Raw genomic sequence first — 380000 nt, 5'->3', positions numbered from 1 at the left:
AACTCGTTTAGCTTCAAACACTTGGCTCGCTGCGATCTCTCGTAGCGGGAGGCGAATAATACAGCGTTTAAATCCGCTGTCAACTGCCTTTATCACCGCTGCCGATCTTTCGATCGAAGCCCTTACAGCATCTTCCGAACTACCTAACTCGTTGAAAATCAAGGAGTTTGTCGTTCCGTTGTCGCTGGAAGTGGGGCGCATTATAAGGGGATTCGAAAGGGCGTCAACCTTTAATTTCAAGAAAGTGAAATATAGGGGCAAAGACCGCATCAAGGCCGACAAGTGCCCGCCACAACCCTTCCCTCGCCTGTGAAATCCAAGGCGAACAACCCCAAAAACAAAGCGGGGAGGCCTACCGGCCTCCCCGCTTCTATATAGCTACACCATCAGCCGCTCACTCAGCCTTGAGCGTGACCCGCGCAAACGACTTCTTGCCTGCCTGGCACACATGTGTCGCGCCCAGCGCAAATACGAATTCACGATCCACCACCGCACCATCAACCTTGACGGCGCCACCACTCAGCAAGTCTCGCGCCTGCGCCGAGTTCTTCACCAGCCCCGCCCGGTTCAGCACGGCAGCAATCGGCAAGTCCTCAGCCGCGGCCACTTCGACTTCCGGCAGATCTTCCGGTAGCTCCCCCTCTTTCATGCGATTACCCGCCGCACGGTGAGCATTAGCCGCTGCCTCCTCACCATGGAACCGAGCAACAATCTCTTCCGCCAGCTTGATCTTGATATCCCGCGGGTTGGCACCATTGGCCACATCGGCACGGAACTGCTCGATCTCTTCCATAGAACGGAAGCTCAACAGTTCGAAGTAACGCCACATCAAAGTATCCGGGATCGACACCAGCTTGCTGTACATCACGCCCGGCGCTTCCTGGATACCTACATAGTTGCCCAGCGACTTGGACATCTTCTTCACGCCATCAAGCCCTTCGAGCAGCGGCATGGTCACGATGTTCTGCGCCTCCTGGCCGTAGGCACGCTGCAACTCGCGCCCCATCAGCAGGTTGAACTTCTGGTCGGTACCACCCAGCTCGACATCCGCCTTGAGCGCCACCGAGTCATAGCCCTGCACCAGCGGATAAAGAAACTCGTGGATCGCGATCGGCTGATTGGTGGTGTAGCGTTTGTCGAAGTCATCGCGCTCGAGCATGCGCGCCACGGTGTACTGCGACGCCAGGCGAATGAAGTCGGCCGGGGTCAGCGTGTCCATCCAGGTGGAGTTGAACGCGACTTCGGTCTTTGCCGGGTCGAGGATCTTGAACACCTGCTGTTTATAGGTCTCGGCGTTGTCGAGCACCTGCTCGCGAGTCAGCGGCGGGCGCGTGGCGCTCTTGCCGCTGGGGTCGCCGATCATGCCGGTGAAGTCACCAATCAGGAAGATGACCGTATGCCCCAGCTCCTGGAACTGGCGCAGCTTGTTGATCAGCACCGTGTGACCCAGGTGCAGGTCGGGTGCGGTCGGGTCGAAGCCGGCCTTGATGCGCAGAGGTTGGCCGCGCTTGAGCTTCTCCACCAGTTCCGACTCGACCAGTACTTCTTCCGCACCGCGCTTGATAAGCGCCAGCTGCTCTTCAACCGACTTCATAGACAAACCCGCAAGGCTCAGATTCAGGGGGAGCCAACCATACAAGATCGGCCGTCAATTACAAGTTTCGCAAAGGAATGTGACCCGGACACGGGGTTGCGGCGTCTATGCGCCCTTGCGTGAAACTGGATTTGGTTATATTTTATACAGTTATTTCATCTTCATCATGTCATTCATCTATTCCATTTCACTTTTTTCAAAGTCACCTTACTCATGACCAACGAACCGCCTAAAGCGCCCCCGCTTTATCCGAAAAGCCATCTGTTGGCCGCCAGCGGCATCGCCGCCCTGCTCAGCCTGGCTTTGCTGGTGTTTCCCTCCAGCGAAGTGGAAGCCAAGAAAACCACCCTCAACCTCGAGCTGGAGAGCCCGGCCGAGCAACTGAAAGACGAATCTCGTGCTGCTCCCCTGGTGCAAACCAATGGGGAGCAAGGCTCGCCGTTCGCCCAGATCGAAGACGCCACCGCCGAGACCCAGAACGCCGAGCAACAAGCCCCTGCCGCCGAACCGGTCGTCGAGGCTGCCAAGGAGCCCGGACATCGCGAAGTTACCGTGGCCCGCGGCGACACGCTGTCTACCCTGTTTGCCAAGGTGGGGCTGCCAACCAATGCAGTACACGACCTGCTGGCGAGCAACAAGCAAGCCAAGCAGTTCAGCCAGCTCAAGCATGGCCAGGTGCTGCAATTCGAACTGGACAAGGACGGCCAGCTGGCGAGCCTGCACAGCAAGGTCGGCAACCTCGAGACCATTCGCCTTACCAAAACCGCCAAGGGTTACACCTTCAACCGTGAAATCAGCAAGCCGGTGGTGCGTACCGCCTATGCCCACGGCGTGATCAAGAGCTCCCTGTCCGCCTCGGCCCAGCGCGCCGGCCTGTCTCACAGCATGACCATGGACATGGCCCGAGTGCTGGGGTACGACATCGACTTCGCCCAGGACATTCGCCAAGGTGACGAATTCGATGTGGTCTACGAGCAGAAGGTCATGGACGGCAAGGTCGTCGGCACCGGCAACATACTGTCCGCGCGCTTCACAAACCGCGGCAAGACCTACACCGCCGTGCGCTACACCAACAAGCAGGGCAATACCAACTACTACACCGCCGATGGCAACAGCCTGCGCAAGGCCTTCATCCGTACCCCGGTAGATTTCGCCCGCATCAGCTCGCGCTTCTCCGCTGGCCGCAAGCACCCGATCCTGAACAAGATCCGCGCCCACAAAGGTGTCGACTACGCTGCCCCACGCGGTACCCCGATCAAGGCTGCCGGTGACGGCCGCATCGAGCTGGCCGGGCGCCGTGGCGGTTACGGCAACACCGTGATCATCCAGCATGGCAACCGCTACAAGACGCTGTACGGGCACATGCAGGGCTTCGCCAAAGGCATCAAGACCGGCAGCTCGGTGAAGCAGGGCCAGATCATCGGCTACATCGGTACCACCGGCCTGTCCACCGGCCCGCACCTGCACTACGAGTTCCAGGTCAACGGCGTGCACGTCGATCCGCTGAGCCAGAAAGTGCCAATGGCAGACCCGATCGCCAAGAGCGAACGCCAGCGCTTCATGCAGCAGAGCCAACCCCTGATCGCGCGCATGGACCAGGAAAAGGCCACCATGCTCGCAGCGAACAAGCGCTAAGCCATGGCGCTTTACCTGGGGGTGATGTCTGGTACCAGCCTCGACGGCCTGGACATTGCCCTGATCGAGCAAGGCGAGCATCTGAAACTGCTCGCCACCCATTACCTGCCAATGCCCGTCGACCTGCGCCAGGAGCTGCTTGCCTTGTGCAGCAGCGGCCCTGACGAAATCGCGCGTGCTGCGCTGGCAGAAAACCGCTGGGCCAGCCTGGCAGGCGAAGGTATTGGCCAATTGCTGGCCCGCGAAGGCCTGCAGGCCGGTGCCATCCGTGCCATCGGCAGCCATGGCCAGACCATTCGCCACGAGCCCGCACGCAGCTTTACCGTGCAGATCGGCAACCCGGCGCTGCTGGCCGAGCTTACCGGCATCAGCGTGGTCGCCGACTTCCGCAGGCGCGACGTTGCTGCCGGTGGCCAAGGTGCGCCGCTGGTGCCCGCCTTCCACGAAACCCTGTTCAGCCACCTCGGCCAGCGTCTGGCGGTGCTCAACGTGGGCGGTTTCAGCAACCTGAGCCTGATCGAGCAAGACCAGCCGGTCCACGGCTTCGACTGCGGCCCCGGTAACGTGCTGCTGGATGCCTGGATCGAGCGCAAGCGCGGCGCGACCTACGATGCCGATGGCGCCTGGGCCGCTTCCGGTGCAGTGCAGGCGGACTTGCTGCGCACACTGCTGGCCGACCCGTTCTTTGCCGGGAGCGGCCCGAAAAGCACTGGCCGCGAGGTGTTCAACCTGCACTGGCTGGATGGCCACCTCGCCCGCCTGCCCGCTTACCGCGACGAGGATGTGCAGGCAACGCTGCTGGAGCTGACCGCACGCAGCATCATCGACTCGCTGAGCAATGCCCAGAAGAGCACCGAAGCACTGCTGGTCTGCGGGGGTGGTGCGCGTAACGGGGCACTGATGGCCCGCCTCGGCCAGCTGCTGCCGGCAGCCCGCGTCGCCAGTACCGGCGCCCATGGCATAGACCCGGACTGGGTAGAGGCCATGGCATTCGCCTGGCTTGCCCACTGCTGCCTGGAAGGCATCGCTGCCAACCGTCCCAGCGTCACTGCCGCCAGGGGCCTGCGCGTACTTGGCGCGATCTACCCGGCCTGACGGTTACGCCACAAAGTAAAACGCCGCGCAATTGCGCGGCGTTTTCATAAGCTCAGGGCTCAAATCGAGAACGAGGAACCGCAGCCACACGTGGTGGAGGCGTTAGGGTTCTTGATCACGAAACGCGAACCTTCCAGGCCTTCCTGGTAGTCCACCTCGGCGCCAGCCAGATACTGGAAGCTCATCGGGTCGACCACCAGAGACACGCCCTCGCGCTCGACAATGGTGTCATCCTCGGCCACATCTTCATCGAAGGTGAAGCCATACTGGAAGCCCGAACAGCCGCCACCGGTGACGAACACGCGCAGCTTCAGACGATCGTTGCCTTCTTCGGAAACCAGGTTCTTCACCTTTTGTGCAGCGCCGTGGGTGAATTCCAAAGCCGTAGGGGTGAAGGTTTCGACGCTCATGTTGATTCTCCCGGCGCGGTAGCCGCCATAAAACTCGATGACGCGCATTATCCGCTTCTCCGAGAAAATTGGTCAAGAATTGTGCGCCTTTAGTCGTGACCGACAAAAAGGCCCGCACATGGCGGGCCTTTTCCTGCGCCACAGGCTTACGGCAGCAGGCCGGCGTGCGACAGGCCCATGCGCTCGTCCAGGCCGAACAGGATGTTCAGGTTCTGCACCGCCTGGCCGGACGCGCCTTTGACCAGGTTGTCGATCACCGACAGCACCACCACCAGATCGCCGCCCTGTGGGCGATGCACAGCAATGCGGCAGACGTTGGCGCCGCGCACGCTGCGGGTTTCCGGATGGCTACCCGCCGGCATCACGTCGACGAACGGTTCATCGGCGTAGCGCTTCTCGAACAGCGCCTGCAGGTCGACCGAAGTATCGGCAACGGTTGCGTACAGGGTGGCGTGAATGCCACGGATCATGGGTGTCAGATGCGGCACGAAGGTCAGACCGATGTCCTTGCCGGCAGCCAGGCGCAGGCCTTGACTGATTTCTGGCAGGTGGCGGTGACCCTTGACCGCGTAAGCCTTCATGCTCTCGCCAGACTCACAGAACAACGAACCCACCGCCGCACCCCGGCCAGCACCGCTGACACCCGACTTGCAGTCGGCGATCAGGCGCGACGGGTCGGCCAGGCCAGCTTCGAGCAGCGGCAGGAAACCCAGCTGGGTCGCGGTCGGGTAGCAACCCGGTACGGCGATCAGGCGCGCCTGGCGGATTTTCTCGCGGTTGACTTCAGGCAGGCCGTACACTGCGTCCTTGAGCAGCTCTGGCGCACCGTGTGGTTGACCGTACCATTTGCCCCACTCGGTGGCATCCTGCAGACGGAAATCGGCCGACAGGTCGATCACCTTGGTGCCCGCCGCCAGCAACTCGCCGGCCAAGGCGTGGGCAACACCGTGCGGTGTGGCGAAGAAAACCACATCACAGGCAGCCAGGGCCTTGCTGTCCGGCACGCTGAACGCCAGCCCGTCATAGTGGCCGCGCAGGTTCGGGTACATATCCGCCACCGCCACGCCCGCCTCGGAGCGCGAGGTGATGACCGCCACTTCGGCCTGTGGATGCTGTGCCAGCAGACGCAACAGTTCGACGCCGGTGTAACCCGTGCCGCCGACGATACCGACCTTGATCATAACGCTTGCCCCTTATCAACGAGCCGTCTGGAAAGCGCACGATAATAGGGGCGCACAGCGTCTGTAACAACTCTTGGGGTGCCCCTGGGGGCGCTTGACCACTACTATCTGACGACCGTGATTACCTGAAGGAACTCCCTCCATGCTTTACCTATGGATCAAAGCGCTGCATATCGTCAGCGTGGTCTGCTGGTTCGCCGGCCTGTTCTACCTGCCGCGGCTTTTCGTCTACCACGCCCAGAGCCAGGACAGCGTCAGCCAGGAACGCTTCGTGACCATGGAGCGCAAGTTGTACCGCGGCATCATGAACCCGGCGATGATTGCCACCTACGTGTTCGGTGCCTGGATGCTGTACCTCACCCCAGGCTGGCTGAGCCAGGGCTGGCTGCATGCCAAGCTCACCCTGGTCATCCTGCTGACCGGCTACCATCACATGTGCGGCGCCCAACGCAAACGCTTCGCCAACGGCGGCAACACCCGCAGCCACGTCTACTATCGCTGGTTCAACGAAGTGCCCGTGCTGTTCCTGCTGGGCATCGTAATTCTGGTGGTGGTCAAACCGTTCTGACATAGCCACCCGCCCAAGGAGCCTTGCCATGTCGCTACCCGCCTCGCTCGAACAACGCCTGCGCCTGCCTGTGGTTGCCGCGCCGATGTTCCTCATCTCCAACCCCAAGCTGGTGCTGGCCTGCTGCGCCAGCGGTGTGGTCGGCAGTTTCCCGGCCCTGAACCAGCGCGACAGCGCCGGCTTCAAGGCCTGGCTGGAGCAGATCGAGGCTGGGCTGGCGCAACTTCAAGCGCCAGCGCCCTACGCCGTCAACCTGATCGTTCACCCGACCAACCCGCGGCTACAGGCAGACCTGGCCCTGTGCGTGGAGCACCGCGTGCCGATCGTCATTACCAGCCTGGGGGCGGTGAAAGAAGTGGTCGATGCGGTGCACAGCTACGGCGGGCTGGTGTTCCACGATGTCACTACCCGCCGCCATGCGGAAAAAGCCGCCGAAGCCGGTGTCGATGGCCTGATCGCAGTCGCCGCTGGCGCGGGCGGCCATGCCGGCACCTGGAGCCCGTTCGCCCTGGCTGCGGAGATTCGCCAGTTCTTCGACAAGACCCTGCTGCTGGCCGGCTGTATCAACCACGGCCACGAAATCGTGGCCGCGCAGCTGCTGGGGGCAGACCTTGCCTACATGGGCACGCGCTTCATTGCCACCACAGAAAGCCAGGCCCAGGACGCCTACAAGCAAATGCTGGTGCATGCCCACGCCGTCGACATCATCCACACCCCAGCAGTGTCCGGCATCCCTGCCAGCTTCCTGCGCCCGAGCCTGGAGCAGGCCGGCTATGACATGAACGCCCTCCAAAACGCCCACGAAACCGGCAAACTGAAACCCATAGACGACGAGGCCAAAGCCTGGAAGACCGTATGGTCGGCTGGCCAGGGGGTCGGCGGCATCACCGATCTGCCCAGCGCCAGCTTGCTGATCGAACGCCTCCATAACGAGTACCAACACGCACTGGAACGCTGCCAGGGCTTGCGCTTGCGCACCGTGTAGCAAAAGGCAACACCTTGCCCGGCCAAGTTGTACACTAGGCGCCTTCTACAGCCCCCAGGAGCCTTGCATGACCCGTTACGCCATGATCACTGGTGCTTCCAGCGGCCTGGGCCTGGCCCTGGCGGAAGCCCTGGCACGGCGCGGGCGCAACCTGATCCTGGTGGCACGCCAGCGTGAAACGCTGGAACCTGTGGCCATGGAGCTGACCCAGCGTTTCGGCGTCGAGGTGCTGTTCCGCGCCTGCGACCTCAGCCAGCCCCTGCGCCTGTCAGGCTTCGTGCTGGAACTGGAAGAAGGCGAACGGCGTATCGACTTGCTGGTCAACTGTGCCGGCCTGCGTACCTACGGGCCGCTGCTGGCCCACGAGTGGGCCGACGAGCAGGACCTGCTGGAGGTAAACGTGCTGGCCCTGAGCCGTCTTTGCCACGCCATTGGCAACCTGATGGCCGTGCAGGGTGGCGGGCAGATCCTCAACGTCGCCGGCCTGGCCGGGGTGGCACCTGGGCCGTGGATGGCAGCCTATGCTGCCAGCAAGGCCTACGTCCTGAGTTTCTCCCAGGCACTGCGCGAAGAACTCAAGCGCACGGGCATCAAGGTCTCGGTGCTATGCCCCGGCCCGGTGCGCTCCTCGCGCCGGCGTATTCCACGGCTCGATGGCAAGCCGCGCTGCCTCGGCGCAGAGGAAGTAGCGCTGTACACCGTGCGCGCCCTGGACAAGAACCGCGCGCTGATCATGCCCGGCCGGCGCAACCGCTGGCTGGCGTTTGCCCCGCGCCTGCTGCCACGCTGGCTGGTGCGCAAGCTGGCCGGGGCCATCCACCGCCGCTACTGCCCCGCCGGCATGGAATAGCCACTGGGCGCGCGGCGCCTGGCTGAGTACACTCGGCCCGACCCTCACCATGGAGCAAGTGCTGTGGACGATCTATTCCTCAAAATCATCAACCGGGAAATCCCGGCGGATATCATCTACGAAGACGACCAGATCCTGGCCTTCAAGGACATTGCACCCGCGGCACCGGTACATTTTCTGGTTATCCCGAAGAAACACATCCGTACCCTCAATGACCTGTCCGAAGAGGACAAGGCCCTGGCCGGCCACATCCTGTTCACCGCCCAGCGCCTGGCTGTGGAGCAAGGCTGCGAGGAAGGTTTCCGCGTGGTCATGAACTGCAACCCGAAAGGTGGCCAGACCGTCTACCACATCCACATGCACGTGCTTGGCCAGCGCCAGATGAACTGGCCACCGGGCTGATCCACGGCAAGCGACCCTGGCGCTATTGCGGTAAACTGTCGGGCACATTCTTGCGGAGGTGCCCGATGGCTACCGAACGTCACTACTCGCCGCTCGACCGCTTGTTGCTGCAGGCCGATACCGCCATGCGCACCTTGCTGCCCTTCAGCGGCCAGCCTGCCCGCCCATCGCCGGCCATCATCCAGCCGGACATCGAGCTGGACGAGCAGCAGTCCCGCCACGTAGCGGGTCTGATGCGCATCAACCATACCGGTGAAGTCTGCGCGCAGGCGCTGTACCAAGGCCAGGCGCTGACCGCCAAGCTGCCTGAAGTACGCAAGGCCATGGAACATGCAGCCGAGGAAGAAGTGGACCACCTGGCCTGGTGCGAGCAGCGCATCCGCCAGCTGAACAGCCACCCGAGTGTGCTCAACCCGCTGTTCTATGGCATGTCGTTTGGCATCGGCGCCCTCGCCGGGCTGGTCAGTGACAAGGTCAGCCTGGGCTTCGTCGCCGCCACCGAGCACCAGGTGTGCAAGCACCTTGACGAGCACCTGGAGCAGATCCCGCACGAGGACGAAAAATCCCGGGCCATTCTCGAGCAAATGCGCATTGACGAAGAGCAGCACGCCGAATCGGCCCTGGAAGCCGGCGGCTATCGCTTCCCGGCCCCAGTCCGCTTGGGCATGAGCCTGTTGGCCAAGGTCATGACCAAGAGCACTTACCGCATCTGAAGGATTAGCATGACGGACCGATTCGACGCCAAGGACCTGGCGCGCGCCGTGCACGCCGGCGTTCTCCAGCAGGGCCAGGACCAGGCCCTGCTGGCATTCCTGCGCAAGCAACCGGCGCAGCGCGGCAGCTTCCAGCTGGCGCATGTCGCCTTCTATTTCGGCGCCTTGTTGATCATGGCGGCCATGGGCTGGCTGCTCACTGAAGCGTGGCTGAGCATCGGTGACTGGGCGCTGTTGATCATCGCCAGCCTCTATATCTTGCTGATTACCTTGTTCGCGCTCAACCTGCAGCGACGCGCCCAACCTGTTGCCGCCGGGGTGCTGGCGGCAGTCGCGGTCAGTCTCGTACCGCTGGCGGTATTCGCCATCGAGCGCCTGATCGGCTGGTGGCCGCTGGATGACGCGCAGGCGCGCTACCACCAGTACTACACCCATGTGCAGGCCGGCTGGCTGGGCATGGAAGCCGCCACAGTGCTTGCCGGGCTGCTGATGCTGCGGCTGATCCCCTACCCGTTCATCGTCATGCCGATTGCCGTGGCCTTGTGGTTCATGTCGATGGACCTGAGCGAATGGTTCTTCGGCTCGCCGTTCAACTGGGACCAGCGGCGCGAAGTTTCGCTGTGGTTCGGGCTGGGCTTGCTGGTGGTGTTCCTCGGAGTCGACGGGCGCACACGCGAGGACTATGCCCACTGGGGTTACCTGGCAGGGTTGGCAGCATTCTGGGGCGGCCTTACCCTGGTGGACAACGGCAGCGAATGGGCCAAGGCGATGTACTGCCTGATCAATATCGCGCTTATGGGCATGGCGGTGCTGTTGCGCCGGCCTGTGTTCATGGTGTTCGGGGCGCTGGGGGTGGCGGCGTACCTGGGATACCTGTCGTATGAGGTGTTTGCCCAGTCGCTGCTGTTCCCGCTGGTAGTTACCTTGATCGGCTTGGGGGTTATCTGGTTGGGGCTGGTCTACCAGAAGCGGCGGGAGAAGCTGAGCCAGGTGATGCGAGGATGCTTGCCGGGCTGGGTGCAGGCTGCGTTGCCGGCGCTTCGCAACTGATCTTGCCCCACACGGGCCGCGAAGCGGCCCTGAAGTCTCAGCCTTAACCCAGCTCTACGATTTCGTAGCCATGGGTAATCTCGACCCCGGCACGCTCAAGCATGATCGACGCCGAGCAGTACTTCTCCGCCGACAGTTCTACCGCGCGCTTGACCTGTGCCTCTTTCAGCCCACGCCCCTTGACCACGAAGTTCATGTGGATCTTGGTGAACACCTTCGGGTCTTCGCTGGCACGCTCGGCTTCCAGGAACGCTTCGCAGCTTTCCACCGCCTGGCGCGACTTCTTCAGAATGCTGACCACATCAAAGCTGCTGCAGCCACCCAGGCCCAGCAGCAGCATTTCCATCGGTCGCACACCCAGGTTGCGGCCGCCGGCCTCGGGCGGACCGTCCATCACGACGACATGGCCGCTGCCCGATTCGCCGAGAAACATTGCCTCACCGGCCCACTGGATACGTGCCTTCATCTACCCGGACTCCTGATTTTCGGAAAAGGGTGTCAGCTTAGACCTTGTGCGGCTGTGGGAAAAGCACGAGACGTGTCGGTTTAGTACCGAAACATCCTGTAGTGTCTGATAAGCTGGCGCCAATTGACTGGCGCCTGCCGCCAGCCCCACCCCTATAAAAAGCCTATGCCTCGTATCGAACAGGATTTCGTGATGGTTGCCTCCGCCCTAGCCGCCAAGATCAAGAACATCGACAAGCTGCTGGTCCATTGCCAGCGCCGCCGCTACACCGCCAAAAGCAACATCATCTGCGCTGGCGACCGGGCCGAGACACTCTCGTTCATCATCAAGGGTTCGGTCACCATCATCATCGAGGACGACGACGGCCATGAAATGATCATCGCCTACCTCAACCAAGGTGATTTCTTTGGCGAGTTGGGCCTGTTCGAGCCCGTTGACGGTGAGCAGCAGCGCAGTGCGTGGGTACGCGCCAAGACCGAATGCGAAGTGGCCGAAATCAGTTACGAGAAGTTTCGCGAACTCGCTCGCCAGGACCCGGAGATCCTCTACGCCCTGGGTGGCCAGATGGCCCAGCGCCTGCGCAACACCACCCGCAAGGTCGGCGACCTGGCATTCTTTGATGTTACCGGGCGGGTGGCACGTTGCCTGCTGGAGCTGTGCAAGCAACCCGATGCCATGACCCACCCGGATGGCATGCAGATCAAGATCACCCGCCAGGAAATCGGGCGGATTGTCGGCTGCTCACGGGAAATGGTCGGCCGCGTCCTCAAAGACCTCGAGGAGCGCAGCCTGGTACAGGTCAAGGGCAAGACCATGGTGGTCTACGGCACTCGCTAGTCCTTGGGCAGGTCAGCCAATACCTTGGCATAGGCCTGCGACAAGCGCTCGAACCACGGCGCTTCTGGCGCTACTTCGTGCAGCGCGATGTGGGCATCGGCACGGCAGCGCTGCTCCAGCTCGCAGCACTCGTTGAAACGGTTGACCGCCGCCACCATCGACTCACGCTCGTTGTCCAGCAGCAGTGCGCCATGCACCAGCACCACCGGGCGCTTGCCGCCCAGCCCCTGGCGCCAGCGCTGGGCGGTGCCGACCAGTTTGCGGCCATTGAGGTTGACGTTGTAGCGGCCGTCGCAGAAGGCCCCATCGATTTCGCCCACCGAGGCCACCCCACCCCACTCGCGCAGCACATCGCACAATGGCAGGCACAGCCGTTCGTAGGCGTTCTCGATACGTCCATGGTCGCCCTCGCTGCGCGGGGCTACGTAGACCAGCGCCACGTTCACCGTCGAATGCGACTGCGGCACCGGCTCCCCGCCGGTTTCGCGCAGCAGCACCGGCCACCCGGCAATCGCCAGCTCCGAGCAGGCGGCTTCGAAATTGTCCAGCCGGCTCATGCGCCGCGGCATGACCAGGGCGTGGTCGTTCGGGCGCCAGAACAGCACACCACTGTCTTGTTCGCCTCGGCAGACGGCAGCCAACAGTTCCTGTTCGGCGTGCAGGCCTTGTTCGACGGTCAGGGCCAGGGGTTGATCGGTCATTGATCCACCTTTGATGTTGTTATTGATGGCCTGTTCAGGCATACAAAAAAGCCGGCAACAATGCCGGCTTCGTTTCGATCAGTCCAGTTGCTGAACAGTCTTCTTCACCTGTTCCGGGAAGAACAATCGCTGCAGCTCCAGCCCTGGCTGTTCGGCGCGCATGAATGCCTCACCTACCAGGAACGAGTAAACCTCATTGATTGCCATCAGCTCGACATCGGCCCGGTTGAGAATGCCGCTCTCGGTAATCGCCAGGCGATCACGTGGAATGCGCGGCAGCAGGTCCAGAGTAGTTTCCAGGCTGACTTCAAAGGTGTGCAAGTTGCGGTTGTTTACGCCCACCAGCGGCGTATCCAGGGTCTTCAGCGCACGCTCGAGTTCATCACCGTCGTGCACTTCCACCAGCACATCCAGGCCGACATCCTTGGCCGTGGCAGCCAGTTCGGCCATCTTCACGTCATCCAGCGCCGACACGATCAACAGCACACAGTCTGCACCCAAGGCTCGGGCTTCGACGATCTGGTAAGGGTCGACCATGAAATCCTTGCGGATCACCGGCAGCGAAACTGCTGCACGTGCCTGCTGCAGGTATTCGTCGGCACCCTGGAAGTAATCGACATCGGTCAGCACCGACAGGCAGGTCGCCCCGCCCCTTTCGTAGCTGACTGCGATTTCCTCTGGCACGAAGTGCTCGCGGATGACGCCCTTGCTTGGCGAGGCTTTCTTGATTTCGGCAATCACCGCCGGCTGCTTGCGCTTGGCCTGCTCGATCAGCGCGTTGGCAAAGCCACGCGGGGCATCGGCGGCCTTGGCCTGGCGCTCCAGCTCGGCGAGGCTGACGCGTGCGCTGCGCTCGGCGACTTCCTGAAACTTGCGGGCAATGATCCTTTCCAGCACCGTCGGCACACTCATGCTTCGTTCTCCACCTTGAATACTGCAGTAAAGGCACCCAGTTCCTGCAACTTTTCCCAGGCCAGACCGGTGTGCAGCACGTCATGGGCGAGTTCAACGCCCTGTGCCAGGGTCATCGCATGATCCGCCGCGTACAACGCGGCGCCGGCATTGAGCACGATCATTTCTGCGGCTTTCTGGCCATTTTCAGTCTTGCGCCGACCCAGCGCATCGCGGATCAGCTCCAGCGATGCCTGCGGGTTCTCGACAGCCAGCCCGTGCAGGCTCTGGCTCTTCATGCCGAGGTCTTCCGGTTCGACCCAGTACTCGGTGACTTCGCCATTCTTCAGTTCGGCGACGAAGGTGGGCGCGGCCAGGCTGAACTCGTCCAGCCCATCCTTCGAGTGCACCACCAGCACATGCTTGCTGCCCAGGCGCTGCAGCACCTCGGCCAGTGGGCGGCACAGGGTCTGGGCGAACACGCCAACCACCTGATGCCTGACCCCGGCCGGATTCGTAAGCGGGCCGAGCATGTTGAACAGGGTACGCAAACCCAGGTCACGACGCGGACCGGCGGCATGCTTCATGGCCGTGTGGTGGCTTTGCGCGAACATGAAGCCGATGCCCAGGCTGTCGATGCAGCGGGCGACCTGGATGGGTGTCAGGTTCAGGTAGATACCGGCGGCTTCCAACAGGTCGGCACTGCCGCTCTTGCCCGATACTGCGCGGTTGCCATGCTTGGCCACGGTGCAACCCGCCGCCGCCAGGACGAACGAGGAAGCGGTGGAGACGTTGAAAATATTGGCGCCATCACCGCCGGTACCGACGATGTCGACCACGCCATCAAGGCTCTTCAGCTCGACCTTGTCGGCCAGCTCACGCATCACCGATACCGCACCGACGATTTCGTCGATGCTTTCGCTTTTCATGCGCATGCCCATCAGGAAGGCGCCAATCTGTGCCTCGGTGCACTGGCCGGTCATGATCTGGCGCATGACATCGCGCATTTCGTCTGTGGAAAGATCCAGTTGGCCAACGATACGGCTCAACGCGCTCTTGATATCCATGTTCGGTCCTTAGCGGCGGCCGCCGGTTTGCTTGAGGAAGTTGGCGAACAGCTCGTGGCCCTGCTCGGTCAGGATCGACTCGGGGTGGAACTGCACCCCTTCGATATTCAATGTCTTGTGGCGCAGGCCCATGATCTCGTCGACCGAACCATCTTCATGGGCAGTCCAGGCAGTCACTTCCAGGCAGTCAGGTAGGGTCTCGCGCTTGACCACCAGAGAATGATAGCGGGTGACGGTAAGCGGGTTGTTCAGTGTGGCGAATACGCCCAGGTCGCGGTGGTGGACCGGGCTGGTCTTTCCATGCATTACCTGGCGCGCACGCACCACGTCGCCGCCAAAGGCCTGGCCGATGGACTGGTGGCCCAGGCAAACGCCAAGGATCGGCAGCTTGCCGGCAAAGTGCAGAATGGCCTCGATGGACACGCCCGCCTCGCTAGGCGTGCACGGCCCCGGGGAAACGACGATGCGCTCGGGGTTGAGGGCTTCGATCTGGGCAATGGTCATTTCGTCATTGCGAATGACCTTGACCTCGGCACCGAGCTCGCCAAGGTACTGGACGACGTTGTAAGTGAATGAGTCGTAATTGTCGATCATCAGTAACATTGGGTTAAACCTCTTGAATCTACTGACTTCAAAATTCGAACCTTCCCGCACAAGCCACAGGCGCGGCTTTGCCACCAGGGGCGCAAAAACAGAAAGGTAAACGGGGGCGGGCCGGACGGGCCGGCAGGGAATAGAGTCAGGCGCGCCAACGCCAACGGGCGTGGGCCTTGATTACGCGCATCAAGAGTTTGCTGACGATCAACACAGGATAGGTCTCGCTCATACGTCCCGGCACAGTAGCCTACCGGGGCGATGGGCGCAATATGCCCGTAAACACGGGGAAACGAATGGACTTGGAAGCGAAGCCCTGCGATTTGCTAAGGTCGGTCAGGTTGTTCCGACAAAAACAATGAAAAGGATGTTCCCTGATGCGAAAAGCCCCGTTAAAAGCTCCGTTGTTGCGTTTTACCCTGGCCTCGCTGGCGTTCGCCTGCAGCCAGGCGTTCGCTGCACCCTCGCCCTACTCCAGCATGATCGTGTTCGGCGACAGCCTGAGCGACGCCGGGCAGTTTGGCGGCATGCGCTTCACCAACCGCGATGCCGATGGCAACTACGCCCCGGTATCGCCGATGATCCTTGGCGGGCGACTGGGAGTGGCCCCATCGGAACTAGGCCCTTCCACCTCCCCCCTCAACCCGGTGCTGGGGCTGCCCGACGGTAACAACTGGGCGGTGGGCGGCTACACTACCCAGCAGATCCTCGACTCGATCACCACCACGTCGAAAACCGTAATCCCGCCAGGTCGCCCCGGCGCCGGTGATGTATTACGAGAAAAACCGGGCTACCTCGCCAACGGCCTGCGCGCCGACCCCAACGCGTTGTACTACCTGACGGGCGGCGGCAACGATTTCCTGCAAGCCCTGGTGAGCAGCCCGGCCGACGCTGCTGCAGCCGGTGGCCGCCTGGCGGCCAGCGCCCAGGCTCTGCAGCAAGGCGGTGCCCGCTACATCATGGTGTGGTTGCTCCCCGACCTTGGGCAGACGCCAAACTACAGCGGCACCCCATTGCAAAACCCACTGTCGCAGCTCTCGAGTGTGTTCAATCAGTCGCTGCTTGGACAGCTGAGGCAGATCGATGCCGAAATCATCCCGCTGAATGTTCCCATGTTGCTGGGCGAGGCCCTGGCCAACCCCAGCCAGTTCGGCCTGGCCACCGGGCAGAATCTGGTCGGCACCTGCTACAGCGGCGAAGGCTGCGTGGCCAACCCGGTGTACGGCATCAACGGCTCCACGCCAGACCCGACCAAGCTGTTGTTCAATGACTCGGTACACCCGACCATCGCCGGCCAGCAACTGATCGCCGACTACGGCTACTCGATCCTTTCCGCCCCTTGGGAACTGACCCTGCTGCCGGAGATGGCCCATGCCAGCCTGCGTGCCCACCAGGATGAACTGCGCAACCAGTGGCAGACACCTTGGCAGGCCGTTGGCCAGTGGCAGGCCTTTGTCGCCAGCGGTGCCCAGGACCTGGACTTCGACGGCCAGCGCAGCGCGGCCAGCGGTGATGGCCGCGGCTACAACCTGACCGTGGGCGGCAGCTACCGGGTGAACGACGCCTGGCGTCTGGGCCTGGCTGGGGGTGTCTACCGACAGAAGCTGGAAGCTGGCCAGCAAGATTCGGAATACACGCTGAACAGCTACCTGGCCAGCGCCTTCGCCCAATACCGCCAGGACCGCTGGTGGGCCGATGCCGCACTGACCGCAGGGCATCTGGACTACAGCGACCTCAAGCGCACCTTCGCTCTGGGCGTAAACGATCGCAGTGAAAAGGGCGATACCGATGGCGAAGCCTGGGCCATGTCAGGGCGGCTTGGCTACAACCTCGCAGCCGAAGGCAGCACCTGGCAGCTGGCGCCGTTCATCAGCGCCGACTATGCGCGGGTAAAAGTCGACGGCTACGACGAGAAAAGTGGCCGCTCGACAGCACTGGGCTTCGATGACCAGGAGCGCACCTCCCGCCGCCTGGGGGTAGGGTTGCTCGGGAGCGTGCAGGTGCTGCCGAGCACCCGGCTGTTTGCCGAGGTGGCGCAGGAGCACGAGTTCGAGGATGACCGGCAGGATGTGACCATGCACCTGACCAGCTTGCCCGCCAATGACTTTACGCTGACCGGGTACACGCCAAATAGCGATCTGACCCGAGCGAGCCTGGGGGTGAGCCATGAAGTGGTGGCGGGGGTGCATTTGCGCGGGAACTACAACTGGCGCAAGAGTGATGAGTTGACGCAGCAGGGGGTTAGCTTGGGGGTTAGTGTGGACTTCTAGGTTGCTGGGGCCGCTTTGCGGCCCCAATCAATTTATTTGGCGCAAGTTTGCTCAGCCAACGCCACAGCACGGAACATCGCCCGGCGCTTGTTGATGGTTTCTTCCCACTCCAGCGCTGGCACCGAGTCGGCAACGATGCCGCCACCGGCCTGCACATGCAGTTCACCGTCCTTGATCACTGCGGTACGGATGGCAATCGCGGTGTCCATGTTGCCGTTCCAGGCAAAGTACCCGACAGCCCCTCCATAAACACCGCGCTTGACCGGCTCCAGCTCGTCGATGATCTCCATCGCGCGGATCTTCGGCGCGCCCGACAGGGTACCGGCCGGCAAGATCGCCCGCAGTGCGTCCATCGCCGTCAGCCCTTCGCGCAGCTGTCCGGTAACGTTGGAAACGATGTGCATGACGTTGGAATAACGCTCGATCACCATCTTCTCGGTCAGGCGCACGCTGCCGGTCGAAGACACACGGCCGACGTCGTTGCGGCCCAGGTCGATCAGCATCAGGTGCTCGGCAATTTCCTTGTCGTCCGACAGCAGGTCGTCTTCCAGTGCGCGGTCAGCCTCTTCGGTCGCGCCACGCGGGCGGGTACCGGCAATAGGGCGCACGGTGACCAGGTTGTCCTCGACCCGCACCAGCACCTCGGGCGAGCTGCCGACCACGTGGAAGTCGCCGAAGTTGAAGAAGTACATGTACGGCGTCGGGTTGAAGCAACGCAGCGCGCGATACAGGTCGATAGGCGCGGCCTGGAAGTCGATCGACATACGCTGCGACGGCACCACCTGCATGCAGTCGCCGGCGAGGATGTATTCCTTGATACGGCCAACCGCGTTTTCGTAGTCGTCGCGGGTATAGCTGGAGCGGAATGCCGGCTCGGCAGCTTGCGGGCCGCTCAGGTCCAGGCCGCGGCGCGGGGTGATCGGCTGGCGCAGTGTTTCCAGCAGACCTTGCAGCTGAGCCTGGCCTTGCTCGAAGGCCTGTTCTTCAGCCGGGTCGACCAGCACGATGGCGTGCATCTTGCCCGCCAGGTTGTCGAATACCACTACCGCGTCCGACACCATCAGCAGGATATCCGGCACGCCCAGCGGGTCCGGATTAGGGCTCGCGCCCAGGCGTTTTTCCACGTAGCGCACGCAGTCGTAGCCGAAGTAGCCGACCAGGCCGCCGTTGAAACGCGGCAAGCCAGGAATGTCGGCGACCTTGTAGCGGTCCTTGAAGGTTTCAACGAATGCCAGCGGGTCTTCGACATCGTGGCTTTCAACCTCGACGCCATCCTGCAGGATGCTGACATGGTAACCGTGCACCCGCATCACCGTGCGCGACGGCAGGCCGATCATCGAGTAACGGCCCCACTTTTCGCCGCCCTGCACCGATTCGAGCAAGTACGAGTTGGGTTGGTCGGCCAGTTTCAGGTAGATGGACAGCGGCGTATCGAAGTCGGCCAGGGTTTCGCAGGCCAGGGGAATGCGGTTGTAGCCGGCAGCGGCCAGGCGCAGGAATTCTTCGCGGTTCATGAGTAGCCTCGTGGCAAGCAGCAATGGGTCAGGCAAACGGACGGGCCGGCACGCGCCGGCAGGCTGAAGTCAGGCGCGCCAACGCCAACGGGCCAGGGCCTTGATGACTTTCATCCAGAATTTGCCAGTAACCGCCACGGTGGACTCTCTGTCTTGTGAGGCTTGAAGGTCCGCCAACGTTATCCCAGTGGCCGGGTCTGCGCAACCGGGCAGCAATGCGCGCAGGTCGTCGATGACAAGGCTGGGGGATTCGTCGTGGATCGGCCGGCCATGGTTGTAACCGTAGGTCAGGCCAACACACTGCACGCCAGCTGCCTTGGCCGCCAGCACGTCACTGCGCGAATCTCCGACGAACAGCGATTGCTGCGGGGTAACGCCGGCCATCTGCATGACGAACAGCAACGCCGCCGGGTCTGGCTTTTTCTGCGGCAGGGTATCGCCGCCGATGATCCAGCGGAAGTAGTTGCCGATCTTCATCTGGTCCAGCAGGGGGCCGACAAAGCGTTCGGGCTTGTTGGTGATCAGCGCCATTTCCACACCCCGCTTGCGCAACCAGCGCAGGGTGTCCTGCACACCGGGGTAGACCACGGTGAGCTCATGGCTTTCGGCGTAGGCGTCCATGAACAGCGCCAGCGCCTGGTCGGCCAGCGCATCGTCCACGGCGGTGTGATCGATGTCACCCGCCAGCGCCCGGCGCACCAGCACCTGGGCGCCGTTGCCGACCCAGTGGCGAACTGCCTCCAGGCCAGCGGGCGGGCGCCCCAGTTCGAGCAGCATGCAGTCCACGGCGGCGGCCAGGTCGGGCACGGAATCGATCAGGGTACCGTCCAGATCGAACATCACCAGCCTGGGCAGCGCCCCGGGGAACAGCTGCTCGAAACCGCTCATGGGCGGGCCTGGGCCAGTTCGGCGCGCATCTTGGCGATGACTTCCCGGTAGTCCGGGGCGTTGAAGATCGCCGAGCCGGCCACGAAGGTATCGGCGCCAGCGGCAGCGATGTCGCGGATGTTGTTGACGTTGACGCCGCCGTCGATTTCCAGGCGAATGTCACGCCCGCTGGCGTCGATCAGCGCACGCGCTTCGCGCAGCTTGTCAAGGGTGCCAGGGATGAACTTCTGCCCGCCGAAGCCCGGGTTGACGCTCATCAGCAGCACCATGTCGACCTTGTCCATCACGTACTTCAAGGCGTCCAGGCTGGTGGCCGGGTTGAACACCAGGCCAGCCTTGCAGCCGCCGTCCTTGATCAGCTGCAACGAACGGTCGACATGCTGCGACGCTTCCGGGTGGAAGGTGATATAGGTGGCACCGGCTTCAATGAAGTCGCCGATGATGCGGTCGACCGGGCTGACCATCAGGTGCACATCGATCGGCGCGGTGACGCCGTACTTGCGCAAGGCGGTGCACACCATCGGGCCGATGGTCAGGTTGGGTACGTAGTGGTTGTCCATGACATCGAAGTGGACGATGTCGGCACCCGCAGCCAGCACTTTGTCGACGTCCTCACCCAGGCGGGCGAAATCGGCGGAAAGGATGGAGGGGGCAATAGCGTAGGGCTGCATGGCGCACCTGTTGGCAGAATCACGGTGGCGCGCATTGTAACTCAGGGAAAGGGATGAGGGCTGATTGGTATCAAAGGGTGTCGACCAGTTGTTACAACCTGTGCCGGCCTCTTCGCGGCTAAAGCCGCTCCCACAGGGACCGCACAATTTCAAATTTTGCACAAATCCTGTGGGAGCAACTGTCTTGCGCAGAATTTAAAAACCGTGCGCGATCCCTGTGGGAGCGGGTTTACCCGCGAAGAGGCCGGAAAAGGCAACACACCCTCAGGCAGGCTGCTGTGTTCTCAACTTCTCGCTGCGCCCACGCAACCACTCCAGGGTCAGCAACAGCACCACCGAAAACGCAATCAGCAAGGTCGCTGCTGCCGCAATGGTCGGGCTCAGGTTCTCGCGAATACCACTGAACATCTGCCGTGGCAGGGTCGCCTGCTCCGGCCCGGCCAGGAACAGCGTTACCACCACTTCGTCAAACGAGGTGGCAAACGCGAACAATGCCCCGGAGATCACCCCTGGTGCGATCAGCGGCAGGGTCACCCGGCGGAACGCCAGCAGCGGCGAAGCGCCCAGGCTGGCGGCAGCACGCACCAGGTTGTAGTTGAAGCCCTGCAAGGTCGCCGACACGGTAATGATGACAAACGGCACACCCAGCACCGCATGCACCAGAATCAGCGAAGTGAAACTGTTGCCCAGGCCCAGCGGGGCGAAGAACAGGTAGCTGGCCACGCCAATGATCACCACCGGCACCACCATTGGCGAAATCACCAACGCCATCACCAGCGACTTGCCGGGGAAGTCGCCCCGGGTGAGGCCGATGGCCGCCAGTGTACCGAATACCATGGCCAGCACCGTCGCCGCCGGGGCAACGATGATGCTGTTCTTCAGTGCCCGCATCCACTCGGCCGAGCCGAAGAAGTCCTGGTACCACTGCAGCGAAAAGCCCTGCAGCGGGTACACCAGGAAACTGCCACTGTTGAACGACAGCGGCACGATCACCAGCACCGGCAAGATCAGGAACAGCAAGATCAGGCCGCAAAGAATGCGCAGGCTGTAGTACCAGACCCGCTCCACCGGCGACATATATGGGCTCAGCATGACAAGGCTCCTCAGCTCAGGCGCAGGCGGCTGGCGCCAACCAGCCAGCTATAGATCAGGTACAGCAGCACGGTCGCCAGCAGCAAAAGCCCGCCCAGCGCGGTAGCCATGCCCCAGTTGATGCTGGTGTTGGTATAGAAGGCGACGAAGTAGCTGACCATCTGGTCGTTGGGGCTGCCCAGCAGCGCCGGGGTGATGTAGTAGCCGATGGCCAGGATGAACACCAGCAGGCAACCGGCGCCGACACCAGCGTAGGTCTGCGGGAAGTAAACACGCCAGAAACTGGCGAACGGGTGACAGCCCAGCGAAATCGCCGCGCGCATGTAGCTGGGCGAAATACCTTTCATCACGCTGTACAGCGGCAGGATCATGAACGGCAGCAGGATGTGCACCATCGAGATGTACACGCCGGTGCGGTTGAACACCAGTTCCAGCGGCTGGTCGATGATACCCATGGCCATCAGCGCACTGTTGATCAGGCCACCGGATTGCAACAGCACGATCCACGCCGCTACCCGCACCAGGATCGAGGTCCAGAACGGCAGCAGCACCAGGATCATCAGCAGGTTGCTCTGCCGGGTCGGCAGATTGGCCAGCAGGTAGGCCAGCGGATAGGCCAGCACCAGGCAGATGGCGGTAATCACCACACCCATCCACAGGGTGCGGGCAAAGATGTCCAGGTAGATGGCCTGGTCCGGGGTGGCCTTGGCCAGTTCGCCAAGGTCGTCGATACGGTGATCGACAGAAGCCAGCAGGTAGAACGAGGTCACCGTGCTGGTGTTGCGGCGGATCGCCTGCCAGTAGGCAGGGTCGCCCCAGCGCTCGTCCAGCGCCTGCAAGGCTTCTTTATAGGAGGCCGGTTCAGCCTTGAACGGCAGCGCCCTGGCAGTCTTGGTCAACAGGCTGCGGTAGCCTGCCAGTTCCATGTTCAAGCGTTTGGATAGGTCGCCAAGCGTCTGGTTCTTGCGCGCCTCGGCCAGGTCCTGGCTCAGTGCCTTGTACACATCCTCGCCAGGCAGGCTCTTGCCATCCCACTGGGTAATGATGTCTACCGTGCGCGGCAGGCCGGCGACCACTTCCGGGTTGCCGACGCTTTTGTACAGCAGCGCGGCTATCGGTACCAGAAACACCAGCAGAAGGAACAGCGCCAGCGGCGCGATCAACGCCTGCGCCTTCCAGCGGTTGACCCGCTCGGCGTGCTTGAGGCGCTGCTTGAGACTTTGACCTGCGCCTTCGTTGAGGGGCACTGCGATGGCCATGGCGAACTCCGCGATACGAACTGAAAATAGGGCCGCAAAGCGGCCCCCTAACGCTGGCCGTCTACTTCTTCGCCGCCCAGGCGTTGAAGCGTTGTTCCAGCTGTTCGCTGTTGTCGGCCCAGAAGGCCACGTCGATCTGCACCTGGTTGGCGATGTTCTCAGGCGTGGTCGGCATGTCTTTCTTCACCTCGTCCGACAGCAGGCTCACAGCCTTGGAATTGGCCGGGCCGTAGGCGATGTTCTCGGAGTAGGTTTTCTGCTGCTCGGGCTGCACGCTGAACGCGATGAACTGCTTAGCCGCCTCTGCATCCTTGGCACCCTTCGGGATGGCCCAGGCATCAAAGTCGTAGATACCGCCGTTCCATACCACTTTCAGGTTGCTCTCTTTCTGCACCGCAGCAATCCGGCCGTTGTAGGCCGAGCTCATGACCACGTCACCCGAAGCCAGGAACTGTGGCGGCTGGGCGCCGGCCTCCCACCACTGGATGCTGGGTTTCAGCTCGTCGAGCTTCTTGAAGGCACGGTCCTGGCCTTCCTTGGTCGCCAGCACCTTGTACACATCCTTGGGTGCGACACCATCGGCCATCAGGGCGAATTCCATGGTGTACTTGGCGCCTTTGCGCAGGCCACGCTTGCCCGGGAACTGCTTGGTATCCCAGAAATCAGCCCAGCTGGTAGGTGCAGTCTTGAGTTTGTCAGCGTTGTAGGCCATTACCGTGGACCAGACAAAGAAGCCGACGCCGCAGGGCTGAATGGCACCGGAAACATAGTCGCCTTCATTGCCGAACAATGCCGGGTCGAGCTCTTCGAACATGCCCTCGTCACAACCACGTGCCAGCTCTGGCGACTCTACTTCCACCAGGTTCCAGGACACGCTCTTGGTATCGACCATCGCTTTGACCTTGGCCATTTCACCGTTGTACTCGCCGGCCACGATCTTGCCCTTGCCGGCCTTTTCCCACGGCGCGTAAAAGGCCTTTTCCTGGGCCGCCTTGTTGGCGCCGCCGAACGAAATCACCGTGAGGTCTGCTGCCAGTGCCTGGCCAGCGGCGAACAGCCCCAAGGCCAGGGCGGTCAGTTTCAACTGCTTGCGCATTATTATTCTCTCCACAGTACAGGGTTGGTGAAGCAATCCATCAATGGGCTTCGGCAATCGGATCGAGCGCGCGGGCGTGCTCCACCTCCCAGCCCAGCGGTACCACATCGCCTACGGCCAAGGCCGGATCCAGCTCGGCAATCGGCTGCTTCACGAAGAAGTCGCCCTTGCCGCAAACCTCCAGGCGCACCCGCACGTGGTCGCCCAGGTAAATGAATTCGGCCACCCGGCCGGAGAACCGGTTCACGCAGCTTTCGCTGTGGCCGTTCAGGCGCACCCGCTCGGGGCGGATCGACAGGGTCACCGGTTCGCCGGCCTGGCCGACATTCACCGCCAGCGCCTCGATCCGTTCGCCGCGCGGCAGCTGCACCTGGCAGCGCTTGCCATCGCTGGCCAGCAGGGTGCCGTTGATGCGGTTGTTCTCACCGATGAAGTTGGCGACGAAGGTATTGCAGGGTTCTTCGTACAGCGTGCGGGGGTCGGCGATCTGCTGGATTTCACCCTGGTGGAACACCGCCACGCGGTCCGACATGGTCAGTGCTTCACCCTGGTCGTGGGTCACGTACACCACCGTCACACCCAGGCGCTGGTGAATGTGCTTGATCTCCATCTGCATGTGTTCACGCAGTTGCTTGTCCAGGGCGCCCAGTGGCTCGTCCATCAGCACCAGTTGCGGCTCGAACACCAGCGCCCGGGCCAGGGCCACGCGCTGCTGCTGGCCGCCGGACAGCTGGCCGGGGTAGCGCTGGGCAAAGGCGTCGAGCTGGACCATGTTCAGCACCCGCTTGACCCGCTCGCTGATGTCGGTCTTGCTCAGATTGCGCACGCTCAGCGGGAAGGCCAGGTTTTCGGCGACAGTCATGTGCGGGAACAGCGCGTAGTTCTGGAACACCATGCCGATGTCGCGCTTGTGCGGAGGCACATTATTGATCGAGCGCCCGGCCAGCTGGATTTCACCGGCGGTGGGTGTTTCGAAGCCGGCCAGCATCATCAGGCTGGTGGTCTTGCCCGAGCCGGACGGGCCAAGCAGGGTGAGGAACTCGCCCTTGCGGATGTCCAGATTGAGGTCTTTGACGATCAGCGACTCGCCGTCGTAGCTCTTCTGCACACCACGGAAGCTGACCAGCGTTTCGCTGGTTGCAGCATTCGACTTCGCCTCGCTCATGCCTGCACCTTTTTGTTGGATGACTGCGTAGGCAAAGACTAGACAAGCGGCAAGCGCCCGGAAATCGGGGGTGCTGAGAGAATGCCATCATCCGGATGGAAGATTGACTGTAGGGATCCCCCTACAAAGATGGCGGGATTGGAATACTCACTTCAGCCGCGCTGCTCACCCTGCGGGAGCGGGTTCACCCGCGAAGGGGTCAGCCCAGGCAACGCACATGGCAGGCCTGGCCCTTTCGCAGGTGAACCCGCTCCCACAGGGATTCGCTACAGGCTGATAGACAGGTATGTCGCAATCAGACCAGCTTGTGCTCCATGGCGTACTTCACCAGCTCTGCCAGCGAGTTCACCTTCAGCTTCTGCATCAGCCGCGCCTTGTGGGTGCTGATGGTCTTGCTCGACAGCGCCAGTTGCTGGGCGATGTCGTTGACATTGGCACCCTGGGCCAGGCGCTCGAATACCGAGAACTCCCGCTCCGATAACAAGGTATGTAACGGCCGCGACTCGGTCAGGCCCACTTCGAACACCATGCGATCGGCCAGCGCCGGGTCGATATAGCGCCCACCCCCGGCTACCCGGCGAATCGCAGTCAGCAACAGCGCCGGGTCACTGTCCTTGGTGGCATAGCCTGCCGCGCCGGCCTTCAACGCCCGCGCCGCCATCTGCGCCTCATCATGCATCGACAGCATCAGGATCGCCGGCGCAGCGTGCAACGCACGAATCCTCGGGATCGCTTCCAGGCCATTGACGCCCGGCATCGAGATATCCAGCAGCACCACCTCGCACGGCGTGTGGCGCAGGGTTTCGAGCAGTTGCTCACCGTTACCGGCCTCACCCACCACCTGCATGTCCTTGGCCAGGCCAATCAATTGCTTGATGCCTTCACGGACGATGGTGTGGTCTTCGGCCACCAGCACTCGAATCACGCTCGCTCTCCTGTTCCAACGGAATGGCCACGCTCAGGCTGGTGCCTTCGCCCGGTTCACTGTGCAGCGCCATGCTGCCGCCCAGCATCAGCACCCGCTCGCGCAACCCCACCAGGCCAAACGAGGTCGGCCGGGGCTGCTCGCGGCAAAAGCCTTGCCCGTCATCGCTGACGGTCATGCGCAATTGCCCGCCCTCTCGTACCAGTTCGATCTCGACACTGTGCGCCTGGGCATGGCGCATTACATTGGTCAGTGCTTCCTGCAGGATACGGAACAACCCCGTGGCCTTGGCATCGCTCAAGGCTGGCAGATTATCCGGTACTTGCACCAGACAGGGAATTTGCGTGCGCGCTTCGAATCGCCGCGCCTGCCACTCGATGGCCGAAGCAATCCCCGCGTCGAGAATCGGCGGGCGCAAGGCGGTGGCCACATCGCGCACCAGCTGGAACAGTTGGCTGATCAGGCGCTTCATGCTGGCCAGGCGTTCGTTCAGGGCCGGGTCCAGCTCGGCAAAGGCCAGTTCGCACATCGACACCTCCAGCTTGAGCACGGTCAGCATCTGCCCCAGCTCGTCGTGCACTTCGCGGGCGATGCGGGCCTTTTCTTCCTCGCGCACACTCTCAAGGTGGGCCGACAGCTCGCGCAACTGCTCCTGGGATTTCGCCAGGGCAAGCTCGGCCCGTTTCCCTTGGGTGATGTCCCACACCACACCATCCCAGACCACCTGGCCGTTGGCCAGGCGTCGGGTACTGGCCTTGATATCGGCCCAGCGTTGCTCGCCGTGACGGGTGAGGATGCGGCCCTGCCAGGACCAGTCCTGATCGCTGGCCAGCGCCAGGTCCTGCACCCGATGGTAGTCGGCACGGTCTTCGGGGTGCACCAGGTTGCGCAGGCCCATGTGCGGTTGCTGAATTTCGCTGGGCGCATAACCCACCAGGGCCTCGCTGCCCTCGCTGACATAGGGAAACTCCAGATCGCCCTCGGCGGGGTCTCGCTCCAGGCGAAACACCAGCCCCGGCACGTTGCCGGCTATACCCTTGAGCCGTGCTTCGCTTTCACGCAGGGCCGCCAGGGCACGATGACGCTCGGTAACATCGGCCAGATAGACCACCAGGTATTCAGCGTCACGAAAGCGCAGAAAGCTCAGCGACAGTTCTACCGGCAGCAGGCTCTGGTCAGCGCGCTGGCAGTGCGTTTCGAACTGCCCTGCACCGCCCTCCCCGGTGCGCGCGCCCTTCCACAGCTGCAGCCAGCGATCCATGTTCAGGCTGGGCTCGAAGTCGCTCAACGGCCGCTCCAGCAATGCGCCTTCCGCGTAACCCAGCATGCGCTCGGCGGCGTGGTTGGCGTAGCGCACGTGGCTGTCCCAGTTGACCCAGAGGATGCCTACCGTGCTCTGGTCGATGGCGAACTGGCTCAGGCGCAGCACTTCTTCACGGACTTGCCGCTCCACCAGGCTTTCCCGCGCGGTCAGCAGGCTGCGCTCCAGCCGGTGCTGCTGCCGACGTTGCCACATCAGGGTCGCCAGCGCGCACAACAGCAACATCCCGAACAGCAGGGCCAGGTTCTGCCAGAAGCCGGGCGACTCGCTCAGGCGCGGGTATTTCGGCTGCAGCCAGCGCTGGTGCAGTTGTTCCAGCTCCTTGGCGGGCAGCGCCTGCAGACCACGCTCGAGCACAACGGCCAGCAGCGGCCAGTCACGCCGCGAGCCGATACGCAACAGTTGCGGCAGGCCGATATCACCCACCACCGCCAGCTCACCGAACTCGCTCTCGCGGGAAAGGCGGCTGAGCTGGGCTTCATCCAGCACCGCGAAGCTGGCCTGGCCGCCGACCACCAGTTGCAAGGCCTCGCGCTCATTGGGCACGCCCTGCAGGTTGAGATTGCCGTAGTTACCACGCAGGTATTCCGCCAACTGGCTGGGCATGCGCACCGCAACGCGCTGCTCGCTGTCGAGCTTTTCCAGCTCTATGGCCATGGCCCCGGTGCGCGGCCCTACCACCAGTTGCGGCACGCGCATGTAGGGGTCGCTGAACAACCACAGTCGCAGGCTGGCCGGGGTCTGGGAAAGGCCGGGAGCGAAGTCGATTTCCCCCGCCTTCAGGGCATGCTCCAGGCTGGCCTGGTCAGCAAAGTTGCGCCAGGTAAGGTCCAGGCGCAATGCCTGCGCCAGGCTGCTTACCAGCTCGACGTTGGCCCCGTACAGTTGCTGCAGGCGTCGGTCGAACTGGGCGTAGGGCGCCTGCAGCACCAGGCCGACGCGCAGGCTACGGTGGCTATCCAGCCACTGCTGTTGCGCAGGTTCCAGCACAACGGTGGGCACTACCTCGGGCCTGGCCAATGCAATCAAGGGCAGCCACAAGCAGCCGATAACCAACAGGCGACGCACTCGCTTCATCTACACGCTCGTCCTGGCAAAGGCGGCCATGCAGCATGGCCGTCACGGGCAAATACTATTAGGCTGCCGGTATCATTCTGGCCCCGGGTTGACTCATGTCCACACTTTATCGCACGACGCTGGCAATGTGCTGCCTGGCCTCGATCCTTCCACTCGGCGCCCTTGCCGCCGATGCCGACCAACCCACCAGCGCCCCTGCGGCACCTGTTGCCGAAGCGCCGCGACCGCCGCTGCTGGAGCGTAGCCAGGAAGATGCCCAGGCCCTTGAGCGGCTGGTCCCCAAGGCCGAACAGCAGCCCCTGCAGGCCGGTGCCGACAGCTTCCTGGCCCTGTGGAAGCCGGCCAACGACAGCGACCCGCAAGGGGCAGTGATCATCGTCCCAGGCGCTGGCGAAACTGCCGACTGGCCGAACGCCGTCGGCCCGCTGCGGCAGAAATTCCCCGATATCGGCTGGCACAGCCTGAGCATCAGCCTGCCCGACCTGCTCGCCGACAGCCCGCAGGCCCGGGTCGAAGCCAAGCCGGCAGCCGAGCCCGAAAAACCCAAAGGTGAAAGTGCACCGGCCAAGGATGTGCCCGCCGACGCCAATGCAAACGTCGCCCAGGCCACTGCCGCCGATGCCGACACCGCCGAGAGCACCGACGCCGAACAGGCCAGCGAGCAGACCGATCCGGCCGATGCCGAGCGCATCTTCGCTCGCCTGGATGCCGCAGTGGCTTTCGCCCAGCAGCACAATGCCCGCAGCATCGTGCTGATCGGCCATGGCAGCGGCGCCTATTGGGCGGCCCGCTACCTGAGCGAGAAACAGCCACCACAGGTGCAGAAGCTGGTAATGGTCGCGGCGCAGACCCCGGCTCGGGTGGAGCATGACCTGGAAAGCCTGGCGCCGACCCTGAAGCTACCGACCGCCGACATCTACTACGCCACCCGAAGCACTGATCGCAATGCGGCCGCGCAACGCCTACAGGCCAGCAAGCGGCAGAAGGACAGCCAGTACAAGCAGCTGTCGCTGATTGCCATGCCGGGGAACAAGGCGGCGGAGCAGGAGCAACTGTTCCGCCGGGTGCGGGGCTGGATGAGCCCGCAGGGATAATGCGCCGAGCGGGCTGCTACAGCCCACGCCGCTTGCGGATCATGGCATAGGCCTGGTGCAACTCGCGGGTGCGCTCGGTAGCTTCACGCACCTGCGCCTCGCTGGCACCACTCCCTGCAAGCTTGTCGGGGTGGTGCCGGCTGACCAGCCGACGATACGCCTGCTTGACCTTGTCGCCGTCGGTGTCTGCCTCGACCGCCAGCAAGCGTAGCGCCGCCGCGTAGGTCATGGCCACGCCTTCTGGCCGGGCAACCTTGCGCGGCTCGTACTCCAGCGACATGGCCTGCACCTGCCGCCGACTCAGGCCCAGTTTCTGCCCCCAGTCCAGCAGTAGCGCACGCTCCTTGTTGCCCATCTTGCCGTCCGCCCAGACCATGCGCCAACAGGCGCGCAGGGTACCTTCCGCCGCATGCGGCTGCTGGCGAATACGCCGCAGGTGCCCGCCCAGCCGGTCCTTGCCCGCCTTACCGCGGTTGAACGCGGCAATCGCCCGCAGCCTGGCCGCCTCGGCCAGGTCCAGGCGCACCATTTCCTGGCGCGCCTGCTGGATATGCTGCTCGGCCACCCGGCCATCGCATTTGGCCAGGCGCCCGAGCATCACGAACAGCAACTCGTCGTCGCGCAGCGCCGAACGCCCGCCCAGGCGTTCGCGCATGTCCTCCCAACCTTGCAAACGCAGCCGGCGGTCCATGGCCTGCCCGAGCAACGCACCCAGCAACGCCCCGGGAATGCTGGCAACGGCAAAGCCGGCGCCCACTCCAATCACCGTGCCTGGCCACCACATGTCAGGCGCGCCCGCCAATCAGTCGCTCGGCCTCGGCCAGGCGCTCGACCGTGCCAACATCCACCCAGTGCCCACGGTAGTGCTCACCTGTGACCTTGCCAGCCGCCATGGCCCGGCGCAGCAGGGGGGCCAGCTTGAAGGCACCCGGCTCGCAGCCTTCGAACAGCGCCGGATGCAGCACCGACAGGCCGCTGAAGGTCAGCGTGCCTGGCGCGTCATCGCCATCGACGACCCGCCCGTGTTCCAGGCGGAAGTCACCGCGGCCGTGATGGCCAGGGTTGTCGACCAGCACCAGGTGCGCCAGGCCTTGCAGCGGGGCGGCGTGCAACTGCGTGAAGTCGTAGTCGGTCCAGACATCACCGTTCACCAGCAGGAACGGCGCGTCTGCGAGCAATGGCAGCGCCTTGAAGATGCCGCCGCCGGTTTCCAGCGGCTCGCCCTCGGGCGAGTAGCGGATGCTCAGGCCGAAACGGCTACCGTCACCCAGGTGGTCTTCGATCTGCTGGCCGAGCCAGGCATGGTTGATCACCACTTCGGTAACGCCTGCTGCCGCCAGGGCCCGCAGGTGGTATTCGATCAGCGGCTGGCCGGCAACCGGCAGCAACGGTTTCGGGGTATGCAGCGTCAGCGGGCGCATGCGCTCGCCTTTGCCCGCTGCCAGGATCATTGCCTTCATGCACGCGCTCCGGCCTGCAACTCGGCAATCAGCTCACCCAGCTCCGCCAATTCGGGCCGACGGCTGATCACTTCATCTATATAGGCGAAGAAGCGCGGTACGTCGCCCAGGTAGCGCGGTTTGCCATCACGGTGGCAGATGCGGGCGAAGATACCGATCACTTTCAGGTGCCGCTGTACGCCCATCAGGTCGCTGGCACGCTGGAATGTTTCGAAGTCGCCCTGTACCGGGATGCCCGCTGCCTGTGCTTTTTGCCAGTAGTCCCGCAGCCAGCCTTCGACCCGTGCCTGTGGCCAGCTGAGGAAAGCGTCCTTGAACAGGCAGGTAATGTCATAGGTGACCGGACCGTACACGGCATCCTGGAAATCCAGCACGCCAGGATTGGGCGTGCTCTGCATCAGGTTACGCGGCATGTAGTCGCGGTGCACCAGCACCTTGGGCTGGGCCAGGGCGCTGTCGATCAACAGTTGGCTGACGCGCTGCCAGGTGGCCATTTGCGCATCGTTCAAGGCCAGGCCAAGTTCACGCCCTACGTACCACTCGGGGAACAGCTCGACTTCACGGCGCAGCAAGGCGTCGTCGTAGCTGGGCAGAGGTGCATCCATCGGCAGGCGCTGCAATGCCAGCAGCGCATCGATGGCATCGGCGAACAGGCGGTCGGCGTTGTCAGAGTCAATGATATCAAGGTATGTCTGGTGACCCAGATCCCCCAGCAGCAGGAAGCCGCGCTCCAGGTCCTCGGCGTGAATCACCGGCACATGCACGCCGGCGCTGGCCAGCAGATGGTCGATGGCGACGAACGGTCGGCAGTTTTCCTGGGGCGGTGGCGCGTCCATGATCACGAAACTGTGCCCGGCGCCCTGCCAGCGGAAGTAACGGCGGAAGCTGGCATCGCTGCTGGCCGCGGTAAGGCTGCCTGCCGGCACGTCGCCCCAGGCGTTGTTCAGGAAAAGATCTTTGAGCTGCTCATCGAGCCAGACCGTCAGTTGTTGCAGGCGTACATCGTGTTCAGGCATTACAAGGGTCTCCGACGGCCCTAGCCGTCAAGCGGGTCATGCTTTATTATCCAGCATCTTTTTCAGACCATCGAGAGGCGTGCGGCCCCACACGCGGGCAGATGGCACGCAGGAAGCCCGGACTAATAAGATGGCATTGAAATCCCCCGCGTTTCGTAGAAAGTTTCCGTTGCTGGTGACCGGCGGTCTGCTGGCCCTGCAACCTCTGGCCACGTCTTACGTCGTGGCAGCCGAACAGTTCGACTGCCAAGTGTCCGCCGCCGGTGGTTGGGACTGCAAGCCCAAGGCCCCAGTCAACAACCTGCCGCCGCGCCCGGTGCACGAGGGTGCAGCCGTCAGTGCCGGCAGCGAAGCCGCGAGCGAAGCCGAAACCGCGGACCAGCCGATGTTGGTCACCGAGGCCAAAGGCCGTGGCCTGAAATCGCGCAGCGAAGATTACAGCCACCTGGACTGGGTCCCGCGTGACAAGCTTACCGCCGCCCAGCTGGCCGAAACCGGTCCCTACTGCGGTGGTGCGTACGTCGAGCCGCCCCGCCCGGGCATGGCCGACACCACGCCAAAGGACGAGTCGCCGACCTACATCAACGCCAAGGTTTCCAAATACCAGCAGGAGCAGCAGATCGCTACCCTGGCGGGTAACGTGGTCATGCGCCAGGGCAGCATGCAGGCCGAGGCCGACGAGGCCAACCTGTACCAGACCGAAAACCGCGGCGAGCTCAAGGGCAACGTCAAGATCCGTGACAACGGCTCGCTGGTGGTAGGTGACCAGGCGCAGATCCAGCTCGACACCGGCGAAGCCCAGGTCGACAACGCCGAATACGTGATGCACAAGTCGCACATCCGCGGCAACGCCCTGTACGCCAAGCGTGGCGAAAACGCCATTATCCGTCTCAAGGACGGTACGTACACCACCTGCGAACCGGGCAGCAACGCCTGGCAGCTGAAGGGCAACAACATCACCCTGAACCCGGCTACCGGCTTCGGTACCGCGACCAACGTCACCCTGCGGGTCAAGGATTTCCCGGTGTTCTACACACCGTACATCTACTTCCCGATCGACGACCGTCGCCAGTCCGGCTTCCTGCCGCCATCGTTCAGCACCAGCAGCGACACCGGCTTCATGCTGGTCACGCCGTACTACTTCAACCTGGCGCCGAACTACGACGCCACGCTGTACCCGCGCTACATGACCAAGCGCGGCCTGTTGATGGAAGGCGAATTCCGCTACCTGACCAAGTCCAGCGAAGGCCAGTTCGGCGGCGCGTACCTGAATGACAAGAACGACGACCGCAAAGACCAGACGGACTACAAAGAACAGCGCTGGATGGTCAACTGGCAGCACAAAGGTGGCCTGGACGAGCGCCTGATGACCGAGGTGGACTACACCGACATCAGCGACCCGTTCTACTTCCAGGACCTGGAGTCCGACCAGATCGGCGTGGAAAGCCGCGACTTGCTGAACCAGCAAGGTGCCCTGACCTACCGTGGCGACAGCTATACCGCCCGCCTGAATGTGCATGCCTACGAAATGGCGACCATTTCGCAGATCACGCCGTATGACCGCCTGCCGCAGCTCACCCTGAACGGTACGCTGCCGTTCCAGCCCGGCGGTTTGAACTTTGGTTACGAAACCGAAGCCGTGCGCTTTGATCGTGATTTGAAGGACGACTTCGTCTTCGACGAGGATGGCAACCCGGACGCAAGCGCAGGGGTTCCAGGCCGTCGCCTCGACGAGAACATCTTCGGCGTCGCCCGGGCCAACGGCACTCGCCTGAACTTCGCTCCGTCCATCAGCCTGCCAATGCAAGCCAGCTACGGCTACGTCACGCCGAAGCTGAAATACATGTACACCCATTACGATCTTGACCTGGACGGCAAGGGCAAGACCGACATCGCCGGCTCCAGTGCCGAGACTCGGGACCTGTTCGGCGACTTCAGCAGCAACCAGAACCGCGACATCCCGATTTTCAGCGTCGACAGTGGCCTGTATTTCGATCGCAACACCTCGATGTTCGGCACCAACTACCGTCAAACGCTCGAACCGCGCCTGTTCTACCTGTACGTCCCGTACAAGGACCAGATGGATATCCCGCTGTTCGACAGCGGCGAAACTCTGTTCAGCTACGATTCGCTGTTCCGCGACAACCGCTTCAGCGGCACCGACCGCATCGGCGACGAGAACAAGCTGTCGCTGGGTGTAACCAGCCGCTGGATCGAAGACAACGGTTTCGAACGCCAGAACTTCAGCATCGGCCAGGCCTACTACTTCAAGGATCGCAAGGTCCAGTTGCCGGGCATCGACTACCGCACCCGCAAGGATTCGCAGTCCGATGTGTCGCCGTACGCGCTGGTGTACAACTACTACTTCAACCGCGACTGGCGCTTCAATTCGGACTTCAACTGGGACCCGGACAGCCGCAGCACCCGTTCGGGCAGCGCGATGTTCCATTACCAGCCTGAAGACAACCCGAACAAGATCGTCAACCTCGGCTATCGCTACCGTAACGACACCATTTCCTACGACTCGACCACGGGTACCTGGAAAGTGGGCGGCGGTGACTACGGCACCCCGGGTGATCCGAACTACATCAAGGATTACTACAAGATCCAGCAGCATGACTTCTCGGTCATCTGGCCAATCGTGCCGCAGTGGAGCGTCATCGCGCGCTGGCAGCATGACTACAACCGCAACCGCACCTTGGAAGCCATGGGCGGCTTCGAATATGACAACTGCTGCTGGAAGCTGCGTCTGGTCAACCGCTACTGGATCGACTACGACGATTTCAGCCAGGCCCTTCCACAGAACGAAAAAGGCGACCATGGTGTCTTCCTGCAGATCGTGCTGAAAGGCCTCGGTGGTGTAGTGGGCAACAAGGTCGAATCTTTCCTCGACCAAGGCATTCAAGGTTACCGTACACGTGAAGACCAAGCTTATTGATCGTCTGCGCCCAGTGTTGCTGGGCGCCGCTTTGCTGAGTGGCGCGGTGCATGCCGCGGTACAACCTCTTGATCGCGTGGCGGCCATCGTCGACAACGACGTGGTCATGCAAAGCCAGCTGGACCAGCGTGTCCGCGAGGTGCAGCAAACCATCGCCAAGCGCGGCGGCGGCGTGCCGCCGACCAGCGCCCTGGAACAGCAGGTGCTGGAACGCCTGATCGTCGAAAACCTGCAGCTGCAGATCGGCGAACGCTCCGGCATCCGCATCACCGACGAGGAACTGAACCAGGCCATCGGCACCATTGCCCAGCGCAATGGCATGTCGCTGGAGCAGTTCCGCGCCGCCCTGGCCCACGACGGCCTGTCGTTCGATGACGCCCGCGAGCAGGTCAAGCGCGAGATGATCATCAGCCGCGTGCGCCAGCGCCGGGTGGCCGAGCGTATCCAGGTGTCGGAGCAGGAAGTGAAGAACTTCCTCAACTCGGACATGGGCAAGATGCAGATGTCGGAAGAGTACCGCCTGGCCAACATCCTGATCCCGACCCCGGAAGCCGCCAACTCGGAAGCCATCCAGGCCGCCGCGCGCCAGGTCGGCGACGTGTACCAGCAGCTCAAGCAAGGCGCGGACTTCGGCCAATTGGCCATTGCCCACTCCGCCAGCGAAAACGCCCTGGAAGGCGGCGAGATGGGCTGGCGTAAAGCCGGCCAGCTGCCACCCGACTTCGCCAAGATGCTCAGCAGCATGCCGGTTGGCGAGATCACCCAGCCCATCCGCATCCCCAACGGCTTCATCATCCTCAAGCTCGAGGAGAAGCGTGGCGGCAGCGAGAACGTGCTGCGTGACGAAGTGCACGTGCGCCATATCCTGATCAAGCCAAGCGAAGTGCGCAGCGATGCAGCCACCGAGCAGCTGGCCGAGAAGCTCTACGAGCGGATCAACAACGGTGAAGATTTCGCCACCCTGGCCAAGAGTTTCTCGGAAGACCCGGGCTCGGCGCTTAACGGTGGCGATCTAAACTGGGTTGACCCGAACAGCCTGGTACCGGAGTTCCGCGAACAGATGGCCAACGCCCAGCAAGGCGTCGTGACCAAACCGTTCAAGACCCAGTACGGCTGGCATGTCCTGGAAGTGCTGGGCCGCCGCGCCACCGACAGCACCGAGCAGGCGCGCGAACAGCAGGCCCTGAGCGTGCTGCGTAACCGCAAGTATGACGAAGAGCTGCAAACCTGGCTGCGCCAGATCCGCGACGAAGCCTACGTTGAAATCAAGCTGCCTGGCGCTGACCAGGCCGCCCAGTGAAGCCGCAGCGCTTCGCCGTCACCCCCGGAGAGCCAGCCGGCATAGGTCCCGACCTGTGCCTGCTGCTCGCCGCAGACGCCCAGCCCCACCCCCTGATCGCCATCACCAGCCGTGACCTGCTCGCCGAGCGGGCCACCCAGCTGGGGGTTGCGGTCAGCCTGCTGCCGGTAGCGCCGGGCCAATGGCCCGAGCAGCCAGCGCCTGCAGGTAGCCTGTACGTCTGGGACACCCCCCTTGCAGCCCCGGTAGTGCCAGGCCAGCTCGACCAGGCCAACGCGGCGTTCGTGCTGGAAACCCTGACCCGTGCCGGGCAAGGCTGTCTGGACGGGCATTTCGCCGGGATGATCACCGCCCCTGTGCACAAGGGGGTGATCAACGAGAGTGGCATCGCCTTCTCTGGGCATACCGAATTCCTCGCCGAGCTGACTCACACCGCGCAAGTGGTAATGATGCTGGCCACGCACGGCCTGCGCGTCGCCCTGGTGACCACGCACCTGCCGCTGCGCGACATCGCCGACGCCATCACCGCCGAGCGCGTCGAGCGTGTAACACGAATCCTGCATGCCGACATGCGCGACAAGTTCGGCATCGCCAACCCGCGCATCCTGGTGTGCGGCCTCAACCCGCACGCGGGCGAGGGCGGCCATCTGGGCCGCGAAGAAATCGACATCATCGAACCGACCCTGGCCCGCCTGCGCACCGAAGGCATGGACCTGCGCGGACCACTGCCGGCCGATACCCTGTTTACCCCCAAATATCTGGAGCACTGCGATGCAGTGCTGGCGATGTACCACGACCAGGGCCTGCCCGTACTCAAGTACAAAGGCTTTGGCGCTGCGGTCAACGTGACGCTGGGCCTGCCGATCATCCGTACCTCGGTTGACCACGGCACCGCCCTGGACCTTGCCGGCACCGGCAAGATCGACACCGGCAGCCTGCGCGTTGCGCTGGACACCGCCTACCAGATGGCCGAGAACCGACCATGAACGAGCAATACCAACACCGGGCGCGCAAGCGCTTCGGCCAGAACTTCCTGCACGACGCCGGTGTTATCGACCGTATCCTGCGCGCCATCAACGCCAAGGCCGGCGAACACTTGCTGGAAATCGGCCCGGGCCAGGGCGCCCTCACCGAAGGCCTGCTGGGCAGCGGTGCACAACTGGACGTTGTGGAACTGGACAAGGACCTGGTGCCGATCCTGCAGCACAAGTTCGCTGACCGCGGCAACTTCCGCCTGCACCAGGGCGACGCCCTGAAGTTCGACTTCAACCAGCTGGGCGTGCCAGCGCGCAGCCTGAAGGTGGTGGGCAACCTGCCCTACAACATCTCCACCCCGTTGATCTTCCACCTGCTCAGCCACGCCGGGCTGATCCGCGACATGCACTTCATGCTGCAGAAGGAAGTGGTAGAACGCATGGCCGCCGGCCCTGGCGGTGGTGACTGGGGGCGTTTGTCGATCATGGTGCAGTACCACTGCCGGGTCGAGCACCTGTTCAATGTTGGCCCTGGCGCCTTCAACCCGCCGCCGAAAGTGGACTCTGCGATTGTCCGCCTGGTACCGCACGAAGTGCTGCCGTATCCGGCCAAGGACCACCTGCTGCTGGAGCGCGTGGTGCGCGAGGCGTTCAACCAGCGCCGCAAGACCCTGCGCAACACCATGAAGGGCCTGCTCGACAGCGCAGCCATCGAGGCAGCTGGCGTGGACGGCAGCCTGCGCCCTGAGCAGCTGGACCTGGCAGCCTTCGTACGCCTGGCCGACCAGCTGGCTGATCAGCAGCAAGCCTGATCCAGCCTGTATCGGCCCTATCGCCGGCAAGCCAACTCCCACGGGGACACCACAGCACCTGAGACCTGTGCTTTACCTGTGAGAGCTGGCTTGCCGGCGATAGGGCCGGAACTGACAACACAAATCCCCAAGCCCACACCGCTGGCCCTCCCCCCTCTCAATGGCCTAGACTGCATTATTGCGTCAGTTCGCCCAAGGCCCCTGCATGACCGACCCCCGCTATCAGATCGACGTCAGCGTCGTGACCCGCTACCTGAAAGAACAATCCGACCCCGAGAACAGTCGTTTCGCTTTCGCCTACACCATTACCGTAAAAAACAGCGGCCTGGTCCAGGCCAAGCTGATGTCACGCCACTGGCTGATCACCAACGGTGACGGCGAGGTCGAAGAAGTACGCGGCACCGGCGTCGTCGGCCAGCAACCCAGCATCGACCCAGGCCAGAGCCACACCTACAGCAGCGGTGCAGTGATCAGCACGCGCGTGGGTACGATGCAGGGCAGCTACCAGATGTTCGCCGAAGACGGCAAACGCTTCGACGCCCAGATCGCACCCTTCCGGCTGGCGGTGCCGGGGGCGCTGCACTGATGGCAACCTACGCCGTCGGTGATCTGCAGGGCTGCTTGCAGCCCCTCAAATGCCTGCTCGAACGCGTTCGCTTCAACCCGGCCGTCGACCGCCTGTGGCTGGTCGGCGACCTGGTCAACCGCGGCCCGGAATCGCTGGAAACCTTGCGCTTCCTGTATTCGATCCGCCAGTCACTGGTGTGCGTGCTCGGCAACCACGACTTGCACCTGCTGGCCGCCTGGCACAACGTCGAGCGCCTGAAAAAAAGCGACACCCTGCGCGAGATCATCGAAGCGCCGGATGCCGACCAGTTGTTCGACTGGCTGCGCCAGCAAAAGCTGCTGCATTACGACGAAGCCAGGGGCATCGCCATGGCCCACGCCGGCATCCCGCCTCAGTGGACGCTCGGCCAGGCCCTGAAGCTTGCTGAAGAGGTAGAGCAGGTGCTGCGCGATGATGGCCGCCTGAAGCTGTACCTTGACGGCATGTACGGCAACGAGCCGAACAGGTGGAGCAAGAACCTCAGCGGCATCGAGCGCCTGCGGGTCATCACCAACTACTTCACCCGCATGCGTTTCTGCACCGCCGAGGGCAAACTCGACCTCAAGAGCAAGGAAGGCGTGGGCACCGCCCCCAAAGGCTACAAGCCCTGGTTTGCGCACAAGGACCGCCGCTCTCGCCACGTGAAGATCATCTTCGGCCACTGGGCGGCGCTTGAAGGGCGCGTCGACGCGCCTGACGTCATCGCCCTGGACACCGGCTGCGTATGGGGCGGTGCAATGACCCTGTACAACATCGACAGCGGCGAGTACCACCGCTGCGAATGCGCCGACGACGGCACCCTGCGTCAACCGGCCCAACCCACTACACTGAACGATCAGCCCTGAAGGAAAGCCCTACCCATGAGCGAATTCAAGCGCATCCCTCCCGAACAGGCCCTGGCCCTGCGCGCGCAAGGTGCGGTAGTCGTCGACATTCGCGACTCGCAGGCCTTTGCCGCCGGCCACATTGCCGGTGCCCGGCATCTTGATAACCATTCGGTCGCCGATTTCATCCGTAACGCCGACCTCGATGCCCCGACCCTGGTGGTGTGCTACCACGGCAACTCCAGCCAGAGCGCTGCTGCCTACCTGGTAGGCCAAGGTTTTTCCGACGTGTACAGCGTGGATGGCGGCTTCGAACTGTGGCGCGCCACCTACCCGGCCGAGACCGCCCAAGGCACCGCCGAATAATTTTTTCATTTCTACTGCAGCCCGCGCCCCGTGCGGGCTCGCGGCTTATCTGACGAACGGTCGTTCGCAACTTCTCCGCCCCTCGCCCTTGACCTTGCGGATAACCAACTACTCTTAAGCACAGGCCATCCAAAAAAGGGGAGAGCCGGTACACCGGCGTGCGGGTCATCGGTAGCGTTACAGGGTGTTCTGGGGGGTATACGGCAATCGGCAAACCCGGTTGCATGCCAGCATCAGCTGACTGATCCGGCGTCGTCTCCATGTATCGAGCGAGGTGACGTCATGAGTATTTTTAGCCACTTCCAACAACGTTTCGAGTCTACGCGCCAGGAAGAACTCTCGCTGCAAGAGTACCTCGAGCTGTGCAAAGGGGATCGCAGTGCCTACGCATCGGCGGCCGAACGGCTGTTGCTGGCCATAGGTGAGCCAGAACTGATCGACACCTCAACCAACTCCAGGCTGTCGCGAATCTTTTCCAACAAGGTGATCCGTCGCTATCCGGCCTTTGCCGACTTCCATGGCATGGAAGAGTGCATCGACCAGATCGTGTCGTACTTCCGCCATGCCGCCCAAGGCCTGGAAGAGAAGAAACAGATCCTCTATCTGTTGGGCCCGGTAGGCGGCGGCAAGTCGTCGCTGGCCGAGAAACTCAAGCAGCTGATGGAGAAAGTGCCGTTCTATGCCATCAAGGGCTCGCCGGTATTCGAATCGCCATTGGGCTTGTTCAACGCCACCGAAGATGGGGCCATTCTCGAGGAAGAGTATGGGATCTCACGGCGCTACCTGAACACCATCATGTCGCCCTGGGCCACCAAGCGCCTGCAAGAATTTGGCGGTGACATCTCCAAGTTCAAAGTGGTCAAGCTCTACCCATCCATTCTCAACCAGATTGCCATTGCCAAGACCGAACCCGGCGATGAAAACAACCAGGACATCTCTGCACTGGTGGGCAAGGTCGATATCCGCAAACTCGAGGAGTTTCCGCAGAACGACGCCGACGCCTACAGCTACTCGGGCGCGCTGTGCCGGGCCAACCAGGGCCTGATGGAATTCGTCGAGATGTTCAAGGCACCGATCAAGGTCCTGCACCCTCTTCTCACTGCCACCCAGGAAGGCAACTACAACAGTACCGAAGGCTTGGGCGCGATCCCCTACACCGGCATCCTGCTGGCTCACTCCAACGAATCGGAGTGGCACACTTTCCGCAACAACAAGAACAACGAAGCCTTCATCGACCGGATCTACATCGTGAAGGTGCCGTACTGCCTGCGGGTCAGTGACGAGATCAAGATCTACGACAAGCTGCTGGTCAACAGTTCGCTGTCCAAGGCCCATTGCGCCCCGGACACGCTGAAGATGCTCGCCCAGTTCACCGTTCTCTCGCGTCTCAAGGAGCCTGAAAACTCCAACATTTACTCGAAGATGCGCGTCTACGATGGCGAGAACCTGAAGGATACCGACCCCAAGGCCAAGTCGATCCAGGAATACCGCGACTCGGCAGGCGTCGACGAGGGCATGAACGGCCTGTCGACCCGCTTCGCCTTCAAGATCCTGTCCAAGGTCTTCAACTTCGACCCGCACGAGATTGCGGCCAACCCGGTACACCTGCTGTATGTGCTGGAGCAGCAGATCGAGCAGGAGCAATTCCCTGCCGAGGTGCGCGAACGCTACCTGCGCTACCTCAAGGAATATCTGGCACCGCGCTACATCGAGTTCATCGGCAAGGAAATCCAGACTGCCTACCTTGAGTCCTACAGCGAGTACGGCCAGAACATCTTCGACCGCTACGTGCTGTACGCCGACTTCTGGATCCAGGACCAGGAGTACCGCGACCCGGAAACCGGCGAAATCCTCAACCGTATTGCACTGAACGAAGAGCTGGAAAAGATCGAGAAGCCCGCCGGCATCAGCAATCCGAAGGACTTCCGCAACGAGATCGTCAACTTCGTACTGCGCGCACGCGCCAACAACAACGGCAAGAACCCAAGCTGGCTGAGCTATGAAAAGCTGCGGGTGGTGATCGAGAAGAAAATGTTCTCCAACACCGAAGACCTGCTGCCGGTCATCAGCTTCAACGCCAAGGCCAGCAAAGAGGACCAGAAGAAACACAACGACTTCGTCACCCGGATGGTGGAGCGTGGCTACACCGACAAACAGGTTCGTCTGCTGTCGGAATGGTACCTGCGGGTCAGGAAATCGCAATAAAGCGACAAGCTACACACCGCACGCCCAAGGCTGGCGTTCCAGCCTCGGGCGGCGGCAGCTGTCTTTACGTGCAGCTCGTAGCTTGAAGCGTGCAGCTGTTCCCAGCTACCGGAGGGACCATGAGCTACGTTATAGACCGACGCCTGAACGGCAAGAACAAGAGCACGGTCAACCGCCAGCGCTTCTTGCGGCGGTACCGCGAACATATCAAGAAGGCCGTCGAAGAGGCGGTTAGCCGTCGCTCCATCATGGACATGGAGCATGGCGAGCAGATCAGCATTCCGGGACGGGACATCGACGAACCTGTGCTGCACCATGGTCGCGGCGGCAAACAGACCATCGTGCACCCGGGCAACAAGGAATTCACCGCAGGTGAGCATATCCCCAGACCCCAAGGTGGTGGGGGCGGTGGGGGCCGTGGCAAGGCCGGCAATTCTGGCGAAGGCATGGATGAATTCGTCTTCCAGATAACTCAGGAAGAATTCCTCGAGTTCATGTTCGAGGACCTCGAGCTGCCCAACCTGGTCAAACGCCACCTGACCGGTGCCGATACGTTCAAGACCGTGCGTGCCGGTATCGCCAACGAGGGCAACCCCTCGCGCATCAACATTGTCCGCACCCTGCGCTCGGCTCACGCCCGGCGAATCGCCCTGACCGGCAGCAGCCGCGCGCTGTTGCGCGAAGCGCAAAAAGAGCTGGCCCGACTGAAAGTCGAGGAGCCCGACAACTTTACCGACATCCAGGAAGTCGAGCAGGAAATCGAGCGCCTGAAAGCGCGTATCAACCGCCTGCCCTTCCTCGACACGTTCGACCTGAAGTACAACTTGCTGGTAAAGCAGCCCAACCCAAGCTCGAAGGCGGTAATGTTCTGCCTGATGGACGTGTCCGGTTCGATGACCCAAGCCACCAAGGACATTGCCAAGCGCTTCTTCATCCTGCTGTACCTGTTCCTCAAGCGTAACTATGACCGCATCGAGGTAGTATTCATTCGCCACCACACCAGTGCCCGCGAAGTGGACGAGGAAGAGTTCTTCTACTCCCGGGAAACCGGCGGCACCATCGTTTCCAGTGCGCTCAAGCTGATGCAGGAGATCATGGCCGAACGCTACCCGGCCAGCGACTGGAACATCTACGCCGCCCAGGCCTCCGATGGCGACAACTGGAACGACGACTCGCCCATCTGCCGCGAAATTCTCTCCAAGCAGATCATGCCGCACGTGCAGTACTACACTTACGTCGAGATCACCCCCCGTGAGCATCAGGCGCTGTGGTACGAGTACGAGCGCATCGGCGAAGGGTTCCCCGACACGTTCGCCCAGCAGCAGTTGGTATCGGCCGGCGACATCTACCCGGTCTTCCGTGAACTCTTCCAGCGCAGGTTAGCCACATGACCGCCAGAGCACAGAGACGCCAACCCATTTCCACCGGGTCCGAGTGGACGTTCGAACTGATCCAGACCTACGACCGGGAAATCAGCCGCCTGGCCGAAGGTTATGCCCTGGACACCTACCCCAACCAGATCGAGGTCATCACCGCCGAGCAGATGATGGACGCCTACGCCTCCGTCGGTATGCCGCTGGGCTATCACCACTGGTCCTATGGCAAGCAGTTCCTCAGCACCGAAAAGTCGTACAGCCGTGGCCAGATGGGCCTGGCCTACGAAATCGTGATCAACTCCGACCCCTGCATCGCCTACCTGATGGAAGAAAACACCATGTGCATGCAGGCACTGGTGATCGCCCATGCCTGCTACGGCCACAACAGCTTCTTCAAGGGAAACTACCTGTTCCGCACCTGGACCGATGCCAGTTCCATCATTGACTACCTGGTGTTTGCCAAGCAGTACATCGCGCAATGCGAAGAGCGCCACGGCATCGATGCGGTGGAAGACCTGATCGACTCCTGCCATGCCTTGATGAACTACGGCGTGGACCGCTACAAGCGCCCCTATCCGATTTCTGCCGAAGAAGAGCGGCGTCGGCAAAAGGAGCGCGAAGAGCATCTGCAGCGGCAGATCAACGACCTATGGCGCACCATCCCGAAAAGCGCCGACAAGGGTAACGAACGCGATGATGCGCGCTTCCCCAGCGAACCGCAGGAAAACATCCTGTATTTCATCGAGAAGAACGCCCCTCTGCTAGAGCCCTGGCAGCGTGAAGTGGTGCGCATCGTGCGCAAGATCGCCCAGTACTTCTACCCGCAGCGCCAGACCCAGGTAATGAACGAAGGCTGGGCGACGTTCTGGCACTACACCCTGATGAACGACCTGTACGACGAGGGGCTGATCACCGAAGGGTTCATGATGGAGTTCTTGCAGTCGCATACCAGCGTGGTGTTCCAGCCTGGTTTCGACAGCCCGTATTACAACGGCATCAACCCGTACGCGCTGGGCTTTGCGATGTACACCGACATACGTCGTATCTGCGAAAACCCCACCGAAGAAGATCGCCACTGGTTCCCCGACATTGCCGGCAGTGATTGGCTTTCTACCATCAAGTTTGCCATGAGCAGCTTCAAGGACGAGAGCTTCATACTGCAGTACCTGTCGCCCAAGGTGATGCGCGATCTCAAGCTGTTCAGCATCCTCGATGATGACCAGCGTGACGATCTGCTGGTACCCGCTATCCACGACGAAAGCGGCTATCGGTTCATTCGCGAGCAACTCGCGGCGCAATACAATCTGGGCAACCGTGAGCCGAACGTACAGATCTGGAGCGTTGACCGCCGCGGCGACCGCTCCCTGACCCTGCGCCACCAGCAGCACAACCGCAAACCGCTAGGCGAATCGACCGAGGAAGTGCTCAAGCATCTGCACCGCCTGTGGGGCTTCGACATCCACCTGGAAACCGTGCAAGGCGACCAGGTGATGAAGACCCATCATATGCCACCGCGCGGCGAGCACGGCGAAAGCGCCGACTACGGCCGCATGGACCTGGCAGTCATCCACCACCTCTAGCGCTACGCCATGGCTGCCGACGGGTTATCCTGTCGGCAGTTATGGAGAGCTGCACATGCACATCTACAAAGTCGGCGGCGCCGTGCGCGACCGCCTGCTCGGCCGCCCTGTCAGCGATATCGACTGGCTGGTGGTCGGCGCCACCGTCGAAGAAATGCACGCCAAGGGCTATCGGCCGGTCGGTGCCGACTTCCCGGTGTTCCTGCATCCAAAAACCGGCGAGGAATACGCCCTGGCGCGCACCGAGCGCAAGAGCGGGCGTGGCTATGGCGGGTTCACCTTCCACGCCAGCCCTGATGTCACGCTGGAAGAAGACCTGACTCGGCGCGACCTGACCATCAATGCAATGGCTGAGGATGAAGCGGGTACGCTGTACGACCCGTACCATGGTCAAACCGACCTGGAAAACCGTATTTTACGCCACGTTTCTTCGGCATTCGCCGAAGATCCGCTGCGCGTGCTGCGTGTCGCACGCTTTGCTGCCCGCTATGCGCCGCTGGGGTTCCGGGTTGCCGAGGAAACCTTGGAGCTAATGCGCCAGATCAGTGCCTCCGGTGAGTTGCAGGCGCTGACTGCCGAACGTAGCTGGAAGGAAATCGAACGCGCGCTGATGGAGGCGCAGCCCCAAGTGTTTTTCCAGGTGCTGGGGGCGTGCAATGCCCTGCAAGAGCTGCTGCCTGAGCTTCAGGCTGCCCCGCAGGCCCTGGCGGCGCTGGAGCAGGCTGCAGCGCATGGGCAGCCCTTGCACGTGCGCTGGGCCTGCCTGCTGCGGCTGTTGCCGCCTGCCTCGATCAAAGCCGTCAACCAGCGCCTGAAGGCGCCGCGGGAGTGCCAGGAGCTGGCATTGCTGACGGGGGAATGCCTGGCGCTGGCTGATAAGGCGCTAGAGCTGCCTGCCAGCGCGCTGCTGGAATTGCTGCAGAAATTCGATGTGTATCGGCGACCGCAGCGCTTCGAGGATTTCCTGAACGCTTGCGAGATGATCGCACTGGGCGAAGGCAAAGCGGGTTACCCACAAGCTGGGTATCTGCGAGGGGCGGCGGCGGCGGCACGGGCGGTGGATGTGAAGCCGCTGGTGCAGGCGGGGCTGACCGGCCAGGCACTGGGCGAGGCGCTCAAAAGCGAGCGACTGCACGCTCTCCAGGCTTACAAACTCAACTGAGTAGCGCTTCTTCCCGTGGGAGCAACTGTCTTGCGCAAAATTTATGAAGCGTGCGCTATCCCTGTGGGAGCGGGTTTACCCGCGAAGAGGCCGGACCTGCCGGCCAATATCCTTGGGCACTCACTGTTGCCGCCGCCACCGCATTCGCGGGTAAACCCGCTCCCACAGGGATCGCGTACGCTGTTTAAATTTTGCGCAAGAGAGTTACTCCCCCACCGGCCGCGTCAGTGTCAGGCAGGCGTCAACTGCAACCCGCGCCACTCAAAGGCAACCGGGGCCAGCACCTGATCAATCTGCGCGTCCTGCCACAATTGCCCCATGCTCTTGCCTGCCCCTGGATGCACCAGCTCGGGTGCCAGCAGCGACAGCGGCCACAGCACAAAGGCATTCTTCAGGATCTCGGCCCGGGGCAGCACAAGCCCATCGAACGTGCCGTGCAAATCGTCATACATCAGCACATCGATATCCAGCGGCAGCCCCTTGCGGTCCGGGGCATAGCGGCCATTCTCGGCCTCGATGAACTTCAGCCGGCGGTCCAGCTCGATCAACGGCAGTCCGGTCTGCCCGGTGACCACGAAGTTGATGAACGGCCCGCTCTTGATACCCACGGCCTGGCTTTCGAACGCGGGCGAACAACGCATGTTGGTGAGGATGCCCGCCAACGCATCGAGCCCCGCACACAGGTGCGTGTGACGGTCGGTATTGCTGCCAAGGCCCAGGTAGACGGTACTCAGAGACATCCGCGCTCGATCTCCACGCCAACACCACCACGGGCCGCAGGCACCGCACCCGGCTTGGTCAGCTTCAACCGTACCCACGGGATGTGGAACTCTTCCATCAACGCTGCCACCAGGCGCTCGGCAAAGGTTTCCACCAGTTCGAAGCGGGCCTGCTCGGCAAACGCCTGGATGCGCGCCGATACGCTGGCGTAGTCCAGCGCCAGGCTCAGGTCGTCGCCCGCCGCAGCCGGGCGGTTGTCCCAGGCAAAGCTCAGGTCCAGGCGCAAGCACTGGCGAATATCCCGCTCCCAGTCATAGGCACCGATCACGGTATCGACTTCCAGGCCTTCGATGAACACTCTGTCCAAGCACTTCTCTCCACAGCACGACAAGGGCGACTGGCGCCGTTAGAATCAGGGCGTCCTCGCCCGGAATAGTTAGCATGTTTTGGTTACTGGCGTTGCTCGCCTACCTGCTCGGCTCGCTGTCCTTCGCCATTGTCCTCAGCCGCCTTTCGGGCAGCCCGGACCCACGTTCCAGCGGTTCAGGCAATGCCGGCGCCACCAACATGCTACGCCTGGCAGGCCGCAGACTGGCGATCCTGACCCTGCTCGGCGACCTGTGCAAGGGCCTGGTGCCGGTATTGCTTGCCCGCCTTGCCGGGCTGGGCCTGCAAGAGCAGGCCTGGGTAGGCGTATGCGCGGTGCTGGGGCACCTGCTGCCGCTGTACTTCCGCTTCAAGGGCGGCAAGGGCGTGGCAACGGCTGCCGGCATGCTCATGGGCCTGTACTTTCCGGCCGCGCTGCTGGCCATCGGCGCCTGGCTGCTGACCTTCTACCTTACCCGCACCAGCTCGCTGGCGGCGCTGGTCGCCACACCGCTGACCTTGCCATTGCTGGCCTGGCGCGAGCCGGAGGCGCTGCTGCCGATCACCGTGCTGACCGTGATGATCGTGTGGCGCCACCGCAACAACCTGCGCGACCTGTTTGCCGGGCGCGAGCGGCACTTCTGAAAACACTTCGCAAACCTTACAGCGGCGGCAACTGCTCCATCGGCCAGCGCGCCTGCACGCTGATCGCCAGGTCCTGCTGCTGCCCGGCCAACAGGCGCTGACAGCCAGCGTAGGCGATCATTGCGCCATTGTCGGTGCAGAACTGCGGGCGGGCGTAGTACACGTTACCCTTGATACTGCCGAGCATGTCCTCCAGAGAGGCGCGCAGCGCTTTGTTGGCACTGACGCCACCGGCGATGACCAGGCGCTTGAGGCCGGTCTGCTTGAGCGCCCGCTTGCACTTGATGGTCAAAGTCTCCACCACCGCCTGCTGGAATGCCAGCGACAGGTCGCAACGGGTTTGCTCGCTGTCGTCGCCAGCGTTCTTGCATTGCTGCCAGGTGTTGAGCGCGAAGGTCTTGAGGCCGCTGAAGCTGAACTCAAGGCCCGGGCGATCGGTCATCGGCCGCGGGAACACGAAGCGCCCAGGAACCCCCTGCTCGGCCAGGCGGGCGATTTCCGGACCGCCGGGATAATTCAGGCCGATCAGCTTGGCGGTCTTGTCGAACGCTTCGCCAGCGGCATCATCCAGGCTCTCGCCCAACAGCTCGTATTGGCCGATGCCATCAACGCGAACCAGCTGCGTGTGGCCACCCGACACCAACAAAGCGACGAACGGGAACTCGGGTGGGCTTTCTTCCAGCATCGGGGCCAGCAAGTGGCCTTCCATGTGGTGCACGCCAAGCGCCGGAATATCCCAGGCAAAGGCCAGCGCCTGGGCGCAGGAAGCGCCCACCAGCAATGCGCCGACCAGGCCAGGGCCCGCGGTATAGGCGATGGCGTCGATCTCGGTGGCGACGCAGTCCGCCTCGTCCAGCACCTGGCGGATGAGCGGCAGCATGCGCTTGACGTGGTCACGCGAGGCAAGCTCGGGCACCACGCCACCGAACACGCGGTGCAGGTCAATCTGGCTGAACAGCGCGTCGGCCAAAAGACCACGTTCACTGTCGTATAATGCGACACCAGTTTCGTCGCAGGATGTTTCCAATCCCAGTACTAGCATGGGTTCGTCCCTTGTGGGGGCTGAATTCGAAGGCGCGCATGATAGTCCCCGTGTCGAATGCCGACCAGCGGTTTTCGATCAGAGGCTTTGCATTCCGGCTTGCTAAGGGTTAACATCCGCAACCCTTGAAAACCGACGTACTCCAGCACACCTTTGTTTTGCCAGGAGCACGTCTACCCCGGTAATGAATTAAGGTAGCCCTGGATGCCAGCCGTCAAAGTTAAAGAGAACGAACCCTTCGACGTAGCTCTGCGTCGTTTCAAGCGCTCCTGCGAAAAAGCCGGTGTACTGGCTGAAGTTCGTAGCCGCGAGTTTTACGAGAAGCCGACCGCAGAGCGTAAGCGCAAAGCAGCAGCCGCTGTTAAGCGTCACGCCAAGAAAGTACAGCGCGAACAGCGCCGCGCCGTCCGCCTGTACTAATACAGACGTTCAACGCAAAGCTTCTGCCCTGCCCGGCTACCCGCCGGGCGACGGCAGTGGTCGCTTCAAACTTGAGCAGCTAGCTCAAGGCCCTGCACGAGCTTCATGCGAACTGCACGGGCAACCTGCCTGAAACGTCAGAGCTGGTCCTTCTTGCTGTATGACCAGACGTGCACGTCCGACTGACGAGCCCCTAGGGGCTGGCGACGAGCACACATTCCCTCGCACTTCCCCAAGCGTCACACGCCCCATCCGGCGCGTGAGCGATTAGACTTGCCAGTTGCCAGATGACGAGACTGCCATGGCCGGGCTGATTCCCCAGAGTTTCATTGACGACCTGATCAACCGCCTCGATATCGTCGACGTGGTGAGTTCGCGCGTCCAGCTGAAAAAAACCGGCAAGAACTACTCCGCCTGCTGCCCGTTCCACAAGGAAAAAACCCCTTCGTTCACGGTCAGCCCCGACAAGCAGTTCTACTACTGCTTCGGCTGCGGCGCCGGCGGCAACGCACTGGGCTTCGTCATGGACCACGACAACCTGGACTTTCCCCAGGCTGTCGAGGAACTGGCCCGCGCCGCTGGCATGGAAGTACCCCGCGAGCAAGGCCGCCGTGACCAGAAACCACGCCAGCCAACCGATTCGCCGCTGTACCCGTTGCTGGACGCCGCCTCGGAGTTCTACCGCCAGGCCCTGCGCAGCCACCCGACCCGCAAGGCAGCAGTGGACTACCTCAAGGGCCGTGGCCTGTCCGGGGAAATCGCCCGCGACTTCGGCCTGGGCTTCGCCCCACCTGGCTGGGACAACCTGCTCAAGCACCTGGGTGCCGACACCCTGCAGCAGAAGGTGATGATCGATGCCGGCCTGCTGATCGAGAACGCCGAAAGCGGCAAGCGCTACGACCGCTTCCGCGACCGGGTGATGTTCCCGATCCGCGACAGCCGCGGGCGCATCATCGCCTTCGGTGGCCGGGTGCTCGGCGACGACAAGCCCAAGTACCTGAACTCCCCGGAGACCCCGGTGTTCCACAAGGGCCAGGAACTCTACGGGTTGTACGAGGCGCGCAAGCACAATCGCAACCTCGACGAGATCATTGTCGTCGAGGGCTACATGGACGTCATCGCCCTGGCCCAGCAAGGCCTGCGCAATGCCGTGGCCACCCTCGGTACAGCCACCAGTGAAGAGCACCTCAAGCGTCTGTTTCGCGTGGTGCCCAGCGTGCTGTTCTGTTTCGACGGCGACCAGGCCGGGCGCAAGGCTGCCTGGCGGGCACTGGAGTCGACCTTGTCGAACCTGCAGGACGGGCGCCGCGCGCGCTTCCTGTTCCTGCCCGAAGGCGAAGACCCGGACAGCCTGGTGCGCGCCGAAGGCACCGATGCCTTCATGGCCCGTATCAACCAGCACGCCCAGCCGCTGGCCGACTACTTTTTCGAGCAGCTGGGCGTAGAAGCAGACCCTCGCTCGCTGGAAGGCAAGGCGCATATGGCCACCCTGGCCGCACCGTTGATCGAAAAAGTCCCGGGCGCCAACCTGCGGCAACTGATGCGCAATCGCCTGAAGGAAATCACCGGGCTGGACCCGCAGCAGGTCGAGCAACTGGCGCAACAAGCGCCAGCGACCAGCACTGTGCCGGACTACGACCCTGGCTACGACTACGACGCCATGGCCAGCTATACCCCCGACTACGGCGACATGCCGCAGCACGACTACGCGCCGGTGCACCAGGAACAGGAATGGAAGCCGAACAAGGGCGGCGGCAAGAAGCAGTGGAGCGACAAGCCCTGGGACAAGAACCGCAAGGGCGGCAAGCCCTGGCAGCAACGCGACGAAGCGCCGCCGCGCGTGCCGGCGCCAGTCGAGCCGCCCACCCTGGCGGCCCTGCGCACCCTGCTGCACCACCCGCTGCTGGCCGGCAAGGTGGAAGATGCCAGCCACTTCGCCGACGAACAGCACTTGTACAGCCAGCTGCTGGTGGCACTGATCGAAGCCGCACAGAAAAATCCTGGGCTAAGCTCAATGCAGCTGATAGCACGCTGGCACGGCACCGAACAGGGCCGCCTGCTGCGGGCCCTGGCAGAAAAGGAATGGCTGATCGTGGCCGACAACCTTGAACAACAGTTTTTCGACACTATAACTAGCTTGTCCGCCCGCCAACGCGAGCGCAGCCTGGAACAACTGCTCAGGAAATCACGTCAAAGTGAATTGACCAGCGAGGAAAAAACCCAGCTTCTCGCGCTGCTGAGCCGGAATGTTCCCGCACAAACGCCGACCTCATCTGGCGCGTGAGGCCCATGCTCGGGTATAATCCTCGGCTTGTTTTTTGCCCGCCAAGACCTTCAGTGGATAGGGTGTTATGTCCGGAAAAGCGCAACAGCAGTCTCGTATCAAAGAGTTGATCACCCGCGGTCGTGAGCAGGGCTACCTGACTTACGCGGAGGTCAACGACCACCTGCCTGAGGATATTTCAGATCCTGAACAGGTGGAAGACATCATCCGCATGATCAACGACATGGGGATCAACGTATTCGAGAGTGCTCCGGATGCGGATGCCCTTCTGTTGGCGGAAGCCGACACCGACGAAGCAGCGGCCGAAGAAGCCGCTGCTGCGTTGGCGGCAGTTGAAACCGATATCGGCCGCACGACCGACCCGGTGCGCATGTATATGCGCGAAATGGGTACTGTCGAGCTGCTGACCCGCGAAGGCGAGATCGAAATCGCCAAGCGTATCGAGGAAGGCATCCGTGAAGTGATGGGTGCCATCGCGCACTTCCCGGGCACTGTCGACTACATTCTCGGCGAATACGACCGCGTTACCACCGAAGGTGGCCGTCTGTCCGACGTTCTCAGCGGTTACATCGACCCTGACGACGGCATCGCCGCGCCGACCGAAGAAGTACCGGTACCTGGCGCCAAGGCCCCTGCGGCCAAGGAAGAATCGGACGACGAAGAAGAAGACGGTGACAGCAGTGACGACGAGGAAGAGACCGAAAGCGGTCCCGATCCGGTGGTCGCAGCCCAGCGTTTCGGTGCAGTCAACGACCAGCTTCAGGCCACCAACAAGGTCCTGAAGAAAAACGGTCGCGGCCACAAGGAAAGCATCGCAGCCCTGCAGGCCCTGGCTGACCTGTTCATGCCGATCAAGCTGGTACCCAAGCAGTTCGAGGTATTGGTCGAGCGTGTACGTGATGCCTTGAGCCGCCTGCGTCAGCAAGAGCGTGCCATCATGCAGCTGTGCGTGCGTGACGCCCGCATGCCGCGTGCCGACTTCCTGCGCATGTTCCCAAGCAACGAAACCGACCAGACCTGGAGCGGTGACCTGGCCAAGCGCAACACCAAATGGGCTGCTGCCCTGGGTGAAAAGGACGCCGCCATCGTTGCTTGCCAGCAGAAGCTGATCGACCTTGAGACCGAAACCGGCCTGACCGTTGCCGAGATCAAGGAAATCAACCGTCGCATGTCGATCGGTGAAGCCAAGGCCCGCCGCGCCAAGAAAGAAATGGTCGAGGCGAACCTGCGTCTGGTGATCTCGATCGCCAAGAAGTACACCAACCGTGGCCTGCAGTTCCTCGATCTGATCCAGGAAGGCAACATCGGCTTGATGAAGGCGGTGGACAAGTTCGAATACCGTCGCGGCTACAAGTTCTCGACTTATGCCACCTGGTGGATCCGCCAGGCGATCACTCGCTCGATCGCCGACCAGGCACGCACCATCCGTATTCCGGTGCACATGATCGAGACGATCAACAAGCTCAACCGCATTTCCCGGCAGATGCTCCAGGAAATGGGTCGCGAACCGACCCCGGAAGAGCTGGGCGAACGCATGGAAATGCCTGAGGACAAGATCCGCAAGGTACTGAAGATCGCCAAAGAGCCGATCTCCATGGAAACCCCGATCGGTGACGACGAAGACTCGCACCTGGGCGACTTCATCGAGGACTCGACCATGCAGTCCCCGATCGACGTGGCCACGGTCGAAAGCCTCAAGGAAGCCACCCGGGACGTGCTCTCCGGCCTGACCGCACGCGAAGCCAAGGTGCTGCGCATGCGTTTCGGTATCGACATGAACACGGACCACACCCTCGAAGAGGTTGGCAAGCAGTTTGACGTAACGCGTGAGCGGATCCGTCAGATCGAAGCGAAGGCGTTGCGCAAATTGCGCCATCCGACTCGCAGCGAGCATCTGCGCTCGTTCCTCGACGAGTGATGACAAAACCCCGGCCCAGGCCGGGGTTTTTCTTTAGGGTTCCGTAACATAAAGCCGATCTTGCACCGCACATCTGCAGCAATGCCCGTCTACACTCGACTTCAGACCACCTGAATGCGAGGCCGCTATGCCGCTGATGCCGGCCATCCTGTTGCTGCTCCTTGTCCTGTGGAACACAACGGCCGGCGCCCTGACCCTGACAGACGAGGAGAAGGCCTGGCTGGCTGCCCACCCGCAGCTGAGCCTGGGCGTGGATGCCTCTTGGCCACCGTTCGAGTTTCGCGACCAGGAGGGCCGGTACCAGGGATTGGCCGCCGATTACATCGCCACTATCCAGCAACGCCTGGGCGTGACGCTCAAACCGGTCGAGCCCAGCAGCTGGACCGAGGTCCTCGCGCAGGCGCGCGATAACCGTATCGACCTGCTGCCCGGCATCATGTCGACGCCAGAACGCCAGGGCTACCTGGCCTTCACCCGCCCCTACCTCGACTTTCCCATCGTCATTCTCGCGCACAAAGGCGGCGCCCAGCCGCGCAAGCTCGATGACCTGTACGGCCTGAAGATCGCCGTGGTCGAGAACTACGCCCCCCATGAACTGCTGCGCAGCCACCACCCGGATCTCAACCTGGTGGCCATGCCCAACGTCAGTTCAACCTTGCAGGCACTGGCCACCGACGAAGTGGACGCCGTGGTCGGCGACCTTGCTTCGAGCATCTGGAGCCTGCGCCAGCTCAAGCTCGACGGCTTGTATGTGAGTGGCGAAACGCCCTACCGCTATCAGCTGGCCATGGCCGCCCCACGCGACAACAAGGTGCTGGTGGGTATTCTCGACAAAGTGATGGCCGACATGACGAGTGGCGAAGTAGCGCAGATCCAGCAGCACTGGGTTGGTAATGTGGTCGACCAGCGGATGTTCTGGTCAGACCTGCTGCTGTATGGCTTGCCGGCAGTGCTGGTGCTGATGGCCGTCCTGGCCGTGGTGATCCGCATCAACCGTCGGCTCAGCTCGGAAATTTCCCGCCGCATTGCCCTGGAACAAGAGCTCCGCAGCAGCGAGTACCATTACCGCAGCCTGGTCGAAAGCCTGTCGGCCATTGCCTGGGAGGCCGACGCCAACGACTACACCTACAGTTACGTCTCTCCCCATGCCGAGGACCTGCTCGGTTTTCCGCTCACCGAGTGGCTCAAACCTGGCTTCTGGCGCAGCATCCTGCACCCGGAGGACGCACTCTGGGCCCAGGCCTACTGCGACAGTGAAACTGCAGCCGGCCGTGACCACAGCCTGGACTACCGGGTGATCCGCGCCGACGGCCAGCCGTTGTGGGTGCGTAATATCGTCAGCATGATCGAGCATGGCCACCAGCCGGTGATGCGCGGGCTGATGATCGACATCAGCGAGACCAAGCGCACCGAGGACGCCCTGCGGCTTTCCGAGCAGAAATTTGCCTCGGTGTTCCAGCAATGCCCCGACATCTTGCTGATCGCCCGCCACAGCGATGGCTGCCTGCTGGAGGTCAACGAAGCCTTCGAAGAGCAGATCGGCCTGACACCTGGCCAGGTGATCGGCCGCACCGCCACCGACCTGGACCTGTGGGGCGTAGAAGGCGCGGGCCCTCTGCTGCTGCAACGCCTGCACCAGGGTGGTATCCGCAACCTGGAAATGAGCTTCCGGCGCAGCAACGGCGAGTTGTTCACCGGCCTGACTTCGGCCGAAACCTTCGAGCTCGACGGCACCCCCGCGCTGGTGGTGGCGGTACGCGACATCAGCCAGCTCAAGCAAACCCAGCAGCAGTTGCAAACCTCCGAAGAAAAATTCGCCAAGGCCTTCCACGCCTCGCCCGACGGCCTGCTGCTGTCGCGCCAGAGCGACGGCTTGCTGCTGGAAGTGAACGAGGGCTTTTGCCGCCTTACCGGCTATGACCTCAACCCAAGCATCGACCAGACCTCGCTGGACCTGGGCATCTGGGTCGACCTCAACGAGCGCAAGCGGCTCGTCGACCAGCTGAACCGCGACGGCTACGTGCGCGACTTCACCTGCCACATCCGCCGCAGCGACGGGCAGATCCGCCTTTGCGAGCTGTCTGCGCGGCCGCTGCCGATCGCCGGCGTCGACTGCATGCTGACCATCGCCCGCGACATCACCGAACGCCACCTGATGCAGGAGAAACTGCAACTGGCCGCCACTGTGTTCGAAAACACCGCCGAAGGCGTGCTGATCACCGACATCGACCAGCGCATCAGTGCGGTCAACCGCGCCTTCAGCGAAATCACCGGCTACAGCGAGATCGAAGCCCTTGGCCAGACCCCGCGGCTGCTCGCCTCCGGCCAGCATGACAGCGCCTTCTATGCCGCCATGTGGCACCAACTGACCGCCGAAGGCCACTGGCAAGGCGAGATCTACAACAAGCGCAAGAACGGCGAACTGTACCCCGGCTGGCTGACGATCAGCGCCGTGCGCAACAGCGACCGTGAGATCACCCACTTTGTCGCCGTGTTCGCCGACATCTCCAGCCTCAAGCACGCCCAGGCCAAACTCGATTACCAGGCCCATCACGACCCGCTCACCGGCTTGCCCAACCGCGCACTGTTCGAAAACCGCCTGCAAGCGGTACTCACTTGCGCGCAGCTATCCAACCGCCAAGGCGCAGTGCTGTTCCTCGACCTGGACCGCTTCAAGCACATCAACGACAGCCTCGGCCACCCGGTCGGCGACTTGCTGCTCAAAGGCATCGCCCAGCGCCTGAAGGAGCAGGTACGCGACGTGGACACCGTGGCCCGCCTGGGCGGCGACGAGTTCATCATCCTGCTGCCCGGCCTGCATAAACCCAGTGACGCCAGCACCATCGCCAATAAATTGCTGACCTGCTTCAACGCCCCGTTCCAGGCCGGCGAGCACGAGTTCTTCACCAGCGCCAGCATCGGCATCAGCCTTTATCCACAGGACGGCACTGACGTCGCCACCCTGATCCGCAACGCCGACGCCGCCATGTACCGCTCCAAGGCCAAAGGCCGCAACCGCGTAGAGGCCTACACCCGCGACCTCACCGCCCAGGCCAGCGAACGTATCGCCCTGGAGCACGAACTGCGCCGCGCCGTCGAACGCAATGAAATGAGCCTGTGCTTCCAGCCCAAGCTCAGCCTGAAGACCCACAGCCTGGTCGGCGCCGAAGCGCTGATCCGCTGGAGCCACCCGACCTTTGGTGAAGTACCGCCGGAGCACTTCATCCACCTGGCGGAAGAGAACGGCACCATTCTTCAGCTGGGCGACTGGGTGCTGGAGCAGGCCTGTCGGCAAATGCATCGCTGGAAAAGGGACTACGAGGCATTCGGCCCGCTGTCAATCAACCTCGCCGGCGCCCAGTTGCGCCACCACGGCCTGGCCAAGCGTATTGAGCAGCTGCTGAAGACCTATGGGCTGAAAGCCGGCGATTTGCAGCTGGAGATTACCGAAAACTTCATCATGAGCCAGGCCGAGGAAGCATTGGCTGTGCTGCACCAGTTGAAAAAACTCGGCGTGCAACTGGCCATCGACGACTTCGGCACCGGCTATTCCTCGCTGAGCTACCTCAAGCGCCTGCCGCTGGACATCCTCAAGATCGACAAATCCTTCATCCGCGGCCTGCCCGACGACCCTCACGACGCCGCCATCGCCCGCGCGATCATTGCCTTGGGCCGCAGCATGCAATTGACCATCATCGCCGAAGGCGTCGAGAACCAGGCCCAGCAACGTTTTCTGGCTGCCGAAGGCTGCGAGCAGATCCAGGGCTACATCGTCAGCCTGCCACTGCCCGCAGAAGATTTCGCCGCCGCGTTTCTGCGCATAGCACTATCGGATCTTTCAGATGGCACTGGTGCGAAACCCTCGTTATAATCCGGCCACTTACTGAGGGCCTATAGCTCAGTTGGTTAGAGCAGAGGACTCATAATCCTTTGGTCCACGGTTCGAGTCCGTGTGGGCCCACCAGATACGACAAAGCCGCGCGATTGCGCGGCTTTTTCATGCCTTTCTGTTAGCCAGGAAACTACGCTCGTTTCTTCGGGGCATGCCCTGTACCAACCGACCTGCTTGCGTACTTGCCAGACGTACGTCGGGAGACACTACCTGCTTCCGCCTCCGCCAACCGGAGTGCCTCCCACCCCTTCATAGCCAAGGCAACGGTCTTCGGCACGGGTTTTTCGCCACTACGGTAATAGGCCAACATCCGCCTGCTCAGCCCCAGTTCCTGGGCGGCACGATCCAGCGTCAGTTCATGCTTGGCCATCCAGTTCCAGATGAGTTCATGTGAGCACTCTCCCGCCTGTTCCACTGCGCGTGCACGAAGGTTGTCAGCAGCAAGTTCAAGATTATCGTCACCGGCCCAGATGACCGTATCTTTCCACTCCCCGATTGCAGCCGTTGCGAAAATCTTGGGATCGGTAAGGGGGGCCAATGTCGCGTGCTTCCCGATGACTTCGTCCAAAGCCACGCTGAATTGCTGTCCATCCGCAAAGGTAAGCCGCAATGACCCGGGGGCCAACACGGAAACCTCTGTCAGCTGGAAATGTTTGTTGGTCATGGATTCAGCTCCTCCCACATTGCTAGCAATCGAGCTCTGTTTCGCGAAGCCCACTCGAGCGCTTCACTCATCTCACGCAGGGACAGCCGCGAACCACCGAAACCGGCCAACGGAGTTAGGTCATTGATCGCAATCAGTGCCTGACGACCGTCACTGAATCGCAGATGGAAATGCGGCGGCAGATGGTCATTCGCATACAGGCAAATCACGCAATTGGACAACCGGTGGATCGTGGGCATGGGATTATCATACAGTGCAATGGTTGCACCAGACAGTACCATCCGAGCATCCCGCCCACAGCTCCAAAAATGTAACTCTTCTGATTACTCCCCGATCGGCCGCATCTCGACCTGCCGCGGGTTGTAGAAAGTCATACAAGCCGGAACATCCCGCGTAACCAGCGACATCGCGCCAATCACCACGTTATCACCAATGTCGATACGGTCAGCAACGATGCAGCTGTTGGCGCCCATGCTCACGTTGTCGCCAATGCGCAGCGCGTAGTCTTCCAGACCGAGGGTCTTGATGCCGATCGAGCAATTCTGCCGGATGAAGAAATTGCGCCCGATGCCCACATGCCGGGTAATGACCACACCCGGCAGGTGGGCGATGCGCAGGCCGGGTGCGATCTGCGCGCCGATGTCGATGTCCACAGCGTACTTGAGGTTAAGCCGCTGCTGCATGCGCCTGGCGTGACGCCGGGCCAGGCCGCCGCGGGCATCGAGGTACTGGGCCACCCGGAAGGCGAAGAGGAAACCCAGCTTGTTGTCCTTGCGCGCGCGACGCAGCACGTTGAACAGCAGGCTGATGCGGCGTCCGGGCCTTTTCTTGTTGGAGACTTCCAGTCGCCAGCATTCGAGCAGGTGGTCGAGGTTCACACTGAGGTTCTCGTTGGACTAGCGTTTCATCATGCCGAACGCGAAGCCGTCGAGCCAGCGCGGTCCCTTTGTGGGAGCGGCCTTGTGCCGCGATGGGGCGCGCAGCGGCCCCACGATTTCAGCTCCGCAGCAGATATTGCCAGGGCTGCTGCGCAGCCCTTTCGCGACACAAGGCCGCTCCCACAAAGACCGCTTCGGCTGGGCCGGTGGTGACTGGCCTTGCCCTGATCGGCACTGGCTGGCTAGGCTAGCAGGCCAACCGTAGAGACTCGCCATGTCGGATTCCCGCTCCATCACGCTGGATGAAATCGATCGCCAGCTGATCGCCCTGCTGCAGATCAACGCCCGCGAAAGCGTCGCCACCCTCGCCCGCCAGCTGGGCATCGCCCGGACCACGGTCAACTCGCGCCTGGAGCGGCTGGAGAAGAACAAAGTCATCTCCGGCTATGGCGTACGCCTGGGCCAGACTGTGATCGGCGGCGGGCTGCAGGCATATGTAGGGATCAAGGTGCAGCCGCGCTCCGGCAAGGAAGTGGTGCGACGCCTGAGTGCAATGGGGCAGGTGCAGCAACTGTGCGCGGTGAGCGGCGAGTTCGATTATGTGGCCTGGCTGCGGACGGACTCGCCCGAACAGCTGGACCAGTTGCTCGACCAGATCGGTAGCGTCGACGGGGTGGAGAAGACCACCACGTCGATCATTCTCAGCAGTAAGGTGGACCGCGGGCAGCCGCTCTGAGGCCGCTGGCGGTCAGACCTCCTGGCCGTCGAGCAGGCCCTCCAGAATTGCCGAAAGGCTTTCGGCGGAATGCTGCATTGACCAGACGATGTCACGGCTGCGCTCTGGGGCGTGGTGCTGGGCGTAGTCGGTGGCAATCTGGTTGAGGCCGCGGGCCAGCAGGCAGGCGTGAACCAGGGCGTCGGCGGCGTCGATGCCGGGGCGGAGGGTGAAGAGCGGTGGGTGGCTGGATTCGCAGTTGCAGAAGGGTTTTTCAGCGGTTGGTTTGAGCTTTTTGGGTTGGTCGGGTAAGCGGTCGGTCATGGTATAGCCTCCAGATCACAGGGGTGATTGGCGGCCAATCGCATCCTTCTCACGGGAATAGGGTGGCAGCCATGCGCGAGGTGAGAACCGGCGAACTTGGAGGCGCGTACCCGGCCAGGCAAAGCCTGCCCGCGCACAGCTGCCATAGCAGTGCGCCTCCAGAAAGATCAGCGGGTTCTCACGCCCGATCGCCGAATTTGCGGCGACCCCGTGAAGTTAACGATGAAACGATTCCCGCGAAGCCAGACCGAGGCGATAGCGGGCGTAGGGTAATTCTTTATTTAATGGAACGGGTGTAAGAACTGTCTGATCACCCGAATCGCAAAGCCAGAACGTTTCCCTGTGGGAGCGGGTTTACCCGCGAATGCTGCTGTGAATCCACCGACGCATTCGCGGTCAAACCCGCTCCCACAGAGTACGCGGTGCACCAGCGATCTCAGCGTTGCAGCTACAAGCCCATCAGACGCGCTGATGCTTTTTGTCACCAATTGACCGTACGTAAATCACGTAGACATATGGAGAATGGGGATATTCACAAGAGGCTCCCCCAATGCCACGCAACCTGTTCACTGAACTCGCTGAAGGTTTTGACGCGCTGGCCGAAGAGCGCGAAGGCAAGAAGACGCTACGCTCGCACAAGGTCAGCTTCACCGAACTGACACCCTTTGCCCCTAATGAGCTTCTGGAGCTGCGCCAGCGCCTCAACATGTCCAGGGCACTGTTCGCAAAGCCTCTCCGAACCAATTCCAGAACGCTGGAAAACTGGGAGCAAGGCCGCTTCAGGCCCAATGCGCAAGCAGTCGCACTGATTCGTCTAGTGCAGAAATACCCTGAGACGGTGGATCATTTGGCATCTTTGGCCTGATTCGTCAAAAATAATGAAAAAGTGGCTAATACGACGAACAAAGCTACATTCAGACAACACTCTGCATCTTAATTACGAACACCCCACTCCCTAAAATGACCCCCAGGCATCTCCTATACTCAGGCTCCGCTCCCCGCGCAGCCCTCTGGCAAGGTCATTTCATGAACAACAAGAACCGCCACCCCGCCGACGGCAAAAAGCCCATCACCATTTTTGGCCCGGACTTCCCATTCGCCTTCGACGACTGGCTGGAACACCCGGCAGGCCTTGGTAGCATTCCGGCTGCGCGCCAAGGCGAGGAAGTGGCAATCGTGGGTGCTGGCATCGCCGGCCTTGTGGCGGCCTACGAGCTGATGAAGCTGGGCCTCAAGCCAGTGGTATACGAAGCCTCCAAGCTGGGTGGCAGGCTACGCTCGCAAGCCTTCAACGGCACCGACGGGATCATCGCCGAACTCGGCGGCATGCGTTTCCCGGTGTCGTCCACCGCCTTCTACCACTATGTGGACAAGCTGGGCCTGGAGACCCGCCCCTTCCCCAACCCGCTGACCCCGGCTTCGGGCAGCACGGTGATCGACCTGGAAGGCCAGACCTACTACGCCGAAAAAACCAGCGACCTGCCCAAGCTGTTCCACGAAGTGGCCGACGCCTGGGCCGACGCGCTGGAAAGCGGTGCCCAATTCGCCGACATCCAGCAAGCTATTCGCGACCGTGATGTGCCGCGCCTGAAAGAACTGTGGAACAAGCTGGTGCCGCTGTGGGACGACCGCACCTTCTACGACTTTGTCGCCACTTCGCGCTCGTTTGCCCAGCTGAGCTTCCAGCACCGTGAAGTGTTCGGCCAGGTGGGCTTCGGCACCGGCGGCTGGGACTCGGATTTCCCCAACTCGATGCTGGAAATCTTCCGCGTGGTGATGACCAACTGCGACGACCATCAGCACCTGGTGGTGGGCGGCGTCGAGCAGGTACCGCAAGGCATCTGGCGCCATGTACCGGAACGCTGCGTGCACTGGCCGCAGGGCACCAGCCTGAGCGCACTGCACGGCGGCGCGCCGCGTGGCGGGGTGAAGCGCATTGCCCGTGCCGCCGATGGCCGCCTGGCAGTCACGGACACCTGGGGCGATACCCGGCACTACAGCGCCGTGCTTGCTACCTGCCAGACCTGGTTGCTGACCACCCAGATCGACTGCGAGGAATCGCTGTTCTCGCAGAAGATGTGGATGGCCCTGGACCGCACCCGCTACATGCAGTCGTCGAAAACCTTTGTCATGGTCGACCGGCCATTCTGGAAGGACAAGGACCCGGAAACCGGCCGCGACCTGATGAGCATGACCCTTACCGACCGCCTCACCCGCGGCACTTACCTGTTCGACAACGGTGACGACAAGCCCGGGGTAATCTGCCTGTCGTACGCCTGGATGAGCGATGCGCTGAAGATGCTGCCGCACCCGGTGGAAAAACGCGTGCAGCTGGCGCTCGACGCGCTGAAGAAGATTTACCCGAAAACCGATATCGCCGGGCACATCATCGGCGACCCGATCACCGTTTCCTGGGAAGCGGACCCGTACTTCCTTGGCGCCTTCAAAGGCGCACTGCCGGGGCACTACCGCTATAACCAGCGCATGTACGCGCACTTCATGCAACAGGACATGCCTGCCGAGCAGCGCGGTATCTTCATCGCCGGTGACGACGTGTCATGGACCCCGGCCTGGGTGGAAGGCGCGGTGCAGACGTCGCTGAATGCAGTGTGGGGTATCATCAACCACTTCGGTGGCAGCACCCACCCGGACAACCCCGGCCCAGGCGATGTGTTCGACGAGATCGGCCCGATCGCCCTGACTGACTGATTGAAGGAGGCGCCATGCGCATTGCTCTGTTCCAGGGCACCCCCCAGCCGCTGGACGTGACCGGTAACTTGCAGCGGCTGCGCCACCAGGCGCAGTTGGCGGCCGAGCGCGGTGCGCAGTTGCTGGTGTGCCCGGAAATGTTCATCAGCGGCTACAACATCGGCCTGGGCCAGGTCGAGCGCCTGGCCGAAACCAGCGACGGCCTGGCAGCCATGGCTGTAGTGGAGATCGCACAGGCGCACCGCATCGCCATCGTGTACGGCTACCCGGAGCGCGGCGATGATGGGGCAATCTACAACAGTGTGCAGCTGATCGATGCGCACGGCCGCAGCCTGAGCAACTACCGCAAGACACACCTGTTCGGCGAACTGGACCGCTCGATGTTCAGCGCCGGCAGCGACCACTTCCCGGTGGTCGAGCTTGACGGCTGGAAGGTTGGCCTGCTGATCTGCTACGACATCGAGTTCCCGGAGAATGCCCGGCGCCTGGCGCTGGAAGGTGCCGAGCTGATCCTGGTGCCGACGGCGAACATGGAGCCCTATGACTTTGTCTGCCAGGTGACCGTTAGGGCACGGGCGCAGGAGAACCAGTGCTACCTGGTGTATGCCAACTACTGCGGCGCGGAAGACGAGATCCACTATTGCGGGCAGAGCAGCATCATCGGCCCGGATGGCAGCGTGCTGGCCATGGCTGGGCGCGATGAGTGCCAGTTGCTGGCGGAGCTGGAGCATGAGCGGGTGAGTCAAGGGCGCGAGGCTTTTCCCTACCTCACCGACTTGCGCCAGGAGCTGCACCTGCGCAAGGGGTGATGGCTACCAGCGGGAGCTTCTCGGGTCTTTTGGCAGATTGCATCAGGCAAGCACCTTTGAGCCCTGATGCGATCCCTATGCGGCCGGGCCTGCCAACAAATGGGTTAGCATGGACAACATCCACCGGAGCCCCCATGCCTGATGCCACCCGCCACCTCACGCTCGCCAACGGCCTGCAGCTGACCCTGCGCCACGCCCCGCGCCTGAAGCGCTCGGCGGCGGCCCTGCGGGTGCACGCGGGCAGCCATGACGCCCCGGCCAAGTGGCCCGGCCTGGCCCACTTTCTCGAACACCTGTTCTTCCTCGGCACCCCGCGCTTCCCGCTGCATGACGGCCTGATGCGCTATGTGCAGGCCCTCGGCGGCCAGGTCAACGCCAGCACTCGTGAGCGCAACACCGACTTTTTCTTCGAGGTGCCTTCCGCTGCCTTTGCCGGAGGCCTCGAACGCCTGTGCCAGATGCTTGCCCAGCCAGACCTGGGCATCCAGCGCCAACGCCGTGAACGGGAGGTGATCCACGCCGAGTTCATTGCCTGGTCGCGCAACCCGCAGGCCCAGCAGCAGTTTGCCTTGCTGCAATCCGTCTCGCGCGCGCATCCGCTGGGCGCTTTTCATGCCGGTAACCGACACACCCTGGCCCTGCACGACCCGGCTTTTCAGCAGGCGCTTGCAGGCTTTCACCAGCGCTTCTACCAGGGCGGCCAGATTGTCTTGAGCCTGTGCGGCCCGCAGCCGCTGGATGAGCTGGAACAGCTGGGTCGGCAACATGCCGCGTTGTTCGCAACGGGTGAGCACGTACCGCAAGTCCCGCCGCCGCCACTGGCGCCGACGCCCATGCCGCATGTTTTCACGCACGACAACCTCCCGGCAGGTGCCGAGCAGGCACTGGAGCTGCTGATCGCCTTGCTCGGCGACAGTCGCCCAGGTACCTGGTTGGGTGCACTGCGCCAACGTGGCTGGCTGCACAGTTTCAAGGCCGAGCCGCTATACGCCTTCGGCGGGCAGCTGCTGTGGCACATTGAGCTGAAGCTCGGCGCAGACGCGTGCACCGACGAAGCCACTGCCCTGCTGCACAGTTGGTTCGGTTTCATTCGCCGGGCCGAGCCTGCCCTGTTGAACCGCGAATTCGGCTTGCTGCAGCACAGCCGCGAACGCAGTGTCAGCGCGCTTGAGCTGGCCCGCCGGGACAGCAGCAAACAGCCGTTCGCCGGGCTGGATGCGCAAGCGATGCAAGCCTTCCGTGCCCTGCTGGAAGGCCTGCCCTGCACCGAGGGTGGTCAATGGCACCTGCCCCCTGTCGACGCTTTGCTGATGGCAGATTTGCCCACGGCCCCGCCGCAGCCACTGCCGGTGGCGCTGAAAGTAAGCGAGCTACTCCCTGGCACCCGCCAATACGCTGCGCTGTACTTGCGCTGGCATGTAACTTCGACGCTGCGCCAGCACTTGCAGGGCGTGCTCGAACAAGCCCTCGTGCCACTGCAGGAGCGCTGCGGGCGTGCATCGGTGCAGTTGCAGTTCAGCAGCGCTGGCGAGTACTGGCAATTACGCTGCGCCGGGCTGCCGGCAGCTGTGCTTCGGGCCGTGGAACAGGCCTTGGCCCTGATGCGCAAGCCCCCAGCCAGTTGTTGGCAGCCCTGCGCAGCAGCGCGTCCGGCGCTGGTGCCCATCCGGGCCTTGCTCGAACAATTGCCGCAGGCAGTATCAGGCGGGCAGCCCGCCCCTGTAACTGCCCGCACGCTGGAACAAGCGCAACTCGACAGCCTGTGGCAGCACACCCATTGGCAGGGGCTGGCCGCAGGCTTCGAAGATGCCGCGCTAGCCGCTTTGGCTGCCGCACTGCAGCACTGCCCGGGGCAAGGTTCGTCGGTCGCCCCAGCGCCCAGATGGGCAAAGCGACGCTGGCAGCATGCCGTGGTGGCTGGCAGTGAGCATGCATTGCTGCTGTTCTGCCCTGTCCCTGCGGACAACGAAGCCACAGGCCGGCTGCTCGCCCAATTGCTGCAAGGTCCGGTCTACCAACGGCTACGGGTCGAGCTGCAACTCGGCTACGCGGTATTCAGCGCCTTTCGTCAGGTCGAGGGCGTGGGCGGCTTGTTGTTCGGCGTGCAGTCGCCGCACACCAGCCCTGCCCGCATCCTCGACCACATACTCACCCTGCTGGGTCACGGCGTCAGCCTGGATCCGGCTGCCCGCCAAGCATTGGCCGGGCAATTCGACGAAGCCGCCATGGCCAATGCCGAAGTCGCCGAATGGGCGTGGCAGACACACCTGGCTACACAACCTGGCCAGCTACAGGCGCTACATGGGACTATTCTGAAAACGCGGCAGACGGATCTGGACCAGCTGCTGAGCAACCTGCTCGACCCAGGGTCCACCTGGCTATGCCTGGCCAACGCTGCCGCGCCAGACTCTTCCTGGCGCTGAGCCAGTCCGGCGATTGTTACGCGAACTGCAAGGGCACTTTTCGAATAATTAACCTTTCGGTACAAAATTTTCTTGTAAGATAGCGCAATCCCAGTTTGGGGAACCTCCTGCACATGGCGGTACCCAAGTAGTAGCTCAGCCACCCAAAACCCATCCGGAAGGAGTAATCCCATGTGGACCAAACCTGCTTACACTGATCTGCGTATCGGCTTCGAAGTCACCATGTACTTCGCTAACCGCTAAGCCCGGCTTACGGTTCCACGCCTCGGCCCGCCGGGGCGTTTTCGTTTTTCCGATCCGGTTTTCTGCATAGCCGGTTTTCTGCATAGAGAGTGGCCATGTTCATCCAGGTTCTCGGCTCCGCCGCCGGTGGCGGGTTCCCACAGTGGAACTGCAACTGCGTCAACTGCAAAGGCTTGCGCGATGGCACCCTGCGGGCCACGGCACGCACCCAGTCGTCCATTGCCCTGTCCGACGACGGCGTGCACTGGGTGCTGTGCAATGCCTCCCCCGACATCCGCGCCCAGCTGCAGGCATTCGCGCCCATGCAGCCGGCCCGTGCCCTGCGCGACACCGGCATCAACGCCATCGTCCTGCTGGACAGCCAGATCGACCACACCACCGGCCTGCTCAGCCTGCGCGAAGGCTGCCCGCACCAGGTGTGGTGCACCGAAATGGTCCACCAGGACCTCTCCACCGGCTTCCCGCTGTTCAACATGCTCAGCCACTGGAACGGTGGCCTGCAGTGGAACCGCATCGAGCTGCAAGGCAGCTTCGTGATCGACGCCTGCCCCAACCTGCGCTTCACCCCGTTCCCCCTGCGCAGCGCCGCGCCGCCCTACTCGCCGCACCGTTTCGACCCGCACCCGGGCGACAATCTAGGCCTGCTGGTGGAGGACACCTGCACCGGCGGCAAGCTGTTCTACGCCCCGGGCCTGGGGCAGGTCGATGAGAAGCTGCTGGCGATGATGCATGGCGCCGACTGCCTGCTGGTCGATGGCACCCTGTGGGAAGACGATGAAATGCAGCGCCGCGGCGTGGGCACCCGCACCGGCCGCGAGATGGGCCACCTGGCACAGAACGGGCCCGGCGGCATGCTGGAAGTGCTCGACAGCTTCCCGCGCCAGCGCAAGGTACTTATCCACATCAACAACACCAACCCGATTCTAGACGAAGATTCGCCCGAGCGCGCCGAGGTACTGCGCCGGGGCGTGGAAGTCGCCTTCGATGGCATGAGCATCGAGTTGTAAACACTCTGCAAGGCAACACAAGACCCTGTGGGAGCGGGCACGCCCGCTCCCACAGGGGCCGTGTATGTCCGGCCAGACAATCCTTCTACAGGAGCCAGCGGAATGAGCGACGCACTGCCAATGTCCCCTGCCGAATTCGAGCAGGCCCTGCGCGCCAAGGGCGCCTATTACCACATCCATCACCCCTACCACGTGGCGATGTACCAGGGCCGCGCCACCCGTGAGCAGATCCAGGGCTGGGTGGCCAACCGTTTCTACTACCAGGTCAACATCCCCATGAAGGATGCCGCGATCCTGGCCAACTGCCCGGACCGTGAAGTACGCCGCGAGTGGATCCAGCGCCTGCTCGACCACGATGGCGCTCCCGGCGAGGACGGCGGCATCGAAGCCTGGCTGCGCCTGGGCCAGGCCGTGGGCCTCGACCCGGACCAGCTGCGTTCTCAGGAACTGGTGCTGCCGGGCGTGCGTTTTGCCGTGGACGCCTACGTCAACTTCGCCCGCCGGGCCAGCTGGCAGGAAGCGGCGAGCAGCTCGCTGACCGAGCTGTTCGCCCCGCAAATCCACCAGTCGCGCCTGGACAGCTGGCCGCAGCACTACCCGTGGATCGACCCGGCCGGCTATGAGTACTTCCGCACCCGCCTGGGCCAGGCTCGGCGTGACGTGGAGCACGGCCTGGCGATCACCCTGCAGCACTACACCACCCGCGCCGGCCAGGAGCGTATGCTGGAAATACTGCAGTTCAAGCTGGATATCCTCTGGAGCATGCTCGACGCCATGAGCATGGCCTACGAGCTGAACCGCCCGCCCTATCACTCTGTCACCCAGCAACGGGTGTGGCACAAGGGGATCACCCTATGAGTCTCGACCGCAACCAGGTGCCCAGCTGGCGCCCCGGCTACCGCTTCCAGTACGAGCCGGCGCAAAAAGGCCATGTGCTGCTGTACCCCGAGGGCATGATCAAACTCAACGACAGCGCCAGCCTGATCGGTGGCCTGATAGACGGCCAGCGTGACGTAGCCGCTATCATCAGCGAACTCGAACAGCAATTCCCCGGTGTCCCGGAAGTGGCCGATGACATCGAGCAATTCATGGAGGTGGCCCGTGCCGAACACTGGATCGTCCTCGCCTGACGTGCCGCCCACGCCCGAGGTCGGCCTGCCGCTGTGGCTGCTGGCCGAGCTCACCTACCGCTGTCCGTTGCAGTGCCCGTACTGCTCCAACCCGCTGGACTTTGCGGCCCAGGGTCAAGAGCTGAGCACCGAACAATGGTTCAAGGTAATGGCCGAAGCGCGGGAAATGGGCGCGGCACAAATCGGCTTTTCCGGGGGCGAACCGTTGGTACGCCAGGACCTCGCCGAACTGATCGGCGAGGCCCGCCGACTGGGCTACTACACCAACCTGATCACCTCCGGCATCGGCCTGACCGAAGCGCGCATCGCCGACTTCAAAAAAGCCGGCCTGGACCACATCCAGATCAGTTTCCAGGCCAGCGACGAGCAGGTCAACAACCTGCTGGCCGGCTCGAAGAAGGCCTTTGCGCAAAAGTTGGAAATGGCTCGCGCAGTGAAGGCCCACGGCTACCCGATGGTGCTCAACTTCGTCACCCACCGGCACAATATCGACAAGACCGACCGTATCATCGAGCTGTGCATCGCCCTGGAGGCCGACTTCGTCGAGCTCGCCACGTGCCAGTTCTACGGCTGGGCGCACCTCAACCGCCTGGGCCTGTTGCCGACCCGCGCCCAGCTGGAGCGGGCCGAGCGCGTCACCAACCAATACCGGGACAAGCTCAAGGCCGAGGGCAACCCGTGCAAGCTGATCTTCGTCACCCCGGACTACTATGAAGAGCGCCCCAAGGCCTGCATGAACGGCTGGGGCAACCTGTTCCTCACCATCACCCCCGACGGCACCGCCCTGCCCTGCCACGGCGCTCGCCAGCTGCCGGTGCAGTTCCCCAACGTGCGGGATCACGACCTGAAACACATCTGGTACCACTCGTTCGGCTTCAACCGCTTCCGTGGCTACGAGTGGATGCGCGAACCGTGCCGCTCCTGCGACGAGAAAGAAAAGGACTTCGGCGGCTGCCGCTGCCAGGCCTTCATGCTGACCGGCGATGCCAGCAACGCCGACCCGGTGTGCGCCAAATCGGCCGACCACGGCATCATCCTCAAGGCCCGCGAGGAGGCAGAAACCGCCCAGCTCGCCATCGAAGAGATGACCTTCCGCAATGAACGAAACTCACGTGTCATCGCCCGCGGCTGAATTCAGCGCGGCACAAGCGGTTGCCGCCGGCACCGACTTCACTGAACTGAAGGTCAGCGACCAAGGCCTGTTCTGGAACGAATTCCGCCCGGCCGATGGCGCTTGCCGCATCTGGCACTGGCAGTACCAGCAGGCCCGCTGCCTGACGCCCGACGGCTTCAGTGTGCGAAGCCGGGTTTACGAGTATGGCGGCGGCAGCTTTTGCCTGAGCGACGACGGGCTGGTGTTCGTCAACGAAAAGGATCAGCAGGTCTACACCCAGCATCTGTACGACTCACCGCCGCGCGCCGTGACCCGTGATGCCAGCTGCCGCTACGGCGACGTGCAGTGGCACAACGGCACGATTCTGGCCATCGAGGAGCAGCATGCCGAGCAGGTGGAGCATCGCCTGGTGGCGTTGGGTGAAGGCTGCCGCGAGGTGCTGGCCGAGGGCGCCGACTTCTACGCCGCACCCACCGTGAGTGCAGATGGCCAGCGCCTGGCGTGGATCGAATGGGACCGCCCGGCACAGCCCTGGACCGTCACCCGGCTGATGTGTCAGACGCGCGACGCCCACGGCCACTGGGGGCAGGCGCGGTGTGTGGCCGCCGCTGAAGAGTCGTTGCAGCAACCACGGTTCGATGCCGAGGGCCGGCTCTACTGCCTGTCCGACCGCAATGGCTTCTGGCAGCCCTGGGGCGAGGTCGATGGGCACTGGCAGCCGCTGCCAGCAGAGCCTGCCGACCATGCCGCTGCACCTTGGCAACTGGGTACCTGCACCTGGTTGGCGCTAGGGCCGCAACGCTACCTGGCCAGCTGGTTCGAAGACGGTTTCGGGCAACTGGGACTGCGCACGCCCGACGCCCCCACGGAACGGTTCGCCAGTGCGTATACGCGCTTTCGCCACCTGGCCATGGATTGCCAACACATCTATGCCATTGCCGCCTCGCCAATCAGTCCGCCAGCAGTCATAGCCGTCGACCGTAGCAACCACGAGGTGCGCGTGCTCGCCGGTGGTGCCGAGATACTCCCGGCGGAGCAGATCAGCCTTGCGCAGTCGATCCACTATGGCAAGGCAGGCAACCAGGCCCACGGTTTCTTCTACCCGGCGGCCGGCGGTGAACGTGCCACGCCGCTGGTGGTATTCATCCACGGCGGCCCTACCTCGGCCTGCTACCCGGTGCTCGATCCGCGCATCCAGTACTGGACCCAGCGCGGTTTCGCCGTCGCCGACCTCAACTACCGAGGCAGCACCGGCTATGGCCGGGAATACCGCCAGGCGCTGCACCTGCGCTGGGGCGAAAGCGATGTGGCCGATGCCTGCGCGGCAGTCGAATACCTGGCTGCCCAGGGCTTGATCGACGGGCGCAAGGCGTTTATCCGCGGCGGCAGCGCCGGTGGCTACACCACCTTGTGCGCCCTGGCATTCCACGACGTGTTCCGCGCCGGCGCCAGCCTGTACGGGGTCAGCGACCCGATTGCCCTGGGCGTTGCCACGCACAAGTTCGAAGGGGATTACCTGGACTGGCTGATCGGCGACCCGCAACAGGATGCCGAACGCTATCGCCAGCGCACACCGCTGCTGCACGCGGGGCAGATCAAGGTGCCGGTGATTTTCTTCCAGGGTGAGCTGGATGCGGTGGTGGTGCCCGAGCAGACACGGTCGATGCTGGCCGCGTTGCAGGCTAACGGGATCGAAGCTGAGGCGCACTTCTACGCGGGAGAGCGCCATGGGTTCCGCAAGGCGGAGAACCTGGCCCATGCGCTGGAAGAAGAGTGGAAGTTCTATTGCAAGGTATTGGAGGGCTGACCCCGGGGCTGCGTTGCAGCCCCAATCGCCGGCAAGCCAGCTCCCTCAGCTACTGCACTGGCCTTGAGTGCGGCGCAATCCTCTGGGAGCCCGGCTTGCCGGCCATGAGGCCCTGAGTGGCTAGCGCTTGGCGATGATATACACGGCGTGCACGATGCCCGGAATGTAACCCAGCAAGGTCAACAAAATATTCAGCCAGAATGCTCCGGCAAACCCCACCTGCAGAAACACACCCAGCGGTGGCAGAAGAATGGCGATGATGATGCGAATAAAGTCCATGCGAGTCTCTCCTGAAGGGTTACATCAAAGACTAGCCGCCCGCCGTAGAGGTTCCACAGGCAAAAAAAAACGCCCCGGGCCGAATGAAACAGGCCAGGGGCGATGCGCAGGAACGCCAGACGGTTCGTAGAATTCTTTGCCAGACCGCTAAGCCGGCATCTCGCGGTGGGCCTGCTGCCGGGCATGCAGGCGGGCGAAGGCGCGGGCCAGGCGCAGCAGCATTTCGTCGATGTTGCCCTTGCTCACGGTCAGCGCAGGCGAAAAACGCACCACATCCGCTTGCGGCGCATTGAGCAGCAGGCCTTCGTGCAGAGCTGCGGCCACCAGCTCGCGGGCCAGGTTTTCTTTCAACTGCAGCGCCCACAACAGGCCTTGCCCGCGCACCTCGCCCTGGCCATAACGCCCGGTCAGGCGGCAGAGGCCTTCGCGCAGGTGGCGACCATTGTCCTGCACCTGTTCGAAAAAGCCCGGCTCCAGCACGGTATCCAGCACCGCCAGGCCAGCGGCACACATCAGTGCATTGCCATGGTGACTGCCTTCCAGTTCGCCTGGCTCGGCGCAGCACGCTGTACCACGGGCCAGCAGGGCGGCCAGCGGCACGCCACCACCCAGGCCCTTGCCCAGGGTGATGATGTCGGCCCGTACGCCGTAGGTCTGCTCTGCCAACATCGCGCCACAGCGGCCGATACCGGTCTGCACTTCATCGAGGATCAGCAGGATGCCCAGTTCGCGGCACAGTGTTTCCACACCCCTGAGGTATTCCTGGGTGGCAGGGATCACCCCCGCCTCGCCCTGTATCGGCTCAAGCATGATCGCCACCGTGCGCGAGTCCACCTCGGCGTGCAGGGCTGCCAGGTCGTTGAACGGCACTTTGCTGAAACCAGGCAGGCCGGGCTCACAGCGGATGCAAGGCAGTGGGTCGGAAGCCGACAGTGCACCCAGGCTGCGACCATGGCAGGCCTGGCTGGCGGTGATGATGTGATAGGCGCCGTTGCGGTGCAGCTGGCCCCACTTGCGCGCCAGCTTGATCGCGCCCTCACAGGCCTCGGCACCGCTGTTCAACAGGTACGCCTGATCGCTGCCGGTGCTCTGGCACAGGCGATTGACCAGCCCGAGCAGGCCGCGGCTGTGGAAGCCCGCGCCCGGATTGATCAGCGCCTGGGCCTGGTCGGCCAGCGCTTTCGCCAGCACGCTGGGGCTGTGGCCCAGGCTGTTGACTGCGCCACCTTGGGTGAAGTCCAGAAAGGCGTGCCCTTGGTTGTCCCACAACCAGGAGCCCTGCCCGCGCACGAATACCTGCGCTGCCCGTTCGGCGCTGGGCATCAGGCACTCACGCGAAAGCTCGGGTGCTTGCGCCACAACCACCGGCACACGCTTGGCCTCCGGGATGGCGGCAGGCGCCTGGCGGCGCAGGTTGAACAGGTTCATCAGGGCTCCAACCAATCACGGTAAGGGGCGGCCTCGGTGCGGTCTTGGTGCCGACACTCGATATTTTGCCTTGCCTATCAAAAGTGTTTTTCATCCGGGGTAACAATCAACCTGAATGTCGCTGTAACCCGTTGGAATACGGCGATAGACTAGGCCCAGCGAGGGGTTTCGACCATTTCGTTTTCCCAGCATTATTGATAAGTGTCGCTTATGGATTTCCGCCAACTGCGTTATTTCGTCGCGGTGTATGAAGAAGGCCACGTCGGCCGCGCCGCCGAGCGCCTGTCGCTGTCGCAGCCAGCCCTTTCCCAGCAGATCCGCCAGCTGGAGCACAGCCTCGACCTGAGCCTGTTCGAGCGCAGCAATAAACGCCTGCTGCCGACCCTGGCCGCACACACACTGTACAACCATGCCCTGCCACTGCTGGACGGCATGCAGCGCGCCCACGAGGCCATGCGCAACTTCAAGGGCCAGTCGCTGCGCACCCTGGCGATCGGCGTGTTGCAGACCGTACGGCCAAGCCTGGTGCCACAACTGCTCGAACGGCTGCGCAAGGCGCAGCCGCACCTTGTGGTGCAGATCTATGAGTTATCGGGGCTGGAGATCGAACGGCGCTTGCTTAGCGGCAACCTGGACATCGGTATCAGCTACCTGCCGCCCCGTCAGCCCGGTTTGCATGGCCTGTTGTTGTACGAAGACGAGCTGCAACTGGTCATCCCCGATACCCACCCACTCAAGGATTTCAAGAAGGTGTCTATCCGCCAGGCCGCAGAGCTGCCGATGTTGATGCTTGGCGAGGAGTTTCAGATCCGCCAGATCTGGCAGGCCCAGCTGGCCAGCCTGGGCCGCCGGCCGCAGGTGCAGGCGGAGATGAACAACATGGCGGGGATTCTCGACAGCCTGGGCCACACGGCGCTGGCCACCATCTTGCCGGGGCGGGCCAAGGAAGCCGCCGAGGATGACCAGGGGCTGCTGTGGAAGCCCTTGAGCGAGCCGCGGGTGCCGCTGAAGGTCGGCCTGGTATTCCGCGATGCACAGCGCCAGCAGGCCTCCGTGGAACTGCTGCGCACGCTGCTGGAGGAAGAAACGGATGCTCGCCTGTTGGCGGCATCACCGCTGGATGTGTTGGCCTGAAAAAACACGCGCACAAAGAAAACCCCGCCGAAGCGGGGTTTTCCAGACTGTTTCCCTGTGACATCCGTATCGCCCCGCCATCCTGGCAGGTGGTCCTTCGTCGTCATCCTTGATCTGTCCTTTGCGCTTCCTGCGCAACGTCCATGTGGTAAAGATTAACCGTGGATCCAATCTGAGAACAGTGGTGAAAAGTCACCACGGCGTGTAGGAAAAAGCTTACACAGGGGGATTCACTCGCAAATCCGCCGAAGTGTCAGAACTGCTCGGCGTCCAGCAGGAACAGTGACTCGCTGCCTGCCTGCACCGAAGCCACCAGCGAATCCACCCTTGGCAGCAACCGCGCAAAGTAGAACCGCGCCGTGCCCAGTTTGCCCGAATAGAAGCCCTCATCCCCCTCGCCAGCCTGCGCCGCGCGAGCCATCAGCGCCCACATATAGCCGTAGGCGACATAGCCAAAGGCATGCAGGTACTCGACCGAAGCCGCGCCGATCTCATTCGGGTTGCCCTTGGCCTGCTGCAGCACCCACTCGGTCAACCCGTCGAGCTTGTCGAGCGAAGCGCCGAGTGGCTTGGCAAATTCCTGCAACTCACTCCCTGCACTGGCAATGAACTGGCGAATCTCTTCGGAGAACAGCTTGTAGTACGCCCCGCCACTGGCCACTACCTTGCGGCCCATCAGGTCCAGGGCCTGAATACCGTTGGTGCCTTCGTAGATCTGGGTGATCCGCACGTCACGCACCAGCTGCTCCTGGCCCCACTCCCGGATGTAACCATGCCCGCCGAACACTTGCTGGCCGTGCACCGTGCACTCCAGGCCCAGGTCGGTCAGGAACGCCTTGGCCACCGGCGTCAGCAGCGCCACCAGTTCTTCGCTGCGTTTGCGCACGATGGCGTCTTCGCTGTACTTGGCACTGTCCAGCTGCATCGCCACGTAGGTGGAGAACGCTCGGCCACCCTCGATCAGCGCTTTCATGGTCAACAACATGCGCCGCACATCGGGGTGCACGATGATCGGGTCCGCGGCCTTGTCCTTGGCCTGCGGGCCTGTCGGGGCACGGCTTTGCAGGCGGTCGCGAGCGTAGTCCACGGCGTTCTGGTAGGAGCGCTCGGCAGACGCCAGGCCCTGGATGCCAACGCCCAGGCGCTCGTAGTTCATCATGGTGAACATGGCCGCCAGGCCCTTGTTCGGCTCGCCGACGATGTAGCCGACCGCTTCGTCGAAGTTCATCACACACGTGGCCGAGGCCTGGATGCCCATCTTGTGCTCGATCGAACCACAGGTGGCCGGGTTGCGTGCGCCCAGGCTACCGTCTGCGTTGACCAGCAATTTCGGCACCAGGAACAGCGAAATGCCTTTCGGCCCGGCCGGGGCATCCGGCAGCTTGGCCAGCACCAGGTGAATGATGTTCTCGGTGAGGTCGTGCTCGCCACCGGTAATGAATATCTTGGTGCCGCTGACCTTGTAGCTGCCATCGGCCTGGGGCTCGGCCTTGGTGCGGATGATGCCCAGATCGGTGCCGGCATGCGGCTCGGTCAGGCACATGGAGCCGGCCCACACGCCGGCATACATGTTTGGCAGATACTGTTCCTTCAGTGCCTCGCTGGCATGGGCATTGATGGACAGGCAGGCACCGGCGGTCAGCATCGGGTACAGGCCGAATGCCAGGCTGGAAGCATTGACCATTTCCTCGACCTGCGCCGAGATGGCCTTGGGCATGCCCATGCCGCCAAACAACGGGTCGCCACCCACGCCTACCCAGCCGCCTTCGGCGTAGGTGTTGTAGGCCTCGATGAAACCGGCCGGTGTGCGCACCGCGCCGTTTTCCCAGTGGCAGCCCTCTTCATCGGCGGCGCGGCTGAGCGGCGCGATGGACCTGGCGGTGACCTTGCCGGCTTCTTCCAGCACAGCCATGGCTGTTTCGGCATCGACAACCTCGGCCAGCCCGGGCAACTGCGCCCACTGCTCGGCCACGTTGAAGACTTCATTCAGTACGAAGCGCATGTCGCGCAGCGGCGCTTTATAGTCAGCCATGACAACCTCTCGCTAATCGGGTCGGCGCGGTCTCGGAGAACCGCGACACTGGGGTTACTGGCAGTGTAACCGAACAACTTTTACGAGACATAGGGTCATCAATAGACCGCATGGTCCGTTTCGGTCACGCCGTACGTACTGCTCCACGCTGCGATTGTTGCCCATGCACCATGACACAATTGCGCCCCGCGCCCTTGGCGCTGTACAGCGCCTGATCGGCGGATTTCAACACGGCCTCGGGGTTGCGATGGTCGATCTGGCGCTCGGCCACGCCAATACTGATGGTGACCGAAACTGTCCCCCCAGCGCTGCCGGCCCGCCGCTGACGCCCGGCTGCATCATCCTGCGGGCGGCTATGCTGGTCGCGCAGGTGCATCACGTAGTTGGCGATCAGTTCGCGCGCGGCTTCCACGTGCGGCACGCATTCCTCGGCGGTCTTGCCGGCGAACACCAGGGCGAACTCTTCGCCGCCATAGCGATAGGCGCGACCACCGCCGGTAACCTTGGCCAGGCGGCTGGCAACCAGGCGCAACACCTGGTCGCCGACGTCGTGGCCATGGGTGTCGTTGAATTTCTTGAAATGGTCGACATCGGTCATCGCGATCACATAATTGCGCCCCAGGCGCTGCATGCGCTCGTTCAGTGCGCGCCGCCCGGGCAGGCCGGTCAACTCGTCGCGGAAGGCCATCTGGTAGGCCTCATGCGCTACCGCCGCAGCGATCATCAGCATCACCTGGCTGCACATGATGTTCAGGGTGAACGGCAGGATGAACGTTTGCGGCAGCATCCAGAAAATGCCCAGCAAGCCCGTCACTTGCGCGGCGTGCAGTGGCCGTGGTGCACGCAGGTACTGCACCACCAGCAGGATGAACACGACAATGAACATCGGGTAGACCAGCTGGATAAGGCTCATCCACTGGCCATGCAAGGCCGGCCAGCGGATCTCCGCCAACCAGCTCAGCAGCGCCTGCGGGTAGCTTTGCTCCAGGGCTACCGCCACGCTGCCCACGGCAAACAGCACGGCGCCGCGGGCAACCAGGTCCTGCAGCAGGTGGGTACGCTCCTGCCAGGCCCCGTACAACCCGAACAGGGCCGGCAGCAGCAGGCACACCAGATGGAAGATTACCGCCGCGTCCTCGCGCACGCGGCCGTGATCCCGGTAGAAGTCGGTCTGGGCGTCGAGCAGGAAGTAGGCGATGTACACCGTGAGCATCAGGAACAGCTCCCGCTGGCGCCGGTAAACCGCACAGTAAGCGCCGCCCAGCAGCAGGACCAAGGTGGGTAGTACATTGAACAGCGAAGTGAAAAAGACACTGAGGTCTCTAACGTAGGCTGCGGCAAGCCCTGCCAGCAACAAGAACAGCGAAGGCAGAAAATGGCTTGCCCGAACAGCATTAAAACGAAACAAGGGTAATCTCCAACCCGGCAGATCAATGATGGCATTGTGCCCATACTTCATCGGCAGTGCACATGAACAGTTGAATTTGCGGTTGGATCAGATGGCCTCATCGCCGGCAAGCCAGCTCCCACAGGTACTGCACTGCCTTTCAGGCCACCTTGATTCCTGTGGGAACTGGCTTGCCGGCGATGGGCCGTACAGCGGCCCCAAAACGCACAAAACCCGCCTGCCGATGAAGGCAGGCGGGTTTTGGCTACAGCGGGTGGATCAGTACGACAGGCCGAAGCTTTCTTCGTCCATGTCCATCAGGTTGCTGGCACCCGACAGCATGGTCACCACATGCGTACGGGTACGCGGCAGGATACGCTGGAAGTAGAAGCGCGCAGTCTGCAGCTTGGCGGTGTAGAAGGCCTCTTCGCTGGTGCCGGCTGCCAGTTTCTCGGCCGCCAGGCGGGCGATATCGGCCCAGAAGTAGGCCAGGCAGGCGTAACCGGAATACATCAGGTAGTCGACCGAGGCCGCACCCACTTCCTCGCGGTCCTTCATCGCGGCCATGCCCACTTTCATGGTCAGTTCGCCCCACTCCTTGTTGATCGCCGCCAGTGGCTCGACGAACTCCTTGAGCGTGGCATTGCCTTCCTGTGCCTGGCAGAACTTGTGCACGATCTTGGTGAAGCCCTTCAGCGCCTCGCCCTGGGTCATCAGCACCTTACGACCGAGCAGGTCCAGCGCCTGGATGCCAGTGGTGCCTTCGTACAGCATGGAAATGCGGCTGTCGCGCACGTTCTGCTCCATGCCCCACTCGGCGATGAAGCCATGGCCGCCGTAAATCTGTACGCCGTGGTTGGCAGCCTCGAAGCCGACTTCGGTCATGAACGCCTTGGCGATCGGAGTGAGGAAGGCCAACAGGGCGTCAGCCTTCTTGCGCTCTTCTTCGTCCTGGCTGTACTTGACGATGTCCACCTGCTTGGCAGTGAAGTACACCATGGCACGGTTGCCTTCGGCGAACGCCTTCATGGTCAGCAGCATGCGGCGCACGTCCGGGTGCACGATGATCGGGTCGGCGGCCTTGTCCGGCGCTTTCGGGCCAGTCAGAGAACGCATCTGCAGGCGGTCACGGGCGTATTTCAGGCCACCCTGGAAGGCCACTTCGGCGTGCGCCAGGCCCTGCAGAGCGGTGCCCAGACGCGCAGTGTTCATGAAGGTGAACATGCAGTTCAGGCCCTTGTTGGCCGGGCCGATCAGGTAGCCAGTGGCGCTGTCGAAGTTCATCACGCAGGTGGCGTTGCCGTGGATACCCATCTTGTGCTCGAGCGAGCCGCAGCTCACGCCGTTGCGCTCGCCCACGCCGCCTTCGGCGTTGGGCAGGAACTTCGGCACGATGAACAGCGAAATACCCTTGGTGCCGGCCGGTGCGTCCGGCAGGCGGGCCAGGACGATATGGACGATGTTATCGGCCATGTCGTGCTCACCGGCCGAAATGAAGATCTTGGTGCCCGAGACTTTGTAGCTGCCGTCAGCCTGTGGCTCGGCCTTGGTGCGCAGCATGCCCAGGTCGGTGCCGCAGTGTGGCTCGGTCAGGCACATGGTGCCGGTCCACTCGCCGGATACCAGCTTGGTCAGGTAGGTGTGCTGCTGCTCTTCGGTACCGTGCGCGGAAATGGTGTTCATCGCGCCGTGCGACAGGCCTGGGTACATACCCCACGACCAGTTCGAACCGCCGACCATTTCGCTCAGCGCCAGGCCCAGGGACTCTGGCAAGCCTTGGCCGCCATGCTCGACGTCGTGCGCCAGGCTCGGCCAGCCGCCTTCGACAAACTGCTCGTAGGCTTGCTTGAAGCCAGTCGGGGTTTTAACCCCGGACTCGCTCCAGGTGCAGCCTTCCAGATCACCGACACGGTTCAGCGGGGACAGCACCTGCTCACAGAACTTGGCGCCTTCTTCGAGGATCGCATCGACCATGTCCGGCGTTGCGTCCTGGCAGCCCGGGAGGCTCTGATAGTGCGCCTCATAGCCAAGCAGCTCGTCGCGAACGAAGCGGATATCACGCAAGGGGGCTTTGTAATCAGGCATTGCGGTGAACCTCTGTGTCAGTTCCGTGGGGTGACGAGCTCAGGGCGGCCGTCGATCAAACAGTTGTTTGAAACTTACGTTTAGCACGGACTTATGTCAAGGATGGACTATAGTGCCATTTACGCCACGAAAAATGGCTTTTACGCCAAGCTCAGAAAAACCGCTGCCCCGGTGGGAGCGGGCGTGCCCGCGAAAGGGCCCGGCCAGACGCTTGAGGTGCCTGACCTGACGCATTCGCGGGCACGCCCGCTCCCACAGGGGGCTGTGTTTGATTCGAGGGGTTGCGTCAGGCGTAAGTATCGATGAACCGGCCGAGCATTTCGTCGGATGCCTTGGCGACCTTTGCGCCAAGCTCGACTTCAGTTTTGCCCACCGCCATCTGCACGGTGCTGGTGGCAAGGTCCATCTGCTGGCTGCGGTCAACTGCGCGCAGGCGCTCGGCCTGGAAGTCGCTGGACTGGCTGGTTGCGGTACGTTCGGCGCTGGTGTTGGCGATCTGGCCGGCGGCCTGATCGATGCGGTTCTGGCCGGACTGGATCGCGCTCAGGCCGGCATAGTAGGCGGAGCTACCGGTGATTTCCATGTCATTACTCCATTGACGCTGGATGACTAACAGGCCCAATTAAAGCAGGCCACAGGCAAAAAGGCCCGTTTAAATCCCTAATGGCCTGGTGCCAGTTGATAGGCCTTGGGCATTCCTGCACCGCCCCTATCGCCGGCAAGCCAGCTCCCACAAGGCCTCCACAACCCTTGAGGTTTGTGCAGTACCTGTGGGAGCTGGCTTGCCGGCGATAGGGCCAGGCTTGGAAACGGCTAATCCAGCAGGTCCAGCTGCAGGTGCTCGGCCACCATGTCTGCGCTGGCCTGCTTCAGCTTGGGCACCCGCCCCAGGCAAGGCGCTGGCAGACGCTCGGCCAGGCTGGCCAGGTTTTCTTCCAGGCGCGAGGTACGGGGCTCGATGATGTTCGCCACCCAACCCGCCAACTGCAAGCCATCCCGCGCAATCGCCTCGGCGCTCAGCAAGGCATGGCTGATACAACCCAGCCGCACCCCTACTACCAGGATCACCGGCAAGTCCAAGGCGACGGCCAGATCGGACAAGTTCTCCAGGCCAGCCAGCGGCACACGCCAGCCGCCAGCCCCCTCGATAAGGGTGAAGTCGGCCCGTTGATCCAGCACATTGCGCATCGCCGCCAGCAGCGGCGTCACGCCAAGCGTCACCCCGGCCTCGCGGGCCGCTACATGCGGGGCAATGGCCGGTTCGAAGGCAAACGGGTTGACCTGCTCGTAGGGCAGTTTGATCGAGCTTTCATCGATCAGCGCCTGGGCATCGCTGTTTCGTAGTCCCTTCGCCGTCATCGTGCAGCCGGAAGCGACCGGCTTGGCCCCCAGCGTGCTCATCCCCTGCAAGCGCGCTGCATGCAGCAATCCCGCTGCAATGGTGGTCTTGCCGACATCGGTGTCGGTACCGGCAATGAAATAGGCCTGGTTCATCTCGCTCCCCTTACGCCTGTGGCTTGCGCAACACACCATAGACCACCTGATAGGTGGCTGGCAGCCCCTCTGGCTGGCGAAATGCCTCATAGGCCTGCAACAGGCCCTGCATACGGGCCCGGCCGGTGAGGCCGGAAGGCCGCCCAGGGTTCAGGTTATGCGCACCGAGGGCCTTCAGCTCGTGGGTCAGGCTGCGCACATCCGGGTAGTGCAGCACATGCGGGCAACGCTGCAGCCCAAGTGGTTCGAAGCCACTGGCTGCGCACAGGCGTTGGTAGTCCTCGAAACGTCGGAAGCGGTTCACGTGCACCAGGCCATCCACCTTCTGCCAGCTTGCGCGCAGCTCGTCGAGGGTGCCCACGCACAGGCTGCTGAAGGCCAGCACACCACCCGGGCGCAACACGCGCAGGGCTTCTGCCAGCACGCTGGCGAACTGGTCGCACCATTGCACGGCCAGGCTGCTGAATACCAGGTCGACGCTGACATCACGCAGTGGCAAACGCTCGGCGTCACCGACCACGTGGTAGTGCGCCCCACCTTGTTCGTTGCGGGCATGGCACAACATGCCTTCGGCGATATCCACCGCCACACCGCTGGCTTGCACGAACCGCTCGGCCAGGGCCCGGCTGAAATGACCGGTGCCGCTGCCCAGGTCCAACCAGCGCGACGGCTGCAGGCCCTGCGGCAATTGCTCGAGCAAGTGCAGGCCCACAGCCCGCTGCAACGCCGCCACGCTGTCGTAGCTGGCCGCAGCGCGGGAGAACGAAGCAGCCACTTGGCGCTTGTCGGGTAGCGCGCCGGGCAGGGTCGGACGGGATAGATCAGTCATCGCCACTCTCATGCAGGAAAATCTTGATGCCCGACGCCAGCTCCTGTGGGTACTCCAGCAGGAACGCGTGGGAACTGTCTTCGACCAGGCCCACTTCCACATCGGGCAACAACTCGCTCAATGCCTTTGCCGCCTCTGCCGGCACCAGCGCATCGCTGCCGGCAAACAGGTGCAGTTGCGGCCCGGGGTAGGCCTGAAGGGCTTCGCGGGTATCCAGCTTGGCCAGCACTTCCAGGCCAGTGGCCAAGTACAGCGGGTCGGTGTCAGGTACCCCCACACCCAGCTGGCGCAACAACGTGCGCGGCTGCAGGGCGCCATCGCTGCACAGGCTGCGGAAACGCTTGAGGGTGACCTGGGGATGGCTGCGGCAGCCGTCGAGGAAGGTGCCGAAGGTGTCTTCGGCCATGCCGTGGGGCCAGTCCGGGCGGGCGACGAAACTGGGGTTGCTGGCCAAGGTCAGCAGGCCGCAGCAGTGGTCACCGCGTTTGCGCGCCAGCGCAGTAGCCAGCATGCCGCCGAGCGACCAGCCACCCAGCCAGACATCGCTCGGCAGCTTGCGATCAAGGTGGTCGAGCCAAGCCTCGACATCGCTGTGGGCAAGTTCCGGCAGCGGCATCAGCTCCACCTGCAGGCGTGCGTCCTGGGCGCGCAGGCTGGCCGCCAGCGGCTCCAGGGAAGCAGTGCCCAGGCCCCAGCCGGGCAGTAGAACAAGTCGATTACGCATCGGCGTTCTCCAGTTGTGGATAACACTCGGCCAATGCATTCAACAATAGCTGCACCTGCGCTTCGCTGTGCGCGGCGCTCAGCGTAACTCGCAGCCTCGCGCTGCCAGCCGGCACGGTAGGCGGGCGGATGGCGGTCACCAGCAGCCCGCGCTCGCGCAACATGCGTGACAGGCGCAAGGCCTGCGCGCTGTCACCGATCATGATTGGCTGGATCGGTGTCGGACTGTCCATCAATTGCAGCCCGATCTGCTGCGCGCCTGCGCGGAACTGGCGAATCAACGCCGCCAGGTGTTCCCGGCGCCAGGTTTCACGGCGCAGCAGCTCCAGGCTCTTGAGCGTGGCGCAGGCCAGTGCCGGTGGCTGGCTGGTGGTGTAGATGTACGGGCGGGCGAACTGCACCAGCGCCTCGATCAGCTCTTCACTGCCGGCAACAAAGGCGCCGGCAGTACCGCAGCCCTTGCCCAGCGTGCCGATCAGCACGGGCACATCCTCCAGCCCCAGGCCAAAGTGCTCCACAATACCGCCGCCCTGGGCGCCTAGGGTGCCCAGGCCATGGGCATCGTCGACCATCAGCCAGGCGCCGCGGGCACGGGCGACTTCGGCCAGCGCCGGCAGGTCGGCCAGGTCGCCATCCATGCTGAACACGCCGTCGGTGACCACCAGGGTATTGCCGACGGCCTTGTCCAGGCGGCTGGCCAGGCTGACCGGGTCGTTGTGCAGATAGCGGCTGAAGCGGGCACCGCTAAGCAGCCCGCCATCCAGCAGCGAGGCATGGTTGAGACGGTCTTGCAGCACGGTGTCACCCTGCCCCACCAGCGCGGTGATGGCGCCCAGGTTGGCCATGTAGCCCGTGGAGAACAGCAGCGCACGCGGGCGCCCGGTGAGCTCGGCCAGCGCCTCTTCAACCTGGTGGTGCGGGGTGCTATGGCCGATCACCAGGTGCGAGGCACCGCCGCCGACACCCCAGCGCTCGGCACCGGCCTGCCAGGCGGCGACCACCTCGGGGTGGTTGGCCAGGCCGAGGTAGTCATTGCTGCAGAAGGCCAGCAAACGCTGACCATCAACCACTACTTCCGGCCCCTGCGGGCTTTCCAGCAACGGTCGCTGCCGATACAGGTCTGCGGCGCGCCGTTCGGCCAGGCGCGTCGCCAGGTCGAAGGCCATCTCAGGCCGACGCGGCGTTGTAGAACATCTCGCTGCTGCGCTGCTCGACCAGCGCCTGCTCGATGGCTGCCTGGTGCACTTCGTCGGCGTGTTCTTCACGCGCTTCGGGCTTGATGCCCAGGCGCGCGAACAGTTGCATGTCCTTGTCGGCCTGCGGGTTGGCAGTAGTCAGCAGTTTTTCGCCGTAGAAGATCGAATTGGCGCCAGCCATGAAGGCCAATGCCTGCATCTGTTCGTTCATCTGTTCGCGGCCGGCCGACAGGCGTACATGCGACTTGGGCATGAGCAGGCGGGCTACCGCCAGCATGCGGATAAAATCGAACGGGTCGACGTCTTCTTCCTCGGCCAACGGCGTGCCGGCAACCTTGACCAGCATGTTGATCGGCACCGATTCCGGGTGCTCTGGCAGGTTGGCCAGCTGGATCAGCAGGCCGGCGCGGTCGTCCAGCGACTCGCCCATGCCGAGGATGCCGCCCGAGCAGATCTTCATCCCCGCATCGCGAACGTAGGCCAGGGTCTGCAGGCGCTCGCTGTAGGTGCGGGTGGTGATGATGCTGCCGTAGAACTCCGGCGAGGTGTCGAGGTTGTGGTTGTAGTAGTCCAGGCCAGCCTGGGCCAGCGCGGCGGTCTGCTCCTGATCGAGCTTGCCGAGGGTCATGCAGGTTTCCAGGCCCATGGCCTTCACCCCTTTGACCATCTCCAGCACGTAGGGCATGTCCTTGGCCGACGGGTGCTTCCAGGCCGCGCCCATGCAGAAGCGCGTAGAACCGATGGCCTTGGCGCGGGCGGCTTCTTCCAGCACCTTCTGCACTTCCATCAGCTTCTGTTTTTCCAGCCCGGTGTTGTAGTGGCCGGACTGCGGACAATATTTGCAATCTTCCGGGCAGGCGCCAGTCTTGATCGACAGCAGGGTCGACACCTGCACGCGGTTAGCGTCGAAATGCGCGCGGTGCACGGTCTGCGCCTGGAACAGCAAGTCATTGAACGGTTGCTGGAACAGCGCCTTGACCTCGGCCAGGGACCAGTCGTGACGTGTTGTTGCAGTTGTGCTGGCGCTCATCGGCGTTTCCTTGTGTAGGCTGAAGCTGGCGCCGGGACAGGGAAAGCCCGCCAGCGCATCACGGATAGCTCGCATAGTCATGGAAGCCCTATGAACTGTCAACCGCACTTGAAACGACTGGTTTACAAGTGGTCACTTATTAATCAGTCGTGCTTGTTATGTGACGAGCCTGCCGGGCAGATCTACCCAGTCTGCGTTGCCTGCGAACAGGCGCTGCCTTGGCTGGGCGATCAATGCACCCGCTGCGCTCTGCCCTTGCCTATGGCCGGACTCACCTGTGCGCAGTGCTGCCGTCGACCACCTGCGTTCGACCAGGTGATAGCGCTGTGGCATTTCGGCTTTCCAGTGGACACCCTGATCAGTCGTTTCAAACACAACCGCCAATGGCCGCTGGGGCGATTGATGGCCGAATTGCTCGGGCATGGGCTTTTGCACCGCTTTGCAGAGGGGCTGCCGCGCCCCGACCTGCTGTTGCCTGTGCCCCTGGCCAGGCGTCGACTGCGTGAGCGGGGGTTCAACCAGGCCGGGATGCTGGGGCGATGGCTGTCGTCACAACTCGGGATCCCCGGCGACCAGCGCATACTCCTGCGCACGCGGGAGACGCCCGCGCAGCAGCGCCTGGATGCCCAGGCACGGCGGCGCAATTTGCGCCAGGCCTTTGCGCTGATGGGTGATCTGCAAGGCAGGCATGTCGCCCTCGTCGATGATGTGCTGACCACCGGTGCGACTGTACAGGCCATCGCCGAGGTGCTGCGCAAGGCCGGGGCGCAAAGGGTTGATGTGTACTGCCTGGCGCGTACGCCCAAGCCTGGCTATGTATGAGCGTGCGCATCGCTCTGTGAGCGGCCTTGTGTCGCGATCGGGCTGCGCAGCAGCCCCAGCGATCTCTGCCCGGGCAGAAACCGTGGGGCCGCTTCGCGCCCCTTTCGCGACACAAGGCCGCTCCTACACACTATCCACCCTCAGGCCCAACACCAACAGACTACCCATGCCCCTACCCACCCCCCTTACCCAACACATATCCCGCCGCCCCCAGCGCATCGCGCTGCTGCAGCACATTGCCGAACAGGGCTCGATCACCCGCGCCGCCAAGGCTGCCGGCATCAGCTACAAGGCAGCCTGGGATGCCATCGACGAGCTCAACAACCTGGCCAGCCAGCCGCTGGTGGAGCGCAGCACGGGCGGTCGGGGCGGTGGTGGTGCGCGCTTGTCGCCGGAAGGCGAGCGGGTGCTGCGCCTGTATCAGCGGCTGCAGTCGTTGCAGGCGCAGTTTCTCGAAGCCGCCGAAGAATCCAGTGACCTTGATCTGCTCGGCCGGCTGATGTTGCGCACCAGTGCGCGCAATCAGCTGCAGGGCCAGGTCAGCGGGCTGAACCGTGAAGGACGGTATGACCGGGTGAGCCTGGCATTGGGCGGTGGCCTGGTGATCGATGCGTTGATCACCCAGGACAGCACTGCACGGCTGGAGTTGACGCTGGGCAGCATGGTGGTGGCGCTGCTCAAGGCGGGGTGGGTGCGTTTGCTGGCGGAGGGGGAAGAGCCCGAGGTGGGCAGCAATTGCCTGCGTGCGACGGTGGAGGAAATACTGGCAGAGGTCGACGGGCCCAGTGAAGTCAGGCTGGCGCTGGGCAATGGGCAGACGTTGTGTGCCATTGCCGAGGCGGATTGGCTGGCAGGCCAGCGGGTGGTGGATGGCTGCGCGGTACGGGTACAGTTTCAGCCCTCTTATGTGTTGATCGGGGTTCCTGCTTAGCCTGTGCCGGCCTCTTCGCGGGTAAACCCGCTCCCACAGGGATCGCACCTGTAAGCCCTGATGCGATCCCTGTGGGAGCGGGTTTACCCGCGAAGAGGCCGGCACAGGTATAACGCGCTACCATGGCCTCCACGCTGTCTTCCCCTGGAGTTCCCATGTCCCACCCGTTCGCCACCCTCACTCCCGATCTGGTCCTGGACGCCGTCGAAAGCGTGGGCTTTCTCAGTGATGCCCGGGTGCTGGCGCTGAACAGCTACGAGAACCGGGTTTACCAGGTAGGCATCGAAGACTCGCAACCGCTGATCGCCAAGTTCTACCGGCCTGGCCGCTGGAGCGATGAAGCGATCCTCGAAGAACACCGTTTCACCGCCGAGCTCGCCGACTGCGAAGTGCCGGTAGTTGCCCCCATGCTGCACGAGGGCCGCACCCTGTTCGAGCACCAGGGCTTTCGCTTCACCCTGTTCCCCCGCCGCGGCGGGCATGCACCTGAACCGGGCAACCTCGACCAGCTCTACCGCCTGGGCCAGTTGCTTGGCCGCATGCATGCCGTGGCCGCCACACGGCCTTTCGAACACCGCGAAGCGCTGGCTGTGGACAACTTCGGCCATGCTTCGCTGAATACCCTGCTGGATGGCAACTTCGTCCCGCGCGAACTGCTGCCCGCCTACGAGTCGGTTGCACGCGACCTGCTAAAGCGTGTCGACGACGCTTATGCCCGCACCCCGCACAAGGTGATGCGCCTGCACGGAGACCTGCACCCCGGCAACCTGATGCACCGCGACGAGGTTTACCACGTGGTCGACCTCGACGACTGCCGCATGGGCCCGGCGGTGCAGGACCTGTGGATGATGCTGGCCGGTAACCGCGAGGAACGCCTGGGGCAACTGGCCGAGCTGATCGACGGCTACAACGAGTTCCACGATTTCGACCCGCGCGAACTGGCCCTGATCGAGCCCCTGCGCGCCCTGCGCCAGTTGCACTACAGCGCCTGGCTGGCACGGCGCTGGGATGACCCTGCGTTCCCGCCCAGCTTCCCCTGGTTCGGCCAGCCACGTTACTGGGGCGACCAGATTCTCGCGCTACGCGAACAAATGGCCGCACTGGATGAGCCGCCGCTGAAATTGTTCTAGAAGCTTGCCCGCCTCTGTCTACAATAGGCGTCGGGTTATTTAGCTACCTAAGCAAGGATTCTGCATGCACGCCGCAAACCCGCGTCGCGGGTACATTCTGGGCCTCAGCGCCTACATCATCTGGGGTTTGTTCCCCCTGTACTTCAAGGCAATCCAGAGCGTCCCGGCGGTGGAAATCATTGTCCACCGGGTACTCTGGTCGGCACTGTTCGGCTCACTGCTGCTGCTGGTGTGGAAGCATCCTGGCTGGTGGCGTGAACTGCGCGACAACCCGCGCCGCCTGGCTATCCTGGCCCTGAGCGGGACGCTGATCGCCGGTAACTGGCTGACCTATGTCTGGTCTGTGAACAATGGTCGCATGCTCGAGGCCAGCCTGGGCTACTACATCAACCCGCTGATCAACGTGCTGCTGGGCATGCTGATTCTTGGCGAACGCCTGCGCCGCCTGCAGTGGCTGGCGGTAGCCATGGCAGCCGTGGGCGTGGCCCAGCAGGTATGGCAAGTGGGCAGCCTGCCCTGGGTGTCGCTGGTGCTGGCGCTGAGCTTCGGCTTCTATGGGCTGATCCGCAAGCAGGCACCGGTGGCGGCGTTGCCGGGCCTGGTGGTGGAAACCTGGATGCTGGTACCCCTGGCGATCGGCTGGCTGTTGCTGCATCCGACGGCGATGAGTGCCCAGGGCGCGTTCTATACCAACAGCGAAGCGCTGTGGTTGATGGCTGCGGGGCCTGTGACCCTGATACCGCTGGTGTGCTTCAACGCCGCTGCGCGGCACCTGCCGTACACCACCCTGGGCTTCCTGCAATACCTGGCGCCGACCCTGGTGCTGCTGCAGGCGGTGCTGCTGTTCGATGAGCACTTGTCGCCCAGCACCTTGGTGGCGTTCATGTTCATCTGGGCAGGTCTGGCGGTTTACAGCGTCGATGCGTGGTGGAATTTGCGCAAGCGCAGCTGATCATTAAATGATCAAAACTCTGCAGGCCAGGTAATTCATGGCCTGCAGACACATCTCCATAGGTTATCCACACCCTGATCCCCGTGCTTTGTGCACAAGCTGCTGATTGTTGGGTGTTTTTTGATCATATCTCTGCAAGCCACATGTTGCGTGGCCTGGAGGGGTACACCCCCAGGTTATCCACAGGGCCTTCCCCGTAATATCGGGATAACCCCACGTGCTGCCTGGAGCCCCGTCAATTCCGGTCAATCCTCCGGACGCAGCTGCAACTCCACCATCAAGTCATCCGCCAGGCTCTCCAGGCGCTGCTGCAGCTCATCCAGCGGCAAAGTCAGCGGCAGCGCCAGCAATGCATCGGCGTGAAACAACGGCTCACTGCTCATCGGCGCAGGCCGCACCTCTGTGGAAAACCTCTCGACGTTTACCTGCAACTCAGCCAGCAACCGGGTAATGTCCCGCACGATCCCCGGCCGGTCGTTCCCTACCAGCTCCATGGCAATCGGCTTCCAGGTACAGGACGGCTCGATCCCGCTCTCGGCAATCAGCACGCGAATGTCATGCTTGACCAGCGCCTGCAAAGACTTCACCAGCTCATCATAATTTTCCGCCGGCACCGCCACCCGCAAGATGCCGGCGAACTGCCCGGCCATGCGCGACATGCGGCTCTCCAGCCAGTTGCCACTATGGTCGGCGATGCACTGGGCGATGCGTTCGACCTGGCCGGCCTTGTCAGGGGCGATAACAGTCAGTACAAGATGATCCACAAGCCCTTCCTCGTGTCGGACCGCGCCGTGCGGCAGTAAATCGGGGGATCGACTCAGTATAGGCAAGGCGCGGCAACCTGCCGCAGGGCACTCGACACAGCCAATCGTGTACTGTTTCAAGATTTATCTGGAACAATCCACCTGTTTTTTGCGAACATACCCACTCCCAGCGTGACCATACGCGACCAACGGGTCGCAGAACGGCGCTTTTAGTCTGATTTTGCCCCGCCTACTGCTTCATGTAGTATCCCGTGGCGCGGACTACAAAACGTCGTTTGGATGTCTGCCAAGGCGCCTGTGAAAATACGCACACTGCCCACCAGCCTGTCTGGAAGGCCGCACCCAGCCGCGCTCGGGCCATCCCGGGGGCACGCACTGGTGCCGTGTTTAGAGAAGCGCTACAGGCTTAATACAGAAGAGCGAAATAGCTGAGCAGAGTGAGGCAAGCAATGACTGGATACGTTCAAGTCGGTGGCCTTCAGGTCGCCAAGGTCCTGTACGACTTCGTGAACAACGAAGCCATCCCGGGGACCGGCATCGTCGCCGAGCAGTTCTGGGCAGGTGCAGAAAAGATCATCAATGACCTCGCTCCAAAGAACAAAGCCCTGCTCGCCAAGCGCGACGAGCTGCAAGCCAAGATCGACGCCTGGCACCAGGCACGCAAAGGCCAGGCACACGACGCCGTAGCCTACAAAAGCTTCCTCCAGGAAATCGGCTACCTGCTGCCACAAGCCGACGATTTCCAGGCCACCACCCAGAACGTGGACGAAGAAATCGCCCACATGGCCGGCCCGCAGCTGGTGGTTCCGGTGATGAACGCCCGCTTCGCCCTGAACGCCGCGAACGCCCGTTGGGGCTCGCTGTACGATGCCCTCTACGGCACCGACGCCATCAGCGATGAAGGCGGCGCCGAAAAAGGCAAGGGTTACAACAAGGCACGTGGCGACAAGGTCATCGCCTTCGCCCGCGCCTTCCTCGACGAAGCCGCGCCACTGGCGGCCGGCTCGCACGTTGACTCCACCAGCTACCGTATCAAAGGCGGCAAGCTGGTAGTTGCCCTGAAAGGCGGCAGTAACAGCGGCCTGCGCGACGATGCCCAGCTGATCGGTTTCCATGGCGACGCTGCTGCACCCACTGCCGTGCTGCTCAAGCACAACGGCCTGCACTTCGAAATCCAGGTCGATGCCAGCACCCCTGTCGGCAGCACCGACGCCGCTGGCGTGAAAGACATCCTGATGGAGTCGGCGCTGACCACCATCATGGACTGCGAAGATTCGGTTGCCGCCGTCGATGCCGACGACAAGGTGGTCGTCTACCGCAACTGGCTGGGCCTGATGAAGGGCGACCTGGCCGAAAGCGTGAGCAAGGGCGGCAAGACCTTTACCCGCACCATGAACCCGGATCGCGAGTACGCGGCGCCCAACGGCGGCAGCGTGACCCTGCACGGCCGTTCGCTGCTATTCGTGCGCAACGTTGGTCACTTGATGACCAACCCGGCGATCCTCGATGCCCAGGGCAATGAAATTCCCGAAGGCATCCAGGACGGACTGTTCACCAACCTGATCGCCCTGCACAACCTCAACGGCAACACCAGCCGCAAGAACACCCGCACCGGCAGTGTGTACATCGTCAAGCCGAAGATGCACGGTCCTGAAGAAGTGGCCTTCGCCGCCGAAATCTTCAGCCAGGTGGAAGACCTGCTGGGCATGCCGCGCAACACCGTCAAGGTCGGCATCATGGACGAGGAGCGCCGTACCACGGTCAACCTCAAGTCCTGCATCAAGGCAGCCGCCGAGCGCGTAGCGTTCATCAACACCGGCTTCCTCGACCGCACCGGCGATGAAATCCACACCTCGATGGAAGCCGGCGCCGTTGTGCGCAAGGGCGCCATGAAGAACGAGAAGTGGATCGGCGCCTACGAGAACAACAACGTCGACGTCGGCCTGGCCACCGGCCTGCAAGGCCGTGCGCAAATCGGCAAGGGCATGTGGGCCATGCCCGACCTGATGGCAGCCATGCTCGAGCAGAAGATCGCTCACCCGCTGGCCGGCGCCAACACCGCGTGGGTACCGTCGCCGACTGCTGCCACCCTGCACGCCTTGCACTACCACAAGGTCGACGTACAGGTACGCCAGCGTGAACTGGCCTCGCGTACCCCGGCATCGGTCGACGACATCCTGGCCATCCCGCTGGCCGCCGACACCAACTGGTCGGCCGACGAGATCCGCAACGAACTGGACAACAACGCCCAGGGTATCCTCGGCTATGTGGTGCGCTGGATCGACCAGGGCGTGGGTTGCTCGAAGGTGCCGGACATCAACAACGTCGGCCTGATGGAAGACCGCGCCACCTTGCGCATTTCCGCCCAGCTGCTGGCCAACTGGCTGCGCCACGGCGTGGTCAGCCAGGAGCAGGTGCTGGAAAGCCTCAAGCGCATGGCCGTGGTGGTCGACCAGCAGAACGCCGGCGACGCCCTGTACCGCCCGATGGCGCCGAACTTCGACGACAACGTTGCGTTCCAGGCGGCCGTGGAGCTCGTGGTGGAAGGTGGCAAGCAGCCGAACGGGTATACCGAGCCTGTGCTGCACCGCCGTCGTCGCGAGTTCAAGGCGCGTAACGGGTTATAAGCAGCCTCTGCGAACGGGGGCCGCTTTGCGGCCCAATCGCCGGCAAGCCAGCTCCTACAGGGACTGCACAAGCGTTGGAAGCTGTGCGGTCCCTGCAGGAGCTGGCTTGCCGGCGATGAGCCCAGTACGGGCGGCTGTTCAATCGAGCTTCAACTCTTTCTTCACCAGCTCCAGCAACTTGCCCAGGTCCACCGGCTTGAGCAGGAAATCCACCACTCCCAGGTGCATCACGTCCACCGCCTCCTTCACATCGGTGTCGCCCGACACCACGATGATCGACAACGCCGCCCGCTCCGACTCGCGAACCTGCCGGATCAGTTCCAGGCCATCGCTGGGCTGCATGCGCAGGTCGGTAATCATCAGTGCGATGCGCGGTTCGTAATGCAGCTTGAATATCGCTTCGTTGGCCCCATCAGCGGTCATGCACTCGATGCCTCTGCTCTTCAGGTACCACTTCAGCGCGTCACTGTTGACCGGGTTGTCATCGACAATCAACACCACCGGGCTGGGCGCCAGCGGCGCACTCACCACGGCCAATGCCTCACGTTCGGCGTCACTCAGGATGTCGTCATGCTCAACCATGGCCATCTCGTCAAAAAAATTCCGCTTCAGCAGTAGGACCGCAGTAAATGCGCAACCCGATCCACCTTTCGTCGGGTCTTTGACAGGGCCGCTCATAGACTTACGTCCAATGGGCACCACCCCGCCGCAAGCCGACCATGGAGGCAGAGAACAACATGCCCGGCACCTATATATAGATATATATAGTTCGGCATAGCGATACGGTCAGTTTCATGAGCAAAAAGGACGCCTACAGCCAGGCGGGCAGGACGGCAGTGCTGCAGAACATCCAGGGTACGTTGCAGTTCCTGCAGCGTTTTCCGCCGTTCAACCAGATGGAGCACAGCCACCTCGCCTACCTGGTCGAGCAATGCCAGCTGCGCTTCTACGCGTGCGGCGAAAGCATCGTCAAACCGGCTGACGGCCCGGTCGAGCACTTCTACATCGTCAAGCAGGGGCGTGTGGTCGGCGAACGCCAGCACCTGGTCAAACCCGGTGTCGAGACCACCTTCGAAATCACCAGCGGCGAATGCTTCCCGCTGGCCGCGCTGCTGGGCGAACGGGCGACCCGCACCGAGCACCTGGCCGGTGAGGACACCTTCTGTCTGCAACTGAACAAGGCTGCATTCATCCGCGTGTTCTCGATGTCGGAAGTGTTTCGGGATTTTGCACTGCGCGGGGTCAGCAGCCTGCTCGATCAGGTCAACCAGCAGGTGCGTCAACGTGCCGTTGAAACCCTTGGCACCCAGTACTCGCTCAACACCCCCCTGGGTGAACTGGCCATGCGCCACCCGGTGGTGTGCAGTGCCGACACGCCCCTGCGCGAAGCCGTGCGGTTGATGCACGAGCAACAGGTGGGCAGCATCGTGATCGTCGATGCGCAGCGCTACCCTACTGGCATCTTTACCCTGCGTGACCTGCGCCAGGTAGTGGCCGCTGCCGATGCCGAGCTTGGTGCACCCATCGAGCGCCACATGACGGCCAGGCCGTTCTACCTCAGCCCCACGGCCAGTGCCTTCGACGCGGCCATGGCCATGACCGAACGGCATATCGCCCACGTGTGCCTGGTTGAAAACCGGCGCCTGTGCGGGGTAGTTTCAGAGCGTGACCTGTTCTCCCTGCAACGGGTCGACCTGGTGCACCTTGCGCGCACCATTCGCCATGCACCGCGCCTGGAGACGCTGGTCTCGCTGCGCGGCGAAATCAGCCAGCTGGTCGAGCGCATGCTCGCCCACGGCGCGTCGTCCACGCAGATCACCCAGATCATCACCTTGCTCAACGACCACACCGTGTGCCGGGTGATCGAGCTGGCACTGGCCGAGCGCGGCGACCCTGGTGTGCCGTTCAGCTGGCTGTGCTTTGGCAGCGAAGGGCGACGCGAGCAGACCCTGCACACCGATCAGGACAACGGCATCCTCTTCGAGGCCGCCGACCGCGCCGAGGCCGACGCCATTCGCGCCCGCCTGTTGCCGCTGGCCCAATACATCAACCAAAGCCTGGCCCAGTGTGGCTTTACCCTGTGCAAAGGCGACATCATGGCCGGCAACCCAGAGCTGTGCCTGTCGCGCAGTGAGTGGGCGCGACGCTTTGCCGGTTTTGTCCGCGAGGCCAGCCCGGAGAACCTGCTGGGTTCAAGCATCTATTTCGACCTGCGCGTGGTGTGGGGCGACGAGCAAGGTTGCGAGCAACTGCGCCAGGGCCTGCTCGAGCAGGTGGCCGACAACCGCATCTTCCAGCGCATGCTGGCCGAGAACGCCTTGCGCCAACGCCCGCCCGTGGGCCGCCTGCGCGATTTCGTCCTGACCCGCCAGGGCAACGACAAAGCCGCCACCCTGGACCTCAAGGTCCAAGGCCTGACGCCCTTCGTCGATGGTGCCCGGCTGCTGGCCCTGGTCAATGGCGTCGGTGCGTGCAATACGCTGGAACGCTTGCGCCAACTGGTGGCCAAGGGCGTCATCGAGCCACTGGACGGCGCCGCCTATGAAGAGGCCTACCACTTCATCCAGCAAACCCGCATGCAGCAGCACCAGCGCCAGGCCCGCGCCAACCTGCCGTACTCCAACCGGCTCGACCCGGACAGCCTCAACCTGCTGGACCGACGCATCCTGCGCGAGTCCCTGCGCCAGGCGCAGCGCCTGCAAAGCAGCCTGGCCCTGCGGTATCAGCTATGAGCCTGTTCGCCTGGCTGCGCCCGAGTGCGCCCGAACTGGCCCCCGCCATGCGCCAGCGCCTGGCCCGGTTGTCCAAACCCGCGCCGCTGGGGGTGTGCACCTTGCGCGAGCAGCGCTGGGTGGTGCTGGACCTGGAAACCAGCGGGCTCAACTTCAACCGCGACCAGGTGCTGTCGATCGGGGCCGTGGCCATCGAGGACGGTGCGATCGATTTTGCCCAGCAATTCGAACGCACCCTGCATCGGCCATTGCAGAAAACCAACGCCAGCGTGCTGATCCATGGCCTGGGGCCGAGCGCCCTGGCTGCCGGTTGCGACCCGGCCGAGGCGTTGCTGGACCTGCTCGATTTTATTGGCGACAGCCCGGTGCTGGCATTTCACGCGCCGTTCGACCAGCGCATGCTGGGCCGGGCGCTGAAGGACAGCCTGGGTTATCGCCTGCAATCGCCGTTTCTGGATGTTGCCGAGCTGGCGCCGATGCTCAACCCCGACACAGTACTGCGCGAGGCCGGGCTGGATGACTGGGTGGCGCGGTTTGGGCTGCAGGTGGATGAGCGCCATCATGCCAGCGCCGATGCGCAGGTGACTGCGGAGCTGGCGCTGATTCTGTTCAGCCAGGCGCGGCGGCAACAACTGGACAGCCCGTTGCAGCTGGAGCAGCGGTTGCGCGGGTGGCGGCGGCGCAAGGTCAGCAATCATGGCCTGTAAATATTCATCGGCAGAACCGGCCTCATCGCCGGCAAGCCAGCTCCCACAGATATTGCAAAAAGCCCGACATCACGCGCTCCCTGTGGGAGCTGGCTTGCCGGCGATGATGGCAATCCGATAAGCGTCCATTGCACCCACCCCCCTCCCTCTGCAACAATCGCGAATAATTATCGTTAGTTAATACATACGTTCCAGGGGGACGCTGCTTGTCTTCTGCACACAGCCCACACGCCGATCTGGTCGGTGCACTGTACCGCGACCACCGCGGCTGGCTGCTGGCCTGGCTGCAACGCAGCATGGCCTGCCGCCAACGTGCCGAAGACCTGAGCCAGGACACGTTCGTGCGCCTGCTCGGCAGAGAGCAGCTGGACACGCCTCGCGAGCCCCGCGCCTTTCTCGCCGCCGTGGCCAAGGGGCTGATGTTCGACCACTTCCGCCGCGCCGCGCTGGAACAGGCCTACCTGGCCGAGCTGGCACTGATCCCGCAAGCCGAACAGCCCTCCCCTGAAGTGCAACACCTGATCCTCGAAGACCTCAAGGCCATCGACCGCCTGCTCGGCAAGCTTTCCAGCAAAGCCCGCGCAGCGTTCCTGCACAACCGCCTGGACGGCCTGGGCCATGCCGAAATCGCCGAGCGCCTGGGCGTTTCGGTTTCGCGGGTGCGCCAGTACATCGCCCAGGGCATGCGCCAGTGCTATGTGGCCCTGTATGGGCAGCCGACGTGAGCAACGCGCCGGTTTCATCACGGGTGCTGGAAGCCGCCATCGCCTGGAAACTCAGCCTGGACGACGCCAGCGGCACGCCCGACGAACGCGGTGAGTTCATGCGTTGGCATGCGGCCAGCGAAGAGCACGCCCGCGCCTGGCGCCAGCTCGGTGCCATGGACCAGCGCGTCAGTGTAGCGGCCGGCCCGGCCCGCCAGGCCCTACTGCAGTCTCGCGTCGGCCTGCGCCGGCGGGTTGCCAAGGCCGGCGGCGGCCTGGCCGGCATGTTGCTGCTCGGCTCGCTGCTGGCCTGGGTTGGCGCACCGGCGCTGGCACCCAGTTACTGGCTGGCCGATCAGCGCACCGCCACCGGCGAGCTGCGCACCCTGCGCCTGGAAGACGGCACGCTGCTGAGCCTTAATACCCACACCGCCGTGGACATCGACTTCCAGGGCGAGCAACGGGTGATCGTGCTGCATCAGGGCGAGATTTCGGTCGAAACCGGCCATCACGACCCTCGCCCGCTGCTGGTACGCACCGACGATGGTCGGCTGCGGCCACTGGGCACGCGCTTCCTGGTGCGCCGCGAAGCCAGCGGCACACGCCTGGAAGTGCTGCAGGCGTCCGTCGCTGCCAAGCCCCTGAACAGTGGTGACGAACAGGTGTTGCGCGAAGGCCAGCAGGTACTGATGGACGCCAACGGCCTGGGCCTGGTCGGCCAAGTGCCAGCCGGTGCCGATGCCTGGACCCGCGGCATGCTCGTGGTGGACAACGTGCGACTGGGCGACCTGCTGGCCACATTGGGCAAGTACCGCAGCGGCTACCTCGGGGTAGATGCCAAGGTGGCCGACCTGCGCGTCACCGGCAGCTTCCCACTGACCGACACCGATTTGGCACTGGCATCACTGGTGCCGGCATTGCCGGTGAAGATCGAGCGGCATACCCAGTGGTGGGTGACCGTCACTTCCAAGTAAACCTGTACTGGCCTGTTCGCGGCGGTTCGACGCTTCGATAAACCCGCTCCACGTCAATCTCACCGCATTTGAAATCGAGATGTCCCTGTGGGCACGTGTTCACCCGCGAAAGGGTCGGCACATGCGCTGATCAACTTTAAATAATTCTCAACATTTTTCAGATTCACCCTGTCACTTTTCAATTCTCGCTCGGCAAGGAAGCAGCAAGCACTTACCCGTCGAGGAACCGCCGCATGTCCCGTGCCGTTGATCGTATCCTGCGCCCCAGCCTGATGGCCCTGGCCATCGGCCTTGGCGCCTCGTTGGCCAGCCCTGCCCTGTTCGCCGCCGAACAATCCGCACCGCGCGCCTACGATTTGCCCAGCGCTCCTTTGGCCACCACGCTCAACCAGATCGCCAGCCAGGCCGGCATCGCCCTGGCCATCGACCCAGCCCTGGTCAACGGCCGCACTTCGGCCCCGGTAAGCGGCCGGTACGACGGCCTCGGCGCCCTGCAAGCCGCCTTGGGCGGCACCGGCCTGCAGCTGCAGCAGAGCAGCGTCGGCAGCTACAGTCTGGTGGCGGTTCCGGATGGCAGCCTGGCATTGCCGGAAATCACGGTGAATGCGTCCAGCGCCAGCGAAAGCGCCTGGGGCCCGGTCGAAGGCTATCTGGCCAATCGCACTGCCGCCGGCACCAAGACAGACACCGCGCTGGTCGAAGCACCACGCTCAATCTCGGTTGCCACTCGCGAGCAGATGAAAGACCGCGGCGTGCACAGCCTGGATGACGCCGTGCGCTATATGCCAGGGATCGTGTCCGCCAGCTTTGGCAGCGACACGCGCTATGACTGGATGCGTGTGCGCGGCTTCGAGCCCACCCAGTTTCTCGATGGCCTGCCGCTGCCACGCGGCGTGTACGCCAACCCGAAAGCCGAAACCTGGAACCTCGACCGCCTGGCGCTGCTGCGTGGCCCAGCGTCCTCGGTCTATGGCCAGACCCCGCCCGGCGGCCTGCTGGACATGGTAAGCCGCCGTCCGCAGGCAGAAAGCGAGCACGAAATCGAACTGCAGTACGGCAGTGACAATCACCGTCAGATCAACTTTGCCAGCACCGGCAAGATCGACGACGAGGGCCGCTTTCTGTATGGCGTCAGCGGTGTGATCCGTGACAGCGGCTCGCAGATCGATCACATCGACAACAAGCGCTACAACATCGCCCCAAGCCTGACCTGGAACATTGACGAAGATACTTCGCTGACGCTGCTCACCCAGTTCACCCGCGACGATACCGGTGCCACCAGCCAGTTCCGCCCCATCCAGGGCACCAAGATCGACATGCCGTTCGGCAAGATCTCCCACCACAAGAACCTGGGTGACCCGGACTACGAGTTCTACGATCGTACCTACTACGCGCTTGGCTATGCCTTCGAGCACCGCATCAACGACGTCTGGCAGTTCCGTCAGAACCTGCGCTACACCAAGTCGGACCTGGCGTTCCAGGCCATCACCCCCGGCAGCTATTACCAGCCCGGTGGCCCGGTACAGGACGACGGCACTGTCAGCCGAATGTCCACCAATACCGATGAAGACATCAGCCAGTTCGCGGTGGACAACAACTTCCAGGCCGACTTCGCCACCGGCGACGTTACCCACACCCTGCTGATCGGCCTGGACCATCAGCGCATCAACACCAATTACCTGTCGATCTTCGGTTTCAACGTGCCGGACAGCAACGTCAACAACCCGGTATACGGGTTGCCAATCACCCGCCCGGACCGCTCGACAGCGTTTTATGACTACAACCAGAAAACCCGTCAGACCGGGCTGTATGTGCAGGACCAGATGGCGCTTGGCAACTGGCGCCTGACCTTGGGTGGGCGGGAGGACTGGGTGCACACCGGCACCAAGTTCTTCAACCAGGGCGATGCCACCAATACCCAGCGGGACAAGAAGTTCAGCGGCAACGCGGCCATCAGCTATGTGTTCGATTCGGGCTTGGTACCGTACCTTTCGTATGCCGAGTCATTCCAGCCGACCAGCAATGCCAATGCGTCGGCCACGCAGTCTTTCAAACCCACCGAAGGCAAGCAGTGGGAGCTGGGGGTGAAATACCAGCCGCCGGGTTCCAACACCCTGCTGTCGGCAGCCGTGTATGACCTGACCCAGAAAAACGTCTCGGTGACCGACACCGTCGGTGGCGTGACCATCACCAGCCAGACTGGCGAAGTGAAAGTCCGGGGGTTGGAGCTTGAAGCGGTTTCCGACGTTACCGAGAACCTGAAGGTGATTGCCGCCTACACGCTGGCCAAGTCCGAAGTGCAGAACGGCGACTTCAAAGGCAACCGCCTGCAGCTGATGCCGAACCAGCAGGCCTCGCTGTGGGGTGACTACACCTGGCACTCGGGCGTACTGGACGGCTTCGGCATCGGCCTGGGTGCGCGCTATACCGGGAACACCTACGGCGACCAGGCCAACACCTACCTGGGCAAGGCCAATGCCTACACCGTGTTCGATGCCTCGGTGCACTACGACCTCGGCCGCCTGAACAGCAGCCTCAAAGGCGCGTCGGTCGCGGTCAACGCCACCAACCTGCTGAACAAGGACTACATCTCTACCTGTGACTCGTACTACTGCTACTACGGCGACGAGCGAAGCGTTGTTGCTAGCGCCACCTACAAGTTCTGAGTGAGCGGGGCCGCTTTGCGGCCCAATCACCGGCAAGCCAGCTCTTGCAGGTACAGCGCAAGCCTCTGGCCATGTGCCCCCCTGTGGGAGCTGGCTTGCCGGCGATTGGGCTGCGCAGCAGCCCCTCGATCCAACAGAAAAAATCGGTACCGTGATGAAAAGCCCAACCATCCGCCGCTGGTCCGCGATCCACACCTGGAGCAGCCTGGTCTGCACTCTGTTCCTGCTGTTGCTGGCACTCACCGGCCTGCCGCTGATCTTCCACCACGAACTCGAACAGCTGCTCGGCGACGCGCCTGAACTGCGCCAGATGCCGGCAGACACCCCGCACCTCGATCTTCAGCAGCTGGTGCTCAAAGCCGAGCAGCATCGCCCCGGCGAGGTCATGCAGTACTTCGGTTACGACGAAGACGAACCCAACGGCGTGGTCGCCATCACTGCCGCTACCGCCGGCACCGACCCCAACCTGTCCCACACCTTCATGCTCGACGCCCGCACTGGCGAAGCTGTAGCGATGCCAGCGGCCAACGGCGGCTTCATGATGCTCATGCTGCGCCTGCACGTAGACATGTTTGCCGGTCTGCCCGGCAAGCTGCTGCTGGCCTTCATGGGCGTGCTGTTCATCGTAGCGATCGTCTCCGGCACGGTGCTCTATGCGCCGTTCATGCGTCGCCTGGAGTTCGGCACGGTACGCCACGACAAATCCCGGCGCCTGCGCTGGCTCGACCTGCACAACCTGATTGGCGTGGTGACCCTGGCCTGGGCGTTGACGGTAGGCGTAACCGGCGTGATCAGTGCGCTGTCTGACCTGGTCATCGCCGCCTGGCGCAATGACAGCCTGGCCGCCATGGTTGCGCCTTATCGTGACGCCCCACCGCTCACCCAACGCGCCCCTGCAACCCGCCTGCTGGACATTGCCGCACAGGCCGCCCCCGGCATGCGCCCGGACTTCATAGCCTTCCCCGGGACGCGCTTTTCCAGCGAGCACCACTACGCGGTGTTCATGAACGGCGCCACGCACCTCAGTTCGCACCTGTACACACCGGTGCTGATCGATGCCCGCACGCTGGCGGTCACGGCGGTCGGCGAGCGCCCCTGGTACATGGACGCCATGGGCCTGTCGCAACCGCTGCACTTCGGCGATTACGGCGGGCGGCCGATGCAGATCCTCTGGGCCGTGCTCGACGTGCTGACCATTGTCGTACTGTGGAGCGGCCTGTACCTGTGGTGGGGCAAACAGCGCAGACCCAAAGGAGCGCGGGCATGAGCCACAAATCGCAATCGACCTGGCAGATTTTCGCCTGGCCGGCACTGCTCGCGCTGTTGGCCGCGCTCGGCCTGTTCGCGGCGCTGCTCGGTGACGGCTGGTGGGACACGCTGTCATGGCTCGGCCTGGGCATTCCGGTCTGGCTCAGTGTGCGGGGCATGAAACGCCGCTGAGGTAGCCGGGTAACACATCGCCCCGGCCGCCAGCCTGCAGCATGGTCCGCTTTCAGAGCAGGACACGGACCATGACCACACCACAACGCTTTCGAGTGCTGGATGAGCGCCTGACAGCGCTACTGCCAGTAGCAGGCAGTGTAGAAAATAGCCTGGACCAGTGCCTGGGGCAGCTGTTCCCGGGCCTGGGCATTACCGCACGCACGCTCTACTTCGACACCTACAACCTGCTGACGCTGACAGGTTTTCACCTGTTCGATGGTGGCACCTTCAAGCTCCCCGCAGGAAGCCGGCCAAGCCACGCCGAGCATCAGGCCCTGAGCCTGCCCGTTGGTTTCAGTTCACGCATCGACCGCTTCTGCCGCACCATTCGCCAGGAACTACACGCCCGACTGGCCGCAGATTGGCAAGCGCGCGACGCCACAGGCCTGACCCGTATCGTGCGACTCGCCTCGCTGCGCAGTGACCAGTTCGAAGCCGAAATGCGCTTGCGCAGCACTGACCAGACGCTTTCCAGCGAACATATCCAGTTGCTCAGAACCTGCCTGGAACTACCGCTGCCCTGGCAGCGCAGGCATTTGCCGCTGCATTCACGCCCACAGCTGTATCGCCCCTTGCTGACTGCCACCGAACCCAACTGGCGCAACCACATACCCGGGCTCATGGTACTCACTGAGCACGGCGCAGAAGGCCAGCTGCTGGACCAGCATGGCAAAGTCGGCCGTACCCTTCTCTGTAGTGTGGCGCACGGTGTGGAGGCCTTTGACAGCCTTGCCGAACTGCATCAAGAGCTTTGTGAACGCCTGGAGGACCCGCAGCAAAGCGAACATCTGCTGGCATTGCTGGCTACCCCCGAGCAAAAGCAACGCGCTCGTCAGGCCGAGCAGCTGCGCTATGACTGGTACCCCGAGGAGTTGGTGCAGTTTCAGGCATTTGCCATCCGCGACGCGCAGCTGGCACGCCTGACCCATGCCTGGCATCACAGTTGGAAACAAGGCCTGCAACGCAACGTCGAGCAACTCGACAGGGCATTGGCTGACGCACTGGACATACGCCCCCAGGTCGGCAGCGTCGGGCCGCTCGCCACACGCTACGGGCTACTGCTTGAAAAGCACCTGCCCAACTGGTTGCGTACCACCTCGCAACAAGGCGTGACGCATATCATGCAGGCGCTGCAGCAACAGGTGGCAGCGATCCAGGGAGCGGCGGCACCCGGGATTCTCACGCTGGGGCAGTTCAACCAGCAACACTCGCTGCTGAACTGGGTAAACGAGAGGCTGCAGGAATACCTTCAACGTGACCCAGGGCTGGATATCCACCCCCGCGACATCTTTGTCAGCGTAACGGTTGCGCGCCAGACAGGCCCCTTGATCAATCCGCTCCCCACTGCGGGCGCCACGGGTTACATCCCGGTAGCCAGCAGGCCTATCGTGGGCGACACCATCAAATTTGTTCGGCACACCTACAGGCTCGACGAACTGGCGCTGCTGAACATCGCCTGGTTCGAAGTCGACTACTGGCTCACGGCAAAGGTGCACCTGCACGATGGCGAAGCGTTGCCTGCCCTTACACCCTCCAGGGTCAGGCAGATGGTGCGGCGGCTGAATGCTGGAACCGGCTATCAGGCTTATCTACGTACCCAGTTGCTCGACTCACCCGAAGGCGAGTGGCGGCAGTGGGCGCACGGGGAACTGAACCGCACCCGCATGAACGCCGAGGCGGTCAAAGGGCGCTACGCCGGGCATTTTCTTGTGGATACTTTCGAGCAGGGCTACGGCTGGGCCAGCACAGTGATCAACGCACCCGACAGCCAGGCGCGCCCTTATTTCAACAACGAGCAGCGCGTGGACGTACAGCAGTTGCTCATCCAGGAGCAGACGTTGCAAGGCGTGCTGTTGCTGGTATCGCCCCTGAACTCCAAGCGCATCGTGGTGTATGCCCCGGACGCTCCCGACCGCCGCTACTGGCGTGAATATGCCAACGCACGCGGGCTGATGCGAGCGATACGCAACGATCAGCGCCTGCGCAATTACGTCGCCCAGCGCCTTCCCCGTGCCAACCGCGATAACATCGAGAAGCTCCTGGTCAAGGGGCGCCTCGGTTCACACGTACGACAGCAGACCATCACCGGTAACCTCTATCATGCAGCCTACCGCGCAGAGGTCCATAACCTGATGGCGCAAACTGACGCTGCCACCCGCAGCAACGAGGAATTGCTCGGCACATTTTCGATCAACGTGCTGCGGTTGTTGCTCGACATCGTTACCCTGGTACTGCCACAACGCCAACTCATGGCGCTGGCCTTCGGGCGCATGGGTATCTCGATCTGGGATGGTTTCGAAGCGTTCAACGAGGATGACCACGAAGATGCGCTTCATCACGCCATTGCCGCCCTCAGTCATGCCACCGAAGGGCTGAACACGCTCGCGGGCTCCGGCATGATGCGCCGCGTGTTGCGCGGCATGCCCAGGCCACCTTCGGTACCGCTGCCGTCCCGCTACCAGGCCAGGCCAGCCGAGGCAAAGATACGCTATCTAATCGATGGGGCGCACGGCGAAGCGGTGTACGAGCAGGCTTCCGCGAGCTCGGGTTTGTCCCTTTACTACGTCAAGGACTTGCAGGGCCGCTACTTCAACGTCAGCTTCGATGGCAGCCGCTGGCGTGCGACCGACCCCAAGCAGCCGCTCGCCTACCTCAAGCTGCCGATCAAACGCCGCCTTGACCAGACCTTGGTCGTCGACTCGCCGTTGCTCTGGTACGACGGCCTGCCCGACCTGAATCAGCTGCTGGGGGCGTGCCAACCGGAAACGCGCCTCACCGGCTCAGCGATCGCTGCGGAGCCAGAAGTGTTCGAGACGCAGGGCGTGCCGTTTTTGCAACTGGGCAGTCAGCAGGTGAACGTGCGGCACCACCCCCTGGCCGGACATTACCAGCTCGCGATCCCCGAGCACATGCAAACCAACGTGCCGATCTGGGCGGTGCTGCGCCGGCAGGAAGGGCAATGGCGAATCCGCGTGCGTCAGCCAGGACGCAGCAGCGACTGGCTGACGCTGCCTGCGGATTATTCGGCCAGCTTGGGCAGCAGTCGGTCGAGCCGCTGATGCAGCGCGCTGCCGCTCGGCCAGTTGCGCAGCAGCCGTGCTCGATCACGGGCATAGGCCGGGGCGAAGCTGAGCTGGGTGGCGTGCTGGCACATGGCGTCGAGATCGATCAACGACCACCGACCGTTGTCCCAGAACAGGTTATGGCCCTTGAAGTCGCCATGACTGATGCGCTCGCGGATCAGTTGCTGCATCACCCGCACCAGGGCATCGACCTGCTCTTCGGGCGCGTCGCCGTTTTCCACATAGGGTGCGAAACACGCGGTCAGGTCCGGGCCATCGACGTACTCGGTAACCAGGTAGGCCCGACTGCGCAGGCCCACCACCCGTTGCTCCAGTACCGCCAGCGGGCGCGGGGTAGCGATGTCGAGAAACTCCAGGCGATGGCCTTCGATCCACGAGTGCCAGGCCCGGCTCGGGCGCCAGAAGCGTTTGAACCAGTGGGCGGTGCTCTTGATGTTGTAGCGTTTGAGCACCAGTTGACGGCCATCGACCTCGATGCGCGCAACACTGGCGGCACCACCGGTCTTGAACAGGTGGCCTTTGTCGATCAGCGCATCGGCCTGCTCCAGCACCGGCAGCATGGCGTCGACCTCGGTGCGACGGATCGCCCGCAGGCCCGACAGGCTGCGTTCAACACTGAACAGGCTGCACTCGCGGCCGGCCTTTTCCAGATAATCCTTCTGCCGCCAGCTGCGCACCTTGTCCACCTGCTTCTGCAAGGCTTCCAGCGGCAGGGCGTGTTCGGCGTTGGCCAGCAGGTAATGCACCAGCAACTCTTCGATGAAGGGTTCCAGGCGCTTGGGCAACTGGGCGAAGAACACGCCGAGGTTTTCCAGTACGCGCGGGCGTGACAACTGCTGGCCGGGCGTTTCGGCCTTGATGCCGGCGCCATCGATCAGGTACAGCTTGCCGCCATGACGCAGCAGGTTGTCCAGGTGCAGGTCTTCTTGCCACAGGCCCTGGGCGTGCATGTGCGCCACTGCAGTCAGCGCTTCGCCCAGCACCAGGTGCTGTTCGTCGGCCAGCACCGGCAGGTGCTCTACGCCAGCCCAGGCATCAGCCAGGCTTTCGGCGCCGTCGAGGAACTCGAACAACAGCCAGCCGCCCTCGCCTTCCTTGAGGCCGTCGGCCAGCAGCTTCGGCGTGGTCAGGCCCTGCTCAGCCAGCAGCTTTACGCCTTGCAACTCACGCTGGAAGTGCCGGGCCGCATGGCTGCCCACCAGCAACTTGGCCAGCACCGGGGTGCCACGCCACACGCCAGCCCCCACATAGCGCTGGCCCGGCAACACACGCAGCAGGCTGAGCAGTTGCAACTCGGCGCTGCCGGCGGCATCGGCCAGGGTGATACTCAGGGGCAATGCAGGGCTGCGCCCGGCCCTTTTCAGTTCAGACAAACGCATCAGCGGGCCTCTTTTTCACGACGGCGTTGCGTCAGGCGTTGCAGCCAGGTGTCGACCAGCCGGCCATCGGCAGGCTGTGCCAGGTAGGTGGCCAGCAGGGTGCGGATATCGGCTTCGCCCCACGCCCGGGCACGACGCAGCAGCGGCTCCAGGTCCTTCAGGCGGTCGCGCATGCCAAACAGCAGCGGCCGGGTTTTTTCCAGGTCGATCAGCTGCGCGTCCCAGCCTTCGCGGCGCTGGCGCAGGAAGATGTGCTTGGGGTAGAAGCAGCCATGCACCTGGCCGGCGCTGTGCAGCGTGCGCGCCAGCTGGCCACAGGCCTGGAGGATGCCGTTGCGCTCGGCCCCGCCCAGCTGTAGCCATTGGGCCAGCAGGCTGTCGAGGTCGGCCCATTCGTCCAGGGCGCGGGTCATCAGGATGGCCCGGTGCTTGCCGGCCTGCTTGCGTTCGCCATAGAACACCGCCTGCAAGGCGGGAATGTGCAGTTTCTGGTAGCGGCTGATATTGCGGAATTCGCGGGCGAAGGTGGGTTCGCCAAAGGGCCGGTGCAGGGTACGGGTCAGGTAGTCGCTCTGGCGCTTGAGGTAGTAGCCCTTGCCTTCGAGTTCCAGCCTGTACACGCTGCTCCAGCCGCCGCGGCCGGTGTTGGGTTCGTCCACGGCATCCAGTTGCAGCGCCCACAGCGCCTCGAAGTCGTCCAGGCCATGGCGTTTGAGCAGCGCGACGTCCGCGCTGGCCAGGTAATCGGTCATTCCCTTCCCTCGAAAAAGCCCAATACCTGGCGAATGCGCTTCTTGTCACGCACATTCAAGCGGTCGCGGCCACGGTATTGCAGGTAGAAGCGCAGGCGCTGGGTAGCGGTGAGGTGGTATTTGGCCACTTTGTCCAGGCAGGCCAGGTCCTTGATCATCCGGTGCCGCCACATGAAGCCGCGCCAGAAGTCGCCGGTGGGGCAGTCGATGAAAAACAGCGTGCCCTGGTCATCGACCAGCAGGTTGCGCCATTTCAGGTCGTTGTGGGCGAAATGGTGCTGGTGCATGACCCGGGTGTGGCGCGCCAGCTGGCTGCTGACATGCGCGACCCAGGCACGGTCCGCCAGCCGTGCATCGTTGCGCTCTGCCAGCGCCGACAGGTCTTCGGTGCGTGGCAACTCGCGGGTGATCATCGCACCACGGCCGAAGGCCAGGCCATCGCGCTCCAGGCCCCAGGCGACTACTTCGGCGGTGGGAATGCCCCACTTGGCGAACTGCTTGAGGTTCTGCCATTCGGCCTTGATGCGTGGCCGGCCAAGGTAGCGGCGCAGGTGCTTGCCGGCCCCGGTGTAGCGTTTGACGTAGTAGTTGACGCCGTCACGCTCGATGCGCACCACCTCGCTGAGCGGGTCGCGGGTCAGGCGTTCGCCTTGCAGGGCAAATACCGCTTCGAGGCTGCCGAAGTCCGCCGCCAGGTGTTGGTAACCCGGCGCCAGTGTCCAGCCCGCCATCAGAGTGCATCCCCGTAGCGTTGCTTGCGGTCGTAGAGTTTCTGCGCCTTGCGCTCCAGCCAGGCGAGCAGCGCGGCTTCGTCCTTCAGCACCTGTCGCAGCGGGCGCTGGAAGTAAGCGCGCAGGAAGCGCAGCTTGTCGCGTCGGGTAAGACCGATGTCCAGCGCCGAGAAATACAGCGCGGCCAGGTCCTTGTCGCGCCAGCGGCGGCTGATGGTTGCCCGGGTCTGCGCGCGGTGCAGGTCGATGACCGACAATTTGAAATCGTCCGCCGTAACCGGGCGGTCGGTGTGCAGCAGGAAGTGACAGATGTAGCAGTCGCGGTGGTTGACCCCGGCGCGGTGCATGCCACCGGTCATCTTTGCCACTTCGCCGATCAGCGCACGCTTCAGGCGCGGCTCGGGCGGCTGCCGGACCCAGTCGAGGCTGAAGTCTTCCAGGCTGACGGTCGGCGCCAGTTCCTCGGTGATGATGAACGAGTGCTGGGTGGCCGGATTGCTGCCACGCTCGCCATAGGCGACGGCGGTCATGGTCGGCACACCAACCTCATGCAGGCGCTGAATGGCGCGCCACTCCTGGCCTGCGCCGAGCACCGGCAGCTTGGCGGTGAACAGGTTCTTGAAAACCTCGCCCCAGCCGATGCCGCGGTGAATCTTGACGAAAAAGCCCTCGCCCGCGACTTCGGTGCGCAGCGTGCGGCGCCCTTCCAGCTCGCGGTACACCTCGCCTTGCAGCGCTTCGACGGCGTCGAAGGCATCACGCCCGGCCCACAGGCGCTTGAACGGTTCGGCCAGTATCAGCTTCATGCGGTCTCCTGCCCCAGGATCACATCGGCGGCATGCTGCGGCATGCTGTACAGGTCTGCCGTGTCGGCGAAGGCCAGGCCATTGCGCGCCCAGTCGGCGCGGGCCTGCGGGTCTTCGAGCATGCGCTGCAGGTAACTATTGAGCTGTTCCTGCTCGAACGGTTCGTCCAGCACCAGGCCGCAGTCGGCCTCGGCGATGTAATGGGCATAGCCGCACACCCTGGACACCAGCACCGGCAGGCCAGCCACCAGCGCTTCGAGCAGCACCGTGCCGGTGTTTTCGTTGTACGCCGGGTGAATCAACAGGTCGGCGCCCAACAGGAAACGCGGGATATCGCTGCGGCCCTTGAGGAACTGCACCTGGTCGCCCAGGCCCAGTGTGGCGCTCTGCAGCTGGAATACCTTGGGGTCGTCCTGGCCGATCACCATCAACTTCGTGCGCTTGCGCAGGGCCGACGGCAGTGCCGCCAGGGCCTTGAGGCTGCGGTCCACACCCTTGGTCTTGAAGCCCGAGCCAATCTGCACCAGCAGCAGGTCGTCGTCATCCAGGTTGAATTCCTTGCGGAACCCGGCGCGGATCTCGGCGGCATTGGCCGGTGCGCGGCGGTCCTGGGAAATGCCTGGCGGCAGCAGGTGGAAGCGCTCCACCGGGGTGCCGTAGTGCTTGATGAACAGCGGCTGCTGCACTTCGGAAATCATCAGCACTTCGGTATGCGCGTCCTTGGCGAACACGGCACGCTCATACTCGGCAAAGTGCCGGTAACGGCCCCAGCGACGGTACAGGCCACCACGCAAGGTTTGCGCCTTGTCCTCGAAGCAGCCGTCGGCGGCGTAGTACACGTCCAGCCCGGGCATCTTGTTGAAACCGATCAGCCGGTCGACCGGGCGCTTGGCCAGGTCGGCGGCCATCCAGGCGCTGAGCTTCTCGTTGCGGCGGTGGTTGAAAATCGCCTTCACCGGCGCCACCAGCACTTCGAAGCCCGGCGGAATGTCGCCCTCCCAGATCAACGTGTAGACACGGATCTGGTGGCCCCGCTTCTGGCATTCCAGGGCAATGCGCATGAAATCACGCTGCAGCCCGCCGAAGGGGAAATATTTGTAAAGCACGAAAGCCAGTTGCATCAACGGACATCCTCAGCCAGCAGCAACGCGCTCAAGCGGCTCGCCACATGCTCGGGATTCAGGCGAGTGAAGCACAGTGGCCACTCGCGATTCAGATCGAACCGGCGCAGGTCATCGGCGCTCGGTTTGTAGGTGCACTTCTTCTGCAGGCAGGGAGCGCAAGGCCAGTCACTGGCCTGGTGAATCTGGGTCCGTCCGTAGGCGCCAGTCAGGCCCGGGTTGGTCGGGCCGAACAGCGAAATGGTGGGTACATCGAGTGCCGCCGCCAGGTGGCCAAGGCCGGTATCGACCGCCACGCAGGCCTTTGCCGCCGCCAGTACGCGAGCAACCCCGACAAGGTTCAATTTGGGGAGTACCTGGCAGTTGTTCAAGCCCTGGGCGATGCGCTCGGCGCGGGCCTTTTCGGCCGGGTTGCCCCAGGGCAGGCGCACTTCCAGCTTGCGCCGGCCCATGCGCTCGGCCAGTTCGCGCCAGTAGGCTTCGGGCCAGTGCTTGGTCACCCAGGTGGTGCCATGCAGGAACACCACGTACGGGGCGGCCGGCGGCAGTTGCAGGCGCTGCAGGTCGAGGCCGTAGTCGCCGAGGCCTTCCGGCAGGTCGTAGGCCAGGGCCATCGCGAACAGCTGGCGCACCCGCTCCACGGCGTGCTGCCCCGTGGCAACCGACAGGCGCCGGTCATAGAAGCGGCTGGCCCAGCCTTCGCGGGCCGAGTAGCGGTCCAGCCCGGCTACCGGGGCTTTCACCAGGCGGGTCAGCCAGGCCGACTTGACCAGGCCCTGGGCATCGATCACCAGGTCATATTTGCGCTCGCGCACACGCTGCTTGAACGCCTTCCACTCGCCACTCTTGATGGTTTGCCAGAGGTTTTTGCGCCAACGGCGTATCGCCACCGGGATCACCTGGTCGACCGCGGGGTGCCAGCTGGGGATTTCGGCAAAGCCTTCTTCCACCACCCAATCGAAACGGATGCCCGGGATGGCGTGGGCGGCATCGGTAAGGGCCGGCAGGGTGTGGATCACATCACCCAGCGACGAGGTCTTGATGATCAGTACCCGCACTTAGTCGACCTCGGCCACGGTATCGATCAAATCCGGGCCGCTCAGGCTGTGCAGGGCGGCAATGACTTTGCCCGGCTCAAGCAGGCGCAGGCAGTTGTAGTGGCCGAAGCGGCAGGTACGGTCGAAGCACGGGCTGCACTCGATACCGGTGCGCACCACCTCCACCTGCTCGGCCAGCGGCGGTGTGAAACCTGGCGAAGTCGAGCCGTACACCGCCACCAGCGGGCGGTTCAGCGCAGCCGCCACGTGCATCAGGCCGGAGTCGTTGGACACCACGGCATGCGCGCAGGACATCAGGTCGATGGCCTCGGCCAGCGAGGTTTCGCCGGCCAGGTTGGATGATTCTTCACGGAAACCCGGGATCAGCCGGTCGCGGATCTGCTCACCCACCGGGTGGTCGTTCTTCGAACCGAACAGCCACACCTGCCAGCCCTGGCGGATCATTGCATCGGCTACAGCGGCATAGTGCTCGGCCGGCCAGCGCTTGGCCTCGCCGAATTCGGCACCTGGGCACAGCGCCAGCACGGGGCGGTCCAGCTCCAGGCCAAACTTGGCCAGGGCGGCCTCACGGCTCTGCGCTTCGATCTGCAGGCTGGGGCGCGGGTACGGCTGCGGCAACTCGGCGCCGGGCGCATAGGCCAGGGCCATGAAGCGCTCGATCATCAGCGGGTAGCGGGCCTTGTCCAGCTTGCGCACGTCATTGAGCAGGCCGAAGCGCATTTCGCCGCGCCAGCCGGTGCGTTTGGGGATGCCGGCAAAGAACGGCACCAGCGCCGACTTCAGCGAGTTGGGCAGCAAGATGGCCTGGTCGTACTGGCCGGCCAGTGACTTGCCGATGCGCCGCCGCGTGGCCAGCTCCAGCGCGCCGTGGCCGAGCGGGAAGCTCAAGGCCTGGCGCACCTCGGGCATGCGTTCGAGGATCGGCCGGCTCCACTCGGGGGCCAGCACATCGATCACGCAGTCGGGGTGCTGCTGTTTCAGGCACTGGAACAGGGTCTGCGCCATCACCATGTCGCCGACCCAGCTGGGGCCAATGATCAGTATTCTCATGCTTAGTCCAGAAACGCTCGGGGAGGCTACAGGCTGCGGTACAGCCTGGCCTCCCCTCTTTATATTCAGGCTATGTGGCGGACAGTGTAACACCGGTGGTGGACCATGAGCCTTTGGGGCTGCTTTGCCGCCCCGACAGTCTCAAGTCAGGCCCAACTCACCCCAGATGCGCCGCACCTCACGGCGTTCGTCGGCAAACTGCGCCGCGTCGATCACCCCGGCCTGCTTCTGCAAGGCCTGGCGGTGCGAGGCCGAGCGGAACGCCTTGTACACCTCACGCAACAGCACCGCGTCACTGGCCGGCATCAAACCTGCCTGCTCCAGCTCTTCCAGAATGCGGATGTTATCGGTCCATCGGAGTATGGCCGGGTGGTCGTGGGACCAGGCCAAAGCGGCGTATTGCACCATAAATTCGATATCGACGATACCGCCGGCATCCTGCTTGATATCGAAGGGTACACCGGCTTCGAAAGCATTGGCCGCAGTACCGGCAGCCGTGGCCTTGGTGCCGAGGTTACCGCGCATCTTGGCGCGCATTTCGCTCACTTCGGTGCGCAGTTTTTCCAGGTCACGGGCCTGGCCCAGCACCTTGGCACGCACACCTTCGAACGCCGTGCCGACCTGCTTGCAACCCACCAGCACACGGGCTCGCACCAGGGCCTGATGTTCCCAGGTCCAGGCTTCGTTCTGCTGGTAGCGCTCGAACGCGCCCAGCGAGCTCACCAGCAGGCCCGAGGCACCCGATGGGCGCAGACGCATGTCGACGTCATACAGCTGCCCCGAGTTGGTCTGGGTGGTCAGCAGGTGGATGATGCGTTGGCCCAGGCGGGTGAAGAACTGGGCGCTGTCGATGGGCTTGGTACCGTCGGTTTCCGCCTGCGGGTCGCCGTCGTGGATGAACACCAGGTCCAGGTCCGAGCCGTGCCCAAGCTCCAGGCCACCCACCTTTCCGTAACCGATGATGATGAAGCCCGGGTCGCACAAGCTGCCGTCACTGCGCTTGGGCTGGCCATGCCGGGCCACGGTCTGGCGCCAGGCCAGGGCCAGCACCTGGTCGAGGATGGCTTCGGCCAGCCAGGTCAGGTAGTCGCTGACTTTCATCAAGGGCAGGTTGCCGCTGATTTCCGAGGCGGCCACCCGCAGGCTGTGGGCCAGCTTGAAGTGACGCAGCGCCTCCATTTGCTGTTCCAGGTCGTCCTCGGGGATTCGCGTCAGCCGTTCACGCAGCTCGCTGGCCAGCTCCGGCGCCAGCGGCGGGCTGAACAGGCGGCCTTCATTGAGCAGTTCATCGAGCAGCAGCGGGTAGCGGGCCATCTGCTCGGCGATCCAGGGGCTGGCGGCGCACAGGGTCAGCAGGCGGCGCAGGGCTCCAGGGTTTTCGGTCAGCAGTACCAGGTAGGCCGAACGCCGCGCCACCGCCTCCACCAGCGGCAACACCCGTTCAAGCACCAGGTCGGGGTTGTCATGCTCGACGGCCTGGGCCAGCAAACGCGGGATAAAGGCGTCCAGGCGTTCACGGCCGATACGCTGGATCGAGCGCAATTGCGGGCTGGAGCGTAATGCGGCCAGGCGCCGCAGCGCTTCGACGGGCTCCTTGAAACCGGCCTCCTGCAGCTGCCGCCCTGCGGCCTCTTCATCCTGTGCCTGCTCCCACAGCGGCGACCATTCGCCGCCCACTACCAGCTCGCCCTCGCCGTCTTCATCATCCGGGTCGGCGATCACCTGGCGGAAGTGCCAGTCGATGCGGCCACGCCAGTACATCAACTGGTCGTGGAAACCCTGCCAGTCGGCAAAGCCGAGGATGTAGGCAACCCGCGCCTGGTCGAGCTCGCTGTCGGGCAGCATCTGCGTCTGGCGGTCGGCGATGGCCTGGATGGCGTGTTCGGTGTAGCGCAGGAATTCATAGCCTTCGCGCAGCTCGGCGACCACGGCTGGGGGGAGGTAACCCTGGCCTTCCAGGGTGGCCAGCACCTTGAGCAACGGCCGCTGCTGCAGGCTGAGGTCGCGCCCGCCGTGGATCAGCTGGAAGGCCTGGGCAATGAACTCCACCTCGCGAATGCCACCGGCACCCAGCTTGATGTTGTCGGCCATGCCCTTGCGCCGCACTTCCTGCTGGATCAGCTGCTTCATGGTGCGCAGCGCTTCGATCGCAGAAAAGTCCAGGTAGCGGCGGTACACGAACGGGCGCAGCATCTCCTGCAGCTGCGCACCTGCCGCCTGGTCGCCGGCCACCACTCGTGCCTTGATCATCGCGTAGCGTTCCCAGTCGCGACCCTGGTCCTGGTAGTACTGCTCCAGCGCATTGAAGCTGAGCACCAGCGCGCCCGCAGAGCCGTAAGGACGCAGGCGCATGTCGACGCGGAACACGAAGCCGTCGACGGTAACCGGGTCCAGCGCCTTGATCAGGCGCTGGCCCAGGCGGGTGAAGAACTCCTGGTTGTCCAGCGAGCGCTTGACCCCTTCGGTTTCGCCGCCCTCAGGGAAGCCGAAGATCAGGTCGATGTCCGACGACAGGTTCAGCTCCACCGCGCCCAGCTTGCCCATGCCCAGCACCACCATGTGCTGCGGCTGGCCGCTGCGGTTGCCGATGGGCGTGCCGAACTGCTGGCAATGGCGCGGGTACAGCCACTGGTAGGCTTCGTCGATGGCGGCATCGGCCAGGTCGGACAGATCGCGGCAGGTTTCGCCCAGCTCGGCCTGGCGGGTGATGTCGCGCCAGATGATGCGCAGCTGCTGGCGGTTGCGCTCGCGGCGCAGATTGCGCGCCAGCTCGTCCTCGCTCTGCGCCGCGCGGGCGGTCGCGGCAATATGGCCGCGCAGTTCACCCGCTGCGTAACGCCGCTCCAGCTCGCCGCTGGCCAACAACGCGCAGAGCATGGCGGGCTCGCGCTGGACCAGGCCGAGGACGAAGTCGCTGGCGGCGGCAACCTGATCGAACTGTTGCCGATGGGCCGGGCTCCAACTGCTCAGGTCGAGTTCGGGGTGGCCGGCCACGGCATCGCCGAGGAACTGCTGGTTGCGAGTGACCAGCGGCTGCAGGCTGGTGGGCAGGTCTGGCGGCAAAGGTAGGCGCATGGTCTATCCTTGATCGGCGTGAAATAGAAGGGAAAAAGCGGCCAAGGGAAAGCCGGACCACGGTTGGACTGTCGTACAAAAGTTGGAAATAGCTGAAAAAAACGAAAATCTGGCAACAAACATCAAGAACCACCCGTTCGCGACACAATGCCAACCAACATGAACGTTTTTCCTCACAAGCCAAGGTGCGACCAAACGTCGCACAAATGTAGTTTTACTACTACTCATGTCGTGTAAAAGCATGAAATGCGGAAGCAAATGTAGTAAAACTACACGGCGCCGGATGACACCCCGGTAATCCAAGAATTCACGACGTCTGCCCATAAGGCCAGTCGCAATCTCAGGCAATCGATTCTGGTTGCCTTTCCGCCCTGGAGCAAGCCATGCAAGACCTCGATCCAATCGAAACCCAGGAATGGCTGGATGCCCTGGAGTCGGTCCTCGACAAAGAAGGCGAAGACCGCGCTCATTACCTGATGACCCGTATGGGCGAGCTGGCCACCCGCAGTGGCTCCCAGCTGCCGTATGCGATCACCACGCCATACCGCAACACCATCCCTGTCACCCACGAAGCACGCATGCCTGGCGACCTGTTCATGGAACGCCGCATTCGCTCGATGGTGCGTTGGAACGCCCTGGCCATGGTCATGCGCACCAACCTGAAAGACTCGGACCTGGGCGGACACATCTCCAGCTTCGCCTCCAGCGCCACCCTGTACGACATCGGCTTCAACTACTTCTTCCAGGCCCCGACCGATGAACACGGCGGCGACCTGGTGTTCTTCCAGGGCCACGCTTCGCCAGGCGTCTACGCCCGTGCCTTCATGGAAGGCCGCATCAACGAAGAGCAGATGAACAACTTCCGTCAGGAAGTGGACGGCAAAGGCCTGTCTTCGTACCCACACCCATGGCTGATGCCTGACTTCTGGCAGTTCCCGACCGTATCGATGGGTCTGGGCCCGATCCAGGCCATCTACCAGGCGCGCTTCATGAAGTACCTGGAAGCCCGTGGCTTCATCCCGGCCGGCAAGCAGAAGGTCTGGTGCTTCATGGGCGACGGCGAGTGCGACGAGCCGGAATCCCTGGGCGCAATCGCCCTGGCCGGCCGCGAGAAGCTGGACAACCTGATCTTCGTCATCAACTGCAACCTGCAGCGCCTCGACGGCCCGGTTCGCGGCAACGGCAAGATCATCCAGGAACTCGAAGGCGTGTTCCGTGGCGGTGGCTGGAACGTCAACAAAGTCGTCTGGGGCCGCTTCTGGGACCCACTGCTGGCCAAGGACACCAACGGTGCCCTGCAGCGCCGCATGGACGAAGTCATCGACGGCGAGTACCAGAACTACAAAGCCAAAGACGGCGCGTACGTTCGTGAAAACTTCTTCAACACCCCAGAGCTCAAGGCCATGGTCGAAGACCTGTCCGACGACGAGATCTGGAAGCTCAACCGTGGCGGCCACGACCCGTACAAGGTCTACGCGGCGTACCACCAGGCTGTGAACCATAAAGAGCAGCCGACCGTCATCCTGGCCAAGACCATCAAGGGTTACGGCACCGGTGCTGGCGAAGCCAAGAACACCGCGCACAACACCAAGAAGGTCGACGTCGACAGCCTGCGTCACTTCCGTGATCGCTTCGACATCCCGGTCAAGGATGCCGACCTGGAGAACCTGCCGTTCTTCAAGCCGGAAGAAGGTTCTGCCGAAGCCAAATACCTGGCCGAGCGCCGTGCAGCCCTGGGCGGCTTCGTGCCACAGCGCCGCGCCAAGAGCTTCAGCGTGCCGACCCCGCCACTGGAAACGCTGAAAGCGATCCTGGACGGCTCGGGCGACCGCGAAATCTCCACCACCATGGCCTTCGTGCGTATTCTGGCGCAGCTGGTCAAGGACAAGGACATCGGCCAGCGCATCGTCCCGATCATCCCGGACGAAGCCCGTACCTTCGGTATGGAAGGCATGTTCCGCCAGCTGGGCATCTACTCGTCGGTCGGCCAGCTCTACGAGCCAGTCGATAAAGACCAGGTGATGTTCTACCGCGAAGACAAGAAGGGCCAGATCCTCGAGGAAGGCATCAACGAAGCCGGCGCCATGTCGTCGTTCATCGCTGCCGGTACCTCGTACAGCTGCCACAACCAGCCGATGCTGCCGTTCTACATCTTCTACTCGATGTTCGGTTTCCAGCGTATCGGCGACCTGGCCTGGGCCGCTGGCGACAGCCGCACCCGTGGCTTCCTGATCGGCGGTACTGCCGGGCGCACCACCCTGAACGGTGAAGGCCTGCAGCACGAAGACGGTCACAGCCATATGATGGCGGGCACCATCCCGAACTGCCGCACCTACGATCCGACCTACGGCTACGAGCTGGCGGTGATCATCCAGGACGGCATGAAGAAGATGACCGAAGAGCAACAGGACATCTTCTACTACATCACCGTGATGAACGAATCCTACCAGCAGCCAGCCATGCCGGCCGGTGTCGAGGAAGGCATCATCAAGGGCATGTACCTGCTCGAGGAAGACACCCGCGAAGCCGCGCACCACGTTCAGCTGATGGGCTCCGGCACCATCCTGCGCGAAGTCCGCGAAGCGGCGAAGATCCTGCGTGAAGAGTTCAACGTCGGTGCCGACGTGTGGAGCGTCACCAGCTTCAACGAACTGCGTCGCGACGGCTTGGCCGTGGAACGCGCAAACCGCCTGAAGCCTGGCCAGAAGCCACAGGAGACTTACGTCGAGCAGTGCCTGAACGGTCGCAAAGGCCCGGTCATCGCTTCTACCGACTACATGAAGCTGTTCGCCGAACAGATTCGCCAGTGGGTACCGAGCAAAGAGTTCAAGGTCCTGGGTACCGACGGTTACGGCCGCAGCGACAGCCGCAAGAAGCTGCGTCACTTCTTCGAAGTCGACCGCCACTTCGTGGTGCTGGCTGCCCTGGAAGCCCTGGCTGACCGTGGCGAGATCGAACCCAAGGTTGTGGCTGACGCCATCGTCAAGTTCGGCATCGACCCGGACAAGCGCAACCCACTGGACTGCTGAGGAGTATTTTTAAGTGAGCGAACTCATTCGCGTACCTGACATCGGCAGCGGTGAAGGTGAAATCATCGAGCTGTTCGTCAAGGTCGGTGACCGTATCGAGGCTGACCAGAGCCTGCTGACCCTGGAGTCCGACAAGGCCTCCATGGAGATCCCGGCCCCCAAGGCCGGTGTCATCAAGGAACTGAAGGTCAAGCTGGGCGACCGCCTGAAAGAAGGCGACGAGCTGCTGGTACTGGAAGCCGAGGGCGCCGCTGCTGCGGCGCCTGAGGCGCCTGCCGCTGCCCCGGCCCAGGCTGCTGCAGCGCCTGCCGCTGAAGCCGCACCAGCGCCTGCTCCGGCAGCAGCCCCGGCTGCCGCCAGCGTGCAGGACATCCACGTGCCGGATATCGGTTCGTCGGGCAAGGCCAAGATCATCGAAGTACTGGTCAAGGCCGGCGACACCGTCGAAGCCGACCAGTCGCTGATTACCCTGGAGTCCGACAAGGCCTCCATGGAAATCCCTTCGCCTGCCGCTGGCGTGGTCAAGGAAGTGATCTGCAAGCTGGACGACGAAGTCGGCACTGGCGACCTGATCCTCAAGCTGGAAGTCGCGGGCGCTGCCCCGGCTGCCGCACCGGCGCCTGCCGCTGCTGCCCCGGCCAAGGCTGAGGCTGCACCTGCTGCCGCACCTGCCGCTGCCGCCCCGGCTGCTGCCGCTGCACCGGTTGCTACTGCACCGGCTGCCGGCAACAACGCCAAGGTTCACGCAGGCCCGGCGGTACGCCAACTGGCCCGTGAATTCGGTGTCGAGCTGGGCGCTGTTGCCGCCACCGGCCCGCACGGCCGCATCCTGAAAGAAGACGTGCAGGTCTACGTCAAAGCGATGATGCAGAAGGCCAAGGAAGCGCCGGCCGCCGCCGGTGCAACCGGTGGTGCTGGCATCCCGCCGATCCCTGCCGTGGACTTCAGCAAGTTCGGTGAAGTGGAAGAAGTGGCCCTGACCCGCCTGATGCAGGTCGGTGCTGCCAACCTGCACCGCAGCTGGCTGAACGTGCCACACGTCACCCAGTTCGACTCCGCCGACATCACCGAGCTGGAATCCTTCCGCGTTGCGCAGAAGGCCGTGGCCGAGAAGGCTGGCGTCAAGCTGACCGTGCTGCCGCTGCTGCTGAAGGCTTGCGCGTTCCTGCTGAAGGAACTGCCGGACTTCAACAGCTCGCTGGCACCAAGCGGCAAGGCCATCATCCGCAAGAAGTACGTCAACGTCGGCTTCGCCGTGGACACCCCAGACGGCCTGCTGGTCCCTGTGATCAAGAACGTCGACCAGAAGAGCCTGCTGCAACTGGCTGCCGAAGCTGCTGCGCTGGCCGAAAAAGCCCGCACCAAGAAGCTGTCGGCTGACGAGATGCAAGGCGCTTGCTTCACCATTTCCAGCCTCGGCCACATTGGCGGCACCGGCTTCACGCCGATCGTCAACGCGCCGGAAGTGGCTATCCTGGGCGTCTCCAAGGCGACCATGCAGCCGGTCTGGGATGGCAAGGCCTTCCAGCCTAAGCTGATGCTGCCGCTGTCGTTGTCGTACGATCACCGTGTGATCAACGGCGCTGCCGCTGCGCGCTTCACCAAGCGCCTGGGCGACGTGCTGGGCGATATCCGCACCATGCTGCTGTAAAGCTGCACACTGCCCCTGCGTGCAGGGGCAGTACCCTTTTCGAGCTGCCACGCTCGTACCTCAACCCCGCCAACTGGCGGGGCTTTTTTTGTCCGCCGGTAGAGTTTCAGCGCCTGGGAAACCCAGCGCCGCGCGGGCGGCGCTCGATCTCCCAGACGCCAAAATTCTCAAGGCGAACTAACATTTCCGGCCAAACAGCCGATAACCCGTCCACAGCATCCCACATGGCCGCTTGCCAGCCCTCGGGACATGATGCAACCTTGCCAGAACCGCCGCCGCCCCAAGGCCGCGCCCCCTCTTCAAGCGAGTCTTCGATGAAAAGCCAACCCGATGCCGCCAGCCGTGTGGCGGCCGAGGTCGTCACGCAGCTACCCGTGCCCTCGCGGCTCGGCATGCTGCGTTTCGAAAGGCTCAACGAAGCCACCTGGGCCATGCTCTACCTGGACGCTGCCTGCGAGCGCCAGTTCGGCCTGCTGGCCGGCGACCTGTGCGCCTTGGTCGACGCGCCCTACGCCAGCCTGATGGAGCCCGAGGCACGCTACCGGCTGCACGACGAGATCCAGCTGCAACTGGCCAAGCGCAGCTATTACCGGGTGCGCTACACCCTGCACACCCCAACCGCGTCGCTGCGCCTGCTGGAAGCCGGTGAGGCCTACAAACAGCACAACCGCCAGCTGCTGCGTGGCTACCTGAGTGTGCTGGACGAACCGCTTGAAGACGCAGGCGAAAGCGAAGCCAGTGAGCTGGAATCGCGCAACAACCGCCTGCAACTGGCCCTGCAACTGAACCAACGCGCCCAGCAAGAGCAACTTGAACACCTGGAACGTGTACACGGCCAGCAAGACCTTATCCTGCGCCTGGCCCGCCAGCGCTACAGCGCCGAGAACTCGCTGCTGGAGGCCGCCCAGCTGATCACCCGCAGCGCCTGCGAGATCTACAAGGTCGACAGCGCCAGCATCTGGCACCTGGATGAGCAGCGCCTGGAGCCGATCACCGCCTGGTACCGCGACGCCCAGGAGCACCGTCAGCCCGAAGCCATCGATGCCAGCCGTTTCCCGGACTACCTCGATGCGCTGCACGCCAGCCGCGCGATCGACGCCCACAACGCCAACCACGACCCGCGCACCCGCGCCCTGGCAAAAAGCCTGCGACCGGAAAACAAAGCCATGCTCGACGCCAGCATCCGCGTCGATGGGCAGGTCGTGGGCGTGCTGTGCCTGGAACAGACCGGCCAGCCAAGGGCCTGGCAGTCGGATGAAATCGCCTTCGCCGGCGAGTTGGCCGACCAGTTCGCCCAGGTCATCACCAACCACAACCGGCGTACTGCGGCCAGCGCCCTGCATCTGTTCCAGCGCGCGGTCGAGCAAAGCGCCAGCGCCTTCCTGCTGGTGAACCGCGACGGCCGGGTGGAGTACGTCAACCCAAGCTTCACCGCCATTACCCAGTACAGCACCGATGAAGTGCAAGGCCGCCACCTGGGCGAGCTGCCGGCGCTGGAAAACCTCAGCGAACTGCTGTTCGACTCACCGTCGAGCCTGGCCATGGGCAACAGCTGGCAGGGCGAATTCAAAAGCCGGCGCAAGAACCTGGAGCCGTACTGGGGCCAGTTGTCGATTTCCAAGGTGTATGGCGACAACCGTGAGCTGACCCATTACATCGGCATCTACGAAGACGTCACCCAGACCAAGCTGGCCCAGCAACGCATCGAGCGCCTGGCCTACACCGACAACCTGACCAACCTGGGCAACCGCCCTGCGTTCATCCGCAGCCTGGACGAGCGCTTCGCCCACGATGGCGAAAAGTCGATGTGCCTGCTGCTGGTCGACATCGACAACTTCAAGCGCATCAACGACAGCCTCGGCCACCAGACCGGCGACAAGCTGCTGATCAGCCTGGCCCGGCGCCTGCGCAACAGCCTGCACGCCGGGGGCATCCTGGCGCGCTTTGCCAGCAACGAGTTCGCCGTGCTGCTCGATGACACCAGCCTGGAAGACGGCCAAGGCGTTGCCCTGCAGTTGCTGCGTACCCTCGACAAGCCGATGTTCGTCGATAACCAGCTGATCAACGTGACCGCCTCGGTCGGCCTGGCCTGCGCCCCGCTGCACGGCGTCAACCCGGCGAGCCTGATGAAAAACGCCGGCCTGGCGCTGCACAAGGCCAAGGCCAACGGCAAGCATCAGGTACAGGTGTTTACCGAAGTGCTGAACGCCGAAGCCAGCTACAAACTGTTCGTCGAGAACAACCTGCGCCGCGCCCTGACCCAGAACGAGCTGGAAGTGTTCTACCAGCCCAAGATCTGCCTGCGCAGCGGTCGGCTGCTGGGCCTGGAAGCGCTGTTGCGCTGGAACCACCCCGAGCGCGGCATGATCCGCCCGGACCAGTTCATCAGCGTGGCCGAGGAAACCGGCCTGATCATCCCCATCGGCAAATGGGTGGTGCGTCAGGCGTGCTGCATGAGCCAGCAACTGCGCAAAGCCGGCCTGGGCAACCTGCACGTGGCCATCAACCTGTCGCCCAAGCAGTTCTCCGACCCGGACCTGGTGGCGTCGATCAGCACCATCCTCAAGGAAGAAGCCCTGCCCCCGCACCTGCTGGAGCTGGAGCTGACCGAAGGCCTGCTGCTGGAAGCCAGTGAAGACACCCACCGCCAGCTGGACGAGTTGAAAGCCCTGGGGCTGACCCTGGCCATGGATGACTTCGGCACCGGTTATTCGTCGCTGAGCTACCTGAAGAAGTTTCCGATCGACATCCTCAAGATCGACCGCAGCTTCATCAACGAAATCCCGGACAACCAGGACGACATGGAAATCACCTCGGCCGTGGTGGCCATGGCGCACAACCTGAAGCTGAAGGTGGTGGCCGAGGGCATCGAGACGCCGGCGCAGCTGGCATTCTTGCGCCGGCACCGCTGCGACGTGGGCCAGGGGTACCTGTTCGACCGGCCGATTCCGGGGCGCGAGCTGGCCGAGCGGTTGAAGCGTTATCCGCGTGGACCGGTGGCCTGACCTCGGGCAATATGGAAACCATTCGGGCCCTCTCGCGGGTAAACCCGCTCCCACCGGTATTGCACCACCTTCAGAATCTGTGGATTACCTGTGGGAGCGGGTTCACCCGCGAAGGCCCCAACCCTATCCAACTGAATAACCACAGAGGAACGGCCATGGTCCTGCGTTCGGAAATCCTGGTGAACAAAAACGTCCTGCCTACTGCGGAACAGGCCCTGCCTGGCCGCGAAACGCCAATGAGCCTGCCCGAGTTCCACTACGTGTTCAAAGGCACCCCACTGCTCGGCCCGTTCTTCGAAGGTGCCATCGACTTCGCCATCTTCGGCCTGGGCTGCTTCTGGGGCGCTGAACGCCGCTTCTGGCAACGCGAAGGCGTGGTCAGCACCGTGGTCGGCTACGCCGGCGGTATCACCCCCAACCCCACCTACGAAGAAGTCTGCTCGGGCCTGACCGGCCACACCGAAGTGGTGCTGGTGGTCTTCGATAAGGACAAAGTCAGCTACCGGGAATTGCTGGCGATGTTCTGGGAATTGCACAACCCCACCCAAGGCATGCGCCAGGGCAACGACGTCGGCACCCAGTACCGTTCGGCCATCTATTGCACCAGCCCCGAACAACTGGAACAGGCCAAGGCCAGCCGCGACGCCTACCAGGCCGAACTGAGCAAAGCCGGCTTTGGTGAAATCACCACCGAAATCGACCAGGCGCCGACCGTGTTTTTCGCCGAGGCCTACCATCAGCAGTACCTGGCCAAGAACCCGCAGGGCTACTGCGGCATCGGCGGCACCGGCGTGTGCCTGCCACCGAGCCTGCAAGGGAACTGAAGCATGAGCACGATGACGCTGTTTCACTCGCCACTGTCGCCGTTCGTGCGCAAGGTCATGGTGGTGTTGCACGAGACCGGCCAGCTTGGGCGTGTGGCGTTGCAGCCGGTGAACATCAGCCCGGTCAGCGGCAACCCGCAGCTGAACCAGGACAACCCGATCGGCAAGATCCCGGCGCTACGCCTGGACGACGGCACCGTGCTGCACGACAGCCGGGTGATCTGCGAGTATCTCGATCTGCAGCACGTCGGCCTGCCATTGCTCCCGCGTGAAGGGTCCGCGCGCTGGCGGCGCATGACGCTGGTGTCGCAAGCCGATGCGATCATGGATGCGGCTGTGTCGAGCCGGTATGAGAGCTTCCTGCGGCCTGAGGACAAGCGCTGGGACGGCTGGCTACAGGCGCAGGGCGACAAGATTGCTCGGAGCCTGGCCAACCTGGAGCAGGAGCATTTGCCCGAGCTGATGTCCGGCTTCGACCTGGCGGCGATTGGCGTGGCTTGTGCGTTGGGGTATCTGGATTTGCGCCAACCGGAGTTCGGCTGGCGTGAGCGCCAGCCTGGGCTGGCTGCCTGGTATGCCGAGGTGGCCAAGCGGCCGTCGATGGTTGCAACAGCACCGACCGGCTGACAGGCCGCTATCGCCGGCAAGCCAGCCCCCACAGTTCTTGAGTCTTGTGCTTTACCTGTGGGAGCTGGCTTGCCGGCGATTGGGCTGCAAAGCAGCCCCACCTCACCTCGGTATCACAGGAAACAGCTGCCCGATCCTCCAGGCCAGCCAGCGCCCGATCTCTCTGTCCTCCCTCATGCCGCCCTCCCCACCCGCGCCCAGTCCAGCCGGCGGGTCAGCACCATGAACACCCCAAGCAAGCCAAAGCACAGCAGCGAGCCCATCAGTAGCGCATAGTCCTCTGCACTCAGCAGCCCGTAGAGCAGCGCATACAACGCCGCCAACCCCACCGCGAAGCCGACCCCGCGCCCCAGGCTATGCAACACGTGGCTCAGGTAGAAGCCGATCAGCAGCACACACGCCGCAGCCGACAGCCCATACGCCAGCCCGAAGCCGATGTGCTCGGACAACGACAGCAGCAGCAGGTAGAAGAACGCCAGCGCCACACCCACCAGGACGTACTGCACCGGGTGCACGCTGAGGTTTTTCAGCACCTCGAACAGGAAGAAGCCGGCAAAGGTCAGGGCGATGAACAGCAAGGCGTACTTGATCGCCCGCTCGCTCTTCAGGTACTGGTCCACCGGGTCGACGAAGCTAACCCCAAAGCTGCGCTCGCTGAACTCCGCACACTGCCCGGCAGTGGCGCACTGGCGCAGGGCGTCCTCCAGGTTGGTGGCGAAGAACGAGGTCTGCCAGTGGGCGCTGAAGCCCTGCGCATCGATATCGCGGCGGCTGGGCAGGTAGTTGCCGACGAAGCTCGGGTGTGGCCAGTTGGCGCGCATGTCCACGCTGCTGGTACGGCCCACCGGCAGCACATGCAACTGGCCGGTACCTTGCAGCGCAAGGTCGAAACCGTAGCTGAATTCGCGCGCCTGTTGCCCGTCCAGCCCTGGCAGGCTGGCGTGTACACCACCGCGCATCCAGTCGAGTCCGGTACCCGCTTCGAACGGTACTTTCTGCGTATCCATGCTCAGCTCCAGGCCATTCTCGATGCCGCGGATATCGCTGATGCCCACCACCAGGAACGGCTTGTCGAAGCGGTAATCGTCGAAATCCTTATCGATACCCCAGCGCTCCGGGAGCTTGAAGCGACCACTTATGCGCCCCTTGGCGTGAAACAGGCGGGCCTGGTAAATGCCGCGGGCGCGCAGTTCGGTATCCACGCCCAGGTCGGCATCGAAGGTTTCCGGCAGGAAGTACAGGTGGCCGGCGACGGTGCTGGTTTCCTGGGTGCGCTCGCCGTCCTTTTCAATCCAGCGGCGCTGGTATTTGCGGTATGGCACCACCAGCAGCGGGCCGCTGAGCTGCTGGTCGAAGCTGGCGCTCTGGGCAATGTCGCGCAGCACGTTGTCACGCAGCATCTGGCGCTCGTCGATCAGGCCGTTGATCAGCGACAGCGGGATGAGCAGCAGCATTATCAGCACGGCGATCATGCCGAGTTTGAAACCGAGGGTCTTGTTCATGGGGCCTCCTGTGGCAGTGGGCGCAGTGTCTGCGCCTTGCATGGAGGCCTTGGGGAGACTGTGTGGAGATTGTGTGTAATTCGAGGGTCTCATCGCCGGCAAGCCAGCTCCCACACGGATCGCATCTGTCACCCCTGATTCGACCCTCTGTCAGCCCTGATGCGATCCCTGTGGGGAGTGTCAGGTTTTTTGTGTGCGGGCCGGTAACGGCCTGCCGCCCGGCAGGCCTTGATTTCACCAGGTTGGCCTGATGAACCGATCTCCGTACAGAATCGCAAATTGATTCATCGCACTTTTCCAGTCATGCGCCGCTGCCCCCCAGTTCGCTGTGATGTTGCGCAGCCCCAGCCAGATCAGTTTGGTCGCCGCGTCGTCGTTCGGGAAGTGACCGCGGGTTTTGATGATCTTGCGTAGCTGAGCGTTGATACTCTCGATGGCGTTGGTGGTGTAGATCACCTTCCGGATGGCCGGTGGGAAAGCAAAGAACGGAATCACTCGATCCCACGCCCGTCGCCAGGCAGTCACCACTGTTGGATATTGCGTGCCCCAAGGCCCGCTTTCAAACTCATCCAGTGCCTGTTCAGCCGCCTGGGCGTTGATGGCCTGATAGATCGGTTTGAGAGCCTTGGCCAAGGCTCGACGCTTGTCCCAGGCCGCATAAGCGAGGCTGTTGCGGATCAGGTGGACGATGCAGGTCTGCAGTGTCGTCTCCGGAAATACTGCACTGAGCGCTTCCGGCATGCCTTTGAGGCCGTCGGTTACGGCAATCAGCACATCCTCGACGCCGCGCGTCCTGAGGTCATTGAATACCTTCATCCAGAACTTCGCACCTTCGGTGTTCTCAATCCAGATGCCAAGAATATCGCGCGTTCCATCTGGCAAAACGCCCAGTGCCAAGTAGATCGCTTTATTGCGAACCAAGCCTTCTTCGCGAATTTTGACCCGCAGAGCATCAAAGAAAATGACCGGATACATCGGCTCCAGAGGCCGCTGTTGCCACGCGCCAATCTCCTCCATGACCTCGTCGGTCACGGAACTGATGAAGTCGGGCGAGACCTCTGTTCCATACTGCTCGGAGAGAAAGGCACGGATTTCTCTGACCGTCATACCGCGGGCATACATGGCGATGATCTTGTCGTCAAAACCGGTGTAACGGCGCTCATGTTTGGGGATCAAAATGGGCGAAAAGCTGCCATCCCGGTCACGAGGGATATCCAGCCTTAGCGGGCCATCACCTGTGAGTACCGTTTTGCCGCTCTTCCCATTTCGCTGGTTGGTTTCATCCACCGGGCGCTGCGCGCCCGGTGGATAGCCCAGATGATGACCCAGTTCGGCATTCAAGGCTCGCTCTATCAGCGCCTTCTTGAATGCCGCAGAGGCTTCTTCGATGGCTTCTGCGGTCATCAGCGGAACAGCGAAAAACTGTTCCAGCAGCTCTTGCGGAACCTTTGGTAACTCTCGGAGCGGTTTTTTTTTGGTTGGCATACATGCACCTCTTACTCATGTTATGCCCGAACACAAAATTTCTGACACCCTCTCCCTGTGGGAGCTGGCTTGCCGGCGATGGGCTGCGCAGCAGCCCCGGCAATCTCAGCTGATCCGCCGCACCGGCAGCCACAACCTCACCCGCACCCCGCCATCAACGTTATCCACAGCCAATGCCCCGCCATGCAGCTGCATCACCTCGGCCACAAAATTCAGCCCCAGCCCGGTGCTCTTGCGCCCGCTCCCCGGCCGCGGCAGCGAATAGAACCGCTCGCTGACCCGCCCGATGGCATACGCCGGTATCGCCTGCCCCTGGTTGAACAGGCTCAACGCCACCCGCTCGCCATCGCGCTCCAGGTCGAACAGCAGCGCGCCACCAGCGGGGGTGAAGTCCAGCGCGTTGTCGAGCAGGTTGGCCAGCGCCTGGCGCATCAGGAATGGATCGCACAGCAGGCGCAAACCGGCCGGGACCCGCTGGCGCACCTGCAAGTTCGCGCTTTCGATGCGCGCCGCATGGGCCAGCAACAACTCGTCCACCAGCGCCGCCAGCGCCACCTGTTGCTCATCTTCCAGCGCCTGCATCTGCTCGACCCGGGCCAGGTTCAGCAGCCGCTCGATCATCTGCTGCAAGCGCTCGCTCTCGCGCTCGATATTGCCGGCAAAGCGCGCCCGCTGTTCGCTCGGCATGTCCTCCTGCAACAGCTCGGAAGCCCCGCGAATGGCCGCCAACGGGCTCTTCAGCTCATGGGTCAGGGTATGCACATAGCGCTCGACGTAGGCCTTGCCCTCCAGCTGGTTGCGCATGCGCTCAACGGCCTGGGCCAGGTTCGCCAGCTCACCGCCCTTGTAATGCGGCAGCTCCGCACGCTCTCCCTCGCTGACAGCCTGGGCATAACGCGCCAACTTGCGCAGCGAGCGCGCCAGCCACCATGACAACGCCGCGCCGATCAGCAAGCCAAGGCCGATCAGGCCCAGGCCCAAAGTGAGCAAACGCTGTTCGGAATGGTCGATGTACGGTTGCAATGAACTGTTGGGCTTGGCGACGGTGACCATGCCGATGATCTTGTCATCGTCGATGATCGGCGCCCCCACGTGCATTACCGAGGTGCTTTCATCGTTGGGGTCGCTACGGGTGGAGCGGGCGCCGTACTGACCGCGCAGGGTCCGCAGCACATCGTTCCACTGCGAGTAATCCTTGCCCACGTCCTCGCCGCTGGAGTCCAGCAGCACGATGCCCTTGGCGTCGGTCACGTAAATGCGGTGGTTGACCTGGTTCTTGGCCAGTCCCCAAATTCGCGCACCCGGGCTGCGCAAGCCGTAGGCCTTGAGCACCTCCGGCAAACGGCCCTGGTTGAGGGTGCCGGCCTTGACGTCATCGCGCAGGATTTCAGCCAGCAGGTTGGCGGTGTCTACCAGCGTTTCTTCAGAGGACTGGCGTACCACCGGGCGAATCTGCTCGCGCACCGTGTTGAGCAGAAAGTAGCCCGCCAGCCCGACGAACAGGAAGTACACCAGGAAAATCCGGATGCCCAGGCGCATCAGGCATGGTCCGGGCTGTAGCTGTAGCCGAGGCCGCGATGGGTCTGGATCGGCTCGGCGTCGCTTGCCACCTGGCGCAGCTTGGCGCGCAGGCTCTTGATGTGGGTGTCGATGGTGCGCTCGTAGCCCACGTCGGAAGCCACGCCCAGCGCGTCGAGCAGCTGTTCGCGGCTGAATACCCGCTGGGGTTGTTCGAGCAGGCATTGCAGCAGGCGGAATTCGTGGCGGGTCAGCGTGAGCGGCTGGCTACGGTAGCTGATCTGCATGCGCAGGGTATCAAGCTGGAACAGTGTCGTTTCACTGGCAGGCTCGGCGCGAGGGGCCATGCGCTTGAGGATCGCCCGTACACGCGCGGCAACCTCACGCGGGCTGAAGGGCTTGACCACGTAGTCGTCGGCGCCGATTTCCAGGCCCACCACCCGGTCGATCTCGCCGTCGCGGGCGCTGAGGAACATCACCGGTACCTCGCTGAAGCGGCGCAGCTGGCGGCAGGTTTCGAAGCCGCTGATATCAGGCAGGCCGATGTCGAGGATGATCAGGTCGGCCGGGGTCTGGCGTTGCTGCTCGAGTGCGGCGCTGCCCAGGGTCACCCATTCGGTAGTGTGGCCGTCGGCCTGCAGGGCGTAGACCAGGGTGTCGGCGATGGCGGCTTCGTCTTCGACAATGAGGATATGAGGCATGGCGAGCGGCCTGTGCAGAGCTCTATGGCGACGCTCTATTGTGTAGGAGCGGCCTTGGGTCGCGAAAGGGCCGCAGAGCGGCCCCGGCAATATCTGCATCAACGCTGCGATAGTGGGTCCGCTTGGCGGCCCATCGCCGGCAAGCCAGCTCCCACAGGTACAGAGCAGGCCTTGAGCCTTGTACATCACCTGTGGGAGCTGGCTTGCCGGCGATGAGGCCTGTGCAGGAGGTTTGCTCTGTCAGCAGTCAGGCTTGCCGGCGGTGAATTTCTTCGCCGGGTTCACTGCAGCCTTGAACTCGCGCAGCGCTTTGGAGCCGATCAGCAGCGGGTAGTTGAAGCTGCTGCGGTCAACCAGGTTCACTTCGACGGTGCGCTTCACATCACCCAGGCACAGCTCCAGGTCCACCACCGGGCGCTTGGATATCTCCGGCGCATCGCCGTCCTCTTCTTCATCTGCACGGCCCTTGATCTTGCTGATGCGCGAGACCTTGTGCTCGTACACCTTGCCATCGGACTCCTTGGTCGCCAGGCGGAAGCGTACCCACTCGTCACCATCACGGGTAAACAGCTCGATGTCCTTGGCCGACAGCGACGCGGTGAAGGCACCGGTGTCCATCTTGGCCTTCAGGGTTTCGCCCAGTTCCGGCAGGGCTATGTTCTCGTAACGGCCGTAGAGCGTGGGTTCGGCGGCCATTACCGGCAGCGCCAACAGCGACAACAGGGCAAGCAGAGGTTTCACAGGCAGGCTTCCTTGAAAAGGGTCAGTGCTTAGACTGCACTGGCAGGATAGGTTCGCTGTGCCAAGGGTAAACAACATGTTGTGAAACATTTGTACCCGCCTCCGGGCATTGGATGTTTGGCGATGGGCACGGCCCTGCTTATCATTGCCAACTGTTTATTTCCCACAACAAGAGTTTCTTTATGCGTCGCCTGCTTACCGGCATTCTTACGGCCACTTTGCTGCTGATCAACACCGTGGTGATGATCTGCCCGCTACTGGTCTTCGCCCTGCTGAAACTGGTGCTGCCGGGCAGCGGCCGCGACTATGCCTCCGCCGCGGTGATGTGGGTTGCCGAAGCATGGTCGGAAATCGACAAGGCCATCTTCGCCCTGTGCATCCCTACCCGGTGGGACATTCGCGGTGTCGAGAACCTGCGCAAGGACACTTCGTACCTGGCCGTGAGCAACCACCAGACCTGGGTGGATATCCCCGCGCTGATCGAAAGCCTCAACCGCCGTACGCCGTTTTTCAAGTTCTTCCTGAAGAAGGAACTGATCTGGGTGCCACTGCTGGGGCTGGCCTGGTGGGGGCTCGACTACCCGTTCATGAAGCGCTACAGCAAGGCGTTTCTGGAAAAGCACCCGGAGCTCAAGGGCAAGGACCTGGAAATCACCAAGGCGGCGTGTGAGTTGTTCAAGCGCCAGCCAGTGACGGTGGTCAACTACCTGGAAGGTACTCGGTTTACCGAGGCCAAGCGCCTGGAACAACAGTCGCCCTATCGCCACCTGCTCAAACCCAAGGCGGGTGGTGTGGCATTCGTGCTGGCGGCACTGGGCGAGCAGCTGGATGCGTTGCTGGACGTGACCATCGTCTACCCCGGCAACACGGCGCCGGGGTTCTGGGATTTGCTCGATGGCAGCATCAGCCGGGTGATTATCGACATTCAGGTACGCGAGCTTGACCCGGCGCTGTGGGCGGGGGATTACGAGAATGATCCTGAATTCCGCCAGACTGTGCAGGCTTGGGTGAACCAGTTATGGGTGGAGAAGGACGAGCGGATCGAGCAGCTGCGGGTGGAAATGGGCTGAGGTCTGTATCGCCTGTACTGGCCCAATCGCCGGAAAGCCAGCTCCCACAGGATACCCGCAGTGTTCAAGGCTTGCGCTGTACCTGTGGGAGCTGGCTTGCCGGCGATTGGCCAGAAAACCCACAGCAGATTCCCGATTAAAACCTGCGCTAATAATCAGCATAAGGATTACTTTTTTGTCTTCTACTACCTAACTGGATAAAAATCGACCAAAGCACAACTACAAGAACGCTCTGGATCGAACGATGGCCAACCCAATCAGCTCCGCCCCCGCCCAACTTCGTCGCGTACTGGGCCTCCCCGCCCTGGTGTTCTTCGGCCTGGTCTACATGGTCCCGCTGACCATCTTCACCACCTACGGCATCGTCACCGAACTCACCGGTGGCCGCACCGCCAGCGCCTACATGGTCACACTGGTGGCCATGCTGTTCACCGCCGCGTCCTATAGCTTCATGGTCAAGCGCTTTCCGGTCGCGGGCTCGGCGTATTCCTACACCAACATGGCCTTCGGCCCCAACGTCGGCTTTCTCGCCGGCTGGTCGCTGTTGCTCGACTACCTGTTCCTGCCGATGATCAACTACCTGCTGATCGGCCTGTTCCTCAACATCGCCTTCCCGGCCATCCCGGCGTGGTCCATCGCACTCGCCTCGATTGCCCTGGTGACCGTGCTGAATGTGATCGGCATTCACTCGGTGGCCAAGACCAGCAACCTGATCGTCGGCGCGCAGATCGTCTTCATCGGCGTGTTCGTCGCCCTGTCCTGCCAGTCGCTGGCCGGCCAGCCGCTGGACCTGCTGTCGCCGCTGATGGGCGACGGCTCGCAGCCTGGCTTCGGCGCGATCATGGCCGGCGCGGCGGTACTGTGCCTGTCGTTCCTCGGCTTTGATGCTGTCTCTACCCTGGCCGAGGAATGCCGCGATGCCCGCCGCGACGTGCCACGGGCCATCATCCTCACCACGCTGTTCGCCGGCGTGCTGTTCACCGTACTGGCCTATGTCAGCCAGCTGGTCTTGCCGGGCAGCAGCTTCGCCAATGCCGATGCAGCGGCCAACGAGGTGATGTTCAAGGCGGGCGGGCAGTTCCTGGCCAACTTCTTCACCGCCGCGTACGTGGCCGGCAGCCTGGGTTCGGCGCTGGCCTCGCAAGCGGCGGTGTCGCGCATCCTGTTCACCATGGGGCGGGACAACGTGCTGCCGCGGCGCAGCTTTGGTTACCTGTCGCCGCGGTTTGGTACGCCGGTGTTTGCCATTTTGCTGGTGTCGGCGTTTTCGCTGCTGGCGCTGGTGATTGACCTGGCTACCCTCGCCTCGCTGATCAGTTTTGGCGCGCTGGTGGCGTTTTCAGCGGTGAACCTGGCGGTGGTGAAGACGCACCTGATGGACGCTGGTGCCCAGCGTACCCTCAAGGGGCTGCTGTGCTATGGCCTGGTGCCGCTGGTAGGTTTGGGGCTGACACTGTGGCTGTGGACCAGCCTGTCGGCACTGACGTTGGTGATTGGCCTGTCCTGGTTTGCCCTGGGCCTTGCATATTTGGCAGTCCTGACCGCCGGCTTCCGCCGCCCGGTACGCTTGGTGGACTTTACCGAAGCTGCTTGAATCTAAATGGCCACGGACGGCCTTCTGCTGAAAACGTTCATCGGCACCAAACGGCCAACTCCAAAAGAACTTAACAGCCAAACACGCAGTACTCAGAATTAAATAATTCGCCCGCTTGAAGCCCTATTCTCAAACGGGCTCCAAACAGGTGAGGTTCAATCGCTTCGTTCAAGGAGGGGTAGTTGCCAAATAGTCAATCACACCGATGGCTGACCTAACGGAGCGGGAGTGGTCCACAAACTCCCCAGATTCTGCAACAACGACCCGGCAATCCCCTGCTGCCCAAGGTACTGCAGCAGCAACGGCGCAAACTGCCCGATCATCCCGGTATCCATCCCCAGCGCCTTGAACGCACTGTCCAGGTCGCTGCGGTTCTCCACATTGTTGCCCAGCGCATTGCTCAACGCCGACTGGCTCTCACTGTTCTTTCCGAGCATTTCGCCCAACCCGCTCAAGCCACCCAGCGCATTGGCGCCGGCCAGCAGGTCAAGCCCCGGCACCGCCTTGGTCAGCTGGCCATAGTCGTCACTGCTGAGATTGTTACGCGCCAACCCCAACATCGCACCCGCCCCGCCAACGGCCTGTTCGGGGGTGATCTTCAATTCGCTGCCCAGCGTATTGAGCAAATTCGCCTGAGCTTCGGGCGCCTGCACCTGGCCTTGCTGTTTCTGGTTCTGCATGGCGGATACGGCGTTGGCGGCGTCGCTGAGGTTGAAGGCGAACACCGGGCTCGCGGCCAGGGTCATAAGGGTTGCCAGGATGAATGCTTTCATACGAAGGACCTCGTCAGCCGGGATGGCTTGAAAAACGAGCTATAGACAGGGCTTCAGAGGAATTATTCCAAGCCGGCCATCGGAAATGTCTTCCATCCGCCTTCAGTAAAATCCCAAATCTACCGCATACCACCTGATAAAAATGCTAGTTGAGAAGAAAGGATCAGAGGAGCAGAGTAAAACCACGTTTAATAACACACAGGACGCCCGTCATGAGCTCCGCTCCTTCGCAGAACAAACAACAAAGCGCAAAAAACACGAAAGCATCAAATCCAAAAACTTATAAATCATCTTTTATATACTTCTATAGCCCCAACAACGTCACAACAGAAATGTCGACTCAGTCATACCGCCAGGTCGGTCGAGCTGAAGGGATAATCAATTTCCATATCGACCAAACCCAGTCAAATTCTTTACTAGCCGTAGACCGTTCCAACTCCCCTCTGGGGTTGCCAGCAAAACCTATTAACTATTCACCTTATGGCCATCACGCGATTGATTTCGGTAAGCTGGTTGGATTTAACGGACAGCGCCAGGACCCGCTAACACATAATTATTACTTGAAAAGCAGATTTTTTTCACCTGCAATTTACAGATTTTGCAGTTCCGACCAATTTAGTCCATTCGACAAAGGAGGGGTTAATTCATACGGCTACTGCGAAGGTGACCCTATCAACTTCACCGACCCCACAGGGACAGTTAAATCGGCTATTTCAACACTCTTAAAGAATCACGATAAGCTAATGAAGTATGCAGAAAAAATTGCTCGCGACGAAAAACGCCTTGCGCAACTGAACAAAAAATTAAACAATCCGACGAGCGAGGCGAAGCTATACCTAGCCGGTAAAGCCCAGAACCCTGGAGGTGCAGTCCAGCAAGCTGGATACTTCAAGGAAACAGCGAAACCATTCGTTTCAGCGTCCAAAAAACTGGAGGCGAGCATTGCCAAAAACTTGGGCAAGGTCAAAGAGACCTTCAACCAATATGTCCCCAATGCAGAGAAATATTTGCTAGGCAGCACGCCAGAGAATGCAGCGACTTTTAACACCTTTGACGTCATGCTAGAAGAAGTGGCTACTCGATCGATGCACGAAATATTCGACAAGGTTTTTGAGACGCGCGCATCTTTAGCACGCTAAAGATTTTAATTTTCAGATAATCATTTTCTCCCAGAACAGGTGAAATATCCTAAAGCCCTCATCGCAAATAAAAATTTTCGTAACAGAAAAAAAGCCCCTCGATTCGAGGGGCTTTCTCATTCGACGCTTATTATGCTGCACCCCACATCTTGTGCGGGTCAATCACAAACTTCTTCGGCACCCCTGCATCAAACTCGCCATACCCTTCCGGCGCCTGATCCAGGTTGATCACCTGCACACCCACCACTTCGGCAATGTTGATGCGGTCCCACATGATCGCCTGCATCAGCTGGCGGTTGTACTTCATGGTAGGCGTCTGCCCGGTATGGAAGCTGTGCGACTTGGCCCAGCCCAGGCCGAAGCGGATGCTCAGTGCGCCGATCTTGGCGGCGGCATCCACCGCACCCGGGTCTTCGGTCACGTACAGGCCCGGGATACCGATGTTGCCGGCAACGCGGGTAACCTGCATCAGCGAGTTCAACACGGTGGCCGGGGCTTCATGCTTGGCACCTTCATGGCCATGGCCACGGGCCTCGAAGCCTACAGCGTCAACGGCGCAGTCCACTTCCGGCTCGCCGAGGATGTCGACGATCTGCTCGTGCAGCGGGGTGTCCTTGGACAGGTCGACCACTTCGAAACCCTGCGACTTGGCGTGGGCCAGGCGCAGTGGGTTGAGGTCACCGACGATCACGCAGGCGGCGCCCAGCAGGCGCGCGGAGGCAGCGGCGGCCAGGCCGACCGGGCCGGCGCCGGCAACGTAGACGGTGCTGCCTGGGCCTACGCCGGCAGTGACGGCGCCGTGGTAGCCGGTTGGCAGGATGTCGGACAGGCAGGTCAGGTCACGGATCTTTTCCATGGCCTTGTCGCGGTCTGGCAGTTTCAGCAGGTTGAAGTCGGCATACGGCACCAGCACGTACTCGGCCTGGCCGCCGGTCCAGTCGCCCATGTCGACGTAGCCGTAGGCGCCGCCAGCGCGGGCCGGGTTGACGGTAAGGCAGACACCGGTGTGCATCTCTTTGCAGGAGCGGCAACGGCCGCAGGCGACGTTGAAGGGTACCGAGACCAGGTCGCCGATCTGCATGCGCTCGACGTCGCTGCCTTTCTCGATGATCTCACCGGTGATTTCATGGCCCAGCACCAGGCCGGTCTGGGCAGTGGTGCGGCCGCGGACCATGTGCTGGTCGGAGCCGCAGATATTGGTGGAGACCACCTTCAAGATCACGCCGTGCTCGATCTTCTTGCCGCGCGGGTCCTGCATTTTCGGGTAGTCGATCTTCTGTACTTCGACCTTGCCAGCGCCGAGATACACCACTCCACGATTGCCAGACATGCTCTTACCTCGCTTGATTTTTATTGATGCAGCGGTGGTGGAACGCGCCGCCATCCATGGGCGGCATGTGTTTCTGGAATGAGGGGATTGTGGGCCTGATGCGGCCGGATGCACTGACTGGGAGCGACAGGGAGATGCCTTTTAGCGGCAGGCTTGTCGTTGAAGGACATGGGGGATGTAACAGAGGTGGTTACCTGTTCTGGCCTTTTCGCGGGTGAACCCGCTCCCACAGGTTCGGCGCAAGCTTCAAGGCTGGCGAAGTACTTGGGGGAGCGGGTTCACCCGCGAAGAGGCCGGTGCAGGTTATTACAGAACTACAGTCCGATTGGCGTTAAGGAACACTCGCCGCTCGATGTGATAACCCACAGCCCGCGCCAGGGTCAGGCATTCGATATCACGCCCTTTGGCAATCAGGTCTTCCGGGTAATGGCTGTGGTCCACCACTTCGACGCCCTGGGCAATGATCGGCCCTTCGTCCAGGTCGTTATTGATGTAGTGCGCCGTGGCGCCAACCATCTTCACGCCCTTGTTGTACGCCTGGTGATAAGGCTTGGCGCCCTTGAACCCCGGCAACAACGAGTGGTGGATGTTGATCGCCCAGCCATCCAGGCGCCGGCACAGCTCCGGCGACAGCACCTGCATGTAACGGGCAAGCACGACCAGCTCGGCCCCGGTTTCTTCGATCACCTGGATCACCTTGCGCTCCTGCGCAGGCTTGTCCTTGGGATCGAGGGCGAAGTGGTAGTAGGGAATCTTGTGCCACTGCGCCAAGGGCTCGAGGTCGGGGTGGTTGGACACCACTGCCACCACGTCCATGCTCAGCTGGCCAATGCGCTGGCGATACAGCAAGTCGTTAAGGCAATGGTCAGCCTTGGACACCATGATCACCACCTTGGGGCGGTGCTTGGGCGCCGTCAGCTCGAAGGCCATGCCGAACGCACCGCTGCGCTCGGCCAGGCCGGCGCGGAAGCCGACCTCGTCGAAATCGTCCGGCTGGCGGAACTCCACGCGAATGAAGAAGCGCCCCGACAGCCGGTCATCGAAGGAGTGGTGCTCCGTCACGTAGCAGCGCTGCTCGAAGAGGTAACGCGTCACCACGTCGACGGTGCCGAGCATGCTCGGGCAGTCGGCGGTGAGAATCCAGGTATCCGGTGCCCGACTCATGTTCTTCTCCTTAAGCTTCGATGCTCAGGCCGTATTCGGCCGAAGCGTCCTGCAGCCACAGCCACCAGTAGTCGGCGAAGCTGCGGCGAATCACCAGCTCCCAGGTGTCTTCGGCGGTGCGGCGGATCACCAGCTGCGACTTGGCGAACACGGTGCCGACAGCCTTGCCCACCGGGAAGTTGTTCGGATGAACATCATAGCTGGTGGACTTCATCAGCACTTCACGCACGTTCGGGCCGCGCAGTTCCAGCAGGCTTTGCCCGCCGCTGACGTTGACCACCTGGATGTGCTGGCCTTCCAGGGCCGCGCGCAGCTTTTGCTCGACGGCCAGTTCCTGGCCGCCAGGCACGATCAGCAGCCACTCGTCGGGGCCGACCCATTGCAGCGAGGTGTCGCCGCTGGCAACCACGGTCAGGGCCACAGGCAACTCCAGGCCCAGGGCCTTGTGCACGCCTGCGGCGAATTCCGGGTTGTGGCCATCGCCACGGATGGTCAGGTGGCCGAGGAATTTCTTCTCACGTAGGGTCACGCCTGCGTTCTTGCGGCCTTTGCCAACCAGGCTGGCCAGGTCGGCGTGGTGCAGTGGCGACTGGGCCTTGGCCTCGGCGCCGGGGTTTTGCTGGTAGACGTTGATAGCGCTCATTTCTTACCTGCCTTGAATTCTTGTTCGTCGATGCGACGCCGCTTTTGTGTTGGGGCTACCGGCCTCATCGCCGGCAAGCCAGCTCCCACAGGGACCTCACCAACCTTCAAAACTGCATCGATCCTGTGGGCGCTGGCTTGCCGGCGATTGGGCCTGGCCTGCCCCCACAGGGCCCGGAGTCAAACGTTCTGCCGCTCACCCTTCGGATCGAAGAACACCGAAGACACGATCTCGGCCTCGATCACGCTGCCGTCAGCCTGTGGCGAGTAGACACGCTCGCCCATGCGCTTGAGGCCGCCCTTGACCACACCCATGGCAAAGGAATAGCCCAGGGAGTTGTGCGCGTAGCTGGAGGTGACGTGGCCAACCATGTCCATCGGGATCGGCTGTTTCGGATCGAAGACCAGCTGGGCGCCCTCCGGCAGCCACTTGGTCGGGTCGACCGGCTTCAGGCCGACCAGCTGCTTGCGGTTTTCGCGCACGCAGTCTTCGCGGTTCATGCCACGCAGGCCGATCCACGAGTACGGCTTGTTGCGGCCCACGCACCAGCTCATGTTCAGGTCGTCCGGGTTCATCGAACCGTCGGTGTCCTGACCAACGATGATGAAGCCCTTCTCGGCACGCAGTACGTGCATGGTCTCGGTGCCGTACGGGGTCAGGTTGTACTTCTTGCCTGCCTCGACGATCTTTTCCAGTACGCCCATGGCGTAGTTGGCCTGCACGTTGACTTCGTACGACAGCTCACCGGTGAACGAAATCCGGAACACACGGGCCGGCACGCCTGCGACGTTGCCTTCCTTCCAGGTCATGAACGGGAAGGCTTCCTTGTCCATGTCGATGTCGGTCAGCTCGCTGAGCAGCTTGCGGCTGTTGGGGCCGGACAGGGTCATGGTGGCCCAGTGGTCGGTGACCGAGGTGAAATACACCTTCAGCTCCGGCCATTCGGTTTGCAGGTACAGCTCCATCCACTGCAGCACGCGTGCAGCGCCGCCGGTGGTGGTGGTCATGATGAAGTGGTTGTCGCCGACGCAGGCGGTGACGCCGTCGTCGAAGACCATGCCGTCTTCCTTGCACATCAGGCCGTAGCGGGCCTTGCCCACGTCGAGCTTGGTCCAGGCGTTGGTGTAGATGCGGTTGAGGAACTCGCGGGCATCCGGGCCCTGGATGTCGATCTTGCCCAGGGTCGAGGCGTCCAGCAGGCCTACGCTGTCGCGCACGGCCTTGCACTCGCGGGCCACCGCGGTGTTGAGGTCTTCACCGGCTTTCGGGAAGTACCAAGGGCGCTTCCACTGGCCGACGTCTTCGAACTCGGCACCGTTCTTCACGTGCCAGGCATGCAGGGCAGTGAAACGCACGGGCTCGAACAGGTGACCACAGTGGCGGCCCGCTACCGCGCCGAAGGTGACCGGCGTGTAGTTGGGGCGGAACATGGTGGTGCCCATTTCCGGGATGGTAATACCGATCGAACGGGCGGCAATGGCCAGGCCGTTGATGTTGCCCAGTTTGCCCTGGTCGGTACCGAAGCCCAGCGCGGTGTAGCGTTTTACGTGCTCGACCGACTCGAAGCCTTCGCGGGTGGCCAACTCGATGCCGGCGGCGGTCACGTCGTTCTGCTGGTCGACGAACTGCTTCGGCCCCTTGGTGCCTTTGTCGTGCGGCACCTGGAACAGCGCCACGGTGGCCTCTTCCTTGCGCGCAACGGTTTTCGGCAGGGTGCCGACGCTGGCTTTGAAGCCGGCTTCGGTGGCGGCGCGCGCGCCGCCTTCAAAACCATCGGCAATTACGTCGCCCAAGGCGTAGACGCCGTTGATGCCACCCACGCACTCGCGTTTCTGCGGCGCATCGCCCGGCACGAAGCCAAGAATGTCGTCACGCCATACCGGGCGACCGCCCAGGTGCGAAGCCAGGTGCACGATCGGGCTGTAGCCGCCGGAGGTTGCGATCAGGTCGCACTCAAGGGTTTCGCCTGGGCTGGTGACCTTGTGTGCCTGCACGTCGATGGCGGCCACGCGGGCGCCGGTCACATGCTTGCTGCCCTTGGCCTCGACCACGGCGCTGGAGGTGAGGATGCGGATGCCTTTCGCACGCGCTTCTTCAACCAGCGAGCCACGCGGGTTGTGGCGGGCGTCGGCAATAGCGACCACTTGCAGGCCGGCATCGTGCCAGTCCAGCGCGGCGCGGTAGGCGTGGTCGTTGTTGGTCGACAGCACCAGCTTGCGGCCCGGGGCCACGCCGTAGCGGCGAACGTAGGTGGAAACGGCACCCGCCAGCATGTTGCCCGGCACGTCGTTGTTGCCGTACACCAGTGGGCGCTCGTGGGCACCGGCAGCCAGCACCACGCGCTTGGCACGCACACGGTGCACGCGGTGGCGTACCTGGCCAATCGGGGCGCGGTCGCCCAGGTGGTCGGTGAGGCGCTCGTGAATGGTCAGGAAGTTATGGTCGTGGTAGCCGTTGACCGTGGCACGTGGCAGCAGGGTCACTTCCGGCAGGCTTTCCAGCTCTTTGACCACGGCGCTGACCCAGTCGGCGGCAGGCTTGCCGTCGAGGGTTTCGCGGGAGTCGAGCAAGCTACCGCCAAACTCTTCCTGCTCGTCGGCCAGGATCACCCGGGCACCGCTGCGCGCGGCGGCCAGTGCGGCAGCCAGGCCAGCAGGGCCGGCGCCGACGATCAGCACGTCGCAGTGCTGGTTCATGTAGTCGTAGCTGTCCGGGTCGTTCTGCAGCGGCGCACGGCCCAGGCCTGCGGCTTTGCGGATGTACTTCTCGTAAGTCATCCAGAACGATTTCGGGTACATGAAGGTTTTGTAGTAGAACCCCGGCGGCATCATACTGCCACCAACCTTGCCAAGGATGCCCATGACGTCGTTGTTGACGTTCGGCCAGCCGTTGGTGCTGGTGGCTACAAGACCGGCGTACAGCGCCTGCTGGGTGGCACGCACGTTGGGGATCTGGGTGGCTTCGCTGGAGCCGATCTGCAGGATCGCGTTCGGCTCTTCGGTACCGGCGGCGATGATGCCGCGCGGACGCGAGTACTTGAAGCTGCGGCCAACGATGTCGACGCCGTTGGCCAGCAACGCGGCGGCCAGGCTGTCACCGGCATAACCCTGGTAGGTCTTGCCGTTGAAGGTGAAGTTCAGGACCTTGCTGCGGTCGACACGGCCGCCGCTGGCGAGGCGATAGGTCTGGCTCATACTTTTTCCCCTTGGCCTTTGACGGTCGACGGTGCGCAGGTTGGCTTGCCGCCTTCGGTCACTTGCGGCTTCTCGCCAATCTTGTAGGTTTCCAGAATTTCGTAGGTCACGGTGTTACGGGTGACGTTGAAGTACTGGCGGCAGCCGGCAACGTGGTCCCACAGTTCATGGTGGATACCGCGCGGGTTGTCACGGTAGAACATGTAGGTACCCCACTCCTCGTCGGAGCAGGCGGCAGGGTCCAGCGGGCGGGCGATGTGTGCCTGGCCAGAGGCGTGGAACTCTTCTTCGGAGCGCAGCTCGCCGCAGTGGGGACAGAAAATATGCAACATGACGGTGTCTCCGGTTAGTGGGCGACGGCGGCGGCGCCGTGTTCGTCGATCAGTGCGCCGTTGTAGAAACGGTCCATGGAGAACGGCGCGGCCAGTGGGTGCATTTCGCCCTTGGCCAGGCTCGCGGCGAAGACGTTGCCCGAACCCGGGGTCGCCTTGAAGCCGCCAGTACCCCAACCGCAGTTGAAGAACATGTTCTTGACCGGCGTCTTGGTGATGATCGGGCAAGCGTCCGGCGAGGTGTCGACGATGCCGCCCCACTGGCGGTTCATGCGTACGCGCGAGAGGTTGGGGAACATCTCGACGATGGCCTGCAGGGTGTGCTCGATCACCGGGTACGAACCGCGCTGGCCGTAGCCGACCCAGCCGTCGATACCGGCACCGATCACCAGGTCGCCCTTGTCGGACTGGCTGATGTAGCCGTGCACGGCGTTGGACATGATCACGCTGTCGATGATCGGCTTGATAGGCTCGGAGACCAGCGCTTGCAGCGGGTGCGACTCCAGCGGCAGGCGGAAGCCGGCCAGCTTGGCCATGTGCCCGGAGTTACCGGCGGTGACCACGCCGACGCGCTTGGCGCCGATGAAGCCTTTGTTGGTTTCAACACCGATGACCGCGCCGTTTTCCTTGCGAAAGCCAATTACTTCGGTCTGCTGGATGAGGTCGACACCCAAGGCGTCGGCGGCACGGGCATAGCCCCAGGCCACGGCGTCGTGACGAGCCACGCCACCACGGCGCTGAACGGTCGCGCCGAGGATCGGGTAACGGGTGTTCTTCGAGCAGTCCAGGTACGGGATTTCAGCCGCGACCTGAGCGGTGTTCAGCAGTTCGCCATCGACGCCGTTGAGGCGGTTGGCGCTGACGCGGCGCTCGGAGTCACGAATGTCCTGCAGGGTGTGGCACAGGTTGTAGACGCCACGCTGGGAGAACATGACGTTGTAGTTGATGTCCTGGGACAGCCCTTCCCACAGCTTCATGGCGTGCTCGTAGAGCTGCGCCGATTCGTCCCACAGATAGTTGGAACGCACGATGGTGGTGTTACGGGCAGTGTTGCCGCCGCCCAGGTAGCCCTTTTCGATTACTGCGACGTTGGTGATGCCGTGCTCTTTGGCCAGGTAGTAGGCCGTGGCAAGGCCATGGCCGCCACCGCCGACGATAACCACGTCGTAAACCTTTTTAGGGGTTGGCGTGCGCCACATGCGCTGCCAGTTCTCGTGGTGGCTGAGGGAGTGTTTGAAGAGGCCGAAGCCCGAGTAGCGTTGCATGGTCGTTTACTCCACTCAGCGGTAAACAGGGAAATCTGCGCACAGCGCCGCGACGTTCTTCGCCACATCGGCTTCGACGTCTGCGTCACCGAGGTTGTCGAGGATGTCGCAGATCCAGCCGGCCAGGGCCACGCACTGCGCAACCTTGAAGCCACGGGTGGTCACGGCCGGGGTGCCGATGCGCAGGCCCGAGGTGACGAACGGCGACTGTGGGTCGTTCGGCACGGCGTTCTTGTTGACGGTGATGTGCGCGCGGCCCAGGGCGGCGTCGGCGTCTTTGCCGGTGAGCCCCTGGCGAATCAGGCTGACCAGGAACAGGTGGTTGTCGGTACCGTCGGACACCACGTCGTAGCCACGGTCGATAAACACCTGAGCCATGGCCTGGGCGTTTTCGATCACTTGCTTCTGGTACACCTTGAACTCAGGCTCCAGCGCTTCCTTGAAGCACACCGCCTTGGCGGCGATCACGTGCATCAGCGGGCCACCCTGGGCGCCCGGGAATACGGCGGCGTTGAGCTTTTTCTCGATCTCTTCGTTGGACTTGGCCAGGATCAGGCCACCACGTGGGCCGCGCAGGGTCTTGTGGGTGGTGGTGGTGACCACGTCGGCGAACGGGATCGGGTTCGGGTACAGGCCAGCGGCAACCAGGCCGGCAACGTGGGCCATGTCGACGAACAGCAGCGCCCCGACCTTGTCGGCGATGGCGCGGAAGCGTGGGAAGTCGAGGGTCTTGGAGTAGGCCGAGAAGCCGGCAACGATCATCTTCGGCTTGTGCTCGACCGCCAGGCGCTCGACTTCGTCGTAGTCGATCAGGCCGGTGTCGGTGTTGATGCCGTATTGCACAGCGTTGTACAGCTTGCCCGAGGACGACACCTTGGCGCCGTGGGTCAGGTGGCCGCCGTGGGCCAGGCTCATGCCCAGGATGGTGTCACCGGCCTGCAGCAGGGCCAGGTACACCGCGCCGTTGGCCGACGAGCCTGAGTGTGGCTGGACGTTGGCGTAGTCGGCGCCGAACAGCTGCTTGGCGCGCTCGATGGCCAGTGCCTCGACTTTGTCCACATGCTCGCAGCCACCGTAGTAGCGCTTGCCCGGGTAGCCTTCGGCGTACTTGTTGGTCAGGCCGCTGCCTTGGGCCTGCATCACACGCTTGGAGGTGTAGTTCTCCGAGGCGATCAGCTCGATGTGGTCTTCCTGGCGCTGTTCTTCGGCATTCATCGCCGCCAGCAGTGCATCGTCATAACCCTGGATCTGGTCTTGCTTGCTGAACATCGTGTATCTCCCGGCAGCGATCGTTTTTGTCGTAGAGCACTGTGGCCCTTTGTGGCGATGTTATGACTGGCCGGGGCAGGTCAGATGCCTGCGCACGCCTTGCAATGGCGCGTTTACGACATTCGTTTTGCACTGGGCTCTCTGACCCCATCGCCGGCAAGCCAGCTCCCACAGAAAATGCGCTGCCCTCAGGCCTTGTGGAGCGCCTGTGGGAGCTGGCTTGCCGGCGATAGGGCCTGTACAGGCAAAGCTGAAACCAACCGATGCACCGCTTGTATAGGCAACCGCTGAATCGATGGTTTAGAGTGCTGTTCTGCGTCGTTCACAGGACAGGGTCATGACCGATAAGAGCCAACAATTCGCCAGCGACAACTATTCCGGTATCTGCCCCGAAGCCTGGGCTGCCATGGAAAAGGCCAACCACGGCCACGACCGCGCCTACGGCGACGACCAGTGGACCGAGCGCGCCGCGCAGTACTTCCGCGAGCTGTTCGAAACCGACTGCGAGGTGTTCTTCGCCTTCAACGGCACCGCCGCCAACTCGCTGGCCCTGGCCTCGCTGTGCCAGAGCTACCACAGCGTGATCTGCTCCGAGACCGCTCACGTCGAAACCGATGAATGCGGCGCGCCGGAGTTCTTCTCCAACGGTTCCAAGCTGCTGACCGCGCCCAGCGTCAACGGCAAGCTGACACCCGAATCCATCCGCGAAGTGGCGCTGAAGCGCCAGGACATCCACTACCCCAAACCGCGTGTGGTCACCCTTACCCAGGCCACCGAGGTGGGTACCGTCTATCGCCCCGATGAGCTGAAGGCGATCAGCGCCACCTGCAAGGAGCTTGGCCTGAACCTGCACATGGACGGCGCGCGCTTTACCAATGCCTGCGCGTTCCTCGGTTGCAGCCCGGCCGAACTGACCTGGAAGGCCGGCGTCGATGTGTTGTGCTTTGGCGGCACCAAGAACGGCATGGCGGTGGGTGAGGCGATTCTGTTCTTCAACCGCCAGCTGGCTGAGGACTTCGACTACCGCTGTAAGCAGGCTGGGCAGTTGGCGTCGAAGATGCGCTTTTTGTCGGCGCCGTGGGTAGGGCTGCTCGAAGATGGCGCCTGGCTGCGCCATGGCAACCATGCCAACCATTGCGCGCAGTTGCTCGCCTCGCTGGTGAGTGATCTGCCGGGCGTGGAGCTGATGTTCCCGGTAGAGGCCAACGGGGTGTTCCTGCAGATGCCTGAGCAGGCCATTGAAGCGCTGCGCGGCAAGGGCTGGCGGTTCTATACCTTTATTGGCAGCGGTGGGGCGCGGTTCATGTGCTCGTGGGATACCGAGGAAGAGCGGGTGCGTGAGCTGGCGGCGGATATCCGCAGCATCATTACTGCCTGACAGATTGCTGGGGCTGCTCCGCAGCCCATTGGCGCGGCTCCCACAGGGCTTGAATCCTGTGCGGTCGGTGTGGGAGCTGGCTTGCCGGCGATGGGCTGCGCAGCAGCCCCGACTATCTAAAGCCTGAACCCACCCATCTGCCGCGCCAAGTCATCGGCCAAGCCACGCAAAGCCTGGCATTCATCCCGGCACCCCTGCACTTCTGCGGCCGTTTCCCGCGCCAGGTCGGAAATCCCTTGCACCGTCCGGTTGATCTCCTCGGTCACCGCCGACTGCTCCTCGGTCGCCGTGGCCACCTGATGGTTCATGTCGCTGATGTGTTCCACCTGATCGGTAATCGCGCCCAGCGACGCCCCGGTGCGCTGGCTCGACTCCACCCCGCTGCCGGTCGCCTGCTGCCCCGCCTGCATCGAACTCACCGCCGAACCCGCACCCTGCTTCAAGCGCTGGATCATCTGCTGTACCTCATCAGTGGACAGCTGGGTGCGCCGGGCGAGGGTGCGTACCTCATCGGCCACCACGGCAAACCCACGGCCCATCTCGCCTGCACGCGCAGCCTCGATGGCAGCGTTCAACGCCAACAGGTTGGTCTGCTCGGAAATACTGCGAATTACCGCCAGAACTTCATCGATCGAAGCGACTTCATCGGCCAACTGGCTGACCGCATCGGCTGCTTTGCCAATATCGCCCGACATACCCTCGATACCACGGATCGAGCGCTGTACGACTTCACGCGCCTGCAACGCCTCATCCCGCGCCGACTGCGAAGCCTGCGCCGCGTCGCCGGCATTGCGGGCGATGTCCTGCACGGTCAGGCCCATTTCATGTACGGCGGTGGCGACCATTTCGGTCATTTCCTGCTGCCGCCCGGAACGCTCTGCGGTGTTGTCCACAACCTGAGTCACCTGCTCCACGGCACGGTGCAGCCGGTCAGAGGTACTCAACACTTCACTGATCAGGCTGCGCTGGCTGTCGAGGAAGCGGTTGAAACCACGGGCCAGGTCGCCCAGTTCATCCTGACGTGCATCATCCAGCCGGTGGCTGAGGTCACCCGCGCCGCTGCCGATCTGCACCAGCGCAGCGGTGACACGGCGTAACGGCCTCACCAGGCCACGGGCCAGAAGCACCACCAGCAGCAGCGACACCAAAGCCACGACACCACCGACCAGACTGGTCAGCCACACCGCCTGATGCATCTGTGCGTAGATTTCCGACTCCGGCACCTCGGCCACCAGGGTCCAGTCAAGATCGCGCAAAGGCAGGCCAAGCGCCAGGAAGGGCTCGCCATCTCGGCTGAAACGGCTACTGCGCAGGCCTTCACCGCCGGTCATCACGGCCTTGGCCGCATCCGCACCAAGCTGCTCGGTGAGTTGGCGCTTGCCGCTGAAGGCGTTGTCCGGGTGAACCTGGATCAAGCCATCGTTACGCACCAGAAAAACCTTGCCGTGCTCGCCGAAGCTGAAGTCGTGAATCAGCCTGGACAGCTCGGTCATCAGCAGACCCATGCCAGCCACGCCGACAAGCTGGCCGTTTTTTTCCACGCGGTAGTCGATGAACAGCGCCAGCTCACCGGTGGCACCGTCGATGTCGATGTTGATCAGGCGCTCGGCGCCGCTGTCGATGTAGCCATAGAACCACTTGTCTTTGGGGTTACTGCGGCTGAGGGTGCGATCCAGGCCGTTCTCGTTGTAGTAGTGACCGGTTCCGGTCGACACAAACAGCGTGGTGAAGGCGTGATTGCGCTGCTTGGCAGCTTGCAGGTATTCGAGAAAATGAGGGGCCTGGGCGGGGTCTTCACCGGTCGCAAGCCAGTCGCGCAGCAGGGTATTGCCGGCAATGTCCGCCGCCGCCGTGAGCGGCTGGCCGAGCATGCGCTCGATGTCGTTGCGGATAGCTTCGATGCTGGCCGGGAGCGCGGTGTCGACCAGGTAGCGCTCGGTAAGGCGGTTGAGCGCCACCGTGAAGATAATGACTACCACCAGGATGCTCGCCAGCAGGGCGGCGCCCATGCTGGTGATCAACTGCCACTGGATGCTTCTACGCCAGATACCCATGCCTACTCCCCTGCACATTATTGTTGTGCGGAAAGTGTATACACTTGCGTATCCAGTTAATCCAGTGATCTAAGACAATCAGGCGCGCCCTGTAGGAGCGGGTTCGGCGCACCGATGAACCCGCTCCCACAGGCGCCCCCGGCTATCGATCAGGACTCTGCGATGGTCCGAACGATGGCATCGACGGTAGCGTCGATCTGCGCCTGGGTGCGCTCAAGCGTCTTGCGATGTTCATTCTGCAGGTCAACCTGCTTGGAACACAGGTTCAGAGCGGCCAGCACCAGCAGCTTGTCGCCGATCAAGGTCGGATACTGGCGCTTGGTTTCGTTCAAGGCGGTGTTGAGCATCCGCACCGCCTGGGCAAGCGTCTCTTCCTGGCCTTCGGGTGCCTTGATCGAATAATCGATGCCGAGGATCGACACCACATTGATCGGCTGCTCTTGCAGTCTCATGCGCCGACGACACCCGCGCTGGCACGCTCAACCAGAGCCTGGATGCGTGCAGCCGTAGCACCGTTCTTTTCTTCCTGCTCCATCAGCGACAGCTGCAGGGTTTCGTTTTCTTCCTTGGCCTGGGCCAGTTCCTGGCCAAGGGCGGAGTTCTGCTCGGTGAGTTGAGCGTTTTTCTGCATCAGGTCGCTGACCAGTTGCTCGATTTGATTCAGGGATGCTTCCAGCATGGGTCTATCTCAGGTTGTTGCGAGGGGCGCACACGATAAAGAAAAGTACGGCCCATCGCCATTAAATATCAGATTCATAAGGTGTCTAACCCGCAGATTGACAGGGTATCTGCCCCCTTGTTCCGATCTGGATCAACCGCCGGTCAGGAAAAAGATAGCCACCTCACAAAATTGACCCTGTCGCACTCAAGACTCACCGGTCACGACCGATAGCCCGGCAAGTCTTGTTTTGTCGCACTTTTGCGCACTCTTTCTCCCTTGCCTGGATCCTCCCCTCCATGTCTCTACGCAACATGAATATCGCCCCGCGCGCGTTGCTCGGCTTTGCGCTCATCGGCGTGCTGATGCTCGGCCTCGGTATCTTCTCGCTGATACAAATGGGCAACATTCGCCAGGCCGGCGTCGCCATCGAACAGGTCAGTGTGCCGAGTATCAAGATTCTCGACGAACTCACCGCGCTGAACCTGCGCATGCGCACCCTTTCCTACCGCCTGCTGCTCAACCGCGAGCCAGAGACCCAGCGCGATACCCTCAACCTGCTGGATCAGCGCAACACCCAGATCGACCGAGCGCGCCAGGCTTACCTGCCGATGATCGGTGCCGCCGACGAGCAGGCCGCGTTCGACCAGTACGGCCAATTGCTCAGCCAGTACCGCCAGCTGGAATCGCGCATGCGCAGCCTGAGCCAGGCCGACCGCCTTGATGAGCTGCGCGACCTGCTGAACCGCGACCTGCTGGCCAACTCCGAGCAGATCAACAAGGTCATGGACACCCTGGTGCGCATCAACACCGACCAGACCCGCGCCACCAACGCGAAAGCCGCCAGCCAGTATGCCGCCGCCTTCGCCCTGGTGATCGGGCTGCTGATTGCAGCCACGGTGCTGACCTTCCTTTGCGCATTCCTGCTGACGCGCAGCATCGTCAGGCCCATTGAAGAGGCACTGAAGTCGGCCGAACAGGTTGCCGACGGTGACCTGACCCACGTCATTCGCGCCGAAGGCACCGACGAAGCCGCCCGACTGCTGCGCGCCATGGCCCGCATGCAGGACAAGCTGCGCGACACCTTGCAACAGATCGCCGGTTCCGCCACCCAGTTGGCGTCGGCTGCCGAAGAGCTGAATGCAGTCACTGATGAAAGTGCCCGTGGCCTGCAACAACAGAACAACGAAATCGAACAGGCAGCCACGGCCGTTACGGAAATGACCAGTGCGGTGGAAGAAGTGGCACGTAATGCCGTAAGCACCTCCGAAGCGTCCAGTGAAGCCAGCCGCTCGACCGGTGACGGTCGTGACCTGGTGATGGAAACCGTGGGCGCCATCGAGCGCATGAGTGGTGATGTGCAAGCCACTGCCAAGCTGATCACCCACCTGGCCGAGCAGTCGCGTGATATCGGCAAGGTGCTGGACGTGATCCGTGGCCTGGCCGATCAAACCAACCTGCTGGCGCTTAACGCTGCTATCGAAGCCGCGCGTGCGGGTGAGGCGGGCCGTGGTTTTGCCGTAGTGGCCGATGAAGTGCGGGCGCTGGCCCACCGTACCCAGCAGTCGACCAGCGAAATCGAGCGGATGATCGGCAGTATCCAGGGCGGTACCGAGGAAGCGGTGGAGTCGATGCGCACCAGCACCGAACGCGCCGAATCGACGCTGAACATCGCCCGTGGTGCGGGCATGGCGCTGGATACCATTGCCGGTGCCGTGGCGCAGATCAACGAGCGTAACCTGGTGATCGCCAGCGCGGCAGAAGAACAGGCCCAAGTGGCGCGGGAGGTGGACCGCAACCTGGTGAATATCAATGACCTGTCGGTGCAGAGTGCTACCGGGGCGCATCAGACCAGCGCGGCTAGCGCCGAGCTGTCGCGTCTGGCAGTGGATTTGAATGGGTTGGTGGCGCGCTTCCGTACCTGACCAACCTAAGCCGGGGCCGCTTTGCGGCCCATCGCCGGCAAGCCAGCTCCCACACCGACCGTGCCACTCTCAAGGCATTTGCAGTACCTGTGGGGGCAACTGCCTTGCTCAGTCTTGGAAGATGATGCGATCCTTGTGGGAGCTGGCTTGCCGGCGATGGGCTGCAAAGCAGCCCCCTGCAATTTCGGATCAGTAATCGATCCGCACATCCCCTTTCGGCACACTGCAGCACGACAGGATGTAGCCCTCGGCTTCGTCCTCTTCGGTAATGCCGCCGTTGTGGTCCATTTCCACCTCGCCGCCCAGCTTCAGCACCTTGCACGTACCGCAAATGCCCATGCCGCACGCTTTCGGGATCATCAGCCCGACCTTGGCCGCCGCCGCATGCACGGTCTCGCCCGGGGCAATGCGAATGCTCTTCTCGCTGCCGATGAACTCCACCAGGTTCAGGTCGGAAACATCCAGCTCCGGCGCATCGGCCGCCTGCTCGGCGTGCTCAACCGCATCGGCCTTGGCCTCCGCCGGGGTCGCACCGAACGATTCTTCGTGATAATTCTTCATGTCGAAGCCGACCGCCTCGAGCATGCGCTTGACCGCTGTCATGTACGGCGTCGGGCCGCAGCAGAACACCACACGCTCCATGTAGTCCGGCGCGATCAGCTCCATCAGCCGCTGGTTCAGGTAACCGCGATAGCCGGCCCACGGCTCGCCCAGCCCATGCTTCTCGCAAATGATGTGCAGGCTGAAGTTGGGAATGCGCGAGGCCATCTGTTCCAGCTCGCGGTGGTAGATGATGTCCTTCGGCGAACGCGCGCTGTGCACGAACACCATGTCGACATTGGCGTTGGTGTCGTAGAACCAGCGCGCCATCGACATGACCGGGGTGATACCGACACCACCGGACAGGTACAACGCCTTGCCGGCCGGGAAGTCGATGGCGTTGAACAACCCCACCGGGCCATGCACTGGCAGCTCGGCGCCCTCGTGCATGGTGTCGTGCAGGAAGTTGGACACCTGGCCGCCCGGCACGCGCTTGACGGTGATCGAGAAGCTGTAGGGCACCGACGGCGAACTGGAGATGGTGTACGAGCGCATCACCGGCTTGCCTTCGATTTCCAGCTCGAGGGTGACGAACTGCCCCGGCTTGAAGAAGAACATGATCGGCTGGTCTGCCATGAAGCAGAAGGTGCGCACGTCCCAGGTCTCCTGGATGACCTTGACGCAGCGCACGATGTGGCGGCCGTTGGCCCAGGTCTGGGTGGTGACCGGATTGAGGAAGGTATCGGACATGTTCATCTCCAGCGGCCGACTATGGCCCTTTTCATGGCTCCGATAATGCTCAACCCGTGAGCGACGTACATTCCTGCCAGCGACATCGGCGTGCTTATCGCGACCAGCCCCGCAATACAAGGGCTGGGGCGTCGTTATTCAAATCGGCCATGTCGTCCATGGATACGGTTCGCGGCGTCTTCGGACGCACACTCCACGGCAAAACAACTAGCTGCTTTTCAAGAGCAACCTTGCGGCACCACAACAACGATTAGCCACCTTTTGCCGGCCGCACACGGCCCCGAGGAATACACGATGGACGTCACCGCAACCCTGAGCCTGGGCGATCCACTGGAACCTGCACGCAAGGCCACCGCCGAGATGTTGCAGACCCGCGAGCGCACCTACTCGCTGCCCCAGCCTTTCTACACCGACGAGCGTCTGTTCCAGATCGACATGCAGGAGATCTTCCAGAAAGAATGGCTGATCGCCGGCATGACTTGCGAAATCCCGGCAAAAGGCAACTACATCACCCTGCAGATCGGCAAGAACCCGATCCTGGTGGTGCGCGGTGCCGAAGGCAAGGTGCATGCCTTCCACAACGTATGCCGCCACCGCGGTTCGCGGCTGTGCGTGAGCGACAAGGGCAAAGTGGCCAAGCTGGTCTGCCACTACCACCAGTGGACCTATGAGCTGGACGGCCGCCTGCTGTTCGCCGGCACCGAAATGGGCGCCGACTTCGACATGAAGGAATACGGCCTGAAACCGGTACACGTGAAGGTTTCCGGCGGATACATCTTCATCAGCCTGGCGGAAAACCCGCCTGCCATCGACGAGTTCCTGGGCACCCTCGAGCACTACATGGAACCGTACGACATGGAGAACACCAAGGTGGCCGTGCACACCACCTTGATGGAAAAGGCCAACTGGAAACTGGTGCTGGAAAACAACCGCGAGTGCTACCACTGCAGCGGTTCGCACCCGGAACTGCTGCAAACCCTGCTGGAGTGGGACGACACCAACGACCCGCGCGCCAGCCAGGAATTCAAGGACCACGTGGCCAGCTCTGCCGCCGCCTGGGAAGCCGAGAAAATCCCTTACCTGCACAAAAGCCACGGCCTGCGTAACCGCATCGTGCGCATGCCGCTGCTCAAGGGCACCGTGTCGATGACCATGGACGGCAAGCAGGCCTGCCAGAAGCTGATGGGCCGCATCAAGAACCCGGACCTGGGTTCGATGCGCATCCTGCACCTGCCGCACTCGTGGAACCACTGCATGGGTGACCACATCATCGTCTTCACCGTGTGGCCGATCAGCGCCCAGGAAACCATGGTCACCACCAAGTGGCTGGTGCACAAGTATGCCGTGGAAGGCGTGGACTACGACCCTGAGCGCATGCGCAAAGTGTGGGACGCTACCAACGACCAGGACCGTCGCCTGGCGGAAGAGAACCAGCGCGGGATCAACTCTACCGCTTACCAGCCGGGCCCGTACTCGAAGACTTACGAGTTTGGTGTGGTCAACTTCATTGACTGGTATAGCCAGCGGGTTCTTGAGAACCTGGGGGCGGAGCCGGCACCTTATCTGAAGGAAGTGCAGGCGCAGTAATCAATGATGAACCGGGCAGGCAAGCGATTGGTTGCCCGGTTCTTGACTTCATGCATGAACGTTTGGCCGCACCGAGTCGCCACGAATCTTCTGCACAACATCCCAGCCTAACGTCAGCACCGGAGTGACTCCTGACAGAATTCCCACTGTTTCCATGACCACACCGGGTATCTCGGCCAGATTCTGCGTCAAGTAGGCCCCCACCTCAGTCGCGTGATGCTGGATGTTCAATGAACGCTCCGTGATACCGAGGCTTGTTGCCGCCGCCCCTATCACGACACTGTCGGTTACGGACGGCATCGATGGTCCCCCCTGCTCACTCCAGACAACAGCAGCGGCAGCAACTTTCAAAGTCCCCTTGTGAGTCTTGGCCCATACCTGGAATTGCTTGGCAAAAGAAATCGAAGAACCAGCCTCCCCCCTACGTTGAACGACCAGGTTGAACGCAGACAAGACGCCGTCGACAATATTCAGTGCACCTTCTAACAAACCGGTCAGGAAAATCGCATTAGGCATGGAGAATCCGCCATTGCGATCGACCCGATTAATTGGATCACCTGTGCAATAGGTATAGGTATTGATCCCACCCATACCGAACGGGCTCAGCGCATCGGCACCATGGAATCTCATGAGTATCGGGTTATAGGTGCGATGGCCATTGCCAAGATGATAGTGGCCTGTCATTGAGTCGCGGTACTCTCCGCAGAATGCCAAGCGTGACCCAGATAGCCCATTAGAGGCGCCATATGCGGTGAAACCACGTGGATGGCCGTGCCGAATCATAGGCGAGTAGCCTCGATGGACCCTGTGGAGTTCCTTCTGACTTTTTTGAGCGCTGCAGCAGGTGATGGTGATGATGATGAATCCATGTTTATGTTAACCACTCCCGGTTTGATATTGATCACGACAGATCCCGAAGCTTGCTGAGAAGGCGACACCTGTACCTGCTCACCCAACTGTGCATAACCGGTCATAAGACGCATATTCTGCCACGCTGCGTCTGCAGCCCCCCTGAAGCCGCCGGTCAGGTTGCTGGCGATTGTTACGGCAGACTTGGCAATGGAAGTTACGTTGCCAACACTCATCATGCCTAAAGCGACGGGTTGCAGCCTTTCCGAGCCAGTGAATAATAAAGTCGTTCCCGTCAGTACCAGCGTCGACTCAACCAAGAGTTGCCAATTGCCCCAAAGTCCGGAGCGGTTCTGAATTCTGCTCGTCAACGCGGCAATATTCAGACCGGTATAGGCAGCAACTGTCGTCGCTCTGGTAACTTCGATGGAGGTCAGCACTTCCCAGAATCTACCTGATGGGTCGATTCTGTTGATGGGGTCTCCAGCACAGTAGGCATACTTATTGATTCCGCCCCGGCCGAAGGGGCTCAACCGATCGGGATTGAGAAAACGCATCAGAGAGGGGCTATAGAGCCTGTACCCGTTGCCAAGGTGGTAACAGGCCGTCACCTGGTCATGACGCTCGCTTGCGAACGCTGGCAGAGGACCAGGGCCAGATGGCGAGTGCCCATAACAGGTGTACGTCCTTTCAGAGGATCTTTGATCGCGTGATCCCGTATTCACCGAGCGCTGCGCATCTGTAATGAGTGAGGAGGCTCGCGTCATCTGCTAGTGCTCTGACACAGGATTTTGAAGACGACATTAACGCTGACCGACAGGTTCAGATACTGGTAAAACTGATAGGCCCACCAGCCCGATTTTTTCCTTCCATCGCCTACCTGCGCAGATCACGGCGTGGCTTGTACCCACAACTTATCCACATGTTTGTATGGTACAGCGAGGGACAGCATCACAGTTCCAATGCATTCAGTCGCTAATGCTCATAATTTGCTCAATAGCTTCAAGCCCATGAGCCCCGGGCCTCACAGGCGAGCACGAACATGTTACCCACAGGCTGGCCAACAGCAATTGTGGGAAACCTGAAAAAGCACCACCGCTGACCGAGGGGGGATTGATGGTTTTTTGATCAAACCAATGAAGCCCGCAAACCACGCGGCCTCCAGCGAAGCACAAACACTTTATCCACACCTTGGCGAACAGATTCGGTGGGCAAAACAGAGGCGCACCCGACATTTGTGCCAGTATCGTGAAATGAAGAAAAGTGATGGGGTAATGACCACTACTATGGCATTACTCAGAAGTGACTTATGCACAGCGCCAAGAGGGAACCGTAAAGTGGTTCGATGGAGGGCGGGGGATTGGGCTACTAGGCGTTCAATGTGGCCAGCGGGCATCATTAGCCTGTCAGGGCCAATCAGCTCCCACAGGTATTGCACTGACCCCGAAGGCAGTGGTGACCCTGTGAGAGCTGGCTTTGCCGGCGATGAGGCCGGTACAAGTGTCAGCGGAGCACGCCCTCTTCCACCAACAGCTTGAGAATCGCCTCGGCGCCTTCCTGTGGAGAAACATCCTTCAGCACCTTGCCGCCGCCGCCACTGGCCTTGGCCGTCGCCGCCTTCATCCGGTCAGCACCGCTCTTGGCCTTGATCACCTTCAACCGCTTGGGCCGAGGACGGGCCGGTTGCAACTCGGCATCGGCCAACAGCTCGTCGTCGACTATGGCCACATTGCGCGCCGCCAGCACTCCCCGGCGTGCGGGGCCGAAGGCGCTCTGACGCGGTTTCGGCGCAGCGTTATCCACAGTCGCCAGCAACGGCAGGCGCACTTTCAACCGACGCCGCTGACCACGCGGCAGCGCTTGCAATACCTGGGCGGTGCCGTTGTCGATCGACTCCACCTCGGCCAACCCTACAATCAACGGCCAACCGAGTTTTTCAGCCAGCAGGAACGGCAACATGCCCGACCCCTCGCCCGTTTCCGCCTGGCTCCCGGTCAGCACCAGTTGCGCGCCGGCATCGCGCAGGTAATCGCCCAGCACACCCAGCACATCGGCGCCGGCCGGCTGCTCCAGCACATCCAGATGGTCCAGCCCCATGCCCAGGTAGGCACGCAGCGCCTCTTCCTGCGGGTCGCCGGCATGCACCACCTGCAAGTTATCCCCAGCCAGTTGCAAGCCCAGTTCGACGGCGCGAGCATCCTGCTCGGCGCGGCGAGCGCGACCGGAGCTTGGGTGGGCACCGATGGAAACCAGGCTGATCACTTTCGTACTCATGCTCGTGCCCTTATGCCGCGTCGCGCTGGCCGCCGCTGCGGTAGTTGTCCACAGCTTCGATCAGTGCCTTGAGAATCGCCGAGCTGTCGCCAATCACCGACAGGTCAGCCCGTTTGATCATGTCGCAGCCCGGGTCCATATTGATCGCCACCACCTTGTCGCAGGCGCCAATGCCCTGCAGGTGCTGGATCGCCCCCGAGATACCCACAGCCACGTAGACCCGCGCGGTCACCCAGGTACCGGTCGCACCCACCTGGCGGTTGCGCGGCATGAAGCCGTCGTCCACCGCCACCCGCGAGGCGCCTTCTGTGGCGCCCAGCGTCGCAGTGGCCTGGTGGTACAGGTCCCAGTCCTTGACCCCGTTGCCGCCCGAGACGATGAACTCGGCCTCGGCCATGGCAATGGTGGCCGGGTCCACGGCCACCGAACCAAGGTCTTCGATGCGCGACAGGCTGCGCGCCACGCTTGTGGACAACTCCACCGGCAAGGCTTCGTGACGGGTTTCGCTGACCGGTTCGGCGCACTCAGCCGCCGCCAGGATCAGACGCGGCACGGCGCGTTGCAGGTCTTGCTGGCCAGCGCCAGCGCGGCCTACGCACTGGCCATCCTTGACTTGCCATACCCGCGTGGCCGGGCGCTCGCCCAGCGCTGCGCCGAGGCGCCGGCCCAGTTCGCCGCCGCCGGTGCGGCTGTCTGGCAGCAACCAGTGGCGTGGCGTGAACTGGTTATCCACAGCCCGCAGGCCCTGTACCAGCTGCTCCGGTACATAACCTTCGAAGGCCTCCCCTTCGATGACCAACAGCCTGTCGACGCCGGCTGTGGAAAAGTTGTTTTCCTTGTGCTCGCCAAACACCACCGCCAGCACAGCACCGTCGCTGCCAGCCAGGCTGTGAGCCAGGCCCAGCAGGTCGCGGTCGTGGCTGCTCAGGCGGCCACCGACCATGTCCGGCACCACGGCAATGTAGAACGCCGGCTCCGGCACCTGGTGCAGCGGCAGCTTGACCTCGGTCGCCGCCGTACGCCGCCCGCCCACACCGGTGCCCTGCTGGGCGCCGCTGCGGTCGATGCGCTTGATGCCCGCGGGGCCGATAAAGCCTGCGGCAATCGCATGGGGGTTCTTGCGGATGAGGCCATTGGGCCCCATCCAGCTGGTCTGCTGTGTCTGCATGGCCGCGTGCAGCGGGTGCAGGCGGTTACGGGCGATCCACTCGGCGCGTGGGTCGCGGCGGATAATGTCGCTCATCAGTGCACCTCCGCAGGTTCACGTTTGGCCGTTTGCGGCTTTGCGGTGGCAGGCGCGTCCTCTTCGATCAGCACGTCAGCCACCAACTCTGCCAAGTCCTTGATCTGTGGGCGCGGTTCGACCACGCCTTCGAGCATCGCAGTGCACTGCGGGCAACCCACGGCCACCAGTTCGGCCTCGGTTTCGCGGATGTCGTCCATGCGCATGTCCGGAATCCGCTGCTTGCCGGGGATGTCAGTGATCGGCGCACCGCCGCCACCGCCGCAGCAGCGGGAACGGAAGCCCGAGCGCTGCATTTCGCGCACTTCGATACCGAGTGCCTTGAGGACTTCGCGCGGTGCTTCGTACTCGCCGTTGTAACGACCCAGGTAGCACGGGTCGTGGTAGGTGACACTGCCGCCCTTGTGCTGACCGAGGTTGAGTTTTTTCGCGGCGATCAGCTCGGCGATGTAGGTGCTGTGGTGCTGCACCTGGTAGTCACCGCCCAGCTCGCCGTACTCGTTCTTCAGCACGTGGAAGCTGTGCGGGTCACAGGTGACGATGCGCTGGAACTTGTACTTGGCCAGGGTCTGGATATTGCGCTTGGCCAGCTGCTGGAAGGTCGCTTCGTCGCCGAGGCGGCGTGCCACGTCGCCGCTGTCGCGCTCTTCCAGACCGAGCACGGCAAAGTCCACGCCCGAGGCCTTCAGCACCTTGACGAACGAGCGCAGGGTGCGCTGGTTACGCATGTCGAAGGCACCGTCACCCACCCAGAACAGCACCTCGGTGGTGTTCACCTCGGACAGCAGTTGCAGGTTGAGGTCGGCGGCCCAGTTCATCCGCCCGCCAGGGGCGAAGCCGCCGGGGTTGTCGGTGGCGATCAGGTTGTCCAGCACCTCGGCGCCCTTGTTCGGGGTCGCGCCTTTTTCCAGGGTGAGGTGGCGGCGCATGTCGACGATGGCATCGACGTGCTCGATCATCATCGGGCATTCCTCGACGCAGGCACGGCAGGTGGTGCACGACCACAGCGTTTCGGCGTCGACCAGGCCATTGACGATCGGCTGGTGCGGGTGCCCGCCGTGCTCGCCGACTGGCTTGCCCGGGTACGGGCTGCCGGCGAACTTGGCATCGGTGCCACCGGCCAGGCCGATGACCATGTCCTGGATGAGTTTTTTCGGGTTCAGCGGCTGGCCGGCGGCAAATGCCGGGCACATCGCTTCACATTTACCGCACTGCACGCAGGCATCGAAGCCCAGCAGCTGGTTCCAGGTGAAGTCCACCGGTTTTTCCACGCCCAGCGGCGCGTTCGGGTCTTCCAGGTCCAGCGGTTTCAGGCCGGTGGAACGGCCACCGCCGAAGCGCTCGGCGCGGCGGTGCCAGGCCAGGTGCAGGGCACCGGCGAAGGCGTGTTTCATCGGGCCGCCCCAGGTCATGCCGAAGAACAGCTCCGATACGCCCCACAGCACGCCCAGGCCAAGGATACCGACCATGACCCAGCCGCCGGTGTTCGCGGGCAGGATGCCGGCGACCGGCAAGGTGGCAATGAAGAAGCTCACGGCGAATGCCAGCAGGCTTTTCGGCAAGCGCATCCATGGGCCCTTGGACAGGCGCGAGGGCGGGTTGAGGCGGCGCTTGAAGACGAACAAGGCACCGGTGAACATGATTAGCGTGGCCACCAGTAACGCGTAGCCAAGAATCTTGCTCTGCAGGCCGAAGCCATGCACCAGGATCGCCAGCGCGGCCGACAGCACGAAGCCACCGGCAGTGGCCACGTGGGTGTTGGACATGTACTTGTCGCGCTCGACCACATGGTGCAGGTCCACCAGGTAACGGCGCGGCATGGCCAGCAGGCCGCCGATCAGATCGACCTTGGCGGCCCGGCCACGACGCCACATGCGCACCCGGCGCAGGGCGCCGAGCACTGCCAGGCCAAGGGCAGCGAACAGCAGGATGGGTAGAAGGGTGTTCAACATGGGAGGCTCCCACAACAGCTGGATTCTTGCACCACTCTGAAGCTGGGATTGGCCCCTGTGGGAGCGGGTTTACCCGCGAATGCGCCCGGTCAGGCAACGGCGTTGTCAGCGCTGACGCATTCGCGGGTGAACCCGCTCCCACAGGGACCACGCCCGGTGGCGACGATTTGTTTCGATCAGAAGTCCTTGCACAGGCGCAAGGCGTCGTAGATCGCCGCATGCACGTTGCGCTGGGCCACGCAGTCGCCGATGCGATACAGCAGGTAGCCTTCGCCCGGCTGGCTGAGGATCGGCTGTGGCTGGATGGCAAACAGCGCCTCCACGTCGATCTGGCCCTTGTTGCGCGAACCTTCCTTCAGTGCGTAATACAGCTCTTCGTCAGGACGCACGCCGTTTTCCACCACTACCTGGTCGACCACGCGTTCTTCCTTGGCGCCGGTGTATTCGTTCTCCAGCACCGCCACCAGCTTGTCGCCTTCGCGGTAGACCTTTTCCAGCATCATGTCGCCGGTCATGATCACTTCTTTCGGGTACATGCTGCGGTAGTAGGTGGGGAAGGTGGTACCGCCCATGGCCACGCCCGGCTTGATATCGTCGGTGACGATCTCCACCTGGCTGCCCTTGTCGGCGATGTAGTCCGCCGCCGACATGCCGGTGAATTCGCAGATGGTGTCGTACACCAGCACGTTCTTGCCCGGTGCCACCTTGCCGTCGAGGACGTCCCAGCTGCTGACCACCAGCCCTTCGGCGGCGCCCCAGTGCTCGTTCTGCTCGACGAATGGATGGCCGCCCACCGCCAGCACGATGACATCCGGGCGCAGGTCCTGGATGGCGTCCACGCTGGCTGCCGTACCCAGGCGCAGGTCAACTTTCAGCCGCGCAAGTTCCAGTTGGTACCAACGGGTGATGCCGGCAATCTGGTCGCGCTGCGGCGCCTTGGCGGCAATGGTGATCTGCCCGCCGATCTGGTCTTTCTTCTCGAACAGGGTCACGTCGTGGCCACGTTCGGCGGCCACACGGGCCGCTTCCATGCCGGCAGGGCCTGCCCCCACCACCACGACCTTGCGTTTGACGCCGGTGGTCTTCTCGATGATGTGCGGCACACCCATGTATTCACGGGAGGTGGCGGCGTTCTGGATGCACAGCACATCCAGGCCCTGGTACTGACGGTCGATGCAGTAGTTGGCACCGACGCACTGCTTGATCTGGTCGATCTGGCCCATCTTGATCTTGGCGATCAAGTGCGGGTCAGCCATGTGCGCGCGGGTCATGCCGACCATGTCGACGTAGCCGCCTTCGAGGATGCGCGTGGCCTGGTTCGGGTCCTTGATGTTCTGCGCGTGCAGCACCGGGATCTTGACCACTTCCTTGATACCGGCCGCCAGGTGCAGGAACGGCTCCGGCGGGTAGCTCATGTTGGGGATGACGTTGGCCAGGGTGTTGTGGGTGTCGCAGCCCGAGCCGACCACACCAAGGAAGTCGAGCATACCGGTGGCGTCGTAGTACGCGGCGATCTGCTTCATGTCCTCGTGGCTGAGGCCATCGGGGTGGAACTCGTCGCCACAGATACGCATGCCCACGCAGAAGTCGTCACCGACCTCGGCACGCACGGCTTTAAGCACTTCCAGGCCGAACTTCATGCGGCCTTCGAAGCTGCCGCCCCATTCGTCGGTACGCTTGTTGACCCGCGGGCTCCAGAACTGGTCGATCATGTGCTGGTGCACGGCCGACAGCTCCACGCCGTCCAGGCCACCTTCCTTGGCCCGCCGCGCAGCCTGCGCGTAGTTGCCGATCACCCGCCAGATCTCTTCCACCTCGATGGTCTTGCAGGTGGCGCGGTGGACCGGTTCACGGATGCCCGACGGCGACATCAGGGTCGGCCAGTTGAAGCCGTCCCAGCGCGAGCGACGGCCCATGTGGGTAATCTGGATCATGATCTTGGCGCCATGCTTGTGCATGGCGTCGGCCAGGTTCTGGAAGTGCGGGATGATGCGGTCGGTCGACAGGTTGACCGACGCCCACCATTCCTGCGGGCTGTCGATGGCCACCACCGACGAGCCGCCGCAGATCGCCAGGCCGATGCCGCCCTTGGCCTTTTCTTCGTAGTACTTCACGTAGCGGTCGGTCGTCATGCCGCCGTCAGTGGCGTAGACCTCGGCGTGCGCGGTGCTGAGCACACGGTTGCGGATGGTCAGCTTGCCGATCTGAATCGGCTGGAACATTGCTTCGAATGCCATGACGCTATCTCCGGCTTACAACGGCTTTGTAACGAACAGGCCATCTTCGTGGCCTTCTTCTGACCCGCCGTAGACCTGTTCGGCCACGGTGCGGATCGAGCTGCCGCGGGCAGCGAGAATCTGGTCCATTGCGCCGGCGAACCAGCCGGTGAACATGTAGTCGACCTTGCGGCCGACCTTGCCGTACACGTACACGAACGCGGAATGCTTGAGCTTGACGCTGCAGGTGCCTTTGTCCAGGTCGATGTCCTGGATTTCGAACAAGCCCCAGCCACGCTGGCTCAGGCGCTTCATGTAGTGCTCGAACACCGCCACACCTTCCAGGCCATGGCACTCGGCTTCTTTTTCACACCAGTGCCAGGCCGACTTGTAGCCGGCCTTGTAGAGGATCTCGGCATAGGCGTCGGCGCCCAGCACTTCCTCGATGCCGATGTGGTTGTTGACGAAGAAATGGCGCGGCACATACAGCATCGGCAAGGCGTCGCTGGTCCAGACACCGGTTTCGCTGTCGACTTCGATTGGCAATTGCGGGGCGATCTTGGCCATGGAAACTCAACTCCATAAAATTTTTGTTTGGGTGCCCCGGCGTTGCTGGCAGGGGCTTCAGGCTTGGAGAGCGGCTTACTCGCCCCACACGTCCTTGAGGACGTTAACCCAGTTCTCGCCCATGATCTTGCGCACCACGCGTTCGGAGTGGCCGCGCTTGAGCAAGGTCTCGGTGAGGTTGGGGAATTCGCCCACGGTGCGGATGCCCAGCGGGTTGATGATCTTGCCGAAGCTGGTCAGGCGGCGGGCGTAGCCCTTGTCGTGGGTCAGGTACTCGAAGAAGTCCTGGCCGTGGCCCTGGGTAAAGTCGGTACCGATACCGATAGCGTCTTCGCCGACGATATTCATGGTGTACTCGATGGCTTCGGCGTAGTCGTCGATGGTCGAATCGATGCCCTTGGCCAGGAATGGCGCGAACATGGTCACGCCGACGAAGCCGCCATGATCGGCGATGAACTTGAGCTCTTCGTCCGACTTGTTGCGCGGGTGCTCTTTAAGGCCCGACGGCAGGCAGTGCGAGTAGCACACCGGCTTTTTCGATTCGAGGATGACTTCTTCGGAAGTTTTCGAGCCGACGTGAGACAGGTCGCACATGATGCCGACACGGTTCATTTCCGCCACGATCTCGCGGCCGAAGCCCGACAGCCCGCCATCACGCTCGTAGCAACCGGTGCCCACCAGATTCTGGGTGTTGTAGCACATCTGCACGATGCCCACGCCCAGCTGCTTGAACACGTCGACGTAGGCGATCTGGTCTTCGAAGGCATGGGCGTTCTGGAAGCCGAACAGGATGCCGGTCTTGCCCAGCTCCTTGGCCTTGCGAATGTCGGCGGTGGTGCGCACCGGCATGACCAGGTCGCTGTTGTCGCGGATCAGCTTCTGGCTGGCGGCGATCTGGTCGACGGTAGCCTTGAAACCTTCCCAGACCGACACCGTGCAGTTGGCCGCAGTCAGCCCGCCTTTGCGCATGTCCTCGAACAGCTCACGGTTCCATTTGGCAATGATCAGGCCGTCGATGACGATGCTGTCGGCGTGAAGTTCGGCTGGGCTCATCAGGCTGTCCCCTTTTGTTGATTTGGGCCGCGCCGAATCTTCTGCCGGCGCTTTGGGGCCAGCATATGCCTGTGCCCAAAGGCGCCCCGATGCAAAAACGACAGGGGGTTTGCCGAAAGCGTCAATGCGCGACATCGCGCCCTCTGGCATGCTGCCTGGCGATGAGAGACAGTCTCGATAACGACATATCCGGCCGTTTCATGAACATTTCGTCAGGGACCTACCACCTTGCCGTAAGCTGAGCGAGAATCCCTGCCATTCGTCAGCCTGTTGAGGAGAAAGCGGATGAGATCAATGGCATGGCTGGTATTGATGACAGTCGTATCGGGCGCCCAGGCCGGCGAGGAAGAAAGCACCCCGTGCGACAACGTCGACACCGACCAGCAGTCCTACGCCTGCGCTGCGTTCAACAAGCAGACCGCCGAGCGCGAGTTGAAAGCGGCCTATGACGACCTGATCCAGCGCATCCGCGACCAGTACGCCGACGAGGGTGACCAGACCACGGCCCTGATCGCGCGTCTGGATGCGGCAGAGCAGCTGTGGACGCAGCTGCGCGATGCCGACTGCAAGGTCGAGACCTATGCCGAGAAGCCCGGCAGCAAAGCGTTCCAGGCGGCGTGGGACACCTGCGTGGCGCAGCGCAGTGATGACCGCTCGGAGTATTTGCAGGCGATTGGGCAGCAATAGACACGTTACCCCGTTAGGAAAAGCTTGCAACTTATCTGACTTGGCAATCCGAAACACAGTGCACGCCAGACGCCTCAGCCGAGGCGTCGCACTGTACTGAAGGAAACCAAGACATGACTTCCAACATCAGCAAAACCGACATGGACAGCGCCATTGCCGCGCTGAAGAAAGAAGGCGAAGAACGCGCTGTAATGGTCGCCAACACCGTCTGCATTTTCGCCCCGGATGTACCGGCCACAGTTGCCGAAGACGTGCTGGATGGCATGCGCCTGATGAACCTGTCGGCAAACAAGAAGTTCGACAAAGAAACCCAGCAGCGCGAATGGTACAACTTCTACAACGATGGCCTGGGCAAATTCGGCTGGACACTGACCGGCGCCGCTCACGTCGAAGAGGCGCTGGACAAGGACACTCACACGCTGGCAACCCTGGCCCCTGAAATTGTCACCGTCCAGATCGGCCATAACCATCGTCTGAGCCGCTGTGTCAGACGCTCTTTCGAAGTGATCGTGAAAACGCCAAAGGCACAGCAACTGCTTGAAGAAAGCAGCGTGAGCGTTTCGGGTAAATCCAGCACCGTGCAGATTTCGGCCTGCGAAATGACGCCACAGGGCCTGCCGATCATGCACATGACCAGTGTTCAGTTGAGCTATGACAAAGCCGAGAAGGCCGCAGGCTCGTCCGGCCGCATCCTCGACAAATCGAACACCCGTGTCTACCGAGCCTCGCAACAAGGTTCGTTCAGTGTTCGCCACTTCGGTGCCATGCGCGAAGCCGTCAGGTTGAAGCTGGCCAGTCAAGCGGCCGACATCCTGGCACTGGACATCTAAGCCAGATTTGGCGCCGCCTGCGGCGCCATCTTCGGGTATTTACATACACACAATGGCCTGAACCATGCCCGCATCACCTGCCCCCCAACACCTCGAAGACCTTCACGACTGCCTGCGCCTGGCACAAATGGATGCCAACCTGGCCCACGACCGTCAGCAACACGGCCAGCAGTGGTTCAGCTTTTTTCTGAAAACCCTGGAAGACTGCGGTGTCGAACTGTTCGAACGAACAACCAAGAGCTTCAACTGCACCCCAACGGATGCTGTGTTTGAGGAGGTCTTCGCCGGCTGGATTCCACCACCTCAGGGCCGCAACCAAAGCTTCAGGCGGGTGGCAAGCGATGTGCTCAACGGCTTGCGGCAGCCTGACCTTGCGCTCCTGTGCAGTACATCAACCAGCTCGCATATGCGCATCGGTTTTGACCATGATGACCCTGACAGCCCGGTGGCGCTTGTATTCCACCTGTGGTGTACGACTGCTGCAGACACCCCACGAACGCGCCTGACCCTGCACCTGGATCACTTGGGTGCCAGACTCTTGCCCCAGGCCTTCGAGGTACAGCGCGTACGCATCGAGGCCCGGCTCAGGGCACTGTCAGACCTCGATCAGATCTGATCAGCCAACTGAGGCTTGAGTGCCTGTCGCTCTGCCCGCGGGCAATGGCCGAAACGCCGTTTGTAGCAGCGCGTGAAGTACGACGGCAGCTCGAAACCGCACGCCACGCTGACCTGTGTGATGCTCATCTGCGTCTGGCACAGCAGCTGCCGCGCCTTGTCCAGACGCAAGCCAAGGTAAAACCCACTCGGCGTGTCATTCAGATACAAACGAAACAAGCGCTCCAATTGACGCCGGGTCACCTTGGCGCGGGCTGCCAGCTCCAATGTGCTCAGCGGTGGCTCGGTATGCTTTTCCATTTCACCGATCACCTGCACCAGCTTGCGGTTGCTGATGCCATAACGAGAGGCAATCTGCATCCGCTGGTGGTCCTGACGTGGCCGGATGCGACCGAGCACGAACTGCTCCGACACCTGCACCGCCAGCTCGCCGCCGTGGGCCTGGGCAATCAGGTCGAGCATCAGGTCGATCGAAGCCGTGCCACCGGCACAGGTAATGCGCCGTCGGTCGATTTCGAACAACTCCTGGGTCACCTGCAGGCCAGGGTAGTTTTCCTTGAACGCCTCCAGCGCTTCCCAGTGCACGGTGGCGCGGTGGCCGTCGAGCAGACCGGCCTCGGCCATTACCACCGCGCCGGTATCGATGCCACCCAGAATCACCCCGTCATGGTCCAGCCGGCGTAGCGCCTGCTGCAGCGCCGGCCCATAGCAGGCCAGCGGCTCGAAGCCGGCCACGATCAGCAGGATGCCACCCGGATCGGCTGCGGCCAGCGCCGCGTCGGCGTTCACCGACATGCCATTGCTGGCCTGCACCGCGCCGCCATCCAGGCTCAGCACCTGCCAGCGGTACGACGGCCCCTTGAACCGGTTGGCCACGCGCAGAGGTTCCAGGGCACTGATGAAGCCCATGGCGGAGAACCCGGGCAGCAGCAGGAAATGAATGATTTGCGGCATTGAATGCTCCACGGCAAAGGTGGTCGCCTCCGTGCAAGTGTTGGTCGCCAGGGTGCGATTTTTCACCCTGCCAGCAGCGTAGCGTGTTCACACGATCCACAGAGATCGAAACCCATAACAATATGCACTGCCGATGGAGAGCCACCATGCACAGCTTGATCCGCCGCAGCCTGTTGACCCTTGCCCTGAGCAGCATCGCCACCTCACCGCTTTTTGCCGCAGAGCCTGCGGCCTGCAAGAACGTGCGCCTGGGGGTGGTCAACTGGACCGACGTCATTGCCACCAGCGCCATGGCCCAGGTGCTGCTCGACGGCCTGGGCTACCAGACCAAACAGACCAGCGCTTCGCAGCAGATCATCTTTGCCGGTATCCGCGACAAACGCCTGGACATGTTCCTGGGTTACTGGAACCCGATCATGACCCAGACCATTACCCCGTTCGTCGATGCCGGGCAGGTCAAGGTGCTCGACAAGCCGAGCCTGGAAGATGCGAGGGCAACCCTGGCAGTGCCGAAGTATCTGGCAGACAAGGGTCTGAAGACCTTCGCCGATATCCACAAGTTCGAAAAGGAGCTGGGCGGGAAAATCTACGGCATCGAGCCAGGCTCCGGCGCCAACACCCAGATCAAGGCGATGATCGCCAAGAACCAGTTCGGCCTGGGCAAGTTCCAGCTGGTCGAGTCCAGCGAGGCGGGCATGCTTGCCGCCGTCGACCGCGCCGTGCGACGCAAGGAGGCGGTGGTGTTCTTCGGCTGGGCCCCGCACCCGATGAACGTGAACATCGACATGGCCTACCTGGGCGACAGCCAGGACGCCCTGGGCCCTGACGAAGGCCGTGCCACAGTGTGGACGGTGACCGCGCCAGACTACGCCGACCGCTGCCCCAACGCCCACCGCCTGCTGGCCAACCTGAACTTCAGCGCCGAGGACGAGAGCCGCATGATGCAGCCGCTGCTCGACCACAAGGATGCGCTGGAATCGGCCCGCCAGTGGCTCAAGGACCACCCCGAGGACAAAGCCCGCTGGCTTGAAGGTGTGACTACCTTCGACGGCAAGCCGGCTGCGGACAACCTCAAGCTCACCGCCAACTGACAGGTCCCTTTCGCAGCACAAGGCTGCTCCTACAGGTGTAAGGCTCAGGGTCACTGCTGACCCTGTGGGAGCGGGCATGCCCGCGAAAAGGCCAGCACAGACAACACAAGGAACCGATCCATGAACCACGACGTCATCATCACCTGCGCCCTCACCGGCGCCGGCGACACTGCTTCAAAGAGCCACCTGGTCCCGGTCACTCCCAAACAGATCGCCGAGTCTGCCGTCGAAGCCGCCAAGGCCGGCGCCACCGTGGTCCACTGCCATGTCCGCGACCCACAAACCGGCCGCTTCAGCCGCGATGTAGCGCTGTACCGCGAAGTCATGGAGCGCATCCGCGAGGCCGATGTCGACATCATCGTCAACCTCACCGCCGGCATGGGCGGTGACCTGGAAATCGGCCCAGGCGAATCGCCGATGGAATTCGGCCCCGGCACCGACCTGATCGGCCCGCTGGAACGCCTGGCCCACGTTGAAGCATTGCTGCCTGAAATCTGCACCCTCGACTGCGGCACTCTCAACTTCGGTGATGGCAACTCGATCTACGTTTCCACCCCGGCGCAACTGCGCGCAGGCGCCAAGCGCATTACCGAACTGGGCGTGAAGGCCGAACTGGAGATCTTCGACACCGGGCACCTGTGGTTCGCCAAGCAGATGATGAAAGAAGGCCTGCTCGAAGACCCGCTGTTCCAACTGTGCCTGGGCATCCCGTGGGGCGCGCCGGCCGACACCACCACCATGAAAGCCATGGTCGACAACCTGCCGGCCAACGTCACCTGGGCCGGCTTCGGCATCGGCCGCATGCAGATGCCGATGGCCGCGCAGGCGGTGTTGCTCGGCGGTAACGTGCGGGTGGGCCTTGAAGACAACCTGTACCTGGACAAGGGCGTGCTGGCCAGCAACGGCCAGCTGGTCGAGCGCGCGAGCGAAATCATCGCCCGCCTGGGTGGCCGCGTGCTCACCCCGGCTGAGGGCCGGGAAAAAATGAACCTCAACCGCCGCTGATGCCCTTCTGGAGCCCTGATATGCCCTTCATCACCGAGATCAAGACCTTCGCTGCCCTGGGTAGCGGCGTAATCGGCAGCGGCTGGGTTGCCCGCGCCCTGGCCCACGGCCTGGACGTAGTCGCCTGGGACCCTGCCCCCGGCGCCGAGCAAGCGCTGCGCAAGCGTATCGCCAACGCGTGGCCGGCCCTGGAGAAACAAGGCCTCGCCCCAGGTGCAGCCCAAGATCGCCTGAAGTTCGTTGCCACCATCGAAGAATGCGTACGCGATGCCGACTTCATTCAGGAAAGTGCACCAGAGCGGCTGGACCTGAAGCTCGACCTGCACGCAAAAATCAGCGCCGCCGCCAAGCCCGACGCGATCATCGGCAGCAGCACCTCTGGCCTTCTGCCCAGCGAGTTCTACGAATCCGCCATTCACCCAGAGCGTTGTGTGGTCGGCCACCCGTTCAACCCGGTTTACCTGCTACCACTGGTGGAAATCGTTGGCGGCAATCAAACCTCGCCAGCGGCCATCGAGGCTGCAAAAACCATCTACACCGCACTGGGCATGCGCCCGTTGCATGTGCGCAAGGAAGTGCCCGGCTTTATTGCCGACCGCCTGCTCGAAGCGCTGTGGCGCGAGGCCTTGCATCTGGTCAATGACGGCGTGGCGACTACCGGCGAGATCGACGACGCGATCCGCTTTGGCGCCGGCCTGCGCTGGTCGTTCATGGGTACGTTTCTCACCTACACCCTGGCCGGTGGCGATGCCGGCATGCGCCACTTCATGTCGCAATTCGGCCCAGCCCTGAAGTTGCCGTGGACCTACCTGCCAGCGCCGGAGCTGACCGACCAATTGATCGACGACGTGGTCGACGGCACCTCGGAACAATTGGGGGATCGCAGCATCGCCGCGCTGGAGCGCTATCGTGATGACACCCTGCTGGCGGTGCTGGAGGCGGTGAAAACCAGCAAAGCCGAGCACGGCATGGCCTTTGGCGATTAAGGAGCACGCGATGCCCGAACTGATCACTTACCGCACCCCGGTCCAGGCGGACTGGGTGGACTACAACGGCCATCTGCGCGATGCCTTCTACCTGCTGATCTTCAGCTACGCCACCGACGCACTGATGGAACGGATCGGCCTGGATGCCGAGAGCCGTGGCCAAAACGGTCATTCACTGTTTACCCTGGAAGCGCACATCAATTATCTGCACGAAGTGAAACTGGGGACCGAGGTGTGGGTGCAAACGCAGATCCTCGACTTCGACCGCAAGCGCCTGCAGGTGTATCACAGCCTGCACCGCGATGGCTTTGCCGAGGCATTGGCGGCAAGCGAGCAGATGTTGCTGCATGTTGACCTGGCAGGGCCGAGGTCTACGCCGTTCGCGGAGCACAGCGTCGCTTGCCTACGGGAACTCCAGACCGCCGTAGGGTCGGCATGCCCGCAGTACGTGGGCAGATGTATCGGGCTAGGCCGCTAACCGAAGTTTTGCCAGCGGTGTAGAGCCCGCTGGCAAAATATGGCAGTGCGTTTCAGTACTCATTGCTCCACACCTGATAGACCTTATCGTCGAGCGAGCCGCCAAGCCAGTTGAGCTCAGCACCAGGGATTTCGACAGGTCCCTGCAATGTGGGCAGCTCAAGATCACCGTCCAGCCTGAGGCTAATGTACCTTGCCCCGCTGCCTGAATCGGACAGAATGCGAACCCTGGCGCCTGGTTTGACTTTGGAGACTTTCAAGGACGAGACTTTTTTCTGCCATCCCTCGCCACACATGTCTGCAAGGTATGCGCTAACTCCACCTTTACTGGTGAAGGTGCAGGAGTCTCCCTGATAGTTTGCATGCTCGTACACTGTGAATTCATTACCATCCTTGTAAAAATCCTCGACTACGCCCATGTAGTCACCAAATTGCCGCGCCACGTCATGGTTCTGAACTGTGCCTATCGGTACGCCCTGGTACTGCAAGCGCGGGTTGGAGAAATAGGGAATCGCGCCATGAGACGTCACCTGGATAGTGTGAAAGTCGGGCGAGCGATGTCTATAGCCGTGGTTGTAATGTCTTGATGGGTCAATCCCTTCGAGCCCGTGCCCGCCGCCTAAGTTATGGCCTAACTCATGGGCCAAAGCGACAGTGCAGCTGATCGTGTGGAACCCTGTCTCTTTTTTCGACCAGCCGTAGGCGTTACCGCAGATAGAAGATTCTACGTTATAGAGCGAAACCAAATCGGCCTTTGACGCCTCACGTTGCGCGGCAACCTGAGACCCCAGCGTACTCGATGTTCGAGCCATCTCATGCAACATCGCCCACTGACTCTTTGCACCTTCGCTATAGTCGGGATCGAGAAAGCCTGCGAGCTCATAGGTCAATGGCACATGGCTATTGATCAGGTACTGGTTGGCATTCTGCAAAGCCTGCACCAGTTCCAACCGATAGTACTTAGACCTCGCGCGACGCTCGGAGGTAGTCACAAACAGCACCCTGATGATGCTTCGAGCGGGCCTGGCAATCTTGTCAGGTGCTGGCCCTGAGCTGGATCTCGGCAACAGGACCGGTTGGCCATTGGGGGGCATCCTGGACTCGTCGACCTTGACCAGAACATGCCGGCCGGCAGCAATCGGATACAACCGATAGAGCTGGCCTTTGAAGTGGATATCACCAACCACCTGGCCGCCATCACGCACCAACGAAATCCAGTTGAAAGGGTCGAAGTCAACTTCGTCCGGTGACGGATAATGTCGCTTTCGATCAGAGGCAACATCACCGATCCATCCGGACATCCCCGCAACGTCACTTGTCCGCTTTAGATCAAAGCGAACCCTGTCTCCCTTGGGCAGTGTGATCGACAGAACAGGGCTGCTTGCATTGATGAACTCCGGCGTATTTATATCTATCGGCCAAACGTCCTGAGTAGACGGAGACGCCAATAGCGCTGCTAAGTCTGGGTTGGCTTCTGGTTCATCACTGAATTCTCGTAAGGTTTTCGCTTCAGCCACCGGCTGTTCGAACAGGACTCCAGCCCCACCTGGGTCGATCGCCGGATCATCTGTGCTAGTAGAGCAGGCAGCAAGCGCCCCCGCTAAAAGTACGATCAGGCCACACCGTCGCGTCGGTGATCTCATCTCATCAGCTCCAGAACAAGAAACTGAATTAGAGCGTTCCTTACGCTGGTCGCCAACTATCAGTATTACCAGGTATTTGAAAAAAATAGCCCCGGAAAGCCGTGAGCATCCGGGGCCAAGAGCGAGCAGCATCCACTGTGCATGAACGAGGGTGACCAAACCCTCCGTTGCGGTAGATGGCTTGAGTTTGCTCACTTCGCGGAGGGTGGATTTAGCCGTAAACGACCTGTTCTTAGCCAAAGCAGCCATGCCGGCATTCTGTTGTTGCGGGTATGTCGCGGTCGTCACAGAATCGGTCGTAAATCACAGCAGCACTCTCTTAGCGATAAAAGGGACAACAGCCATGATGCATGCGGATTTGATTGACCAGGACGACTTGGCAGGCCACCTGCGCGCGCGCGGGTTCGACATACCCGCCGGGGCCAGTGCCGAGCAGGCCTGCGAAGCGGTGGTGCGTGGGCTGACCGAGCCCAATGCGCGGGCGCTGAAGGGGATGGTGGAGCAGATGTATACCGGTAGCGCGACGATTCTGCCGGCGGTGCGCCAGGCGATCGACAAGCAGCTGTTGCCGGCCCTGGCGCACTTCAGCAGGCGCGCCTGACCGAGTTGTCCTGTTCCGGCCCAATCGCCGGCAAGCCAGCCCCCACAGGAATCACACAAGCCCCGACACTTGTGCCGAACCTGTGGGAGCTGGCTTGTCGGCGATTGGGTCACACCTGTGGATAAGCCAATAACCCGCGCATGGTTTTGGCCAAGAACGCCGGCAGGGCGGCGAACACCGGAATGATCAGGCTCAACCTTTCGGAAGAAACGGTGAATGCCCAAGGATAGTGGCCGGCAGGTCCGGCCTCTTCGCGGGTAAACCCGCTCCCACAGAGATCGCGCACGCTCTTTAAATTCTGTGCAAGACAGTTGCTTCCACAGGCCGTGCACAGGCCTGAGCTTGCACGGTCCCTGTGGGAGCGGCTTTAGCCGCGAAGCAAGCGACGCGGTGTCAGAGCCTCACACTGGCAAACGTCGACTCGTTGCGCGCCTGGCTCAATGCCCCCAACGGCCCGCTGTGCGGCGACAGGGTCATGGCCTGCGGAATCGGCATCATCGCCACCTGCTGCGCAGTGTTGGAGCCCACACGCTCGTCACGCGGCGGGATGCCGAAGTACTCGCGGTAGCACTTGGAGAAGTGCGGCGTGGACACAAAACCGCACACTGATGCCACTTCGATGATCGACATCGGCGTCTGCTTCAGCAGCTGGCGTGCGCGGATCAGCCGCAGCTTCAGGTAATAACGCGATGGCGAGCAATGCAGGTATTTCTGGAACAGCCGCTCGAGCTGCCGACGCGACACCGCCACATACACCGCCAGTTCGTCCAGATCGATCGGTTCTTCGAGGTTGGCCTCCATCAGCGCGACAATCTCTTGCAGCTTCGGCTGGTTGGTGCCGAGCATGTGCTTGAGCGGCACGCGCTGGTGGTCCTGCTCGTTGCGAATGCGCTCGTAGACGAACATTTCCGAAATCGCCGCCGACAGCTCGCGGCCATGGTCGCGGCTGATCAGGTGCAGCATCATGTCCAGCGGCGCGGTACCGCCAGAGCTGGTGAAGCGGTTGCGGTCGAGGGTGAACAGGCGGGTGCTCATGTTCACCCGTGGGTAAGCCTCCTGCATCGCCGCCAGGCATTCCCAGTGCACGCTGCAATCGAAGCCATCCAGCAGGCCGGCGCAGGCCAGTGCCCAGCTGCCGGTACACACCGCACCAAGGCGGCGCGACTGACGGGCCTGAGACTGCAGCCAGGTAACGTGCTCACGGGTGACCGAACGCTGGATGCCAACCCCACCGCAGACGATAACGGTGTCGATGGGGGGGGCATTGGTGATGGCGGCATCGGGGGTGATCTGCAGACCGTCACTGGCCCATACCTGCCCGCCGTCGACGGTCAGCGTGTGCCAGCGGTACAGCTCCCGGCCAGAAAGCTGGTTGGCCATACGCAATGGCTCGACCGCCGAGGCCAGTGAGATGAGGGTGAAATTGTCCAATAGAAGAAACCCGATGGACTGGGGTGCTGTGCGGTTCTGGGTTGGGGTCCCGGAGGTGTACGACGTCATCGCGATTTCTCCTCACACAAATGCAGGGTGTGCCTCAGGCGGGCACTGATTTCTTGTTATTGCCCCGTTTCATGTGCAGGGCTGGGTGCCAATCTCAACGCAAACGCCGTGCCTGAAATTGAACGGCTATCCAAAAAAACCTGAAAACGACGCCTTTATCAGGCAGATCAGGTGCTTTGGTCGAGTTGGCCAACTATCGCAAAACGCCGTGCTAGGCGCCGTGCGTGTAACCGCTGAGCAATTTGGTGACAGGGGCAGTGTAAGTTGCCCAGAAACGACACTCTTGAGTGTCACCGACAATGCCCACACTGATAACGACACCCGACGATCGGTAGGCGTCATGCTGCACCATAAGAGGGCATTGGTTCTTGTCATGCACCTGTGTGGTAGCACAGGCCCCATTGCCGGCAAGCCAGCTCCCACAGGTCCGCCACCGCCTCTGAGAGCTATGGAATCCCTGTGGGAGCTGGCTTGCCGGCGATGAGGCCAGTGAAGTCCGCTACACGATCAACATTCGATCGCGCTGACCGCCAGGCCACCGCGCGAAGTCTCTTTGTACTTGTCGTGCATGTCGGCACCGGTGTCGCGCATGGTGCGGATCACCTGGTCGAGAGAAATGAAGTGCTCCCCGTCGCCACGCAGGGCCATCTGTACCGCATTGATGGCTTTTACTGCGGCAATGGCGTTGCGCTCGATGCACGGCACCTGTACCAACCCGCCCACCGGGTCGCAGGTCAGGCCCAGGTTGTGCTCCAGGGCGATTTCCGCAGCATTCTCCACTTGCGGGGGAGTCGCACCGAGTATTTCGGCCAGGCCGGCAGCAGCCATGGCACAAGCTGAACCGACCTCACCCTGGCAGCCAACCTCGGCACCGGAAATGGAGGCGTTTTTCTTGCACAGGATGCCCACGGCCGCAGCGGCCAGGAAGTAATCGACCACGTTGGATTCGTCCACCGCATCGCTGAAGCGCATGTAGTAATGCAGTACTGCGGGGATAATGCCCGCCGCACCATTGGTAGGCGCGGTGACCATGCGCCCGCCAGCGGCGTTCTCTTCGTTGACCGCCAGGGCGAACAGGTTGACCCATTCCATGGCGCTCATGGTCGAGCCGATGACGTTGGGCTTGCCGATTTCCTGCAGGCTGCGGTGCAGCTTGGCGGCACGTCGGCGCACATTCAGCCCGCCGGGCAGTGTGCCTTCGTACTTGAGGCCGTTGTTGACGCATTCCTGCATGGCTTCCCAGAGCTTGTACAGGCCGGCGCGGATCTCTTCCTCGCTGCGCCAGACCTTCTCGTTGGCCATCATCAATTGCGACACGCTGAGGTCGTTTTGCTTGCACAGGCGCAGCAGTTCGGCAGCGCTGTTGAAGTCATACGGCAGCACCGTCTGATCAGCATCCAGCACACCGCTGGCGGCCTGGGCGGCATCGACCACAAAGCCGCCACCCACCGAGTAGTAGGTGTCGCGGTGCAACTCGCCCTGCTCGCCTTCGGCAACCAAGGTCATGGCGTTGGGGTGGTACGGCAGGTTTTCGTCCAGCAGCAGCATGTCGCGGGCCCAGACGAATTCGATGGGCAGGCGGTTGTCCAGCTGCAGGGTGTTGGTTTCACGCAGGTCGGCGATGCGCGGCACGATCTGGGTGGGGTCGATGGCATCAGGCCATTCGCCCATCAGGCCCATGATGGTGGCGTTGTCGGTGCCGTGGCCGATGCCGGTGGCCGACAGCGAGCCGTACAGGCGCACTTCGACACGCTTCACACGTTCCAGCTCGCCGCGTTCGCGCAGGCCCTGGACGAACAGGGCGCCGGCACGCATGGGGCCAACGGTGTGGGAGCTGGAAGGCCCGACACCGATCTTGAACAGGTCGAACACGCTGATGGCCATTGTCGCTTCACCTCTTGCTGGGCTTGTCTCTGCGCGCCATGCGCAGGGCGGGGCAGCTGCTAGGCTGAAACAGCGGGCCGCCTTGAATGCCAGCATCATCGGGCTTTTCCCGCCCCCCTCGCCGTCTGCAACCGACGTACTTTTGTCCAGCAGCGCCTCGCTGTTTCAGGCCGGAAAGTTGCCACCATGACGCCGCTTTCCGGTGGCCTGGTGACGCAAAAATGCGGCTGGAGGGGTGGAAAAACTCATAAGCGACATCGCCCGTACTGGATACGACCCGTTCCGTACTGGTTACGACCCCACCAGTAGGCGATTGCCCGGCGCTGGAGGATTATCGAAAGCGACTCGTAAAGCACGGCCACGCATCCTGCCCTCTGCAGGCCTGGTCGACCGGACCCTCAGAAAGCCCGGCGACCCACGCGAACCCGAAGACAAAATCACAGGAGTCCATCCATGAAAGGTTCACCCTCGCTGTTGCTGGTTGCGATGTTGTCTGCGCCGTTACTGGCCCAGGCTGCCGAACCCGAGCAGTGTCAAACGGTACGTTTCTCGGATGTCGGCTGGACCGACATCACGGTAACCACCGCGACCACCAGCGTTGTGCTCGAAGCCCTGGGTTACAAGACCCACACCACCATGATCTCGGTACCGGTGACCTACAAGTCGCTGGCCACCGGCAAGGACCTGGACGTGTTTCTCGGCAACTGGATGCCGACCATGGAGAACGACATCAAGCAGTACCGCGATGCCGGTACTGTCGAGACCGTGCGCGCCAACCTGGAAAACGCCAAGTACACCCTCGCCGTGCCTCAGGCGCTGTACGACAAGGGCCTGAAGGATTTCAGCGACATTCCCAAGTTCAAGAAGGAACTGGACGGCAAGATCTACGGCATCGAGCCCGGCAACGACGGCAACCGCACCATCCAGAGCATGATCGACAAGAACGCCTTCGGCCTCAAGGACGCCGGTTTCAAGATCGTGCAGTCCAGCGAGGCCGGCATGCTGTCGCAGGTCGACCGCGCGCAAAAGCGCGGTGAAGCGATGGTGTTCCTGGGCTGGGAACCGCACCCGATGAACACCCGCTTCAAGATGCAGTACCTGACCGGCGGGGACGACTTTTTCGGCCCCGACTTCGGCAAGGCGACGGTGTTGACCAACACCCGCAAGGGCTATGCGCAGGAGTGCAGCAACGTTGGCCAGCTGCTGAAGAACCTGTCGTTCGAGCTCAAGGATGAAAGCACCATGATGGGCTATGTCCTGGACGACAAGATGAAACCCGAAGCAGCCGCCAAGAAGTGGCTCAAGGATAACCCCGGCAAGCTGGACACCTGGCTGGCTGGCGTTACCACCGTGGACGGCAAACCCGGCCTTGAGGCGGCCAAGGCCAAGCTGACGCAATAACGAAATACGCAATAGCGCTACCTCGGGGCAGGACCGTGCCTGCCCCGGGTTGATTTCAATCTACGCAGGTGGAAGCTCGCTATCATGCTTATCGATCAGAAAATACCCCTGGGCCAGTACATCGCGTCGTTCGTCGAATGGCTGACCCAGAACGGCGCTGAATATTTCGACGCCATCGCGCAAGGCCTGGAGTTCATGATTCATGGCGTGACCAGCGCCCTGACCTGGTTCAACCCGTTCGTCCTCATCGCCCTGTTCGCCGCCCTGGCGCACCTGATCCAGCGCAAGTGGGCGCTGACTGCCTTCGTGGCAGTGTCGTTCCTGCTGATCCTCAACCTGGGCTACTGGCAGGAAACCATGGAAACCCTGGCGCAGGTCACCTTCGCCACGGTGGTATGCGTGGCCATCGGCGTGCCGCTGGGCATCGTCGCCGCGCACAAGCCGATGTTCTATACCGCCATGCGCCCGGTGCTCGACCTGATGCAGACGGTGCCTACCTTCGTCTACCTGATCCCTACCCTGACCCTTTTCGGCCTTGGTGTGGTGCCCGGGCTGATCTCGACGGTGGTGTTCGCCATCGCCGCACCTATCCGCCTGACCTACCTGGGTATCTGCGACGTGCCGCAAGAGCTGATGGATGCCGGCAAGGCCTTTGGCTGCTCGCGGCGCCAGCTGCTGACCCGTATCGAACTGCCGCATGCGATGCCGAGCATCGCCGCCGGCGTTACCCAGTGCATCATGCTGTCGCTGTCGATGGTAGTGATCGCCGCGCTGGTCGGCGCTGACGGCCTGGGCAAACCTGTGGTCAACGCACTGAACACCGCCGATATCTCCCTGGGCTTCGAAGCGGGCCTGGCGATCGTGCTGCTGGCGATCATGCTCGACCGTATCTGCAAGCAACCGGAACTGCCGGTAAGGGGTGAAGCATGAGCATCATTCGATTCGAAGACGTCGACGTCATCTTCTCCAACAAGCCGCGCGAGGCCCTGGCCTTGCTCGACAAGGGCCAGACCCGCGAGCAGATCCTCAAGCAGACCGGCCTGGTGGTCGGCGTCGAAAAAGCCAACCTGGACATCCAGAAAGGCGAGATCTGCGTACTGATGGGCCTGTCCGGCTCGGGCAAGTCGAGCCTGCTGCGCTGCATCAACGGCCTCAACACCGTCAGCCGCGGCAAGCTGTTCGTCGAGCATGAAGGCAAGAACATCGACATTGCCCACTGCACCCCGGCCGAGCTGAAGATGATGCGCACCAAGCGCATTGCCATGGTGTTCCAGAAGTTCGCCCTGATGCCCTGGCTGACGGTACGCGAGAACATCAGCTTTGGTCTGGAAATGCAGGGTCGGCCGGAAAAGGAACGGCGCAAGCTGGTCGACGAAAAACTGGAGTTGGTGGGCCTGACCCAATGGCGTAACAAGAAACCGGACGAGCTGTCCGGTGGCATGCAGCAGCGCGTGGGCCTGGCCCGGGCGCTGGCGATGGATGCCGACATCCTGCTGATGGACGAACCGTTCTCGGCCCTTGACCCACTGATCCGCCAGGGCCTGCAAGACGAACTGCTGGGCCTGCAGGCCAAGCTGAGCAAGACCATCGTGTTCGTCAGCCACGACCTTGACGAGGCACTGAAGCTGGGTAGCCGCATCGCCATCATGAAGGACGGGCGCATCATCCAGTACAGCAAACCGGAAGAGATCGTGCTCAACCCTGCCGACGAATACGTGCGTACCTTCGTTGCCCATACCAACCCGCTGAACGTGCTGTGCGGCCGCAGCCTGATGCGCAGCCTGGACAAGTGCAAGCGGGTGAATGGCTCGGTATGCCTGGACCCGGGTGGCGATTCGTGGCTGGACCTGGGCGAAGGCAACTCGATCAAGCGCGCGCGCCAGGGGCAGAACGGGCTGGAGATGCAGAACTGGGCGCCGGGGCAGTCCGTGGAAGGGCTGGGGCGTCGGCCAACCTTGGTGCATGCGGATATCGGCATGCGCGAGGCACTGCAGATTCGCTACCAGACTGGTAACAAGCTGGTGCTGCAGGAGAATGACAAGATGGTGGGGATTCTTGGGGATACCGAGCTTTATCACGCTTTGCTCGGCAAGAATCACGGTTGAAGCTATTGGGGCCGCTTTGCGGCCCATCGCCGGCAAGCCAGCTCCCACAGGTAATGCACAAGGCACAGGGCCTGCGCTGTACCTGTGGGAGCTGGCTTGCCGGCCATGGGCTGCAAAGCAGCCCCCATCAATCGATCAGCGAACGACGATGCCGCGGGCAGCCATATAGGCCTTGGCCTCCGGCACCGTGTACTCGCCAAAGTGGAAGATACTGGCCGCCAGCACCGCGCTGGCATGCCCTTCCACAATGCCGTCGGCCAGGTGCTGCAAGTTGCCAACACCACCCGAAGCAATCACCGGAATACCCAGCGCATCACTGATGGCACGGGTAACGCCCAGGTCGAAGCCGTTCTTCATGCCATCCTGGTCCATGCTGGTCAGCAGGATCTCACCCGCCCCCAGGCCTTCCATCTTCTTCGCCCACTCGACGGCATCCAGCCCGGTCGGCTTGCGCCCGCCGTGGGTGAAGATCTCCCAACGCGGCGCTTCGCCAGGTCCGGACACCTTCTTGGCATCAATCGCCACGACGATGCACTGCGAACCGAACCGGTCAGCAGCCTCGCCGACGAACTCCGGGTTGAACACTGCGGCGGTATTGATGGAAACCTTGTCGGCACCGGCGTTGAGCAAGTTGCGGATGTCTTGCACGGTACGCACGCCACCGCCCACGGTCAGCGGGATGAACACCTGGCTAGCCATGCGCTCGACGGTATGCAGGGTGGTGTCGCGGCCATCGACGCTGGCGGTGATGTCGAGGAAGGTGATCTCGTCGGCACCTTGCTCGTTGTAGCGACGGGCGATTTCCACCGGGTCGCCGGCATCACGGATGTTCTCGAATTTGACGCCCTTGACCACCCGGCCGTTATCCACGTCCAGGCAAGGGATGATGCGCTTGGCCAGTGCCATGGTTCAGTCCTCAGCCTTGGTAGGTATCGCAGAAGGCCTGGGCCTCGGCGACATCCAGGGTGCCTTCGTAGATGGCACGGCCAGTGATGGCGCCGACGATGCCGGGAGCCTTGGCGTCCAGCAGGGCCTTGATGTCACCCAGGTTGTGGATGCCACCCGAGGCGATCACCGGAATACGCGTGGCTTCGGCCAGGGCCTTGGTGAAGGGCACGTTGCAGCCCTGCATCATGCCGTCCTTGGCGATGTCGGTGTAGACGATCGCCGAGACGCCATCGGCCTCGAAACGCTTGGCCAGGTCGATGACCTGCACCGAGCTGACTTCAGCCCAGCCGTCGGTGGCCACGAAACCGTCCTTGGCGTCCAGGCCAACGATGACCTTGCCCGGGAACGCCTTGCACGCCTCGGCGACGAACTCCGGCTGCTTGACCGCCTTGGTGCCGATGATCACGTAGCTGACGCCGGCCTTGACGTAGTGCTCGATGGTTTCCAGCGAGCGGATGCCACCGCCGATCTGGATCGGCAGGTTGGGGTAGCGCTTGGCAATGGCGGTGACCACTTCACCGTTGACCGGCTGGCCTTCGAAGGCGCCGTTCAGGTCGACCAGGTGCAGGCGGCGGCAGCCACCCTCGACCCATTTGGCAGCCATGCTGACCGGGTCGTCGGAGAATACCGTGGAGTCTTCCATACGGCCCTGGCGCAGGCGCACGCAGGCACCGTCCTTCAGATCGATAGCGGGGATAATCAGCATCTTGGGAACCTGTCTGTTCTTGGGTTTCAGGGCTTCTCGAGCGCCCACAGATCACTTTCGATGCTCTCGAACCGCTCCTTGAGGTGCAGCTGAACATCGGCAATCGCCCTGTTGTAGTAATGGGGTGCAATTTCTTTGCTGAACAGGTCGAGGACCTCGGCCACCTCGAACGAGCCCAGTTGCAGCTCGAAACGGTCTTCGAGAAAGCGCTTGAGCGTGTCGAGCGCTTCGCGCTCCTGCTCGGGGGCCAGGGTAATGACCGGTGCCTTGGTCTTCGACTTGCTCATCTACCAGCGCCCGTCCCAGGCGACGAAGTTCTGCAGCAGCTGCAGGCCATGGGTATGGCTCTTCTCCGGGTGGAACTGCACGGCAAAGCGCGAGCCATCGGCCAGCGCGGCGGCAAAATCGACGCCGTAATGGCCGCGGCCGACCACCTGGCCCGGCTTGCCGGCATTGATGTAGTAGCTGTGCACGAAATAGAAGCGGGCACGGTCAGGGATGTCGTGCCACAGCGGGTGGTCGATGGCCTGGGTCACTTCGTTCCAGCCCATGTGCGGCACCTTCAGGTGCTCGCCGTCTTCTTCCAGGCCCTTGCCGAAGAAGCGCACCTGGCCAGGGAACAGGCCGATGCAGTCGACGCCGTTGTTTTCTTCGCTGTGCTCCAGCAGTGCCTGCATACCCACGCAGATGCCGAGAAACGGCCGATCCTGGCTGACTTCACGCACCAGGCTGTCGAAGCCCAGGCGGCGGATTTCGGCCATGCAGTCGCGGATCGCGCCTACGCCCGGGAACACCACGCGGTCGGCTTCGCGGATCACTGCGGCATCGCTGGTGACCAGCACCTTGCCGGCGCCCACATGCTCAAGCGCCTTGGCCACCGAGTGCAGGTTGCCCATGCCATAGTCGATTACGGCTACCGTCTGCATTTACAGGCACCCTTTGGTGGAAGGCATCTGGCCTGCCATGCGCTCGTCGAGGGTGGTGGCCATGCGCAGGGCGCGGCCGAATGCCTTGAACACGGTTTCGATCTGGTGGTGGGTGTTGTGGCCACGCAGGTTGTCGATGTGCAGGGTTACCAGGGCGTGGTTGACGAAGCCCTGGAAGAACTCCTGGAACAGATCGACATCGAAGCCGCCGACGCTGGCGCGGGTGTACGGCACATGCATCTGCAGGCCTGGGCGGCCGGAGAAGTCGATGACCACGCGCGACAGCGCTTCATCCAGCGGCACGTAGGCGTGGCCGTAGCGGAAGATGCCTTTCTTGTCACCGATGGCCTGGGCGAAAGCCATGCCCAGGGTGATACCGACGTCTTCGACGGTATGGTGATCGTCGATATGCGTGTCACCCTTGCACTCGATATCCAGGTCGATCAGCCCATGGCGGGCAATCTGGTCCAGCATGTGTTCGAGGAAAGGCACGCCGATATCGAATCGGGCCTTGCCACTGCCATCGAGGTTGATCGAGCACTTGACCTGGGTTTCCAGGGTATTGCGCTCGACGGAAGCCTTACGTTCGACCATCACCAGCTCCGCAAAATCATTGGGCGAAAAGGGTTCCATTATAGGCCCAGAACACGCCAGCTTGAAACGCGGATGACATATGGCAAGGCAAGCAATTACGGGGGGTTGATAGCGCTACAGGTCTATACAACCGCGCATGGTGCTACTTTGCAGGCCTATCGCCGGCAAGCCAGCTCCCACAGGCCCCCCACAATGTTCAAGGCCTGTGGTGTACCTGTGGGAGCTGGCTTGCCGGCGATAGGGCCGCTACAGCCGGAAAGCTCAACCGGCTGCATCACTCGTCAATGGAACAGCACCGCCGTCTTCTGCAGGGTAATCCACACACCCCATGCCAGCGGCACAACCACCACAGCCCAGGCCAGCAGCACCAGTGGCAGGCTGCCCGGCGCAGCCTTCCACTCCAGCGACCGCGCGCCATCAGCGCCCTTGTCGTGGCTCAAGGCCCGCTCGGCCGCCAGTTCGGCATCGCTCATGAAGTGCTTGTCCGCCACCGGGCGCACCAGCATGTTGCAGATGAAGCCCAGCACCAGCAGGCCGGCGAGGATGTACAGGGTCATGTCGTAGGCCGCCGCACGCTCCACCCCTGCCGCCAGCTGATATTCGCGCAGGTAGGTGATCAGCACCGGCCCGAGAACCCCAGCGGCCGCCCAGGCGGTCAGCAGACGACCATGAATGGCACCCACCATCTGCGTACCAAACAGGTCCGCCAGGTACGCGGGCACCGTCGCAAAGCCACCGCCATACATCGACAAGATGATGCAGAACGCTGCCACGAACAGCGCCACGTTGCCCAGGTGGCCCATGTTCGGCACCATGCTGTACAAACCCACGCCCAGGGCGAAGAAGGCGAAATAGGTGTTCTTGCGGCCGATGTAGTCGGAGAACGACGCCCAGAAAAACCGCCCGCCAATGTTGAACAGGCTCAACAGGCCGGTGAAGCCAGCAGCAATCGCGGCAATCTGCGCCAGCTGGGCAGCGTTGAGCTGGCTGAAGGTCAGTTCATTGCCCAGCAGCTTGCCGGCGAACACTTCCTGCAGCAGCGGCGAAGCCATACCGAGAATGCCGATACCTGCCGACACGTTCAGGCATAATACCAGCCAGATCAAGGCAAACTGCGGCGTTTTCCAGGCCACACTGACGTGCACGTGGCGGTCGGTGACCATGGTATTGCCAGCCTTTTTCACCGGGGCTGTCCAGCCTTCGGGCTTCCAGCCGGTCGGCGGCACGCGATAAGCCAGGGCGCCGGCGGTCATGAACACGAAGTAGATTGCGGCCATCGCCACAAAGCTCTGCCACACGCCCACTTCCTGCGCATTGCCAAAATGCCCCATCAGCGCGGTGGCCAGCGGTGCCCCCACCATCGCACCGCCGCCGAAGCCCATGATCGCCATGCCGGTGGCCATGCCACGTTTGTCCGGGAACCACTTGATCAGGGTCGATACCGGCGAGATGTAGCCCAGGCCCAGGCCGATACCACCGATCACGCCGGAGCCCAGCCACATCAGCCACAATTGGTGGGTTTTCACGCCAATGGCCGAAATCAGCATGCCGCCGCACCAGCACAGTGCCGATACCAGGCCGGCCTTGCGCGGGCCGGCGTGTTCCAGCCAGCCGCCCAGCACGGCCGCCGAGCAACCGAGAAAGACAAAGAACAGGGTGTAGATCCAGCTCAGCATCGAGATCGGCCAGTCGCACTCGGCGCTGAACATGCGGGCCATGAAGCCCATATCTGCGGCGCAAGCGACCGGGGCAGTAATGCCGAGGGCTTGCGACAACGGCAGCCAGAACACCGAAAAGCCATAGGCCATGCCGATGCACAGGTGAATGGCCAGCGCGGCAGGCGGAACCAGCCAGCGGTTGAAGCCTGGGCGGGCGATGATGCGCTCCTTTGACAGAAAGCCTGGCGCACTGGCCGAGGCGCCCGTCGCGACGGTACTGCTCATGGATCTGATCCTTTTTATATGGATGTGCAGGCAAAGCGGCGCAAGGTTAGCAGTATCAAGTGGCGTGAAAGCAATCTGATATCGTTAATTCTTGCTTGGCTGAAACGGTCATTTTCCCTGTACCGGCCCCATCGCCGGCAAGCCAGCTCCCACAGGGCAGCGCAGGCCTTGAAGGCTATGCGATCCCTGTGGGAACTGGCTTGCCGGCGATAGGGCCAATCAAGGCAAGCTTTTTTGAACAAGCAAAATCATGGCTGTCGAAAGCCGTACCATCTGTTGCAAACGTAGGAATCGTCCTGCATCTCTTGTCGAATACGCAGGGCCGTACACGGCGGCGCTATACTCTGCCGCTGAATTTCAAAATCGGACTACAAGGACTCGCCCATGAAAGCGTTCGGCAAAATCCTGGGACTGGGGCTTCTCGGGTTGCTGCTGATCATCGTGGCGCTGGGCTTCGCCCTGACCCACCTCTTCGATCCCAACGACTACAAAGACGAGATTCGCCAATTGGCACGCGACAAGGCGCACGTCGAGCTGACCCTCAACGGTGACATCGGCTGGAGCCTGTTCCCGTGGCTGGGCCTGGAGCTGCACGACGCCAGCATCGCCACCCTGAACACACCCAAGGCGCCGTTCGCCGACTTGCAGATGCTCGGCCTGTCGGTACGGGTGCTGCCGTTGCTGCGGCGCGAAGTGCAAATGAGCGACGTACGTGTCGAAGGCCTGAACCTGACCCTGGCGCGTGACGAACAAGGCCACGGCAACTGGGAAGACATCGGCAAACCGCTGCCCGCCCAGAACGGCGCCCCCGCCGATGCGCAGGCCCAGGCACCCGCCGAACAAAGCTCGGCGCCCGCCGCCAGCAACGACCGCGCCGTCAAGCTGGATATCGACAGCCTGACCGTGAACAATGCGCGCGTGCAGTACACCGATGCCAAGACCGGGCAGAGCTTCAGCGCCGAAAGCATCCAGCTGAGCACCGGCCCGGTCCACGAGGGCGCGAACATTGCGCTGAAGGCCAGCGCCTTCATCAGCGCCAGCCAGCCGAACATCAAGGCCCGCACCGAGCTGGCCGGCGAACTGCGCTTCGACCGCAAGCTCAAGCGCTACAACCTGGAAGACATGCGCCTGTCGGGCGAGACCTCGGGTGAACCCACCGGCGGCAAGACCGTGACCTTTGCCGCCCAGGGCCAGCTGCTGGTCGACCTGGCCGCCAATGTTGCCTCGTGGAGCGGCCTGAAGATCTCGGCTAACCAACTGCGCGCCCTGGGCGAGCTGAACCTGCGTGATCTCGACAAGGCGCCGCAACTGAGCGGTGGTCTGTCCATTGCCCAGTTCAACTTGCGCACCTTCCTCGACAGCATTGGCCGCCCGCTGCCGGCTACCAACGATCCGGCAGCCTTCGCCAAGCTGGAACTGGTCACCCGCCTGCAGGGCACACCGACCAGCCTGGCCATGGAAGACTTGGCCGTGAAGCTGGACGACAGCACCTTCAGTGGCCGCGTGGCCGTCGAAGACTTCGCCAAACAGGCCCTGCGCCTGCAGCTTAAAGGCGACACCTTCGACGCCGACCGTTACCTGCCGGCCAAAAGCGAAGAAGCCAAGGGCGCCACTGCCGCACGCCAGGCCGAGGTCAAGCAACAGGAGGCCAGCGCCGTCGCCGGGGCCGGCAGCTCGCCGCTGCCTAACGCGCCGACCCAGGTGGCCTGGAGCAATGACAAACTGCTGCCGGTCGACCGCCTGCGCGCCCTCGACCTGCAGGCCGAGCTAAGCTTCGGCGCGCTGACCCTGGACAAGCTGCCGATCGAAAATGCCCAGCTCAAGGCCGTCGGCCAAGGCGGCCTGCTGACCCTGCAAACCCTGCGTGGCGAGCTGTACAACGGCACCTTCGAAGCCAAGGGCACGGTCGACGTGCGCCCTGCGGTGCCACAACTGGGCGTCAACACCAACATCCAGCGGGTGCCGGTGGAGCACTTCATCAAGACCGAAGGCAAGGACCAGGCGCCACCCGTCAAAGGCCTGCTGACCCTTGCCAGCGATCTCACCGCCACCGGCAACAGCCAGAAGGCACTGGTGGACACCCTCAACGGTAACGCACACTTCACCATCAACGACGGCGTGCTGGTCAACGCCAACCTTGAACAGCAACTGTGCCAGGCCATCGCCACGCTCAACCGCAAAACCCTTACCGGCGAGCCTCGTGGCAAGGACACCCCGTTCCAGGAACTGCGCGGCAGCCTGGTGATACGCAATGGCGTCGCCAGCAACCCGGACCTCAAGGCCCGCATTCCTGGCCTGACCGTCAACGGCCATGGCGATCTCGACCTGCGCGTACTGGGTATGGATTACAACGTGGGTGTAGTGGTCGAGGGTGATCAGCGTGCCATGCCCGACCCGGCGTGCCAGGTCAACGACCGCTATGTAGGGGTTGAAGTGCCGCTGCGCTGCCGTGGCCCGCTGGAGCTGGGCGCCAAGGCCTGCCGCCTGGACCAGGACGGCCTGGGCAAGGTTGCCGCCAAGCTGGCCGGCAACCGCCTGAAAGACAAGATCGATGAAAAGCTCGATGAAAAACTCGGAGACAAAGTGAGCCCGGAAGTCAAAGAAGCACTCAAGGGGCTGTTCAAGCGATGAGCCCCGAGCAGTTCTCCAGCGCAGTGCTGGATTGGTACGACCAGCACGGCCGGCACGACCTGCCTTGGCAACAGGGCATCAACCCGTATCGGGTGTGGGTGTCGGAAATCATGTTGCAGCAGACCCAGGTCAGCACCGTGCTCAACTACTTCGACCGCTTCATGCAGGCCCTGCCGACCGTGCAGGCCCTGGCCGAGGCGCCGGAAGACGAAGTGCTGCACCTGTGGACGGGCCTGGGTTACTACACCCGCGCGCGCAACCTGCAGAAGGCCGCGAAGATTGTCGTCGAACAGCATGGCGGAGAATTCCCGCGCAGTGTCGAGCAGCTCACCGAGCTGCCCGGCATCGGCCGCTCCACCGCCGGTGCCATCGCCAGCATCAGCATGGGCATCCGCGCGCCGATCCTCGACGGCAACGTCAAGCGCGTGCTGGCCCGCTTCACCGCCCAGGGCGGCTACCCCGGCGAGCCGAAGGTGGCTAACCAGCTGTGGGCCACGGCCGAGCGCCTTACCCCGCAGCAGCGCGCCAACCACTACACCCAGGCGATGATGGACATGGGCGCCACGCTGTGCACCCGCAGCAAGCCCAGCTGCCTGATCTGCCCGCTGCAGCGTGGCTGCGAAGCGCACCTGCATGGTGAAGAAACCCGCTACCCCGAGCCCAAGCCACGCAAGGCGCTGCCGCAGCGCCGTACGCTGATGCCGCTGCTGGCCAACCACGACGGCGCCATCCTGCTTTACCGTCGCCCGTCCAGTGGCCTGTGGGGTGGCCTGTGGAGCCTGCCCGAGCTGGACGACATCGCCCAGCTCGACGACCTGGCCTACCAGCACGGCCTGCGCCTGGCCGGCAGCCACGCCATGGACAGCCTGACCCACACCTTCAGCCACTTCCAGCTGGCGATCGAGCCTTGGCTGGTGCGCGTCGACCCCGTCGGCCAGCACGTGGCCGAGGCCGACTGGCTCTGGTATAACCTCGCCACCCCGCCGCGCCTGGGCCTTGCCGCCCCGGTCAAGAAGCTGCTCAAACGCGCGGCCGACGAACTGACTGCAGGAGACGCCCGATGACCCGCACCGTGATGTGCCGCAAGTACAAAGAACAATTGCCAGGCCTGGAGCGCCCGCCGTATCCGGGCGCCAAGGGCCAGGAAATCTTCGAACACGTCTCGCAGAAGGCCTGGGCCGACTGGCAGAAGCACCAGACCCTGCTGATCAACGAAAAGCGCCTGAACATGATGAACGCCGAAGACCGCAAGTTCATCCAGGCCGAGATGGACAAGTTTTTCGCCGGCGAAGATTACGCCCAGGCGGAAGGCTACGTTCCACCGGCCGAATGACCCCAAAAATCGTAAGCGACGGAATTAATTTAAAATTTTTTCAAAAAGTCGTTGACGGGCGGTCTGAAAATCTATTTAATTCACCTCGTCGCCCAGATAGCTCAGTCGGTAGAGCAGAGGATTGAAAATCCTCGTGTCGGCGGTTCGACTCCGTCTCTGGGCACCACCTTCAAGCTTCTGGTGGTTGCAAAGTTACCCGAAGCGACAACAAGAAACCCGCCTAGTGCGGGTTTTTTGTTGTCTGTGATTTTTTGCCGAGGGCCTGGCAGCCAACGCTTGGCTGCCACAGCCTGACGGTGTGTACTCGATGCACTGCAGTTCGGCCGGGCTTCACGCGGCTTAGTGGGAAACCCGTAACTCGCCCGGCCAATCTGATGGCCTAGAAGTTCGCCAAGGCGCTGCAATAGTCGGCTTTGCGCCTGGCCACCTGCTCGTTCGTGTCCAGGCGCTTGAGGGTGCCCCCACAGGCGCTGTAACCGTGCACCAACAGTTCGTAGTCGGCGCCTTTTTCCGGCACGAACGAGAACATGCCCAGGCAGTTCTGCACACTGTTGTAACCGGCCGAGCGACCGCCATCGAGAAAGTGCAGGGTAAACGGCTTGCCCGCCGGCACCAGCACCTCGCTGACCGCGTCACCCGCCTGGGCTGGCGCACCGGCAGGCATGCCGAGGGTTTCGCCGTTGCGGTCGGCAAAACCCTTGGTCGGTACGGCAATCACCCCGGCACCGGGGCTGTACCAGTCCACGCAGTCCTTTTCCGGTACCGCGCGCACCATGCCGTCGGCGATCACTCGCAGGCGCGCGGTATCGCCGGCACTTGGCGAGCCATAGGGCGTGTTGAAGGATTTGACTGCGGCGATGTTGCCACAGCCGGCCAGGGCGGCGGCCAGCAGGCCGAGCATGACGGGTGCTTTCATCCGTGAATGTCCTGTGAGCGAATGCCGAATGTCCGGCAGCCTGACTCAGACCCAGCAATGCCGCTTGGGTTTCACTGCCATCTGCGATTCAATACGCACTTTTCCAGCACCACCCAAGGACCCTAGCCCCCATGGCCACCTCCACCAAGCAACAGAAACGCGCCAAGCGCGCCGCCAGCAAGGCCAAGCAAAACCGTATGGTACGCAGCGGCCAGGCGGTCAAGGCCAGCGCCGGCGACAGCGCCAGCATCGAGCAGGTGTTCAACAAGGCCATGGAATCGGACAGCTACAAAGAGATGTTCGAAAAGATGAAGGCAGCCCAGGAAAACGGCCTGGTACCGATGATCTCGGTGTTCCTGGTCGACCCGCTGCTGGCTTTGGTGCTCAAAGGGCACAAGGAAGAGCACGCCACCGACTACATCGTGCTGGTGTTCAATGCCTACCGCACCTGGCTGGATGGCGCTGACGAAGACACCACCATGGCCTGGCTGGAGAGCGACGAGTTCCAGGAAGCCTATATCGCCGCCTCTGAACTGGTGGCCAAGCAGCAACAGCTTCAGAAGCAGTTTGGCTGATAGACCTGCGTAACCCGCCCAGGCACTATCGCCGGCAACAAAAAAAGGCCGCGCCCTGCACAGGACGCGGCCTTTTCATTGCAGTGCGGATCAGTTATCCAGCGCAACCCGACCGGCAGCTTCACGCTTGCGGTGCACCAGCAAGCCCGCCGCCACCACACCAATGCTCAGCAGGGCAGTCGCGATGATTTCGGCACGGTGATCTTCTCGCAGCGCCATCACCACCAGCACCGCAACGATGAAGGCAATGGTCACCCAGGTCAGGCCCGGGAACAGCCACATCTTGAAGGAGATCTGCTCGCCGCTGGCCTCACGCTTGGCGCGCATGCGCAGCTGCGACACGGCAATCACCAGGTACACCAGCAAGGCGATGGCGCCGGAGCTGGCCAGCAGGAACTCGAACACCTGCGCCGGGGCCAGGAAGTTGGCGAACACGCAGAGGAACGCCGCCGCGGTGGACAGCAATACCGCCACATGCGGGGTGGCCGCCTTGGTAGTGCGCTGGGCAATGGCCGGGGCATCACCCCGCTTGCTCAGCGAGAACAGCATGCGCGAAGAGGTGTACAGCGCCGAGTTAAGGCAGCTGGTCACGGCGATCAGCACGACGATGTCGACGATCAGCTTGGCATTCGGCACGCCAATGCGGCTCAGCACGGTCTGGTAGGAACCGAGCTCGGCCAGCGCCGGGTCGTTCCACGGCACCAGAGCCACGACCAGGAAGATCGACACCAGGTAGAACAGGCAGATACGCCAGATCACCGAGTTGGTGGCGCGGCTGATCTGCTTGCCCGGGTCCTTGGACTCGGCAGCGGCGATGGTCACGATTTCAGTACCCATGAACGAGAACATGGTGGTCAGCATGGCTGCCAGTACCGCGCCCAGGCCATTGGGCATGAAGCCCTGGGTATCGAACAGGTGGCTGGCACCGCTCACCTGGCTGCCTGGCACAAAGCCGAACAAGGCCGCACAACCCACGGCGATGAAGCCGACGATCGCCACCACCTTGAGCAAGGCGAACCAGAACTCGAACTCGCCGTAGTTCTTCACGCTGCACAGGTTGGTCAGGGTCAGCGCCAGGGTAATGATCAGCGAGAACGCCCAAAGGTCGACCGCAGGGAACCAGGCATGCAGGATGGCCGCGGCGGCGTTGGCTTCCAGCGGAATCACCAGCACCCAGAACCACCAGTACAGCCAGCCAATGGTAAAACCGGCCCAGCGCCCGATGGCGCGGTCGGCATAGGTGGAAAACGAACCGGTGTCCGGCGAGGCGACCGCCATTTCCCCCAGCATGCGCATCACCAGCACCACCAGCGTACCGGCGGCGGCATACGCCAGCAGCACGGCGGGGCCGGCAGCGGCGATAGCGTGGCCGGAGCCTACGAACAGGCCGGCACCGATGACGCCAGCGATGGACAGCATGGTGACATGCCGTTGTTTGAGCCCCTGAGCGAGGTCATTGGAATTGTTACCGCTCATAAAACTACCTTTGTAAGGAGTGGACCACTCCGACTGCGAAACCAGGCGCGCCTGGGGTTGGACTAGGCGTCGCTGCAATCGGCGGTTTCATGCTGGCAATAACCGCGCCAGCTGCTGAATCCATTCGTCATAATCGACTGCAAGCCTTCAAGGCTGCGCTTTGGAGGGCATTCGGCCAGACCATGACCGAAAGCCCGCCAAATCATCGGATTACTGAAATACTCACTTACAAATGCACCAAAGGTGCTCCTCGGTAACACCTATGCACCAGCGCAACGCCAAAAAGCGCAACCGCCGGGTACAACCTTGAAATCGCGTGACGGCCTTCGCGGGTAAACCCGCTCCTACAGGGATTGTCTGGTCTGTGGGAGCGGGTTTACCCGCGAATGGGTCAAAACCGCTTCCATGAGCAGGCCAAAGCTGGCACCATCGCGCCTTTTTTCATCAAGGCTCTGGTGCTGGGCGACACCTTCGCGGACATCTGCGCGACGTTACGCTGTAGCGATGCGACAAACCGCCCCACCAATGCCCAGAGTCCCTGGCGACCCTGTTGGCCGTCATAATGCCGCTATGCTAGCTTGGCGCACGCCAGGAAGGCCGCCAACAGCTGGGAACGCACCCGAACACATGAGGACCGCACATGGCTCAGGCCACGCCCGCGCTGGAAATCCGCAATCTGCACAAACGCTACGGCGAGCAGGAAATTCTCAAGGGTATTTCGCTGACCGCACGCGACGGTGACGTGATCTCCATCCTGGGGTCGTCCGGCTCCGGCAAGTCCACCCTGCTGCGTTGCATCAACCTGCTCGAGAACCCGCACCAGGGCGAAATCCTGGTCGCCGGCGAAGCCCTCAAGCTGAAGCCCGCCAAGAACGGCGACCTGTTCGCCGCCGACAACCGCCAGATCAACCGCCTGCGCAGCGAAATCGGCTTTGTCTTCCAGAACTTCAACCTCTGGCCGCACATGTCGATCCTCGACAACATCACCGAGGCGCCACGCCGCGTACTCGGCCAGAGCAAGGCCGAGGCCATCGAGGCTGCCGAAGCGCTGCTGAACAAGGTCGGCATCTACGACAAGCGCCACAGCTACCCCGCCCAGCTTTCCGGTGGCCAGCAACAGCGCGCCGCCATTGCCCGTACCCTGGCCATGAAGCCCAAGGTCATCCTGTTCGACGAGCCGACTTCGGCGCTCGACCCGGAAATGGTCCAGGAAGTGCTAAACGTTATCCGCGCACTGGCCGAAGAAGGCCGTACCATGCTGCTGGTAACGCACGAGATGAGCTTTGCCCGCCATGTGTCCAGTGAAGTCGTCTTCCTGCACCAGGGCCTGGTCGAAGAGCAGGGATCGCCGCAGCAGGTCTTCGAGAACCCGACCTCGGCGCGTTGCAAGCAATTCATGTCCAGCCACCGCTAACGGAGCAATACATGCACACTTACAAGAAGTTTCTCCTGGCAGCTGCTGCCACGCTGGTGATGTCGGCAAACGCCATGGCCGCAGAAAAACTGCGCATGGGTATCGAAGCCGCCTACCCACCGTTCAACAACAAGGATGCCAGCGGCAACGTGGTCGGCTTCGACAAGGACATCGGCGACGCCCTGTGCGCCAAGATGAAAGTCGAATGCTCGGTTGTAACCTCGGACTGGGACGGCATCATCCCGGCCCTGAACGCCAAGAAGTTCGACTTCCTGGTGTCGTCGCTGTCGATCACCGACGAGCGCAAGCAGGCGGTGGACTTCACCGAACCCTACTACTCCAACAAGCTGCAGTTCATTGCGCCGAAAAACGTCGACTTCAAGACCGACAAGGCTTCGCTGAAAGGCAAGACCATCGGCACCCAGCGCGCCACACTGGCTGGCACCTACCTTGAAGACAACTTCCCGGATGTCGACGTCAAACTCTACGACACCCAGGAAAACGCCTACCTCGACCTGGTTTCCGGCCGCATCGACGGCATTCTCGCCGACAAGTACGTGCAGTACGAGTGGCTGAAAAGCAAAGACGGCATGAACTACGAGTTCAAGGGCGAGCCGGTGATGGACAGCGACAAGATCGGCATTGCCGTGCGCAAGGGTGACACCAAGCTGCGCGACGACCTGAACAAAGCCCTGGCAGAAATCAAAGCCGACGGTACGTACAAGAAGATCAACGACAAGTACTTCCCGTTCAGCATCGAATGACCCGCCCTGACCGGCGCGCCCTTGTGGCGCGCCTGTCCCTAGAATGACCTGCCCATGAATATCGACCTGCACGGATTCGGTCCGGCCATGATGGCCGGCACCGTGATGACCGTAAAACTGGCGCTTTGCGCCTTGCTGCTGGGGCTGGTGCTGGGCCTGCTCGGCGCCCTGGCCAAGACCTCCCCGCTCAAGCCGCTGCAATGGCTTGGCGGTTTCTACTCGACCCTGGTGCGCGGCGTGCCCGAGCTGCTGTGGGTCCTGCTTATCTATTTCGGCACCGTGGGCTTGATGAACAGCCTGGGTGAAGCCCTGAACATGCCGGGCCTGGAGCTCAGCGCCTTCGCTGCGGGGGTTATCGCCCTGGGCCTGTGCTTCGGCGCCTATGCCACCGAAGTGTTCCGCGGCGCCATCCTGGCGATCCCCAAGGGCCACCGTGAAGCCGGCCTGGCACTGGGCCTGTCCAGAGGCCGCATCCTGTCGCGGATCATCCTGCCGCAAATGTGGCGCATCGCCCTGCCCGGCCTTGGCAACCTGTTCATGATCCTGATGAAGGACACCGCACTGGTGTCGGTAATCGGCCTGGAAGAAATCATGCGTCATTCGCAAATTGGCGTGACCGTGACCAAAGAGCCGTTCACCTTCTACATGGTCGCGGCCTGCATCTACCTGAGCCTGACCGTCATTGCCATGACCGGCATGCACTTCATGGAAAAACGCGCCGCTCGCGGCTTTGCGAGGGCCGAACAATGAATTGGGAAGTCATCTTCAAATGGCTGCCACGCCTGGCCCAGGGTGCGACCCTGACCCTGGAGCTGGTGGCCATTGCGGTGGTTGCCGGGCTGATCCTGGCCATCCCGCTGGGTATCGCCCGCTCTTCGCGCCACTGGTATGTGCGCGCCGTGCCGTTCAGCTACATCTTCTTCTTCCGTGGCACGCCGTTGCTGGTGCAGCTGTTCCTGGTCTACTACGGCCTGGCCCAGTTCGATGCAGTACGTTCGAGTGCGCTGTGGCCGTACCTGCGCGATCCGTTCTGGTGCACGGTGCTGACCATGACCCTGCACACGGCCGCCTACATCGCCGAGATCCTGCGCGGCGCGCTGCAGTCCATCCCCAAAGGCGAGATCGAAGCCGCCCGGGCACTGGGCATGTCACGGGCCAAGGCGCTGATCTACATCATGCTGCCGCGCGCCGCGCGGATCGGCCTGCCGGCCTACAGCAACGAAGTGATCCTGATGCTCAAGGCCAGCGCCCTGGCCAGTACCGTGACCCTGCTGGAACTGACCGGCATGGCCCGTACCATCATCGCCCGCACCTACCTGCCGGTGGAAATCTTCTTTGCCGCCGGGGTGTTCTACCTGGTGATCTCGTTCATGCTGGTGCAAGGCTTCAAGCTGCTTGAGCGCTGGTTGCGCGTGGACGCCTGCCAAGGGCGCTGATATCTCCTGAGCCATCTTCGCGGGTAAACCCGCTCCCACAGGTACCCCACAGGCCTTGAAATCTGTGCCAATCCTGTGGGAGCGGGTTCACCCGCGAAGAGGCCCTCAACCCAACACACATCCCATGCCAAGCTACCTCCACAGCCACCACCTGAACGCCCGCTTCCAGGCCCTTGACCAGTTCCTGATCGAGCACCAGCAGCTGTGGAAACCCCGCCCCTTCACCACCTTGAACCTGCCCTGGGAAGCCACCCACCCCGAGCTGGCCGCCCACCTGCGCCAATGCTCGCTGGCAGACGCCGAAACCGACAGCGCAGCCGACCACTTGCCCGCCCCGTTCCCGCAACTGGCGCTGCAAGCCCGACAGCTGGCCGCCCTGGGCAACCTCCCGGCAACAGACCTGCCCACTGCAAGCCACCGTCTTGACGTCGCCGTCCCCGGCCGCAAATGGCAGCAGATCGAAGCCTTCGCCAGCCACCTGGTATTCCGCGAGCCGCCCCGCCACTGGCTGGACTGGTGCTCCGGCAAAGGCCACCTCGGCCGCCGCCTGCTGCAACCCGGCCAGCAGCTGACCTGCCTGGAATACGACGCCGAACTGGTTGCCGCCGGCCAGGCCTTGAGCGCGCACCACCACCTGCCCGCGCAACACGTGCAGCAGGACGTGCTGGCCAGCGACAGCGCTCGTCATCTGCATGGCGAAAAAAGCGTGGTCGCCCTGCACGCCTGCGGCGACCTGCACGTGCGCCTGATGCAGCTGGCCAGCCAACAGGGCTGCCGACAGCTGGCCGTGGCGCCCTGCTGCTACAACCGCATTGCCGCGCAGCAGTACCAGGCGTTATCCACAGCCGCGCAAGCCTCCAACCTGCAGCTTTCGCTGGACGACCTGGGCCTGCCCTTGAGCGAAACCGTCACCGCCGGCGCCCGCGTACGCCGCCAGCGCGACACATCGATGGCCCGGCGCCTGGGCTTCGACCTGCTGCAGCGCAAGCAGCGCCAGACCAGTGAATACCTGCCCACACCATCGTTGCCCGTGGCCTGGCTGGAGAAGCCTTTCGAGCAATACTGCCGTGACCTGGCCGAGCTCAAGCAATTGCCATTGCAAGGCAACCCCGATTGGCCCGCCCTGGAAGCCGCCGGCTGGCAGCGCCTGGCCGAGGTACGCAATCTGGAGCGCATGCGCAACCTGTTCCGCCGGCCCCTGGAAATGTGGTTGGTACTGGACCGTGCCCTGTTCCTCGAGGAACAAGGCTACGACGTGCGCGTGGGCCTGTTCTGCGATTATCCGCTGACGCCGCGCAACCTGCTTATCCTCGCAGAACGCGACCGCTAGCCGCAGCACAACCTGTGGATAAGTCTGTGAACAAGCTTGTGATTACCTGTTGGTGCCAAGCGCTATTTCAAACGCTTGGCTTATTCCTGCGCGCTGGTCAAGCCCAGTAAAAACAGGCATTTGCGCAAAGACCAGCGGCATAGGATTCCGGCATGCCTTTCGCGCAAGGCGCCAATGCCACTTGTGCATAAACATTTCTTGTGGTTAGCGCAGGGGCCAGTTGCACAGGTGTGCAGGAGCGGCCTTGTGTCGCGAAAGGGCTGCAAAGCAGCCCCGGCTCAAAGATCAGTGCGCCTTGTTCTTGGCAATCTCGATATCGTTCATCAACGCCTTGGCCATGTCGCACAGGTAATCGGCCGCACCCAGGAATTTATGGTCATCCTCCATATCCCCCTCGCGCACCAGGTGCTTGATGTAGCCCATCAGAATCGAGACATGTTCATAGGCAGAGTCCACCGGGATACCGGGTTCTACGCGGAGCAGATTGAGGGACGGGTTGCCGGCGGCGAGGAAGGTTTCTACGCCTGCGGTGGTGATTGGCTTGGGGACATTGTCTGGCGGGATTATTTTCAATTTTCAAACTCCTATATTCCTCAAGGAGTTGCCACATTTGTTCTTTCTCACGGAACAAATGGTGGCAACCGTGCACGGGGTGAGAAACCGAGTGAATATAGGAAGCCTCGGCCAGACCGAAGTCTGCCCGCGCACGGTCGCCATACGCAGCCGCTAAATTCGTAATCGGGTTCTCACACCCGGTCGCCAAAGCGACCCGTAAACGGTATCCGTGAGCCATTTCCCCGACAACAGCGATACTTCGGCGGCGCGCGTAGGATAGTTCCGAAGCTTCAAAATCCTGAAGCTTTTGGTCTCTAATTCAGGATTTTCATACAGCTGATGGCCTCTTCGCGGGTGAACCCGCTCCCACAGGGATGGGCTGCTCTTGAGGCCGGCGCGGTACCTGTGGGAGCGGGTTCACCCGCGAAGAGGCCCTGCCAGACAACACAAGACTAATGCCTCACCGCCACTACGGTGTATCATCCGCCCCCAAATCATTAAAAAGTGAAGTCGCGCGCTGCCCGCCAGCCCCGCGGCCTTCTGGCGCTGTGCCAGACCGACAATGGACCACCGGACCTCACCATCGTGACCCAAGCCAAACCCCTCGCCCTGTTGACCCTGGCCCTGGCCCTGACCGCCTGCGCCAGCGGCACGCCACCCCATCACAACAGCAACCTGGGCTGGAACCACCCCGGCATGCAGTTGGGCGGTGACAACGGCCTGCCCATGCGCACCGAAAGCCCGTGCCGCAAGCGCGGCTGCGACAACGACAAGCTGTTCTTCAACCCGGGCAAAACCGAGCCGAACGTAAACACCATCCACCGCGGCTGGTAGGAAAATTCTCGTTTTGGGGCGGTGACTTAGGTCTTTTTCGAACAATCGCAAGTAAGTGGTTTACAGACGCCAACCGATCGCTATAATGACGCCCCATTGCCGGTATAGCTCAGATGGTAGAGCAACTGACTTGTAATCAGTAGGTCCCGGGTTCGATTCCTGGTGCCGGCACCATTCAAGGTTCCATAGAAAGCTTTCAAAATCTCTGGAACCCCCGAAAAACCCGCCTTCTGGCGGGTTTTTTCGTTTTGGCGTTCCGTCGGATTCCGAGGGTAGCCAGCGCTAATAAGGGTAGTTTTAAGGATAGAGGTCCGTTTCGATATCGGAGACTACCCTTATGGCCCGCACCACTGCCCCGCTTACCGACACCGCCTGTCGAACGGCAAAGCCCAGAGAGCGCGAGTACAAGCTCTTCGACGGCGACGGTCTTTACCTGCTTGTGCAACCCAACGGCCGCAAAGGCTGGCGGCTCAGGTACGTGAAACCCGATGGCCGCGAAGGCCTGACCGCTCTCGGCAGCTATCCGGTGGTCGGGCTGGGCGACGCACGCCGCAAGCGCTTCGAGATAAAGCAGCAGCTCGCCAACGGCATAGACCCGATCCAGTCCAAGCAACAAGCCAAGACCCAGACCGTGATCAATGGCCGCACCTTCGAAAGCGTTGCGCTCGACTGGCACGCCAGCATGGTGCCCAAGTGGGCGCCCGGCCACGCCAAGACGGTGCTTAGCCGGTTGAAGACTCACGTATTCCCTTTGCTCGGTGCCAGAGCAATCGTTGGATTGGACACTCACGACCTCATGCAGCCACTCGAAGCCGTGACGAAGCGCGGCACCATCGACGTGGCGCTCAGGATCAAGAACTACCTACAAAGCATCATGCGCGAGGCCAAACGGCTGCGGCTGATCACGGCGAACCCGGCTCACGATCTCGATGGCTCGATCAGGACACCACGGGTAACTCACCGACCCGCACTACCCCTATCGCGGCTGCCAGAGCTATTGGCATGCATTGAGGACTACAGAGGTCGCCCGCTCACACGCCTCACGGTGATGCTGTCTTTGCACGTATTCGTACGCTCCAGTGAACTGCGTTTCGCCCGCTGGAGCGAGTTCGACCTCAATCGCGGCATCTGGGAGATCCCCGACACCCGCCCGGCGCTGGAAGGCGTGCCGTTTTCCACAAGGGGTACGAAGATGGCCGGAGACATCCACGTTGTACCCTTATCGCCGCAGGCAGTGGCCTTGCTTGAGCAGATCCATGCGATCACTGGCAAGTTCGAGCTGGTGTTCGCGGGAGATGCCAAGCCGTGGAAACCGATGTCTGAGAACACGGTGAATGCCGCGCTCAGGACGATGGGCTACGACACCAAGGTGGATATCTGCGGCCACGGATTCCGAGCCATGGCGTGCAGTGCGCTGGTCGAGTCCGGGCTGTGGTCAGAGACGGCCATCGAACGACAGATGAGCCACAAGGAACGCAACAACGTGCGCGCCGCCTACACCCACAAGGCCGAGTTCCTTGAAGAGCGCCGGATGATCATGACCTGGTGGAGCCGTTTTCTGGAGGCGAACCGCGAGGACCATTTGACCCCGCACGAGTTTGCCAAGCAGACGGGCGAGAACGTCACGCGCCTTCGCAGTGCCAAGAGGACCGAGTAACCCGCCGCACCACCACCTCAAACTCGCTGTGAAGTTACCCACAGCACCGCATGAAGCTCCTCCGCGCGGGTCCTTTCAAACGGGGCTGCAAGGCCGCCCCGTTTGAAAGGACCATATCTAAGAAAAAAAACCGCTGGCAGAGCGTACGTCTGTGGAAAACCACTGATGCGCACCGGGGGATAGTTTTATCCACAGGCGCTAAATCCCTGAAATTGCTTTGCTTGACGAATATTGTCCACAGGCGTAGACCGGGAGTTGCAAGAGCTGTCGATGACAGCACCCCAGGTGACCCGAACCCAAAGGTCACGCCGCTCCCGCGGTGGTTCTCCCCAAGTACGATTCGCGTCCGGTAGCTCGTACGGTCACTACCCATGTGATGGATGCCAACTCAATATCGTTGCCCCTGCGGCAGCCACCCTACCCTCCTGCCCAGCAGCAATCTATCCGCTTGGCCATTTCGTTTGCGCCAACCTGCGCCCGTCTCTTTCACTGGAAAGAGACGGGCGCTCCTGACACTGCTGCAGCCCTGATCGCACATGGCTCAGCGGCAATTCCCCTCGTGACAATTGGCGTGACAAACGCCGATGTCACCAGCAACAGCCATGCAGATGATGGTGCCGCAGACCAGGGAATGGACTGCACCTGACTGACAGTCAGGCATGCCCCGGTCATCGCATTGCTGCGCTCACCCGACTCAGGATCTCGCGGCACTGGTCTCGTCAGCCAATGCAGCCTCTACCCGCCACCGGTAACGGTGCTCAGGAGGCCAGATCATGAGATGCCCTTGCTCCCGGTCGTAAGGAGCCGCCAGTCCCGCGTTAGAGGACATCCCCACAGGTCGCAGGGGCCTTGATCCCTGATAACACTCAGCATTCTTGGCGGGATGACGTGGGGTGAGGATCGGAGATCGGATGATGAGGTGACCGACATGGCATTGGTGGGTAGACGCGATGGTCGTAATTTCGGTTACGGCAGGCAATTGAGTTACGCGGGGCCGCAGGCGCTGAAAGACATGTTCGGTGGCGGTCATTACGGCACGGTCAAAGCGCACTGTGATCGGTGGCAGGCATTCGTCAAATGGTGCCGCTCCGAACGGGGGCCCGGTATCAATGATGCGCGGCAGATTGATCGGAAGGTGTTGGCGGATTATGCGGCGTACCTGCGCGACGTGGTTGGGCGCGGTGACCTCGCCGTTAGCACCGCACAAAACCGCCTATCCAGCATTAACCGGACTATTGCAGCGCTTCGCGGTGATCAGTACGTAACATTGCCCAGTCCGAGCAAGGCATTGGGTATGCAGCGCACCGGGGTTCGCCACTCAGTGCCGCAGGGCCAAGACCGCGAACAGGTTAAACAAATCGTCAATGCGCTTTGCAGCCATCATCAGCTACGGGCCGCTGCGGTCGTTCTAATGGCGCGAGCCACCGGCATGCGCTTGCGTGAGGCTATCTTGGCCGACCTGCCTCGGCTGAGCCGTGAGGCTAAAGACCTAGGCAGGATAAACATTCAGAATGGCACGAAAGGCGGCCGCACTGGTGCCTCAGCGCCCAGGTGGATTACGGTGGACGACCATGTTCGAGATGCACTGAAGTTTGCACGGCAGGTGACGCCTGTTGGTAGCCGCAACCTGATTGCTTCACACGAAAGCTACCTGAATGTTCTGCGAGAATTCATCCGCACTGCGCGGGACATCCTGCATGCACACGACCTCAAAGGCTTCCATGAGCTAAGAGCGGCCTATGCATGTGAGCGCTATGAGCAAATCACACGACACCGTGCGCCTATCAACGGTGGCCAATGTTATCTGGTAGATAGGAACCTTGATCGTGATGCCCGGAGGCAAATCAGCTATGAACTGGGGCATGGTCGGATCGACGTGATCGGGGCCTACATTGGTGGACGGGCATGAGTAAGCCATTCGACATGGAGCTGTTTCTGTCTGCCGTTCTGACCGGCTCGCACGCAACCCGGCAACGCCATGTACGCCAGGCGAAAATCATCGAAGCTGAAATTGCAGTTCGCTGGCAGCGACAGACGCCTTGGACTTGGCAGAGAAAACACGTCGCTTGGTTCCTCGATCATCGCCTAGGCAAGTGCAGTCAGGCGACGCGGTACTACTACCTGTTGACTGTGCGGCTACTCGTTCGACGATTATCCAAATCTTGGAATTTCAACCCATAAGAAAATGCTTGGTCTTTACAGTCCTGACTGGAACAGATTACTCATTTCTTTGCCAGTGCCCAGTTCAGACGGCCACTACAAGGCCTGCTTGAGAATGATCGCGGGTGTGCTGATGGCAACTCGGAAGCCCATCATGCAGAACCGATTTCAGAAAATGTGCCGCTCAGCATGGGGCCACGGTCACCTTCAGTCAGTCGAGGCTAAATACGCGCATTGCTCTAAAATGCACAAATAGCCATTTCCGCTCTTTCCAAGCAACCTTAATTTCGCTATAAATAGCGTATTTTTTGAGAATCTTTACATTCAGCGCGCCTAGCGCCATGAAACATACAAAACTCAAAGGGAGGTGTAGATAATGGATTCCGGTCGACTACGGGCTTTGACGATTGAACGATTCAAAAGCATTTATGATAAAACCAGAGTTGAGTTTGGCCAATTAACTATATTCTTAGGCAGGAACAATAGCGGAAAAAGCACCATATCTCAGGTACTACTTCTTCTGAAACAAACTCTAGAATTGGCACGAGTCGAAACCGTGCTGAACATCGACGGCTACGTATCTGCAATAAATCTGAGAGAACTTATCTCTGGCTGGCCAGAAACGTCAGAAGACGTTGATGGTCCATTTTTTTCTATTGAGTGGTCCTCGCATGTTGACATTGATAAAGCTCTTGATGTTTCGGGCTGGCCTGACTTACCTACACTCATGGATAAAGCATCGCTGCCATGGCTTGCAGAAAGCCTTGGAGCGAGTGTTGAGCTCTATTGTAAATTAGACCTTCAATACTGCGAGCTAAATGGAAAAATTGCGTTAAGTAGATTGGCACTGACATCATCCCTAAACTCAGATTTTGATGACCCAAGCTCAGTTTGTGCTCGCGTTGAAATTGACAGAGGCGAAGATGGGCGCTATCAGTGCCATTGGGATGGGGTAGCGTATAAAAAAATTGAAGTTGACATGCATCACTTCATCCCTTCTATCTCAATAGACAGACGAAATATCGGCCCAAGGAATAGACAGCGATCTTTGGCGAATGCCTTTAACGTTCTATTCTCTCAACCTTTGGATTCTCTAGAGTCCATGTTAAAGGGTTTTTCTTACTTAAGCTCTACTCGTGGATTACCGCTATCAATCTATTCCCCAAACTCATCAGGTGGTGAAGACATAGGGATGAGCGGAGAGTTTGCAGCGCAGTTGCTCTACACCCATAAAGAAGAGCCTGTGCACTATTTCTTCCCAGACTTCGATGACGTCAACGCTCCATTCGCGCCAAAAGAAAAAAGCTTAGCAGTCGCAATAAATGAGGTCCTTGAAGGACTTGGGATTGATACCCCACTATCCATTCATGAGATAGAAAAAGTCGGCTTTAGATTAATGTTTGGCAAAGCCACATTCTCCCATGTAGGGAGAGGGCTTACATATTTACTGCCGATAGTGCAACTAGGTTTGTTTAGTGACCCCATGCGCTTCAAGCATGGTGTCGATATACTTGCATCTGCACAAAATCGACTCTGTGCATTCGAAGAGCCTGAATCTCATCTTCATCCTAAAGTACAAGGGCGCTTAGCTACCTGGTTCGTTTCCTTGGCACGCGCAAATCGTCAAGTAATTGTCGAAACCCACAGTGACCATATGGTTCGACGACTTCGTAAGCTATTAGCCCAAGCAAAGCCTGGAAGCGACATAGAAAAATGGTTAAGCGCTAATATTCGAATCGTGAGTGTAAACCAAGTTGACGGGAAAACCTCAATTGAGTCCGGGCTTATTAAAAAAGACGGTAGCGTGGAGGTTTGGCCAACCGACTTCATGGACGCTGCAGTTAATGCAGAGCAAGAAATTTATTATGCCGCACTAGACAAGGAAGAAGAAGCCTCGCAGGTTACTGACCTCAGAGTAGAGCACATGGACAAGGATGAGCCGGATGCTATTAATTGACCCTTACATCTTTTTGCCTACTAGAGGACTTCCCTACAACGCGCAAAGAGTGGAAGAAGTTAAAGCCAACCTAAAAAATATCCTGCGCATCAATCGCCATCTAAAATACGATTTGATCGTAGATCAGACGCACTGGCAAGATATTGAAAAACGCTACTTAAGAGCTCTAAGCACTTCATTCAAGGACGCAGAACTAAACGTCGCACTCATAAACTTAAGAAACATAATAAAGAAAGTCGACACTACATCAGTCGGAACTATACGTACATGGGGAATCAAACCATTATACTATGGCTTCACATCAGACGAAGACACCCTTTTTGGGAGTTTAATTGCGCGTGCTGCAGCCTATTGCATCATTCAATACGGGCAAGCCAACCTGTTCGTTGAAGAAACACTAGGTCGCAATATTCAAGAACATTCCACAGGCCACTCACGTATAAAAGAGCGCTTGAGATGGCGGATCTACGTTTCTCGCGAGGGGTTAAACGGCGCCATGCCAGTTTCATGCATTTACGCCCCAAGAAACATAGAAATTCCTTGGACCACGAGATTTGATGTTCTTTTACCCGACACCGGAGAGTACTCATTTGCACCGCCAGTCAATTGGCATTTGCGAGGCACGCCGGCAGTAGTCACAAAAAAATCTAAACCTGTGTTCTTAGATGCCTCTGGAAACGGATGGGCTACTCCGAACACGCCCGGGCAGGCATACCATTGGGATGTTTATTTGGCAGACCCTAAATGGGCTGCCGCGAGAGGAACCGATCAAATTAACGTTACTAGATTTGGTGCTCCCGAGTCTCAAGGCGTACCTGGAACAATTCACCACGTGCCTACAGGAAAGGCTAGTTTAGCAAAAGGCAAGTGACTCTCTGAAGCTTTTTAACGGCTACCATAGTTTATATAGAACCTACTCACTAACAAATGAGGTTTGGGCATTTCAATGCCCAAGCAGGGTTAGCTTTGTACGCAGCCGGGATCCGTTTTAGGATAGTTTTAGAGATAGAGCGTTGAGATCAAAACTGAAATAAGCATAATAATTATAAGTTTATAAACTAGTTCGACTCCTGGTGCCGCACCATACGCAGTACTCAAAAGGCTCACCGACAGGTGGGCCTTTTTGTTTTTCGGCTCCGATATATGACTCAGATGGCGAATTCCCCCAGCCTTGCGCAAGACGTCGCGCAGTCCGCCATGGCGTTCTCAAAGGCGTTCCGGCAAACCCCTCCTGACCAGTTCGCGTTCGGCCTGTTTTCCATGTTCCCCAATAGCTGCTGTGAGTACGCGAGTTTGCTGCTGGCGTGGTTTCTGTGTGAGGAACACGAGGGCATGTGCATCGACGTGATAACGGGTGAGCTGAAGGAAAACTGGGAGCAACGGCACATTTGGCTGAGGCTCGAGGGGCACAATCTGGATATCACCGCCAACCAATTTGATGCAGATCTCCCTCACACGCTCATCACCCTACCCCGGGGGTGGCACGATAGATACACCGTGATTCACACGGCGCCATTCCAAAGACATTTTCACGAAGACTATGGGGATGATGGCAGGCAAGACATCATCGACGACTATAGGGCCTTGGCACATAACGCAAGAGCGCAGTTCAAATCGTAGGAAAAGAGCTTGCCCACGCTACGAGGCTCCCTGCAGGAGCCTGGCCTGCCGGCGATGGGCTGCGTAGCAGCCCCAGGTTGCCTTGGTCAGAACGCAGTGCTCACTGTCAGCGACAGGTTGCGCGGGTCGCCATAGATGCCTCCGGCATAAAACCCATACTGGGTGTAGTAGTGCTTGTCGAACAGGTTGTTGGCGTTAAGGGTGACGCTCACATCATCGGTCAGCTGGTACTTGGCCATGGCATTCCAGATGGCATAACCGGACCAGTTGACATCGGTGGCACCGTTGCTCACGCCATTGGTGGGCTGGCCGGCCGGGCTTGAAATGGCGCGGATGTTGGTCTGTGCAGTCACACCGGCACCCACGGTCAGGCGGTCAAGCGGGCCGGCCATCCGGTAAGTGGTCGAGGCCTTGAACAGGTGCGACGGGTCGCTGCGGCCGTCGCTGTCGATGCGGCGGAAGTGCAGGTAGGTGTAGCCGGCGTACACGTTCCAGTTGGGGGTCAGCGCGCCGGCGACTTCCAGGTCGATACCGTCGGTTTCCACGCCGGAGCCTGCCTTGTAGGCGCTGGCCCCAGTAGGCGTGGTCAGGTCGCCATCGAGCACGGCCTTGTTTTCCTGCTTGGTGCGGAAGTACGCCGCCGAGGCGTTCAGGCGGCCGTCGAACCACTCGCCCTTGACCCCGGTTTCGTAGCTTTGCCCACGAATCGGCTCGACCTTGCTGCCGCTCACGGTTTCCGACGTTTGCGGGGTGAAGATGTCGGTGTAGCTGGCGTACAGCGAGTAGTTGTCGTTGAGGTCGTAGACCGCACCCAGGTACGGGGTGACGATGCCGTTTTCTTCCTGGCTGCTGCGCTCACCGGCCACGCTGCGGGTAATCGACGAGTAGTTGCTGGTGCGTACGCCGACAATCACCGACAAGGGGTCGGTAATGCTCAGGCGGGTAGCGGCATACATGCCCTGCAGGCGGGTGGTGGTCTTGCTGTGCAGGCCGGTACGCGAGGCGATGATGTCATAGTCATCATCCACGCCATTGTGCCAGTTGCTGACCGGGAAGCCGTTGTTGGCGCGGAACTGGCAGCCCAGCGCGGGCGCGCTGGCCATGCCGTCGCCTACCATGGTGCAGGTGTATTGCGGCGACCAGCCCACGGTGCGGCTGTCGTTGTAGCCGACCATGGCCTGATGGGTGCGACCGAACAGCTGGAACGGGCCGGACAGGTCGATCTGTGCCGATTGCTGGGTGGTGTCGCTGGAGCTGTGCAGGCCGTTCAACACGGCGCCGCTGCCGTCCTGGTCCCAATAGCCGCCGTAGCTGCCGCGCCCAGCCGAATTGACCTTGGCCAAGCCGCGATGGTTGAGGGCCTCGGTGGTGGCTTGGGAGGCTTTCAGGTCCAGCGTCCAGTCGTTGTCGAAGCGGTGCTCCAGCGAGCCGAATGCAGTGCGGGTGGTGTACTCGCCAAAGCTCCAGCTGGGCACCACGTTGGTGCTGCGTGGCAGGTCGGTCTTGCTGCCGTCGCGGTACCACAGCGGGATGTTCGCACCCCAGCCGCCACCCACCACCTTGTTGTATTCGTACTGGTAGCCGGCACCCAGGGTGGTGGCCTCGTCCAGGTCGAACTCGAAATTGGCCAGCGCGGCGCGAGAGCGCTCGGACTGGTTGTCACGGAACGAGTTGGCGTCCTGCTGGGTCATCACGAAGCGTGAACGCAGGCGGCCGTCCTCGGACAGCGGCAGGTTGAGGTCTGCGCCCAGGCGGCGTTTGTCCCAGCTGCCATATGTGGCGTAGGCACTGCCACCGAAGGTCCTGGTCGGCGCCTTGCGGATCAGGTTGACGGTGGCCGAGGGGTCGCCGGTGCCGCCCAGCAGGCCGTTGGCGCCGCGCACGATGTCGATGCGTTCGTACAGGTCCATGTTCAGCGCGTTGCCGCTGCCGCTGAAATCAGAGCCGCCCTGGGTCTGCAGGCCATCGACCTTCCAGTTGCTGATCGAATAGCCACGGGCACGGTAGTCGGTACGCCCGCCCACCTCGGACTTGTTGGCCGTTACGCCGGGCGTGGTTTCCAGTGCCTGTTCGATGGTGTGGATGCCGCGGTCTTCCATTTGCTGGCGGGTAATGGTGGTGACCGACTGAGGCGTTTGCCGCGGCGTCAGGTTCAGGCCGGTGGAGCTGCGGGTGCGCTCGACGGTGTAACCCAGTTGGCCTGCGTCGTCGGCGGGCAGCAGTGCGCTGTCCTCGATCTGTGTGGCATCCAGCTCCAGCGGTTTACTGTCTGCCGCCATGACGCCACCACTGATGGCGACGGCGATGAAAAAGGCCAAGGGGTTGAGGCGATTGCCATTTTGGCTGATGGGAATGAAAGCTTTCGGGGTGCTCTTGGGATTCATTTGGGAAGGCTTCGTATTTGCAGATGATTTTTTGTTAGGATTCTAGGCATCGGCCCTCCCGGCTCCAGACCCGACATGTACGGGGATGTAATTGAACGTAACGAGTGCCCTCGGCCCTCTCCGAACAGGTTTTTTTTGCGTATGAGCACGACCCTGCTGGTTGTCGACGATGACGACGAGATCCGCGAACTTCTATGTGATTACCTGACAGATGCCGGTTACAGCGTGCTGGCAGCTGCCGACGGCGGGCAGATGCGTGAACAGCTGGCCCGTCAGAAAGTGGACCTGGTGGTGCTCGACCTGATGCTGCCTGGCGAGGACGGCCTGAGCCTGTGCCGGCAGTTGCAGGCCACACCGGGGCTGGCGGTGATCATGCTGTCGGCCAAGGGCAGCACCCTGGACCGCATCATCGGCCTGGAAGTAGGTGCCGACGACTACCTCGCCAAGCCTTTCGAACCGCGTGAACTGATCGCCCGGATCAAGGCCGTGCTGCGTCGCCCGCAACGCCTGGACAGCACCGCCGAAGAGCCGGCGGCGGACGCCCGGCTGTTCGCCGGGTTCCGTCTTGAACATGTAAAACGCCTGCTCACCCGGCCCGACGGCGAGACGCTGACCCTGCCCCGTTCCGACTACCGCGTGCTGCGCGAATTGCTCGAAGCCAATAACCGGGTGGTGTCCCGCGACCAGCTGACGCGCAGCGCATTTGGCCGCGATCACCTGCCCGACGACCGCTCGGTGGACATGTGCGTCAGCCGTCTGCGCCAGCACCTGCGCCGGGCGCCGGCGGGTGCCGCGCAAATCCTCACCATCCGCAACGAAGGCTACCTGCTGAGCGTCGCCAGCCACCTGGCCGATTCCTGACATGCGCTGGCTTCGCCGGCTGTGGCCGCGCACCTTGTTCGGCCAGCTGCTGCTGATCATGGTCAGCGGTACGCTGGCGATCCAGTTGATGTCCAGCAGCATCTGGTTCGACGTGCGTTTTGCCCAGGTACTCGAAGCCCCTGTGCGGCTGATCGCGGCGCGCAGCGCCCCCCTGATTGCCAGCGCTTCCTGCCACGGCGGCGGGCAACAGGCGCCGGCCCATTACCAGTTACGCTGCGCCGAGACGCTACCTGCGCCGGGGCATGACGAGCGCCGCGGGCGCCGCCGCGTCGAACTGCTACTGCAACAGGCCCTCAAGTACGAGCTGGGGCACGCACAGGAGGTGCGCCTGTTGAAGGTGCAACTGACTGATGAGCTGGGCCAGCCGATCGTCTGGCGCAGCCTGTTCGGCCTGCGCACCGCCCATGCGCATATCGAATTTGCGGTGCCGTTGGCCGATGGCCACTGGCTGACCATCGACGGCCAGGAGCTGCAAGGCTGGAGCGGCGAGTCGGCTTGGGTGCTGATCAGCGACTACCTGGTGCGGGTGTATGCACTGCGCATTGTCGCGGTATTACTGGTGTGCCTGATTGCCGTGCGTCTGTGCCTGCGCCCGTTGCGACGTCTGGCCGATGCCGCCCGCGGCCTGGGAGGCAACCTGGAGCAACCGCCGTTGGCGCTGGATGGGCCGGAGGAAGTGCGCCAGGCGGCTCAGGCCTTCAACGCCATGCAGCAGCGGCTGATCGAGATGGTCAATGACAAAGCCTACTTCCTGGCCGCCGTGTCCCACGACCTGCGCACCCCGCTAACGCGCATGCGCCTGCGCCTGGAACGCCTGCCGGACGACGAACACCGTCAGCGCCTGCGGCAGAACATCACGCAGATGGACGACATGATCGGCCAGGTGCTCGACTACCTGCGCGCGGGGGAGCAGCAGAACCTGCAACAGGTGGACCTGGACCGGCTGGTGGCACGCCAGTGCGCCGACCTGGCGACCGCCGAAGAACCGCTGCCGGTGCACGGCCAGGCGGGCAGCCTGCAGGTCGATGCCCTGCTGCTGCAGCGCTGCCTGCAAAACCTGCTGGTCAATGCGTTGCGTTACGCCAAGGATGTTTCGGTCACACTGGAACGGGCGCCCGCCGGGGTGTTCATCCATATCGACGATCGCGGGCCAGGCATTGCGCCGGGCCTGCTGGCGACCATCACCGACCCGTTCGTGCGTGGTGAAGGATCGCGCAACCAGGCGTCCGGCGGCTATGGCCTGGGGTTGAGCATCGCCCTGCGCATCGCCAGCAGCCATGGCGGTGAGCTGATGCTGTCGAACCGCGAAGGCGGCGGGTTGCGGGTCAGCGTGCTGCTGCCCATCTGATCAGGTAACAGTCTTTTACCGACTGCCCAGGTTTTCCCAGGCCTGCCTTTGCCTATCCTAGGCCCGGTCATCCTGCCTGCGATGGACCCATGAAACACTCTCTTCCCAGCCGCTACGCCTGCCTCACCATCTGCCTGCTGTTCAGCTTCGCCAGCCTGCCACTGCTGCCGCAACATGCCTGGCTGTGGCCGATCACACTGCTTACTGCGCTGCTGAGCCTGGTCGGCCTGAACGACCTGCGCCAAAGCCATCATGCGGTGCGCCGCAACTACCCGATTTTGGGCAACATCCGCTACCTGATCGAAACCATCCGCCCGGAAATCCGCCAGTACCTGATCGAGGGCGACGATGACAAACTGCCGTTCTCGCGATCACAGCGCTCGCTGGTGTACGCCCGCGCCAAGAATGAAAGCGCCGAGAAAGCCTTCGGCACGCTCAACGATGCCTACAAGCCCGGCTTCGAGTTCATCAGCCATTCGATGCTGCCGGTGGCCACGCCAGACCCGGCCTCGTTCCGCATTGCCATTGGCGGGCCGCAATGCCGCCTGCCGTACTCGGCGTCGATCTTCAACATCTCGGCCATGAGCTTCGGCGCCCTCAGCGCCAACGCCATTGCCGCACTCAATCGCGGCGCACGCATGGGCCGTTTTGCCCATGACACCGGCGAAGGCAGCATCAGCCCTTACCACCGCGAACACGGCGGCGACCTGATCTGGGAAATTGGCAGCGGCTACTTCGGCTGCCGCACAGCGGACGGGCGTTTCGATGCGCAACGCTTTGCCGAGCAGGCGCGCTCGGCGCAGGTGAAGATGATCGAGGTCAAGCTCAGCCAAGGTGCCAAACCGGGCCACGGCGGCATCCTGCCGGGTCACAAGGTCAGCCGCGAAATTGCCGAAACCCGTGGCGTGCGCGTAGGCGAGGACTGCATTTCGCCGGCAGCGCACAGCGCCTTTCGCACGCCGGTCGAGCTGCTGCAGTTCGTGGCCAGCCTGCGCGAGTTGTCGGGGGGCAAGCCGGTGGGCTTCAAGTTCTGCCTGGGTCACCCGTGGGAGTTCATGAGCATTGCCAAGGCCATGCTGGCCACCGGTATCACCCCGGACTTCATCGTTGTCGATGGCAAGGAGGGCGGCACCGGCGCGGCGCCGCGGGAGTTCAGCGACAACATGGGCGTGCCGATGCGCGAAGGCCTGATGTTCGTGCACAACACCCTGGTCGGCCTGAACCTGCGCGCCAGCATCCGCATTGGCGCGGCGGGCAAGATCGTCAGTGCTTTCGACATTGCCAGTGTGCTGGCCATCGGGGCGGACTGGGTCAATTCGGCACGTGGCTTCATGTTCGCCATCGGCTGCATCCAGTCGCAGAGTTGCCACACCAACAAATGCCCGACCGGCGTGGCCACGCAGGACTCCTTGCGCCAGCGCGCACTGGTGGTGCCGGACAAGGCCGAGCGGGTCGCCAGCTTCCACCGCAACACCCTGCACGCGCTGGCCGAGATGCTGGCGGCCGCTGGCCTGGAGCACCCTGCGGAGCTGAAGCCCAAACATTTGGCACGGCGGGTCAGCCCCAGTGAAATCGGGCTGTTTTCGGACCTGCACACGTTTCTGAAGCCGGGCGAATTGCTCAGCGGCTCGATCGAAAGCGAATTTTATGCGCGGATGTGGCGGATGGCACGTAGCGACAGCTTTGCACCGGAGACCGGGGAAGGGGAAGTGCGGATTGCAGGGGTTCGGCGCAGGGCTGCCGAGCCGGCATGAAAGCCCGGGGCCGCAAGGCAGCCCCAGACCATCAGATCAGGATCAGAAGATGCTGATCGGGTACTCGACGAATACGCGGACTTCGTTGCCGTCGTCGTTGTAACCGTTCTGCTGCACGGCGTTGTTGGTACGCAGGAACGAGCTACGCAGCTTGACCGACAGGTCCTTGGCCGGGCCGTCCTGCACCACGTAACGGATCTGGTTGAAGATCTCGCGCTCTTTACCCTCGCCGAAGCCCTGTGGGTTGGCAACGTTGCGGGTGTTGATGTTGTCACCCACCACGTAGGCCAGCTTGTAGGTCAGGCCCGGGATGCCGTAGGCACCAAAGTCCAGGCCGTAGCCCAGCTGCCAGGAGCGCTCGTCTTCGGCGTTGAAGTCGGACCAGTACGAGTTGGCCAGGTAGATGGTCGAGCCACCGTCACCCACGCCGCCGGCGTTCTGGTAGAAGCCGTAGTTGTAGCCGGTGCTGCCGGTGCTGCGCTGGTGCGCCAGGGTGAACGAGTGCGCACCGTAGGCGTAGGTGGCGGCCAGGCTCCAGATGGTGTTGGAGTCGCCGTTCAGCCCTGCAGCCTTGACGAACTTGTTGTTGATGTCCGACTTGTAGCCGTTGAAATCCAGGGTCAGCGACTGGTCGCTGGCGATCGGGAAGACGTAGTTCAGGCCCAGGTAGTGCTTGCGCATCACGTCTTCGTTGTCGGAGGTGTACAGCGAGCCGCTGAAGTTGTCGGTGAACTTGTAGCTACCACCAAGGACATTGATCGACTTCAGGCCACCACCGTCACGGCGCTCGGCGCTCTTGCGCGCTTCCTGGGTGAAGCGGCCGGCGTTCAGTTCCAGGCCCTCGATTTCTTTCGAGGTGATCAGGGTACCGGTGAAGCTTTCTGGCAGCAGGCGTGCATCGTCGTACTGCAGCACTGGCAGGGCCGGCATCTGGTCACCGTACTTCAGCACGGTGTTGGAGATGCGGAATTTCACGGCAGCGCCACCACGGGCCAGGTTGTGCGGCGAGCTGGCATTGCCATCGGCGTTAGTGGTTTCGTGCGGCTTGAAGAAGTCGACGCCACCGCCACCGTTGTGGCCTTTGCCGCCGTCAAGGCGCAGGGCGTACAGGCCGAATGCGTCGACACCGACGCCGACGGTGCCCTGGGTGAAACCGGAGGAGAAGTTGGCGATGACCGCCTGGCCCCATTCGATCTGGTCGTCGGTGCCGTGTTTCTTGTCACGGTTGATGTAGGCGTTGCGCAGAAGGACGTTGGCGTGGCTGTCCTCGATGAAGCCCTTGCTGTCGGCCTGCTCATTGGCCTGGGCCTGGGTCGCGGCGATCATCGCCAGAGCGACCAGGCTGATCCTGGTTTTCAACATGTTGTTTTCCTAAATTATTAATCAAAAACACTGCGCAATTTGACGCCAGGAACCAACGCCCCTTCGTAGGTTCGACGCTATGCGGATCCAGACTGGCGGGCCTGCACGGCAGGCCGTGGCCGAATCCTAGCCGCGCGCGATTACAAATGTCAAAAAAACGTGAAATGCAGGTTGATATAACCAAAATAAAGCGTTGTCACGGGGCATTTCCACGCATGATCGCGCTGTAGGCGGGAATTTTGTCTTTTGTAGGATTTGTCTTCCTGACTAATCGGACGAATATCTGAGGCGGCCATCACCCTCTTAAGGCATATTTACAAAGTGATACATATGTAAAGACAACCCTTTACAAATACTCGAGCAGGAGCAAATAGCAAGCATTACCATTCGCACCTCTTTTCCACCTGCCCGGTCCGGATGTGTCCATGCTTGTTCCCTGCCGCCTTTCCCCCCTCACGCTTGGCCTGTCGCTGCTGGTCAGCGCCAGCCTGGCCAGCGCCGCTTCCACTACCCTGCCGGAACTCTCTGTCACCGCCGACAGTGAACGCGAGAGGGACAACCCACGGGTCAAGGAGGTGAGCACCGCCACCCGCACCTCGACGCCGGTGCGTTACGTGCCGCAGGCCATCGACAGCGTGAAGACCGCCAACGTACTGGACTACGGCAGCAATACCCTGGGCAAGGCACTGGAAGGCATCCCCAACGTCAGCAGCGGCGCCGACACCCGCTTCGACAGCGTGCGCATTCGCGGCTTCGACGCCAGCAACGACTTCTACCTGGACGGGATTCGCGATGACAGCCAGTACATCCGCGACCTGCACAACATCGAGCGGGTCGAGGTACTGAAGGGGCCGGCGGCAGTGCTGTATGGCCGTGGCAGCCAGGGCGGTATCGTCAACCGGGTCAGCAAGGCGCCGGAACAAGGGCGCCGCTCAACCCTCGAAGCACAGGCGGGCAGCGAAGACCTGCGCAGCCTGTACGCCGACCTCAGCACCGACCTCAGCGACACCGTCAGCCTGCGCCTGAACATGGGCAACCAGGACAACAACAGTTTCCTCGACGGCATCGATGGCAGCCGCCAGCTGTTCGCCCCCTCCATCAGCTGGCAGATCAACCCCGACCTGAACTGGCTGGTGCAGTACGAGTACAGCCGTTACAACCGCACACCCGACCGTGGCATCCCCGGGGTCAACGGCCGCCCGGCCGACGTCAGCCGCAGCACCACCTATGGCGACACCCAGCGCGACTACATCGACGACCGCGCCCAGTCGCTGCGCTCGCGCCTGAACTACCAGCTGAACGAAACCTGGCAGCTGCGCCATACCCTGGGCCTGTTCAAGCTCGACAGCGAGTTCGACAACACTTACGTCACCGGCTACAACGCCAGCACTGACACCCTGACCCGCCAGCGCTGGCAGCAGGACCTGAACACCCGCAACCTGTTCAACAACCTGGAGGCCGAGGGCGATTTCGACACCTGGGGCCTGGAGCACAAGTTGCTGCTGGGCCTGGAGTTCGGCAACCAGAAGCGCGACCCGCTGCTGTACAGCGCCGGCAACCAGACGCTATCGGGCCTGGGCAAGCCCAGCCAGCCGCACAACGGCACGCTGACGGTCGCGAGCAACAACCACACTGTGGTCGACAGCCGCGGCCTTTACCTGCAGGACCAGATCCGCCTGAACGATCAGTGGCAGATCCTTGCCGGCGTGCGCTTCGACCAGTTCGAAGTGGAAACCACCAACAAGGAAAACTTCAGCGAACCGCAGGACAGCACCAGCACCAGCCCCCGCCTGGGCGTGGTCTACACCCCATGGCGCGATCATTCGTTCTACGCCTCGTGGAGCAAGACCTTCTCGCCGGTAGGCGGTGGGCTGATCGGCATAACTCCGGGCGCGCCGGGCAACACCAACGACACCAAGCCTGAGGAAACCCGGCAGAAGGAAATCGGGGTGAAAAGCGAATGGCTGGACCAGCGCCTCAGCACCACCCTCGCCGTCTATGAGCTGGAGCTGTACAACCGTCGCACCCGCGACGCCAACGACCCGCAAGTCATCCTGCTCAGCGGCTTGCAGCGTTCGCGCGGCATCGAGCTGACGGCAACCGGCAACATCGTCGGCAACTGGTATGTACGCGGCGGCATCGGCCTGCAGGATGCGATCATCGTCAAGGACAACAATGGCCAGGAAGGCAACCGCATCAACGATGTGGCCAAGCGCAACGGCAGCCTGTTCGTGACCTGGAAACCGGAGCTGGGCTGGTATGCCGAAACCGGTCTGACACTGGTCGGCGAGCGTTATGCGGACAACCAGAACACCACAGTGCTGCCGGGCTATGGCCGCTGGGATGCGCTGGCGGGGTATCGCACGCATGACTGGGATGTGCGGGCGGCGCTGAGCAACATTGCCGACAAGACCTACTACAGTTCGGCGACCAGTGCGGCGCAGATCCAGGTGGGTGACCCGCGTAGCCTGGTGGTGACGGGCAGTTACAGCTTCTGATCGTTATTGGCTGTGCCGGTCTCCTCGTGGGCAAACCCGCTCCTGTTTCTGTGGGAGCGGCTTCAGCCGCGAAGAGGCCGGCACAGGGTGAACCGATCGATCAGTGCCACACCGCCATCAGCGCCTGCATCTCTGCCTCGCTGATCAGCCCTTGGGGGTAGCGTCCGGCAAGCAGACGTCGTGGGTCGGTCGTCCTGACCCTGATGCATCCATGGTGTTTCAGCCACGTCGCCACAACCCTGAGCGATCGGTGATTCACTGCTGATGGGCGCAAAGCCGACTCACTTGCTGCGTTCATTTCTCCAAGTACTCCCTGGCCCGTGAGCGGCTAATTTACGTAAGTATTGTTACAGATCCGAGAGCCCGGCCTGGCCAAGCTATCTATCTGAAAACAATACAAAACATATGCCAAAACGGGCTGCCGGGCGTCGCAGAAAAAAAAAGCCCGTCACCAGGACGGGCTACTTTCTAACAGCTTCTTTTCAGCGCTTGATCGGCGCTGGCTGCTGTTGGGTCAGGCAATGGATGTTGCCCCCACCCAGCAATAATTCACGGCCGGGGATCATCACCACTTCGTGATCAGGGAAGATTTGCGCCAGGATCGCTCTGGCTTCGGCATCTGCCGGGTCGTCGAAGCTTGGCGCGATGATGCCGCCGTTGACGATCAGGAAGTTCACGTACGAGCCAGCCAGGCGTACCGACGGGTCACGCTCCTGGCTGCCAGCCACCTGATCGACACCGTCACACTCTTCGGCGGTGGCGAACAACGGGCCAGGAATCGGCATCTTGTGCACGATGAACTCACGGCCCTTGGCGTCGCGGGTATTCTTCAACACCTTCATGGCCGCATGGCAGCGGGCGTAGTTGGGGTCGTTGGAATCATCGGTCCAGGCCAGTAACACTTCGCCTGGGCGCACGTAACAGCAGAAGTTGTCGACGTGGCCGTCGGTTTCATCGTTGTACAGGCCATCCGGCAGCCAGACCACGGTGTCGACCGCCAGTTGCTCGCGCAGCACCGCTTCGATCTGCTCGCGGCCAAGGTGCGGGTTGCGGTTGCGGTTGAGCAGGCATTCCTCGGTGGTGATCACGGTGCCTTCACCGTCCACGTGGATCGAGCCGCCTTCGAGCACGAAGCCTTCGGTGTGGTAACGCTGGCAACGCTCCATTTCCAGAACCTTGGCCGCCAGCTCCTCGTCGCGGTTCCACGGTGCGTACAGGCCGCCATCGAAGCCGCCCCAGGCATTGAAACCCCAGTCCACGCCGCGCACTTCACCTTGGTCGTTGATGACGAAGGTCGGCCCGGTGTCACGCACCCAGGCGTCGTCGTTGCTGATTTCGACCACCCGAATGTTAGGCTGATCAAGCTGGCGACGGGCGTTTTCGTACTGGCCGGCAGAGGCTGCGACAGTCACCGGCTCGAAGCGGGCAATGGCCTTGGCCAGTGTTACGTGGGCAGCTTGCGCCGGCTTGCCGCCCAGGCGCCAGTTGTCCGGGCGCTCCGGCCAGACCATCCACACCTGGGTTTGCGGCGCCCACTCGGCGGGCATGTGGAAACCATCGGCACGGGGCGTGGAATTGAGGGTTTTCATGGGTAACCTCTGTGATGGCCCTGAGCCTGGATGTGCCGGGGCAATCGTCATTTTATAACCGATACATATCGATATTTAAAGCCCGTGCATCGGGGAATTTTGACTTCAACTGCAAAATAAAGCCGATAACAATCGACAAAAAACCGCCTGCTCCAACACCTCGACGGGTCTGCCATCCACCATAGCCACACCTTGTGCATCCTGTTCAATCGCCGTGGGGTAGACTGCAGCGAGGCCAATACTTGGGCAATCGGACAGCGAGCCGCCATGGACATCATTCCTACCGCAATCCCCGAAGTGCTGATCATCGAGCCAAAGGTTTTCGGTGACAGCCGTGGTTTTTTCTTCGAGGCGTTCAACGCCCGTGAGTTCGCACGGCAGACCGGCTTGAATGTCGCGTTCGTGCAGGACAATCATTCGCGGTCCATCAAAGGGGTACTGCGCGGGTTGCACTATCAGGTGGAAAACACCCAAGGCAAGCTGGTGCGCGTGGTGCAGGGCGAAATCCGTGATATCGCCGTGGATGTGCGCCAAAGCTCGCCAACCTTCGGCCAGTGGGTCGCCGTGCACCTGTCCGCCGACAACCACCGTCAGCTGTGGATTCCACCAGGCTTCGCCCATGGCTTTGCGGTGATGAGCGAATCGGCCGAGTTCCTCTACAAGACCACTGACTACTACAACCCCGGCGCCGACCGCTGTATCCGCTGGGACGATCCGCAGCTGGACATCGACTGGGGCCTGCAGCAGCCACCGTTGCTGTCGGACAAGGACAAGGTCGGCCTGCCGCTGGCAGAGGCGGAACTGCTGCCTTAACTAGCGCATAATTGCGTCAGACTTTTCTGGCGCATTGATCTGATGATTGCAAAACCCACGCCTCCACGCCGTCCCCGCTGGCGCAGCCTGGCCCTGCTGGCGCTGTGCCTGGCCCCGTTGCTGTGGCCATTGCACCATCTGGCCGAACGTTACTACCAGGACGAACTGGCCTCGCAGAACCGCCAGACTCTCGACCTGTACGTCGCCAACCTGCTCGGCACCCTGCACCGCTACGAAACCTTGCCGCAGATCCTCGGCGACCTGCCGGCGCTGCGGGGTGTACTTGACGACCCGTTTCGCCTGGAAGCCGTGACCAATGCCAACCGATTGCTGAAGGGCATCGTGCAGCAGACCGGTGCCGAAGTGATGTACCTGATGGATGTCAGCGGCAACACTCTGGCGGCCTCCAACTGGGACAAGCACGACAGCTTCGTCGGCCGCAATTTCGCCTTCCGCCCCTACTTCAACGAGGCCATGGCCGGCCGCCTGGGCCGTTTCTTCGGCCAGGGCACCACCTCGGCCAAGCGCGGCTATTTCTTTGCCGCCGCCGTGCATGACCGCGAGCGCATCGTCGGCGTACTGGTGGTCAAGGTCGACCTCGACCACACCGAGACCCTGTGGGGACGCACCCCCGAACAGCTGTTGCTGACCGATCACAATGGCGTGGTCATTCTCACCTCGCGCCCGGACTGGCGCTTCCGTGCCACCCGTGCGCTGACCGAAGCCGAGCGCCAGGCCATCATCGCCATCCAGCCCTACCCGACCCAGGCACCACAACCGCTGATGCTCAACCCCGATGCCTGGCTAACCCAGACCCGCGACATCAAGGAAACCGGCTGGCAGGTGAGCATCCTTGCCCCGCGCATGCTGGTCGACCGCTCGGTGCAGACGGTGATGGCGATCGGCGCCGGCACCCTGCTGGTAGTAATGCTGCTGGCCGGCCTGGTGATGCAGCGGCGCCGCCATTACATCGACCGCATCGACTTCGAGGCGCGTGGCCGCCAGCAGCTGGAAAAGCGCGTGGTCGAGCGCACCGCCGACCTTGAAGGCCTGAATACCCGGCTCAAGCGTGCCGTGCTGGAGCGCGAGAACGCCCAGCAGGAGGCGGTGCGTGCCCAGGACGAGCTGGTGCAGGCCGGCAAGCTTTCGGTGCTCGGTACCATGTCGGCCAGCATCAGCCATGAGCTCAACCAGCCGCTGGCCGCCATCCGCAGCTACGCGGAAAACGCCGAAGTGCTGCTGGACCACCAGCGCACCGAAGACGCCCGCGGCAACCTCAAGCTGATCGGCGAACTGACCGGGCGCATGGCCTCGATCATTGCCCACCTGCGCGCCTTCGCCCGCCGCGACCGACATGCGCCGGAAAGCGTGGCGTTGCAGCCGGCGCTGGACGATGCCCTGGCGCTGCTGGCCAAGCGTCGCCGGGCAATGGCCGTAGAGCTGATCCGCGACCTGCCGGAAGCCACCTTGTGGGTGCAGGCCGGTGAAACCCGCCTGCGCCAGGTGCTCGGCAACCTGCTGGCCAACGCCCTCGACGCCCTCACCGAAAAGGCCAACCCGCGCCGCCTGTGGCTAAGTGCCGAGCAGCGCGATGGCTGCGTCTACCTGTACATCCGCGACAACGGCCCCGGCTTCAGCCGCCAGGCCCTGGAGCAGGCCAAGGAGCCGTTCTTCACCACCAAGACCAGCACTCAAGGCTTGGGCCTGGGCTTGGCCATCTGCGAAAGCCTGATGCGCGCCCTGGGCGGTGAACTGCTGCTGGCCAACCACCCGGAAGGTGGCGCGCTGCTGACCTTGCAGCTGCGTGTGGCTGCGCCTGGCGCTACTTTGCCCAATTCGGAGGACTCCTCGGCATGACCACCGAGACACAGATCGACAACCAGGCCCAGGTCATTCTGGTCGACGATGACCCGCACCTGCGCCAGGCCCTGAGCCAGACCCTGGATCTGGCCGGCCTCAAGGTGGTCGCCCTGGCCGATGCCCAAGGCCTGGCCGACCGTATCGAGGCCGACTGGCCGGGGGTGGTGGTCAGCGATATCCGCATGCCGGGCATCGATGGCCTGCAACTGCTGGAGCAACTGCACGCCCGCGACAGCGAACTGCCGGTGCTGCTGATAACCGGCCACGGCGATGTGCCGTTGGCCGTGCAGGCGATGCGCGCCGGGGCCTACGACTTCCTGGAAAAACCCTTTGCCAGCGACGCCCTGCTCGACAGCGTGCGCCGCGCCCTGGCCCTGCGCCGGCTGGTGCTGGACAACCGCAGCCTGCGCCTGGCCCTGAGCGACCGCCAGCAACTGGCCACCCGCCTGGTCGGCCACTCACCCGCCATGCAGCGCCTTCGCGAGCAGATCGGCGCCTTGGCCGGGACCCGCGCCGATGTGCTGATCCTGGGCGAGACCGGCGCCGGGAAAGAAGTAGTGGCCCGCGCCCTGCACGACCTGTCCAGCCGCCGTGATGGGCCATTCGTGGCGATCAACGCTGGCGCGCTGGCCGAGTCGGTGGTCGAGAGCGAACTGTTCGGCCATGAGCCCGGCGCGTTCACCGGTGCGCAAAAACGCCGCATCGGCAAGTTCGAGTTCGCCAACGGCGGCACGCTGTTCCTCGACGAAATCGAGAGCATGAGCCTGGACGTGCAAGTAAAACTGCTGCGCATGCTGCAGGAACGGGTGGTCGAGCGTCTGGGCGGCAACCAGTTGATCCCGCTGGATATCCGCATCATTGCCGCGACCAAGGAAGACCTGCGCCAGTCCGCCGACCAGGGGCGCTTCCGCGCCGACTTGTACTACCGCCTGAACGTGGCGCCGCTGCGTATTCCGGCGCTGCGCGAGCGCGGCGATGACATTCTGGTGCTGTTCCAGCATTTCGCCGACGCCGCCAGCCAACGCCACGGCCTGCCGCCGCATGCGTTGCAGCCGGCGCAGCGCGCGCTGCTGCTGCGCCATACCTGGCCGGGTAACGTGCGCGAGCTGCAAAACGCCGCCGAGCGCTTCGCCCTTGGTCTGGAACTGGCCCTGGACAGCCAGGCGCCACCGGCGACAACGCCTTCGGCAGCGGTACCGCGCGGTAACCTGAGCGAGCAGGTCGAGCAGTTCGAACGCTCGCTGATCGCTGCCGAACTGGCCCAGCCGCACAGCTCCATGCGCAGCCTCGCCGAGGCGCTGGGCATCCCGCGCAAGACCCTTCACGACAAGCTGCGCAAGCATGCGCTGAGCTTCGAGGGCGGCAGCGGCGGGCATGATGATCAAGAGGACCACCGTCAATGAGCAGCGATACCCGGTACCTGCAGTCCGTACTGCACAGCGACATCCCCCTGACCCGTGAAATGGGCCTGGAAGTGATCGATTGGCAGCAGCACACCCTGCGCCTGCAATTGCCATTGGCGGCCAACGTCAACCACAAGAGCACCATGTTCGGCGGCAGCCTGTACTGCGCGGCGGTGCTGGTGGGCTGGGGCTGGTTGCACCTGCGCCTGCGCGAGCTGGGGATCGATGACGGGCATATCGTCATCCACGAAGGGCAGATCAGTTATCCGCTGCCGGTGACCGGTGCGGCGGTTGCGCGGTGTGCAGCGCCGGATGAGAAGGCCTGGGAGCGGTTCCTGGCCATGTACCAGCGCCGCGGGCGGGCGCGGCTGATGCTGGAGACCACAGTGAGCAATGCCGGGAGTGACGAGCCGGCGGTCAGGTTCAGTGGGCAGTACGTGCTGCACCGCTGAGGCGAAGCGACCACTGGGGTGGATGGCACCGGCTTTGCCGGTGATCGCGGCTGAAGCCGCTCCCACAGGGATCGCATCAGGGCTGACAGGTGCTTGTCGCGGCATTTGCCGCTTCCGCAGCCCCTCCTGCAACCGCTGCTAGATCAGCTTCAGAAAGGCCTGGCGCCAGCTTGCAGCGGCCGGCAACGCCAGGAAAAACGGGTTCAGCAACGTCTCACGCGGCGGATACCGGAAAGGCAGGCCATCAACCCCGATCACCTCGCCACCTGCCCCTTCCACCACGCCCTGCGCCGCCGCAGTATCCCACTGTGAAGTCGGCGCCAGCCGCGGATAGCAATCGGCGCTGCCCTCGGCCAACAGGCAGAATTTCAACGAACTGCCAATATTGGCCAGCTCCAGCTCACCCACCGCAGCCCCCAAACCCGCCAGCAGCGCTTCCTGCTCCGGGCTGGAATGCCGACGGCTGGCCACCACGGTAAAACGCTCGCCCGGCGGCGGCGCGTTGCGCACTTGGATAGGCTGCGCGACCTCACCCGCCTCCGCACGCCAGGCGCCCAGCTCACGCCCACCGAAATAGCAGCGCCCGTTGGTCGGCATCGACACCACGCCAAACACCACCTCGCCGTTTTCGACCAGGGCGATGTTGACGGTGAACTCCTCGCTGCCGGCGATGAACTCCTTGGTGCCGTCCAGCGGATCGACCAGCCACCAGCGGCTCCAGCCCTGGCGCTCGGCCAACGGAATGTTGCAGTCCTCTTCCGACAGCACCGGAATTTGCGGCGCCAGTGCCTGCAGCCCGTCCGCAATTACCCGGTGCGCCGCCAGGTCGGCAGCAGTCACCGGCGAATCGTCGGCCTTGGTGATCACAGCCACATCGGCACGCCAGAACGGCAGGATGGCCTCACCCGCCGACAGCGCCAGCTTGACCACTTCATGCATCAGTTGCTGGTCGTTCATGCGTCCATCAACCCCCGCTGGATCAGCAGGTCCCGGGCCAGGTACAGCGCCGCCAGCGCACGCCCCTCGGTGAACTGCGGGTGCATGGCCAGCGCCGACAGCTCACGCAGGTTCACTTTGTCGACCCGCATCGGCTCCGGCTCGTCGCCTTCCAGGCGCTCTTCATACAGGTCGGTGGCCAGCACCACCTGGATCTTCTGGCTCATGTAGCCCGGGGACAGCGACAGCTCGGTCAGGTGCTCCAGCTGGCGAGCACCAAAACCGGCCTCTTCCTTGAGCTCCCGATCAGCCGCCGCCAACACATCCTCGCCCGGCTCGATCAGGCCCTTGGGCAACGACAGCTCGTATTCGTCAGTGCCGCCACAATATTCTTCCACCAGTACGGCGTGCTCGGCATCGAGCATGGCCACGATCATCACCGCGCCATAGCCGTTGCCCCGGCCCACCAGGCGCTCATAGGTGCGCTCGGTGCCGTTGCTGAAGCGCAATTGCACGGCTTCGACGCGGAACAGGCGGCTGCTGGCGACGATTTCGCGGCTGAGTACGGTGGGTTTCTGGCGCATGGGGCGGCTCCTTGGCGTGAACGGGTTACTATACCGTGGCTTGCCGACTGAACGAGAGTTTCCCATGCCTGTTCTTCCCTGGTCTGACATCGATACCGTCCTGCTGGACATGGACGGTACCCTGCTCGACCTGCATTACGACAACCGCTTCTGGCTGCACCACCTGCCCCAGCGCTACGCCGAGCTGTATGGTGTGAGCCGGGCCATGGCAGAAATGGAGCTGCAGCCGCTGTTCGAGCGCAATGCCGGCACGCTGAACTGGTATTGCCTGGACTTCTGGAGCCGCGAACTGCGCCTACCGATTCGCGAGCTGAAACAGGAAATTGCCCACCTGATCGCCCTGCGCCCGGATGCCGATACCTTTCTGGCAGCCATCCGCCAGGCGGGCAAGCGCGTGGTGATGATCACCAATGCCCACCGCGATTCGCTGTCGTTGAAGCTGGAGCGGGTGGAGCTGGCGCCGTACTTCGAGCGGCTGATCAGCTCGCACGACTATGGCTACCCCAAGGAAAGCCCGCAGTTCTGGGATGCGCTGCAGGCGGATATCGGCTTCGAGCCGGCGCGCAGCCTGTTCATTGATGACACCCTGGCAATTCTGCGCAGTGCCCGGCGGTTTGGCGTGGGGCATCTGCTGGCGGTGCGCCAGCCGGACAGCCAGGCAGGGCTGCGGGACACCGAGGAGTTTGCGGCGGTCGAGGACTACCGGGAGTTGTTGGCAGGCCTGTGAGGCCCTCTTCGCGGGTGAACCCGCTCCCACAGGTATAGCGCCCCATTTACGGTTGGCGCTGTACCTGTGGGAGCGGGTTTACCCGCGAATGGGCCGGCACGGGCAGTAGGGATTACTCAGGAATGCGCAGCACCTGCCCCGGGTAGATCTTGTCCGGATGCGACAGCATCGGTTTGTTCGCCTCGAAGATCTTGTTGTACTCATTGGCGTTGCCATAGACGACCACGGAGATGGCCGACAGCGTGTCACCCTTCTTCACCGTGACGAACCTTGCCGCTTTCACCACCGGCCCGGTCACAGTGATCTGGTCATCGACACTGGCCACCCCATTGATGTTGCCCGCTGCCAGGATGATCTTCTCTTTCTCCTCCTGGCTGGCCACTTCACCCTTGAGGATGATCTTGTCTCCGTCTACGGTGGCCGTGATGTTGGGGTTGCCCAGGCCGACACTTTCCACGTGTTTCTTCAGCTGTTCCTCGGCGTTGGCGTTGCCGGGGGTCAGCAGGTCGATCAACTTCTCGCCGGCTTCCTTCACGAAACTGAACAGACTCATAGCGCTCTCCTTGTTGTCGAGACCTCGGACTCAGCAGTCTAGGCCAGCTTTTCCCCTGGCGCCCCTCTGCATCCCATCGACGCGGTCTATCAAGGCATAGAGCCTGGCGACTAGACGCCGCCGGCCCGCGAGCCTAGGCTGGTGCTATCAGAAAGCAGCCGACAGCCCAGATGAACAGCAAGCCTCCGGTGTGCACGGCCTCCTTGCCCTTGGCCATGCCTGCCGCCAGCAATACCTACGATTATGTCCAGCTCAGCGACGGCGAACGCGACCGTACCCCGCTGGCTGAAGAAGTGGCCCTGGCCATCGCCTACAACGGGCTAAACCAAGCGGTGATGCTGGTCAGCCCCACCGACCTGGAAGACTTTGCCGTCGGTTTCAGCGTCGGCAGCGGCATTGTCGAAGGCACCGCAGAAATCTACGACCTGAAACTCTCCGGCAACGGCTCGGCGATGTATGCCGAACTGGAAATATCCAGCCGGGCATTCTGGAACCTGAAAAACCAGCGCCGTCAGCTGGCCGGCACCAGTGGCTGCGGGCTGTGCGGGGTCGAAGCCCTGGAGCAGGCCCTGCCGGAACTGGCCGAGCTGCCCGGCGCGCCCTTGCCGCCAGCGCAATGGCTGGCCGGCTTGCGTGAGCGCATCGATGCCTTCCAGCCGCTGGGCCAACATTGCGGCGCCGTGCATGCGGCGCTGTTCATGGACCGCGAGGGCCAGCTGCTGCTCGGCCGCGAGGACATCGGCCGGCACAACGCCCTCGACAAGCTGATCGGCGCCCTGTTGCGCCAGGGCATCGACAGCCAGGGCGGCCTGGCCATCGTCACCAGCCGCTGCAGCCTGGAGCTGATCCAGAAAGTACTGCGCGCCGGTATCCAGACCTTGGTCAGCCTGTCGGCGCCCACCGGGCTTGCCCTGCAATGGGCGCGCAAGCACAACCTCAACCTTATCCACTTGCCCAAGCACAGCGCACCGCGGGTCTATAGCCCAGCGGCGCTATCGTGATTGCCTGCACCAAAAACGAGAAAAGCCCTGTTCCATTGCGGTTCAGGGCTTCGTCATAAAGGTCTCAGACAGCCGAAAATCGATTAAGTTTCACAGCAAATACAGTAACTTAGAGAATTGTGTACAACTCGTGTTACTCGTCGGATTTCAATTGCCAGCCGGGCCCCATGGCGTCAAATTCGCCTCGTCATCCCTATGAGGCTCTCTTGATGAAGAAGTACTCCTCGATTTTGTTGTTGTCTTTCAGCTTGCTCAGCGGCGTTGCCATGGCAGGCGGCAATACCGAGGCCGGCATTGGCGGCGCATTGGGTGGGGTACTCGGCTCCGTAGTGGGCAACTCCATCGGCGGCAGCACCGGCGGCGCCATTGGTGCCGGCCTGGGCGGCGCGGCCGGCGGTGCCCTGGGTGCCGACAAACGCCAGCGCGGTGAGGCTGCAATCGGCGGCGCACTGGGCGCTGCAGGCGGCAACGTGGTCGGTCGCTCGGTGGGCGGCACCACTGGTAGCTACATTGGTGCAGCCGCAGGCGGCGGTGCCGGTGGCGCGCTCGGCAACTACATGGGCAACAAGGCCGATGAAGACGAGCGCCATGACGACCGCCGCTACCGTCGTGGTTACGACGACCGTCGTCACTACGACCGTGGCCACCACTATGGCCACCGCAAGCACAAGCGCCACTGGCGCGACTGATACCTCGGGTTGATACCCAGGTAGCCAAAAGCCCCGCCCTTCATGGCGGGGCTTTTTCATGCCTGCGGGGCGAGTTGCAGCCCGGCAAGAATGCCCTGAAGCACCTCTGGCAGCTGTACCGGCCGGCCACTTGCGCGCTCGATGAACACCTGCACCACCGTGCCCGCAGCACAGGCATCCGCTTCGCCTGGACGATACAGCGCCAGACGGTACTCCACCGTACTGCCGGCCAGGCGCGTTATGCCCAGGCCCACTTCCAGCACGTCCGGGAAACCCGGCAGGGCGAAGAAATCCGCCGCAGAACTGACCACAAAAGCCGCCAGCTCGCCATCACGCAGGTCCAGCTCGGCCTGCTCGACGAGAAAAGCCTGGATGGCGGTTTCGAAAAAACCATGCACGGTGGCACCGGCGATATGGCCGTTGACGTCGTTGTCCTGCGGGCGGGTGAGGATGGGGTGAAAGTGGGAGAAGGCAGTGCGCTGAGGGGATTCGATCATCTGGCTGGCTCGTGTCATCGCAATGAATGCTGACAGTGAAACAGAAATTCCAGACGTTGGCTGCCTGCACGGGCCCTTTCGCGGCGATCCGATTTACCCGCGAAAGGGCCCGTGCAGGCAACAGAATGGAAAAAGCCGCCCCGTGGGGCGGCTCTCTCGTTGCGGCTGGGTGCAGCCTACAGCTGCGGGCCAGCGGCCTTGATGGCGTCGGAAACTTCGAACTTCTTGAAGTTTTCGATGAACAGCTTGGCGAGGCCTTGGGCGGCTGCGTCGTACGCAGCTTTGTCAGCCCAGTTGGTGCGCGGGTTGAGCAGCTCGGTATCAACGCCCGGAACGGCCTTCGGCACGTCCAGGTTGATGATGTCCAGGTGCTCGGTTTCGGCACCCACCAGCGCGCCGCTCTGGATCGCAGCGATCACGGCACGGGTGGTCGGGATGCTGAAGCGCTTGCCAACGCCGTAGCCACCGCCGGTCCAGCCGGTGTTGACCAGGTAGACCTTGGAGTTGAAGCCATTGATACGCTTGATCAGCAGCTCGGCGTATTCGCCAGCCGGGCGCGGGAAGAACGGTGCGCCGAAGCAGGTGGAGAAGGTGGACTTGATGCCGCCGCCCGAACCCATTTCGGTGGAACCGACCAGCGCGGTATAGCCGGACAGGAAGTGGTAAGCCGCCTGCTCGTTGTTCAGGATCGAAACCGGAGGCAGAACACCAGTCAGGTCGCAGGTCAGGAAGATGACTGCGTTCGGCTCGCCGCCCAGGTTCGCTTCGGAACGCTTGGCAACGTGCTCCAGCGGGTAGGCCGCACGGCTGTTCTGGGTCAGGCTGACATCGGTGTAGTCGGCGTGCTGATTGGCGTCGAGCACCACGTTTTCCAGTACGGCGCCATGCTTGATGGCTTTCCAGATCACCGGCTCGTTCTTCTCGGACAGGTCGATGCACTTGGCATAGCAGCCGCCTTCCATATTGAAGACAACGCCTTCGCCCCAACCGTGCTCGTCGTCACCGATCAGGTAACGGCTTTCGTCGGCCGACAGGGTGGTCTTGCCAGTGCCGGACAGGCCGAAGAACAGGGTCACATCGCCTTCTTCGCCGATGTTGGCAGCGCAGTGCATCGGCAGCACGTCGGCAGCCGGCAGCAGGAAGTTCTGCACCGAGAACATGGCTTTCTTCATTTCGCCGGCGTAACGCATGCCTGCGATCAACACCTTCTTCGCGGCGAAGTTGATGATGACGCAACCGTCGGAGTTGGTGCCGTCACGCTCAGGCTCGCAAACGAAGTTGGCGACGTTGAGGACCTGCCACTGGTCGCGGCCAGCCGGGTTGAACTGCTCCGGGTTGATGAACAGGCAACGGCCGAACAGGTTCTGCCAGGCAGTCTGGGTGGTCATCTTCACCGGCAGGTAGTGCTCGGCTGCAGCCCCTACGTGAACGTAGGAAACGAAGTGATCCTGGGCGTTGTTGAACGCCTCGACGCGGTCCCACAGGGCATCGAACTTGTCGGCCGGGAACTTGCGGTTGATCGGGCCCCAGGAGATGGCGTCCTGGGTGGAAGGTTCTTCGACGATGAAACGGTCAGCCGGCGAACGGCCAGTACGGTGACCAGTCTCCACGACCAGTGCGCCAGTATCGGCTAGTACGCCTTCACCGCGTTGCAGCGCTTCTTTTACCAGCTCATCGACGCTCAGGTCGGTGTACACGGTGTTGTTGGCTTGCGTCATGAGATACCCCATCCGGCCCGAGGCCGAGTGCTCCAAACGTTTTGTAGTTGTCTTGAAAAAACTACTACAGCGAAAAAAGTGGCCGGATTATGCCAGAAAAGCCCAAAAAAAGTAGGCCCCTCCTGTCAGAACTGCGCTTTTGCGCAATTCGACGGGAGATTGTCCTGAGCTTAAACGTTTCAGTGACGAGTTTCTGAGGCCACGTCGGTGCCACCACCCGCAAACAGTTGCGCCACGTCGCTTTCATCGAAGAAATAGCGCTGATTACAGAACTGGCAATCAATCTCCACCTGCCCGTTGCACTCTTTGACGAGCGCCTTGGCGTCATGTTCGCCCAGACTGACCAGCGCATTACCGGAGCGCTCGCGCGAGCAGCTGCAGTTGAAGCGCAGCGGCTGGATGTCGAACAGGCGCACGGCGTCTTCGTGGTACAGGCGGTGCAGCAGGGTTTCGTTACCCTCGGCCCATTCCTCTGGCTTGAGGGTCTTGGCCAGGGCGATCACGTGCTGCCAGCTGTCTTCGCGCTCTTCGTCGTCAGGCTGGCGATCACGCGGCAACTGCTGCAGCAGCAGGCCACGGACCTTGCCGTTTTCAGCGTTGAGCCAAAAGCGGGTATTCAGCTGTTGCGACTGGACGAAGTAGTTGGTGAAGCACTCCGACAGGTTGGTGCCATCGAGATCGACGGTGCCCTGGTAGCGCTGGCCTTTGACAGGGTCGATGGTCAGGGTCAGGTGCCCGTCAGGCATCAGTTGCGACAGGTTCGCATCAGCCGAGATCTGCTCCGCTTCGTAACGGGCCATGCCGCGAATGTCGCGGTCACCGGAACATTCGACCATCAGCAGCGGGATCGGCCCGGCGGAACGCGCCTGCAGGATCAGCAGGCCATCGAACTTCAGCGCCCCCACCAGCAGGGCGGTGGCGGCCATCAATTCGCCGAGCAATGCCTGCACTGGCTGGGGGTACTCGTGACGCGCCAGCACCGCGGCGTAGCTGTCATCGAGAGACACCCACTCGCCGCGCACATCGCGCTCGTCGAAGATGAAACGTTGGGTGAAATCGGTATCCGGCAAATCGCTCATAGGTTTTGGCTATCTGAAAATGATGACAAAATGGTTACAAGGGTTATCGACAACCTGCGAAAACCCGTGACAGAGCGCTTACAAGGCGCTCCGATTTCTGTTTGCAATAGAGGTATTTTATGGACAATCGGCCACTGTTCCAAGCAAGGTGGTCCTTGGGACCTTTGGCAGCGTGTACGCTGCTGCCAATCGCTCTACTGTGTTTCTGGTTATGGCCCATTGGCCATACCCTGTGCCTGACTTTCGACGAGTGGCTGTTCCACAGCCTGAATGCGCCGCTGGCCGACAGCACTGCCTGGCGCTACATCTGGACCGTAGGTAGCCTGCGCCCGTTCGACATCGTCGTCGGCCTGATCCTGCTGGCCGCGCTTATCCGGGGCAACTGGGTGTTCAAGGCAGCCCAGGTTCGCCAGGCCTTTTTCGGTTTTCTGGTCACGCTACTCCTCTTAGTGGTGATTCGCGCGCTGTTTTCCAAGTGGGTGGATGCAGCCGGGTGGCAACACAAGAGCCCGTCGATGATCCTCGACGGCGTGGTGCACCTCAGCGATTACTACCCCAACCTGGAAGCGGCCTGGGAGCTCAAGGACCGTTCAAGCAAGAGTTTTCCGGGTGATCATGCCTCGGTGCTGCTGATCTGGGCGCTGTTCATGAGCGTGTTCAGCCGCCGCCTGCTGCAGTACCTGGTGATCTGGGGGCTGGCGCTGCTGTTCATGCTGCCGCGCCTGGTGGCCGGGGCGCACTGGGGGCAAGATGACTACATCGGCGGATTGCTGATGGCGGTACTGGCGCTGGGCTGGAGCTATTACACGCCGCTGGCGGCCAAGGGTAGTGCCGCGTTGATTCGCTGGACCGCACCGCTATTCAACGTTGCGGCCAGACTACCGTTGGTCGGTCGATTGGCGGTGATCCGCTAAATTTCCGGGGCCGCTTCGCGCCCCCCTGTAGGAGCGGCCTTGTGTCGCGATGGGGCGCGAAGCGGCCCCGGCTATTCAAAGCTCCCGTGCAGTTGGTGAATCTGCCGCCGCTGCTTTTTGTTTGGCCGGCCATCGGTGGTCACCCCCATCGCCCCCGCCTTGCGCAATTGCGCCGCCTGCTCACGGCGCCGCACACTTTCTTCGGTCTCTTCATACAGCGCCTGCGCCTCCGGCGCCCCGCGCCGCACCACCGATAACGCCTTCACCACAACGGTGCGCTCATCAAACCCGGTGCGCAGCACAAACGCGTCACCCACCCGTGGCTCCTTGCCTGGCTTGCAACGCTCGCCCCGGCAATGCACCTTGCCGCTTTCGATAGCAGCCTTGGCCAGCGCCCGGGTCTTGTAGAACCGCGCCGCCCACAGCCACTTGTCCAGGCGGACCTTGTCGTCGTCTTCGGCTTTTTGTGCCATCCCGTTTCCTCGGATTCTGTCTTTCATCGAACTGTACTACCTTCACATACGGATGCAAAAAGTCCCCGCGATGCTTACAGTTCACCACCTCATTGGCAGGGTGCGTTTCGTGAAGACATTTGACCATTTGACTGTGATCGGCCTGCGCGAGTGGGTCGCCCTGCCCGACCTTGGCGTGGCCGGGCTGCGCGCCAAGATCGACACCGGCGCCAGCACCTCCACCCTGCACGCCACCGAGGTGCAACCGTTCGAGCGTGATGGCCAGCCATGGGTACGCTTCACCGCCCACCTGGGCTCACTGGTGCAGCTGCGCCACCGCCGTTGCGAGGCACCGCTGGTCACCATGAAAACCATCAAGAGCTCCAACGGCCAGGCCCAGGCCCGTTATGTCATCCGCACGTCACTGGCCCTGGGTGATCGTGTGTGGGAAGTGGAATTCACCCTGACCTGCCGCAAGAACATGCGCTACCGCCTGTTGCTTGGGGCCAAAGCCCTGATTCACGGCCAGTTGGTGGTCAACCCAGGCCTGAAGTACGTACAAGACAAACCGGCCTTCGCGGCCACCCTCTCTCCTGTCACAGGTGCTGCATGAAGATCGCTGTGCTGTCGCGCAATCCGCGTCTGTATTCCACCCGCCGCCTGGTCGAAGCCGGTACCCAGCGTGGCCACGAAATGGTGGTGATCGATACCCTGCGGGCCTACATGAACATCGCCAGCCACAAGCCGCAGATCCACTACCGCGGCAAGCCGCTGGAGGGCTTTGACGCGGTGATTCCGCGTATTGGTGCCTCGGTAACCTTTTATGGCTGCGCGGTGCTGCGCCAGTTTGAAATGATGGGCGTGTACCCGCTCAACGAGTCGGTGGCAATTGCCCGCTCGCGCGACAAGCTGCGCTCGCTGCAACTGCTGTCGCGGCGCGGCATCGGCCTGCCGATCACCGGCTTCGCCCACTCGCCGGACGACATTCCCGACCTGATCCAGATGGTCAACGGCGCGCCGCTGGTGATCAAGGTGCTGGAAGGCACTCAGGGCATCGGCGTGGTGCTGTGCGAGACAACCCAGGCGGCCGAGTCGGTAATCGAAGCCTTCATGGGCCTGAAGCAGAACATCATGGTGCAGGAGTACATCAAGGAGGCCGGCGGTGCCGACATTCGCTGCTTCGTGGTGGGTGACAAGGTGATCGCCTCGATGAAACGTCAGGCCAAACCGGGCGAATTCCGTTCCAACCTGCACCGCGGCGGCGTCGCCAGCCTGATCAAGATCACGCCAGAAGAACGCATTACCGCCATTCGCGCGGCAAAGGTGATGGGCTTGAGCGTGGCGGGTGTGGATATCCTCAGGTCCAACCATGGGCCGCTGGTGATGGAAGTGAACTCGTCACCGGGGCTGGAAGGCATCGAGATGACCACCGGCAAGAACGTGGCGGGGATGATCATCGAGCACCTGGAGAAGAATGGCGGGCCGAATCAGACCCGGACCAAGGGTAAAGGCTGACTCAAGCTTGTACCGGCCTCTTCGCGGCTAAAGCCGCTCCCACAGGAATAGCGCAGTACCTGTGGGAGCGGCTTTAGCCGCGAAGAGGCCGGTAAGTCTCACACTGCATTTCGCGGCAACAGCAATCCCAGCGGCAGCCGCACCCGAGCCTCGATCCCGCCACCCGAGCGATTGCGCAACTCGACATTGCCGCCGTGCTGCGCCGCAATCCGCTTGACGATCGCCAGCCCCAGCCCGGTGCCCTTGCCGCCCCGGGCGCGGTCTCCACGAATGAACGGGTTGAAGATGGTCTCCAGTTCCGATTCGTCGATCCCGGTGCCGCGGTCGAGTACGCTCAGCACCACATACGGCGCACTCTCGTCGCCCGATACATAGGCAGCCACCTCAACCCCCTTGCCAGCATGGTGCAGGGCGTTGCCGATCAGGTTGCCCAGCATGCGCTTGAGCGAAACCCGACGCACCGGGAACGGGGGAATCGGCTCCAGGCACAGGCGCACACGTTCTTCAGGCTGGTTGTAGGGTGCTACCACCTCACGCACCAGCTCAGCCAGGTCAACGTCCTCCACCGGCTCGTCTCGGCCATCGCGGATAAACGCCAGGAACTGATCGAGAATCGCGTCCATGTCCTCGATATCGCGGACCATGTCGTCACTCAGTTCGCTGTCGCTGTTCAGCAGGGACAACGACAGGCGCAGGCGTGTCAGCGGTGTGCGCAAGTCGTGGGAAACCCCGGCCAGCATCAGCTCGCGCTCGCGCCCGGCCTGCTCGACATCCTCGGCCATCTGGTTGAAGGCCTTGTACACCTCGGTCATTTCGCTGGGCGTATCGCTGATTGGCAGGCGCACGCTGCGGCCCTGGCCCAGCTGGCGGGCAGCGAACACCAGGCGCTTGAGCGGCTGGTTCAACTGACGCACGAAAATCCAGGCCGAGGCGGTGGACAACAGGCCGATGGCCAGGAACCAGCCCAGCACGTTCCAGATCTTCTGCCCACGTAGCGGGTGCGGGTACAGCGGGACCTTCAACCAACCGGGGCCCAGGCTAGGCGCGTTGACCCACAACGCTGGTGGCGCATGAATGCGCAGCCGGACCTCGGTGTCATCACCCAGCTCGGCCTGCATCTGCCGCTGGTAGATTTCGCTGTAGGGCCAGTGCTGCTCGCCTTCCGGCACACCAGAGCCGGTAACCCGAATCAGCCCGGCAGCCTCGGCGATCTTGTCGCGGTTTTCTTCATCCGCCGCCCAATAGGCGCGCAGGGTCAGCGCCACACCGTGGCTGTACTGACGGTCGACCAGCACGTCCTCGTTCATCAGCAGGTAGACCAGGGTCAATGCCTTCGAGAACAGCACGACGATCAGCACCAGCCACAGCGTGCGGGCGAAGAAGCTTTGCGGAAACCAGAGCGGTGTTTTCATCGACGACCAGGCATCATTTGCCGGCGTTTCCGTCAGGCACGAACACATAGCCCACGCCCCAGACGGTCTGGATGTAGCGCGGCTTGGAAGGGTCGGGTTCGATCATGCGGCGCAGGCGCGAGATCTGCACGTCGATGGAGCGCTCCAGCGCATCCCATTCACGGCCACGGGCCAGGTTCATCAGCTTGTCGCGGGTCAGCGGCTCGCGGGCGTGCATCACCAGGGCCTTGAGCACGGCGAATTCACCGGTGGTAAGCATGTGCACTTCGTCGCCGCGCTTGAGTTCGCGGGTCGCCAGCGACAGCTCGTAGTCGCCAAAGGTGACCGATTCGTCCTCGCTGCCCGGTGCACCCGGTACGCTGGGTGACTGGCGGCGCAGCACGGCCTTGACCCGGGCCATGAGCTCGTCCGGGTTGAACGGTTTGCCCAGGTAGTCGTCGGCGCCCAGTTCCAGGCCTTTGATACGGCTGAGCTCGTCGCCCTTGGCGGTGAGCATGATGATCGGGATCTGGTTGTTCTGCTGGCGCAGGCGCTTGCACGCGGACAGGCCATCCTCGCCCGGCAGCATCAGGTCGAGCACCACCAGGTTGAACACCTCGCGCTGCAGCAGGCGGTCCATCTGTTCAGTGTTCGGCACCGCACGGGCACGGTAGCCCTTGCTGGTGAAGAAACGTTCCAGCAGGCTGCTCAGCCCTGGATCGTCATCGACGATGAGAATCTTGTCACCTTCAGCGGTGTTTGGCGTGCCGGTCATGAATAACTCCTCTGGTTTCGCCGCGCATTATGGCGTAGCCATTGCTGCACGTTGCGTGAGCATTGTTAGCAGATTTTTCCCCGGGCGCCAGTTCCGGCTGGCCGGGCGCCATCACCGCAAGCCGTTTACGATGGGTATAATGCGCGGCTTTCATCCAGCGCCGCCGGGCGAAAAGCCCACAGGCGACCCCCGTTTTCACAAATGTCAGGTGGTTTACATGGACAGCATCAACAGCCGTATCGCCGAGGAACTGGGCGTACGCCCCCAGCAGGTCGAGGCGGCCGTGGGCCTGTTGGACGAAGGCTCGACCGTGCCCTTCATCGCCCGTTACCGCAAGGAAGTGACCGGGAGCCTGGACGACACCCAGCTGCGCCATCTGGAAGAGCGCCTGCGCTACCTGCGCGAACTCGACGACCGCCGCGCCAGCATCCTCTCCAGCATCGAAGAGCAGGGCAAGCTGACCCCGGAACTGGCCCGCGAGATCAAGCTGGCCGACACCAAGACCCGCCTCGAAGACCTGTACCTGCCGTACAAGCAGAAGCGCCGCACCAAAGGCCAGATCGCCCTTGAAGCCGGCCTTGGCGAACTGGCCGACGGCCTGTTCAACGACCCGACCCTGGCCCCGGAAAGCGAAGCCGCGCGCTTCGTCGACGCCGAAAAAGGCGTAGCCGACGTCAAGGCCGCGCTCGAAGGCGCCAAGTACATCCTCATGGAGCGCTTTGCCGAAGACGCCGCCCTGCTCGACAAGCTGCGCAGCTTCCTCAAGCAGGAAGCCGTGCTGAGCGCCCGCGTGGTCGCCGGCAAGGAAGAAGAAGGCGCCAAGTTCCGCGATTACTTCGCCCATGACGAGCTGCTGCGCAACGCGCCCTCACACCGTGCCCTGGCGATCTTCCGCGGGCGCAACGAAGGCGTGCTCAGCGCGTCGCTGAAGATTGGCGAGGAACTGCCTGGCACCCTGCACCCCTGCGAGGTGATGATCGGCAACCACGTCGGCGTTGAAAACCGCAACCGCGCCGCCGACAAGTGGCTGGGCGAGGTGGTGCGCTGGACCTGGAAGGTCAAGCTCTACACCCACCTGGAAACAGACCTGTTCGGCGAACTGCGCGACAACGCCGAAGGCGAGGCGATCAACGTGTTCGCCCGCAACCTGCACGACCTGCTGCTGGCCGCGCCGGCCGGCCCGCGCGCCACCCTGGGCTTCGACCCGGGCCTGCGCACCGGCTGCAAGATCGCCGTGGTCGACGCTACCGGCAAGTTGCTGGACTACACCACGGTCTACCCGCATGCGCCAAAGAATGACTGGGACCGCACCATTGCCATCATGGCTGCGCTGTGCGCCAAGCACTCGGTAGAGCTGATCGCCATCGGCAACGGTACTGCCAGCCGCGAAAGCGACAAGCTGGTGGCAGAACTGGTTAAAAAATATCCAGCGCTGCAGATCACCAAGATCATGGTCTCCGAAGCCGGTGCCTCGGTGTACTCGGCATCCGAGCTGGCCGCCCGCGAGTTCCCGGACCTGGACGTGTCGATCCGTGGCGCCGTGTCGATCGCCCGTCGCCTGCAGGACCCGCTGGCCGAACTGGTCAAGATCGACCCGAAATCCATCGGTGTCGGCCAGTATCAGCACGATGTATCGCAGCTGAAACTGGCCCGTGGCCTGGACGCCGTGGTCGAGGACTGCGTGAACGCAGTGGGTGTGGATGTGAACACCGCCTCGGTGGCGCTGCTGACGCGCATCTCCGGCCTCAACGCGACCCTGGCGCAGAACATCGTCGCCCACCGCGACAGCAACGGCCCGTTCGCCACCCGCGCGGCGCTGAAAAAGGTCAGCCGCCTGGGTGAGAAAACCTTCGAACAGGCCGCCGGCTTCCTGCGGGTGATGAACGGTGACAATCCGCTGGACGCCTCTGCAGTTCACCCCGAGGCCTACCCGCTGGTACAGCGCATCGCTGCGGGCACCGACCGCGACATCCGCTCGCTGATCGGCGACAGCAGCTTCCTCAAGCGCCTGGACCCGAAGAAATTCACCGACGAAAGTTTCGGCCTGCCGACCGTCACCGACATCCTGCAGGAACTGGACAAGCCTGGCCGCGACCCACGCCCCGAGTTCAAGACCGCCACCTTCCAGGACGGCGTCGAAGACCTCAAGGACCTGGAGCCCGGCATGATCCTCGAAGGCGTGGTGACCAACGTCACCAACTTCGGCGCCTTCGTTGACATCGGTGTGCACCAGGACGGCCTGGTGCACATCTCGGCGCTGTCCGAAAAATTCGTCAAGGACCCGCGTGAAGCGGTCAAGGCCGGCGACGTGGTCAAGGTCAAGGTCATGGAAGTGGACATCCCGCGCAAGCGCGTCGGCTTGTCCATGCGCATGGGCGATACCCCGGGCGAAAAGGTTGAAGGCAACCGCGGTGGCAACCGTGGCAATGGCGGCAACCGCCAGCAGCAGGCCCCGCGCCAGCGCGAAACCGCCGCTGCGGCGCCGGCCAACAACGCCATGGCATCGCTGTTTGCCAACGCCAAGCAGCTGAAGAAGAAGTGATGGACGTTCCACGCGAATACGTCGAAAGCGCCTTCAGCCAGCTGCTGGGCTGCCGCCTGCAACGCCTGGACACAGGCGTTGCCGAGGTCGCTCTGGCGCTCGAGCCACAGCTGCGCAACCGTGGCCAGAAGCTGCACGGCGGGGCGATCTTCAGCCTGGTGGACATCGCCATGGGCCTGGCCTGCTCGGCCAGCCATGGCTTTGACCAGCAAAGCGTCACCATCGAGTGCAAGATCAACTACATGCGCGCCGTCAGTGACGGCGAAGTCCTGTGCACTGCCCGCGTGCTGCACGCCGGGCGGCGCACCCTGGTGGTCGACGCCGACGTAGTCCAGGGCGACAAGCTGGTGGCGAAAGCACAGGGAACCTTCGCGGTTCTCTAGCTCACCAAGCAGTATCTGCGGTATTTTCAGCAGTGCGCTGGCACTGCTGGATCCGCGCTGACAAGGCGACAACGCCAGTTCCTTTCTTCCTACCCTTGTAGACCGTTATTTCTACCCCCATATTGGGGCGACTGACGCGTGAAGGAATACATCTTGAGCAAACTCCTCAACCGCCGCCTGAGCCTGCTCGGCGCAAATCTCCCCCTGCTCAAGCAGTGCCTGCACGGTATTGAGCGCGAATGCCTGCGCGTGACCGATGAAGGTCGCCTGGCCCAGACCCCGCATCCGGAAGCACTGGGGTCGGCGCTGACCAACGAGCAGATCACTACCGATTATTCCGAGTCGCTGCTGGAGTTCATCACCCCAGCGCTGCCCGACCCGGCCAAGGTGCTCGAAAGCCTCGAACAGACCCACCGATTCGTCTACAGCAAGCTGGGCGACGAATACCTGTGGAGCCCGTCGATGCCATGCACGCTGCCGGCCGAGGAGGACATCCCGATCGCCGAGTACGGCAGCTCCAACATCGGCAAGCTCAAGCACGTGTACCGCAAGGGCCTGGCCCTGCGTTACGGCCGCACCATGCAGTGCATCGCCGGTATCCATTACAACTTCTCGCTGCCCGAAGCGCTGTGGCCATTGCTGCGCGCAGACGAAGGTGGCAACGAGAGCGACCGCGACTACCAGTCGTCGGCCTACATCGCGCTGATCCGCAACTTCCGCCGCTACAGCTGGCTGCTGATGTACCTGTTCGGCGCCTCGCCGGCCCTGGACAAAGGCTTCCTGCGCGGCCGCCCGCACCAGCTCGAAGAGCTCGACGCCGAAACCCTGTTCCTGCCTTACGCCACCAGCCTGCGCATGAGTGACCTGGGCTACCAGAGCAACGCCCAGGCCGGCCTGACACCGTGTTACAACAACCTGGCCAGCTACACCGACAGCCTGCGCAAGGCGGTGGGCACGCCCTACCCGCCCTATGTTGAAGTGGGCACGCACGTGGACGGCGAGTGGGTACAGCTGAACACCAACATCCTGCAGATCGAGAACGAGTACTACTCGAACATTCGCCCCAAGCGGGTCACCTACACCGGCGAACGGCCGATCCAGGCCCTGACCTCGCGTGGCGTGCAGTATGTAGAAGTGCGCTGCCTGGACATCAACCCGTTCCTGCCGGTGGGTATCGACCTGACCGAGGCGCGTTTCCTCGATGCATTCCTGCTGTTCTGCGCGCTGGAAGACAGCCCGCAACTGGAAAACAGTGAGTGCGGCCAGTGCACTGACAACTTCCTGACCGTGGTCAAGGAAGGCCGACGCCCAGGCCTGGAGCTGCAGCGCAACGGCCAGCCAATTGCCCTGAAAGACTGGGCCAGCGAACTGATCGAGCGTATCCGCCCGCTGGCCGATCTGCTTGACAAGGCGCAAGGCCTTGATGAGCACGGCAATGCCCTGGATGCCCAGCAGGCCAAGGTCAACGACCCCGAGCTGACCCCGTCGGCGCAGGTACTGGCACGCATGACCGAGCATGACGAGAGCTTCATCCAGTTCTCGCTGCGGCAAAGCCGCCTCCACGCCGACACGTTCCGCGGGCAACCGCTGAGCAACGAACAGCAACAGGGCTTTGAAACGCTGGCCCGCGAGTCGCTCGCCAAACAGTCCGAGCTGGAACAGGAAGAAGTCGGTGATTTCGACCTGTTCGTCGGTGGCTACCAGGCCAGCATCCTGGCAATCAGCAACTAATGACCCGCACTGCCACCTCGCGCAAGCCGCGTGCAAGCAGCCAGGCCAGGATCGAGGCGATCCTGGCGGCTGCTCGCGAGCTGCTGGCCGAGTTGGGGGTGGCAGGCCTGTCGGTGTACAGCGTGGCCGAGCGGGCGCAGATTCCGCCCTCATCGGTGTACCACTTCTTCGCCAGCGTGCCTGCCTTGCTCGAGGCGCTGACCGCCGACGTGCACCGGGCCTTCCGTGATGCGTTGAGTGCGCCCATCGACAGCAGTGCGTTCAGCACCTGGCACGAACTGTCACGGCTGATCGAGCAGCGCATGCTGGATATCTACAACGACGATGCTGCGGCGCGGCAGCTGATCCTGGCCCAGCATGGCCTGAGCGAAGTGGTGCAGGCCGATCGGCAGCACGACATGGAACTGGGCGACTTGATGTACAAGTTGTTCGACCAGCATTTTCATCTGCCGGTGATGCCGGGGGATGTGGATGTGTTTGCGCTGGCCATGGAGCTGAGCGACCGGGTTTATGCACGGTCGGTGCAGTTGCATGAGGCGATTACGCCGCGCATGGCCGAAGAGGGCAAGCGGGTGTTCGAGGCCTATCTGGGGTTGTATCTGCCGCCGTTTCTGGCCAAGCGTTAAATTCAATGGCCTCATCGCCGGCAAGCCAGCTCCCAAAGATAAAGCACAAGGCCTGAAACCTGCGCAGTACCTGTGGTAGCTGGCTTGCCGGGATCGGGCTGCAACGCAGCCCCGCGGGCCACTTTCATCACAGCTTGGCGATAGACACTTCAGTCGACTTCACAAAAGCAATCACTTCACTACCCACCTGCAATTCCAGCTCTTTCACAGAGCGGGTGGTAATCACCGAAGTGACGATGCCCGAGGCAGTCTGCACGTCGATTTCCGACAGCACAGGCCCTTCAAGGATTTCTTTCACGGTGCCTTTGAACTGGTTGCGAACGTTGATGGCTTTGATAGTCATGATTTGCTTCCTTCTCTGTGGGCTTGAGTCTGGTAAGTGAGTTTTCAGTGCGCCCAACGCAATTGCGTGGGCAAAGGGGCTACAGGGTCTGGCTCGGGTGCAGTGCCCGGGGCTGACAGAACACGGTTGAGCACTTCGCTTTCCAGCGCCGCCAGGCGGTGCGAACCACGCGCCCGGGGCCGCGCCAGGTCGACGGTAAGGTCGAGCCCGACCTCGCCGTCCTCGATCAGGATCACCCGGTCAGCCACGGCAACTGCCTCGCTGACATCGTGGGTGACCAGCAGCACGGTGAAGCCGTGCTGACGCCACAAGCGTTCGATCAGTTGCTGCATCTCGATGCGGGTCAGCGCATCGAGCGCCCCCAGTGGCTCGTCCAGCAGCAGCAGACGCGGCTGGTGGATCAATGCCCGCGCCAGCGCCACACGCTGCTTCTGCCCGCCCGACAGCGCTGCCGGCCATTCATTGGCCCGGTCGGCCAGGCCAACCGCCTCCAGCGCGTCCAGCGCACGCCCGCGCCAGTCGCCGGACAGGCCCAGGCCGACGTTGTCGATCACCTTCTTCCACGGCAGCAGGCGGGCATCCTGGAACATCAGGCGGGTTTCGTCCCGCGCCTCATCCAGCGGCGCGGCGCCGGCCAGCAATTGCCCGGCGCTGGGCTGGTCGAGCCCGGCCAGCAGGCGCAGCAGGGTGCTCTTGCCGCAGCCGCTGCGGCCGACGATGGCGACAAACTGGCCTGCGGGGATGTGCAGGTCGATGCCCTTCAACACTTCGCGTTGGCCAAAGGCCTTGCGCAGGCCGTTGCAGGCCAGCGGGATGCCACGCAGCAGGCGTGGCGGCTGTTCCTTGAGCACGGTCATGCGCCCTCCTTCCTGGCTACTTGATAGGCCGGGTGCCAACGCAACCACACACGTTCCAGGCCGCGGGCGGCCAGGTCGGCGAGCTTGCCCAGCACGGCATACAGGACGATGGCCAGTACCACCACGTCGGTCTGCAGGAATTCCCGGGCGTTCATCGCCAGGTAGCCGATGCCGGCATTGGCCGAGATGGTTTCGGCAACGATCAAGGTCAGCCACATGAAGCCCAGGGCAAAGCGCACGCCCACCAGGATCGAAGGCAGCGCACCCGGCAAGATCACCTGGCGGAACAGGGTGAAGCCGGACAAACCATAGCTGCGCGCCATTTCCACCAGCGCCGGGTCGACGTTGCGGATGCCGTGGTAGGTGTTCAGATAGATCGGGAACAGCGTGCCCAGCGCAACCAGGAAAACCTTCGCCGACTCGTCGATGCCGAACCACAGGATCACCAGCGGAATCAGCGCCAGGTGCGGCACGTTGCGGATCATCTGCACCGAGCTGTCGAGCAAGCGCTCGCCCCAGTTCGACAGGCCGGTGATAAAGCCCAGCACCAGGCCGATGCTGCCACCGATGACAAAACCCAGCCCGGCACGCCAGCCGCTGATGGCCAGGTGGGTCCAGATATCACCGCTGCGCACCAGCTCGACGCCGGCACTGACCACCGCGCTAGGCGCTGGCAGGATGCGTGTCGACAGCCAGCCGGCGCTGACCGCCAGCTGCCAGGCGGCCAGCAGCAGCACCGGTAGCGCCCACGGCGCCAGGCGCTGGGCAAGGGTATTGGAAGTTGCACGACTCATGGCCTGGCCCTCAGCTTTGCGCAACGGACTTGGGCAGGATGTCGTTGGCCACCATCTCGCCGAACGGGCTCACGTAACCACCGGCCTTGGCCTGCTCCGGGCGTTGCACATCCAGGTGCGGGAACAGCAGCTCGGCAACCCGGTACGATTCTTCCAGGTGCGGGTAACCGGAGAAGATGAAGGTATCGATGCCCAGCTCGGCGTATTCCTTGACCCGCGCCGCAACGGTCGGGCCATCGCCTACCAGGGCGGTGCCGGCACCACCGCGGACCAGGCCGACGCCCGCCCAAAGGTTGGGGGCCACTTCCAGCTTGTCGCGGTTGCCGTTGTGCAGCGCCGCCATGCGTTGCTGGCCGACCGAGTCGAAGCGTGCCAGCGAGGCCTGGGCACGGGCGATGGTGTCATCGTCCAGGTGCGAGATCAGCTTGTCGGCGGCAGCCCAGGCTTCTTCGTTGGTTTCCCGCACGATCACGTGCAGGCGGATGCCGAAGCGCACTTCGCGGCCCTGGGCGGCGGCTTTCTCGCGCACCTGGGCGATTTTTTCTGCGACCGCGCTCGGCGGCTCGCCCCAGGTCAGGTACAGCTCGACCTGCTCGGCGGCCAGGTCCTGTGCGGCATCCGATGAGCCACCGAAGTACAGCGGCGGGCGCGGTTGCTGGATTGGCGGGTAAAGCAGCTTGGCGCCCTTCACCTGGATATGTTTGCCGTCGTAGTCGACGGTTTCGCCTTCCAGCACCTTGCGCCAGATACGGGTGAACTCCACGGAGGCCTCGTAGCGCTCCTGGTGGTTCAGGTGCAGGCCGTCACCCGCCAGCTCGTCCGGGTCGCCACCGGTCACCAGGTTGAACAGCGCACGGCCGTTGGACAGGCGGTCGAGGGTGGCTGCCTGGCGTGCCGCCACGGTCGGCGAAATGATGCCGGGGCGCAATGCGACCAAAAACTTCAGGCGCTGGGTAACCGGGATCAGCGATGCCGCCACCAGCCAGGAATCCTCGCAGGATCGCCCGGTAGGGATCAGTACGCCGCCGAAGCCAAGGCGGTCGGCCGCCTGGGCGACCTGCTGCAGGTAGCCATGGTCGACCGCGCGAGCACCATCGGAGGTGCCCAGGTACTTACCGTCACCGTGGGTGGGCAGGAACCAGAAAATGTTAAGGCTCATTGGAGTTGTCTCCTCAAGGGTGGCTCAGCCGGGGCGGCGCCCCGGCGCAGGCAAGTCAATCAAGGCGCGCTGGCGACCTTGGCCGGGGGTGTCCAGATAACGTCCTTGATGCTCAGCGGCTTGGGGATAAGCTTCAGCGCATGGAACGTGTCGGCGATTTTCTGTTGCGCGGCCACCACTTCTGGGGTGAGCGGCGCGGCGCCGTAGCCCTGGCGCTTGACCGAAGTCAGGGTGATGTCAGCGGGCAGCCCAAGCAGCGGGGCGACCTGATCGGTCACTTCCTGCGGGTTGGCCTGGGACCATTCGCCCACGGCGCGCACTTGCTCGATCACGGTGTTGATCACCGCTGGGTGCTGGGTCGCGTAGTCGCGGGTGGCAAGATAGAACTGGTGGTTGTCGACCAGGTCTTTGCCGTCGCGCAGGGTACGTGCCTGCAGTTGTTTCTCGGCGGCAGCCTGGTACGGGTCCCAGATCACCCAGGCATCCACGCTGCCGCGCTCGAAGGCGGCGCGAGCGTCGGCCGGGGGCAGGTAGACGGCCTGGATGTCGCTGTACTTGAGGCCGGCATCTTCCAGCGCACGGACCAGCAGGTAGTGCACGTTGGAGCCTTTGTTGAGGACGACTTTCTTGCCCTTGAGGTCTTTGACCGACTGGATCGGCGAGCCCTTCGGCACCAGGATCGCCTCGCTGTGCGGCGCCGGCGGCTCATACGCCACGTAGAGCAGATCGGCGCCAGCAGCCTGGGCGAACACGGGTGGGGTCTCGCCGGTGACGCCAAAATCGATGGAGCCGACATTCAGCCCTTCAAGCAGCTGCGGGCCGCCGGGGAATTCGGTCCACTGCACCTGCACGCCCTGCTCGGCCAGGCGCTTTTCCAGCGTGCCCTTGGCCTTGAGCAGCACCAGGGTGCCGTATTTCTGATAGCCGATACGCAGGCTCTCGGCCTGGGCTTGGGTAATGGCGCCGAAGGACACAGCCGCCGCAAACAGGGCGACCAGACCGCGACGCAAGAAGACTGTGCGCATGGCGCTCTCCTGTGCGAATGGGTTCGGGTTGCACCTGCTTGCCTCGTTGTCGGGCGAGTAAGGTGGTAAAGCGGGTTGTGCTGGTCAGATGCTCCAGCGGGCGCTGATCAGGCGTTCGTTCAACAGGCCCGGGGCGACGGGGCTCGGCCGACGGGCCAGGGCAGCGTGGAAGGTTTCCAGCGAGTCATGCAGGCGTTCTTCCAGCACCGGTAACAGTTGCGCGGGTCTGGAGCCTTCTGCGTAAGTAACCTGGCTGTCGTCGGCGAAGATCCCTTGCAGGGTCTCTTGCGCCTTGAGTGCCGACAGCACGGGTTTAAGTGCGTAATCCACCGCCAGCATGTGGGCGATGCTGCCGCCTGTAGCAATCGGTAGCACGATCTTGTGAGCCAGGGCGCGCTCGGGCAACAGGTCGAGCAAGGTTTTCAGAGCGCCGGCGAACGATGCCTTGTACACCGGCGTTGCGACGATCAGGCCATCGGCCTGGGCCACCAGTTGCTGGAAATGCTGAACCTGCGGGCTGTCGAAACGGGCATGCAGCAGGTCTTCGGCGGCAAAGTCACGCACCTGGAACGTCACCACTTCGACGCCGCGGTTCTGCAGCCACTGGCGCGAACGCTCCAGCAGCACGCCAGAGCGTGAACGGGTACTTGGGCTACCACCGATTGAGACGACCAGCATTGCAGCGCTTCCTTTTGTTCTGTTGGGAGTGACATTAACAGCGCTTACATATATCTAGAAATCATATTTTTTCATTTGTTTATTCCATTTTGATTATTTCCTGTGCCGGCTTTTTCCGTGGTGAACCCGCTCCCACAGGGACACCACAAACCTTGAGGACGGCGCTTAACCCTGTGGGGAGCGGGTTTACCCGCGAAGAGGCCCACGCGGTTTTCAGCAGGCATAAAAAAGGGCCGTCGAAACGGCCCGAAAATCCCTGCTTGGCTAAGAGCAATGCAACGAGGAATTCATCAACGATTGGGCTGAGGGGTCAGCCGCAGGTAGGGTTTGACCGCGCGGTAACCTTTGGGGAAGCGCTGTTTGATCTCTTCCTCATCCTTGAGCGAGGGCACGATCACCACCTCGTCGCCGTCCTGCCAGTTGCCTGGTGTGGCGACCTTGTGGTTGTCGGTCAGCTGCAGCGAGTCGATCACACGCAGGATTTCATTGAAGTTGCGCCCGGTACTGGCCGGATAGGTGATGGTCAGGCGCACCTTCTTGTTCGGGTCGATCACGAACAGCGAACGCACGGTCAGGGTGTCGCTGGCGTTCGGATGGATCAGGTCGTACAGGTCCGACACCTTGCGGTCGGCGTCGGCGATGATCGGGAAGTTGACCACGGTGTTCTGGGTCTCGTTGATGTCATCGATCCAGCGGTGATGCGAGTCGACCGGATCCACCGACAAGGCAATGGCCTTGACCCCGCGCTTGGCGAAATCGTCCTTGAGCTTGGCAGTCAGGCCCAGCTCGGTGGTGCACACCGGGGTAAAGTCGGCCGGGTGGGAGAACAACACACCCCAGCTGTTGCCCAGCCACTCGTGGAAGCGGATTTTGCCTTCGCTGGAATCCTGTTCGAAATCGGGGGCGATATCGCCGAGTTTTAGGCTCATGGGCTGCGGCTCCTGTGCGGGGTTCTGTACACCGTGTGGGTTTAATGTGCCTGCATCCGATTAAAAACAAAAAGAATAAATATTGATTTGTTTATAACCATATTGCATACGGAATTACAGGCATAAAAAAGCCTCGCACTAGGCGAGGCTCTTTTGGTAACGCTACTAACTTACATGAAGGCGTAAGTGTAGTTCACGATGAAGCGAGTCTGATCCTGGTCATCGCTGCTTTCACCGGCGCCACGGTAGACGCCTTGACGCAGGCTGAAGCCCAGGCCTTTGAGCGTCCCCTGCTGAATGGTGTAGTCGACGCGAGCGTCGCGCTCCCATTCGTTATAGGTGCCATCGCCCGACCGGTTGCGGATGTCATCACCACGCAGGTAGGCCACGGATGCTTTCAGACCTGGTACACCCAGGCCTGCGAAGTCATAGGAGTACTGACCGAAGGTGGTGTTCTCGCCAGCACGGGCAAACTGATTGATCATGCTGTCGGTGAACAGGTAGAAGCTGGAACCGCCAGCACCTTCGTTACGGTTGTTACCATCGACGACACCGCCCTGGTTCAACCACACGAAGCCACCGTCATCACCAATCTGCTGATGGCCGAGCATCAGCGCATGCCCACCCAGGGTATAGGTGAACATGGCGGACCAGGTCTTGTTGTCGACCTCGCCAGCGGTTTTGGCGTAGCCCCTGTTGTTATCGAAGTTGTAACCACCGCCGCTACCGTTCTTACCGTCGCTGCTGCTGTCGAAGTAACGCAGGTCGGTCTTGAACGACTGGTTGTCAGCGATCTTGAAGACGTGAGTCGCGCCCAGGAAATGCTGTTTGTAGAAGTCTTCAAGGTTCGAGTAGTAGTACTGCAGGGTCAGGTCGGGAGTAAGCTTGTAGTCCAAACCACCGTAGCGGAACTTGTTGCTGTCAGCAGTTGCGCCGGAGACCGACAGGCCGGTACGGTTGCTGGAGGCACGGCCCATGGCGTGCGTCAGCTGGCCAGCATTGATGGTCAGATTGTCAATTTCCTTCGACTGGATGGTGCCACCCTCGAAGGTTTGAGGCAGCACACGGCCGTCGTTCGCGACCAGAATCGGCAGGTTAGGCGCCAGGGCGCTACCAAAATGAGCTTCAGTTTTGGAGAAGCGCGCCTTCGCGTTAGCGCCGACACGGGCCCACTGGCTTACAGAAGAACCATCGCTGTCGTCTGGCATGAAGCCACTTTTGTGGTAGCCACGGCCACCATCCAAATGGATACCCCAAAGTGCTTGGGCATCAACACCAAACCCAACAGTCCCCTCGGTGAAACCCGAAATGTAGTCAAGTTTGAAGCCTTGGCCAGTCTCACGCTGATCCGGGCGAACAGCGCCGTGGGCTTCACGGTTGTTGTTGTCGTAATACATGGTGCGCGAGCTGAGCGACAGTTTGCTGTCTTCAACGAAACCGGCAGCGCCTGCTGTTTGGGCGAAAACCCCCAGTGCCACGGCCACGGCCAGGCTGGACTTGTACATGTTCTGCTCCTCTACGTTCTAATTTTTGTGTATCTCTGGCGGAGGGATCTGCTGCCCCGCTCACCGTGGATTGGCGATTTAGTCCCAAAGCGTGACCCTTAAGTCAATCGTTTCTAAACGTTTCGCGACTTTGGTCTAAGACGCCACCTGCGCTACAGGATAATGACAATCCTATAAATCCAAAATGACCGTTTTGTGAATTTCTAAGATTTTTACGGAATATGTTACGAACCTTTGCTGCTTTTCGTTGTAGAAGCGGAAGAATTCATAACTATCGGTTATTTGCAAACGTTTGCTCATAACCTAATTCCCGATCGTTCTATAAGGACGAAAGAGCCTAGCAGGCCGTTCTGATTCCGCCATTGAGCGAGATCATCGGCCCAGCTGCCTCACGTGGTCCAGGTGGGAACCTGCGTCTGCCCAGCCCGACCCTTAAAGCATTTGGCTCCTAAGCTAATGCAAAAAAGTTATTTATTTTAAGATTCTTAGATCATTTAGCCTTCTCGTCATCCATCCCACCGATTGCCTGACGAGAGGTCCACCATGATCCCGCACACCCCGCTGCGCCTGTTCGCAGCCCTGACCCTCGCCAGTACAAGCTGGTTTGCCCAGGCTGCCGACCTCACCGTTGCCTATCAGACCACCGTCGACCCGGCCAAGGTGGCGCAGGTCGATGGCAACTATGAAAAAGCCAGCAAAGCCAGCATCGACTGGCGCAAGTTCGACAACGGCGCCGACGTGATCACCGCAGTGGCCAGTGGCGACGTGCAAATCGGCTACCTGGGCTCCAGCCCGCTGGCCGCAGCGGCCACCCGCAAGCTGCCGGTCGAAACATTCCTGATCGCCACGCAGATTGGCGCCGGTGAAGCGCTGGTCGCCCGTGACAGCATCAAGTCCCCGCAAGACCTGGTCGGCAAGAAAGTCGCCGTGCCGTTCGTCTCCACCGGCCACTACAGCCTCCTGGCGGCACTGAAAAGCTGGAACATCGACCCGTCCAAGGTACAAATCCTCAACCTCGCACCGCCGGCCATCATTGCCGCCTGGAAGCGTGGCGATATCGACGCCACCTACGTCTGGGACCCGGCCCTGGGCGTGGCCAAGGAAAACGGCAAGGTGCTGATCACCTCTGGCGAACTGGCCGAAAAAGGTGCACCCACGTTCGACGCCTGGATCGTGCGCAAGGACTTCGCTGCCAAGCACCCGGACGTGGTCAAGGCGTTTGCCAAGGTCACCCTCGACGCCTACGCCGACTACCGCAACGACCCCAAAGCCTGGCTGGCCAACCCCGACAATGTAAGCAAGCTGGCCAAGCTGTCCGGCGCCAAGCCTGCCGACATCCCGGTATTGCTGCAGGGCAACGTCTACCCGCTGGCTGCCGACCAGGCCAGCGCACTGGGCGCGCCCACCACCCAGGCACTGACCGACACCGCCACCTTCCTCAAGCAGCAAGGCAAGATAGACGCGGTGCTGCCGGATTACTCGCCGTACGTCAGCGCCCAGTACCTCCCGAACTGACCCCGTAAAAGCCGACCGGAGCCCACCATGGCCTTGCTCGAACTGGAGCGCATCAGCGCACAGTACCCCGGCGCCGATACCCCGGTGCTGGCCGATATCAACCTGAGCCTGGGGCCGCGCCAGTTGCTGGTAGCCCTGGGGCCTTCCGGCAGCGGCAAGACCTCGCTGCTCAACCTTATCGCCGGCTTCGTCGCGCCCAGCAGCGGGCGTATCACCCTGGATGGCGTACCGGTGCAGGGCCCAGGTGCCGAGCGCGGCGTGGTGTTCCAGGACGATGCGCTGCTGCCCTGGCAGAACGTGCTGGGCAACGTTGCCTTCGGCCTTGAGCTGGCCGGTGTACCGCGCGCGCTGCGTGAAGCCAAGGCCCGCGAGATGCTGGCCCTGGTCGACCTGGACGGTTTTGGCGAACGCCGTATCTGGCAGTTGTCCGGTGGCCAGAAGCAGCGCGTGGGCCTGGCCCGGGCGCTGGCAGCCGACCCGCGGGTGCTGCTGATGGACGAACCGTTCGGCGCCCTCGATGCCTTTACCCGCGAACAGATGCAGGAGCTGTTGCTGCAGGTGTGGCAACGCACCGCCAAGCCGGTGTTCCTGATTACCCACGACATCGAAGAAGCGGTGTTTCTCGCCAGCGAGCTGGTGCTGCTGGCGCCCAACCCGGGTCGCGTGGTCGAGCGCCTGCAACTGGACTACGGGCAGCGCTATGCCGCCGGCGAGTCGGCCCGCTCGATCAAGTCCGACCCTCGCTTCATCGAAACCCGCGAGCACGTGCTCGCCAGCGTGTTCGCCCAACGCCAAAGTCTGCAGGAGCGCGCATGAACAGCCTGGACCTGCCGGTTGCCGGCAAACCTGATAGCCGAGCCCGGCGCGCCACCGGGCAGCGCCGCCCCTTGTCCACCCGCTGGATCAGCACGCTGACCCTCGCCAGCCTGCTATTTGCCTGGTGGCTAGTGACCGCCGGCGGCTGGATCGAGCCACTGTTCCTGCCCTCGCCCGCCGACATCCTGGCCAAGGGCTGGGCCCTGCTGACCCAAGGCTATATGGATGCCAGCCTGTGGCAGCACCTGGGCTCCAGCCTCGGGCGCATCGGCGTGGCCCTGCTGGCCGCTACGCTCACCGCCATCCCGGTGGGCATCGCCATCGGCTACAACCGAGTGGCACGCGGCATTCTCGACCCGTTGATCGAGTTCTACCGGCCCATCCCGCCGCTGGCCTACCTGCCGCTGATCGTGATCTGGTGCGGCATCGGCGAGCTGTCCAAAGTGCTGCTGATCTTCCTGGCCATCTTCGCGCCGATCGCGATTGCCACGGCCACCGGCGTGCGCACGGTCGACCCGGCCAGGTTGCGTGCGGCGCAGTCGCTGGGCGCCAGCAAACCCCAGCTGATTCGCCATGTGATCCTGCCCAGCGCGCTGCCCGACATCCTCACCGGCGTGCGTATCGGCCTGGGTGTCGGCTGGTCGACCCTGGTGGCGGCCGAGCTGATCGCGGCCACCAGCGGCCTGGGTTTCATGGTGCAGTCGGCGGCGCAGTTCCTGGTCACCGATGTGGTGGTACTGGGCATCCTGCTGATCGCCCTGATCGCCTTCGCCCTGGAAATGAGCCTGCGTGCCCTGCAGCGCAAGCTGGTGCCCTGGCATGGGCAAAGCCACTGAATTCGACTGACCACGCCGACATATCGGCGCCTGACCAAAGAGACCGACATGAGCCTGACCATCACCCCTCTCAGCCCGGCGCTCGGCGCCCAGATCAGTGGCGTGGACATCAGCCGCGAGATCAGCGCCGCCGACCGCGACGCCATCGGGCAGGCGCTGTTGCAGCACCAAGTGCTGTTCTTCCGCGACCAGCCGATTACCCCGCAGCAACAGGCGCGCTTTGCCGCCCGCTTTGGCGACCTGCACATTCACCCGATCTACCCGAATGTGCCGGAAACCCCGCAGGTGCTGGTGCTGGATACGGCGGTCACCGATGTGCGCGACAACGCCGTGTGGCACACCGATGTGACCTTTTTGCCGACCCCGGCACTGGGCGCAGTGCTCAGCGCCAAGCAGTTGCCGGCTTACGGTGGCGATACCCTGTGGGCCAGCGGCATCGCAGCATTGGCGGCCTTGTCGGGGCCATTGCGCGAGATGCTCGACGGGCTGACCGCTACCCACGACTTCACCAAGTCGTTTCCGCTGGAGCGCTTTGGTACTACTCCGGAAGACCTGGCGCGCTGGGAGGCGACGCGGCGCAACAATCCGGCGCTGTCGCACCCGGTGGTGCGAACCCACCCCGTTAGCGGGCGCAAGGCGCTGTTCGTCAATGAAGGGTTCACCACGCGCATCAACGAGCTGAGCGAGCTGGAAAGCGAGGCGCTGCTGAAGCTGTTGTTCGCCCATGCAACGCGGCCGGAGTTCAGCATTCGCTGGCGCTGGCAGGAGCATGACGTGGCGTTCTGGGACAACCGCGTGACCCAGCATTTTGCGGTGGATGACTACCGGCCGAACCGGCGGGTGATGCATCGGGCGACCATCCTGGGGGATGCGCCCTTCTGATAGTCCGATGGGGAGGCCTTCGGCCTCCAATCGCCGGCAAGCCAGCTCCCACAGGATTACCACAGGTTTGAAGATTGTGAGATACCTGTGGGAGCTGGCTTGCCGGCGATGGGCCGCACAGCGGCCCCGGCGGGCTAACGGACCAGATGCAGGAACTGCATGTGCCGTTCGTACTGGTCGAGGATGTCGTTGATGATCTGCTCCTTGCTGTAGCCAACCAGGTCGTAGTTCTGGCTGCCTTCGCTCAGGTGCACTTCCGCCCGGTAGTAGCGGCGGTTCTTCAAATCCTGCGTACCCAACCCACCCAGGGCGAACGATGGCGTGAAATAGCCACGCATCTGCACCTGGTAAATGAACGGCTGCTCCTCGCCATGGCCAATCTTCAGGCTGACGTTGTCATGGCTGGGGTCGTCCTGGGTAATCAGTACCAGGCCTTTCTGCTCGAACACATCACGCACTTCGGCAATCGCCGGGCGCACCACGTCGTCCATGAAGCGATACACCTCATCACGCGACGGGAAATGCACCGCCTGGCTCAGGCGCTGGCGCCAGCCGCCACGGCCACGGCGTGACTGGGCGAACGGTGCCAGCGAGTGCATCTGCGCGATCTGCCGTTGCGACTCGAGGTAGAACGCCTTGTGCAGCCCCCACATCATGCACAGCAGGATCAGCGAGAACGGCAGCGAGGTCAGCACCACCGCCGACTTCAGCGAATCGATGCTGCCGGCAAACAGCAGCGCACTGGTGATCAGTGCCGTCATCGCGCCCCAGAAGATGCGCAGCCAGTTCGGCCCGTCTTCGTCCGCACCACCGCCGGTAGCCGACAAGGTCGACAGCACCACGGTGCCCGAATCGGCCGAGGTAACGAAGAACACGAAGCTGATGAACACCGTGGTGGCGATCACCACCTTGCTCCAGGGGTAGGTCTCCAGCAGCAGGTACAGGCTCATCGACGGGTTATCCAGGGCAGACTGGCCCAGGGCGGTCATGCCGTGGTTGATGACCTGGTCCAGGGCGCTGTTGCCGAAAATCGACATCCACGCCAGGGTGAAGCCCAGCGGGATCAACAGCACGCCAAAGACGAACTCGCGGATGGTGCGGCCACGAGAGATGCGGGCAATGAACAGCCCCACGAACGGCGCCCAGGCAATCCACCAGGCCCAGTAGAACACCGTCCAGCCGCCCAGCCAGTCACGGTTCTCACCGTAGGCATACACGTCGAAGCTCTTGCGCGGCAAGGCGCCCAGGTAGTCGCCCAGGTTCTGGATCAGGGTATTGAACAGGTGCTGGGTAGGCCCGGCGAACAGCACGAACAGCAGCAGCGCACAGGCCAGGAACAGGTTGATGTCGCTCATCACCCGCACGCCCTTCTCTACCCCGGCGACCGCCACGGCCACTGCCGCGCCCATCATCAGGGTGATCAGGATCACCTGCACCCATTGGCTATGGCTGATGCCAAACAGGTAGTCGAGGCCGGCGTTCAGGTGCAGCACGCCAAAGCCCATGTCGGCACCCAGCCCGAACACCGTGGCGATGATGCCGAAGCCGTCCACTGCGTAGCCGATCGGCCCGTTGATGCGCTTGCCGATCAGCGGGTACAGCGCCGAACGCAAGGCCAGGGGCAGGTTGTGCCGGTAGGCGAAGTAGGCCAGCGCCATGCCGACGAAGGCGAACACGCCCCACCCATGCAGGCCCCAGTGCAGGAACAGGATCTGCATGGCCTGGCGCCCGGCCTCGGCCGTGCCCGCTTCGCCCTGGGGCGGCTGCAACATGTGGGTGAGGGGTTCGGAGACGCAGAAGAAGAACAGGGTAATGCTGATGCCGGCAGCGAACAGCATGCCGGCCCACGACAGGTAGCTGAACTCGGGTTCGTCGTGGTCGGCACCGAGCTTGATCTTGCCGTAGCCGGACAAGGCGGTGACCACCACGAAGACCAGGTACAGCGTCATCGCCAGCATGTAGTACCAGCCGACCGTGTTGGCCGCCCAGTTCTGCGCCGCCAGCAACCAGTCGCCTGCGGCTTGCGGGTTGGAGATGACCACCACGCCGAAGATAAGGATGAAACTTGCCGCAAAGTAGAACACCGGAGGGTTCATGCGCATCTTGCTATCGGCAAGCGAAGGGTTCGGTGCACTCATGGGGCGTGCACCTCGTCAAATGACGTGAGGTTCGGAATGAACGGGTTCAGCAAAGGAATCCTCCTGTTGAACACCGGCAGCGGACCAGCGTTTTTTCATTGAACAAGCGTTCAAGTTAAACATGGATTGGATATCAATGCGAATTGGGGCGCTGATTGGTGTCCCCTGTTCCGGCCTCTTCGCGGGTGAACCCGCGAAGAGGCCGGAACAATCAGCAGAGATGCCCGATCAGTTCTTGTCCTGGCAATCCAGCTGCAGGTTGGCCTGGGTAATGTTGCTCTCGGCCGGCACACTGCGGGTCAGCCACACATTGCCGCCGATGGTCGAGCCCTTGCCGATGGTAATGCGCCCCAGCACCGTGGCGCCGGCATAGATCACCACATCGTCCTCGACGATCGGGTGGCGCGGCAGGCCTTTATGCAGCGTGCCCGACTCGTCACTGGGGAAGCGCTTGGCGCCCAGGGTTACCGCTTGGTAGATGCGCACCCGCTCGCCGATGATCGCGGTTTCGCCAATTACCACACCGGTACCATGGTCGATGAAGAAGCTCGGGCCAATCTGCGCCCCCGGATGGATGTCGATGCCGGTGGCCGAATGCGCCAGCTCCGAGCTGATCCGCGCCAACAGCGGCAAGCCGGCCTGGTACAGATGGTGGGCCAGGCGGTGATGGATGATCGCCAGGATGCCCGGGTAGCACAGCAGCACTTCATCGACACTTCGCGCTGCCGGGTCGCCGTGGTAGGCGGCCAGCACGTCGGTGTCGAGCAGCACCCGCAGCTCCGGTAGCGCCGCTGCAAAACCCTGGATCAGGCTCAGCGCCTGGGCGTCGACGCCAGCCAGCCCGGCTTTGCTTTGCCGCGCCGCGTAGCGCAGCTCGAGACGTGCCTGGGCAAGCAAGGCAGTCAGCGCGGCATCCAGGGTATGGCCAACGTAGAAATCTTCACTCTCTTCGCGCAGGTCGACCGGGCCAAGGCGCATGGGGAAAAGTGCGCCGCACAGCTGCTCCAGGATCTGCCGCATCGCCTCGCGCGATGGCAGTTCGCGCCCGCCCTGCTCGCCAATACTGCGGCCATTGCGTGTACGCCATTGCTCACGGGCGCCGCGCAGGCCGCTGACGATGCTCTGCAACTGCCAGTGCGCTGATGAGGGTTGTTCGCTCACGGTTTTCTCCTGCCTGAGTCGGCCAAACTGTTTTTATCGGCAGGTCTGGCCCTTTCGCGGGTGAACCCGCTCCCACTGATGTCACGGCGCCTGTGGGAGCGGGTTCACCCGCGAAAGGGCCAGACCTGCCTGCGTGCAATCCACTTTACGGCAAATCCGTCCCTTGGAAAAAACAACGCTTTATTCCATCCTGCGCTAAGTCAGGCATAAGCGGCGATGACGGCGCGGAGAACCTCGCCTACCCTCAAAAGCAGCCAACACCTGGCAATAAAACAAAAGGAAATAACAAAATAATTTTTTAGTATTTCCTGGCCTAAGAAGCCAACCCTATAGTCGCCACCCACTACTTACACAACAAGCGCGGGGCTCTGACATGTCGATATTCGCCAAACCGCTACTCAACGCCAGCCTGGCAGTCCTGCTGGGCGCCGGCCTGCTCGGCCAGGCCTTCGCCGGCGAGCAGCTGAAGACCATCCAGGAAAAAGGCGTGATCAACGTCGGCCTTGAAGGCACCTACCCACCGTTCAGCTTTCAGGACGAGAACGGCAAGCTGAGCGGCTTCGAGGTGGAGCTGTCCGAGCTGATCGCCAAGGAGCTGGGCGTCAAGGCCAAGGTGCAGCCGACCAAGTGGGATGGCATTCTTGCCGCACTGGAGTCCAAGCGACTGGATGTGGTCATCAACCAGGTGACCATTTCCGAAGAGCGCAAGAAGAAGTACGACTTCTCCGAGCCCTACACCGTTTCCGGCATCCAGGCGCTGATCCTGAAGAAGAAAGCCGAGCAGTTGAATATCAAGACCGCGCAGGACCTGGCCGGCAAGAAGGTCGGCGTGGGCCTGGGCACCAACTACGAGCAGTGGGTGAAGCAGGACGTGCCAAAGGCCGAAGTGCGTACCTATGAGGACGACCCGAGCAAGTTCGCCGACCTGCGCAACGGCCGCATCGACGCCATCCTGATCGACCGCCTGGCTGCGCTGGAATACGCGCAAAAAGCCAAGGACACCGAACTGGCTGGCGAAGCCTTCTCGCGCCTTGAAAGCGGTGTGGCCCTGCGCAAGGGTGAGCCGGAGCTGCTGGCGGCGATCAACAAGGCCATCGACAAGCTCAAGGCTGACGGCACGCTGGCCAAGCTGTCCGAGAAATACTTCGGTGCCGATGTCACCAAATGATCGCTGAAAGCCTGCAACTCGTTGTCGACTCCGCCCCCTTCCTGCTGAAGGGCGCGGGGTATACGGTGCTGCTCAGCGTTGGCGGCATGTTCTTCGGCCTGGTGCTGGGCTTTGCCCTGGCACTGATGCGGCTGTCGAAGATTTTGCCGCTGAACTGGCTGGCGCGGATCTACGTGTCGTTTTTCCGCGGCACGCCGCTGCTGGTGCAGCTGTTCGTCATCTATTTCGGCATGCCGCAAATCGGCATTGAACTCGACCCCATCCCCGCTTCGCTGATTGGCCTGTCGCTGAACATGGCAGCCTATATCTGCGAAATCCTGCGGGCAGCGATCTCCTCGATCGACCGTGGCCAGTGGGAAGCTGCAGCCAGCATCGGCATGACCCGAGTGCAGGCCATGCGCCGGGCGATCCTGCCACAGGCCTTGCGCACTGCCCTGCCACCGCTGGGCAACAGCTTCATCTCGCTGGTCAAGGACACCGCCCTGGCGGCGACCATCCAGGTGCCCGAGCTGTTCCGCCAGGCCCAGCTGATTACCGCGCGTACCTTCGAAGTGTTCACCATGTACGTGGCGGTCGCGGTCATCTACTGGGTGCTGTGCAGCATCCTTGCGCACTTCCAGAACCGCATGGAAGCGCGGGTCAACCAGCATGACCAGGAGCAATGAGCATGATTGAAGTCAAAGGCCTGACCAAGCGGTTCAAGGGCCAGACCGTGCTCAACGGCATCGACCTGACCGTGCGCCCCGGCGAAGTGGTGGCCATCATCGGCCCCAGCGGCTCGGGCAAGACCACCTTTCTGCGCTGCCTGAACCTGCTGGAAACCCCCGACGCCGGGCAGATCCAGATCGGTGCCATCAGCATCGATGCCAACCGCCCATTGGGTGGTCAGCAAAGTGCAATTCGCCGTTTGCGCCAGCAGGCCGGGTTCGTGTTCCAGAACTTCAACCTGTTCCCCCACCGCACCGCCCTGGAAAACGTGATCGAAGGGCCGGTAATCGTCAAGAAGACGCCCCGCGAGCAGGCCATCGAACTGGGCCGGCGCCTGCTGGCCAAGGTCGGCTTGGCGGGCAAGGAAGACGCCTACCCCAGGCGCCTGTCCGGCGGCCAGCAGCAGCGGGTGGCCATCGCCCGCGCCTTGGCCATGGAGCCCGAGGTGATCCTGTTCGACGAGCCCACCTCGGCGCTGGACCCGGAGCTGGTCGGTGAAGTGCTGGCGACCATCCGCGGCCTGGCCGAGGAAAAGCGCACCATGATCATCGTCACCCACGAGATGAGCTTTGCGAGGGATGTGGCGAACCGGGTCATTTTCTTCGACAAAGGCGTGATCGTGGAACAGGGCGAGGCCAAGGCGCTGTTTGCGGCGCCGAAGGAAGAACGTACCCGGCAGTTCCTGCGCAAGTTCCTCGGGACTGCGGCGTCCGAGTAAGTCTGTTCCGGCCTCTTCGCGGGCACGCCTGCGAAGAGGCCGGAACATCCACAGCAATTCCTCCTTCTATAAATATTCCAAAAAGTTAGTTCATAAACTTTTTATAAACCATTAGGGTATATAAACCGGACCACCGGACCAGCACATTTCTGTCGCGATCAGCTGTAGCGACGTAACTTTTTTGTGAGGTCAGGAATGGTCAGGGTCACAATCACCCCAGTGCGTATCGCCAGGGCATTGAGTGCAGCCAAGGAGCGGCACTGATGTCCAGCCAGCCAAATACCCAATTTCACAGCGATCTCGACAGCTCGCCCCTGCTGCTGCCGGCCAAGGTTCTGCGCAATGACGCCGAAGCCCTGCAAGCGGCCCGCGAACTGGCCGAGGCCGCCCGCGAGCAAGCCGCCCGCCGCGACCAGCAACGCAAACTGCCTTGGGCCGAGATCGAGCTGTTCACCCGCAGTGGCCTGGGCAGCATCAGCGTACCCAAGGCCCACGGCGGCCCCGAGGTGTCGTTTGAAACCGTGGCCGAAGTGTTCCGCCTGATCAGCGCCGCCGACCCGGCGCTGGGGCAGATCCCGCAGAACCAGTTCGGCATGCTGCAATTGCTGCGCCTTACGGCCACCGAGGCGCAACAGGCGGTGATCTTCCGCAGCGTGCTCGATGGTTGGCGCATCGGCAATGCCGGGCCCGAGCGCGGCACCAAGGACACCCTTACCCTCAAGGCCAGGATCACCCGCGCAGGCGACAGCTATCGCATCAGCGGCGAGAAGTTCTACTCCACCGGCGCACTGTTCGCCCACTGGGTAGCGGTAAAGGCACTGGACGACGAAGGCCGACAGCGCCTGGCGTTTGTGCGTCGCGGCAGCCCGGGGCTGCGCATCGTCGATGACTGGTCCGGGTTCGGCCAGCGCACCACCGCCAGCGGCACGGTGTTGCTGGACCAGGTGCCGGTGGATGCAGAACTGCTGATCGACAATTGGCGCCAGCGGGATATCCCGAACATCCAGGGCGCGAGCTCGCAGCTGATCCAGGCAGCGATCGATGCCGGCATCGCCGAGGCGGCAATCGAGGATGCAATCGCTTTCGTGCGGGAAAAGTCCCGGCCATGGATCGAAGCCAATGTCGACCGCGCCAGCGACGATCCTTATGTGATCGCCGACATCGGCCGCCTGAAGCTCGAGCTGCACGCCGCCGAAGCGCTGCTGCGCAAGGCAGCCCGGGTCCTTGACGAGGTCAACGCTGCGCCAATCGACGCAGCCAGCGCAGCGCGGGCTTCGATCGCGGTGGCCGAGGCCAAGGTGCTGACCACCGAAATCGCCCTGCAGGCCAGCGAGAAACTGTTCGAACTGGCCGGCAGCCGCGCCACCCTTGCCGAGTTCAACCTCGACCGCCACTGGCGCAATGCCCGGGTGCACACCCTGCATGACCCGGTGCGCTGGAAGTACCACGCGGTGGGCGCTTACCACCTGAACGGCACGCTGCCTGCGCGGCATTCCTGGATCTGATTTGCAGCCCATCGCCGGCAAGCCAGCTCCCACAGGTCCGGCACTGGTTTCAGGACCTGTGGTGTCCTTGTGGGAGCTGGCTTGCCGGCGATTGGGGCGCGAAGCGGCCCCTAAGCCCCCGGAGAACACCATGACGACAAACATCATCACCAGCGACACCCAAGCCCTGGCCGTCGCCGAAGACATCGCCCAACAACTGCGCCGCGACAGCGCCCTGCGCGACCGCGAGCGCCGCCTGCCGCACGCCGAGCTCGAACTGTTCACCCGCTCCGGCCTGTGGGGTATCAGCGTGCCCAAGGCCTACGGCGGCGCCGGCGTTTCCAACGTCACCCTGGCCAAGGTCATCGCCCGTATCGCCCAGGCCGACGGCTCGCTCGGGCAGATCCCGCAAAACCATTTTTACGGCCTGGAGGTACTGCGGGTAAACGGCAGCGCCGAACAGCAGCAGCGCCTGTATGCCGAAGTCCTCGCCGGCCGCCGCTTCGGTAATGCCCTGGCCGAACTGGGCACCAAAACTGCCAACGACCGCACCACCCGCCTGAGCCGTGACGGCGACAGCTTCCGCATCAACGGCCGCAAGTTCTATTCCACTGGCGCCATCTACGCCCAGCGCATCCCCACCTCGGTGGTCGACGAAAACGGCGTGCAGCATCTGGTGTTCGTTCCGGCCGACAGCCACGGGCTCCAGGTGATCGACGACTGGAGCGGCTTTGGCCAACGCACCACTGGCAGCGGCTCGGTAGTATTCGACAACGTATTCGTCAGCGCGGCCGACGTGGTGCCATTCCAGAGTGCCTTCGAGCGCCCTACCCCGGTCGGCCCGCTGGCGCAGATTCTCCATGCCGCCATCGATACCGGCATTGCCCGCGCCGCTTACGAGGATGCCCTGCATTTCGTGCGCACCCGCAGCCGCCCCTGGGTCGACTCCGGCCTGGACAACGCCAGCGATGACCCGCTGACGCTGAAAAGCTTCGGCCACCTGGCGATCCGCCTGCATGCCGCCGAGGCCCTGCTGGAACGGGCGGGCGAATACCTGGACCGTGCGCGCGACGACAGCAGCGCCGACAATGTTGCCGCTGCCTCCATCGCCGTCGCCGAAGCCCGCGCCATCAGCACCGAGATTTCTCTTGCCGCCGGCACCGCCCTGTTCGAACTGGGCGGCAGCCAGGCCACCCTGGCCGAGCACAACCTGGACCGCCACTGGCGCAACGCCCGCGTGCACACCCTGCACGACCCGGTACGCTGGAAATACCACGCCATCGGCAACTACTACCTCAATGCTACCAACCCGCCACGTCGGGGGACCATCTGATGGCCAGGCAGATTCTGCTCAATGCCTTCAACATGAACTGCATCGGGCACATCAACCACGGCCTGTGGACCCACCCACGGGATACCTCGACCCAGTACAAGACCCTCGACTACTGGACCGACCTGGCGCGGCTGCTTGAGCGTGGCCTGTTCGACGGGCTGTTCATTGCCGATATCGTCGGCACCTACGACGTCTATGGCCAGTCGCTGGACGTCACCCTCAAGGAGTCGATCCAGCTGCCGGTCAACGACCCGCTGCTGCTGGTCTCGGCCATGGCCGCCGTCACCCGCCACCTGGGTTTCGGCCTTACCGCCAACCTCACCTACGAGGCGCCTTACCTGTTTGCCCGGCGGCTTTCCACCCTTGATCACCTGAGCAATGGCCGGGTGGGCTGGAACATCGTCACCGGCTACCTCGACAGCGCCGCCCGGGCCATGGGCCTGGACCGGCAACCAGAACACGACCGCCGCTACGACCAGGCCGACGAGTACCTGCAGGTGCTGTACAAGCTGCTGGAGGGCAGCTGGGCAGACGATGCCGTGGTCGCCGACCGCCAGCAACGGGTGTACGCCAGGCCAGACCGGGTGCGCAAGGTGCAGCATCAAGGCGAGTTCTACACCGTCGAGGGCTATCACCTGAGCGAGCCCTCGCCGCAACGCACGCCGGTGCTGTTCCAGGCCGGCAGCTCGCAGCGTGGCCTGGCCTTCGCCGGCAACCATGCCGAGTGCGTGTTCATCAGTGGTCAGGACAAGGCTGCCACCCGCGCCCAAGTCGACAAGGTGCGCGCGGCCGCCGAGGCCGCCGGCCGCGATCCGCAGGCGGTCAAGGTGTTCATGGGCATCACGGTGATCGTCGCCCCGACCGAGCAACAGGCCCAGGCCAAGCATGCCGAGTACCTGCGCCATGCCAGCCCCGAGGCGGGGGTGGCGCACTTCGCCGCCTCCACTGGCATCGATTTCGCCGCCTACACGCTGGACGAACCCATTGCCTCCAGCAAAGGCAACGCGATCCAGTCGGCCACGCGCCAGTTGCAGGAAAACGCCTGGACCCGGCGCCGCCTGCTGCAGCAACACGCCTTGGGAGGCCGCTACGTGACCCTGGTCGGCTCGCCCGAGCAAGTGGCCGAGCAGTTGATCGGCTGGGTCGACGAAACCGGCCTGGACGGTTTCAACCTGACCCGCACGGTAACCCCGGAAAGTTTCGAGGACTTTATCGACCTGGTCATCCCGCACCTGCAACAGCGCGGCCGCTACAAGACCGCCTACGCCGAAGGCACCCTGCGCGAAAAACTGTTCCAGGCCGACCACCCGCACCTGCCCGCCGGCCACCCTGGCGCGGCTTATCGCTTTACCCCGACCACTGCCCCGACTGGAGCCCTGCACCATGCTTGAAAAACTGTTCCGGCCCGTCGCGGCCATTGCCCTTGGCCTCGGCCTCGGCCTGTCCGCCACCGCCCTGGCAGCCGAGCCGCTCAAGATCGGCACCACCTCCGCCTTTGCCATTCCGCTGGAAGCCGCCGTGGAAGAGGCGCACAAGCAGGGGCTGGAAGTGAAGCTGATCGAATTCAGCGACTGGATCGCGCCCAATGTCAGCCTCAACAGCGGCGATATCGACGTGAACTACTTCCAGCACATCCCGTTTCTGGAGAACGCCAAGGCCGCTGCCGGCTTCAACCTCGTACCCTATGCCCCGGGGATCATCAACAACGTCGGGCTGTACTCGAAAAAGTACAAAAGCTTCGACGAGCTGCCTGCCGGTGCCAGCGTGGCCATCGCCAACGACCCGATCAACAGCGGGCGTGGTTTGCAGTTGCTGGCCAAGGCAGGCCTGATCACCCTCAAACCCGGGGTTGGCTACAAGGCCACCGAGGACGACATTGTCGCCAACCCGAAAAAGCTGAAGATCCTGCAGGTCGAGGCCGTGCAGCTGGTGCGCGCCTATGACGACGCCGACCTGGTGCAGGGCTACCCGGCCTACATCCGCCTGGCGAACACCTTCGACGCCGGCTCGGCGCTGCTGTTCGACGGCCTGGAAAACAAGGAATACGTGATCCAGTTCGTCATTCGCCCACAGAACAAGGACGACCCGCGCCTGGCCAGGTTCGTTGACATCTATCAGCACTCGCCTGCCGTGCGTGCGGCCCTGGACAAAGCCCACGGCAAGCTCTACCAGGCCGGTTGGGAGGGCTGACATGAGCCAGGCCAGCGCGCTCAGGGCGCCCACCGTACAACCACTGCCGCCAACGGCCAGGGAGCAGGCCCTGCGCCCGGAGGTCAATCAGGCCCATGTGCGCTTCATCGGCCTGGGCAAAACCTACCCAGGCCAAGCGCAACCGGCCTTGCAAGGCATCGACCTGAACATCCGCCATGGCGAGATCTTCGGCATCATCGGCCGCAGCGGCGCCGGCAAGTCGTCGTTGCTGCGCACCATCAATCGCCTGGAGCAACCCAGCCAGGGTCGGGTGCTGATCGACCAGGTGGACATCGCACCCTTCGACGAGGACCACCTGGTGGCGCTGCGCCGGCGCATCGGCATGATCTTCCAGCACTTCAACCTGATGTCGGCCAAGACCGTGTGGCAGAACGTCGAGCTGCCCTTGAAGGTGGCCGGCGTGGCCAAGGCCGAGCGCCAGCGCAAGGTGGCCGGCCTGCTGCAACTGGTCGGCCTGCAGGAAAAGCACCACATGTACCCGGCGCAGCTTTCCGGCGGGCAGAAACAGCGCGTGGGCATCGCCCGGGCGCTGGTGCACGACCCCGAAATCCTGCTGTGCGACGAAGCCACCTCGGCGCTGGACCCGGAAACCACCGCCTCGATCCTTGAGCTGCTGCGCGACATCAACCAGCGCCTGGGCCTGACCATCGTGCTGATCACCCACGAAATGGCGGTGATCCGCGATATCTGCCACCGGGTGGTGGTGCTCGAACGTGGCCAAGTAGTGGAGCAAGGTGAAGTCTGGCGGGTGTTCGGCGCCCCGCGTCACGAGGTCACCCGCACCCTCCTGGCACCCTTGCAGCCCCGTTTGCCTGCGGCGCTGCAAGCCAGTTTGCGGGCCAGCCCGGCGAGCGGCGGCAGTGCCGTGGTGCTGAAGCTGACCCTGCTCGGCGAGCCCGAGCTGTCTGCCCTGTTCAACGAGCTGGGTGGCCGTGTGCGCCTGTTGCAGGGTGGTGTGGAAACCATTGGCGAGCATGCCTTGGGGCAGCTGATTCTGTCGGTACAGCACTCGCCGCATGACACGTATCAATTACTGGAGCGCGCCCGCCGCTGGGCCGAGGACGTGGAGGTACTGGGCCATGTGGTTTGATCGCCTGCTCGAAGGTTTGCTCGATACCCTGCTGATGGTTGGTGTGTCATCGCTTGTCGCGCTGCTGGTGGGGGTGCCGATGGCGGTGTTGCTGGTCACCAGCGACAAAGCTGGCATCTTCGAGGCGCCACTGCTGAACCGGGTGCTGGGCGCGTTCGTCAACCTGTTCCGCTCGATACCGTTCCTGATCCTGATGGTCGCGCTGATCCCCTTTACCCGGCTGGTGGTGGGTACCACTTATGGCGTGTGGGCGGCGGTGGTGCCGTTGACCATCGCGGCAACGCCGTTCTTCGCGCGCATTGCCGAGGTCAGCCTGCGCGAAGTCGACCATGGTTTGGTGGAAGCCGCACAGGCCATGGGCTGCCGGCGCTGGCACATCGTCTGGCACGTGCTGTTGCCCGAGGCGCTGCCGGGAATTGTTGGCGGCTTCACCATTACCCTGGTGACCCTGATCAACTCCTCGGCCATGGCCGGAGCCATCGGAGCCGGCGGCTTGGGCGACATTGCTTATCGATATGGCTACCAGCGCTTCGACAGTCAGATCATGCTGACCGTGATTGCCATGCTGGTGGCGCTGGTGGCACTGATCCAGCTGGGCGGGGACCGCTTGGCGAAAGGCTTGAACAAGCGTTGAATGCAGGGGCTGCTTTGCAGCCCTTTCGCGACACAAGGCCGCTCCTACAGGCGACCGCGTATCCCTGTAGGAGCGGCCTTGTGTCGCGAAAGGGCCGCAAAGCGGCCCCGGCAATTTCAATCCCAGCGCAGATCCGCAGCCGGTACCGGCCGCCCGAACCAGTACCCTTGGCCCAGCTGACACTGCTCCTGCAGCAGGAAACCGGCCTGCTCCGCCTGCTCGATCCCTTCGGCATGCACCTGCATGCCCATGCTGCGGGCCAGGGCGATGATGACCCGCACGATCGCGATGTCATCCTCATCCAGCGGCAACCCGGCAACAAAGCCCTGGTCGATCTTCAGCTTTTGCACCGGCAAGCGCTTGAGCCGCAGCAACGACGAATAGCCCGTACCAAAATCATCAATGGCCAAGGTCACCCCCAGCTCACGCAACCGATGCAGCTGCTCAAGCGCCACTTCCGGGTCATCCATCACCGCGCTCTCGGTCACCTCCAGCTCCAGCAAAGCAGGGGCCAGACCGGTGTCGTGCAACACCTCGGCCACCTGCCGGTACAAATCGTGCTGGCCAAACAGGCGGCTGGAGATATTCACTGCCACAAATGCCAACTGCCGGCCCTCGGCCTGCCATTGCACCATCTGCCAGCACGCCTGGCGCAGCACCCAGGTGTCAATCTCGGCTATCAGCCCGGTGCGCTCGGCAATCGGGATGAACTCCCCCGGTGGCACCAGGCCGCGCTGAGGGTGCTGCCAGCGCACCAGCGCCTCGACCCCGACCTTGCTGCCCGTCGCCAGGTCATGCACAGGCTGGAAGAACACCCGCAGCTCGTCCTGCTCCAATGCCCGACGCAGCTCGCCGGCCGTCTCGACCCGGTGCTGGGCGTGGGCGGTCAGCTCCTCGGTGTACAGCGCATAACACGCGCGCCCGTTGATCTTGGCCTTGTACAACGCCGAGTCGGCGTTACGCAGCAGTTGCCCGGCACTCAACGCGTCGCTGGGGAACAGGCCGATACCGGCACTGACACTGATAAACAGGCGATGACCGTCGAACAGAAACGGCTCGCGCATGCGTTCGATGATGCACTGCGCCAGCTTGCCCGCCTGGCCAACCTGCTGGCAGTTTTCGGCCAGTACGCCGAATTCGTCACCGCCCAGGCGGGCCAGGGTCACGCCCGTACCCAGCACTTGCACCAGGCGCTCGCCCACCAGCTTCAGCAGCTGGTCGCCGATGGTGTGGCCCAGGCCGTCGTTGATGCTCTGGAAGTGGTCGAGGTCGAGCAACAACAGGGCACAGCCGCGCTTGTTGGCCTGCGCCGCCGCCAGCGCCTGCTCCAGCCGGTCAGTGAACAGTAGGCGGTTGGGCAGCCCGGTCAACGGGTCGTGATGGGCCAGGTAGGCCAGTTCCTGCTCCGAATGCTTGATCGCGCTGATGTCGCTGAACACCGCCACGTAATGGCTGACCTCACCCTCGTCATCGCGGATGGCACAGATGGTTTGCCACTGCGGGTAGATTTCGCCGCTTTTGCGCCGGTTCCAGATTTCGCCGCTCCACTCGCCCTTTTCAGCCAGGGTGGCGAAGATCTGCTGGTAAAATGCCAGGCCGTGGCGGCCGGACTTGAACTTGCTCGGCCGCTGGCCGATGACTTCGTCCTGCTGATAGCCGGTGATACGCATGAAGGCTCGGTTGACGTGCACAATCAGGCCTTGGCGGTCGGTCACCAGCACGCCTTCCAGCGTGCTGTCGAACACCGCGGCAGCCATGCGCAGCCGTTCACGGTCTTCGCAACGCAAGCGTGCGCCCGCACCAATGAAATTGAGCAGGCGCACACGTGACACGTAAATCAGTACGGCACTGAGCAGCACCCAGACCACCACATTGATCTGTCGCCCCACGGTCAAGGCCAGGGGGTCATCAGTCATGCTGTGCAGCATCACCTCGGCCAGGGCCAGCCAGAGGATCGAGAGCACCACATACAGCGCAGCCATGCGCAAGGCGTCGCGAACGGAAACAGACATGTCGGGTGGGGTAGGCCATGACCAAGGATGGGGCATTATAAAGGCTGAAACATGTCGTGACTTCCTATCTGAAGGGGTGACTGGTTTTATTTCCCCACCAAGGGATAATCAGCCCCTCCTCCTGCACTCCGAGGGTTTTTACACCTATGTGGTACAACGGCCTGCTCGACTTGTCGGCATGGCAACTGGTCGGCATCACCTTGTTGATGACCCATGTGACCATTGTCTGCGTCACGGTCTACCTGCACCGCTACTCCGCGCACCGGGCGCTGGAGCTCAACGGCGCGCTCAAGCACTTCTTCCGCTTCTGGCTGTGGCTGACCACGGCGCAGAACACCCGCGAGTGGACCGCCGTCCACCGCAAGCACCACGCCAAATGCGAGACGCCCGACGACCCGCACAGCCCGGTGTACAAGGGCCTGGGCACAGTGCTGCGCAAAGGCGCCGAGCTGTACCGTGAAGAGGCGCGCAACCCCGAAACCCTGCGCATCTACGGCAAGAACTGCCCGGATGACTGGATCGAGCGCAACCTCTACTCGCGTTACAAGCTGGGCGGCATCGTGCTGATGGCGGTGATCGACCTGCTGCTGTTCGGCACCATCGGCATCACTATCTGGGCGGTGCAGATGATGTGGATACCGTTCTGGGCCGCCGGCGTTGTCAACGGCCTGGGCCACGCCGTCGGCTACCGCAACTTCGAATGCCGCGACGCCGCCACCAACCTGGTGCCGTGGGGCATCGTCATTGGTGGCGAAGAGCTGCACAACAACCACCACACCTACCCCAACTCGGCCAAGCTGTCGGTCAAGCGCTGGGAGTTCGATATGGGCTGGGCGTGGATCCGCCTGTTCTGCCTGCTGCGCCTGGCCAAGGTGCAGCGCGTGGCACCCATTGCCCACCGGGTTGCCGGCAAGGCCAGCCTGGACATGGACACCGCCATGGCCATCCTCAACAACCGTTTCCAGATCATGGCCCAGTACCGCAAGCTGGTGATCGGCCCGCTGGTCAAGCAGGAGCTGGCACGGGTCGATGCCTCGGTGAGTCACCACTTCCGCCGGGCCAAGCGCCTGCTGTCGCGTGAGACCAGCCTGCTGGAAGACCGCCATCATGTGCGCATCGAGTCGTTGTTGGCCCACAGCCAGGCGCTGAAGACCATCTACGAAAAACGCCTGGCCCTGCAGCAGATCTGGGCGCGCACCAGCGCCAACGGCCACGACATGCTGGCGGCCATGAAGGACTGGGTACACGAAGCCGAAACCAGCGGTATCCATGCCCTGCGCGACTTCGCGGCACAACTCAAGACCTACTCGTTGCGCCCTACCAGCGCCTGACCGCCGTTGATCGGTACGCCCAGCTGGCGGGGCGTGCCGACCGGAACTTCACCCCTTCGTCTCGACTCAAAACGGCACATCGCCCGCGTGGCGGGCCGGATGCTGGCCGCACGCTTTCCTGTCGAGACCTGCTTTGTGCACATGGCCAAGAACATTCCAACGACGCTACCCGGGACACCGCCTCCCGAAGCCGCCCAGACGCTGCTTGCGCTGCTGCATGCCCAAGGCGAGGTTGCCCGCCTGAGCGAACGCGAGCAGCTGTTCAGCTCGCTGCTCGATAGCGTCAACGCGGTGCTCTGGGCCTTCGACTGGGAAACCCGCCAGGTGTTGTACGTGAGCCCCGCCTACGAACGCATCTTCGGCCGCCCGACCAGCCTGGTAATGGCCGACTTCAACGAGTGGCGCGACAGCATCTACCCCGACGACCTGGAGTTCGCCGAGCGCAGCCTGGCCCAGGTGCTGCTCAAGGGCGCGGTGGAAGACCGCGAATACCGCATCATCAACGCTGACGGCCAGGTGCGCTGGCTGAGCGACAAGTGCTACATCAACCAGCAGCACGATGGCGACCGGGTGATCATTGTCGGCATCGCCGAAGATATCACCGAGAAAAAGCAGCTTGAGGGCGAACTGCAGCGCCTGGCCACCACCGACGTGCTGACCCAGAGCAGCAACCGTCGGCACTTCTTCGAATGCGCCCAGCAGGCCTTCGACAGCGCCCGTGAAGACGGTACCCCGCTGGCCTTCCTGCTACTGGACATCGACGACTTCAAGCGCATCAACGACAGCTATGGCCACCAGGAAGGCGACCAGGTGTTGCAGCAGATCGCCGACAGCGGCAAGGCCGTGCTACGCCGTGGCGACCTGTTCGGGCGTATTGGTGGCGAAGAATTTGCGGCGGTTTTCCCGGGTTGCAGTGCCGAGGTAGCCGAACAGATTGCAGAGCGCCTGCAGCGGCAGATTCAGCGTTTGAGTTTCAGCCATGGGGAGCAGACCTACGGGGTAACAGTGAGCCAGGGGCTGACCGGGCTGACCGATGAAGACGTGACACTGGACAGCTTGTATGCCCGGGCCGATGCGGCGATGTACCAGGCCAAGCGGCAGGGCAAGAACCAGATCGTCCGCGGCTGAGAACCTGGGGGTGCTTTGCCCCCCATCGCCGGCAAGCCAGCTCCCACATGTACTGCCGAGGGCGTAAGGTCAATACGGTCGAGGTGGGAGCTGGCTTGCCGGCGATGGGCCGCAAAGCGGCCCCAACATCAGCCCGACACTTCGGCCTCAGCCATCGGCGGCTCTTCCTGCGGCTTGGTTTCAGGACTTTCCACCTTGCGCAACCGGCTCAGCTCCGGCAAACCCAACTTGAGCAAACGCGCCGTCTTGCCGCCGGCCACCTTCTCCAACCCCTGCTCAGCCGGTAACCGGGACAACTGCCCAGCCAGGTTCATGGCCAGGATTTCCCGCGAATACACACCCCCGCCCAGCTGGTAGATCGCCGCGATCAACTCGCGCAGTGCCAGCGGCAAACGCCAGCGGGTACGCAGCGCCGAGCCGAATGCAGCACCGAATTCATTAAGTGACAGCTGGACCTTGTCCTGGTCCAGCTCGCCGCCGGCCAGCTGCCATTCCTGCAGGCAGCGCAGCACCGCCAGGTCGCCCAGGCAATGCAGCAAGCCCGCGCAATAACAACGCCCTTCGTCCAGCTCGAGCAGGCGCGCCAAGGTGCGGCCATATTCGGCCGTGTGCAGGGAAAGGTTCCAGTAATGCGCCGCATGCTGCGCCAGCAGCGGGTCGCTGAGGCGTGCGCTGCGCTTGAGGGTCATGCCCAGGATCAGGTTCATGCTCTGGGTGGTGCCCAGCTTGTTCAGCGCCTGCAGCAACGTCTGCACAGGTGCGTCGCGGTGCAATGCTGCGCTGTTTGCTGCTGCAATCAACACGGCAGTCACCTGAGGGTCGCTGCGCACTTCCTCTTCGAGCACCTTCAGGTTCAACCCCTGAGGGTTGAGGGCGCGCTTGATCGCCACCTGCACGTCGGCCAGCAGCGGCCCGCCATCAGCGGTAGCTCGGCGCTGCTCAAGGTAGGCCGGCAGGCTGGCACCTTCCTGCAAGGCTGGCACCGGGCAGAGGATCTCCTCGCCAACGGCCACCAGCAGCTCTTCCAGGCGCTTGCGCAGGGTGTCCAGGTTCAGCGGCTTGCTCAGGTAGGCGGTCGGGTGCAGGGGCAGTGCTTCGCGCACGCTGGCGCTGTCGCTGCGGTTGCTCATGAGGATGAACGGCAACCCCGGCCCTTTTGCGCGCACCTTGCGCAGCAGATCGAGGCCATCGACGCCAGCCAGCTCGCGAGCAGCAATGATCAGGTCAGGTTTGCTGGACAAGGCGGTCAGCGCCTGCGAGCCGTCGGCGCATACCTGCAGGCGGGCGTCGCAACGCACGCTGAGCAGCATCTCCCGTAGCATGTCACGTACCCAGGGGTCGCCCTCGACAATCAGCACGATGGGCGGGGTGGGGTCTGCAGCGTTCATCGCCAACTACTCCTGAATAGCCCTGACACACAATCCTTCGCAGCTTCCTAAGCCAGTCCTCCGACAACCATAGCGCCCCTAGGCTTTTCTGGGCATAAAAAAAACCCGCCGAGGCGGGTTTTTTCAGAAGCGTGTCACATCAGGCGAGTTCAGCGAAGCACTCTTCGATGATGGCCAGGCCTTTGTCCAGCAGTGCGTCTTCGGCGGTCAGCGGGACCAGGATACGCAGGACGTTGCCGTAGGTGCCGCAGGACAGCAGGATCAGACCCTTGTCACGTGCCTTGGCCACAACCTGGCCAACAGCAGCAGCATCAGGGGTGTGAGTGCCTTTCTCGAACACTTCGACGGCAATCATCGAACCCATGCCACGGACGTCGCCGATGATCGGGTGCTTCTTCTGGATTTCGCGCAGGCCGGTGGTCAGGCGCTCACCTACCGCCTTGCTGCGGTCCAGCAGTTTCTCTTCTTCGAACACTTCGATCACGGCCAGGGCCGCAGCGCAAGCGATCGGCGAACCGGCGTAGGTACCGCCCAGGCCGCCCGGAGCGATGGCGTCCATGTACTCGGCCTTGCCGCAGACACCGGCCAGCGGGAAGCCGCCAGCGATGGATTTGGCGAAGGTGGTCAGGTCAGGCGCGACGCCCATCTGCTCCATGGCGAAGAAGGTGCCGGTACGGCCAGCGCCAGTCTGTACTTCGTCGGCGATCAGCAGAATGCCGTGCTGGTCGCACAGGGCGCGCAGGCGCTTCATCAGCTCTTTCGGCGCTGGCAGGAAGCCGCCTTCGCCTTGTACTGGCTCGAGGATGATTGCGGCGATGTCTTTAGGCTCGGCGTCGTTCTTGAAGATACGCTCGACCGAAGCGATGGCTTCGTCAACGCTCACACCGTGCAGCTCGTTCGGGAACAGCGCGCGGAACACGCCGCCTGGCATCAGGCCCATGCCAGCGGAGTACGGCACGACCTTGCCGGTCAGGCCCAGGGTCATCATGGTGCGGCCGTGGTACGCGCCGGTGAAGGCGATTACACCAGCGCGGCCAGTGGCGGCACGGGCGATCTTCACGGCGTTTTCAACGGCTTCGGAGCCGGTGGTGACCAGCAGGGTCTTCTTGTCGAAGTCGCCTGGTACCAGCTTGTTGATCTTTTCGCACAGCTCTACGTAGGGTTCGTAGGCCAGCACCTGGAAGCAGGTGTGGCTGACCTTGGTCAGCTGCTCTTGAACGGCCGCGACCACTTTCGGGTGCAGGTGGCCGGTGTTCAGTACTGCGATGCCGCCGGCGAAGTCGATCAGTTCGCGGCCTTCAACGTCGATCACGGTCGAGTTCTTCGCGGTGTCGACGAAGATCGGGTGGATCTGGCCGACGCCACGTGGGACGGCGGCTACACGACGTTGCATCAAGGATTCGTTGGTCTTGCTCATAATGCCCTCATTGCGCCGACAGGAATGGCGCTTTTATTCGGGGGTGGCTGGGTGTGCTGGCGAACAGTATTCGTTGATCGACTGCCGCAAACGCCCTGGCCACCAGGTACCACATGTAAAAAAGGCCAGCGAGACGTCGCTCTCGCGCCCCGCTGGCAGAGGTAAAGCCTTTACCGTGCTATCAAACGCTGATGCACAGGTATTTGATTTCGAGGTAGTCCTCGATACCGTACTTGGAACCTTCGCGACCCAGGCCCGAAGCCTTGATGCCACCGAACGGTGCAACTTCGTTGGAAATCAGGCCGGTGTTGATACCCACCATGCCGTATTCCAGGGCTTCGGCAACACGGAACACACGGCTCATGTCACGGGCGTAGAAGTACGAAGCCAGGCCGAACTCGGTGTCGTTGGACATGGCGATGACTTCGGCTTCGTCCTGGAAGCGGAACAGTGGCGCCAGTGGGCCGAAGGTCTCTTCCTTGGCGACGGCAGCGGTCTTCGGTACGTCGACCAGGATGGTCGGCTCGAAGAAGTTGCCTTCGATCAGCTTGCCACCGGACAGCACCTTGGCGCCTTTGGAAACGGCATCTTCGATGTGTTCCTGAACCTTGGCGACAGCCTTGCCGTCGATCAGCGGGCCAGTGGTGGTGCCGTCTTCCAGGCCGTTACCGATCTTCAGCTTGGCAACGGCAGCGGCCAGCTTCTGGGCGAACGCGTCGTAAACGCCGTCCTGCACGTAGATACGGTTGGCGCAGACGCAGGTCTGGCCGTTGTTACGGTACTTGGAGATGATCGCGCCCTCGACCGCCTTGTCCAGGTCGGCGTCGTCGAACACGATGAACGGGGCGTTGCCACCCAGCTCCAGGGAAACCTTCTTGATGTCCTTGGCGCATTCCTGCATCAGCTGGCGACCGATTTCGGTCGAGCCGGTGAAGGACAGCTTGCGCACCAGGGAGTTGCCGGTCAGCTCGCCACCAACTTCGCCGGCGCTGCCGGTAACCACGCTCAGCACGCCAGCCGGGATGCCGGCACGGTGGGCCAGTTCAACCAGGGCCAGGGCGGAGTACGGGGTCTGCGAGGCAGGCTTGAGCACCATGGTGCAGCCAGCGGCCAGGGCCGGGCCGGCTTTACGGGTGATCATGGCGGCCGGGAAGTTCCACGGGGTGATGGCCGCGGTAACGCCGATTGGCTGCTTGATGACGATCAGGCGCTTGTCTGGCTGGTGACCCGGGATGGTGTCGCCGTAGACGCGCTTGGCTTCTTCGGCGAACCACTCGATGAACGAGGCGGCGTAGGCGATTTCGCCCTTGGCTTCAGCCAGCGGCTTGCCTTGCTCGGTGGTCATCAGGCGAGCCAGGTCGTCCTGGTTCTCGATCATCAGTTCGAACCAGCGACGCAGCTTGGTCGAACGCTCCTTGGCGGTCAGGGCACGCCAGGCCGGCAGGGCCTTGTCGGCGGCTTCGATGGCGCGGCGGGTTTCCGCAGTGCCCATCTTCGGCACGGTGCCGATGACTTCGCCGGTGGCCGGGTTGGTCACCTTGATGGTCTGGCCATTGTCCGCATCCAGCCACTCACCATTGATATAGGCTTGCTGGCGGAACAACTGAGCGTCTTTGAGCTGCATGTCGGCTTCCCGAATTGTTGATTGTTGAAAAGCGCCCAAGGCAGGGCATCGAGCGTTTGAAATCTCAAACGAATGCTAAGCGGCTGCTGGGGTGTTGGACAATAGGCTGTTCGAAAAAAAGAACAAATGGTTGAACAGCCGGGCGGAAATTTCACATTTTTGTGTTGTGGCAGCCGGCCCAATCGCCGGCAAGCCAGCTCCCACAGGGACTGCACAGGTGCTGGAATTAGTGGGGTCCCTGTGGGAGCTGGCTTGCCGGCGATTGGGCCGGTACAGGTTAGACGAATGAACTGAAAGAAATGTGAAAGGAGGACCGACGGCCCTCCCGGAGGGGATGGCTCAGAACGCCTTGGCCAGATCGATCACCAGTGCACGGTAACCAACAGAGCCTGGCTGCCGGCTGTGCACCTTCAGCTCCACCAGCACCTCCTGGGTCCCGCGCCGCACTTCGTTGAGCACGGTAGTGGTCAGCTTCTCGGGGGTCAGGAAATTCACCGAAGCCGAGTAGATGAACTGGGTGTCGGTCTCGGGCCTGTACGCCACCACCGAGGTCACCGGGCTGTACCACTCGTCGCCGCGCTCCTTGCCGTACTCCCACAGCTGCTCGACCGTGCCCTTGTCCTCATCGATGCGGTACTCGACCGCACGGCTGTAATTACCGGTCAGCTTGGTCGGGGTGAAGTCACGGCCCCAGCCATTGTCAAACACGGTCAACGTGCCCTTGCCCGTCAGCCAGGCGGTGTGCTGGGTCCACGACCAGTCAAAGCCCTCGCTTGCCACCGGCGTAAGGACCTTTTGGCGCAGACGCTCAGGCCAGCCCTTTGGCGAGGCCAGGATCCACTTTACCTGCTTGTCGCGACCAATCTTCACCACGCCCTGGTGACGTGCTGAAACGATGATGCTGTCGTCATCTGCGTCGTAATCGATGGCATTGACATGTGCCCAGTTACGCCCGGTGCCCACCCCCGGGGTGTCGCCAAAGGGCTGGTCGCCCTCGGCAAGTTCGTTGGCCAGCCGTTCGGCCTGCTTCTGCACCCCGTCCGGCAACTGGATCGCCGCCTTGCCCAGGGTCTCCAGCAGATCACCGCGGTAAGGGTCGAGAATCTGGTTCAGGTCCCAGAAGTCCAACACATCCCCCGCCTCGTTGACCTCGATGATGTGGTCGCGAATCGAACGCACACGCTTGCCGTCGGGCCGGCGATAGTCGCTGGTGCCCACCCGTAGCAGATAGGTGCCGTTGGCGGTCTCGCGGATTTCATGGGAAAAGTCGGCGAACTTGTCGGGCAGACTGCGCTGCCAGATACGCCGGCCCAGCAGGTCGTACTTGGAATACGTCTGGCCCTGGCCCCAGATCAGCTTGCCGTCGCGGGTCTGCTGGAAGCCCATGGTGCCGCCCAGGCCGTCGCGGCGGTTGGAGTCGTGGATCTGCTCGATATCCAGGTACCAGCGCACATCCCCATTGCTGTCGGCAATCCAGTTGTTACCTACCTGGTCCCATTCCGCCGCGCCGCCCAGGCCGTTCCACTTGAAGGCCCGCCCGCCGGGGATGTCACCCTGCAGGTGGTTGAACAGGTACAGGCGGTTTTCGAAGCCTGGCGTTACCTTGACCGGCTCCACGTGCGGCAATGCGGCGGTCTGCCTGGCCACCACCGGCAAGCGCACGGCCGGTGCGTAGATCTGGTACTGCTCGCGAATGCGCTCGCCGTCGAGCTTGTAGGTCACTTCCACCTGGTTGACATGATCCGGATACAAGCCGAATACCGGGATGCCACCGTAGGTCCACAACGAGCGGTCAGACACCTCGTAGACAATGTCCACGCCGCGCTCGCCACGCCCCAGTACACGCACGTGTGCAGCACTCAGCGCACGCCCACCGTCGCGAATGATGGCCGTCAGCGGCGCCAGCCGGTAAGGGTTGACCACAACATCGCCGAGCAGTGCCTGGTCACGCTCGGGGACCCTGGCGGTCAGGCAGGCGCCTTCAGGCAATGCAGGGGTTTCGGTCTTGGCATTCATGGCATAGTTCCTTGTGCTCAGAAGTCGTAACGGGCAGTGGCACCAACGGTGCGCGGGGTGCCGAGCACGCCGGCATAACCACCGTTGGCCGAGTTCCACAGGCTGGTGAAGTAGGTTTTATCGCCGGCGTTTTTCACCCACAGCGACAGGTCGACCACGCCGTCGCCCTGGTCCAGGCGCACACCGGCGGAGAGGTTGACCAACGCGTAACTGGGGATCTGGCCGAAATCGGAATCGTCGATGGTGCCGACCGCTTTCGAGCGGAAGGCGTAGCTGGCGGTGACGTAGGGCTCGACGTGGTCGGTCGCCCGCCACTTGTACTGGGTGTTGAGGTTGGCGATGTACTTGGAGGCACCGACCACCTGATGACCGGACAAGTCGCAGGTGGCGGTGGCATTGGCCAGGCTCACCTCGGCCGGGCATGGCGCGTCCTTGTATTCGGTGTAGCGCACGTCGTTCCACGAGCCATTGACGTTGACCGTCAGGCCGCGTACCGGCAGCGCCGTGGCTTCGAACTCCAGGCCTCGCGAGCGAACGCTGCCGGCGTTGGCCAGATACTGCACGCGGTTGATCTGGTCGTAGACGTTGGCCTGGTAGCCATGTACCTCGGCCCAGAACAGGTTGGTGTTGAGCTGCAGGCGGTTGTCGAACAGCGCGCTCTTCAAGCCCACTTCGGCGTTGTTGACCCGCTCGGTGCCGACCAGCAGCGAGTCGGTGCCCAAACGTGGCGCGGCGCCGACAGTAAGGTTGATGCCGCCAGATTTTTCGCCGTGGGTAAGCGTGGCATAGCCCAGCAACTGTTCGTTGAAGCGGTAGCTCAGGCCCAGCAGGCCCGAGGGGCTGAAGCTGTACTGGTTGAGGTCACCCGAGTCGTAGGCCCCGACCCTGGCCTGACGTGCCGTGGCAGCGGCGCCGGTCACTGCCGTACCACCGACCGGCGAATCGCGTGTCACCCAGGCGCTTTTTTCTTCATAGGTACCGCGAATGCCAGCGGTGAAATCCAGGCGGTCGGTGATGTGCCAGGTACCCTGGGCGAACAGCGCGTAGCTGTCGGTATCGATGTGGCCATTGCCGATGGTATCGACATTGGCCAGGGCGCCGGCCGGGGTCACATTCCAGATATCCGCCTGCGGCCCGTAATAAGTAAAGGACTTGTTGTCCAGGTCCTGCTTGAAGTAGTACGCACCCAGCACGTAGTCGAAGACGCTACCAGTGGGCGAAGCCAGGCGGATTTCTTGTGAGTACTGTTTGTCGCGTACCGAGACTCCGGCGCTGTAGAACACCGGTACGTTCAGGCCGTCGTCGTTGCGCGGGGTAAAGTCCCACCAGCGGTAGGCAGTGATCGAAGTCAGGGTGAAATCATTTGGCAGGGTCCAGTTGGCCTCCACCGAGGTACCGCCCTGAAACACCGTTACCTGTTGGTCGGCGTCGAAATTGACCTTGCGCTCCTTGCCCGACACCAGCGTCGCGCCCGCCTGGGCGGCCAGGCTCTCGTAGCGGTTCACGCCATTGATGGTGGGGCCAGTGCTGTACAGGCTGAGGATGCCGTTGTTGGAGTCTTCTTCGTTGTATTCACCGATCCAGCGCAGGTTGAAGGTTTCGCTGGGTTTGAACAGCAGCTGGGTACGAAAACCCTGGCGCTTGCCACCGTTCAGGTCGTCACCGTTGTGGATGTTCTTCACATAGCCGTCGTCTTCGCTGCGGTAGGCGCTGATGCGCCCGGCCAACGTGTCGCTGATGGGCCCCGAAAAGCTGCCCTGGGTCTGCAGGTAACCGTCTTCGCCAATCGACTGCTGGATGCTGCCCTCGCGGTGGAAGGTGGGCTTGCGCGTGGTGATGTTCAGCACGCCGGCAGTGGTGTTCTTGCCGAACAATGTGCCCTGTGGACCGCGCAGCACTTCCAGCTGCTCCACGTCCAGCAGGTCGAATACCGCCATGCCGGGGCGGCCGAGGTAGACGTTGTCCAGATAGATGCCGACGCTGCCTTCCAGGCCGTCGCTGGCGGGGTTGTTGCCCAGGCCACGGATCGAGATGCTCGACTGACGGGCATGCACGTAGGCGACGTTGGTACTGGGCACCAGTTGCTGTAGGTCCTGCACACGGTAGATGCGCTGGGTTTCAAGGGTTTCGCTGTCCAGCACACTGATCGGCGTGGGCACGCTTTGCGCGGTTTCTTCACGGCGGCGGGCATTGACTGTGACGGTGCCAAGCCTGGCTTCCTGCTCTACGGCAGGTGCAGCGCTGACCGGCTCTACGGCGTAGCTGCCCGAGGATGCTGCCAGCAGCACGCCAGCGGCCAAGGGTTGCAAGGTGAAACGCGACGCGCGCGCAGGCCAACGGGTAAGTCCGGACATGCAAATGCTCCTTGAGGCATGGGCCCTGGCGAGCATTTCCGTTGGCGGAACCGAATCGCATTCAGTTGGGCTTATATTCTTTTAAGAGATATAAATATGTGTAATTCATATTTTGTGGAATAAGTAAGTCCCTTTATAAGGGGACTCATCCTTGTCAGCAATTGCATTTGACCGAAGGTTTCAATGTAGAAAATGCATATCGATCTGCGTCAGTTGCGTCACTACATTGCCTTGGTCGAACACCGCAGCTTCGTTGCCGCGGCGGCCGCGGTTAACCTGTCCCAATCGGCCTTCAGCCGCAGCATCCAGACCTTGGAGCACAACATCGGCTGCCGCCTGGTGGACCGCGCCAGCAAGGAGCTGGCGCCCACCCGCCAGGGCTTGCTGGTGCTCGAGCATTCGCGGCGCCTGGTGCATGGGGCGCATAACCTGGTCAACGAGATCCACCAGTTCAACGGCGCTACCAACGGGCTGGTGCGTTTCGGTTGCGGGCCGGCGCCAGCCGGTGGCCTGGTACCACGGGCGGTGGCCCGCTTCGTGGCGCAATACCCAGCGGCACGTACCTGTTTTCAGGTCGATAACTGGCAGGCACTGAACCGCAAGCTGGTTGCCGAGGAGATCGAGTTCTTCGTCGCTGACACGCGCCAGTTCGAGTCCGACCCGGACTACCAGGTGCACAAGCTGACGCCGCAGCGCTGGCATTTCTGCTGCCGTGCCGGCCACCCGCTGACCGAGCAGGCCGAAGTGCGCGCACGGGATGTGTTCGACTACCCGCTGGCCACCACCTTGCGCCCACCGAACATCCGCAAGATCCTCAGCGACCTGAGCGGGCGGCAAGACTTTCTGCCGTCGGTGGAGTGCGAGCATGGGTATGCGCTGCTGAATGTGGTGATGCATTCGGACACTATCGGCATTGCCTGCAATGCCAACTTGCGGCCGTATCAGCGGGACGGAGGGCTGGTGGCGCTGGAGCTGGCGGACCTGGTGCCAGAGCAGGAAGAATCCTTCTATACCCGCTATGGGGTAGTAAGCCGGGTGGGATATGGCCTGTCGCCGTTGGCTCATGGGCTGGTCAGGCAACTGATTGCCTGCGATACCGAGGTGTAGCAGGCGGGGGCTTCACCCCCGAATCGCCGGCAAGCCAGCTCCCACACCGACCGCACCGGCTTCAAGCCATGTGCAGTACCTGTGGGCAGGGCTCCCCTTCCAATCGCCGGCAAGCCAGCTCCCACACCGACCGCACCGGCTTCGAGCCATGTGCAGTACCTGTGGGCAGGGCTCCCCTTCCAATCGCTGGCAAGCCAGCTCCCACAGGGACTGCACATGGCTCGAAGCCGGCGCGGTCGGTGTGGGAGCTGGCTTGCCGGCGATGGGCCGCAGCGCGGCCCCGGCTCTTCAGCCTTTGCGGATCGTTCGGCTCAACTGCCCATCCACCCCCACCGGCACCTCACCCGCCAATGTCACCCGGCGCACCACCCGCGGCTGGGTGCCGTAATCGTCCACCGCATAATGCTGCGTTGCACGGTTATCCCAGATCGCCACATCCCCCGCCTGCCAACGCCAGCGCACGGTGTTTTCCAGCCGCGTCACATGCCCCTGCAACACCGCAAACAAGTGCTGCGAATCGGCCAGCGAATAGCCTTTGATGCGCTTCACGAAATGCCCCAGCTGCAGCGCCCGTTCGCCACTGATCGGGTGCACACGTACCACCGGGTGCTCGGTCTCATACACGGTGGAGGTGAACACCTTGCGGTAACGCTCCAGCTTGGTCGGGTCCACGTCAGGCTTGAGGCTGGCGTAGTCGTACTCGTTGCTGTGCACCGCCCACAGCTTGTCGGCCAGCTCGCGCAGCGGCTCGGGCAGCTCCTGATAAGCTGCCGCAGTGTTGGCCCAGACGGTGTCGCCACCAGCGGCCGGCGCTACCACGCTGCGCAGGATGGAGGCCTTGGGGTAGGCATCGACGAAGGTCACGTCGGTGTGCCAGGAGTTGGCCCGCTGGCCTTCGGCGCCATCGAGCTGCAGCAGGTAGCTGGTGCCATCCACCACCGGCACGGTGGGGTGGGCGACGGGCTCGCCGAGCAGCTTGGCGAAGGCTTCCTGGCTGTGGTCATCCAGGTGGGTCTGGCCACGGAAGAAAATCACCTTGTGCGTCACCAGCGCGGCCTGGATGGCATCGAGGGTGGCGGCATCAAGGTCTGCAGACAACTGCACCCCGCGGATCTCGGCGCCGATACGGCCGGCAACCGGGTGAATGTCCAGGGCGAGGGTTTGTGGCACGGTGGCCAGGGCGGCATTACTCATGGTGGTGGTCCTTGCGGTCATTGTCGGGTTGTTCGAGTCAGCGGGCGGCCTGCACGGCCTGTTGGTGTTGCAGGGCGGCGTCGAGGAAACGCGGTTCGATCCAGTCCGCCACCTGGAAGCCACGGCGGATCAGGCGTTCCTTGGCAGCCAGGTCCACACCCTGCTGCAGCTGGCCGACAAATGCGGCGTCCAGGCGTGGATCGAAGTAGTGGGCAAGGTCTTCCCTGGCCAGGTCATCGCTGAGGATGCTGCGTGGCCAGTTGGCATTGCTGGCCACCAGGTCGAGGTAGGCCTCGCGGTTGTGTTCATCGCGCAGCCAGGCGCTGGCCTGCTCCTGGGCGTTGACCAGGCGCTGCACCAGATCGGGGTACTTGCGGATGAAGTCGCCAGTGCCCAGCAGCACGGCCTGGGTACTGCCAGCGCCTTCCAGGTCACGCGAGTTCACCGGCAGCTCCACCAGCCCGCGCTCACGCAGCGACAGCAGGCTGGACAAGCCCCAGGTCGCGTCGACTTGCCTGGCGGCCAGCGCTGCGTTAGCGGCGTTGAAGTCGAGGTTGATCACCTTCAGCTCACGCTCGCTCAGCCCCTGGCTGGCCAGGGCGCTGGCAAACGACAGCTGGTTGGCCGTGCCGCGGAAAACCGCAACGCGCTTGCCCTTCAGGTCATGCAGGGTCTTGATGCCGGAGCCGGGCACCACGCCCAGGTAGCTCTTCACCCCACGCACCCCCGCCGACAGCACCCGGGTGTCCAGGCCATTGGCCTTGCCGACGATTGCGGCCAGGTCGCCGAGGTAGGCGAAGTCGGCCTGGCCGTTGGCCAATGCCTCGTTGACCACCGGCCCGGCACCTTTGAAGAAATGCCAGTCGATGCGGATGCCGTCCTTGGCGAACGCCTTCTCAAGCAGTTGTTGGTCACGCAGCACATCCACCACACCGCCAGCGCTGGGCTTGCTGCCAGCACTGAGGTCGGGCACGGCAATGCGAATGCTCTCTGGCTTGCTCGGCTCCGCCGCTTGGACGCTAAGGGTGAAGGCCAGGCCAAGGGCGGTTATCAGGTGGCGCAACGGGGTTTTCATGGCAAGGCTCCTGGTCAGGCTGCCACCGGCGATGGCCGGCGCTATGGCCAGAAGCTAGGCAAGTCTGGTTAGAACCTACAAAGATCAAAAGCTCATTTTTTAGTAACTGGAAGGCATAAATCAGGCGCTATGCGGGCCTGGACGAAGCTTGCGGAATACGCATGGAAAATATGAGGAAAACGCAACGGATGAAGGCTTCCGTATGCAGAGGGGGCGTGCTCTTATCTCTTGAATATCGCTTGTCGGATTTTTTAATTCCATAAACGAATAAACTCACAACGCTTCGAGAGATGGCCCATGAATGGAGTTCTCAGCAGGAATCGGCGGTGGCTTCGGGGGACGCTGCGCGGCCCTATTACGACGCAGGGCCGCTCCTACAGGGTCGGTGTGCGTTTGCTGCCGTGGGTTTTGCCTATAGGGATTGCGTTGTTGTGGGCGGTGGCCAGCCGTCAGCACTGGATGAGCGAGCAGATCCTGCCGGCACCAGCGCTGGTATGGCAGAGCGCGGTCGAATTTGGCTCCGGGGAGCTGTGGGGGCACCTGTGGATAAGCCTGCAAAGGTTGTTCTGGGGGCTGGCGGTCGGCATCGGCGGCGGGTTGCTGCTGGGCGTCTGGCTTGGCGCTTCGCGACGGGCGCAGACGCTGGTGCTGCCAACCTTCGTGGCACTGGCACAGATTCCTACCTTGGCCTGGATCCCGCTGTTCATGCTGTTCTTCGGCATCGGCGAGCTGCTCAAGCTAGTGGTACTGGTAAAGGCGGTGGTGGTGCCGGTCACCTTGCACACGCTGGTAGGCGTGCGCGATGCCCAGCCCAAGCTGCGTGAGGCGGCGGCTGCCCTGGGCCTGCCGCGTCACCTGGTGCTGCTGCGGCTATTGCTGCCGGCCGCCCTGCCCGCTTTCCTTACCGGCGTGCGCCTGGCCCTGGCCACTGGCTGGACGTCGCTGCTGGCGGTCGAGCTGCTGGCCTCCAGCGAGGGCATCGGCTACCTGATGGTGTGGGGGCGGCAGCTGTTCATGCTTGACCTGGTGCTGCTGTGCATCCTGGTGATCGGGCTGGTCGGGGCGGTGCTCGAGCGCGGTTTTTCTGTCGTTGAAAAGCGCCTGTTGTTCTGGCCACAAGCAGCTACCGGCGAACAACAGCGCGGGCCGCTGCCACGCGGCTGGCAAAGCCTGTTGCTGCCACTGGCGCTGCTGGCGGTGTGGCAGGCCAGCAGCAGTTCAGGTTGGGTCGACTCGAACATCCTGGCCTCGCCGCTTGATGTGTTGCACACCCTGCTGGTCGGCCTGGCCGATGGTTCATTGCCAGAGGCGTTGCTGCTAAGCCTGCAGCGCACCCTGACCGGCCTGGTGCTGGGCGGCGGCGCCGGGCTGCTGGCCGGTTTGCTGCTCGGCCTGTCGCAGCCTGCCGAACGCTTCTTCGGGCCAAGCCTGTCGGCCTTGCGCCAGGTGGCACTGTTCGCCTGGGTGCCGCTGCTCACCGCCTGGTTCGGCCTGGGCGAGGGCGCCAAGCATGTGTTCGTCGGCCTGGCGGCGTTCTTCCCCTTGCTGATTGCCACCCAGCGCGGTATCGCCAGCCTTTCGCCTCAACTGGGCGAAGCCGCCAGCACCTTGCGCCTGAACTTGTGGCAACGCCTGCGCCTGCTGGTGCTGCCCGGCGCGGCCCCGGCGATATTCGCCGGCCTGCGCCTGTCGCTGATCTACGCCTGGCTGGGCACCATCGGCGCCGAATACTTCATGCCCTCGGACGGTGGCATCGCCAGCCTGATGATCGGCGCCCAGCAACTGTTCCGCATGGACCAGGTAATGGCCGCCATGCTGCTGATCGGCCTGGTCGGCGCCCTGCTCGGCACCCTTGGACAACGCCTCGAATCGCGCGCCACGCGCTGGAGAACCGCATGAACGCCTTCAATACTTCGCATCTGCACGCGGCCAATCAGCCCGACACCACTCCGCCGCTGGTCAGCTTCGAGGGGGTTGGCAAAGTGTTCAGCGTCGACGGCCAACCGCTCGAGGCGATCCGCAACTTCAACCTGTCGATCAACCAAGGCGAATTCATCGCCATCGTCGGCGCTTCCGGTTGTGGCAAGTCCACCTTGCTGCGCCTGCTGGTGGGGCTGGATACCGACTACAGCGGCAGCATCCGCGTCGACGGCCGTGCGGTAAGTGGCATTGGTGGCGAACGCGGCATCGTCTTCCAGGAGCATCGCCTGTTCCCCTGGCTGAGCGTTGAGCAGAACATTGCCCTGGGCCTGGCCAACCAGTCCCTCACTCAGGGCGAGCGCGCCCGGCGGGTGCACGAGTTCGTGCAACTGGTGGGGCTGGCGGGCTTCGAGTCGGCCTACCCGCACCAGTTGTCCGGCGGCATGGCCCAGCGCGTGGCGATCGCCCGCGGCCTTGTGGCCAGCCCGCGCATCCTGCTGCTCGACGAGCCGTTTGGCGCGCTGGATGCGCTGACCCGCCAGCAACTGCAGGATGAACTGCTGGCCATTCGCGAACGGGCTGGCATCACCACGCTGCTGGTCACCCACGACGCCGAAGAAGCCACCTACCTGGCCGACCGGGTGGTGGTGCTGGAGCCACGCCCTGGGCGGATCAAGGCGGTGGTGGAAGTCGACCTGCCGCGCCCACGCCTGCGCACCGGCGTTGCCCTGCACGGCCTGCGCGAAAAAGTGCTGCACCAGATTACCGGCGACGGCGGCTACCTTCCGCAGCCGGCGCGTCGGGTGGAAGGCCTGCGGCCGGAGCTGATCGCCCTTTGACTTGCAACGGGTAAAAACAGCTACGGATCAAGGCGATGGACGCCACCGATACAGATGGGTATCATGCGTGCGCGTTGCACTCGTAGCTCAGCTGGATAGAGTACTGCCCTCCGAAGGCAGGGGTCGTGGGTTCGAATCCCGCCGAGTGCGCCATATCAAAAAAGCCCTGGGAGATCTCCCGGGGCTTTTTCGTTTATTCCGGCTGTACGTCTATCACCTGACCGCCGCGCCGGTCGCCGTGCAGGGCCATGTACCTGGCCAACTGATCCATACGCTTGCCCAGCGCCTGCAGCAGCCGGTCGCGGGTGCCGTTGACTTCGTTGGCGTTGAAGATACCGGGCTCTTTCAGGTAAAGCTGGAATTGCTGGTTGATCCCCTTGGGCGACAAGGTCACGTAGTTCTGCCCGGCATTGTGGTTGTACAGCGCTACCATCTGGCCCATGTCCTGGTTGGCGTTGCGCAGAAACGCCATGCTCACGTGCTGCCCTGGGCGAATGCGGACATCGTTGTTGTTCAGCTGGAAGCACGCCTCGGTGCCGTTTTCCAGGCGCACCCAGAACTCATGCTCCTGAACGTTGCGGGCGCTGACCTGCAGGGTGGATGAACTGCCAGCGATGGTCCCGGTACCCTTCCAGAGGGTGCCGCCGCCTGCCTGGTGCGAGTGATAGGCATCCATGTGCGTCTGGTTGCGCTTCTCGCTTTCGAGCACTTCGCCATTGCGCACGAAGAACATCAGCTGCCGCTCGAAGTGGTTGAATGGCTCTTCGATGAAGTTGACGTCTTCCGGCGTGAGGGTGACGTCGTACATGGTGCGGATCATTTCTGCGCGCGCGGCTTTGTCTTGCCTGGCCTGCTCCTGCAGCTTGGCACGGCGCTGGCGCGCATCGTCGATGGCCTTCAAGGCCTGGGCCTTGAGCACCGGGGTTTTCTCTTGTGCGTAGCCCGCGGCCTTGTCACTGGCTTCCTTGATGATGGGCGCGGCTTTCTGCCCTGCCTCCACCGCCAGGTCGCGGGCCTTCTCCAACGCCTGGGCGGCCTTGGCGGCCAGCTCCGGGTTGGCATCATAGGCCTTCTTCTTCAGGTCATCCCAAAGGCTCATGCTCTTCGTGCTCCATTCGTCGATGATGAGGTGCCGATGCCGGTGATCGGATCGCGGAGTGTAACCGGATAATTCTTGCTTTGACGCCAAAAAGCAGCCATATGAATTGACGAAAAAAGCACTTTGCCATTAGTGTTGCTCGGTTTTTCGGTATTGATTAAGGGATACCGAATGGATTCGGCTAATAGACTAGGTAGGTCTACAAGGATGCGCGGAGTATTACTACGCAGCGGCAGAAGTGAGCACTTCACCGCATTGGGCGAGACCGGCCAGCCCGTCTATCGCGCGGCTTTGCAGATTCGCGAAGCGATTCGCCGCAAGTATCCGGACCATCCGGAGCTGATCGAGCACCTGGCCATTCCCCAGAGCGACGAGCTGGGCAACACCATCGACTGGTACAGCGACCGCCCGGGCGATGTGATCCCCTGGAGCAGTGCCACCGAGGAAGAGCGCGCGCCAGCACGGGTGCAGCTTGAAATGCTGCAGAGCAAGATCAACGCACTCAGCAACACCTTGCTCGGCCTGGACGCCAATGGCCAACCCTCGGCAACGGCCAGAAAGGCTGCCGAGGGCGACAATGCCGTGTTCGGCAAGCTGCTCACCTGTGTGGTGCCGTTCCCTGACGAGAATTTTGTCTACCTGGTCGACGGCCGGCCGGTACTGACCTTCTGGGGCTTTATCCATGCCGGCGCCGAGCGCAGCCGGCAGCCCCTGCATTGCCTGTATCCACGCACAGCCCCCATCCCCGAGCCTGTCGCCGCGCCGCTGGCGCCGCCCGTTGCACCGGTCGCACCGGCAGCAGCGGCACTACCAGCCGCTGCTGTCGCTCGCCTGCCGTGGTGGCGCAACTGGCGCTGGCTGCTGCCGTTCCTGCTGTTGTTGGCGCTACTGCTCCTGCTGCTGTTCGGGCTGCGCGGTTGCATCCCCGGGGTCAATCTACCGGGCATTGGGATACCGGACCTTGGCCGCGATACCGCTGTCGGCAACAGCGACCTCTCCAGGGCGCCAAGCGGTTCGTCGAACCTTGTCGACGTGCCGAACGGCCAGGCCGGTGTGCCTGTGGCAGGTGAGCTGACGCCTGAAGGTGGCGCTACCGCCCTGCCGACGGATCAGCCCGAAGCCGGCAATGGCACGCCACCAGGTGGCAACGAAACACCCGCCCAGGATGCTGCCGCTCAAGCCCCGCCAGAAGGCACGCCGGAACCAGCGGCTGAGCAACAGCCAGCGGCGGAGCCGACGGCCGACACGCCACCACCCGGCGCTCCCGAAGATTCGCCGCCTGGGCACACGCCACCCGCCCCGCCGCAGCTCCCCGAAGAGCAAGGGAAAGCCAGCACTCAACCAGCACTGCCAGACCAGCTGAGCATTCCCCCGGATGCAGCCGACGGCAACGCGGACTTCCTCAATGGTAACTGGGCCGGGGCCGGTATTCAGGAGGCAGGTACCGGCAAGCCGCTGCGCCTGAAATACGACTTCCAGAATGGCAAGGGCCAGGCCACGGTCAGCCGCTCGGACGGCGTGCGTTGCCAGGCGCCCGTGTCGGCGGCCATGCAGGGCGGCCAGTTGTCGATCAACAGTGCAGGCCAGGCTGCCTGTGCTGACGGCAGCAGCTACGACCTGCCCCAAGTCGATTGCAAACCCAACGCCACTGGCGCGGCCGACTGCAACGCCAACTACGGCGCCGAAGGCTTCCCGATGCAAATGAAAAAAGCCGGCTAATCACACGAGAAACGCAGAAGATGCTGCCCGAAATCACCCAGTTCGAAGAAACGGTCACGCTGGTCAGCGATACCGGAATTCAATTCATGGATTTCGCCCTGCGTCTCGGCCCGGATGGCGAGCAGACCGGCAAATTCGTCCAGCTCAACAACGGCATGGTGCCGACGCGCCTGCTGTGGTCCAAGGAATACAAAGACTTCTACGAGCCCGAGCCGGACAAAGTGGTGCAGGTCGAGTTCGACACCAGCGAAGAGAGCCACTTCCGCCTGCCGATGGAGGACAGCCTCAAATTGCTGAACGGGGTGTGGTTGCCCATCCCGTTCCTGCGTTTCACGCCGCCCTATCGCTTTGACGAGGGCCCGAACAACTGGGCGCGCATGCGCCTGGTCAAGCTCGCCGAGCCCGATGTGGACGGCAATACCCACCGCCTTACCCTGGGCTTCGACAGCCGCACCATGGCGCAGGTTGCCGGTGCACCGTACCTGGCCCCCAACGAAGACGACGTGCGCTCCGGCGTGGCCTTCAAGCTGGCGTGCAGTGCCCGTGAATATGGCTGGTTCCTGACCCACACCTGGATCCGCGACTGGCTCACCGAGGTGTACACCGAGGCCCGTTCGGAATGGACGCGCGAGCGCCTGGACCGTGACCTGCAGGGTAACCGCCACCTGGGCCACTACCTGAACCTGCTAAGCCTGTTGCGCCGCCCGGTGCCGGCCGAGCAGAGCAGCGAAAAACCAAAGGTCGAGATCCCGGAACTCAAGGTGATTGCCAACGCGGCCAATGGCATCGTCAAGCCGATCCCGGTGGACCTGGTGCTGGACGTGGGCAACTCGCGCACCTGCGGCATCCTTATCGAGGACCATGGCCAGGCGGGTTCGGGCATGCGTCACAACTACGTGCTGGCCCTGCGCGACCTCAGCGAGCCGGAAAAGGTCTACAACCAGGCCTTCGAGAGCCGCGTCGAGTTCACCCACGCCGCCTTCGGCAAGGACCACCTGTCGATCAAGAGCGGCCGGCACAACGCCTTCCAGTGGCCGACCATCGCCCGGGTTGGCGGCGAAGCCGGCCGCCTGGCCAGCCGCAACCGCGGCACCGAGGGCTCGACCGGCCTTTCCAGCCCGAAACGCTACCTGTGGGATGAGAAGGCCTACGGCCACGGCTGGCGCTTCAACACCGCCTACGTGAAGACCGACAAGGAGCCGATGGCGGTTGCCGCGCCATTCGCCAACCTGATCAACGACCGTGGCCAGCCGCTGTACCTCAAGCCCTTCGACATGCCGGTATTCAGCCCGCGTTATTCGCGCAGCAGCCTGATGACCTTCATGCTGGCCGAGGTGGTAACCCAGGCGCTGAGCCAGATCAACAGCCCGGCCCAGCGCTCGCGCCAGGGCCATGCGCGGGTACCGCGCCAGCTCAACAGCATCACCCTGACCGTGCCACCGGGCATGCCCCAGGCCGAACGCAGCCTGCTCAGCAACCGCCTGTACGAAGCCATCGGCCTGGTCTGGAAGAGCCTGGGCTGGCATCAGGACGAGAGCAACCCGTTCAAGGGCAAGGACGTCAACACCCGCACACCGTTCCCCAGCGTGCGCGTGGAGTGGGACGAAGCCAGCTGCGGCCAGCTGGTCTACCTGTACAACGAGGTCAACGAGAACTTTGCCGGCCACCCGGAAGAATTCTTCGTCGCCCTGGCGCGCCCCGACAAACAGGAACACGAACAGATCACCCTGGCCACCATCGATATCGGCGGCGGTACCACCGACCTGGTAATCACCGATTACCGGCTGGACCGGGGCGCAGGTGGCGGTGCCGGGGCCAACGTGCACATCGTGCCGACCCAGCGCTTCCGCGATGGCTTCAAGATTGCCGGCGATGACATCCTGCTGGACATGATCCAGGAGTTCATCCTGCCGTCCTTCGCCGCTGCCCTGCGCACGGCCGGCGTACCGGCCCCCGATGCACTGATGTCGCGCCTGTGTGGCAATGGCGACGCCACCGCCCAGGAGCGCCTGCTGCGCCAGCAACTGAACCTGCAAGTGTTCGTGCCACTGGGCCTGGCCCTGCTCAAGGCCTATGAGCAGTTCGACCCGGCGCAGCCGCAAGTTGCGCAGGAGCAGACCTGGCAACAGGTACTGGGCGAGGCCACGGTCAGCGACAGCGTGCTGGCCTTCGTCAACGCCGCCGTGCGCCGCGAGGTCGGCCGCGATGGTGCCCTCGACCTGCTGCAGACGCCCATCAGCTTCGACCTCGAGCAGGTCCACGCCGCCTTCATGGGTGGCCAGATCAACATCACCAAAGTGCTCGGCGAACTGTGCGAGGTGGTGTTCAACTACCCCTGCGACATGCTTCTGCTGACCGGCCGCCCTTCGCGCCTGCCCGGCATCCAGGCGTTCATCCGCCAGCGCCTGCCGCTGCCGCCGGGGCGCATCCTGCCGATGCAGAACTACCGCACCGGTGGCTGGTACCCGTTCCACCGCAATGGCCTGATCGACGACCCGAAAAGCACCGCCTCGGTGGGCGCGATGATCTGCCTGCTGTGTTCCAAGCACAGCGTGCCGAACTTCTACTTCCGCACGGCCGCGCTCAAGCCCTACTCGGTGATCAAGCACTTCGGCCAGATCGACAACGCCGGCACCATTAAGCGCGCCGACGTGCTCTACCACGACCTCAAGTCCGACAAGGGGCTGATCGAGCTGCCGATCGTCGGCGAGGGTGAGGAGCGCGGCACGCCCTGGCTGGAAATGCGCGGCGACATGCACCTGGGCTACCGCCAGCTGGCCGCCGAGCGGTGGTCGGCCTCACCGCTGTACACCCTGCGCTTCACCCCCTCGGGCAGCGCGGCGTTTTCCCGCGCGGCGGGCAAGAACGGCGAAGCCCCGGTACTGCGCATTCGCCTGGAGATCGAGCAGTTCGATCAGGAAGAACGCGAGCAGGGGCTGATCAGCGACAAGCTGGTCATCCAGAAGCTGGAATCGAACATCCAGGATGCCGACTTCGACTTCGACCGGGATCTTGAACTCTCACTCAACACCATGCCGACCATGAGTTTGAGTGACAGCGACTATTGGCTCGACAGCGGGAACGTCAAAGGAAAATGAGCGACCTTACGCCAAAGCAACAGCAGTTGATGGGTGCCTGGGGCGCCATTCACAAAGGCGCCGGCGAGGCCCTGGAATGGATCGAGCAGGTGCGTGGCAACGCCGCCAGCGTCGAGGCCGAGGCCGATGGCCTTGGCCTGCGCCTGAGGCGCGCGCGCAACCGGGCGAAGAACCTCCAGCGCAGCGCCAGCAGCCCAATGGCCGTAGGTTTTTTTGGCCTCTCGCAGGCGGGTAAGTCGTACCTGATTTCGGCGTTGGCATCCGATGCCAATGGCAAGCTGGAGAGCAATTTCGGTGGCCAGGTTCTGGACTTCATCCAGCATGTAAACCCGCCAGGCGGTGGCGGCGAGGCCACTGGCCTGGTCACGCGGTTCAGCCACAAATCCACGCCAAGCCAGGACGCCGGCTATCCCGTCGAGCTGAAGCTGTTCAGCGAAATCGAAGTCGCGAAAATCCTCTGCAATGCGTGGTTCGAGGACTTCGACCATGAACGGATGGATTACAGCTTTACCGAGCAACGGATCCAGGCCGCGCTCAATGACTTCGAAGGCCAGGAAAAAAACCAGGCGCAAGCCGGGGTAAGCAGCGATGACGTGGTCGCGCTGTGGGACTACCTGAGAAGCAACTATGAGAAGTCCACCCGCCTTCTGGATGAACACTACTGGCCACGCGCAGTAAAGTTGGCGCCACGCCTTGCCCCCCGCGAGCGGGCAAAGTTGTTCTCGGTGCTGTGGGGTGGGCAGGCGCCCATCACCGACCTTTACAGTGTGTTGGCAGGGGCGCTGCAGCGGTTGGGCCATGCACAAACGGTTTATGCACCCGTCAGCGTGTTCAAGCAGGATACCGACAGCGTTACGGCGTCGCCCTGCAACATCATGAGCGTGGACGTGCTCAGCCGCCTGGACACTGGGCGTGATCAGCAACTTCAGGTCCGGCCCAGCCTGGATGGCAAGCTGCAGGCCAGCGTCGGCATCAGCATCGCCCAGTTGGCCACGCTGGCAGTCGAGGTGAACTTCAGCCTGCTGAACAGGCCGACGGCCTCGGTTGCGCAGGACGTCGACATTCTCGACTTCCCCGGCTACCGCACGCGCAACAAATACCTGTCGGTTGACGAAGCGGCAGTAAAAGAGTCCACCGATGAGGTTTATCCGTACTGGAACCTGATCCTGCGCGGCAAGGTTGCCTACCTCTTCGAGCGCTACAGCGAAGCTCAGGAAATGAATGCCCTGGTGGTGTGCACCAGCACCATGAAGCAGAGCGACGTGATCAGCGTCGCCCCGGTACTGACCCGCTGGATCCACAATACCCAGGGCGCCACGCCGAAAGAGCGGGGCCAACGCGCGCCAGGGCTGATCTGGGCCCTTACCATGTGCGACGGGTGGATCAACAGCACCCTCGGCAAGGAAGACACGCACCTGATCCAAGCCGCCGAGCGGCTGATGAAAATCACCATCGTCGAGCGCTTCGGCAGCCAGGAATGGATGAAGGAGTGGTCGGTCGGCAAGCCATTCGACAATACCTACATGGTGCGCAAGCCACGCCTGAAAGAAACCGCGTTCATCGAACGTGACGCGCAGGGCCAGGAGCACCGGTTGATCGAGAGCTACGCCGGGGATATTCAACGGCTCAGGCAATACGTGGTCGACTTCCCCACTGCCAACCGCCATGTGGCGGATACCGGTGCCGCGTTCGATGCCATGATGACGCTGAACGATGGCGGTATCAGCCGTTTCAGCACCAGCTTCGCGTCGATCAATGACCTGGACTTCAAGCTGGCGCGTATCGAAGAGCAGCTGGAACAGTGCCGCGTCGACCTGCTTGAACACGGGCTGAACACCTGGCGCGAAGAAGACTTCGAACAGCTGCTGAACAAGAAACGTGAAAAAACCCAGTACCTGCTCGACAACCTGGGTGCCGACCCGGACGCGATCAGCGAGCTGATCCATGCCTTGCAGGTACCTGTCGAGCAGCTGCGCGAGCTTTACCTGGGCGGTGTGTACGACATCGACGGCATTGACGGCGAGGCCGCCGACGAGCCGGAACAGGCTGCCAAGGCCCCGGCCAACAAAGCCCCGGCCATCAGCTTCGGCAACCTGTTCGCCAACAACCCGTCCGCAGCACCGGCACCGGCGCCCAAGCCCCTGGCCAAGCGCCTGACCTCGGAGCAGCGCTTTGTTCGCGCGGCGCTGAAGGCGTGGATCAAGCACATGCGCGACCTGGGCACGCAACCCGCGCGCCTGGCCAACCTGCGCCTCAGCCGTGAAGTGGTCGAAGCCCTGGTCGAAGAGCTGGTCAGCGCGGTACGCCGGCCGCTGTTCATCGAGCAGCTGGACGCCGCCGTCATGCGCCGGGTGCTCAACGGCATGCGCCGCGACCAGATGGTCCAGCGCCAGGTACTGACCGTGCAGCTGGCCATGCGCGACTTCCTGTCCTGGTTCGGTCTGCTGGAAAAGCCTGCCGGTGAGCGCCCCAACAGCCTGCTGGGCTCGCGCGAACCGGTGTTCGACTTCTACCACAGCGTGCCCCAGGGCGAGCTGCCGGTGCTGCCGGAGCAGCCACCGCACCATGAACAACGCTTCCTGGTCGACTGGCTGTCGGGCCTGGCCTGGCTGACCCAGGAAAACGCCAAAAGTGGCGCCGACCCGGAAATCACCACCGAGCAGCGCCGCCAGTTGGCGGTGTTGCTGAACACCTTTCAAGCGAGTTGATTGCAATGGGTATCAGAGTTGATGTGCTGCCACTGGAAGTGAACACGCCAGGCCAGGGCCTGCTGCGGATCACCGGCTGGGAGGGCACCAGTGAAGGGCTGCAATGCTCCCTGCAGAGCAGCCAGTCCCACGAGTACCTGCATGAAGGCGGGCACTGGGGCAACGTCGCCCACTGGTTCCGCCTGGACAACCTGGGCGCCGTTGCGGGCGCGCCGGCAATCGAGACGCGAATTGGCCCCAACCTGATCAACCCGTTGCTGCAAGCCAGCGGCACCGCCACCTTCCGCATCGAAGTCAGCAACCCGCAGACCGGGCGCAGCGACATGGGCATGGTGCGTATCAACAGCGCCATAATTGCCTCCGTCGAGTCGGGGCCGGCACTGGAGCAGTCGGCGCCACCGGCGCCGTTGCCAAGTGCATCGGTGGTTATCGAGCCACCTGCGGTCGCTACGCCGGAGCCGGAGCCTGCCCCGGCAGTGGTTGCGGAGCCCGCGCCCCGGCCGGCACCGGTAACGCCGCCGCCCACGCCTGCCAAAAAGGCCAACACCTGGCTGCTGCCACTGCTGATTCTGATCCTGCTGGCGCTTGCCGCTGGAGGCGGCTGGTGGTGGTTCAACCGCAGCCCAGCCGCAGCACCTGCACCTGAGCCGACGGCAGACCAGCCAGCGCCACAGCCCGACGCAGGCAAACCCTGCTCGCTGGAAAGCATGCAAGGCCAGACTTCCCTGGCGTTCCTGCAGACGTGCATCCAGAGCCAACCGGACAGTGCGGCACTGCTGGCAGTGATCAACCAGGCCAAGGCCAACGACCACTGCGACGTCGCCCAGCGCCTGTATGCCAACCGCGCCAACGCCGGTGACATCCAGATCGCCACGGCCTACGCCCACGAATACGACCCCAAGTACCACCAGCCAAGCAACTGCTTCAAGGCACCGGAAAGCGCCACCGCAGCGTCCTGGTACGAGACCATTCTCAGCTTCGATGAAAACAACGCCGAAGCCAAACAGCGCTACGAGGAGCTCAAGCCATGAAGATGCGTAGCGTTGGCGCCGCATTGCTGGCCTTGTCCCTCAGCCCTGCCCTGCAGGCCGCCGACAAGCCCTTGTTGCAGGACGGCAAGAAAACCCTGTTCCAGCGCGTGCTGACTACCCCTGGGTGCAAGCTGAGCGATGCCGCTGGCGCCGCCTCTGGCGCCGCGCAACCTACCTTCAGCCGCTTCTACGTGTACGAGCGTGCCCAGGCCGACGCCCATGAATGGCTGCGGGTCGGGCCCGACACCCAGGGCAAGAGCATCGGCTGGCTGCCTGCCGACTGCACCGTCGACTGGAAAATGCAGCTGACCCTGGCCTTCACCAACCCGGCCAACCGCGACCGGCTGATGTTCTTCAAGGAGCGCAACCAGCTCGAAGGCATCCTCAATGCCCCCGACCCGGTCAGCCACGTGGCACCGCTGCGCGCCAAGCTCAAGCATGGCGCCGAGGCAGCCGGGGTGCTGGCCGAAGAGCCCGAGTACTTCGTCGACCTGCAGAAGAACTTCTACCTGCTGCCAGTGCTCAGCGGCGAAGAGGTGATGACCGAAGAAGGCTTCCGCACCCGCATCCTCAACGTGGCCTCGGTCAGCAAAGCCGACAGCGCCGCAGCGGCAACCCCAGCGCCGAGCCAGGCCGCCGCCAACCAACAGCTGAAAGCGTTCAGTGCCGCTGTGGTGTTCGTGATCGATTCGACCATCTCGATGGACCCGTATATCGACCGTACCCGTGAAGCGATCAAGCGCGTCTACACGCAGATCGAAAAGGAAAATCTGGGCAAGCAGGTCAAGTTCGGCTTGGTCGCCTACCGTTCCAGCACCAAGGCGGTGCCGGGCCTGGAATACGTCAGCAAGATGTACGCCGACCCCAACACCGTGAAGGACGGTGCCGACTTCATGGCCAAGGTCGCAGACCTCAAGCAGGCCAAGGTGTCCAGCAGCGAGTTCAACGAAGATGCCTTCGCCGGTGTGATGTCGGCCGTGGACCAGATCGACTGGAGCGCATTCGGCGCGCGCTATGTGGTACTGATCACCGATGCCGGTGCCATCGACGGTGGCGACAAACTGTCGAGTACCGGCCTTGGCGCCGAACAGGTCAAGATCGAAGCCAGCAACCCGGGTGTTGCCCTGTACACGCTGCACCTGAAAACCCCGAGCGGCTCGAAGAACCACAGCAGCGCCGAGGCGCAGTACCGTACCCTGTCCAACTACCCGGGCACCAATACCTCCCTGTACTACCCGGTCAATGCCGGCGATGTCGAGGCCTTCGGCCGCAAGGTCGATGGCCTGGCCGCCGCCATCACCCAGCAGGTGCGGGCTGCCTACATGGGCGAGGACGCCATCGGCAGCGCGACCAATGCCAAGGCCGACCCCACCGAGAAAAAAATGCTCGAGGATGCGGCGCTGATAGGCCACGCCATGCAGCTGGCCTACCTTGGCAAGGCCAACGGCACCCAGGTGCCACCCGTGTTCCAGGCCTGGATCAGCGACCGTGACCTGATCAAGCAGAACGTGCCCACCACCGATGTGCGCGTGCTGTTGACCAAGGCCCAGCTCAGCGACCTCAGCGAGGTGCTCAAGCAGATCCTCGACGCCGCCAACGAAGGCATGATTTCGCCCGACGAAATGTTCACCCGCCTGCGCTCGGTAGCCGCCACCATGGGTGCCGACCCGAACCAGCTGAAGCAGGGCTCGACCACCCGCGTGGCCGACCTGGGCGTGCTCGGCGAGTACCTGCAAGACCTGCCCTACCAGAGCGAAGTACTGAACCTGGACGAAGAAACCTGGAAAGGCTGGGATGGCCTGGCCCAGGAGAAATTCATTCGCAGCCTGAGCAGCAAGCTTCGCCATTACCAGCGCTACAACGCGGACGTGGACCGCTGGGTCGCCTTGGCCCCGGGCAGTGACAGCCGCGATAACGTCTACCCGGTACCGCTGGAAATGATGCCCTGACCGCACATGCTCGATATCAAGGGATTACGGATTGTTCGAGGCGAAGGATCGCAGGCTCACCGGGTACGGCTGGATGAGCTGTGCCTGCGGCCTGGCGAAGTACGCGCCATCACCGGCGAAAGCGGTTGCGGCAAGAGCACGCTGCTGGAAGCCATCGGCCTGCTGCTCAAACCCGAGCAACTGACCCACTACCGGCTTGGCCCGCAACGCCAGGATGTCGCCAGCCTGCTGGCCCAGGACCAGCAACCGGCGTTGGCGACACTGCGCTCGCGCGAGCTTGGCTTTGTGCTGCAGAACGGCGGGCTGCTGCCGTTCCTCAGTGTGCGCGACAACATTCTGCTGCCGCGCCGCCTGCTTGGCCTGGCCCCTGGCTGCGCGGCCGTGGACAAGGCCGTCGAGGCACTGCGCCTGGCACCGCTGCTGGGCAAACTGCCCCAGGCGCTGTCCATCGGCGAGCGCCAGCGGGTCGCCTGCGTACGCGCCATCGCTCACGAACCACGGCTGCTGTTGGCCGACGAGCCGACCGCTGCACTGGACCCACACAACGCCGAGCGCTTGTTCGAGCTGCTGCTGAACCTGGTGGCCGAGCTGGGGCTCAGTGCCTTGATCGTGTCCCACGACTGGGCGTTGGTCGAGCGCTTCGGCCTGCCGCGCCTGGGTGCCATCAATGGTCAAGGGGAAACACGCTTTGAACCCGTGGCATAAACGCCTGGCCCTGCTGATCAGGCTGTCGCTGGCCGACCTGTGGCATGACCGCAATGTTTCCTTGTGCATGGCCGCCTCGCTGGTCGCCGTCATCGCCCCGCTGTTGCTGCTGTTCGGCCTCAAGCACGGCGTGGTCAGCCAGTTGCAGCAGGAGCTGCTCAGCGACCCACGCAACCTTGAGGTGAAGATGCTCAACAGCGGCCATTACGACCAGGCCTGGCTGCAGCGTTTGCAGGCGCGCCCGGAAGTCGGCTTCGCCATCGGCCAGACCCGCTCGCTGAACACCCAGGCCGATCTGCTCGGGGCGCATGGCCGCTTCGCCGATAACGTCGAGGTCATCCCGACCCAGGCCAATGACCCGCTGTTGGCGACAGCCCTGAGCGAGCTGGCGACCGACCAGCTGATCCTCAGCGAACGGGCCGCGCAACGCCTGGATGCCAAGGTTGGCGACACGGTTCGCCTGCGCGTTGCCCGGCGCCTGAACGACGTCAACGAGCGTGGCGAGCGGGCCCTGCAGGTACGTGCCGTCGTCAGCTCGGTACGCTTCGCCCGCCCAGCCGCTTTCGTCAGCCCCGATCTGCTGATGGAACTGGAGCACTACCGCGATGGTTACCTGGTGGCCAGCCTTGGCGCCAGCAGCGGCCAAGCCCTCGACGCGCTGAAAGTCGGTTACGCCCGGGCGCGGGTCTATGCACGGGACATCGACAGCGTGGCACCACTGGAGCAGTGGCTGAACGAGCAGCGCATCGAAACCGCCAGCCGCCTGGCAGAGATCAACAACGTCAAGGCGATCAACCATGTGCTGGGGCTTATTTTCGGCGTCATCGCCGGCGCCGCCCTGATCGGCTGCATCGCCTCGCTGGTCGGGGCCTTCCTGGCCAACATCGACCGCAAGCGCCGGCACCTGGCGGTACTGCGCCTGCTGGGTTTCAGCAGTGCCGCGGTGTCGGCCTACGTAGTGCTGCAAGCGCTGGTGCTCAGCCTTGCCGGCTACCTGGGCGGCCTCGGCTGCTACTACCTGGGCAGCCTGCTGTTCGACCGGTTGCTGGTCAGCAGCCAGGCCACCGGCGCCTTCATCTGTCATATCACCGTGTGGCATGGCCTGGTCGCCTTGCTGCTGGCCTTCCTGGTCGCCGGCCTGGTCGCCCTGACAGGCGCCTTGCGTGCCATACGGATACAACCTGCGGAGAGTCTGCGTGAACTCTAAAGCCTACAGCCGCCTGCTTCTGGCGCCACTTGGTCTCGGCTTCGCGCTGCAAGCAGCAGCGGCAACCTGGGACGAAAAGTACTACAACCCGATGCCTGATGCCGACGACGTAGTGCTGCCCATGCCCTGCGACGGGGCGATGGTGTTTCGCAAGGTGATGATCCCGGTCGCCGGCCCGCTGGACGACTACCCGATCAACATCGGCCAGGACAGCGGCGAGTGGGGCTATGTGGAGCAGACCCGGCCCGCTTTCATCGCCGGCAGCTTCACCAGCCCCAAAGGCGAGAAGTCGCGCTACTACCTGCTGGCCAAATACGAGATGAGCCAGTTGCAGTACAAAGCGTTGACCGACGAAACCTGCCCGACTGCCTCCAACAAGCAGCGCCTGCCGGTGGTCTCGGTTGCCTGGCTGGACGCCCTGCAGGCCGCCGACAAATACAACCGTTGGCTGCGTGCCAATGCTGCCGCCAAGTTGCCCCGGGAAGACGGCGCCCTGGGCTTCCTGCGCCTGCCTACCGAGGTGGAATGGGAGTTCGCCGCACGCGGCGGCTTGCAAGTGAGCACCGCCGAGTTCCGCGACGGCCGCTACCCCATGCCCGAGGGCCTGAATGCCCACGAGTGGTTCGCCGGTGCCCAGTCTGCCAACGGCCAGTTGCAGCTGACCGGGCTGCTCAAGCCGAACCCGCTGGGGTTGCACGACATGCTCGGCAATGCCAGCGAGATGATGTTCGAGCCGTTTCGCCTGAACAAGCTCGACCGCCAGCACGGCCAGGCCGGCGGCTATGTGGTACGCGGTGGCAACTACCTCACCAGCGAAGGCGACCTGCGCACCTCGCTGCGCCAGGAAGAGCCGTACTACAACGCCGAAGGCGCCGTGGCCAAGAAAACCAACGGCCTGCGCCTGGCCATGGTTTCACCCACCCTGACATCGCGCGAACGGGTCAAGAGCATCGAGAAAAGCTGGAGCAACCTGGGCAGCGATCAACCGGCCACCCAGAGCAAGGACAAGGGCACCGTCAAGGCGCTGGAAGAGCTGGCCTCGAACGTGGAAGACGAAGCGCTCAAGACCCAGCTCAAGACCGTCGAGAACCAGCTGCGCGCCAGCAACCAGCAGCAACAGGAAGCCCGCGACCAGGCGATCCGCGCCAGCCTTAACCTGGGGGCGTTCCTCTGCACCAAGATGCTCGACGACGGCCAGTACCTCGACTTTCTGCAGAAGAACTACGCCAGCAACTGCAAGGTCGGCGAAGAAGACCCGACCTGTGGCGTGCGCAAGGTCAAGCTCGAAGAACAACAGGAACGCCTGCACAAACTTAGCCGCTACTACGCCAGCTCACTGGTGGAGTCCGGTTCGCTGTATGGCAAGGACCTGCTCGACGCCCAGGTCCCGGTACTGGACGGCTCGTTCAAGGCCAACAAGAACCTCAAGGAACTGTCGCCGTACCTGCAAACCCACTGGGCCAACCAGGTGTCGTTCCTGAAAACCCAGAAAATCGACGCCACCGCGTGGCTGAACAACTGCAAGACCGTCGCACACTGACCCAAGGACCCCAGGAACCGCACCATGACCAACCCGACATCGACCCGCATCACACCTTGGCTCAGTCTGCTCATGGCTGCGTGCCTGGCCTTTACCGGTTGCGCCAACACCGGCAGTTCGCTGACCGGTAGCCAGGGCACCGCCGACCCGCGCCTGACCACCGGCAACGATGCCAAGTTCTTCACCACCTCGGGCTTCCAGGCCTGCGCCATTGCCGCTGGCGGCGGCATCCTCGCCTGCATGCTGTCCAACTCCGGCAACAAGGCTGCCTGCTCGATCATCGCCGGTGTCGCCGCGTGCGGTGTGGCCATGGGGGCCAACTATTACCTGGACCAGCGCCGGGCAAAGTATGCCGATACCACCGAGCGCCTGAATGCGATGACCACCGAAGTGCAGGGTGAAACCGCCAAGGTCGCGGAGCGCACCAACACGCTGCAGCGCGTGATCAACGACGACAAGCAACAGCTCGCCAGCATTCAGAAAAGCATCAAGGCCAAGACCGTGGACAAGGCCAAGGCGCAGCAGGACATCGCCAACATCGACCAGAACATCGGCCTGATGCGCAAAGACCTGAACAACATGAAAGCCCGCGTTACCGAATACCAGCAGGTCACCAAGCTGGAGCGCGATGGCGGCGCCAGCCAGGCCGAAGTGCAGAAGGTGGAAAGCGAAATCGCCAAGATGAACACCAAGGTCGCGTCGCTGCAGCAGGAGGTCGACGGCCTCTACAGCCAGCGCTCGGCCATTACCCTGGGCTGAAGGAGAGCACCCCATGTTCGTGCGTAATTGCTTGTGCCTGGCCCTGCTGGCCAGCCTTGCCGGGTGTGCAACCACTGCCTCGCAGTGCAATGCCTCCGACAGCAACGCCAGCCTGATTGGCAAACTCAACTGCGACTACGGCGGCGGCTATGCCGAAGGCGTGCGCAACAGCGAGCAGAACCTGCTGAGTGCCAAAGAGCAGAACCGCCAGTTCAACGAGGTCTACGCGCAGTTGAGTGCGCTGCAGGCCTCGACCCGCCAGGACCTGCAAAGCCAGCAGCGCCAGCAGGCCAGCCTGGAGCAGTCGTTGAATGGGCTGCTCGGCACCCTCAAGGCCCGCCATGGCAACAAGAGCGATGTGCAGAAGCAGATCGCCAGCCTGGAGCAGCAGCTCAAGACCAACCAGGCGGCACCCTCGCAAAATGCCAGCAACGCCCAGATCGAAGCCCGCAAACAAAAACTCAAGGACCTGCAACAACAGGTCAGCCGCCTTCAGCTGAGCCTGGGTTACGAGTAGAACCTCTTCGGCAGCTTCGGCTGCCGAATCTTTTCAGGATATGCACATGCAGCGGGTCACCCGCGACACCAGCCCCGCCAGCAACGACCTGCGGGTGCTCGAACAAGCCATGGCGATCATCGTCAGGCATTTCCCACCAAGCATCGCTCATCAGTTTGCCACCCCGCGCGACGGCAAGGATGGCCTGCGCGAATGGTGGTCGGAGCTGCAAGGCCAGCCACACCGCTACCACGACCTTGAGGCCGAGCAGCAAGCTGCCTTGCTGCGGTTTTACGACGAGCGTCAGGACGCGGTACGCCAACTGGTCGGCAAACTGCAAAGCCTGGGCCAGACCAATGAGGCAGCGCTGCTGGAAAAACTCATCCGGCCTGCCGACCTGAACAACCTGTACAGCGTCAACGGCCAGCCGCTGGTCGTGCGCTGGGCCGAGCCGGCCCCGGTCACGCCTGCAACCGCACCCTTGCCCGCCCCAGCGCCAGTGGTGCGCCGGCGCCGGGTATGGCTGCCGTGGTTCCTGCTGCCGTTGCTTGGCCTGCTGTTGCTGGCCCTGGCCTTGTGGTTGGGCTGGCCGTATCTGCAGCACTGGCTTGGCAGCCGCCCTGCCACGCCCTTCGCCTGCGTGAAAGGCACGCAGCTGCAGCCGCCCGAATTTGCCGTGGTGCTCGACACCTCGGGCTCGATGCAACTCAACGTTGCCGCTACCCCGGAGGACGAAGCGTGGTTCTTCAAGCACATCAATGATGACCCGAACATCGATCAGCAGCGCGTCGCGCACATTACCCAGGCCCCCGTGCGCATGGACGTGGCCAAGAGCAGCCTGACCCACCTGATCAACGACCTGCACCCGGCGATCGACATGCGCGTGGTGACCTTCGACGGCTGTCGCGCTCCCCTGGACCATGGCGTGTTCAAGCTTGCCCAGCGTCCGGCGCTGATCGAAGGCATCCAGGCACTCGAGCCCAATGATGGCACCGCCCTGGCGGCCAGCCTGGACGTGACGGCCAGGGCCATGAACGGCCGTGACCGCGACGGGGTGATATTAATGTTTATCGACGGTGCCGACGGGTGCGAGCAGGACGTGTGTGCAGTGGCGCAGCGTATCGCCCGCGAGCAGCCACGCCTGCGCGTCAACCTGATCGACATCAGCAACAGCAACCTGGCCAGCTGCGTCGCCGAGCAAACCGGTGGTCGCATCTATTCCGCCAACGATGCCGAGCAGGTGGCCACAGCCCTCAAGGACGCCAGCCAGGAAGTTTCCAGCACGGCCGATTGCGACTAGGACGAACCATGCAAAGGGTAAACCGCGACACCCATGCCAGCCAGGATGCTGCCAGTGCCCTCGAACAGCGGGTGGCGCTGATTCGCCAGCATTTTCCGCCGGGCATCGCTCACCTGTACGCGATACCGAGGCAGGGGCGCGACGGCGTACTGGAATGGTGGTCCGAGCTGGAAGGGCAACCGCACCTGTATGCCACGCTGGATCGCGAGCAGCAGGCCGCGCTGCTCAGGCGCTACCAAGAACGCCAGGCAGCCGTCGGCCAGTTGGCGGACGAACTGCACAAACGCGGCCAGGCACCGGCCGCAGAGGCGTTGCGCACGCTGATCGGGCACCCGGACCTGGCCAACCTGTACAGCATCAACGGCGAACCGCTGGTGATTCGCTGGGGGCAACCGGCACCTGCCACGGCAAAGCCGGCGCCGCCTCCGCCACCGCCAAAGGTAGCGCCGGCGCAACCGAAACCCGCGCCAACCGCAAAACCCGCCACCAAGCGAAGCGTAGTGCTGGTCGAGCGCCGCCGCTGGCGCCTGTGGCCGTGGTTGCTGCTGGGTCTGTTATTGCTGCTGCTCTATGGGTTGTACAGCAGCTGGCCGGCGCTGTACCAGCGCTGGCAAGGCTACACGCAGGCGGCAATCTGTATGCCGGGGGGTGGCTTCCAGGCCTCGGAGTTTGCGGTGGTGCTGGACACCTCCGGCTCCATGGACCAGCGCATCAGGGTGAAACAGGCGGAAGACCCCTGGTACATCGGCTTGCTCACCCGTATTCCGTTCGTCGATGAGCTGCTGGCCAACAACCAGCCGCAACGGCTGACCCGCATGGACGTGGCGAAAAGCTCGCTGACTGCCGTGATCGGCGACCTGGACAAGAACGTGGACATGCGCCTGATCACCTTCGATGGCTGCCGCAGCCCGGTGGACCACGGGGTCTTCGGCCAAGGCCAGCGTGCCGACCTGGTCAAACGCATCGCAGATCTGAAAGCACGTGGCGGTACAGGGCTGGGCATCAGCCTGGAAGCGGCAGCCAGCAAGCTGAACGGGCGGGACCGCGACGCTGTGATCGTGATGTTCGTGGATGGCCGGGACAGTTGCGGCACCAGTGTGTGCAGCGTGTCGGAACAGATAGCCAAGAGCCAGCCACGCCTGCGGATCAACGTGGTCAACATCAGCGCCAGCACCGGTTCCAATTGCGCAGCCAGCAATACCGGCGGGCGGGTTTACACCGCCAACGATGCAGCCGCAGTGGCGGCGGCCCTCAAGGAGGCGAGCCAGGAGGTTGCCGCGAGTGGTTGCCTGTAGACGCAGTGATGGATGGCACCGGCTGCGCCGGTGTTCGCGGCTAAAGCCGCTCCCACAGATGCACCACAGGCCTTGAGGTCAGTGCCACTCCGGAGGGAGCGGCTTTGCCGCGAAGAGGCCCGCACAGGCGAACACCGATGACGTTTTTCAATCGACTGCATGCCGTTTCCTGCATTGCCGTGCAGAGCGCCGTGTCGGATGCTTTAGTTACTCCGAGACAGCGCCGTTTTCCACCCGCAGAGGCCCGTATGAAGACCGTCGAACAAATCCTCAAGACCAAGTCCCAGCACCAGACCGTGTACACCATCGGCCCGGATGACTCGGTGCTCGACGCCCTGAAAATGCTGGCGGAGAAAAACGTCGGTGCGTTGCCCGTTGTCGAGGGCAACCAGGTGGTGGGTATCGTCAGTGAACGGGACTATGCACGCAAACTGGTACTCAAGGGCCGCTCTTCCGCCGCCACCCCGGTGCGCGAAATCATGAGTGCGCCGGTGGTCACCGTGGAACCCAAGCAGAACCTCGAGTACTGCATGAACCTGATGACCAACCGCCACCTGCGCCACCTGCCAGTGGTCAGCAACGGAGAGTTGCTCGGTCTGCTGTCGATTGGTGACCTGGTCAAGGAAACCATCGCCGAACAGGCCGGCCTCATCCTGCAGTTGGAGCAATACATCCGCGGCGAATGAGGCCCCTCTCAATGGTAGGCGCGCTCCAGTTCGTCCAGTTGATGGTCGAAGCTGCGCAGGCGCGCCGACCAGGTATACACCAGCACTTCCAGGTCACGGTTGAGCACGGCGGTATTGCCATGGCCGCTAGGGGTGGGTTCGCCAAGGTCCAGCTGATAGCGCTCGCGGGCCATGGCCTGGGCAACGCTGGACAGGTCGCGGGCATTGGCCAGCCAGTGGTGGTGATGGTCGTGAATTTCGCGGTCAAGCGTGCGGCACTGGCGCTTCAGCGCATCCAGGCTCTGCTCCAGCGGGGTGCCCTTGAGCTCACCCATGACCTCTTCGAACGTACGCCCCGAATGCCAGTAGCTGCCCCAGAAATAGCGGTCGAACACGGTTTCGACGCGGCGCAGCGCGACCTTGGTGTTCCAGATGGTCAGCAGCGTTCGGCCCTGGGTCACTTCGCGCTTGTTCAAGTGCAGCTGCTGCCAGGCGATCCAGGTCAGCGTCACCAAAGCAGCCGCCACAGTGATTGCAGCGGCGGCATACAGAAAGTGCACCGCCTGGTTCATCTGTTGCGTATGCCTGATGCCGTAGAAGTAACTGGCCGTCAGCGTGCCCAGGATCATCACGGAGCACCAGAAACCTGGTGCGTAGGGATCTTTCATGGCGCTATCCCCTATTGTTTTCCTGAGCATAGCAACGGCCAATCACTCGTCAGGTGCCGCTCGGCACTTTATTTTTTCTGGGGATGAAGCGCCTCGTTCAGTTGGTCGATCATGGGAATCCAGTCGTCATCAGCGATGTATTTTTCTTTCAGGAAATCGCGCTGCGAATCGTTCCAGAATGGGGCATCGACCAGTTTCACATCGTCGTCGAGCGGTGAGTGAGTCGTGATGAACCTGTCGATTTCGACCGGGTCGTCAGACAGCCCCAACTGTTTGAAAATTTCAGACAAAGGATGAATCGGATTGTCCATGGTTCCTCCTCGGTGCCGAACCGATCATCGACGATGCCGGCCCGGCATGGGTTGAGAGCATCAGCTGAGCTCACGCACTTCGGCGCGCGGCACCAGCTTCAAATATTGCTCCATGCTCATGTGAATCAGATGATCGTGATCACCCGCCTCCAGATAGACATCGCCCTGGCGAGTAAGACTCGAATCAAGCAGCATCTTTATCTGGTATGCATCGCCCAACGCAGGCACGGCCCCCCGTTCGCAGTCGCCGAACAGGCTCGGCAGGCCGCTTTCACGGGTCAGTTGCCAGGCCCCCGACATGCGCACCTTGCTCATGTCCAGATGCCGGTTGGCCGGTAGTACGGCCATGATGTAGTTGCCATGCCGGTCATCGAGCATCACCGACTTGGCGACCCGCTCGGCGGGCACGCCAGCCGTGCGGGCCGACTCCAGGCTGGTGGCCGAATGTGGATGGGGAATGATGTCGTAGTCGCAGTTGGCCTTGTCCAGGCGATTCTGCAGGGTCTTTGCCATACGCATGGTGCACCTCCGGTTTCGCCCCCCAATCTTCAATTTTAGGCCGGCTGCCGGCAGCCGGGGCTAAACTTGTTGTATGAGGACGACCGAGGTGACGACAGGTGATCGCCCGCTGCTGGCGCTGGCTGTTGCTGCTGTTGCTGCTTGGCATCACGCCGAGCGGTCAGGCTGCGGCCGGTGAGCAAGCCGTGCTGTTGTTGCCGGTGAGTGTCGCCGGCGCGGCACTGATCCTCCTCGGCATCGCCTTCATGCTCGCCGAAGCCTTCCTGCCCAACTACGGCGTAGTCGGCTTTGCCGGCATCATCGCCTTCGTGGTCGGCGCGCTGTGCCTGATCGACACCGATACCCCCGGCTTCGGCCTCCCGCTGGCCTTGGTCGCTACGGTGGCACTGCTGCTGGTACTGCTGATCGGTGGGGTGCTGGCGACGGCCGTGAAGGCGCGCCGACGGGCGCTGGTAAGCGGCGACGCCGGCCTGCTGGGTAGCCTGGCCACCGTCACCCAGGTGATGGCGGGCAACCCGTTGCGTGGCGTGGTGCTGGCGCAAGGCGAGCAATGGCAAGTGCAATGCGCGACACCGCTGCAAGCCGGCCAGAACGTGCGGGTGACCGCGCGCAATGGCGTGATGCTGGAAGTCAGCGCCGCCGGGCTGGCGGCGCAAGGAGCGTGAGCATGTTCATGCAAGTGGGTTTCGGCGCGATAGCAGTCGTTGTGGCGATGCTGTTGCTGTCGGCATTTCGCATCCTGCGCGAATACGAGCGCGGCGTGGTGTTCCAGCTGGGACGCTTCTGGCAGGTGAAGGGGCCGGGGCTGATCCTGTTGATCCCGGTGATCCAGCAAATGGTCCGGGTCGACCTGCGCACCGTGGTGCTGGATGTACCGACGCAGGATGTGATCACCCGCGACAATGTCTCGGTCAAGGTCAACGCCGTGCTGTACTTCCGTGTGCTCGACCCGCAAAAGGCGATCATCCAGGTCGAGGACTTCATGGTGGCGACCAGCCAGTTGGCCCAGACCACCCTGCGCGCGGTGCTCGGCAAGCACGAACTGGATGAATTGCTGGCCGAGCGCGAACAGCTGAATGCGGATATCCGCCAGGTGCTGGATGCGCAGACTGATGCCTGGGGCATCAAGGTGGCCAACGTCGAGATCAAGCACGTCGACCTCAACGAATCGATGGTACGCGCCATCGCCCGCCAGGCCGAGGCCGAGCGCGAACGACGGGCCAAGGTGATCCATGCCGAGGGCGAATTGCAGGCGTCGGAAAAGCTGATGCAGGCGGCGCAGATGCTGGGCAAGGAGCCGGGGGCGATGCAGTTGCGCTACATGCAGACGCTGGGCGCGATTGCCGGGGACAAGAGCTCGACCATTGTCTTCCCGTTGCCGGTGGATTTGCTCAAGGGGTTGATGGACCGGCAGGAATAGCGGCAAGGCATTCGTCGGCGAGCCTGCGAATGCCTTGCCTGCGGTGTATCAGAGGGGCGCGCGGCGCAGGGTAGCCAGGAAGGTAGCGGCACCAATGAACAACCCGGCAAACGTGCGGTTCAGACGCCTCTGCTGCTTGGGCGTACGCAGCAGGCGCAGCACCCGCGAGGCCAGGCCGGTGTAGCCCGCCATCACCAGCATGTCCACGCTGATCATGGTTACCGTGATGGCCACATACTGCGGCAACAGCGGCGCATGCGGGTTGAGGAACTGCGGCAGCACCGCCAGCATGAACACCAACGCCTTGGGGTTGCTGACGTTGACCAGGAAGCCACGGAATACCAGGCTAAGCGGCTTGCCGATCGGGCGCACGGCGGACTCGTCGCTCATGTCCATCGGCAGGGCTCGCCACTGCTTGTAAGCCAGGTAGACAAGGTAGCCAACGCCGAACCATTTGATGACCTGGAAGGCCGTGGCAGAGGCAGCCAGCACGGCTCCGACACCGGCGGCAATAATGGCGATTTGGACAATCAGGCCCAACTGTAGGCCCAGGGCGTTCCAGTAACCACGCCAGAAGCCATATTGCAGGCCGCTGGACATCGAGGCGATCGCCCCGGCACCGGGTGAAAGGCTGATCACCCAACAGGCGGCAAAGAAGCCCAACCATACTTCCATCGACATCACGCACCTCGCTCGAACATATGTTGCAAAACGTTAAGCTAAGGCGTTGGTGAAAAAATAACCAGTTATTTTTGGGGGCGTTCGCCTTGAGACCTGCATCGTCTATGAGACCGAGCGCCGCCCGCGCGGCGCTCGATCTCACAGGCGCTGAAAGAGTCAAGGCGAACACCCTTCAGTCCTCACCCAATCCAAGCCCCCCGATCAAGACAGCGCCTCAAGCTCCGCCTGCATGCTTTCGAGGGTCTCCAGCGCTTCCATCCAGGCCTCTTCCAGCTCGCCTTCGCGCTGCTTGAGCTTGGTCTGGCGCGCCAGCAGGTCACGCAACTCATCCTTGCGTGCAGCTTCGTACAGACCGCCGTCACCCATGACGGTATCGATCTCGGCCAGTTGCGCGTGCACCTGGTTGAGCTCGCTTTCCAGCTTGTCAGCGGCTTTCTTGTGCGGGGCCAGTTGCTGGCGCAAGGCTGCCGCAGCCTGGCGCTGGGCTTTCTTGTCGGTCTTGTCCGGGTTGACCGGGGCAGCGCTGGCCGGGGCGCTGCGCTGGCGGAACTCGACCAGCCAGCGGCTGTAATCGTCGAGGTCGCCATCGAAGGTATCGACCTTGCCGTCGGCCACCAGCAGGAAATCGTCGGTGGTGCTCTTGAGCAAGTGACGGTCGTGGGATACCACCACCACCGCCCCCTCGAACTCCTGCAGGGCCATGGTCAGCGCCAGGCGCATTTCCAGGTCGAGGTGGTTGGTCGGCTCGTCCAGCAGCAGCAGGTTCGGCCGCTCCCAAGCGATAAGGGCCAGCGCCAGGCGGGCCTTTTCGCCACCGGAGAAATTCACTACCGGCTCGTCGGTGCGGGCACCGTGGAAGTCGAAACCACCCAGAAAGTCGCGCAGGGTCTGTTCGCGCTCGGTGGGGGCAATGCGCTGCAGGTGCAGCAGCGGGCTGGCCTTGTCGTCCAGCGAGTCCAGCTGGTGCTGGGCGAAATAGCCAACGGCCAGGTTTTCGCCACGTACCAGGCGGCCGGACAGCGGTTCGAGCTCGCCGGCGAGGTTCTTGATCAGGGTCGACTTGCCGGCACCGTTGGGGCCGAGCAGGCCGATACGCGCACCCGGTGTGAGCTGCAGCTTGACCTTGTCGAGGATGGCCTTGTCACCATAACCCAGGCGGCCTTCGGACATGCTCAGCAACGGGCTGGAGATTTTCTGCGATTCGCGGAAGACGAAGTCGAACGGCGAATCGACATGCGCCGCAGACAGCTCCTCCATGCGCTCCAGGGCCTTGATCCGGCTTTGAGCCTGGCGGGCCTTGGTGGCTTGCGCCTTGAAGCGGGCGATGTACTTTTCCATGTGCGCGCGCTGCGCCTGCTGCTTCTCGTAGGCTTGCTGCTGTTGCGCCAGGCGTTCGGCACGGGTGCGTTCGAAGGCGCTGTAGCCGCCCTTGTAAAGGTTCAGCTTGCGCTGTTCGACGTGCAGCACATGGTCGACCACGGCATCCAGGAAGTCGCGGTCGTGGGAGATCAGCAACAGCGTGCCGGGGTAGCCCTTGAGCCAGTCTTCAAGCCACAGGATGGCATCCAGGTCCAGGTGGTTGGTGGGCTCGTCGAGCAGCAGCAGGTCGGAAGGGCACATCAATGCCTGGGCCAGGTTCAGGCGCATCCGCCAGCCACCGGAAAAGTCGCCGACGCGGCGATCCATCTGCTCGTTGGTGAAGCCCAGGCCCGCCAGCAACTTGCGCGCACGGGCGTCGGCGGTATAACCGTCGGCGCTTTCCAGCTCACTGTGCAGGCGTGCCAGGGCGGTGCCGTCGTGGGCTTGCTCGGCCACCGCCAGTTCGGCCTGGACCTTGCGCAGGCGCACGTCGCCGTCGAGCACATAGTCCACGGCCAGGCGGTCGAGGGTGTCGACCTCCTGGCGCATGTGGGCAATGCGCCAGTCACCGGGCAGCAGGCAATCGCCGCCATCGGGCGACAGCTCACCGCGCAGCAAGGCGAACAGGCTGGATTTTCCGGCACCGTTGGCGCCGATCAGGCCGGCCTTGTGACCGGCGTGCAGGGTCATCTCGGCGCCATCTAGCAAGCGCTGCGGACCACGCTGTAAAGTGAGGTTGGATAGTCTGATCATGATGGTCGCGGAGTCTACCAGCTTCCTCGGCCCATAGCGCGAGTGGAACCATGCACACCGACCTGTGGAATCACGCCCTGGCCCTGTATACCAAGCCCGGCGTAGAGGCCGCCTGCCTTGACCTGCAGGCGCTGGGTGGCGATGTCTGCCTGCTGCTGTGCGCAACCTGGCTGCAAGCACGTGGGGTAGCGGTGGGGGACGCGCGCGTGCAGGCGCTGCGCGAGGTTGCCCAGCGCTGGCAGCAAGAAGTGGTCACCCCCTTACGCACCTTGCGCCAGCAATGGCGAGCTGCAGCGCAGGATGATGCGCAGCTGGCGACCTTGCGTGATCAGGTCAAGGGGTTGGAGCTGCAGGCCGAGAAGGCCTTGCTGGAGCGCTTGCAGAAACGCTCGCTACAGTGGCCCGCGGACTCGGCTGAGCCCACGGACGATTGGCTGACCCGGCTGGCGCCGGAACAGGCTCGGCACCACGACGCGCTGGGTCGGTTGCGCGTCGCGGCGGCCGCGCTTCAGGACGCCGAAGAAGGTGCCTGAGCCGGGGTGCTGGCAGGTGCCGAAGCGCCTGTCGAAGCTGCCGGAGAAGCTGAGTTGGTCGCAGTGGCCGGGGTGCTGGCGGGCGTAGACGGTTTCGCTTCGGCTGGCTTGCTGGCGGCCGGTTTGGCGGCGGCTGGCTTTGCAGCGGGTTTGGCCGCTGTACGTGCCGGTGCCTTGGCGGCAGCTGGTTTTGCAGCTGGCTTGGCGGCAGCGGCTTTCGCTGGCGCCGGCTTGGCCGCAGCAGTAGCTTTGGCTGCTGGCTTGGCCGCTGGTTTGGCTGCAGCAGCTTTGGCAGCTGGCTTGGCCGCAGGTTTGGCTGAAGCAGCGGCCTTGGCAGCTGGCTTGGCCGCAGGTTTGGCTGAAGCAGCGGCTTTGGCAGCTGGCTTGGCCGCAGGTTTGGCTGCAGCAGCGGCTTTGGTAGCTGGCTTGGCTGCAGGTTTGGCTGCAGCAGCGGCTTTGGCAGCTGGCTTGGCTGCAGGCTTCGCCGCAGCAGCAGTTCTGGCAGCTGGCTTGGCAGCAGGTTTGGCTGCAGCAGCAGTTCTGGCAGCTGGCTTGGCCGCAGGTTTCGCCCCAGCAGTAGCTCTGGTCGCTGGCTTGGCCGCAGCTGGCTTGGTGGTCTTGGCGGCGCGCTGATCAAGCGCCTTGGCAGCTGCTTCGCGAACCTTGCCTACACCCTGGGCCAGTTTCAGGCTGTCCTGAGCATCACGCTTGAGTTGCTGGATATACGCGCGAGTCTGGGTCTGACGTTCCTTGAGGGAATCGAGCAGGTCTTCAAGTTCGCCGATGGCTTTTTGCGCCTTGTTCTGCGCCTTGGCTTTACCTGCCTTGGCCGAATCCTGAAGTTTCAGGCGACCGTTGTGCAGTTTTTCCTGAGCCTTGCCACGCTGCTTTTCCAACTTGGCCAGCAGTTTCTCCGCATCAGCCAGCGCTTGTGAGCAGGCATCTTCCAAGTGTTCGAGCAGGCTGCCCGAAAGTTGCTGGAGCAGGTGCAACGGCGTACTTACTGGCTTCTTCTTGGCCGACATGGTTTACCTCCTGGCTGACGAGATTGCGGCTCATACTATGCTTCTGCTGCTACCGCCGCTAGGGCATGTTGACAGTAATATTTACGCCGCGTTGCATGCCTGGGCAAAGTTGTTATCTTGCAGCTGCATGAAAGTGTAGTTGCAGAATTAATCATTGCTGATATTTGCCAGTTGCCTTGCAACGCATCCCTGTAGGAGCGGCCTTGTGTCGCGATGGGCCGCAAAGCGGCCCCGGCAATATCAGCTTGATGCACAAACCCTGGGGGCGCTTCGCACCCCTATCGCGACACAAGGCCGCTCCTACACGGACTGCGCGCCAGGAGCCGACCATGCCTCGATATCTTGTTTTAGGTTTGTGCCTGCTGGCACCCATCGCCCTGGCGGACAGCGATGAGCACGACCTTGCCTACAGCCTGGGCGCCAGCCTGGGCGAGCGGCTGCGTCAGGACATGCCAGGCCTGCAGCTGGATGCGCTGGTCGAGGGGCTGCGCCAGTCCTACCAGGGCCAACCTTTGAAGCTGGACAAGGCACGCATGCAGGCCGTGCTCCAGCAGCACGAAACACAGGAAGGCGATGCCGCCACGCAAAAGTTGCAGGCTGCCGAAACACGCTTCATGGCCAATGAGCGCGGGCGTTACGGCATGCATGAATTACCGGAAGGTGTGCTGTACAGCGAACTGCAAGCTGGCACTGGCGCGCAGCCGAAACCGGGCGGGAAGGTACAGGTGCGCTATGTAGGCAGGCTGCCGGATGGCTCGGTGTTCGACCAGAACCAGACCCCTCAGTGGTTCAGCCTGGACTCGGTAATCGAAGGCTGGCAAGTGGCATTGCCGCAGATGCACGCTGGCGCCAAATGGCGCCTGGTGATTCCGTCAGCACAAGCCTACGGTGCCGAGGGCGCGGGTGACTTGATTGCACCCTACACGCCACTGGTATTCGAAATCGAGCTGCTGGCGGTTGGCGACTGACGCACGCCCTCAGGCCTCGACCGCACCTTCTTCCTTGTGGGCGTTGTGCAATACCTCGATCAGGCAGTCTTCAAGCTCGAAGCGCTCGTGCAACAGAGCGCCCAACTTGGTCAGCTTCTCGGCGAAACGCTCGGTGTCCTTGCATTCGCCCTTGGCGCAATGATCATTGAACGCCAATGCGATCTGGGTGCTGTCGTTGATCCGCGGGTTGATCTCCTCGGCCAGCTTCAGCGCCTTCTGGTCATCGAACGCCTTGGCCTCACTGACCAGCTGCTCGCAGACTTCGAAATGCCACGCCGAAACGTAGTCGACCAGCAGGCCGCAAAAATCCCCGTTCGTGTCCTTGTCGGCGAAGGCCGGCTTCAAATCGCGCAGTGCGCGGAAAGCCTGCACCAGTTCCTGGCGCTCCTTCAGCCAACGGTCGATCAGATCATGAACCCCACCCCAGCGTTCCTGGGCGTTCTGACAACTATCGAGCATGGCGATCTCTTCCCTTCTGGGTAGATGCCGCTGCACCTCGCGCGACGAAGACGAAGCACAAAGGTGACATCAGCAGGACGGCATCGAGCAGTTGTGTTTTCAGTATGCGTGCTGGGAGATTATTCCCGCACGGCCTGCCCTTCAAGGTACGCAGCAGACTAAGTTCATACAAGTGTTTAATACCCGGTGATATCGCCATTGGTCGCACTAATGGCCCCGCCTTGCGCCAGGTCAGGTTCTTGCCAGGCTGCGGAAACGATACGCCAGCAGGCAGCTCAAGGGCAGCATCGCCAAAAGCAGAAAGGCCAGCAGGCTCCACTCGGGCAGGGTGAGGTCAAGAAAGCTCCAGGTCAGCGAGTGGCAACCCGGGCCACCGAGCAACAGTTGCCGGGCAGCCTCGCCCCAGGATTGCTCGAGCAACCGCCCGATCGGCACGGGGCAGCCATGGCTCGCCCCATCGGCACCCTGCAACCAGACATGCCGTGCGGCCAGCAACGCGCCGGCCAGGGAGCAGCCCAACGTCGCCCGCGCGTAATGCCGGATGCCCTGCCCGCCTGGTGCCTGCAACACCGCCGCCAGGCACAGCAACGCATACACGCCAAGCACCAACCGCTGACTGAGGCACAACGGGCACGGCACCAGCCCGAGCATGTTTTCAAGCTGGAAGGACGCGGCCAGTACCGTCAGTGCGGCCAGGCAGGCAGGAAGAAAAAATGTGCGCAAACGGGCCGGCAGCATGGGCGGGGAAAGTCCGGGGAAAATGTAGTGGCTTGAAACAGTAGAGGAACGACGCGCATTGTTTCAAGGCGAGACAGTAGCGAGAAGTCGCTGAGTCGCGAAGGATATTTCTACCAGAGCGGTAGGAAACGTCTGAAGAAAAGGACGGCAGATATGACTTACATCAATGGAAAAGCTACCCGCCCCCATGGCCCGCACCTTGGCGCGGGCCATGGGGTAGGTCAGGCGCGTACGCCTTCTGGCAAAGGCAGGGCCAGCAGACGCTCGTCCAGCAGGCCGAGGCCCTCCTGGAATAGCTGGTTGCTGCGTTCGGTATCGCCCAGGCCGGCAAGCAAGCGGGCCAGCTCGGCACAGGCCTCGGGGTTGCGCTCCATGCGCAGGCTGCTTTCAAGGTAGTCACGCGCCTTGCCCCACAGACGGTTCTGCAGGCTCAGGCGGCCCAGGGTCAGCAGCAGGCTGGCGTCTTGCGGGTGAGCCTTCAACCAGCCTTCGGCGGTTTGCAGTTGGCGTGCCGGGTCGTCACCGCGCACCAGGCCGTACAGGCGTGCCAGGTGGCTTTCGTAGTCTCGCTTGAGGGCCGTGCGCAACACCTGCTCGGCTTCGCTTTCGGCGCCCACCTGGCGCAACTGCTCGGCATAGGCCAGCACCAGTTGCGGCTCCTGGCGCTGGGCCGCAGTCAACTGCTGCCAGGCTCGCTCCAGGGCCTGACGTGCAGCTTGCGCGTCCTCGCCACGGGTCGTCGCCAGGCTCAGGTTCTGGCCCCAGGCGCGTTGCTCCAGCGCCGCCAGCTCGGAAGCCGGCAAAACCTTGCCCTTGCGCAGGTCGGGCAACAGGCGGATCAGTGCCGACCAGTCGCCGCGCTCCAGGTACAGGCGCTGCAGCAGGCGCAGCACCTGGCTGTTGTGCGGGTGACGTTCCTGCATGGCCAGCAGGGTTTCCAGGGCACCATCACTTTCGCCACGGTCCATCTGCAACTGGGCGTGGGTCAGGGCGATGGCCAGTTCAGCTTGCGGTTGGCGCTCCAGGGCACGCTCCAGCAGGTTGTCGCTGTCTTCGGTACGGCCTTGCTCGTTGGCCGCCCGCGCGGCACCCAGGTAGTACAGCAGCGGCTGCCGCTCGGCCTCGGCGGCACGGTGCAGGTGGCGCTGAGCGCTGGCCCAACGGCCCTCGGCGAGGTCCAGCTGGCCCTGTTCGATGGACAGGCGGATACGCCGGCTGCGGTTACGCCGCGACCATGGGTTGACCACGCCACTGGAGGTCAGCACCAGGCCCACCAGGTAACGCAGCAACCACAGCACCGCGACCACGGCCACCAAGCCGGCCAAGGCTGCCCAAAGCCCGGACTGATAGCGGAAGCTGCCATAGGAAACCAGCACATAGCCGCTGTGCTTGGCGACAGCAATGCCCAGCGCCGCTGCGATCACGATCGCCAGCACCGCCAGCAGGTAGACACGCTTCATGGCTTGCCCCCTCCAGCCTCGGCCGGCAGATGACGGCGCTGGATATAGGCCTGCACCGAAGCCAGGCTTTCGCTGAGGTCAGGCGTGACCACCGACACCGGCTGGTCGGCCAGGGCATTGAGGCTGTCGAGCATGGCCTTGCTTTGCGGGTTGTCGGCGTTGAAGTTGGCCAGCAGCACGCTGCGGGCATCGTCCAGCGCCTGGCTGTAGACCTTGGCGTCACCATTGAGCGCGGCCCACTGGGCCTGTTCGATGGTCAGGCTCAGGGCCAGGCGCAGCTGGTTCAGTTGCTGCCCGGCCAACAGAGGCCGCACGTTGTCATCGGCGTTGAAGTCGATCTGGAAGTACTTGGAGATCTCAGCCCACCACTGCGACAGGCGGCTGGCACCATCACCGTCTGAGGTCAGGGCACCCAGGGCATCGGCATTGCTGTCGAATTCGGGCGACTGGGCGCTGAGCTGCTGCACCAGCTCACGCTGCGCGGCCAGCTTCAGGAACAGGCCGGTACGGTCAGGCTGCTGGGTGCTGTTGAGCGTGGCCAGGCTGCGTGCCAGTTGCTCGCGGGCAGCGAAGGCGCCCGGATCGCTTTGCTCGCGCAGGATTTCGTCGGCGCCCTCGACCAGCGCCTTGGCACTGGTGATGTCCTGCAGGGCCGACAGGCGCAGGGTCGCCAGGCGCAACAGGTGCTCGGCCTCGGCCAGGCGCCATTCCTTGCGGCTCTCGCCAAGCACGGTTTCCAGACGCTGGCTGAGACGCTGCTGGTCGCCTTGCAGCTGCGCCACCAGGCGGCGGCGGTCTTCCAGCTCACTGGCTGCCGGCAGGCTGGCCAGCTGCGCGCTGATTTGCTGCTCGCGTTGCTGCAGGGCTTCGGTGCGCTGGTTCAGCGCCTCGAGGTGCTGGCCCTGGTTGAACTCGCTGCCTTGCAGTTGACGCACCTGCCAGACACCCCAGCCACCTACTGCGACCCCGGCCGCGCCCAATAGCAGGGCCAGTGCTGCCAGGCCACTGCCAGAGCGCTTGGCAGGAGGCGGGGCAACGGGGTCCGCCGGCGTCTGTGCCGACGGCTGATCGTTATTGGACAAGACAGTCTCGCTCACGTATCCATCCTTTGCATGGGGGCGCATCGCGTTCAGCTTAGCGCCTTAAGAGGCAGGTGCAGCGCTGCGCTGCACGGCTGCCAGCAAGGCCGTGGCACTGGCGCCACGGCAATCCACAACCTGTTGGGCCCCGGCGGCCCTGGCCTGTTCGGCGACCCGCGGGCTTGGCACGAACAGCGGCAGCTGTGCCAGCTGCGGCCAATCGGCGCCGGCCATTTGCTGCAAGTGTTCAAAACCCTGCCCACTGCTGACCACCAGGCCATTGAGGCGTTCCGCTTCGATGCGGCGCATCAGCGTGCCCGGCGGGTAAGCCGGAAGGCAGCGACGATACAGTTCCAGATAATCGACACTAGCACCTTGCTGTGCAAGACGCTCTGCCAGCAGTTCGCGACCTCCGACGCCACGAACGATCAAGACGCATGGCGCTGCCACCTCCAGCGCCTGGTGCAGGCCAGGCATGGCCAGCAAGGCCTCGCTGTCATCACCACGCGGCGGGAAGCTTACCTCGAGGCCTGCGCCCTGCAGTACTGCGGCGGTGGCCTCGCCCACGGTGAACCAGCCTTGCTGTGGAGGCCGCAGGCCAGCCTCGGCCAGTTGCTCGAGCAACAGCCTGGCGGCCGGTTTGCTGACCACGATGATCGCGGCAAAGCCATGCAGGCTTTCCAGCAGCAGGCGTTGCCGGGCATCCACAGCCACAGGCTCCAGCGCCAGCAACGGCAGGCAGCTACTGCCCACCCCCGCTGCCGCCAGGCATTGCGCCAGCGCCTCGCAGTCCTCGGCAGGCCGGGTCAGCAACAGGCGCCATTCACTCACGGGTGGCCGGCCTCGCCATAGACTTCCTTGAGGATGGCCTCGGCGCCCTGGCCCAGCAGGTCTTCGGCCACTTGTACGCCCAGGCTTTCGGCGGCCGCGCGGGGAGCGCGGGCATCGGCCACCAACAGGGTACCTCCGCTGGGCTGGCCGACCAGGCCACGCAGCCAGAGTTGATCGCCTTCGAGCACCGCGTAGCAGGCGATCGGCACTTGGCAGCCACCATTCAGGTGTTTGTTCAGGGCGCGTTCGGCCACCACCCGGTCGGCGGTATCGACATGGTGCAGTGGCGCCAGCAGGGCGTGGATTTCCTGGTCAGCGCTACGGCATTCGATGCCTACCGCCCCCTGGCCGCCAGCCGGCAGGCTGTCGTCGACGCTGATATTGGCGGTGATACGGTCTTCGAAGCCCAGGCGGATCAGGCCGGCGGCGGCGAGGATGATGGCGTCGTACTCGCCGGCATCCAGCTTGGCCAGGCGGGTGTTGACGTTGCCGCGCAGGAAGCGGATTTGCAGGTCCGGGCGGCGCGCCAGCAACTGCGCCTGGCGCCGCAGGCTGGAGGTGCCGACGATGCTGCCGGCAGGCAATGCTTCGAGGCTGGCGAAACGGTTGGACACGAAGGCATCGCGCGGGTCTTCGCGCTCGCAGATGCAGAACAGGCCCAGGCCTTCGGGGAAGTCCATGGGCACGTCCTTCATCGAGTGCACGGCGATGTCGGCCTCGTTGTCCAGCAGGGCGGTTTCCAGTTCCTTGACGAACAGGCCCTTGCCGCCGATTTTCGCCAGCGGCGCGTCGAGCAGCTTGTCACCACGGCTGACCATGGGCACCAGGGTTACCAGCAGCCCGGGGTGAGCCTGTTCGAGGCGGGCTTTGACGTATTCGGCCTGCCACAGGGCCAAGGCACTTTTACGGGTGGCAATGCGGATTTCGCGAGTGGACATGAAACGCCCCGATCCAGAGAAATGCTGTCGATGATAACAGCATCGCTGGTATCGCTAGCAGATACGGATCAGGATCCTGTACTTGCCTGTACCGGCCCAATCGCCGGCAAGCCAACTCCCACAGGTCCCCTGCAAGGTTCAAGGTTGGCGCTTCACCTGTGGGAGCTGGCTTGCCGGCGATGGGCCGGTGCAGGTTTAGAGGGTCTGCATCATCTTGCGTACACCGGCCACATGGCGCCGGCTGACAGTGAGGGCATCGCCATCCAGGCCCTTGAGGTACAGCTGGAAATGCCCCAGCGGGGTACGCTGCAGGCGTTCGATACGCTCACGGGCGACCAGCGCGTTGCGGTGGATGCGCACGAAGCGTTCGCCGAACTCGTCTTCCAGGGCTTTGAGCGGCTCGTCGAGCAGCACTTCCCCGGCTTCATGGCGCAAGGTCACGTACTTGTGGTCGGCGATGAAATAGATCACCTGGGGCAGCGGGATCAACTCGATCCCTTTGCGCGTGCGGGCACTGATGTGGCTACGCGGGCCGCCACCTTCATTGGCCGGCCGGGTGAGCGCCGCCAACTGGGCGCGGTTGGGTTTTTCGGCCTTGCGCAAGGCATCGCGCAGCGCCTGGCCGTGGAAAGGCTTGGTTACATGGCTGAGGGTACTGTCCTTGAAAGCCTCGGCACCGTATTCATCGTCACCGGTGCAAAACACCACCGCCGGCGGCGCCTCGCGCTCGCACAGGCGAGCAGCAACCTGCAGGCCGTCCAGGCCTGGCATGCCGATGTCCAGCAGGACCACATCGGGCTTGAGGCTTTCGATCAGCGCCAGGGCCTCCTCGCCGTTGGTGGCGCTGGGCTCCAGTACGGTGTAACCCTCCAGTTCGCCGAGCAGCCGGGTGAGCCGTTCACGGTCTTGGGGTTCGTCATCAACGATCAGGACATTCATAATTGCGCTGGATTCCTGAATGAGTCTCGCACAGGTATAGCGTAGACAGGTGTGGTTCGAGCGACACTGCGGTCACGCTCTAGACCGGTGCGATGGCCAAAGATTCACTCGGCTGGCAGATTCACCGCCAGTCCTCTGTCCAACTGTAGACGGTCCGTGGAACACTGCCGTTCATTCCTTGAAATCCTTCAGCGCCGTTTTCCGGGCATTTCTGTCGACCGGCGCCCTGCGGCAGCCAGCCCAACCCTGCTATCATCGGCGCCACTTTTTCGTTCACGCCTGCAATGAGTGAATCCATGAGCACCGACAAGACCAATCAGTCCTGGGGCGGCCGCTTCAGTGAGCCCGTCGACGCATTCGTCGCCCGTTTCACCGCCTCGGTCGACTTCGACAAGCGCCTGTACCGCCACGACATCATGGGTTCGATCGCCCATGCCACCATGCTGGCGCAGGTCGGCGTGCTCAGCGATGCCGAGCGCGATACCATCATTGATGGCCTGAATACCATCCAGGGCGAGATCGAGGCCGGCAACTTCGACTGGCGCGTCGACCTCGAAGACGTGCACATGAACATCGAGGCGCGCCTCACCGACCGCATCGGCATCACCGGCAAGAAGCTGCACACCGGCCGTAGCCGCAACGACCAGGTGGCCACCGACATCCGCCTGTGGCTGCGTGACGAAATCGACCTGATCCTGGCCGAAATCACCCGCCTGCAGCAGGGCCTGCTGGAGCAGGCCGAGCGTGAAGCCGAAACCATCATGCCTGGCTTCACCCACCTGCAGACGGCCCAGCCGGTCACCTTCGGCCACCACCTGCTGGCCTGGTTCGAGATGCTCAGCCGCGACTACGAGCGCCTGGTCGACTGCCGCAAACGCACCAACCGCATGCCCCTGGGCAGCGCCGCACTGGCGGGCACCACCTACCCGATCGACCGTGAACTCACCTGCAAGCTGCTGGGCTTCGAAGCCGTGGCCGGCAACTCGCTGGACGGCGTTTCGGACCGTGACTTCGCCATCGAATTCTGCGCCGCAGCCAGCGTCGCGATGATGCACCTGTCGCGCTTCTCCGAAGAGCTGGTGCTGTGGACCAGCGCGCAGTTCCAGTTCATCGACCTGCCCGATCGCTTCTGCACCGGCAGCTCGATCATGCCGCAGAAAAAGAACCCGGACGTGCCAGAGCTGGTACGCGGCAAGACCGGCCGCGTGTTCGGCGCCCTGACCGGCCTGCTGACCCTGATGAAGGGCCAGCCGCTGGCCTACAACAAGGACAATCAGGAAGACAAGGAACCGCTGTTCGACGCCGCCGACACCCTGCGCGACTCGCTGCGCGCCTTTGCCGACATGATCCCGGCGATCAAGCCCAAGCACGCCATCATGCGTGAAGCGGCCCTGCGCGGTTTCTCGACCGCCACCGACCTGGCCGACTATCTGGTCCGCCGTGGCCTGCCGTTCCGTGACTGCCATGAGATCGTTGGCCACGCGGTGAAGTACGGCGTGGACACCGGCAAGGACCTGGCCGAGATGAGCCTGGACGAACTGCGCCAGTTCAGCGACCAGATCGAGCAGGACGTGTTTGCCGTGCTGACCCTGGAAGGGTCGGTGAATGCGCGTGACCACATTGGTGGTACTGCACCGGCGCAGGTGCGTGCTGCCGTTGTTCGTGGCAACGCCCTGCTGGCTTCGCGCCAAGGCTGATCCACTGCCCTGCTGTTGTAGGAGCAGCCTTGCGCTGCTCCTACAAGGATTTGCACTGGGCCCAGTTAGCGCTTGCCGCTACGAATCATCTCCATGAAGGCCGGCATCGAGGCCTCCTTGTCTGCCAAGATCCGCGCCATGTGCGGGTTCTCGCCCATCAGCTGCAGCAGCGCCTTGGCCTGCGGAAAGTCCGCCAGCAAGTCGATGTTCAGTACCTTCTTGCCCACCGCGTACGCCAGATCGACCGAGAAGCAGAACATCAGGTCTGCCAGCGTCAGTTGCTCACCCGCTACATAAGGGGCAAAACGCCCGTTGCGCTTGAGCGTGGCAAACCCGGCCAGCAAGTCGGCTCGGGCCTTCTCCTTGACCAGCGGTTCCACCGACATGCCAAAGAACGACTCGGCGTAGCAGGTACGGGCTGGCAGTTCGATGTACAGCTCGATTTCTTTCAGCAGCTCGCGCACCTTGGCCTGCCCGAACGCATCGCTCGGCAGCAGCGCCTTGCCGGGCTGGGTCTGCTCGATGTAGTCGAGGATCACGCTGGTTTCGCTGAGGAAGCCCTGTTCTGTTTCCAGTACGGGCACTTTGCCGCGCGGGCTGACTTCCAGCGAGCCTGGGGTCTGGCCGCCATAGAAGGTGACTTCCTCGAAGGGCAGGCCTTTTTCCAGCAGGGCCAGCTTGACCATGTTGTAGTAGTTGCTGACCGAGAATCCGTGAAGCTTGAGCATGGGGTAACAGCCTCCAGGCCGTATGGGGATGGCCCGGCTTTTATAGCCCTATCGCATGCCCCTGACCAGTGTCATGCACCCGGTCGATGACCAGGCATTGCCGCCACGGGCATGGCACACTGTGCATCCCATCACAGGAGCACCGCCATGAGCGAGCCAACCGACATCGACAATGACGACGAAGCCTTCGCCGAGGCGACGCTGACCCAGGCCATCGAAAACCAGATTGAAAGCGGCGATCCGGCGGCAGCCAAGGCCACCTTCAACAAACTGAGCCTGGTCGGTTACGAGCGTGAAGACATTCTCAACCTGATGGCCCATGTGCTGGCCTTCGAGGTTGACAACATGCTGAAGGAAGACCGCGAGTTCGACCGCGAGTGGTATGAGAACGCGCTACGAGCGCTGCCAGAGCTGCCACCTGAGATGGATCAAGGCGACGACGAATAACCCGACTACACTCGAAGGTCAGGCACCGTTGAACGGTGCCGTAATCCTTGTCTGGAAGTCAGGAGTCGCCATGCCTTTTACCCCCGATCTGATCGACGAACTGGAAGTACTCGCGCTGTTCAAACACGACAGCAGCCAGGAAGGCATCAAGATAAACAGCAACGCCGCACCTGCCCTGATCGCAGCAGCGCAACGCCTGTATGATAAAGGGCTGACCGATCAACCTGATGGCGGTTATCTGACCAGCCTGGGTCATGACGCCGTAGATAGTGTCCAGCTACTGCAGAACATTCTCAAGGCGCCACAACCGGCCTGAGCCGAGATTGCAAGGGGCTGCGCTGCAGCCCATCGCCGGCAAGCCAGCTCCCACAGGTACTGTGCATGGCTTGAAGCCAATGTGGCCAGGTCCCACTGGTACTGCACATGGCTTGAAGCCGATGCGGTCGGTGTGGGAGCTGGCTTGCCGGCGATGGGCCGCAGCGCGGCCCCCGGTCAGTTGGCTGTAGCCCTGCGCTTTTCCGCCAGCCACGAGCGCCCGTACAGGACCACGATGGCCAGCAACGCCACCGCCTGCGCCGACAGCGAGTAGGCATCGGCGTGAATCCCCAGCCAGTCGAACTCGAAGAACGCCACCGGCCGCGTGCCCAGCACCCCGGCTTCCTGCAACGCCTTCACCCCATGACCGGCGAATACCACCGACAATGCACACAGCAGTGCGGCGTTGATGCTGAAGAACAGCGTCAGTGGCAGCTTGGCCGAGCCGCGCAAAATCACCCAGGCCAGGCCCACCAGCAGCACCAGCGCAGTAGCGCCACCGGCCAGCACCGCCTGATGCCCGGCAGGGCCTGCCTGCAGCCACAGGGTCTCGTAGAACAGGATCACTTCGAACAGTTCACGGTATACCGAGAAGAACGCCAGCACGGCAAAGCCGAAACGCCCGCCGCCGCTGACCAGGCTGCTTTTGATGTAGTCCTTCCAGGCGGCGGCGTGACGGCGGTCGTGCATCCACACGCCGAGCCACAGCACCATCACCGCGGCAAACAGCGCCGTGCAGCCTTCCAGCAGCTCACGCTGGGCACCGCCCACGTCGATCACATAGGCCGCCAGGGCCCAGGTAGCGAAGCCGGCGACCAGCGCCAGGGCCCAGCCGACGTTGACGCTGCGCACCGCCGATTGCTGGCCGGTGTTGCGCAGGAACGCGAGGATCGCCGCCAGCACCAGAATCGCTTCAAGGCCTTCGCGCAGCAGGATCAGCAAACCGGAGATGTAGCTCAACGACCAGCTGAGGCCATCACTGCCCAGCAGCTTGGCAGCCTGGTCGAGCTTGGCCTTGGCTTCGCCAAGACGTTGCTCGGCCTGGGCCACGGGCAACCCGTCCTGCAGCGACTGACGATAAGCCATCAGCGACTTTTCAGTGTCCTTGCGCACTTGGGTATCGACGTTGTCCAGCGAGCTTTCCACCAGTTCGAAGCCCTCCAGGTAGGCAGCCACCGACAGGTCATAGGCCTGGTCGTGGTCACCTGCACGGTAGGCCGCCAGGCTCTTGTCCAAGGTGCTGGAGGTGTATTCGAGCAGCTGCGCCGGGCCGCGTTTTACCTGCGGCGGCTGGGCCCGCTGGGCGCGAAATGCTTCCAGCACCGCAGCGCCTTCATTGGCAGCGACCTCGGCCGGAGTCTGGCGGGCCAGGTCGGCGATGTTCCAGGTCCTGTCGCCTTTGCCGGCTTCCGGCTTGGCGGTGAAGCTGGCGATATAAGCGGCGATATCCCAACGCTGGCGGTCATCCAGTTGGTCGGCAAACGACGGCATCTCGGTGCCGTCGATACCCAGCGCCAGCGTGTTGTACAGGTCGAACAGGCTTAACTGGTCGAGGCGCGAGACATCGCGCAGGTTGGCGGGTGCAGGCTCCAGCCCCACGCCCGCCGGGCCATCACCTGCGCCCGTGTCGCCGTGGCAGATCGAGCAGTTCTGCGCGTAGAGCGCAGCGCCACGCGCCGGGTCCGGGGTGATCACCGGGGCCTGGCTGACCTCGTAGGCCACCGCCAGGCGTGCACCCAGCTGGCGCGCCTGCCTGGCGACTGTCGCGCCATCTTCACGTTGGTCGATGGCTTGGCGCAGCGCCTGGACGCCTTGGCCCAGCGCCGCCTGTTCGGCATGCGCAGGCAAGCCGCTGACCAGATCGGCCAGCACCGCGCTGAACTCCTGCTGCTCGCGGTATTCGCTGTCGTCGATCACCTTGCCGTCTTGCACGGTCGGCGGGTAGTCGGCGCCAATGTAGTCCAGCAGGTGCAGGGCCTTGGTGGCCTCGGCAGGGGCTTCTGCCTGCGCCAGGGTGCTGCACAGCGCCAACAACGGGCCTAGCAACCAGGCAAGCAGACGGGTACGGGTATTCATGGCCAGTCTCGAAGGGAATGCGAAAGAGAACATTGTTCACTTCCACTTTGCTTCTCTCAAGGGTGCTGGGCGGATTTCATGAAAAATCCTGGTACAAATCAGATGAAGCGAGGTGGCATCGGGATTGATGGGGGCGTGGCCTGCCAGGGCCTCAATCGCCGGCAAGCCAGCTCCCACAGGTATGCACTTGACTTGAGGGCGATGCGGTCGGAGTGGGAGCTGGCTTGCTAACGATGAAGCTGCGCCGATGCTACTGGAAATACTGGGTACCAATTCATTCATCGCCGGTAAGTCCATTCCCACTAGCCTGATGAGCAGTTCATCAGGAGAGAGCGCACATGGATCGTCCCCACTCAGACAAGTTAAGGCTCGGCCGATTTTCGGAGACCAGCAGGTTATATCTGCTCACCAGCACAACCTTGGACAGGGTTCCAATGTTCAGTGACTTCCACTGCGCAAGATTGATGGTGGCGGAGTTACGCCAGGCTCAAGAGGAAGGCGATGTCAGGTCATTGGCCTGGGTGGTAATGCCTGACCACTTTCATTGGCTGGTCGAGCTTGGGCCGGCCAGCTTGAGGCGTGTAATGCGCCGGGTTAAATCCCGGAGCACAGTGATGATCAACAGGCACACAGGACGAAGTGGGCGGCTCTGGCAGAAGGGCTTTCACGACCGGGCATTGCGCAGGGAGGACGATGTACAAGCGGTGGCTCGGTACATAGTCTTGAACCCAAAGCGGGCGGGGCTGGTTTCAAGGGTTGGCGATTATCCGCATTGGGATGCGATTTGGCTCTGATCATGTGTTGTCTGGGAGTTTCTATCGCCGGCAAGCCAGCTCCCACAGGTATTGCACATGGCTTTACGCCGACGCGGTCGAGGTGGGAGCTGGCTTGCCGGCGATTGGGCCTCAAGGCCTGGCGGCGTCCTTCCAGCCCCCACCCAACGCCAGGAACACCCCAATCTGCCCCAACGCCACCTGGCTATTGGCCGCTGCCAGCTGCGCACGCACATCGGTATAGGTGCGCGTGGCCTGCAAATCCGCCAGGAACGACTCACGCCCGGCCTGGTAATACCGGTGCGTCTGGTCCGCGGCTTCCCTGGCCGACGCCTCCGCCTCGGCCAGCGCATCGCGCCGGTCCAGCAGAGCGCTGTATTGCGCGAGCCGGGTCTGGGTTTCGCGAATGGCATTCAGCACCACACCATCGAAATTCGCCAACGCCGCCTGGGTCGACGCTTGCGCCATGCGGATGCGCGCTCGAGTGCCGTTGGTGGGGATGGTCCAGCTGATCTGCGGGCCGAAGCCCCAGCGGTTGGTCGCCGGTTTGCCAAGGTTCTCCAGAATACCAATGGTGCCGACCTGGGCGCCGATGCTGATGTCCGGGTACAGCGCACCCGTGGCCACGCCGATAGAGGCAGTGGCAGCGGCCAGCTGGCGTTCCGCCTGGCGCACGTCCGGGCGGCGCTTGAGCAGCGCCGCGCCATCGCCCACTGGCACCAGCTGCTTCAGGTGCGGCAGCTCGGCGCAGTCGGCAGTGCCAGCAGGCAACTGATCGACCGGTTTGGCCAGCAAGGCGGCCAGGGTGTACATGCCGGTCTCGCGCTCGGCCTTGAAGCGTGGCAATTCGGCGCGCAGCGACTTGAACTGGGTCTGCGAGCGGGTGACCTGGGTTTCGTCGCCACGGCCGGCATCGCGCAGGCGCTGATTGAGCTTCACGCCCTGCTCCTGCAAATCCAGCGACTCACGGGCGATGTGGTACTCCTCATTGGCCGAGCACACCTGGGTATAGGCCCTGACCACGTCCGCAACCAAGGTGATGCGGGCGGTGTCCGCAGCGGCCTGTACCGCGTCGGCATTGGCCTTGGCGGCCTCGGTGCCGCGCTTGAAAGTGCCCCACAGGTCGAACTGGTACGAGGCACTGATGATGGCCTCGCCGATGTTGGCTACCGGCACCTTCTCCGGCTGCAGGAAGGCTTCGCCAGACTCCTGCAGGCGCTGCGCCCCAGCCTTGATACCACCGTTGAATCCGCCCTGGGATTGAGCCACTTCAACCTGGGCGCGGGCCCTGGCGATGTTGGCGGCAGCCACGCGCAGTTCGGTGTTGGCGCTCAAGGCCTGGCGCACCAGTTGGTTCAGCCGTTGATCCTGATACAGCTGCCACCAGTCCTCGGGCACGGGTGCCGACACCACGCTATCGGCATCCTGGCGCAGCGGGCCGTTCAGGTCGCTGCGTTGCACGGCAGCGTCCTTCGGCACCTCATAATCGGGCCCTACCATCATGCAGGCGCCCAGCGACAGGCACAGGCCGGCCAGGATCAGCTGTTTCATGGGCGCTGGCCCTCGATGATCGACACCGTGGCGGTGCGCCCGGCGATCATGCGGAAGTCTTGCGGGACTTCGTCAAAAGCAATGCGCACCGGGATGCGCTGGGCCAGCCGCACCCAGCTGAACGCCGGGTTGACGTTGGGCAGCAGGTTGGCGCCGCTGCTGCGGTCACGGTCTTCGATGCCGGCGGCAAAACTCTGCACATGGCCGCGCAGGCGGGTGTTGTCGCCCATCACGCGGATATCCACGGCGTCGCCGATGTGAATGCCGCCCAGCTTGGTTTCTTCGAAGTAGCCGTCGACGTGGTACGAGGCGCTGTCGACCACCGACAGCACCGGGCGGCCGGCAGTGACGAATTCGTGGTTACGCGGCGCACGGTCGTTGAGGTAACCGTCCACCGGGCTGCGCACCACCGAGCGGTCGAGGTTCAGCTGCGCGGTATCGACCGCCACCTGCGCCTCGCTGACGGCCGAACGGGCACGGGCCTCGCGGGACTGGCTTTCTTCCAGCTGTTCAGCCGCTACCAGGTTGCCCAGCTTGCGGTTGCGCTGTGCCTCGCGAGAAGCCTGGGCCAGGGTTTCCTGGCGTTCGCCAAGGGTAGCCTTGGCCTGGCGCAGGGCCAGGGTGAAGCGGTCCTGGTCGATGGTGAACAGCACGTCGCCGCGCTTGACGGTCTGGTTGTCGCGCACCTCGACCTTCTGGATCAGCCCGGACACATCCGGAGCGATCTGGATCACGTCGGCGCGGATGTGGCCGTCGCGGGTCCAGGGGGCGAACATGTAGTAGCCCACCATCTGCCACACGAGCACGGCGGCGAAGGTCACTACCAGCAAGGTCAGGACCACACGGCCCAGGGTAAGCAATGGTTTTTTCATGGCAGCATCAGGTTTCGGCAAAAGTGGTCCACCGCGCCAAGCAGCACGGCATACAGGGCAACGTTGAATAACGCCCGGTGCCAGACCAGGCGGTAGAAATGCAGGCGCACCAGCACCGCGTGCACCCCCAGGAACAGCAGGTAGGTGCCAAACATCATCACCAGCAGCGTGGGCAGGAACACCCCGCTGATATCGAGTTCACCAATCACAGGGGCGCTCCGTCGAGCCCGGGGGGCAGTTGCGGTTGTTCGGCGGGCTCGAGCATCACCTCCACACCCGGCAGCAGGGCCAGGCGCAGGCCGCTGAGGGCATGCAGCAGGTGGGTGCGGGCATCGCCGCGCTCGTACAACTCGTCCAGGTTCAGCGCCAGCCGCGCGCGTTCCATGTTGCGCAGCAGCGCGGCCGGGGCGTGCAGGCGCTCGCCGGCACGCAGGCAGGCAGCGTAGTGCGCGCCCACTTCCTCGATCACCGTGTTCAGGCGCTCGCGAGCCTGCTGGCCGGCACGCGGCATGTAGGCCAGCAGGTCGAGCAGGTTCAGCCCCACGCGCAGGTCACGCAACGCAACGCCGCTGTCCTGGCCGGTTTGCGACAGACGCGGCAGGTGCTGCATGAGGCGGTCGAGCATCTGCACACCCACCTGACGGTGCTCGGCCAGGGTGGCTGGCTCGGTCATTTCGACGATGTCGCGCCAGACGAAGCGGGTCATGCGCTTGGCCGCCAGCTCTACGCCGAACGGGCGCATCACCACGGTCCAGATGAAAGCGAACAGCAGGCCTACGGGGCCAGCCAGGTTGGAGTTGAGGAAGGTGAAGAAGTCGGCGTCGTAGGCGCCCTGGATGCTGATGAAGGTCGAGGTGTTGACGATGGTCAGCAACGTACCCAGATAGAAGCGTGGCTGCACGGTCAGCGTGCCGACGCAGATGAACGGCACGGCGAAGGCCAGCACCAGCATCGGAAAGTCGTGCAGGTTGGGTAGCACCAGGAACAGGTACAGGCTGGAGAAGATGACCGACATCAGCGTCCAGAAGAAGAACTTGTAGATCTGCGGTGCCGGGTCGTCCATGGCGGCGAAGAAGCTGCACGATACGGCAGCGAGGATCACCGCACTCGCGCCGTCGTGCCAGCCCAGGCCGATCCACAGGCCGCAGGCGACGACAATCGCCAGTACGGTGGATGCCACCGAGTACAGCATCAGGCCGCGGTCGAAGAACGCGGTCAGGCGGCCCAGGCGCCAGTGCCGGTACACCGCGCGCCAGGGTGTGGCGTCATCGCTGCGCAGGGCGTGTTGCAGGGTGCAGCAGTCTTGCCACAGGTCGGCCCATTCGGTCAGCCGGTACAGGGCGTTGGACAGCAGCAGCTCGGCACGCTGGTCGAGTGCCGCAGCGCCGGGTTGCAAGCGCGCGATCTGCTCGTGCAGGGCAGCCCAGCGGGCCACCAAAGCGCTGTCGGCAGTGCCCTTCAGCCATTCACGGGCGGCGTCCAGTACCGGCCGCAACTGGGCGAACTGCGCCGGGGCACGGCCTTCGAGGGCAACCAGGGCATCGTCGAGGGCGTCGATCACCGGCAGCAGGTGGATCATGCGCCCGCGCAGCTCGCGGGCGTTCTTGAGGGTGTGCGGGCCGGCGCCTTCGTGGCCGAGCTGGCCGATCATCAGCTCCAGCGAGTTGAACGTCGCGACCATCGCCCCGCGCATGCCGCCGACCTTGTCTGCACTGGCTTCACGGGCCAGGTAGGTGTCGCTGTAGCGAATGGCCTCGGTGAACCAGTTACCCGTGGCGCCCACCACCACCGGCGCCAACCGGCGCGGCCAGAAGATGGCCCCGACCACCGCCGCGCAGACGATCCCCAGGCAGATTTCCTGGGCACGCGAGGACGCGACGTCGAACACCGCCAGCGGGTTGTCGACCACCGCCAGGGCGATCATCGGCAAGGTGTAGCCGGCCAGCATCAGCACGTAGTTGTTGGCTGTGCGCAGGTTCAGCGAGAGGAACAGCAAGGTGCCAGTCCACAAGGCGATGGCAATGCTCAGCAGCAGTGGCGATTGCACCAGCGGCGGCACCAGGAAGATCGCCCCGGCGGCGCCGAGCAGCGTGCCCAGCGCGCGATACAAGGCCTTGGAGCTGGTCGGCCCGACGAACGGGCTGGAGACGATGTACACCGTGGCCATGGCCCAGTAAGGCCGTGGCAGCTGCAAGAGCAAGGCGATGTACAGGGCAATCATCGACGCGGCAAACGTACGCACGCCGTAGAACCAGTCACGGGCCGGCGGTACCGAGCTGAAGAAACCGTTCATGCCGCCCCGCCAGCGCTGCCCAGGCCGGCAGCTTCGAAGGCTCGCAGTACACGCAAGGCGGCTTCGAGGTCGGCCTGGTCGATGCCATGCAGCACCTCGCGGCGCAGGCGCACCAGCTCGGCTTCGATGGCTTCGGCCAAGGCACGGCCCTGGTCGGTCAGGCTCAGAGCCTTGGCGCGACGGTCGAGCGGGTCTTCGCTGCGGCATACCAGGCCGGCCTTGCACAGTTGGTCGAGCAGGCGCACCAGCGACGGGCTTTCCAGGCCGGCAGCCTGGGCCACGGCCACCTGGTGCACGCCATCGCCCAGGCGCACGATCATCAGCAAGGGTGCCGCGCAGGCTTCGGAAATGCCGTAGCCCGTCAGGGCGGTATGGCAGATGCGCCGCCAATGGCGGGCGGCAACCACCATGCCGCTGCTGACTTGCAGGCGCAGGAGATCAAGGGGCATGAAAGGAACCAAGGATATTCATAGTTTGCTAACTATCAATATACGCCTGCCCCACCCCCTGTCGTCAACAGGGGGTGACGGGGGGTATGGATGAATTGTTGTTCATGCTGGGGGTTTAGCACTGCCTGTTCGGGCCTCTTCGCGGGTGAACCCGCTCCCACAGGTACTCCACAAATTCTGAGGTTTGTGGTTTTCATCTGGGAGCGGGTTCACCCGCGAAGAGGACGGCACAGGCGACACAAAACTCAGGGCTGAATCTGGTCTTCCAGCTTCATGGTCAAGGCCAATGTGCTGCCCATCTGCACCGCCCGGTCACGCCACTCCTGGTATCGCATCGCGTCACGGCTGCTGAAATGCACCGCCAGCTCTTCGGCCGCCTGCACCACCCCTGCCGCTGCCGCCAGCTCCAGCCAGTACAGCGCAGCCTTCAGGTCGGCCTGCACATACAGCCCATGCATCAACCGGTAACCCACTTCAAAGCGGCACCGCGCCTCGCCCCGCTCGGCCCCACGCATGAACCACTGGTAGGCCTGCACCAGGTCGACCTGCCAGTCCAGATCGCCATCGCACACCTCCTCCTCGTACAAGTCACCCAAGGCCGCGGCGGCATGTAGCATGCCCCGCTCGAAGGCCTGGCGGTAACACTCCGCCGCCTGCACATAGGAGGCGTCGATGCCTTTGCCGAAGTAGTGCTGCTGCCCAAGGTTGAACCACGCCGCAGCATTACCTTGCAGCGCCGCCATGCGCAGCAGGTGCCCGGCCAGCAGGGTGTCGGCGCGCCAGTACTTGCCGTTGAGCCAGATCCAGCCAAGGTCGTTCAGCGCGGCTACGCTGCCTTGCAACGCCTGACGGCGCAGGTCGGCATACACCGCCTGCAGGTCGCTGGCTTCGTCCAGGCGGTTGACCAACAGTGACCGCTGGCTGGGCAAGCCCACCCCGGCAAACAGCCGCTGTCGTCTCCCGACAGGGGCCGGAGGGGCGATGACCCGCTCGGGCAGAAGGCGGGCAAGCAGCGAATGGATATTGCTGGCAGCAGACATGTTCATCCTCATTGAACGACGCACAACCCCAACCTTCGGCTGTGATGAGGCGTGATTCTGCGTGATGTCACGTCAAAACCTGTCGCGAACGATTCGGCACGAGGCAACCAAATGCGACTTCCTTGATCTGAGCAGGCTGTGGCCAATTGCCATGCCCCTCGCGTGCCGCCATCCTATTGCGGCAAGCCTAGACAAGGACGTTACATTTTGCCGTTCGCCACAACCCGCGCCACCCTCAGCCGTCAGTGGGCGCTGCTGCGCCAACTGCCCAGCCGCTCCCCAGGCATTACCAGCGCCGAATTGGTATGGCGCCTGCGTGATGTGGGCTTCTCTGTCAGCAAGCGTACGGTCGAGCGAGACCTCAATGAGCTGTCGCTGATTTTTCCGCTGGAACGCAATGACAAGAGCATCCCGTTCGGCTGGCACTGGTCGGCCAGCGCGGTCGGCGAGTTGCGCAGCAATTTCGACTTGCTGACGTATCTGCGCGGTGATGCGTTGCAGCCAACCCAGGGTGAAGGGGTGGAGCTGGTGGCACGCATCAGCGATGCACTGGCGCGGCAGCTGCGGGATACGCCGCTGAGTGGCGACATGCAGTTGACGGCGCTGGAGCATGGGCATCGGTTGCGCGCCACGGTGAGCGACGGCTGGCCGTTGCGTTGGTGGCTGTTGAGCCATGGGGATGGGGTGGTGGTGGAGCAGCCTGGCCCGTTGCGGGAAGAGATTGGCAAGATCCTGAGCAATGCGGCGGCGCAGTACCTTAGTTGATGACCTGTACTGGCCCTCACCAGGATTGGCGGCGCCGAGAATCAGATCAAGCCGCCCTGCTCGTCTTCATCGATAAGGTTGTTGAGGCTGCTGAGCGCCTTTCGCGCCGTTGAACGGTTGAGCAATTTGGCCTGCGCACCGGCAGGCAGGTCGGTGATCTTGAATACGCCCTTGGCGGTCAGCACATCGATCAGGTCCTCGAGCACGCGGATCATGTCCAGGTCACTTTGCTTGAGCTGATTAAGGCTGTTTTCCACCACATCATCGGCAAACCATTCCTGGATATCGGCATGGTCGGCGGGGAGCATTTCGGTGAATTCGTCAAAAGCGGCTGCTTCTACTCGCTGCAACTGGCCGGTGGCGTCGCGTTGCACGTAGAACATGGCGGTGTCCCTCGTCACGTTGGTTCCTTGTTGGTAGACAGCAGCATAGGCAAAGATCGCCGGCCGCGCAGGGCCGGCGCCAGAGTATGCGCTGTCGGAAGAAGGCAGAAAAGAGCCTGCGTAGCGCCCGCCTGGCTGACGCGATCCATTGTAGGAGCGGCGTTGCGTCGCGAAAGGGCTGCAGAGCAGCCCCGGCGATTTCGGCTTTGATGCTGAAACCCTGGGGCCGCCTTGCGGCCCTTTCGCGACACAAGGCCGCTCCTACAGGGCCGCTCCTGTCAGGCGCGGCCAGTTACCGCATCAGTTGTCCTTGTTGTGGATGATGATGGTCGGATCAGCACCGCTGATCAACGAGTTGATCGTGGTGTTGGACCAGTTCACACCTTCCAGCTTGATGGTCACGTCGGCGTTGGCAATGCCACCGTCGGCGTTGAGCTTGCCTTCGCTGCTGACCTGCAACGTCGTCGTGCCTTCCACCGTGGTGAGTTTCAGGTAGTTGTCGATAGTGCTGCCCTTCTCGCCTTGCAGCAGGTCGCTAAGATCGATCTTGTCTTTCTCGGCAACCTTGAAGTCCTTGATCACATCGTTACCGAAATCACCGGCCTTCCACACGAAGGTGTCGGCACCGCTGCCACCGATCAGGATGTCATTGCCCTGGCCCCCGATCAGGGTGTCATTGCCAGAACCACCGAGCAGGATGTCGTTACCCTTGCCACCGTCGAGCGTGTCATCACCACCTTGACCGAAGAGGATGTCGTTGCCATTGCCGCCCGACAGGAAGTCTTTGGCGTCATTGGCACCGGAGATATCAAATTCGTTGTAGTGCTCGGTGACGTACTGGTGAACGTTGCTGGTAGTAATGCTGCCGACATCAACATTGCTCTTTTGCGCGACATATTCCTGAAGGGCCTGGTAGCCCTCGCTGGCGATGCCGTTGAGGGTGATCAGGTCGCCGAAGATGATGTCGTTGCCGTTGCCACCATCGACAGTATCCGTGCCCGGCAAGGTTGCCTCGGAATGCCCGAGAATCGCGGCGGCGAGCTTGGATGGGTCGATATTGACTTGCGGTTTGCCAGCGGTGTCATAGGCCTTGAGATCGTTCAGGCTTATATCACTGTTGAGGCCGATCGCCACTACCTTGCTCAGACCCGTATCTTTATCGCCCAGCAGGGCAAAGCTTGCCGTTGACCCTGACGCCGCTTCTGCCCAGTTGTCCTTGGTGCCTTTGCCAGACCCGTCCAGGCTGGACAGCTCGTAAGTGCCATCACCCTGGGCATGAATGGTTCCGACCGTTCGAGTGGATTCAAGATACGTGGTGCCGAAGAAGGATCCATAAGTCAGTACTTTCAGAACGCCGCTACTGCTGATCTCGACCTTGTGAGTCGCATCGACCATAGCACTGTAGGTATCACCCACCTTGTACTTATTGACGTTTACAACGTCATCCAGGTACAGGCCATTGCTCCACAGACGAGGGTTGATGGACTCGCCGCTCTGATAGTAGGTCGGCTTGCCGTCGGTGATGAAGTAGGTCAGGTTCTCCGCGTTGGTATTACTGGTAGCGACGGTACTCTTGAAGAAGTTGGCCGCCGTCTTGAACGCATCCTCATAGTTGGTACCACCACCGCCGGTATCACCCACCATCGAGTTCAGGACCGCTTGAAGGTTCTTCAAGGCGTCGGGGTCGGCAAGGTTAACGGTGACGTTCTTGTTAACTTGGGTATCGAAGTCGAGCAGGAGGATATTCACCGTCCCGGAGATATCGGAGCCCAAGCTTGCTTTCAAGGTTTTGAACACAGCCGCCAATTGAGTCTTGGCTGCGGCGATCGAGTCGTCGCTCATGCTGCCAGAACTGTCTACCAGGAAGGCAATGTTGTAGTTCTTGCCCTGAACCACGTTCAAGCCACCCACGTCGGCGACGATGATGTCGTTGCCCTCGGTGCCGGTGAGCGTGTCGTTGCCCGAAGTGCCTACCGCCGCCTTGTAAGTCGCGCCGTAGACAGTCACCGGAATCTTGCCGGTAATGCTGTCGGAACCGCCCAGGCTTTCGGTCGCAGTCGAGGTGACCGTGATGTCGAACGAGCCTTTGTAGTACGAAGGCGGGGTAAGTGTCAGGCCGCTGAGCTTCCAGCCAGTCACGTCCACTGGCGTGCCACCAACCGTCACGGTATGGCCCGCGCCATCGCTCAGCACAGTACCTTTCGGAATACCGCTCAGGGTCACGTTAAGGGTTTCGGAGCCATCGGTATCGGTCAGGCCGGTGGAAATACCCACCAGTTTCACCGAACCACCTTCCGGCCCTTCGTTGAGTTTGTAGCCGTCGTAGTAGCTCTGGCCATTCACGGTGTGCAGGTCGGACACGCCCAGGCCGGCGTTGGCCATGGCGGTCACGTTCTGGTACATCTTGATGTTCGAGCTGCTCAGGTCCACGGCAGCACCCGAGCCTGACTGGATGTTCAGGTCGTAGCTGCCCGGGCCCGACTGGTTGGCATGGTAGACCTCGATCGGGTAGTAGCCGCTGGTGTTCGGGGTGAAGGTACCCGAAACCTGGCCACCAGCACCCCAGGTGGCCGTGACCACGGTCTTGCCGCCAATGGTGACCACGAAGCTGTCGTCGGCGCTGCCGCTGAAGGTATAGGTCTTGCCGGCTTCCAGATAGATAAGCCCCGACGTTTTCGAACCGGTGCCGGCGGTGACGCTGGCATCGGACTGCACGTTGGTGGTGGTAGTGCTGGAGTTGGCATTGCCGGAGTTGGCAAAGACCGTCTTCAGATCGTCGCCGGTAATGCCGTTACCGCCAGTACCCAGGCCCTTGAGGGTGTTCCACACTTCCTTGGTCAGGCCTTTGGACTCGATATCGGCACTGCCGAAGCTCAAGGTCGGTTTGTCGGCGACCGGGCTGATGTCGACCTTCATGGTCACTTCAGTGCCCAGGTTGGTGCCATCGTTCGGCTTGAACTTGAACTGCGCGTAGTCGGCCTGCTGGTTGCCCACGCCGCTGCCACCGTAGTTGTCCGTCCCCGACTGGTTGAGCAAAGGCACGAACTTCAGGTTCTTGGCAGTAATGTCCGCCTGGCTGACCACCTGGCCAACGGTCACGTCCACCCATGCAGTGCCATTGAAGAACTTCAGGCTGCCGGCGACCGGGATCGAGGTAATGGTCACGGACAGGCCGTTGTTGCCATCGGCATCGGTGACTTTGAAGTCGCTCCAGCCGAACACGTAATCGGTGTCCTCCACGCCAGACACTGCACCGCCAGGCGAAACCGGCAGGTGGTCGTTGTCGAGGATGGCCGTGGTCACGCTCGACTTGCTGCTGTCGACCTGCAGGTTCTCGAAGTTGCCACCGGTGGCCGTTTCGATCTTGACCACGAAGTTCTCGGTGCCTTCGACTCGACTGTCGTCAATGGTACCGATAGTGAAGGTGGTGCCAGTGCTGTTGGCCGGGATCTTCACGGTGGTCACGCCGGTGAAGTCCTCACCGTTTTTGGCGGTGCCGCTATAGCTGAGGGTGACAGTCACTTCAGCCTTGGATTCATGGGTAAGGGTCAGCGTGTAGCTACCGGTTTCGCCTTCGGTCAGCGAAGTGGTGCCATTGATGCTCACCTTGACAACATCGCCCTGGCCGCTTGGCTCGTCGCTGACGGTAGTGCTGACACTGTTGGTGCCGGTCACCAGGTTCTCGAACACCTTGTCGCCAGCAACAGCGATGCCGGTGATCGACTTGGTGATGGTGTTTTGCCCACCGGTGTACACATCATCCGGAGCATTGATGAAGGCCGTGCCCGAGGCTGAACCTGCCGGAATGGTCACGGTGGTGCCACCGGTCAGGGTGACGGTTACGCCGCCGTGGCCAGTGACTGGCAGCTTGGTGTCTTCGCTGATCAGGGTGACGGTGTAGGTGATCTTGCCGCCTTCGACCACAGCGGTGTTGTCTACCGACAGTACCGCGGTGACCTTGCTGAGGGTGTCCGAGACCTGCACGGTGGCCGGGTCGCCGATGACCAGATTTTCCAGCGCCGGGCCCGGGACGGAGGCACCATCGATGCTGACGGTGATCTTGCCGTTGTCGATGAACACGTCATCGCCCTGCGCAGGCGCAGAGATGGTCTTGGTGGTTTCGCCGGCTTTGAACACCAACACTTCGCCGGTGCTCAGCGTGACGGTCAGCGGCTTGTCGATGACCTTGTTCAGGCTAACAGTGAAGGTCGGCGCAGTGGCTTCGTTCACCGAGGCCACGACTGGCGTGATGCTGACCTTGACCAGGTTGCCGGCGCCATTCGGGTCATCGCTGACCGTGGTGGTGACCGGTTTCGGATCGGCTACCAGGTTCTCGAACTTCAGGTCACCGGTGACAGCGATGTCGGTGATGGCCTTGGTGATCGATGGCTGGCCGCCTACGTACAGGTCGTTCGGCGCCGTGACGAAGGCAGTGCCGGTAGCGGAGCCTGCCGGGATGGTCACGGTGGTGCCACCGGTCAGGGTGACGGTTACGCCGCCGTGGCCAGTGACTGGCAGCTTGGTGTCTTCGCTGATCAGGGTCACGGTGTAGGTGATCTTGCCGCCTTCGACTACCGCGGTGTTGTCCACCGACAGCACGGCCGTGACCTTGCTGAGGGTGTCCGAGACCTGCACGGTGGCCGGGTCGCCGATGACCAGATTTTCCAGTGCTGGGCCCGGGACGGAGGCACCATCGATGCTGACGGTGATCTTGCCGTTGTCGATGAACACGTCATCGCCCTGCGCAGGCGCAGAGATGGTCTTGGTGGTTTCGCCGGCTTTGAACACCAACACTTCGCCGGTGCTCAGCGTGACGGTCAGCGGCTTGTCGATGACTTTGTTCAGGCTAACAGTGAAGGTCGGCGCAGTGGCTTCGTTCACCGAGTCCACGACTGGCGTGATGCTGACCTTGACCAGGTTGCCGGTACCGTTCGGGTCATCGCTGACCGTGGTGGTGACCGGGGTCGTGTCAGGCACCAGGTTTTCGAACTTCTCGGTACCCGCTACTGAAATATCGGTAATCGCCTTGGTGATGGCGTCCTGACCGCCTACATACAGGTCGTTCGGCGCATCGATGGACACGGTGCCGGTGGCGGAACCTGGGTTGATGACGACCTGAGTACCACCAGTCAAGGTCACGGTGATGCCTCCGTGGCCAGTCACTGGCAAGTTGGTGTCTTCACTCACCAAGGTCACGGTGTAAGTGATCTTGCCGCCTTCGACCACAGCGGTGTTATCCACCGACAGCACGGCCGTGACCTTGCTGAGGGTGTCCGTGACCTGCACGGTAGCCGGGTCGCCGATGACCAGGTTTTCCAGTGCTGGGCCTGGGACGGAGGCACCATCGATGCTGACGGTGATCTTGCCTTCGTCCTTGAACACGTCCTCGCCCTGCGCAGGCGCAGAGATGGTCTTGGTGGTTTCGCCTGCGGCAAAGACCACGGTCTCACCGGTGCTCAGCAGCACGGTCAGTGGTTTGTCGATGGCCTGGTTCAAGGTAACGGTGAAGGTCGGCGCAGTGGCTTCGTTCACCGAGTCCACGACTGGCGTGATGCTGACCTTGACCAGGTTGCCGGTACCGTTCGGGTCATCGCTGACCGTGGTGGTGACCGGGGTCGTGTCAGGCACCAGGTTTTCGAACTTCTCGGTACCCGCTACTGAAATATCGGTAATCGCCTTGGTGATGGCGTCCTGACCGCCTACATACAGGTCGTTCGGCGCATCGATGGACACGGTGCCGGTGGCGGAACCTGGGTTGATGACGACCTGAGTACCACCAGTCAAGGTCACGGTGATGCCTCCGTGGCCAGTCACTGGCAAGTTGGTGTCTTCACTCACCAAGGTCACGGTGTAAGTGATCTTGCCGCCTTCGACCACAGCGGTGTTATCCACCGACAGCACGGCCGTGACCTTGCTGAGGGTGTCCGTGACCTGCACGGTAGCCGGGTCGCCGATGACCAGGTTTTCCAGTGCTGGGCCTGGGACGGAGGCACCATCGATGCTGACGGTGATCTTGCCTTCGTCCTTGAACACGTCCTCGCCCTGCGCTGGTGCAGCATAGGACTTGGTGGTCTCGCCTGCCGCGAAGGTCAGGGTGGCACCGGTGCTCAGGGTGACGGTGAACGGCTTGTCCAGCGCCTTGTTCAGGCTGATGGTGAAGGTCGGTTCAGTAGCTTCGTTGACCGAAACCTGATCGGCGACGATGGTGACCTTAACCAGGTCGCCTTCATTTTCGCCGCCTGGGTTACCTGGGGTACCCGGTTCGTCGGTTACTACGGTGCTGACTTTGGTGCTGCCCAGCTCCAGCTGTTCGAACTGGTCGACGCCTTTGCCGGCGACGTCAGTAAGACCCTGGGTGATGGTCACCGGGTCGTTGACGTAGACGTTGTCCGGCGCAGTCACGGTGGTGCTGCCGACCGATTCACCGGCCTTGATGGTCACAGTGGTGCCATCAGTCAGGGTGAAGGTCAGGCCTTTGTGATTGGTGACTGGCAGGGTCGGATCGGCGCTGACCAGGGTCACGGTATAGGTGATCTTGCCGCCTTCGGTGACGGTGGTGTTATCCACAGTGAGTTCGGCAGTGACCGGGCTCTGCGTATCGGTGACGGCCACGGTAGCGGCTTTGCCGATCTCCAGGTTTTCCAGTTGCTCACCGACCACCTCAGCCTTGCTGATGCTGACAGTGATCTTGCCTTCGTCCTTGAACACGTCCTCGCCCTGCGCTGGTGCAGCGTAGGATTTGGTGGTCTCGCCGGCCGCGAAGGTCAGGGTCGCACCGGTGCTCAGGGTGACGGTGAACGGCTTGTCCAGCGCCTTGTTCAGGCTGATGGTAAAGGTCGGTTCGGTGGCCTCGTTCACGGATATCTGATCGGCCACGATGGTGACCTTGACCAGGTCGCCTTCATTTTCGCCGCCTGGGTTACCTGGGGTACCCGGTTCGTCGGTTACTACGGTGCTGACTTTGGTGCTGCCCAGCTCCAGTTGCTCGAACTGGTCGGCGCCCTTGCCCGAGACGTCGGTCAGACCTTGGGTGATGGTCACCGGATCGTTGACGTAGACGTTGTCTGGCGCGCTGACAGTAACCGAACCAGTAGCTTCGCCGGCTTTGATGGTTACAGTGGTGCCATCGGTCAGGGTGAAAGTCAGGCCCTTGTGATTGGTAACCGGCAGGGTTGGATCTGCGCTGACCAGGGTCACGGTGTAGGTGATCTTGCCGCCTTCGGTGACGGTGGTGTTATCCACAGTGAGTTCGGCAGTGACCGGGCTCTGCGTATCGGTGACGGCCACGGTCGCCGCCTTGCCGATCTCCAGGTTTTCCAGTTGCTCACCGACCACTTCAGCTTTAGTGATGCTGACGGTGATCTTGCCTTCGTCCTTGAACACGTCCTCGCCCTGCGCTGGTGCAGCGTAGGACTTGGTGGTCTCGCCGGCCGCGAAGGTCAGGGTTGCACCGGTGCTCAGGGTGACGGTGAACGGCTTGTCCAGCGCCTTGTTCAGGCTGATGGTGAAGGTCGGCTCGGTGGCCTCGTTCACGGATACCTGATCGGCCACGATGGTGACCTTGACCAGGTCGCCTTCGTTGTTGCCGCCTGGGTTCGGGTTGCCTGGGGTACCAGGCTCGTCAGTGACAGTTGTGCTGACTTTGGTAGCGCCCAGTTCCAGCTGCTCGAACTGATCGGCGCCCTTGCCCGAGACGTCGGTCAGACCCTGAGTGATGGTCACCGGATCATTGACATAGACGTTGTCTGGTGCGCTGACAGTAACCGAACCAGTAGCTTCGCCAGCTTTGATGGTCACGGTGGTGCCATCGGTCAGGGTGAAGGTCAGGCCTTTGTGATTGGTAACCGGCAGGGTTGGATCTGCGCTGACCAGGGTCACGGTGTAGGTGATCTTGCCGCCTTCGGTGACGGTGGTGTTATCCACCGTGAGTTCGGCAGTGACCGGGCTCTGGGTATCGGTGACGGCCACGGTCGCGGCCTTGCCGATCTGCAGGTTTTCCAGTTGTTCGCCGACCACCTCAGCCTTGCTGATGCTGACGGTGATCTTGCCCTCGTCCTTGAACACATCCTCGCCCTGCGCTGGTGCAGCGTAGGACTTGGTGGTCTCGCCGGCCGCGAAGGTCAGGGTTGCACCGGTGCTCAGGGTGACGGTGAACGGCTTGTCCAGCGCCTTGTTCAGGCTGATGGTAAAGGTCGGTTCGGTGGCCTCGTTCACGGATATCTGATCGGCCACGATGGTGACCTTGACCAGGTCACCTTCGTTGTTGCCGCCTGGGTTCGGGTTGCCTGGGGTACCAGGCTCGTCAGTGACAGTTGTGCTGACTTTGGTAGCGCCCAGTTCCAGCTGCTCGAACTGATCGGCGCCCTTGCCCGAGACGTCGGTCAGACCCTGAGTGATGGTCACCGGATCATTGACATAGACGTTGTCTGGTGCGCTGACAGTAACCGAACCAGTAGCTTCGCCAGCTTTGATGGTCACGGTGGTGCCATCGGTCAGGGTGAAGGTCAGGCCTTTGTGATTGGTAACCGGCAGGGTTGGATCTGCGCTGACCAGGGTCACGGTGTAGGTGATCTTGCCACCTTCGGTGACGGTGGTGTTATCCACAGTCAGTTCGGCAGTGACCGGGCTCTGCGTATCGGTGACGGCCACGGTAGCGGCTTTGCCGATCTCCAGGTTTTCCAGTTGCTCACCGACCACCTCAGCCTTGCTGATGCTGACGGTGATCTTGCCTTCGTCCTTGAACACGTCCTCGCCCTGCGCTGGTGCAGCGTAGGATTTGGTGGTCTCGCCGGCCGCGAAGGTCAGGGTCGCACCGGTGCTCAGGGTCACGGTGAACGGCTTGTCCAGCGCCTTGTTCAGGCTGATGGTAAAGGTCGGTTCGGTGGCCTCGTTCACGGATATCTGATCGGCCACGATGGTGACCTTGACCAGGTCACCTTCGTTCTCGCCGCCTGGGTTACCTGGGGTACCCGGTTCGTCGGTTACTACGGTGCTGACTTTGGTGCTGCCCAGCTCCAGTTGCTCGAACTGGTCGACGCCTTTGCCGGCGACGTCAGTAAGACCCTGGGTGATGGTCACCGGGTCGTTGACGTAGACGTTGTCCGGCGCAGTCACGGTGGTGCTGCCGACCGATTCACCCGCCTTGATGGTTACGGTGGTGCCATCAGTCAGGGTGAAGGTCAGGCCTTTGTGATTGGTGACTGGCAGGGTTGGATCTGCGCTGACCAGAGTCACGGTGTAGGTGATCTTGCCGCCTTCAGTGACGGTGGTGTTATCCACAGTCAGCTCGGCAGTGACCGGGCTCTGGGTATCGGTGACGGCCACGGTCGCGGCTTTGCCGATCTCCAGGTTTTCCAGTTGTTCGCCGACCACTTCAGCCTTGGTGATGCTGACGGTGATCTTGCCTTCGTCCTTGAACACGTCCTCGCCCTGCGCCGAAGCGGCGTAGGACTTGGTGGTCTCGCCTGCCGCGAAGGTCAGGGTGACACCGGTGCTCAGGGTCACGGTGAACGGCTTGTCCAACGCCTTGTTCAGGCTGATGGTAAAGGTCGGTTCGGTCGCTTCGTTGACCGAAACCTGATCGGCGACGATGGTGACCTTGACCAGATCGCCTTCGTTTTCACCGCCTGGGTTGCCTGGGGTACCCGGCTCGTCAGTGACAGTGGTGCTGACTTTGGTGCTGCCCAGCTCCAGCTGTTCAAACTGGTCGACGCCTTTGCCGGCGACGTCAGTAAGACCCTGGGTGATGGTCACCGGGTCGTTGACGTAGACGTTGTCCGGAGCAGTCACGGTGGTGCTGCCGACCGACTCACCGGCCTTGATGGTCACGGTGGTGCCATCGGTCAGGGTGAAGGTCAGGCCTTTGTGATTGGTGACTGGCAGGGTCGGGTCTGCGCTGACCAGGGTCACGGTATAGGTGATCTTGCCGCCTTCGGTGACCGTGGTGTTATCCACCGTGAGTTCGGCAGTGACCGGGCTCTGCGTATCGGTGACGGCCACGGTCGCCGCCTTGCCGATCTCCAGGTTTTCCAGTTGCTCACCGACCACCTCAGCCTTGCTGATGCTGACGGTGATCTTGCCCTCGTCCTTGAACACATCCTCGCCCTGCGCTGGTGCAGCGTAGGACTTGGTGGTCTCGCCGGCCGCGAAGGTCAGGGTGGCACCGGTGCTCAGGGTGACGGTGAACGGCTTGTCCAGCGCCTTGTTCAGGCTGATGGTGAAGGTCGGTTCAGTAGCTTCGTTGACCGACAGCTGGTCGGCCACGATGGTGACCTTGACCAGGTCGCCTTCATTTTCGCCGCCTGGGTTCGGGTTGCCTGGGGTACCAGGCTCGTCAGTGACAGTTGTGCTGACTTTGGTAGCGCCCAGTTCCAGCTGCTCGAACTGATCGGCGCCCTTGCCCGAGACGTCGGTCAGACCCTGAGTGATGGTCACCGGATCGTTGACATAGACGTTGTCTGGTGCGCTGACAGTAACCGAACCAGTAGCTTCGCCGGCTTTGATGGTTACAGTGGTGCCATCGGTCAGGGTGAAGGTCAGGCCTTTGTGATTGGTGACTGGCAGGGTCGGGTCTGCGCTGACCAGAGTCACGGTATAGGTGATCTTGCCGCCTTCGGTCACGGTGGTGTTATCCACCGTGAGTTCGGCAGTGACCGGGCTCTGCGTGTCAGTGACGGCCACGGTCGCGGCTTTGCCGATCTCCAGATTTTCCAGTTGCTCGCCGACCACTTCAGCTTTAGTGATGCTGACGGTGATCTTGCCTTCGTCCTTGAACACGTCCTCGCCCTGCGCTGGTGCAGCGTAGGACTTGGTGGTCTCGCCGGCCGCGAAGGTCAGGGTCGCACCGGTGCTCAGGGTCACGGTGAACGGCTTGTCCAGCGCCTTGTTCAGGCTGATGGTGAAGGTCGGTTCAGTAGCTTCGTTGACCGAAACCTGATCGGCGACGATGGTGACCTTGACCAGATCGCCTTCGTTTTCACCACCTGGGTTGCCTGGGGTACCCGGCTCGTCAGTGACAGTGGTGCTGACTTTGGTGCTGCCCAGCTCCAGTTGCTCGAACTGGTCGGCGCCTTTGCCCGAGACGTCGGTCAGACCTTGGGTGATGGTCACCGGATCATTGACGTAGACGTTGTCTGGCGCGCTTACAGTAACCGAACCAGTAGCTTCGCCGGCTTTGATGGTCACGGTGGTGCCATCGGTCAGGGTGAAGGTCAGGCCCTTGTGATTGGTGACTGGCAGGGTCGGGTCTGCGCTGACCAGGGTCACGGTATAGGTGATCTTGCCGCCTTCGGTGACCGTGGTGTTATCCACCGTGAGTTCGGCAGTGACCGGGCTCTGGGTATCGGTGACGGCCACGGTCGCCGCCTTGCCGATCTCCAGGTTTTCCAGTTGTTCGCCGACCACTTCAGCTTTAGTGATGCTGACGGTGATCTTGCCTTCGTCCTTGAACACGTCCTCGCCCTGCGCTGGAGCAGCGTAGGATTTGGTGGTCTCGCCTGCCGCGAAGGTCAGGGTCGCACCGGTGCTCAGGGTCACGGTGAACGGCTTGTCCAGCGCCTTGTTCAAGGTGATGGTGAAGGTCGGTTCGGTCGCTTCGTTGACCGAAACCTGATCGGCGGTGATGCTGACTTTGACCAGGTCGCCTTCGCCAGATGGCTCATCGGTGACTTCGGTGCTGACTTTGGTTGCGCCCAGTTCGAGCTGCTCGAACTGATCGGCGCCTTTGCCGGCGACGTCAGTGAGACCCTGGGTGATGGTCACCGGGTCGTTGACGTAGACGTTGTCCGGTGCGCTGACAGTAACCGAACCAGTAGCTTCACCGGCTTTGATGGTCACAGTGGTGCCATCAGTCAGGGTGAAGGTCAGGCCTTTGTGATTGGTGACTGGCAGGGTCGGGTCTGCGCTGACCAGGGTCACGGTGTAGGTGATCTTGCCGCCTTCGGTGACGGTGGTGTTATCCACCGTGAGTTCGGCAGTGACCGGGCTCTGGGTATCGGTGACGGCCACGGTCGCCGCCTTGCCGATCTCCAGGTTTTCCAGTTGTTCGCCGACCACTTCAGCCTTGGTGATGCTGACGGTGATCTTGCCTTCGTCCTTGAACACGTCCTCGCCCTGCGCTGGTGCAGCGTAGGACTTGGTGGTCTCGCCGGCCGCGAAGGTCAGGGTTGCACCTGTGCTCAGGGTGACGGTGAACGGCTTGTCCAACGCCTTGTTCAGGCTGATGGTAAAGGTCGGCTCGGTGGCCTCGTTGACGGATACCTGATCAGCCACGATGGTGACCTTGACCAGGTCGCCTTCGCCAGATGGCTCATCGGTGACTTGGGTGCTGACTTTGGTAGCGCCCAGTTCGAGCTGCTCGAACTGATCGGCGCCTTTGCCCGAGACGTCGGTCAGACCTTGGGTGATGGTCACCGGATCATTGACGTAGACGTTGTCTGGCGCGCTTACAGTAACCGAACCAGTAGCTTCGCCGGCTTTGATGGTTACAGTGGTGCCATCGGTCAGGGTGAAGGTCAGGCCCTTGTGATTGGTGACTGGCAGGGTCGGGTCTGCGCTGACCAGGGTCACGGTATAGGTGATCTTGCCGCCTTCGGTGACCGTGGTGTTATCCACCGTGAGTTCGGCAGTGACCGGGCTCTGGGTATCGGTGACGGCCACGGTCGCCGCCTTGCCGATCTCCAGGTTTTCCAGTTGTTCGCCGACCACTTCAGCTTTAGTGATGCTGACGGTGATCTTGCCTTCGTCCTTGAACACGTCCTCGCCCTGCGCTGGAGCAGCGTAGGATTTGGTGGTCTCGCCTGCCGCGAAGGTCAGGGTCGCACCGGTGCTCAGGGTCACGGTGAACGGCTTGTCCAGCGCCTTGTTCAAGGTGATGGTGAAGGTCGGTTCGGTCGCTTCGTTGACCGAAACCTGATCGGCGGTGATGCTGACTTTGACCAGGTCGCCTTCGCCAGATGGCTCATCGGTGACTTCGGTGCTGACTTTGGTTGCGCCCAGTTCGAGCTGCTCGAACTGATCGGCGCCTTTGCCGGCGACGTCAGTGAGACCCTGGGTGATGGTCACCGGGTCGTTGACGTAGACGTTGTCCGGTGCGCTGACAGTAACCGAACCAGTAGCTTCACCGGCTTTGATGGTCACAGTGGTGCCATCAGTCAGGGTGAAGGTCAGGCCTTTGTGATTGGTGACTGGCAGGGTCGGGTCTGCGCTGACCAGGGTCACGGTGTAGGTGATCTTGCCGCCTTCGGTGACGGTGGTGTTATCCACAGTCAGCTCGGCAGTGACCGGGCTCTGGGTATCGGTGACGGCCACGGTCGCCGCCTTGCCGATCTCCAGGTTTTCCAGTTGTTCGCCGACCACTTCAGCCTTGGTGATGCTGACGGTGATCTTGCCTTCGTCCTTGAACACGTCCTCGCCCTGCGCTGGTGCAGCGTAGGATTTGGTGGTCTCGCCGGCCGCGAAGGTCAGGGTCGCACCGGTGCTCAGGGTCACGGTGAACGGTTTGTCCAACGCCTTGTTCAGGCTGATGGTGAAGGTCGGCTCGGTGGCCTCGTTCACGGATACCTGATCGGCCACGATGGTGACCTTGACCAGGTCGCCTTCGTTGTTGCCGCCTGGGTTCGGGTTGCCTGGGGTACCAGGCTCGTCAGTGACAGTTGTGCTGACTTTGGTAGCGCCCAGTTCCAGCTGCTCGAACTGATCGGCGCCCTTGCCCGAGACGTCGGTCAGACCCTGAGTGATGGTCACCGGATCATTGACATAGACGTTGTCTGGTGCGCTGACAGTAACCGAACCAGTAGCTTCGCCAGCTTTGATGGTCACGGTGGTGCCATCGGTCAGGGTGAAGGTCAGGCCTTTGTGATTGGTGACTGGCAGGGTCGGGTCTGTGCTGACCAGAGTCACGGTATAGGTGATCTTGCCGCCTTCGGTGACGGTGGTGTTATCCACCGTGAGTTCGGCAGTGACCGGGCTCTGCGTGTCAGTGACGGCCACGGTCGCGGCTTTGCCGATCTCCAGATTTTCCAGTTGCTCGCCGACCACTTCAGCTTTAGTGATGCTGACGGTGATCTTGCCTTCGTCCTTGAACACGTCCTCGCCCTGCGCTGGTGCAGCGTAGGACTTGGTGGTCTCGCCGGCCGCGAAGGTCAGGGTTGCACCGGTGCTCAGGGTGACGGTGAACGGCTTGTCCAACGCCTTGTTCAGGCTGATGGTGAAGGTCGGTTCAGTAGCTTCGTTGACCGAAACCTGATCGGCGACGATGGTGACCTTGACCAGATCGCCTTCGTTTTCACCGCCTGGGTTGCCTGGGGTACCCGGCTCGTCAGTGACAGTGGTGCTGACTTTGGTGCTGCCCAGTTCCAGTTGCTCGAACTGGTCGGCGCCCTTGCCGGCCACGTCGGTCAGACCCTGGGTGATGGTGACCGGGTCGTTGACGTAGACGTTGTCTGGTGCGCTGACAGTAACCGAACCAGTAGCTTCACCGGCTTTGATGGTCACAGTGGTGCCATCAGTCAGGGTGAAGGTCAGGCCTTTGTGGTTGGTGACTGGCAGGGTTGGATCTGCGCTGACCAGGGTCACGGTGTAGGTGATCTTGCCGCCTTCGGTGACGGTGGTGTTATCCACCGTGAGTTCGGCAGTGACCGGGCTCTGCGTATCGGTGACGGCCACGGTCGCGGCCTTGCCGATCTGCAGGTTTTCCAGCTGCTCACCGACCACCTCAGCTTTAGTGATGCTGACGGTGATCTTGCCTTCGTCGTTGAACACATCCTCGCCCTGCGCTGGGGCAGCGTAGGATTTGGTGGTCTCGCCTGCCGCGAAGGTCAGGGTGGCACCGGTGCTCAGGGTCACGGTGAACGGCTTGTCCAGCGCCTTGTTCAGGCTGATGGTAAAGGTCGGCTCGGTGGCCTCGTTGACGGATACCTGATCAGCCACGATGGTGACCTTGACCAGGTCGCCTTCGCCAGATGGCTCATCGGTGACTTCGGTGCTGACTTTGGTAGCGCCCAGCTCCAGTTGTTCGAACTGATCGGCGCCTTTGCCGGCGACGTCAGTGAGACCCTGGGTGATGGTCACCGGGTCGTTGACGTAGACGTTGTCCGGCGCAGTTACGGTGGTGCTGCCGACCGATTCACCGGCCTTGATGGTCACGGTGGTGCCATCAGTCAGGGTGAAGGTCAGGCCTTTGTGATTGGTGACTGGCAGGGTCGGATCTGCGCTGACCAGGGTCACGGTGTAGGTGATCTTGCCGCCTTCGGTGACCGTGGTGTTATCCACCGTGAGTTCGGCAGTGACCGGGCTCTGGGTATCGGTGACGGCCACGGTCGCCGCCTTGCCGATCTCCAGGTTTTCCAGTTGTTCGCCGACCACCTCAGCCTTGCTGATGCTGACGGTGATCTTGCCCTCGTCCTTGAACACATCCTCGCCCTGCGCTGGTGCAGCGTAGGATTTGGTGGTCTCGCCTGCCGCGAAGGTCAGGGTGGCACCGGTGCTCAGGGTGACGGTGAACGGCTTCTCCAGCGCCTTGTTCAGGCTGATGGTGAAGGTCGGTTCAGTAGCTTCGTCGACCGAAACCTGATCGGCGGTGATGCTGACTTTGACCAGGTCGCCTTCGCCAGATGGCTCATCGGTGACTTGGGTGCTGACTTTGGTAGCGCCCAGCTCCAGTTGTTCGAACTGATCGGCGCCTTTGCCGGCGACGTCAGTGAGACCCTGGGTGATGGTCACCGGGTCGTTGACGTAGACGTTGTCCGGCGCAGTTACGGTGGTGCTGCCGACCGATTCACCGGCCTTAATGGTCACGGTGGTGCCATCACTCAGGGTGAAGGTCAGGCCTTTGTGATTGGTGACTGGCAGGGTCGGATCTGCGCTGACCAGGGTCACGGTGTAGGTGATCTTGCCGCCTTCGGTGACCGTGGTGTTATCCACCGTGAGTTCGGCAGTGACCGGGCTCTGGGTATCGGTGACGGCCACGGTCGCCGCCTTGCCGATCTCCAGGTTTTCCAGTTGTTCGCCGACCACTTCAGCTTTAGTGATGCTGACGGTGATCTTGCCTTCGTCCTTGAACACGTCCTCGCCCTGCGCTGGAGCAGCGTAGGATTTGGTGGTCTCGCCTGCCGCGAAGGTCAGGGTCGCACCGGTGCTCAGGGTCACGGTGAACGGCTTGTCCAGCGCCTTGTTCAAGGTGATGGTGAAGGTCGGTTCGGTCGCTTCGTTGACCGAAACCTGATCGGCGGTGATGCTGACTTTGACCAGGTCGCCTTCGCCAGATGGCTCATCGGTGACTTCGGTGCTGACTTTGGTTGCGCCCAGTTCGAGCTGCTCGAACTGATCGGCGCCTTTGCCGGCGACGTCAGTGAGACCCTGGGTGATGGTCACCGGGTCGTTGACGTAGACGTTGTCTGGTGCGCTGACAGTAACCGAACCAGTAGCTTCACCGGCTTTGATGGTCACAGTGGTGCCATCAGTCAGGGTGAAGGTCAGGCCTTTGTGATTGGTGACTGGCAGGGTCGGGTCTGCGCTGACCAGGGTCACGGTGTAGGTGATCTTGCCGCCTTCGGTGACGGTGGTGTTATCCACAGTCAGCTCGGCAGTGACCGGGCTCTGGGTATCGGTGACGGCCACGGTCGCCGCCTTGCCGATCTGCAGGTTTTCCAGCTGCTCACCGACCACCTCAGCTTTAGTGATGCTGACGGTGATCTTGCCTTCGTCCTTGAACACATCCTCGCCCTGCGCCGAAGCGGCGTAGGACTTGGTGGTCTCGCCGGCCGCGAAGGTCAGGGTCGCACCGGTGCTCAGGGTCACGGTGAACGGCTTGTCCAACGCCTTGTTCAGGCTGATGGTGAAGGTCGGCTCGGTGGCCTCGTTCACGGATATCTGATCGGCCACGATGGTGACCTTGACCAGGTCGCCTTCATTTTCGCCGCCTGGGTTACCTGGGGTACCCGGTTCGTCGGTTACTACGGTGCTGACTTTGGTGCTGCCCAGTTCCAGTTGCTCGAACTGGTCGGCGCCCTTGCCGGCCACGTTGGTCAGACCCTGGGTGATGGTCACCGGATCGTTGACGTAGACGTTGTCTGGTGCGCTGACAGTAACCGAACCAGTAGCTTCGCCGGCTTTGATGGTTACAGTGGTGCCATCGGTCAGGGTGAAGGTCAGGCCTTTGTGATTGGTGACTGGCAGGGTCGGGTCTGCGCTGACCAGAGTCACGGTATAGGTGATCTTGCCGCCTTCGGTCACGGTGGTGTTATCCACCGTGAGTTCGGCAGTGACCGGGCTCTGGGTATCGGTGACGGCCACGGTCGCCGCCTTGCCGATCTCCAGGTTTTCCAGTTGTTCGCCGACCACTTCAGCCTTGGTGATGCTGACGGTGATCTTGCCTTCGTCCTTGAACACGTCCTCGCCCTGCGCTGGTGCAGCGTAGGACTTGGTGGTCTCGCCGGCCGCGAAGGTCAGGGTTGCACCTGTGCTCAGGGTGACGGTGAACGGCTTGTCCAACGCCTTGTTCAGGCTGATGGTAAAGGTCGGCTCGGTGGCCTCGTTGACGGATACCTGATCAGCCACGATGGTGACCTTGACCAGGTCGCCTTCGCCAGATGGCTCATCGGTGACTTGGGTGCTGACTTTGGTAGCGCCCAGTTCGAGCTGCTCGAACTGGTCGGCGCCTTTGCCCGAGACGTCGGTCAGCCCCTGGGTGATGGTGACCGGGTCGTTGACATAGACGTTGTCTGGAGCAGCCACAGTCGTGCTGCCGACCGACTCACCGGCCTTGATGGTCACGGTGGTGCCATCGGTCAGTGTGAAGGTCAGGCCTTTGTGATTGGTGACTGGCAGGGTCGGGTCTGCGCTGACCAGGGTCACGGTGTAAGTGATCTTGCCGCCTTCGGTGACGGTGGTGTTATCCACAGTCAGCTCGGCAGTGACCGGGCTCTGGGTATCGGTGACGGCCACGGTCGCGGCCTTGCCGATCTGCAGGTTTTCCAGTTGCTCACCGACCACCTCAGCCTTGGTGATGCTGACGGTGATCTTGCCTTCGTCCTTGAACACGTCCTCGCCCTGCGCCGAAGCGGCGTAGGACTTGGTGGTCTCGCCTGCCGCGAAGGTCAGGGTGGCACCGGTGCTCAGGGTGACGGTGAACGGCTTGTCCAGCGCCTTGTTCAGGCTGATGGTAAAGGTCGGTTCGGTCGCTTCGTTGACCGAAACCTGATCGGCGGTGATGCTGACTTTGACCAGGTCGCCTTCGCCAAATGGCTCATCGGTGACTTCGGTGCTGACTTTGGTTGCGCCCAGTTCGAGCTGCTCGAACTGATCGGCGCCTTTGCCGGCGACGTCAGTGAGACCCTGGGTGATGGTCACCGGGTCGTTGACATAGACGTTGTCTGGAGCAGTCACAGTCGTGCTGCCGACCGATTCACCCGCCTTGATGGTCACGGTGGTGCCATCGGTCAGGGTAAAGGTCAGGCCTTTGTGGTTGGTGACTGGCAGGGTTGGATCTGCGCTGACCAGAGTCACGGTGTAGGTGATCTTGCCGCCTTCGGTGACGGTGGTGTTATCCACAGTGAGTTCGGCAGTGACCGGGCTCTGGGTATCGGTGACGGCCACGGTCGCGGCCTTGCCGATCTGCAGGTTTTCCAGCTGCTCACCGACCACCTCAGCTTTAGTGATGCTGACGGTGATCTTGCCTTCGTCCTTGAACACATCCTCGCCCTGCGCTGGGGCAGCGTAGGATTTGGTGGTCTCGCCTGCCGCGAAGGTCAGGGTGGCACCGGTGCTCAGGGTCACGGTGAACGGCTTGTCCAGCGCCTTGTTCAAGGTGATGGTGAAGGTCGGTTCGGTCGCTTCGTTGACCGAAACCTGATCGGCGGTGATGCTGACTTTGACCAGGTCGCCTTCGCCAGATGGCTCATCGGTGACTTGGGTGCTGACTTTGGTAGCGCCCAGTTCGAGCTGCTCGAACTGATCGGCGCCTTTGCCCGCGACGTCGGTCAGACCCTGGGTGATGGTCACCGGGTCGTTGACATAGACGTTGTCTGGTGCGCTGACAGTAACCGAACCAGTAGCTTCGCCGGCTTTGATGGTTACAGTGGTGCCATCGGTCAGGGTGAAGGTCAGGCCTTTGTGATTGGTAACCGGCAGGGTTGGATCTGCGCTGACCAGGGTCACGGTGTAAGTGATCTTGCCGCCTTCGGTGACGGTGGTGTTATCCACCGTGAGCTCGGCAGTGACCGGGCTCTGCGTGTCGGTGACGGCCACGGTCGCGGCCTTGCCGATCTGCAGGTTTTCCAGTTGTTCGCCGACCACCTCAGCCTTGCTGATGCTGACGGTGATCTTGCCCTCGTCCTTGAACACATCCTCGCCCTGCGCCGAAGCGGCGTAGGACTTGGTGGTCTCGCCGGCCGCGAAGGTCAGGGTTGCACCGGTGCTCAGGGTGACGGTGAACGGCTTGTCCAACGCCTTGTTCAGGCTGATGGTGAAGGTCGGCTCGGTGGCCTCGTTCACGGATACCTGATCGGCCACGATGGTGACCTTGACCAGGTCGCCTTCATTTTCGCCGCCTGGGTTACCTGGGGTACCCGGTTCGTCGGTTACTACGGTGCTGACTTTGGTGCTGCCCAGCTCCAGCTGTTCGAACTGGTCGACGCCTTTGCCGGCGACGTCAGTAAGACCCTGGGTGATGGTCACCGGATCATTGACGTAGACGTTGTCTGGCGCGCTTACAGTAACCGAACCAGTAGCTTCACCGGCTTTTATGGTCACAGTGGTGCCATCAGTCAGGGTGAAGGTCAGGCCTTTGTGATTGGTGACTGGCAGGGTCGGATCTGCGCTGACCAGGGTCACGGTGTAGGTGATCTTGCCGCCTTCGGTGACGGTGGTGTTATCCACAGTCAGCTCGGCAGTGACCGGGCTCTGCGTATCGGTGACGGCCACGGTCGCCGCCTTGCCGATCTGCAGGTTTTCCAGCTGCTCACCGACCACCTCAGCTTTAGTGATGCTGACGGTGATCTTGCCTTCGTCCTTGAACACGTCCTCGCCCTGCGCTGGTGCAGCGTAGGACTTGGTGGTCTCGCCGGCCGCGAAGGTCAGGGTTGCACCGGTGCTCAGGGTGACGGTGAACGGCTTGTCCAACGCCTTGTTCAGGCTGATGGTGAAGGTCGGCTCGGTGGCCTCGTTCACGGATACCTGATCGGCCACGATGGTGACCTTGACCAGGTCGCCTTCGTTGTTGCCGCCTGGGTTCGGGTTGCCTGGGGTACCAGGCTCGTCAGTGACAGTTGTGCTGACTTTGGTAGCGCCCAGTTCCAGCTGCTCGAACTGATCGGCGCCTTTGCCCGAGACGTCGGTCAGCCCCTGGGTGATGGTGACCGGGTCGTTGACATAGACGTTGTCTGGAGCAGTCACAGTCGTGCTGCCGACCGACTCACCGGCCTTGATGGTCACGGTGGTGCCATCGGTCAGTGTGAAGGTCAGGCCTTTGTGGTTGGTGACTGGCAGGGTTGGATCTGCGCTGACCAGGGTCACGGTGTAGGTGATCTTGCCGCCTTCGGTGACGGTGGTGTTATCCACCGTGAGTTCGGCAGTGACCGGGCTCTGGGTATCGGTGACGGCCACGGTCGCCGCCTTGCCGATCTCCAGGTTTTCCAGTTGTTCGCCGACCACTTCAGCTTTAGTGATGCTGACGGTGATCTTGCCTTCGTCCTTGAACACGTCCTCGCCCTGCGCCGAAGCGGCGTAGGACTTGGTGGTCTCGCCTGCCGCGAAGGTCAGGGTCGCACCCGTGCTCAAGGTGACGGTGAACGGCTTGTCCAGCGCCTTGTTCAGGCTGATGGTAAAGGTCGGCTCTGTCGCTTCGTTGACCGACACCTGGTCTGCAGTGATGGTGACCTTGACGATGTCGCCTTCGTTGCCTGGGGTACCTGGTTCGTCGGTAACGGTGGTGCTGACCTCGGTCTTGTCCAGGGTCAGGTTCTCGAACTTCCAGGCATCTGCGCCGCTGACTGCTTCGATGGCGTTGACCACCGGCTCGTTAGCGCCCACATACACGTTGTCTGGAGCAGTAACGGTGATCGAGCCAGTAGTGCTGTTGGCCGGTACAACAACCGTGGTGCCATCGGTCAGTTTGAAGAACAGCTCCGAATGGTTGTTGATCGGCAGACCGTCTTTGTTGGTCAGCGTCACGGTGTAAGTGATCTCACCGCCTTCGGTCACCGAGGCGGTAGCGGTCAACTTGGCGACAACTTCGTCGATGGTGTCGGTAACTTTTACCGAGGCAGGGTTGCCCAGCTCCAGGTTCTCGAACGCTGCACCGGTGGCATCGACAGCCGATTTGATGCCCAGGCTGATTTCGCCGGCATCCTGGTAAACGTCGTCACCCTGGGCTTCGTGAGCGTACTGCTCGCTCGAAGTCTGACCAGCCTTGATGGTCACAACCGCGTTGTTGCTCAGGGTCACGGTCAGGTCATGCGCCAGCACGGTGTTGATGTGCACGGTGAAGGTCGGTTTGACGTTCTCGGCAACCGACACCTGGTCTGCAGTGATGGTGACCTTGACGATGTCGCCTTCGTTGCCTGGGGTACCTGGTTCGTCGGTAACGGTGGTGCTGACCTCGGTCTTGTCCAGGGTCAGGTTCTCGAACTTCCAGGCATCTGCGCCGCTGACTGCTTCGATGGCGTTGACCACCGGCTCGTTAGCGCCCACATACACGTTGTCTGGAGCAGTAACGGTGATCGAGCCAGTAGTGCTGTTGGCCGGTACAACAACCGTGGTGCCATCGGTCAGTTTGAAGAACAGCTCCGAATGGTTGTTGATCGGCAGACCGTCTTTGTTGGTCAGCGTCACGGTGTAAGTGATCTCACCGCCTTCGGTCACCGAGGCGGTAGCGGTCAACTTGGCGACAACTTCGTCGATGGTGTCGGTAACTTTTACCGAGGCAGGGTTGCCCAGCTCCAGGTTCTCGAACGCTGCACCGGTGGCATCGACAGCCGATTTGATGCCCAGGCTGATTTCGCCGGCATCCTGGTAAACGTCGTCACCCTGGGCTTCGTGAGCGTACTGCTCGCTCGAAGTCTGACCAGCCTTGATGGTCACAACCGCGTTGTTGCTCAGGGTCACGGTCAGGTCATGCGCCAGCACGGTGTTGATGTGCACGGTGAAGGTCGGTTTGACGTTCTCGGCAACCGACACCTGGTCTGCAGTGATGGTGACCTTGACGATGTCGCCTTCGTTGCCTGGGGTACCTGGTTCGTCGGTAACGGTGGTGCTGACCTCGGTCTTGTCCAGGGTCAGGTTCTCGAACTTCCAGGCATCTGCGCCGCTGACTGCTTCGATGGCGTTGACCACCGGCTCGTTAGCGCCCACATACACGTTGTCTGGAGCAGTAACGGTGATCGAGCCAGTAGTGCTGTTGGCCGGTACAACAACCGTGGTGCCATCGGTCAGTTTGAAGAACAGCTCCGAATGGTTGTTGATCGGCAGACCGTCTTTGTTGGTCAGCGTCACGGTGTAAGTGATCTCACCGCCTTCGGTCACCGAGGCGGTAGCGGTCAACTTGGCGACAACTTCGTCGATGGTGTCGGTAACTTTTACCGAGGCAGGGTTGCCCAGCTCCAGGTTCTCGAACGCTGCACCGGTGGCATCGACAGCCGATTTGATGCCCAGGCTGATTTCGCCGGCATCCTGGTAAACGTCGTCACCCTGGGCTTCGTGAGCGTACTGCTCGCTCGAAGTCTGACCAGCCTTGATGGTCACAACCGCGTTGTTGCTCAGGGTCACGGTCAGGTCATGCGCCAGCACGGTGTTGATGTGCACGGTGAAGGTCGGTTTGACGTTCTCGGCAACCGACACCTGGTCTGCAGTGATGGTGACCTTGACGATGTCGCCTTCGTTGCCCGGGGTACCTGGCTCGTCGGTAACGGTGGTGCTGACCTCGGTCTTGTCCAGGGTCAGGTTCTCGAACTTCCACGCATCCGCGCCGCTGACCGCTTCGATGGCGTTGACCACGGGCTCGTTAGCGCCCACATACACGTTGTCTGGAGCAGTAACGGTGATCGAGCCAGTAGTGCTGTTGGCCGGTACAACAACCGTGGTGCCATCGGTCAGTTTGAAGAACAGCTCCGAATGGTTGTTGATCGGCAGACCGTCTTTGTTGGTCAGCGTCACGGTGTAAGTGATCTCACCGCCTTCGGTCACCGAGGCGGTAGCGGTCAACTTGGCGACAACTTCGTCGATGGTGTCGGTAACTTTTACCGAAGCAGGGTTGCCCAGCTCCAGGTTCTCGAACGCTGCACCGGTGGCATCGACAGCCGACTTGATGCCCAGGCTGATTTCGCCGGCATCCTGGTAAACGTCGTCACCCTGGGCTTCGTGAGCGTACGGCTCGCTCGAAGTCTGACCGGCCTTGATGGTCACAACCGCGTTGTTGCTGAGGGTCACGGTCAGGTCATGCGCCAGCACCGTGTTGATGTGCACGGTGAAGGTCGGTTTGACGTTTTCAGCGACAGACACCTGGTCTGCAGTGATGGTGACCTTGACGATGTCCCCTTCGTTGCCTGGGGTACCTGGTTCGTCGGTAACGGTGGTGCTGACCTCGGTCTTGTCCAGGGTCAGGTTCTCGAACTTCCACGCATCCGCGCCGCTGACCGCTTCGATGGCGTTGACCACGGGCTCGTTAGCGCCCACATACACGTTGTCTGGAGCAGTAACGGTGATCGAGCCAGTAGTGCTGTTGGCCGGCACAACAACCGTGGTGCCATCGGTCAGTTTGAAGAACAGTTCCGAATGGTTGTTGATCGGCAGACCATCTTTGTTGGTCAGCGTGATGGTGTAGGTGATCTCGCCGCCTTCGTTCACCGAAGGCGTGGCAGTCAGTTTGGCTACCACTTCGTTGATGGTGTCGGTAACTTTTACCGACGCATCACCGCCAAACTGCAGGTTCTCGAAAGCGGTGCCCTTGGCGTCTTCGGCGGTCTTGATACCCAGGCTGATTTCGCCGGCATCCTGATAGACGTCGTCACCCTGCGCATCGTGGGTGTACTGCACGCTGGTCTCGCCAGCCTTGATGATGACCTGGGCGTTGTTGCTCAGCGTCACAACCAGGTCGTTGGCCAATGCAGTGTTGATGTGCACGGTGAAGGTCGGCTTCACATTCTCGGCGACCGATACCTGGTCAGCCGTGATGGTGACCTTGACGATGTCCCCTTCGTTGCCTGGGGTACCTGGTTCGTCGGTAACGGTGGTGCTGACCTCGGTCTTGTCCAGGGTCAGGTTCTCGAACTTCCACGCATCCGCGCCGCTGACCGCTTCGATGGCGTTGACCACGGGCTCGTTAGCGCCCACATACACGTTGTCTGGAGCAGTAACGGTGATCGAGCCAGTAGTGCTGTTGGCCGGCACAACAACCGTGGTGCCATCGGTCAGTTTGAAGAACAGTTCCGAATGGTTGTTGATCGGCAGACCATCTTTGTTGGTCAGCGTGATGGTGTAGGTGATCTCGCCGCCTTCGTTCACCGAAGGCGTGGCAGTCAGTTTGGCTACCACTTCGTTGATGGTGTCGGTAACTTTTACCGACGCATCACCGCCAAACTGCAGGTTCTCGAAAGCGGTGCCCTTGGCGTCTTCGGCGGTCTTGATACCCAGGCTGATTTCGCCGGCATCCTGATAGACGTCGTCACCCTGCGCATCGTGGGTGTACTGCACGCTGGTCTCGCCAGCCTTGATGATGACCTGGGCGTTGTTGCTCAGCGTCACAACCAGGTCGTTGGCCAATGCAGTGTTGATGTGCACGGTGAAGGTCGGCTTCACATTCTCGGCGACCGATACCTGGTCAGCCGTGATGGTGACCTTGACGATGTCACCTTCGTTGCCTGAGGTACCTGGTTCGTCGGTAACGGTGGTGCTGACCTCGGTCTTGTCCAGGGTCAGGTTCTCGAACTTCCAGGCATCTGCGCCGCTGACTGCTTCGATGGCGTTGACCACCGGCTCGTTAGCGCCCACATACACGTTGTCTGGAGCAGTAACGGTGATCGAGCCAGTGGTGCTGTTGGCGGGAACAACAACAGTGGTGCCATCAGTCAGCTTGAAGAACAGCTCCGAGTGGTTGTTGATCGGCAGACCGTCTTTGTTGGTCAGCGTCACGGTGTAAGTGATCTCACCGCCTTCGGTCACCGAGGCGGTAGCGGTCAACTTGGCGACAACTTCGTCGATGGTGTCGGTAACTTTTACCGAAGCAGGGTTGCCCAGCTCCAGGTTCTCGAACGGTGTACCGGTGGCATCGACAGCCGACTTGATGCCCAGGCTGATTTCGCCGGCATCCTGGTAAACGTCGTCACCCTGGGCTTCGTGAGCGTATGGCTCGCTCGAAGTCTGACCAGCCTTGATGGTCACGACCGCGTTGTTGCTCAGGGTCACGGTCAGGTCATGCGCCAGCACGGTGTTGATGTGCACGGTGAAGGTCGGTTTGACGTTTTCAGCGACAGACACCTGGTCTGCAGTGATGGTGACCTTGACGATGTCGCCTTCGTTGCCCGGGGTACCTGGCTCGTCGGTAACGGTGGTGCTGACCTCGGTCTTGTCCAGGGTCAGGTTCTCGAACTTCCAGGCATCTGCGCCGCTGACTGCTTCGATGGCGTTGACCACGGGCTCGTTGGTGCCCACATAGACGTTGTCCGGTGCGACTGCAGTTGCAGAACCTGTGGTGCTGTTGGCCGGTACAACAACCGTGGTGCCATCGGTCAGTTTGAAGAACAGCTCCGAATGGTTGTTGATCGGCAGACCGTCTTTGTTGGTCAGCGTCACGGTGTAAGTGATCTCACCGCCTTCGGTCACCGAGGCGGTAGCGGTCAACTTGGCGACAACTTCGTCGATGGTGTCGGTAACTTTTACCGAGGCAGGGTTGCCCAGCTCCAGGTTCTCGAACGCTGCACCGGTGGCATCGACAGCCGATTTGATGCCCAGGCTGATTTCGCCGGCGTCCTGGTAAACGTCGTCACCCTGGGCTTCGTGAGCGTATGGCTCGCTCGAAGTCTGACCAGCCTTGATGGTCACGACCGCGTTGTTGCTCAGGGTCACGGTCAGGTCATGCGCCAGCACCGTGTTGATGTGCACGGTGAAGGTCGGTTTGACGTTCTCGGCAACCGACACCTGGTCTGCAGTGATGGTGACCTTGACGATGTCCCCTTCGTTGCCCGGGGTACCTGGCTCGTCGGTAACGGTGGTGCTGACCTCGGTCTTGTCCAGGGTCAGGTTCTCGAACTTCCAGGCATCTGCGCCGCTGACTGCTTCGATGGCGTTGACCACCGGCTCGTTGGTGCCCACATAGACGTTGTCCGGTGCGACTGCAGTTGCAGAACCTGTGGTGCTATTGGCCGGTACAACAACCGTGGTGCCATCGGTCAGCTTGAAGAACAGCTCCGAGTGGTTGTTGATCGGCAGACCGTCTTTGTTGGTCAGCGTGATGGTGTAGGTGATCTCGCCGCCTTCGGTCACCGAGGCGGTAGCGGTCAGCTTGGCCACCACCTCGTCGGTGGTATCAGTCACCTGAACCGAAGCGTCACCGCCCAGCTGCAGATTCTCGAAGGTACGGCCATCGACATCGGCAGCGGACTTGAGGCCCAGGCTGATTTCACCCGAGTCTTTGTAAACGTCGTCACCCTGAGCGTCGTGGGTATACGGGGCGCTGGTTTCGCCGGCCTTGATGGTGACCTGTGCGTTGTTGCTCAGGGTCACGACCAGATCGTGCTCCAGCGGTGCGTTGATATGCACGGTGAAGGTCGGTTTGACGTTCTCGGCGACCGACACCTGGTCAGCGCTGATGGTGACCTTGACCAGATCACCTTCATTGCCTGGCGTACCCGGCTCGTCGGTAACGGTGGTGCTGACCGGAGTCTTGTCCAGGGTCAGTTGTTCGAACTTCCACGCATCTGCCCCGCTGACGTCGGCAATCGCCTTCACGACCGGGTCGTTGCCGCCAGCGTACACGTTGTCTGCCGCAGTGACGGTGATCGAACCGGTGCTGCTGTTGGCCGGCACCACGACAACCGTCTTGCCGTCGCTCAGGGTGAAGTACAGCGCCGAATGGTTGTTGATCGGCAGGCCGTCCTTGCTGGTCAGCGTGACGGTGTAGGTGATCTCGCCGCCTTCGTTCACCGAAGGCGTGGCAGTCAGTTTGGCTACAACTTCGTTGATGGTGTCGGTAACTTTTACCGACGCATCACCGCCAAACTGCAGGTTCTCGAAAGCGGTGCCCTTGGCGTCTTCGGCGGTCTTGATACCCAGGCTGATTTCGCCGGCATCCTGGTAGACGTCGTCACCCTGCGCATCGTGGGTGTACTGCACGCTGGTCTCGCCAGCCTTGATGATGACCTGGGCGTTGTTGCTCAGCGTCACAACCAAGTCGTTGGCCAATGCAGTGTTGATGTGCACGGTGAAGGTCGGCTTCACATTCTCGGCGACCGATACCTGGTCAGCCGTGATGGTGACCTTGACGATGTCACCTTCGTTACCGCCACCCGGGTTTGGATTGCCTGGCGTGCCTGGCTCATCGGTAACCGTGGTGCTGACCGGGGTCTTGTCCAGGGTCAGTTGTTCGAACTTCCACGCATCTGCCCCGCTGACGTCGGCAATAGCCTTCACGACCGGGTCGTTGGCGCCAACATACACGTTGTCTGGTGCAGTGACTGTAATTGAGCCGGTGTTGCTGTTGGCGGGTACCACAACAACGGTCTTGCCATCGCTTAGCGTGAAGTACAGCGCCGAGTGGTTATCCACCGGCAGGCCGTCGTTGTTGGTCAGCGTGACGGTATAAGTGATCTCGCCACCTTCGGTTACCGAAGGTGTAGCAGTCAGTCTGGCGACGACTTCACTGATAGTGTCCGAGATTTCAACGGTAGCCGGGCCACCGATGACCAGGTGCTCGAAGGTGGCACCCTGGACAGTGGCGTCGGTGACGCTGAGGGTGAGAGAGCCAGCGTCCTTGATGACATCATCGCCTTGGGCGGAGGCCTTGTATTCGACTTCGGTTTTACCGGCTTCGATAGTCACCTTGTCGCCGTTGGACAGGGTAACAGTCAGTGGACGGTCCAGTGCCTGGCTTACTTTCACTGTGAAGGACGGCTGCTGGTCCTCGGTCACGTTGCCATTGCTGACGATGCTGACGGTGACGGTATCGACACTGTCATTGATGACAGTCGACGCCGGAGTCAGGTTGGGGGTCAGCTGCTCGAAGTTACCGCCGGTGGCGTTCTCGATGGTGACGCTGACGGTGGAACCGTTGTTGTAGACGTCATTAGCCGGGGTCTGGAAGTCGACACTGCCTTGGGTCTTGCCCGCTTCAACAGTGATGGTCTGGCCATTGGACAGGGTCACGGTCACCGGCGTCTGGGCAGGGTTGCTCAGGGTCACGGTGTAGGTGATCACGCCGCCTTCGGTCACACTCGGCGAAGCGGTCAGGGTCGCGGTGGTGTTATCGACCGAATCATTGATCGTGGTTTGAGCAGGCGTCGGGTTCGGGGTCAGCTGCTCGAAGTTACCGCCGGTGGCGTTCTCGATGGTGACGCTGACGGTGGAACCGTTGTTGTAGACGTCGTTAGCCGGGGTCTGGAAGTCGACACTGCCCTGGGTCTTGCCCGCTTCAACAGTGATGGTCTGGCCATTGGACAGGGTCACGGTCACCGGCGTCTGAGCAGGGTTGCTCAGGGTCACGGTGTAGGTGATCACGCCGCCTTCGGTCACCGACGGGCTCGCCGTCAGGGTCGCGGTAGTGGTGTCGACCGAATCATTGATCGTGGTTTGAGCAGGCGTCGGGTTCGGGGTCAGCTGCTCGAAGTTACCGCCGGTGGCGTTCTCGATGGTGACGCTGACGGTGGAACCGTTGTTGTAGACGTCATTAGCCGGGGTCTGGAAGTCGACACTGCCTTGGGTCTTGCCCGCTTCAACAGTGATGGTCTGGCCATTGGACAGGGTCACGGTCACCGGCGTCTGGGCAGGGTTGCTCAGGGTCACGGTGTAGGTGATCACGCCGCCTTCGGTCACACTCGGCGAAGCGGTCAGGGTCGCGGTGGTGTTATCGACCGAATCATTGATCGTGGTTTGAGCAGGCGTCGGGTTCGGGGTCAGCTGCTCGAAGTTACCGCCGGTGGCGTTCTCGATGGTGACGCTGACGGTGGAACCGTTGTTGTAGACGTCGTTAGCCGGGGTCTGGAAGTCGACACTGCCCTGGGTCTTGCCCGCTTCAACAGTGATGGTCTGGCCGTTGGACAGGGTCACGGTCACCGGCGTCTGGGCAGGGTTGCTCAGGGTCACGGTGTAGGTGATCACGCCGCCTTCGGTCACCGACGGGCTCGCCGTCAGGGTCGCGGTAGTGGTGTCGACCGAATCATTGATCGTGGTTTGAGCAGGGGTCGGGTTCGGGGTCAGCTGCTCGAAGTTACCGCCGGTGGCGTTCTCGATGGTGACGCTGACGGTGGAACCGTTGTTGTAGACGTCATTAGCCGGGGTCTGGAAGTCGACACTGCCTTGGGTCTTGCCCGCTTCAACAGTGATGGTCTGGCCGTTGGACAGGGTCACGGTCACCGGCGTCTGGGCAGGGTTGCTCAGGGTCACGGTGTAGGTGATCACGCCGCCTTCGGTCACGCTTGGCGAGGCGGTCAGGGTCGCGGTGGTGTTATCGACCGAATCATTGATCGTGGTTTGAGCAGGGGTCGGGTTCGGGGTCAGCTGCTCGAAGTTGCCGCCAGTGGCGCTATCGATGGTGACGCTGATGGTGGAACCGTTGTTGTAGACGTCGTTAGCCGGGGTCTGGAAATCAACGCTGCCCTGGGTCTTGCCCGCTTCAACAGTGATGGTCTGGCCATTGGACAGGGTCACGGTCACCGTCGTCTGAGCAGGGTTGCTCAGGGTCACGGTGTAGGTGATCACGCCGCCTTCGGTCACACTCGGCGAAGCGGTCAGGGTCGCAGTGGTGTTATCGACCGAATCATTGATCGTGGTTTGAGCAGGGGTCGGGTTCGGGGTCAGTTGCTCGAAGTTGCCGCCAGTGGCGCTATCGATGGTGACGCTGACGGTGGAACCGTTGTTGTAGACGTCGTTAGCCGGGGTCTGGAAGTCGACACTGCCTTGGGTCTTGCCCGCTTCAACAGTGATGGTCTGGCCGTTGGACAGGGTCACGGTCACCGGCGTCTGAGCAGGGTTGCTCAGGGTCACGGTATAGGTGATCACGCCGCCTTCGGTCACGCTTGGCGAGGCGGTCAGTGTCGCGGTGGTGCTGTCGATGGTATCGGTGACCTGGGTAACCGCAGGCGTTTGCGGCAGCGTTACAGTCAACCCACCGCCACCGGTGGCACCTGTCACGGTCGCCGAAATCTGGCCGCCATCGATATAGGGCGTATCGTTCGCCGGCACCACGACGTTGATGCTACCGCTGGTCTGCCCGGCCGGAATGACGATGACGGCACCGTTTGACAGCGTGATTACCAGGCTGGTGGTCGGTGCCTGGCCAACCGTGGCGGTATAGACGATTACGCCACCCGCTTCACTGATAGAAGGCGTGGCGCCAAGAATCAGGTCAGTAGCAACGTTGGTATCTGTGGTCGGCGTAGTCACCAGGTTGTTGCCATTGGTGTCCAGCAGGCCAACCTCTTCACTGTCCAATACCGCAGCGAAGCCCAGCCCGTCAGTCGGGAAGCCAACAGTCGGATCGACCCTGCCTGCGGTTTCTTCAAGCATCACGAAGCTGTGGCCGCCGCCCAGCGCGCCACCACCGCCTGCTGCCGACGGGCCGGCCGCAGTAGCTTCAAGCTCGGTAGTAGGGTCGACACCCGCAGCGATCGCCTGCTGCAGCTCTTCAACCGACGGCGCAGCCTGTGCGGTGGCCTGGCTCAGGTCGGTGCTGCTGTCGGGAGCATCGGCACTCCACTGGGTGTCACGGCCAAGGTCAAGCAGACGGCCATCAGCCAGTTCCAAAGTAACTGCGCCACCAGGGCCAGTGAGGACCTCCTCACCGGACAACAGACGGTCACCCTCGATGAGCACACGGCGGATGCCTTCTGGGGATACCGCAATAACCTGGCCGACAATACTTTTGACGATGGCTACAACGCTGCTCATTGGACTCTCCGTGTGACCCTGTGGGTACTTCCCTGCCAGAGCGGCACTTCTAAGCCACTTCAGGCGGAACTATGTCATTGATCATTTGGCGTTTTTGACGCCAATATTCCGTCTATAACTATTTGGAATTACTTAACTGCCAAACTATTGACCTTATACAGGCCATCCTAAACAATCGGCAATGTAATGTCACATTGATATTCGAACCTTAGCCAACCGTTTCCGGGGGGCAAATTCCGTGCTTGATTTAAAGCGGATAACGTTGGCGGTTCAGGTGCCGTTTCAGCCCCTTCGGCGATCGTGAAACACGCCTCGGGGCCCGCCTTCGATCGGGTCTGTCAAAGTCTGAGGCGTCAAAGATTCCGCCACCTGCCCCACAGGCGATACACAAGCACAAACCTTGCCGGGAAGCCAACCACATAGCGGCCTGCAGGCCAGGCAGCGCTATGGTCCGTGGCCGCCAAAATCACCAAAAGACACCTGCCCTCACGCTGTCAAATGACAGGGAAAATGTTGTAAATCAAAGACGTGAGTGTGGGGACAGCCATTACCGTCACTCCATTGCAGAATCCGGGCGGCAATTATTGAACACAGAGTCCCTGGAGATCGGCTTTTTATAGATAAATTTTGACTAAATACTTACAGCGTTACGCCAATAAAGCAGCGCCTGTTTAATGACAATGACTAAGCTGGACAGTGACCCCCTCGCTGCCACTCGCATCAGGAACGCTATGCTGCAAACTGATTTCCAGCAGGTCGCCTACCGGATCAAAAATGAAACATCCATGACCCAGTCACGTCTGGTAGAAATGAACCACGTAGAATTGTTTACTCAACACCGATTCAAGGCGACCATTGGCCTGCCCCGGCGTGAGGACGCCAGCGTCCCCAGCCCCACAGCCTGGTACAGACCATAGAGAGCCAGGGTGAGCCCGCCAGCCTGTACGGCGGCACACCCACCCCACCCACCCACAAGGATGAAGAGAGCGCCGCGTGGAATCCGAAGTCAGTCGAGTCCAACTCAGCCACGATCCACGCAGTCAGCATGACGACCCCCTGCTGGATAGTCTGCTGAGCCTGTGTGTCCTGCACCAGAAACCTGCCAGCCGGGTCATGCTGACCACCGGCTTGCCGCTGCCTGCCCAGCGCCTGAGCCCCGAGCTGCTGCCCCGCGCCGCCGCCCGGGCCGGGCTGCAGGGGCGGTTGCTGCAACGCAAGCTGGAGCAGATCCCGAAAATCGCCATGCCGGCCATGCTGCTGCTCAAAGAAGGCCGCAGCGCCGTCCTGCTGGGCTGGGAAAACGATGACACCGCGCGCCTGCTGCTCAGCGAGAGCGACGGCGGCGAAGTGCACGTCAGCCGCGAAGCGCTGCAAAGCGACTACAGCGGCCGGGTGTTCTTCGCCCAGCCGCAACACAAGTTCGACGTCAACCACGGCAATCTCATCCCGCGGACAAAGTCGTGGTTCCGCGACACCTTGCTGCGCAGCAAATGGCTGTATATCGATGCCATCGCCGCCAGCCTGGTAATCAACCTGATCGCCCTGGCCGCGCCGCTGTTCGTGATGAACGTGTATGACCGCGTGGTACCCAACCAGGCCACCTCGACGCTTTGGGTGCTGGCCATCGGTATTGCCGGCGCCTACATCTTCGACCTGATCCTCAAGGGCCTGCGCGGGCTTTGCCTGGACCTGGCCGGCAAGAAGACCGACCTGATCATTTCGGCGACACTGTTCGAACGCATCGTCGGCATGTCGATGAAGTACCGGCCGGCAAGGGTCGGCAGTTTTGCCCAGAATATTCACGAGTTCCAGGGCCTGCGCGACTTCCTTGCCTCGCTGACCCTGACCAGCCTGATCGACCTGCCCTTCACCATCCTGATCCTGGTCGTCATCGCCATCATTGGCGGGCACCTGGTATGGATCCCGATCATCGCCTTCCCGCTGGCTCTGGGAATCGGCTACGCCTTGCAACGGCCGCTGATGGCGACCATGGAGCGGACCATGGCCCTGGCCTCGGAGCGCCAGTCCAGCCTGATCGAAACCCTGGCCGGCCTGGATGCGGTAAAGGTCAACAACGCCGAAAGCGAACGCCAGTACATGTGGGAGCAGACCCTCGGCACCCTCAGCCGGCTGGAACTGCGCGTGAAGGTGCTGTCGAGCCTGGCGATGAACATCACCTTGCTGATCCAGCAACTGGCAGGTGTGGCGATGATCTGCGTCGGCGTGTACCTGATCATCGACGGCAACCTGAGCATGGGCGGCCTGGTGGCCTGCTACATGCTCAGCGGCCGCGCGCTCGGCCCGCTCGGGTCGCTCAACGGCCTGCTTGCCCGCTACCAGCAGGCCAAGGTGACCATGGTCTCCACCGACCACATGATGGAGCTGCCCCAAGAGCGCAACTTCGAAGAGCGCCCACTCAGCCGCAGAGTGCTGCAGGGCAGCGTCGAGTTTCGCGGGGTCGACTTCACCTACCCCAACCAGCAGAACCTGGCCCTGAAAAACATCAACCTGACCATACGCCCCGGCGAAAAGGTCGGCATCATTGGCCGAAGTGGCTCGGGCAAGAGCTCCCTGGCCAAGCTCATCGTCGGCCTGTACGAAGCCGATGGTGGCTCGTTGCTGGTGGATGGCGTGGATATCCGCCAGATCGACGTCAGCGAGCTGCGCCACAACATCGGCTACGTGCCGCAGGACATCCAGCTGCTGGCCGGCACCCTGCGCGACAACCTGGTCAGCGGCGCCCGCTACATCGAAGACGAGCTTATCCTGCAGGCTGCCGAACTGGCCGGCGTGCACGAGTTTGCCAGGCTGCACCCGGACGGATACGAGCTGCAAGTGGGCGAGCGTGGGCAAAACCTGTCCGGCGGCCAGCGCCAGAACGTCGCCCTGGGCCGAGCGCTGCTGCTCAACCCGCAGATTCTGCTGCTGGACGAACCGACCAGCGCCATGGACAACACCGGTGAAGAACGCCTCAAGCAGCGCCTGCAGGCGGTGGTGGAAGGCAAGACAGTGCTGCTGGTCACGCACCGTGCCTCGCTGCTGTCGCTGGTGGACCGGCTGATCGTGATCGATCGCGGGCAGATTGTCGCCGATGGCCCGAAAGCCGCGGTCATGGATGCGCTGAAGAAGGGGCAGATCAGTGTTGCATAAGCTGGATATGGGGCAGTTCAAGAGCGGCCTGCGGCGCTATTTCAAAGGCAGCGACTCGTTGGGCGGGCAACCGTTGCCCGAGGTCAACAAAGCCCTGATCGAGGATGCGCCGCGGGTAGTACGGCTGACCATCTGGGGCGTGATCCTGTTCTTCGTGTTCCTGATCGTGTGGGCCAGCGTCGCCCGCATCGACGAAGTCACGCGAGGTGAAGGCAAGGCCATTCCGTCTTCCAAGGTGCAGAAGATCCAGAACCTGGAGGGCGGCATCGTCGCCGAAATATTCGCCAAGGAGGGGCAGATTGTCGAAGTCGGCCAGCCGCTGTTGCGCCTGGATGAAACCCGCTTTGCCTCCAACGTCGGTGAAACCGAGGCGGACCGCCTGGCCATGGCCTTGCGGGTCGAGCGCCTGAGTGCCGAGGTGCAGGACAGCCCGCTGAAAATCGACGAAGAGCTGCGCAAAGCTGCACCAAGCCAGGCCGCGAACGAAGAGTCGCTGTACCTGAGCCGTCGTCAGCAACTGCAAGACGAGATTGGCGGCCTGCAGCAACAGTTGGTGCAGCGCCAGCAGGAACTGCGCGAGTACAGCTCCAAACGCTCGCAGTACGCAAACAGCCTCGAATTGCTGCGCAAGGAAATCGGCATGTCGGAGCCGCTGGTGGCCACAGGTGCGATCTCGCAGGTAGAAGTACTGCGCCTGCGTCGTGCCGAAGTGGAAAACCGCGGTCAGCTGGACTCCACCGCGCTGGCTATCCCGCGTGCCGAGGCGGCCATTCGTGAGGTGCAAAGCAAGATCGAAGAAACCCGTGGCAAATTCCGCAGCGAGGCGCTGACCCAGCTGAACGAGGCGCGCACCGAGCTGAACAAGGCCACCGCCACCAGCAAGGCGCTGGACGACCGGGTGCACCGTACCTTGGTCACTTCGCCGGTGCGCGGTATCGTCAAGCAGATGCTGGTCAACACCATTGGCGGGGTGATCCAGCCTGGCAGCGATATCATCGAGGTGGTGCCGCTGGACGACACGCTGGTCATCGAGGCGAAGATCCTGCCCAAGGACATCGCCTTCCTGCACCCTGGCCAGGAAGCGACGGTGAAGTTCACGGCGTATGACTACACCATCTACGGTGGGCTCAAGGCCAAGCTGGAGCAGATCGGCGCAGACACCATCACCGATGAGGACAAGAAGACCACGTATTACCTGATCAAACTGCGCACCGATCGCAGCCACTTGGGGACTGACGAGAAGCCGCTGCTGATCATCCCGGGGATGGTGGCGACGGTGGACATCATGACCGGCAAGAAGACCATCATGAGCTACTTGCTCAAGCCGATCATGAAGGCGCGTTCGGAAGCGCTGCGCGAGCGGTAATCAGCTTGGCCACTGCTTTCTGGTGGCTCCTCTGGCCCTATCGCCGGCAAGCCAGCGCCCACAGGCACTGCACCGACTTCAAAGGCTGTGCAGTATCTGTGGGAGCTGGCTTGCCGGCGATAGGGCCGGAACTGCCAGTACGACAACTCAGCGCCAGGGCGCGGGCTCGCCTACCAACTGCCCCTGTATCCCGCCCACACCCATCTCCTTCAACACTCGCCGCTCGCCTTCCGTCTCGACCCGTTCGGCAATCAGCGGCAAGTCGATACTGTGAGCCGCGCGCTGGATGGCCTCGATGAACAGCCGTTTGTGCTGCTCGTGATCGATGTTGCGGATGTAGCTACCGTCAATCTTCAGGTACGCCAGCCCCAGGTGCGCCAGGTTGCCGATCATGCTGAAGCGCCCGCCAAAGCGTTGCAGCGCCAAGCCGAAGCCAAGGGCGTGCAGGCGCCGGGTCAGTTGCTCCAGAGCAGCCTGTTCAGGCAACTGCTCTTCGCCAATTTCGAAAACCAGGCGGGGCCCCAGTGCCGCGTTCTGACCCAGCAGTTCGAAGACTCGCTGCAGGGCCTTGGGGTCGGCAAGGGTGGCAGCCGACAAGTTCAGCGCCAGCACTTGGTCATTGCCGCGCAGGTGGGCCAGCACCTTTTCCAGCACCAGCACGTCCAGCCGCGGCATCCAGCCGAAACGCTCCAGCCAGGGCAGGAAGCGACCGGCCGGCAAGGCCACGCCCTGGCCATCCTGCAAGCGCGAAATCACTTTATGGTGCAGTACCCGTTGCGCATTGTCGCAATCCACCACGGGCTGGAAGAACAACTCGAAGTGCCCGTTGTTGAAGGCCTGGTCCAGCCGCTCGTGCCAGGCATGCTGGCTGTCTGCAGCAACTGCGGCGACACCTTGCTCAAGGCACACCCAGCCTGGCGTCGGCTGGTTCTCGGCGCGGGCCAGGGCCTCGTCAGCCAGCTTGAGCAACGCCTGCGGCGCATCGCCGGGGCTGAAGGGCGCGAGGCCGATGCAGGCTACCGGGTCGATATCACTGGCGCCGGTCTCATGCAGGCTCTGCAGCGTGGCCTCCAGTGCCTGGGCAAGGTTTACCGCCTCTTCATGCACCATGCCCGGCGCCAGCACAGCGAACTCGCCACCGCGGCTGCGGGAAATCAGGTCGTTGGTTTCCGGAAAGCTGGCACAGGTGCGGCGCAACTGCTCACCTACCGCCTGCAGCAACTGGTCGGTGCGCTGGCCGCCAAGACGTGCGTTCAAACCCGCCAGACCCTGCACCCGCAGCAGCAGAAGATAGCCCGCGCGCGCCTCTTCCAGGTTGCTGACCCGGGTGTTCAGCTGCATCTCGAAGTAACGCCGGTTCGACAGGCCAGTGAGGCTGTCCTGATAGGACTCGGCACGCAACCGTTCACTGCGCTCGGCCTGCTCGGTAAACAGGGCCTTGAGTTTCTCCACCATCTGGTTCATCGCCTGCACCACACGGCGCAGCTCCGGCGTGCGCGGCAGTTCTGGCAGGCTGAGGAATTCGCGGCGGGCAATGGCGTGGGATTGCTCGACCATGTAGTCCAGCGGCCGCAACTGGCGGCGTAACAGCAAGGCGCCGAGCACGGCACTGGCAGCGCCACACACCAGCAACCAGCCCAGGCTGCCCAGCGCGCTTTGCCAGAGCTTGGCAATGGCAAACATCGGGTGGCTGATCACTTCGACGCGCGCGGCCTGCTGCCAGCCGCGGCTGACAATGGCATCGCCACCGGCTGCTTCCAGGCCGATCAACTGCACGAACCAGCGTGGCACGCCACCCGGGTCAGGCTCGGCGTGGCGCTCTACCAGCACGGCATTGGAGCCCAGGTCGACGACCTTGATGCTCGAATAGTAACCACTGTCGAAGATCGAACTGACCATCAGCTCGACCATCGCCGGGTCATCGATGTTCGGCGTCAGCGACAGCGCCAGCGCAGTTGCCGCATCCTGGGCATGCGAGCGCAGCTGGTTGACATACTGGCTGCGCGAGCTTTCCAGGCTGACCATGAAACTGCCACTGAAGGCGACCACCAGGAACAGGCAAATGGCCAACAGCAATTGTTTGAACAGTGACATCTGTGCTCCTTCAGTAAACCGGCTCGGCCGGGAACCCTTCGGCCTGCATTTTTTTCAACAAATCCTGCCAGCGTGACAACCGCTTGGTATCGCCGACTTTCTTGTTGCCCGTGGCACCCGTCAGCCACAACCCTTCGCCATTGAAGGCATACACCGGCAGCAGGTCGGTACGCTGGCTTGCCGGCTTGATGGCGTCCATCAGGCTGTCGAGTACCAAGGGTTGGGCCTGTGGGCTTGAATAATAGGTCAGCACCATATGCGCCCGGTTCTGCCGCAGCGCCTTTACGTAGGTGATACGCAGTTTGTCGCTGGGGATGCCCATGCGCCGCAGGCTGAAATACTTGGCAATGGCGTAGTCCTCGCAGTCCCCGGCACCTTTGATCAGTGCCTGCACCGGCGTCGCCCAGTAATCGACCTCATGCCACAGGTCGATATCCTCTACATAGCGCAGTTGCTGGTTGAAGAAGCGGTTGACCACTTGCAAGCGCTCAAGCTCGGTCCCCTGCTTTTGCGTGGCCATCAGGTTCTGCCAGGCATCGATGCGGCCTTGCCCGGCACCCAGCGGCCCATAGAGGGCCTGCGACTGGCGGCTGATCTGGGAGAAATCCCAGTCCGCATGCAAACCGCCGAGCAGCAGGCAGCCCAGCAGCCCGGCCAGGCCGACGCGTCGCACAACGGTTTTGAGCATCCAGGATATCGCCACTGCGAAGCCCTGTTCCGGCCAGTCGAAAGCAGCGATGGTGGGGCTTGCCAGGGCAAAAGACAATGGCACCCTGCAATCATGCCCCCGCCGGTCAGCAACCCTCCACTTTCTGGATATATCCTTCTATAGGCTGCTTCCTTTGGCCGCCGACTTCATCCACCATAGCCGCGCTTTTGGGGCGCGCGTGCCAGCGCAGGGCAGGTTTGACACCCCTACAAGCTGTTACTAGTGTCATTGGATCCAACTTTTGTCATCGTTGAGGCAGGCGTCACGTGGCCGAGAAAATCAAACTGAGCAATGTGCTGGCCAGCGAGCAGCTGCTGCCGCATCAGGCGCGTGGCGTGATCGAAGAACGCCTGCGTAGCGCCATTCTCGATGGCCGCTTACCCCCAGGTACTGCGGTGCGGCAACAAGAGCTCGCCACTTTGTTCGGGGTCAGCCGCATGCCTGTGCGCGAAGCGCTGCGCCAACTCGAAGCGCAATCGTTGCTGAAGGTGGAGATGCACAAGGGCGCAGTGGTCGCGCCGCTGATCGGCGAGGATGCGGTGGACACCTATGCCCTGCGGGTATTGCTCGAGAGCGAAGCGCTGCGCCAGTCCATTCCGTTGCTCGATGCCAGCGACATCACCAGCGCCCGCGGGTATATCCAGCAACTGGAAAACGAAACCCGGCATGCCGAAATCGGTCGTTTGAACCGCCTTTTCCATATGGCGCTGTACAGCAAGGCGCCGAACAAGAAGCTGCTGCGCCTGATCGAGAACGAGCTGAACGAGGAGGAGCGCTTCCTGCGCTTTCATCTCTCATCCATGGGGCTGGGCAAGCTCACCCAGGACGATCACAACGCCTTGGTGGATGCGGCCAGCGACAAGCTGATAGATGAGGCGATAGCGGTGCTGGAGCAGCACCTGAATAGCGGTGCAAGGGTGATCCGCAAGTATCTGGATACCCAACTGGGGCGCTGACGCTTCAGCGGCGGAGCTCGCGGCGCACCAGATGGGTTGCAAATTCATCTGGCCATGCCAACAATGAGACTAATTATCATTCATGTCCATTGACCTCAGCGCCCTCCTCCCATGTCCAGCAATGACTCCGTGCAAACGCTTTACAGTGATCACCATGGGTGGCTGCATGCCTGGCTACGCAGCAAGCTGGGCAATGCCGCCGATGCCGCCGACCTTGCCCAGGACACCTTCGTGCGCCTGCTGCAGCGGCGAGAAACCCTCCAGCTGAACACGCCCAGAGCCTTCCTGCGTACGGTCGCACGTGGGTTGGTGATCGATCATTGGCGCCGCGAGGAGCTGCACAGGGCCTACCTCGAGGCACTGACATACGTGCCGGAAGCACAAGCCCCTTCCGCCGAAACCCGTGAACTGCTGCTGGAACTGCTAGAACGCATCGCACGCATGCTCGACGGCCTCAAGCCGAAAGTACGCCGCGCGTTCCTGCTGGCCCAGTGCGAAGGGCTGAAGCACCAGGCCATTGCCGACCAGATGGGCATCTCGGTGCGTACCGTGGAGCGCTACATCGCTGATGCGCTCTACCATTGCTACGTGCTGCGCTACGAAGACGAGTGCTGAGACGATGACTGCCGCACAGCCTGGCGCAACAGCGGTCAAGCAGGCCATCCAGTGGACGCTGAGGCTGCGCGAAAGCGGCCATGACCTGGCCCTGCAACAACAGTGCGCACAATGGCGCAGTGCCCGCCACGAGCATGAACTGGCCTGGCAACGGGTCACTTACCTGCAACAGGACCTCGACCTGCGCGCCATCCCCGGCGCCGGTGTCGCCTTGCGCACCCTGGAAACCAGCCAGCGGCGCCTGCAGCGGCGGCAGGCACTGAAGCTGCTGGGCGGTGTTGCCATGATAGGAACGACGGCATGGCTGGGCAAAGACCTGGAGATGGTGAGCGACTGGGCATCCGACTACGCCACAAATACGGGTGAGCGACGCAGTTATGCCCTTCCCGATGGCTCGCTCATGCAACTCAATACCCGCAGTGCTGTGGACCTGGCCTTCAATGACCGGCAGCGTCTGGTTCGCCTGAAGCAGGGGGAATTGATGATCACCTGCAGCCAGGCGTCGAACGCGCAGCGTCCCTTGCTGATACAAACCCGCGACGGCTTGCTGGAAGGTTTCGAAGGGCGCTTTGTTGCTCGCCAGGACAGTGACTGCACCCGCGTCAGCGTCAGCCATGGCAGGCTGGCCATCCACCGGCCAGGCAATGGCCAGCTGCAGTGGATAGAAGCCGGGGAGGACTGGCGCCTGGATGCACAAGGTGCACAACGGCTGGAACATGTCGACATGGACGCGATGGCCTGGAGCGAAGGGCTGATCGTTACCCGGGACATGCGCCTGTTCGACTTTCTCGCGCAGGTCAGCAGGTATCGCCATGGCTATCTGGGCTGTAGCGACGAGATTGCGGATTTGCGCCTGTCGGGGGTGTTCCGCCTCGAAGACCCGGAGCGGCTGCTGCAGCTGCTGCCACAGACGTTACCTGTGCGGCTGCTGCAACGTACCCGCTGGTGGGTGCGGGTAGAACAGCAGGCTTGATCAGGCCCTGATGATTTTTTGGCGGGTTTTGAATGCCGGTCCGGCTAGGACAGAAAGCAATCCCCTCTGCCCCTCAACTTGCCAACGGACCGCTCATGCCAACCGACCCTGTGCACACGCACATTTCACCCCTGAATGATTTTCGACCTGTTTTGCAATCAGCTAATTTGCGCAAAGCTGTCCGGGCTGCCCTGTTCGGTACCGCCTTGGGGCTGATCACAGCCCCGCAGCTCTCGGTCGCCGCTGGTGTCGTCCAGGCCAGCCATAGCTACGCGATCCCGGCCGGCCCGCTGGATGACGTGCTCAACCAGTTTGCACGGCAGGCGGGCATCACCCTGTCGAGCACGCCACAGCTCACCGATGGATTGCAGTCCAACGGCTTGCAGGGGCAATACGCTGCCGAACAGGGGCTGCGCCAGTTGCTCAATGGCAGCGGCCTGCAGGCCATAAGCCAGGGCGAGCGCAACTACGTGCTGCAGGCACAACCTCAAAGCGCTGCACTGTCATTGCCAGACACCGACGTCCGTAGCTTCAGCCTGGGCAATGCCCTGGGCAGCATGGAGGGTTACAACGCCACCCACAGCCAGGTGGCAACCAAGACCAGCATGCCGCTGGTGGAGACCTCACAATCGGTGTCGGTGGTTACCCGTCAGCAGATGGACGATCAGGGCTCGCAGACTGTCGCCCAGGCCATGCGCTACACCCCCGGTGTACTGACCAACCCCTACGGGGCAACTCATCGCTATGACTACGTGGCGATGCGCGGTTTCAATGATGGGTCGGTGGATAACATCTACGTCGACGGGCTCAAGTCGATGGGTGACAACGGCACCTACAGCACCATGCAGGTCGACCCGTACTTCCTCGAACGTATCGACATTCTCAAAGGGCCTTCTTCGGTGCTATATGGCCGTAGCTCGCCTGGAGGGCTTGTGGCATTGACTACCAAGAAGCCACAGTTCACGCCCTACCATCAACTGCAGGCGACGGTGGGCACCCAGGGCCAGCGCGGCATGGGTTTTGACTTCAGCGGCCCTGTAGATGACGACAAGCGCATCGCCTACCGCCTGACAGGCCTGGCGGATGCCTCTGACACACAGTTCGACCACAGTAAGGAAGAACGCTACGCCATTGCGCCGGCAATCAGCATCGACTTCAGCGAAGACACCTCGCTCACCCTGCAAGCCTACCTGCAACACGACCCGAACGGCGGGTACCACGGCGGCAATCCTGCCGACGGCATGCTGCACCAGCGCAACGGCTTGCGGCTGTCGGACCATTTCTTCGAGGGCGAACCGGGTATCGACCACTACGAGCGCACCCAACAGTCCTTCAGCTACCAGTTCGAGCACCGCTTCAACGACGTCTTCACCGCACGACAGAACTTCCGTTATCAGGATTCGGATGTGTCGATGGACCAGGTGTACTCCGCCGGTTGGGCCGATGCCGATAGCAACATCCTCAATCGCGCGTACACCGGGGGCGACGAGCGCCTGCATTCATACATCATCGATAACATGCTGCAGGCGGAGTTCTTCACTGGCGCGGCCAAGCATACCCTGCTGCTGGGTGCTGACTATCAGCGCCGCAAAGCCGACGTGGCCTGGCGTTACGGCACAGTCGAGCCACTGGATGCCGGCAACCCGCAGTACGGTAATGGCAACCTTCAGGTGCTGGGCGAGAACCGCTACCAGCGGCGCTTGCAACAAACCGGCGTGTACTTGCAGGACCTGGTCGAGCTGGACCAGTGGCGCTTTTCCCTCGGGCTTCGCCAGGACTGGGTAAAGGTGTCCGAAGAGAACCGGGACAGCGATACCAAGGCCAGCGATCAGCGCTCCAGGTTCACTACCCGCGCCGGGGTGCTCTACCTGTTCGAGAACGGCATTGCGCCGTATATCAGCTATTCGGAGTCGTTCAACCCCAATACCGTATCCGATCAGGACGGCCGCCCGCTGGCACCTACGGAGGGCACCCAGTGGGAAGCCGGTATCAAGTATCAACCCCCTGGCAGCGACAACCTGTTCACTGCTTCGGTGTTCCGCATCGAGCAGGAGAACCTGGCGTCGAAGCAGCCAAACGAGGATTTCTATCGCCCTGTCGGGGAAGTTCGTTCGCAAGGGCTTGAACTGGAAGCGCATGTTCAGCTCACTGACAGCCTGAAGCTGCTGGGTGGCTACACCTTTACCGACATCGAGTATTCCAAGTCGATGCCGAGCCTGGTGTCCGGCAGCCTGGACAACAAAGGCAATTCGCCAACCCAGGCACCGAAACAGATGCTCTCGCTGTGGGCAGATTACAACTTCCACCAGGGGGCTCTGGATGGCCTGCGGCTGGGCGGTGGGGTGCGTTATGTGGGGTACAGCTGGGTCGATGCGGAAAACAGCATGAAGGTGCCTTCCTACACCCTGTTCGACGCTTCCATCGGCTATGACCTGGGCAAGATCGGCCTCGCAGGTGTGGATGTACGCTTGAACGCCAACAACCTGACCAATGAAAGCTACATCACCTCGTGTGCCAGCCTGAACTACTGCTACATGGGTGAAGAGCGCAACGTCAGCGCAACGGTCAGCTATCAGTTCTGATCAGCCACCACTGCCCGGAAAAGACAAAGCCCCTGTCTGCATCGCAGACAGGGGCTTTGGGTTTGAATCTTGACGATGACCTACTCTCACATGGGGAGACCCCACACTACCATCGGCGATGCATCGTTTCACTACTGAGTTCGGGATGGGATCAGGTGGTTCCAATGCTCTATGGTCGTCAAGAAATTCTGTGTGCTGGCCCGTCCCTCGGACGTACCTGCGAATCTCTGTAGTTCCTACTTAAAGACAAAACCCCTACCTGCATGAGCAGATAGGGGTTTTGCGAAATGAATCTTGACGATGACCTACTCTCACATGGGGAGACCCCACACTACCATCGGCGATGCATCGTTTCACTACTGAGTTCGGGATGGGATCAGGTGGTTCCAATGCTCTATGGTCGTCAAGAAATTCTGTAGCCAGAATGTCCAGATGGACAGCCCAGCGAATTCGGATATGTGATAGTTGTGATGCTTTGTGAACAGTGCGAACTTTCGGTTCGTGTCATCTTCACCACCGCAATCTGCATGAGCAAATTGCTTGGGTGTTATATGGTCAAGCCTCACGGGCAATTAGTATTGGTTAGCTCAACGCCTCACAGCGCTTACACACCCAACCTATCAACGTCGTAGTCTTCGACGGCCCTTCAGGGGATTCTAGATCCCAGTGAGATCTCATCTTGAGGCAAGTTTCCCGCTTAGATGCTTTCAGCGGTTATCTCTTCCGAACATAGCTACCCGGCAATGCCACTGGCGTGACAACCGGAACACCAGAGGTTCGTCCACTCCGGTCCTCTCGTACTAGGAGCAGCCCCTCTCAAATCTCAAACGTCCACGGCAGATAGGGACCGAACTGTCTCACGACGTTCTAAACCCAGCTCGCGTACCACTTTAAATGGCGAACAGCCATACCCTTGGGACCGGCTTCAGCCCCAGGATGTGATGAGCCGACATCGAGGTGCCAAACACCGCCGTCGATATGAACTCTTGGGCGGTATCAGCCTGTTATCCCCGGAGTACCTTTTATCCGTTGAGCGATGGCCCTTCCATACAGAACCACCGGATCACTAAGACCTACTTTCGTACCTGCTCGACGTGTGTGTCTCGCAGTCAAGCGCGCTTTTGCCTTTATACTCTACGACCGATTTCCGACCGGTCTGAGCGCACCTTCGTACTCCTCCGTTACTCTTTGGGAGGAGACCGCCCCAGTCAAACTACCCACCATACACTGTCCTCGATCCGGATAACGGACCTGAGTTAGAACCTCAAAGTTGCCAGGGTGGTATTTCAAGGATGGCTCCATGAGAACTGGCGTCCCCACTTCAAAGCCTCCCACCTATCCTACACAAGCAAATTCAAAGTCCAGTGCAAAGCTATAGTAAAGGTTCACGGGGTCTTTCCGTCTAGCCGCGGATACACTGCATCTTCACAGCGATTTCAATTTCACTGAGTCTCGGGTGGAGACAGCGCCGCCATCGTTACGCCATTCGTGCAGGTCGGAACTTACCCGACAAGGAATTTCGCTACCTTAGGACCGTTATAGTTACGGCCGCCGTTTACCGGGGCTTCGATCAAGAGCTTCGCTTGCGCTAACCCCATCAATTAACCTTCCGGCACCGGGCAGGCGTCACACCCTATACGTCCACTTTCGTGTTTGCAGAGTGCTGTGTTTTTAATAAACAGTCGCAGCGGCCTGGTATCTTCGACCGGCATGGGCTTACGGAGCAAGTCCTTGACCCTCGCCGGCGCACCTTCTCCCGAAGTTACGGTGCCATTTTGCCTAGTTCCTTCACCCGAGTTCTCTCAAGCGCCTTGGTATTCTCTACCTAACCACCTGTGTCGGTTTGGGGTACGGTTCCCAGTTATCTGAAGCTTAGGAGCTTTTCTTGGAAGCATGGTATCAACCACTTCGTCGCCTAGAGGCAACTCGTCATCAGCTCTCGGCCTTGAAATCCCGGATTTGCCTAAGATTTCAGCCTACCACCTTAAACCTGGACAACCAACGCCAGGCTGGCCTAACCTTCTCCGTCCCTCCATCGCAATAACTGGAAGTACAGGAATATTAACCTGTTTTCCATCGACTACGCTTTTCAGCCTCGCCTTAGGGACCGACTAACCCTGCGTCGATTAACGTTGCGCAGGAAACCTTGGTCTTTCGGCGTGCGAGTTTTTCACTCGCATTGTCGTTACTCATGTCAGCATTCGCACTTCTGATACCTCCAGCAAGCTTCTCAACTCACCTTCACAGGCTTACAGAACGCTCCTCTACCGCATCATCATAAGATGATACCCGTAGCTTCGGTGCATGGTTTGAGCCCCGTTACATCTTCCGCGCAGGCCGACTCGACTAGTGAGCTATTACGCTTTCTTTAAAGGGTGGCTGCTTCTAAGCCAACCTCCTAGCTGTCTAAGCCTTCCCACATCGTTTCCCACTTAACCATGACTTTGGGACCTTAGCTGACGGTCTGGGTTGTTTCCCTTTTCACGACGGACGTTAGCACCCGCCGTGTGTCTCCCATGCTCGGCACTTGTAGGTATTCGGAGTTTGCATCGGTTTGGTAAGTCGGGATGACCCCCTAGCCGAAACAGTGCTCTACCCCCTACAGTGATACATGAGGCGCTACCTAAATAGCTTTCGAGGAGAACCAGCTATCTCCGAGCTTGATTAGCCTTTCACTCCGATCCACAGGTCATCCGCTAACTTTTCAACGGTAGTCGGTTCGGTCCTCCAGTCAGTGTTACCTAACCTTCAACCTGCCCATGGATAGATCGCCCGGTTTCGGGTCTATACCCAGCGACTAAACGCCCTATTAAGACTCGCTTTCGCTACGCCTCCCCTATTCGGTTAAGCTCGCCACTGAATATAAGTCGCTGACCCATTATACAAAAGGTACGCAGTCACCTAACAAAGTAGGCTCCCACTGCTTGTACGCATACGGTTTCAGGATCTATTTCACTCCCCTCTCCGGGGTTCTTTTCGCCTTTCCCTCACGGTACTGGTTCACTATCGGTCAGTCAGTAGTATTTAGCCTTGGAGGATGGTCCCCCCATATTCAGACAAAGTTTCTCGTGCTCCGTCCTACTCGATTTCATTGATAAGAGATTTTCGTGTACGGGGCTATCACCCACTATGGCCGCACTTTCCAGAGCGTTCCACTAATCTCAAACCAACTTAAGGGCTGGTCCCCGTTCGCTCGCCACTACTAAGGGAATCTCGGTTGATTTCTATTCCTCAGGGTACTTAGATGTTTCAGTTCCCCTGGTTCGCCTCTTGCACCTATGTATTCAGTACAAGATACTCAGCTTGTGCTGAGTGGGTTCCCCCATTCAGAGATCTCTGGATCACAGTCTGTTTGCCGACTCCCCAAAGCTTATCGCAGGCTACCACGTCTTTCATCGCCTCTGACTGCCAAGGCATCCACCGTATGCGCTTCTTCACTTGACCATATAACCCCAAGCAATCTGGTTATACTGTGAAGACGACATTCGCCGAAAATTCGCACGTCGCTCTTTCGAGCAGAACTCACAAATTTTACCTTAGCCTGATCCACCAGCAGTGAAACTGGTGTTCAGTCTATTTCTATCACATATCCGAATTTTTAAAGAACGATCTGACAAAAGTCAGAAATCAACATTCAGTCACGAATGTTCATTTCTAAGTTCTGACAAGTGACTGTGTACAGCGAAAGTGGTGGAGCCAAGCGGGATCGAACCGCTGACCTCCTGCGTGCAAGGCAGGCGCTCTCCCAGCTGAGCTATGGCCCCGTATTCTGCGGCTAAACCATGTAATGGTAGGTCTGGGCAGATTTGAACTGCCGACCTCACCCTTATCAGGGGTGCGCTCTAACCAACTGAGCTACAGACCTATAACAGGGTCGCTTTACAGCATCGTCTTTTACAATGAATCAAGCAATTCGTGTGGGTGCTCATCAGCAGGCTGATGTCGTCGATTAAGGAGGTGATCCAGCCGCAGGTTCCCCTACGGCTACCTTGTTACGACTTCACCCCAGTCATGAATCACACCGTGGTAACCGTCCTCCCGAAGGTTAGACTAGCTACTTCTGGTGCAACCCACTCCCATGGTGTGACGGGCGGTGTGTACAAGGCCCGGGAACGTATTCACCGCGACATTCTGATTCGCGATTACTAGCGATTCCGACTTCACGCAGTCGAGTTGCAGACTGCGATCCGGACTACGATCGGTTTTGTGAGATTAGCTCCACCTCGCGGCTTGGCAACCCTCTGTACCGACCATTGTAGCACGTGTGTAGCCCAGGCCGTAAGGGCCATGATGACTTGACGTCATCCCCACCTTCCTCCGGTTTGTCACCGGCAGTCTCCTTAGAGTGCCCACCATAACGTGCTGGTAACTAAGGACAAGGGTTGCGCTCGTTACGGGACTTAACCCAACATCTCACGACACGAGCTGACGACAGCCATGCAGCACCTGTGTCAGAGTTCCCGAAGGCACCAATCCATCTCTGGAAAGTTCTCTGCATGTCAAGGCCTGGTAAGGTTCTTCGCGTTGCTTCGAATTAAACCACATGCTCCACCGCTTGTGCGGGCCCCCGTCAATTCATTTGAGTTTTAACCTTGCGGCCGTACTCCCCAGGCGGTCAACTTAATGCGTTAGCTGCGCCACTAAAATCTCAAGGATTCCAACGGCTAGTTGACATCGTTTACGGCGTGGACTACCAGGGTATCTAATCCTGTTTGCTCCCCACGCTTTCGCACCTCAGTGTCAGTATCAGTCCAGGTGGTCGCCTTCGCCACTGGTGTTCCTTCCTATATCTACGCATTTCACCGCTACACAGGAAATTCCACCACCCTCTACCGTACTCTAGCTTGCCAGTTTTGGATGCAGTTCCCAGGTTGAGCCCGGGGCTTTCACATCCAACTTAACAAACCACCTACGCGCGCTTTACGCCCAGTAATTCCGATTAACGCTTGCACCCTCTGTATTACCGCGGCTGCTGGCACAGAGTTAGCCGGTGCTTATTCTGTCGGTAACGTCAAAACAGCAAGGTATTCGCTTACTGCCCTTCCTCCCAACTTAAAGTGCTTTACAATCCGAAGACCTTCTTCACACACGCGGCATGGCTGGATCAGGCTTTCGCCCATTGTCCAATATTCCCCACTGCTGCCTCCCGTAGGAGTCTGGACCGTGTCTCAGTTCCAGTGTGACTGATCATCCTCTCAGACCAGTTACGGATCGTCGCCTTGGTGAGCCATTACCCCACCAACTAGCTAATCCGACCTAGGCTCATCTGATAGCGCAAGGCCCGAAGGTCCCCTGCTTTCTCCCGTAGGACGTATGCGGTATTAGCGTTCCTTTCGAAACGTTGTCCCCCACTACCAGGCAGATTCCTAGGCATTACTCACCCGTCCGCCGCTGAATCCAGGAGCAAGCTCCCGTCATCCGCTCGACTTGCATGTGTTAGGCCTGCCGCCAGCGTTCAATCTGAGCCATGATCAAACTCTTCAGTTCAATACTGCTTGGGTTTTTAAGAAACCCTAAACTTGGCTCAGCAATCTCAAATGACTATGTGATTTCTCGCATGGCCACTTGTGATGCTGATAATCTTTTTGACTATCAGTCCGTACTCACAAGCACCCACACGAATTGCTTGATTCAATTTGTTAAAGAGCGTTTGGTTAAGAGCTTTTCGTCTCAACCGAGGCGCGCATTCTACGCTTTCCTCAGAGCCTGTCAAGCGTTTATTTTGAAGTTTTTTCCGAGAAACTCGTTTAGCTTCAAACACTTAACTCGCTTCGATCTCTCGTCGCGGGAGGTGAATAATACAGCATTCAAAAACGCTGTCAACCACCTTTTACTACCACCGGCTGGCTGTTAAGCCTACCAGGAGAAGCATGAGCTTCTACTTAAAGACAAAACCCCTACCTGCATGCGCAGATAGGGGTTTTGCGAAATGAATCTTGACGATGACCTACTCTCACATGGGGAGACCCCACACTACCATCGGCGATGCATCGTTTCACTACTGAGTTCGGGATGGGATCAGGTGGTTCCAATGCTCTATGGTCGTCAAGAAATTCTGTAGCCAGAATGTCCAGATGGACAGCCCAGCGAATTCGGATATGTGATAGTTGTGATGCTTTGTGAACAGTGCGAACTTTCGGTTCGTGTCATCTTCACCACCGCAATCTGCATGAGCAAATTGCTTGGGTGTTATATGGTCAAGCCTCACGGGCAATTAGTATTGGTTAGCTCAACGCCTCACAGCGCTTACACACCCAACCTATCAACGTCGTAGTCTTCGACGGCCCTTCAGGGGATTCTGGATCCCAGTGAGATCTCATCTTGAGGCAAGTTTCCCGCTTAGATGCTTTCAGCGGTTATCTCTTCCGAACATAGCTACCCGGCAATGCCACTGGCGTGACAACCGGAACACCAGAGGTTCGTCCACTCCGGTCCTCTCGTACTAGGAGCAGCCCCTCTCAAATCTCAAACGTCCACGGCAGATAGGGACCGAACTGTCTCACGACGTTCTAAACCCAGCTCGCGTACCACTTTAAATGGCGAACAGCCATACCCTTGGGACCGGCTTCAGCCCCAGGATGTGATGAGCCGACATCGAGGTGCCAAACACCGCCGTCGATATGAACTCTTGGGCGGTATCAGCCTGTTATCCCCGGAGTACCTTTTATCCGTTGAGCGATGGCCCTTCCATACAGAACCACCGGATCACTAAGACCTACTTTCGTACCTGCTCGACGTGTGTGTCTCGCAGTCAAGCGCGCTTTTGCCTTTATACTCTACGACCGATTTCCGACCGGTCTGAGCGCACCTTCGTACTCCTCCGTTACTCTTTGGGAGGAGACCGCCCCAGTCAAACTACCCACCATACACTGTCCTCGATCCGGATAACGGACCTGAGTTAGAACCTCAAAGTTGCCAGGGTGGTATTTCAAGGATGGCTCCATGAGAACTGGCGTCCCCACTTCAAAGCCTCCCACCTATCCTACACAAGCAAATTCAAAGTCCAGTGCAAAGCTATAGTAAAGGTTCACGGGGTCTTTCCGTCTAGCCGCGGATACACTGCATCTTCACAGCGATTTCAATTTCACTGAGTCTCGGGTGGAGACAGCGCCGCCATCGTTACGCCATTCGTGCAGGTCGGAACTTACCCGACAAGGAATTTCGCTACCTTAGGACCGTTATAGTTACGGCCGCCGT

Annotated in this window: 295 protein-coding genes, 6 tRNA genes, 6 rRNA genes and 3 pseudogenes (1 of these 310 running past the window's edge); 159 read left to right on the top strand and 151 right to left on the bottom strand. The window is 62.3% G+C overall.

Translation table 11 applies throughout. From position 1 onward, the window contains the following. Positions 1 to 394: 394 nt before the first annotated feature. Complete coding sequence (gene tyrS / locus AC5O5I_RS02140) at positions 395 to 1594, bottom strand: tyrosine--tRNA ligase (RefSeq protein ID WP_494512011.1); 1200 nt, start codon at positions 1592 to 1594, stop codon at positions 395 to 397. A gap of 213 nt (positions 1595 to 1807) precedes the next feature. On the opposite strand from tyrS, the gene AC5O5I_RS02135 reads away from it, so the two are divergent. Next, on the top strand, positions 1808 to 3229 hold the full coding sequence (locus AC5O5I_RS02135) for a peptidoglycan DD-metalloendopeptidase family protein (protein WP_172286700.1): 1422 nt from the start codon (positions 1808 to 1810) through the stop codon (positions 3227 to 3229). A 3-nt stretch (positions 3230 to 3232) separates the two neighbouring features. Then, positions 3233 to 4324 carry an anhydro-N-acetylmuramic acid kinase gene (locus tag AC5O5I_RS02130; RefSeq protein WP_172229745.1) on the top strand — a complete coding sequence of 364 codons (1092 nt, stop codon included), beginning with the start codon at positions 3233 to 3235 and terminating at the stop codon, positions 4322 to 4324. A gap of 59 nt (positions 4325 to 4383) precedes the next feature. Here the strand turns inward: AC5O5I_RS02130 and erpA are convergent, their stop codons facing one another. Next, the gene (gene erpA / locus AC5O5I_RS02125) at positions 4384 to 4734 is read right to left on the bottom strand and encodes an iron-sulfur cluster insertion protein ErpA (RefSeq protein WP_172229747.1); all 351 of its coding nucleotides are present in this window, start codon (positions 4732 to 4734) and stop codon (positions 4384 to 4386) included. Between the two features lie 146 nt (positions 4735 to 4880). Further along, the gene (argC, locus tag AC5O5I_RS02120; protein ID WP_172286702.1) at positions 4881 to 5915 is read right to left on the bottom strand and encodes an N-acetyl-gamma-glutamyl-phosphate reductase; all 1035 of its coding nucleotides are present in this window, start codon (positions 5913 to 5915) and stop codon (positions 4881 to 4883) included. A 142-nt stretch (positions 5916 to 6057) separates the two neighbouring features. Here argC and hemJ point away from each other — a divergent pair, with 142 nt between their 5' ends. The 6 genes from hemJ (at position 6058) to AC5O5I_RS02090 (ending at position 10483) form a co-directional block, all read left to right on the top strand. Then, entirely contained in the window at positions 6058 to 6483 is a 426-nt protein-coding gene (gene hemJ / locus AC5O5I_RS02115; RefSeq protein ID WP_172229749.1) for a protoporphyrinogen oxidase HemJ, read from the top strand. A gap of 28 nt (positions 6484 to 6511) precedes the next feature. Continuing rightward, the gene (locus AC5O5I_RS02110) at positions 6512 to 7468 is read left to right on the top strand and encodes an NAD(P)H-dependent flavin oxidoreductase (protein ID WP_172286703.1); all 957 of its coding nucleotides are present in this window, start codon (positions 6512 to 6514) and stop codon (positions 7466 to 7468) included. 67 nt (positions 7469 to 7535) lie between these two features. Beyond that, positions 7536 to 8318, top strand: a complete 783-nt coding sequence (locus tag AC5O5I_RS02105) for an SDR family NAD(P)-dependent oxidoreductase (RefSeq protein WP_172229753.1) — start codon at positions 7536 to 7538, stop codon at positions 8316 to 8318. A gap of 63 nt (positions 8319 to 8381) precedes the next feature. Next, positions 8382 to 8720 (top strand): histidine triad nucleotide-binding protein, encoded by a 339-nt coding sequence (locus tag AC5O5I_RS02100; RefSeq protein WP_172229755.1) that lies wholly within the window; start codon positions 8382 to 8384, stop codon positions 8718 to 8720. 65 nt (positions 8721 to 8785) lie between these two features. Then, complete coding sequence (gene coq7 / locus AC5O5I_RS02095; protein ID WP_172286704.1) at positions 8786 to 9433, top strand: 2-polyprenyl-3-methyl-6-methoxy-1,4-benzoquinone monooxygenase; 648 nt, start codon at positions 8786 to 8788, stop codon at positions 9431 to 9433. Positions 9434 to 9442: 9 nt separating this feature from the next. Beyond that, a complete protein-coding gene (locus AC5O5I_RS02090) occupies positions 9443 to 10483 on the top strand; it encodes a DUF2157 domain-containing protein (RefSeq protein WP_494512010.1) in 1041 nt (346 codons plus the stop codon). A gap of 43 nt (positions 10484 to 10526) precedes the next feature. Here the strand turns inward: AC5O5I_RS02090 and AC5O5I_RS02085 are convergent, their stop codons facing one another. After that, positions 10527 to 10949 (bottom strand): OsmC family protein, encoded by a 423-nt coding sequence (locus AC5O5I_RS02085; protein ID WP_004376171.1) that lies wholly within the window; start codon positions 10947 to 10949, stop codon positions 10527 to 10529. Between the two features lie 192 nt (positions 10950 to 11141). Between AC5O5I_RS02085 and crp the strand changes: the two genes are divergently transcribed. Then, entirely contained in the window at positions 11142 to 11786 is a 645-nt protein-coding gene (crp, locus tag AC5O5I_RS02080; protein WP_172229491.1) for a cAMP-activated global transcriptional regulator CRP, read from the top strand. Here crp and AC5O5I_RS02075 read toward each other — a convergent pair. From AC5O5I_RS02075 to AC5O5I_RS02060, 4 genes are all read right to left on the bottom strand, one after another. After that, a complete protein-coding gene (locus AC5O5I_RS02075) occupies positions 11783 to 12487 on the bottom strand; it encodes a lipoate--protein ligase family protein (RefSeq protein WP_172229493.1) in 705 nt (234 codons plus the stop codon). The genes crp and AC5O5I_RS02075 overlap by 4 nt on opposite strands. Before the next feature lie 78 nt (positions 12488 to 12565). After that, positions 12566 to 13399 carry an indole-3-glycerol phosphate synthase TrpC gene (gene trpC, locus AC5O5I_RS02070; protein WP_494512009.1) on the bottom strand — a complete coding sequence of 278 codons (834 nt, stop codon included), beginning with the start codon at positions 13397 to 13399 and terminating at the stop codon, positions 12566 to 12568. Beyond that, positions 13396 to 14445, bottom strand: a complete 1050-nt coding sequence (gene trpD / locus AC5O5I_RS02065) for an anthranilate phosphoribosyltransferase (RefSeq protein ID WP_172229497.1) — start codon at positions 14443 to 14445, stop codon at positions 13396 to 13398. Before trpD ends, trpC begins: the two co-directional genes overlap by 4 nt. A gap of 9 nt (positions 14446 to 14454) precedes the next feature. Beyond that, entirely contained in the window at positions 14455 to 15048 is a 594-nt protein-coding gene (locus AC5O5I_RS02060; RefSeq protein WP_172229499.1) for an aminodeoxychorismate/anthranilate synthase component II, read from the bottom strand. Positions 15049 to 15416: 368 nt separating this feature from the next. Between AC5O5I_RS02060 and estP the strand changes: the two genes are divergently transcribed. Then, complete coding sequence (gene estP, locus AC5O5I_RS02055) at positions 15417 to 17309, top strand: esterase EstP (RefSeq protein WP_494512008.1); 1893 nt, start codon at positions 15417 to 15419, stop codon at positions 17307 to 17309. A gap of 32 nt (positions 17310 to 17341) precedes the next feature. Here estP and trpE read toward each other — a convergent pair whose 3' ends face one another. The 9 genes from trpE to AC5O5I_RS02010 form a co-directional block, all read right to left on the bottom strand. Next, the gene (trpE, locus tag AC5O5I_RS02050) at positions 17342 to 18823 is read right to left on the bottom strand and encodes an anthranilate synthase component I (protein WP_172288472.1); all 1482 of its coding nucleotides are present in this window, start codon (positions 18821 to 18823) and stop codon (positions 17342 to 17344) included. Between the two features lie 69 nt (positions 18824 to 18892). Next, positions 18893 to 19711, bottom strand: a complete 819-nt coding sequence (locus AC5O5I_RS02045; protein WP_172228118.1) for a phosphoglycolate phosphatase — start codon at positions 19709 to 19711, stop codon at positions 18893 to 18895. Then, positions 19708 to 20382, bottom strand: a complete 675-nt coding sequence (gene rpe, locus AC5O5I_RS02040; RefSeq protein ID WP_172288470.1) for a ribulose-phosphate 3-epimerase — start codon at positions 20380 to 20382, stop codon at positions 19708 to 19710. The genes AC5O5I_RS02045 and rpe overlap by 4 nt, the downstream gene beginning before the upstream one ends. Before the next feature lie 264 nt (positions 20383 to 20646). Then, on the bottom strand, positions 20647 to 21474 hold the full coding sequence (locus AC5O5I_RS02035) for an ABC transporter permease (RefSeq protein ID WP_172228122.1): 828 nt from the start codon (positions 21472 to 21474) through the stop codon (positions 20647 to 20649). Positions 21475 to 21485: 11 nt separating this feature from the next. After that, the gene (locus AC5O5I_RS02030) at positions 21486 to 22733 is read right to left on the bottom strand and encodes an ABC transporter permease (RefSeq protein ID WP_494512007.1); all 1248 of its coding nucleotides are present in this window, start codon (positions 22731 to 22733) and stop codon (positions 21486 to 21488) included. Between the two features lie 61 nt (positions 22734 to 22794). Continuing rightward, positions 22795 to 23829: an ABC transporter substrate-binding protein gene (locus AC5O5I_RS02025; RefSeq protein WP_172228126.1), complete on the bottom strand. Its 1035-nt coding sequence runs from the start codon at positions 23827 to 23829 to the stop codon at positions 22795 to 22797. 40 nt (positions 23830 to 23869) lie between these two features. Further along, positions 23870 to 24994 (bottom strand): ABC transporter ATP-binding protein, encoded by a 1125-nt coding sequence (locus AC5O5I_RS02020; protein WP_172228128.1) that lies wholly within the window; start codon positions 24992 to 24994, stop codon positions 23870 to 23872. A 295-nt stretch (positions 24995 to 25289) separates the two neighbouring features. Then, positions 25290 to 25919: a response regulator gene (locus AC5O5I_RS02015; protein ID WP_172286743.1), complete on the bottom strand. Its 630-nt coding sequence runs from the start codon at positions 25917 to 25919 to the stop codon at positions 25290 to 25292. Beyond that, the gene (locus AC5O5I_RS02010) at positions 25876 to 28317 is read right to left on the bottom strand and encodes a PAS domain-containing sensor histidine kinase (RefSeq protein ID WP_494512006.1); all 2442 of its coding nucleotides are present in this window, start codon (positions 28315 to 28317) and stop codon (positions 25876 to 25878) included. Before AC5O5I_RS02010 ends, AC5O5I_RS02015 begins: the two co-directional genes overlap by 44 nt. 95 nt (positions 28318 to 28412) lie before the next feature. On the opposite strand from AC5O5I_RS02010, the gene AC5O5I_RS02005 reads away from it, so the two are divergent. Then, positions 28413 to 29411, top strand: a complete 999-nt coding sequence (locus tag AC5O5I_RS02005) for an alpha/beta hydrolase family protein (protein WP_494512005.1) — start codon at positions 28413 to 28415, stop codon at positions 29409 to 29411. A gap of 16 nt (positions 29412 to 29427) precedes the next feature. On the opposite strand, the gene AC5O5I_RS02000 is transcribed toward AC5O5I_RS02005, so the two are convergent. From AC5O5I_RS02000 to AC5O5I_RS01990, 3 genes are read right to left on the bottom strand one after another with little or no spacing between them, the layout of a single operon-like run. After that, on the bottom strand, positions 29428 to 30195 hold the full coding sequence (locus tag AC5O5I_RS02000) for a TerB family tellurite resistance protein (RefSeq protein ID WP_172286741.1): 768 nt from the start codon (positions 30193 to 30195) through the stop codon (positions 29428 to 29430). Position 30196: 1 nt separating this feature from the next. Next, positions 30197 to 30871, bottom strand: a complete 675-nt coding sequence (gene murU, locus AC5O5I_RS01995; protein ID WP_494512004.1) for an N-acetylmuramate alpha-1-phosphate uridylyltransferase MurU — start codon at positions 30869 to 30871, stop codon at positions 30197 to 30199. Further along, positions 30868 to 31887 (bottom strand): aminoglycoside phosphotransferase family protein, encoded by a 1020-nt coding sequence (locus AC5O5I_RS01990; RefSeq protein WP_494512003.1) that lies wholly within the window; start codon positions 31885 to 31887, stop codon positions 30868 to 30870. The genes murU and AC5O5I_RS01990 overlap by 4 nt, the downstream gene beginning before the upstream one ends. Before the next feature lie 130 nt (positions 31888 to 32017). On the opposite strand from AC5O5I_RS01990, the gene AC5O5I_RS01985 reads away from it, so the two are divergent. From AC5O5I_RS01985 to AC5O5I_RS01935, 11 genes are all read left to right on the top strand, one after another. Beyond that, positions 32018 to 34825, top strand: a complete 2808-nt coding sequence (locus AC5O5I_RS01985; RefSeq protein WP_172286739.1) for an LPS-assembly protein LptD — start codon at positions 32018 to 32020, stop codon at positions 34823 to 34825. Beyond that, positions 34806 to 36125, top strand: a complete 1320-nt coding sequence (gene surA / locus AC5O5I_RS01980) for a peptidylprolyl isomerase SurA (RefSeq protein ID WP_494512002.1) — start codon at positions 34806 to 34808, stop codon at positions 36123 to 36125. The genes AC5O5I_RS01985 and surA overlap by 20 nt, the downstream gene beginning before the upstream one ends. Beyond that, positions 36122 to 37111, top strand: coding sequence for a 4-hydroxythreonine-4-phosphate dehydrogenase PdxA (gene pdxA / locus AC5O5I_RS01975; protein WP_172286737.1), 990 nt, complete (start codon positions 36122 to 36124; stop codon positions 37109 to 37111). Before surA ends, pdxA begins: the two co-directional genes overlap by 4 nt. Beyond that, the gene (gene rsmA, locus AC5O5I_RS01970) at positions 37108 to 37911 is read left to right on the top strand and encodes a 16S rRNA (adenine(1518)-N(6)/adenine(1519)-N(6))-dimethyltransferase RsmA (protein WP_172286736.1); all 804 of its coding nucleotides are present in this window, start codon (positions 37108 to 37110) and stop codon (positions 37909 to 37911) included. The genes pdxA and rsmA overlap by 4 nt, the downstream gene beginning before the upstream one ends. Before the next feature lie 205 nt (positions 37912 to 38116). Then, positions 38117 to 38497, top strand: coding sequence for a Co2+/Mg2+ efflux facilitator ApaG/CorD (gene apaG / locus AC5O5I_RS01965; protein WP_494512001.1), 381 nt, complete (start codon positions 38117 to 38119; stop codon positions 38495 to 38497). After that, entirely contained in the window at positions 38497 to 39363 is an 867-nt protein-coding gene (locus AC5O5I_RS01960) for a symmetrical bis(5'-nucleosyl)-tetraphosphatase (RefSeq protein ID WP_172230699.1), read from the top strand. The genes apaG and AC5O5I_RS01960 overlap by 1 nt, the downstream gene beginning before the upstream one ends. 15 nt (positions 39364 to 39378) lie before the next feature. Then, on the top strand, positions 39379 to 39708 hold the full coding sequence (gene glpE, locus AC5O5I_RS01955; protein WP_172230696.1) for a thiosulfate sulfurtransferase GlpE: 330 nt from the start codon (positions 39379 to 39381) through the stop codon (positions 39706 to 39708). Positions 39709 to 39990: 282 nt separating this feature from the next. Continuing rightward, positions 39991 to 41913: a PrkA family serine protein kinase gene (locus tag AC5O5I_RS01950; RefSeq protein ID WP_494512000.1), complete on the top strand. Its 1923-nt coding sequence runs from the start codon at positions 39991 to 39993 to the stop codon at positions 41911 to 41913. Positions 41914 to 42032: 119 nt separating this feature from the next. Then, positions 42033 to 43304: a YeaH/YhbH family protein gene (locus AC5O5I_RS01945; RefSeq protein ID WP_172232959.1), complete on the top strand. Its 1272-nt coding sequence runs from the start codon at positions 42033 to 42035 to the stop codon at positions 43302 to 43304. Further along, positions 43301 to 44869 carry a SpoVR family protein gene (locus tag AC5O5I_RS01940; RefSeq protein WP_494511999.1) on the top strand — a complete coding sequence of 523 codons (1569 nt, stop codon included), beginning with the start codon at positions 43301 to 43303 and terminating at the stop codon, positions 44867 to 44869. The genes AC5O5I_RS01945 and AC5O5I_RS01940 overlap by 4 nt, the downstream gene beginning before the upstream one ends. A gap of 55 nt (positions 44870 to 44924) precedes the next feature. After that, complete coding sequence (locus AC5O5I_RS01935; RefSeq protein ID WP_494511998.1) at positions 44925 to 46031, top strand: multifunctional CCA addition/repair protein; 1107 nt, start codon at positions 44925 to 44927, stop codon at positions 46029 to 46031. 230 nt (positions 46032 to 46261) lie between these two features. Here AC5O5I_RS01935 and folK read toward each other — a convergent pair whose 3' ends face one another. Continuing rightward, a complete protein-coding gene (gene folK / locus AC5O5I_RS01930; RefSeq protein WP_494511997.1) occupies positions 46262 to 46771 on the bottom strand; it encodes a 2-amino-4-hydroxy-6-hydroxymethyldihydropteridine diphosphokinase in 510 nt (169 codons plus the stop codon). Beyond that, positions 46762 to 47118, bottom strand: coding sequence for a dihydroneopterin aldolase (gene folB, locus AC5O5I_RS01925; protein WP_027907305.1), 357 nt, complete (start codon positions 47116 to 47118; stop codon positions 46762 to 46764). The genes folK and folB overlap by 10 nt, the downstream gene beginning before the upstream one ends. 74 nt (positions 47119 to 47192) lie before the next feature. Here folB and plsY point away from each other — a divergent pair, with 74 nt between their 5' ends. Continuing rightward, complete coding sequence (plsY, locus tag AC5O5I_RS01920; RefSeq protein ID WP_172229645.1) at positions 47193 to 47762, top strand: glycerol-3-phosphate 1-O-acyltransferase PlsY; 570 nt, start codon at positions 47193 to 47195, stop codon at positions 47760 to 47762. Between the two features lie 16 nt (positions 47763 to 47778). On the opposite strand, the gene tsaD is transcribed toward plsY, so the two are convergent. Further along, positions 47779 to 48804: a tRNA (adenosine(37)-N6)-threonylcarbamoyltransferase complex transferase subunit TsaD gene (gene tsaD / locus AC5O5I_RS01915; RefSeq protein WP_172286308.1), complete on the bottom strand. Its 1026-nt coding sequence runs from the start codon at positions 48802 to 48804 to the stop codon at positions 47779 to 47781. Between the two features lie 204 nt (positions 48805 to 49008). Here tsaD and rpsU point away from each other — a divergent pair, with 204 nt between their 5' ends. The 5 genes from rpsU (at position 49009) to AC5O5I_RS01890 (ending at position 57390) form a co-directional block, all read left to right on the top strand. Further along, the gene (rpsU, locus tag AC5O5I_RS01910) at positions 49009 to 49224 is read left to right on the top strand and encodes a 30S ribosomal protein S21 (protein WP_003255575.1); all 216 of its coding nucleotides are present in this window, start codon (positions 49009 to 49011) and stop codon (positions 49222 to 49224) included. 301 nt (positions 49225 to 49525) lie between these two features. After that, positions 49526 to 51508 (top strand): DNA primase, encoded by a 1983-nt coding sequence (dnaG, locus tag AC5O5I_RS01905; protein WP_172229641.1) that lies wholly within the window; start codon positions 49526 to 49528, stop codon positions 51506 to 51508. Between the two features lie 67 nt (positions 51509 to 51575). Continuing rightward, positions 51576 to 53426: an RNA polymerase sigma factor RpoD gene (gene rpoD, locus AC5O5I_RS01900; protein WP_172229638.1), complete on the top strand. Its 1851-nt coding sequence runs from the start codon at positions 51576 to 51578 to the stop codon at positions 53424 to 53426. A 127-nt stretch (positions 53427 to 53553) separates the two neighbouring features. Further along, on the top strand, positions 53554 to 57297 hold the full coding sequence (locus AC5O5I_RS01895) for an EAL domain-containing protein (RefSeq protein WP_172286309.1): 3744 nt from the start codon (positions 53554 to 53556) through the stop codon (positions 57295 to 57297). A 16-nt stretch (positions 57298 to 57313) separates the two neighbouring features. Beyond that, positions 57314 to 57390: transfer RNA gene (locus AC5O5I_RS01890), tRNA-Ile, on the top strand. Between the two features lie 58 nt (positions 57391 to 57448). Here AC5O5I_RS01890 and AC5O5I_RS01885 read toward each other — a convergent pair. The 3 genes from AC5O5I_RS01885 to AC5O5I_RS01875 all read right to left on the bottom strand — a co-directional run bounded on the left by AC5O5I_RS01885 (position 57449) and on the right by AC5O5I_RS01875 (position 58860). Continuing rightward, a complete protein-coding gene (locus AC5O5I_RS01885; RefSeq protein WP_494511996.1) occupies positions 57449 to 57982 on the bottom strand; it encodes a DUF2442 domain-containing protein in 534 nt (177 codons plus the stop codon). Continuing rightward, positions 57979 to 58221: a DUF4160 domain-containing protein gene (locus tag AC5O5I_RS01880; protein WP_172228719.1), complete on the bottom strand. Its 243-nt coding sequence runs from the start codon at positions 58219 to 58221 to the stop codon at positions 57979 to 57981. Before AC5O5I_RS01880 ends, AC5O5I_RS01885 begins: the two co-directional genes overlap by 4 nt. Before the next feature lie 84 nt (positions 58222 to 58305). Further along, positions 58306 to 58860: a serine acetyltransferase gene (locus AC5O5I_RS01875; protein WP_172228713.1), complete on the bottom strand. Its 555-nt coding sequence runs from the start codon at positions 58858 to 58860 to the stop codon at positions 58306 to 58308. A 274-nt stretch (positions 58861 to 59134) separates the two neighbouring features. Here AC5O5I_RS01875 and AC5O5I_RS01870 point away from each other — a divergent pair, with 274 nt between their 5' ends. Beyond that, positions 59135 to 59596 (top strand): Lrp/AsnC family transcriptional regulator, encoded by a 462-nt coding sequence (locus tag AC5O5I_RS01870; protein WP_172228711.1) that lies wholly within the window; start codon positions 59135 to 59137, stop codon positions 59594 to 59596. A 12-nt stretch (positions 59597 to 59608) separates the two neighbouring features. Here AC5O5I_RS01870 and AC5O5I_RS01865 read toward each other — a convergent pair whose 3' ends face one another. Further along, positions 59609 to 59899 carry a hypothetical protein gene (locus tag AC5O5I_RS01865; RefSeq protein WP_172228709.1) on the bottom strand — a complete coding sequence of 97 codons (291 nt, stop codon included), beginning with the start codon at positions 59897 to 59899 and terminating at the stop codon, positions 59609 to 59611. A 550-nt stretch (positions 59900 to 60449) separates the two neighbouring features. On the opposite strand from AC5O5I_RS01865, the gene AC5O5I_RS01860 reads away from it, so the two are divergent. The 10 genes from AC5O5I_RS01860 (at position 60450) to AC5O5I_RS01815 (ending at position 71141) form a co-directional block, all read left to right on the top strand. Continuing rightward, positions 60450 to 60764 carry a helix-turn-helix domain-containing protein gene (locus AC5O5I_RS01860; RefSeq protein ID WP_172228707.1) on the top strand — a complete coding sequence of 105 codons (315 nt, stop codon included), beginning with the start codon at positions 60450 to 60452 and terminating at the stop codon, positions 60762 to 60764. 161 nt (positions 60765 to 60925) lie between these two features. Continuing rightward, positions 60926 to 62608 carry a flavin monoamine oxidase family protein gene (locus AC5O5I_RS01855; protein ID WP_494511995.1) on the top strand — a complete coding sequence of 561 codons (1683 nt, stop codon included), beginning with the start codon at positions 60926 to 60928 and terminating at the stop codon, positions 62606 to 62608. Positions 62609 to 62622: 14 nt separating this feature from the next. Then, positions 62623 to 63417, top strand: a complete 795-nt coding sequence (locus AC5O5I_RS01850; RefSeq protein ID WP_172225127.1) for a carbon-nitrogen hydrolase family protein — start codon at positions 62623 to 62625, stop codon at positions 63415 to 63417. A gap of 134 nt (positions 63418 to 63551) precedes the next feature. Then, positions 63552 to 65840, top strand: a complete 2289-nt coding sequence (gene pqqF, locus AC5O5I_RS01845; RefSeq protein WP_494511994.1) for a pyrroloquinoline quinone biosynthesis protein PqqF — start codon at positions 63552 to 63554, stop codon at positions 65838 to 65840. Between the two features lie 171 nt (positions 65841 to 66011). Further along, positions 66012 to 66083 (top strand): pyrroloquinoline quinone precursor peptide PqqA, encoded by a 72-nt coding sequence (gene pqqA, locus AC5O5I_RS01840; protein ID WP_003243383.1) that lies wholly within the window; start codon positions 66012 to 66014, stop codon positions 66081 to 66083. A gap of 95 nt (positions 66084 to 66178) precedes the next feature. Continuing rightward, complete coding sequence (pqqB, locus tag AC5O5I_RS01835; protein ID WP_494511993.1) at positions 66179 to 67090, top strand: pyrroloquinoline quinone biosynthesis protein PqqB; 912 nt, start codon at positions 66179 to 66181, stop codon at positions 67088 to 67090. A 102-nt stretch (positions 67091 to 67192) separates the two neighbouring features. Beyond that, a complete protein-coding gene (gene pqqC, locus AC5O5I_RS01830) occupies positions 67193 to 67948 on the top strand; it encodes a pyrroloquinoline-quinone synthase PqqC (RefSeq protein ID WP_172225136.1) in 756 nt (251 codons plus the stop codon). After that, a complete protein-coding gene (gene pqqD / locus AC5O5I_RS01825) occupies positions 67945 to 68220 on the top strand; it encodes a pyrroloquinoline quinone biosynthesis peptide chaperone PqqD (RefSeq protein WP_172225139.1) in 276 nt (91 codons plus the stop codon). The genes pqqC and pqqD overlap by 4 nt, the downstream gene beginning before the upstream one ends. Beyond that, positions 68192 to 69352 carry a pyrroloquinoline quinone biosynthesis protein PqqE gene (gene pqqE, locus AC5O5I_RS01820; RefSeq protein WP_494511992.1) on the top strand — a complete coding sequence of 387 codons (1161 nt, stop codon included), beginning with the start codon at positions 68192 to 68194 and terminating at the stop codon, positions 69350 to 69352. The genes pqqD and pqqE overlap by 29 nt, the downstream gene beginning before the upstream one ends. Beyond that, a complete protein-coding gene (locus AC5O5I_RS01815) occupies positions 69318 to 71141 on the top strand; it encodes an alpha/beta hydrolase family protein (protein WP_494511991.1) in 1824 nt (607 codons plus the stop codon). The genes pqqE and AC5O5I_RS01815 overlap by 35 nt, the downstream gene beginning before the upstream one ends. Before the next feature lie 120 nt (positions 71142 to 71261). Here AC5O5I_RS01815 and AC5O5I_RS01810 read toward each other — a convergent pair whose 3' ends face one another. Together AC5O5I_RS01810 and AC5O5I_RS01805 are read right to left on the bottom strand one after the other, a co-directional pair. Beyond that, positions 71262 to 71420: a YqaE/Pmp3 family membrane protein gene (locus AC5O5I_RS01810; RefSeq protein ID WP_033727371.1), complete on the bottom strand. Its 159-nt coding sequence runs from the start codon at positions 71418 to 71420 to the stop codon at positions 71262 to 71264. Between the two features lie 147 nt (positions 71421 to 71567). Next, the gene (locus tag AC5O5I_RS01805) at positions 71568 to 72848 is read right to left on the bottom strand and encodes an aspartate aminotransferase family protein (RefSeq protein WP_494511990.1); all 1281 of its coding nucleotides are present in this window, start codon (positions 72846 to 72848) and stop codon (positions 71568 to 71570) included. A gap of 210 nt (positions 72849 to 73058) precedes the next feature. Here AC5O5I_RS01805 and AC5O5I_RS01800 point away from each other — a divergent pair, with 210 nt between their 5' ends. After that, positions 73059 to 73982 carry a LysR family transcriptional regulator gene (locus tag AC5O5I_RS01800; protein ID WP_172225151.1) on the top strand — a complete coding sequence of 308 codons (924 nt, stop codon included), beginning with the start codon at positions 73059 to 73061 and terminating at the stop codon, positions 73980 to 73982. Positions 73983 to 74235: 253 nt separating this feature from the next. Here the strand turns inward: AC5O5I_RS01800 and AC5O5I_RS01795 are convergent, their stop codons facing one another. The 9 genes from AC5O5I_RS01795 to bioB all read right to left on the bottom strand — a co-directional run bounded on the left by AC5O5I_RS01795 (position 74236) and on the right by bioB (position 84758). Beyond that, positions 74236 to 76014 (bottom strand): acyl-CoA dehydrogenase C-terminal domain-containing protein, encoded by a 1779-nt coding sequence (locus tag AC5O5I_RS01795; RefSeq protein ID WP_172225154.1) that lies wholly within the window; start codon positions 76012 to 76014, stop codon positions 74236 to 74238. Positions 76015 to 76138: 124 nt separating this feature from the next. Then, entirely contained in the window at positions 76139 to 77422 is a 1284-nt protein-coding gene (locus AC5O5I_RS01790) for a GGDEF domain-containing protein (RefSeq protein ID WP_172225157.1), read from the bottom strand. A gap of 258 nt (positions 77423 to 77680) precedes the next feature. Next, a complete protein-coding gene (locus tag AC5O5I_RS01785) occupies positions 77681 to 79486 on the bottom strand; it encodes a phenylacyl-CoA dehydrogenase (protein ID WP_172225160.1) in 1806 nt (601 codons plus the stop codon). A gap of 286 nt (positions 79487 to 79772) precedes the next feature. Beyond that, complete coding sequence (locus tag AC5O5I_RS01780; protein WP_172225163.1) at positions 79773 to 80069, bottom strand: pyrroloquinoline quinone biosynthesis protein PqqE; 297 nt, start codon at positions 80067 to 80069, stop codon at positions 79773 to 79775. Positions 80070 to 80299: 230 nt separating this feature from the next. Next, a complete protein-coding gene (gene bioD, locus AC5O5I_RS01775) occupies positions 80300 to 80980 on the bottom strand; it encodes a dethiobiotin synthase (RefSeq protein ID WP_172287092.1) in 681 nt (226 codons plus the stop codon). A gap of 10 nt (positions 80981 to 80990) precedes the next feature. Continuing rightward, positions 80991 to 81809 (bottom strand): malonyl-ACP O-methyltransferase BioC, encoded by an 819-nt coding sequence (gene bioC, locus AC5O5I_RS01770; protein ID WP_172222969.1) that lies wholly within the window; start codon positions 81807 to 81809, stop codon positions 80991 to 80993. Beyond that, a complete protein-coding gene (locus tag AC5O5I_RS01765; RefSeq protein WP_494511989.1) occupies positions 81802 to 82533 on the bottom strand; it encodes an alpha/beta fold hydrolase in 732 nt (243 codons plus the stop codon). The genes bioC and AC5O5I_RS01765 overlap by 8 nt, the downstream gene beginning before the upstream one ends. Beyond that, on the bottom strand, positions 82526 to 83698 hold the full coding sequence (gene bioF / locus AC5O5I_RS01760; protein WP_172287091.1) for an 8-amino-7-oxononanoate synthase: 1173 nt from the start codon (positions 83696 to 83698) through the stop codon (positions 82526 to 82528). The genes AC5O5I_RS01765 and bioF overlap by 8 nt, the downstream gene beginning before the upstream one ends. 1 nt (position 83699) lies before the next feature. Next, complete coding sequence (gene bioB, locus AC5O5I_RS01755; RefSeq protein WP_172222979.1) at positions 83700 to 84758, bottom strand: biotin synthase BioB; 1059 nt, start codon at positions 84756 to 84758, stop codon at positions 83700 to 83702. A gap of 90 nt (positions 84759 to 84848) precedes the next feature. On the opposite strand from bioB, the gene AC5O5I_RS01750 reads away from it, so the two are divergent. The 4 genes from AC5O5I_RS01750 to rarD all read left to right on the top strand — a co-directional run bounded on the left by AC5O5I_RS01750 (position 84849) and on the right by rarD (position 88593). Next, complete coding sequence (locus AC5O5I_RS01750; protein WP_172287090.1) at positions 84849 to 85580, top strand: ComFC family protein; 732 nt, start codon at positions 84849 to 84851, stop codon at positions 85578 to 85580. Between the two features lie 166 nt (positions 85581 to 85746). After that, complete coding sequence (locus AC5O5I_RS01745; protein WP_172222985.1) at positions 85747 to 86511, top strand: TOBE domain-containing protein; 765 nt, start codon at positions 85747 to 85749, stop codon at positions 86509 to 86511. Between the two features lie 155 nt (positions 86512 to 86666). Continuing rightward, complete coding sequence (locus AC5O5I_RS01740; protein WP_494511988.1) at positions 86667 to 87641, top strand: serine/threonine protein kinase; 975 nt, start codon at positions 86667 to 86669, stop codon at positions 87639 to 87641. Between the two features lie 64 nt (positions 87642 to 87705). Further along, on the top strand, positions 87706 to 88593 hold the full coding sequence (gene rarD / locus AC5O5I_RS01735; RefSeq protein WP_172287089.1) for an EamA family transporter RarD: 888 nt from the start codon (positions 87706 to 87708) through the stop codon (positions 88591 to 88593). Positions 88594 to 88838: 245 nt separating this feature from the next. On the opposite strand, the gene AC5O5I_RS01730 is transcribed toward rarD, so the two are convergent. Beyond that, entirely contained in the window at positions 88839 to 89357 is a 519-nt protein-coding gene (locus tag AC5O5I_RS01730; RefSeq protein ID WP_172223012.1) for a glycine cleavage system transcriptional repressor, read from the bottom strand. A 449-nt stretch (positions 89358 to 89806) separates the two neighbouring features. Between AC5O5I_RS01730 and AC5O5I_RS01725 the strand changes: the two genes are divergently transcribed. Then, on the top strand, positions 89807 to 91984 hold the full coding sequence (locus AC5O5I_RS01725) for a malate synthase G (RefSeq protein WP_494511987.1): 2178 nt from the start codon (positions 89807 to 89809) through the stop codon (positions 91982 to 91984). 138 nt (positions 91985 to 92122) lie between these two features. Here AC5O5I_RS01725 and AC5O5I_RS01720 read toward each other — a convergent pair whose 3' ends face one another. After that, complete coding sequence (locus AC5O5I_RS01720) at positions 92123 to 92662, bottom strand: response regulator (RefSeq protein ID WP_172223019.1); 540 nt, start codon at positions 92660 to 92662, stop codon at positions 92123 to 92125. A 116-nt stretch (positions 92663 to 92778) separates the two neighbouring features. Between AC5O5I_RS01720 and AC5O5I_RS01715 the strand changes: the two genes are divergently transcribed. The 8 genes from AC5O5I_RS01715 (at position 92779) to AC5O5I_RS01680 (ending at position 104308) form a co-directional block, all read left to right on the top strand. Then, positions 92779 to 94716, top strand: coding sequence for a DUF294 nucleotidyltransferase-like domain-containing protein (locus tag AC5O5I_RS01715; protein WP_494511986.1), 1938 nt, complete (start codon positions 92779 to 92781; stop codon positions 94714 to 94716). After that, positions 94713 to 95423, top strand: coding sequence for a 3'-5' exonuclease (locus tag AC5O5I_RS01710; RefSeq protein WP_494511985.1), 711 nt, complete (start codon positions 94713 to 94715; stop codon positions 95421 to 95423). Before AC5O5I_RS01715 ends, AC5O5I_RS01710 begins: the two co-directional genes overlap by 4 nt. A gap of 206 nt (positions 95424 to 95629) precedes the next feature. Continuing rightward, positions 95630 to 96148: an RNA polymerase sigma factor gene (locus tag AC5O5I_RS01705; RefSeq protein ID WP_172223046.1), complete on the top strand. Its 519-nt coding sequence runs from the start codon at positions 95630 to 95632 to the stop codon at positions 96146 to 96148. Further along, entirely contained in the window at positions 96145 to 97101 is a 957-nt protein-coding gene (locus tag AC5O5I_RS01700) for a FecR domain-containing protein (RefSeq protein WP_172223049.1), read from the top strand. The genes AC5O5I_RS01705 and AC5O5I_RS01700 overlap by 4 nt, the downstream gene beginning before the upstream one ends. A 233-nt stretch (positions 97102 to 97334) precedes the next feature. Then, positions 97335 to 99767, top strand: a complete 2433-nt coding sequence (locus AC5O5I_RS01695; protein ID WP_494511984.1) for a TonB-dependent siderophore receptor — start codon at positions 97335 to 97337, stop codon at positions 99765 to 99767. A 154-nt stretch (positions 99768 to 99921) separates the two neighbouring features. Next, entirely contained in the window at positions 99922 to 101034 is a 1113-nt protein-coding gene (locus AC5O5I_RS01690) for a PepSY-associated TM helix domain-containing protein (protein WP_494511983.1), read from the top strand. After that, positions 101031 to 101207, top strand: coding sequence for a hypothetical protein (locus AC5O5I_RS01685; RefSeq protein ID WP_494511982.1), 177 nt, complete (start codon positions 101031 to 101033; stop codon positions 101205 to 101207). The genes AC5O5I_RS01690 and AC5O5I_RS01685 overlap by 4 nt, the downstream gene beginning before the upstream one ends. Before the next feature lie 71 nt (positions 101208 to 101278). Next, the gene (locus AC5O5I_RS01680) at positions 101279 to 104308 is read left to right on the top strand and encodes a dermonecrotic toxin domain-containing protein (RefSeq protein WP_494511981.1); all 3030 of its coding nucleotides are present in this window, start codon (positions 101279 to 101281) and stop codon (positions 104306 to 104308) included. Here AC5O5I_RS01680 and AC5O5I_RS01675 read toward each other — a convergent pair. From AC5O5I_RS01675 to glnE, 8 genes are all read right to left on the bottom strand, one after another. After that, positions 104269 to 105711, bottom strand: a complete 1443-nt coding sequence (locus AC5O5I_RS01675; RefSeq protein ID WP_494511980.1) for a lipopolysaccharide kinase InaA family protein — start codon at positions 105709 to 105711, stop codon at positions 104269 to 104271. The genes AC5O5I_RS01680 and AC5O5I_RS01675 overlap by 40 nt on opposite strands. Then, positions 105711 to 106463, bottom strand: a complete 753-nt coding sequence (locus AC5O5I_RS01670) for a lipopolysaccharide kinase InaA family protein (protein WP_172231216.1) — start codon at positions 106461 to 106463, stop codon at positions 105711 to 105713. Before AC5O5I_RS01670 ends, AC5O5I_RS01675 begins: the two co-directional genes overlap by 1 nt. Further along, positions 106460 to 107194, bottom strand: a complete 735-nt coding sequence (locus tag AC5O5I_RS01665) for a lipopolysaccharide kinase InaA family protein (RefSeq protein ID WP_172231219.1) — start codon at positions 107192 to 107194, stop codon at positions 106460 to 106462. Before AC5O5I_RS01665 ends, AC5O5I_RS01670 begins: the two co-directional genes overlap by 4 nt. Further along, positions 107194 to 108000 carry a lipopolysaccharide core heptose(I) kinase RfaP gene (gene rfaP / locus AC5O5I_RS01660; protein WP_494511979.1) on the bottom strand — a complete coding sequence of 269 codons (807 nt, stop codon included), beginning with the start codon at positions 107998 to 108000 and terminating at the stop codon, positions 107194 to 107196. The genes AC5O5I_RS01665 and rfaP overlap by 1 nt, the downstream gene beginning before the upstream one ends. Continuing rightward, positions 107997 to 109121: a glycosyltransferase family 4 protein gene (locus AC5O5I_RS01655; RefSeq protein WP_494511978.1), complete on the bottom strand. Its 1125-nt coding sequence runs from the start codon at positions 109119 to 109121 to the stop codon at positions 107997 to 107999. Before AC5O5I_RS01655 ends, rfaP begins: the two co-directional genes overlap by 4 nt. Beyond that, positions 109121 to 110179: a lipopolysaccharide heptosyltransferase I gene (waaC, locus tag AC5O5I_RS01650; protein ID WP_172227493.1), complete on the bottom strand. Its 1059-nt coding sequence runs from the start codon at positions 110177 to 110179 to the stop codon at positions 109121 to 109123. The genes AC5O5I_RS01655 and waaC overlap by 1 nt, the downstream gene beginning before the upstream one ends. Next, on the bottom strand, positions 110180 to 111229 hold the full coding sequence (gene waaF / locus AC5O5I_RS01645) for a lipopolysaccharide heptosyltransferase II (protein WP_172285264.1): 1050 nt from the start codon (positions 111227 to 111229) through the stop codon (positions 110180 to 110182). A gap of 141 nt (positions 111230 to 111370) precedes the next feature. Beyond that, a complete protein-coding gene (gene glnE / locus AC5O5I_RS01640) occupies positions 111371 to 114304 on the bottom strand; it encodes a bifunctional [glutamate--ammonia ligase]-adenylyl-L-tyrosine phosphorylase/[glutamate--ammonia-ligase] adenylyltransferase (protein ID WP_172285263.1) in 2934 nt (977 codons plus the stop codon). 383 nt (positions 114305 to 114687) lie between these two features. Between glnE and aceE the strand changes: the two genes are divergently transcribed. From aceE to AC5O5I_RS01615, 5 genes are all read left to right on the top strand, one after another. Further along, positions 114688 to 117333, top strand: a complete 2646-nt coding sequence (aceE, locus tag AC5O5I_RS01635) for a pyruvate dehydrogenase (acetyl-transferring), homodimeric type (protein ID WP_172227487.1) — start codon at positions 114688 to 114690, stop codon at positions 117331 to 117333. Positions 117334 to 117346: 13 nt separating this feature from the next. After that, positions 117347 to 118984: a dihydrolipoyllysine-residue acetyltransferase gene (gene aceF, locus AC5O5I_RS01630; protein ID WP_494511977.1), complete on the top strand. Its 1638-nt coding sequence runs from the start codon at positions 117347 to 117349 to the stop codon at positions 118982 to 118984. Positions 118985 to 119298: 314 nt separating this feature from the next. Continuing rightward, complete coding sequence (locus tag AC5O5I_RS01625) at positions 119299 to 121989, top strand: putative bifunctional diguanylate cyclase/phosphodiesterase (protein ID WP_494511976.1); 2691 nt, start codon at positions 119299 to 119301, stop codon at positions 121987 to 121989. Positions 121990 to 122144: 155 nt separating this feature from the next. Then, a complete protein-coding gene (gene msrA, locus AC5O5I_RS01620) occupies positions 122145 to 122813 on the top strand; it encodes a peptide-methionine (S)-S-oxide reductase MsrA (protein ID WP_172285261.1) in 669 nt (222 codons plus the stop codon). 3 nt (positions 122814 to 122816) lie between these two features. Next, a complete protein-coding gene (locus AC5O5I_RS01615; protein ID WP_172221510.1) occupies positions 122817 to 123440 on the top strand; it encodes a glutathione S-transferase in 624 nt (207 codons plus the stop codon). 173 nt (positions 123441 to 123613) lie between these two features. Here the strand turns inward: AC5O5I_RS01615 and creD are convergent, their stop codons facing one another. The 5 genes from creD to rloA2 all read right to left on the bottom strand — a co-directional run bounded on the left by creD (position 123614) and on the right by rloA2 (position 129387). Continuing rightward, entirely contained in the window at positions 123614 to 124942 is a 1329-nt protein-coding gene (gene creD, locus AC5O5I_RS01610; RefSeq protein ID WP_494511975.1) for a cell envelope integrity protein CreD, read from the bottom strand. A 234-nt stretch (positions 124943 to 125176) separates the two neighbouring features. Next, on the bottom strand, positions 125177 to 126427 hold the full coding sequence (locus tag AC5O5I_RS01605; protein WP_494511974.1) for an IS256 family transposase: 1251 nt from the start codon (positions 126425 to 126427) through the stop codon (positions 125177 to 125179). Between the two features lie 105 nt (positions 126428 to 126532). Beyond that, positions 126533 to 127966 carry a two-component system sensor histidine kinase CreC gene (gene creC, locus AC5O5I_RS01600; protein ID WP_172221504.1) on the bottom strand — a complete coding sequence of 478 codons (1434 nt, stop codon included), beginning with the start codon at positions 127964 to 127966 and terminating at the stop codon, positions 126533 to 126535. Next, the gene (creB, locus tag AC5O5I_RS01595) at positions 127966 to 128646 is read right to left on the bottom strand and encodes a two-component system response regulator CreB (RefSeq protein ID WP_172221501.1); all 681 of its coding nucleotides are present in this window, start codon (positions 128644 to 128646) and stop codon (positions 127966 to 127968) included. The genes creC and creB overlap by 1 nt, the downstream gene beginning before the upstream one ends. Positions 128647 to 128886: 240 nt before the next feature. Next, positions 128887 to 129387 (bottom strand): retropepsin-like aspartic peptidase RloA2, encoded by a 501-nt coding sequence (rloA2, locus tag AC5O5I_RS01590; RefSeq protein WP_172221498.1) that lies wholly within the window; start codon positions 129385 to 129387, stop codon positions 128887 to 128889. A gap of 182 nt (positions 129388 to 129569) precedes the next feature. Here rloA2 and yihG point away from each other — a divergent pair, with 182 nt between their 5' ends. Continuing rightward, positions 129570 to 130457, top strand: coding sequence for a 1-acylglycerol-3-phosphate O-acyltransferase, YihG family (yihG, locus tag AC5O5I_RS01585; RefSeq protein ID WP_172221495.1), 888 nt, complete (start codon positions 129570 to 129572; stop codon positions 130455 to 130457). A 244-nt stretch (positions 130458 to 130701) separates the two neighbouring features. After that, positions 130702 to 132051 carry an APC family permease gene (locus AC5O5I_RS01580; protein ID WP_172221492.1) on the top strand — a complete coding sequence of 450 codons (1350 nt, stop codon included), beginning with the start codon at positions 130702 to 130704 and terminating at the stop codon, positions 132049 to 132051. Positions 132052 to 132248: 197 nt separating this feature from the next. Here the strand turns inward: AC5O5I_RS01580 and AC5O5I_RS01575 are convergent, their stop codons facing one another. Beyond that, positions 132249 to 132824 (bottom strand): DUF2780 domain-containing protein, encoded by a 576-nt coding sequence (locus tag AC5O5I_RS01575; RefSeq protein WP_494511973.1) that lies wholly within the window; start codon positions 132822 to 132824, stop codon positions 132249 to 132251. Between the two features lie 212 nt (positions 132825 to 133036). On the opposite strand from AC5O5I_RS01575, the gene AC5O5I_RS01570 reads away from it, so the two are divergent. Then, the gene (locus AC5O5I_RS01570) at positions 133037 to 133963 is read left to right on the top strand and encodes an RHS repeat-associated core domain-containing protein (protein WP_494511972.1); all 927 of its coding nucleotides are present in this window, start codon (positions 133037 to 133039) and stop codon (positions 133961 to 133963) included. A 130-nt stretch (positions 133964 to 134093) separates the two neighbouring features. On the opposite strand, the gene fdhA is transcribed toward AC5O5I_RS01570, so the two are convergent. From fdhA to AC5O5I_RS01535, 7 genes are all read right to left on the bottom strand, one after another. Next, positions 134094 to 135293, bottom strand: coding sequence for a formaldehyde dehydrogenase, glutathione-independent (gene fdhA / locus AC5O5I_RS01565; protein ID WP_172221481.1), 1200 nt, complete (start codon positions 135291 to 135293; stop codon positions 134094 to 134096). 306 nt (positions 135294 to 135599) lie between these two features. After that, positions 135600 to 136457: a formyltetrahydrofolate deformylase gene (gene purU, locus AC5O5I_RS01560; protein ID WP_172221478.1), complete on the bottom strand. Its 858-nt coding sequence runs from the start codon at positions 136455 to 136457 to the stop codon at positions 135600 to 135602. Positions 136458 to 136467: 10 nt separating this feature from the next. Beyond that, a complete protein-coding gene (locus AC5O5I_RS01555; RefSeq protein ID WP_172221475.1) occupies positions 136468 to 137100 on the bottom strand; it encodes a sarcosine oxidase subunit gamma in 633 nt (210 codons plus the stop codon). A gap of 179 nt (positions 137101 to 137279) precedes the next feature. Then, positions 137280 to 140294: a sarcosine oxidase subunit alpha gene (locus AC5O5I_RS01550; RefSeq protein WP_172221472.1), complete on the bottom strand. Its 3015-nt coding sequence runs from the start codon at positions 140292 to 140294 to the stop codon at positions 137280 to 137282. Next, positions 140291 to 140626 carry a sarcosine oxidase subunit delta gene (locus tag AC5O5I_RS01545; RefSeq protein ID WP_172221470.1) on the bottom strand — a complete coding sequence of 112 codons (336 nt, stop codon included), beginning with the start codon at positions 140624 to 140626 and terminating at the stop codon, positions 140291 to 140293. The genes AC5O5I_RS01550 and AC5O5I_RS01545 overlap by 4 nt, the downstream gene beginning before the upstream one ends. 14 nt (positions 140627 to 140640) lie before the next feature. Then, positions 140641 to 141891, bottom strand: a complete 1251-nt coding sequence (locus AC5O5I_RS01540) for a sarcosine oxidase subunit beta family protein (protein ID WP_016484536.1) — start codon at positions 141889 to 141891, stop codon at positions 140641 to 140643. Positions 141892 to 141906: 15 nt separating this feature from the next. After that, on the bottom strand, positions 141907 to 143160 hold the full coding sequence (locus tag AC5O5I_RS01535) for a serine hydroxymethyltransferase (RefSeq protein WP_172221467.1): 1254 nt from the start codon (positions 143158 to 143160) through the stop codon (positions 141907 to 141909). Positions 143161 to 143497: 337 nt separating this feature from the next. On the opposite strand from AC5O5I_RS01535, the gene AC5O5I_RS01530 reads away from it, so the two are divergent. Further along, complete coding sequence (locus AC5O5I_RS01530; RefSeq protein ID WP_172221464.1) at positions 143498 to 144538, top strand: threonine aldolase family protein; 1041 nt, start codon at positions 143498 to 143500, stop codon at positions 144536 to 144538. A gap of 116 nt (positions 144539 to 144654) precedes the next feature. On the opposite strand, the gene AC5O5I_RS01525 is transcribed toward AC5O5I_RS01530, so the two are convergent. From AC5O5I_RS01525 to AC5O5I_RS01510, 4 genes and pseudogenes are all read right to left on the bottom strand, one after another. Next, a complete protein-coding gene (locus AC5O5I_RS01525) occupies positions 144655 to 145383 on the bottom strand; it encodes a methyl-accepting chemotaxis protein (protein WP_494512738.1) in 729 nt (242 codons plus the stop codon). A gap of 135 nt (positions 145384 to 145518) precedes the next feature. Beyond that, positions 145519 to 146547, bottom strand: a pseudogene (locus AC5O5I_RS01520) (HAMP domain-containing protein); the annotation flags it as partial. Between the two features lie 194 nt (positions 146548 to 146741). Further along, positions 146742 to 147044, bottom strand: coding sequence for a cell division protein ZapA (locus AC5O5I_RS01515; protein ID WP_172221458.1), 303 nt, complete (start codon positions 147042 to 147044; stop codon positions 146742 to 146744). Further along, the gene (locus AC5O5I_RS01510) at positions 147041 to 147271 is read right to left on the bottom strand and encodes a hypothetical protein (RefSeq protein WP_172221455.1); all 231 of its coding nucleotides are present in this window, start codon (positions 147269 to 147271) and stop codon (positions 147041 to 147043) included. The genes AC5O5I_RS01515 and AC5O5I_RS01510 overlap by 4 nt, the downstream gene beginning before the upstream one ends. Before the next feature lie 278 nt (positions 147272 to 147549). On the opposite strand from AC5O5I_RS01510, the pseudogene AC5O5I_RS01505 reads away from it, so the two are divergent. Together AC5O5I_RS01505 and AC5O5I_RS01500 are read left to right on the top strand one after the other, a co-directional pair. Then, a pseudogene (locus AC5O5I_RS01505) lies at positions 147550 to 148320 on the top strand (MCP four helix bundle domain-containing protein); the annotation flags it as partial. Continuing rightward, positions 148303 to 149175, top strand: a complete 873-nt coding sequence (locus tag AC5O5I_RS01500) for a methyl-accepting chemotaxis protein (protein ID WP_404943662.1) — start codon at positions 148303 to 148305, stop codon at positions 149173 to 149175. The pseudogene AC5O5I_RS01505 and the gene AC5O5I_RS01500, both read left to right, overlap by 18 nt. A 189-nt stretch (positions 149176 to 149364) precedes the next feature. Here AC5O5I_RS01500 and gbcB read toward each other — a convergent pair whose 3' ends face one another. Next, a complete protein-coding gene (gene gbcB, locus AC5O5I_RS01495; protein ID WP_172221449.1) occupies positions 149365 to 150465 on the bottom strand; it encodes a glycine betaine monooxygenase reductase subunit in 1101 nt (366 codons plus the stop codon). A 294-nt stretch (positions 150466 to 150759) separates the two neighbouring features. Between gbcB and gbca the strand changes: the two genes are divergently transcribed. Further along, positions 150760 to 152052, top strand: a complete 1293-nt coding sequence (gene gbca / locus AC5O5I_RS01490) for a glycine betaine monooxygenase oxygenase subunit (protein WP_494511971.1) — start codon at positions 150760 to 150762, stop codon at positions 152050 to 152052. A 48-nt stretch (positions 152053 to 152100) separates the two neighbouring features. Here gbca and AC5O5I_RS01485 read toward each other — a convergent pair whose 3' ends face one another. The 8 genes from AC5O5I_RS01485 to AC5O5I_RS01450 form a co-directional block, all read right to left on the bottom strand. After that, positions 152101 to 152835, bottom strand: a complete 735-nt coding sequence (locus tag AC5O5I_RS01485; RefSeq protein WP_494511970.1) for an RHS repeat-associated core domain-containing protein — start codon at positions 152833 to 152835, stop codon at positions 152101 to 152103. After that, on the bottom strand, positions 152832 to 153626 hold the full coding sequence (locus AC5O5I_RS01480) for an RHS repeat-associated core domain-containing protein (protein ID WP_494512737.1): 795 nt from the start codon (positions 153624 to 153626) through the stop codon (positions 152832 to 152834). The genes AC5O5I_RS01485 and AC5O5I_RS01480 overlap by 4 nt, the downstream gene beginning before the upstream one ends. Positions 153627 to 154404: 778 nt before the next feature. Beyond that, positions 154405 to 155175, bottom strand: a complete 771-nt coding sequence (etfB, locus tag AC5O5I_RS01475; protein WP_172227241.1) for an electron transfer flavoprotein subunit beta — start codon at positions 155173 to 155175, stop codon at positions 154405 to 154407. 10 nt (positions 155176 to 155185) lie between these two features. Next, positions 155186 to 156418 (bottom strand): electron transfer flavoprotein subunit alpha, encoded by a 1233-nt coding sequence (gene etfA / locus AC5O5I_RS01470; protein ID WP_172285249.1) that lies wholly within the window; start codon positions 156416 to 156418, stop codon positions 155186 to 155188. Next, positions 156418 to 158370 carry a dimethylglycine demethylation protein DgcB gene (gene dgcB / locus AC5O5I_RS01465; protein ID WP_172285248.1) on the bottom strand — a complete coding sequence of 651 codons (1953 nt, stop codon included), beginning with the start codon at positions 158368 to 158370 and terminating at the stop codon, positions 156418 to 156420. Before dgcB ends, etfA begins: the two co-directional genes overlap by 1 nt. Before the next feature lie 176 nt (positions 158371 to 158546). Beyond that, positions 158547 to 160607 (bottom strand): dimethylglycine demethylation protein DgcA, encoded by a 2061-nt coding sequence (dgcA, locus tag AC5O5I_RS01460; RefSeq protein ID WP_172285247.1) that lies wholly within the window; start codon positions 160605 to 160607, stop codon positions 158547 to 158549. Between the two features lie 15 nt (positions 160608 to 160622). Then, the gene (locus AC5O5I_RS01455; protein ID WP_016497619.1) at positions 160623 to 161153 is read right to left on the bottom strand and encodes a DUF5943 domain-containing protein; all 531 of its coding nucleotides are present in this window, start codon (positions 161151 to 161153) and stop codon (positions 160623 to 160625) included. A 75-nt stretch (positions 161154 to 161228) separates the two neighbouring features. Beyond that, a complete protein-coding gene (locus AC5O5I_RS01450; protein ID WP_172227248.1) occupies positions 161229 to 162206 on the bottom strand; it encodes a dipeptidase in 978 nt (325 codons plus the stop codon). A gap of 285 nt (positions 162207 to 162491) precedes the next feature. Between AC5O5I_RS01450 and AC5O5I_RS01445 the strand changes: the two genes are divergently transcribed. From AC5O5I_RS01445 to AC5O5I_RS01435, 3 genes are all read left to right on the top strand, one after another. Beyond that, entirely contained in the window at positions 162492 to 162893 is a 402-nt protein-coding gene (locus AC5O5I_RS01445; RefSeq protein WP_172285246.1) for a lysozyme inhibitor LprI family protein, read from the top strand. A 113-nt stretch (positions 162894 to 163006) separates the two neighbouring features. Further along, positions 163007 to 163723, top strand: coding sequence for a hypothetical protein (locus AC5O5I_RS01440; protein WP_256676230.1), 717 nt, complete (start codon positions 163007 to 163009; stop codon positions 163721 to 163723). 127 nt (positions 163724 to 163850) lie between these two features. Further along, positions 163851 to 164339: a hypothetical protein gene (locus AC5O5I_RS01435; RefSeq protein WP_494511969.1), complete on the top strand. Its 489-nt coding sequence runs from the start codon at positions 163851 to 163853 to the stop codon at positions 164337 to 164339. Here the strand turns inward: AC5O5I_RS01435 and AC5O5I_RS01430 are convergent. Next, positions 164330 to 165292 (bottom strand): GlxA family transcriptional regulator, encoded by a 963-nt coding sequence (locus AC5O5I_RS01430; RefSeq protein ID WP_494511968.1) that lies wholly within the window; start codon positions 165290 to 165292, stop codon positions 164330 to 164332. The genes AC5O5I_RS01435 and AC5O5I_RS01430 overlap by 10 nt on opposite strands. Before the next feature lie 146 nt (positions 165293 to 165438). Here AC5O5I_RS01430 and choX point away from each other — a divergent pair, with 146 nt between their 5' ends. The 4 genes from choX to AC5O5I_RS01410 all read left to right on the top strand — a co-directional run bounded on the left by choX (position 165439) and on the right by AC5O5I_RS01410 (position 168852). Next, a complete protein-coding gene (choX, locus tag AC5O5I_RS01425; protein WP_172227256.1) occupies positions 165439 to 166383 on the top strand; it encodes a choline ABC transporter substrate-binding protein in 945 nt (314 codons plus the stop codon). A gap of 120 nt (positions 166384 to 166503) precedes the next feature. Continuing rightward, positions 166504 to 167388 carry a 3-dehydrocarnitine:acetyl-CoA trimethylamine transferase CdhC gene (gene cdhC / locus AC5O5I_RS01420; RefSeq protein ID WP_172288769.1) on the top strand — a complete coding sequence of 295 codons (885 nt, stop codon included), beginning with the start codon at positions 166504 to 166506 and terminating at the stop codon, positions 167386 to 167388. Positions 167389 to 167408: 20 nt separating this feature from the next. Then, positions 167409 to 168374, top strand: a complete 966-nt coding sequence (locus AC5O5I_RS01415; RefSeq protein WP_172227712.1) for an L-carnitine dehydrogenase — start codon at positions 167409 to 167411, stop codon at positions 168372 to 168374. A 10-nt stretch (positions 168375 to 168384) separates the two neighbouring features. Further along, entirely contained in the window at positions 168385 to 168852 is a 468-nt protein-coding gene (locus AC5O5I_RS01410; RefSeq protein WP_494511967.1) for a thioesterase family protein, read from the top strand. A 52-nt stretch (positions 168853 to 168904) separates the two neighbouring features. On the opposite strand, the gene AC5O5I_RS01405 is transcribed toward AC5O5I_RS01410, so the two are convergent. After that, on the bottom strand, positions 168905 to 170743 hold the full coding sequence (locus tag AC5O5I_RS01405) for a hypothetical protein (protein ID WP_494511966.1): 1839 nt from the start codon (positions 170741 to 170743) through the stop codon (positions 168905 to 168907). A 94-nt stretch (positions 170744 to 170837) separates the two neighbouring features. Here AC5O5I_RS01405 and AC5O5I_RS01400 point away from each other — a divergent pair, with 94 nt between their 5' ends. Next, positions 170838 to 171095 carry a hypothetical protein gene (locus AC5O5I_RS01400; protein ID WP_494511965.1) on the top strand — a complete coding sequence of 86 codons (258 nt, stop codon included), beginning with the start codon at positions 170838 to 170840 and terminating at the stop codon, positions 171093 to 171095. A gap of 393 nt (positions 171096 to 171488) precedes the next feature. On the opposite strand, the gene gbdR is transcribed toward AC5O5I_RS01400, so the two are convergent. Both gbdR and AC5O5I_RS01390 read right to left on the bottom strand, forming a co-directional pair. Beyond that, positions 171489 to 172595, bottom strand: a complete 1107-nt coding sequence (gene gbdR, locus AC5O5I_RS01395; RefSeq protein ID WP_172227706.1) for a choline metabolism transcriptional regulator GbdR — start codon at positions 172593 to 172595, stop codon at positions 171489 to 171491. Between the two features lie 507 nt (positions 172596 to 173102). Then, positions 173103 to 174479: an L-serine ammonia-lyase gene (locus AC5O5I_RS01390; protein ID WP_172227704.1), complete on the bottom strand. Its 1377-nt coding sequence runs from the start codon at positions 174477 to 174479 to the stop codon at positions 173103 to 173105. 453 nt (positions 174480 to 174932) lie between these two features. Between AC5O5I_RS01390 and AC5O5I_RS01385 the strand changes: the two genes are divergently transcribed. From AC5O5I_RS01385 to choV, 3 genes are all read left to right on the top strand, one after another. Beyond that, complete coding sequence (locus tag AC5O5I_RS01385) at positions 174933 to 175880, top strand: choline ABC transporter substrate-binding protein (protein WP_172227702.1); 948 nt, start codon at positions 174933 to 174935, stop codon at positions 175878 to 175880. 81 nt (positions 175881 to 175961) lie between these two features. Continuing rightward, positions 175962 to 176810, top strand: a complete 849-nt coding sequence (gene choW / locus AC5O5I_RS01380) for a choline ABC transporter permease subunit (RefSeq protein ID WP_172227716.1) — start codon at positions 175962 to 175964, stop codon at positions 176808 to 176810. Continuing rightward, positions 176807 to 177985: a choline ABC transporter ATP-binding protein gene (choV, locus tag AC5O5I_RS01375; protein WP_172227700.1), complete on the top strand. Its 1179-nt coding sequence runs from the start codon at positions 176807 to 176809 to the stop codon at positions 177983 to 177985. The genes choW and choV overlap by 4 nt, the downstream gene beginning before the upstream one ends. Positions 177986 to 178120: 135 nt before the next feature. Here the strand turns inward: choV and hisF are convergent, their stop codons facing one another. The 6 genes from hisF to AC5O5I_RS01345 form a co-directional block, all read right to left on the bottom strand. After that, complete coding sequence (hisF, locus tag AC5O5I_RS01370) at positions 178121 to 178891, bottom strand: imidazole glycerol phosphate synthase subunit HisF (protein WP_172227698.1); 771 nt, start codon at positions 178889 to 178891, stop codon at positions 178121 to 178123. 10 nt (positions 178892 to 178901) lie between these two features. Further along, complete coding sequence (gene hisA / locus AC5O5I_RS01365; RefSeq protein ID WP_172286324.1) at positions 178902 to 179639, bottom strand: 1-(5-phosphoribosyl)-5-[(5-phosphoribosylamino)methylideneamino]imidazole-4-carboxamide isomerase; 738 nt, start codon at positions 179637 to 179639, stop codon at positions 178902 to 178904. Positions 179640 to 179665: 26 nt separating this feature from the next. Further along, complete coding sequence (locus AC5O5I_RS01360; protein WP_172227029.1) at positions 179666 to 179926, bottom strand: DUF2164 domain-containing protein; 261 nt, start codon at positions 179924 to 179926, stop codon at positions 179666 to 179668. Continuing rightward, positions 179927 to 180565 (bottom strand): imidazole glycerol phosphate synthase subunit HisH, encoded by a 639-nt coding sequence (gene hisH / locus AC5O5I_RS01355; RefSeq protein WP_172227026.1) that lies wholly within the window; start codon positions 180563 to 180565, stop codon positions 179927 to 179929. After that, positions 180566 to 181159 (bottom strand): imidazoleglycerol-phosphate dehydratase HisB, encoded by a 594-nt coding sequence (hisB, locus tag AC5O5I_RS01350; RefSeq protein ID WP_172227023.1) that lies wholly within the window; start codon positions 181157 to 181159, stop codon positions 180566 to 180568. Positions 181160 to 181440: 281 nt separating this feature from the next. Continuing rightward, positions 181441 to 183102 (bottom strand): OFA family MFS transporter, encoded by a 1662-nt coding sequence (locus AC5O5I_RS01345; RefSeq protein ID WP_172286325.1) that lies wholly within the window; start codon positions 183100 to 183102, stop codon positions 181441 to 181443. A 384-nt stretch (positions 183103 to 183486) separates the two neighbouring features. Here AC5O5I_RS01345 and AC5O5I_RS01340 point away from each other — a divergent pair, with 384 nt between their 5' ends. From AC5O5I_RS01340 to AC5O5I_RS01325, 4 genes are all read left to right on the top strand, one after another. Continuing rightward, positions 183487 to 185733: an AsmA family protein gene (locus AC5O5I_RS01340; RefSeq protein ID WP_494511964.1), complete on the top strand. Its 2247-nt coding sequence runs from the start codon at positions 183487 to 183489 to the stop codon at positions 185731 to 185733. After that, entirely contained in the window at positions 185730 to 186797 is a 1068-nt protein-coding gene (gene mutY, locus AC5O5I_RS01335) for an A/G-specific adenine glycosylase (protein ID WP_172227014.1), read from the top strand. Before AC5O5I_RS01340 ends, mutY begins: the two co-directional genes overlap by 4 nt. Continuing rightward, a complete protein-coding gene (locus AC5O5I_RS01330) occupies positions 186794 to 187066 on the top strand; it encodes an oxidative damage protection protein (RefSeq protein ID WP_172227011.1) in 273 nt (90 codons plus the stop codon). Before mutY ends, AC5O5I_RS01330 begins: the two co-directional genes overlap by 4 nt. A gap of 90 nt (positions 187067 to 187156) precedes the next feature. Further along, positions 187157 to 187232: transfer RNA gene (locus AC5O5I_RS01325), tRNA-Phe, on the top strand. Positions 187233 to 187445: 213 nt separating this feature from the next. On the opposite strand, the gene AC5O5I_RS01320 is transcribed toward AC5O5I_RS01325, so the two are convergent. Then, positions 187446 to 187982, bottom strand: coding sequence for a hypothetical protein (locus AC5O5I_RS01320; protein ID WP_172227008.1), 537 nt, complete (start codon positions 187980 to 187982; stop codon positions 187446 to 187448). A 131-nt stretch (positions 187983 to 188113) separates the two neighbouring features. On the opposite strand from AC5O5I_RS01320, the gene AC5O5I_RS01315 reads away from it, so the two are divergent. Then, complete coding sequence (locus AC5O5I_RS01315; RefSeq protein ID WP_172227005.1) at positions 188114 to 188557, top strand: hypothetical protein; 444 nt, start codon at positions 188114 to 188116, stop codon at positions 188555 to 188557. Positions 188558 to 188647: 90 nt separating this feature from the next. Here the strand turns inward: AC5O5I_RS01315 and gabP are convergent, their stop codons facing one another. Next, a complete protein-coding gene (gene gabP / locus AC5O5I_RS01310; RefSeq protein ID WP_172227002.1) occupies positions 188648 to 190033 on the bottom strand; it encodes a GABA permease in 1386 nt (461 codons plus the stop codon). A 640-nt stretch (positions 190034 to 190673) separates the two neighbouring features. Between gabP and AC5O5I_RS01305 the strand changes: the two genes are divergently transcribed. From AC5O5I_RS01305 to AC5O5I_RS01285, 5 genes are all read left to right on the top strand, one after another. Continuing rightward, positions 190674 to 191447 carry an ABC transporter ATP-binding protein gene (locus AC5O5I_RS01305; protein WP_172226999.1) on the top strand — a complete coding sequence of 258 codons (774 nt, stop codon included), beginning with the start codon at positions 190674 to 190676 and terminating at the stop codon, positions 191445 to 191447. A gap of 11 nt (positions 191448 to 191458) precedes the next feature. After that, positions 191459 to 192211, top strand: coding sequence for an ABC transporter substrate-binding protein (locus AC5O5I_RS01300; protein WP_172226996.1), 753 nt, complete (start codon positions 191459 to 191461; stop codon positions 192209 to 192211). Between the two features lie 54 nt (positions 192212 to 192265). After that, positions 192266 to 192961, top strand: a complete 696-nt coding sequence (locus AC5O5I_RS01295; protein ID WP_172226993.1) for an ABC transporter permease — start codon at positions 192266 to 192268, stop codon at positions 192959 to 192961. After that, the gene (locus AC5O5I_RS01290) at positions 192958 to 193647 is read left to right on the top strand and encodes an ABC transporter permease (protein ID WP_172232923.1); all 690 of its coding nucleotides are present in this window, start codon (positions 192958 to 192960) and stop codon (positions 193645 to 193647) included. The genes AC5O5I_RS01295 and AC5O5I_RS01290 overlap by 4 nt, the downstream gene beginning before the upstream one ends. Before the next feature lie 124 nt (positions 193648 to 193771). Beyond that, positions 193772 to 194977, top strand: coding sequence for a methyltransferase (locus AC5O5I_RS01285; RefSeq protein WP_494511963.1), 1206 nt, complete (start codon positions 193772 to 193774; stop codon positions 194975 to 194977). A 285-nt stretch (positions 194978 to 195262) separates the two neighbouring features. On the opposite strand, the gene AC5O5I_RS01280 is transcribed toward AC5O5I_RS01285, so the two are convergent. Further along, on the bottom strand, positions 195263 to 195550 hold the full coding sequence (locus AC5O5I_RS01280) for a DUF3077 domain-containing protein (RefSeq protein WP_494511962.1): 288 nt from the start codon (positions 195548 to 195550) through the stop codon (positions 195263 to 195265). 567 nt (positions 195551 to 196117) lie between these two features. Here AC5O5I_RS01280 and AC5O5I_RS01275 point away from each other — a divergent pair. The 8 genes from AC5O5I_RS01275 to AC5O5I_RS01240 all read left to right on the top strand — a co-directional run bounded on the left by AC5O5I_RS01275 (position 196118) and on the right by AC5O5I_RS01240 (position 203760). Next, positions 196118 to 196366, top strand: a complete 249-nt coding sequence (locus AC5O5I_RS01275) for a hypothetical protein (protein ID WP_172286329.1) — start codon at positions 196118 to 196120, stop codon at positions 196364 to 196366. A gap of 98 nt (positions 196367 to 196464) precedes the next feature. Next, positions 196465 to 196540, top strand: a tRNA-Thr gene (locus AC5O5I_RS01270). 163 nt (positions 196541 to 196703) lie between these two features. Then, positions 196704 to 198023, top strand: coding sequence for a tyrosine-type recombinase/integrase (locus tag AC5O5I_RS01265; protein WP_494511961.1), 1320 nt, complete (start codon positions 196704 to 196706; stop codon positions 198021 to 198023). Between the two features lie 928 nt (positions 198024 to 198951). Continuing rightward, positions 198952 to 199932: an integrase domain-containing protein gene (locus tag AC5O5I_RS01260; RefSeq protein WP_494511960.1), complete on the top strand. Its 981-nt coding sequence runs from the start codon at positions 198952 to 198954 to the stop codon at positions 199930 to 199932. Continuing rightward, the gene (locus tag AC5O5I_RS01255) at positions 199929 to 200204 is read left to right on the top strand and encodes a hypothetical protein (protein ID WP_494511959.1); all 276 of its coding nucleotides are present in this window, start codon (positions 199929 to 199931) and stop codon (positions 200202 to 200204) included. The genes AC5O5I_RS01260 and AC5O5I_RS01255 overlap by 4 nt, the downstream gene beginning before the upstream one ends. Before the next feature lie 355 nt (positions 200205 to 200559). Then, the gene (locus tag AC5O5I_RS01250) at positions 200560 to 202140 is read left to right on the top strand and encodes an AAA family ATPase (RefSeq protein WP_494511958.1); all 1581 of its coding nucleotides are present in this window, start codon (positions 200560 to 200562) and stop codon (positions 202138 to 202140) included. Beyond that, the gene (locus tag AC5O5I_RS01245; protein WP_494511957.1) at positions 202127 to 203011 is read left to right on the top strand and encodes a hypothetical protein; all 885 of its coding nucleotides are present in this window, start codon (positions 202127 to 202129) and stop codon (positions 203009 to 203011) included. Before AC5O5I_RS01250 ends, AC5O5I_RS01245 begins: the two co-directional genes overlap by 14 nt. Positions 203012 to 203292: 281 nt before the next feature. After that, the gene (locus AC5O5I_RS01240; protein WP_494511956.1) at positions 203293 to 203760 is read left to right on the top strand and encodes a hypothetical protein; all 468 of its coding nucleotides are present in this window, start codon (positions 203293 to 203295) and stop codon (positions 203758 to 203760) included. A gap of 86 nt (positions 203761 to 203846) precedes the next feature. Here the strand turns inward: AC5O5I_RS01240 and AC5O5I_RS01235 are convergent, their stop codons facing one another. After that, entirely contained in the window at positions 203847 to 206144 is a 2298-nt protein-coding gene (locus AC5O5I_RS01235) for a TonB-dependent siderophore receptor (RefSeq protein WP_494511955.1), read from the bottom strand. Between the two features lie 141 nt (positions 206145 to 206285). Here AC5O5I_RS01235 and AC5O5I_RS01230 point away from each other — a divergent pair, with 141 nt between their 5' ends. The 3 genes from AC5O5I_RS01230 (at position 206286) to AC5O5I_RS01220 (ending at position 210128) form a co-directional block, all read left to right on the top strand. Further along, complete coding sequence (locus AC5O5I_RS01230) at positions 206286 to 207005, top strand: response regulator (protein WP_172225712.1); 720 nt, start codon at positions 206286 to 206288, stop codon at positions 207003 to 207005. A 1-nt stretch (position 207006) separates the two neighbouring features. Further along, complete coding sequence (locus AC5O5I_RS01225) at positions 207007 to 208374, top strand: ATP-binding protein (protein ID WP_494511954.1); 1368 nt, start codon at positions 207007 to 207009, stop codon at positions 208372 to 208374. A gap of 89 nt (positions 208375 to 208463) precedes the next feature. Beyond that, complete coding sequence (locus AC5O5I_RS01220) at positions 208464 to 210128, top strand: FMN-binding glutamate synthase family protein (protein WP_494511953.1); 1665 nt, start codon at positions 208464 to 208466, stop codon at positions 210126 to 210128. A 42-nt stretch (positions 210129 to 210170) separates the two neighbouring features. Here AC5O5I_RS01220 and AC5O5I_RS01215 read toward each other — a convergent pair whose 3' ends face one another. Further along, positions 210171 to 211490 carry an OprD family porin gene (locus AC5O5I_RS01215; RefSeq protein WP_494511952.1) on the bottom strand — a complete coding sequence of 440 codons (1320 nt, stop codon included), beginning with the start codon at positions 211488 to 211490 and terminating at the stop codon, positions 210171 to 210173. Positions 211491 to 211915: 425 nt separating this feature from the next. Here AC5O5I_RS01215 and AC5O5I_RS01210 point away from each other — a divergent pair, with 425 nt between their 5' ends. Next, entirely contained in the window at positions 211916 to 213988 is a 2073-nt protein-coding gene (locus tag AC5O5I_RS01210; protein ID WP_494511951.1) for a TonB-dependent receptor, read from the top strand. Between the two features lie 482 nt (positions 213989 to 214470). Here the strand turns inward: AC5O5I_RS01210 and aguA are convergent, their stop codons facing one another. After that, the gene (aguA, locus tag AC5O5I_RS01205; protein ID WP_172285733.1) at positions 214471 to 215577 is read right to left on the bottom strand and encodes an agmatine deiminase; all 1107 of its coding nucleotides are present in this window, start codon (positions 215575 to 215577) and stop codon (positions 214471 to 214473) included. Between the two features lie 267 nt (positions 215578 to 215844). On the opposite strand from aguA, the gene rfbC reads away from it, so the two are divergent. From rfbC to AC5O5I_RS01185, 4 genes are read left to right on the top strand one after another with little or no spacing between them, the layout of a single operon-like run. Further along, positions 215845 to 216390 carry a dTDP-4-dehydrorhamnose 3,5-epimerase gene (gene rfbC, locus AC5O5I_RS01200; RefSeq protein ID WP_494511950.1) on the top strand — a complete coding sequence of 182 codons (546 nt, stop codon included), beginning with the start codon at positions 215845 to 215847 and terminating at the stop codon, positions 216388 to 216390. A 42-nt stretch (positions 216391 to 216432) separates the two neighbouring features. Further along, the gene (locus AC5O5I_RS01195) at positions 216433 to 218247 is read left to right on the top strand and encodes a sensor histidine kinase (RefSeq protein ID WP_172226524.1); all 1815 of its coding nucleotides are present in this window, start codon (positions 216433 to 216435) and stop codon (positions 218245 to 218247) included. Continuing rightward, complete coding sequence (locus AC5O5I_RS01190; protein ID WP_172285734.1) at positions 218244 to 219653, top strand: sigma-54-dependent transcriptional regulator; 1410 nt, start codon at positions 218244 to 218246, stop codon at positions 219651 to 219653. The genes AC5O5I_RS01195 and AC5O5I_RS01190 overlap by 4 nt, the downstream gene beginning before the upstream one ends. Further along, positions 219650 to 220105: a thioesterase domain-containing protein gene (locus AC5O5I_RS01185; protein WP_172226518.1), complete on the top strand. Its 456-nt coding sequence runs from the start codon at positions 219650 to 219652 to the stop codon at positions 220103 to 220105. Before AC5O5I_RS01190 ends, AC5O5I_RS01185 begins: the two co-directional genes overlap by 4 nt. A 138-nt stretch (positions 220106 to 220243) precedes the next feature. Here AC5O5I_RS01185 and cysQ read toward each other — a convergent pair whose 3' ends face one another. After that, the gene (gene cysQ, locus AC5O5I_RS01180) at positions 220244 to 221062 is read right to left on the bottom strand and encodes a 3'(2'),5'-bisphosphate nucleotidase CysQ (protein ID WP_172226515.1); all 819 of its coding nucleotides are present in this window, start codon (positions 221060 to 221062) and stop codon (positions 220244 to 220246) included. After that, positions 221059 to 221625, bottom strand: a complete 567-nt coding sequence (gene nudE / locus AC5O5I_RS01175) for an ADP compounds hydrolase NudE (RefSeq protein ID WP_172226512.1) — start codon at positions 221623 to 221625, stop codon at positions 221059 to 221061. Before nudE ends, cysQ begins: the two co-directional genes overlap by 4 nt. Positions 221626 to 221689: 64 nt before the next feature. On the opposite strand from nudE, the gene yrfG reads away from it, so the two are divergent. After that, positions 221690 to 222352: a GMP/IMP nucleotidase gene (gene yrfG / locus AC5O5I_RS01170; RefSeq protein WP_494511949.1), complete on the top strand. Its 663-nt coding sequence runs from the start codon at positions 221690 to 221692 to the stop codon at positions 222350 to 222352. A gap of 112 nt (positions 222353 to 222464) precedes the next feature. Here the strand turns inward: yrfG and lysM are convergent, their stop codons facing one another. Continuing rightward, complete coding sequence (lysM, locus tag AC5O5I_RS01165; RefSeq protein ID WP_172226507.1) at positions 222465 to 222905, bottom strand: peptidoglycan-binding protein LysM; 441 nt, start codon at positions 222903 to 222905, stop codon at positions 222465 to 222467. 170 nt (positions 222906 to 223075) lie between these two features. On the opposite strand from lysM, the gene fdhD reads away from it, so the two are divergent. Next, the gene (fdhD, locus tag AC5O5I_RS01160; protein WP_494511948.1) at positions 223076 to 223906 is read left to right on the top strand and encodes a formate dehydrogenase accessory sulfurtransferase FdhD; all 831 of its coding nucleotides are present in this window, start codon (positions 223076 to 223078) and stop codon (positions 223904 to 223906) included. 209 nt (positions 223907 to 224115) lie between these two features. Continuing rightward, positions 224116 to 224595, top strand: a complete 480-nt coding sequence (locus AC5O5I_RS01155) for a glycine zipper domain-containing protein (protein ID WP_172226501.1) — start codon at positions 224116 to 224118, stop codon at positions 224593 to 224595. Between the two features lie 56 nt (positions 224596 to 224651). On the opposite strand, the gene AC5O5I_RS01150 is transcribed toward AC5O5I_RS01155, so the two are convergent. The 3 genes from AC5O5I_RS01150 to hslO form a co-directional block, all read right to left on the bottom strand. Continuing rightward, positions 224652 to 225092 carry an acyl-CoA thioesterase gene (locus AC5O5I_RS01150; protein WP_494511947.1) on the bottom strand — a complete coding sequence of 147 codons (441 nt, stop codon included), beginning with the start codon at positions 225090 to 225092 and terminating at the stop codon, positions 224652 to 224654. Between the two features lie 176 nt (positions 225093 to 225268). Beyond that, entirely contained in the window at positions 225269 to 226810 is a 1542-nt protein-coding gene (locus tag AC5O5I_RS01145; protein ID WP_172226495.1) for a phosphoenolpyruvate carboxykinase, read from the bottom strand. Positions 226811 to 226989: 179 nt separating this feature from the next. Then, positions 226990 to 227889 (bottom strand): Hsp33 family molecular chaperone HslO, encoded by a 900-nt coding sequence (gene hslO / locus AC5O5I_RS01140; protein WP_494511946.1) that lies wholly within the window; start codon positions 227887 to 227889, stop codon positions 226990 to 226992. A 119-nt stretch (positions 227890 to 228008) separates the two neighbouring features. Here hslO and AC5O5I_RS01135 point away from each other — a divergent pair, with 119 nt between their 5' ends. Continuing rightward, complete coding sequence (locus tag AC5O5I_RS01135) at positions 228009 to 228803, top strand: phosphatase PAP2 family protein (protein ID WP_172285738.1); 795 nt, start codon at positions 228009 to 228011, stop codon at positions 228801 to 228803. Positions 228804 to 228874: 71 nt separating this feature from the next. Here the strand turns inward: AC5O5I_RS01135 and AC5O5I_RS01130 are convergent, their stop codons facing one another. Next, the gene (locus AC5O5I_RS01130) at positions 228875 to 229276 is read right to left on the bottom strand and encodes an RNA-binding S4 domain-containing protein (protein ID WP_172230544.1); all 402 of its coding nucleotides are present in this window, start codon (positions 229274 to 229276) and stop codon (positions 228875 to 228877) included. A 109-nt stretch (positions 229277 to 229385) separates the two neighbouring features. Here AC5O5I_RS01130 and rimB point away from each other — a divergent pair, with 109 nt between their 5' ends. Both rimB and rimK read left to right on the top strand, forming a co-directional pair. After that, positions 229386 to 229868, top strand: a complete 483-nt coding sequence (gene rimB, locus AC5O5I_RS01125; RefSeq protein ID WP_172230541.1) for a retropepsin-like aspartic endopeptidase RimB — start codon at positions 229386 to 229388, stop codon at positions 229866 to 229868. Continuing rightward, a complete protein-coding gene (gene rimK / locus AC5O5I_RS01120; RefSeq protein ID WP_086976046.1) occupies positions 229865 to 230770 on the top strand; it encodes a 30S ribosomal protein S6--L-glutamate ligase in 906 nt (301 codons plus the stop codon). Before rimB ends, rimK begins: the two co-directional genes overlap by 4 nt. 98 nt (positions 230771 to 230868) lie before the next feature. Here the strand turns inward: rimK and AC5O5I_RS01115 are convergent, their stop codons facing one another. Both AC5O5I_RS01115 and ompR read right to left on the bottom strand, forming a co-directional pair. Continuing rightward, a complete protein-coding gene (locus AC5O5I_RS01115; protein WP_172230538.1) occupies positions 230869 to 232182 on the bottom strand; it encodes an ATP-binding protein in 1314 nt (437 codons plus the stop codon). Positions 232183 to 232195: 13 nt separating this feature from the next. Next, complete coding sequence (gene ompR / locus AC5O5I_RS01110) at positions 232196 to 232936, bottom strand: osmolarity response regulator transcription factor OmpR (protein ID WP_079230429.1); 741 nt, start codon at positions 232934 to 232936, stop codon at positions 232196 to 232198. A gap of 217 nt (positions 232937 to 233153) precedes the next feature. Here ompR and AC5O5I_RS01105 point away from each other — a divergent pair, with 217 nt between their 5' ends. The 4 genes from AC5O5I_RS01105 to AC5O5I_RS01090 all read left to right on the top strand — a co-directional run bounded on the left by AC5O5I_RS01105 (position 233154) and on the right by AC5O5I_RS01090 (position 238218). Further along, positions 233154 to 235478: a Tex family protein gene (locus AC5O5I_RS01105; RefSeq protein ID WP_172224369.1), complete on the top strand. Its 2325-nt coding sequence runs from the start codon at positions 233154 to 233156 to the stop codon at positions 235476 to 235478. Further along, complete coding sequence (locus AC5O5I_RS01100; RefSeq protein WP_050580765.1) at positions 235478 to 235861, top strand: PaaI family thioesterase; 384 nt, start codon at positions 235478 to 235480, stop codon at positions 235859 to 235861. Before AC5O5I_RS01105 ends, AC5O5I_RS01100 begins: the two co-directional genes overlap by 1 nt. 153 nt (positions 235862 to 236014) lie before the next feature. Continuing rightward, on the top strand, positions 236015 to 237592 hold the full coding sequence (gene gshA, locus AC5O5I_RS01095; protein ID WP_494511945.1) for a glutamate--cysteine ligase: 1578 nt from the start codon (positions 236015 to 236017) through the stop codon (positions 237590 to 237592). Further along, a complete protein-coding gene (locus tag AC5O5I_RS01090; RefSeq protein WP_494511944.1) occupies positions 237592 to 238218 on the top strand; it encodes a TetR/AcrR family transcriptional regulator in 627 nt (208 codons plus the stop codon). The genes gshA and AC5O5I_RS01090 overlap by 1 nt, the downstream gene beginning before the upstream one ends. A 127-nt stretch (positions 238219 to 238345) precedes the next feature. Here AC5O5I_RS01090 and AC5O5I_RS01085 read toward each other — a convergent pair whose 3' ends face one another. From AC5O5I_RS01085 to AC5O5I_RS01050, 8 genes are all read right to left on the bottom strand, one after another. Continuing rightward, positions 238346 to 238561, bottom strand: a complete 216-nt coding sequence (locus AC5O5I_RS01085; protein WP_008095172.1) for a TOBE domain-containing protein — start codon at positions 238559 to 238561, stop codon at positions 238346 to 238348. A gap of 44 nt (positions 238562 to 238605) precedes the next feature. After that, positions 238606 to 239418, bottom strand: coding sequence for an aliphatic sulfonates ABC transporter ATP-binding protein (ssuB, locus tag AC5O5I_RS01080; protein WP_494511943.1), 813 nt, complete (start codon positions 239416 to 239418; stop codon positions 238606 to 238608). Then, positions 239415 to 240212 carry an aliphatic sulfonate ABC transporter permease SsuC gene (gene ssuC / locus AC5O5I_RS01075; RefSeq protein ID WP_172224357.1) on the bottom strand — a complete coding sequence of 266 codons (798 nt, stop codon included), beginning with the start codon at positions 240210 to 240212 and terminating at the stop codon, positions 239415 to 239417. The genes ssuB and ssuC overlap by 4 nt, the downstream gene beginning before the upstream one ends. A gap of 10 nt (positions 240213 to 240222) precedes the next feature. Further along, entirely contained in the window at positions 240223 to 241371 is a 1149-nt protein-coding gene (ssuD, locus tag AC5O5I_RS01070; protein WP_172224354.1) for an FMNH2-dependent alkanesulfonate monooxygenase, read from the bottom strand. A 59-nt stretch (positions 241372 to 241430) separates the two neighbouring features. Then, the gene (locus AC5O5I_RS01065) at positions 241431 to 242396 is read right to left on the bottom strand and encodes a sulfonate ABC transporter substrate-binding protein (protein ID WP_494511942.1); all 966 of its coding nucleotides are present in this window, start codon (positions 242394 to 242396) and stop codon (positions 241431 to 241433) included. A gap of 84 nt (positions 242397 to 242480) precedes the next feature. After that, positions 242481 to 243074, bottom strand: coding sequence for an NADPH-dependent FMN reductase (gene ssuE, locus AC5O5I_RS01060; protein WP_172224348.1), 594 nt, complete (start codon positions 243072 to 243074; stop codon positions 242481 to 242483). Between the two features lie 290 nt (positions 243075 to 243364). After that, positions 243365 to 244003 (bottom strand): peroxiredoxin, encoded by a 639-nt coding sequence (locus AC5O5I_RS01055; protein ID WP_019096904.1) that lies wholly within the window; start codon positions 244001 to 244003, stop codon positions 243365 to 243367. Between the two features lie 170 nt (positions 244004 to 244173). Then, positions 244174 to 245508, bottom strand: coding sequence for an OprD family porin (locus AC5O5I_RS01050; protein WP_494511941.1), 1335 nt, complete (start codon positions 245506 to 245508; stop codon positions 244174 to 244176). A 543-nt stretch (positions 245509 to 246051) separates the two neighbouring features. On the opposite strand from AC5O5I_RS01050, the gene tauA reads away from it, so the two are divergent. From tauA to tauD, 4 genes are read left to right on the top strand one after another with little or no spacing between them, the layout of a single operon-like run. Next, the gene (tauA, locus tag AC5O5I_RS01045) at positions 246052 to 247023 is read left to right on the top strand and encodes a taurine ABC transporter substrate-binding protein (protein ID WP_494511940.1); all 972 of its coding nucleotides are present in this window, start codon (positions 246052 to 246054) and stop codon (positions 247021 to 247023) included. Between the two features lie 27 nt (positions 247024 to 247050). Beyond that, positions 247051 to 247839 carry a taurine ABC transporter ATP-binding subunit gene (tauB, locus tag AC5O5I_RS01040; protein WP_172287745.1) on the top strand — a complete coding sequence of 263 codons (789 nt, stop codon included), beginning with the start codon at positions 247051 to 247053 and terminating at the stop codon, positions 247837 to 247839. Next, on the top strand, positions 247836 to 248675 hold the full coding sequence (gene tauC, locus AC5O5I_RS01035; RefSeq protein WP_494511939.1) for a taurine ABC transporter permease TauC: 840 nt from the start codon (positions 247836 to 247838) through the stop codon (positions 248673 to 248675). Before tauB ends, tauC begins: the two co-directional genes overlap by 4 nt. Positions 248676 to 248723: 48 nt before the next feature. Further along, complete coding sequence (tauD, locus tag AC5O5I_RS01030) at positions 248724 to 249557, top strand: taurine dioxygenase (protein ID WP_494511938.1); 834 nt, start codon at positions 248724 to 248726, stop codon at positions 249555 to 249557. Between the two features lie 134 nt (positions 249558 to 249691). Here tauD and betT read toward each other — a convergent pair whose 3' ends face one another. Together betT and epsC are read right to left on the bottom strand one after the other, a co-directional pair. Further along, on the bottom strand, positions 249692 to 251695 hold the full coding sequence (gene betT / locus AC5O5I_RS01025) for a choline transporter BetT (protein ID WP_172224331.1): 2004 nt from the start codon (positions 251693 to 251695) through the stop codon (positions 249692 to 249694). Between the two features lie 228 nt (positions 251696 to 251923). Beyond that, complete coding sequence (gene epsC, locus AC5O5I_RS01020; RefSeq protein ID WP_172224328.1) at positions 251924 to 252856, bottom strand: serine O-acetyltransferase EpsC; 933 nt, start codon at positions 252854 to 252856, stop codon at positions 251924 to 251926. 373 nt (positions 252857 to 253229) lie between these two features. Between epsC and tcyJ the strand changes: the two genes are divergently transcribed. The 9 genes from tcyJ (at position 253230) to AC5O5I_RS00975 (ending at position 262202) form a co-directional block, all read left to right on the top strand. Further along, a complete protein-coding gene (tcyJ, locus tag AC5O5I_RS01015; protein ID WP_172225044.1) occupies positions 253230 to 254024 on the top strand; it encodes a cystine ABC transporter substrate-binding protein in 795 nt (264 codons plus the stop codon). Then, complete coding sequence (gene tcyL / locus AC5O5I_RS01010) at positions 254021 to 254689, top strand: cystine ABC transporter permease (protein WP_172225041.1); 669 nt, start codon at positions 254021 to 254023, stop codon at positions 254687 to 254689. Before tcyJ ends, tcyL begins: the two co-directional genes overlap by 4 nt. 2 nt (positions 254690 to 254691) lie before the next feature. Beyond that, complete coding sequence (gene tcyN / locus AC5O5I_RS01005; protein ID WP_172287944.1) at positions 254692 to 255450, top strand: L-cystine ABC transporter ATP-binding protein TcyN; 759 nt, start codon at positions 254692 to 254694, stop codon at positions 255448 to 255450. A gap of 263 nt (positions 255451 to 255713) precedes the next feature. Next, the gene (locus tag AC5O5I_RS01000; RefSeq protein WP_494511937.1) at positions 255714 to 256955 is read left to right on the top strand and encodes an SfnB family sulfur acquisition oxidoreductase; all 1242 of its coding nucleotides are present in this window, start codon (positions 255714 to 255716) and stop codon (positions 256953 to 256955) included. Positions 256956 to 257085: 130 nt separating this feature from the next. Beyond that, positions 257086 to 258267 (top strand): SfnB family sulfur acquisition oxidoreductase, encoded by a 1182-nt coding sequence (locus AC5O5I_RS00995; RefSeq protein WP_172225032.1) that lies wholly within the window; start codon positions 257086 to 257088, stop codon positions 258265 to 258267. Further along, the gene (locus AC5O5I_RS00990; RefSeq protein WP_494511936.1) at positions 258267 to 259658 is read left to right on the top strand and encodes an LLM class flavin-dependent oxidoreductase; all 1392 of its coding nucleotides are present in this window, start codon (positions 258267 to 258269) and stop codon (positions 259656 to 259658) included. The genes AC5O5I_RS00995 and AC5O5I_RS00990 overlap by 1 nt, the downstream gene beginning before the upstream one ends. Next, entirely contained in the window at positions 259651 to 260457 is an 807-nt protein-coding gene (locus tag AC5O5I_RS00985) for a MetQ/NlpA family ABC transporter substrate-binding protein (RefSeq protein WP_494511935.1), read from the top strand. Before AC5O5I_RS00990 ends, AC5O5I_RS00985 begins: the two co-directional genes overlap by 8 nt. A gap of 1 nt (position 260458) precedes the next feature. Beyond that, positions 260459 to 261568 (top strand): methionine ABC transporter ATP-binding protein, encoded by a 1110-nt coding sequence (locus AC5O5I_RS00980; protein ID WP_494511934.1) that lies wholly within the window; start codon positions 260459 to 260461, stop codon positions 261566 to 261568. Further along, the gene (locus AC5O5I_RS00975; protein WP_494511933.1) at positions 261558 to 262202 is read left to right on the top strand and encodes a methionine ABC transporter permease; all 645 of its coding nucleotides are present in this window, start codon (positions 261558 to 261560) and stop codon (positions 262200 to 262202) included. Before AC5O5I_RS00980 ends, AC5O5I_RS00975 begins: the two co-directional genes overlap by 11 nt. Positions 262203 to 262318: 116 nt before the next feature. On the opposite strand, the gene dibA is transcribed toward AC5O5I_RS00975, so the two are convergent. Next, positions 262319 to 264214 (bottom strand): phosphodiesterase DibA, encoded by a 1896-nt coding sequence (gene dibA / locus AC5O5I_RS00970; protein ID WP_494511932.1) that lies wholly within the window; start codon positions 264212 to 264214, stop codon positions 262319 to 262321. Between the two features lie 146 nt (positions 264215 to 264360). On the opposite strand from dibA, the gene desA reads away from it, so the two are divergent. Together desA and AC5O5I_RS00960 are read left to right on the top strand one after the other, a co-directional pair. Then, entirely contained in the window at positions 264361 to 265545 is a 1185-nt protein-coding gene (gene desA, locus AC5O5I_RS00965) for a delta-9 fatty acid desaturase DesA (protein WP_172225014.1), read from the top strand. A 99-nt stretch (positions 265546 to 265644) separates the two neighbouring features. Beyond that, entirely contained in the window at positions 265645 to 266673 is a 1029-nt protein-coding gene (locus AC5O5I_RS00960; protein ID WP_494511931.1) for a GGDEF domain-containing protein, read from the top strand. 128 nt (positions 266674 to 266801) lie between these two features. Here AC5O5I_RS00960 and AC5O5I_RS00955 read toward each other — a convergent pair whose 3' ends face one another. The 5 genes from AC5O5I_RS00955 to AC5O5I_RS00935 all read right to left on the bottom strand — a co-directional run bounded on the left by AC5O5I_RS00955 (position 266802) and on the right by AC5O5I_RS00935 (position 275472). Continuing rightward, a complete protein-coding gene (locus AC5O5I_RS00955) occupies positions 266802 to 268061 on the bottom strand; it encodes an HDOD domain-containing protein (RefSeq protein ID WP_494511930.1) in 1260 nt (419 codons plus the stop codon). A gap of 139 nt (positions 268062 to 268200) precedes the next feature. Next, on the bottom strand, positions 268201 to 269478 hold the full coding sequence (gene gabT, locus AC5O5I_RS00950) for a 4-aminobutyrate--2-oxoglutarate transaminase (protein ID WP_172225005.1): 1278 nt from the start codon (positions 269476 to 269478) through the stop codon (positions 268201 to 268203). Positions 269479 to 269659: 181 nt separating this feature from the next. Further along, a complete protein-coding gene (gene gabD / locus AC5O5I_RS00945) occupies positions 269660 to 271102 on the bottom strand; it encodes an NADP-dependent succinate-semialdehyde dehydrogenase (protein WP_172225001.1) in 1443 nt (480 codons plus the stop codon). A 339-nt stretch (positions 271103 to 271441) separates the two neighbouring features. After that, positions 271442 to 273118, bottom strand: coding sequence for an aryl-sulfate sulfotransferase (locus AC5O5I_RS00940; protein ID WP_494511929.1), 1677 nt, complete (start codon positions 273116 to 273118; stop codon positions 271442 to 271444). Between the two features lie 17 nt (positions 273119 to 273135). Continuing rightward, a complete protein-coding gene (locus tag AC5O5I_RS00935; RefSeq protein WP_494511928.1) occupies positions 273136 to 275472 on the bottom strand; it encodes a TonB-dependent receptor in 2337 nt (778 codons plus the stop codon). A 192-nt stretch (positions 275473 to 275664) separates the two neighbouring features. Here AC5O5I_RS00935 and AC5O5I_RS00930 point away from each other — a divergent pair, with 192 nt between their 5' ends. After that, positions 275665 to 276579 (top strand): LysR family transcriptional regulator, encoded by a 915-nt coding sequence (locus AC5O5I_RS00930; RefSeq protein WP_494511927.1) that lies wholly within the window; start codon positions 275665 to 275667, stop codon positions 276577 to 276579. 288 nt (positions 276580 to 276867) lie between these two features. On the opposite strand, the gene AC5O5I_RS00925 is transcribed toward AC5O5I_RS00930, so the two are convergent. Both AC5O5I_RS00925 and AC5O5I_RS00920 read right to left on the bottom strand, forming a co-directional pair. Continuing rightward, entirely contained in the window at positions 276868 to 277773 is a 906-nt protein-coding gene (locus AC5O5I_RS00925) for a TauD/TfdA dioxygenase family protein (protein ID WP_172225944.1), read from the bottom strand. Between the two features lie 37 nt (positions 277774 to 277810). After that, complete coding sequence (locus AC5O5I_RS00920) at positions 277811 to 278848, bottom strand: ABC transporter substrate-binding protein (RefSeq protein WP_494511926.1); 1038 nt, start codon at positions 278846 to 278848, stop codon at positions 277811 to 277813. A gap of 297 nt (positions 278849 to 279145) precedes the next feature. Between AC5O5I_RS00920 and AC5O5I_RS00915 the strand changes: the two genes are divergently transcribed. From AC5O5I_RS00915 to AC5O5I_RS00905, 3 genes are all read left to right on the top strand, one after another. Continuing rightward, the gene (locus AC5O5I_RS00915; protein WP_494511925.1) at positions 279146 to 280747 is read left to right on the top strand and encodes an ABC transporter permease; all 1602 of its coding nucleotides are present in this window, start codon (positions 279146 to 279148) and stop codon (positions 280745 to 280747) included. Further along, positions 280744 to 281607, top strand: coding sequence for an ABC transporter ATP-binding protein (locus AC5O5I_RS00910; protein WP_494511924.1), 864 nt, complete (start codon positions 280744 to 280746; stop codon positions 281605 to 281607). The genes AC5O5I_RS00915 and AC5O5I_RS00910 overlap by 4 nt, the downstream gene beginning before the upstream one ends. Before the next feature lie 76 nt (positions 281608 to 281683). Then, positions 281684 to 281760, top strand: a tRNA-Arg gene (locus tag AC5O5I_RS00905). Between the two features lie 40 nt (positions 281761 to 281800). Here AC5O5I_RS00905 and AC5O5I_RS00900 read toward each other — a convergent pair. Continuing rightward, positions 281801 to 282706 carry an ATP synthase subunit B family protein gene (locus tag AC5O5I_RS00900; protein WP_172225935.1) on the bottom strand — a complete coding sequence of 302 codons (906 nt, stop codon included), beginning with the start codon at positions 282704 to 282706 and terminating at the stop codon, positions 281801 to 281803. A gap of 207 nt (positions 282707 to 282913) precedes the next feature. On the opposite strand from AC5O5I_RS00900, the gene AC5O5I_RS00895 reads away from it, so the two are divergent. The 13 genes from AC5O5I_RS00895 to AC5O5I_RS00835 all read left to right on the top strand — a co-directional run bounded on the left by AC5O5I_RS00895 (position 282914) and on the right by AC5O5I_RS00835 (position 301199). Next, positions 282914 to 284425 (top strand): SrfA family protein, encoded by a 1512-nt coding sequence (locus tag AC5O5I_RS00895; RefSeq protein ID WP_494511923.1) that lies wholly within the window; start codon positions 282914 to 282916, stop codon positions 284423 to 284425. 20 nt (positions 284426 to 284445) lie between these two features. Further along, the gene (locus AC5O5I_RS00890) at positions 284446 to 287523 is read left to right on the top strand and encodes a virulence factor SrfB (protein ID WP_172225929.1); all 3078 of its coding nucleotides are present in this window, start codon (positions 284446 to 284448) and stop codon (positions 287521 to 287523) included. Then, a complete protein-coding gene (locus tag AC5O5I_RS00885; protein ID WP_494511922.1) occupies positions 287520 to 290231 on the top strand; it encodes a virulence factor SrfC family protein in 2712 nt (903 codons plus the stop codon). Before AC5O5I_RS00890 ends, AC5O5I_RS00885 begins: the two co-directional genes overlap by 4 nt. 5 nt (positions 290232 to 290236) lie before the next feature. Continuing rightward, positions 290237 to 291262, top strand: a complete 1026-nt coding sequence (locus AC5O5I_RS00880) for a hypothetical protein (protein ID WP_494511921.1) — start codon at positions 290237 to 290239, stop codon at positions 291260 to 291262. Then, on the top strand, positions 291259 to 293211 hold the full coding sequence (locus AC5O5I_RS00875) for a vWA domain-containing protein (RefSeq protein ID WP_494511920.1): 1953 nt from the start codon (positions 291259 to 291261) through the stop codon (positions 293209 to 293211). Before AC5O5I_RS00880 ends, AC5O5I_RS00875 begins: the two co-directional genes overlap by 4 nt. A 6-nt stretch (positions 293212 to 293217) precedes the next feature. Continuing rightward, positions 293218 to 293916 (top strand): ABC transporter ATP-binding protein, encoded by a 699-nt coding sequence (locus AC5O5I_RS00870; protein WP_494511919.1) that lies wholly within the window; start codon positions 293218 to 293220, stop codon positions 293914 to 293916. After that, on the top strand, positions 293900 to 295123 hold the full coding sequence (locus AC5O5I_RS00865; RefSeq protein ID WP_494511918.1) for an ABC transporter permease: 1224 nt from the start codon (positions 293900 to 293902) through the stop codon (positions 295121 to 295123). The genes AC5O5I_RS00870 and AC5O5I_RS00865 overlap by 17 nt, the downstream gene beginning before the upstream one ends. Next, positions 295113 to 296663, top strand: a complete 1551-nt coding sequence (locus AC5O5I_RS00860; protein WP_494511917.1) for a formylglycine-generating enzyme family protein — start codon at positions 295113 to 295115, stop codon at positions 296661 to 296663. Before AC5O5I_RS00865 ends, AC5O5I_RS00860 begins: the two co-directional genes overlap by 11 nt. Before the next feature lie 24 nt (positions 296664 to 296687). Next, positions 296688 to 297422 (top strand): hypothetical protein, encoded by a 735-nt coding sequence (locus tag AC5O5I_RS00855; protein WP_172229668.1) that lies wholly within the window; start codon positions 296688 to 296690, stop codon positions 297420 to 297422. 13 nt (positions 297423 to 297435) lie between these two features. Next, positions 297436 to 297939: a hypothetical protein gene (locus AC5O5I_RS00850; RefSeq protein WP_172287457.1), complete on the top strand. Its 504-nt coding sequence runs from the start codon at positions 297436 to 297438 to the stop codon at positions 297937 to 297939. 46 nt (positions 297940 to 297985) lie between these two features. Then, complete coding sequence (locus tag AC5O5I_RS00845) at positions 297986 to 299218, top strand: vWA domain-containing protein (protein WP_494511916.1); 1233 nt, start codon at positions 297986 to 297988, stop codon at positions 299216 to 299218. 8 nt (positions 299219 to 299226) lie between these two features. Continuing rightward, the gene (locus AC5O5I_RS00840) at positions 299227 to 300513 is read left to right on the top strand and encodes a VWA domain-containing protein (RefSeq protein WP_494511915.1); all 1287 of its coding nucleotides are present in this window, start codon (positions 299227 to 299229) and stop codon (positions 300511 to 300513) included. Positions 300514 to 300761: 248 nt separating this feature from the next. Next, entirely contained in the window at positions 300762 to 301199 is a 438-nt protein-coding gene (locus AC5O5I_RS00835) for a CBS domain-containing protein (RefSeq protein WP_172287460.1), read from the top strand. 8 nt (positions 301200 to 301207) lie between these two features. Here the strand turns inward: AC5O5I_RS00835 and AC5O5I_RS00830 are convergent, their stop codons facing one another. The 3 genes from AC5O5I_RS00830 to AC5O5I_RS00820 form a co-directional block, all read right to left on the bottom strand. Further along, a complete protein-coding gene (locus AC5O5I_RS00830) occupies positions 301208 to 301846 on the bottom strand; it encodes an NADH:ubiquinone oxidoreductase subunit N (RefSeq protein WP_172232250.1) in 639 nt (212 codons plus the stop codon). Positions 301847 to 301914: 68 nt separating this feature from the next. Further along, complete coding sequence (locus AC5O5I_RS00825) at positions 301915 to 302157, bottom strand: DUF2789 domain-containing protein (protein ID WP_172232253.1); 243 nt, start codon at positions 302155 to 302157, stop codon at positions 301915 to 301917. Positions 302158 to 302217: 60 nt separating this feature from the next. Then, entirely contained in the window at positions 302218 to 302676 is a 459-nt protein-coding gene (locus AC5O5I_RS00820) for an aminoacyl-tRNA deacylase (RefSeq protein ID WP_172232256.1), read from the bottom strand. Positions 302677 to 302858: 182 nt separating this feature from the next. Between AC5O5I_RS00820 and AC5O5I_RS00815 the strand changes: the two are divergent. Beyond that, positions 302859 to 303341: pseudogene (locus AC5O5I_RS00815) on the top strand (NfeD family protein); the annotation flags it as partial. 2 nt (positions 303342 to 303343) lie between these two features. After that, entirely contained in the window at positions 303344 to 304096 is a 753-nt protein-coding gene (locus AC5O5I_RS00810) for a slipin family protein (RefSeq protein WP_172232259.1), read from the top strand. A 48-nt stretch (positions 304097 to 304144) separates the two neighbouring features. Here AC5O5I_RS00810 and AC5O5I_RS00805 read toward each other — a convergent pair whose 3' ends face one another. Both AC5O5I_RS00805 and AC5O5I_RS00800 read right to left on the bottom strand, forming a co-directional pair. Then, on the bottom strand, positions 304145 to 304777 hold the full coding sequence (locus AC5O5I_RS00805; RefSeq protein ID WP_494511914.1) for a LysE family transporter: 633 nt from the start codon (positions 304775 to 304777) through the stop codon (positions 304145 to 304147). 201 nt (positions 304778 to 304978) lie between these two features. After that, positions 304979 to 306889 (bottom strand): ATP-binding cassette domain-containing protein, encoded by a 1911-nt coding sequence (locus AC5O5I_RS00800; protein ID WP_172231820.1) that lies wholly within the window; start codon positions 306887 to 306889, stop codon positions 304979 to 304981. Between the two features lie 50 nt (positions 306890 to 306939). Here AC5O5I_RS00800 and AC5O5I_RS00795 point away from each other — a divergent pair, with 50 nt between their 5' ends. Then, positions 306940 to 307422, top strand: coding sequence for a TIGR02444 family protein (locus tag AC5O5I_RS00795; RefSeq protein WP_172286901.1), 483 nt, complete (start codon positions 306940 to 306942; stop codon positions 307420 to 307422). On the opposite strand, the gene AC5O5I_RS00790 is transcribed toward AC5O5I_RS00795, so the two are convergent. Further along, positions 307398 to 308447: an AlgP family protein gene (locus AC5O5I_RS00790; RefSeq protein ID WP_172231826.1), complete on the bottom strand. Its 1050-nt coding sequence runs from the start codon at positions 308445 to 308447 to the stop codon at positions 307398 to 307400. The two genes, AC5O5I_RS00795 and AC5O5I_RS00790, sit on opposite strands and share 25 nt — an antisense overlap. Positions 308448 to 308776: 329 nt before the next feature. On the opposite strand from AC5O5I_RS00790, the gene AC5O5I_RS00785 reads away from it, so the two are divergent. Continuing rightward, positions 308777 to 309415, top strand: coding sequence for an FKBP-type peptidyl-prolyl cis-trans isomerase (locus AC5O5I_RS00785; protein ID WP_172286903.1), 639 nt, complete (start codon positions 308777 to 308779; stop codon positions 309413 to 309415). A 9-nt stretch (positions 309416 to 309424) separates the two neighbouring features. Here the strand turns inward: AC5O5I_RS00785 and rsd are convergent, their stop codons facing one another. The 7 genes from rsd to AC5O5I_RS00750 all read right to left on the bottom strand — a co-directional run bounded on the left by rsd (position 309425) and on the right by AC5O5I_RS00750 (position 315880). Beyond that, positions 309425 to 309895, bottom strand: coding sequence for a sigma D regulator (gene rsd / locus AC5O5I_RS00780; RefSeq protein WP_172225456.1), 471 nt, complete (start codon positions 309893 to 309895; stop codon positions 309425 to 309427). Positions 309896 to 310126: 231 nt separating this feature from the next. Further along, entirely contained in the window at positions 310127 to 310633 is a 507-nt protein-coding gene (locus tag AC5O5I_RS00775) for a disulfide bond formation protein B (RefSeq protein WP_172225458.1), read from the bottom strand. 221 nt (positions 310634 to 310854) lie between these two features. Then, a complete protein-coding gene (locus AC5O5I_RS00770; RefSeq protein ID WP_494511913.1) occupies positions 310855 to 312093 on the bottom strand; it encodes a heme biosynthesis protein HemY in 1239 nt (412 codons plus the stop codon). Next, positions 312090 to 313190, bottom strand: a complete 1101-nt coding sequence (locus tag AC5O5I_RS00765) for a uroporphyrinogen-III C-methyltransferase (RefSeq protein ID WP_372242899.1) — start codon at positions 313188 to 313190, stop codon at positions 312090 to 312092. Before AC5O5I_RS00765 ends, AC5O5I_RS00770 begins: the two co-directional genes overlap by 4 nt. A gap of 45 nt (positions 313191 to 313235) precedes the next feature. Beyond that, positions 313236 to 314003 (bottom strand): uroporphyrinogen-III synthase, encoded by a 768-nt coding sequence (locus AC5O5I_RS00760; RefSeq protein ID WP_372242900.1) that lies wholly within the window; start codon positions 314001 to 314003, stop codon positions 313236 to 313238. Then, positions 314000 to 314941, bottom strand: a complete 942-nt coding sequence (gene hemC / locus AC5O5I_RS00755) for a hydroxymethylbilane synthase (RefSeq protein WP_172225464.1) — start codon at positions 314939 to 314941, stop codon at positions 314000 to 314002. The genes AC5O5I_RS00760 and hemC overlap by 4 nt, the downstream gene beginning before the upstream one ends. A gap of 195 nt (positions 314942 to 315136) precedes the next feature. Continuing rightward, positions 315137 to 315880, bottom strand: a complete 744-nt coding sequence (locus AC5O5I_RS00750; protein WP_172225467.1) for a LytR/AlgR family response regulator transcription factor — start codon at positions 315878 to 315880, stop codon at positions 315137 to 315139. A 296-nt stretch (positions 315881 to 316176) separates the two neighbouring features. Between AC5O5I_RS00750 and argH the strand changes: the two genes are divergently transcribed. Then, positions 316177 to 317577 (top strand): argininosuccinate lyase, encoded by a 1401-nt coding sequence (gene argH, locus AC5O5I_RS00745; RefSeq protein WP_172225470.1) that lies wholly within the window; start codon positions 316177 to 316179, stop codon positions 317575 to 317577. Between the two features lie 65 nt (positions 317578 to 317642). On the opposite strand, the gene AC5O5I_RS00740 is transcribed toward argH, so the two are convergent. Next, positions 317643 to 318305: a glutathione S-transferase gene (locus AC5O5I_RS00740; RefSeq protein WP_172286905.1), complete on the bottom strand. Its 663-nt coding sequence runs from the start codon at positions 318303 to 318305 to the stop codon at positions 317643 to 317645. 147 nt (positions 318306 to 318452) lie between these two features. Here AC5O5I_RS00740 and AC5O5I_RS00735 point away from each other — a divergent pair, with 147 nt between their 5' ends. Next, positions 318453 to 318752, top strand: coding sequence for a hypothetical protein (locus AC5O5I_RS00735; RefSeq protein WP_172225476.1), 300 nt, complete (start codon positions 318453 to 318455; stop codon positions 318750 to 318752). Positions 318753 to 318822: 70 nt separating this feature from the next. Continuing rightward, positions 318823 to 319068: a TIGR02647 family protein gene (locus AC5O5I_RS00730; RefSeq protein WP_172225479.1), complete on the top strand. Its 246-nt coding sequence runs from the start codon at positions 318823 to 318825 to the stop codon at positions 319066 to 319068. A 176-nt stretch (positions 319069 to 319244) separates the two neighbouring features. Here the strand turns inward: AC5O5I_RS00730 and AC5O5I_RS00725 are convergent, their stop codons facing one another. Continuing rightward, positions 319245 to 321176 carry an FTR1 family protein gene (locus AC5O5I_RS00725; RefSeq protein WP_172286907.1) on the bottom strand — a complete coding sequence of 644 codons (1932 nt, stop codon included), beginning with the start codon at positions 321174 to 321176 and terminating at the stop codon, positions 319245 to 319247. Positions 321177 to 321481: 305 nt separating this feature from the next. Between AC5O5I_RS00725 and AC5O5I_RS00720 the strand changes: the two genes are divergently transcribed. Next, positions 321482 to 321937 carry an REP-associated tyrosine transposase gene (locus AC5O5I_RS00720; protein WP_494511912.1) on the top strand — a complete coding sequence of 152 codons (456 nt, stop codon included), beginning with the start codon at positions 321482 to 321484 and terminating at the stop codon, positions 321935 to 321937. Between the two features lie 111 nt (positions 321938 to 322048). On the opposite strand, the gene AC5O5I_RS00715 is transcribed toward AC5O5I_RS00720, so the two are convergent. The 6 genes from AC5O5I_RS00715 to AC5O5I_RS00690 all read right to left on the bottom strand — a co-directional run bounded on the left by AC5O5I_RS00715 (position 322049) and on the right by AC5O5I_RS00690 (position 328121). Beyond that, entirely contained in the window at positions 322049 to 323467 is a 1419-nt protein-coding gene (locus AC5O5I_RS00715) for an efflux transporter outer membrane subunit (RefSeq protein WP_172225494.1), read from the bottom strand. After that, positions 323464 to 324339, bottom strand: coding sequence for an efflux RND transporter periplasmic adaptor subunit (locus AC5O5I_RS00710; RefSeq protein WP_172225497.1), 876 nt, complete (start codon positions 324337 to 324339; stop codon positions 323464 to 323466). The genes AC5O5I_RS00715 and AC5O5I_RS00710 overlap by 4 nt, the downstream gene beginning before the upstream one ends. Further along, the gene (locus AC5O5I_RS00705) at positions 324336 to 324548 is read right to left on the bottom strand and encodes a DUF1656 domain-containing protein (RefSeq protein WP_003255905.1); all 213 of its coding nucleotides are present in this window, start codon (positions 324546 to 324548) and stop codon (positions 324336 to 324338) included. Before AC5O5I_RS00705 ends, AC5O5I_RS00710 begins: the two co-directional genes overlap by 4 nt. Beyond that, entirely contained in the window at positions 324545 to 326632 is a 2088-nt protein-coding gene (locus AC5O5I_RS00700; protein WP_494511911.1) for an FUSC family protein, read from the bottom strand. The genes AC5O5I_RS00705 and AC5O5I_RS00700 overlap by 4 nt, the downstream gene beginning before the upstream one ends. After that, the gene (locus tag AC5O5I_RS00695; RefSeq protein WP_172288157.1) at positions 326629 to 327081 is read right to left on the bottom strand and encodes a MarR family winged helix-turn-helix transcriptional regulator; all 453 of its coding nucleotides are present in this window, start codon (positions 327079 to 327081) and stop codon (positions 326629 to 326631) included. Before AC5O5I_RS00695 ends, AC5O5I_RS00700 begins: the two co-directional genes overlap by 4 nt. Positions 327082 to 327326: 245 nt before the next feature. Beyond that, on the bottom strand, positions 327327 to 328121 hold the full coding sequence (locus AC5O5I_RS00690) for a tetratricopeptide repeat protein (protein WP_172229817.1): 795 nt from the start codon (positions 328119 to 328121) through the stop codon (positions 327327 to 327329). A 207-nt stretch (positions 328122 to 328328) separates the two neighbouring features. Here AC5O5I_RS00690 and AC5O5I_RS00685 point away from each other — a divergent pair, with 207 nt between their 5' ends. Then, positions 328329 to 328886 (top strand): WYL domain-containing protein, encoded by a 558-nt coding sequence (locus AC5O5I_RS00685; RefSeq protein ID WP_172229820.1) that lies wholly within the window; start codon positions 328329 to 328331, stop codon positions 328884 to 328886. Positions 328887 to 328927: 41 nt separating this feature from the next. On the opposite strand, the gene AC5O5I_RS00680 is transcribed toward AC5O5I_RS00685, so the two are convergent. Together AC5O5I_RS00680 and AC5O5I_RS00675 are read right to left on the bottom strand one after the other, a co-directional pair. Next, the gene (locus AC5O5I_RS00680) at positions 328928 to 329269 is read right to left on the bottom strand and encodes a tryptophan synthase subunit beta (protein ID WP_172229823.1); all 342 of its coding nucleotides are present in this window, start codon (positions 329267 to 329269) and stop codon (positions 328928 to 328930) included. 300 nt (positions 329270 to 329569) lie between these two features. Continuing rightward, complete coding sequence (locus AC5O5I_RS00675) at positions 329570 to 360358, bottom strand: immunoglobulin-like domain-containing protein (protein ID WP_494511910.1); 30789 nt, start codon at positions 360356 to 360358, stop codon at positions 329570 to 329572. Positions 360359 to 361351: 993 nt separating this feature from the next. Here AC5O5I_RS00675 and AC5O5I_RS00670 point away from each other — a divergent pair. Together AC5O5I_RS00670 and AC5O5I_RS00665 are read left to right on the top strand one after the other, a co-directional pair. Further along, positions 361352 to 363508: a type I secretion system permease/ATPase gene (locus tag AC5O5I_RS00670; RefSeq protein WP_172226847.1), complete on the top strand. Its 2157-nt coding sequence runs from the start codon at positions 361352 to 361354 to the stop codon at positions 363506 to 363508. A gap of 7 nt (positions 363509 to 363515) precedes the next feature. Then, positions 363516 to 364874, top strand: coding sequence for an HlyD family type I secretion periplasmic adaptor subunit (locus AC5O5I_RS00665; RefSeq protein WP_172226867.1), 1359 nt, complete (start codon positions 363516 to 363518; stop codon positions 364872 to 364874). Between the two features lie 147 nt (positions 364875 to 365021). On the opposite strand, the gene lapD is transcribed toward AC5O5I_RS00665, so the two are convergent. Further along, positions 365022 to 366968 (bottom strand): cyclic di-GMP receptor LapD, encoded by a 1947-nt coding sequence (lapD, locus tag AC5O5I_RS00660; RefSeq protein WP_494511909.1) that lies wholly within the window; start codon positions 366966 to 366968, stop codon positions 365022 to 365024. Positions 366969 to 366978: 10 nt separating this feature from the next. Continuing rightward, complete coding sequence (gene lapG / locus AC5O5I_RS00655) at positions 366979 to 367740, bottom strand: cysteine protease LapG (RefSeq protein ID WP_172226841.1); 762 nt, start codon at positions 367738 to 367740, stop codon at positions 366979 to 366981. A 203-nt stretch (positions 367741 to 367943) separates the two neighbouring features. Here lapG and AC5O5I_RS00650 point away from each other — a divergent pair, with 203 nt between their 5' ends. From AC5O5I_RS00650 to AC5O5I_RS00635, 4 genes are all read left to right on the top strand, one after another. Further along, positions 367944 to 368633, top strand: coding sequence for a GntR family transcriptional regulator (locus AC5O5I_RS00650; protein ID WP_172226837.1), 690 nt, complete (start codon positions 367944 to 367946; stop codon positions 368631 to 368633). Between the two features lie 111 nt (positions 368634 to 368744). Next, the gene (locus AC5O5I_RS00645; RefSeq protein WP_172226834.1) at positions 368745 to 369248 is read left to right on the top strand and encodes a sigma-70 family RNA polymerase sigma factor; all 504 of its coding nucleotides are present in this window, start codon (positions 368745 to 368747) and stop codon (positions 369246 to 369248) included. A gap of 4 nt (positions 369249 to 369252) precedes the next feature. Then, positions 369253 to 370221, top strand: a complete 969-nt coding sequence (locus AC5O5I_RS00640; RefSeq protein WP_172288011.1) for a FecR domain-containing protein — start codon at positions 369253 to 369255, stop codon at positions 370219 to 370221. A gap of 167 nt (positions 370222 to 370388) precedes the next feature. Then, complete coding sequence (locus AC5O5I_RS00635) at positions 370389 to 372803, top strand: TonB-dependent siderophore receptor (protein WP_494511908.1); 2415 nt, start codon at positions 370389 to 370391, stop codon at positions 372801 to 372803. A gap of 67 nt (positions 372804 to 372870) precedes the next feature. On the opposite strand, the gene rrf (AC5O5I_RS00630) is transcribed toward AC5O5I_RS00635, so the two are convergent. The 8 genes from rrf (AC5O5I_RS00630) to AC5O5I_RS00595 form a co-directional block, all read right to left on the bottom strand. After that, positions 372871 to 372986 (bottom strand): 5S ribosomal RNA (gene rrf / locus AC5O5I_RS00630). A gap of 109 nt (positions 372987 to 373095) precedes the next feature. Then, positions 373096 to 373211 (bottom strand): 5S ribosomal RNA (gene rrf / locus AC5O5I_RS00625). Between the two features lie 143 nt (positions 373212 to 373354). Then, positions 373355 to 376247: ribosomal RNA gene (locus tag AC5O5I_RS00620) — 23S ribosomal RNA — on the bottom strand. 244 nt (positions 376248 to 376491) lie between these two features. Continuing rightward, positions 376492 to 376567 (bottom strand) — tRNA-Ala (locus AC5O5I_RS00615). Between the two features lie 24 nt (positions 376568 to 376591). Then, positions 376592 to 376668: transfer RNA gene (locus AC5O5I_RS00610), tRNA-Ile, on the bottom strand. Between the two features lie 85 nt (positions 376669 to 376753). Next, positions 376754 to 378290 (bottom strand): 16S ribosomal RNA (locus AC5O5I_RS00605). A 447-nt stretch (positions 378291 to 378737) separates the two neighbouring features. After that, a 5S ribosomal RNA gene (gene rrf / locus AC5O5I_RS00600) occupies positions 378738 to 378853 on the bottom strand. Between the two features lie 143 nt (positions 378854 to 378996). Beyond that, positions 378997 to 380000 (bottom strand): 23S ribosomal RNA (locus AC5O5I_RS00595) (it continues 1889 nt past the right edge of the window). The 16S, 23S and 5S rRNA genes sit together here with 2 tRNA genes alongside, the layout of an rRNA operon.

Source organism: Pseudomonas sp. 9_2_1 (genome assembly GCF_059295275.1).
Note: the sequence above shows the minus strand (reverse complement) of the source record. Positions and strands in the feature narration are given on the sequence as shown.

Excerpts from the sequence above, each read along its gene's own strand:
- rsd (WP_172225456.1), bottom strand. The coding sequence starts at position 309,895 with ATGCTCGATAGTTGTCAGAACGCCCAGGAACGCTGGGGTGGGGTTCAT.
- ssuB (WP_494511943.1), bottom strand. The coding sequence starts at position 239,418 with ATGACCGTGCTCAAGGAACAGCCGCCACGCCTGCTGCGTGGCATCCCG.
- AC5O5I_RS01530 (WP_172221464.1), top strand. The coding sequence starts at position 143,498 with ATGACCGATAAGAGCCAACAATTCGCCAGCGACAACTATTCCGGTATC.
- AC5O5I_RS00695 (WP_172288157.1), bottom strand. The coding sequence starts at position 327,081 with ATGCCCCTTGATCTCCTGCGCCTGCAAGTCAGCAGCGGCATGGTGGTT.
- hisB (WP_172227023.1), bottom strand. The coding sequence starts at position 181,159 with ATGGTCGAACGTAAGGCTTCCGTCGAGCGCAATACCCTGGAAACCCAG.
- AC5O5I_RS01385 (WP_172227702.1), top strand. The coding sequence starts at position 174,933 with ATGAAAGGTTCACCCTCGCTGTTGCTGGTTGCGATGTTGTCTGCGCCG.
- AC5O5I_RS01185 (WP_172226518.1), top strand. The coding sequence starts at position 219,650 with ATGAGCAGCGATACCCGGTACCTGCAGTCCGTACTGCACAGCGACATC.
- AC5O5I_RS00710 (WP_172225497.1), bottom strand. The coding sequence starts at position 324,339 with ATGAAAAAACCATTGCTTACCCTGGGCCGTGTGGTCCTGACCTTGCTG.
- etfA (WP_172285249.1), bottom strand. The coding sequence starts at position 156,418 with ATGAGCGACATTATCCGCCGCGACCCACGCGCCGAGTGGATCGCCCGT.
- AC5O5I_RS01810 (WP_033727371.1), bottom strand. The coding sequence starts at position 71,420 with ATGGACTTTATTCGCATCATCATCGCCATTCTTCTGCCACCGCTGGGT.
- AC5O5I_RS00675 (WP_494511910.1), bottom strand. The coding sequence starts at position 360,358 with ATGAGCAGCGTTGTAGCCATCGTCAAAAGTATTGTCGGCCAGGTTATT.
- AC5O5I_RS00885 (WP_494511922.1), top strand. The coding sequence starts at position 287,520 with ATGAGCGACCTTACGCCAAAGCAACAGCAGTTGATGGGTGCCTGGGGC.
- AC5O5I_RS01390 (WP_172227704.1), bottom strand. The coding sequence starts at position 174,479 with ATGGCCATCAGCGTGTTCGACCTGTTCAAGATCGGTGTCGGGCCTTCC.
- AC5O5I_RS00835 (WP_172287460.1), top strand. The coding sequence starts at position 300,762 with ATGAAGACCGTCGAACAAATCCTCAAGACCAAGTCCCAGCACCAGACC.
- desA (WP_172225014.1), top strand. The coding sequence starts at position 264,361 with ATGTGGTACAACGGCCTGCTCGACTTGTCGGCATGGCAACTGGTCGGC.
- AC5O5I_RS01885 (WP_494511996.1), bottom strand. The coding sequence starts at position 57,982 with ATGACCAACAAACATTTCCAGCTGACAGAGGTTTCCGTGTTGGCCCCC.
- AC5O5I_RS01525 (WP_494512738.1), bottom strand. The coding sequence starts at position 145,383 with ATGGTCGCCACCGCCGTACATGAAATGGGCCTGACCGTGCAGGACATC.
- AC5O5I_RS01670 (WP_172231216.1), bottom strand. The coding sequence starts at position 106,463 with ATGACCGATTACCTGGCCAGCGCGGACGTCGCGCTGCTCAAACGCCAT.
- AC5O5I_RS02090 (WP_494512010.1), top strand. The coding sequence starts at position 9,443 with ATGACGGACCGATTCGACGCCAAGGACCTGGCGCGCGCCGTGCACGCC.
- AC5O5I_RS01880 (WP_172228719.1), bottom strand. The coding sequence starts at position 58,221 with ATGCCCACGATCCACCGGTTGTCCAATTGCGTGATTTGCCTGTATGCG.
- rfbC (WP_494511950.1), top strand. The coding sequence starts at position 215,845 with ATGGACATCATTCCTACCGCAATCCCCGAAGTGCTGATCATCGAGCCA.
- AC5O5I_RS00895 (WP_494511923.1), top strand. The coding sequence starts at position 282,914 with ATGCGCGGAGTATTACTACGCAGCGGCAGAAGTGAGCACTTCACCGCA.
- rfaP (WP_494511979.1), bottom strand. The coding sequence starts at position 108,000 with ATGAAGCTGATACTGGCCGAACCGTTCAAGCGCCTGTGGGCCGGGCGT.
- aceE (WP_172227487.1), top strand. The coding sequence starts at position 114,688 with ATGCAAGACCTCGATCCAATCGAAACCCAGGAATGGCTGGATGCCCTG.
- cysQ (WP_172226515.1), bottom strand. The coding sequence starts at position 221,062 with ATGAACGACCAGCAACTGATGCATGAAGTGGTCAAGCTGGCGCTGTCG.
- rimK (WP_086976046.1), top strand. The coding sequence starts at position 229,865 with ATGAAGATCGCTGTGCTGTCGCGCAATCCGCGTCTGTATTCCACCCGC.
- erpA (WP_172229747.1), bottom strand. The coding sequence starts at position 4,734 with ATGAGCGTCGAAACCTTCACCCCTACGGCTTTGGAATTCACCCACGGC.
- creB (WP_172221501.1), bottom strand. The coding sequence starts at position 128,646 with ATGCCTCATATCCTCATTGTCGAAGACGAAGCCGCCATCGCCGACACC.
- AC5O5I_RS01445 (WP_172285246.1), top strand. The coding sequence starts at position 162,492 with ATGAGATCAATGGCATGGCTGGTATTGATGACAGTCGTATCGGGCGCC.
- argC (WP_172286702.1), bottom strand. The coding sequence starts at position 5,915 with ATGATCAAGGTCGGTATCGTCGGCGGCACGGGTTACACCGGCGTCGAA.
- AC5O5I_RS01870 (WP_172228711.1), top strand. The coding sequence starts at position 59,135 with ATGTCGGATTCCCGCTCCATCACGCTGGATGAAATCGATCGCCAGCTG.
- AC5O5I_RS01570 (WP_494511972.1), top strand. The coding sequence starts at position 133,037 with ATGAGCTCCGCTCCTTCGCAGAACAAACAACAAAGCGCAAAAAACACG.
- AC5O5I_RS01990 (WP_494512003.1), bottom strand. The coding sequence starts at position 31,887 with ATGCCTGAACACGATGTACGCCTGCAACAACTGACGGTCTGGCTCGAT.
- AC5O5I_RS00810 (WP_172232259.1), top strand. The coding sequence starts at position 303,344 with ATGTTCATGCAAGTGGGTTTCGGCGCGATAGCAGTCGTTGTGGCGATG.
- gabT (WP_172225005.1), bottom strand. The coding sequence starts at position 269,478 with ATGAGCAAGACCAACGAATCCTTGATGCAACGTCGTGTAGCCGCCGTC.
- AC5O5I_RS01105 (WP_172224369.1), top strand. The coding sequence starts at position 233,154 with ATGGACAGCATCAACAGCCGTATCGCCGAGGAACTGGGCGTACGCCCC.
- AC5O5I_RS01450 (WP_172227248.1), bottom strand. The coding sequence starts at position 162,206 with ATGAGCCCAGCCGAACTTCACGCCGACAGCATCGTCATCGACGGCCTG.
- AC5O5I_RS01515 (WP_172221458.1), bottom strand. The coding sequence starts at position 147,044 with ATGAGACTGCAAGAGCAGCCGATCAATGTGGTGTCGATCCTCGGCATC.
- rpoD (WP_172229638.1), top strand. The coding sequence starts at position 51,576 with ATGTCCGGAAAAGCGCAACAGCAGTCTCGTATCAAAGAGTTGATCACC.
- AC5O5I_RS00975 (WP_494511933.1), top strand. The coding sequence starts at position 261,558 with ATGTGGTTTGATCGCCTGCTCGAAGGTTTGCTCGATACCCTGCTGATG.
- AC5O5I_RS01540 (WP_016484536.1), bottom strand. The coding sequence starts at position 141,891 with ATGCAACGCTACTCGGGCTTCGGCCTCTTCAAACACTCCCTCAGCCAC.
- tauA (WP_494511940.1), top strand. The coding sequence starts at position 246,052 with ATGATCCCGCACACCCCGCTGCGCCTGTTCGCAGCCCTGACCCTCGCC.
- AC5O5I_RS00825 (WP_172232253.1), bottom strand. The coding sequence starts at position 302,157 with ATGGACAATCCGATTCATCCTTTGTCTGAAATTTTCAAACAGTTGGGG.
- bioB (WP_172222979.1), bottom strand. The coding sequence starts at position 84,758 with ATGAGCGCCAGCACAACTGCAACAACACGTCACGACTGGTCCCTGGCC.
- trpD (WP_172229497.1), bottom strand. The coding sequence starts at position 14,445 with ATGGATATCAAGAGCGCGTTGAGCCGTATCGTTGGCCAACTGGATCTT.
- AC5O5I_RS01615 (WP_172221510.1), top strand. The coding sequence starts at position 122,817 with ATGAGCACGATGACGCTGTTTCACTCGCCACTGTCGCCGTTCGTGCGC.
- AC5O5I_RS01800 (WP_172225151.1), top strand. The coding sequence starts at position 73,059 with ATGGATTTCCGCCAACTGCGTTATTTCGTCGCGGTGTATGAAGAAGGC.
- AC5O5I_RS01605 (WP_494511974.1), bottom strand. The coding sequence starts at position 126,427 with ATGCCAACCAAAAAAAAACCGCTCCGAGAGTTACCAAAGGTTCCGCAA.
- AC5O5I_RS01240 (WP_494511956.1), top strand. The coding sequence starts at position 203,293 with ATGGCGAATTCCCCCAGCCTTGCGCAAGACGTCGCGCAGTCCGCCATG.
- fdhA (WP_172221481.1), bottom strand. The coding sequence starts at position 135,293 with ATGTCTGGCAATCGTGGAGTGGTGTATCTCGGCGCTGGCAAGGTCGAA.
- AC5O5I_RS01815 (WP_494511991.1), top strand. The coding sequence starts at position 69,318 with ATGAACGAAACTCACGTGTCATCGCCCGCGGCTGAATTCAGCGCGGCA.
- AC5O5I_RS01285 (WP_494511963.1), top strand. The coding sequence starts at position 193,772 with ATGCCAAGCTACCTCCACAGCCACCACCTGAACGCCCGCTTCCAGGCC.
- AC5O5I_RS02085 (WP_004376171.1), bottom strand. The coding sequence starts at position 10,949 with ATGAAGGCACGTATCCAGTGGGCCGGTGAGGCAATGTTTCTCGGCGAA.
- AC5O5I_RS00880 (WP_494511921.1), top strand. The coding sequence starts at position 290,237 with ATGGGTATCAGAGTTGATGTGCTGCCACTGGAAGTGAACACGCCAGGC.
- AC5O5I_RS01985 (WP_172286739.1), top strand. The coding sequence starts at position 32,018 with ATGGCATTGAAATCCCCCGCGTTTCGTAGAAAGTTTCCGTTGCTGGTG.
- trpC (WP_494512009.1), bottom strand. The coding sequence starts at position 13,399 with ATGAGTGTGCCGACGGTGCTGGAAAGGATCATTGCCCGCAAGTTTCAG.
- AC5O5I_RS01100 (WP_050580765.1), top strand. The coding sequence starts at position 235,478 with ATGGACGTTCCACGCGAATACGTCGAAAGCGCCTTCAGCCAGCTGCTG.
- AC5O5I_RS01345 (WP_172286325.1), bottom strand. The coding sequence starts at position 183,102 with ATGAGCAGTACCGTCGCGACGGGCGCCTCGGCCAGTGCGCCAGGCTTT.
- ssuD (WP_172224354.1), bottom strand. The coding sequence starts at position 241,371 with ATGAGCCTTAACATTTTCTGGTTCCTGCCCACCCACGGTGACGGTAAG.
- AC5O5I_RS01115 (WP_172230538.1), bottom strand. The coding sequence starts at position 232,182 with ATGAAAACACCGCTCTGGTTTCCGCAAAGCTTCTTCGCCCGCACGCTG.
- AC5O5I_RS02135 (WP_172286700.1), top strand. The coding sequence starts at position 1,808 with ATGACCAACGAACCGCCTAAAGCGCCCCCGCTTTATCCGAAAAGCCAT.
- creC (WP_172221504.1), bottom strand. The coding sequence starts at position 127,966 with ATGCGCCTGGGCATCCGGATTTTCCTGGTGTACTTCCTGTTCGTCGGG.
- AC5O5I_RS01750 (WP_172287090.1), top strand. The coding sequence starts at position 84,849 with ATGAACTGTCAACCGCACTTGAAACGACTGGTTTACAAGTGGTCACTT.
- AC5O5I_RS00870 (WP_494511919.1), top strand. The coding sequence starts at position 293,218 with ATGCTCGATATCAAGGGATTACGGATTGTTCGAGGCGAAGGATCGCAG.
- tcyL (WP_172225041.1), top strand. The coding sequence starts at position 254,021 with ATGATCGCTGAAAGCCTGCAACTCGTTGTCGACTCCGCCCCCTTCCTG.
- AC5O5I_RS01055 (WP_019096904.1), bottom strand. The coding sequence starts at position 244,003 with ATGAGCCTAAAACTCGGCGATATCGCCCCCGATTTCGAACAGGATTCC.
- AC5O5I_RS01575 (WP_494511973.1), bottom strand. The coding sequence starts at position 132,824 with ATGAAAGCATTCATCCTGGCAACCCTTATGACCCTGGCCGCGAGCCCG.
- AC5O5I_RS02020 (WP_172228128.1), bottom strand. The coding sequence starts at position 24,994 with ATGAGCGAGGCGAAGTCGAATGCTGCAACCAGCGAAACGCTGGTCAGC.
- AC5O5I_RS01580 (WP_172221492.1), top strand. The coding sequence starts at position 130,702 with ATGGCCAACCCAATCAGCTCCGCCCCCGCCCAACTTCGTCGCGTACTG.
- rarD (WP_172287089.1), top strand. The coding sequence starts at position 87,706 with ATGCACGCCGCAAACCCGCGTCGCGGGTACATTCTGGGCCTCAGCGCC.
- AC5O5I_RS01555 (WP_172221475.1), bottom strand. The coding sequence starts at position 137,100 with ATGAGCGCTATCAACGTCTACCAGCAAAACCCCGGCGCCGAGGCCAAG.
- AC5O5I_RS00740 (WP_172286905.1), bottom strand. The coding sequence starts at position 318,305 with ATGCTCAAGCTTCACGGATTCTCGGTCAGCAACTACTACAACATGGTC.
- AC5O5I_RS01305 (WP_172226999.1), top strand. The coding sequence starts at position 190,674 with ATGGCTCAGGCCACGCCCGCGCTGGAAATCCGCAATCTGCACAAACGC.
- ompR (WP_079230429.1), bottom strand. The coding sequence starts at position 232,936 with ATGACCGGCACGCCAAACACCGCTGAAGGTGACAAGATTCTCATCGTC.
- ssuC (WP_172224357.1), bottom strand. The coding sequence starts at position 240,212 with ATGAGTCGTGCAACTTCCAATACCCTTGCCCAGCGCCTGGCGCCGTGG.
- AC5O5I_RS01865 (WP_172228709.1), bottom strand. The coding sequence starts at position 59,899 with ATGACCGACCGCTTACCCGACCAACCCAAAAAGCTCAAACCAACCGCT.
- AC5O5I_RS00735 (WP_172225476.1), top strand. The coding sequence starts at position 318,453 with ATGAGCGAGCCAACCGACATCGACAATGACGACGAAGCCTTCGCCGAG.
- AC5O5I_RS00840 (WP_494511915.1), top strand. The coding sequence starts at position 299,227 with ATGCAAAGGGTAAACCGCGACACCCATGCCAGCCAGGATGCTGCCAGT.
- tauD (WP_494511938.1), top strand. The coding sequence starts at position 248,724 with ATGAGCCTGACCATCACCCCTCTCAGCCCGGCGCTCGGCGCCCAGATC.
- AC5O5I_RS01690 (WP_494511983.1), top strand. The coding sequence starts at position 99,922 with ATGAAAAGCCCAACCATCCGCCGCTGGTCCGCGATCCACACCTGGAGC.
- AC5O5I_RS01210 (WP_494511951.1), top strand. The coding sequence starts at position 211,916 with ATGCTTGTTCCCTGCCGCCTTTCCCCCCTCACGCTTGGCCTGTCGCTG.
- AC5O5I_RS01405 (WP_494511966.1), bottom strand. The coding sequence starts at position 170,743 with ATGGCTGCTTTGGCTAAGAACAGGTCGTTTACGGCTAAATCCACCCTC.
- AC5O5I_RS01340 (WP_494511964.1), top strand. The coding sequence starts at position 183,487 with ATGAAAGCGTTCGGCAAAATCCTGGGACTGGGGCTTCTCGGGTTGCTG.
- AC5O5I_RS01625 (WP_494511976.1), top strand. The coding sequence starts at position 119,299 with ATGAAAAGCCAACCCGATGCCGCCAGCCGTGTGGCGGCCGAGGTCGTC.
- AC5O5I_RS00990 (WP_494511936.1), top strand. The coding sequence starts at position 258,267 with ATGGCCAGGCAGATTCTGCTCAATGCCTTCAACATGAACTGCATCGGG.
- AC5O5I_RS01090 (WP_494511944.1), top strand. The coding sequence starts at position 237,592 with ATGACCCGCACTGCCACCTCGCGCAAGCCGCGTGCAAGCAGCCAGGCC.
- etfB (WP_172227241.1), bottom strand. The coding sequence starts at position 155,175 with ATGAGTACGAAAGTGATCAGCCTGGTTTCCATCGGTGCCCACCCAAGC.
- pqqC (WP_172225136.1), top strand. The coding sequence starts at position 67,193 with ATGAGCGACGCACTGCCAATGTCCCCTGCCGAATTCGAGCAGGCCCTG.
- AC5O5I_RS01415 (WP_172227712.1), top strand. The coding sequence starts at position 167,409 with ATGCCCTTCATCACCGAGATCAAGACCTTCGCTGCCCTGGGTAGCGGC.
- AC5O5I_RS01440 (WP_256676230.1), top strand. The coding sequence starts at position 163,007 with ATGACTTCCAACATCAGCAAAACCGACATGGACAGCGCCATTGCCGCG.
- AC5O5I_RS01715 (WP_494511986.1), top strand. The coding sequence starts at position 92,779 with ATGAGCAAAAAGGACGCCTACAGCCAGGCGGGCAGGACGGCAGTGCTG.
- bioD (WP_172287092.1), bottom strand. The coding sequence starts at position 80,980 with ATGAACCAGGCCTATTTCATTGCCGGTACCGACACCGATGTCGGCAAG.
- rpe (WP_172288470.1), bottom strand. The coding sequence starts at position 20,382 with ATGCAGCCCTACGCTATTGCCCCCTCCATCCTTTCCGCCGATTTCGCC.
- AC5O5I_RS01695 (WP_494511984.1), top strand. The coding sequence starts at position 97,335 with ATGTCCCGTGCCGTTGATCGTATCCTGCGCCCCAGCCTGATGGCCCTG.
- pqqB (WP_494511993.1), top strand. The coding sequence starts at position 66,179 with ATGTTCATCCAGGTTCTCGGCTCCGCCGCCGGTGGCGGGTTCCCACAG.
- hisA (WP_172286324.1), bottom strand. The coding sequence starts at position 179,639 with ATGCTGATTATCCCCGCTATCGATCTGAAGGACGGTGCCTGCGTGCGC.
- betT (WP_172224331.1), bottom strand. The coding sequence starts at position 251,695 with ATGAGTGCACCGAACCCTTCGCTTGCCGATAGCAAGATGCGCATGAAC.
- AC5O5I_RS02025 (WP_172228126.1), bottom strand. The coding sequence starts at position 23,829 with ATGCGCAAGCAGTTGAAACTGACCGCCCTGGCCTTGGGGCTGTTCGCC.
- AC5O5I_RS02075 (WP_172229493.1), bottom strand. The coding sequence starts at position 12,487 with ATGACCGATCAACCCCTGGCCCTGACCGTCGAACAAGGCCTGCACGCC.
- AC5O5I_RS01300 (WP_172226996.1), top strand. The coding sequence starts at position 191,459 with ATGCACACTTACAAGAAGTTTCTCCTGGCAGCTGCTGCCACGCTGGTG.
- AC5O5I_RS00730 (WP_172225479.1), top strand. The coding sequence starts at position 318,823 with ATGCCTTTTACCCCCGATCTGATCGACGAACTGGAAGTACTCGCGCTG.
- AC5O5I_RS00800 (WP_172231820.1), bottom strand. The coding sequence starts at position 306,889 with ATGATCAGACTATCCAACCTCACTTTACAGCGTGGTCCGCAGCGCTTG.
- AC5O5I_RS01765 (WP_494511989.1), bottom strand. The coding sequence starts at position 82,533 with ATGCGTAATCGACTTGTTCTACTGCCCGGCTGGGGCCTGGGCACTGCT.
- tauB (WP_172287745.1), top strand. The coding sequence starts at position 247,051 with ATGGCCTTGCTCGAACTGGAGCGCATCAGCGCACAGTACCCCGGCGCC.
- creD (WP_494511975.1), bottom strand. The coding sequence starts at position 124,942 with ATGAACAAGACCCTCGGTTTCAAACTCGGCATGATCGCCGTGCTGATA.
- AC5O5I_RS00910 (WP_494511924.1), top strand. The coding sequence starts at position 280,744 with ATGAACGCCTTCAATACTTCGCATCTGCACGCGGCCAATCAGCCCGAC.
- AC5O5I_RS00775 (WP_172225458.1), bottom strand. The coding sequence starts at position 310,633 with ATGCTGCCGGCCCGTTTGCGCACATTTTTTCTTCCTGCCTGCCTGGCC.
- AC5O5I_RS00700 (WP_494511911.1), bottom strand. The coding sequence starts at position 326,632 with ATGAACGGTTTCTTCAGCTCGGTACCGCCGGCCCGTGACTGGTTCTAC.
- AC5O5I_RS01225 (WP_494511954.1), top strand. The coding sequence starts at position 207,007 with ATGCGCTGGCTTCGCCGGCTGTGGCCGCGCACCTTGTTCGGCCAGCTG.
- AC5O5I_RS01145 (WP_172226495.1), bottom strand. The coding sequence starts at position 226,810 with ATGACGCAAGCCAACAACACCGTGTACACCGACCTGAGCGTCGATGAG.
- AC5O5I_RS00715 (WP_172225494.1), bottom strand. The coding sequence starts at position 323,467 with ATGAAACAGCTGATCCTGGCCGGCCTGTGCCTGTCGCTGGGCGCCTGC.
- AC5O5I_RS01675 (WP_494511980.1), bottom strand. The coding sequence starts at position 105,711 with ATGCGTTTGTCTGAACTGAAAAGGGCCGGGCGCAGCCCTGCATTGCCC.
- tyrS (WP_494512011.1), bottom strand. The coding sequence starts at position 1,594 with ATGAAGTCGGTTGAAGAGCAGCTGGCGCTTATCAAGCGCGGTGCGGAA.
- AC5O5I_RS00770 (WP_494511913.1), bottom strand. The coding sequence starts at position 312,093 with ATGAAGCGTGTCTACCTGCTGGCGGTGCTGGCGATCGTGATCGCAGCG.
- coq7 (WP_172286704.1), top strand. The coding sequence starts at position 8,786 with ATGGCTACCGAACGTCACTACTCGCCGCTCGACCGCTTGTTGCTGCAG.
- gabP (WP_172227002.1), bottom strand. The coding sequence starts at position 190,033 with ATGAGCGGTAACAATTCCAATGACCTCGCTCAGGGGCTCAAACAACGG.
- AC5O5I_RS02035 (WP_172228122.1), bottom strand. The coding sequence starts at position 21,474 with ATGCTGAGCCCATATATGTCGCCGGTGGAGCGGGTCTGGTACTACAGC.
- rsmA (WP_172286736.1), top strand. The coding sequence starts at position 37,108 with ATGAACGAGCAATACCAACACCGGGCGCGCAAGCGCTTCGGCCAGAAC.
- AC5O5I_RS00855 (WP_172229668.1), top strand. The coding sequence starts at position 296,688 with ATGACCAACCCGACATCGACCCGCATCACACCTTGGCTCAGTCTGCTC.
- gabD (WP_172225001.1), bottom strand. The coding sequence starts at position 271,102 with ATGCAGCTCAAAGACGCTCAGTTGTTCCGCCAGCAAGCCTATATCAAT.
- dgcA (WP_172285247.1), bottom strand. The coding sequence starts at position 160,607 with ATGGCATTCGAAGCAATGTTCCAGCCGATTCAGATCGGCAAGCTGACC.
- AC5O5I_RS00820 (WP_172232256.1), bottom strand. The coding sequence starts at position 302,676 with ATGCGTATGGCAAAGACCCTGCAGAATCGCCTGGACAAGGCCAACTGC.
- AC5O5I_RS01740 (WP_494511988.1), top strand. The coding sequence starts at position 86,667 with ATGTCCCACCCGTTCGCCACCCTCACTCCCGATCTGGTCCTGGACGCC.
- AC5O5I_RS01945 (WP_172232959.1), top strand. The coding sequence starts at position 42,033 with ATGAGCTACGTTATAGACCGACGCCTGAACGGCAAGAACAAGAGCACG.
- AC5O5I_RS01220 (WP_494511953.1), top strand. The coding sequence starts at position 208,464 with ATGAAACACTCTCTTCCCAGCCGCTACGCCTGCCTCACCATCTGCCTG.
- AC5O5I_RS01745 (WP_172222985.1), top strand. The coding sequence starts at position 85,747 with ATGCCCCTACCCACCCCCCTTACCCAACACATATCCCGCCGCCCCCAG.
- AC5O5I_RS01795 (WP_172225154.1), bottom strand. The coding sequence starts at position 76,014 with ATGGCTGACTATAAAGCGCCGCTGCGCGACATGCGCTTCGTACTGAAT.
- AC5O5I_RS01135 (WP_172285738.1), top strand. The coding sequence starts at position 228,009 with ATGGACAATCGGCCACTGTTCCAAGCAAGGTGGTCCTTGGGACCTTTG.
- AC5O5I_RS01320 (WP_172227008.1), bottom strand. The coding sequence starts at position 187,982 with ATGAAAGCACCCGTCATGCTCGGCCTGCTGGCCGCCGCCCTGGCCGGC.
- AC5O5I_RS01400 (WP_494511965.1), top strand. The coding sequence starts at position 170,838 with ATGATGCATGCGGATTTGATTGACCAGGACGACTTGGCAGGCCACCTG.
- estP (WP_494512008.1), top strand. The coding sequence starts at position 15,417 with ATGCGAAAAGCCCCGTTAAAAGCTCCGTTGTTGCGTTTTACCCTGGCC.
- AC5O5I_RS01130 (WP_172230544.1), bottom strand. The coding sequence starts at position 229,276 with ATGGCACAAAAAGCCGAAGACGACGACAAGGTCCGCCTGGACAAGTGG.
- fdhD (WP_494511948.1), top strand. The coding sequence starts at position 223,076 with ATGAACAGCAAGCCTCCGGTGTGCACGGCCTCCTTGCCCTTGGCCATG.
- AC5O5I_RS01960 (WP_172230699.1), top strand. The coding sequence starts at position 38,497 with ATGGCAACCTACGCCGTCGGTGATCTGCAGGGCTGCTTGCAGCCCCTC.
- tauC (WP_494511939.1), top strand. The coding sequence starts at position 247,836 with ATGAACAGCCTGGACCTGCCGGTTGCCGGCAAACCTGATAGCCGAGCC.
- AC5O5I_RS01260 (WP_494511960.1), top strand. The coding sequence starts at position 198,952 with ATGGCATTGGTGGGTAGACGCGATGGTCGTAATTTCGGTTACGGCAGG.
- AC5O5I_RS01435 (WP_494511969.1), top strand. The coding sequence starts at position 163,851 with ATGGATGCCAACCTGGCCCACGACCGTCAGCAACACGGCCAGCAGTGG.
- aguA (WP_172285733.1), bottom strand. The coding sequence starts at position 215,577 with ATGAAAACCCTCAATTCCACGCCCCGTGCCGATGGTTTCCACATGCCC.
- AC5O5I_RS01250 (WP_494511958.1), top strand. The coding sequence starts at position 200,560 with ATGGATTCCGGTCGACTACGGGCTTTGACGATTGAACGATTCAAAAGC.
- tcyJ (WP_172225044.1), top strand. The coding sequence starts at position 253,230 with ATGTCGATATTCGCCAAACCGCTACTCAACGCCAGCCTGGCAGTCCTG.
- AC5O5I_RS01710 (WP_494511985.1), top strand. The coding sequence starts at position 94,713 with ATGAGCCTGTTCGCCTGGCTGCGCCCGAGTGCGCCCGAACTGGCCCCC.
- AC5O5I_RS00725 (WP_172286907.1), bottom strand. The coding sequence starts at position 321,176 with ATGTTCTCTTTCGCATTCCCTTCGAGACTGGCCATGAATACCCGTACC.
- rpsU (WP_003255575.1), top strand. The coding sequence starts at position 49,009 with ATGCCAGCCGTCAAAGTTAAAGAGAACGAACCCTTCGACGTAGCTCTG.
- AC5O5I_RS01685 (WP_494511982.1), top strand. The coding sequence starts at position 101,031 with ATGAGCCACAAATCGCAATCGACCTGGCAGATTTTCGCCTGGCCGGCA.
- AC5O5I_RS00640 (WP_172288011.1), top strand. The coding sequence starts at position 369,253 with ATGACTGCCGCACAGCCTGGCGCAACAGCGGTCAAGCAGGCCATCCAG.
- lysM (WP_172226507.1), bottom strand. The coding sequence starts at position 222,905 with ATGAGTCTGTTCAGTTTCGTGAAGGAAGCCGGCGAGAAGTTGATCGAC.
- AC5O5I_RS01050 (WP_494511941.1), bottom strand. The coding sequence starts at position 245,508 with ATGTACAAGTCCAGCCTGGCCGTGGCCGTGGCACTGGGGGTTTTCGCC.
- choX (WP_172227256.1), top strand. The coding sequence starts at position 165,439 with ATGCACAGCTTGATCCGCCGCAGCCTGTTGACCCTTGCCCTGAGCAGC.
- AC5O5I_RS01065 (WP_494511942.1), bottom strand. The coding sequence starts at position 242,396 with ATGCGCACAGTCTTCTTGCGTCGCGGTCTGGTCGCCCTGTTTGCGGCG.
- pqqD (WP_172225139.1), top strand. The coding sequence starts at position 67,945 with ATGAGTCTCGACCGCAACCAGGTGCCCAGCTGGCGCCCCGGCTACCGC.
- AC5O5I_RS00875 (WP_494511920.1), top strand. The coding sequence starts at position 291,259 with ATGAAGATGCGTAGCGTTGGCGCCGCATTGCTGGCCTTGTCCCTCAGC.
- AC5O5I_RS00720 (WP_494511912.1), top strand. The coding sequence starts at position 321,482 with ATGGATCGTCCCCACTCAGACAAGTTAAGGCTCGGCCGATTTTCGGAG.
- dgcB (WP_172285248.1), bottom strand. The coding sequence starts at position 158,370 with ATGTTGAACACCCTTCTACCCATCCTGCTGTTCGCTGCCCTTGGCCTG.
- dibA (WP_494511932.1), bottom strand. The coding sequence starts at position 264,214 with ATGTCTGTTTCCGTTCGCGACGCCTTGCGCATGGCTGCGCTGTATGTG.
- AC5O5I_RS00925 (WP_172225944.1), bottom strand. The coding sequence starts at position 277,773 with ATGAGTAATGCCGCCCTGGCCACCGTGCCACAAACCCTCGCCCTGGAC.
- AC5O5I_RS02000 (WP_172286741.1), bottom strand. The coding sequence starts at position 30,195 with ATGTGGTGGCCAGGCACGGTGATTGGAGTGGGCGCCGGCTTTGCCGTT.
- gbca (WP_494511971.1), top strand. The coding sequence starts at position 150,760 with ATGGACGTCACCGCAACCCTGAGCCTGGGCGATCCACTGGAACCTGCA.
- AC5O5I_RS01195 (WP_172226524.1), top strand. The coding sequence starts at position 216,433 with ATGATTGCAAAACCCACGCCTCCACGCCGTCCCCGCTGGCGCAGCCTG.
- AC5O5I_RS01500 (WP_404943662.1), top strand. The coding sequence starts at position 148,303 with ATGGCCCGCATGCAGGACAAGCTGCGCGACACCTTGCAACAGATCGCC.
- AC5O5I_RS00930 (WP_494511927.1), top strand. The coding sequence starts at position 275,665 with ATGCATATCGATCTGCGTCAGTTGCGTCACTACATTGCCTTGGTCGAA.
- AC5O5I_RS00830 (WP_172232250.1), bottom strand. The coding sequence starts at position 301,846 with ATGAAAGATCCCTACGCACCAGGTTTCTGGTGCTCCGTGATGATCCTG.
- AC5O5I_RS02030 (WP_494512007.1), bottom strand. The coding sequence starts at position 22,733 with ATGGCCATCGCAGTGCCCCTCAACGAAGGCGCAGGTCAAAGTCTCAAG.
- msrA (WP_172285261.1), top strand. The coding sequence starts at position 122,145 with ATGGTCCTGCGTTCGGAAATCCTGGTGAACAAAAACGTCCTGCCTACT.
- AC5O5I_RS01785 (WP_172225160.1), bottom strand. The coding sequence starts at position 79,486 with ATGCCTGATTACAAAGCCCCCTTGCGTGATATCCGCTTCGTTCGCGAC.
- AC5O5I_RS01780 (WP_172225163.1), bottom strand. The coding sequence starts at position 80,069 with ATGGAAATCACCGGTAGCTCCGCCTACTATGCCGGCCTGAGCGCGATC.
- AC5O5I_RS01655 (WP_494511978.1), bottom strand. The coding sequence starts at position 109,121 with ATGCAACTGGCTTTCGTGCTTTACAAATATTTCCCCTTCGGCGGGCTG.
- AC5O5I_RS01190 (WP_172285734.1), top strand. The coding sequence starts at position 218,244 with ATGACCACCGAGACACAGATCGACAACCAGGCCCAGGTCATTCTGGTC.
- bioC (WP_172222969.1), bottom strand. The coding sequence starts at position 81,809 with ATGACTGATCTATCCCGTCCGACCCTGCCCGGCGCGCTACCCGACAAG.
- dnaG (WP_172229641.1), top strand. The coding sequence starts at position 49,526 with ATGGCCGGGCTGATTCCCCAGAGTTTCATTGACGACCTGATCAACCGC.
- lapD (WP_494511909.1), bottom strand. The coding sequence starts at position 366,968 with ATGTCACTGTTCAAACAATTGCTGTTGGCCATTTGCCTGTTCCTGGTG.
- hisF (WP_172227698.1), bottom strand. The coding sequence starts at position 178,891 with ATGGCACTGGCCAAGCGCATCATCCCTTGCCTGGACGTGGATAACGGC.
- AC5O5I_RS01265 (WP_494511961.1), top strand. The coding sequence starts at position 196,704 with ATGGCCCGCACCACTGCCCCGCTTACCGACACCGCCTGTCGAACGGCA.
- AC5O5I_RS00680 (WP_172229823.1), bottom strand. The coding sequence starts at position 329,269 with ATGTTCTACGTGCAACGCGACGCCACCGGCCAGTTGCAGCGAGTAGAA.
- AC5O5I_RS01330 (WP_172227011.1), top strand. The coding sequence starts at position 186,794 with ATGACCCGCACCGTGATGTGCCGCAAGTACAAAGAACAATTGCCAGGC.
- AC5O5I_RS00750 (WP_172225467.1), bottom strand. The coding sequence starts at position 315,880 with ATGAATGTCCTGATCGTTGATGACGAACCCCAAGACCGTGAACGGCTC.
- nudE (WP_172226512.1), bottom strand. The coding sequence starts at position 221,625 with ATGCGCCAGAAACCCACCGTACTCAGCCGCGAAATCGTCGCCAGCAGC.
- AC5O5I_RS01315 (WP_172227005.1), top strand. The coding sequence starts at position 188,114 with ATGGCCACCTCCACCAAGCAACAGAAACGCGCCAAGCGCGCCGCCAGC.
- AC5O5I_RS00920 (WP_494511926.1), bottom strand. The coding sequence starts at position 278,848 with ATGAAAACCCCGTTGCGCCACCTGATAACCGCCCTTGGCCTGGCCTTC.
- AC5O5I_RS01940 (WP_494511999.1), top strand. The coding sequence starts at position 43,301 with ATGACCGCCAGAGCACAGAGACGCCAACCCATTTCCACCGGGTCCGAG.
- cdhC (WP_172288769.1), top strand. The coding sequence starts at position 166,504 with ATGAACCACGACGTCATCATCACCTGCGCCCTCACCGGCGCCGGCGAC.
- AC5O5I_RS02130 (WP_172229745.1), top strand. The coding sequence starts at position 3,233 with ATGGCGCTTTACCTGGGGGTGATGTCTGGTACCAGCCTCGACGGCCTG.
- AC5O5I_RS00890 (WP_172225929.1), top strand. The coding sequence starts at position 284,446 with ATGCTGCCCGAAATCACCCAGTTCGAAGAAACGGTCACGCTGGTCAGC.
- hemJ (WP_172229749.1), top strand. The coding sequence starts at position 6,058 with ATGCTTTACCTATGGATCAAAGCGCTGCATATCGTCAGCGTGGTCTGC.
- AC5O5I_RS01545 (WP_172221470.1), bottom strand. The coding sequence starts at position 140,626 with ATGTTGCATATTTTCTGTCCCCACTGCGGCGAGCTGCGCTCCGAAGAA.
- yihG (WP_172221495.1), top strand. The coding sequence starts at position 129,570 with ATGCGTCGCCTGCTTACCGGCATTCTTACGGCCACTTTGCTGCTGATC.
- AC5O5I_RS01255 (WP_494511959.1), top strand. The coding sequence starts at position 199,929 with ATGAGTAAGCCATTCGACATGGAGCTGTTTCTGTCTGCCGTTCTGACC.
- AC5O5I_RS00845 (WP_494511916.1), top strand. The coding sequence starts at position 297,986 with ATGCAGCGGGTCACCCGCGACACCAGCCCCGCCAGCAACGACCTGCGG.
- AC5O5I_RS01290 (WP_172232923.1), top strand. The coding sequence starts at position 192,958 with ATGAATTGGGAAGTCATCTTCAAATGGCTGCCACGCCTGGCCCAGGGT.
- AC5O5I_RS00935 (WP_494511928.1), bottom strand. The coding sequence starts at position 275,472 with ATGTCCGGACTTACCCGTTGGCCTGCGCGCGCGTCGCGTTTCACCTTG.
- tsaD (WP_172286308.1), bottom strand. The coding sequence starts at position 48,804 with ATGCTAGTACTGGGATTGGAAACATCCTGCGACGAAACTGGTGTCGCA.
- folK (WP_494511997.1), bottom strand. The coding sequence starts at position 46,771 with ATGTCTCTGAGTACCGTCTACCTGGGCCTTGGCAGCAATACCGACCGT.
- mutY (WP_172227014.1), top strand. The coding sequence starts at position 185,730 with ATGAGCCCCGAGCAGTTCTCCAGCGCAGTGCTGGATTGGTACGACCAG.
- AC5O5I_RS02060 (WP_172229499.1), bottom strand. The coding sequence starts at position 15,048 with ATGTTACTGATGATCGACAATTACGACTCATTCACTTACAACGTCGTC.
- hisH (WP_172227026.1), bottom strand. The coding sequence starts at position 180,565 with ATGCAGACGGTAGCCGTAATCGACTATGGCATGGGCAACCTGCACTCG.
- AC5O5I_RS01215 (WP_494511952.1), bottom strand. The coding sequence starts at position 211,490 with ATGTTGAAAACCAGGATCAGCCTGGTCGCTCTGGCGATGATCGCCGCG.
- hemC (WP_172225464.1), bottom strand. The coding sequence starts at position 314,941 with ATGTCCACTCGCGAAATCCGCATTGCCACCCGTAAAAGTGCCTTGGCC.
- AC5O5I_RS00980 (WP_494511934.1), top strand. The coding sequence starts at position 260,459 with ATGAGCCAGGCCAGCGCGCTCAGGGCGCCCACCGTACAACCACTGCCG.
- hslO (WP_494511946.1), bottom strand. The coding sequence starts at position 227,889 with ATGAGCGATTTGCCGGATACCGATTTCACCCAACGTTTCATCTTCGAC.
- apaG (WP_494512001.1), top strand. The coding sequence starts at position 38,117 with ATGACCGACCCCCGCTATCAGATCGACGTCAGCGTCGTGACCCGCTAC.
- AC5O5I_RS00665 (WP_172226867.1), top strand. The coding sequence starts at position 363,516 with ATGGGGCAGTTCAAGAGCGGCCTGCGGCGCTATTTCAAAGGCAGCGAC.
- gbdR (WP_172227706.1), bottom strand. The coding sequence starts at position 172,595 with ATGACGTCGTACACCTCCGGGACCCCAACCCAGAACCGCACAGCACCC.
- AC5O5I_RS01535 (WP_172221467.1), bottom strand. The coding sequence starts at position 143,160 with ATGTTCAGCAAGCAAGACCAGATCCAGGGTTATGACGATGCACTGCTG.
- AC5O5I_RS02010 (WP_494512006.1), bottom strand. The coding sequence starts at position 28,317 with ATGAAGCGAGTGCGTCGCCTGTTGGTTATCGGCTGCTTGTGGCTGCCC.
- AC5O5I_RS00795 (WP_172286901.1), top strand. The coding sequence starts at position 306,940 with ATGCACACCGACCTGTGGAATCACGCCCTGGCCCTGTATACCAAGCCC.
- AC5O5I_RS01000 (WP_494511937.1), top strand. The coding sequence starts at position 255,714 with ATGTCCAGCCAGCCAAATACCCAATTTCACAGCGATCTCGACAGCTCG.
- AC5O5I_RS01665 (WP_172231219.1), bottom strand. The coding sequence starts at position 107,194 with ATGGCGGGCTGGACACTGGCGCCGGGTTACCAACACCTGGCGGCGGAC.
- glpE (WP_172230696.1), top strand. The coding sequence starts at position 39,379 with ATGAGCGAATTCAAGCGCATCCCTCCCGAACAGGCCCTGGCCCTGCGC.
- AC5O5I_RS01455 (WP_016497619.1), bottom strand. The coding sequence starts at position 161,153 with ATGGCCAAGATCGCCCCGCAATTGCCAATCGAAGTCGACAGCGAAACC.
- AC5O5I_RS00645 (WP_172226834.1), top strand. The coding sequence starts at position 368,745 with ATGTCCAGCAATGACTCCGTGCAAACGCTTTACAGTGATCACCATGGG.
- AC5O5I_RS00690 (WP_172229817.1), bottom strand. The coding sequence starts at position 328,121 with ATGTCTGCTGCCAGCAATATCCATTCGCTGCTTGCCCGCCTTCTGCCC.
- AC5O5I_RS01850 (WP_172225127.1), top strand. The coding sequence starts at position 62,623 with ATGCGCATTGCTCTGTTCCAGGGCACCCCCCAGCCGCTGGACGTGACC.
- plsY (WP_172229645.1), top strand. The coding sequence starts at position 47,193 with ATGTTTTGGTTACTGGCGTTGCTCGCCTACCTGCTCGGCTCGCTGTCC.
- AC5O5I_RS01510 (WP_172221455.1), bottom strand. The coding sequence starts at position 147,271 with ATGCTGGAAGCATCCCTGAATCAAATCGAGCAACTGGTCAGCGACCTG.
- AC5O5I_RS00985 (WP_494511935.1), top strand. The coding sequence starts at position 259,651 with ATGCTTGAAAAACTGTTCCGGCCCGTCGCGGCCATTGCCCTTGGCCTC.
- AC5O5I_RS00805 (WP_494511914.1), bottom strand. The coding sequence starts at position 304,777 with ATGTCGATGGAAGTATGGTTGGGCTTCTTTGCCGCCTGTTGGGTGATC.
- AC5O5I_RS00900 (WP_172225935.1), bottom strand. The coding sequence starts at position 282,706 with ATGAGCCTTTGGGATGACCTGAAGAAGAAGGCCTATGATGCCAACCCG.
- trpE (WP_172288472.1), bottom strand. The coding sequence starts at position 18,823 with ATGAACCGCGAAGAATTCCTGCGCCTGGCCGCTGCCGGCTACAACCGC.
- AC5O5I_RS01725 (WP_494511987.1), top strand. The coding sequence starts at position 89,807 with ATGACTGGATACGTTCAAGTCGGTGGCCTTCAGGTCGCCAAGGTCCTG.
- AC5O5I_RS00850 (WP_172287457.1), top strand. The coding sequence starts at position 297,436 with ATGTTCGTGCGTAATTGCTTGTGCCTGGCCCTGCTGGCCAGCCTTGCC.
- AC5O5I_RS01680 (WP_494511981.1), top strand. The coding sequence starts at position 101,279 with ATGACCACACCACAACGCTTTCGAGTGCTGGATGAGCGCCTGACAGCG.
- waaF (WP_172285264.1), bottom strand. The coding sequence starts at position 111,229 with ATGAGAATACTGATCATTGGCCCCAGCTGGGTCGGCGACATGGTGATG.
- AC5O5I_RS01245 (WP_494511957.1), top strand. The coding sequence starts at position 202,127 with ATGCTATTAATTGACCCTTACATCTTTTTGCCTACTAGAGGACTTCCC.
- AC5O5I_RS01085 (WP_008095172.1), bottom strand. The coding sequence starts at position 238,561 with ATGACTATCAAAGCCATCAACGTTCGCAACCAGTTCAAAGGCACCGTG.
- AC5O5I_RS01860 (WP_172228707.1), top strand. The coding sequence starts at position 60,450 with ATGCCACGCAACCTGTTCACTGAACTCGCTGAAGGTTTTGACGCGCTG.
- AC5O5I_RS01150 (WP_494511947.1), bottom strand. The coding sequence starts at position 225,092 with ATGATCGAATCCCCTCAGCGCACTGCCTTCTCCCACTTTCACCCCATC.
- crp (WP_172229491.1), top strand. The coding sequence starts at position 11,142 with ATGGTTGCCTCCGCCCTAGCCGCCAAGATCAAGAACATCGACAAGCTG.
- AC5O5I_RS01295 (WP_172226993.1), top strand. The coding sequence starts at position 192,266 with ATGAATATCGACCTGCACGGATTCGGTCCGGCCATGATGGCCGGCACC.
- AC5O5I_RS02005 (WP_494512005.1), top strand. The coding sequence starts at position 28,413 with ATGTCCACACTTTATCGCACGACGCTGGCAATGTGCTGCCTGGCCTCG.
- argH (WP_172225470.1), top strand. The coding sequence starts at position 316,177 with ATGAGCACCGACAAGACCAATCAGTCCTGGGGCGGCCGCTTCAGTGAG.
- yrfG (WP_494511949.1), top strand. The coding sequence starts at position 221,690 with ATGCCTGTTCTTCCCTGGTCTGACATCGATACCGTCCTGCTGGACATG.
- AC5O5I_RS00785 (WP_172286903.1), top strand. The coding sequence starts at position 308,777 with ATGCCTCGATATCTTGTTTTAGGTTTGTGCCTGCTGGCACCCATCGCC.
- AC5O5I_RS01855 (WP_494511995.1), top strand. The coding sequence starts at position 60,926 with ATGAACAACAAGAACCGCCACCCCGCCGACGGCAAAAAGCCCATCACC.
- AC5O5I_RS01895 (WP_172286309.1), top strand. The coding sequence starts at position 53,554 with ATGCCGCTGATGCCGGCCATCCTGTTGCTGCTCCTTGTCCTGTGGAAC.
- AC5O5I_RS01805 (WP_494511990.1), bottom strand. The coding sequence starts at position 72,848 with ATGAACCTGTTCAACCTGCGCCGCCAGGCGCCTGCCGCCATCCCGGAG.
- murU (WP_494512004.1), bottom strand. The coding sequence starts at position 30,871 with ATGAAGGCAATGATCCTGGCAGCGGGCAAAGGCGAGCGCATGCGCCCG.
- AC5O5I_RS00940 (WP_494511929.1), bottom strand. The coding sequence starts at position 273,118 with ATGAATGCCAAGACCGAAACCCCTGCATTGCCTGAAGGCGCCTGCCTG.
- glnE (WP_172285263.1), bottom strand. The coding sequence starts at position 114,304 with ATGCGCCTACCTTTGCCGCCAGACCTGCCCACCAGCCTGCAGCCGCTG.
- AC5O5I_RS01230 (WP_172225712.1), top strand. The coding sequence starts at position 206,286 with ATGAGCACGACCCTGCTGGTTGTCGACGATGACGACGAGATCCGCGAA.
- purU (WP_172221478.1), bottom strand. The coding sequence starts at position 136,457 with ATGAGTCGGGCACCGGATACCTGGATTCTCACCGCCGACTGCCCGAGC.
- AC5O5I_RS01430 (WP_494511968.1), bottom strand. The coding sequence starts at position 165,292 with ATGCCGCAAATCATTCATTTCCTGCTGCTGCCCGGGTTCTCCGCCATG.
- AC5O5I_RS00790 (WP_172231826.1), bottom strand. The coding sequence starts at position 308,447 with ATGTCGGCCAAGAAGAAGCCAGTAAGTACGCCGTTGCACCTGCTCCAG.
- AC5O5I_RS01950 (WP_494512000.1), top strand. The coding sequence starts at position 39,991 with ATGAGTATTTTTAGCCACTTCCAACAACGTTTCGAGTCTACGCGCCAG.
- AC5O5I_RS01235 (WP_494511955.1), bottom strand. The coding sequence starts at position 206,144 with ATGAATCCCAAGAGCACCCCGAAAGCTTTCATTCCCATCAGCCAAAAT.
- AC5O5I_RS01410 (WP_494511967.1), top strand. The coding sequence starts at position 168,385 with ATGCCCGAACTGATCACTTACCGCACCCCGGTCCAGGCGGACTGGGTG.
- AC5O5I_RS00995 (WP_172225032.1), top strand. The coding sequence starts at position 257,086 with ATGACGACAAACATCATCACCAGCGACACCCAAGCCCTGGCCGTCGCC.
- AC5O5I_RS01550 (WP_172221472.1), bottom strand. The coding sequence starts at position 140,294 with ATGAGCCAGACCTATCGCCTCGCCAGCGGCGGCCGTGTCGACCGCAGC.
- AC5O5I_RS01360 (WP_172227029.1), bottom strand. The coding sequence starts at position 179,926 with ATGAGCAAGTCGAAGACCAAGGCACCGGTCATTACCCTGGCCCCCGAG.
- AC5O5I_RS01155 (WP_172226501.1), top strand. The coding sequence starts at position 224,116 with ATGAAGAAGTACTCCTCGATTTTGTTGTTGTCTTTCAGCTTGCTCAGC.
- AC5O5I_RS01720 (WP_172223019.1), bottom strand. The coding sequence starts at position 92,662 with ATGAGCGGCCCTGTCAAAGACCCGACGAAAGGTGGATCGGGTTGCGCA.
- AC5O5I_RS00955 (WP_494511930.1), bottom strand. The coding sequence starts at position 268,061 with ATGAACGCTGCAGACCCCACCCCGCCCATCGTGCTGATTGTCGAGGGC.
- bioF (WP_172287091.1), bottom strand. The coding sequence starts at position 83,698 with ATGGCCTTCGACCTGGCGACGCGCCTGGCCGAACGGCGCGCCGCAGAC.
- pqqF (WP_494511994.1), top strand. The coding sequence starts at position 63,552 with ATGCCTGATGCCACCCGCCACCTCACGCTCGCCAACGGCCTGCAGCTG.
- AC5O5I_RS01485 (WP_494511970.1), bottom strand. The coding sequence starts at position 152,835 with ATGATTCGGCACGGCCATCCACGTGGTTTCACCGCATATGGCGCCTCT.
- AC5O5I_RS00960 (WP_494511931.1), top strand. The coding sequence starts at position 265,645 with ATGCTGGCCGCACGCTTTCCTGTCGAGACCTGCTTTGTGCACATGGCC.
- tcyN (WP_172287944.1), top strand. The coding sequence starts at position 254,692 with ATGATTGAAGTCAAAGGCCTGACCAAGCGGTTCAAGGGCCAGACCGTG.
- AC5O5I_RS02105 (WP_172229753.1), top strand. The coding sequence starts at position 7,536 with ATGACCCGTTACGCCATGATCACTGGTGCTTCCAGCGGCCTGGGCCTG.
- ssuE (WP_172224348.1), bottom strand. The coding sequence starts at position 243,074 with ATGCTGGTCGTCTCAATCGGTGGTAGCCCAAGTACCCGTTCACGCTCT.
- AC5O5I_RS02110 (WP_172286703.1), top strand. The coding sequence starts at position 6,512 with ATGTCGCTACCCGCCTCGCTCGAACAACGCCTGCGCCTGCCTGTGGTT.
- AC5O5I_RS02045 (WP_172228118.1), bottom strand. The coding sequence starts at position 19,711 with ATGAGCGGTTTCGAGCAGCTGTTCCCCGGGGCGCTGCCCAGGCTGGTG.
- choV (WP_172227700.1), top strand. The coding sequence starts at position 176,807 with ATGAGCATCATTCGATTCGAAGACGTCGACGTCATCTTCTCCAACAAG.
- AC5O5I_RS01935 (WP_494511998.1), top strand. The coding sequence starts at position 44,925 with ATGCACATCTACAAAGTCGGCGGCGCCGTGCGCGACCGCCTGCTCGGC.
- AC5O5I_RS00915 (WP_494511925.1), top strand. The coding sequence starts at position 279,146 with ATGAATGGAGTTCTCAGCAGGAATCGGCGGTGGCTTCGGGGGACGCTG.
- gbcB (WP_172221449.1), bottom strand. The coding sequence starts at position 150,465 with ATGTCCGATACCTTCCTCAATCCGGTCACCACCCAGACCTGGGCCAAC.